The organism is Streptomyces sp. NPDC012508, from assembly GCF_042902595.1.
Lineage (GTDB): Bacteria > Actinomycetota > Actinomycetes > Streptomycetales > Streptomycetaceae > Streptomyces.
Window position 1 is genome coordinate 113483 of the sequence record NZ_JBIBEO010000005.1, and the last position, 461373, is coordinate 574855.

The 461373-nt window shown below is 71.6% G+C and carries 384 protein-coding genes, 10 tRNA genes and 1 pseudogene (1 of these 395 running past the window's edge); 228 read left to right on the top strand and 167 right to left on the bottom strand.

Annotation, left to right across the window (positions count from 1 at the left end; all coding sequences use genetic code 11):
- Positions 1 to 4 precede the first annotated feature (4 nt).
- A complete protein-coding gene (locus ACFY8U_RS18080; protein ID WP_389571124.1) occupies positions 5 to 955 on the top strand; it encodes a PLP-dependent cysteine synthase family protein in 951 nt (316 codons plus the stop codon).
- Positions 956 to 984: 29 nt separating this feature from the next.
- On the opposite strand, the gene ACFY8U_RS18085 is transcribed toward ACFY8U_RS18080, so the two are convergent.
- Complete coding sequence (locus tag ACFY8U_RS18085) at positions 985 to 1542, bottom strand: type II toxin-antitoxin system PemK/MazF family toxin (protein WP_389571127.1); 558 nt, start codon at positions 1540 to 1542, stop codon at positions 985 to 987.
- Between the two features lie 188 nt (positions 1543 to 1730).
- Between ACFY8U_RS18085 and ACFY8U_RS18090 the strand changes: the two genes are divergently transcribed.
- Positions 1731 to 2483 (top strand): MBL fold metallo-hydrolase, encoded by a 753-nt coding sequence (locus ACFY8U_RS18090; RefSeq protein ID WP_361439513.1) that lies wholly within the window; start codon positions 1731 to 1733, stop codon positions 2481 to 2483.
- A gap of 98 nt (positions 2484 to 2581) precedes the next feature.
- Here ACFY8U_RS18090 and ACFY8U_RS18095 read toward each other — a convergent pair whose 3' ends face one another.
- Positions 2582 to 3847, bottom strand: coding sequence for a PTS transporter subunit EIIC (locus ACFY8U_RS18095; RefSeq protein ID WP_389571130.1), 1266 nt, complete (start codon positions 3845 to 3847; stop codon positions 2582 to 2584).
- Positions 3848 to 4139: 292 nt separating this feature from the next.
- On the bottom strand, positions 4140 to 5441 hold the full coding sequence (locus ACFY8U_RS18100; RefSeq protein WP_389571132.1) for a PTS transporter subunit EIIC: 1302 nt from the start codon (positions 5439 to 5441) through the stop codon (positions 4140 to 4142).
- 236 nt (positions 5442 to 5677) lie between these two features.
- Between ACFY8U_RS18100 and ACFY8U_RS18105 the strand changes: the two genes are divergently transcribed.
- The 4 genes from ACFY8U_RS18105 to rdgB all read left to right on the top strand — a co-directional run bounded on the left by ACFY8U_RS18105 (position 5678) and on the right by rdgB (position 7800).
- Positions 5678 to 5911, top strand: coding sequence for a glucose PTS transporter subunit EIIB (locus ACFY8U_RS18105; protein WP_019886687.1), 234 nt, complete (start codon positions 5678 to 5680; stop codon positions 5909 to 5911).
- An 85-nt stretch (positions 5912 to 5996) separates the two neighbouring features.
- Positions 5997 to 6728 carry a ribonuclease PH gene (gene rph / locus ACFY8U_RS18110; protein ID WP_361439519.1) on the top strand — a complete coding sequence of 244 codons (732 nt, stop codon included), beginning with the start codon at positions 5997 to 5999 and terminating at the stop codon, positions 6726 to 6728.
- A 104-nt stretch (positions 6729 to 6832) separates the two neighbouring features.
- A complete protein-coding gene (locus ACFY8U_RS18115; protein ID WP_361439913.1) occupies positions 6833 to 7189 on the top strand; it encodes a hypothetical protein in 357 nt (118 codons plus the stop codon).
- Positions 7190 to 7197: 8 nt separating this feature from the next.
- A complete protein-coding gene (gene rdgB / locus ACFY8U_RS18120) occupies positions 7198 to 7800 on the top strand; it encodes an RdgB/HAM1 family non-canonical purine NTP pyrophosphatase (protein WP_389571136.1) in 603 nt (200 codons plus the stop codon).
- Positions 7801 to 7858: 58 nt separating this feature from the next.
- On the opposite strand, the gene ACFY8U_RS18125 is transcribed toward rdgB, so the two are convergent.
- The 3 genes from ACFY8U_RS18125 to bcp form a co-directional block, all read right to left on the bottom strand.
- Positions 7859 to 7931, bottom strand: a tRNA-Leu gene (locus tag ACFY8U_RS18125).
- 126 nt (positions 7932 to 8057) lie between these two features.
- Positions 8058 to 9557, bottom strand: coding sequence for a glycine betaine/L-proline transporter ProP (gene proP, locus ACFY8U_RS18130; RefSeq protein WP_389571138.1), 1500 nt, complete (start codon positions 9555 to 9557; stop codon positions 8058 to 8060).
- Between the two features lie 209 nt (positions 9558 to 9766).
- On the bottom strand, positions 9767 to 10240 hold the full coding sequence (gene bcp, locus ACFY8U_RS18135; RefSeq protein ID WP_361439529.1) for a thioredoxin-dependent thiol peroxidase: 474 nt from the start codon (positions 10238 to 10240) through the stop codon (positions 9767 to 9769).
- Between the two features lie 121 nt (positions 10241 to 10361).
- Here bcp and ACFY8U_RS18140 point away from each other — a divergent pair, with 121 nt between their 5' ends.
- The 3 genes from ACFY8U_RS18140 to ACFY8U_RS18150 all read left to right on the top strand — a co-directional run bounded on the left by ACFY8U_RS18140 (position 10362) and on the right by ACFY8U_RS18150 (position 11560).
- Positions 10362 to 10682, top strand: coding sequence for a DUF3618 domain-containing protein (locus ACFY8U_RS18140; RefSeq protein WP_361760356.1), 321 nt, complete (start codon positions 10362 to 10364; stop codon positions 10680 to 10682).
- A 46-nt stretch (positions 10683 to 10728) separates the two neighbouring features.
- Positions 10729 to 11067, top strand: a complete 339-nt coding sequence (locus ACFY8U_RS18145) for a co-chaperone GroES (RefSeq protein ID WP_260229654.1) — start codon at positions 10729 to 10731, stop codon at positions 11065 to 11067.
- Between the two features lie 172 nt (positions 11068 to 11239).
- The gene (locus tag ACFY8U_RS18150; RefSeq protein ID WP_389170861.1) at positions 11240 to 11560 is read left to right on the top strand and encodes a DMT family transporter; all 321 of its coding nucleotides are present in this window, start codon (positions 11240 to 11242) and stop codon (positions 11558 to 11560) included.
- Here ACFY8U_RS18150 and ACFY8U_RS18155 read toward each other — a convergent pair.
- Positions 11554 to 13953 carry a transglycosylase domain-containing protein gene (locus ACFY8U_RS18155; RefSeq protein WP_389571141.1) on the bottom strand — a complete coding sequence of 800 codons (2400 nt, stop codon included), beginning with the start codon at positions 13951 to 13953 and terminating at the stop codon, positions 11554 to 11556. The two genes, ACFY8U_RS18150 and ACFY8U_RS18155, sit on opposite strands and share 7 nt — an antisense overlap.
- A gap of 171 nt (positions 13954 to 14124) precedes the next feature.
- On the opposite strand from ACFY8U_RS18155, the gene ACFY8U_RS18160 reads away from it, so the two are divergent.
- The 4 genes from ACFY8U_RS18160 to ACFY8U_RS18175 all read left to right on the top strand — a co-directional run bounded on the left by ACFY8U_RS18160 (position 14125) and on the right by ACFY8U_RS18175 (position 18087).
- Entirely contained in the window at positions 14125 to 14925 is an 801-nt protein-coding gene (locus tag ACFY8U_RS18160; RefSeq protein ID WP_361760514.1) for an ABC-2 family transporter protein, read from the top strand.
- Between the two features lie 91 nt (positions 14926 to 15016).
- The gene (locus ACFY8U_RS18165) at positions 15017 to 15793 is read left to right on the top strand and encodes an ABC transporter permease (RefSeq protein ID WP_389572063.1); all 777 of its coding nucleotides are present in this window, start codon (positions 15017 to 15019) and stop codon (positions 15791 to 15793) included.
- A 3-nt stretch (positions 15794 to 15796) separates the two neighbouring features.
- Positions 15797 to 16780 carry an ATP-binding cassette domain-containing protein gene (locus ACFY8U_RS18170; protein ID WP_361439535.1) on the top strand — a complete coding sequence of 328 codons (984 nt, stop codon included), beginning with the start codon at positions 15797 to 15799 and terminating at the stop codon, positions 16778 to 16780.
- A gap of 17 nt (positions 16781 to 16797) precedes the next feature.
- Entirely contained in the window at positions 16798 to 18087 is a 1290-nt protein-coding gene (locus ACFY8U_RS18175) for a DUF445 domain-containing protein (protein ID WP_389571143.1), read from the top strand.
- 132 nt (positions 18088 to 18219) lie between these two features.
- Here the strand turns inward: ACFY8U_RS18175 and ACFY8U_RS18180 are convergent, their stop codons facing one another.
- The 4 genes from ACFY8U_RS18180 to ACFY8U_RS18195 form a co-directional block, all read right to left on the bottom strand.
- Positions 18220 to 18522, bottom strand: a complete 303-nt coding sequence (locus ACFY8U_RS18180) for a hypothetical protein (protein WP_389571146.1) — start codon at positions 18520 to 18522, stop codon at positions 18220 to 18222.
- Positions 18523 to 18570: 48 nt separating this feature from the next.
- The gene (locus ACFY8U_RS18185; RefSeq protein ID WP_389571149.1) at positions 18571 to 19344 is read right to left on the bottom strand and encodes an excalibur calcium-binding domain-containing protein; all 774 of its coding nucleotides are present in this window, start codon (positions 19342 to 19344) and stop codon (positions 18571 to 18573) included.
- A 379-nt stretch (positions 19345 to 19723) separates the two neighbouring features.
- Positions 19724 to 22864 (bottom strand): DUF3427 domain-containing protein, encoded by a 3141-nt coding sequence (locus ACFY8U_RS18190; RefSeq protein ID WP_389571152.1) that lies wholly within the window; start codon positions 22862 to 22864, stop codon positions 19724 to 19726.
- Positions 22865 to 22947: 83 nt separating this feature from the next.
- Positions 22948 to 23952 carry an SEC-C domain-containing protein gene (locus ACFY8U_RS18195; protein ID WP_389571154.1) on the bottom strand — a complete coding sequence of 335 codons (1005 nt, stop codon included), beginning with the start codon at positions 23950 to 23952 and terminating at the stop codon, positions 22948 to 22950.
- 63 nt (positions 23953 to 24015) lie between these two features.
- On the opposite strand from ACFY8U_RS18195, the gene ACFY8U_RS18200 reads away from it, so the two are divergent.
- The 4 genes from ACFY8U_RS18200 (at position 24016) to ACFY8U_RS18215 (ending at position 26951) form a co-directional block, all read left to right on the top strand.
- On the top strand, positions 24016 to 24798 hold the full coding sequence (locus ACFY8U_RS18200) for a class E sortase (RefSeq protein ID WP_389571157.1): 783 nt from the start codon (positions 24016 to 24018) through the stop codon (positions 24796 to 24798).
- 48 nt (positions 24799 to 24846) lie between these two features.
- Complete coding sequence (locus ACFY8U_RS18205; protein WP_389571160.1) at positions 24847 to 25143, top strand: DUF6412 domain-containing protein; 297 nt, start codon at positions 24847 to 24849, stop codon at positions 25141 to 25143.
- An 80-nt stretch (positions 25144 to 25223) separates the two neighbouring features.
- Positions 25224 to 25946, top strand: coding sequence for a YidC/Oxa1 family membrane protein insertase (locus ACFY8U_RS18210; RefSeq protein ID WP_389571163.1), 723 nt, complete (start codon positions 25224 to 25226; stop codon positions 25944 to 25946).
- Positions 25947 to 26093: 147 nt separating this feature from the next.
- Positions 26094 to 26951 (top strand): fumarylacetoacetate hydrolase family protein, encoded by an 858-nt coding sequence (locus tag ACFY8U_RS18215; RefSeq protein WP_389571166.1) that lies wholly within the window; start codon positions 26094 to 26096, stop codon positions 26949 to 26951.
- Between the two features lie 77 nt (positions 26952 to 27028).
- Here the strand turns inward: ACFY8U_RS18215 and ACFY8U_RS18220 are convergent, their stop codons facing one another.
- Positions 27029 to 27541: a heme-degrading domain-containing protein gene (locus ACFY8U_RS18220; RefSeq protein WP_389571169.1), complete on the bottom strand. Its 513-nt coding sequence runs from the start codon at positions 27539 to 27541 to the stop codon at positions 27029 to 27031.
- On the bottom strand, positions 27538 to 28620 hold the full coding sequence (locus ACFY8U_RS18225) for a Gfo/Idh/MocA family oxidoreductase (RefSeq protein WP_389571172.1): 1083 nt from the start codon (positions 28618 to 28620) through the stop codon (positions 27538 to 27540). Before ACFY8U_RS18225 ends, ACFY8U_RS18220 begins: the two co-directional genes overlap by 4 nt.
- A 56-nt stretch (positions 28621 to 28676) precedes the next feature.
- Between ACFY8U_RS18225 and ACFY8U_RS18230 the strand changes: the two genes are divergently transcribed.
- The 13 genes from ACFY8U_RS18230 to ACFY8U_RS18290 all read left to right on the top strand — a co-directional run bounded on the left by ACFY8U_RS18230 (position 28677) and on the right by ACFY8U_RS18290 (position 42000).
- A complete protein-coding gene (locus tag ACFY8U_RS18230; RefSeq protein ID WP_389571175.1) occupies positions 28677 to 29858 on the top strand; it encodes an ROK family protein in 1182 nt (393 codons plus the stop codon).
- Between the two features lie 126 nt (positions 29859 to 29984).
- Positions 29985 to 31166 carry an LPXTG cell wall anchor domain-containing protein gene (locus ACFY8U_RS18235; RefSeq protein WP_389571178.1) on the top strand — a complete coding sequence of 394 codons (1182 nt, stop codon included), beginning with the start codon at positions 29985 to 29987 and terminating at the stop codon, positions 31164 to 31166.
- A gap of 67 nt (positions 31167 to 31233) precedes the next feature.
- Positions 31234 to 31998, top strand: coding sequence for a GntR family transcriptional regulator (locus tag ACFY8U_RS18240; protein WP_361603071.1), 765 nt, complete (start codon positions 31234 to 31236; stop codon positions 31996 to 31998).
- 136 nt (positions 31999 to 32134) lie between these two features.
- A complete protein-coding gene (locus ACFY8U_RS18245) occupies positions 32135 to 33286 on the top strand; it encodes a TIGR03364 family FAD-dependent oxidoreductase (RefSeq protein WP_389571181.1) in 1152 nt (383 codons plus the stop codon).
- Between the two features lie 5 nt (positions 33287 to 33291).
- Positions 33292 to 33984, top strand: a complete 693-nt coding sequence (locus tag ACFY8U_RS18250; RefSeq protein WP_389571184.1) for a phosphonatase-like hydrolase — start codon at positions 33292 to 33294, stop codon at positions 33982 to 33984.
- Complete coding sequence (locus ACFY8U_RS18255; RefSeq protein WP_389571187.1) at positions 33981 to 35117, top strand: ABC transporter ATP-binding protein; 1137 nt, start codon at positions 33981 to 33983, stop codon at positions 35115 to 35117. The genes ACFY8U_RS18250 and ACFY8U_RS18255 overlap by 4 nt, the downstream gene beginning before the upstream one ends.
- Before the next feature lie 193 nt (positions 35118 to 35310).
- Positions 35311 to 36084, top strand: a complete 774-nt coding sequence (locus ACFY8U_RS18260; protein ID WP_389572066.1) for a 2-aminoethylphosphonate ABC transporter permease subunit — start codon at positions 35311 to 35313, stop codon at positions 36082 to 36084.
- Complete coding sequence (locus tag ACFY8U_RS18265) at positions 36071 to 36868, top strand: ABC transporter permease (RefSeq protein WP_389571189.1); 798 nt, start codon at positions 36071 to 36073, stop codon at positions 36866 to 36868. Before ACFY8U_RS18260 ends, ACFY8U_RS18265 begins: the two co-directional genes overlap by 14 nt.
- A 23-nt stretch (positions 36869 to 36891) precedes the next feature.
- Positions 36892 to 37959, top strand: a complete 1068-nt coding sequence (locus ACFY8U_RS18270) for a 2-aminoethylphosphonate ABC transporter substrate-binding protein (RefSeq protein ID WP_389571191.1) — start codon at positions 36892 to 36894, stop codon at positions 37957 to 37959.
- Positions 37960 to 38118: 159 nt separating this feature from the next.
- Positions 38119 to 39687 (top strand): alkaline phosphatase family protein, encoded by a 1569-nt coding sequence (locus tag ACFY8U_RS18275; protein ID WP_389571193.1) that lies wholly within the window; start codon positions 38119 to 38121, stop codon positions 39685 to 39687.
- Positions 39688 to 39768: 81 nt separating this feature from the next.
- On the top strand, positions 39769 to 40548 hold the full coding sequence (locus tag ACFY8U_RS18280) for an HAD-IIA family hydrolase (RefSeq protein WP_361439595.1): 780 nt from the start codon (positions 39769 to 39771) through the stop codon (positions 40546 to 40548).
- Positions 40549 to 40640: 92 nt separating this feature from the next.
- Positions 40641 to 41285, top strand: a complete 645-nt coding sequence (locus tag ACFY8U_RS18285) for a PT domain-containing protein (protein ID WP_389571195.1) — start codon at positions 40641 to 40643, stop codon at positions 41283 to 41285.
- 46 nt (positions 41286 to 41331) lie between these two features.
- Complete coding sequence (locus ACFY8U_RS18290) at positions 41332 to 42000, top strand: class F sortase (protein ID WP_389571197.1); 669 nt, start codon at positions 41332 to 41334, stop codon at positions 41998 to 42000.
- 438 nt (positions 42001 to 42438) lie between these two features.
- Here ACFY8U_RS18290 and ACFY8U_RS18295 read toward each other — a convergent pair.
- Positions 42439 to 42512, bottom strand: a tRNA-Lys gene (locus ACFY8U_RS18295).
- 182 nt (positions 42513 to 42694) lie between these two features.
- Between ACFY8U_RS18295 and ACFY8U_RS18300 the strand changes: the two genes are divergently transcribed.
- The 6 genes from ACFY8U_RS18300 to ACFY8U_RS18325 all read left to right on the top strand — a co-directional run bounded on the left by ACFY8U_RS18300 (position 42695) and on the right by ACFY8U_RS18325 (position 51628).
- The gene (locus tag ACFY8U_RS18300) at positions 42695 to 44167 is read left to right on the top strand and encodes a peptidoglycan-binding protein (RefSeq protein WP_389571200.1); all 1473 of its coding nucleotides are present in this window, start codon (positions 42695 to 42697) and stop codon (positions 44165 to 44167) included.
- Between the two features lie 1422 nt (positions 44168 to 45589).
- Positions 45590 to 47125 (top strand): SPFH domain-containing protein, encoded by a 1536-nt coding sequence (locus ACFY8U_RS18305; protein ID WP_389571203.1) that lies wholly within the window; start codon positions 45590 to 45592, stop codon positions 47123 to 47125.
- Positions 47126 to 47316: 191 nt separating this feature from the next.
- Positions 47317 to 47907, top strand: a complete 591-nt coding sequence (locus tag ACFY8U_RS18310) for a lytic polysaccharide monooxygenase auxiliary activity family 9 protein (protein WP_361439605.1) — start codon at positions 47317 to 47319, stop codon at positions 47905 to 47907.
- A 25-nt stretch (positions 47908 to 47932) separates the two neighbouring features.
- A complete protein-coding gene (locus tag ACFY8U_RS18315; RefSeq protein ID WP_389571206.1) occupies positions 47933 to 49636 on the top strand; it encodes an AMP-binding protein in 1704 nt (567 codons plus the stop codon).
- Between the two features lie 97 nt (positions 49637 to 49733).
- Positions 49734 to 51035 carry a sensor histidine kinase gene (locus ACFY8U_RS18320; RefSeq protein WP_389571209.1) on the top strand — a complete coding sequence of 434 codons (1302 nt, stop codon included), beginning with the start codon at positions 49734 to 49736 and terminating at the stop codon, positions 51033 to 51035.
- Entirely contained in the window at positions 50966 to 51628 is a 663-nt protein-coding gene (locus tag ACFY8U_RS18325; RefSeq protein WP_361603032.1) for a response regulator transcription factor, read from the top strand. Before ACFY8U_RS18320 ends, ACFY8U_RS18325 begins: the two co-directional genes overlap by 70 nt.
- 93 nt (positions 51629 to 51721) lie before the next feature.
- On the opposite strand, the gene ACFY8U_RS18330 is transcribed toward ACFY8U_RS18325, so the two are convergent.
- From ACFY8U_RS18330 to ehuB, 6 genes are all read right to left on the bottom strand, one after another.
- Positions 51722 to 51795, bottom strand: a tRNA-Lys gene (locus ACFY8U_RS18330).
- A gap of 117 nt (positions 51796 to 51912) precedes the next feature.
- Complete coding sequence (locus tag ACFY8U_RS18335) at positions 51913 to 52671, bottom strand: IclR family transcriptional regulator (RefSeq protein ID WP_260229692.1); 759 nt, start codon at positions 52669 to 52671, stop codon at positions 51913 to 51915.
- A 167-nt stretch (positions 52672 to 52838) separates the two neighbouring features.
- Positions 52839 to 53582, bottom strand: a complete 744-nt coding sequence (gene ehuA, locus ACFY8U_RS18340; protein ID WP_361673573.1) for an ectoine/hydroxyectoine ABC transporter ATP-binding protein EhuA — start codon at positions 53580 to 53582, stop codon at positions 52839 to 52841.
- Entirely contained in the window at positions 53572 to 54222 is a 651-nt protein-coding gene (ehuD, locus tag ACFY8U_RS18345; RefSeq protein WP_361603026.1) for an ectoine/hydroxyectoine ABC transporter permease subunit EhuD, read from the bottom strand. Before ehuD ends, ehuA begins: the two co-directional genes overlap by 11 nt.
- The gene (gene ehuC / locus ACFY8U_RS18350) at positions 54219 to 54878 is read right to left on the bottom strand and encodes an ectoine/hydroxyectoine ABC transporter permease subunit EhuC (protein ID WP_389571214.1); all 660 of its coding nucleotides are present in this window, start codon (positions 54876 to 54878) and stop codon (positions 54219 to 54221) included. The genes ehuD and ehuC overlap by 4 nt, the downstream gene beginning before the upstream one ends.
- The gene (gene ehuB, locus ACFY8U_RS18355) at positions 54875 to 55750 is read right to left on the bottom strand and encodes an ectoine/hydroxyectoine ABC transporter substrate-binding protein EhuB (protein WP_389571217.1); all 876 of its coding nucleotides are present in this window, start codon (positions 55748 to 55750) and stop codon (positions 54875 to 54877) included. Before ehuB ends, ehuC begins: the two co-directional genes overlap by 4 nt.
- Before the next feature lie 128 nt (positions 55751 to 55878).
- On the opposite strand from ehuB, the gene ACFY8U_RS18360 reads away from it, so the two are divergent.
- Entirely contained in the window at positions 55879 to 56946 is a 1068-nt protein-coding gene (locus ACFY8U_RS18360) for an LLM class flavin-dependent oxidoreductase (protein WP_389571220.1), read from the top strand.
- 237 nt (positions 56947 to 57183) lie between these two features.
- Positions 57184 to 58884, top strand: coding sequence for a glycosyl hydrolase family 18 protein (locus tag ACFY8U_RS18365; RefSeq protein ID WP_389571223.1), 1701 nt, complete (start codon positions 57184 to 57186; stop codon positions 58882 to 58884).
- Between the two features lie 120 nt (positions 58885 to 59004).
- Here the strand turns inward: ACFY8U_RS18365 and ACFY8U_RS18370 are convergent, their stop codons facing one another.
- A complete protein-coding gene (locus tag ACFY8U_RS18370) occupies positions 59005 to 61062 on the bottom strand; it encodes a putative bifunctional diguanylate cyclase/phosphodiesterase (RefSeq protein ID WP_389571225.1) in 2058 nt (685 codons plus the stop codon).
- Between the two features lie 326 nt (positions 61063 to 61388).
- On the opposite strand from ACFY8U_RS18370, the gene ACFY8U_RS18375 reads away from it, so the two are divergent.
- Complete coding sequence (locus tag ACFY8U_RS18375; RefSeq protein WP_389571228.1) at positions 61389 to 62672, top strand: M6 family metalloprotease domain-containing protein; 1284 nt, start codon at positions 61389 to 61391, stop codon at positions 62670 to 62672.
- A gap of 72 nt (positions 62673 to 62744) precedes the next feature.
- On the opposite strand, the gene ACFY8U_RS18380 is transcribed toward ACFY8U_RS18375, so the two are convergent.
- The 4 genes from ACFY8U_RS18380 to ACFY8U_RS18395 all read right to left on the bottom strand — a co-directional run bounded on the left by ACFY8U_RS18380 (position 62745) and on the right by ACFY8U_RS18395 (position 64878).
- Positions 62745 to 62818 (bottom strand) — tRNA-Lys (locus tag ACFY8U_RS18380).
- A complete protein-coding gene (locus ACFY8U_RS18385) occupies positions 62809 to 63480 on the bottom strand; it encodes a bifunctional DNA primase/polymerase (RefSeq protein ID WP_389571231.1) in 672 nt (223 codons plus the stop codon). The genes ACFY8U_RS18380 and ACFY8U_RS18385 overlap by 10 nt, the downstream gene beginning before the upstream one ends.
- Positions 63481 to 63820: 340 nt before the next feature.
- Positions 63821 to 64177 carry a hypothetical protein gene (locus tag ACFY8U_RS18390; RefSeq protein ID WP_389571234.1) on the bottom strand — a complete coding sequence of 119 codons (357 nt, stop codon included), beginning with the start codon at positions 64175 to 64177 and terminating at the stop codon, positions 63821 to 63823.
- 86 nt (positions 64178 to 64263) lie between these two features.
- Positions 64264 to 64878 carry a TetR/AcrR family transcriptional regulator gene (locus ACFY8U_RS18395; protein WP_389571237.1) on the bottom strand — a complete coding sequence of 205 codons (615 nt, stop codon included), beginning with the start codon at positions 64876 to 64878 and terminating at the stop codon, positions 64264 to 64266.
- 68 nt (positions 64879 to 64946) lie between these two features.
- Between ACFY8U_RS18395 and ACFY8U_RS18400 the strand changes: the two genes are divergently transcribed.
- A complete protein-coding gene (locus tag ACFY8U_RS18400; RefSeq protein ID WP_389571240.1) occupies positions 64947 to 65522 on the top strand; it encodes a peroxiredoxin-like family protein in 576 nt (191 codons plus the stop codon).
- A 45-nt stretch (positions 65523 to 65567) separates the two neighbouring features.
- On the opposite strand, the gene ACFY8U_RS18405 is transcribed toward ACFY8U_RS18400, so the two are convergent.
- The 3 genes from ACFY8U_RS18405 to ACFY8U_RS18415 form a co-directional block, all read right to left on the bottom strand.
- Complete coding sequence (locus ACFY8U_RS18405; protein ID WP_389571243.1) at positions 65568 to 66905, bottom strand: AAA family ATPase; 1338 nt, start codon at positions 66903 to 66905, stop codon at positions 65568 to 65570.
- Positions 66902 to 68494 (bottom strand): hypothetical protein, encoded by a 1593-nt coding sequence (locus tag ACFY8U_RS18410; RefSeq protein WP_389571246.1) that lies wholly within the window; start codon positions 68492 to 68494, stop codon positions 66902 to 66904. Before ACFY8U_RS18410 ends, ACFY8U_RS18405 begins: the two co-directional genes overlap by 4 nt.
- Before the next feature lie 262 nt (positions 68495 to 68756).
- The gene (locus ACFY8U_RS18415) at positions 68757 to 69941 is read right to left on the bottom strand and encodes a hypothetical protein (protein ID WP_389571249.1); all 1185 of its coding nucleotides are present in this window, start codon (positions 69939 to 69941) and stop codon (positions 68757 to 68759) included.
- A 172-nt stretch (positions 69942 to 70113) separates the two neighbouring features.
- Between ACFY8U_RS18415 and ACFY8U_RS18420 the strand changes: the two genes are divergently transcribed.
- On the top strand, positions 70114 to 70707 hold the full coding sequence (locus ACFY8U_RS18420; RefSeq protein ID WP_389571251.1) for a histidine phosphatase family protein: 594 nt from the start codon (positions 70114 to 70116) through the stop codon (positions 70705 to 70707).
- A gap of 201 nt (positions 70708 to 70908) precedes the next feature.
- On the opposite strand, the gene ACFY8U_RS18425 is transcribed toward ACFY8U_RS18420, so the two are convergent.
- Positions 70909 to 72195: a tetratricopeptide repeat protein gene (locus ACFY8U_RS18425; RefSeq protein WP_389571254.1), complete on the bottom strand. Its 1287-nt coding sequence runs from the start codon at positions 72193 to 72195 to the stop codon at positions 70909 to 70911.
- A 224-nt stretch (positions 72196 to 72419) separates the two neighbouring features.
- Here ACFY8U_RS18425 and ACFY8U_RS18430 point away from each other — a divergent pair, with 224 nt between their 5' ends.
- Entirely contained in the window at positions 72420 to 72857 is a 438-nt protein-coding gene (locus tag ACFY8U_RS18430) for a hypothetical protein (RefSeq protein ID WP_361602982.1), read from the top strand.
- A gap of 79 nt (positions 72858 to 72936) precedes the next feature.
- Positions 72937 to 73812 carry a spermidine synthase gene (locus tag ACFY8U_RS18435; protein WP_389571257.1) on the top strand — a complete coding sequence of 292 codons (876 nt, stop codon included), beginning with the start codon at positions 72937 to 72939 and terminating at the stop codon, positions 73810 to 73812.
- A 23-nt stretch (positions 73813 to 73835) separates the two neighbouring features.
- Here ACFY8U_RS18435 and ACFY8U_RS18440 read toward each other — a convergent pair whose 3' ends face one another.
- Entirely contained in the window at positions 73836 to 74396 is a 561-nt protein-coding gene (locus ACFY8U_RS18440) for a hypothetical protein (RefSeq protein WP_389571260.1), read from the bottom strand.
- 78 nt (positions 74397 to 74474) lie between these two features.
- Between ACFY8U_RS18440 and ACFY8U_RS18445 the strand changes: the two genes are divergently transcribed.
- Both ACFY8U_RS18445 and ACFY8U_RS18450 read left to right on the top strand, forming a co-directional pair.
- The gene (locus ACFY8U_RS18445) at positions 74475 to 75176 is read left to right on the top strand and encodes a response regulator transcription factor (RefSeq protein WP_352187522.1); all 702 of its coding nucleotides are present in this window, start codon (positions 74475 to 74477) and stop codon (positions 75174 to 75176) included.
- Positions 75173 to 76579 carry an ATP-binding protein gene (locus tag ACFY8U_RS18450; RefSeq protein ID WP_389571263.1) on the top strand — a complete coding sequence of 469 codons (1407 nt, stop codon included), beginning with the start codon at positions 75173 to 75175 and terminating at the stop codon, positions 76577 to 76579. The genes ACFY8U_RS18445 and ACFY8U_RS18450 overlap by 4 nt, the downstream gene beginning before the upstream one ends.
- A 34-nt stretch (positions 76580 to 76613) precedes the next feature.
- Here ACFY8U_RS18450 and ACFY8U_RS18455 read toward each other — a convergent pair whose 3' ends face one another.
- On the bottom strand, positions 76614 to 77558 hold the full coding sequence (locus ACFY8U_RS18455; RefSeq protein WP_389571266.1) for a ParB N-terminal domain-containing protein: 945 nt from the start codon (positions 77556 to 77558) through the stop codon (positions 76614 to 76616).
- 259 nt (positions 77559 to 77817) lie between these two features.
- On the opposite strand from ACFY8U_RS18455, the gene ACFY8U_RS18460 reads away from it, so the two are divergent.
- Positions 77818 to 78444: a TetR family transcriptional regulator gene (locus ACFY8U_RS18460; RefSeq protein ID WP_389571269.1), complete on the top strand. Its 627-nt coding sequence runs from the start codon at positions 77818 to 77820 to the stop codon at positions 78442 to 78444.
- A 6-nt stretch (positions 78445 to 78450) separates the two neighbouring features.
- On the opposite strand, the gene ACFY8U_RS18465 is transcribed toward ACFY8U_RS18460, so the two are convergent.
- The 5 genes from ACFY8U_RS18465 to ACFY8U_RS18485 form a co-directional block, all read right to left on the bottom strand.
- Positions 78451 to 79224 (bottom strand): SDR family NAD(P)-dependent oxidoreductase, encoded by a 774-nt coding sequence (locus ACFY8U_RS18465; RefSeq protein ID WP_389571272.1) that lies wholly within the window; start codon positions 79222 to 79224, stop codon positions 78451 to 78453.
- Between the two features lie 189 nt (positions 79225 to 79413).
- Positions 79414 to 80316, bottom strand: coding sequence for an NAD(P)H-binding protein (locus ACFY8U_RS18470; protein WP_389571275.1), 903 nt, complete (start codon positions 80314 to 80316; stop codon positions 79414 to 79416).
- Positions 80313 to 80933, bottom strand: a complete 621-nt coding sequence (locus ACFY8U_RS18475) for a ScbR family autoregulator-binding transcription factor (protein WP_389571278.1) — start codon at positions 80931 to 80933, stop codon at positions 80313 to 80315. Before ACFY8U_RS18475 ends, ACFY8U_RS18470 begins: the two co-directional genes overlap by 4 nt.
- 66 nt (positions 80934 to 80999) lie before the next feature.
- Positions 81000 to 81560: a nitroreductase family protein gene (locus ACFY8U_RS18480; protein WP_389572070.1), complete on the bottom strand. Its 561-nt coding sequence runs from the start codon at positions 81558 to 81560 to the stop codon at positions 81000 to 81002.
- A gap of 58 nt (positions 81561 to 81618) precedes the next feature.
- Positions 81619 to 82950, bottom strand: coding sequence for an aminotransferase class V-fold PLP-dependent enzyme (locus ACFY8U_RS18485; protein WP_389571281.1), 1332 nt, complete (start codon positions 82948 to 82950; stop codon positions 81619 to 81621).
- A 347-nt stretch (positions 82951 to 83297) separates the two neighbouring features.
- Between ACFY8U_RS18485 and ACFY8U_RS18490 the strand changes: the two genes are divergently transcribed.
- The 8 genes from ACFY8U_RS18490 to ACFY8U_RS18525 all read left to right on the top strand — a co-directional run bounded on the left by ACFY8U_RS18490 (position 83298) and on the right by ACFY8U_RS18525 (position 91934).
- Complete coding sequence (locus ACFY8U_RS18490; protein WP_389571283.1) at positions 83298 to 84290, top strand: NAD(P)/FAD-dependent oxidoreductase; 993 nt, start codon at positions 83298 to 83300, stop codon at positions 84288 to 84290.
- The gene (locus tag ACFY8U_RS18495) at positions 84287 to 84586 is read left to right on the top strand and encodes a 2Fe-2S iron-sulfur cluster-binding protein (protein WP_389571286.1); all 300 of its coding nucleotides are present in this window, start codon (positions 84287 to 84289) and stop codon (positions 84584 to 84586) included. Before ACFY8U_RS18490 ends, ACFY8U_RS18495 begins: the two co-directional genes overlap by 4 nt.
- A 45-nt stretch (positions 84587 to 84631) precedes the next feature.
- On the top strand, positions 84632 to 85384 hold the full coding sequence (locus ACFY8U_RS18500; protein WP_389571289.1) for a hypothetical protein: 753 nt from the start codon (positions 84632 to 84634) through the stop codon (positions 85382 to 85384).
- A 71-nt stretch (positions 85385 to 85455) separates the two neighbouring features.
- On the top strand, positions 85456 to 86808 hold the full coding sequence (locus tag ACFY8U_RS18505) for an acetyl-CoA carboxylase biotin carboxylase subunit family protein (protein WP_389572073.1): 1353 nt from the start codon (positions 85456 to 85458) through the stop codon (positions 86806 to 86808).
- Positions 86805 to 88130 carry an acetyl-CoA carboxylase biotin carboxylase subunit family protein gene (locus tag ACFY8U_RS18510; RefSeq protein WP_389571292.1) on the top strand — a complete coding sequence of 442 codons (1326 nt, stop codon included), beginning with the start codon at positions 86805 to 86807 and terminating at the stop codon, positions 88128 to 88130. Before ACFY8U_RS18505 ends, ACFY8U_RS18510 begins: the two co-directional genes overlap by 4 nt.
- A complete protein-coding gene (locus ACFY8U_RS18515) occupies positions 88127 to 89389 on the top strand; it encodes an acetyl-CoA carboxylase biotin carboxylase subunit family protein (protein WP_389571295.1) in 1263 nt (420 codons plus the stop codon). The genes ACFY8U_RS18510 and ACFY8U_RS18515 overlap by 4 nt, the downstream gene beginning before the upstream one ends.
- Entirely contained in the window at positions 89386 to 90282 is an 897-nt protein-coding gene (locus tag ACFY8U_RS18520) for an EamA family transporter (RefSeq protein ID WP_389571298.1), read from the top strand. The genes ACFY8U_RS18515 and ACFY8U_RS18520 overlap by 4 nt, the downstream gene beginning before the upstream one ends.
- Positions 90282 to 91934, top strand: coding sequence for a DUF885 domain-containing protein (locus tag ACFY8U_RS18525; protein ID WP_389571300.1), 1653 nt, complete (start codon positions 90282 to 90284; stop codon positions 91932 to 91934). The genes ACFY8U_RS18520 and ACFY8U_RS18525 overlap by 1 nt, the downstream gene beginning before the upstream one ends.
- Positions 91935 to 91953: 19 nt before the next feature.
- Here the strand turns inward: ACFY8U_RS18525 and ACFY8U_RS18530 are convergent, their stop codons facing one another.
- Complete coding sequence (locus tag ACFY8U_RS18530) at positions 91954 to 92415, bottom strand: winged helix-turn-helix transcriptional regulator (protein WP_389571303.1); 462 nt, start codon at positions 92413 to 92415, stop codon at positions 91954 to 91956.
- Between the two features lie 87 nt (positions 92416 to 92502).
- Between ACFY8U_RS18530 and ACFY8U_RS18535 the strand changes: the two genes are divergently transcribed.
- Both ACFY8U_RS18535 and ACFY8U_RS18540 read left to right on the top strand, forming a co-directional pair.
- Positions 92503 to 93741 (top strand): MFS transporter, encoded by a 1239-nt coding sequence (locus ACFY8U_RS18535; RefSeq protein WP_389571306.1) that lies wholly within the window; start codon positions 92503 to 92505, stop codon positions 93739 to 93741.
- A 270-nt stretch (positions 93742 to 94011) separates the two neighbouring features.
- Positions 94012 to 95508, top strand: coding sequence for a cellulose binding domain-containing protein (locus ACFY8U_RS18540; protein WP_389571308.1), 1497 nt, complete (start codon positions 94012 to 94014; stop codon positions 95506 to 95508).
- A gap of 160 nt (positions 95509 to 95668) precedes the next feature.
- Here the strand turns inward: ACFY8U_RS18540 and ACFY8U_RS18545 are convergent.
- The 4 genes from ACFY8U_RS18545 to ACFY8U_RS18560 all read right to left on the bottom strand — a co-directional run bounded on the left by ACFY8U_RS18545 (position 95669) and on the right by ACFY8U_RS18560 (position 98609).
- A tRNA-His gene (locus ACFY8U_RS18545) sits at positions 95669 to 95741 on the bottom strand.
- Between the two features lie 197 nt (positions 95742 to 95938).
- A complete protein-coding gene (gene orn, locus ACFY8U_RS18550; RefSeq protein WP_361673526.1) occupies positions 95939 to 96541 on the bottom strand; it encodes an oligoribonuclease in 603 nt (200 codons plus the stop codon).
- A 153-nt stretch (positions 96542 to 96694) separates the two neighbouring features.
- Complete coding sequence (locus ACFY8U_RS18555; protein ID WP_361439657.1) at positions 96695 to 97864, bottom strand: helix-turn-helix domain-containing protein; 1170 nt, start codon at positions 97862 to 97864, stop codon at positions 96695 to 96697.
- Between the two features lie 397 nt (positions 97865 to 98261).
- Entirely contained in the window at positions 98262 to 98609 is a 348-nt protein-coding gene (locus ACFY8U_RS18560; protein WP_389571311.1) for a hypothetical protein, read from the bottom strand.
- Between the two features lie 330 nt (positions 98610 to 98939).
- Here ACFY8U_RS18560 and ACFY8U_RS18565 point away from each other — a divergent pair, with 330 nt between their 5' ends.
- Both ACFY8U_RS18565 and ACFY8U_RS18570 read left to right on the top strand, forming a co-directional pair.
- Positions 98940 to 99461: a universal stress protein gene (locus ACFY8U_RS18565; protein WP_329120266.1), complete on the top strand. Its 522-nt coding sequence runs from the start codon at positions 98940 to 98942 to the stop codon at positions 99459 to 99461.
- 175 nt (positions 99462 to 99636) lie between these two features.
- Positions 99637 to 100200, top strand: a complete 564-nt coding sequence (locus tag ACFY8U_RS18570) for a GPR1/FUN34/YaaH family transporter (RefSeq protein ID WP_389571314.1) — start codon at positions 99637 to 99639, stop codon at positions 100198 to 100200.
- Between the two features lie 183 nt (positions 100201 to 100383).
- Here the strand turns inward: ACFY8U_RS18570 and glmS are convergent, their stop codons facing one another.
- The gene (glmS, locus tag ACFY8U_RS18575) at positions 100384 to 102201 is read right to left on the bottom strand and encodes a glutamine--fructose-6-phosphate transaminase (isomerizing) (protein ID WP_361606385.1); all 1818 of its coding nucleotides are present in this window, start codon (positions 102199 to 102201) and stop codon (positions 100384 to 100386) included.
- Between the two features lie 33 nt (positions 102202 to 102234).
- On the bottom strand, positions 102235 to 102510 hold the full coding sequence (locus ACFY8U_RS18580) for a hypothetical protein (protein WP_361439670.1): 276 nt from the start codon (positions 102508 to 102510) through the stop codon (positions 102235 to 102237).
- Between the two features lie 187 nt (positions 102511 to 102697).
- Here ACFY8U_RS18580 and ACFY8U_RS18585 point away from each other — a divergent pair, with 187 nt between their 5' ends.
- Positions 102698 to 104320, top strand: coding sequence for a beta-N-acetylhexosaminidase (locus ACFY8U_RS18585; protein WP_389571317.1), 1623 nt, complete (start codon positions 102698 to 102700; stop codon positions 104318 to 104320).
- 54 nt (positions 104321 to 104374) lie between these two features.
- Here ACFY8U_RS18585 and ACFY8U_RS18590 read toward each other — a convergent pair whose 3' ends face one another.
- From ACFY8U_RS18590 to ACFY8U_RS18620, 7 genes are all read right to left on the bottom strand, one after another.
- The gene (locus tag ACFY8U_RS18590; protein ID WP_389571320.1) at positions 104375 to 106147 is read right to left on the bottom strand and encodes an IucA/IucC family protein; all 1773 of its coding nucleotides are present in this window, start codon (positions 106145 to 106147) and stop codon (positions 104375 to 104377) included.
- Entirely contained in the window at positions 106144 to 106692 is a 549-nt protein-coding gene (locus ACFY8U_RS18595; protein ID WP_389571323.1) for a GNAT family N-acetyltransferase, read from the bottom strand. The genes ACFY8U_RS18590 and ACFY8U_RS18595 overlap by 4 nt, the downstream gene beginning before the upstream one ends.
- Positions 106689 to 107972 (bottom strand): lysine N(6)-hydroxylase/L-ornithine N(5)-oxygenase family protein, encoded by a 1284-nt coding sequence (locus ACFY8U_RS18600; protein WP_389571326.1) that lies wholly within the window; start codon positions 107970 to 107972, stop codon positions 106689 to 106691. Before ACFY8U_RS18600 ends, ACFY8U_RS18595 begins: the two co-directional genes overlap by 4 nt.
- A complete protein-coding gene (locus ACFY8U_RS18605) occupies positions 107959 to 109398 on the bottom strand; it encodes a pyridoxal phosphate-dependent decarboxylase family protein (RefSeq protein WP_389571328.1) in 1440 nt (479 codons plus the stop codon). Before ACFY8U_RS18605 ends, ACFY8U_RS18600 begins: the two co-directional genes overlap by 14 nt.
- A gap of 124 nt (positions 109399 to 109522) precedes the next feature.
- Positions 109523 to 110371, bottom strand: coding sequence for a siderophore-interacting protein (locus tag ACFY8U_RS18610; RefSeq protein WP_389571331.1), 849 nt, complete (start codon positions 110369 to 110371; stop codon positions 109523 to 109525).
- A gap of 4 nt (positions 110372 to 110375) precedes the next feature.
- Positions 110376 to 111425 carry an ABC transporter substrate-binding protein gene (locus ACFY8U_RS18615; protein WP_361606364.1) on the bottom strand — a complete coding sequence of 350 codons (1050 nt, stop codon included), beginning with the start codon at positions 111423 to 111425 and terminating at the stop codon, positions 110376 to 110378.
- A gap of 109 nt (positions 111426 to 111534) precedes the next feature.
- Positions 111535 to 112029: an ATP-binding protein gene (locus tag ACFY8U_RS18620; protein ID WP_389571334.1), complete on the bottom strand. Its 495-nt coding sequence runs from the start codon at positions 112027 to 112029 to the stop codon at positions 111535 to 111537.
- A gap of 84 nt (positions 112030 to 112113) precedes the next feature.
- On the opposite strand from ACFY8U_RS18620, the gene ACFY8U_RS18625 reads away from it, so the two are divergent.
- The 3 genes from ACFY8U_RS18625 (at position 112114) to ACFY8U_RS18635 (ending at position 115196) form a co-directional block, all read left to right on the top strand.
- Positions 112114 to 112962: a Scr1 family TA system antitoxin-like transcriptional regulator gene (locus tag ACFY8U_RS18625; protein WP_389571336.1), complete on the top strand. Its 849-nt coding sequence runs from the start codon at positions 112114 to 112116 to the stop codon at positions 112960 to 112962.
- A complete protein-coding gene (locus ACFY8U_RS18630; RefSeq protein WP_389571339.1) occupies positions 112922 to 113200 on the top strand; it encodes a DUF397 domain-containing protein in 279 nt (92 codons plus the stop codon). Before ACFY8U_RS18625 ends, ACFY8U_RS18630 begins: the two co-directional genes overlap by 41 nt.
- 82 nt (positions 113201 to 113282) lie before the next feature.
- Positions 113283 to 115196, top strand: a complete 1914-nt coding sequence (locus tag ACFY8U_RS18635; RefSeq protein WP_389571341.1) for an SMI1/KNR4 family protein — start codon at positions 113283 to 113285, stop codon at positions 115194 to 115196.
- A gap of 73 nt (positions 115197 to 115269) precedes the next feature.
- Here ACFY8U_RS18635 and ACFY8U_RS18640 read toward each other — a convergent pair whose 3' ends face one another.
- From ACFY8U_RS18640 to ACFY8U_RS18675, 8 genes are all read right to left on the bottom strand, one after another.
- A complete protein-coding gene (locus ACFY8U_RS18640) occupies positions 115270 to 117465 on the bottom strand; it encodes a trypsin-like serine protease (RefSeq protein WP_389571344.1) in 2196 nt (731 codons plus the stop codon).
- A 33-nt stretch (positions 117466 to 117498) separates the two neighbouring features.
- Positions 117499 to 117996 carry a hypothetical protein gene (locus tag ACFY8U_RS18645; protein ID WP_389571347.1) on the bottom strand — a complete coding sequence of 166 codons (498 nt, stop codon included), beginning with the start codon at positions 117994 to 117996 and terminating at the stop codon, positions 117499 to 117501.
- A gap of 336 nt (positions 117997 to 118332) precedes the next feature.
- Entirely contained in the window at positions 118333 to 118725 is a 393-nt protein-coding gene (locus tag ACFY8U_RS18650; protein WP_389572076.1) for a hypothetical protein, read from the bottom strand.
- Positions 118725 to 122252, bottom strand: a complete 3528-nt coding sequence (locus ACFY8U_RS18655) for a hypothetical protein (protein ID WP_389571348.1) — start codon at positions 122250 to 122252, stop codon at positions 118725 to 118727. Before ACFY8U_RS18655 ends, ACFY8U_RS18650 begins: the two co-directional genes overlap by 1 nt.
- A gap of 487 nt (positions 122253 to 122739) precedes the next feature.
- Positions 122740 to 123903, bottom strand: a complete 1164-nt coding sequence (locus ACFY8U_RS18660; RefSeq protein WP_361439712.1) for an acyl-CoA dehydrogenase family protein — start codon at positions 123901 to 123903, stop codon at positions 122740 to 122742.
- A 2-nt stretch (positions 123904 to 123905) separates the two neighbouring features.
- The gene (locus tag ACFY8U_RS18665) at positions 123906 to 124844 is read right to left on the bottom strand and encodes a hydroxymethylglutaryl-CoA lyase (protein ID WP_389571351.1); all 939 of its coding nucleotides are present in this window, start codon (positions 124842 to 124844) and stop codon (positions 123906 to 123908) included.
- Positions 124841 to 126874 carry an acetyl/propionyl/methylcrotonyl-CoA carboxylase subunit alpha gene (locus ACFY8U_RS18670; RefSeq protein WP_389571353.1) on the bottom strand — a complete coding sequence of 678 codons (2034 nt, stop codon included), beginning with the start codon at positions 126872 to 126874 and terminating at the stop codon, positions 124841 to 124843. Before ACFY8U_RS18670 ends, ACFY8U_RS18665 begins: the two co-directional genes overlap by 4 nt.
- Before the next feature lie 8 nt (positions 126875 to 126882).
- The gene (locus tag ACFY8U_RS18675) at positions 126883 to 128490 is read right to left on the bottom strand and encodes a carboxyl transferase domain-containing protein (RefSeq protein WP_361606337.1); all 1608 of its coding nucleotides are present in this window, start codon (positions 128488 to 128490) and stop codon (positions 126883 to 126885) included.
- Positions 128491 to 128577: 87 nt separating this feature from the next.
- Here ACFY8U_RS18675 and ACFY8U_RS18680 point away from each other — a divergent pair, with 87 nt between their 5' ends.
- Entirely contained in the window at positions 128578 to 129165 is a 588-nt protein-coding gene (locus ACFY8U_RS18680) for a TetR/AcrR family transcriptional regulator (protein WP_361439724.1), read from the top strand.
- A gap of 62 nt (positions 129166 to 129227) precedes the next feature.
- Positions 129228 to 130010: a phosphatase gene (locus ACFY8U_RS18685; protein WP_389571356.1), complete on the top strand. Its 783-nt coding sequence runs from the start codon at positions 129228 to 129230 to the stop codon at positions 130008 to 130010.
- Between the two features lie 92 nt (positions 130011 to 130102).
- Here the strand turns inward: ACFY8U_RS18685 and ACFY8U_RS18690 are convergent, their stop codons facing one another.
- The 4 genes from ACFY8U_RS18690 to ACFY8U_RS18705 all read right to left on the bottom strand — a co-directional run bounded on the left by ACFY8U_RS18690 (position 130103) and on the right by ACFY8U_RS18705 (position 134367).
- Positions 130103 to 131041 carry a cation diffusion facilitator family transporter gene (locus ACFY8U_RS18690; RefSeq protein WP_389571359.1) on the bottom strand — a complete coding sequence of 313 codons (939 nt, stop codon included), beginning with the start codon at positions 131039 to 131041 and terminating at the stop codon, positions 130103 to 130105.
- A 22-nt stretch (positions 131042 to 131063) separates the two neighbouring features.
- Positions 131064 to 131924, bottom strand: a complete 861-nt coding sequence (gene tesB / locus ACFY8U_RS18695) for an acyl-CoA thioesterase II (protein WP_389571362.1) — start codon at positions 131922 to 131924, stop codon at positions 131064 to 131066.
- Positions 131925 to 133082, bottom strand: a complete 1158-nt coding sequence (locus ACFY8U_RS18700) for an acyl-CoA dehydrogenase family protein (protein WP_329120307.1) — start codon at positions 133080 to 133082, stop codon at positions 131925 to 131927.
- Positions 133083 to 133209: 127 nt separating this feature from the next.
- On the bottom strand, positions 133210 to 134367 hold the full coding sequence (locus ACFY8U_RS18705) for a helix-turn-helix domain-containing protein (protein WP_389571366.1): 1158 nt from the start codon (positions 134365 to 134367) through the stop codon (positions 133210 to 133212).
- A 163-nt stretch (positions 134368 to 134530) separates the two neighbouring features.
- Here ACFY8U_RS18705 and ACFY8U_RS18710 point away from each other — a divergent pair, with 163 nt between their 5' ends.
- Positions 134531 to 135136: a hypothetical protein gene (locus ACFY8U_RS18710; RefSeq protein WP_389571369.1), complete on the top strand. Its 606-nt coding sequence runs from the start codon at positions 134531 to 134533 to the stop codon at positions 135134 to 135136.
- Positions 135137 to 135304: 168 nt separating this feature from the next.
- On the opposite strand, the gene ACFY8U_RS18715 is transcribed toward ACFY8U_RS18710, so the two are convergent.
- The gene (locus ACFY8U_RS18715) at positions 135305 to 136924 is read right to left on the bottom strand and encodes a PucR family transcriptional regulator ligand-binding domain-containing protein (protein ID WP_389571372.1); all 1620 of its coding nucleotides are present in this window, start codon (positions 136922 to 136924) and stop codon (positions 135305 to 135307) included.
- Between the two features lie 186 nt (positions 136925 to 137110).
- Here ACFY8U_RS18715 and ACFY8U_RS18720 point away from each other — a divergent pair, with 186 nt between their 5' ends.
- From ACFY8U_RS18720 to ACFY8U_RS18755, 8 genes are all read left to right on the top strand, one after another.
- Positions 137111 to 138589: a sodium:solute symporter gene (locus ACFY8U_RS18720; protein WP_389571375.1), complete on the top strand. Its 1479-nt coding sequence runs from the start codon at positions 137111 to 137113 to the stop codon at positions 138587 to 138589.
- Between the two features lie 80 nt (positions 138590 to 138669).
- Positions 138670 to 139644: an agmatinase gene (speB, locus tag ACFY8U_RS18725; protein ID WP_361439748.1), complete on the top strand. Its 975-nt coding sequence runs from the start codon at positions 138670 to 138672 to the stop codon at positions 139642 to 139644.
- A 760-nt stretch (positions 139645 to 140404) separates the two neighbouring features.
- A complete protein-coding gene (locus ACFY8U_RS18730) occupies positions 140405 to 142087 on the top strand; it encodes a thiamine pyrophosphate-binding protein (protein WP_389571378.1) in 1683 nt (560 codons plus the stop codon).
- An 85-nt stretch (positions 142088 to 142172) separates the two neighbouring features.
- A complete protein-coding gene (locus tag ACFY8U_RS18735) occupies positions 142173 to 142499 on the top strand; it encodes a lysine transporter LysE (protein ID WP_389571380.1) in 327 nt (108 codons plus the stop codon).
- A 104-nt stretch (positions 142500 to 142603) separates the two neighbouring features.
- Positions 142604 to 146359, top strand: coding sequence for an ABC transporter ATP-binding protein (locus ACFY8U_RS18740; RefSeq protein ID WP_389571383.1), 3756 nt, complete (start codon positions 142604 to 142606; stop codon positions 146357 to 146359).
- A gap of 190 nt (positions 146360 to 146549) precedes the next feature.
- A complete protein-coding gene (locus ACFY8U_RS18745) occupies positions 146550 to 146915 on the top strand; it encodes a hypothetical protein (RefSeq protein ID WP_389571386.1) in 366 nt (121 codons plus the stop codon).
- Between the two features lie 64 nt (positions 146916 to 146979).
- The gene (locus ACFY8U_RS18750; protein WP_389571389.1) at positions 146980 to 147393 is read left to right on the top strand and encodes a hypothetical protein; all 414 of its coding nucleotides are present in this window, start codon (positions 146980 to 146982) and stop codon (positions 147391 to 147393) included.
- A gap of 147 nt (positions 147394 to 147540) precedes the next feature.
- Positions 147541 to 148992 (top strand): aminopeptidase, encoded by a 1452-nt coding sequence (locus tag ACFY8U_RS18755; RefSeq protein WP_389571391.1) that lies wholly within the window; start codon positions 147541 to 147543, stop codon positions 148990 to 148992.
- A gap of 228 nt (positions 148993 to 149220) precedes the next feature.
- Here ACFY8U_RS18755 and ACFY8U_RS18760 read toward each other — a convergent pair whose 3' ends face one another.
- The 3 genes from ACFY8U_RS18760 to ACFY8U_RS18770 form a co-directional block, all read right to left on the bottom strand.
- Entirely contained in the window at positions 149221 to 149859 is a 639-nt protein-coding gene (locus ACFY8U_RS18760) for a hypothetical protein (RefSeq protein WP_389571394.1), read from the bottom strand.
- Positions 149860 to 149946: 87 nt separating this feature from the next.
- Entirely contained in the window at positions 149947 to 151767 is a 1821-nt protein-coding gene (locus tag ACFY8U_RS18765) for a glycoside hydrolase family 3 protein (protein WP_389571397.1), read from the bottom strand.
- Between the two features lie 153 nt (positions 151768 to 151920).
- Positions 151921 to 152829, bottom strand: coding sequence for a LysR family transcriptional regulator (locus ACFY8U_RS18770; protein ID WP_389571400.1), 909 nt, complete (start codon positions 152827 to 152829; stop codon positions 151921 to 151923).
- Positions 152830 to 152937: 108 nt separating this feature from the next.
- Here ACFY8U_RS18770 and ACFY8U_RS18775 point away from each other — a divergent pair, with 108 nt between their 5' ends.
- The gene (locus tag ACFY8U_RS18775) at positions 152938 to 153843 is read left to right on the top strand and encodes an EamA family transporter (RefSeq protein ID WP_389571403.1); all 906 of its coding nucleotides are present in this window, start codon (positions 152938 to 152940) and stop codon (positions 153841 to 153843) included.
- Positions 153844 to 153955: 112 nt separating this feature from the next.
- Complete coding sequence (locus tag ACFY8U_RS18780) at positions 153956 to 154519, top strand: AAA family ATPase (protein ID WP_389571406.1); 564 nt, start codon at positions 153956 to 153958, stop codon at positions 154517 to 154519.
- Positions 154520 to 155069: 550 nt separating this feature from the next.
- On the opposite strand, the gene ACFY8U_RS18785 is transcribed toward ACFY8U_RS18780, so the two are convergent.
- Positions 155070 to 156116, bottom strand: coding sequence for a LacI family DNA-binding transcriptional regulator (locus tag ACFY8U_RS18785; RefSeq protein ID WP_361766828.1), 1047 nt, complete (start codon positions 156114 to 156116; stop codon positions 155070 to 155072).
- Between the two features lie 155 nt (positions 156117 to 156271).
- Between ACFY8U_RS18785 and ACFY8U_RS18790 the strand changes: the two genes are divergently transcribed.
- From ACFY8U_RS18790 to ACFY8U_RS18800, 3 genes are read left to right on the top strand one after another with little or no spacing between them, the layout of a single operon-like run.
- A complete protein-coding gene (locus ACFY8U_RS18790; RefSeq protein ID WP_389571410.1) occupies positions 156272 to 157423 on the top strand; it encodes a Gfo/Idh/MocA family protein in 1152 nt (383 codons plus the stop codon).
- The gene (locus tag ACFY8U_RS18795; protein ID WP_389571413.1) at positions 157420 to 158571 is read left to right on the top strand and encodes a dihydrodipicolinate synthase family protein; all 1152 of its coding nucleotides are present in this window, start codon (positions 157420 to 157422) and stop codon (positions 158569 to 158571) included. The genes ACFY8U_RS18790 and ACFY8U_RS18795 overlap by 4 nt, the downstream gene beginning before the upstream one ends.
- 29 nt (positions 158572 to 158600) lie before the next feature.
- Entirely contained in the window at positions 158601 to 159380 is a 780-nt protein-coding gene (locus ACFY8U_RS18800) for a sugar phosphate isomerase/epimerase family protein (protein WP_389572079.1), read from the top strand.
- A 194-nt stretch (positions 159381 to 159574) separates the two neighbouring features.
- On the opposite strand, the gene ACFY8U_RS18805 is transcribed toward ACFY8U_RS18800, so the two are convergent.
- A complete protein-coding gene (locus tag ACFY8U_RS18805; protein WP_389571416.1) occupies positions 159575 to 160177 on the bottom strand; it encodes a TetR/AcrR family transcriptional regulator in 603 nt (200 codons plus the stop codon).
- 96 nt (positions 160178 to 160273) lie between these two features.
- Between ACFY8U_RS18805 and ACFY8U_RS18810 the strand changes: the two genes are divergently transcribed.
- From ACFY8U_RS18810 to ACFY8U_RS18820, 3 genes are all read left to right on the top strand, one after another.
- Entirely contained in the window at positions 160274 to 161149 is an 876-nt protein-coding gene (locus ACFY8U_RS18810; RefSeq protein ID WP_389571418.1) for a class I SAM-dependent methyltransferase, read from the top strand.
- Between the two features lie 59 nt (positions 161150 to 161208).
- The gene (locus ACFY8U_RS18815) at positions 161209 to 163434 is read left to right on the top strand and encodes an ATP-dependent RecD-like DNA helicase (RefSeq protein WP_389571421.1); all 2226 of its coding nucleotides are present in this window, start codon (positions 161209 to 161211) and stop codon (positions 163432 to 163434) included.
- Positions 163435 to 163613: 179 nt separating this feature from the next.
- Entirely contained in the window at positions 163614 to 164903 is a 1290-nt protein-coding gene (locus ACFY8U_RS18820) for a citrate synthase (protein ID WP_361439808.1), read from the top strand.
- A 469-nt stretch (positions 164904 to 165372) separates the two neighbouring features.
- On the opposite strand, the gene ACFY8U_RS18825 is transcribed toward ACFY8U_RS18820, so the two are convergent.
- Positions 165373 to 167613, bottom strand: coding sequence for a heavy metal translocating P-type ATPase (locus tag ACFY8U_RS18825; RefSeq protein ID WP_389571424.1), 2241 nt, complete (start codon positions 167611 to 167613; stop codon positions 165373 to 165375).
- A gap of 101 nt (positions 167614 to 167714) precedes the next feature.
- Positions 167715 to 167948 (bottom strand): cation transporter, encoded by a 234-nt coding sequence (locus ACFY8U_RS18830; protein ID WP_361606262.1) that lies wholly within the window; start codon positions 167946 to 167948, stop codon positions 167715 to 167717.
- Positions 167949 to 168081: 133 nt separating this feature from the next.
- On the opposite strand from ACFY8U_RS18830, the gene ACFY8U_RS18835 reads away from it, so the two are divergent.
- Positions 168082 to 169302 carry a cation:proton antiporter gene (locus tag ACFY8U_RS18835; RefSeq protein ID WP_389571428.1) on the top strand — a complete coding sequence of 407 codons (1221 nt, stop codon included), beginning with the start codon at positions 168082 to 168084 and terminating at the stop codon, positions 169300 to 169302.
- Here the strand turns inward: ACFY8U_RS18835 and ACFY8U_RS18840 are convergent.
- Positions 169280 to 169963, bottom strand: a complete 684-nt coding sequence (locus ACFY8U_RS18840; RefSeq protein ID WP_389571431.1) for a TetR/AcrR family transcriptional regulator — start codon at positions 169961 to 169963, stop codon at positions 169280 to 169282. The genes ACFY8U_RS18835 and ACFY8U_RS18840 overlap by 23 nt on opposite strands.
- Before the next feature lie 163 nt (positions 169964 to 170126).
- Here ACFY8U_RS18840 and ACFY8U_RS18845 point away from each other — a divergent pair, with 163 nt between their 5' ends.
- Positions 170127 to 172439 (top strand): MMPL family transporter, encoded by a 2313-nt coding sequence (locus ACFY8U_RS18845; protein ID WP_389571433.1) that lies wholly within the window; start codon positions 170127 to 170129, stop codon positions 172437 to 172439.
- 117 nt (positions 172440 to 172556) lie between these two features.
- Here the strand turns inward: ACFY8U_RS18845 and ACFY8U_RS18850 are convergent, their stop codons facing one another.
- Positions 172557 to 172754: a MarR family transcriptional regulator gene (locus ACFY8U_RS18850; RefSeq protein ID WP_361673407.1), complete on the bottom strand. Its 198-nt coding sequence runs from the start codon at positions 172752 to 172754 to the stop codon at positions 172557 to 172559.
- A gap of 246 nt (positions 172755 to 173000) precedes the next feature.
- A complete protein-coding gene (locus tag ACFY8U_RS18855; RefSeq protein WP_389571436.1) occupies positions 173001 to 173909 on the bottom strand; it encodes a sugar phosphate isomerase/epimerase family protein in 909 nt (302 codons plus the stop codon).
- A 158-nt stretch (positions 173910 to 174067) separates the two neighbouring features.
- Between ACFY8U_RS18855 and iolC the strand changes: the two genes are divergently transcribed.
- From iolC to mmsA, 5 genes are all read left to right on the top strand, one after another.
- The gene (gene iolC / locus ACFY8U_RS18860; protein WP_389572081.1) at positions 174068 to 175015 is read left to right on the top strand and encodes a 5-dehydro-2-deoxygluconokinase; all 948 of its coding nucleotides are present in this window, start codon (positions 174068 to 174070) and stop codon (positions 175013 to 175015) included.
- 236 nt (positions 175016 to 175251) lie between these two features.
- Complete coding sequence (locus tag ACFY8U_RS18865) at positions 175252 to 176196, top strand: deoxyribose-phosphate aldolase (RefSeq protein ID WP_389572084.1); 945 nt, start codon at positions 175252 to 175254, stop codon at positions 176194 to 176196.
- Positions 176193 to 176999 carry a 5-deoxy-glucuronate isomerase gene (gene iolB / locus ACFY8U_RS18870; protein ID WP_361766792.1) on the top strand — a complete coding sequence of 269 codons (807 nt, stop codon included), beginning with the start codon at positions 176193 to 176195 and terminating at the stop codon, positions 176997 to 176999. Before ACFY8U_RS18865 ends, iolB begins: the two co-directional genes overlap by 4 nt.
- Positions 176996 to 178864, top strand: a complete 1869-nt coding sequence (gene iolD / locus ACFY8U_RS18875; RefSeq protein ID WP_389571439.1) for a 3D-(3,5/4)-trihydroxycyclohexane-1,2-dione acylhydrolase (decyclizing) — start codon at positions 176996 to 176998, stop codon at positions 178862 to 178864. Before iolB ends, iolD begins: the two co-directional genes overlap by 4 nt.
- A 14-nt stretch (positions 178865 to 178878) precedes the next feature.
- Positions 178879 to 180390, top strand: a complete 1512-nt coding sequence (mmsA, locus tag ACFY8U_RS18880; RefSeq protein WP_389571441.1) for a CoA-acylating methylmalonate-semialdehyde dehydrogenase — start codon at positions 178879 to 178881, stop codon at positions 180388 to 180390.
- Between the two features lie 67 nt (positions 180391 to 180457).
- On the opposite strand, the gene ACFY8U_RS18885 is transcribed toward mmsA, so the two are convergent.
- The 3 genes from ACFY8U_RS18885 to ACFY8U_RS18895 all read right to left on the bottom strand — a co-directional run bounded on the left by ACFY8U_RS18885 (position 180458) and on the right by ACFY8U_RS18895 (position 185034).
- Entirely contained in the window at positions 180458 to 182959 is a 2502-nt protein-coding gene (locus tag ACFY8U_RS18885) for a hypothetical protein (RefSeq protein WP_389571444.1), read from the bottom strand.
- A gap of 357 nt (positions 182960 to 183316) precedes the next feature.
- A complete protein-coding gene (locus tag ACFY8U_RS18890) occupies positions 183317 to 184495 on the bottom strand; it encodes a S8 family peptidase (protein WP_389571447.1) in 1179 nt (392 codons plus the stop codon).
- A 113-nt stretch (positions 184496 to 184608) separates the two neighbouring features.
- On the bottom strand, positions 184609 to 185034 hold the full coding sequence (locus ACFY8U_RS18895; protein ID WP_389571450.1) for a GNAT family N-acetyltransferase: 426 nt from the start codon (positions 185032 to 185034) through the stop codon (positions 184609 to 184611).
- Between the two features lie 133 nt (positions 185035 to 185167).
- Between ACFY8U_RS18895 and ACFY8U_RS18900 the strand changes: the two genes are divergently transcribed.
- Together ACFY8U_RS18900 and ACFY8U_RS18905 are read left to right on the top strand one after the other, a co-directional pair.
- Complete coding sequence (locus tag ACFY8U_RS18900) at positions 185168 to 187915, top strand: alpha/beta fold hydrolase (protein ID WP_389571452.1); 2748 nt, start codon at positions 185168 to 185170, stop codon at positions 187913 to 187915.
- Positions 187912 to 188817 carry an ABC transporter permease gene (locus ACFY8U_RS18905; protein ID WP_361606227.1) on the top strand — a complete coding sequence of 302 codons (906 nt, stop codon included), beginning with the start codon at positions 187912 to 187914 and terminating at the stop codon, positions 188815 to 188817. The genes ACFY8U_RS18900 and ACFY8U_RS18905 overlap by 4 nt, the downstream gene beginning before the upstream one ends.
- A gap of 39 nt (positions 188818 to 188856) precedes the next feature.
- Here the strand turns inward: ACFY8U_RS18905 and ACFY8U_RS18910 are convergent, their stop codons facing one another.
- The gene (locus ACFY8U_RS18910; protein ID WP_389571455.1) at positions 188857 to 189570 is read right to left on the bottom strand and encodes a DNA-binding response regulator; all 714 of its coding nucleotides are present in this window, start codon (positions 189568 to 189570) and stop codon (positions 188857 to 188859) included.
- Positions 189571 to 189786: 216 nt separating this feature from the next.
- Here ACFY8U_RS18910 and ACFY8U_RS18915 point away from each other — a divergent pair, with 216 nt between their 5' ends.
- The 8 genes from ACFY8U_RS18915 (at position 189787) to ACFY8U_RS18950 (ending at position 197471) form a co-directional block, all read left to right on the top strand.
- Positions 189787 to 191352 carry a von Willebrand factor type A domain-containing protein gene (locus ACFY8U_RS18915; protein ID WP_389571458.1) on the top strand — a complete coding sequence of 522 codons (1566 nt, stop codon included), beginning with the start codon at positions 189787 to 189789 and terminating at the stop codon, positions 191350 to 191352.
- Between the two features lie 47 nt (positions 191353 to 191399).
- Entirely contained in the window at positions 191400 to 191867 is a 468-nt protein-coding gene (locus tag ACFY8U_RS18920; protein ID WP_389571461.1) for a DUF1772 domain-containing protein, read from the top strand.
- 188 nt (positions 191868 to 192055) lie between these two features.
- Positions 192056 to 192466, top strand: coding sequence for a CrcB family protein (locus ACFY8U_RS18925; RefSeq protein ID WP_389571463.1), 411 nt, complete (start codon positions 192056 to 192058; stop codon positions 192464 to 192466).
- Positions 192463 to 192810, top strand: coding sequence for a DUF190 domain-containing protein (locus tag ACFY8U_RS18930; protein ID WP_383177331.1), 348 nt, complete (start codon positions 192463 to 192465; stop codon positions 192808 to 192810). Before ACFY8U_RS18925 ends, ACFY8U_RS18930 begins: the two co-directional genes overlap by 4 nt.
- A complete protein-coding gene (gene crcB / locus ACFY8U_RS18935; protein ID WP_389571467.1) occupies positions 192807 to 193160 on the top strand; it encodes a fluoride efflux transporter CrcB in 354 nt (117 codons plus the stop codon). Before ACFY8U_RS18930 ends, crcB begins: the two co-directional genes overlap by 4 nt.
- Before the next feature lie 61 nt (positions 193161 to 193221).
- Positions 193222 to 194394, top strand: coding sequence for a lactate 2-monooxygenase (locus ACFY8U_RS18940; protein ID WP_389572086.1), 1173 nt, complete (start codon positions 193222 to 193224; stop codon positions 194392 to 194394).
- Positions 194395 to 194601: 207 nt separating this feature from the next.
- Positions 194602 to 195372, top strand: coding sequence for a BTAD domain-containing putative transcriptional regulator (locus ACFY8U_RS18945; RefSeq protein WP_389571470.1), 771 nt, complete (start codon positions 194602 to 194604; stop codon positions 195370 to 195372).
- Between the two features lie 77 nt (positions 195373 to 195449).
- Positions 195450 to 197471 (top strand): helix-turn-helix domain-containing protein, encoded by a 2022-nt coding sequence (locus ACFY8U_RS18950; protein WP_389571473.1) that lies wholly within the window; start codon positions 195450 to 195452, stop codon positions 197469 to 197471.
- Here the strand turns inward: ACFY8U_RS18950 and ACFY8U_RS18955 are convergent.
- From ACFY8U_RS18955 to ACFY8U_RS19000, 10 genes are all read right to left on the bottom strand, one after another.
- A complete protein-coding gene (locus ACFY8U_RS18955) occupies positions 197420 to 198712 on the bottom strand; it encodes an IS701 family transposase (RefSeq protein WP_389571475.1) in 1293 nt (430 codons plus the stop codon). The genes ACFY8U_RS18950 and ACFY8U_RS18955 overlap by 52 nt on opposite strands.
- A 246-nt stretch (positions 198713 to 198958) precedes the next feature.
- Positions 198959 to 199477, bottom strand: a complete 519-nt coding sequence (locus tag ACFY8U_RS18960) for a shikimate kinase (protein ID WP_389571478.1) — start codon at positions 199475 to 199477, stop codon at positions 198959 to 198961.
- Positions 199474 to 200658 (bottom strand): chorismate synthase, encoded by a 1185-nt coding sequence (aroC, locus tag ACFY8U_RS18965; RefSeq protein WP_389571480.1) that lies wholly within the window; start codon positions 200656 to 200658, stop codon positions 199474 to 199476. The genes ACFY8U_RS18960 and aroC overlap by 4 nt, the downstream gene beginning before the upstream one ends.
- On the bottom strand, positions 200655 to 201965 hold the full coding sequence (gene aroA, locus ACFY8U_RS18970; protein WP_389571482.1) for a 3-phosphoshikimate 1-carboxyvinyltransferase: 1311 nt from the start codon (positions 201963 to 201965) through the stop codon (positions 200655 to 200657). The genes aroC and aroA overlap by 4 nt, the downstream gene beginning before the upstream one ends.
- Before the next feature lie 121 nt (positions 201966 to 202086).
- A complete protein-coding gene (locus ACFY8U_RS18975; protein WP_389571483.1) occupies positions 202087 to 203970 on the bottom strand; it encodes an anthranilate synthase family protein in 1884 nt (627 codons plus the stop codon).
- A 28-nt stretch (positions 203971 to 203998) separates the two neighbouring features.
- Positions 203999 to 204655, bottom strand: coding sequence for an isochorismatase family protein (locus ACFY8U_RS18980; protein ID WP_389571485.1), 657 nt, complete (start codon positions 204653 to 204655; stop codon positions 203999 to 204001).
- Positions 204656 to 204732: 77 nt separating this feature from the next.
- The gene (locus ACFY8U_RS18985) at positions 204733 to 205905 is read right to left on the bottom strand and encodes a 3-deoxy-7-phosphoheptulonate synthase (protein ID WP_389571487.1); all 1173 of its coding nucleotides are present in this window, start codon (positions 205903 to 205905) and stop codon (positions 204733 to 204735) included.
- 295 nt (positions 205906 to 206200) lie between these two features.
- Positions 206201 to 206902, bottom strand: a complete 702-nt coding sequence (locus tag ACFY8U_RS18990; protein WP_389571490.1) for a 4'-phosphopantetheinyl transferase — start codon at positions 206900 to 206902, stop codon at positions 206201 to 206203.
- Between the two features lie 105 nt (positions 206903 to 207007).
- Positions 207008 to 210520: a carboxylic acid reductase gene (gene car, locus ACFY8U_RS18995; RefSeq protein WP_389571492.1), complete on the bottom strand. Its 3513-nt coding sequence runs from the start codon at positions 210518 to 210520 to the stop codon at positions 207008 to 207010.
- A 268-nt stretch (positions 210521 to 210788) separates the two neighbouring features.
- On the bottom strand, positions 210789 to 211655 hold the full coding sequence (locus ACFY8U_RS19000; protein WP_361608374.1) for a helix-turn-helix transcriptional regulator: 867 nt from the start codon (positions 211653 to 211655) through the stop codon (positions 210789 to 210791).
- 103 nt (positions 211656 to 211758) lie between these two features.
- On the opposite strand from ACFY8U_RS19000, the gene ACFY8U_RS19005 reads away from it, so the two are divergent.
- Complete coding sequence (locus ACFY8U_RS19005; RefSeq protein ID WP_389571493.1) at positions 211759 to 213285, top strand: MFS transporter; 1527 nt, start codon at positions 211759 to 211761, stop codon at positions 213283 to 213285.
- Positions 213286 to 213595: 310 nt separating this feature from the next.
- Here the strand turns inward: ACFY8U_RS19005 and ACFY8U_RS19010 are convergent, their stop codons facing one another.
- Positions 213596 to 214483, bottom strand: a complete 888-nt coding sequence (locus ACFY8U_RS19010) for a ScbA/BarX family gamma-butyrolactone biosynthesis protein (RefSeq protein ID WP_389571496.1) — start codon at positions 214481 to 214483, stop codon at positions 213596 to 213598.
- A 181-nt stretch (positions 214484 to 214664) separates the two neighbouring features.
- Here ACFY8U_RS19010 and ACFY8U_RS19015 point away from each other — a divergent pair, with 181 nt between their 5' ends.
- The 4 genes and pseudogenes from ACFY8U_RS19015 to ACFY8U_RS19030 form a co-directional block, all read left to right on the top strand.
- Complete coding sequence (locus ACFY8U_RS19015) at positions 214665 to 215291, top strand: ScbR family autoregulator-binding transcription factor (protein ID WP_389571499.1); 627 nt, start codon at positions 214665 to 214667, stop codon at positions 215289 to 215291.
- On the top strand, positions 215288 to 216277 hold the full coding sequence (locus ACFY8U_RS19020) for an NAD-dependent epimerase/dehydratase family protein (protein ID WP_389571502.1): 990 nt from the start codon (positions 215288 to 215290) through the stop codon (positions 216275 to 216277). Before ACFY8U_RS19015 ends, ACFY8U_RS19020 begins: the two co-directional genes overlap by 4 nt.
- Positions 216278 to 216460: 183 nt before the next feature.
- Entirely contained in the window at positions 216461 to 217186 is a 726-nt protein-coding gene (locus ACFY8U_RS19025; RefSeq protein WP_389571505.1) for a 2-phosphosulfolactate phosphatase, read from the top strand.
- Positions 217187 to 217274: 88 nt separating this feature from the next.
- A pseudogene (locus ACFY8U_RS19030) lies at positions 217275 to 217496 on the top strand (DUF6928 family protein); the annotation flags it as partial.
- Between the two features lie 189 nt (positions 217497 to 217685).
- Here the strand turns inward: ACFY8U_RS19030 and ACFY8U_RS19035 are convergent.
- Positions 217686 to 218171: a DUF4265 domain-containing protein gene (locus tag ACFY8U_RS19035; RefSeq protein ID WP_389571508.1), complete on the bottom strand. Its 486-nt coding sequence runs from the start codon at positions 218169 to 218171 to the stop codon at positions 217686 to 217688.
- Positions 218172 to 218232: 61 nt separating this feature from the next.
- Here ACFY8U_RS19035 and ACFY8U_RS19040 point away from each other — a divergent pair, with 61 nt between their 5' ends.
- Positions 218233 to 219057 (top strand): hypothetical protein, encoded by an 825-nt coding sequence (locus tag ACFY8U_RS19040; protein WP_389571510.1) that lies wholly within the window; start codon positions 218233 to 218235, stop codon positions 219055 to 219057.
- Between the two features lie 75 nt (positions 219058 to 219132).
- Here the strand turns inward: ACFY8U_RS19040 and ACFY8U_RS19045 are convergent, their stop codons facing one another.
- The 3 genes from ACFY8U_RS19045 to ACFY8U_RS19055 all read right to left on the bottom strand — a co-directional run bounded on the left by ACFY8U_RS19045 (position 219133) and on the right by ACFY8U_RS19055 (position 222594).
- Positions 219133 to 220179: a hypothetical protein gene (locus ACFY8U_RS19045; protein WP_389571512.1), complete on the bottom strand. Its 1047-nt coding sequence runs from the start codon at positions 220177 to 220179 to the stop codon at positions 219133 to 219135.
- Positions 220180 to 220423: 244 nt separating this feature from the next.
- Positions 220424 to 222271 carry a TerD family protein gene (locus tag ACFY8U_RS19050; protein ID WP_389571514.1) on the bottom strand — a complete coding sequence of 616 codons (1848 nt, stop codon included), beginning with the start codon at positions 222269 to 222271 and terminating at the stop codon, positions 220424 to 220426.
- A 250-nt stretch (positions 222272 to 222521) separates the two neighbouring features.
- A tRNA-Arg gene (locus ACFY8U_RS19055) sits at positions 222522 to 222594 on the bottom strand.
- 302 nt (positions 222595 to 222896) lie between these two features.
- Here ACFY8U_RS19055 and ACFY8U_RS19060 point away from each other — a divergent pair.
- From ACFY8U_RS19060 to ACFY8U_RS19100, 9 genes are all read left to right on the top strand, one after another.
- On the top strand, positions 222897 to 224504 hold the full coding sequence (locus tag ACFY8U_RS19060) for a dynamin family protein (RefSeq protein ID WP_389571517.1): 1608 nt from the start codon (positions 222897 to 222899) through the stop codon (positions 224502 to 224504).
- Positions 224505 to 224510: 6 nt separating this feature from the next.
- Positions 224511 to 226313, top strand: coding sequence for a GTPase (locus ACFY8U_RS19065; protein WP_389571519.1), 1803 nt, complete (start codon positions 224511 to 224513; stop codon positions 226311 to 226313).
- Between the two features lie 191 nt (positions 226314 to 226504).
- The gene (locus ACFY8U_RS19070; protein WP_389571522.1) at positions 226505 to 226981 is read left to right on the top strand and encodes a single-stranded DNA-binding protein; all 477 of its coding nucleotides are present in this window, start codon (positions 226505 to 226507) and stop codon (positions 226979 to 226981) included.
- Positions 226982 to 227257: 276 nt separating this feature from the next.
- On the top strand, positions 227258 to 228667 hold the full coding sequence (locus ACFY8U_RS19075) for a Cys-Gln thioester bond-forming surface protein (protein ID WP_389571524.1): 1410 nt from the start codon (positions 227258 to 227260) through the stop codon (positions 228665 to 228667).
- 198 nt (positions 228668 to 228865) lie between these two features.
- Positions 228866 to 229759 carry an NAD(P)-dependent oxidoreductase gene (locus tag ACFY8U_RS19080; protein ID WP_389571526.1) on the top strand — a complete coding sequence of 298 codons (894 nt, stop codon included), beginning with the start codon at positions 228866 to 228868 and terminating at the stop codon, positions 229757 to 229759.
- 195 nt (positions 229760 to 229954) lie between these two features.
- Positions 229955 to 230965 (top strand): quinone oxidoreductase family protein, encoded by a 1011-nt coding sequence (locus ACFY8U_RS19085; protein ID WP_389571528.1) that lies wholly within the window; start codon positions 229955 to 229957, stop codon positions 230963 to 230965.
- A gap of 496 nt (positions 230966 to 231461) precedes the next feature.
- A complete protein-coding gene (ettA, locus tag ACFY8U_RS19090; protein ID WP_361435094.1) occupies positions 231462 to 233126 on the top strand; it encodes an energy-dependent translational throttle protein EttA in 1665 nt (554 codons plus the stop codon).
- A 2-nt stretch (positions 233127 to 233128) separates the two neighbouring features.
- On the top strand, positions 233129 to 233551 hold the full coding sequence (locus ACFY8U_RS19095; RefSeq protein WP_361608402.1) for a thioesterase family protein: 423 nt from the start codon (positions 233129 to 233131) through the stop codon (positions 233549 to 233551).
- A complete protein-coding gene (locus ACFY8U_RS19100) occupies positions 233548 to 234201 on the top strand; it encodes a hypothetical protein (RefSeq protein ID WP_389571530.1) in 654 nt (217 codons plus the stop codon). Before ACFY8U_RS19095 ends, ACFY8U_RS19100 begins: the two co-directional genes overlap by 4 nt.
- Before the next feature lie 118 nt (positions 234202 to 234319).
- On the opposite strand, the gene ACFY8U_RS19105 is transcribed toward ACFY8U_RS19100, so the two are convergent.
- From ACFY8U_RS19105 to ACFY8U_RS19125, 5 genes are all read right to left on the bottom strand, one after another.
- A complete protein-coding gene (locus ACFY8U_RS19105; RefSeq protein WP_389571532.1) occupies positions 234320 to 234913 on the bottom strand; it encodes a hypothetical protein in 594 nt (197 codons plus the stop codon).
- A 22-nt stretch (positions 234914 to 234935) separates the two neighbouring features.
- Positions 234936 to 235880 carry an ABC transporter ATP-binding protein gene (locus tag ACFY8U_RS19110; protein WP_389571535.1) on the bottom strand — a complete coding sequence of 315 codons (945 nt, stop codon included), beginning with the start codon at positions 235878 to 235880 and terminating at the stop codon, positions 234936 to 234938.
- Positions 235877 to 238654, bottom strand: coding sequence for an FtsX-like permease family protein (locus ACFY8U_RS19115; protein WP_389571538.1), 2778 nt, complete (start codon positions 238652 to 238654; stop codon positions 235877 to 235879). The genes ACFY8U_RS19110 and ACFY8U_RS19115 overlap by 4 nt, the downstream gene beginning before the upstream one ends.
- A gap of 68 nt (positions 238655 to 238722) precedes the next feature.
- On the bottom strand, positions 238723 to 242097 hold the full coding sequence (locus ACFY8U_RS19120) for an FtsX-like permease family protein (protein WP_389571540.1): 3375 nt from the start codon (positions 242095 to 242097) through the stop codon (positions 238723 to 238725).
- A 198-nt stretch (positions 242098 to 242295) separates the two neighbouring features.
- Positions 242296 to 242697, bottom strand: a complete 402-nt coding sequence (locus ACFY8U_RS19125; RefSeq protein ID WP_361435087.1) for a globin — start codon at positions 242695 to 242697, stop codon at positions 242296 to 242298.
- Positions 242698 to 242785: 88 nt separating this feature from the next.
- On the opposite strand from ACFY8U_RS19125, the gene ACFY8U_RS19130 reads away from it, so the two are divergent.
- The gene (locus ACFY8U_RS19130; RefSeq protein WP_389571543.1) at positions 242786 to 243760 is read left to right on the top strand and encodes a methyltransferase domain-containing protein; all 975 of its coding nucleotides are present in this window, start codon (positions 242786 to 242788) and stop codon (positions 243758 to 243760) included.
- A gap of 7 nt (positions 243761 to 243767) precedes the next feature.
- Here the strand turns inward: ACFY8U_RS19130 and ACFY8U_RS19135 are convergent, their stop codons facing one another.
- From ACFY8U_RS19135 to ACFY8U_RS19200, 14 genes are all read right to left on the bottom strand, one after another.
- Positions 243768 to 245033 carry an FHA domain-containing protein gene (locus tag ACFY8U_RS19135; protein WP_389571546.1) on the bottom strand — a complete coding sequence of 422 codons (1266 nt, stop codon included), beginning with the start codon at positions 245031 to 245033 and terminating at the stop codon, positions 243768 to 243770.
- A 40-nt stretch (positions 245034 to 245073) separates the two neighbouring features.
- A complete protein-coding gene (locus ACFY8U_RS19140; RefSeq protein WP_389571549.1) occupies positions 245074 to 246402 on the bottom strand; it encodes a VWA domain-containing protein in 1329 nt (442 codons plus the stop codon).
- A 62-nt stretch (positions 246403 to 246464) separates the two neighbouring features.
- A complete protein-coding gene (locus ACFY8U_RS19145; protein ID WP_389571552.1) occupies positions 246465 to 247826 on the bottom strand; it encodes a PP2C family serine/threonine-protein phosphatase in 1362 nt (453 codons plus the stop codon).
- A gap of 2 nt (positions 247827 to 247828) precedes the next feature.
- Positions 247829 to 250432, bottom strand: coding sequence for a tetratricopeptide repeat protein (locus ACFY8U_RS19150; protein WP_389571555.1), 2604 nt, complete (start codon positions 250430 to 250432; stop codon positions 247829 to 247831).
- Positions 250426 to 251703 carry a hypothetical protein gene (locus ACFY8U_RS19155; protein WP_361435081.1) on the bottom strand — a complete coding sequence of 426 codons (1278 nt, stop codon included), beginning with the start codon at positions 251701 to 251703 and terminating at the stop codon, positions 250426 to 250428. Before ACFY8U_RS19155 ends, ACFY8U_RS19150 begins: the two co-directional genes overlap by 7 nt.
- 15 nt (positions 251704 to 251718) lie before the next feature.
- Complete coding sequence (locus tag ACFY8U_RS19160) at positions 251719 to 252777, bottom strand: glutamate ABC transporter substrate-binding protein (protein ID WP_389571558.1); 1059 nt, start codon at positions 252775 to 252777, stop codon at positions 251719 to 251721.
- 11 nt (positions 252778 to 252788) lie between these two features.
- Positions 252789 to 254246 carry a hypothetical protein gene (locus tag ACFY8U_RS19165; protein WP_389571561.1) on the bottom strand — a complete coding sequence of 486 codons (1458 nt, stop codon included), beginning with the start codon at positions 254244 to 254246 and terminating at the stop codon, positions 252789 to 252791.
- 245 nt (positions 254247 to 254491) lie between these two features.
- Positions 254492 to 255463 carry an N-acetylglucosamine kinase gene (locus ACFY8U_RS19170; RefSeq protein ID WP_389571564.1) on the bottom strand — a complete coding sequence of 324 codons (972 nt, stop codon included), beginning with the start codon at positions 255461 to 255463 and terminating at the stop codon, positions 254492 to 254494.
- The gene (locus tag ACFY8U_RS19175; RefSeq protein WP_389571567.1) at positions 255454 to 256719 is read right to left on the bottom strand and encodes a 6-phospho-beta-glucosidase; all 1266 of its coding nucleotides are present in this window, start codon (positions 256717 to 256719) and stop codon (positions 255454 to 255456) included. The genes ACFY8U_RS19170 and ACFY8U_RS19175 overlap by 10 nt, the downstream gene beginning before the upstream one ends.
- Before the next feature lie 7 nt (positions 256720 to 256726).
- Positions 256727 to 257623 (bottom strand): carbohydrate ABC transporter permease, encoded by an 897-nt coding sequence (locus tag ACFY8U_RS19180; RefSeq protein ID WP_389571569.1) that lies wholly within the window; start codon positions 257621 to 257623, stop codon positions 256727 to 256729.
- A gap of 2 nt (positions 257624 to 257625) precedes the next feature.
- Entirely contained in the window at positions 257626 to 258588 is a 963-nt protein-coding gene (locus ACFY8U_RS19185; protein WP_389571572.1) for a carbohydrate ABC transporter permease, read from the bottom strand.
- Between the two features lie 19 nt (positions 258589 to 258607).
- Entirely contained in the window at positions 258608 to 259945 is a 1338-nt protein-coding gene (locus ACFY8U_RS19190; protein WP_389571575.1) for an ABC transporter substrate-binding protein, read from the bottom strand.
- 134 nt (positions 259946 to 260079) lie between these two features.
- The gene (locus ACFY8U_RS19195; RefSeq protein ID WP_389571578.1) at positions 260080 to 261294 is read right to left on the bottom strand and encodes an ROK family protein; all 1215 of its coding nucleotides are present in this window, start codon (positions 261292 to 261294) and stop codon (positions 260080 to 260082) included.
- Positions 261295 to 261482: 188 nt separating this feature from the next.
- Positions 261483 to 262586 (bottom strand): mechanosensitive ion channel family protein, encoded by a 1104-nt coding sequence (locus ACFY8U_RS19200; protein ID WP_389571580.1) that lies wholly within the window; start codon positions 262584 to 262586, stop codon positions 261483 to 261485.
- Between the two features lie 214 nt (positions 262587 to 262800).
- On the opposite strand from ACFY8U_RS19200, the gene ACFY8U_RS19205 reads away from it, so the two are divergent.
- The gene (locus ACFY8U_RS19205; RefSeq protein WP_315893268.1) at positions 262801 to 263364 is read left to right on the top strand and encodes an HNH endonuclease; all 564 of its coding nucleotides are present in this window, start codon (positions 262801 to 262803) and stop codon (positions 263362 to 263364) included.
- Positions 263365 to 263440: 76 nt separating this feature from the next.
- Here the strand turns inward: ACFY8U_RS19205 and ACFY8U_RS19210 are convergent, their stop codons facing one another.
- The gene (locus ACFY8U_RS19210; RefSeq protein ID WP_389571583.1) at positions 263441 to 266512 is read right to left on the bottom strand and encodes a beta-N-acetylglucosaminidase domain-containing protein; all 3072 of its coding nucleotides are present in this window, start codon (positions 266510 to 266512) and stop codon (positions 263441 to 263443) included.
- A gap of 254 nt (positions 266513 to 266766) precedes the next feature.
- On the opposite strand from ACFY8U_RS19210, the gene ACFY8U_RS19215 reads away from it, so the two are divergent.
- From ACFY8U_RS19215 to ACFY8U_RS19225, 3 genes are read left to right on the top strand one after another with little or no spacing between them, the layout of a single operon-like run.
- The gene (locus ACFY8U_RS19215) at positions 266767 to 266994 is read left to right on the top strand and encodes a hypothetical protein (RefSeq protein WP_361608450.1); all 228 of its coding nucleotides are present in this window, start codon (positions 266767 to 266769) and stop codon (positions 266992 to 266994) included.
- Between the two features lie 46 nt (positions 266995 to 267040).
- Positions 267041 to 269125 carry a 4-alpha-glucanotransferase gene (malQ, locus tag ACFY8U_RS19220; protein WP_389571586.1) on the top strand — a complete coding sequence of 695 codons (2085 nt, stop codon included), beginning with the start codon at positions 267041 to 267043 and terminating at the stop codon, positions 269123 to 269125.
- Positions 269126 to 269145: 20 nt separating this feature from the next.
- A complete protein-coding gene (locus tag ACFY8U_RS19225; protein WP_260226244.1) occupies positions 269146 to 269382 on the top strand; it encodes a hypothetical protein in 237 nt (78 codons plus the stop codon).
- Between the two features lie 95 nt (positions 269383 to 269477).
- Here the strand turns inward: ACFY8U_RS19225 and ACFY8U_RS19230 are convergent, their stop codons facing one another.
- Positions 269478 to 269993, bottom strand: a complete 516-nt coding sequence (locus ACFY8U_RS19230) for a MarR family transcriptional regulator (protein WP_361605532.1) — start codon at positions 269991 to 269993, stop codon at positions 269478 to 269480.
- A gap of 153 nt (positions 269994 to 270146) precedes the next feature.
- Between ACFY8U_RS19230 and ACFY8U_RS19235 the strand changes: the two genes are divergently transcribed.
- The 4 genes from ACFY8U_RS19235 to alc all read left to right on the top strand — a co-directional run bounded on the left by ACFY8U_RS19235 (position 270147) and on the right by alc (position 274247).
- On the top strand, positions 270147 to 271079 hold the full coding sequence (locus ACFY8U_RS19235; RefSeq protein ID WP_389571590.1) for an EamA family transporter: 933 nt from the start codon (positions 270147 to 270149) through the stop codon (positions 271077 to 271079).
- A gap of 25 nt (positions 271080 to 271104) precedes the next feature.
- Positions 271105 to 272064: a DMT family transporter gene (locus tag ACFY8U_RS19240; RefSeq protein WP_389571593.1), complete on the top strand. Its 960-nt coding sequence runs from the start codon at positions 271105 to 271107 to the stop codon at positions 272062 to 272064.
- Between the two features lie 35 nt (positions 272065 to 272099).
- A complete protein-coding gene (locus ACFY8U_RS19245) occupies positions 272100 to 273020 on the top strand; it encodes a LysR family transcriptional regulator (protein ID WP_389571596.1) in 921 nt (306 codons plus the stop codon).
- Positions 273021 to 273110: 90 nt separating this feature from the next.
- Positions 273111 to 274247 (top strand): allantoicase, encoded by a 1137-nt coding sequence (alc, locus tag ACFY8U_RS19250; protein WP_389571599.1) that lies wholly within the window; start codon positions 273111 to 273113, stop codon positions 274245 to 274247.
- Between the two features lie 131 nt (positions 274248 to 274378).
- Here the strand turns inward: alc and pepN (ACFY8U_RS19255) are convergent, their stop codons facing one another.
- The 5 genes from pepN (ACFY8U_RS19255) to ACFY8U_RS19275 form a co-directional block, all read right to left on the bottom strand.
- Positions 274379 to 276952 carry an aminopeptidase N gene (gene pepN / locus ACFY8U_RS19255; RefSeq protein ID WP_389571600.1) on the bottom strand — a complete coding sequence of 858 codons (2574 nt, stop codon included), beginning with the start codon at positions 276950 to 276952 and terminating at the stop codon, positions 274379 to 274381.
- 52 nt (positions 276953 to 277004) lie between these two features.
- Positions 277005 to 278333, bottom strand: a complete 1329-nt coding sequence (locus tag ACFY8U_RS19260) for a TerD family protein (protein WP_389571603.1) — start codon at positions 278331 to 278333, stop codon at positions 277005 to 277007.
- A gap of 179 nt (positions 278334 to 278512) precedes the next feature.
- Complete coding sequence (locus ACFY8U_RS19265; RefSeq protein WP_361678462.1) at positions 278513 to 279529, bottom strand: aspartate-semialdehyde dehydrogenase; 1017 nt, start codon at positions 279527 to 279529, stop codon at positions 278513 to 278515.
- A gap of 215 nt (positions 279530 to 279744) precedes the next feature.
- On the bottom strand, positions 279745 to 283062 hold the full coding sequence (locus tag ACFY8U_RS19270) for a S8 family serine peptidase (protein ID WP_389571605.1): 3318 nt from the start codon (positions 283060 to 283062) through the stop codon (positions 279745 to 279747).
- A 189-nt stretch (positions 283063 to 283251) separates the two neighbouring features.
- Positions 283252 to 283794 (bottom strand): CGNR zinc finger domain-containing protein, encoded by a 543-nt coding sequence (locus tag ACFY8U_RS19275; protein WP_389571608.1) that lies wholly within the window; start codon positions 283792 to 283794, stop codon positions 283252 to 283254.
- Positions 283795 to 283914: 120 nt separating this feature from the next.
- Between ACFY8U_RS19275 and ACFY8U_RS19280 the strand changes: the two genes are divergently transcribed.
- The 5 genes from ACFY8U_RS19280 to ACFY8U_RS19300 all read left to right on the top strand — a co-directional run bounded on the left by ACFY8U_RS19280 (position 283915) and on the right by ACFY8U_RS19300 (position 287551).
- A complete protein-coding gene (locus ACFY8U_RS19280) occupies positions 283915 to 284370 on the top strand; it encodes a VOC family protein (RefSeq protein ID WP_361435062.1) in 456 nt (151 codons plus the stop codon).
- A 127-nt stretch (positions 284371 to 284497) separates the two neighbouring features.
- Positions 284498 to 285364: a pyridoxamine 5'-phosphate oxidase family protein gene (locus tag ACFY8U_RS19285; RefSeq protein WP_389572089.1), complete on the top strand. Its 867-nt coding sequence runs from the start codon at positions 284498 to 284500 to the stop codon at positions 285362 to 285364.
- Positions 285361 to 285840 (top strand): HPP family protein, encoded by a 480-nt coding sequence (locus ACFY8U_RS19290; RefSeq protein ID WP_389571611.1) that lies wholly within the window; start codon positions 285361 to 285363, stop codon positions 285838 to 285840. Before ACFY8U_RS19285 ends, ACFY8U_RS19290 begins: the two co-directional genes overlap by 4 nt.
- Positions 285841 to 285849: 9 nt before the next feature.
- Positions 285850 to 286317: an NUDIX hydrolase gene (locus ACFY8U_RS19295; RefSeq protein ID WP_389571613.1), complete on the top strand. Its 468-nt coding sequence runs from the start codon at positions 285850 to 285852 to the stop codon at positions 286315 to 286317.
- A gap of 94 nt (positions 286318 to 286411) precedes the next feature.
- A complete protein-coding gene (locus tag ACFY8U_RS19300; protein WP_389571615.1) occupies positions 286412 to 287551 on the top strand; it encodes a serine hydrolase domain-containing protein in 1140 nt (379 codons plus the stop codon).
- Positions 287552 to 287555: 4 nt separating this feature from the next.
- Here ACFY8U_RS19300 and ACFY8U_RS19305 read toward each other — a convergent pair whose 3' ends face one another.
- Both ACFY8U_RS19305 and pepN (ACFY8U_RS19310) read right to left on the bottom strand, forming a co-directional pair.
- Positions 287556 to 288545, bottom strand: coding sequence for a hypothetical protein (locus ACFY8U_RS19305; RefSeq protein WP_389571618.1), 990 nt, complete (start codon positions 288543 to 288545; stop codon positions 287556 to 287558).
- Between the two features lie 239 nt (positions 288546 to 288784).
- The gene (pepN, locus tag ACFY8U_RS19310; RefSeq protein WP_389571619.1) at positions 288785 to 291346 is read right to left on the bottom strand and encodes an aminopeptidase N; all 2562 of its coding nucleotides are present in this window, start codon (positions 291344 to 291346) and stop codon (positions 288785 to 288787) included.
- A gap of 135 nt (positions 291347 to 291481) precedes the next feature.
- On the opposite strand from pepN (ACFY8U_RS19310), the gene ACFY8U_RS19315 reads away from it, so the two are divergent.
- Complete coding sequence (locus ACFY8U_RS19315; protein WP_361605574.1) at positions 291482 to 292117, top strand: DsbA family protein; 636 nt, start codon at positions 291482 to 291484, stop codon at positions 292115 to 292117.
- A gap of 109 nt (positions 292118 to 292226) precedes the next feature.
- Here the strand turns inward: ACFY8U_RS19315 and ACFY8U_RS19320 are convergent, their stop codons facing one another.
- The 3 genes from ACFY8U_RS19320 to ACFY8U_RS19330 form a co-directional block, all read right to left on the bottom strand.
- Positions 292227 to 292871 (bottom strand): superoxide dismutase, encoded by a 645-nt coding sequence (locus tag ACFY8U_RS19320; protein WP_361435054.1) that lies wholly within the window; start codon positions 292869 to 292871, stop codon positions 292227 to 292229.
- A gap of 184 nt (positions 292872 to 293055) precedes the next feature.
- Positions 293056 to 294459 (bottom strand): amino acid permease, encoded by a 1404-nt coding sequence (locus ACFY8U_RS19325; RefSeq protein ID WP_389572091.1) that lies wholly within the window; start codon positions 294457 to 294459, stop codon positions 293056 to 293058.
- Positions 294460 to 294654: 195 nt separating this feature from the next.
- Entirely contained in the window at positions 294655 to 296058 is a 1404-nt protein-coding gene (locus ACFY8U_RS19330) for an amino acid permease (protein ID WP_389571623.1), read from the bottom strand.
- A 256-nt stretch (positions 296059 to 296314) separates the two neighbouring features.
- On the opposite strand from ACFY8U_RS19330, the gene ACFY8U_RS19335 reads away from it, so the two are divergent.
- Entirely contained in the window at positions 296315 to 296908 is a 594-nt protein-coding gene (locus ACFY8U_RS19335) for a biotin transporter BioY (protein ID WP_389571625.1), read from the top strand.
- Between the two features lie 66 nt (positions 296909 to 296974).
- Here ACFY8U_RS19335 and ACFY8U_RS19340 read toward each other — a convergent pair whose 3' ends face one another.
- Together ACFY8U_RS19340 and ACFY8U_RS19345 are read right to left on the bottom strand one after the other, a co-directional pair.
- Positions 296975 to 298288, bottom strand: a complete 1314-nt coding sequence (locus ACFY8U_RS19340; protein WP_389571627.1) for an FAD-binding oxidoreductase — start codon at positions 298286 to 298288, stop codon at positions 296975 to 296977.
- A gap of 83 nt (positions 298289 to 298371) precedes the next feature.
- Positions 298372 to 299829 (bottom strand): amino acid permease, encoded by a 1458-nt coding sequence (locus ACFY8U_RS19345; protein ID WP_389571629.1) that lies wholly within the window; start codon positions 299827 to 299829, stop codon positions 298372 to 298374.
- A 183-nt stretch (positions 299830 to 300012) separates the two neighbouring features.
- On the opposite strand from ACFY8U_RS19345, the gene ACFY8U_RS19350 reads away from it, so the two are divergent.
- Both ACFY8U_RS19350 and ACFY8U_RS19355 read left to right on the top strand, forming a co-directional pair.
- On the top strand, positions 300013 to 300507 hold the full coding sequence (locus ACFY8U_RS19350) for a ribose-5-phosphate isomerase (RefSeq protein WP_329120558.1): 495 nt from the start codon (positions 300013 to 300015) through the stop codon (positions 300505 to 300507).
- Positions 300507 to 301316 carry an Fpg/Nei family DNA glycosylase gene (locus ACFY8U_RS19355; protein ID WP_389571631.1) on the top strand — a complete coding sequence of 270 codons (810 nt, stop codon included), beginning with the start codon at positions 300507 to 300509 and terminating at the stop codon, positions 301314 to 301316. Before ACFY8U_RS19350 ends, ACFY8U_RS19355 begins: the two co-directional genes overlap by 1 nt.
- A gap of 13 nt (positions 301317 to 301329) precedes the next feature.
- On the opposite strand, the gene ACFY8U_RS19360 is transcribed toward ACFY8U_RS19355, so the two are convergent.
- The gene (locus tag ACFY8U_RS19360; RefSeq protein ID WP_389571633.1) at positions 301330 to 302559 is read right to left on the bottom strand and encodes a GNAT family N-acetyltransferase; all 1230 of its coding nucleotides are present in this window, start codon (positions 302557 to 302559) and stop codon (positions 301330 to 301332) included.
- Between the two features lie 107 nt (positions 302560 to 302666).
- On the opposite strand from ACFY8U_RS19360, the gene ACFY8U_RS19365 reads away from it, so the two are divergent.
- From ACFY8U_RS19365 to ACFY8U_RS19375, 3 genes are all read left to right on the top strand, one after another.
- Positions 302667 to 303812 (top strand): PP2C family protein-serine/threonine phosphatase, encoded by a 1146-nt coding sequence (locus tag ACFY8U_RS19365; RefSeq protein WP_361765037.1) that lies wholly within the window; start codon positions 302667 to 302669, stop codon positions 303810 to 303812.
- A gap of 89 nt (positions 303813 to 303901) precedes the next feature.
- Positions 303902 to 304351, top strand: a complete 450-nt coding sequence (locus ACFY8U_RS19370) for an HD domain-containing protein (RefSeq protein WP_389571636.1) — start codon at positions 303902 to 303904, stop codon at positions 304349 to 304351.
- Positions 304352 to 304525: 174 nt separating this feature from the next.
- Positions 304526 to 304720 (top strand): hypothetical protein, encoded by a 195-nt coding sequence (locus ACFY8U_RS19375; protein WP_147978023.1) that lies wholly within the window; start codon positions 304526 to 304528, stop codon positions 304718 to 304720.
- A 56-nt stretch (positions 304721 to 304776) separates the two neighbouring features.
- Here ACFY8U_RS19375 and ACFY8U_RS19380 read toward each other — a convergent pair whose 3' ends face one another.
- Together ACFY8U_RS19380 and ACFY8U_RS19385 are read right to left on the bottom strand one after the other, a co-directional pair.
- On the bottom strand, positions 304777 to 305139 hold the full coding sequence (locus tag ACFY8U_RS19380; RefSeq protein WP_389571638.1) for an amphi-Trp domain-containing protein: 363 nt from the start codon (positions 305137 to 305139) through the stop codon (positions 304777 to 304779).
- Positions 305140 to 305274: 135 nt separating this feature from the next.
- Positions 305275 to 305348, bottom strand: a tRNA-Gly gene (locus tag ACFY8U_RS19385).
- Positions 305349 to 305479: 131 nt separating this feature from the next.
- On the opposite strand from ACFY8U_RS19385, the gene ACFY8U_RS19390 reads away from it, so the two are divergent.
- The 5 genes from ACFY8U_RS19390 to clpX all read left to right on the top strand — a co-directional run bounded on the left by ACFY8U_RS19390 (position 305480) and on the right by clpX (position 310265).
- Positions 305480 to 305556: transfer RNA gene (locus tag ACFY8U_RS19390), tRNA-Pro, on the top strand.
- 161 nt (positions 305557 to 305717) lie between these two features.
- Positions 305718 to 307112 (top strand): trigger factor, encoded by a 1395-nt coding sequence (gene tig, locus ACFY8U_RS19395; RefSeq protein ID WP_361435044.1) that lies wholly within the window; start codon positions 305718 to 305720, stop codon positions 307110 to 307112.
- A gap of 370 nt (positions 307113 to 307482) precedes the next feature.
- The gene (locus ACFY8U_RS19400; protein WP_361435043.1) at positions 307483 to 308100 is read left to right on the top strand and encodes an ATP-dependent Clp protease proteolytic subunit; all 618 of its coding nucleotides are present in this window, start codon (positions 307483 to 307485) and stop codon (positions 308098 to 308100) included.
- Positions 308101 to 308162: 62 nt separating this feature from the next.
- Entirely contained in the window at positions 308163 to 308825 is a 663-nt protein-coding gene (locus ACFY8U_RS19405; protein ID WP_137994695.1) for an ATP-dependent Clp protease proteolytic subunit, read from the top strand.
- A 156-nt stretch (positions 308826 to 308981) separates the two neighbouring features.
- On the top strand, positions 308982 to 310265 hold the full coding sequence (gene clpX, locus ACFY8U_RS19410; protein ID WP_137989313.1) for an ATP-dependent Clp protease ATP-binding subunit ClpX: 1284 nt from the start codon (positions 308982 to 308984) through the stop codon (positions 310263 to 310265).
- A 65-nt stretch (positions 310266 to 310330) separates the two neighbouring features.
- Here the strand turns inward: clpX and ACFY8U_RS19415 are convergent, their stop codons facing one another.
- Entirely contained in the window at positions 310331 to 311293 is a 963-nt protein-coding gene (locus ACFY8U_RS19415) for a hypothetical protein (RefSeq protein ID WP_389571642.1), read from the bottom strand.
- Between the two features lie 138 nt (positions 311294 to 311431).
- Here ACFY8U_RS19415 and ACFY8U_RS19420 point away from each other — a divergent pair, with 138 nt between their 5' ends.
- From ACFY8U_RS19420 to obgE, 18 genes are all read left to right on the top strand, one after another.
- Positions 311432 to 314053, top strand: a complete 2622-nt coding sequence (locus ACFY8U_RS19420) for a valine--tRNA ligase (protein WP_361435041.1) — start codon at positions 311432 to 311434, stop codon at positions 314051 to 314053.
- A gap of 129 nt (positions 314054 to 314182) precedes the next feature.
- The gene (locus ACFY8U_RS19425) at positions 314183 to 315325 is read left to right on the top strand and encodes a sensor histidine kinase (protein ID WP_389571646.1); all 1143 of its coding nucleotides are present in this window, start codon (positions 314183 to 314185) and stop codon (positions 315323 to 315325) included.
- 135 nt (positions 315326 to 315460) lie between these two features.
- Positions 315461 to 316978 (top strand): folylpolyglutamate synthase/dihydrofolate synthase family protein, encoded by a 1518-nt coding sequence (locus tag ACFY8U_RS19430; protein ID WP_361435039.1) that lies wholly within the window; start codon positions 315461 to 315463, stop codon positions 316976 to 316978.
- Positions 316979 to 316984: 6 nt separating this feature from the next.
- Positions 316985 to 317344, top strand: coding sequence for a DUF4233 domain-containing protein (locus tag ACFY8U_RS19435; RefSeq protein WP_389571649.1), 360 nt, complete (start codon positions 316985 to 316987; stop codon positions 317342 to 317344).
- Positions 317345 to 318099: 755 nt separating this feature from the next.
- Positions 318100 to 318513 (top strand): nucleoside-diphosphate kinase, encoded by a 414-nt coding sequence (ndk, locus tag ACFY8U_RS19440; RefSeq protein ID WP_352187845.1) that lies wholly within the window; start codon positions 318100 to 318102, stop codon positions 318511 to 318513.
- Between the two features lie 304 nt (positions 318514 to 318817).
- Positions 318818 to 319837 carry a rod shape-determining protein gene (locus tag ACFY8U_RS19445; protein WP_030317599.1) on the top strand — a complete coding sequence of 340 codons (1020 nt, stop codon included), beginning with the start codon at positions 318818 to 318820 and terminating at the stop codon, positions 319835 to 319837.
- A gap of 128 nt (positions 319838 to 319965) precedes the next feature.
- On the top strand, positions 319966 to 320982 hold the full coding sequence (gene mreC, locus ACFY8U_RS19450; protein ID WP_389571653.1) for a rod shape-determining protein MreC: 1017 nt from the start codon (positions 319966 to 319968) through the stop codon (positions 320980 to 320982).
- A 1-nt stretch (position 320983) separates the two neighbouring features.
- Positions 320984 to 321649 (top strand): rod shape-determining protein MreD, encoded by a 666-nt coding sequence (mreD, locus tag ACFY8U_RS19455; RefSeq protein WP_361678546.1) that lies wholly within the window; start codon positions 320984 to 320986, stop codon positions 321647 to 321649.
- 19 nt (positions 321650 to 321668) lie between these two features.
- Positions 321669 to 323861, top strand: coding sequence for a penicillin-binding protein 2 (gene mrdA, locus ACFY8U_RS19460; RefSeq protein ID WP_389571656.1), 2193 nt, complete (start codon positions 321669 to 321671; stop codon positions 323859 to 323861).
- A 3-nt stretch (positions 323862 to 323864) separates the two neighbouring features.
- Entirely contained in the window at positions 323865 to 325064 is a 1200-nt protein-coding gene (rodA, locus tag ACFY8U_RS19465; RefSeq protein ID WP_389571658.1) for a rod shape-determining protein RodA, read from the top strand.
- Positions 325065 to 325170: 106 nt separating this feature from the next.
- A complete protein-coding gene (locus ACFY8U_RS19470) occupies positions 325171 to 326745 on the top strand; it encodes a CHAD domain-containing protein (RefSeq protein WP_389571661.1) in 1575 nt (524 codons plus the stop codon).
- A gap of 50 nt (positions 326746 to 326795) precedes the next feature.
- Positions 326796 to 328724 (top strand): TIGR03960 family B12-binding radical SAM protein, encoded by a 1929-nt coding sequence (locus ACFY8U_RS19475; RefSeq protein ID WP_361644319.1) that lies wholly within the window; start codon positions 326796 to 326798, stop codon positions 328722 to 328724.
- 70 nt (positions 328725 to 328794) lie between these two features.
- Positions 328795 to 330027, top strand: coding sequence for a hypothetical protein (locus ACFY8U_RS19480; RefSeq protein ID WP_389571664.1), 1233 nt, complete (start codon positions 328795 to 328797; stop codon positions 330025 to 330027).
- 123 nt (positions 330028 to 330150) lie between these two features.
- Complete coding sequence (locus ACFY8U_RS19485; protein ID WP_361605634.1) at positions 330151 to 330942, top strand: TIGR03936 family radical SAM-associated protein; 792 nt, start codon at positions 330151 to 330153, stop codon at positions 330940 to 330942.
- 234 nt (positions 330943 to 331176) lie between these two features.
- Positions 331177 to 334908, top strand: coding sequence for a ribonuclease E/G (locus ACFY8U_RS19490; RefSeq protein ID WP_389571667.1), 3732 nt, complete (start codon positions 331177 to 331179; stop codon positions 334906 to 334908).
- A 251-nt stretch (positions 334909 to 335159) separates the two neighbouring features.
- Positions 335160 to 335480: a 50S ribosomal protein L21 gene (rplU, locus tag ACFY8U_RS19495; RefSeq protein WP_015033583.1), complete on the top strand. Its 321-nt coding sequence runs from the start codon at positions 335160 to 335162 to the stop codon at positions 335478 to 335480.
- Between the two features lie 14 nt (positions 335481 to 335494).
- Positions 335495 to 335749, top strand: coding sequence for a 50S ribosomal protein L27 (gene rpmA, locus ACFY8U_RS19500; protein ID WP_073914109.1), 255 nt, complete (start codon positions 335495 to 335497; stop codon positions 335747 to 335749).
- Positions 335750 to 335864: 115 nt separating this feature from the next.
- The gene (gene obgE / locus ACFY8U_RS19505) at positions 335865 to 337304 is read left to right on the top strand and encodes a GTPase ObgE (protein WP_389571670.1); all 1440 of its coding nucleotides are present in this window, start codon (positions 335865 to 335867) and stop codon (positions 337302 to 337304) included.
- A gap of 189 nt (positions 337305 to 337493) precedes the next feature.
- On the opposite strand, the gene ACFY8U_RS19510 is transcribed toward obgE, so the two are convergent.
- Positions 337494 to 339662, bottom strand: coding sequence for a PIG-L family deacetylase (locus ACFY8U_RS19510; protein WP_389571671.1), 2169 nt, complete (start codon positions 339660 to 339662; stop codon positions 337494 to 337496).
- 367 nt (positions 339663 to 340029) lie between these two features.
- Between ACFY8U_RS19510 and ACFY8U_RS19515 the strand changes: the two genes are divergently transcribed.
- Both ACFY8U_RS19515 and ACFY8U_RS19520 read left to right on the top strand, forming a co-directional pair.
- Entirely contained in the window at positions 340030 to 340857 is an 828-nt protein-coding gene (locus tag ACFY8U_RS19515; RefSeq protein WP_389572095.1) for a hypothetical protein, read from the top strand.
- Positions 340854 to 343670, top strand: coding sequence for a stealth conserved region 3 domain-containing protein (locus tag ACFY8U_RS19520; protein WP_389571674.1), 2817 nt, complete (start codon positions 340854 to 340856; stop codon positions 343668 to 343670). The genes ACFY8U_RS19515 and ACFY8U_RS19520 overlap by 4 nt, the downstream gene beginning before the upstream one ends.
- Before the next feature lie 99 nt (positions 343671 to 343769).
- On the opposite strand, the gene ACFY8U_RS19525 is transcribed toward ACFY8U_RS19520, so the two are convergent.
- Complete coding sequence (locus ACFY8U_RS19525) at positions 343770 to 345503, bottom strand: stealth family protein (RefSeq protein ID WP_389571677.1); 1734 nt, start codon at positions 345501 to 345503, stop codon at positions 343770 to 343772.
- A 195-nt stretch (positions 345504 to 345698) separates the two neighbouring features.
- On the opposite strand from ACFY8U_RS19525, the gene ACFY8U_RS19530 reads away from it, so the two are divergent.
- On the top strand, positions 345699 to 347279 hold the full coding sequence (locus ACFY8U_RS19530; protein WP_389571678.1) for a glycosyltransferase family 2 protein: 1581 nt from the start codon (positions 345699 to 345701) through the stop codon (positions 347277 to 347279).
- 18 nt (positions 347280 to 347297) lie between these two features.
- The gene (gene galE, locus ACFY8U_RS19535; protein WP_389571679.1) at positions 347298 to 348284 is read left to right on the top strand and encodes a UDP-glucose 4-epimerase GalE; all 987 of its coding nucleotides are present in this window, start codon (positions 347298 to 347300) and stop codon (positions 348282 to 348284) included.
- 115 nt (positions 348285 to 348399) lie between these two features.
- Here the strand turns inward: galE and ACFY8U_RS19540 are convergent, their stop codons facing one another.
- Together ACFY8U_RS19540 and ACFY8U_RS19545 are read right to left on the bottom strand one after the other, a co-directional pair.
- Positions 348400 to 349581 (bottom strand): glycosyltransferase, encoded by a 1182-nt coding sequence (locus ACFY8U_RS19540; RefSeq protein ID WP_389571682.1) that lies wholly within the window; start codon positions 349579 to 349581, stop codon positions 348400 to 348402.
- Complete coding sequence (locus ACFY8U_RS19545; protein ID WP_389571685.1) at positions 349578 to 352427, bottom strand: CDP-glycerol glycerophosphotransferase family protein; 2850 nt, start codon at positions 352425 to 352427, stop codon at positions 349578 to 349580. Before ACFY8U_RS19545 ends, ACFY8U_RS19540 begins: the two co-directional genes overlap by 4 nt.
- Positions 352428 to 352850: 423 nt before the next feature.
- Here ACFY8U_RS19545 and ACFY8U_RS19550 point away from each other — a divergent pair, with 423 nt between their 5' ends.
- The 8 genes from ACFY8U_RS19550 to ACFY8U_RS19585 all read left to right on the top strand — a co-directional run bounded on the left by ACFY8U_RS19550 (position 352851) and on the right by ACFY8U_RS19585 (position 362030).
- The gene (locus ACFY8U_RS19550) at positions 352851 to 355376 is read left to right on the top strand and encodes a YfhO family protein (RefSeq protein WP_389572097.1); all 2526 of its coding nucleotides are present in this window, start codon (positions 352851 to 352853) and stop codon (positions 355374 to 355376) included.
- Positions 355373 to 356389 (top strand): glycosyltransferase family 2 protein, encoded by a 1017-nt coding sequence (locus tag ACFY8U_RS19555; protein WP_389571688.1) that lies wholly within the window; start codon positions 355373 to 355375, stop codon positions 356387 to 356389. Before ACFY8U_RS19550 ends, ACFY8U_RS19555 begins: the two co-directional genes overlap by 4 nt.
- Complete coding sequence (locus ACFY8U_RS19560) at positions 356389 to 356835, top strand: GtrA family protein (protein WP_389571690.1); 447 nt, start codon at positions 356389 to 356391, stop codon at positions 356833 to 356835. The genes ACFY8U_RS19555 and ACFY8U_RS19560 overlap by 1 nt, the downstream gene beginning before the upstream one ends.
- Before the next feature lie 148 nt (positions 356836 to 356983).
- Positions 356984 to 358090, top strand: coding sequence for a glutamate 5-kinase (proB, locus tag ACFY8U_RS19565; protein WP_389571693.1), 1107 nt, complete (start codon positions 356984 to 356986; stop codon positions 358088 to 358090).
- Between the two features lie 166 nt (positions 358091 to 358256).
- A complete protein-coding gene (locus tag ACFY8U_RS19570) occupies positions 358257 to 358736 on the top strand; it encodes a hypothetical protein (protein WP_361435014.1) in 480 nt (159 codons plus the stop codon).
- 90 nt (positions 358737 to 358826) lie between these two features.
- Positions 358827 to 360110: a glutamate-5-semialdehyde dehydrogenase gene (locus ACFY8U_RS19575; protein WP_361435013.1), complete on the top strand. Its 1284-nt coding sequence runs from the start codon at positions 358827 to 358829 to the stop codon at positions 360108 to 360110.
- A gap of 113 nt (positions 360111 to 360223) precedes the next feature.
- Positions 360224 to 360826, top strand: coding sequence for a hypothetical protein (locus ACFY8U_RS19580; protein ID WP_389571695.1), 603 nt, complete (start codon positions 360224 to 360226; stop codon positions 360824 to 360826).
- 121 nt (positions 360827 to 360947) lie between these two features.
- Complete coding sequence (locus tag ACFY8U_RS19585; protein WP_389571697.1) at positions 360948 to 362030, top strand: hypothetical protein; 1083 nt, start codon at positions 360948 to 360950, stop codon at positions 362028 to 362030.
- Here ACFY8U_RS19585 and ACFY8U_RS19590 read toward each other — a convergent pair.
- Complete coding sequence (locus tag ACFY8U_RS19590; RefSeq protein ID WP_389571699.1) at positions 362015 to 363157, bottom strand: M48 family metallopeptidase; 1143 nt, start codon at positions 363155 to 363157, stop codon at positions 362015 to 362017. The genes ACFY8U_RS19585 and ACFY8U_RS19590 overlap by 16 nt on opposite strands.
- A 224-nt stretch (positions 363158 to 363381) precedes the next feature.
- Here ACFY8U_RS19590 and ACFY8U_RS19595 point away from each other — a divergent pair, with 224 nt between their 5' ends.
- The 6 genes from ACFY8U_RS19595 (at position 363382) to ACFY8U_RS19620 (ending at position 367265) form a co-directional block, all read left to right on the top strand.
- Positions 363382 to 363543, top strand: a complete 162-nt coding sequence (locus ACFY8U_RS19595) for a hypothetical protein (protein ID WP_361435009.1) — start codon at positions 363382 to 363384, stop codon at positions 363541 to 363543.
- A 52-nt stretch (positions 363544 to 363595) separates the two neighbouring features.
- Positions 363596 to 364216: a nicotinate-nucleotide adenylyltransferase gene (nadD, locus tag ACFY8U_RS19600; protein ID WP_361435008.1), complete on the top strand. Its 621-nt coding sequence runs from the start codon at positions 363596 to 363598 to the stop codon at positions 364214 to 364216.
- 19 nt (positions 364217 to 364235) lie between these two features.
- Positions 364236 to 365936 carry an LCP family protein gene (locus ACFY8U_RS19605; RefSeq protein ID WP_389571702.1) on the top strand — a complete coding sequence of 567 codons (1701 nt, stop codon included), beginning with the start codon at positions 364236 to 364238 and terminating at the stop codon, positions 365934 to 365936.
- Positions 365937 to 366016: 80 nt separating this feature from the next.
- Positions 366017 to 366457: a ribosome silencing factor gene (gene rsfS, locus ACFY8U_RS19610; protein ID WP_361435006.1), complete on the top strand. Its 441-nt coding sequence runs from the start codon at positions 366017 to 366019 to the stop codon at positions 366455 to 366457.
- The gene (locus ACFY8U_RS19615) at positions 366454 to 367107 is read left to right on the top strand and encodes a histidine phosphatase family protein (protein ID WP_389572100.1); all 654 of its coding nucleotides are present in this window, start codon (positions 366454 to 366456) and stop codon (positions 367105 to 367107) included. Before rsfS ends, ACFY8U_RS19615 begins: the two co-directional genes overlap by 4 nt.
- A gap of 85 nt (positions 367108 to 367192) precedes the next feature.
- Positions 367193 to 367265, top strand: a tRNA-Ala gene (locus ACFY8U_RS19620).
- Between the two features lie 48 nt (positions 367266 to 367313).
- Here the strand turns inward: ACFY8U_RS19620 and ACFY8U_RS19625 are convergent.
- Positions 367314 to 368231, bottom strand: coding sequence for a helix-turn-helix transcriptional regulator (locus ACFY8U_RS19625; RefSeq protein WP_389571705.1), 918 nt, complete (start codon positions 368229 to 368231; stop codon positions 367314 to 367316).
- A gap of 94 nt (positions 368232 to 368325) precedes the next feature.
- Between ACFY8U_RS19625 and ACFY8U_RS19630 the strand changes: the two genes are divergently transcribed.
- The 3 genes from ACFY8U_RS19630 to ACFY8U_RS19640 all read left to right on the top strand — a co-directional run bounded on the left by ACFY8U_RS19630 (position 368326) and on the right by ACFY8U_RS19640 (position 370283).
- Complete coding sequence (locus ACFY8U_RS19630; RefSeq protein WP_389571707.1) at positions 368326 to 369759, top strand: MFS transporter; 1434 nt, start codon at positions 368326 to 368328, stop codon at positions 369757 to 369759.
- A 71-nt stretch (positions 369760 to 369830) separates the two neighbouring features.
- Positions 369831 to 370046 (top strand): hypothetical protein, encoded by a 216-nt coding sequence (locus tag ACFY8U_RS19635; protein WP_389571710.1) that lies wholly within the window; start codon positions 369831 to 369833, stop codon positions 370044 to 370046.
- A 3-nt stretch (positions 370047 to 370049) separates the two neighbouring features.
- Positions 370050 to 370283 carry a hypothetical protein gene (locus tag ACFY8U_RS19640; protein WP_073751314.1) on the top strand — a complete coding sequence of 78 codons (234 nt, stop codon included), beginning with the start codon at positions 370050 to 370052 and terminating at the stop codon, positions 370281 to 370283.
- Here ACFY8U_RS19640 and ACFY8U_RS19645 read toward each other — a convergent pair.
- Positions 370262 to 371488: a glycosyltransferase 87 family protein gene (locus ACFY8U_RS19645; RefSeq protein ID WP_389571713.1), complete on the bottom strand. Its 1227-nt coding sequence runs from the start codon at positions 371486 to 371488 to the stop codon at positions 370262 to 370264. The genes ACFY8U_RS19640 and ACFY8U_RS19645 overlap by 22 nt on opposite strands.
- Positions 371489 to 371607: 119 nt before the next feature.
- On the opposite strand from ACFY8U_RS19645, the gene ACFY8U_RS19650 reads away from it, so the two are divergent.
- Positions 371608 to 371680: transfer RNA gene (locus ACFY8U_RS19650), tRNA-Ala, on the top strand.
- A gap of 122 nt (positions 371681 to 371802) precedes the next feature.
- Here ACFY8U_RS19650 and ACFY8U_RS19655 read toward each other — a convergent pair.
- Positions 371803 to 373380 carry an NADH-ubiquinone oxidoreductase-F iron-sulfur binding region domain-containing protein gene (locus ACFY8U_RS19655; RefSeq protein ID WP_389571716.1) on the bottom strand — a complete coding sequence of 526 codons (1578 nt, stop codon included), beginning with the start codon at positions 373378 to 373380 and terminating at the stop codon, positions 371803 to 371805.
- Positions 373377 to 374612 (bottom strand): hypothetical protein, encoded by a 1236-nt coding sequence (locus tag ACFY8U_RS19660; protein ID WP_389571719.1) that lies wholly within the window; start codon positions 374610 to 374612, stop codon positions 373377 to 373379. Before ACFY8U_RS19660 ends, ACFY8U_RS19655 begins: the two co-directional genes overlap by 4 nt.
- Positions 374613 to 375009: 397 nt before the next feature.
- Here ACFY8U_RS19660 and leuS point away from each other — a divergent pair, with 397 nt between their 5' ends.
- The 7 genes from leuS (at position 375010) to ACFY8U_RS19695 (ending at position 385441) form a co-directional block, all read left to right on the top strand.
- Entirely contained in the window at positions 375010 to 377892 is a 2883-nt protein-coding gene (gene leuS, locus ACFY8U_RS19665) for a leucine--tRNA ligase (protein ID WP_389571720.1), read from the top strand.
- Between the two features lie 133 nt (positions 377893 to 378025).
- The gene (locus tag ACFY8U_RS19670) at positions 378026 to 378832 is read left to right on the top strand and encodes a hypothetical protein (RefSeq protein ID WP_389571723.1); all 807 of its coding nucleotides are present in this window, start codon (positions 378026 to 378028) and stop codon (positions 378830 to 378832) included.
- A 70-nt stretch (positions 378833 to 378902) separates the two neighbouring features.
- Positions 378903 to 379748: a DegV family protein gene (locus tag ACFY8U_RS19675; protein WP_389571726.1), complete on the top strand. Its 846-nt coding sequence runs from the start codon at positions 378903 to 378905 to the stop codon at positions 379746 to 379748.
- 368 nt (positions 379749 to 380116) lie between these two features.
- The gene (locus tag ACFY8U_RS19680) at positions 380117 to 380968 is read left to right on the top strand and encodes a helix-hairpin-helix domain-containing protein (protein WP_389571729.1); all 852 of its coding nucleotides are present in this window, start codon (positions 380117 to 380119) and stop codon (positions 380966 to 380968) included.
- The gene (locus ACFY8U_RS19685; protein ID WP_389571732.1) at positions 380965 to 383481 is read left to right on the top strand and encodes a ComEC/Rec2 family competence protein; all 2517 of its coding nucleotides are present in this window, start codon (positions 380965 to 380967) and stop codon (positions 383479 to 383481) included. Before ACFY8U_RS19680 ends, ACFY8U_RS19685 begins: the two co-directional genes overlap by 4 nt.
- A gap of 43 nt (positions 383482 to 383524) precedes the next feature.
- The gene (locus tag ACFY8U_RS19690; protein ID WP_389571734.1) at positions 383525 to 384175 is read left to right on the top strand and encodes a winged helix-turn-helix domain-containing protein; all 651 of its coding nucleotides are present in this window, start codon (positions 383525 to 383527) and stop codon (positions 384173 to 384175) included.
- Positions 384176 to 384178: 3 nt separating this feature from the next.
- Positions 384179 to 385441 (top strand): MFS transporter, encoded by a 1263-nt coding sequence (locus ACFY8U_RS19695; RefSeq protein WP_389571737.1) that lies wholly within the window; start codon positions 384179 to 384181, stop codon positions 385439 to 385441.
- Between the two features lie 22 nt (positions 385442 to 385463).
- Here ACFY8U_RS19695 and ACFY8U_RS19700 read toward each other — a convergent pair whose 3' ends face one another.
- Positions 385464 to 385952: a pyridoxamine 5'-phosphate oxidase family protein gene (locus ACFY8U_RS19700; protein ID WP_389571740.1), complete on the bottom strand. Its 489-nt coding sequence runs from the start codon at positions 385950 to 385952 to the stop codon at positions 385464 to 385466.
- Positions 385953 to 386124: 172 nt separating this feature from the next.
- Between ACFY8U_RS19700 and ACFY8U_RS19705 the strand changes: the two genes are divergently transcribed.
- Positions 386125 to 387030 (top strand): arylamine N-acetyltransferase, encoded by a 906-nt coding sequence (locus ACFY8U_RS19705; RefSeq protein WP_389572102.1) that lies wholly within the window; start codon positions 386125 to 386127, stop codon positions 387028 to 387030.
- A 15-nt stretch (positions 387031 to 387045) separates the two neighbouring features.
- Here ACFY8U_RS19705 and ACFY8U_RS19710 read toward each other — a convergent pair whose 3' ends face one another.
- Positions 387046 to 387306 (bottom strand): hypothetical protein, encoded by a 261-nt coding sequence (locus tag ACFY8U_RS19710; protein WP_389571741.1) that lies wholly within the window; start codon positions 387304 to 387306, stop codon positions 387046 to 387048.
- A gap of 38 nt (positions 387307 to 387344) precedes the next feature.
- On the opposite strand from ACFY8U_RS19710, the gene holA reads away from it, so the two are divergent.
- Positions 387345 to 388331 (top strand): DNA polymerase III subunit delta, encoded by a 987-nt coding sequence (gene holA / locus ACFY8U_RS19715; protein WP_361594074.1) that lies wholly within the window; start codon positions 387345 to 387347, stop codon positions 388329 to 388331.
- Positions 388332 to 388931: 600 nt separating this feature from the next.
- Here the strand turns inward: holA and rpsT are convergent.
- Positions 388932 to 389198: a 30S ribosomal protein S20 gene (gene rpsT / locus ACFY8U_RS19720; RefSeq protein WP_137989361.1), complete on the bottom strand. Its 267-nt coding sequence runs from the start codon at positions 389196 to 389198 to the stop codon at positions 388932 to 388934.
- A gap of 185 nt (positions 389199 to 389383) precedes the next feature.
- Between rpsT and lepA the strand changes: the two genes are divergently transcribed.
- From lepA to hemW, 3 genes are all read left to right on the top strand, one after another.
- Positions 389384 to 391255: a translation elongation factor 4 gene (gene lepA / locus ACFY8U_RS19725; protein WP_361594072.1), complete on the top strand. Its 1872-nt coding sequence runs from the start codon at positions 389384 to 389386 to the stop codon at positions 391253 to 391255.
- A 227-nt stretch (positions 391256 to 391482) separates the two neighbouring features.
- Positions 391483 to 393357 carry an AMP-dependent synthetase/ligase gene (locus tag ACFY8U_RS19730; protein WP_389571745.1) on the top strand — a complete coding sequence of 625 codons (1875 nt, stop codon included), beginning with the start codon at positions 391483 to 391485 and terminating at the stop codon, positions 393355 to 393357.
- Between the two features lie 81 nt (positions 393358 to 393438).
- A complete protein-coding gene (gene hemW / locus ACFY8U_RS19735; RefSeq protein ID WP_389571748.1) occupies positions 393439 to 394671 on the top strand; it encodes a radical SAM family heme chaperone HemW in 1233 nt (410 codons plus the stop codon).
- A 251-nt stretch (positions 394672 to 394922) separates the two neighbouring features.
- Here hemW and ACFY8U_RS19740 read toward each other — a convergent pair whose 3' ends face one another.
- Together ACFY8U_RS19740 and ACFY8U_RS19745 are read right to left on the bottom strand one after the other, a co-directional pair.
- A complete protein-coding gene (locus ACFY8U_RS19740; RefSeq protein ID WP_361594066.1) occupies positions 394923 to 395723 on the bottom strand; it encodes a DUF3097 domain-containing protein in 801 nt (266 codons plus the stop codon).
- 10 nt (positions 395724 to 395733) lie between these two features.
- Positions 395734 to 396456 carry an MBL fold metallo-hydrolase gene (locus ACFY8U_RS19745; protein ID WP_389571750.1) on the bottom strand — a complete coding sequence of 241 codons (723 nt, stop codon included), beginning with the start codon at positions 396454 to 396456 and terminating at the stop codon, positions 395734 to 395736.
- 152 nt (positions 396457 to 396608) lie between these two features.
- Between ACFY8U_RS19745 and hrcA the strand changes: the two genes are divergently transcribed.
- From hrcA to ACFY8U_RS19770, 5 genes are all read left to right on the top strand, one after another.
- Entirely contained in the window at positions 396609 to 397628 is a 1020-nt protein-coding gene (gene hrcA, locus ACFY8U_RS19750; protein ID WP_361434985.1) for a heat-inducible transcriptional repressor HrcA, read from the top strand.
- On the top strand, positions 397629 to 398768 hold the full coding sequence (gene dnaJ, locus ACFY8U_RS19755) for a molecular chaperone DnaJ (RefSeq protein WP_361594062.1): 1140 nt from the start codon (positions 397629 to 397631) through the stop codon (positions 398766 to 398768).
- A gap of 74 nt (positions 398769 to 398842) precedes the next feature.
- Positions 398843 to 399919 (top strand): nitronate monooxygenase, encoded by a 1077-nt coding sequence (locus ACFY8U_RS19760; protein ID WP_361594060.1) that lies wholly within the window; start codon positions 398843 to 398845, stop codon positions 399917 to 399919.
- Positions 399916 to 400659, top strand: a complete 744-nt coding sequence (locus ACFY8U_RS19765) for a 16S rRNA (uracil(1498)-N(3))-methyltransferase (RefSeq protein WP_361434982.1) — start codon at positions 399916 to 399918, stop codon at positions 400657 to 400659. The genes ACFY8U_RS19760 and ACFY8U_RS19765 overlap by 4 nt, the downstream gene beginning before the upstream one ends.
- An 11-nt stretch (positions 400660 to 400670) precedes the next feature.
- Positions 400671 to 401084, top strand: a complete 414-nt coding sequence (locus ACFY8U_RS19770) for a cytidine deaminase family protein (protein ID WP_389571754.1) — start codon at positions 400671 to 400673, stop codon at positions 401082 to 401084.
- A 10-nt stretch (positions 401085 to 401094) separates the two neighbouring features.
- On the opposite strand, the gene ACFY8U_RS19775 is transcribed toward ACFY8U_RS19770, so the two are convergent.
- Complete coding sequence (locus ACFY8U_RS19775) at positions 401095 to 401448, bottom strand: hypothetical protein (protein WP_389571757.1); 354 nt, start codon at positions 401446 to 401448, stop codon at positions 401095 to 401097.
- 94 nt (positions 401449 to 401542) lie between these two features.
- Here ACFY8U_RS19775 and ACFY8U_RS19780 point away from each other — a divergent pair, with 94 nt between their 5' ends.
- From ACFY8U_RS19780 to ACFY8U_RS19805, 6 genes are read left to right on the top strand one after another with little or no spacing between them, the layout of a single operon-like run.
- Positions 401543 to 402913: an AAA family ATPase gene (locus tag ACFY8U_RS19780; RefSeq protein WP_389571760.1), complete on the top strand. Its 1371-nt coding sequence runs from the start codon at positions 401543 to 401545 to the stop codon at positions 402911 to 402913.
- Positions 402910 to 403995 (top strand): tetratricopeptide repeat protein, encoded by a 1086-nt coding sequence (locus ACFY8U_RS19785; protein WP_389571763.1) that lies wholly within the window; start codon positions 402910 to 402912, stop codon positions 403993 to 403995. Before ACFY8U_RS19780 ends, ACFY8U_RS19785 begins: the two co-directional genes overlap by 4 nt.
- Positions 403995 to 405083 (top strand): tetratricopeptide repeat protein, encoded by a 1089-nt coding sequence (locus ACFY8U_RS19790; RefSeq protein ID WP_389571766.1) that lies wholly within the window; start codon positions 403995 to 403997, stop codon positions 405081 to 405083. The genes ACFY8U_RS19785 and ACFY8U_RS19790 overlap by 1 nt, the downstream gene beginning before the upstream one ends.
- A 55-nt stretch (positions 405084 to 405138) precedes the next feature.
- On the top strand, positions 405139 to 405498 hold the full coding sequence (locus ACFY8U_RS19795; protein ID WP_361434976.1) for a histidine triad nucleotide-binding protein: 360 nt from the start codon (positions 405139 to 405141) through the stop codon (positions 405496 to 405498).
- Between the two features lie 3 nt (positions 405499 to 405501).
- Positions 405502 to 406404 carry a ribonuclease Z gene (locus ACFY8U_RS19800; RefSeq protein WP_361594046.1) on the top strand — a complete coding sequence of 301 codons (903 nt, stop codon included), beginning with the start codon at positions 405502 to 405504 and terminating at the stop codon, positions 406402 to 406404.
- A gap of 4 nt (positions 406405 to 406408) precedes the next feature.
- The gene (locus tag ACFY8U_RS19805; protein ID WP_389571768.1) at positions 406409 to 407407 is read left to right on the top strand and encodes an adenosine deaminase; all 999 of its coding nucleotides are present in this window, start codon (positions 406409 to 406411) and stop codon (positions 407405 to 407407) included.
- A 156-nt stretch (positions 407408 to 407563) separates the two neighbouring features.
- Here ACFY8U_RS19805 and ACFY8U_RS19810 read toward each other — a convergent pair whose 3' ends face one another.
- Positions 407564 to 408907: an MFS transporter gene (locus ACFY8U_RS19810; protein WP_389571771.1), complete on the bottom strand. Its 1344-nt coding sequence runs from the start codon at positions 408905 to 408907 to the stop codon at positions 407564 to 407566.
- Between the two features lie 257 nt (positions 408908 to 409164).
- On the opposite strand from ACFY8U_RS19810, the gene ACFY8U_RS19815 reads away from it, so the two are divergent.
- The 5 genes from ACFY8U_RS19815 to ACFY8U_RS19835 all read left to right on the top strand — a co-directional run bounded on the left by ACFY8U_RS19815 (position 409165) and on the right by ACFY8U_RS19835 (position 413577).
- Positions 409165 to 410280 carry a PfkB family carbohydrate kinase gene (locus ACFY8U_RS19815; RefSeq protein WP_361594040.1) on the top strand — a complete coding sequence of 372 codons (1116 nt, stop codon included), beginning with the start codon at positions 409165 to 409167 and terminating at the stop codon, positions 410278 to 410280.
- A 106-nt stretch (positions 410281 to 410386) separates the two neighbouring features.
- Positions 410387 to 411409, top strand: a complete 1023-nt coding sequence (locus ACFY8U_RS19820; protein ID WP_361434971.1) for a PhoH family protein — start codon at positions 410387 to 410389, stop codon at positions 411407 to 411409.
- Between the two features lie 12 nt (positions 411410 to 411421).
- Positions 411422 to 411919, top strand: a complete 498-nt coding sequence (ybeY, locus tag ACFY8U_RS19825) for an rRNA maturation RNase YbeY (RefSeq protein WP_352187910.1) — start codon at positions 411422 to 411424, stop codon at positions 411917 to 411919.
- Between the two features lie 7 nt (positions 411920 to 411926).
- Positions 411927 to 413234 (top strand): hemolysin family protein, encoded by a 1308-nt coding sequence (locus tag ACFY8U_RS19830; RefSeq protein ID WP_389571774.1) that lies wholly within the window; start codon positions 411927 to 411929, stop codon positions 413232 to 413234.
- Positions 413224 to 413577, top strand: a complete 354-nt coding sequence (locus ACFY8U_RS19835; protein ID WP_361594036.1) for an MmcQ/YjbR family DNA-binding protein — start codon at positions 413224 to 413226, stop codon at positions 413575 to 413577. The genes ACFY8U_RS19830 and ACFY8U_RS19835 overlap by 11 nt, the downstream gene beginning before the upstream one ends.
- Positions 413578 to 413624: 47 nt before the next feature.
- Here ACFY8U_RS19835 and ACFY8U_RS19840 read toward each other — a convergent pair whose 3' ends face one another.
- Complete coding sequence (locus ACFY8U_RS19840) at positions 413625 to 415013, bottom strand: MFS transporter (protein ID WP_389571777.1); 1389 nt, start codon at positions 415011 to 415013, stop codon at positions 413625 to 413627.
- A gap of 157 nt (positions 415014 to 415170) precedes the next feature.
- Between ACFY8U_RS19840 and ACFY8U_RS19845 the strand changes: the two genes are divergently transcribed.
- From ACFY8U_RS19845 to era, 7 genes are all read left to right on the top strand, one after another.
- Positions 415171 to 415992, top strand: a complete 822-nt coding sequence (locus tag ACFY8U_RS19845) for a helix-turn-helix transcriptional regulator (protein ID WP_389572104.1) — start codon at positions 415171 to 415173, stop codon at positions 415990 to 415992.
- Positions 415993 to 416121: 129 nt separating this feature from the next.
- Complete coding sequence (locus ACFY8U_RS19850; RefSeq protein ID WP_389571780.1) at positions 416122 to 416844, top strand: hypothetical protein; 723 nt, start codon at positions 416122 to 416124, stop codon at positions 416842 to 416844.
- 27 nt (positions 416845 to 416871) lie between these two features.
- Positions 416872 to 417234 carry a cytidine deaminase gene (locus ACFY8U_RS19855; RefSeq protein ID WP_361594028.1) on the top strand — a complete coding sequence of 121 codons (363 nt, stop codon included), beginning with the start codon at positions 416872 to 416874 and terminating at the stop codon, positions 417232 to 417234.
- A 196-nt stretch (positions 417235 to 417430) separates the two neighbouring features.
- Positions 417431 to 417904: a hypothetical protein gene (locus tag ACFY8U_RS19860; protein WP_389571783.1), complete on the top strand. Its 474-nt coding sequence runs from the start codon at positions 417431 to 417433 to the stop codon at positions 417902 to 417904.
- 206 nt (positions 417905 to 418110) lie between these two features.
- On the top strand, positions 418111 to 419445 hold the full coding sequence (locus tag ACFY8U_RS19865; protein ID WP_361762374.1) for a beta-xylosidase: 1335 nt from the start codon (positions 418111 to 418113) through the stop codon (positions 419443 to 419445).
- Positions 419446 to 419554: 109 nt separating this feature from the next.
- Positions 419555 to 420502 carry a WxL protein peptidoglycan domain-containing protein gene (locus ACFY8U_RS19870; protein ID WP_361594024.1) on the top strand — a complete coding sequence of 316 codons (948 nt, stop codon included), beginning with the start codon at positions 419555 to 419557 and terminating at the stop codon, positions 420500 to 420502.
- 29 nt (positions 420503 to 420531) lie between these two features.
- Positions 420532 to 421482, top strand: a complete 951-nt coding sequence (gene era / locus ACFY8U_RS19875) for a GTPase Era (protein ID WP_389571786.1) — start codon at positions 420532 to 420534, stop codon at positions 421480 to 421482.
- Between the two features lie 53 nt (positions 421483 to 421535).
- On the opposite strand, the gene ACFY8U_RS19880 is transcribed toward era, so the two are convergent.
- Both ACFY8U_RS19880 and ACFY8U_RS19885 read right to left on the bottom strand, forming a co-directional pair.
- A complete protein-coding gene (locus ACFY8U_RS19880) occupies positions 421536 to 421799 on the bottom strand; it encodes a protealysin inhibitor emfourin (protein WP_361434960.1) in 264 nt (87 codons plus the stop codon).
- 12 nt (positions 421800 to 421811) lie between these two features.
- Complete coding sequence (locus ACFY8U_RS19885; RefSeq protein WP_389571789.1) at positions 421812 to 422888, bottom strand: M4 family metallopeptidase; 1077 nt, start codon at positions 422886 to 422888, stop codon at positions 421812 to 421814.
- A 325-nt stretch (positions 422889 to 423213) separates the two neighbouring features.
- Here ACFY8U_RS19885 and leuA point away from each other — a divergent pair, with 325 nt between their 5' ends.
- A complete protein-coding gene (leuA, locus tag ACFY8U_RS19890) occupies positions 423214 to 424971 on the top strand; it encodes a 2-isopropylmalate synthase (protein ID WP_361434958.1) in 1758 nt (585 codons plus the stop codon).
- Between the two features lie 253 nt (positions 424972 to 425224).
- Positions 425225 to 425917 carry a TerB family tellurite resistance protein gene (locus ACFY8U_RS19895; protein ID WP_361434957.1) on the top strand — a complete coding sequence of 231 codons (693 nt, stop codon included), beginning with the start codon at positions 425225 to 425227 and terminating at the stop codon, positions 425915 to 425917.
- A gap of 16 nt (positions 425918 to 425933) precedes the next feature.
- Here the strand turns inward: ACFY8U_RS19895 and ACFY8U_RS19900 are convergent, their stop codons facing one another.
- From ACFY8U_RS19900 to ACFY8U_RS19910, 3 genes are all read right to left on the bottom strand, one after another.
- Complete coding sequence (locus tag ACFY8U_RS19900) at positions 425934 to 427334, bottom strand: FAD-binding oxidoreductase (RefSeq protein ID WP_389571792.1); 1401 nt, start codon at positions 427332 to 427334, stop codon at positions 425934 to 425936.
- Between the two features lie 84 nt (positions 427335 to 427418).
- Positions 427419 to 429215 (bottom strand): LuxR C-terminal-related transcriptional regulator, encoded by a 1797-nt coding sequence (locus tag ACFY8U_RS19905; protein ID WP_389571795.1) that lies wholly within the window; start codon positions 429213 to 429215, stop codon positions 427419 to 427421.
- Positions 429216 to 429416: 201 nt separating this feature from the next.
- Complete coding sequence (locus ACFY8U_RS19910) at positions 429417 to 430790, bottom strand: FAD-dependent oxidoreductase (RefSeq protein ID WP_389571798.1); 1374 nt, start codon at positions 430788 to 430790, stop codon at positions 429417 to 429419.
- A gap of 752 nt (positions 430791 to 431542) precedes the next feature.
- On the opposite strand from ACFY8U_RS19910, the gene ACFY8U_RS19915 reads away from it, so the two are divergent.
- The 4 genes from ACFY8U_RS19915 to ACFY8U_RS19930 all read left to right on the top strand — a co-directional run bounded on the left by ACFY8U_RS19915 (position 431543) and on the right by ACFY8U_RS19930 (position 434170).
- Positions 431543 to 431758: a hypothetical protein gene (locus ACFY8U_RS19915; RefSeq protein WP_361434953.1), complete on the top strand. Its 216-nt coding sequence runs from the start codon at positions 431543 to 431545 to the stop codon at positions 431756 to 431758.
- Between the two features lie 166 nt (positions 431759 to 431924).
- Complete coding sequence (gene recO, locus ACFY8U_RS19920) at positions 431925 to 432674, top strand: DNA repair protein RecO (protein WP_361434952.1); 750 nt, start codon at positions 431925 to 431927, stop codon at positions 432672 to 432674.
- Positions 432675 to 432693: 19 nt separating this feature from the next.
- Positions 432694 to 433518: an isoprenyl transferase gene (locus ACFY8U_RS19925; protein ID WP_361435166.1), complete on the top strand. Its 825-nt coding sequence runs from the start codon at positions 432694 to 432696 to the stop codon at positions 433516 to 433518.
- 106 nt (positions 433519 to 433624) lie between these two features.
- Positions 433625 to 434170, top strand: coding sequence for a YcxB family protein (locus tag ACFY8U_RS19930; protein WP_389571801.1), 546 nt, complete (start codon positions 433625 to 433627; stop codon positions 434168 to 434170).
- Positions 434171 to 434249: 79 nt separating this feature from the next.
- Here the strand turns inward: ACFY8U_RS19930 and ACFY8U_RS19935 are convergent, their stop codons facing one another.
- Genes ACFY8U_RS19935 through ACFY8U_RS19950 form a run of 4 tightly spaced genes read right to left on the bottom strand, consistent with a single transcriptional unit; the run spans position 434250 to position 437392 of the window.
- Complete coding sequence (locus tag ACFY8U_RS19935; RefSeq protein WP_361434950.1) at positions 434250 to 434660, bottom strand: transcriptional repressor; 411 nt, start codon at positions 434658 to 434660, stop codon at positions 434250 to 434252.
- Between the two features lie 47 nt (positions 434661 to 434707).
- Entirely contained in the window at positions 434708 to 435604 is an 897-nt protein-coding gene (locus tag ACFY8U_RS19940; RefSeq protein WP_361594174.1) for a metal ABC transporter permease, read from the bottom strand.
- Between the two features lie 10 nt (positions 435605 to 435614).
- The gene (locus ACFY8U_RS19945; protein WP_389571804.1) at positions 435615 to 436385 is read right to left on the bottom strand and encodes a metal ABC transporter ATP-binding protein; all 771 of its coding nucleotides are present in this window, start codon (positions 436383 to 436385) and stop codon (positions 435615 to 435617) included.
- Between the two features lie 23 nt (positions 436386 to 436408).
- Positions 436409 to 437392 carry a metal ABC transporter substrate-binding protein gene (locus tag ACFY8U_RS19950; RefSeq protein ID WP_361644406.1) on the bottom strand — a complete coding sequence of 328 codons (984 nt, stop codon included), beginning with the start codon at positions 437390 to 437392 and terminating at the stop codon, positions 436409 to 436411.
- 74 nt (positions 437393 to 437466) lie between these two features.
- Between ACFY8U_RS19950 and ACFY8U_RS19955 the strand changes: the two genes are divergently transcribed.
- Both ACFY8U_RS19955 and ACFY8U_RS19960 read left to right on the top strand, forming a co-directional pair.
- A complete protein-coding gene (locus tag ACFY8U_RS19955; protein ID WP_389571807.1) occupies positions 437467 to 438939 on the top strand; it encodes a hypothetical protein in 1473 nt (490 codons plus the stop codon).
- A 66-nt stretch (positions 438940 to 439005) separates the two neighbouring features.
- Positions 439006 to 440388: a glycine--tRNA ligase gene (locus ACFY8U_RS19960; RefSeq protein ID WP_361594006.1), complete on the top strand. Its 1383-nt coding sequence runs from the start codon at positions 439006 to 439008 to the stop codon at positions 440386 to 440388.
- A gap of 88 nt (positions 440389 to 440476) precedes the next feature.
- On the opposite strand, the gene ACFY8U_RS19965 is transcribed toward ACFY8U_RS19960, so the two are convergent.
- Complete coding sequence (locus tag ACFY8U_RS19965; protein ID WP_361594004.1) at positions 440477 to 441064, bottom strand: TetR family transcriptional regulator; 588 nt, start codon at positions 441062 to 441064, stop codon at positions 440477 to 440479.
- A gap of 29 nt (positions 441065 to 441093) precedes the next feature.
- Positions 441094 to 442128 (bottom strand): aldo/keto reductase, encoded by a 1035-nt coding sequence (locus tag ACFY8U_RS19970; protein WP_389571810.1) that lies wholly within the window; start codon positions 442126 to 442128, stop codon positions 441094 to 441096.
- A gap of 255 nt (positions 442129 to 442383) precedes the next feature.
- Here ACFY8U_RS19970 and ACFY8U_RS19975 point away from each other — a divergent pair, with 255 nt between their 5' ends.
- Entirely contained in the window at positions 442384 to 442605 is a 222-nt protein-coding gene (locus ACFY8U_RS19975) for a DUF6243 family protein (RefSeq protein WP_389571813.1), read from the top strand.
- Between the two features lie 106 nt (positions 442606 to 442711).
- Here ACFY8U_RS19975 and ACFY8U_RS19980 read toward each other — a convergent pair whose 3' ends face one another.
- Positions 442712 to 444181: an MFS transporter gene (locus ACFY8U_RS19980; RefSeq protein ID WP_389571815.1), complete on the bottom strand. Its 1470-nt coding sequence runs from the start codon at positions 444179 to 444181 to the stop codon at positions 442712 to 442714.
- A gap of 101 nt (positions 444182 to 444282) precedes the next feature.
- On the opposite strand from ACFY8U_RS19980, the gene ACFY8U_RS19985 reads away from it, so the two are divergent.
- Entirely contained in the window at positions 444283 to 445197 is a 915-nt protein-coding gene (locus ACFY8U_RS19985) for a helix-turn-helix domain-containing protein (protein ID WP_389571818.1), read from the top strand.
- On the opposite strand, the gene ACFY8U_RS19990 is transcribed toward ACFY8U_RS19985, so the two are convergent.
- Positions 445161 to 446609, bottom strand: coding sequence for an MFS transporter (locus ACFY8U_RS19990; protein ID WP_389571821.1), 1449 nt, complete (start codon positions 446607 to 446609; stop codon positions 445161 to 445163). The genes ACFY8U_RS19985 and ACFY8U_RS19990 overlap by 37 nt on opposite strands.
- Before the next feature lie 52 nt (positions 446610 to 446661).
- Between ACFY8U_RS19990 and dusB the strand changes: the two genes are divergently transcribed.
- The 3 genes from dusB (at position 446662) to ACFY8U_RS20005 (ending at position 452507) form a co-directional block, all read left to right on the top strand.
- Positions 446662 to 447798: a tRNA dihydrouridine synthase DusB gene (gene dusB, locus ACFY8U_RS19995; protein WP_389571824.1), complete on the top strand. Its 1137-nt coding sequence runs from the start codon at positions 446662 to 446664 to the stop codon at positions 447796 to 447798.
- A gap of 377 nt (positions 447799 to 448175) precedes the next feature.
- Positions 448176 to 450887 carry a pyruvate, phosphate dikinase gene (gene ppdK / locus ACFY8U_RS20000; RefSeq protein WP_389571827.1) on the top strand — a complete coding sequence of 904 codons (2712 nt, stop codon included), beginning with the start codon at positions 448176 to 448178 and terminating at the stop codon, positions 450885 to 450887.
- 573 nt (positions 450888 to 451460) lie between these two features.
- Positions 451461 to 452507 (top strand): ArsR/SmtB family transcription factor, encoded by a 1047-nt coding sequence (locus tag ACFY8U_RS20005; RefSeq protein WP_389571829.1) that lies wholly within the window; start codon positions 451461 to 451463, stop codon positions 452505 to 452507.
- On the opposite strand, the gene ACFY8U_RS20010 is transcribed toward ACFY8U_RS20005, so the two are convergent.
- Positions 452477 to 453637, bottom strand: a complete 1161-nt coding sequence (locus tag ACFY8U_RS20010; RefSeq protein WP_389571831.1) for an alkaline phosphatase PhoX — start codon at positions 453635 to 453637, stop codon at positions 452477 to 452479. The genes ACFY8U_RS20005 and ACFY8U_RS20010 overlap by 31 nt on opposite strands.
- Before the next feature lie 421 nt (positions 453638 to 454058).
- Positions 454059 to 454628: a hypothetical protein gene (locus ACFY8U_RS20015; protein ID WP_389571834.1), complete on the bottom strand. Its 570-nt coding sequence runs from the start codon at positions 454626 to 454628 to the stop codon at positions 454059 to 454061.
- 141 nt (positions 454629 to 454769) lie between these two features.
- Here ACFY8U_RS20015 and ACFY8U_RS20020 point away from each other — a divergent pair, with 141 nt between their 5' ends.
- Complete coding sequence (locus ACFY8U_RS20020; RefSeq protein ID WP_361762436.1) at positions 454770 to 455180, top strand: VOC family protein; 411 nt, start codon at positions 454770 to 454772, stop codon at positions 455178 to 455180.
- A gap of 23 nt (positions 455181 to 455203) precedes the next feature.
- Here the strand turns inward: ACFY8U_RS20020 and ACFY8U_RS20025 are convergent, their stop codons facing one another.
- From ACFY8U_RS20025 to ACFY8U_RS20050, 6 genes are all read right to left on the bottom strand, one after another.
- Positions 455204 to 456187: an oxidoreductase gene (locus ACFY8U_RS20025; RefSeq protein WP_389571837.1), complete on the bottom strand. Its 984-nt coding sequence runs from the start codon at positions 456185 to 456187 to the stop codon at positions 455204 to 455206.
- A gap of 55 nt (positions 456188 to 456242) precedes the next feature.
- Positions 456243 to 457004 (bottom strand): SDR family NAD(P)-dependent oxidoreductase, encoded by a 762-nt coding sequence (locus ACFY8U_RS20030; RefSeq protein WP_389571840.1) that lies wholly within the window; start codon positions 457002 to 457004, stop codon positions 456243 to 456245.
- Between the two features lie 97 nt (positions 457005 to 457101).
- Entirely contained in the window at positions 457102 to 457686 is a 585-nt protein-coding gene (locus ACFY8U_RS20035; protein WP_389571842.1) for a TetR/AcrR family transcriptional regulator, read from the bottom strand.
- Positions 457687 to 457755: 69 nt separating this feature from the next.
- Entirely contained in the window at positions 457756 to 458088 is a 333-nt protein-coding gene (gene nirD, locus ACFY8U_RS20040; protein WP_361680006.1) for a nitrite reductase small subunit NirD, read from the bottom strand.
- A gap of 6 nt (positions 458089 to 458094) precedes the next feature.
- Positions 458095 to 460620, bottom strand: a complete 2526-nt coding sequence (gene nirB, locus ACFY8U_RS20045; RefSeq protein ID WP_389571845.1) for a nitrite reductase large subunit NirB — start codon at positions 460618 to 460620, stop codon at positions 458095 to 458097.
- 1 nt (position 460621) lies between these two features.
- On the bottom strand, positions 460622 to 461373 hold the 3' portion of the coding sequence (locus ACFY8U_RS20050; RefSeq protein WP_389571846.1) for an NAD(P)/FAD-dependent oxidoreductase. Its footprint extends 538 nt past the window's final position; only the last 752 of its 1290 coding nucleotides appear in the window; its start codon lies beyond the right edge, outside the window; it ends in the stop codon at positions 460622 to 460624.

The window sequence follows — 461373 nt, forward strand, 5'->3', positions numbered from 1 at the left end:
CCACATGCGTTACGACTCCCCGCTCGCGGCGGTCGGCAACACGCCCCTGGTCCGCCTGCCCCGGCTCTCCCCGTCGGACGACGTCCGCATCTGGGCCAAGCTGGAGGACCGCAACCCCACCGGCTCGGTCAAGGACCGCCCCGCGCTCCACATGATCGAGCAGGCCGAGAAGGACGGCCGGCTCACCCCCGGCTGCACCATCCTGGAGCCGACCAGCGGCAACAGCGGGATCTCGCTGGCGATGGCGGCGAAGCTCAAGGGCTACCGCATCGTCTGCGTCATGCCGGAGAACACCAGCGAGGAGCGTCGCCAGCTGCTCGCCATGTGGGGAGCCGAGATCATCTCGTCCCCTGCGGCCGGCGGGTCGAACACGGCCGTACGGGTCGCCAAGGAGATCGCCGCGGAGAACCCCTCCTGGGTGATGCTCTACCAGTACGGCAACCCGGACAACGCGGGCGCCCACTACGCCACCACGGGCCCCGAGATCCTCGCGGACCTGCCCTCCGTCACCCACTTCGTGGCGGGCCTGGGCACCACCGGCACGCTCATGGGCGTCGGCCGCTACCTGCGCGAGCACAAGCCCGACATCAAGATCGTCGCCGCGGAACCGCGGTACGACGACCTCGTGTACGGGCTGCGGAACCTGGACGAGGGCTTCGTCCCCGAGCTGTACGACGCCTCGGTCCTCACCACCCGCTTCTCGGTCGGCTCGGCCGACGCGGTCACCCGCACCCGGGAACTCCTCCAGCAGGAGGGCATCTTCGCCGGCGTCTCCACGGGCGCGGCGCTCCACGCGGCGATCGGCGTCGGCCAGAAGGCGCTGAAGGCCGGCGAGAGCGCCGACATCGCCTTCGTCGTGGCGGACGGCGGCTGGAAGTACCTCTCGACCGGCCTCTACACGGCTGCGACGACCGAAGAGGCGATCGAGACGGTCCAGGGCCAGCTCTGGGCGTGACCCTCACACGCGAGACCGTCGCATGACCGTCAGGCGAGATGGCGGACCTGGTCCCACACGACCGGGTCCGCCGTTCCCACTCTGCGGCGGAACTCCCACACCGGGACCTCCCGCAGCTCGTCCGTCTCCAGGAAGCTCGGCCGCCCCTGCGCGTCGCCCACCGCGCCCGGCGGCAGCGCGATCACGGCGGGCCGCTCGTCGTGGTACTTGCTCGTGATCTTGGCGACGAGGGCGTGGTCGCCCCGCAGCGAGAGCACCAGACACGGCCGGTCCTTCGACCGCTCGTCACCCACCACCGCCCTGCCAGACGCGCTTCGCGCGGCACCTGCTGACTTCGGCCCGTCCTCGTAGGGCACCTCGGCCCACCAGATCTCGCCCGCCCGGGGGAGCCGCGCGGGCGCCTTCCAGGGCGCGCTGGGCCGTACGGGCGGGCGCCCCGGCGGGCGCGTCCGGCCACCCGGCGGGCGCGTCCGGCCCCCGGGCCGCCGGTCGGGCCGCCGCGCCGAGCGCTTCCGGCCGTCCGCCACCACCGCGACCAGCGCGATCACCACGACCGCGACGAGCGCCGGCCACCAGGACGTGTCCATACCCCACGACGTTACCGGCCGCCCGCACCCCGCGCGCTCCCGCCCCAGGTCCATCCGAACCGGTGACAGAGCCCGTGAGTTCGCCCACAACGGGCCGCCACGGAGGAGCGACGGCGGGCACCGCGCCTTACGCTCGACGCATCGCAAGACCTCCCCCGCCGCTCTCCGCCCTCGGAGGTTCACGCTCCATGAAGCTCACCGTCGTCGGCTGCTCCGGGTCGTTCCCGTCCGCGGACTCGGCCTGTTCGAGCTACCTCGTAGAGGCCGACGGCTTCCGGCTGCTCCTCGACATGGGCAACGGCGCCCTCGGCGAGCTGCAGCGCCACATCGGTCTGTACGACCTCGACGCCATCTTCCTCAGCCACCTCCACGCCGACCACTGCATCGACATGTGCGGATACTTCGTCGCCCGCTACTACCGCCACGACGGCGGCCGCTGCGACGCGATCCCGGTCTTCGCCCCGGAGGGCGCCGAACAGCGCCTGACCACGGCGTACGCCGACACCCCCTCGGACAAGTCGATGAGCGAGGTCTTCGACTTCCGCACGCTGAAGTCCGAGTCCTTCGAGCTGGGCCCGTTCTCCGTCCGTACGGAGAAGGTGTGCCACCCGGTGGAGGCGTACGGCATCAGGATCGAGCACGGCGGCCGGACGCTCACGTACTCCGGTGACACGGGGGTCTGCGAGTCCCTGCACCAACTCGCGGACGGTGCGGACCTCTTCCTGTGCGAGGCGTCCTTCACGCACGGCAAGGAGGACATCCCGGCCCTCCATCTCAACGGCCGCGAGGCGGGCGCGGAGGCGGCCCGCTCCTCGGTGGGCCGGCTGGTGCTCACGCACATCCCGCCGTGGACGGACGGCCGGCAGAACCTGGCGGACGCGCGGGCGGTGTACGACGGGCCGTCGGAGCTGGCGTACGCGGGCGCGGTCTACGAGGTCTGAGGCGCGCGTTCTCCTCCGGCAGCCCTCCGGACGTATGTACGGGAAAGGCCCCGGAACCGTGGTGCGGTTCCGGGGCCCTTCCGTCGTTCGGGTGAGGCTCACGCCTTGGTGAGGTCCTCGATCTCCTCGTCGGTCTCGCGGCCCGGCGTCGGGAGGTTGAACTTGGTGATCGCGAAGCGGAAGACCCCGTAGTAGATCGCGGCGAACACCAGACCGATCGGGATGATCATCCAGGGCTTCGTGGCCAGGTTCCAGTTCAGCAGGTAGTCGATCGCACCCGCCGAGAAGGTGAAGCCGGCGTGCACCCCGAGCGCCCAGGTCACGGCCATCGAGATGGCGGTGAGGACCGCGTGGATCACGTACAGCACCGGGGCGATGAACATGAAGGTGAACTCGATCGGCTCGGTGATACCGGTGACGAAGGAGGTCAGGGCGAGCGAGATCATCATGCCGAGGACGGCCTTGCGGCGCTCCGGGCGGGCGGAGTGCGCGATGGCGAGCGCGGCGGCCGGGAGGCCGAACATCATGATCGGGAAGAAGCCGGACATGAACTGACCGGCGGTCGGGTCACCGGCGAAGAAGCGGCCGATGTCGCCGTGGACGACCTTGCCGGCGGCGTCCGTGAAGTCACCGAGCTGGAACCAGGAGACGGTGTTCACGAACTGGTGCATGCCGACCGGGATCAGCGCGCGGTTGATCAGGCCGAAGAGGCCGGCGCCGGCGGCGCCGAGGCCGGTCATCCACTCGCCGAAGCTGGAGATGCCGTTGCCGATGGGCTCCCAGACCAGGCCGAAGACGACACCGACGAGGGTGCCGACGAAGGCCATGATGATCGGGACGAGACGGCGGCCGTTGAAGAAGCCGAGCCAGTCGACCAGCTTGGTGCGGTGGTACTTCTGCCACAGCACCGCGGAGAGCAGACCCATGAGGATGCCGCCGAGGACACCCGGGTTGTTGTACGTCGCCGCGACGTCGACGCCACCGTTCTCGGTGGTGTTGACCACGGCCTCGGTGACCGGGAACGCCTTGAGGACGTTGCTGTAGACCAGGAAGCCGACGAGGGCGGCCAGGGCGGTGGAGCCGTCGGCCTTCTTGGCGAAGCCGATGGCCACGCCTATGCAGAACAGCAGGGGCAGGTTGGCGAAGACTGCGTCACCGGCCGTGGCGAACACGGAGGCGACCTTGTCCCATCCGAGGCCGTCCTTGCCGAACACGTCGGGCTGGCCGAGACGGAGCAAGATACCCGCGGCCGGCAGAACGGCGATCGGCAGCTGCAGGCTGCGACCGACCTTCTGCAGGCCCTGGAACAGGCCGGATCCGCGCTTCTTCGCGGGAGCGGCGGCCTGGGCGGTGGCCGTACTCATCAACTTCCTCCAGTAAGGCAAGGCGCCGCCAGAGGACATGAAAAGGGGGTGACGGCGGCGTCTCGTGGAACGCGGTGGTCTGGACCGCGTGGTCTACACCAATGAGTGGTGTAGACCAGTTTTAGCACGTGAGACATAGATAAGGAACCTGCGAATTCTGTGTGCCCGGGCCATTGCTGGGCGTGAACGGCGAAGGGCCCCCGGACCATGAGGTCCGGGGGCCCTTCGCCCTCACGACACCAGGGCGAAAGCCCCGAATGCCGCTCGCGGGCCGCGCCTTGGCGGGGTCGCTCTATGCCTTCGTGGTGTCCCTGTCCATCTCGTCCTCCAGCTCGTCCGGCTCGCGCCCCGGCGTCGGCAGATCGAACTTGGTGATCGCGAACCGGAAGATCGCGTAGTAGACGACCGCGAAACCCAGACCGATCGGAATGATCAGCCACGGTTTCGTCGCCAGGTTCCAGTTGATGACGTAGTCGATCAGACCCGCCGAGAAGCTGAACCCGTCCTTCACCCCGAGCGCCCAGGTCACGGCCATCGACACACCCGTGAGCACCGCGTGGATCGCGTACAGCACCGGGGCGATGAAGAGGAACGAGTACTCGATCGGCTCCGTGATGCCGGTGACGAACGAGGTCAGCGCGACCGACAGCATCATGCCGCCCACCTCCTTGCGCCGGCGCGGCTTGGCGCAGTGGGTGATCGCGAGCGCCGCCGCCGGGAGCGCGAACATCATGATCGGGAAGAAGCCCGTCAGGAACTGGCCGGCCTCCGGGTCACCCGCCAGGAACATGGGGATGTCGCCGTTGACGGTCGTACCGTCCGGCCTCTCGTACGTGCCGAACTGGAACCAGATGGGCACGTTCAGGAACTGGTGCAGACCGATCACGAGCAGCGCGCGGTTGGCGACACCGAAGATGCCCGAACCCCAGGCCCCTAGACCCACCAGCCAGTCGCTGAAGTTCTCCAGCGCGTCGCCGATCGGCGGCCAGACCCACAGGCAGAGGGAGGCGAACGCGATCGCGACGAAGGTCATGATGATCGGCACGAGCCGGCGGCCGTTGAAGAAGCCCAGCCAGTCCACGAGCTTCTTCCGGTGGTAGCGCTGCCACAGCCAGGCCGTGAGCAAGCCGATGACGATGCCGCCGAAGACGCCCGGATTCTGGTACGTGTAGCCGCTGAAAGCCTGCTCGGGCGCGAGGCAGCCGCCCTCGATGTCCACCGTTCCCTCGGGGCAGGTCTCGGGGAACTGGCGCAGGACGTTGTAGTAGACGAGGAAGCCCACCGTGGCCGCGAGCGCGGTCGAGCCGTCCGCCTTCTTCGCCATTCCGATCGCGACACCGATGCAGAACAGGAGGGGCAGTCCGAGGTTGCCGTCGAGCAGGGCGCCACCGGCGCCCGCCATCACCTTGGCGACGTTGTCCCACCCGAGCCCGTCCGCCCCGAAGACGTCCGGCTGCCCGAGGCGATTGATGATGCCGGCCGCCGGGAGCACGGCGATGGGGAGCTGGAGGCTGCGCCCCATCTTCTGCAGCCCCTGGAAGAAGCCGCCCCACATCGACTTCCGCGGTGCACCCGCGGCGCTGTCCGTACTCATCGGCGTCCTCCCTGACCCGGAACAGGCCGGGCCCGACTCGCGTCGAGACTGGTGTAGACCAGTTGCGATAGGCTCCCGGGAGCCCGCTGAGGGCAGGTCGCCGGTGATCGTCATCATTCGGCAGAACGAGGGCACTCGCTCGCGAAGTTGGGCCAACCGTGGGTTACCGTGACAAAGCGGACCTTCGGTGCGCCGAGACTCACGTTCTTCGAACAGGAACGGACAGGGAGAAACACATGGCCAGCAAGGCTGAGAAGATCGTCGCCGGGCTCGGCGGCATCGACAACATCGAAGAGGTCGAGGGCTGCATCACCCGCCTGCGCACCGAGGTCATCGACCCCAGCAAGGTCGACGAGGCCGCCCTCAAGGCCGCCGGCGCCCACGGCGTCGTGAAGATGGGCACCGCGATCCAGGTCGTCATCGGCACCGACGCCGACCCGATCGCCGCCGACATCGAAGACATGATGTAACCAGCCGAGCCACCCAGCCTCGCACCGACGGGGGCCCGGTCCGACAGGGGACCGGGCCCCCGTCGCGTACGGCTACGCTCGACCCATGTCTCGTATCGACGGCCGTACCCCCGAACAGCTCCGCCCCGTCACCATCGAACGCGGATGGAGCAAGCACGCCGAGGGCTCCGTCCTCATCTCCTTCGGCGACACCAAGGTCTTCTGCACCGCCTCCGTCACCGAAGGCGTCCCGCGCTGGCGCAAGGGCAGCGGCGAAGGCTGGGTCACCGGCGAGTACTCCATGCTCCCGCGCGCCACCAACACCCGCGGCGACCGCGAATCCGTCCGCGGCAAGATCGGCGGCCGCACGCACGAGATCTCCCGCCTCATCGGACGCTCCCTGCGCGCCGTCATCGACTACAAGGCCCTCGGCGAGAACACCATCGTCCTCGACTGCGACGTCCTCCAGGCCGACGGCGGCACCCGCACCGCCGCCATCACCGGCGCCTACGTCGCCCTCGCCGACGCCGTCGCCTGGGCCCAGGGCAAGAAGCTGGTCAAGGCCGGCCGCAAGCCCCTCACCGGCACCGTCGCCGCCGTCTCCGTCGGCATCGTCGACGGCACCCCCCTCCTCGACCTCTGCTACGAGGAGGACGTCCGCGCCGAGACCGACATGAACGTCGTCTGCACCGGCGACGGCCGCTTCGTCGAGGTCCAGGGCACCGCCGAGGCCGAGCCCTTCGACCGCAAGGAGCTCAACGCCCTCCTCGACCTCGCCTCCGGCGGCTGCGCCGAACTCGCCGAGATCCAGCGCCAGGCGCTCGAAGGAACTCTCTAGCCCCCAGCGGCGTCTTCATGGACACGGGCGTACGGCAGGACCGTACGCCCGTCATCCATATCCCTCGGGGAGGACCCGTCTTGAAGCGCCGTCTCGCACTCGCCATGGCCTCGGCAGCCGTACTCACCACCACCCTCGTCGGCTGCGGAGCACTCGACAAGGCAATGGACTGTGTCGCCACCGCCGACGCGATAGCCACCAGCGTCGACAAGCTCTCGCAGGCGGTCTCCAACGCCTCGAACGACCCGACGCAGCTCAACGAGGCCTTGAACGAGATCTCCACGGAGCTCGGCAAGCTCCAGGACACCACGGACAACGCGGACCTCTCCAAGGCCGTGGACGACCTCACCAAGGGCGTCGAATCCGTGAAGGGCGCCGTCAACAACGGCGACACCACCCCGGACATCAAGCCGATCACCGACGCGGCCGCCGAGATCGGCAAGGTCTGCACCCCGGGATAATCGGGAGCATGACCCGTCTGATCCTCGCCACCCGCAACGCCGGAAAGATCACCGAACTCCACGCGATCCTCGCCGACGCAGGCCTCACCCACGAGCTCGTCGGCGCGGACGCGTACCCGGAGATCCCCGACGTCAAGGAGACCGGCGTCACCTTCGCCGAGAACGCCCTCCTCAAGGCCCACGCCCTGGCCCAGGCCACCGGCCTGCCGGCCGTCGCCGACGACTCCGGCCTCTGCGTCGACGTCCTGAACGGCGCCCCCGGCATCTTCTCGGCCCGCTGGTCCGGCACCCACGGCAACGACCGCGCCAACCTGGACCTGCTCCTGGCCCAGCTCGCCGACATCGACGCCCCCCACCGAGCCGCCCACTTCGCCTGCGCGGCGGCCCTGGCCCTCCCGGACGGCACGGAACGCGTCGTCGAGGGCCGCATGCCGGGCACCCTCCGCCACACCCCGACCGGCACGAACGGCTTCGGCTACGACCCGATCCTCCAGCCGACCGGCTACGAGGTGACGTGCGCGGAACTGACCCCGGAGGAGAAGAACGCGATCAGCCACCGGGGCAAGGCGTTCCGGGCGCTGGTACCGGTGGTACGGGAGCTGCTGGGCTGAGGCCCCAAGCGAACAGCCCCTCACCTTCGAATCGAAGGTGAGGGGCTGCTTTCGCTCGTACGCCCGGTCGGACTCGAACCGACAACACATGGCACCTAAAGCCATTCTCTCTTCCATTGGAGTACGGGCGCGCGCTTTTCAGCTCACTGTACCCGCTGCCATCCGCGAGCCAGGGGCTGGTGACCGCATGGTAGTTGGGGCGCGGAACGGCCCGTACCGCCTCCGGGGCGTACGGGCCGTCCTTCACCGGTGCGGGGTCAGAACTTCGGTTCGGGTGCCCGGGCGAGGACGAGTTCCGCCGCCTCCTCCGGGGTCTCCACGCACGGGGGCGAGCCCTCCAGCGGGCGCCGGGCCGTCTCCTTCATGCAGGCCACCGCGATCACACCGACGAACGCGGCGCCCATCGCGTAGTACGCGGGCATCAGGCCGCTGCCGGTCGCGCCGATCAGCGCCGTGATGACCAGCGGGGTCGTGCCGCCGAAGAGCGAGGCCGACACGTTGTACCCGATGGACAGGGAGCCGTAGCGCACATCGGTCGGGAAGAGTGCCGGGAGCGCCGCCGACATCGTGCCGAGCATGCAGACCAGCGAGAGACCGAGCATCAGCATGCCCGCCGTGATCGCCAGGACGCCGCCCTGCCGGATCAGCAGGAACGCCGGCAGTGACAGGAAGAGGAAGCCCAGCATGCCCGCCATCAGCACCGGCTTGCGCCCGAACCGGTCGTTGAGCCGCCCCACCTGAGCGATGATCAGCATCAGGAAGACCATCACGAGCAGCAGGATCAGCAGGCCGTGGGTCTCGCTGTAGCCGAGCTCGTCGGAGAGATACGTCGGCATGTACGACAGCAGCATGTAGTGGGTGATGTTGTACGCGCCCACCAGGGCGATGCACAGGATCAGCATCGGCCACTGCTGCCGGAGGATCTTCGCCAGGTCGCCCTTGGCGGAGGTCTCCACCGGGTCCGCCGCCTCCGAGGCCCGCACCGTGTCGCTCTCCAGCTTCTGGAAGGCGGGCGTCTCGTCGAGCCGCATCCGCAGATAGAGGCCGACCAGGCCGAGCGGCCCCGCCACCAGGAACGGCACGCGCCAGCCCCACGCCTCCATGGTGCCGGAGCCGAGCCAGGTGGTGAGCACCGTGACCAGGCCCGCCGCGCCGAGGTAGCCCGCGAGTGTGCCGAACTCCAGGAAGCTGCCGAAGAAGCCGCGTCGGCGGTCCGGCGCGTACTCGGCGATGAACGTCGACGCGCCGCCGTACTCCCCGCCCGTGGAGAAGCCCTGGAGCATCCGGAGGAAGACCAGCAGGACCGGTGCCCAGAAGCCGATCGAGGCGTACGACGGGATCAGGCCGATCGCGAACGTGCTGACCGCCATGAGGATCATGGTCGTGGCCAGGACCTTCTTGCGGCCGATCCGGTCACCCATCGGGCCGAACACCACGCCGCCCAAGGGGCGCACGAGGAACGCGACCGCGAAGGTCGCGAACGACGACAGCAGCTGCGCGGTCTCGTTCCCGGCGGGGAAGAAGACATGGCCGAGCGTGACGGCGAGGTAGGCGTAGATGCCGAAGTCGAACCACTCCATGGCATTGCCCAGGGAGGCCGCCTTCACGGCGCGCCTGACGGCCGCGTCGTCGGTCACCGTGATGTCCGACCGGCGCAGGGGCGGCTGCTGCCGCCGTGTGACGGCCCGGAAGAGCCGCGGATGCCGTCTGCGGGCTTCCGGGTCGGCCGCGGGGGCGGTGCGATCGGTCGCCGACATGACCGTACGTCCTTTCTCGGGGGGCAACTCCAGGAAGGACGTCTGCGCGGTCAGGCCGATCACAAACGGGAACGCACCGGAATTGAGGCCTCCGTCACGTTCCCGACGGAGGCCTCAGGGGGCGGGCCCCTCAGAGGCCGAGGCCCTCAGGGCCTCAAGGTCCCGGGCGCCGCCCAGGGCCCCGAGTGCCTCCCAGAGGGTCGCAGCGCTCAGGCCTCGATGGCCAGGTCCTTGATGATCTTGGCTACGTGGCCCGTCGCCTTCACGTTGTACAGCGCCCGCTCGACCTTGCCGTCCTCGTCGACGATCACCGTCGAGCGGATCACGCCCGTCACCGTCTTGCCGTACAGCTTCTTCTCGCCGAAGGCGCCGTATGCCTCCAGGGTCTCCTTCGACGGGTCGCCCACCAGCGTGACCTTCAGGTGCTCCTGCTCGCGGAACTTCGCCAGCTTCTCCGGCTTGTCGGGCGACACGCCGATGACGTCGTAGCCCGCGCCGGCGAGCAGCTCCAGGTTGTCCGTGAAGTCGCACGCCTGCTTCGTGCAGCCCGGGGTGAGCGCCGCGGGGTAGAAGTAGACGATGACCTTGCGGCCCTTGTGGTCCGCGAGCGAGACCTCGTTGCCGTCGGCGTCGGGCAGGGTGAAGGCGGGGGCGGTGTCGCCGGGCTGAAGTCGCTCGCTCATGGCTCTCCTCGGGGTGTCTGCGCGTACACGACCGAGCCTAATGGGGGCCTGAGACAGACCGCGGGCGGAGAAACTGAGAGACTGTCCGTCAACGACCGATTACGACTACGGAGGCAGCGCGGTGTCGGAGGCCAGGACCCCTGCGCAGATCGAGGCGGACATCGTCCGCCGGCGCGAGCAGCTTGCCGAGACTCTCGACGAGATCGGCATCCGGATGCACCCGAAGACGATCATCGGTGACGCGAAGGCGAAGGTCGCCTCCACGGTCGACCAGACCGCCGGGCGGGCGTTCGTCGCCGTCAACCGGACCGTGTCCGACGTGAAGGCCCGGTTCACCGGTGACGACGGCGCGCCCCGCCTGGAGCGGGTGGTTCCGGTGGCGCTGGTCGCCGTGGCCCTCGTCGGGCTGCTCGCGATGTCGACGCGCAAGCGCAAGGGATGACCCCTCCCGGGTACGGACGACACGCCCGGACAGGTAGGTTCGAGTCGTGAGCGACAACACCCACGACAAGCTGCCCATCCGGATGCTCCACGACCGTGTGCTGGTCCGGACCGATTCCCCGGAGGGGGAGCGGCGCTCGGGCGGCGGCATCCTCATTCCGGCGACCGCCGCCGTCGGCCGCCGGCTGGCCTGGGCCGAGGTCGTCGCGGTCGGCCAGAACGTCCGTACGGTCGAGACGGGTGACCGGGTGCTCTACGACCCGGAGGACCGCGCCGAGGTCGAGGTGCGGGGTGTCGCGTACGTCCTGATGCGGGAGCGCGATCTGCACGCGGTGGCCGCGGACCGGTTCGAGGGTTCGAAGGACACCACCGGGCTGTATCTGTAGGACGCTGCAAACGTTTCGAGCTGAGGCCTGGTGACCGGTGTCACCAGGCCTTTCGTCGCTCCCTTGCTACCCTGGACACACCCGACGAGACGCGCCGTACCGGGCCCGCTGCACCGCAGTACGCAAAGACGACGCACCCCTGTTGTTCCGTCTCGCGGAGGTGTTCGTCGTCATGGCCTGGGTGCTTCTCATCGTCGCCGGTCTGCTCGAGGTCGGCTGGTCCATCGGCATGAAGTACACGGACGGGTTCACCCGTCTCTGGCCGAGCGTCTTCACGGGCGCCGGGATCGTCGCCTCGATGATGCTGCTGTCGCACGCCGCCAAGACACTGCCCATCGGTACGGCGTACGGCGTGTGGGTCGGTATCGGCGCGGCCGGCGCGGCGGTGCTCGGCATGGTGGTGCTCGGTGAGCCGGCGACCGCCGCGCGGATCTTCTTCGTCTGTCTGCTGCTGGTGGCCGTGGTGGGGCTGAAGGCGACCTCGGGTCACTGATGCGGTAGCTGCTGCTCGGGCTGCGCGGCCGGCTCCGACCGTGGGATCTGCTGGTCCGGCGTTTCCGTCTCGGGCGGCGGGGGCTGGTGCTCCGGCTGGACGGTCTCGGGGCGGGGCCGCTCCTTCTCCGGCTGCGCCGGATGCGCCGACTGAGGCACCTGAGGTGTCTGAGGTACCTGAGGCGCCTCAGGCAGGCGCGGCTGCCGCGGGCCCTTCGGTCCCGCCTGACCCAGCTGCTCCTCCTCCGGGTCGTCCTGATCCTCCCGCCCCTCCCGCCGCTCCCGGCCCTCCCAGCCCTCCTCGGCCGGTCCGGCCGGGTCCCCCGGCCCGTCCGGCTGAGGAGGATCCAGGGGTTCCAGCCACTCCTCCGCCCCCGCACCCAGCTCGAGTTCGAACTCCCGCGCCTCCGTCCCCGCCAGCGCCTCCCGGGTGAAGTGCCCCCAGATCTCCGCCGGCGTCCCGCCCCCGTTGATCCGGTTCTGCCCGAGCGCGCCGTACAGCGGCTTCTGCTCGCCCGTGTCGGGGTCCTGGCCCATCACCGTGACGACCGTCGCGAGGTCCGGGGTGTAGCCCGCGAACCAGGCGGCCTTGTCGTCCTCGGCGGTGCCCGTCTTCCCGGCGGCCGGGCGTCCGGCCGCCAGGGCCGCCGTTCCCGTACCGCTCTCCACGACGCTCCGCAGGACGTGCGTCGTCGTGTCGGCGGCCACTCTGCTCACGGCCTGCCGGGTGCCGGACGGCGGCAGGTTCAGGTCCTGGCCGTCCTTGGTGATCCGTTCGACGAGCGTGTACGTGCCGTGGCGGCCGTGGTTGGCGAGGGTGGCGTACGCCTCGGCCATGTCGAGGGCGCTCGCGGTGGCGGGGCCGAGCGCGATGGAGGGGGAGCCGTTGAGGTCGGGGGTGCGGGCGGGGAGGCCGAGTGCGACGGCGGTCTCCTTGACCCTCGCGGGTCCGACGTCCACGGCCATCTGCGCGTACACGGTGTTGACCGAGCTGTCGGTGGCGGTCCGGACGGTGATGTCGCCGTACGACGCGTCGTCCTCGTTGGCGGGGGCGTAGAGGGCGCCGTGCCAGCCCTGCACGGGGCGTTTGTCGGCGCCGTCGTAGTAGGTGTTCGGGGTGATCGGCTCGCCGTCCTGGGTGAGCGAGGTGTGTTCGATCGCGGCGGTGAGGACGAAGGGCTTGAAGGTGGAGCCGACCTGGTAGTCGCGGCGGGTGGCGTTGTTGACGTACTGCCGGGTGTAGTCGACGCCGCCGTACATCGCGACGACGCGGCCGGTCGACGGCTCGATGGCCGCGCCGCCGACCCGTACGTAGCGGTCGACGGGGTTGCGCGCGGGGTCGAGCCGGGACATGACCTTGTCGTCGACGGCGGTGACGAAGGCGTCCTGCTTGTCCTTCTCCAGGGTGGTGGTGATGCGGAAGCCGCCGCCGGCGAGGGTGTTCTCGTCGAGGACGCCGTGGGAGGTGAGGTACTCCTCGACGGCCTGGACGATGTAGCCGCGCTGTCCGGAGAGCCCGGTGGCGGGGCGTGCGGTCTGGGGCGTGGGGAAGACGGCGGTGGCGCGGTCGGGGCGGGTGAGCCACCTCTCCTTGACCATGCCGTCCAGGACGTAGTTCCAGCGGGCGAGCGCCCGGGGCCGGTTCTCGGGGTGGGTGGCGACGTCGTAGGCGCTGGGGGCGTTGAGGAGGGAGGCGAGGTAGGCGCCTTCGGCGGTGTCGAGTTCGGCGGCCTCCTTGCCGTAGTAGGCGCGGGCGGCGGCCTGGATGCCGTAGGCGTTGCGGCCGAAGTAACTGGTGTTCAGATAGCCCTCGAGGATCTCGTCCTTGCTCTTCTCGCGGTTGAGCTTGATCGCGATGAAGAACTCCTTCACCTTGCGGGTGACGGTCTGTTCCTGGCCGAGGTAGTAGTTCTTGACGTACTGCTGGGTGATGGTGGAGCCGGACTGCCGGCCCTTGCCGGTGAGGGTGTTCCAGGCGGCGCGGACCATGGCTTTGGGGTCGACGGCGCGTGCGGAGGAGAAGTCGCGGTCCTCGGCGGCGAGTACGGCCTGCTGGACGGTGAGGGGGATGTGCGCGAGGCGTACGTTCTCGCGGTTGACCTCGCCGTCGCGGGCGATCTGGGTGCCGTCGCGGTAGAGGTACATGTTGGACTGGGCGGTCGCGGTGGCGTTGGCGGGCGGGATGTCGACGAGGAGGTAGCCGGCGACGAACCCGGCGGCCAGCAGCAGGGCGCCGAAGAGGGCGGTGCGCAGGAGTGCCCGCAGGACGCGCCGGGGGCGTGAGCGCCGTGCGCGCCGGGGGCGCCCGGGTGGGGGCGGGGGTGTGGCGGGGAGCGTGGGATCCCTCGGCGTCCAGCCGGGCCGGTGTGCAGGGGCTGGCTGGTCGTCGCGCATGTCTGGAACTCCCGTACCGGATGAAGGAGGCATGGCCTTCCCCATAGTGCACGTATCAGGACAGAACCTGATGAATGCGACTCGAAAACGACTCGCGGTGGCGAAGTGCGGGCCGCTAGGGTCGGGCGCTTTGGTGCGGTTCGGTGCCAGGAGGAAAGGCGACGCGACATGCTGCGGCTGTACGCGACGGTGGCCGCGGGTGGCTTCCGGCGCCATGCCACGTATCGATTGGCGACGGCGGCGGGGGTGTTCACCAACACCGTCTTCGGCTTCATCCTGGCGTACACCTATATGGCCCTGTGGGACGAGCGCCCCCAGCTGGGTGGCTACGACATGGCGGACGCGCTCGCCTATGTGTGGATCGGCCAGGGGCTGATCACGGTGTGCGGGCTGATGGGCGGCGGGTTCGAGGACGAGCTGATCGAGCGCATCCGTACGGGTGACATCGCCGTCGACCTGTACCGGCCGGCGGACCTCCAGGCCTGGTGGTTCTCGGCCAACCTGGGCCGGTGCGCGTATCAGTTGCTCGGCCGCGGAGTGGCGCCGATGGCGATCGGCGCGCTCGCCTTCGACTTCCGTCTGCCGTCACGGCCGTCGACCTGGCTGGCGTTCCTGCTGGCGATCGCGCTGGGGGCGACGGTCGGTTTCGCGATCTGGTACCTGGTCGCGATGTCCGCCTTCTGGCTGATGGACGGTCAGGGGGTGGTGCAGGTGGCGTGGCTGGGCGGGCTGTTCTTCTCCGGGATGCTGCTGCCGCTGAACGTCTTCCCGGGCGCACTGGGCGAGGTGGCGCGGGTGCTGCCCTGGGCGTCGCTGCTCCAGATCCCGGCGGACGTGTATCTGGAGCGGTACGAGGGGTGGGGGCTCCTCGGGGCGTACGGCTTCCAGCTCTGCTGGGCGGCAGTGCTGCTGCTCGCGGGCCGGCTGGCGCAGTCGCTGGCGACGCGGAAGGTGGTGGTGCAGGGTGGGTGAGACGTCCGAGCTTCAGGGCTCGGGGGGTACGGGCTCGCGGGGTACGGAGTCCTGGCGTACGTCGTGGCGCACCTCCTGGCGTACGTACCGGATGGTCGCCGGGATGTGGATCCGCTCGACGATGACGTACCGCACGTCCTTCGCCCTGACCCTCGTCACCTCCTTCTGCGTCACGTTCTTCGACTTCGTCGTCATCCTGCTGATGTTCGGTCAGGTGAGGGGTCTCGGCGGCTTCTCGTTCGCCGAGGTCGCGTTCCTGTACGGGACGGCCGGCACGTCCTTCGGGGTCGCGGACCTGACGATGGGCTCGCTCCAGCGGATGGGCAGGCGGGTGCGGGACGGCTCTCTCGACCTGTTCCTGATGCGTCCGGCGCCGGTGCTCGCGCAGGTGGCGGCGGACAAGTTCGCGCTGCGGCGGCTCGGCCGGGTGGCGCAGGGTCTTTTCGTGCTGGTCTGGGCGCTGCTCGTCCTGGACGTGGAGTGGACGGCGGTGAAGGCGCTGCTCCTGCCGGTGATGCTGGTGAGCGGCGCGGTGATCTTCGCGGCGGTGATGGTGGTGGGGGCGTCGGCGCTGTTCTGGGCGCAGGACGCGGCGGAGGTGACCAACGCGTTCACGTACGGCGGGAACACGCTGTTGCAGTACCCGCCGGCGATCTTCGCGCAGGACCTGGTGCGGGGCGTCGTGTACGTCGTACCGCTGGCGTTCGTGAACTGGCTGCCCGCGCTGTACGTGCTGGGGCGGCCCGCCCCGGCCGGTGTGCCGTCCGCGCTGGCGTTCGCGTCGCCGCTGGTGGCGCTGGGGAGTTGCGTCCTCGCGGGGTGGGCGTGGCGCGCCGGACTCCGTTCGTACCGAAGCACAGGGAGCTGAGGCATGGCCTTCATCGAACTGGACGGTGTGGAGAAGGTCTTCACCGTGCGCAGACGGGCGGGGCTGCTGCGCCGCGAGAAGCGTGAGGTGCGGGCGGTCGACGGGATCGGCTTCGGTGTGGAGCGCGGCGAGATGGTCGGCTACATCGGGCCGAACGGCGCGGGGAAGTCGACCACGATCAAGATGCTGACGGGCATCCTCACGCCGAGCGGGGGCCGGCTGCGGGTCGCGGGCATCGACCCGGCGCGGGAGCGGACGCGGCTCGCGCAGCGGATCGGTGTGGTGTTCGGGCAGCGGACGACGCTGTGGTGGGACCTGCCGCTGAAGGACTCGTACCGGCTGATGCACCGGATGTACCGGATCCCGGACGACCGGTTCGCCGCCAACCTGGCCCGCTGTGTGGAGCTGCTCGAACTGGGCGAGCTGCTCGACGTACCCGTGCGGCAGCTGTCGCTGGGCCAGCGGATGCGCGGCGACATCGCGGCGGCGCTGCTGCACGACCCGGACGTGCTGTACCTGGACGAGCCGACGATCGGCCTTGATGTGGTGTCGAAGGCGCGGGTGCGGGAGTTCCTGCGCGAGCTCAACGCCTCGCGGGGTACGACGGTCCTGCTGACGACGCATGATCTGACGGACATCGAGCAGCTGTGCAAGCGGGTGATGGTGATCGACCACGGGCGGCTGATGTACGACGGGGAGCTGGCGGGGCTGCACGAGGTGGGGGCCGGCGAGCGTCAACTGGTGGTGGACCTGGAGCGGGAGCTGCCGCCGATCGAGCTGCCCGGAGCGCGCTTCGTACGGTCGGAGGGCGGCGGGGTGCGGCAGGTCCTCGCCTTCCCCGCCTCGGCGTCGGCGGCGCCGCTGGTGGCGGCGGTGGCACGGGCGTACCCGCTGGTGGATCTGTCGGTGCGGGAACCGGACATCGAGGCCGTGATCGCGAAGATGTACGGGGATCGGGAACTTGAGGTGCGCCCGGGAAGTCCCTGATGTAGGGAGGTGGGGTGATGAGCGACACGAAGACACCGCTGGTCGCGTTCTCGTACACGGCGGCGGACGCGGAGCGGCACCGAGGGGTGCGCCGCATGAAGAGCCTCGCCACGGGCCTTCTGGTCTTGGTGGCGGTCGTCTATGCGCTGGCGACGTGGGCCGAGAACGCGGGCTGGGGGGCGTGGGCCGGGTATGTGGCGGCCGCGGCGGAGGCCGGCATGGTGGGCGCGCTGGCGGACTGGTTCGCGGTGACGGCGCTGTTCCGGCGGCCGCTGGGTCTGCCGATCCCGCACACGGCGATCATCCCGACGAAGAAGGACCAGCTGGGCACCACGCTGGGCTCATTCGTCGGCGAGAACTTCCTGTCGGCGGATGTCGTACGGGGACGGCTGCACGCGCTCGGCATCGCGGGCCGCCTGGGCGCGTGGCTGGCGGAGCCGGACCACGCGGACCGGGTGACGCGCGAACTGTCGACGGCTCTGCGGGGCGCCCTGACCGTCCTGCGGGACGCGGACGTCCAGGCGGTGGTCGGCGAGGCGATCACGCGACGGGCTGAGGCGGCGGAGGTGGCGCCGGGCATCGGCAAGACGCTGGAGAAGATCGTCACGGACGGGGCGCACCACCGGGCGGTGGACCTGGTGTGCGCGCGGGCGCACGACTGGCTGGTCTTCCACGGGGACTCGGTGATGGACGCGGTCCAGGGCGGTGCGCCGGGCTGGACGCCGCGTTTCGTGGACCGCAGGGTGGGCGAGCGGGTCTACAAGGAGCTGCTGCGCTTCGTCACGGAGATGCGGGACATGCCCGGGCATCCGGCGCGGGGCGCGATCGACCGCTTCCTGACGGACTTCGCGGCCGACCTCCAGGGGGACACGGAGACGCGCGCGCGGGTGGAACGCCTGAAGGGGGACCTGCTGGCGCGTCCGGAGGTGCAGGACATCATCGCCTCGGCGTGGGCGTCGGTACGCGGCGTCATCATCGCGGCGGCGGAGGACGAGCACAGCCAGCTCCGCCTGCGGGCGCGGGCGTCCCTGATCTCCCTGGGCGGCCGGCTGGTGACGGACAAGCGCCTGCAGACGAAGGTCGAGGGGTGGGCGGAGGACGCGGCGGCCTATGTGGTCACGACGTACCGGACGGAGATCACGTCACTGATCAGCGACACGGTGGCGAGCTGGGACGCGGACCAGACGTCGAGGAAGATCGAGGCGAACATCGGCCGGGACCTTCAGTTCATCCGCATCAACGGCACGGTGGTGGGCGCGCTGGCGGGCCTGCTGATCTACACGGTGAGCCACGCGCTGGGCGGGTAGCAGGGCTTGACCTGAGGGTGCGCTGGGCGGGTAGGGGGGTAGGGGAACCCACCCGCCCAGCGCTCATGGGGAGGGCACCGAGTAGTACGGGCGGAAGACCCGGGGCGTTCAACGCCCTTCGGACTTCGTCCCTCAGCCCTTGTTACGGGTGACGGCCCAGGAGGCGCCGGCCATGGCCCCGGCGACGGAGAACACGGCGGGCCAGGCGCCGACCTTCTTGGCGAGCGGATGCGACCCGGCGAACGCGGCGACGTACGCACCGGCCAGCGCGGCAGCGGTCTTCCCGCCCGCCACCTGCTGCCACTCCCGCGCGGCAAGCCCCCCGGCAGCGGCCAGCACCACGCCCCCGAGGGGCCGCTTCTTGGTCCACCGAGCAACGGCGTACCCACCGACGAGCCCGACGGCGGCCATGGCGGGGGAGGGGATGCGGGGCATGAGGGGGACCTTTCGGGCGAGGGGGCGTCTACGCGTACGAGCCTAACTTCACCCCTCACACCCGACGCCGTCCCCATCCCGGTCGAGGTGCCGCCCGTACCCGGGGTCACCGCGGCGCACGGGAGCGGCGCCGGCGTCACGGGCGGCGCTGCAGTTCGCGTAGTAGGTGGAGCCGCCCCCGCTACCTCCGGTGGAGGACCCGCCGGAGCCCCCGGACCCGCCGGACCCGCCGGAGCCGCCGGAGCCCCCGGAGCCCCCGGAGTACGGCTCGCACCCCACCCCGTCTCCGTCGCGATCGAGGTGGCTCCCGTACCCGGGGTCACCGCGACGCACGGGCGCCGCGCCCGCGTCACGCGCGGCGTCACAGTTCCGGTAGTAGACGGCCGGCGGCGCCGGCTTCTTGGTACGGGTCGGCGTGGGCTTCAGGGTGGGGGTCGGGGTGGGGCTAGGCGTCACGACGGGCGCGGCGACGGTGATGCGCACGACCGCGGTGCCACTAGCGGTGCCGGGGGAGCGCTGCTCCACCCGATAGGTGAACTCGTCCTCCCCCGCGTACCCCGCTGTCGGGGTGTAGGTGATGGAGCCACCCTCGACCTCGGCGGTCCCATGGCCGGGCGGCGCGTCGACGGTCAGCTCGTACTCGCTCCCACCCAACACACTGGTCAGCGGCTCCTCCTCACTGCCCGGCGTGTCGGTCGCGGTGTCGTTGGCGAGCACGTCGACGACGACCTCCGAGGCCGCGGCGTCCTCGACGTCATCAACCAGCTTCAGGGCGATCTGCGGCGTGGGCGTGGGCGTGGCACTGGCCGCCACCGCGTCCACCGACTTCCCTTCAGCCCCGCCACCCCCACCCCCGCACCCCGCGAGCACCACGACAGCCAACGCCGCCGCAGTCCCAACCATCGCTCTACGCCCGCAGCGCATCTCTCTCACACGCACAACAAGCCCCCACAACATTTCCGGAGACGGAGAAGGCACCGATGCTGCCAGGCGCGAGGGTGAGATGTAGTGGAATCGTGAATTCCACGTGAAGATCATCTTCTGTGTCTCTGGCTGGCCCGTGTTGTTCGAGCCGAACCCGACTACGTCGTGACCACCGAGGATGGGAGGTCGATCCGTCGTTCGGTGAGTACTCGAACTGCGCCAGGGCGGCTGGCCCTGAATCAGGTGGATCCCCCGCGCGATCCTGCCGGATCGCGCGCTATCCGGCGGCGATGGTCGAGTAGGTCCAGACGTCCGCAGGGAGCTCATGTCGGAGCTTCCACGTGATCCCCATGGGATGACTTCCCTTGTGGTCGACGTATTCGGCCGGGCCCAGGAGCATCCAAGGCTGGGGGCCGCCAATGTCCGTCTTCTTGTGGCGGCGGACGAAGAGGAGGACGTGGCTCCCGAGGGCCTTGTGATTCTTGTAGCGGATGCCCGTGGGGGACGTTTCCGACGTTTGGTTCTGCGACTCCCAGTGGAAGTGTGATTCGTTCAGGGCGTAGTCCCGGTAGCGGGTCTGCGGGGAGAAGTCCTTCTCGTCCTTCTCCAACGTGATCAGCAGCGCGTCCGTCCGGATGTCCTCGCACCACTTCACCCCTTCCCGGAAGTGGCCCGGCATGAAGCCACCGATGAAGGACTGGCCCAGAGCCGGCAGGATTTCCTCGCGGCTGTAGGAGGCATGGATTGTCAACGGGAGCTGGGCGAGCGGGCCGAGGAGGGGTACAGGGATGTGGTCGGTTCGGTCGAGGGCATACGCCAGGACCTGACGGAGTTCGTCGCGGAGGGCGTGCTGGGGGCGCAGAGCGTCCAGTGCGTCTTGATAGTCGGAGTAGCCGCCACCCAGAGGCCACAACGAGAAGAAGAGCATGCGGGCGTAAGCCCGCTCGATCTCGCTGAGCTCGCTGTAGGTGGGTGCGTCGTCGGCGAGGAGTCTCGTGTAGGTGTCCACCCGCCGGGGGTCGTCGACGTGAAGGAACGCGGAGACGCGCTTGAGGAGGGCGTCTTCACCCTGCGGGCCAGACCGGGGGAGCAAGCCTGACCGGCGAAGGAGGCCGGTCCAGGAGTTCCCGTTGCCGCGGTAGATCTCCTTGAGCTCGCGCCCGCTCTCCTTGAGGTAGTTCGAGAGTCGGGGTTCGCCGTACTGGCCCACCTCGCGGGCAAGCTGAGTCACGTTGACGCTGAGCTGGCTGCGGATGTTGTCGATGATCAGCTCCTTGGCCTTGGACTCAAGGATGATCTGGCAGCCAGACGGAAGTTGGGGGAAGTCGTGCTCGATATTCGCGAGCAGACGGTTCCTCGTGAGGTTAGTCAGGGCGCGGAACTGCTCCTCGAAGCGGAACTCCTTGCGGTGCTGGCCGATGAAGTCCAGAACAGTCAGCACGGCCTTGCCTTCGCTGCGGCGAAGCCCGCGCCCCAACTGCTGAAGGAAGACAGTGGCGCTGGACGTTGGGCGCAGCAGAAGAAGCGTGTCGACGTCCGGGATGTCCAAGCCCTCATTGAAGAGGTCTACGGAAAAGATCACTTGCAGGCTGCCGGAGCTCAGAGCAGCGAGGGCATCCCTGCGCTCGTCTCGCGGCGAGTCCCCTGACAGTGCCACAGCGTTCAGGCCAGCGCGGCGGAAGAAGTCCGCCATGAAGCGGGCGTGGGCCACCGAGACACAGAAGCCCAGGGCGCGCATTGAGCCCGGGTCAGTGACCTTGTCCATCACCGCCTGGACGACGAGTCGTGCGCGAGCATCGTTGTCTGTGAGCAGGTTGCTGAGGGCGGCGGCGTCGTAAGCGCCGCGCTTCCAGGTGAGGGCGCTCATATCGGTGTTGTCTGTGACACCGAAATAGTGGAACGGGCTCAGGAGGTCGTTCTCCAGCGCCTCCCAGAGTCGCATCTCCGCTGCGATGCGGCCGTCGAAGAACTCGTCCTGAACATTTCGACCGTCCATGCGTTCTGGCGTGGCGGTTAGGCCGAGCAGCTCGACGGGCGTGAAGTGATCGATGATCTTCCGATAGGTGGGCGACACGCCGTGGTGGAACTCATCGATGACGATGACGTCGAAGTGATCGGGAGCAATCCGCTCCAGTGTGCGCGTGTTGAGCGACTGGACGCTGGCGAAGACGTGGTTCCACTGCTCCGGGGCGAGGCCGCTGTGCAGCTCTTCACCGAAGTTGGCGTCCACGAGAACGTCTTGGTACGTGCGGAGGGACTGGCGCAGTATCTCTTGCCGGTGGGCGACAAAGAGAAGCCTCAGGTCGCGGCCGTACTTCTGTCGCAGATGCTTGTAGTCGAGCGCCGCCATCACGGTCTTGCCGGTGCCGGTGGCCGCAACCAACAGGTTGCGGTGGCGGCCGTGGACCTCACGTTCCACCTCGAGACGCTCCAACATGTCCCGCTGGTGAGGGTAGGGGCGCACCTCGAGACCAGAGAGAGTGATGTGGCGGCCTGCGGTGTTGTTCGTTCCGCGGCCGGCGACATGGAGGGCTTCGTCGAGACGCTTGGAGTCGGTCTCGGGGTCGTACGGTTCGAACGCCGAGTCGCTCCAATAGGAGTCAAAGGTCGCTTCGAACTTGCGGAGGACATCGGGCGTAGCGACGGACGAGAGGCGGACGTTCCACTCCAGCCCGTCAAGAAGCGCGGCCTTGGACAGATTGGAACTGCCTACGTACGCCGTGTCGTAGCCGCTGTTCCTGCGGAACAGCCAGGCCTTGGCATGGAGACGTGTGGAGCGGAGCTCGTAGTTGACCTTGACCTCGGCGTTGAAGCGCTGCACAAGACGGTCGAGGGCACGTCGTTCGGTGGCGCCGATATAGGTCGTGGTGATGACCCGGATGGGGACCCCTCGGGCGTGGGCCGATTCGAGCGACTGCTCGATGACGCGAAGGCCGTGCCACTTCACAAAGGCGCACAACAGATCAACGCGGTCAGCGGTGGCGAGCTCGGCCCGGAGTTCAAAGCCGAGGCTCGGGTCATCGGGTGAGTTGGTGATGAGCGCGGTCTCTGAGAGAGGCGTTGCGGGTCTGATCCGGTAGACCCCCTTGGCCTCTTGCTCTGCGATCGCGAGGAGCTGGCGGGGGCCGTCGGACACGAGGTCGACCCACTCGCGCGCGCCCTCGATGCTGCTCATCGACTCGAGGATGTGGTTGGCCGCGTGGACCCGTTCCGCAGCGGGCAGCTGCTCAAGGATGCGCCGTGCTGTGTCCGCAACATGCCGGGCGATGACGTGAGGCGCTGAAGCGGGGCCCACGGTGTCGTCGATCGCATGCCAGCCCTGGTCTGCCAGTCCCTTGAGCTGATTCTCAAGGCGCAAGGTGATGAGCTGTTCGTAGAGCCCCGAGATCGGCTCGTTGGCATCGATCGGACCGGCCATTGTCGTCCCCTCCCCGTTCAGACCCTCCCAGTGATATCAGGCGTCGCAGACAGTTCGATCACTACATGGGGATATCCGGTCCGTCACTCCGCCCCGTGGCACTCCCCGTAAGTCCGCCCCGACCCGCACCAGCACGCCGCGCCCCGGGCCGGGGGCCAGGCTGCCGCGTGGCCTCGGGCGGCCAGGGTTGTGGCGTATTGGGGGAGGAGGTCCGCGTTCGAGGGGGACGAGGATTCCGAGGCCGCGAAGGCTTCGTAGGAGGGGACCGTGGCCGGGACGATGCCCAGGTTGGGGGTGCCTGCCGCCGCGAGTTCGCGGAGCGACGCTTCGATGTCCGTGAGGTGGGCCCGGTACGTGGGGTACTCGGATTCCAGCTCCGGGTACGAGGCGAGGAGCTCGTCCAGTTCCTGCTCCGGCCAGTGGAGGACCGCCACCGGGAAGGGGCGGGAGAGGGCCGTGCGGTAGGAGCCCAGTTCGCTGCGGAGGCGGGTGATCTCCGCCTGGAGCTCCGCCGGGTCCGACGAGCCCAGCGACCACAGGCGCTTCGGGTCGTGCAGCTCGTCCAGGGGGACCTCCGCCGTGTGGAGGGTGTCCGCCAGGGTGTCCCAGTCGTCGTGGGGGAGCGCCAGCATGCGGCGGATCCGGTGGCGGGTCACCAGGAGCGACTGCGTCGCGTGCGGGAGGTCCGTGGGTGAGGGCTCCGGGGCCAGGAGGCCTGCTGCCTCCGTCGCGATCGCCTCCGCGAGCTCCAGCTCGTCGTGGGACTCCAGGGTCTCCACGACGATCTCCCACGGCGCCGCCTCCGACGGTGCCGAGACGCGCAGGCCCTCGATGATCGCCCGTGCCTCCGCCTCGTGGCCGTACTCCCACAGGTTCGCCGCCTTGAGGGAGCGGATCAGGTGGGGGTCCGACGGATCCGACGACAGCAGGTCGTCGTACAGGGCCGTCGCCGCCGGACGGTCGCCCGCCAGTTCCAGGTGCGCCGCCGCCCGGAGGAGCAGGGCTTCCCGGTCCTCGGGGTACCGCGTGGCGGTGCGCAGCAGGCGCTCGGCTTCGGTGGCGTGGGCGGCAGGCGTGTCGGGGCGCATGCTGAACACCGTACTGCTGTACGGCCCTGGAGAGTTGGCGCGTCAGCGCTTATCGTGCCCCGCGTGCGGGACAGGGTGCGTGGCAGGGTGCCGGTCGTCGTCCAGACGCGCGGGGTGCGGAGCACGCCCGCGCGTGTGCTGTGGGTGTGCGCCGAGGCCGTCGTCACCTGCGGGGTTGTTCTCATGCTCCTCGTCGCCCACCAGCTCTGGTGGACCAACCAGCAGGCCCGCGCCCAGGCCGGCGAGCAGGTGCGCGCCCTGGAGCGGGAGTGGGCCGGATCACCCCCCGTGACTCCTGAGGCGCCTGTGGTGGAGATCCAGCCGTCCGCCGGGGTGGAGTCCCACGCACCGTCCCCCAGTGAGGTTCCGACCTCTTCCGGTCGGCCGCCCGAGGCCGCCTCCTCCTCCGCCTCCTCCGCGTACGCCATCATCCGCATCCCCCGCATCGGACTCACCGCCCCCATCGCCCGCGGCGTCTCCAAGCGGTCCGTCCTCGACCGCGGCTACGTCGGGCACTACCCGGGCACCGCCGGGCCCGGCCGGACCGGCAACTTCGCCCTCGCCGGCCACCGCAACACCCACGGCGAGCCCTTCCGGTACATCAACCGGCTGCGCGCGGGCGACACCATCCGCATCCAGACCCGGGAGCGGGAGTACACGTACGTCGTCGATCAGGTCCTCGCGCGGACCGCGCCCCGCGACACCGGCGTCATCCAGCCCGTACCCCGCTCCCTCGTCAAGCCCTCCTACGGCTACTCCGACCCCGGCGCCTACCTCACCCTGACCACCTGTACCCCCGAGTTCAGCTCCGCCTACCGCCTTGTCGTCTGGGCCAGGCGCGCGTAGCGGCCGAGCGTGTATAACGTCTAGGAGACCAGTGAGAGGAGTGGCAGCTTGATCGGCAAGGAGTTCGTTCTGCGCCTGCTCGCCCCGCTGTTCTCCCTCCTCGCCCTCGGCGATCTGCTGCTCTCCGACGGCTCCGGCGTCTCCGCCGCCGTCGCCCTCGCCGCCACCACCGTCGTCTGCGCCCTCATCGGCGCCCCCGCGGCCCCGCCCGTACCCCCCACGCGGGTACGCACCGCCCTCCGCGACCGTGAACGGCGTACCGCCTTCCTGCCCCAGCGCGATCCCGACGCCTCCGGGCGTCGCAGGCCCCGAGCGCCCGGCCGTCCCCTCCCGACGGCCGCGTAGCGAGAGCAGAGACCCCCTGCGCGGATCCGTCATGCCGACGTTCTCCCTTCCGGCACGACGAGACCCCTCGGAGGGCTCCCATGTCCGTTTTCGCTTCCCTGGTCGAGCAGCTCGCCGACCTGCTCCAGCCCCTCTTCGCCACCGCCTCCACCGCCGCCGCGATCATCCTGTTCACGATGGTCGTACGGCTCGCGATCCACCCCCTCTCGCGCGCTGCCGCCCGCGGCCAGAAGGCCCGTACCCGCATCGCCCCGCAACTGGCCGAGCTGCGCGCCAAGCACGCCAAGAATCCCGAGCGGCTCAAGAAGGCCATGATGGAGCTGCACGCGAAGGAGAAGGTCTCGCCCTTCGCCGGCTGCCTGCCGAGCCTGCTCCAGGCGCCCGCCTTCTTCCTCATGTACCACCTGTTCGCCGGCGACCGCATGGCCGGGCACACCCTCTTCGCCGCCCCGCTCGGCGACCACTGGGCCGACGCCCTGGCGGACGGCGGGGTCTTCGGGCCCGCCGGCCAGGTCTATCTCGTCCTCTTCGCGATCGTCGCCGCCGTCGCCGCCTTCAGCTTCCGGCGTACGAAGCGTCAGCTCGCCGCGCAGCCGCTCGACACCGGACTGCCCGCGACGCCCGGCGCGGACACGATGAACAAGGTGATGCCGCTGCTCTCCTTCGCCACCCTGATCACGGTCGCCGTCGTGCCGCTCGCCGCCGCGCTCTACGTCGTCACCAGCACCACCTGGACCGTCGTCGAGCGGGCCCTCCTCTTCCGTGAGCAGCGCCCCGCGGAGGCCCTTGCTACCGGTGCGTAAGGGTCCAGTCCGTGAACGGGGTCTTGCCGAGTGGTCGAAACTCTTGGAGGATCGACCAATCCTCCGATATCTCCGATGGCCGCACTCCATCGGCCGGGGCTTTGCCGGGCCCGCCCCCGGGCCCACCTCGACCACAGGGAGAAGACCATGAAGCTGCTGCGAGTCGGTCCGGCGGGAGCCGAGCGTCCCGCCCTGCTCGACGAGGACGGGACGCTCCGCGACCTGTCGGCCCTGGTCGGCGACGTCGACGGCAGCCTGCTGGCCGACGCGTCCACGCTCGACCGGATCCGGGCCGCCGTCGGCGCCGGCGTGCTGCCCGCCCTCGACGCGACCGGGCTGCGTATCGGTCCGCCCGTCGGCCGCATCGGGAAGGTCGTGTGCATCGGGCTGAACTACCACGGGCACGCGGCCGAGACCGGAGCGGCGACCCCGGCCGAGCCGGTCGTCTTCCTCAAATCCGCCGACACGGTCGTCGGCCCCGACGACACCGTGCTCGTACCGCGCCGCAGCACCAAGACGGACTGGGAGGTCGAGCTCGCCATCGTCATCGGCCGGACCGCCCGCTACCTGGAGACCGACGAGGAGGCCCTCGCGCACGTCGCCGGGTACGCCGTCGCCCACGACGTCTCGGAGCGCGAGTTCCAGATCGAGCGCGGCGGCACGTGGGACAAGGGCAAGAACTGCGAGACGTTCAACCCGCTCGGCCCGTGGCTGGTCACCGCCGACGAGGTGCCGGACCCGCAGGCGCTCTCGCTCAGGCTCTGGGTCAACGGCGAGCTGAAGCAGGACGGCAACACCTCGGACCAGATCTTCGGCGTCGCGGAGGTCGTGCGGTACGTGAGCCAGTTCATGACCCTGTACCCCGGCGACATCATCAACACCGGCACCCCGGCGGGCGTCGCGATGGGCCGGCCGGAGCCGAAGCCGTACCTGCGGGCCGGCGATGTGGTGGAGCTGGAGATCGACGGGCTCGGCCGCCAGCGCCAGGAGCTCAAGGACGCGTAGCGGCCGGGTCGTCGTCGGGGCTCGGTCCTCGTCGGGCGCGGTCGTCGGCCCCCGTCTCGGTCGTCGGCCCCTCCGCCTCAGCCGGTGAGGTCGGTGGGACCGTCGAGGCCGGCAGGGTCGCTGGGGCCCGTCAGGGCGGCTCGCAGCCGGCCCAGCGCCTCCACGACCATCGCGTGGTCCTCTGCCTGCGGCAGCCCCGAGACCGTCACCGAGCCGATCACCCCCGCGCCCTCGACCGCGACCGGGAACGAGCCGCCATGGGCCGCGTACCGGTCGGGGTCGAGACGCGAGGACTCCTCGAACGTCGTCCCCTTGGCCCGGAAGCGGGCGCCGACCAGGTACGAACTCTCCCCGTACCGCTCGACGACCCGCCGCTTGCGGTCGATCCAGGCGTCGTTGTCCGAGCTCGAACCCGGCAGCGCGCAGTGGAAGAGCTGCTGCGCGCCGCGCCGGATGTCGATCGCGACCGGCGCCCGGCGCTCGCGCGCCAGCTCGACGAGGTGGGAGCCGAGGGCCCAGGCGTCCTCGTACGTGAAGCGGGGCAGGACCAGGCGGGCTTCCTGGGCCTCCAGCGTGGCGACCTCGCTCACAGCGTCACCGTGATTCCCTCGCGGGCGGAACGCCTCGCCGCCTCCAGTACGTCCAGGGTGGCAGCGGCCTCGTGGGCGGTGACCGGGTTCGTACCGGTGCCGCGGACGGCGGCGGCGACGGCCGCGTAGTACGCCGGGTAGTCGCCCGGCACCGTCTCGACCGGGGTCCCGCCGCCGGTCAGCGGGGACTCCCCGGCGCCGAGCCGGCCCCACAGCGACTCCGGCTCCACGCCCCACGGCGTTCCGGGCTCCGGCAGCAGGCCCTCGCGCAGATCGGCCTCCTGGGGGTCGAGGCCGTACTTCACGAAGCCGGCGCTCGAACCCAGGACGCGGAAACGGGGGCCGAGTTGGGCGGTGGTGGCGCTCACGTACAGATGCGAGCGCACGCCGTTCGCGTGCGTGATCGCGATGAACGTGTCGTCGTCGGCCTCGGCGCCGGGGCGGCGGACGTCGGACTCCGCGTACACCCGCACGGCCGGGCCGAAGAGCACGAGCGCCTGGTCGACGACATGGCTGCCGAGGTCGAAGAGGAGACCGCCGATCTCCTCCGGGGCGCCGGACTCGCGCCAGCCGCCCTTGAGCTGCGGGCGCCAGCGCTCGAACCGGGACTCGAAGCGCTGGACGTCACCGAGGGCGCCGTCCGCGAGGAGCCGGCGCAGAGTCAGGAAGTCGTTGTCCCAGCGGCGGTTCTGGAAGACCGACAGGAGCAGGCCCCGCTCCTCGGCGAGGGCGGCGAGCCCGCGCGCCTCGGAGGCCGTGCCCGCGACCGGCTTGTCCACGACGACCGGAAGCCCGGCGGTGAGGGCGGCGGTGGCGATCGGGACGTGCGTCTTGTTGGGGGACGCGACGACGACCAGATCGAGCTCGTCCGCCCGCGCCCACAGCTCCTCGGGGGAGTCCGCGACCCGTACGCCGGGGTGCGCGGCACGGGCCTGCGCCTGGCGCTCCGGGTTGCCGGTCGTGACCGTGTCGAGGACGAGGCCTTCGGTGGCGGCGATCAGCGGTGCGTGGAAGACGGAGCCCGCGAGGCCGTAGCCGACGAGTCCGACGCGGAGGGGTGCGGTGTCGGTGCCAGTCATGGCACCTACTTAAGCAACGGTGTTGCCAAAGTGCAAGCGAGGGGGACAATGGGGTGGTGAACAGGAGTGTCAGGGGTGCCGGGGGCACCAGGAACGAGACGGGCGTCAATCTGCCGGCGCTGCGCAGCCACAACGCTGCGCTCGTCCTCGACCTGCTGCGGACGGCGGGGGAGGACGGGATCAGCCGCCTGGAGCTGGCCGAGCGCACCGGGCTCACCCCGCAGGCGGTCAGCAAGATCACGGCGCGGCTGCGGGCGGAGGGCCTGGCACGGGAGGCCGGTCACCGGGCCTCGACCGGTGGCAAGCCGCGCACCGTCCTGCGACTCGTCCCCACGGCGGCGTACGCGGTGGGTGTGCACCTGGACCGCGACGAACTGACCGCCGTCCTGGTGGACCTGGCGGGCGTTCGGGTCGCGGCACGGCGGACCCCGCTCGATCTGGGCGCGGGGGCGGAGGCCGTCTTCACCGCGGTGGAGCGCGAGATCGACGCCGTACGGGAGGACGGCGCGGTACGGGAGGTGGGCGCCGTACCGGAGGACGCCGCCGTACGGGACGAGGTGAGCGCGGGCGTGAACGCTTCCGTGCCCTCCCCGGACCCCGCCGTCCTCGGTGTCGGGGTCGCGATGCCCGGGCCGCTCGACCACGTCGCCGGCACGCCCGGTCGCGTCACCGGCCATCCCGCGTGGGAGGGCGTTCCGCTACGGGACGAGCTCACGCGCCGGCTCGGGCTGCCCGTCGCCCTCGACAAGGACACCAACGCCGCCGCGCTCGGCCTTGCCCTCCACCCCGGGGCCCCCGCCTCCGACTCGTTCGCGTACCTCCATCTCGGTACGGGGCTCGGCTCCGGGCTCGTCCTCGGCGGCGCCCTCCACCGGGGGGCCAGGACCGGGGCCGGGGAGTTCGGGCACCAGACCGTCCTGCTCGACGGGCCGCCCTGCGGCTGCGGCGGGCGCGGCTGCCTGGAGGTCCTCTGCCTCGCGGCCGTCGCGCGCGGTGACGTTCCCGAGGCGGCGCGGGTCCTCGGTACGGGCGCCGCGAATCTCGTACGGCTCCTCGACATCGACCGCGTCGTCCTCGGCGGCCGGGTCGTGGCCGCCGACCCCGAGGCCTTCGTCGGCGGCGTCGGCGCGGCCCTCGCCGGGGCGGGCCTCGGCACGCCGGTCTCCGGTGCCACCTCCCCGTACGCCGTCGCCGAGGGCGCCGCGCAGCTGATCCTCGCTCCGATCTTCGGAAAATAGGCTGATTGGGCGGTATGGGTGGGCCGCCCGGGGGTCACGTGCCGCGTCGCTTCCCGGGCCCGCCGCGCCCAACTGGCAGCGTCGCGGCCGTCCCGTACGCCCGCGAGCAGCAAAGGCACCCGTCCCATGCGACTGCGCAACGCCCTCGCCCTCGGTGTGACCGCGGCGACGACCGGAACCGCCGTCCTCGCGCTCGCCGTGGGCCCGTCCTCGGCGGAGCCCGGCCCGAACCCGGGGCCCGGATCCGGCTCGGAGGCCGAGGCCGGGTCCGACTCCGCGTCCGTCCTGGACCCCGGTCCCGGCTTGCACCCCGCTCCCGGCTTGAACGCCGGTTCCGGCCTGAACCCAGGGTCAGGTGCCGGACTCAGGGCCGACACCGATTCCGGCTTCCGGCTCAGGACGAACGCCGACGCCGACACCACCGCCGCCTCCGACGCCGACACCGGCTCCGACGCCGCCCCCGACTCCGGCACAGGCCCCACCCCCGGCCCCGCTGCCGACTCCGGACCCGGACCCGGAAGCGGAACCCGGCACCAGCAGCAGCCCCTCACCTGCGGCAAGGTCACCGACCCCGAGTTCCCCATCGACACCCGGATCCACGGCCGCCCCGGCGTGTTCGTCCCCGGTGCCGGCTCCCGTACCTTCGAGATCGACCTCACCAACACCACCGCCGATGCCTGCCACAGCATCCACCCCGTCCTGGCCCTCGCCGACCGCGAACGGGTCCTCCGGCCGGAGCAGATCCGGCTGGACTTCTACGACTCCGAGGCCCGTCTCTGGCGCCCGGTGGTGTTCGAGGCGACCGAGGAGGACGAGAACGTCGGTGTGTTCACCGACTTCCCCGGCTTCACCGTCCCCGCGGGCGGCACGGTCACCGTCCCGGTCAGGCTCGCGTTCCGGGAGGACACCGCCGCCAACGAGGTCGTGGCCACCGCGGCGATCGTGCAGCGCCAGGGGGCCGACGGCGACTGGGTCGGGGAGTCCGACGACTTCCGTCTGACCATCGGGCCCGAGGGCACGGAAGCGGATCCCGAGGAGAACTCCGAAGCGAACCCCGAAGCGAACTCCCAGGAGAACGCCGAAGGACACCCGGAGGGGAATCCGGAAGGGAATCCGGAGGTCGCGCCCAGTGGGACCACCCCGCCGGAGAGCGGCGACACCGGCCTCCCGCCCGCCCCCACGCGCCCCGAACTCGCCCATACGGGCCCCGATTCGAGCGCACTCCTCGCCCCCGCCTCCGGTGCGCTGCTCCTCACGGGCGCGTCGCTCGTCGCCGCCTCCCGGCGCGGGCGCCGACGGCCGGGCTAGACCCTGCGAACCCGCGAGTCACGCTCCGTACACCCTCCCGTTCATTCCCATCTGCGAGCATCCCCCGGTGGACTACCCGAACGACCAGGCACCTGGCGCACCCATCCGCTCCGGCATCCCCGAGCACGGCCGCATTCCCAAGTACTACGCGGTGAAGGCGAAAGTCGCCTCGCTGATAGACGAGTTGGGCGAAGGCGGGCTGCTGCCCACCGAGCGGGACCTCGCCGTCCGTTACGAGGTCTCGCGCGAGACGGTCCGTCAGGCCCTGCGCGAGCTGCTCCTCGAAGGACGGCTGCGCCGCCAGGGGCGCGGGACCGTGGTCGCCGGGCCCAAGCTGGAGCAGCCGCTCTCTCTCGCCAGCTACACCGAAGGCGTACGACGGCAGGGGCGCCGGCCCGGCCGTAGCCTCATCTCCCTCGACCGCTTCCCCTGCCCCGACGCCCTCGCGCCCGAGATCGGCGTCGAGCGCGGTGAGCCCGTCTGGCACATGGAGCGCGTGCTGCTCGCCGACGACGAGCGGGTCGGGCTCGAGAGCACATACGTCTCTGTGGCCCGAGTCCCGGGTCTGGACAGCGAGTTCGACCCCGACTCCTCCTTCTACCGCTATCTCAGCGAGAAGCTCGGCATCGGCTTCGGCGACGCCGACGAGCGGATCGAGACCGTGCTCGCCACCCCACGCGAGGCCCTGCTCATCGGCACCCCGCCCGCGCTCCCGATGCTGCTGATCCACCGCCTCTCCCGGGACACCGCGGGCCGGCCGCTGGAGCGCGTCCGCACGCTGTACCGCGGCGACCGGTTCAGCTTCACCGCACACCTGGGACAGCAGGGCTGACCTGGCCGGCCGCCGACCCGTGGTGGCTCGTCGATAACGGAAAGGTAACGGGTCTAGGCCAACCTTGTCACCCCGTTCACCGTCCCGTTGCCGTTCGGATCGCTCCGGGTCATTCACCGCCAGGACCGTGAACGGCATGAAGGTGATCGTCGTAGGAGCCGGCGTGGTGGGAACCATGCACGCCTGGCACGCAGTGGAACGCGGCCACGAGGTCGTACACATCGAGCGCGAGGCCGAGGCGCGCGGAGCCTCGCTCCGCAACTTCGGCCAGATATGGGTGAGCGGCCGCGCGGGCGGAGAGGAGCTGGACACCGCGCTGCGCGCCCGCGAACTCTGGGAGGGCATCGGCGCCCGCGTCCCGGAGCTGGGCTTCCGCGCCATCGGCTCGCTCACCCCCGTACGCAACGACCTGGAGCTGGCCGTCGCCGAGGCCGCCCTCGCCCGCCCCGACGCGGCCGCCCGCGGCTACAAGCTGCTCACCGCCGACGAGGCCCGGCAGGTCAACCCCGCCCTGCGCGGGGCGTTTGAAAAGGGAGGGGCCCGGGCCGCCCTGTTCTGCGAGCGCGACGCGGCCGTCGAGCCCCGTACCGCGCAACTGGCCCTGCGCAAGGCCCTGCTGGCCTCCGGGAAGTACACCTTCCTGCCGAACCGCGAGGTCCGTGACGTCTCCGGCGCCGAGGGCATGGCGAACGCCGCCGTCCGCGACGACCGCGGCGAGATCCACACCGGCGACGCCGTCGTCCTCGCCACCGGCGCCGCGCTCAGCGGTCTCGTCCGCGAGATCGCCGGCGACATCCCGGTCCGCCGGGTCCGGCTGCAGATGATGCAGACCGACCCGCTCGGCGAGCCGCTGACCACATCCGTCGCCGACGCCGACTCCTTCCGCTACTACCCGGCGTACGCATCGGACGCCCTGGACGCCCTCAACGCGGGCCAGGCACAGGACCCGACCGCCGCGGCGCACAAGATGCAGCTGCTGATGGTGCAGCGCCTCGACGGCGGACTGACCATCGGCGACACCCACGAGTACGAGCACCCCTTCGCCTTCGACACCCTCGAAGACCCCTACGAGCACCTCGTCCGCGTCGTCGAGTCCTTCCTCGGCCGCCCCCTGCCGAAGATCCGGCGGCGCTGGGCGGGCGTGTACGCGCAGTGCACCGACACCAGCCGGGTCGTGCACCGCCAGAAGGTCCGCGAAGGCGTGTGGCTGGTGACGGGACCCGGCGGACGCGGCATGACCTGCTCGCCCGCCATCGCCGAGACGACCGCAGACGAACTGGGCTGGTGAACACCATGACCGAGAACCACAGGCACGACCTCGTCGTACTGGACATGGCCGGTACCACCGTCGCCGACGGCGGCCTCGTCGAGCGGGCGTTCGGCGCCGCCGCCGAGCGCCTCGGCGAGGACCCGGCCACGATGATCGACTACGTCCGCGCCACCATGGGCGAGTCCAAGATCTCCGTCTTCCGCCACCTCTTCGGCGGCGACGAGACGCGCGCCCGGCAGGCCAACGTCGCCTTCGAGGAGGCGTACGGAGAGCTGGTCGCCGGCGGCCTGATCGCCCCGGTCCCCGGCGCGGCCGAGGCGATCGGACGGCTGAAGGCGGAGGGCAGGACGGTCGTCCTCACCACCGGCTTCGCACGCGTCACCCAGGACGCCATCCTCGACGCGCTCGGCTGGCGGGACCTGGTCGAGCTGACCCTCTGCCCGGCGGACGCGGGCGGCCGGGGGCGCCCGTACCCGGACATGGTCCTCGGTGCCTTCCTCCGTACGGGAGTCGTCGACGACGTCCGGCAGATCGCGGTCGCGGGCGACACCTCGTACGACATGCTCAGCGGGGTCCGTTCGGGCGCCGGGATCGTGGCGGGCGTACTGACGGGGGCGCACGGCGAGGCCGCGCTCAAGGAGCACGGCGCCACGCACGTCCTCGCGTCGGTCGCGGATCTGCCCGCGGTCATGGCGCGGGCGGAGGCGGACCGATGACGGCGCGCGCCACCACCACTGTCACGGCCACCGGCGCCGCGGGGTCCGCGACGGGCAGCGCCACCGCCGTGAGCGGCCCGCGACGCGGCGGCATCCGGTTCGACTCCGTCTCCGTCGCCTACGGCGGCAACACCGTCCTCGACTCCCTCGACCTGACCGTCGAGCCCGGCGAGGTCATGGCCCTCCTCGGGCCTTCCGGCTCCGGCAAGACCACCGCCCTGCGCGCCGTCGCCGGGTTCGTGCAGCCGGCCTCCGGCCGGGTGTTCATCGGCGACCGCGACGTCACCGCCCTCCCGCCGCACAAGCGGGGGATCGGGATGGTCGTCCAGCAGTACGCCCTCTTCCCGCACATGCGGGTCGAGGACAACGTGGCCTTCGGCCTGAAGGCGCAGAAGGCGCCGAAGGCCGAGATACCGGGGCGGGTCGCCGAGGCCCTGGAGATGACCGGGATGGCGGCCTACGCCAAGCGCTACCCGCGCGAGCTGTCCGGCGGCCAGCAGCAGCGCGTCGCGATCGCCCGGGCGCTCGCCATCCGGCCGAACGTCCTGCTCCTCGACGAGCCGCTGTCCGCGCTCGACGCACAGCTGCGCTCCGGGATGCTCGCCGAACTGGCGCGGCTCCACCGGGAGTTGCCGGACGTCTCCATCCTGTACGTCACCCACGACCAGGTCGAGGCGCTGACCCTCGCCGACCGGATCGCCGTCATGGACAAGGCCCGGCTCCAGGACTGCGGCACGCCGCAGGACCTGTACCGCCGTCCGCGTACGGAGTTCACGGCGTCGTTCGTCGGCAACGCGAACCTGCTGCCGGTGACGGTGGGCGCGGGCGGGGTGGTGTTCGGCGGCACCGAGCTGAAGGTCCCCACGGACGGGGTGGCGCCCGGGGTCGCCGCGACCTTGTGCGTACGGCCGCACCTCATCGGCCTCGGCGAGGGGCCGAACGCGCTGCGGGGGCGGATCGCGGAGGTGCAGTGGCGGGGGTCCACGCACCGCTTGTACGTCGATGTCGACGGGCAGCGCGTGAAGGCGGACGTGCGTGAACTGCGGGAGACGCCGGCGCTCGGTGACGAGGTCACGCTGCACTTCGCGCCCGAGGACGGGGTGCTGCTGGGGGCCGGGGTGTCCGATGGCTAGTTCTTCGGAGCCGGTCACGTCAGTGCGGCCCGGACGTGGCGTGGTGCCCACCCTTACCTTCCCCCGAGGACTTCGTCCAGGGGGGACCCCCAAGCGGGACGATTGCCCACAACGGGGGGACCAGGGCGGGCACCGCCCATCGGAACAGACACCCACAGCAGGGTCCCGGAAGGTACCCACCTGGCTCTGGGCCCTGCCCCCCGTCGTCGTGCTCGCGCTCGTGTTCCTGTACCCCCTGGCTCTCGTCGTCCAGGAGTCCCTCGCCCCCGGTGCCTACGCCGACGTCTTCGGGTCCGAGGCCTTCCAGGACGCGCTCGTCACCACCGTGTGGCTGGCGGTCGGGGCCACCGTCGGGTGTCTCGTCCTCGGGTTCGTGCTCGCGCTCGTCATCGCGTTCGTGCCGTTCCCCGGGGGGAAGGCGGTGTCGAAGTTCATCGACGTCTTCCTCTCCTTCCCCTCCTTCCTCATCACCCTCGCGCTGCTCTTCCTCTACGGCACGGTCGGCATGGCCAACGGGCTGTGGACGGACGTCACGGGAGCCGAGTCGGGGCCCTTCCAGTTCCTGACCACGCCGTGGGGTGTCCTCCTCGCCGAGATCACGTACTTCACGCCCTTCGTGATGCGTCCGCTCCTCGCCGCGTTCTCGCAGATGGAGACCGCCCAGCTGGAGGTCGCCTCCTCCCTCGGGGCGAAGCCGCTGCGGATCATCCGGCGGGTGATCCTGCCCGAGGCGCTGCCCGCGCTCGCCGCCGGAGGAAGTCTCGTCCTGGTCATGTGCCTGAACGAGTTCGGGATCGTCCTCTTCACCGGCGCCAAGGGCGTCACGACCCTCCCGATGCTCGTCTACGGCAAGGCCATCCTCGAATCCGACTACGCCGCCGCCTGTGTCGTCGCCGTCGTCAACGTCGCGATCTCCGTGGGCCTCTACGGCCTCTACCGGGTGGTGAGTCGTCGTGTTGGTGCATAGCCGTACGGGAAGGTGGACGGCCTGGACCCTCTTCGCGGTCCTGTTCGTCCCGCTCTTCGCCCTTCCGCTCCTGGTGATCGTCGCCGCGTCGTTCTCCACGAACTGGTCCGGGGCCTTTCCCTCCGGGCCGACCGCGGAGCACTACACGGCCGCCGTGCGCGGCGAGTCGCTCCAGGCGCTGACCACCAGCCTGGTCACCGCCGTCACCGCCAGTCTGCTCGCGCTGACCGTCGGCGCCTGGGCGGCGCTCGCCGCCAACTCCCTGCGGAAGAAAGGCCGTCGCTTCCTCGACGCGCTGTTCATGCTGCCGGTCGCCGTGCCCTCGGTTGTCGTCGGTCTCGCCGTGCTGGTCGCCTTCTCGCAGCCGCCCGTGCTTCTGAACGGCACGCGCTGGATCGTGATCCTCGCGCACACCGTTCTTGTCACGGCGTTCGCCTATCAGTCGGTTTCGGCGGCCATCCTCCGTCTCGACCCGATGTACGAGCAGGCGGCGGCCAGCCTCGGCGCCCGCCCCGCGTACGTCCTGCTCCGGGTGAAGCTGCCGCTCCTGCTGCCGTCGCTCAACGCGGCAGCCGGGCTCTGTTTCGCCCTGTCCATGGGCGAGTTGAGCGCCACCATGATGCTCTACCCGCCGGACTGGCTGCCGCTGCCGGTGCTGATCTTCACCGCCACCGACCGCGGTTCCCTCTTCACCGGCTCGGCGCTCGCCGTGGTCCTCATGGCCACGACCCTGCTCGTCCTGCTCGCCGTCTCCCGTATCCGTACCAAAGCGTCCTACCGCTAAGTCACCCAGGAGAGAACGACGTTATGCGTACCTCGTCCACGATCATCAAGCCGATCGCCGCCCTCACCGGCTGCCTCGCCCTCGCCGCCGGCCTCACCGCCTGCGGCGGTTCCTCCGCCGCCTCCGACGAGAAGGTCGTCACCGTCTACAGCGCGGACGGCCTCAAGGGCGAGAAGGGCGACGGCTGGTACGACAAGGTCTTCGCCGACTTCGAGAAGGAGACCGGCATCAAGGTCGAGTACGTCGAGGGCGGCTCCGGCGAGATGGTGCAGCGCGCCGTCCGCGAGAAGAACAACACGCAGGCCGATGTCATCGTGACCCTGCCGCCCTTCATCCAGCAGGCCGACTCCAAGGGGCTGCTCCAGGCGTACACCCCGAAGGGCTCCGAGCAGGTCAGCGGCGCCGACAAGGCCGACGACGGCAAGTGGACCTCCGTCGTCAACAACTACTTCGGCTTCATCTACAACAAGCAGCAGCTGAAGGAGGCCCCCAGGACCTGGGAGGAGCTCCTCGACGCGAAGTACAGGAACAAGCTGCAGTACTCGACCCCCGGTGTCGCGGGTGACGGCACGGCCGTCGTCATCAAGGCGATGAACGACTTCGGCGGCCAAGAGCCGGCGATGGAGTACCTGAAGAAGCTCCAGGCCAACAACGTCGGCCCGTCCTCCTCCACGTCCAAGCTCGCCCCGAAGGTCGACAAGGGCGAGATCCTCGTCGCCAACGGCGACGTCCAGATGAACTTCGCCCAGTCGAAGTCCATGCCGAACCTCGGCATCTGGTTCCCGGCCAAGGACGGCGCCGAGCCGACCACCTTCGCCCTGCCGTACGCCGCAGGCCTGGTGAACAAGGCCCCGCACACCGAGAACGGCAAGAAGCTGCTCGACTTCATGCTCGGCGAGCAGGCCCAGCGCGAGGTCAGCTCGATCGGCGGCGGCTTCCCGGCCCGTAAGGACATCAAGGCGACCGACGCCAACGCGATCGAGCTGGCCAAGCTGATCGAAGGCGTCGAGATCTTCGAGCCCGACTGGGCCGACATCGACAAGAACCTGACCACGTACGTCGACGCCTGGAAGACGGCCACCGGAAGCTAACCGCGGGCTTCCAAGAGTTCACCGCACGGCCCCTGGAATCCCTCCGCATGTAGCGGAAAGATAACGGGTACGGACCAACGCCCCCGAGGAATCGGGGGCGTTGACGCGTCCTCGCACTCTCCTCGCACCCTCCTCGTCCCCCTTCCACGGAGGATCCAGATGCCGATCACCGGCATGTCCACGGCCCTGTCCACCGGCGTCTCCCGCCGCACCGTGCTCGCCGCCGCCGGTGCCGGCGCGGCCCTCGCCGCCGCGGGCGCGGCCACCGCGCCCGCCGCCCACGCCGCCACCGCCGCCGCCCCCACGCTCCCGAACGGCACCAGCAAGGACAAGGTGCTCGTCGTCGGCATGGACGGCCTGCGCCACGACCGGATCGACGCGGCCAAGGCCCCGACCCTCAAGTCCCTGATGGCGAACGGCACGTACGGCCTGTCGCTGCTCTACGCCAACCCGATGGCCGCCACCTCCTCCGGCCCCGGCTGGTCGACCATCTCCACCGGTGTGTGGCCCGACAAGCACGGCGTGAAGGACAACACCTTCGCCGGCAAGAACTACGCCAAGTACCCGGGCTTCCTGGCCCGTCTGAACCAGGTCCGCCCCGGCCTCTCGCTCTTCGCCGCCGTCGACTGGCCCGAGCTCGACACGCACGGCACGGTCACCCCCGGCGCCGACGCCAAGCTGGTCTACAACAACAACTACGTCGTCAACGACAAGATCATCACGGACGCCACCGAGGACATCCTCCGCAACCAGAACCCGGACGTCCTCTTCGTCTACTTCGGCGAGACCGACGAGATGGGCCACTCCTACGGCGCCGCCAGCCAGAAGTACCTCGACGCCATCGACGTCCAGGACGGCTACCTCGGCCGCCTCCTCGCCGCGATCAAGGCCCGCCCGTCGTACGCCACCGAGCGGTGGACGGTCATCGTCACCACCGACCACGGCCACACCGACGGCGGAGGCCACGGCGGCTCCGCCATCGAGGAGCGGCGCACCTTCGTACTGGCCCAGGGCCCCGGGATCGCCGCCGGCGCCCGCCCCATCGACACCCGCCTCGTCGATGTCGCCGCCACCGTCTTCCACCAGCTCGGCATCGTGCCCGACGCGTCCTGGGGCCTGGACGGCAAGCCGATCCAGCAGCGCTCCACCGACCCCTTCGACGCGCTGCACTCGTCCCTCTCGGGCCGTGTCGACGAGACCGGCATCCCGGCCGGACTCCTCGGCTTCACCCACACCGCGCCGAGCGGCTGGTCGGTCATCAACAACGCCATGGGCACCGGCGGCATGACGGAGTGGCGCGGCTGGGCCTTCGCCACCGACGAGTTCTGGTCCCGGACCCAACGCGACCAGGCACGTGAGCTCAACATCCGCTCCCGTGGCGTCTTCGCCGTCGCCGACTCCGACGAGTGGTCCGACAAGACCTTCTCCGGTACGTACGACTCGACGCTCGTCACCCCCGCGTACGACGTCTCCGGAAAGACGCGGGCGACCCTGGACTTCACCACCTTCTACCGCCAGGAAGGCAGCCAGACCGCCCAGGTCCAGGCGGTCTTCAACGGCGGCACGCCGACCGTCGTCAAGAGCTACGCCGCCGACGTGATCTCCCAGCCGCAGTCGCTCACCGTGAACGTCCCCTCCGGGGCGTCCAGCGTGAGCTTCCGCTTCCGCTACACCGGGTCCAACAACTGGTACTGGGTGATCGACGGGGTCAAGGTCACGACCTCTTGATTAGGCTGGGGGCGTCGCCACAGCGCTGTCGCGGCGCCCCCAGCACACCGCACGATTTCTGTACGGCAGGAGTCCCCGCACATGGCAGAGCGCAAGCCGATCGAATCCTGGCTCACCGACATGGACGGAGTCCTCATCCACGAGGGTGTCCCGATCCCCGGCGCCGACGCGTTCATCAAGAAGCTGCGGGAAACAGGGAAGCCCTTCCTGGTCCTCACGAACAACTCGATCTACACCGCCCGCGACCTGCACGCCCGCCTCGCCCGCATGGGCCTGGAGGTGCCGGTGGAGAACATCTGGACCTCGGCGCTCGCCACCGCCAAGTTCCTCGACGACCAGCGTCCCGGGGGCACCGCCTACGTCATCGGCGAGGCCGGCCTGACCACCGCGCTGCACGACATCGGCTACGTCCTCACCGACCACGACCCGGACTACGTGGTCCTCGGCGAGACCCGGACGTACTCCTTCGAGGCCATGACCAAGGCCGTCCGGCTCATCAACGCGGGCGCCCGGTTCATCTGCACCAACCCCGACGAGACCGGCCCCTCCCTCCAGGGCCCGCTGCCGGCCACCGGCTCCGTCGCCGCGCTGATCACCAAGGCCACGGGCAAGGACCCGTACTTCGCGGGCAAGCCGAACCCGCTGATGATGCGCACCGGCCTCAACGCCATCGGGGCCCACTCCGAGACCAGCGCCATGATCGGCGACCGGATGGACACCGACATCCTGGCGGGCCTGGAAGCGGGCATGCAGACCTTCCTGGTCCTCACCGGCCTGACGTCGCAGGCGGAGGTCGACCGCTACCCCTTCCGCCCCTCCAAGATCGTCAAGTCGATCGCCGACCTCGTGGACCGGGTGTAGGGCTGAGAAGCCGCTGGTCGGACGCCCGACCGGGCCCCTGCGGATGCGAGCGCGGCCGAACCGGGTGACCCTGCCTGTATCAGGAGGTCACGATGCGTTCAGGTTCCATTGCTCTCCGTGCCGCAGGGGCGGCCGCCATCCTGGTGCTGGCGCCCGCGGCCGGTACCGCCTTCGCCGGGGACGGCGTCAAGGCCACCGTCACCCCGTCCACCGCCAAGCCCGGCGCCGATGTCGAGGTCCGCGTCCAGGGCTGCAAGGGCACCACCGGCGCGGCCGCGTCCAAGGCCTTCGTGGCGGACGCCGACCTCACGGGCCGTGACGGCAGCGCCTTCGCCCTCCACGGCGACACCACGATCAGGTCGGGACTGGCGAGCGGCACCTACAAGGTCAGCGTGACCTGCGACGGCCGTGAACACCGTGACGTCGGCGTGGTCCACGTCGAGAAGCACAAGCCGCAGCCCACGCGCCATCCCACGCACCATCCCACCCACGAGCCCACGCACGAGCCGACCCACGAGCCCACGCACCACCCGAGCCCGTACGCCCCGGTCCGGGCCGGTGGCGGCGGGGCGGCCGTGGCGGGCCAGGCCGCACCCCCCGTGGCGCCGGGTGTCGCCCAGACCACCAGCGCGAACGGCCTCGGCACCCCGTACACCCTGGTCGGCCTCGTGCTGGCCGGGATCGCCTCGGTGGCCGTCGCCGTCCGCAGCGCGCGGCGCCGCAGGGCGGGCGACTGAGGTGTCCGCCGGGTCCGCCGGGTCCCCCGGGTCCGGCAGCGGGAGGATGCTGACCGGAGTGGCCTGGGCGGTCCTGCTGCTCGGGCTCTGGCTCTGGGGCCGCGAGATCACCGAGGGCCCGGGTGGCGCCTCCGCCCCCACCGCCGGCGACATAGCCGCGGTCGGCCGCCCGGCCGGCGCGGCCCTGCCCCCGGCGCACCGGCCCCTGAAGCCCGCCGAGCCGCGACGGGTCGAGATCCCGTCGCTCGGGATCGCGGCGCCGGTCGTCGGGCGCGGCCTGGACAGTACGGGGGCGGTGGACCCGCCGCCGTACGAGATGCCCCACTCGGTCGGCTGGTTCCGCACCGGCACCCAGCCCGGCGCGGAGGGCGCGGCGCTCTTCGTCGGCCATGTCGACACCGAGACCACACCCGCCGTCTTCTACGGGCTGAGCTCGGCCCGCCCGGGTGCCACGGTCAAGGTGACCCGGACGGACGGCTCGGTCGCCGTCTTCACGGTGGACGATGTGCAGGTCTTCCCCCGGGAGCGCTTCGACGCGCGGAAGGTGTACGGGCAGCGCGAGGCGGACCGGGCAGAGCTGCGCCTGATCACGTGCGGAGGGACCTTCGACCGCGAGTCCGGTACGTACACGGCGAACGTGGTCGTGTCCGCGTACCTCACGGGGGCGACGGGGGCGACGAGCGCATCCGGCGGGACGGGGCCGGCCGGGGCGTGACGGTTCGGACGTGATCGTTCGGGGCGTGACGGTTCGGGTCGTGACCGTTCGGGGTGTGATCGTTCGGGCGTGACCGTTCGGGGCGTGGCCGCCGCGGGGGGCGGGTTCGGCCCGGGCCCGGCCGACGGGCATCTGATCGTCGGGTCCGTCCGGCGGACCACGCGCCCGTTCGGCCGGGCCGGTCCTCGACCGCGGGCGCACGGGCTGCGGGAGAAGCCCGGCGCCGCCGCGGGAGGTTCGGATTCCGCAACTCTAGAACGGGCGTCCGGCCGGGGTCCGGAAAACCTCCCCGACACGGTGAGATCGACCGGTTTTGCACGGTCCGAGGCGGCGTGCACACGGTTCAACCTGGCACCAGCGGAGGGCGGTTGGAGGTGCGGGAGCGCCCGGAAACGATCAAGACCCCCTCACCGCTGGTGAGGGGGTCTTGACTCTGCGTGCGCCGCCAGGGACTCGAACCCCGGACCCGCTGATTAAGAGTCAGCTGCTCTAACCAACTGAGCTAGCGGCGCCTGCTGACCTGCATAACTGTACCCGACGTCCGAGGGTGCTCCCGACCATTACCGGTCCCTCCGGCCTGTCGGATGGTCGTATCAGGCCTTCGATCCGTCAAAATGCGATATGTCCGGACAGTTGAGACACTGGCGCCCGTGCACCAGCGCCAAAAGATCTTGACGAGTGTGGAGGGGATCGCATGAGCGTGCCGGTCTTCGAAGAATTCGAGCCCGCGGTCGACTGCGGCTGCGCGGGCTGCGCCCAGCAGCGGCGCGATCTCGCCCTTGGTCTGCCCGTACGGGCGGGGGGTCACCCGGCGGCGCACGGAGCGCGCCGCGCGCTGGTCCTGGTGACCGCGGCGGGAGTGGTCCTCGGCGGCGGGGGAGCGAGCGCGCTCGCCCAGCACCCCGACTCCACCACGCCCATCACTCCGGCGGACGTGACGACGGAGGTGTCGGAAACGGCGGGGGCGTCGGCGACGGCGGGGGTGTCAGGGACGCCGGGGGTGTTGGGGACTGCGGGGGGCGCCGCTGCGCCGGGGCCCGACACGCCGCAGGGGAGCGCGGGACCGCTGCACGGAGCGCCCGGACCTGGCCCGCAGCCGTCGCCCGACGCGACCCCGACGACCAGTCAGATCACCACCCAGGCCCTGCGGAAGACCACCCGTGCCCAGATCGTCAACCGGGCCAAGCGATGGGTGAACGCCAAGGTCCCGTACTCGATGGAGCGGTACTGGTCCGACGGCTACCGCCAGGACTGCTCGGGCTACGTCTCGATGGTGTGGAACCTGCGCGGCAACGAGTGGACCGGCAGCCTGGACCGTTTCGGGGAGCGGATCGACCGCAGCGAGCTCCAGGCCGGCGACATCCTGCTCTTCCACAACCCGGCCAATCCGACGAAGGGCTCGCACGTCACGGTCTTCGGCGGCTGGACGGACTACACGCACACGTCGTACATCGCGTACGAGCAGACCCAACCGCGCACGAGGCGGCAGGCGACGCCGCTGGCGTACTGGAAGAACTCCGACCGCTATGTGGCCTACCGCTACAAGGGCGTGATCAGCGGCGGCAGCGGTGGTGGCGTCGGCACCGCCGGTGGTGCTGGGGGTGCCGGTGGTTCCGGCGTCGCCGGTGGTTCGACCGCGACGGCGTATCCGGGTACGGCGATGTTCGGACCCGGGGCGAACAACGCGCATGTGACCCGGCTCGGGCGGCTGCTCGTGGAGCGCGGCGGCAAGAAGTACTACCGCCAGGGTCCGGGCCCGCGCTGGGGCGAGGCGGACCGCCAGGCGACGGCGGCGTTCCAGCGGGCGCAGGGCTGGAAGGGCAAGGAGGCGGACGGGATGCCCGGGCCGCACACCTGGCGCCTGCTGGTGACGGGCAAGGGCCGGACCATCGGCGGTTCGAGTGGTTCGGGGGGCTCGAGCGCGAATGTGGCGGGTTTCCCCGGGCGTGGCTACTTCCGTCCGGGCCAATCCAACGCATATGTGGAGAAGCTGGGCAAACAGCTGGTGAAGCGGGGCTACGGCAAGCACTACCTGTCGAGTCCCGGTCCGCGCTGGAGCGAGGCGGACCGTCGCAATGTCGAGGCGTTCCAGCGGGCACAGGGATGGCGCGGCGGCGCGGCCGACGGCTACCCGGGCCCGGAGACCTGGCGGCGCCTGTTCCGATGACCCCGAGAGCATGAGGTGGACCCCATGACCGCATCGACGCCACACCCCGACTCGGGCGCGGCGGCCAGCCGTGACGCGGCCCGCACGGCCCGCCGCCTGACGGCGGAGCCGCGCGGCCCGAGACCGTCGGCCCGCCCGCCGGAGCCGACGGGCGAGGCCGACGCGGCGTCGGGCACGACCACCGAGCCCGCCGGCCCGCAGGGCGCGGCCGCCGCGTCCGGTCCGGCGGCGGACACGGGCGCCCCGGCCACGCGGCCCACGCCGCCGTCGGCCGCTTCGACGCCCGGGGCCGAAGGACCGACGCCGCAGGACGCGGCTGGTGCGACGAGTTCGGCGCACGAGGCTGTGGGTCCGGCCCAGCAGGGCGCGGCTGCTTCGTCCGGTGCGGCGACGGCACCGGCGCCTGGTCTCGTGGACCCGGACCGGGGCACGGCTGCTTCGGCCGGTTCGGCGACGGCCCCGGGGGCGGAGGCCCGCTCCCCGGCCACCCGGGGCGCGGAGCCTTCGGACGGCTCGGCGCCGGCGCCGGGCGCCGGAGGGCCGGTCACGCCTGGAGCAGCGCCTTCGGACGGCTCGGGTCCGGTACCGGGGTCGGGTGCCGGAGGGCCAGTCACGCCTGGAGTGCCGCCTTCCGGCGGCGCGGCGCCGACGGCAGTGGCCGGGGCGTTCGGCCCGGTCACGCCGAGGGCATTGGCCGGCGCGAGCGCGGACGCTCCGGAGTTCCGCCCGGACGGTGCGGTGCGGGACGGCCTCGGTACGGTGCCGGGTGCTTCCGGTGGTCCGTCGAGCGCCCCAGGCGCCTTTGCCTCGAAGGCTTCTGAGGGGGCGTTGGCCGGCTCCTCGGCGCCGAGCGTCCCTGGCAGCTCGGACAGCGGGCCGCGCACGCCGACCGCTTCCGGCGCGCCGAACGCCGTGGGCGTCTCCGCCCCGGGCGCCCCCGGCGCGAGCCCTTCTCCCGGTCGACCGGCGGCGCCGGGTGCGGCGAACGGCGCGGCCGTTCCGCCGGGCGTGGACGCAGGGCCGCCCCGTACGCCGACTGCTTCCGGCGCGCCGAACGCCGTGGGCGTCTCCGCCCCGGGCGCCCCCGGCGCGAGCCCTTCTCCCGGTCGACCGGCGGCGCCGGGTGCGGCGAACGGCGCGGCCGTTCCGCCGGGCGTGGACGCAGGGCCGCCCCGTACGCCGACTGCCGGTGGGGGTTCCCAACCGGACGCGTCGGAGGCCAGTCCGTCGAGCGCCCCCGCCGCCACGGCCTCCGCCGCCCGCCCGGCGGCGCCGGGTGCGGCGAGCGGTGCGACCGGTCCCGCCGTCGGCCGCCCGTCAGTGACGGGTGCTGCAGGTGCGGCGCCTCGTCCGTCCAGCGCCTCGGGCGCTTCCGCGACCCAAAGCCGTACGCCGGGCGCGGGGGCCGCCCCCGGTGCGCCGGTGGGCAAGGCCGCCCTCGGCGGCACGACCGGTCAGTCGGGCGCCCCGGGCGCCCTGGGAACCCCGGGAGCTCTGGCGACCGCAGCCCCCGCGCCCGGCGCCCCGGCAACAGGGGCCGGTGCCCCGGGCGCCCCCGCCCCCGGCGCCCCGACCCCCGGTACTCCGGCCCCCGGCGTCCGTACACCCGGCACCCCGGCCCCCGGCACCCGTACGCCCGGCGCACCGGCCCCCGCCCGCCCTGTCCCCGGCGCTCCCGCCTCCACCCGGACCGAAACGGGCGCCCCCGCCTCCACCCGCACCGAAACCGGCGCCCCCGCCGCTCTCGCCCCCGCGCCGATCGATCCCCGGCGGATCGTCCGTGGGGACGTCGGGGTTCTCGCCGTGCCCGTCGTAGCCGAGGCTCGCGTCGCCGTGCGGCCCGGGGGCCGGCGGAAGAACGTGATCGGGGCCGAGACGACCGGGTCCATCCCCGTACACCTGCTCTTCCGGGAGGAGCCCGACGACGACGGCGGGCCCGCCACGGTCGCCATGCCCGCCACCGTCGCCCCCGCACCCGCCTCCGCCCCCGCCCCCAAGGCCGTCATCCCCGCCCCCACCCGACCCGAGCCCTCCCGCCCCGCACCCACCGCCGATCCCAAGCTCGTCGAGCGGGCCGGGGCCGTGCTGCCCGGGTGGATCGGGGTCGTCGCCGGGGCGCTCGCGCTCACCGCGTGCGCGGCCATCCTGTGGTGGGTCGGGGCCGTGCCGGACCAGCTCACGCACATGCTCCGGCTGCCCCCGCGTCCGTACCACGGCATCCATCTCGGCCAGTGGGCCCTGCTCGCCCTCGGGGTGCTGGCCGTCCTCTTCTCCCTCGGCGGTCTCGGCCGCGGCCGCGTCGGCTACGCCTGGGTCCTCACCCTCTTCGGCGACTACCGCGGCACGGTCCGCCGTACCGGCCTCGTCTGGGTCAGCCCCCTCCTCCTGCGCCGCCGCGTCGACATCCGACTCCGCCACTGGCGCAGCGAGCCGCTCTCCGCGGTCGACGCGAAGGGCACCGCGCTCCAGGTCGTCGTCCTCGTCGTCTGGCGCATCCGCGACACCGTCCGCGCCGCCCTCGGCGTCGACGGCCACGAGGAGTACCTGCGCGAGCAGGTCGAGGCGGCGATGGCCCGGGTCCTGTCCCAGCTCCCGGCCGACGCCTTCCACGAGGACGCCCCGACGCTGCGCGACGCGGAGGCCGTCGGGGAGGCCCTGACCCGGATGATCTCCGCGGAGTGCGCCCCGGTGGGGATCGACGTGTTCTCGGCGCAGCCGACGCGTATCGAGTACGCCCCCGAGATCGCGGCGGCGATGCAGCGCCGCAGGATCGCCGCGATCGACGCCAAGCACCGAGACAGCGTGCTGACCTCCGTCGTCGACGCCGTGGACGACGTGGTCCACCGGCTGACCACACGTGGTCTCGTCGAGCTGGACGACTACGAGCGCAAGGCGCTGGTCAAGGACCTGACGGTGGCGTTCTACACCGGCCGCACCGGGCCCGTGGAAGGCGCGTGACGGGTACGTGACTGGTATGGACATGCTCAACTTCCGTCAATACCTTGGTACTTGGTCTAGACCGGAATAGGCACTACCGCACAAGCGCAACAGCACCGATCGCGCGCACAGCACCACCCGCACGACAAGAACCACCCGCACGCGTGCAGCACGGCTCATCGAACTCCCCCACGTTCATCAGGAGCGACAGCATGCGCAAAAAGATAGGCGTGGCGGCGGTGGCGCTCGGCGTCGCCGGCGCCTCCCTCTTCGCCACGAGCAGCGCCAGCAGCCACGGGTACACCGACTCCCCGATCAGTCGTCAGAAGCTCTGCGCCAACGGCACCGTGACCAACTGCGGCAGCATCCAGTGGGAGCCGCAGTCGGTCGAGGGCCTCAAGGGCTTCCCGGGCGCCGGGCCCGCCGACGGCACGATCTGTGCCGGCGGGAACTCCCGGTTCTCCCAGCTCGACGACCCCCGGGGCGGCGCCTGGCCCACCACGCGGCTCACCGCGGGCCAGAGCCACACCTTCCGCTGGCAGTTCACCGCCCGCCACAGCACCACCGACTTCAAGTACTACATCACCAAGAACGGCTGGAACGGCAGCCAGAAGCTCACCAGGGCCTCGCTCGATCCCCAGCCGTTCCTCACCGTCCCCTACAACAACGCGCAGCCCCCGGCCACGCTCTCGCACTCCGGGACCATCCCGGCGGGCAAGTCCGGACGGCACCTCATCCTGGCGGTCTGGACGATCGCGGACACCGGGAACGCGTTCTACGCGTGCTCGGATGTTCAGTTCTGACGTAGCGTCAGTTACCGTCCGGTGCATGACCGAACCCACCGTGGCGGAGCTCGTGCGTCGGCAATGGGGCGACCACAGGGTCGGGCTGAGGACGGAGGACACGGTCCTCACCCATCACCAGGTCGCCGCCGGAGCCGCCGCACGGGCGGCACTTCTCGTCGATCTGCTGCCCCGGGGTGCCGAGCCGCACCTCGGGGTACTGCTCGACAACACGCCGGAATTCCCGCTCTGGCTGAGCGCGGCGGCCCTCGCCGGGGCCGCCGTCGCCGGCATCAACCCCACCCGGCGCGGCGCCGAGCTGGCCCGCGACATCGTCCACACCGACTGCCGGGTCCTGGTCACCCAGCGCGCGTACCTTCCCCTGCTCGACGGGCTCCCCCTGCCGGGCATACGCGTCCTCGTCACCGACACCGACGCCTACAAGGACCTGCTCGACCCCTTCGAGGGCGCGAAGCCGGGGGAGGTCACGGCCCGTCCGGTACGCCCCGACAGCCGGATGCTCCTCTATTTCACCTCCGGCTCGACGGGCGCCCCCAAGGCGGCGATCTGCAGCCAGGGCCGGCTCGCGGCCGCCGGCCGCTCGCTCGTCGACCATTTCGGCGTACGGCCCGAGGACGTCCACTACATCTGCATGCCGATGTTCCACGGCAACGCCGTCATCGCGGACTGGGCACCGGCTCTCGCCGCCGGGGCGGGCGTGGCGCTGCGCGACCGGTTCTCGGCCTCCCGCTTCCTGCCGGACGTCCAGGAGTTCGGCGCGACCTACTTCACGTACGTCGGCAGGGCGGTCCAGTACCTGCTGGCCACTCCGCCGCGCCCGGACGACCGCGCGCACCGGCTGCGGCTCGGCTTCGGTACGGAGGCGGGGGCCGTGGACGCGGCCCGCTTCGAGGTGCGGTTCGGCGCCCGGCTCGTGGAGGGCTACGGCTCCTCGGAGGGCGGCGCGGCGATCCAGCGGACCCCGGACACCCCGTCCGGCGCCATCGGGCGGGCCGCGCCGGGGGACGACCTGGCCGTCGTGGACCCGGCGACCGGCGAGGAGTGCGCGCCCGCCGTCCTCGCGCCCGACGGCCGGCTCCTCAACGCCTCCGAGGCGATCGGCGAACTCGTCAACCGCGGCCGGAACTCCTTCGAGGGGTACTGGCGCAACCCCGAGGCGGAGGCCGCCCGGCTGGGGCGGGGGCGCCCCCGGGCCGACGGCTCCGGGGGAGGCTGGTACTGGACCGGTGACCTCTTCTACCGGGACGCCGACGGCTTCCTCTGGTTCGCGGGGCGGGACGACGACCGGCTGCGCGTCGACAGCGAGAACCTCGCGGCGGCGGTGATCGAGCAGATCCTCTCCCGCTGGGAGCGCGCGGCGGGCGTCGCCGTGTACGCGATACCCGACCCGGTCGCCGGGGACCAGGTGATGACGGCGATCGCCCTGCGCGAGGACACCGCCTTCGACCCGGCCGCCTTCGAGGAGTTCCTCGCCGCCCAGCCCGACCTGGGCACCAAGATGCCCCCGAGGTTCGTACGGGTCGTCCCGAGGCTTCCGCTGACCGCCACGAACAAGATCCACCGCGTGGCCCTGCGCCGGGAGTCCTTCCTCTGCGAGGACCCGGTCTGGTGGCGCCCGGCGGCGGGGAGCCCGTACGAGCCCCTGACCCCGGACGCCCTCACCGGCCTCCGGGCCGCGTACGCCGCTCACGGCCGCTCACCCCGAGGCCCGGGCGGGGACCCCGGGTAGCCCCGGGCCCTGCACCGCCGGGGTAGGGCCAGGCATACCTCCGTACACCCGCCAGACCGATGGCTCCGCCCCGCGACCGCCGCCTACGGTGAACCCCATGTCGCCCCGAACCCCCTGGCAGGCCCTCACCCGGGCACGGTATCCGCGGACCGTCTGGCCTTGGCGGTCCGCCGGGTATCTGGCGACCGGGGTGCTCACCGGCGTGCCCGCGCTGCTCGTCCTGCTGCTGCTCGTCGTCTTCTCGTTCGTGCTCGTCGGGCTCCCGCTGCTCCTCCTCGCCGGCGTCGCCCTCGGCGGCATCGAACGCCGCCGGCTCCGGCTCGTCGACCTCGACCCCGCCGCCGACCCCCACCGCGTCCCGGACGCGCCCGGCCTGGCCGCCTGGCTCCGCGTCCGCGTCCGCGAGCAGGCCACCTGGCGGGAGCTCGCGTACGCCGTCCTGCACACCACCGTCCTCTGGCCGCTCGACCTGATCGTCCTTGCCGTCGCCCTCGGACTGCCCGCCGCCCTGATCAGCACCCCCCTCCAGCTCGCCGTGGACGGCGAGGAGGCCAAGGTCGTCAAGGCGTACCTGGTCACCTCCTATCCGCAGGCGTTCGCCGCCGCCCTCCTCGGGGCCGTCCTCCTCGTCGCCCTGCTCTACCCGCTGGCGGCGCTCGCCGGCGCCCGGGCCGCCGTCAGCCGCGCACTGCTCGCACCCCGCGAGGCCGAGCTGCGCGAGCGGATCGGCGAGGTCACCGCCTCCAGGGCCCGGCTCGTCGACGCCTTCGAGGCGGAGCGGCGGCGGATCGAGCGCGATCTCCACGACGGCGCCCAACAGCGCCTGGTCGCCCTCACCATGACCCTCGGGCTCGCCCGGCTCGACGCCCCGCCCGGCCCGCTCGCCGACCGGCTCACCGAGGCCCACGCGGAGGCCGGGCGGGTCCTGACCGAGCTGCGCGAACTCATCCACGGCATCCATCCGCAGGTGCTCGCGGACTACGGCCTCGGCGCGGCGCTCACCGACGCCGCCGACCGTTCCGCCGTCCCCGTCGACACCGACATCGATCTGCCCCGGCTGCCCACCGCCGTGGAGAGCGCCGGGTACTTCGCCGTCTGCGAGGCCCTTGCCAACATCGGCAAGCACAGCGATGCCACCCAGGCCCGCATCACCGCCCGCCACGGGGACCGGCGGCTCCGTCTCGTCGTCGAGGACGACGGGCGCGGCGGGGCCGACCCGGTCCGCGGCTCCGGGCTCACCGGACTCGCCGACCGGCTCGCCGTCCTCGATGGCACACTGACGATCATGAGCCCGCCGGGCGGGCCGACCGTTCTAGGAGTGGAGATTCCGTGCCGACCGCTGTCCGAGCCCTCCGCGTCGTCCTCGCCGAGGACAGCGTCCTCCTCCGCGAGGGCCTGATCGGTCTCCTCGCCCGGTTCGGGCACGAGGTCGTGGCCGCCGTCGGCGACGCGGACGCACTGCGCGCGGCGGTCACCGAGCACGATCCGGACATCGTCGTCACCGACGTGCGGATGCCGCCCGGCTTCCAGGACGAGGGACTGCGCGCCGCCGTGGCGCTGCGGGCGGAGCGCCCGCGGCTGCCCGTCCTCGTCCTCAGCCAGTACGTGCAGCGGACCTACGCCGCCGATCTCCTGGACGCGGGGGACGGTACCGGTGTCGGCTATCTGCTCAAGGACCGGGTCGGCCAGGTCGAGGAGTTCCTGGACGCCCTCGCCCGGGTCGCCGACGGCGGCACGGTCGTGGACCCCGAGGTGGTCCGGCAACTGCTGCGCCGCCGCCGCGATCCGCTGGAGGCGCTGACGCCGCGGGAGCGGGAGGTCCTGGGGCTTGTCGCCGAGGGGCATTCGAACGGGGAGATCGCACGCAGGCTGGTCGTCACCGAGGCGGCCGTCGGCAAGCACATCGGCAACATCCTGGGGAAGCTGGACCTGCCGCCCGCGGAGGAGACCCACCGTCGGGTCCTGGCCGTGCTCACCTACCTACGGGCGTGACGCGAAGGCGGGACACGACGCCGGCAGCAACAGCGGCAGCGACGGCGGCACACGAAGAAGCCCCCCGCTTCCGCGAGGGGCTTCTTCCGTCTGTGCGCCGCCAGGGACTCGAACCCCGGACCCGCTGATTAAGAGTCAGCTGCTCTAACCAACTGAGCTAGCGGCGCCTGCTGACAGAGAAAATACTACCTGGTCCCCAGGGGTGGTTCCGACCGCCACCCCTGAGGACTGGATCACAGCCCCTGATCGGCCCCGATCGGTGCCCCGATCGGCTCCGATCTCCCTCAGATCGCCAGCGACAGCACCACCGGAGCCGCCCTGCGGTTCAGCGTGTCGGCCGCCGAGCGCAGCCGGTGCGCGTGCTCGATCGGGAGCGAGAGCGCCAGGCAGCCCACGGCCGCGCCGGCCGTGAGCGGGACCGCCGCGCAGACCGTGCCCACCGCGTACTCCTGGAGGTCGAGCACCGGGACGGTCGGCGGCTGACTGTCGAGCTTGGAGAAGAGCACCTTCTCGTTGGTGATCGTCCGGGAGGTCAGCCGGGCGATCTTGTGGCGCGAGAGATGGTCCCGGCGGCCGTTCTGGTCCAGCTGGGTCAGCAGGCACTTGCCGACCGCGCTCGCGTGGGCGGCCGAGCGGAAGTCCACCCACTCGTTGACCGCGGGCGTCCGGGGGCCCGCGGCGAACTGGGTGATCTTCACCTCGCCGTCGATGTACCGGCTGATGTACACCGCCGCGCCGACGGAGTCGCGCAGCTCGGTCAGGGTCTCCTGGAGTTTGCCCTCCAGGGCCTCGCGCCGGGTCAGCCCGGATCCCAGCAGGACCAGGGAGTCACCGATCACGTAGGCGCCGTCGGCGACCTGCTCGACGTACCCCTCGCGGCGGAGCATCAGCAGCAGGGACGACAGATGGGCGACGGGCAGACCGGTCTCACGAGCGATCTGGACGTCCGTCACCCCGCCACCGTGCCGTGAGACCGTCTCAAGGACGCGCAGGGCGTATTGCACCGAGTGGAACGGCGCAGTGGGCTCGGGCTTCAGCGCCACGGTTTCCCCCTACCAGGTTGTGACCGCAAGCTTCCGTACCACGATAGCCGTCAAGCTCCCTTTTCGGGGCGGCTGTTGGCGAGAATGATGTGGCACCCCAGCGGCCTACGCTGGGGCGCACCACCCTGGCATATGCCACGGTCACAGAACCTTAAGAGAGCCTGAGGTCAGAGCACCGCGCCGAGGAACTCGCGAGTACGCGCGTGCTCGGGATCCGAGAAGATTTTTTCCGGGGAACCGGACTCGATCACCTGTCCCGCGTCGAACATCAGGACCTCGTCCGAGATGTCCCGGGCGAAGTTCATCTCGTGCGTCACACAGATCATGGTGATGTCCGTCGTCGCCGCGATCTCCCGGAGCAGGTCCAGGACGCCCGCGACGAGCTCCGGGTCGAGCGCGGAGGTCACCTCGTCGAGCAGGAGCACCTTCGGCTCCATGGCGAGCGCCCGCGCGATCGCGACCCGCTGCTGCTGGCCACCGGACAACTGTGCGGGCCTGGCCTCGCACTTGTCGGCGAGACCGACCATGTCGAGCAGCTCGCGCCCGCGCGCCTCCGCCTCCTCCCGGCTCTTCCCCAGCGTCCGGACGGGCGCCTCGGTGATGTTGCGCAGCACGGACATGTGGGGGAAGAGGTTGAAGTGCTGGAAGACCATCCCGATCTTCCGCCGCACCTCCCGCCGGTGCTTCTCGTCCGCCGGGTACAGCTTTCCGCCGTTGACCCGGATGGTCCCCGCGTCGGGCTTCTCCAAGGTCATCAGCAGCCGCAGGATCGTCGTCTTGCCGGAACCGGAGGGTCCGATCAGGGTGACGTGCTTGCCCGGACGGACCGAGAAGCTGAGATCGTCGAGGACGGTCTGGTCCCCGAAGCGCTTGGTGACGTTCTCGAATCGTATGAGCTGGTCAGTGGGCAAGGCGGCGCTCCAGAGTGCGGAGAAGAAGAGAAGCGGGATACGCGATCAGGACGAAGGCCACGCCGACCACCGTGAGCGGCTCGGTGTACTGGAAGGTGGCCGCGGACTCGAGCCGCGACTGCTGGAGCAGTTCCAGCACACCGATTCCGGCCAGGATCGGGGTGTCCTTCAGCATCGCGATGACGTAGTTGCCGAGCGCGGGAGTGATCCGGCGCAGGGCCTGCGGCAGGATCACCGTCAGCCAGGTCCGGTGGCGCGGCAGGCTGAGCGCCTTCGCCGCCTCCCACTGCCCGACCGGCACGGCGTCGATACCGGCCCGGTAGACCTGCGCCGTGTACGTCGAGTAGTGCAGCCCGATCGCGAGCGTGCCGGTGGCCAGGGCGGAGAGCTTCACGCCCCACTCCGGCAGCACGAAGAAGAGGAAGAAGAGCTGCACGAGCAGGGGAGTCGTGCGGATGAACTCGGTGACGGCGTGCACCGGCCAGCGCACGAGCCGGCTGGGGGCCCGGAACCCCAGCGCCCAGACCAGGCCGAGCGTGAACGAGATCAGCGAGCCGAGGGCGAGCACCTGGAGGGTGAGGAGCACGCCGTCCCAGAAGCGCGGAAGGAAGTCCGCCACCGCGGACCAGTCCCAGTTCACTTGGCCACCACCCCCAGGTTCGCCTTGCTGCGCCGTTCCAGCGCCTTCATCGAGCGGGTGATCACCAGGGCGATCACGAAGTACACGACCAGGGTCACGGTGTAGATCCCGCCGCTCTCCTGGGTCGCGAGCCGCACCAGATAGGCGGCGAAGGACACGTCGCCGACGCCGAGCAGCGAGACCAGGGCGGTGCCCTTGAGCAGCTCGACGAGGAGATTGCAGAAGGGCGGGATCATCTCGGGCACGGCCTGGGGGAGCAGGACGAGCCGCAGCCGCTGCCAGGGCGTGAAGCTGAGGGCGACCCCCGCCTCGCGCTGCGCCTTCGGTACGGCGTTCAGGGCGCCCCGCACGACCTCGGCGCCGTACGCCCCGTAGGAGAGGCCGAGCGCGAGGATCGCCGCCCACATCGGAACGAGCTGCCAGCCGGCCAGCGGCGGCAGCACGAAGAACAGCCAGAACATGAGGATCAGCGCGGACGTGCCACGGAAGACCTCGGTGTACAGACCGGCCAGGAAGCGGACCACGGGGGAGCGGTGGGTACGGGCGGTGCCGACGGCGAACGCGACCAGCGCGGCGAGCGCGGCGGAGGCGACCAGGAGCTGGAGGGTGATCCAGATGCCGGGCAGGACCCAGTTCTGCCAGAGTCCCGCGGTCATCGGCACAGCTCCTCGGCGGTCAAGGGGGTCATCTCGGCCTCGGTGAAGCCGAAGCGCCGCAGGATCCGGAAGAGTTCGCCGCTCTTCTTCATACGGTGCAGCTCGGTGTTGAAGGCGTCCCGCAGGGCGGTGTCGGTGGGGCGGAAGGCGAAGCCGCCGCCGTCGATCTTCCGCTTCCCGTCGACGACGGCGGCGAAGGGCTCGGTGGCCTCGGCCTTGGCGGCCCTGCCGGCCACCAGGCGGGCGGTCAGGGCAGTGGCGGCGAAGGCGTCGACACGGCCGGACTCGACCGCGTTCAGGCCGGCGACCTGGTCCTGGAGGATCACGATGTCCTTCTCCGGGTACCCGGCGGCCACGGCGTGCGCCATCTGGGCGTACCCGCTGCCGGTCGCGAAGCGGGCCTCGGAGCGCACCACGTCCTCGTACGAGCGCAGGTTCTTCGGGTTGCCCTTGCGGACGATGAAGCCGTCGAGCATCTGGTACTCGGGGTCCGCGAAGAGCACCTGCGCGCACCGCTCCTTGTTGATGTACATCCCGGCCGCGACGGCATCGAACTGCTGGGAGCCGAGCCCGGGTATCAGCGAACCGAAGTCGGTGGCCACCGGCTGGACGTCCCGCACGCCGAGCCGGCCGAAGATCACCCGGGCCAGCTCGGGGGCCTCGCCGGTGAAGGCGCCCTGCTCGTCGACGTATCCGTACGGCACCTCGCCCGCGATGCCGAGGCGGACGGTGCCCTGGGATCTCAGCCGGCCGAGGGTGTCGCCGGAGGCGACACGGGCGCAGCCGGACGCGCCGACCGTCGCCGCGCCGGCGGCGGCCGCGGTCCCCCACAGCACCGACCGTCGCCGTATCTGGTTCGTAGTTCGAGGCATGGGCGCGCGGCTACCCGAAGCCGAACGGCTCATTCCTCCTGATCCGGCGGAAGCCCGCGGAATAACCGGAGACAGCCTCCTGTTCTCATTTCCCGTACGTACGTCTATGGGCAGAAGGGTCGTCAACGGTGAGCGACGCGATTCGGGGCACGGCACACGGGGACTCGCCCGTACCGCTGTCCGTACTGGACCTGGTGACCGTCGGCAGCGGGCGGACCGCGAGCCAGGCGCTGGCCACCAGCGTCGAGATCAGCAAGCTCGCCGAGCGGCGCGGATATCACCGGCACTGGGTGGCCGAGCACCACTCCATGCCCGGCGTCGCCTCGTCCTCGCCCGCCGTGATCCTGGCCCATCTCGCCGCCCACACCCGCCGCATCCGGCTCGGCTCGGGCGGTGTGATGCTGCCCAACCACGCCCCGCTGGTGATCGCCGAGCAGTTCGGCACGCTGGAGGCCTTCGCCCCCGGCCGCGTCGACCTCGGCCTCGGCCGCGCCCCCGGTACGGACGGCGCCACGGCCGCGGCCCTGCGCCGGACGCAGACCCTGAACGAGGGTGCGGACGATTTCCCGCAACAGCTCGCCGAGCTGACCCGGTTCCTGGACGACGACTTCCCGGACGGGCACCCGTACGCCCGGATCCACGCCGTGCCCGGCCCGGTCCAGGGGCCTTCCGGGCGCCCGCCGATCTGGCTGCTCGGCTCCTCCGGTTTCAGCGCCCGCCTCGCCGGGACGCTCGGCCTGCCGTTCGCCTTCGCCCACCACTTCTCCGCCCAGAACACGATCCCCGCGCTCGACCTCTACCGGGACTCCTTCCGCCCCTCCGAGGTCCTCGACGCGCCCTACGCGCTCATCGGCGTCGCCGCGCTGGCCGCCGACGACCCGAAGGAGGCCCGCCGTCAGGTCATGACGGGCGCGCTGTCGATGCTGCGGCTGCGCATGGGCCGGCCCGGTCTGATCCCGACGCCGGAGGAGGCGGAGGCGTACGCCTTCAGTCCGACAGAGCGGGACTTCGTCGAGGGCTGGCTCGCGAACATCGTCCACGGGACGGCGGACGAGGTCCGGACAGGTCTGGACGATCTGCGCAAGCGCACCGGAGCCGACGAGCTGATGATCACGGCCAACGCGCACGGCGGCGATGTCCGGTCGCGCAGCTACGAGTTGATCGCGGACGCCTACGGCATGCCCGAACTCGGCTGAGAAAGTCGGGGGTTGGTTCAGTCCGGAACGCCAGGCTCCGGCACCCCTAAGTGAACCTTAAACCGCTCGTCACCGATGGTGGCGGGCGGTTCGGTTTTGTGCTGCATCGCTCTGACAAGGGGTTTCGCCGACTAATTGGTCTAGTCCTCAATCTGGTTCAGACCATTGACGTGCTGTTCACACACGGGCTATCACTTCACCAACTCCCGTCTCGCGTCACCCCCTCGGAGGCCGAACGTGCACCCCCGTAAGCCATTGATCGCCGCGCTCGTGAGCACGGCCCTCGCCGCAGGCGCGCTCGCCGCGACCGTCGGCCTCGGCTCCGCCCAGGCGGCCGACACCGTGACCACCGCCGCGGCCGCCGACGGCAACGTGCGCATCGCGTACTACGACCAGTGGAGCGTGTACGGGAACGCCTTCTATCCCAAGCACCTCGACACCCGGGGCATCGCGAGCAAACTGGACATCATCAACTACTCGTTCGGCAACATCCACCCCACCAACCTCACCTGTTTCATGGCCAACAAGGCCGCAGGTGACGACAACAACCCCAACGCGGGCGACGGTGCGGGCGACTCGTACGCCGACTACCAGAAGTCCTTCAGCGCGGCCGACAGCGTGGACGGCGTGGCCGACACGTGGAACCAGCCGATCGTGGGCGTCTTCAACCAGTTCAAGGAGCTGAAGGCGAAGTACCCCCACCTGAAGATCAACATCTCACTCGGCGGCTGGACCTACTCCAAGTTCTTCCACGACGCCGCGAAGACGGACGCCAGCCGCAAGAAGCTCGTCTCGTCCTGCATCGACCAGTACCTCAAGGGCAACCTGCCGGTCGAGGGCGGCTTCGGCGGCGCCGGCACCGCCGCGGGCATCTTCGACGGCATCGACATCGACTGGGAGTACCCCGGCTCCGAGGGCGGCCACCTCGGCAACCACTACGGCCCCGAGGACAAGCAGAACTTCACCCTCCTCCTCGCCGAGTTCCGCAAGCAGCTCGACGAGTACGGCGCGGCCAACGGCGGCAAGAAGTACATGCTGACCGCGGCCCTCCCGGCCGGCCAGGACAAGATCAAGCACATCGAGACGGACAAGATCGGCGCGTACCTCGACTACGCGAACATCATGACGTACGACATGCACGGCGCCTGGGACGGCGACGGGCCGACGTACCACCAGTCCCCGCTCCACTCCGGCTCCAACGACCCGACCGACCCCATCGCGCCGGGCACCGAGAAGTACTCGATCGACAACGCGATCGACTCCTGGATCGACGGCAAGCCGGCCTACGGCATCGCCGGCGGCTTCCCCGCCAACAAGCTGACGCTCGGCTACGAGTTCTACTACCGCGGCTGGAAGGGTGTCCCGGCGGGCAGCGCCAACGGCCTCGCCCAGTCCGCGACCGGCGGCTCGGCCGCCCGTCCGCTCAGCCAGCAGGCCGGTATCGCCCACTACAAGGAGCTCGGCGGCATCGTCGACAACGCGGCGACCACCTTCTGGGACGACCAGGCCAAGTCCTCGTACTTCTACAAGGACGGCGAGTTCTTCACCGGCCTGAACCAGAGGTCCATCCAGGCCCGGGTCGACTACGGCAAGCAGCGCGGCCTGGCCGGGGCGATGATGTACTCGCTCCTCGGTCTGGACAACAACATCACGCTGCTGAACCAGATCAGCGCTGCCCTCGGCGGCACCACCGTCCCGCCGACCACGCCGCCCACGACCCCGCCCACGACGCCTCCGACCACCCCGCCCACGACCCCGCCGACCACGCCGCCCACGGGCTGCGGCTCGGTCCCCGCGTACGTGGCCGGCACGGTCTACAACGGCGGCACGGTCGTCTCCCACAACGGCCGCAAGTGGCTCGCCCAGTGGTGGACCCAGAACGAGACGCCCGGCACGACCGGCGAGTGGGGCGTCTGGAAGGACCAGGGCGCCTGCTAGCCCACCCCGACCGCTCGGCGGGGCGCCCGTCCGCACCCCGCTGAGCACCACATGACCACTGCCCCCGCCCGGAACGTCCCTCCGGCCGGGGGCAGTTCCATGCCGGTCGACGGGCGGGGCTCAGACCGCGAGCGGCGAGGTCCCGATCAACTCCGCGATACGGTCCGCGGCCACCGCGCGGGAGTACAGCCAGCCCTGCCCGGTGTCGCAGCCGATGCGCCGCAGCCGGGTCGCCTGACCCGAGGTCTCCACGCACTCGGCGGTGACCGTCAGACCCAGCCGGTGGGCCAACTGCACCAGGGCCTCCACGATCAGCTCGTCCGCCGGGTTGGCGTGCGCCTCGTCCTGGAAGCCGCGGACGAACGATCCGTCGAGCTTCAGGACCGACACCGGCAGCCGGCTCAGATACGCCAGGTTCGAGTACCCCGTGCCGAAGTCGTCGATGGCGATCCGTACGCCCATGTCGCTCAGCGCCTGGAGCGCCTGGAGCGGGCGGCCGGCCGAGCCCATCACCGCGGACTCGGTCAGTTCCAGCTGGAGCAGATGCGGCGCGAGACCGGTCTCCGCCAGGATCCCCGCGACATCCGCCACCAGGTCGGAGTCCCAGACCTGCCGTACGGCCACGTTGACGCTCACGAACAGCGGCCGCTCACGCGGATGGTCCTTCTGCCACTGCCGGGCCTGCGTGCACGCCGTGCGCAGCACCCACCGCCCCAGCTCGACGATCGAGCCGTCCTCCTCGGCGATCCCGACGAACCGATTCGGCGGAAGCGTGCCGAACTGCGGATGGTTCCAGCGCACCAGCGCCTCCACCCCGTGCACCGCGCCGTCCGCGAGCCCGACGAGCGGCTGGTACTCCAGCGCGAACTCCCCGCGCTCCACGGCCGGGCGGAGGGTGGAGGAGAGCGCCTGCCGGGTCATCCGGTGGGCGTTGCGCTCGGGGTCGAAGAGGGTCCAGCGCGCCTTGCCGTCGGCCTTCGCCCAGTACAGCGTGGTGTCGGCGGCCTGCATCAGACCCGTCGCGGTCGTCCCGCGGGCGCCGCGCTCCACCACCCCGATCGAGGCCGAGACGGAGAGCCGCTGCCCGGCGAGGTCGAAGGGCCGCTGGAGCGCGCAGAGGACGGACTGCGCCAGATCCGCGAGCTGTTCCGTGCCGGTGGAGTCCTCGACGAGGATGGCGAACTCGTCGCCGCCGAGCCGCGCGACCAGGTGTCCGCCGCTCCTCGTGTACCCGTCGTTGTCCGCACACTCCGTCAGCCGGGCGGCCACGGCGGCGAGAAGCCGGTCGCCGACCCGGTGCCCGAGCGTGTCGTTGACGGCCTTGAAGCCGTCGAGGTCGAGATAGCAGAGGCCGATCCGCCCTGTTCCGCCATCCCTGTACGACTGGTGTGACTCGTACGACTCGTAGGACTCGTACGAGGGGTGGGACGGGTGCACGTGGAACTCCCCCGACTCCTCGTCCAGGCAGGCCGCCGCCTCCAGGGCCGCCGAGAGCCGCTCGAAGAACAGCGTGCGGTTGGGCAGCCGGGTGACCGGGTCGTGCATCTGGAGGTGGCGCAGACGGGCCTGCAGCTCGCGCCGGTCGCTGATGTCCGCGACGGAGAGCAGGACGCGGGGGCTGTCGGGCACGGGGGCGACGGTGATCTCGGCCCACAGCGAGCGCCCGTCGGGGTGCTTGAGCCGGCGCGTGCAGCGGAAGCGGGAGCGGCGGCCGCGCAGGACCTCGCGGTACGCGTGCCAGGTGCGGCCGTCCGAGGCGAGGTCGACGAGGTCGGCGGCGGCCTGCTCGCGCAGGGCGCCGGCCTCGGTGCCGAAGAGGGTGCCGAGGGCGTCGTTCGCGGAGACGACGAGCCCGTCCTGGTCGACGACGGCCATGGCGAGCTGGGCGGCGCGGAAGGCGGCGCGGTGGTCACGGAGCTCGGCGAGCGCGGCGAGGTCCGTGGGCGCGGCGGGTTCCGCGGGTGTGGCGACGTCTGCGGGTGCGGCGACCTCTGCGGGCGCTGCGGGTGCCGCGTCGCTCTCTGCGGGTGCCACGGGTGCCACGGGTGCTGCGGGTGGTGCGGCTTCTGCGACTTCTGCGTCGACCGGAAGCTCGTGGTGACGCTCCGTGATCGGAGGCGCGGGCTCCCGTGCGGGCGAGAGCTGGGTGTGCACCGGTCCTTCGGGGGTTCCGCTCACCGCTCGCTCCCGTAGTGCAGTCGGGCCGTAAGGGACGTGGTCGGGATGGGTCGGCCAAGGAAAGTGTGCCGATCATAGAGGCTGGCCCCAGGGCCGTTCCAGCTTCATGGGCGCCCTCCGGTCCCACGGAGGCCGTGAGCCTGCCCCCGGCATCATCAGGCCGATCGTTTCTGCGCGGGTCTGACGCGGGACGGAGGCGGCCTGACCGATTGTGACGTTCCGTGAACTGTTGCGCGCTCGTGTCGTGTCGTCGCCATGTCGCGCGCTCACCCGACTGGGGCAGCGGAAAAGTGCGAAACACCGCAAACCATCACAAGGTGGGTGGGGTGTCCCGCATTCGGAAGCCGGAGGTCCATGTGAGGGGTCAGCAGCCACCCGGGGGAGTGGAGCGCGCGCGGCTTCGAGCCTCCGCCGCGGCCTTCACCTCGCTCGTGGCACTCGCCGCGACCGGGCTCGTCGCGGGCCCCGCGGTGGGCGCCCCCTCGGCCGGGCCGTGCGCCCTGCCCCGTACCGCCGCACACCACTCCCTCGGCCTGGACACCTGGAACGGCTCGTACCCCCAGCCCGTACGCTCGCTCGACGCGGTCATGATCTTCCTGTCGTTCCCGGACTCCACCCCGCTGACCGCACCCGCGGACCTGGCCGCCGACCACTTCCCCGGCACCAGCGACTTCTTCCGGCGCGCCTCGTACGGCCGCTTCGCGCTGCGCGCCGACACGCAGCCGGAGTGGACCACGATGCCGAAGGACTCGACGTCGTACGCCATACGGCGCGACTGGGACGCGGCGAAGCGGACGGCGTATCTGCGTGACGCGCTCCAGGCGGCCGACGGGAAGGTCGACTTCTCGCGGTACGACATCGTCTATCTGGTCGCCGACCCCGATGCGCCGGGCGTGGACTCCGACGCCACCAAGGTCGTCAACCTGGAGCATCCGGTCACGGTCGACGGCAACGAGATCAAGCGGGTCGTCACGGTCTTCGAGCGGCACCCGCCGGACCGGAACGTGCTGGCCCACGAGACCGGGCACGTCTTCGACCTGCCGGACCTCTACCACCGGCCGATGGACGGCAAGGGCGACTGGGACACCCATGTGGGGGACTGGGACGTCATGGGCAGCCAGTTCGGCCTCGCCCCCGAGCCCTTCGGCTGGCACAAGTGGAAGCTGGGCTGGCTGGAGCGGCGCCAGGTGATGTGCGTGCAGGGGCCGGGGTCCCGCCTGTTCAGCCTGGAGCCGCTGGCGGCGGCGCCGGTGGCCGGCGGCACGCTCGGCAACCGGCTCGCGGTCGTACGGACAGGTCCCGGCACGGCGCTCGCGATCGAGGCGCGCGGCTCGACCGGCAACGACCAGGACACCTGCAAGGAGGGTGTGCTGATCTACCGCGTACGGAACGAGGCGGCGTCCGGAGAGGGGCCGATCGAGGTCGTGGACACCCATCCGCGGACCGAGGCCTGCTGGGACCGCTCGGTGTACCCGCCGCTGGCGGACGCGCCGCTGGGCGTGGGCGAGACGTTCACGGTGCCGGGGGACGGCACACGGGTGGAGGTCGCGGACCGGACGCCGGCGGGGGCGTGGACGGTGAAGGTGACGGTGCCTCCGCCGTCGCTGTAGCCGTCGCTGTGGTGCTCGCTGCCCTCTGCAACGAAAAAGCCCCTCGCTTTCGCGAGGGGCTTTCTCCGTCTGTGCGCCGCCAGGGACTCGAACCCCGGACCCGCTGATTAAGAGTCAGCTGCTCTAACCAACTGAGCTAGCGGCGCCTGCTGACGTCGTAGACCTTAGCATCCTGATCGGCGGGAGGAAAAATCGATATCCGCACGTCGGCGGCGGAGGTGGTGCGGGCCGCCCGGACGCAGGCCCAGAGCATGACCTCGGGGCCCGGCAGCCAGGGGTGACGGGTGTCGGGGGCGACGACCCAGCGGGGGCCGGCGGGGTTCTGCGGTGTCAGCGGGGGGATGGTCACGGCGTCGCCGGTGCCGTGGCAGAGCGGCGGCGGAACGGTGTCACCCCACTCCTCCCAGTGCAGCAGGGCCGGTAACCGCTGGGCGGTGCCGGGCGCGGCGAAGAGCAGCATCCGGCCGCGGTGGACGGCGACGGGCCCGGAGCCCGGACCCTCCGCCCAGAGCCGGTCGAGCATCCGGCGCCCGAAGATCGGTTCCACGTTCACGACGTCGAAGACCGTCCCGCAGGGGAGGACGGCGGGGGCGGCGGGGCGGGACTCCCAGAGCGCGAGAGTGGAGCGCGGGTACGCGGTGGCGGAGGCGAGCCAGTCGGCGCCGGCGGCGGTGACGTGCGCGGAGTGATGGCGGCGGTCGTCGGTGTCCCGGAGGAACCGGAAGATGTCTTCCCGATCGGTCCGCCGCTCGTCGGTGTCGCTCTGGGCGGGGCTCAGGGGTGTCTCGTCTCGCAGCCATGCACTCATGACGTCAGATCTACCGCCAGTGACGACCCGGTTTCCGCGTGTTGCCGGAAACCCGGACAAGGGTGGTGCGAGGGGAGTATCTTTCGCCCCGGCATATGCCAGGCGCGGGTGGCGGGGGCGCATGGCGCGAACGGGGGCGCGGGGCGGGTGCCCGAGCCCCGGCGCGCCCCGAACGCCGCCGCGCCCCGCGAGCCCCAAGGCGCCCCTCGGACCTCGACACCCCGGCGCACCCGAAACACCGCGGCGCCCCCTCGCGCCCCGACACGCCGCGCGCGCCGGGCGCGCGGGATGGCGCCCCGCCCCGGCGGCCGTCCGCCTGGCCGGTGTTCCGCCGTTGGGGCTAGTCGTCCGCCTGGGGGCTCGTCGTGCGGAGGAGGTCGCGGCCGAAGTCGATCATGCGGCGTGCGTAGTCCTCCGTCCACTCCGCCCGCTCGGCGACGTCCGCCGCCGTCAGGCGGTCGAAGCGGCGCGGGTCGGCGAGCTGGGCCGCCGCCATCGCCTGGTACTCGATGGCCCGGTCCGTCGCCGCGCGGAACGCGAGCGTCAGCTCGGTCGCGCGCGCCAGCAGCTCACGCGGGTCCTCGATCGACTCCAGGTCGAAGAAGTGCTCCGGGTCGGCGGTCGCCTCGGCGGGCTCGAAGATCAGCGGTGCGGGCCGGAGCCGCCGTTGCTCGTTGCGCTCCGCGGATTCCGCCATCGTCCTTCTCCTCCTCGCACACACGCGGCCCGGACACCCGGGCCGTCTCCCATTGTCCCGCGTCGCGCAAGAGGGCGGGCGGCCGGTCAGTCGCCGAGGCCGCGCAGATAGACCGCGAGCCCGCCGAAGAACTCCCGTTCGGCCTCGATGCCCGCGGCATGACGGGCTGCCTCCGTCATGTACGGGAAGCGGTCCTGCGGCAGTTCGGCGATGGCGGTCGTCCCCGCGCCGGCGAGGGACCCGAGGTGTTCGAGCTGGATCGCCCCGACGACGTACGAGATCAGGCCGCGCAGGGCGACGACGCGCCGCTCGCCGTCGATACCGCCCTCCGCCATCAGTCCGAGCACCGACTCCGACCAGCGCAGCAGCCCCGGCAGCCGGTGCCGGTGGGTGAGCGTCAGCGGGACGGCGGCGGGGTGCGCGCCGACGCTGTCGCGCAGCCGCCGGACCATGACCTCGATCCTGGCGCTCCAGGGCGTGTCGTCCGCGGGCGGGGTCGGATCGACGGAGCTCAGGACGCGCTCGGCGACGAGGCCTTCGAGTTCGTCGCGGTCGGCCACGTACCGGTAGAGCCCCATCGTGCTCATGCCGAGTTCCTTGGCGACGGTGCGCATCGACAGGCCCGCGAGCCCGTCGCGGTCGATGACGGCGAGCGCTGCGGCGGCGAGTCGGTCCGGGGTGAGGGAGCGGGGGCGCGGCATGGGTTGACAGCGTACGCCATACGCCTACGCTCATAGGTGTACGCCGTACGCCTACATGGAGGTCGTCCATGCTCAAGCCCGGCACGCCCGTTCCCGCCCGTACGCTCGACCCGGTCCTCGGCCCCCCGGTCGCAGTGCCGGACCCCGAACGCCTCGTCCATCTGCAATTCCGCCGCTTCGCCGGCTGCCCGATCTGCCACCTCCACCTGCGGTCGTTCGTCCGCAGGCACGCGGAGATCGAGGCGGCGGGGATCCGGGAGGTCGTGGTCTTCCACTCGCCTCCGGAAGAGCTCCACCCGCACCTGGACGGACTGCCGTTCGCGGTCGTGGCCGACCCGGACAAGCGGCTCTACGCGGAGTTCGGCGTCGAGTCCTCACCGCGGTCGCTGCTCTCCCCGCGCGCGTGGTGGCCCATCGCCCGGGCCGTGCTCCTCGGCACATGGGAGCTGGTGCGCGGCCGGGAACGCCCGCCGGTACGCAACCCGCGCGGCGGCCGGCTCGGACTGCCCGCGGACTTCCTCATCACCCCGGACGGCCGCATCGCCGCCGCGAAGTACGGCGAACACGCCGACGACCAATGGCCGGTGGACGAACTCCTCGCCCACGCGGCCACGACCACCGACCTGACCCCCTCGACCGGCTGACCCGTCCGGGCCGCCGGGGCAAGCGGCGGACCGGGGCGGCCGGCCCTACGGCTGCCAGGGCACGCGGTGTTCGGCGAGGTGCGAGAGGACCGCGTGGTTCGCCTCCCAGCCGTCCGGGAACTTGACCGTCACGCCCAGCTGGACCGGTTCCGTCGAGGGGTGGTCGTCCAGGAGGTCGGCCACGCCCGCGCGGCAGACCACGATGCAGGCGTGGCGGTGGCGGGAGGCCAGGACGCACAGGCGGCCCGTCTCCAGGTGGAAGGCCGTGGCGTCCGGGCGGCCCGACAGGGGGTGGAGCACGACCGTCACGTCGTACTCCCGGCCCTGCAGGCGGTTCGCCGTGTCCACGGTCACGCCCGAGACGCCCAGCTCCGTCAGCGCCGCCCGGACCGCCGCCGCCTGGTCGCGATGGGCGGTGCCGACCGCGACCCGGTCCGGGGTCAGCGCGACCGGGTCGGGCGACCGCTCGGAGACGGCCGCCCCGCCCCGGTCGAGGAGCCGGCGCACCACCAGCGCCACCGCCCGGACCGCCTCGGGGTCCGTGCGCGGGGTGTGCCGGGCGGGCAGTTCCAGCAGGCCCCACCCCGACTCCGCGGCCTCGTCCAGGACCCGGTCCGGGCCCGAGCCGTCCGACGGCACCCCGAAGGTCAGCCGGCGGTCGCCGTGGCCCGTGCCGCTGCGGAACCGGGTGTACGGGTAGAACGCGTCGGACACCAGCGGCGCCGCCGACGCCGGCAGCCGCCAGGACACCGGCAGCCGGTGCTGCGGCAGGTCCGGGTTGTGCGCGAGCAGCGTCGAGACGGCGGAGGCCGAGGGGTCGTACGACAGGCCCGCCCACTGCTCCGCGCCGACCACCGAGAACGGGTCCAACTGCCCCGGGTCGCCCACGAACAGCGCCCGCTCGAAGAGCCCCGCCACGGCCAGCAGCGCGTCCGAGCGCATCTGGTACGCCTCGTCCACGATCGCGTGCGCCCACGGCTCGACGTTCTTCACGTGCGCCCACTTCGCGGCCGTCGAGATCGTCACCGGAAGCCCCGCCAGATCCCCCGCCTTCGACGACTTCCGTACGTTCTCCAGATCGTCGAGCGCCTTGTCGTACGGATCGCTGTCGTTGGAGTGCAGCCGCCCCACCGGCAGCTCAGGACGCTTCTCCGCGAGCCGCAGGACAAGGTCGTCCACCTGGGCGTTCGTCTGCGCGACGACCATCAGCGGCCGTCCTGCCTCGGCCAGTTCGAGCGCGGCGCGAACCACCAGCGTCGACTTGCCCGCGCCGGGCGGCGAGTCCACGACGACGCCCCGGGCGTTGCCGTGCAGCGTGTCGGCCAGGATGTCGGCCGTGGCCCGGGCGGCCTCCGCGCCGGGGTCGAAGACGGCGGGGTTCACAGCAGGTCCTCCGGCGTGAGGGCGTCGGGCAGTTCGGCGGCGTCGGAGCGCGGAGGTCCGCCGTGCGTCCAGGGCGTCTCCTCCGGGTCGGGCAGCTTCGCGCCGACCCGCTGGTCGTGCTCGAAGAGCGTCCAGGCGATCCGCTCGCCCTTCTCCGGAACCGAGCCCTCCGCGGGTTCCTTGGAACGGCCCATCCGGTCCGTGACCCGCAGCACGAGCGAACCGTCCTCCTCGTGCCGTACGAACTCGGCGGTCTGCGGCTTGCCTTCGAGCGAGCGGTACACCTTGACGCCCGCGCCCAGGTGCGGGCGGTCGTCCGTGCGGACCGTGAGCAGCGGGCGCGGCGAAGGGCGCTTCGACTCCGACCAGGCCATCGTCACCTCCGCCACCTCCGCGACGAACGCCTCGCCCGCGAGCCGCCGCCCGGCGAGCACCAGCGGGTCGTCGAGGGCCTCCTGCGCCTCCAGCTGGCCCTGCGCGGACTCGCGCGCGGCCAGCTTCTGCGCCGCCGTGACCGCGTCGTCCCGGCGGGGCTGCGGGGGCTCACCGGCAGTGACCCGGTCGCGGTGGCCGGTGAACGACCAGCGGTCGCGGGTCCACCGGTCCGCCACCCGCGCCCCCTCCGGCAGCTCCCTCAGCAGGTCGACGGCCCGCCATACCGCGTCCCAGGTCGGCTTCAGCTGGGACGCGATCAGCCGGCGGATCTCCCGCTCGGCGCGGTGCAGTTCGCCCAGCCGGTCGTCGGCCGTGGCGCCGTCCTCGGCCGAGGCCAGCGCCTGCCGGGCCCGGTCGAAGCGCTCGATCGCGGGCGCGAGCAGCCGGTTGTCGAACGCCGGGTCGGTCGCGGGGCCGGCGGGCGGGCAGAGCAGCTGCCCCTCGCGATCCCGGCCGTGCTCGGCACGGAGGGCCGCCTCGGCCCCGGAGGAGGCGCCCTCGGCCGGGTCGATCCAGGCCAGGAGCGCGCCGAGGTGCTGGTCCTCCAGGGAGGACTGGCCGGTCGCCCAGTGCCGGTTGAGCAGGTCCGTGGCCGACAGCAGCAGCGAGGAGCCGGGCACGCGGGCCCGCTCGCCGAAGTGCGTCAGCCAGCGGCCGAGCAGCGGCACGCGCGGCGGCGCGGGGAACGGCGTCTCCGGGTCCTGTTCCGCCGTCCGCCGGAACCGCATCGACCGCCCCAGGAGCCGTACGTACTCGACTCCGGCCCGGCTCGGCACGATCAACTGCGGCGCGTCCGCGCAGAGGTCGACCTCGACCTTGACCTTCTTCCCGGTCTCCGGATCGGTCTCGTTCCGCTCCGCCGCCTCCACGACGTCGGTGAACGAGTCGATGTACGGCAGGACTTCCTCGGCCAGGTCGGCGAGGAACGCGAACCGCAGGTCCCGGTCGCGCGGCTGCGCGACGACCAGGAGCCGGGGCTCCTCGCGGTCGGTCCCGACCAGCGCACCGAGCGGGGCGCCGGCCTCACCGGCCGTGGTCAGCGGTACGAGAACGAGCGGCCGGTCGGACACGTGGCGGTGCCGGACCGTGGCCAGCGGCTGGGCGCGCCCGGACTCGACCGCCTCCAGCCGGGCGAGGGTGGAGATCAGCGACATGAGCGGCCTCCGTGGCAGCGGTCCGGGCCGGGGCGCACGGCGGTCCGGCCAGGGCGCACGGCGGTCAGGCCAGGGCGCACGGCGGTCAGGCCGGGCCGCTCACACCGGCGCGGCGCGCACGGCCGGGCGTGGGTGTGGCTCCTGCCGTGGGTGAAGGCCCCGTCGCGGGTGGGGCGGCCGGCGTGCGTGGGACGCCCGGCGTGCGTGGGGTGCCCGCTGTGCGTGGGGCGCCCGGCGTCCCGCAGGGGTGCGCGGTGGGGGCTCAGCATGTGCGTGCCCCCTCGCCCGTGCGGGCGGGCGCCGCCGCCAGCGCCTCCGCGCGCAGGGCCTGTGCCCGGCGCAGCGCGTCGACCGTGGGGTCCTGCGCGTCGCCCTCCTCGCCGCGGGCCGCCGCCAGGACGGCCCCGACCGTGGTCAGGCCGCCCAACTCGCCCCGTACCGAACGCCCCAGCGCCTCCACCGCGCCCGCGGACCTGGCCCGCTCCCGGCAGTGGAAGGCCAGCTCGCATGCGGACAGGCACTCCGGCGCGTACGCGTGCGGAACCGACTCGACCGCCGCCGTGAGCTCCTCGGCCGAACAGCCCTCCACGTCGAACGTGACGCCCTCCGGCAGCGCGTCCGCGATGTCCTCGATCCGGGTGAGCCGGGTCAGCTGCCGCCGGGTCACCGACAGCTGCTTGCGTACGTCGACGACCGAGGCCGTCGGCAGGTTGGAGAAGTCCTTCGGGCAGACGAGGAGCACGCTGTGCGCCACCTCGGCGCCGTCGGTCAGCGCCGCGACCCGCTCCAGGGCCAGGACGTACACCGCCGCCTGGCGGGCCGCCGCGCCCACCTTGGAGGCGTCGGCGGAACCGTCGATCATCGGGAAGGACTTGATCTCCACGACCGTCCACCGGCCGTCGGGGTGCACCACCACGGCGTCGGGCTCCAGATAGGCGGGGGAGCCCGCCACCTCCAGGGCAAGCATCGGGTGGTCGAGCAGCGCCCACCGCCCGGCGGCGGTCGCCTCGCGCAGCGCGAGCGCGGTGCGGGCGGCGCGGCCCTCGGGGCCGGCCGCCGTCAGGTCCGGGATCTCGGCCGCCCCGGGATCCTCGATGCCGAGCAGCCGCAGCAGCTCGCGCCCGCCGTCCGCCTTGACCTTCGCCTCGAAGGCGTTGCCCCGCATGAACGCGAACTGCGACTGACCGAAGGCGGCCGGCGAGCCGAGCTTCGCCGCGAGCGCGGTCTTGTCCACCCCGGCGCCGTCGAGCAGCGCGCGCCGCCGGCAGCCGGGGTTGGCGGCCAGCGCCGCCAGCGCCCGCGCGTCCAGCGGATGCGGCACCACGGCGGGGCCACGCAGCTCGGCGAGTTTCTCCCACACTCTGGGCTTCACCGGAGCGGGGGAGGCCCCATGCCGTCGTGTCGTCTGCGGAGGGAGAGGAGCTCCGCTGTCCAGGGATGCGCTCACCCGCGGAAGTCTCCCATCCGCCACTGACATTCGGTCGCGGTTCTCGCCCGACGGCGCCCCGGACCGCCCTCCGGGCCGGTCGCCGGCGGTGCGGCGTCGCCCGGCCGACGCCGCGAATTCATGTGCGGGATGATGGAAGGGCACCTGATACGTGAACCCCTGGAGAGCCTTCATGGCACCGCGCATCCTGCTCGCCCGGCACGGCCAGACCGAGTGGTCGCTGAGCGGCCGGCACACCGGCAGGACGGACATCCCCCTGCTCGACGAGGGCCGGCGCGGCGCCAAGCTGCTCGGCGAGCGGCTGCACCGGGCGCCGTGGAACGGCCTGCCGGACGTGGAGGTCCGCACGAGCCCGCTGGTACGCGCGCGTGAGACCTGCGAGATCGCCGGCTTCGGCGAGCGGGCGCGGGAGTGGGACGCGCTGATGGAGTGGGACTACGGCGCGTACGAGGGGCTGACCCCGGCCGAGATCCAGGAGCGGCAGCCGGGCTGGCTGCTGTGGCGTGACGCCGCGCCGGAGGGCGAGAGCCTGGCGCAGGTCGCGGCGCGGGCGGACGAGGTCGTGGAGTGGGCGCGGTCGGAGGACCGGGACGTGCTGGTCTTCGCGCACGGACACATCCTGCGTACGCTCGCGGCGCGCTGGCTGGGCGAGGAGGTCTCCTTCGGCGCCCGCATCGGCCTCGACCCGACGAGCCTGTCGGTCCTGGGCTGGATGTACGGCAGGCCCGCCCTGTCGCGCTGGAACGACACGGGCCACCTGGAGTAGGAGCCCTTCGGGCCCGGGCCGCCGCAACTCCGGCTGGCCTTGGGGCGCGGCGTCTCGGGGCGCGGTGTCTCGGGCGTACAGCCGCGCCGCGGAGTTCGTCCCGTCCCCGGGGGTTCGGCCGGCTCTCGGAGTCAGGGCCCCCGGCCTGCCCTCCGGCGTCTCAGTGGGTTGTCGCGAGGACTCGGCCCGCCCTCCGGCGTCTCAGCGGGTTGTCGTGAGGACTCGGCTCGTCTCCGTCAGGATGCGGCGGATGCGGGAGGACTGGACGTCGCCCAGCGAGTCGACCACCCGTCGCGCCTCCGCCGCCGCCTCGTCGGGGCGGCCCGCGTGGGCCAGGTTGCTGGCCAGCTGGGCGCGGTAGAGGGCGAGGTTGCGCGCGAAGTGGGGGTTCTGGAGGACGGTCGCGCGGTGGGCGTGGCGGGCCGCGCGGCCCCATTCGCCCAGAGCCGACCAGCACTGCGCCTCCAGTGCCTCGAGCTCCGGCTCCCCGAAGAACGACATCCACTCCGGGTCGCCCTCGCTCTGCCCGCGGGCGAAGTGGGTGTGCGCACGGCCGAGGGCCTGCTCGCACGCGGTCCGGTCGCCGAGTCCGGCCCAGGCCCCCGCCTCCCGCAGACAGAGCAGCGAGAGCAGCCGGTCGGAGGAGAGCGGCTGCGCCGCCCGCAGACCGGCCTGGGCGGCGCGGACCGCCTCCCGGTACTTTCCGGCGTCCCTGGCCAGGAACGACGTGTTGCAGAAGGCGTGCGCCTCCAGGGCGGGATCGCCCGCCACGCGCGCGGTGGCGAGGGCCTCGGCGTAGTGCGAGCGGGCGTCGTCGAAGCGGCCGGAGTCGTGGGCCAGCCAGCCGACGGAGATCGCGAGCTCGCCGGCGCCGGCGTGCAGCCGGTCCTCGGTGGAGCGGCGGGCCGTCGTGCCCGCGTCGAGCAGGGCGTACGCCGCCCGGAGCGGCTGGGCCGCCGACTTGTACAGACCGTCGGCGCCGTGCCGGTCGTCGAGCAGCCGGATCTGCCTCACGGCGTCCTCGACGGCGCGGACCTCGGCCTCGCCGATCCTGTGGGCCCCGCGAGGGGCGGGGATCGCGACGGCGGTGCCGCCGAGTCCCAGCGAGGCGGCCGCCACCGTGGCGGTGCCGCTCGTCATGAATGCGCGACGCAGCACGTCGCTCTCCTCATCGTTCCGGGTCGTGATGGCGGGTGGGGGCGCCCCGGCCGAGACGGCCGGCCGACGGCCGCGGACCGCCTCTCGTGCCGAGAAGCCCAGGTCCGCCAGGGAGAGACCGGGGAACATGTGCAGGAACACCCGCTCGTACGCGTAGTTGGGGCAGCGGATCTCGCCCGCCTCCACGCGCCCGATGTAGCGGGCGTCGCACGCGACCCGCTCGCCGATCTCCCGTGCCGCCCGCCGGACCGCCGCCGCGAACTCCGCCGGCGAGTGCTGTCCGCGGAGTCGGCGGAAGGCGAGATTGGGAACTGCCCCTGACACCGCCATGGCCGAGCCCTCTCCTGTGCTGCCGGTGTTCCGGCCGGGCATGAACGTACCTGCTGTGTCCGGTCGCACACGCTGAGTTTTGCCATAAATCGGATATCTCGCTCGCGATCTGCCATGAACTGCCATCCTTTGCGGCGGCGTGCCGCCGTAGCCGTTGACGCGCACGGGCGTTGAACCATGCGGAGAGACGGAACGTGTCTTCTCAGGAGCGAGGAGGGGTCCCCTTGTTGGAGATCGGATCGCAGTCGACCGCACGGCATGCACCCACCCCGGACGCCAGTGCCCCGCACGCCGAGCCCTGTGACCTGGTGACCGTGCCGGCGCGCCAGGGCCTGGAAGCCGTGGACATCCTCCGCCGGGGCGGGACCCCCGTCGTCGGCCCCGTGCTGCACGACGGGGCCTGCGACACCCTCGGCTTCCTGGTGCCGCCCGGCACGGCGGCGGGCTGGGACATGCCGGGCAGCGCCTGTACGCAGACCTCGGGGCGTGGCCTGCGGATCCCCGAGCTGCCGGAGCTGCCCGAGCCGGCCGGTGACGCGCCCCGCCCGGCCGGCTGGCTCCTGCCGCCCGGGGACACGGGCGAGGTCACCGACCCGATGGTGCTGCGCGAGGCCCTAGGCCAGGCGGCCCGCCTGATCGAAGCGGCCGACGGCTGCCACTAGGGGGTGTCCCGGCGGGGCGCCGCGGAGAAGCCGGGGCCCTGGGAGCTCGTCGGGCGGGGGAGTCCGGCGAACGCCGATAATGGAGCACGTGGCAAGGAACAGACAGCGCGAAAAGGCGGCGGCCGCCGTCGCCGTCGTCGAGACCGTCGACGGCGGGCTCGCGGAGCTCATACCCGACCGGGAGCGGCCCCGCGGCTGGACGCTGCTGATCGACGGCGCCCCGCAGTCGCACGTCGATCTCGACGATCCCGGCCACCTCTCCTTCGAGTACCAGCGGCGCCTCGGCCACATCGCCGACCTCGTCGCCCCGCCGAACCGGCCCCTCCAGGCCGTCCATCTCGGCGGCGGAGCCTTCACGCTCGCCCGCTACATCGCCGCCACCCGGCCCCGCTCCACCCAGCAGATCGTGGAGCTCGACGGGCCGCTGGTCCAGCTCGTCCGCCGTGAGCTGCCCCTCGACACGACCGCCCGCATCCGGGTCCGCTCCACCGACGCCCGGGCCGGGCTCTCCAAGGTGCAGGACGGCTGGGCGGACCTGATCATCGCCGATGTCTTCAGCGGCGCGCGCACCCCCGCGCATCTCACCAGCACCGAGTTCCTCACCGAGGTCCGCCGGGTCCTGAAGCCCGGCGGTTTCTACGCCGCGAACCTCGCCGACGGACCGCCGCTGACGCATCTGCGCGGCCAGGTCGCGACCGCCGCCACCGTCTTCCCCGAACTCGCGCTGACCGCCGACCCGACCGTGCTGCGCGGCCGCCGGTTCGGCAACGCCGTGCTCCTCGCCTCCGACCGCGAGCTGCCCGTCGCCGAGCTGACCCGCCGGGTGGCGACCGATCCGCACCCCGGCCGCGTCGAACACGGCCGTACGCTCACCGACTTCACCGGGGGAGCGACCCCGGTCACCGACGCCAGCGCCAAGCCCTCGCCCGTACCGCCCGCGTCCGTCTTCCGCTGACGCGCCTCACGGGGGGAGCGGCCTCAGCGGTCCTCGATCTCCACCCGGGGCGCGGTGTCGTGCCACACGCAGAAGACCGACAGCTCGCGGCCGTCCTTGGTGAACGTGACCCGGATCCAGGTGGGCTGCTTCCACACCTGCATCTGCCAGCCCGAGGCCGGGGTGGCGGAGACCAGCTCCGCCGAGGTCTCACCGAGGTCGAAGGCGACCAGACCGCCGTCCACGGCGTAACTCTTCACGCTGCCCCCGCCCTGGGACGGCCGGGAGGCGGGCGGCTTCGGAGTGGTCGGCCCGGGCGAGGGGGTCGCGGAGGCGGAGGACGGGGGAGTGCCGCCCGTGCCGGACCCGGCGGACGGTGTGGGGGAGGAGGGCTCCGGCCGCCGGGTGGCGGAGGCGGGCGTGTCCCCGACCTTGCCGGCCGGCCCGTCGCTGCTGGTCCCGGCCGGAATGGGCAGCGCGCGCGGCGGGTCGTAGACCGTGCCCGCCATCACCGTGTGCACGCCCCACCACGAGAGCGTGACCGCCGCGCCCGTGGCGAGCGACCACGCCATGGCGTGAACAAGTCCTCTACGCATCCGGGCCATACTGCACCACAGCCGTCCCGGCCGTCCCGCAGGGTGGACCTTCCCTCGGCCTCACCCGTATGGCGTACGGTGCGGGCCATGGCAAGTGTGCTCGTGGTCGAGGACGACCAGTTCGTGCGCTCCGCCCTCATCCGGCATCTGACCGAGGCCTCCCACACCGTACGGAGCGTCGGCACGGCCCTGGAGGCGCTGCGCGAGGTCGCCCATTTCCGTTTCGACGTGGTCATCCTGGACCTCGGACTGCCCGATCTGGACGGGTCCGAGGCGCTGAAGATGCTGCGCGGCATCACCGACGTACCGGTGATCATCGCGACCGCGCGGGACGACGAGGCGGAGATCGTCCGGCTCCTCAACGACGGCGCGGACGACTATCTGACCAAGCCCTTCTCCGTGGAGCATCTGTCGGCGCGGATGGCCGCCGTGCTCCGGCGCTCGCGCGCCGCGGCCGGGGAGGCCCCGCCGTCGCGGGTGATCCAGGTCGGCGGACTGTCGATCGACCCCCTGCGCCGCCAGGCGGAACTCGACGGGGCCCGGCTCGACCTGACCCGCCGGGAGTTCGACCTGCTGGCGTTCCTCGCGGGACGGCCGGGTGTCGTCGTCCCGCGCAAGGAGCTGCTCGCCGAGGTGTGGCAGCAGTCCTACGGGGACGACCAGACCATCGACGTACATTTGTCCTGGCTGCGGCGGAAGTTGGGCGAAACGGCCGCCCGTCCCCGCTATCTCCACACCCTGCGCGGGGTGGGCGTGAAGCTGGAACCGCCGCGGGAGAGCCGGCCGTGAGATGGGCACTCGTCAAGGTGTCGCTGGCCGTCACCGCCATGGTCGTCGTCGCCTTCGCCGTACCGCTCGGACTCGTCGTCAAGGAGATGGCGCGCGACCGGGCCTTCTCCAACGCCGAGCGGCGCGCCGCCGGTCTCGCGCCCGTCCTCGCCATCACCACCGACCGCGACAAGCTCGACCGGGCCGTCGCGACCACCGAGGACGGGGCCGCCGGACGGATGGCCGTCCATGTCCCGGCCGCCGCCTCGGCCGGCGAGCCGGGCGCCGAGGCCCTGGAGATCGGCACCCGCAGGGCCGACGAGGAGGACCTGCGGACCACCCGGGAACTGGGGCGGGCGTCGATCGCCGAGGTGGAGGGGGGCTCCGTGCTGCTCCAGCCCACCGCCCTCTCCTCCGGGCAGGTCGCCGTCGTCGAACTCTTCGTCCCCGAGGGCGATGTCACCAACGGCGTCGCCACCGCCTGGCTGGTCCTGGCCGGCGTCGGCATCGCCCTGATCGTCGGCTCCGTCGCCGTCGCCGACCGCCTCGGCGTCCGTATGGTCCAGCCCGCGCAGCGCCTCGCCCGCGCCGCCCACGATCTGGGCGAGGGCAGGCTCGGCGCCCGGGTCCCCGAGGAGGGGCCGCCGGAGCTGAAGTCGGCCGCCATCGCCTTCAACTCCATGGCCGACCAGGTCGTCCAGCTCCTCGCCAACGAGCGTGAACTGGCCGCCGACCTCTCCCACCGGCTGCGGACCCCGCTGACCGTGCTCCGGCTCAACGCCGCCTCGCTCGGCTCGGGGCCGGCGGCCGATCAGACCCGGGCCGCGGTCGAACAGCTGGAGCGTGAGGTCGACACGATCATCCGCACGGCGCGGGAGGCCAAGCCCCAGACGCAGGGCCCCGCCCCGGGCGCCGGCTGCGACGCCTCCGAGGTCGTCCGGGAACGGATGGACTTCTGGTCCGCGCTCGCCGAGGACGAGGGCCGCAAGGTGCGGGTCGCGGGCATCGAGCGTCCGGTACGGATCCCGGTCGCCCGGCCCGAACTCGTCGCCGCGCTCGACGCACTGCTCGGCAACGTCTTCCGCCACACCCCGGAAGGGACGGCGTTCTCCGTCGACGTCCACAACGGCGACGACGCCGTCATCGTGCTGGTCTCCGACGCCGGGCCCGGCATCGCCGACCCGGCCGCCGCGCTGACCCGCGGCAACAGTGGCCACCGCGACGGCTCGACCGGTCTCGGCCTGGACATCGTGCGGCAGATGGCCGAGTCCACGGGCGGCGACGTCCGCATCGGACACTCGGTGCTCGGCGGCACGGAGGTCCGCATCTGGATCGGCCTGGACGGCCGCCGCTTCGGCGACGCGGCGGGGCGCGGCAACCGGCGGGGGCGCCGCAAGAAGCCGGCCGCGCAGCGCGCCCGCTGAGGGCCGGTCCCGGTCCGGCCCTCAACGGGCGCCACTAGTGCTTCACCATGTTGCCCAGGGTGCGGTCGAGGTCGCTGGCGAAGCGCTGCCATTCGCGGGCGTAGGAGTTGGCCAGGTCCGCGACGGCGACGGCGCAGTGCACCGGCACCGCGGCCATCAGCTGCTGGCCGGCTTCGAGATCCGGCGCCCGCCTGTTCAGCCAGCGCAGCAACGCGCGTCCGGACTCGGTGAACCTGAGCGAGGGGTCCTTCGCCAGGGTCTCGATGCGCTGCTCCCGCAGGTCGCCCGCCGGCGCCCCCGCGGGCCGCTCGCACCGGCCGGGCTCGCGTGCGAGGCCTGGGGGCGGCGGTGGCGGAGCCTGCTCGTCGCGGCGTAGCCGCTGCCGGATCGCGCCCGCGGTACTGATCGACACGCCCGCGCTGGCGGCGACCTCGCTGAGCGTGGCGTCCGGGTGCTCGGTGAGGAAGGAGACGGCCACCTCGCGGCGCCGGGCCGCGTCGAGCGGGCGGGCGCGGCCGTCCGCCCCGACCCGGACCTCCGGTTGGGGAACCTCCTCGGGCGACGTACGGCGGACGGCGCTCACGGTCTTGGGCGAGAGGCCGGTGATGCGCGCGATCGCGCGGTCCGACAGGTCGGGGTGCGAGGCCAGGATCCGCCCGGCGGCGGCCTTCCGGTCCTTGAGCGTCAGGGGGAGGCCGTGGGAGACGTTGGCCGACACGGAGTGGATGAAGACCTCGCGGTCCGGTCCGTCCAGGAACCGGACCGGGATCTCCGTCTCGCCCCGGAGCCGGGCGGCGTGGAGGCGGTGCATGCCGTCGACCACGCGCATGGTGCCCCGGTGCACGAGGACGGGCTCGATGGCGCGCTGCGCGAGCAGCTCGACGTGCTCCCGGCTCACTCCGCCCAGCCGGGGCGAGTCGGCGGCCTGCAGGACGTCCGTCGGTACCAGGTGGACGTCCGAACACGCGCCGCCGGTCATGCCCTCAAGATCACTGTCCGGCGCCTCTGATGCGTCCCTCAATTCCTCCACCACCCTCTCCTCACGCGTGCGCATGAGCATGACAGCCCGCCGCGAGGGCGCGGCGGGGCACGGTTCCGGGTACGGGTTCGACGATAACAAAAATAGCGTTCTTTATGTTCTGTAGAGTAGGCAAACACCTCCCCAACTCGGGGACTCATGCCAGTCGTTCGGATCGACACCAGGGGGCCAGACGCAACATGACAGAAGGAACGGCAACGTGGCGCAGACACGAGCCGCACGCACCCGGCGCCGGGTGCTGTGCGCGGCCGCCATGGAACTCGCCCGGTACGGCTACGCGGGCACCTCGCTGTCGCGTATCGCCTCACAGGCGGGGGTGACGCAGGGGGCGCTCACCTTCCACTTCCCGACCAAGCCCCAACTGGCCAGGGGCGTGTACGAGGAGGGTGCGACCGTCACGCGCGCGGCCGTCGACAGCGCGCTGGGGCGCTCGCCGCTGCCGTTGCAGAACATCATCGACGTCACCCACGGGGTGGCCCGGCTGCTGCACTCCGACACGACCGTGCAGGCGGCCTCACGGCTCAGCCGCGAGACCGCCTGGACGGAATGTTCCTGGCACCGCCTCTGGCTCGGCGAGGTCGAGCGGCTCGCCGACCAGGCGCACGCGCGGGGCGAGTTGGCCGAGAGCTGCTCGGCGGGGCTGCTGTGCTCCCTGGTGGTGTGCATGCTGGCCAGGTTCGACTGCCCGTCGGTCCCGACGACGGGCACGCTCCGCGAAGACCTCGAAGCGCTGGCGCAGTTGTGGTGTCTGGTGCTCGGCGCGGTGGCCGCGACCCGCTCTCCCGGACTGCTGCCGGGCGGAAGCCCCGACGGAGACCCGGGCTGAGAGCCGTCACCGTGCCGTCCAGCCCCCGTCCACCGGGACGGCGGCACCGGTGGTGAACGAGGCGCGGTCGGAGCAGAGCCACAGTGCGGCCTGGGCCACCTCGGAGGGGTCGGCCAGGCGGCGCTGGATGGCGCGGCTGGTGAAGGGCTCGTACAGCGAGGGGGTGCGGGCGAGGATCTCGTCCATCAGTTCGGTGTGCGTGCTCCCCACCACCAGGGCGTTGACCCGGATGCCGTGCGGGCCGTACTCGTCGGCGGCGGCCCGCGTGAGGCCGAGCACCGCGTGCTTGGCCGCGATGTAGGGGGCGGCCGTGCCGGTGGCGCGCAGGCCCGCGACGCTGGAGGTGTTGACGATGGAGCCGCGGGTCCCGGTTTCGAGCATCGCGCCGATCTGGGCCCGGAGGCAGTTCCAGACGCCACGGACGTTGACGTCCATGATCCGGTCGTAGTCGGAGTCCTCGATCTTGTGCAGGGGGATGCCCGAGGAGGCCCAGCCGGCGTTGTTGAAGGCCGCGTCGAGGCCGCCGTAGGTGTCCAGGGCCCGGTCGACGGCGCGCCGGACGGCGTCGGGGTCGGTGACGTCGGCCGGTACGCAGAGCGCTTCGCCGTCGCTCTCGCGGATGAGCCGGGCGTGCTGCTCCAGGCGGTCCCCGCGCCGGGCCACGAGCACCACGGCGGCGCCTTCGGCGGCGAAGGCGTGGGCGGCGGCGGCACCGATGCCGCTGGACGCCCCAGTGATCATGACGGTCTTGCCGTGGAGCAGAGGGGTGGGTGAGGCCACGGCGCGGGGTCCAATCGAAGGGCGGGCAGGCCGGCGGGGCGGGCAGGCCGGCTAGGCGGGTACGGGAGCGAAGGCGGGTACGGGAGCGAAGGTGGGCGGCCAGGCGGGTACGGGAGCGAAGGCGGGCGGCCAGGCGGGTACGGGAGCAAAGGCGGCCGGCTACGCGGGTACGGGAGCGAAGGCGGGCGGCTACGCGGGTACGGGAGCGAAGGCGGGCGCCTGGTCGGTGGCCCAGGTGCGGAAGGACCGGGGGGCGTGGCCGGTCGCCGCGCGCACTCCGTCGGCCACGGCGGACTTGGCGCCGCGGTTCTGCCGCTCGGCGCTGAGTGTCAGCGCGTCCACGATGACCTCGGGCAGGCGACGGCGCCATTCCCGGCGGGCCTGGTCCAGGGAGATCTCCTCGAAGACCAGCGGCCGGTCCAGGACCTGGGACAGGGTGGCGGTCTTCTCCCGGGCGGAGATCGCGCGCGGTCCCGTGAGTGCGTACGTACGGCCGATGTGACCGGGGCCCGTCAGCGCCTGGACGGCGGCGTCGGCGATGTCGGCCGGGTCGACACAGGAGTTGAGGGAGTCTCCGTGGACACCGCGGACGATGCCGTGCCGGACGATGCCGTCCCGCCAGGCCAGCGCGTGTGTCATGAAGGACCGGGGGCGCAGCAGGGTCCACGGAAGGCCGCTCGCCCTCAGCCGCTCCTCGTTCTCGCGCTGCCAGCGGGTGATGACGTCGTCGGCGCCCGGATCGGTCACGGCCTGGGCGGACAGCTTGACGACGTGCGGGGTGCCGGATGCCGCCGCCGCGTCGAGGATGTTGACGTCGTGCTCGGGGCTCAGCGGGTCGTTGGTGATGAGCAGCAGGGCGTCCGCCCCGCGCAGGGCGGGCCGGAGCGTGGCGGGGGAGGCGAAGTCCACGCCCACGAGGCGGCCCGGCAGGCCCGACGCGGCTGCCTTCGCCGGGTCCCTGGTCAGCAGGGTCACGTCGTGTGCTCCCGCGGCGGCCAGGCGTGCGGCGGTGAGGCGGCCGACCGTTCCCGTGGCGCCGGTGACCACGATGCGGCGGGCGGGTTCCCGGTGTCCGGGGCGAGAGGGGTTCATGAGGCCCTTCCGAGGTCGGGGTCGACAACGACGGTGGCGGCGTCGGGTGCCGCGATTCCCGGCAGCAGCAGCCGCCACATGGAGCAGGTGCGCTCGGTCAGGTCCGCCCGGCCGGTGAGGAGTTGGGAGTAGAGCTGTACGCCCGTACAGGCGCCGACGACGAACTGGGCGACCTCCTCGGGCGAGACGCCTTCGCGGAGGCTCCCCTCGGCGCGGGCCACTTCGAGGTGGCCGACCATGATGTCCTTCCATCCCTCGAACGAATCACTGTCGCGCATGCCGAACCGGCTCTGCTCGACGGCGAGCCGGACGCCGGCGCGCAGCAACGGGTCGGTCTGCAGCCGGTGGGCCCAGACCAGGGTGATGTCGACCAGGCGCTGGAGTCCGCTGGACTCCAGCAGGGGTTCGATCACGTGCGGCTGGGCGTTCATCACCTCGTGGGCCAGGTCCTGCTTCGAGGGAAAGTGGAAGTACAGCGCGCCCAGCGTGACGCCGGCCCGCTTGACGATGCGGGTGACGCTCGCGCCTTCGTAGCCCTCCTCGTCGAAGAGCTCCGCGGCCGCCTTCATGATCAGGTTGCGCGTGCGGACGGCACGCTCCTGCTTGAGATCAGTCACCCGTGCGTCCGATCACCCTGGGAAATAAAAGCGAACGCTCTTTATGTTAGCCGAGGCGACGGATCTTCAGGGGGCGAAGACCGAGATCCGGTCGGTCACGTCCTCGGGCACCCGCCGCTGCGAGGACCGGCTGCGCGGCGGGGTGCCGATGCACAGCCAGCCCAGCAGACGTTCCTCCCCGCGCAGGCCGAGGAAACGGCGGATCCGCCCGGACCCGGTGAGCGCGCCGGTGCGCCAGACGCTGCCGAAACCACGCGCGTGCAGCAGCAGGGTCAGCGAATCGGTCATGGCGCTGGTGGCGGCGAGTTGCTCCCACTCGGGGACCGCGGGAGCGCCCGGCCCGGTCTGTTCGTGCGGCACGGGGGAGAAGACCAGCGTGGCGAGGAGCGGTGCTCCCTGGATCTCCTCCAGCCACTCCCGCCCCGGCCCGGGCCCCGCGCTCTCCTCGGCGAGGCAGCGCTCCAGTGCGGCCCGGCCCTCGTCCCGGATCAGGATCAGCCGCCAGGGCCGAAGGCCCCCGTGCGCGGGCGCCGTGGCGGCGGCGCGCAGGAGATAGGCGAACTCCTGGTCGTTCGGGGCGGGTTCGACGAGGTGGGATTCGTTGCGGCGGGACAGCACGGCCGTCATGACATCCACGGGTGTTCCTCCTCTGCGCTCTGGGGCGTCCTGACAGCCATGGCGGTGCTCACGCCAGGGACCGGACGACCCTCAGCGCCCTGTCCACGTCCTTCGGGAAGTTGACGATCCCAGCCGACAGGCGCACGTGCGGGACCGCGTACGGCGTGCCGCTGGCGATGACCCGGTGGTCGCGGAAGATCTGCACGACGTCCTGCGGCTTGTAGCCGTGTACGTCGAAGCAGACGAAGCCCGCGGAGCGTGCGGCGTCGACCGGCGTGTGCAGCGTGACGTGCTTCATGCGGGCCAGACCCTCCTTGATCTGCCCGTTCAGCTCGGCGATCCGGTCGTGGACCCGGGCGCGGCCGATCTGCCGGTGGAATCGGAACGCTTCGATGACGGCCCACTGGTGTTCGTACGCGAAGAAGCCGCCCGGGCTGACCCACGCGGCCTGCGTCGGGCCGGCCGGCGGGCGTTCCTGCCGCCAGGCATCTGTCAGCTCCTTGTCCATCAGGCTGGGGATCGTCGGCCGGAGCAGCGCCCAGTTCTCGGGCTTGGCCCAGATGATCCCGGTCCCGTGCGGCCCGAGGATCCACTTGTGCGTCCCCGCGGCGAAGAAGTCGCAGCCCATGTTCGCGACGTCCTCGTCCACCACGCCGAAGCCGTGGACCCCGTCCACCACCAGCAGGATGCGGTCCGCCTCGTCGCGATGCCGGTTCAGCTCCTCGATGGCGGCCGCGAGCGGGGCGATCGGCAGCCGCACGCCGGTGCCGGAGTGCACCCAGGTGACGCCGACGACCCGTGTGCGGGGACGAACGGCGGCGCGGATCCGCGCCACGGCCTCGTCGGCCGAGAAGTTCAGCGACGACTCGTAGAGCGGGATTTTCCGCATGCTCCCGCCCGACTTCTCGACCGCCAGCCGAATCGATTCGTGGTGCGGATAGAACTCGTGCGTGGTGGTGAGCACCTCCTGGCCCGGCTTCAGCCGCAGACCGTTGTAGATGAGGGCGAGTCCCATGGTGGTGCTGCTGGTGAGGGCGATCTCCTCGGGCCTGCCGCCGACGTATTCGGCGGCGGCGGCGCATACGTCGCGCCACAGCATGTCCTCGTCGCGCCGGAACATGTTGTCGTCGAGGAAGCTGTACGGGTTCTCGTCGAACGCCTTGCGGTAATTGGTGATCGCCTCACGGACCGGAGTCGGATTGGAGGCGAAAAAGAAGTTCGACAGGTGCGCGTATTCGGGCGCGAGCAGGAACTGCGCGCGGACGGATTTCCAGTCGTGAGGCCGGAAGGGTTGGCGTGAGGCCTCCTCTGCGGTGGATGCCTTTGCCAGCGGGCCCAACGTCAGTGCGGAAGCCGCGATACCGGAACCGGCCAGAATCCTGCGGCGCGAAAGAGACACGATCACTCCTCCATGAGGTGGGGTGGATTGTGCATTGCCGGACAGGAAAGAGTGAAGGATCGCCGTCGTGTTCCGTCAAGTCCGGCCCGGTCCCACGCCGGAGGACTGCCCGTCGCGGGCTTCGACTGAGGAAGTTCCACACTCGGAGTTCCGGTCGGGAGGCCGGCCGCCGCCCACGGGCCCGCGACGGCCGGACGGAGTTCCGACTCGATTTGTTGACGCTTGGATCGACCCGCTCAATGATGAATTTGCACTCGGCGGAAGGATTTCCATCCGGCCGAAAAAGCCGAACGGCGTGAATGGCAGAGCTGTTTCCACCGGACGTTTGGAAGGGCCTGGGGTTCAGAATGCATCAAGCGAGCGCGGACGTGGCCGTCGTAGGAGCGGGTCCGGCCGGCCTGTACGCCGCCTACTGCGCGGGATTCCGAGGGCTTTCCAGCGTGGTCGTCGACGCACTGCCCGAGCCGGGGGGCCAGATCGCGGCCCTGTACCCGGAGAAGAGGATCCATGACGTCGCCGGCCATGTCGCCGTACGGGGCAGGGAGTTGATCGAGCAGCTGGTCGCCCAGGCCGCACCCTTCGACCCGCGCTACCTGCTCGGCCGGACCGCGGCCTCCCTGACCCGGGACGAGCAGGGGACGGGATGGGAGATCGGCCTGGAGGGCGGCGGGAGGGTGCGGGCCGGCGCCGTCGTGATCGCGGCCGGCCTCGGCCGCTCCGTCCCGCGCACGCTGCCCTGTCTACGCCCCTACGAGGGGCGGGGCGTGACCCACCACGTGCCGCGCCTCGACGAACACCGGAACCGTGACGTGGTGATCGTCGGCGGTGGCGACAGCGCGGTCGACTGGGCCCTCGCCCTCGCGCCGATCGCCCGCTCCGTCACCGTCGTCCACCGGCGCTCGGCCTTCCGCGCCCACGAGCACGGCGTCAAGCAGATGTACGCGGCCGATGTGCGCGTGCTGACCGACGCCCAGGTGACGGCCTGCCACGGCGTACGGCAGCTGGAGGAAGTACGCGTCAAGACCCCCGAGGAGGAAGTGCGGCTGCCCGCCCAGGCCGTCGTCGGCGCCCTGGGGTTCCTCACCAGCCTCGGCCCGGTCGCCGACTGGGGGCTCCGGCTGGAGAACCGCCTGATCGCGGTCGACCGGGCGATGCGCACGAACCTGCCGCAGGTGTACGCGGTCGGCGACATCTGTACGTACGACGGCCGCGTCCCGCTCATCTCGGTGGGCCTCGGCGAGGCGGCGACCGCGGCGAACCACGCGGCTGTCGAGCTGCGCCCCGGCTCCCGCCTCGCGCCCGGGCACTCCACCGACCTCGACGCCGTGCGGGTGTCATGACCCTCAGGAAGCTGACGATCCTCCCGACCGGAACCGAGATCCTGCTGCCCGCGGGATCACCCCTCACCGAAGTCGAGTACGAGACCCCGCAGCGGCTCATCCCGTTCGGATGCCGCTCCGGCGCGTGCGGCGCGTGCGTCGTGAAGGTCCTGGAGGGCTTCGACGCCCTCGGCGCCCCCGACGACGACGAGCTCGACTTCCTCGAAGACCTCGGCCGGACCGGCGGAGACCACCGCCTGGCCTGCCAGTGCCGGCTGCGGGGCGACGCGACCATCCGCGTCGTCGACGACATCTGAACCGCTCGCACCCGAGCGTCCGTACCCACGAGAAAAGGTGACACCATGCCGAACCGCGTGACCAACGTCGGCTACGGGAACAGCTCCACGTTCCTCAACGCCGCCGCCTCGGCGGAGCTGCGCGCACAGATCGACGAGCAGATCGACCAGCAGGTCCTCGAGTGGTACGCCAACGTCCCCGAGGCCGCGCACCTCGAAGGCAAGAACGTCGACTCCGACTACTACAAGCGGCACCTGATCGAGACCGCCTGGCGCATCCGGCTGCTGCGCGTCGCCGAGGCCAAGGCGCTCGTGGAGATAGCCAAGCGCAGCCCGGAGGCGGCGCAGGTGTGGGCCAACTACGAGCAGGAGGAGATGCTCCACGACGAGCTGTTCATCACCGACCTGGCCAAGGTGGGCGTCTCGCGCGAGCAGTTCCTCGCCACCGAGCCCTACCTCTCGACCAAGCTGCTGACCGGCTACTTCTCCTACCTCCTCGACCACGAGGGGCCGCTCGGCGTCGTGGCGTACTCCTACCTCGTCGAGTACGTCAACGTGAAGCTGGAGCCCCGCAAGCTGGAGGCGCTGAAGGGCTCGGTCGGCGAGGGCAGGATCGGCGGCCAGATCAGCCACTCGCACACCGACATCAACGACGACCACCCCGGCGAGGTCTGGGCGGCCGTACGGCACCTGCTCCACAACGAGGACGACGTCGCCGCGTTCAAGCGGTACCTCCGGGAGCACCAGACGCTCCTGGCGCAGTACTTCGAGGAGCTCTATCTGGACACCATCGCCAAGGCGGAGAAGCAGCCGGCCTGAGCCCAGTCCTCAGTGGGGCGCGGCGTGACCGCGTCGCGCCCCACCCGCCGGTGAGGAGGCCGGAATTGAGCATGGAAAACGCCAGGGGAGTGCTGCTGCTCAGCCATGTCGGGTTCTCGTTCCTGGAGGACCTCGCCCGTACAGTCAGGGCGCGGGGGCTGAAGGTCTATGTGCTCAGCTCACTGCCGGAGCCGCAGCACCAGGGATCCAGGCCCGGGGCGCTCGCGGACCTCGCCGACGACGTCCGGGTGACCGACGAGCACGTACTGACCCCGCACGACGTCGAGGAGTACCTCGACCGGCTCCGGGCCGCGGGCGCGTCGGTGGCCTGCTGCCTCACGGTCTGGGAGGGCTACCGGCACCTGATGGCGCTGGCCAACGCCCGGCTCGGAGTGCCGGACCTGGACGAGAAACAGATCCCCGAACTGCGCGACAAGCTGTCCCTGCGCAACCGCCTCGCCGACGCCGGCCTCAGCCGGGCCCGGGCGGCCGCGCTCACCCCCGAGACCCTCGCCGCCCGCACCCGCGACGGCGGGCGCCACTTCGTGAAACCGGTCAGCGGAATCGCCTCGTTCGGCACGTTCCCGCTCACCCCCGACACGACCTGGGCGGACCTGGAGCGCATCGCCGCCGAGGCCGCCTCCGACACGGTCTACGCCAGCGCCTTCACCCCGCACCAGGAACCCGGCGACCGGGGTATGGAGTTCCTCGTCGAGGACTACGTGCCCGGGCGGGAGTTCAGCTTCGAGGTGATCGTCGTCGACGGTGAGCCGCACACCGTGGCCGTGCACGAGAAGTGCGAGGTGACGGAGACCGCCGGCACCGTCCTGGAGAACGCCTGCGTCAGCCCGCCCACGAGCATCGCGCCGGACGAGACCGCCGCCGGGCTCCGCTGGGTCGGAAGCGTCCTGGACACCCTCGGCCTCGGCTGGGGCTGCTTCCACGTCGAGGCGCGGTACGACGCCCTCTCCGGCTGGGACCTGATCGAGGTCAACCCGCGCGTCGGCGGCAGCCTGATCTCGCCCAGCGTGGCGGCGCTCACCGGCGGCCCCGGGCTGCTCGACCTCTGGCTGGACGCTCTGCTCGCCGCCCACCGGCCGGCCGCGTTCCTGACGAGGCTGAAGGGCCTGTCGTACGCCCCCGACGGCACCACTCGGAGCGGGACCGCGACGTTCTTCCGCGTCTTCTTCGCCGACCCCGGCACCATCCGCGCGGTCGGCCCCCATGACGAACTCCCGCTCCGGCCGGTCCTGTCGCAGATCCTGCTCAAGGCCGGCGACGTCGTGGAGTCGTCCTCGCGCGAGGTGTTCCTCGGCCAGGTGCTCTGGAGCATGGACCGGGCCGGCCGGGACGCGATCCTCCCCGGGCTGCTGACCGCCTCGGAGCGCGCGATCGAGATCGTGTACGAGACGGAGCACGCATGAACGGGCCGATCCTCCTCATCGTCGACTACAACCTGAGCCGCATCGACGAGGTCCGCCATCTGCGGGAGTACGCCCGCGAGCGCCACGGCGCCACGGTGGTCCTGATCCGGGCCGAGCCCACCGAGGCCGACCACGCCATCGCCGACGAGGTCATCGACCTCGATCCGCTCGGCGACCGCTTCCCCGAGCTGGGAGAGAAGCTGCTCGGCGACCGGCGCGAGCGGATCGGGGCGGGCATCGTCTTCTCCGACAACGCCGTGCACAGCGGGGCCGAACTGCTCCACCGGCTCGGCGTCCCGGTCGACTCGCCCCACCTCGCCGCCGGTGCCTTCTCCAAGTACCGCTACCGGCTCGACGAGGCGCGGGTGGCCGACCTGCTCACCGCGCAACGGATCATGGTGCCCGCCTTCGCCGAGATCGCCTCGCTCGACCAGCTGCGGGAGTTCGGGATCGCACACCCCGAGGGCTTCGTCGTGAAGCCCGCGGCCGAGGGCAACAACCGGGGTGTCGTCGTGGTCCGCCCCGGGGACGACCTGACAGCCGCGTTCGCCGAGGTCCTGCCGTATCTGGAGGGCGGGGTCATCTGCGAGGAGCTCATCCCGTACGAGCGCGAGTTCTCCTACGACGGGCTCGGCTCGCTCGCGTTCCTGACCGAGAAGATCAGCGCCCGCGGCCGGTACCCCGTCGAGATCGCGCAGGTGCTGCCCGCCGGCGTGGACGAGCACGAGCGCGCCACCCTGGAGCGGGCCGGACGTCAGGCGAACTGGCTGGTGGGCCAGTGCGACGGGCCGTTCCACAACGAGATCAAGCTGAGCGACGACGGACTGCGCGCCGCGATCGTCGAGCCCAACCGGCGACCGGCCGGAATGAAGATCTGGGCCCTGGCCCGCCGGGTGTACGGGATCGACCTGCACCACCGCTGGGTCGACACGGCCTTCGGCACCGCCGCCGAGCCGGGGCGGCTCGTGCCCGGCTGCGCGGCGGCGACGGTGATGCTCGGCGTCGGCAGCGACCGCTCGTTCTCCCCGTACGACGTCCCGGCCGGAGCGGACCCCTTCGCGGACGCCGTGGAGGCCACCGCGGAACGGTTCGGCCTGGCCGACGGCGAGCTGACCGTCACGGAGTTCGCCTGGATGTCCGCCGAGCGCCGCGACCTGCACGCCGTCGCCCGCGACAACGCGGACTTCGCCGCGCAGGGCTGCGTCGTCCTGCGCGGCGACCGGGCCGACATCCGCGCCGTCGTCCACGCCCTGCGCGAGGCCTGGTCGAAGGCCCTGGACCACGCCGTCGCCGAACCCACTCCCGTCAGGAAGGCCCGATGAAGATCCTCGTCCTGCACCGCGTGCCCTACTTCAAGATCGAGTACCACCGGGGGATCTCCCACGACCTGCATGACGTCACCTACTTCGGCACCGACGCGGCCCTCTCCACCCTGCCGCCCGGACTGCGCTGCGAGCGGGTGAGCCGCCCGGGCAGCCGCCCGGCCTTCGAGGAGGCCCGGGACTGGCTGGCGGAGCGGCCCCGCGACTTCGACCGGATCATCTCGATGTCGGAGTACGAACTCCTGGACGCCGCCCGTCTGCGCGAGCACCTGGGAGTCCCGGGCGCGCCGGTCGAGCAGGTCGCACTCGCCCGCGACAAGGTCCTGATGAAGCGGGCGGTCGAGGAGGCGGGGCTCCGTGTGCCGCGCTTCCTGCCGCTGCCGGACTTTCTCCGGGCGGACGCCCATGTGCCCTGGGACGGCCGTACCGTCCTCAAGCCGCACCGCGGTGCGTCCAGCGAGGACGTGCTCGTCTTCGACACCCCGCGCGAGGCCGCCGAGGCCGTAGCCGGGGGCCGCACCGGCGTCGCCCGGCTCGACGCCGGACGCGCACGCGCGGACTTCCAGGTAGAGGAGTTCGTCTCCGGGCCGATCCGGCACTTCGACGGCCTGGTGCAGGGCGGCGAGGTCCTGGCCCTCACCGCGAGCGAATACCTGGGCACCTGCCTGGAGTACGCACGGGGAAGGCCGATGGGCTCGTTCCAGATCGGCTTCTCCGCCGAGACCCGCGCCTGGGTGTCCCGGGCCCTGGCCGCCGTACGGATCGAGGACGGCACCTTCCACCTGGAGGCGATCGTCCACGACGGCGAGCTGGTCTTCCTGGAGGTCGGCAACCGCGTCGGGGGAGCCGACGTGGTGGCCACCTTCGAGCTGGCGACCGGCGTCCACCTGCCCTCGTACGAGCTGCGCGTCCTGCTCGGCGAGCCCGTCGCGGGCACGCTCCCCGCGCAGGACGCCGACGGGCTCCGGTACGCCTGGTTCGTCCACCCCGGACACCACCTGGCCGGGCGGGAGTACCGCGGCCTTCAGGGCGCCGGGGCGTTCCGGTCCGGGCCGCGCGTCGTCGCCTGGCACGAACTGCCGGCCGGCGCGCCGCTGCCCGGCCACATCACCTACCAGGCCGGCGAGACCGTCCTCGCCGGGATCGTCGCGGGCGACACCCCCGAGGAGACCCGGGAGTGGATGGCAGCCCTCTTCGGCTCCCTCTCGGTCTCCACCCGCCCGGCCGCCCCCCTCACTCCCGAACAGGTCCCCGCATGAAGAAACAGCACATCCTGATCGCGGTGGCCGTCACCGCGATCTGGGGTCTCAACTTCTCGGTCATCAAGATCGGACTCAAGAGCGTCGACCCGCTGATCCTGGCCGGGATCAGGTTCGCGCTCTGCGCCCTGCCCGCCGTCTTCTTCCTGAAGCGGCCGCAGGTGCCGTGGCGGCACATCATCGGCTACGGCCTGGTCTTCGGCGTGGGTCTGTGGGGCGTGGTGAACCTGGGCATCGAGGCCGGGGTGTCGTCCGGGATCGCCTCTCTGGTGCTGCAGTTCAGCGCGTTCCTGACGATCCTGCTCGGGGCCGTGGTGTTCCGCGAGTCGCTGTCGCGGTTCCAGTACCTGGGGATGGCGGTCGCGCTCGCCGGACTGTTCTCGATCACGTTCGTCACCGACGGCACGGTGACGATCGCCGGCGTCGCGCTCGTGCTGTTCGGCGCGGTCTCGTGGAGCGTCGCCAACGTGATCCTCAAGAAGGCCAAGCCCAAGGACACCCTGGCGTTCCTGGTGTGGGCGAGTCTGTTCGCGCCGATCCCGCTGTTCCTGCTCGACCTGGTCGTCAACGGCACCGAGGGCTACGTCGCGTTGCCGCAGCAGCTCGGCTGGTCGGCGATCCTGTCGATCCTCTTCCAGGCGTACCCGAACACCCTGCTGGGCTACGCCGTGTGGAACTGGCTGCTTCGCGAGTACCCGGTCTCGACCGTCGCCCCGCTCTCCCTGCTCGTGCCGGTCTTCGGCGTCCTCGGCTCGGTGCTGATCTTCGACGAGCCGCTGCCGGCGCTCAAGCTGGTGGCCGGGGCGCTGATCGTCGCGGGTCTGGTCGTCGGTCTGTACGGCCGGCGGCTGACGGAGTCCGGGGTGGTACGGCTCCCGTCGGTGAGCCGCTGATGAGCGCGCTGAACGGGCTCGCCGACCGGTACGTGGACGAGCTGGCCGCCCTCGACCCGTGTCTGGCCGCGGTCATGGGCATCGCCGGGCAGGAGGAGCGGCTGACCGACTTCGGTCCGGGGGCGGCGTGGGAGCGGGCGGAGCTGGCGCGCCGCACGCTGCGGGCGCTGGACACCACACCCACCGCCGGTGACGGGGAGCGGGTCGCGGCGGCGGTGCTGCGCGAGCGGCTCGTCACGGAGGTGGCCCTTGCCGACGCCGACGCGTACGGCACGCTGCTCGACACTCTCGACGGCCCGGTCCAGCGGGTGCGCCACGCGGTGGGCCTGCTGGACCAGGGCGCCGGCACCGAATGGGAGACGCTGCTGGCCCGGCTGCGGGCCGTCCCGGGGGCGCTGGCGGGGCTGCGCGAGGGCCTGGAGGACGCCCGGCGCCGCGGCCGGGTCGCGCCGTACCGTCAGGTCGTACGGAACGCCCGGGAGTGCGGGGACATGCGGCCGTACCTGGCGGGGCTGCCCGCCGGACACGGCGACGGCGCCCTGCGCGGCGCCCTGGACGAGGCCGCGACGGCCGCGAACGAGGCGCTGACCGGCTTCGCCTCGTATCTGTCGGAGGAGCTCGCGGGGGACGCGCCGGAGCGGGAGGCGGTGGACGAGGACCGCTACCAGCTGGGCGTACGGGAGTTCCTCGGCACTCGGCTCGACCTGGAGGAGACCTATGCGTGGGGCTGGGACGAACTGGCCCGGGTGCGGCACGAGATGGCTGAGGCCGCGGCGGCCATCGCGCCCGGCGAACCGGTACCGGCGGTGCTTGCGGCGCTCGACGAGGACCCCCGCCACCTGGTGAAGGGCGCGGCGGCGTTCCGTGACTGGATCCAGGAACTCGCCGACGACGCCATCGCCGGCCTCGACGGGACCCACTTCGCGATCCCGGCGCCGTTGCGACGGATCGACTGCCGGACCGCCCGTACGGACGGGCCCGCCTCCTATCTCGCGCCCAGCGAGGACCTGTCGCGCCCCGGGACGGTGTGGTGGCCGGTGACCGACCCGGACGCGCCGGTCCCGACGTGGACGGTGCCGAGCACGATGTTCCACGAGGGCGTCCCCGGCCACCATCTGCAGCTGGGGGTGACGACCCTCAACACCGCGACCCTCAACCGGTTCCAGCGCCTCTCGTGCGAGCTGCACCTGGGGCACTGCGAGGGGTGGGGCCTGTACGCCGAGCGGCTGATGGACGAGCTGGGGTACCTCGCCGACCCGGCGCACCGCCTCGGCATGCTGTCCGGCGGGCAGCAGTTGCGCGCCGCGCGGGTCGTCCTGGACATCGGGCTGCACCTGCGGCTGCCGATCCCGGCGGGCACCGGCTTCCACGAGGGCGAGCGGTGGACGCCACGCCTCGGCCGGGAGTTCCTCGCCGAGCACTGCGGGGTCGGCCCGGCGGGGTTCGTCGCGTTCGAGATCGACCGGTATCTGGGGCGCCCCGGGCAGGCCCTCGCCTACAAGCTGGGTGAGAAGGCGTGGCTGGACGCCCGGGAGGCGGCCCGCCGCCGGGACGGTGCCGCGTTCGATCTGAAGCGATTCCATCGAGAGGCGCTGGACATGGGGCCGATGGGCCTGGACCTGCTGCGCGCCGAACTGACCCGCGCGAAGTGATCCGCGCGAACTGAACCTGTTACGGCGTCGCCTTCAGGACCTGCGTGGTGTCCGCGCCGAGGGCGGCGCCGTCGGCGCCGGCCGGGGCGAACTCCGGTACGGGCGTGCCCTGTCGGTCGACCAGGACGGAGTGGGTCTCCCCGGGGGCGAAGGCGTGCCGCTCGCCCCACTGCCGCAGCGTGAGGATGACCGGGAAGAGAGCGCGGCCGGCGTCGGTGAGGACGTACTCCTGGCGCCGGCCCGTCGGCGCGGTGCGCTGGGCGAGGACCCCGTGGGCGGTCAGCTTCCGCAGGCGGTCGGTGAGGATGTTGCGGGCGATGCCGGTCCGTCGCTGGAACTCGGTGAACGATCGCGCCCCGTCCATCGCGTCGCGGACGACGAGGAGGCTCCACCGGTCGCCGACGAGGTCGAGCGTGCGGGCGACGGGGCACTCGGGGTCGGTCCAGTCGAGGTCCGGGGCGCTCATGGTGGTGCGGGTCATGACACCTCCCATTGGGTTGCGGATTGAAACCATCATGCCGTACGGTCAAATCAGTTGCAATTTGCTACTGATTCGGATGGGAGCGCTATGAACGTGTGGCGGCGGTTACTGCTGGCCGTGATCTGCGGTGTCGCGGTGGCGAGCATCTATGCCGCGCAGCCGGTCCTGGAGCCGATGGGGCGCGATCTCGGTGTCTCGGCGGAGCTCGCCGGGTGGATCGTCGCGACCAGTCAGTTCGGCTATCTGGCGGGCCTCCTGCTGCTCGTGCCGCTCGGTGACGTGGTCGACCGGCGCCGGCTCATCGCCGTGCACCTGGCGGTCACCGCGGCGGGCCTGGTCCTCACGGCCGTGGCGCCGGCCGCGTGGGTGGCGTTCGTGGGGCTCGCGACGGCCGGGTTGTTCGCGGTCGTCGTGCAGACCACGGTGGCGTACGCCGCGTCCGTGTCGCCGCTCGCCGAACGCGGACGGAACATCGGCGTCGTCACCTCGGGCGTCGTGGTCGGCATCCTGGGCGCGCGGGTCGTCACCGGCGCGCTCGCCGAACTGTGGGGCTGGCGGAGTGTCTACGCCGTGCTCGCGGGGCTCTCCCTCGCACTCGCGGCCCTCGTCCTCGTCGCCCTGCCCTCGGAGGAGCGCGCCCAGCCGCCGGTGGCCTACCGGCAGGTCGTCGCCTCGCTCGGCGGGCTGTTCGCGGACCGCGTCGTCCTGACGCGCGGGCTCATCGCGTTCTTCCTGTTCGCCTCGTTCGGAACGCTGTGGAGCGGTCTCTCCCTGCCGCTGGCGGACGCGCCGTGGGAGCTGAGCGAGAGCCAGATCGGGCTGTTCGGCATCGCCGGACTCGCCGGCGCGCTCGGCGCGGCCCGCGCGGGCCGGTGGGCGGACGCGGGCCGGGCGGTCCCGGTCACCGGGTTCGCGCTGGCCCTGCTCATCGTCTCCTGGGCGGCGATCGCCCAGCTCCCGTGGTCGCTGTGGCTGCTCGTCGTCGGGATCGTCGTACTCGACTTCGCGGTCCAAGCCGTGCATGTGAGCAACCAGCACCTGCTCACCGCCACGCATCCGGACCGCGTCAGCAGCGTCATCGGCGGCTACATGGTCTTCTACTCGCTCGGCTCCGCCCTCGGCGCGGCCGCGACCACCGCGATCTTCACCTCCTACGGCTGGGCGGGCTCCAGCCTCCTCGGCGCCGGGTTCGCGGCCTGCGGTCTCGTCGTCTGGGCGGCGAGCAGGCGCGTGGCCCACGAGGCGGCGCACGCCCCGACCGACCGGTCCGCCAAGGAGGACACGGGCGAGGTACGGGAGGAGACGCACGGGGCCAAGGCTCTCTGAGCACCTCCCCGCGCCCCGCGCCTCCCAGGGCGCCGCGCAGTGGGCTCCGGCCCGGTTCCCGGTGTTCATCCCCCGTCGCCGGGAACCGGACCCGAGTCCACTGCGAGGCGCCCTCCCGTGCGCCCGGAACCTTTCGTCGTTCCGATGCCTCCCTTAAGCGGAGCCTAAGAATCCTCAACCCCGGCCTCCTCGTGGCCATTTGTCCGTTTCTCGCTCGCTAGCGTGCTGCCACACCCCACCCCACCCCCGGCACACAGAGGCAGGCACGCGATGGGCACCAGTTCGCACCGGCGCAGGGCGAGCGGCAGGACCAAGGTCATCGGCGCGGTCGTCGCGGCAGCGGTGATCGGCGGCGCGGCCTTCGCGCTCACCGGCACCGCCCAGGCCGCGGCCGTCGGCGCCGCCTACACCAGGACGAGCTCCTGGACCGGCGGCTACACCGGGCAGTACGTCGTGACCAACGAGACCTCCAGCGTCCAGCCGGGGGGCTGGACGCTGGAGTTCGACCTGCCCGCAGGAACGACCATCGGGTCCCTCTGGAACGGCGAGCACACCGTCTCCGGCCGGCACGTCACCGTGAAGCCCGCGAGCTGGAACAAGGAGCTGGCCCCCGGCCAGTCCGTCACCGTCGGCTTCGTGACCTCGGCGACCGGAGAGGCCGGCGACCCCACGAACTGCCTCATCAACAAGGCCACCTGCTCCGTCGGCGGCGCCACTCCCACCCCGAGCGGCCGGCCCACCGGGCAGCCCACCGCCACTGTCACCCCGACCGCCTCGGCGACCCCCACCGCCACCGCGACGGCCACCCCGAGCCGGCCCGCCACGACGGCGCCCACGCCCACCCCGACGGCGACCGCCACCGGCACCCCGGGCGCCGCCGCGAAGTACGCGCCCTACATCGACACCTCGCTCTACCCGTCGTACGACATGCTCGCCACCGCCGACGCCACCGGTGTGAAGGAGTTCAACCTCGCCTTCATCACCTCCGGCGGAGCCTGCGCCCCGCTGTGGGGCGGAGTCACCGACCTCGACAACGACAGGGTCGCGTCCCAGATCGGTGCGCTGCGGGCCAAGGGCGGCGACGTCCGGGTCTCCTTCGGCGGCGCCGCCGGCCACGAGCTGGCCCTGAACTGCGCGAACTCCGCCGACCTGGCCGCCGCCTACGGCAAGGTCGTCGACCGGTACAAGCTCACCAAGGTCGACTTCGACATCGAGGGCGCCGCCCTGCCGGACACCGCCGCCAACACCCGGCGCTCGCAGGCCATCGCCCAGCTCCAGAAGTCCCACCCCGGCCTGAATGTCTCCTTCACCCTGCCGGTCATGCCCGAGGGGCTGACCCAGCCGGGCGTGGACCTGCTCGCCGACGCCAAGAGGAACGGTGTCCGCGTCGACGCGGTCAACATCATGGCGATGGACTACGGGCCGGCCTACAGCGGGGACATGGGCGAGTACGCCATCCAGGCCGCGACCGCGACCCAGGCGCAGATCAAGGGCGTCCTCGGGCTGAGCGACAGCGCCGCCTGGAAGGCCGTCGCCGTCACCCCGATGATCGGGGTCAACGACGTCGTCACCGAGATCTTCAAGGTCGACGACGCCACCCAGCTGGTGGACTTCGCGAAGTCCAAGGGCATCGGCTGGCTGTCGATGTGGTCCTCGACCCGGGACAAGCAGTGCGCGGCCGGCGCGGTGAACCACGCGGACGCCACCTGCTCCTCGATCCTCCAGCAGCCGCTGGCCTTCACCAAGGCGTTCGCCGCCTACAAGTGAGCCACTGAGCCCCCCACACCGCGCGCCCCGGCCGGGCCCACCCCACCACCGGCCGGGGCGCGCCCGTCGTTGCCCGTCTCGCAGGGGCCGCCGCCCCGGGATCTGCTGCCCGGAAACGACGGAGGCCCCGGTTCGTATGAACCGGGGCCTCGGCCTTCAGGGTGAGTAACGGGACTCGAACCCGCGACATCCTGGACCACAACCAGGTGCTCTACCAGCTGAGCTATACCCACCACGACCGGCGGTTTTCCCGAAGGTTTCCCCGACCGGCCGAGAAGAAGTCTACAGGGTCCGAGAGGGTGCTCGCGCCCGTATTCGACCCGGCGGCGCCGTGGCGGCGTCAGAGGGGCGTCAGGGGCGCGAGCAGGGGCTGCTCGGACGGGGTGGGACTACAGCGGACCGCTCCGGGCCCGCTCCGGGCTGCTCCGGACTACTCCGGAGGCAGGACGTGGCGCGCCGCGATCTGCTTCGCCGTGTCCGAGTCCGGTCCGGGCTGCGGGACGAAGATCGCCTCGCGGTAGTAGCGCAGCTCGGCGATGGACTCGCGGATGTCGGCGAGCGCGCGGTGGTTGCCGCTCTTCTCCGGACTGTTGAAGTACGCCCTCGGGTACCAGCGGCGGGCCAGCTCCTTGACCGAGGAGACATCGACGATCCGGTAGTGCAGATGGCTCTCGAGCGCGGCCATGTCCCGCGCGAGGAAGCCCCGGTCGGTGGAGACCGAGTTCCCGCACAGCGGGGCCTTGCCGGGCTCCTTGACGTGCTCGCGTACGTAGGCGAGGACCTGGGCCTCGGCGTCGGCGAGGGTCGTGCCGCCGGCCAGCGCGTCGAGCAGGCCGGAGGACGTGTGCATCTGGCGCACGATCTCGGGCATGGTCTCCAGCGCCGCGTCCGGCGGGCGGATCACGATGTCCACCCCTTCGCCGAGTACGTTCAGTTCCGAGTCGGTGACCAGTGCGGCCACCTCGATGAGTGCGTCGTCCGTCAGCGAGAGCCCGGTCATCTCGCAGTCGATCCACACCATGCGATCGTTCATGCGTCCTACCTTAGGGGGTGGCTCCCGGTTCGGACCGGGACCGGCCGTACGGCTCGGGGTCGAGCGGACGCCGAAGGGCGCCCGGGAGAGGTGTCCCCGGGCGCCCGTCGGTTTTCTCCTTGCGCGGCTTGTGGCGCGCGGTCCGGCCCGCCCCTAGGGGGCGCTGCGCTGGCCCGGCAGGGCCGCGCGACCGGAGGCGTACATGTCGGACTGCGGCTTGCCCGGCTCCATCGGGCCGCCGGGCCGCCGGACGACCGGCGGGCCCTGCTGAGGCACCAGTGGCTCGAGCACCGTCGTCGCCGTCTCGGCCTGCGGGCGCCGGGCCCGGTAGGCCGCGCGGTACGCGGCCGGCGAGGAGCCGAGCTGGCGGCGGAAGTGGCCGCGCAGCGCCACCGGGGACCGGAAGCCGCAGCGTCCCGCGACCTCGTCGACCGAGTAGTCGGAGGTCTCGAGCAGCCGCTGCGCCTGCAGCACCCGCTGGGTGATCAGCCACTGCAGCGGGGCGGACCCCGTCAGCGAGCGGAAACGCCGGTCGAACGTACGACGTGACATGTACGCGCGGGCCGCGAGCGTCTCCACGTCGAACTGCTCGTGGAGGTGCTCCAGGGCCCAGGCGACGACCTCCGCGAGCGGGTCGGCGCCGATCTCTTCAGGTAAAGACCTGTCGAGGTAGCGCTCCTGGCCGCCGCTGCGCCGCGGCGGGACGACCAGGCGGCGCGCCAGGGCGCCCGCGGCCTCCGCGCCGTGGTCGGTCCGCACGATGTGCAGACACAGGTCGATACCGGCCGCGGTGCCGGCCGACGTCAGTACGTCCCCGTCGTCGACGAAGAGCTCCCGCGGGTCCACATGGACCGACGGATAGCGCTTTGCGAGCGTCGGCGCGTACATCCAGTGTGTGGTGGCCGGCCTGCCGTCGAGCAGTCCGGCCGCGGCGAGCACGAACGCGCCGGTGCACAGCCCGACGATCCGCGCGCCCTCTTCGTGTGCCCGGCGCAGCGCTTCGAGCGCCTCCGGCGGTGGCGGCGAGGTGATCGACCGCCAGGCCGGTACGACGACGGTTCCGGCGCGACTGATCGCGTCGAGTCCGTACGGCGCGGTCAGTTCGAGGCCCCCTGTGGTCCGCAGCGGGCCTTCCTCACCGGCGCACACCAGCAGGCGGTAGCGGGGTACTCCCGCGTCCTGCCGGTCGATTCCGAACACGGAGAGCGGGATGGAGCTCTCGAAGATGGGGCCGCCGCTGAACAGCAGCACCGCGACGACTTCGCGGCGGCGGCGCCCGGTCAACTTCCGTGCGGCCTCCGTTACGGCGGAGTCCTGGCTCATGACGCTAAGCCCCCCTCGGTGTTCGCGTCTCCCTGGTCCTGTCGCTCCTGCACGTTTCCCCTCGGTTTTGCACGAGACCCCAGTCTTCGATACTCATGATCGAATCTACTGCGTTCCGTAGTGCCGACGTGCCACGTTCTCCAACCGGCACATTGTCGACAAGGCCACTTGGCGCGAAGCATTCGATCACGAAGCGTTCCACTCGCGGGCCGCGTACGGAAGTGCGTCGTGGCCGCATGGCCCGTCCCCGTAGGGTGCGAGGGCCGAGCTGAAGCCTTTCATGCCTGGTGGCACCAGGGTTGAGGGGGCATTTCGCCAAGGACTCGCCGGCCCGAGGAAGTTGGCTGAAATCATACGGGTGTGAGTGTGCGAACCCGTCAGCTCAACGGGGGGTCCGTCACCTCTGACGGTGGTTTCGGCCGCCGTGCGAGTGGCGCGCGCGGGGTCCCGCGGCCTCGGCGCGCAGACCCCGCTCCGCGCGGCGCAGCAGCACCCGGCAGACCGCCGTCACCGCGGCGAGTCCGAGCGCCGTGCCGGCCGCCCCGCCCAGCGACGTCCCGTAGACGACGAGGACGACCGGGACGAGGACACAGCAGAAGACGGCCCAGCGGACGACGTCGCCCGCCGGGTCCGCGGCGGGATGCGGGGCGGCGGGCCCGGGGGAGCGGACGGCGGAGCGGGTGCCGGTACGGGTGCCGGCGGGGGCGGCGGTGGCGGGGGTGGCGGCGGCCGATGGTGCGGGCACGGGCGGGGCTCCCTGCGACGGTGACTGGACCTGTGGGAACGAGAAGCGGAACGTTCCGGTCACTGCCGGTGGCGGCCGTTTGGCCCCCGTACCGGACACCTGTAGGACACAACCGGCATTGCCATAACGGGACGGGCTCGTGCATGCTCCCTGGAACGCCCTGAGGGCGCCGTGTGTGGCCTCGGACCGCTCTGGGCAGGAGAGAGGTGTCGCCGTACCCTTGGGGGTATGGGCTTGGGAAGATGATTCCCGGACACCGCTCCGCCGCCAACCGTTGCTCCGTACGACGCTCCGTCCCTTCCCACAAGGATCTTCTTCGCCGAGACACCGATGGCCGGTCACGAATTCCCCGAACCCGCGGACCGCAAGCGCGTCGCCGACTCCACGGTCGACCCCCTCGCGGTGGAACAGCCACGCCACTCCTGTGATCCCGCCTTCCGGCACGGAGTGGTCGTCGGCTTCGACGGCTCGACGTCCAGCGAGCGGGCCCTTGCGTACGCCATCGGCATGGCCAAGCGTTCCGGCTCCGGCCTGATCATCGTGCATGTCGCCAACCGGCTGCCCACCACCGTCTGGGCGGGCTGCGAGCCGCCGGTCTTCGTCGACGTCCCGGACCATCGCACCGAGGTGCTCGGCCTGGAGCTGGCCTGCGCGGACTACCTGGCCGAGGTCCCCTGGATCCTCGTGGAGCGCGGCGGCGACATCTGCCACGAGCTGGAGGAGGTCGGCCGGGAGTACTCGGCCGACGCGATCGTGGTCGGCTCGACGCACGGCATCGTCGGCCGGATCTTCGGCTCGGTGGCCGGCCGGCTGGCGAAGCGGGCGCAGCGGCCCGTGATCGTCATCCCGTGACCGTCGCTCCCTGACGTACTCCCTGGGCTTCGTCTTCTCGACGCTTCGTCAACTCCCGTGGTACGGCGATAATTTCTGCCACCGTCAGGTGATTTGTGTGCTTGTGAAGGGTACTTAAAAGTCACCGGAACAAGCAGCTCACGCAGCACAACTGCCCACCTGAAGGGAGCCCGCCGTGGACAACGAAGTCGCCGCGGGAAACACGACCTCCACTCTCGGCCACCTCGCGCTCGGACTGACCCTGCTGGCCTTCGGCATCGGCAGCACCGGTGTCATCGACAACGTCGCGGCGTCGGACGCCGCTGCCCTCGCCACCTGGGTCGGCGGGGTGACGCTCTTCCTCGTCGGTCTGCTCGCCCTGCGCGCCGGCAACGGCGGTGAGGGCACGGCCTATTCGGCGCTCGGCGCGTTCTGGTTCACCTGGGGGACCGGAGTGGGCGACAGCGGCTCGGCCGAGGCGACCGGTCTCTTCCTGCTGCTGTGGGCGCTGCTGGCGCTCACGCTGACGATGGCGGCCGGCGGCAGCGGTCTGTTCGGCCAGGGTGTGTACGGGCTGCTGTTCGTGTCGCTGCTGCTGCTCGGCATAGGGGCCCTCGCCGACAACGGCGGTCTGGCGAAGGCGGGCGGCTGGGTCGCCGCGGTGGCGGGCCTCGCGGCCTGGTACGGCGCGACGGCGGCGGTGGCCCACTGGCCGACCTCGCTGGGCCGCGCGCGCCGCGGAGCCCCGGCAGCCGGCTGAGGACACCCCCGGACGCCGGCGACCGAGCCCTGAAGAAACAGAAGCGGTCCCCGCGCACCGAGTGCGCGGGGACCGCTCCTGTGTCCGGCCGGGCGTCCGCCCTTCCGGGGACAGGTCCGGAATGCGGGCGGACGGGCTTTCCCGGCCGTGGTCGAGAGCTCCGGGGGACAGGTCCCGGTGCTGCTACTCGACCGTGACGGACTTGGCCAGGTTGCGCGGCTTGTCGATGTCGCGGCCCATGGCGAGCGCCGTGTGGTAGGCGAGGAGCTGGAGCGGGATGCCCATCAGGATCGGGTCCAGCTCGTCCTCGTTCTTCGGGACGACGATCGTGTGGTCGGCCTTGGCCTGCTCCTGGTGCGCGACCGCGAGGATGCGGCCGCTGCGGGCCTTGATCTCCTCCAGCGCGGCGCGGTTCTTCTCCAGCAGGTCGTCGTCGGGGACGATCGCCACCGTCGGCAGGGCCGGCTCGATCAGGGCGAGCGGGCCGTGCTTCAGCTCGGAGGCCGGGTACGCCTCGGCGTGGATGTAGGAGATCTCCTTGAGCTTCAGGGAGGCCTCCAGGGCGACCGGGTAGCCCCGCACGCGGCCGATGAACATCATCGACTGGGCGCCGGCATACGCCTCGGCGATCTTCTTGATCTCGTCCTCGGTCTCGAGGATCTCGCTGATCTGCGCGGGCAGCTTGCGCAGGCCCTCGATGATCCGCTTGCCGTCGGTGACCGACAGGTCGCGGATGCGGCCGAGGTGGAGGGCGATCAGCGCGAAGGCGGTGACCGTGTTGGTGAAGCACTTGGTGGAGACGACGCAGACCTCCGGGCCGGCGTGCACGTACACGCCGCCGTCGGCCTCGCGGGCGATGGCCGAGCCGACCACGTTGACGACGCCGATGACACGGGCGCCCTTGCGCTTCAGCTCCTGCACGGCGGCCAGCACGTCGTACGTCTCACCGGACTGGGAGACGGCGATGTAGAGGGTGTCGGGGTCCACGACCGGGTTGCGGTAGCGGAACTCCGAGGCCGGCTCGGCGTCGGCGGGGATACGGGCCATGGACTCGATCAGGCCCGCGCCGATGAGGCCGGCGTGGTACGAGGTGCCGCAGCCGAGGATCTTGATCCGGCGGATGGAGCGGGCCTCGCGGGCGTCGAGGTTGAGGCCGCCCAGGTGGACGGTGGAGAAGCGGTCGTCGATCCGGCCGCGCAGCACGCGGTCGACCGCGTCGGGCTGCTCGGAGATCTCCTTGTGCATGTACGTGTCGTGGCCGCCCATGTCGTAGGAGGCGGCCTCCCACTCCACGGTCTCCGGGGTGGCCGTCGTGGTGGCGCCCGAGGTCGTGTACGTACGGAAGTCGTCGGCCTTGAGGGTGGCCATCTCGCCGTCGTCGAGGGTGACGACCTGGCGGGTGTGGGCGATCAGGGCGGCGACGTCGGAGGCGACGAACATCTCCTTCTCGCCGATGCCGAGGACGACCGGGGAGCCGTTGCGGGCCACCACGATGCGGTCGTTGAACTCGGCGTGCATGACGGCGATGCCGTAGGTGCCCTCGATGACCTTGAGCGCCTCGCGGACCTTCTCCTCCAGGGTGGTGGCCTGGGAGCGGGCGATCAGGTGGGTGATCACCTCGGTGTCGGTCTCCGACGCGAAGACGACGCCGTCGGCCTCCAGCTTGGCGCGGAGCTCCTGGGCGTTGTCGACGATGCCGTTGTGGACGACCGCGACCTTGTTCTCGGGGTCCAGGTGCGGGTGCGAGTTGATGTCGCTCGGCGCGCCGTGGGTGGCCCAGCGGGTGTGGGCGATGCCGGTCGTGCCGGTGAAGCGCTTGGGGACGCGGGCTTCCAGGTCACGGACCCGGCCCTTGGCCTTCACCATCTTCAGGCCGGAGGCCTTCGGGCTGGTGATGACGATGCCGGCGGAGTCGTACCCCCGGTACTCCAGCCGCTGCAGGCCTTCCAGCAGCAGCGGGGCGACGTCACGCTTTCCGATGTAACCGACAATTCCGCACATAAAGGTGTAACCCCTCCAGGTTGGTGAGCGTGCTCAGCCGTAGACGATGCGGCGCAGCTGCCGGAGCGAGAGCTCCGGTGGCGCCACGGCGCGGTGCGGCAGTTCTGCCGCGATGCGCTCGAAGATCTCGGCGTTCACCGCGCCGCCGGACTGCAGTTCGCGGTGGCGGCGACGGACGAACGTCTCGGTCGACTCGTCGAAGTACGCCAGCACGTCGAGCACCACCCGGGCCGCTTCACCGCGCTGCAGCGCGGTGCTGCGCACCAGGTGGTCGATGAGGTCGTCATGCGACGGGCGGCGTTCGAGCACCAGTGAATACTGAGGGGTACCCCCCGGACTTCGCAAGAATCCTGCCCGAATTCGGGCAGACGCCTTCATGATCACGGCTCTGGAGGGGAAATTGGTCTACACCTTGACCCACAGAAGTGGTCCACGGTACGCATGGTGACTGTTCGGATACGCATACCCACAGCCGCGAAGTCCACCGAAAGGGACCATGCCTGTGAGACAGCGCAGAACGCTTCCCCGTGTGCTCGGCGCCCTGCTGCTCCTTGCGGCGGCCGGCATCTCCTGCGTCGGAGCCGCTCCCACCGCCCACTCCGCCGCCGAACCCGCACTCCGGCCGCTCGGCCAGATCGTCCCCGCCCCCGCTTCCGTGGCCCCCGGGGGACAGCCGTACACGATCACCGCCGCCACCCGCATCCGGATCGACGACCGCTCCCGCGAGTCCCGCGCCGTCGCCGACTACCTCGCCGGCATCCTGCGCCCCTCGACCGGCCACCCCCTGCGCGTCGTCGACGAGGACAGGGCGAGCGGCGGCATCCGGCTCCGCCTCAGCAACGGCGAGAAGGCGCTCGGGGACGAGGGCTACCGGCTCCAGTCCGGCCGCGCCGGCATCACCCTCACCGCCCACCGCCCCGCCGGGCTCTTCCGCGGCGTCCAGACCCTGCGCCAGCAGCTCCCGGCGGCCGTCGAGAAGCGCACCGTGCAGCCCGGGCCCTGGCAGATCGCGGGCGGCACCATCACCGACACGCCGCGCTACGCCTACCGGGGCGCGATGCTCGACGTCTCGCGCCACTTCTTCACCGTCGACCAGGTCAAGCGGTACATCGACCAGCTCGCCCTCTACAAGGTCAACAAGCTGCATCTGCACCTCTCCGACGACCAGGGCTGGCGCATCGCCATCGACTCCTGGCCCCGCCTCGCCACCTACGGCGGCTCCACCCAGGTCGGCGGCGGACCCGGCGGGTACTACACGAAGGACGACTACAAGGAGATCGTGCGGTACGCCGCCTCCCGCTACCAGGAGGTCGTGCCCGAGATCGACCTGCCCGGCCACACCAACGCCGCCCTCGCCTCCTACGCGGAGCTGAACTGCGACGGCGTCGCCCCGCCGCTCTACACGGGCACCAGTGTCGGCTTCAGCTCCCTGTGCGTGCCGAAGCCCGTCACGTACGACTTCGTGGACGACGTCATCCGCGAGCTCGCCGCGCTCACCCCGGGGAAGTACCTCCACATCGGCGGTGACGAGGCGCACTCCACGGCCCACGAGGACTACGTGGCGTTCATGGAGAAGGTCCAGCCGATCGTCGCGAAGTACGGCAAGACCGTCGTCGGCTGGCACCAGCTGACCGGCGCCACCCCTGCCGAGGGCGCCCTCGCGCAGTACTGGGGCCTCGACCGGACCGCCCCGGCGGAGAAGGAACAGGTCGCCGCGGCGGCACGCAACGGCACCGGGCTGATCCTCTCGCCCGCGGACCGGGTCTACCTGGACATGAAGTACACGAAGGAGACCAAGCTGGGCCTGGCCTGGGCCGGCTACGTCGAGGTGCAGCGCTCCTACGACTGGAACCCGGCGGCGTACCTTCCGGGCGCGCCCGCCGAGGCCGTGAAGGGCGTCGAGGCGCCGCTCTGGACCGAGACCGTCTCCGAGAACGCGCACATCGACCAGATGGCGTTCCCGCGCCTGCCGGGCGTGGCCGAACTGGGCTGGTCCCCGGCGGCGACGCACGACTGGGAGGCGTACAGGACGCGGCTCGCGGAGCAGGGGCCGCGGTTCGAGGCGCTCGGTATCGACTACTACCGCTCGCCGCAGGTCCCGTGGCCCGCGGCTGATTAGAGACGACGGCGCGGGCCCGGCGGAGGACCGTACTCCGCCGGGCCCGCGCCGGTCTCAGGGGGTGAACCGCGCGATCGGGTTCACCAGGTCGCCGATCAGCTGGAGCGCCGCCGACGGGTCCGACAGGTCCACCATCTGCTTGTTGTTGCGCAGCTGGAGGCGGTTGAGGGCGGAGAGCGCGAACGTCTCCGCGAACATGTCGTACTGCGCGAACTTCTCCGCCAGCTCCGGCTTCGAGGCCTGGTAGCCGCGCACACACTCCGCGACCGTCCGCCAGAACGCCTCTTCGTCGAGCGTGCCCTCCGCCGCCAGGGTCGCCGCCAGGAAGCGGAAGAAGCAGTCGAACACGTCCGTGAAGATCGACAGCAGCTTCATGTCCTCGGGGACGTCGGCCCGGACCCGCTCCACCGCCGGCGGCAGGACCGCGGCCGGGTCCATCACGCAGATCTCCTCGGCGATGTCCTTGAACACCGCCCGGACGACCGCGCCCCGCTCGTCGAGGACCAGGATCACGTTCTCGCCGTGCGGCATGTAGACCAGGTCGTACGCGTAGAAGCTGTGCAGCACCGGCAGCAGGTACGCGTCCAGGTAGCCGCGCAGCCACTCCGCCGGGGCCAGGCCCGAGTCCTTGATCAGAGCGCCCGCGAAGGACGCGCCCTCGTGGTCGACATGGAGCAGCGAGGCCATCGTCGCGAGCCGCTCACCCGGTGCCAGGGAGGCCACCGGGGATTCGCGCCAGAGCGCGGCGAGCATCTTGCGGTAGGGCGAGTAACGGTCGGTGGCGGCCTCATACTCCAGGTGCCGGTAGCCGACCGCCGCGCGCTCGCGGATGATCGAGAAGCGGGCCGCCGTGAAGACGGAGTCAGACGCGATCAGCCCGGCCAGCCAGTCGTTGATCGCCGGGGTCGCCTCCATGTACGCGGCCGAGAGGCCGCGCATGAAGCCCATGTTGAGGACCGAGAGCGCCGTCTTGACGTAGTGCTTGGCCGGATCCGCGGTGTTGAAGAACGTACGGATCGACTGCTGCGCCAGATAGGCGTCGTCGCCCTCGCCCAGGTAGACCAGGCGCTCCTGGGCGACCTCGGCGGCGAAGGTGACCGACAGCTTGTTCCACCACTGCCAGGGGTGGGCCGGCATCAGCAGATAGTCGGCCAGGTCCAGGCCCCGCTCGGCGAGGATCCCGGCGAAGCCGTCGACCGCCTTGTCACCCAGCTCGGCCCGGATGAACGCGTCGTAGTCGATGCCCGCGCCGGCCGTGAAGGTGGTGCGGTCGCGCCGCGCGGCCAGCCAGATCAGGTGGATCGGGGCGGCGGCCTCCGGGGCGTACGCGCGGTACTCGTCGACGCCGAAGCCGAGCCGGCCGTTGTTGGCGACGAAGCAGGGGTGGCCCTCGGTCATCCCGGTCTCGATGGCCTGGAAGTCCGCGCGCGCCAGCTCGGCGGCGGTGACCGGCGGCTTGGTCGACTTGTACGCCGTACCGGCCAGGGTGGAGGAGATCTCCTCCAGATAGACCGGCAGGATCTCGTCGCTCAGGCCGAGCGAGCCGCGCAGCTCGGTGACGAACATCAGGGCGTCGAGCGGGAGGTGCTCGTCGCCGCGGTGCCGGCTGATCGACTCGGGGTGGATGTGCCAGTGGTCGAGCGCGTACCGGTCGGCGGTGAAGCGGTACTCGGTCGAGCGGTCGTCACTGAGGACCCGGTAGCGGCTCTCCCCGAGTTCCTGCGGGTCGATCAGCCGCTCGTGGGCGAACTCGGCGAGCCCCTTGCGGATCAGCGCGCGGTTGGCGTCCGCCCAGCGGGCGGGGGTGAGGTGGGCGACGGGGTTCACTGGGACTCCCTTCCGACGAGCAGGCTCCCCGTGGCGGCCTCGAACTGGGCACGGGTGCAGAAGCTCAGCAGGGCCTTCTTCTCCGGCTTCTGGATCTCCCGCTCGGGCACGAAGCCGACGGCCTCGTTGAGCGCGTGCACGGCCTTGTTGGCCACGTCCGGCTCGACGACGACGCGCTCGGTGGCCGGGTCGGCGAACAGCTCACGCATCACGGCGGTGATCACGGCGCGGGTGAAGCCGTGCACAGGGGTGTCGGTGGGCGCGACCAGGAAGTGCATGCCGACGTCGCCGGGCTGCGGCTCGTAGAGCCCGACCAGCTCCAGCCGGGAGGGGTCGTACCGCTCCATGAGGATCGCCGGCTGCTCGTCCACCAGGCCTATGAAGGCCTCGTGGTGCGGGTTGGCGGCGAACGCCATGTACTCGCGCTCGACGTCCTCCAGTTTCGCGTCCTGCATCATCCAGAACGCGGCCTTGGGGTGCGTGACCCAGGGGTGGATCAGCTGGGCGTCCGCGAGCGGATCGAGGGGGCGGAAGCGGATGCTCATACTGCGAACTCCTGGAACGCGATGGTCTTCTCGACGGGGTAGTAGTCGTAGCCCAGCATCGCGCCGATGATGTACGCGTTGCGGTACGCACCCATGCCCAGGTCGGGCGAGGTGATGGAGTGCGTGTGCACGGAGGCGTTCTGCAGGAAGACGCCGCGGCCCGTCGTGTCGATCGAATAGTTGCGGGCCACGTCGAAGCGGCCCTGTCCGTCCCACGTGAGGCGGTCCTTGACCGGCTCGAGGAAGGCGGGGACGGCGTACTTGTAGCCGGTGGCGAGGATCAGGCCCTCGGTCTCCACCGTGAAGTCCTTCTCCTGCTCCTCCTGGTGGAAGCCGAGCGTGTACGTACCGCTCGTGTCGTCGTACGCGGCGGAGTGCAGCGCCGAGTTGGTGAGCAGGCGCGTGGGGACCGGGCCGGCCAGGTTCTTCTGGTAGAGCAGGTCGAAGATCGCGTCGATCAGCTCGCCGTCGATGCCCTTGAACAGGTTCTTCTGCTGGTTCTCCAGGCGGTACCGGGTCTGCTCGGGCAGCGCGTGGAAGTAGTCCACGTACTCCGGCGAGGTCATCTCCAGCGTGAGCTTGGTGTACTCCAGCGGGAAGAAGCGCGGGGAGCGCGTCACCCAGTTGAGCCGGTAGCCGTGGACGTCGATCTCGGAGAGGAGGTCGTAGTAGATCTCCGCCGCGCTCTGGCCGCTGCCGACCAGGGTGATCGACTCCTTCCTCTGGAGCGCCTCCTTGTTCTGGAGGTAGCGCGAGTTGTGGATCAGGTCGCCGCCGAGCCCCTGGCAGGAGTCGGGGACGTACGGCGGGGTGCCGGTGCCGAGCACGATCCGACGGGCGCGGTAGGTCTCCCCGGCCTCGGTCGTCACGACGTACTCCTCGCCGGCCTCGTCGTACGCGACGGAGGACACGGTCGTGGAGAAGCGGATGCTCCGCAGCTTGTCGGCGGCCCAGCGGCAGTAGTCGTTGTACTCGGTCCGCAGCGGATAGAAGTTCTCGCGGATGTAGAACGAGTAGAGCCGCCCCTTCTCCTTCAGATAGCTGAGGAAGGAGTACGGGGACGTCGGGTCGGCCATCGTGACGAGGTCCGACATGAACGGGGTCTGGAGGTGCGCGCCCTCCAGGAACATCCCGGAGTGCCACTCGAAGTCGGGCTTGGACTCCAGGAAGAGGCCGTTCAGTTCGTCGATGGGCTCGGTGAGGCAGGCGAGGCCGAGGTTGAACGGACCGAGCCCGATGCCGATGAAGTCGTACGTGTCGGGGGTATCAGGCGTGGACAAGGGTCTCTCCCAGGTACTGCTCGGCGTGGCCGGCTATCAGATCGAGGACGGCGGCGATGTCGGCCACGGTCGTCTCGGGGTTGAGCAGGGTGAACTTCAGGTACTGGCGGCCGTCGACCTTGGTCCCGGCGACGACGGCCTCGCCGGAGGCGAAGAGCGCCTTACGGGCGTAGAGGTTGGCGCGGTCGATCTCGGCCGGCGAGGTGACGGTCTCCGGGATGTAGCGGTAGACCAGCGTGGACAGCTGCGGCTCGACGACCACGTCGTAGCGCGGGTCGGCGGCGAGCAGGTCGAAGCCCGCCTCGGCCAGGTCGCAGACCTCGTCGAAGAGCTCGCCGACCCCGTCGGCGCCCATGACGCGCAGGGTCATCCACAGCTTGAGGGCGTCGAAGCGGCGGGTGGTCTGGAGGGACTTGTCCACCTGGTTGGGAATCTGCTCCGCGACCGTTCGGCGGGGGTTGAGGTAGTCCGCGTGGTACGTCGCGTGGCGCAGGGTGGCCCCGTCGCGCACCAGGACGGCGGAGGAGCTCACCGGCTGGAAGAAGGACTTGTGGTAGTCGACCGTCACCGAGTCGGCGCGCTCGATGCCGTCCAGGAGGTGGCGGCGGGTGAGCGAGGCGAGCAGTCCGCAGCCGTAGGCGGCGTCGACGTGCATCCAGGCGCCGTACTCGTCGGCCAGGGCGGCGATCTCGGGCAGCGGGTCGATGGAGCCGAAGTCGGTGGTGCCGGCGGTGGCGACGATCGCCATCGGGACCAGGCCCTCGGCGCGGCAGGCCTCCAGCTCGGCGGCGAGGACGACGGACTGCATCCGCTTGTTCCGGTCCACGGGGATGGAGATGACGGCGTCGGGGCCGAGGCCGAGGAGTCCGGCCGACTTCTGGACGCTGAAGTGGCTGCAGTCGGACGAGAAGACGCGCAGCTTGGACAGGTCCGTGGTCTTGGCCTCCTCGCGGGCGAGGAGCAGGGCCTGGAGGTTGGACTGCGAGCCGCCGCTGGTGAACACGCCGTCGGCCGAGGGGCCGAAGCCGATGCGACCGGTGGTCCAGTCGATGAGCTTGCGCTCGATCAGGGTGCCGCCCGCGCTCTGGTCCCAGGTGTCGAGCGAGGAGTTGACCGCGGAGAGGACGGCCTCGCCGAGCACGGCGGGGATCACGACCGGGCAGTTGAGGTGGCCCAGGTAGCGCGGGTGGTGGAAGTAGACGGCGTCGCGGAGGTAGACGCTCTCGAGCTCGTCGAGGGCGGCGGAGGAGTCGCCCAGCGGCTTGTCGAGGTCGACGGCGTCGATGGTGGGCGCCAGCGCCGCGGGGGTGACGCCGCTGAACGGGCGCCGCGTCGTGGCGAGTTTCTCCGCCACCCGCTCGACTCCTTCGGTGACGGAGCGCCGGTAGCTCTCCGCCGTGGCGTCGTTGAGCAGGTGCGAACGCATGGGGATGGTCCTCCGGACGGAAAAGGGGCGAGGGGGTTGCGGTGCAAAAGTAAGGTTAGCCTAACCTAACTTTGCATCGCAACGCCCCTCGCCTCTCAGGGAAGTGGGAGTTGCCGCCCTTAGATCACGATTCGTCCTCGGGCGTCTCACGCAGGGCGTCCTCGGACAGCCCCTTGCGCCAGTAACCGACGAACGTGACCCGACGGCGGTCGAGTTCGCGATCGCGCACGAAATGACGGCGCAGCTCCTTCACCGAACCGGACTCGCCCGCGATCCAGACGTACGGCGCCTCGCCCGGCAGCTCGGCGGCGCGCACCGCGTCCACGGCGGACGGCGCACCCTCCTCACGGACCAGCCAGGTGACGGTGGCGTCGGCCTCGGTCGCCAGCTCCATGCGGTCGCCGGAGAAGGGGACTTCGAGATAGACGTGGGCACGGGTCTCGGCCGGCAGCCACTCCAGGATCGCCGCGGCGGCCGGCAGGGCCGTCTCGTCCGCCCAGATGAGGACGGAGTCGGCGTCGTCCGGGAGCTGGAAGCGGACGGCGGTGTTGGCGGCCGTCGCCGGGCCGAGCACGACGACCCGGTCACCGGGCCTGGCCTGCTGCGCCCAGCGGCAGGCGGGGCCGCCATCCTCATGCAGGGCGAAGTCGATGTCGACCTCGCCCGGTCCTTCGGGCTCCGTGCGCTGCTCGCGGACCGTGTACGAGCGCATCACGGCCCGCTCGTCGTCCGGCATCGCGCGCCAGGCCCCGAGGATCGCGTACATGTCGGGGTTGTCCAGCGGCGGCAGGACGGGGGCCTCCTGGCCGGGGTGCGGCAGGAAGAGGGAGAGCGACTGGTCGCGCCCGCCGGAGGCGAACGACTTCAGGTCCTCTCCGGTGAAGGTGACGCGGACCAGGGACGGGCCGAGCCGCCTCGTCCGGTCGACCTGAAGGCTGAAGAACTGGAACGGGGCGGTCTCGGCGCTCGTCATGGGGTCAGGCCACCTTCTTCGCGTTCTCCAGGGCCTTCGCCAGGTCCTCCATGAGCGGGGCGCACTTGGCGTACGAGTAGATCGGCTCGGTCACGCGCGGGAAGACCTGGCCGGCCTTGACGGCGGGCAGCGCGGCCCAGGTCGGCTTGGCCTTGAGGGCCTCCGGCTGCAGGGCCGAGGTGCGGTTGTCGAGCAGGATGACGTCGGCCTTGTACTTGTCGACGTTCTCCCAGCTCAGACCCTCGAACCAGCCGCCCTGGTCCAGCTTGTCGGGCGTGATGATGTTGACGCCCAGCTCCTGGAAGTACAGCGTGTCGGTCGGCCGGACCGGGGTGGAGACGTAGAACAGGTCGGGGGAGCCGGAGCCGATCAGGACCTTGATGTCCTTCTTGCCCTTGGCGGCCTGGCGGACGCGCTCGGCGGCCGCCTCGAAGCGGGCCTTGTCGGCCAGGATCTGCTTGGTCTTCACATCGGCGCCGAGGGAGGCGGCGAGGTCGGCGTGGCGCTGGAGGACGGCCGGCATCGACTTGTCGGCGGCCCACAGGGCGACACTCGGGGCGACCTTGAGGATCTTGTCCTTCTGCTCGGCCGGGACGTACCAGAGGTCGTTCTTCTCCCACATGTCGGTGATGAGAAGGTCCGGGTTGAGCTTGAGGTACTCCTCGATCTTGAACTCGCCCCAGACGTTGCCGATGATCTTGACCTTCTTGACGTCGAGGTCCCCGGCCTGGACGTCCGGCGTCTCCTCGCCCGTCTTCGGGTCCTTGACCGTGGTCGGGCCGAAGACGCCCTTGACCTCGATGCCGAAGTCCTTGAGGGCGGCGGCCATTCCGGTGAAGGCGACGATGTTCTTCGGGGTGGACTTCGCCTCGACGGCCGTACCGCGGTCGTCGGTGAACTTCCACGGCCCGGCCTTCTCCGCGGAACCGGCGGCGTCGCTGCCGCCCTTGGTCTCGGTACCGCAGGCGGCGAGCGCGGCGCCGAGCCCGAGGGCGCCGCCTGCGGCGAGCAGTCCGCGACGAGTGAGGGAGGTGGCTCGGGCGTTGCTGGGCATGGCGAAGTCGCTTTCGGTACGTGCCGGGGACGGCGTTCGGCCTGGCTAAGTCGAAGGTAGGTTAGCCTAACCTCATGTTGATCTGGAGGGGTGGGGCATGGGGCCTGCGTCACATGCCAGAGGCATGAGGGGGGTTCGGGTCCTGGACCGGATCCGGGGCCAGGTCCAGGCCCAGGCCCAGGTCCTGGGGATGTCGTGAGTCGCACTCGAACCACACCGTCTTGCCGTCGGCGGTCGGTTCCACGCCCCAGCGATCGGTCACGGCCTCGACGAGCGTGAGCCCGCGCCCGCCCTCCGCGAGCGGCTCGGCCGCCGTGGCGTGAAGCGGCGGTCCCGAGACCGCGTCGGCGACCTCCACCCGGAGACCGTGCGGCTCCCGCAGGATCAGCACCGTGCAGCGCTGCCCGGGAACATGCCGTACGACGTTGGCGACCAGCTCGGTGAGCGCGAGCTCGGCGGCGTCGGCGAGGTGACCGAGCGCCCAACGGCCGAGGAACATGCGCAGGATGCGGCGCATGTGGCCGGCGGAGTGCTCACCGACGGTGAAGCCCATGCGGTAGCTGTCGCGAAGTTCAGCCGGATAGAGGTCAGTTGCGTGATTCATGCCACCAGGGTGGGGTGGGGTGATTACGCTCGGCTACGAACCGAAACGAACGCAGTGATGCGTGAGCTTGGGGGTGACCTCGTCGTGGTCAACATCCGCAGCCTGGATCCGAGTGCCTCGCCGCTGGACTATTACGGAGCGGAGCTCCGGCGGTTGCGGGAGGAGGCGGGGCTGAACCAGCAGCAGTTGGGCGACATCGTCTACTGCACGGCGTCGCTGATCGGCCAGATAGAGACGGCGAAGAAGGTCCCCACGCGCGAGTTCTCGGAACGGCTGGACGCGGCGCTGATGACGGGCGGGCTGTTCTCGCGGCTGGTGGGGCTGGTGCTGAAGAGCCAGCTGCCTACGTGGTTCCAGCAGTACGCGGAGATGGAGGCGCGGGCGGCTTACATCTCGACGTACCAGGCGCAGCTGGTCTACGGGTTGTTGCAGACGGAGGAGTACGCGCGGGCGGTCTTGGCCACCGGTTTGCCTGATGACCTCGAAGGGTTGGTGGCAGCTCGGATGGAGCGTCAGCGCATCCTGAGCAGGGAGCATCCGCCGATGGCCTGGGTCATCCTTGACGAGGCGGCGTTGCATCGGCCGATCGGTGGTCCCGGGGTCATGCGAAACCAACTCGCGTACTTGTTGGGTTTCCGAGCCAACCGTTGGGTGCGGATCCAGGTGCTGCCCTTCGCCGCGGGGGAGCATGCCAGCCTGATCGGCGCCTTCAACTCGCTACGGTTCGAGAGTGATCCGGACATCGTCTACACGGAGGACCTCATCGCTGGCCACATGACCGCCAATCCCGAGACGGTCAGGGAAGCCGCTCTTCGTTACGCTCACTTGCAGGCGTCCGCCCTCTCCGTGGAGGATTCAGCGGAACTGATCACGCGCGTGATGGAGGAACATTATGGGGACCACTCAGGGCCTGACCCGCGCGCAGTGGCGTAAGTCCAGCTACAGCGGCAACACCGGCGGGGACTGTGTCGAGTGCGCGCCACAGGGCACGGCCTCGTGGCGCAAGTCCTCCTACAGCGGCGACACCGGCGGCGAGTGCGTCGAGGTCGCCGATCTCACCGCCCACGTAGCCGTCCGGGACTCCAAGAATCCTGAGGGCCCCGCCTTCCTGGCGAGCCCCGCCGCGTTCTCCGCGTTCGTGACCGCCACGGCCGAGGGCCTCCTCGGGTAACCCTCCTGGTTCGGCCGCCTTCGTCCGGCGGACGCTCGGAGCGCGGCCTGCCGGTGTCAGTGCCGGGTGCCACCATGCGGGCATGAGTGGTGGGTCTTTCAACTGGCAAGAGTTTCTGGGGCGCTGGCAGCAGGAGTGGGTTCCGCGCGCGGACGCCGACGAGGGCGACGACGAGGACGAGGACGAGCACGGCGGGACGGGCTTCGGCTCCCCGGCCAGGCCCGCCGCGGAAGAGGCGGCGATCGCTGCGGCCGAGGAACGGCTGGGGCGGCGGCTGCCGCCCTCGTACCGGGAGTTCCTGGCCGTCAGTGACGGCTGGCATGTGGATGAGCCGGCCGGGGTCTATCAGCTCGGCGGCGTGGCGGACATCGACTGGTTCGGGGATCCGTTCGACATGACGCCGATGTACGAGGAGAGTCTGGGGAACGACCCGCGCGAGGAGGACGTCCTGCTGGCCGGCATGTGGCGACGGGCGCTGCGGCTGGAGACGGACTCCGACATGTCGCACGCCCTGCTCGACCCCGGCGACACCGATCAGGACGGTGAGTGGGCGCTCTACGTCTACAGGGGCTGGAGCGGTGAGTTCCCGCAGCGCTACCCGTCGTTCCGCGCGTACATGCAGGCCAAGTACCGCGGCTTCCACGCCGACCGGGTGGACAGACCCGACTTCGTCAACGCGACCACGCGCGCGCAGGACGCCTGTGTGGTGGAGGCCCGTCTGCTGGCCCTGCGTGGACAGTACGAGAAGGCACTGCCGCTGCTCGAGGAGGCGTCTTCTTTCGGGCGGCCTCGGAGCCACGTCCTGCTGAACCAGCTCCGGCATCTGCTCGCTCCGAGCGGATCCCCGGACTACGGCCTTCTGGTGGCCGACCCGCGCTATCTGCCGGAGCTCCTTGCCCTGCACGCCATGACACCGGCACGGGGTGAATGGCGCCTGGGCGGGGACGACCACTGGCTCGGGATGATGGCAGCCCGCGGGGTCGACCGGGAGGTCGCCGAGTCCGTACTGGGTGCGATGCGGGACGGCAGCCACCGGTACGCGCCTCCCGGTCCATGGGGCCGAGCCGTGGCCGAGGCCCGGGAGGCCGCCCGCTGGGGGGCGACCGACGCCGCGTGGCGAGTGCTGAGGAAGGCGCTCCCGCTGTGGGAGGCCCCCGGGCCGTCGCTGATCGCCCCGATCGGCCTCCTCGCCGATCCGGTCCTGGGACCGCTCGTCACCCCGGAGCGGGGGCGGGAGATCCTCGCGACCCCGAGGGCGGGAGAGAGCGGCCCGGTCCCCGAACCGACGCCGGATCTCGATCCGCCGGGCCTCGCGTGGCTGACGGAGCCCGCGACGAACTGGCGGCCGCGCAATGGATACCGCTGTGTGTGGATCGAGGGGATCGACCCCGCTCACCTGCCCGCCCTGATCGGCGAGGAAGGCGCCGAACTGAGCGCGCCCACGGATCCGCGCCAGGCTTCCCGGCAGGCGCCCGCCCCCCATGAGCGGGAGGGCGTGGAACTCTGGGAGGACCGGGCCGTGGTCGCCGCCGGCCGCACGGCCGAGGGGTGGGCCTTCGCCTATGACGGTTACTCGCACCGGCATCTGAGCGACCTGTTCCGATCACCGGCTCCCCCCGCTTCGTCGTCCGGTCGCGCGGTGGTGGTGTGGCGTGAGCCGGGCCGCTCGTCCCCGGACGACCACCCGCCCGCCTTCCACATGTCGGTGGCCGAACGGGGCGAGGAGCTCTACGCCTTCACCGTGCGGGGTACGGAGGTCCACCGGTCCGGCGCGATACCCGAGAGCGTGGACCCCACCCGCCTCTTCCGCCCGGAGGACTCGGCTGCGGACCGCGAACTGCGTGTGCTGGAGGCCCTCTCCACCGAACTCGGTCTCTCACTTCCCCGTTTCGCGCTGCATCAGGGCAAGCTGCCCACGTTCACCACCCGGTCATGGACCCGGGCGCCACGGGAGGGCGAGGGGTTCGCCTACGGGACCGTCGTGCGCCTGCCCTGAGCCCCGCCGTCGCAAAGAGCCCCCCAAGGCCCTGAGGCCTTGGGGGGCTCTTGCTGCCGCCTACCCGCGAGGGTCAGCGCGCCTGGGCGCCGAAGCGGGTGCCCACGGAGGGGAAGCCGCCGGTGCCGGGCTTGTACGCGGTCACCGCGGCGACCGTGCCGCCGTTGACCGTGTTGGACATCGGCAGGGCGTACAGGGCGCCGAGTCCGGGGCCGTACGGCATGCCGACGTAGAGCTTGGTGCCGGTGTAGTGCATGTTGCGGCCCAGGTACTGGTTGGCGCCCGGGGTGCCGGGGATGCCGTCGCCGTCGCCGGCCTCGAGCCAGCGGTCGTTGGCGCCGGCCGCCGCGACGAGCGAGAAGGTGTGGACGGCACCGGCGTTGGCGGTGGTGCCGATGGCCTCACCCGGGGTACCGACCGCGAGCCGCATGGTCGCGGTGGTGCCGACCGCGCGGGGCACGGTGTTGACGGCGGTGAGGGTCTCGCCCATCCGGTCGCCGATCTCCGACGTGCCGGAGACGTCATCGACGTCCGTGCCCTGCTTGAGCTCGCGCAGCTCGCTCCAGGCGCCCGCGGCGGTGACCCTGCCGACGACGACACGGCCGGCGTCGGTGCGGTTCTCGGTGCCCACGACCACGGCCTCGCCGGGCGAACCGATCGCCAGGATCGAGTCGGTGGCAGCGGCGGCACCCGAGGGCCGGTACTCGGTCAGGCTGAGCGACCAGCCGAAGTCGTCGTTCGCCTCGGCGCCGCCGGAGACGTTCTCGAGATCCTGGTCCAGGCCGAACAGCGGCTTGGGGTGGCCGTCGGTGTGCAGCGTGTGGCTGAAGACCGCCAGGTTGCCCGCGGCGTTGTCGCCGCCGATGTTCTCGTTGGGCGCGCCGATGGCGATGTGGTTGGCGTCGGCCGCGACCGAGGTACCGAAGCCGTCGTTCGCCTCGGCGGCACCGGGCACGTCCGCCTTGTCCTGGTGGATCGCGATGTTGACGCCGCCGCGCAGGTAGAAGGCACCGCCGGCCTTGGCGATGGTGCCGAGCGCCTCGCCGGGAACGCCGATCACGATGTACGGCTCGCCCGCGGCGGTGGTGCCGGCGGCGAGCGAGTCGCCCATCCGGTCGCCCGTCTCGTTGGCCGCCGCCTTGATCGCACCGGCGCCCGCGCCCTGCTCGAAGTGGGTGTCCTTCAGCGTGCCGGTGCCCAGGCCGCCGGGAGCGCCGTAGAGCACGTCGACGAAGCCCGCGTCGGCGACGGTGCCGACGTCCTCCAGGGTGGTGCCGACGACGAGGTCGGTGTAGCCGTCCTCGTTGTAGTCGACGGTGTCGATCGCGTCGCCGAACGAGTCGCCCTGCTCGGCGTCGCCGGTGACCCAGGCGAGGTCCTGGTTGATCTCGGCGATGCCCTTGCCGCCGCCGTAGGAGATCCGCACGAGACCGGCGTTGGTCTTGCCGCCGACGGTGCCCGCCGGGTCGGCGATCGCGATGTCCTCGACGCCGTCGCCGTTGAAGTCGGTGATGCGGGTGGCGCCCACCTTGGAGCTCACCCACGAGGCGAGGTCGTCCACGCGCGCGATGACGCCCGCGGTGCTGGTCTGCGTCGCGTCGGTGCCGTGGCACCCGCCCTGCGCGGACTGGGAGCTGAGGCCCACGAGCTTGCCGGCGCCGACCACCGGGCCGCCCGAGTCACCCATGCACGCGGCCGAGTCCTTGCCGGTCACGCTCGCCGACGTGGCGGCGGCCGAGTCGACGGTGTACGTGCCGGTGTGCAGCTTCTGCGGCGCCCACTCGGTCTTCGTACGGCCGTAACCGGCGAAGGCCAGCTCCGCGCCGACCGCGGGCGCGGCGCTCGCGAGGGCGATGGGCGTCACGTTGGTGACGGGCCGGTTCAACCGGGCGAGGACCACATCGCGGTCGGTGCGCGGCACGAGCTCGACGATCCGGCGCTCGGCACCCTGGGTCCCGCCCAGGTCGGCGCGGCCGATCACGGCGGTGGTCGTCTTCTGCGGGGCGCCGGCCGGGACCGCGAGCGAGACGGCCGGGTTGTCGGCGAAGCAACTGGCGGCGGTCAGCAGCCACTCGGTGTCCACGAGAACGGCGGAGCAGCCGCGGTCGTGCGCACCGACGACGACCTTGGCCGTGTAGGCGTAGGTGGTGTCCGAGTCGGCGACCGGAGTGCCGGTGACTGCGGACGCGGGCACCGCGCACAGCGCGAGCGACCCGGCGGCCAGGACCGCGCCGAGCGCGGCCGGGCGGAGACGTCTGGGGGAATGCATGGGGGTGGTTACCTCAATCACAAGGCGGCGCGGCTACTTGGAGGTGCGGATCTCGACCAGGACGTGCTCCCGGCCGTCGACGGACTCGCCGACGCCCTCCCAGGTCTCCGCGGGGATGTCGTACTCGACGCGGTCGTCCTCGGCCGTCATCTCGAGGTGGGTGTTGCCGGAGTCGTCGGTCTTCACCCCGTGCACCGACGGGAGTTGCAGCGTCAGGAAGCCCTCGTCGGCGGTGACCTTGAAGCACACGTCCGCGCGGTCGCGGGCCAGGAACCTCAGCAGGTTCGACTCGCTCGCGCAGTCGGCGAGCACGATGTGGCCGTCGCCGCGCTTGAGGAGAATGCCCTGTTCGGCCAGAATCTGGTCGGCCTTCGGGTAGTTGTAGTCCTCGACGGCATATCCGGGCGCCGCGTCGGCGACAGGTCCGACGGTGGCCTCGGAGGGCTGGCCCCCGGACAATACGGCCCATGCAAGGGCACCGGCGGCGGTCGCTGTGCCCAGAATGCGCGCCAATGTGCTGCGTGGCTTCATCACAGTCCTAGAAGTCGACAGTCGTCAGGAGTCGGCAGGAGGAATTCCCTACCGTCCCCTGCGGTTCAAGCTCCTTATGCAATCGGGGCTCGGCGGGTGCGTCCAATTCAGAAATGGGGCAGAAGCTGGGCAACCCCCGGGTGGCCTTCGTGATGTGCATCACTCGCGCATTTGGTTGTAGTGATCCGTGTAAAGAATCGGTATCTCCTCACCCGGAGTGCCGATCGGCGGACGGTGTCGGGCAATTGGGGCCGAAAAAGGCGGCGGCCGGGTCACGGAACGGATGTTCCGTGACCCGGCCGCCGCCGTCGGGCGTCGTGCCTGGCACCGCGGGATCTACGGTGCGGGCGTTCTGGTGAGCTTCAGGGACGGCTTTCCGTCCGGATCGGGACGGAACTCCACCGCCTCCCCTCCGCTCGGGTAGAGCTGGACGCCGGACGTCCTGCCGAGTCCACCGTCGTCGACCGTCAGGTAGATGAAGTCGCCGGCCTGGCTGTCGCGGAACTCCCAACGGCCGCTGAAGTCGGCCGGGTCGGAAGACCCGTCCGTCGACACACCGGTGGCGGAGAACCTCCCGTCGGACTCCAGCTGGAGCTCGCCGCCCGTCGCGTCGTCGCGGTACACGCCGGGCAGCCCGGCGGGGTCCACGGAACCCATGCACCCCGAGATCAGTACCGCGGAAGCGGCCAGGACGGCGCCGAGCCCGCGTCCTCTCGTCTTCCCGCGCATCACGGCCCGAGCGTCACGTCGAACTCGATGACCTGCGTCTTGGGCGACAACGGCCCGGAGTCGCCGACGACCTTGTCGACGAACGCGCCGACGGTGTCGCTCCACCAGTCCGTGTACCCGATGACGGGAGGGTGCGTCGCGGACTCGATGTCCGATTCGTTGTACGCGGTGTAGCGCCAGACGACGGAGCCGTTGGCGTTCTGGCGGATGGGCGTCATGCGGACCTGGTGCGAGCCGAGGAACGTGTACGCCAGGTTTCCGGTGAGCCCGGCCGTGGAGAGCGTCCCGTAGTCCTGGAGGTACTTCCCGGCACCGTCGAAGCCGCTGAGCGTGTAGTCGTACATGTACGTGTGACCCAGCTCGTAGTTCCCGCCCTGCGTGCGGGAAGCGAAGAAGGCGATGACCTCCTTCGTGAAGTTGTGGTCACGGTAGAGGCTGGTGAACTCGTCGCCCGGACCGAAGCACTGCGACGTGGGCCCCTTACCGGTCAGCCAACTCCAGCCGAGCTCCCACGGGTTGGTGCTGTTGCCGGACTCGATCGGGTCACCGAACGGCGTCAGGCAGCTCTCGGCACCCTCCGGAAGGCCGTTCTTCTCGGGGTTGATGGGAACGGTCGCATTGTTCTGCGCGTTCTGGATCGCCTCGCGTATCGCGGCCTGGATGACGAGAACCTTGGCCTCGAACGCGGCCTGCGCGGCGGCGGTGGCGTCCTTTCCGGCCTCGAGCGATGCCTTGCGGGCAGCCGCCGACGAGGACGCGGCCTGCGCGGCGTAGTTCGCGGCGACACCGGCGGACTGCACGGCCCGTGTCGCCGCGTTGCGCGCCACGCGGCTCGCGTTGCGCGCCGCCGCGGCGGCCTGACGTGCGGTCTCGGCGGACCGCGCGGCGTCGGCCGCGGAGTCTTCGGCAGCCGAGGCGTTCGCGCGTGCCTCATCGGCGGACAGCTTGGCGTCGGCCGCGTAACCCTTGGCGGCGTTGGACCACTCGATCGCCTTGTCGGCGGCGTCGCGTGCGAGGGCCGCCGCCTCGGAGGCCCGTGCCGCGTCCTCCTGCGCTTCCTGGGCGACCTTGGCCGCGCCCGCGATCGCCGCACGGATCGCGCTGATGTGCGTGGCGTGGTCGTGGTCGAGCCGCGCGAACTCGTGCTGCGTGGTGCCGATGAACTGGCGCAGCATGTGCGTGGTGCCCTCGAGCGCGATCTGGGCGGCCGCCCTGACGTAGGGGCCTCCGTTCGCCAGGAGGGTGGTGGCCTTCACACGGTCGTCCTCGCGGACGGCCGCGTAACGCTCGATGTGCAGGAAGGAGTGCAGGGCCTCGGCGGTGCCGTTCTCCAGCGCGGCCTCGGCCGCACGCCGTACCGCGGGACCGGTGGTGGCGTCGGCCAGGAGCGTGGTCACCTCGACCCGGTTGTCCTCCCTGGCCGCCTGGACCGCCCCGCTCTCGAGGAAGGTCTTCACCTTCGCGGGGTCCTCGGTCCTCAGCGCCGCCACGGCCGCCGTGGCCACGTCCTGCGTCGAGATCGCCGCCGTCGCCGCGACGTTCTCGACGTTGTCCTGGCGCAGCGCGAGGACGCGGTCGGCGTCGATCCAGTGGACGACGTCCTCGTCCGATCCGGCCAGCGCGAACTCCGCGGCCTCCCGGGTCCACGTGCCCGAACGCTCGATGAGCTGGACCGCCGCCTTACGCCCGGTCGCCACCGCCTCCGCGGTCCTGCCGCCCGCCAGCGCCGACTCGGCGGAGCCGATGAGCGCGAGCAGCTCCGCGGACAGGCGCGCTTCCTGCGTCCGCTCCCGGTTGAACCGTTCGAGCTGGTCCGTCTCGGCGCTCGCCTCGAGCCGCGCCCGCTCGATCGCCTCCTCGGTCTCCTCGACCAGCCTGGCGAGCTCGGCCTGACGCGCCGTCTGCTCGACGGCACGTGCCTTGTCGACGGCGTCGGCGGCCTTGTTCGCCGCCTCGACGGCCGCGTTGGCGGCGGTCGTCGAGCGGTTGGCGTAGTCGACCGCCTGGCCGGCGAAGTTCGCCGCCTCCACAGCGGCCGCGGCCGCCTTCTCGGCGTGGTCGGCGGCGCTGTTGGCCGCGTCGCGCGAGGCGCGGGCGGCGGTGGCCGCCTGCCCGGCCAGGGTCCGCGACCTGCCCGCGGCCTGCGTCGCCCTGGCCGCGGCGGCCTCGGCCACTGCGGCCTCCCGCTGCGCGGCGGCGGCCTCGGAGTGTGCGGCGCCGGAGGCCACGGCCGCGTCGGCCGAGGCCCGCGCGGCGGCGGCCGCGTTGAGGGCCGAGCTGGCGGCGGCCGCGCCCGCGGCATCGGCCGCGTCGGCGGACATGGCCGCGAGGTCGGCCTTCAGGGCCACGGTGCGGACGAGCTTGACCATCGCCGTGGCGGCCGTCGCCGCCGCGCGGGCCGCGTCCGCCATCGCCGCGTCCTTGGAGGCGCCGATCGCGGCACGGTACGCACGGGCCGCGGCGCGTCCTGCCGCCGCCGCGGCCGAAGCGGCGGCCTGCGCGGCCGCCACCGAACGCTGCGCGGCGGCCTGCGCCGTCCGCGAGGCCGACACCGCGGTCGCCGCGGCGGCGGCAGCGCCCTTGGCCGCCTGCGCGGCCTTGTTCGCCGCCCTGGCCGAGCGCTGGACGTCCTGTTCGGCGGCCTCGGCCTCGGCCTTGGCCTCCAGCGCCGCCTCCTTCGCCTTCTCGGAGGCCTTGATCGCCTGCTGGGACAGCTCGACGGCCTCGTCGGTCTTCCGGCCGGCGCGGCGGCCCTCCGCCTCCACGACCTTGACCAGCTGCTGGATCGTCGCCGTCTCCTCGTCCCGCGCCCGGGCGATGTACTGGCCCGTCTCCAGGAACCACCGGATCGCCCTCGGCGATCCGTCGTCCAGGGCCCGCGAGGCGTACTCCCGCACCTGCGGCGACGCCGTCACGAGGATGGAGGTCACCTGCACACGCTCGTCCTCCTCGTGCGCGGTGAACTGTCCACCGCTGAGGAAGGCGCGCAGCGCGAAGTCCGAATCGGCCTCCAGAGCGACGGACGCCTCACGCTTCACGGCACGGCCACCGTGGGCCATGACCGTGGTCACGGCCACCTCGAGGTCCTCGCGCACCGCCGTCCGGAAACCGTCCTTGAGGAAGGTCTCGACCGCCGCCGTCCCGCCGGACAGCGCCACGCCGATGCTCTCGCGCGTCGCCCTGCCCGCCATGACCAGGGACTGCGTGAGCGTGAACCGGTTGTCCTCGGCCCGGGCCGAGGCCAGCTTCTCGTCGAGGAAGGTCCTCACGTCGGCCGCACTGCCCGCCAGGGCCGCGGCGGCGGCGGTACGGACGGCACGGCCGCCCGTCCGGTACGCCCAGACCACCTTGCCGCGGTCGGTGTCCGGAAGACCGGACCCCTCGGGCACCGAGTCGGTTCCGGACCCGGTCGCCGCGTACGCGGGACGCGTGAGGACGGTGCATTCCGGCAGCGCACAACCGGCTGCCACCCCGGCGAAAGCGGCGAGTATCTGACGTCTGCTGAACTGTCGTGAGCGCTGTGCCATCACGATCCCCTTCTCCTGCGCTGATCCCGACCAGGACGTGCTTCCGGCCTTCGACGGACTGTCGTGGTCGGTCGTCCGCACCCGGTACACCGAGTCGGACTCCAGGCTCAGGAAGCACTCCGCGGCGGAGGGCCGGTCCTAGCGGCTCGCCCCTGCGGTCCAAGTTCCTTATGCAATCGGGGCTCGGCGGGCGCGTCCAATTCAGAAATGGGGCAGAAGCTGGGGAACCCCCGGGTGGCCGTCGTGATGTGCGTCACTCGCGGAAAAGGTTGTAGTGATCTCGATAAAGAATCGGTTCCGGCGCGACCCGAAGTCATGAATCCGGCCTTTTGTACGGCTAATTCGCCGATTTACGTCGCAACACCAAGGAGCCTTCGTAATGCCGTGATTCGCGACGAAGGGGCGGAGCCGGAAACCGGCGAGCGCCCGCCGCCCCCGGTGGGGGCGACGGGCGCTCGACGGGCGTCGGTGCCTGGGGCGGAACGGCTCAGGCGGAGACCAGGCCCAACTCACGGGCGATCAGCATCCGCTGGACCTCGCTCGTGCCCTCGCCGATCTCCAGGATCTTGGAGTCGCGCCACATCCGGGCCACCGGGTACTCGTTCATGAAGCCGTAGCCGCCGTGGATCTGGGTGGCCTCACGGGCGTTGTCGACGGCGACCGTGGAGGAGTACAGCTTCGCCAGCGCCGCCTCCTTCTTGAACGGCTCGCCGAGCACCAGCCGCGAGGCCGCGTCGCGCCAGCCGATGCGGGCCATGTGCGCCCGCATCTCCATGTCCGCGATCTTGAACTGGATGGCCTGGTTGTCGCCGATCGGCCGGCCGAAGGCGTGACGTTCCTTCGCGTACTTCACGGACTCGTCGACACAGCCCTGCGCGAGCCCGGTCGCCAGCGCCGAGATCGCGATCCGGCCCTCGTCGAGGATCCGGAGGAACTGCGCGTACCCACGGCCCTCTTCGCCGAGCAGGTTCGCGGCGGGGACACGGACGTCGTCGAAGGACAGCTCGCGGGTGTCCGAGGCGTTCCAGCCGACCTTGGAGTACGGCGCGGCGACCGTGAAGCCCGGGGTGCCGGACGGGACGATGATCGAGGAGATCAGCGGACGGCCGTCGGGCTTGCGGCCGGTGACGGCCGTGACGGTGACCAGACCCGTGATGTCCGTACCGGAGTTGGTGATGAAGCACTTCGAGCCGTTGATGACCCAGTCGTCGCCGTCGCGGACGGCGGTGGTGCGGGTGCCGCCGGCGTCGCTGCCCGCGCCGGGCTCGGTCAGGCCGAAGGCGCCCAGGATCTCGCCCGAGCACATCCGGGGGAGCCACTCCTGCTTCTGCTCCTCGGTGCCGAAGCGGTAGACCGGCATCGCGCCGAGCGAGACGCCTGCCTCCAGGGTGATGGCGACGGAGGAGTCGACGCGGGCGAGCTCTTCGAGCGCGATGCCGAGGGCGAGGTAGTCGCCGCCCATGCCGCCGTACTCCTCCGGGAAGGGCAGGCCGAACAGGCCCATGCGGCCCATCTCGCGGACGATCTCGTACGGGAACTCGTGGCGCTCGTAGTAGTCGCCGATCTTCGGCGCGACGACGTCGTGCGCGAACTCCTCCACGGTGCGGCGGAGTTCCTCGTGCTCTTCGGAGAGCCGGTGGTCGAGGGACATGGCTAGGACTCCTTGTGGGAGAGCGCGCGAACGGTACGGGACGGGCTCGGTCGGCCCAGTTGGTCGGCCATCCACACGCTGGTGGCGGTGAGGGCGGCCAGGTCGACCCCGGTCTCGATGCCGAGGCCGTCGAGCATCCATACGAGGTCTTCGGTGGCGAGGTTGCCCGTGGCGCTCTTGGCGTACGGGCAGCCGCCGAGGCCGCCGGCGGAGGCGTCGACCGTGGTCACGCCGTGCTGGAGGGCGGCGAGGGTGTTGGAGAGCGCCTGCCCGTAGGTGTCGTGGAAGTGCACGGCGAGACGGGAGGTGGGCACGCCGGCCTCGGCGAGGCTCTGGAGGAGCTGGGCGACGTGGCCGGGCGTGGCGACGCCGATGGTGTCGCCGAGGCTCAGCTCGTCGCAGCCCATCTCGGCGAGGGCCTTGGTGACGCGGACGACCTGCTCGACGGGGACGGCGCCTTCCCAGGGGTCGCCGAAGCACATGGAGAGGTAGCCGCGGATGCGGAGGCCCTGCTCTATGGCGCGGGTGACGACGGGCTCGAACATGGCGAGGGCCTCGTCGACGGTCCGGTTGAGGTTGGCCTTCGCGAAGGACTCCGTGGCGGAGGCGAAGACGGCGATCTCGCGGGCGCCGAGAGCCATGGCGCGGTCGAGCCCGCGCTCGTTGGGCACGAGGACCGGGAGCCTGGCCGGCACGCCCTGGAGGAGCGGGAACAGCTCCTCGGCGTCCGCCAGCTGCGGCACCCACTTGGGGTGGACGAAGCTGGTCGCCTCGACGGTGGAGAGCCCGGCGGCGGCGAGCCGCCGCACGAACTCGGCCTTCGTGGCGGTCGGGACGACGGTCTTCTCGTTCTGCAGCCCGTCGCGGGGGCCGACCTCGTGGATCCGGACCCGGGCGGGGAGCCCGGGGGCGGGCACGTGCATGGGCAGGCCCGTGGTCATGATTCCTCCCTGGGGGTCACCACGGCGAGGATCTGGTCCATGGCGACGGTGGAGCCGGGGGTGACGTCCAGCTCGGTGACGGTGCCGGCGTGCGGGGCGGAGATGACGTGCTCCATCTTCATGGCCTCGACGACGAGCAGGCTCTGCCCGGCCTCGACTTCGTCCCCGACCGCGACCTTGACGACGGTGACGGTGCCGGGCATGGGCGCGGCGAGCGTGTCGGCGCCGCCGTGGCGTGCGCCGGTGAGGGCCGCCTGGACGGGGTCGTGGTCGAGGACGTGCCAGGAGTCGCCGTCGCGGCCGAGCCAGATCCCTTCGGGGGAGGTGGCGAGGTGGAGGCGGTGGGTGATCCCGTCGAGAGCCAGCGTGAGCTCCCCGTCGGCCGGGGCGTTGCCGACGAGCGCGGCGGTGACCGCCGCGGCCGGCACCTCCGGGTCGCCGAGCAGCAGCTCGGCGCCGGACGCCGTGCCGCGCACCCGGACGGTCACCGGGTCGTGGCCGGGGACGCGGAAGTGCAGCACGGTCCAGGCGGGCGTGCCGCCGAGGCGCCAGCCGCTGCGGACGTCGAAGGGGTCGGCCCAGCCGGCGCCCGCCGGGCCGGCCGAGGCCTCGCCCCGGGAGCCGGCCGAGCGGGCGCCCCACGCGGTCAGCAGCGCCGCCGCCGCGTACACCTCGTCCGGGACACCCGTCGGGACCAGGCTCTCCGCGTCCCGCTCCACCAGCCCCGTGTCCAGGTCGCCGGTCTTCACCGACTCGTGGGCGAGCAGGCGGCGCAGGAAGCCCGCGTTCGTGGGGACGCCCAGGGTGACCGTGTCCGCCAGGGCCGCGCGCAGACGGCGCAGGGCCGTGGGGCGGTCCGGTGCGTGGACGATGACCTTCGACAGCATCGGGTCGTACAGGCTGCCGACCTCGGTGCCCTCGCTCAGGCCCGAGTCCGTCCGCACCCCGTCGCCCTGCGGTTCGCCCAGCGCCAGGACCGTGCCGCCCGACGGGAGGAAGCCCCGCGAGGGGTCCTCCGCGCAGATGCGGGCCTCGATCGCCCAGCCGTCCAGGCGGATGTCCGACTGGCCGAAGCCCAGCTTCTCGCCCGCCGCGACCCGCAGCTGCCATTCCACCAGGTCGATGCCGGTGATCAGCTCCGTCACCGGGTGCTCCACCTGGAGGCGGGTGTTCATCTCCATGAAGTAGTACGAGGAGGGGTCCACGCCCGGCACGATGAACTCGACCGTGCCCGCGCCCACATAGCCGCACGAACGCGCCGCCTCGACCGCCGCCGCGCCCATCTCCTCGCGGATCTCCGGCGTCAGCAGAACGCTCGGGGCCTCCTCGATGATCTTCTGGTGGCGCCGCTGGAGCGAGCACTCGCGCTCGCCGAGGTGCACGACGTTGCCGTGCCCGTCCGCCAGGACCTGGATCTCGATGTGCCGCGGCCGGTCGATCCACCGCTCCACCAGGAGCGTGTCGTCGCCGAACGACGACCGCGCCTCACGGCGGGCCGCCGCGATCTCGTCCGTCAGCGTCGACAGGTCGCGTACGAGCCGCATTCCCTTGCCGCCGCCGCCCGCCGAGGGCTTCAGCAGGACCGGTGCGCCCAACTCGCGCGCGGCCGACTCAAGTTCGGGGTCCGCCGCGCCGGGGACGACCGGCACGCCCGCCGCCTTCACCGTCTCCTTCGCCCGGATCTTGTCGCCCATCAGGGAGATCGCGGACGCCGGAGGGCCGATGAAGACCAGGCCCGCGTCCGCGCACGCCTGCGCGAACACCGCGTTCTCCGCCAGGAAGCCGTAGCCCGGGTGGACCGCCTGCGCGCCCGTACGGCGTGCCGCGTCGAGGAGCGCCTCGACCGACAGGTACGACTCCGAGGCCGCCGGCGGCCCGATCCGTACCGCCGTGTCCGCCTCCCGGACGTGGCGCGCCTCGGCGTCCGCGTCGCTGTAGACCGCCACCGAACGCACGCCGAGCGCCCGCAGGGTGCGGATGACCCGGACCGCGATCTCGCCGCGATTGGCGACGAGCACTGTGTCGAACATGGACTCCCTCACATCCGGAAGACGCCGAACTGGGGGTCACCCAGGGGCGCGTTGGCACAGGCCGTCAGGGCGAGGCCCACCACCTGGCGGGTCTCCATCGGGTCGATGACCCCGTCGTCCCAGAGCCGAGCCGACGCGTAGTAGGCGTTGCCCTGGGTCTCGTACTGCGCGCGGATCGGGGCCTTGAAGGCCTCCTCGTCCTCCGCGCTCCATTCGTCGCCGAGCTGGTCGCGCTTGACCGTCGCGAGGACGGACGCCGCCTGCTCGCCGCCCATGACCGAGATCTTGGCGTTCGGCCACATCCACAGGAAGCGCGGCGAGTACGCCCGGCCGCACATCGAGTAGTTGCCCGCGCCGTACGAGCCGCCGACGACCACGGTCAGCTTCGGCACGCGCGTGCAGGCCACGGCCGTCACCATCTTGGCGCCGTGCTTGGCGATGCCGCCCGCCTCGTAGTCCTTGCCGACCATGAAGCCGGAGATGTTCTGGAGGAAGAGCAGCGGGATGCCGCGCTGGTCGCACAGCTCGATGAAGTGCGCGCCCTTCTGGGCGGACTCGGAGAAGAGGATGCCGTTGTTGGCGACGATCCCGACCGGGTGACCGTGGATCCGGGCGAAGCCGGTGACCAGCGTCTGCCCGTACTCGGCCTTGAACTCCTGGAAGCGTGAGGCGTCCACGATCCGGGCGATGACCTCGCGGACGTCGTACGGGGTGCGGGAGTCGACCGGCACCGCGCCGTAGAGCCCCGCCGGGTCCACCTTCGGCTCCTCGACCGGCTCGACCGACCAGGGCAGCTCGCCCCGCGCGGGCAGGGTCGCGACGATGTTCCGGACGATGCGCAGCGCGTGGGCGTCGTCCTCCGCGAGGTGGTCGGTGACTCCGGACGTACGGGAGTGGACCTCGCCGCCGCCCAGCTCCTCCGCCGTGACGACCTCTCCGGTCGCGGCCTTCACCAGCGGCGGACCGCCGAGGAAGATCGTTCCCTGGTTCCGTACGATCACGGCCTCGTCGCTCATCGCCGGGACGTAGGCGCCACCGGCCGTGCAGGAGCCGAGGACCGCCGCGATCTGCGGGATGCCGGCGCCGGACATCCGGGCCTGGTTGTAGAAGATCCGGCCGAAGTGCTCGCGGTCGGGGAAGACCTCGTCCTGCATGGGCAGGAACGCGCCGCCCGAATCCACCAGGTAGAGGCAGGGGAGACGATTCTCCAGTGCCACCTCCTGGGCCCTCAGGTGCTTCTTCACCGTCATCGGGTAGTACGTGCCGCCCTTGACGGTGGCGTCGTTGGCGACGATCACGCACTCGCGGCCCGAGACCCGCCCGATGCCCGCGATGACTCCGGCGGCCGGCGCCGCGTCGCCGTACATCCCGTTCGCGGCCAGCGGGGCCAGCTCGAGGAAGGGCGAACCCGGGTCGAGGAGGGTGTCCACGCGGTCCCGCGGCAGCAGCTTGCCGCGCGCGGTGTGCCGTGCGCGCGCCTTCTCGCCACCGCCGAGCGCCACCGCGGCGAGCTTGGCGCGCAGAGTGGCCGAGAGCTCGTGGTGAGCGGCCTCATTGGCCTGCCAGGCCGGCGACGCGGGGTCCGCCGCGCTCGTCAGCACAGGTGCCTGCTGCATCTCTCGAGCTCCCTTGCTCGGTTAATGAGCGTTAACGTATGTCGTTCAGGTTAACGACCGCTAACCCGGTTGTCTAGAATCGCTTCCATGACCACCACCGCCAGGACCGACGCCCCCACGCGACGCGAGCAGATCCTCAAGGAGGCCGCTCGCCTCTTCGCCGAGCGCGGCTTCCACGGAGTGGGCGTCGACGAGATAGGAGCCGCCGTCGGCATCAGCGGTCCCGGGCTCTACCGGCACTTCCCGGGCAAGGACGCGATGCTCGCCGAGCTGCTCGTCGGGATCAGCGAGCGGCTCCTGGACGGCGGGCGGCTGCGCGTCGGCGACGCCGCCGGCGACCCGCGGGCGCTGCTGCGCGCGCTCATCGACGGACACATCGACTTCGCGCTCGACGACCGGCCCCTGATCACCCTGCACGACCGGGAGCTGGACCGGCTCAAGGACGAGGACCGCAAGCGGGTGCGGCAGCTCCAGCGGCAGTACGTGGAGCTGTGGGTCGCGGTCGTACGGGAGCTGTATCCGGCGGCCGGGGAGTCGGAGGCGCGGGCGGCGGTCCACGCCGTCTTCGGGCTTCTGAACTCGACCCCGCACCTCGCGGCGCTCGGCCGCCAGTCGATGGAGGAGCTGCTCAGGCGCCTGGCGCACGGGGCGTTCGGGGCGCTCGCGGAAGCGTAGCCACCGGTCCACGGGGTGGAATCGGGCCGCCGGGGCCGCGGCGGCCCGGCAGAATGAGGCCCATGCCGATACTCAGTCGCCCCGCCCTTGTCGAGCACCTCGTACGGACCCGGATCGCGGGCGATGTCGCCACCCCGCGCGACAACAACCTCTCCCACTACCGCAAGCTCGCCAACGGCGACCGGCACTACTGGCTCGGTCTGGAGCTCGGCGACCGGTGGACGGACGAGCAGGACGTCCTCGCCGTGATGGCCGAGCGGTGCGGGGTGAACGACGACCCCGCCCACCGCACCGGGCAGGACACCATCGACCCCGAGCTGACCGTCGACGCCCTCGACCGGGCGGCCGCCCGCCTGCGCAAGGCCGCCGCCGCCCAGGAGCGGGTGCTCTTCGCGACCGGTCACCCGGGCGCGCTGATCGACGCCCACAGCCGGGTCGCCGCCGCGCTGCGGGCGAAGGGCTGCGACATCGTACGGATCCCGGGCGGGCTCACCGCCGACGAGGGGTACGTCGTCCAGTTCGCCGACGTCGCCGTCTTCGAGCGGGGCGCCAGCCTCTGGCACACCCACTCGCCGGAACCCATGAACGCGATCCTCGACGGCCTGGAGGCCCTGGGCGAGCAGCGGCCCGACCTGGTCGTCGCCGACCACGGCTGGGCCGGGCGGGCCGGTCAGCGAGGGATCGACTCCGTCGGCTACGCCGACTGCAACGACCCAGCCCTCTTCATCGGCGAGGCCGAGGGCACGATGCAGGTCACGATCCCGCTCGACGACCACGTCCTCGACCCCCGGTACTACGAGCCGCTCACCGACTACCTCCTCGACGCGGCGGGCCTGGGGGGCTGACGCTCCCGGCATCCCCCGGGTCGTGGGCATTCGTTCCGCAGGGCTGGGGGGCACCCCCAGAGGCGGCTCTGGGGGAGGGTGGGCACGGCCGGTCACGGGCGGCGGCGGGCCGGTGTCGGGTCCAGGTAGACCCGGCGGACCGCCGGGAAGCGTTCCCGTAGCTGCTGTTCGGCCTCCTCGCAGGCCCATTCGATCTGCTCGGCCGAGGACACGTCACGGAAGTCGATCTTCGCCGCGACCAGGACCTCCTCCGGACCCTGGATCAGGGTCGTCAGGTCGAGCACGGCGATGATGTGCGGCACGGTCAGCAGCTCCTCGCGGATCTCCTCCCGCACCCGCCGCGGCACCGGGCGGCCGATCAGCAGCTCCGCGTTGGACCGGCCGAGCACCCAGGCCACGTACACGAGCAGCGCGCCGATGAGGATCGAGGCGACGCCGTCCCAGACGCTGTCGCCGGTGATCTCCACGCCGAGCAGGCCGCCCGCCGCGAGCAGCAGCCCGGCCAGGGCTGCCGAGTCCTCCATCACGACGGCCTTGACCGTGGTGTCGGGCGTGTGCCGCAGATAGCGGCCGAAGGGCGCGCTCTTCCGCCGCGCCTCGCCCTTGACCTGGCGGACCGCGGTCCGCAGGGAGAAGCTCTCCAGGACGAAGGCGACGCCGAGCACGATGTACGAGACGAGCGGGTCGCCCACCTCCTCGCCGTACACGAGCGTGTGGATGCCGTCGTAGACCGAGAAGACCGCGCCGCCGACGAACGTGGCGACGGCGGCGAGCAGCGCCCAGACGTAGCGTTCGCCCGCGTACCCGAGCGGATGGTCCTCGTCGGCCGGCTTCTCGCTGCGTCTGAGCGCGGTGAGCAGCATGACCTCGGTGACGGTGTCGGCGACCGAGTGGGCCGCTTCGGAGAGCATCGCGCTCGATCCGCTGACGACCCCGGCGACGGCTTTGGCGGCGGCGATCCCGAGGTTCGCCACCGCCGCCACGATCACCGTGAAGGTGCTCTCGCCGCTCTGCGAGCTGTTCCGCGCCATGTTCGGACGGTATGTCCGATCATCAGCGCGGGATGCGAACGACACCCTCCTGGATGACGGAGATCGCCAGCCGCCCGTCCTGCGTGTAGATCCGCGCCTGGCCCAGGCCGCGCCCGCCCGACGCGGACGGCGACTCCTGGTCGTACAGCAGCCATTCGTCCGCCCGGAACGGCCGGTGGAACCACATCGCGTGGTCCAGCGAGGCCCCGACGACGTCCCCGACCGCCCAGCCGCCCCGCCCGTGGGCGAGCAGCACCGAGTCGAGCAGCGTCATGTCGGAGACGTAGGTCGCCAGACAGACGTGCAGCAGCGGGTCGTCGGCCAGCTTGCCGTTCGTACGGAACCAGACCTGCGAGCGCGGCTCGCGCGGCTCCCCGACGGAGCCCCACGGCGGGGTGTCGGCGTAGCGCAGATCCACCGCCGCCCGCGCCTCGACCAGGCGCGCGGCCACGTCCGCCGGAAGGTGCCGGGGCAGCATCTCGGCCGCCGTCGGCAGGGACTCCGGGTCCGGCGCGGCCGGCATCTCGTACTGGTGCTCCAGCCCCTCCTCGTACGTCTGGAAGGACGCGGAGAGGTGGAAGATCGGCCGCCCGTGCTGGACGGCGACGACCCGGCGGGTGGTGAAGGACCGGCCGTCGCGGATCCGGTCCACGGTGTACACGATCGGCGCGCCCGGGTCCCCCGCGCGCAGGAAGTACGCGTGCAGGGAGTGGGCGAGACGGTCCTCCGGGACGGTCCGCCCCGCCGCCACCAGCGCCTGGGCGGCCACCTGGCCGCCGAAGACACGGGGGACCACGGCGGAACGGGACTGTCCCCGGAAGAGGTTCTGCTCGATCTGCTCCAGGTCGAGCAGATCGAGCAGGGCGTCGAGAGCCTCGGGCACTTACAGACCCATCGACTTGGCGATGATCGACTTCATGATCTCGCTGGTGCCGCCGTAGATGCGGTTGACGCGGTTGTCGGCGTACAGGCGCGCGATCGGGTACTCGTTCATGTAGCCGTAGCCACCGTGCAGCTGGAGGCAGCGGTCGATCACGCGGTGCGCGACCTCGGTGCAGAAGAGCTTCGCGCTCGCGGCCTCGGCCGGGGTCAGCTCGCCCGCGTCCAGGGCCTCCAGGGCGCGGTCGGCGACCGCCTCGGCGGCGTCCACCTCGGCCTGGCAGGCGGCCAGCTCGAACTTGGTGTTCTGGAAGTGCGCGACCGGCTTGCCGAAGACCGTGCGCTCCTGCACGTACTGCTGGGCGAAGCGGACGGCGGCCTTGGCCTGCGCGTAGGCGCCGAAGGCGATGCCCCAGCGCTCCGAGGCGAGGTTGTGGCCGAGGTAGTAGAAGCCCTTGTTCTCCTCGCCGAGCAGGTCCTCGACCGGCACCTTCACGTCGACGAACGCCAGCTCGGCGGTGTCGGAGGTGCGCAGGCCGAGCTTGTCCAGCTTGCGGCCGATGGAGTAGCCCTCGGACTTGGTGTCCACGGCGAAGAGGGAGATGCCGTGGCGGCGGTCCTCGGCCGTCGGGGCGGACGTACGGGCGCAGACGATCACGCGGTCGGCGTGGACGCCGCCGGTGATGAAGGTCTTGGCACCGTTGAGGACGTAGTGCGTGCCGTCCTCGGAGAGCTTGGCGGTGGTCTTCATGCCCGCGACGTCGGAGCCGGTGCCCGGCTCGGTCATCGCCAGCGCCCACATCTCGTCGCCGGAGACGAAGTTCGGGAGGTAACGCTTCTTCTGCTCGTCGGTGGCGAGCATCTTGATGTAGGGCAGGGCGAGCAGCACGTGCACGCCGGAGCCGCCGAACTGGACGCCCGCGCGGGAGGTCTCCTCGTAGAGGACGGCCTCGAACTTGTGGGTGTCCAGGCCCGCGCCGCCGAACTCCTCGGGGACGTTGATGCCGAAGATGCCCAGCTCACCGAGCTTGCCGTAGAACTCGCGCGGCGCCTGGCCCGCGGCGAACCACTCGTCGTAGACGGGGACGACCTCGGCCTCGATGAAGGCCCGGATGGTCTCCCGGAACGCCTCGTGGTCCTCGTTGAATACCGTACGGCGCACGAGCCGCCTCCTTCGGAGTCCTGCGTACCTGACGCACTATGCCTAAGCGCTTGCTCAGTCAAGTTACCCATCGGTTCGCGCCGCTGTCCAGATCTGAGGGCCCCAGGGTTGCCCACATCACGTCCACTCAGGAGCCGGGCGTCGCACCGGGGATCCAGCGACGGCCGAGGGAGTCGTACGCGTACACCGCACTCCCCTTGATGCCGCTCGTACGGAACGGCCGGCCGTCGTCGGTGATCCGGACCGTGCCGGACCGGCCCTCGCTGCTCCACTCCAGCTCCAGGTACCAGCCGCAGTCGCAGTCCGCGGTCCGAGCGGTCACCAGCAGCTCCTCGGGGGAGGACGCGGTGACGGCGTACGGGAACGAGACCGCGGGGATCGTCCGGCCCTCCTCCCCGGAGGCGTCGTACCCGTCCAGCGCCCGCGCTACCGGTCGCGGCCGGTCCAGGTCCACCTCGAAACGGCGCGGCGTCACCGCCCCGCCGCACCCGTCGTCCATCCGGTACGCCGCCCACGGCAGCGGCGCGCCCCGCTCCACCACTCGCACGTGCAGCGCCTGAAGCACCACCGCCGCCGCGCCCTTCCCCTGCACCGACACCCGCACCAGCGTCTCCCCGCCGTCCACGGCCCCCTGCGCCGCCGCCCAGCTCCGCGCGTCGGCCGCCTCCGGCGGGGGAGGGGGCGTCCGCTCCACGAGGTAGGTGTGCCCGCACCCGTTCTTCCAGATGTGCGAGGCGACCGTCCACGTCAGCGGCGCCGGTGGTTCAACGGCCCGCTCCCGGGTCTTCCCGGGCAGGAGTACGGCTCCGAGCGTCACCGTCCCCACGACCGTCAGCGCCGCGACGACCACGCCCATCCACCGCCACCGGAGCCTCCGCCGCTCGGACGGGAGGCGAGGCACCCGCGCGTGCACGGGTTCCGGCTCGGGCTCGGGCACCGCCTCCGGGGCCGGCGCGGGCTCCGGAGCCGGCTCAGGGCCGGGCTCGGGCGCCAGGCCGGGCTCGGGCGCCGGGCCGGGTTCCGGTGCCGGAGGGCGGCGGGCGCCGTCCGCGCGGATCCAGGCCCCCTCCAGGGCCCGCCGCTCCTCCTCGTCCGCCCCGCACAGCAGGGCGAAACGGTCGACCACGGCGAACTCCTCCGGGACGGTCGCGCCGGAGCAGTAGCGGTGGAGGGTGGACGCGCTGACGCTCAGGCGCCGGCCCAGCGCCTCGTAACTCCTCCCGTCCCGCGCCTTCAGCGCGCGCACGAGCCGCGCGAACTCCTCGACGGCGGCGTTCTTCGGCATTCCATCCCCCTCGACCCTGCGTCCCACCCTTCACGTCCTTGCACGTCAGCGGGGGTGGAATGGTTCCGGGACGGATGGTGGGCGCGTCACCGTTGCGGTCGGCGGGCGCCGCCCCGACGCTGGTCGAGCACTGACCGAACCACCCGACGGGGGATCCACCACCATGCACAAGCTCCGTACCGCACTCGCCACCGCCGCCGCTGCGGCCCTGGGCCTCGCGGCCCTCGCCACGGCCCCGGCGCAGGCCGCTGCCCAGCCCGCCTTCCTCGCCGCCTCCCAGATGCCGCCGTCGTCGACGCCGTGGACCGCCACCCAGGTCTTCACCGGCGTCCCGGAGAACGGCGGCGCCCTCTGCGCCCCGTACAAGATCCCGGCGCAGAACACCCGCTACCGCGAGTTCAACACCGAGCTCGACACCAACGGCGTCCAGATCACCACCGTCGCCCGCACCGAGGCCGACGCCGTGAAGCTCGTCGACACCCTCCGCAAGTCCCTCGCCGGCTGCGGGGCCCTGCTGGAGCAGCAGAACCCGGGCCTGAACGCCGTCAGCGCGTACCACGGCAAGCTCGCCGTCGAGGAGGGCGCCTGGGTCTACAGCCTGGACACCGCGGACCCGCAGATCGGCATCACCGACATCCACCTCTTCTCGGTGGGCCGCGACGGCCGGACCGTCACCTACGTCCGCTGGGGCCAGATGGGCGACCTCAAGGACGCCCCGCTGACCGCCTTCCGCACGACGACGAAGACCGCCGTCAACAAGCTCCACTGATCCGGGGGTTCTCCCAAGGGCTCACCACAGCTCCGCAGCGGCGCGACCCGAACCTGGGGCGCGCCGCTGCCGTGCCCTGCCGGGCGGCTCGGGACGGGATCCGCTCAGCGCGCTCGCCCAGGGACTCGCGGCGACATCGCGTGCACGGAAACCGTGCACCAGGTCGGGTCACGGAACACGCAGCGCGAACCACAGCTCCATCCGTACATCCGGGTCGTCCAGGTCCTGGTCGAGGAGCGCCGCGCAGCGGGCGATCCGCTGGCGGACGGTGTTGCGGTGGACCTTCAGGGCCACCGCCGTCCGGTCCCAGCTGCCGTGCAGGGAGAGCCAGGTCCGGAGCGTCTCGGTCAGCGGCTCGCCGATCGGAGCGAGCAGGGTCCGGGCGTACGCGGCGGCCTCCGCCTCGTCCATGAGGCCGCCGAACCCGGCGGGACGGTGGCGTACGAGATCGGAGCGGCCGGCCTCGGCCCTGCGCAGCGCCCGCCCGGCCTGCGCGTCGCCCGAGGCGAGGTCGCGGGCCTCGACGGGGGAGCTGACGCCGAGGGTCCAGCCGGGCTGGGCGGTGACGGGCGAGGAGGCGGGCAGCAGGAGCCGGACGGCCACGGGGGTGCCGTCCGGCTCCGCGCCGCCCGCCCGCGCCGCACGGTCGGCCGCCGCAGCGCCCGCGCCCGGGTCCGCCGTCGTACCGGCCGCCCGGTCCGCCGTCCCGCCCGCCGTCGTGGCGCCCGTGCCGGCGCCCGCCGTCGTACCGGCCGGCCCGTCCGGCTCCGCCCCGCCCGTGTCCAGGCCCGGCGCACCGCCCGTGTCCAGCAGGGCTGTGCCCAGGGCCGCCGCCAGGCTCGGCGCCGCGAACGGCGTGCCGTCGCCGCCGCGGGCGTGGACCACCGTCCAGGGGCCCGGGCCGAGGGCCCGTGCGGCCTCCTCCGGCGGGGTGCCGAGGAGGAGGCGGACCAGGGCGGTGTCCCGGGCCGAGACGTCGGCGCCCCGGTGCGGGGCGGTCAGCAGGGAGAGCAGGACGACGGCGACGCCCGCGATCGTGTGGTCCCCGGGCTCCCGGCTCTCCGTCGCGACCCCGAGGGCCAGTCCGTCGCCGCCGCCGAGCGCGTACGCGGCCAGGCGCAGCCCCTCGCCCTCACCGCTCGCGGAGGCCGGGCCACCGGGCCGGGGGCCCACCACGCCCGCCAGGTCGACGAGCGCCCGGGAGACCTCGTCCGGCAGCTCGCGGCCCGCCGCCGCGTACGGCGTGCCGTCCGCCGCGTAGAGCACCGCGTGCCCGCCGAGCCGGGAGGCGAGCGCACCGAGGACCGCCGGGACCGGCGCCGGCCGGGCCGCCGCCACCGCCAGTGACTGCTGGGCCTCGGTCACCCGCCGCAGCTCCCGGTGGCGGGCCTCCGCCATCAGCCGCCAGACCGCCCGGGCCACCGCCGTGAACGGTGTGTGCGGCGGTACCTCGACCAGCGGCAGCCCGTGCCGCTCGCACGCGGCGACGAGCGCCGCGGGCACCGTGTCGTACACCGGCGCGACGCCGAACCCGAGCGCCGCCGCGCCCGCCGCCACCACCCGCTCGACATAGTGCGCCGGGTCCGGGAGCTGCACGCCCGCCGTCATCAGCAGCTCGCCGCCGAGCAGATACGGATACGGGTCGGCCATCTCGGAGGTGTGCACCCAGTGCACCGCCGCGTCGGGCGGCCCCGCGAGCAGCCGGAGCCCGAGGTCCCGGCGGCTCAGCAGAGCGGCCAGGGAGACGGGTGGTGCCGGCGGCGTCGGCGTGGGTTCCTGTACGGCCATCGCTATGGACCTTTCGTACATTGCACCGGGTTAACAGTGGATGAAACTTACGCTTCATCGTCGCTTTCCGGCCACCTAACCTCGTGCCATCCAGCGGCCGCGGGTACGGGCGGATGTCCTCGCGATCAGTCACTGGAGTCACTCCACCCGCACGACACGCCACCGAAGTGAACGAGGGAGGGCCCCATGGCCGTCGACTACACAGTGATCGTCCTGTACTTGGCCGGCATGCTCGCGATGGGCTGGTGGGGCATGCGCCGCGCCAAGTCCAAGAGCGAGTTCCTGGTGGCCGGCCGCCGTCTCGGTCCCTGGATGTACTCCGGCACCATGGCCGCCATCGTCCTCGGCGGCGCCTCCACCATCGGCGGCGTGGGTCTCGGCTACAAGTACGGCCTCTCCGGCGCCTGGATGGTCTTCACCATCGGCCTCGGACTCCTCGCCCTCTCCGTCTTCTTCTCCGCGCGCATCGCCCGGCTGAAGGTCTACACGGTCTCCGAGATGCTCGACCTGCGCTACGGCGGCAAGGCCGGCGTCATCTCGGGCGTGGTCATGTGGGCGTACACGCTGATGCTCGCGGTCACCTCGACCATCGCGTACGCCACGATCTTCGACGTCCTCTTCGACATGCCCCGCACGGTCGCGATCGTCCTGGGCGGCGCCATCGTCGTCGCGTACTCGACGCTCGGCGGCATGTGGTCCATCACCCTCACCGACATGGTGCAGTTCGTGGTGAAGACCATCGGCGTGCTGATCCTGCTGCTGCCCATCGCCGTGATCAAGGCCGGCGGCTTCGCCGAGATGAAGGCCCAGCTGCCCACCGAGTACTTCGCGCCGCTCGGCATCGGCGGCGAGACGATCTTCACGTACGTGCTGATCTACACCTTCGGCATGCTCATCGGCCAGGACATCTGGCAGCGCGTGTTCACCGCCAGGACCGACAAGGTCGCCAAGTGGGGCGGCACGGTGGCCGGTACGTACTGCCTGGTCTACGCCCTCGCCGGCGCCGTCATCGGCACCGCGGCCAAGGTGCTCTACCCGAACCTGCCCAGCGCCGACGACGCCTTCGCGACCATCGTCAAGGACGAGCTGCCCATGGGTGTGCGGGGCCTGGTCCTCGCCGCCGCGCTCGCCGCCGTCATGTCCACCTCGTCCGGCGCGCTGATCGCCTGCGCCACCGTCGCCAACAACGACATCTGGTCGAGGCTGCGCGGGCTGACCGCCGGAGGCGGCGGCGAGGACCACGACGAGGTGAAGGGCAACCGCCTCTTCATCCTCCTCATGGGCATCGCCACCATCGCCATCGCGATCGCCCTGAACGACGTCGTCCAGGCGCTGACCGTCGCCTACAACCTGCTGGTCGGCGGCCTGCTCGTGCCGATCCTCGGCGGCCTGCTGTGGCGCCGCGGCACCGTGCAGGGAGCCCTGGCCGCGGTCACCGTCGGCGGCCTGTCCGTCATCGGCCTGATGTGGGCTTACGGAATCTTGGCGAATGAGCCTGTTTATTATGGTTTGTTGGCCTCGCTCGCCGCATATGTGATCGTTTCCCTGGCGACCCGCCCGACGGACGCCGCCGTGCTCGCCAACTGGCGTGCCCGGCTGGCGGGCCAGGAGGCGGCCGAGGCCGACGGGACGCCGGAGACCGTGCCGGCCGCCGCGACCGGCTGACCGCACCGCAGACACCCGGTCGGGGGCCCACCAGGCCCCCGGCCGGAACCCACCGATACACCCCCCAGGAGGACCCGACCATGAGCAGCGACCAGAACGCCTTCCGCGGCCCGACCGACTCGTCCCGCATCCCGCGGTACGCCGGTCCCGCGACGTTCGCCCGGCTGCCGCGACTCGACGAGGTCGGCACCGCCGACATCGCCGTGGTCGGCGTCCCCTTCGACAGCGGGGTCTCCTACCGCCCCGGCGCCCGCTTCGGCGGCAACGCCATCCGCGAGGCCTCCCGCCTCCTGCGCCCGTACAACCCGGCGCAGGACGCCTCGCCGTTCGCCCTGGCCCAGGTCGCCGACGCCGGTGACATCGCCGCCAACCCGTTCAACATCAACGAGGCCGTCGAGACGATCGAGGCCGCGGCCGACGACCTGCTCTCCACCGGCGCCCGCATGATGACCCTCGGCGGCGACCACACCATCGCGCTGCCGCTGCTGCGCTCCGTCGCCAAGAAGCACGGCCCCGTCGCGCTGCTCCACTTCGACGCGCACCTCGACACGTGGGACACGTACTTCGGCGCCGAGTACACCCACGGCACGCCGTTCCGCCGCGCCGTCGAGGAGGGCATCCTCGACACCTCCGCCCTGTCGCACGTCGGCACGCGCGGCCCGCTGTACGGCAAGCAGGACCTCACCGACGACGAGAAGATGGGCTTCGGCATCGTCACCTCGTCGGACATCTACCGCCGCGGCGCCGACGAGGTCGCCGACCAGCTGCGCCAGCGCATCGGTGACCGCCCGCTGTACATCTCCATCGACATCGACTGCCTCGACCCGGCCCACGCGCCCGGCACCGGCACCCCGGAGGCGGGCGGCATGACCTCCCGCGAGCTCCTTGAGATCCTGCGCGGCCTGTCCTCCTGCAACCTGGTGTCGGCGGACGTCGTCGAGGTCGCCCCGGCCTACGACCACGCGGAGATCACGGCGGTCGCCGCGTCGCACACGGCGTACGAACTGACGACGATCATGTCCCGCCAGATCGCGGAGAGCCGCGCGGCGCAGTAGCGGGGACGCGCCCGTCGGGGATGCGGCCACCCGTGGCCGCCCCAGGACGGCCGGGGCGACCGGCAACGCGCTCCGGGCCCGGGCCCGGGGGAGCGGCGCCTCCCCGGGAGCGACCTCCCGGGAGGCGGGCGGGCATCCGCCCGGGCCTCGGGTGTCTGCCCGGACGCCGGGCATCGGCCCGGGCCCCGGGCGCCGGGCTCCCGGCCCGGGATCCGGGTATCCGCCCGGGACTCGGGTATCCGGCTCGGGTCTCGGCTATCCGCCCGGGCCGGGTATCCGCCTGGGCCCCGGGTATCCGGCTCGGGCCCCGGGCATCCGCCCAACCCCGGGCATCCGCCCAACCCCGGGCATCCGCCCAACCCCGGGCATCCGCCCAACCCCGGGCAGCCGCCCAACCCCGGGCATCCGCCCGGGCCCCGGGCTCCCGGCCCGGCGGCGGGCTCCCGGGGAGCCGGGGGGCTCACCCGCCCGTGACCCGGCCTCGGGACCGCAGTGGGCTCCCCGCCCCTGGGCCACCTCCCGGTGAGGTTGTCCGGCTCCCGGCTCGGGACCCGGTCTCCGGCCCGTGGCCGGCTGCCCGCCCCGGGCCCGGCCTCCGGCCCGGGCGGGCTCCCCGCCCCCGGCCCGGTCGCTGCCGAGGCCGTACCGTCGTCCTCGCGGGCGCACCCGTGGCTCCGGGCCGTACCTCCGGCCGGACCGCCCTGCCGTCCCTCCCACCATCCGCCGCACCCGACCGACCACGCCACCCTGGGGACCGTTCATGACCCACGACCACGACCTGGTGCTCCGTCCGACGGCTGCGCAGACCGCCGCCGCGCTCAACCCGCCCGCCGGGCGGAACGGCGGCGACCTCGTCGTCGAGACCCTCTCCGGCCTCGGCGCCACCACCGTCTTCGGGCTCCCCGGCCAGCACGCGCTCGGCATGTTCGACGCCCTTCGCCGGTCCGACCTCCGCTACGTCGGCCTGCGCGTCGAGAACAACGCGGGCTTCGCGGCCGACGCGTACGGCCGGATGACCGGCGAGGCGGCCCCGCTGCTGCTCTCCACCGGCCCCGGCGCGCTGATGTCGCTCGCCGCGCTCCAGGAGGCGGCGGCCGCCTCCGCCCCCGTCCTCGCGATCGGCAGCCAGATCCCCGTGGCGGGTCTCGGCGGCGGACGGCACGGCTACCTGCACGAGCTCCGCGACCAGCAGGCGTCCTTCCGGGACATCGTGAAGTCCGTCCACACGGTCCGTACCCAGTCCCAGATCCCGTCCGCCATCGCCGCGGCCTGGGAGTCGGCGCTGACCGCCCCGCACGGCCCCGTCTGGGTGGAGATCCCGCAGGACGTGCTGCTCGCCGCGACGACCCTGCCGGTCGTCACGGCGATGGACGCGACGCCCGAGGAGATCGCCCCGCGCCCCGAGCTGACGGCGGTGGCCGCCCACCTCCTGGCCCACGCCGAGCGCCCCGCGATCATCGCGGGCGGCGGAGTCGTCCGCTCCGACGCCTCCGGCAAGCTGCGCGCGCTCGCCGAGCGGATCGACGCGCCCGTGGTCACCACCTTCGGCGGCAAGGGCGCCTTCCCCTGGGAGCACCCGCTGTCGCTCCAGTCCTGGCTGGAGGACCGGCACACCACCGACTTCCTGGAGGACGCCGACGTCCTGCTGGTCGTCGGCTCCGGGCTCGGCGAGCTGTCGTCCAACTACCACACGTTCGCCCCGCGCGGCCGGGTGATCCAGATCGAGGCGGACGCGGGGAAGCTGGAGTCCAACCACCCGGCGCTCGGCATCCACGCGGACGCCCGCCTGGCGCTCCAGGCGCTCATCGAGACCGTGGAGGAGCGCCGGGACGAGACCGCCCCCGCCCGGGTCAAGGCCGTCCTCACCAAGGTCCGGGACCGGATCGCGGCGCAGGACCTCGGACTGGAGCAGCGGATCGTGGCCTCGGTGCGCGAGGCGCTGCCGGACGACTCGCCCAGCTTCTGGGACATGACGATCCTGGGCTACTGGGCCTGGTCCGCCTTCGACGCCCGCCGCCCCAACACCATGCACTCCGCGCAGGGCGCCGGCGGCCTCGGCTACGGCTTCCCGGCCGCCCTCGGCGCGGCGGCGGCCGACCCGACCGTCCCGGTCCTCGCGGTCTCGGGCGACGGCGGCGCGATGTACTCGATCGCGGAGCTGGCGACGGCGAAGCAGTACGGCTCGAACGTCACCTGGCTGATCGTCGACGACGGCGGCTACGGCATCCTCCGCGAGTACATGACGGACGCCTTCGGCGAGGCCACGGGCACGGAACTGGCGCGCCCGGACTTCGTCGCCCTCGCCGAGTCCTTCGGCGTCCCCGCGGTCCGTACGACCCCGGAGTCCCTGACGGCCGACCTCACGAAGGCCCTGGCGACCCCGGGCCCGTCGGTGGTGGTCCTCCCGGCACTCCTGCGCATGTTCGAACCGACGCACCTGTGAGCGTCGAACATCACCGCAACCCTCCCCGCCCCTCGTGAGTCCTTCACCTGCGACGCACACGAGCCGCAGGTGAAGGGGAGGCAGCATGCGCGTACGGTCCGTGGCCAAGGGCGTCAGTGAGTTCCTGATCGAGACCGTCGGCGAGATCGTCCTGACCCTGCTCGCCACCGCCCTGCTCGCCGGGCTGGTCCTCGCGGCATGGTGGAGCTGGTCCCACAGCCCGCGGCTGACCGTCGGCGGCGGCGCGCTGCTCGCCCTTCTTGTCGCGCACGGGGCGTGGGCGAGGTTCCGGGACCCGGCCGTCGCCCGACGCCGGCGCGGTCTCGCCGCTGTGACCTCCGCCGGTTCCACCGCCGTCGCCGCGACCGCCGTCTTCCTTCTGCTCTACGCCGAGACCGGCTTCTGGTCCTAGGACCAGGGGCCGGTCCTGTCCCGGCTTTTGTTGCGGCGGGATGAAATCCCACGCCACCCGCGTTGGTGCCTTCCGGTAGAGCAGGACGAACGGGAGGCGACCACGTGGCCGCGGCGGGGCAGAAGCAGGCGGATCAGCAGGCGCCGGAGGCGCGGGGCTGGGCGCGGAGGCTGGGCGGGTACGCCTGGCGGTACAAGGCCAACGTCCTGCTCGCCCTCGGCTCCTCCCTCGCCGGGATGGCCGTCCTCGCGCTCGTACCGCTGATCACCAAGGTGATCATCGACGACGTCATCGGCGCGAAGACCCGGTCCCTCGGCGTCTGGACCGGCCTCCTCGTCGCCGCAGCCCTCCTCGTCTACGTCCTCACCTACGTCCGCCGCTACTACGGCGGACGGCTGGCCCTCGACGTGCAGCACGACCTCCGTACCGAGATGTACGGCACCATCACCCGGCTCGACGGGCGGCGGCAGGACGAGCTGTCCACCGGGCAGGTCGTCGGACGGGCCACGAGCGACCTCCAGCTCATCCAGGGCCTTCTCTTCATGCTCCCGATGACGATCGGGAACATCCTGCTCTTCCTGATCTCCCTGGCCGTCATGGCCTGGCTCTCGCTCCCGCTCACCCTCGTCGCCCTCGCCGTCGCCCCCGCCCTCTGGTTCATCGCCAAGCGCAGCCGCACCCGCCTGCACCCCGCCACCTGGTACGCCCAGGCCCAGGCCGCCGCCGTCGCCGGGGTCGTCGACGGGTCCGTGACCGGTGTCCGCGTCGTCAAGGGCTTCGGGCAGGAGGACCAGGAGACCGGGAAGATCCGGGAGGCCAGCCGCAAGCTCTTCGCGGGCCGCCTGCGCACCATCCGGCTGAATTCGCGGTACACCCCCGCCCTCCAGGCCGTCCCGGCCCTCGGCCAGGTCGCCGTCCTCGCCCTCGGCGGCTGGCTCGCCACCCGCGGCGAGATCACCCTCGGCACCTTCGTCGCCTTCTCCGCCTACCTCGCCTCGCTCATCGGCCCCGTCCGCATGCTCGCGATGGTCCTCACCGTCGGCCAGCAGGCCCGCGCCGGCGTCGACCGCGTCCTGGAGCTCATCGACACCGAGCCGGTCATCGAGGACGGCACGAAGGAGCTGCCCGCGGACGCGGAGGCGACCGTCGAGTTCGACGACGTGAGCTTCGGCTACGAAGAGGGCCGGCCCGTCCTCGACGGCTTTTCTTTGGAGATCCGGGCCGGAGAGACCGTCGCCGTCGTCGGTGCCTCCGGCAGCGGCAAGTCCACCGTCTCCCTGCTCCTGCCGCGCTTCTACGACGTGTCGCACGGCGCCGTCCTGGTCGGCGGCCACGACGTCCGCGAGCTGACCCTCGACTCCCTGCGCGCCGCCATCGGGCTCGTCCCCGAGGACAGTTTCCTGTTCTCCGACACCGTCCGCGCCAACATCGCGTTCGGCCGCCCGGACGCCACCGAGGAGCAGATCGAGACCGCCGCGCGCGCCGCCCAGGCGGACCGTTTCATCGCCGAGCTGCCCGACGGCTACGCCACCAAGGTCGGCGAGCACGGACTCACCCTCTCCGGCGGCCAGCGCCAGCGCATCGCGCTCGCCCGCGCCATCCTCACCGACCCCCGGCTGCTCCTCCTCGACGACGCCACCTCCGCCGTCGACGCGCGCGTGGAGCACGAGATCCACGAGGCCCTCGCCTCCGTGATGGCCGGCCGCACCACGCTCCTCATCGCCCACCGCCGCTCCACCCTCGGCCTCGCCGACCGGATCGCCGTCCTCGACGACGGCCGGCTCTCCGACATCGGCACCCACGAGGAGCTGGAGCGCCGCTCCCCGCTCTACCGGCGGCTCCTGACCGACCCGGACGAGCTCGGCGGGGTCTCGCCCGGCCACACGCTGCCCGTCGAGGTGCCCGAGGACCACACCCTGCGCGCCGAGCTCGACGCCGAGTTCGATGCCGAGCGCGGCATCACCCCCGCCCTCTGGGTGCGCGAGGAGACCGACAGCGAGGAGTCCCAGGCCCCCGGAGCCACGCCCGAACTGCTGGCCGCCGTCGAGGCGCTGCCGCCCGCCACCGACACCCCGGACGTCGACGAGGCGCGCGCCGTCACCCCCGAGGAGTCGTACGGACTGCGCCGGCTGCTGCGGGGCTTCCGCACCCCGCTCCTCGTCAGCCTCGGTCTCGTCGCCGTCGACGCCGGCATGGGCCTGCTGCTGCCCATCCTGATCCGGCACGGCATCGACGACGGCGTGAACAAGCTCGCCATGGGCGCCGTCTGGGCCGCGTCCGCGCTCGCCCTGCTGACCGTGGTCGTGCAGTGGTTCGCCCAGACCGCCGAGATCAAGATGACCGGCCGCACCGGTGAACGCGTCCTCTACGCCCTGCGCCTGAAGATCTTCGCGCAGCTCCAGCGGCTCGGCCTCGACTACTACGAGCGTGAGCTGACCGGCCGGATCATGACCCGGATGACGACGGACGTGGACGCGCTGTCGACGTTCCTCCAGACCGGTCTCGTCACCGCGTTCGTCTCCGTCACGACCTTCTTCGGGATCATGGGCGCGCTGCTCGTGCTCGACCTCCACCTCGCCCTGGTCGTCTTCGCGACGCTCCCGGTCCTCGCCGTCGCCACGTACTTCTTCCGCCGTTCCAGCGTGAAGGCGTACGAGCTGGCTCGGGACCGGATCAGCGTGGTCAACGCCGACCTCCAGGAGTCGGTCTCCGGCCTCCGTATCGTCCAGGCCTTCCGCCGCGAGAGCTCGGGCGCCGCCCGGTTCGCCGCCCGCAGCGACGACTACCGGCAGGCCCGCGTCCGCGGCCAGTGGCTGATCTCGATCTACTTCCCCTTCGTCACGCTGCTGTCCTCCGTGGCCGCCGCCGCCGTGATGATCGTCGGCGCGAACCGGATCGAGGCCGGCACCCTCACCACCGGTGCCCTGGTCGCCTACCTCCTCTACATCGACCTCTTCTTCGCGCCCGTCCAGCAGCTCTCCCAGGTCTTCGACGGCTACCAGCAGGCGACCGTCTCGCTGAGGCGCATGCAGGAACTGCTCCAGGAGCCGACGTCCACGGCCGAGGCCGCCACACCCCTGGACGTGCTGTCGCTGCGTGGTGAGATCGCGTTCGAGGACGTGTCGTTCGCGTACGGCACCGACGTCGGCGACGGGGGAGACGCGGCGCTCACCGGCGTCGACCTGCGGATCCCCGCCGGGCAGACCGTGGCCTTCGTCGGCGAGACCGGCGCCGGAAAGTCCACCCTGGTCAAGCTGGTCGCCCGGTTCTACGACCCGACCGCCGGCCGGGTCACCGCCGACGGCACCGACCTCAGGGACCTGGACCTCACCGCGTACCGTCACCGGCTCGGTGTCGTCCCGCAGGAGGCGTACCTCTTCGCCGGCACGGTCCGCGACGCCATCGCGTACGGCCGTCCCGGCGCGACCGACGCCGAGGTCGAGGCGGCGGCCCGCGCGGTCGGCGCCCACGAGATGATCGCGACCCTGGACGGCGGCTACCTCCACGAGGTCGCCGAACGCGGCCGCAACCTCTCCGCCGGGCAGCGCCAGCTGATCGCCCTGGCCCGCGCCGAGCTCGTCGACCCGGACATCCTGCTCCTCGACGAGGCGACGGCCGCGCTCGACCTGGCCACCGAGGCGCAGGTCAACCAGGCCACCGACCGCCTGGCCGGCCGCCGCACCACCCTGGTCGTCGCCCACCGTCTGACGACGGCGGCCCGCGCGGACCGCGTGATCCTCATGGCCGACGGCCGCGTCGCGGAGGACGGCACGCACGACGAACTGCTCGCACGGGGCGGCCGGTACGCGCAGCTCTGGCGCGCCTTCATCGGCGAGGAGGAGCCGGCGACGGCGGTGTGAGGGGGGACGGCGGGGTGATCGGTTCCGGCTCTCGGCCGGGAGTCCCGGCTCCTGACTGCGAGGCGGGACGGCGGGTGATCGGTTCCGGCTCGTGGCCGGGACCCGCGGCTCCCGACTGAGTACGGGAGCCGGGCGGGATGAGTACCATCGCGTCTCCCGCCGCCCGCCCCGCGCGGGGTTGGATCGGCCCATGTTCAACGAGCACCCCGGCTGGGTCACCCCCGTCGTCCCGCCCAAGGCCCCGACCGCCGCCCGCCGCCTGCGCACCCGCGCGCTGTGGGCCGGGCTCCTGCTGGTGCCCGCCACGGTCGTCGCCGGACTCCTCGCCCTGAGCACGGAGAACGCCGGCCGCTGCGTCGCCTACGGCAGCCCCTGCGGCTCCACTCCTGGCTGGTTCTACCTCGTCACCTTCGCGATCACCGCGGTCGCCTGGATCCACGCCCTCTGCACCCCGGACGGGCCCGCCGAGCCCGCCACCTCCCGCAAGGCCGCCTTCTGGACCCTGGTCGGCGCCGAGTCCGTCTTCCTGCTGCTGGTCGTCACCTCCTTCGAGTAAGGCAACCGTGCAGGGCTCCCATGCGTCGTACGCATGTACGGCATGACGTCGGGAGGGGCTCCAGATGTTCGATGGGATCAGTGTGACGGAGGCGGGGCGCGGCAATCGGCTGCTCGGGTATCTCCTGGCGGTGCTGCTCACCGCCGGCGCCCTCACCCTGGCCGGGCCGGGCGTCGCGCACGCCGAGGCCGCCTCGGTCTGCAGCGGCAGAGCCACCAAGACCGTCACCTTCGCCACCGGAGAGCTGCGTCTCTACCGGAGCCGGCAGTACGTCTGCGCCCTCGCCGTCGCCAAGCACCCCGGCGAGCGCCGCGCGATGTCCGTCTCCCTCCAGGCACGTGGCGGGCGGCCCGTCGTCGACAGCGGCCGGTTCACCCGCCAGGCCGGGCCGGTCACCGTCCACGCCCTGAACCGCTGTGTCCGCGCCACCGGCACCGTCGCCGGACGGAGCGGCTCGACGGGCTGGGTCCTCTGCTGAGGCCCGGGCCGCGACCCGTGACGAAACCCGTGACGAAACCCGAGACGAAACCTGTGCCGTTGCGAAGGTAAGGGCCAACTGGGTCTGGCGGCACGCACGTTGCCCCCGCTAGGTTCGCGACACCGTTGTGAATCAAGGGGAGGGTGAATGCGCAAGTCGCTGATCTGGCTGACGTCGCTCACGGTGCTCATAGGCACCGTCGGGGCGAGTGGTGCGGCTACCGCCGCCGAGCCGGCCACCGGCAGCCCGACCGCCGCCGCGGACAGCGCCGTCGGTACGGACATCAAGGACCGCATCCTGGCGATCCCCGGGATGAGCCTCATCGAGGAGAAGCCGTACGCCGGCTACCGCTTCTTCGTCCTCGACTACACCCAGCCGATCGACCATCGCCGGCCGTGGAAGGGCACGTTCAAGCAGCGGATCTCCGTCCTCCACAAGGACACGGACCGTCCCACCGTCTTTCACACCAGCGGCTACGGGCTGAGCACCACCCCCAGCCGCCGCGAGCCCACCCGGATCATCGACGGCAACCAGGTCTCCATGGAGTACCGGTTCTTCACGCCGTCCCGGCCGCAGCCCGCCGACTGGTCGAAGCTCGACATCTGGCAGGCCGCGAGCGACCAGCACCACATCTTCACCGCCCTGAAGAAGATCTACGGGCAGAAGTGGCTCTCCACCGGCGCCTCCAAGGGCGGCATGACGGCCACGTACTACGAGCGCTTCTACCCGCGCGACATGGACGGCGTCGTCGCGTACGTGGCGCCGAACGACGTCAACAACAAGGAGGACTCGGCGTACGACCGGTTCTTCGAGAACGTCGGGACCAAGGAGTGCCGCGACCGGCTCAACGCGATGCAGCGCGAGGCGCTCGTCCGCCGCGCCCCGCTGCAGAAGAAGTACAAGGAGTGGGCCGAGTCCGAGGGCGCCACCTTCAACACCGTCGGCACGCTGGACAAGGCGTACGAGGCCGTCGTCCTCGACTTCGTCTGGGGCTTCTGGCAGTACTACGGCGAGGACGTCTGCGGTTCGGTCCCGGACGCGAAGACCGCGACGGACGACCAGGTCTACGAGACGATCGACGCGTACTCCGGCTGGTCCTTCTACACCGACCAGGGCCTCGACCCGTACACGCCGTACTACTACCAGGCGGCCACCGAGCTCGGCTCGCCCAGCATCAAGCTGCCGCACCTGAAGGGCCTGACCCGCTACGGCTACCAGCCGGCGCGGAACTTCGTGCCGAGTGAGATCCCGACGACCTTCAAGCCGGCGGCGATGCGGGACGTGGACGACTGGGTCCGCAAGAACGCCAACCGGATGCTGTTCGTGTACGGCGGCAACGACCCGTGGGGAGCGGAGCCGTTCCGCGTCGGCAAGGGCGCCCGTGACAGCTACGTCTTCACGGCCCCCGGAGCCAACCACGGCGCCCAGGTCGCCGGTCTCGTCGAGGACGAGCGCGCCAAGGCCACGGCCCGCATCCTCGCCTGGGCCGGGGTGGACGCCCCGACGGCGTCGGCCGCGCAGCCCCTGGCCCGCTTCGACGCCCGCCTCGACAAGCCGGCGGACGACGAACTGAACCGGGAGCGCGGCGTACGCCCGTAACGACGCGTGACGCGCCCGGCGGCCCCACGACCGCCGGGCGCGTCCCACTTTCTTCACGGCGGTCGGGCGCCGACGGCTCGTCACGGCCGCCGGTGCGCCGACCGCTCGTCACAGCCGTCGGGCGCGCCCTCCTGCGCAGCCGCCGGGCGCCCACCGCCCTTCACAGCCGTCGGGCGCGCCGACCGCTCTCCCCGGCCGTCGGGCGCGCCCACCCGCACCCGCCGCCCTTCACAGCCGTCGGGCGCAGCCCACCGGGCGCTCGCCGCCCAGTGTCACGAACAGTGCCGTCGTGGGCGGGCAGCGGTCGCGGCTCGTGACCGCCGACGCGACCCGGAACGCGGGCGCACCGGCCCCCGATCCGTCGCAGGCGGTCTCCTTCACCCGGCCCTCGCCCGAGGACGACACGCAGTCCCCGACGATCGTGTGCGGCCCGCCGCCCTCCCCGGGGTCGCCCGGATGGGGCGCTTCCAGATTGCGCATACAGGCGTACCCGCGCGGCACGGACCCGTCCCCGTTCTCGTCCGCCGCGGGCCGGCTCTCCGAGACGTGCAGGACGAAGTCCGTGGTCGCCGGGCACGTCGGACCGCCCGAGGCGGCGCCCTGGTACCGGGTCGTCACCCGCGCGACGGCCTTCTCGCTCGTGCACGGAACCTCACGGAACACCGCCCCGCGCGTGGAACAGTCCCCGGGCCCGAGGAACATCGCCCCGTGGTCGTCGGGCGAGCTCGTGTACGTGACGGGCCGGGGCGGCCGGCTGTCCGCAGCCCGCTGACAGCCGGTCAGCGCCGGCAGCAGACCCGCGCACGCCATGGACAGCAGAGCCGCGCACGCCACGGACAGCCCCGCCCCGCTCCTGGGAGCGCGCATGAAAGACCCCCCGATCTCCGAGTCCAGGGTGGCCCGCCGGGGCGGGCGCACGCCAGGGAGAACGGGGGGTCTGCGCCGCGAGTTACGTTACGCGTACGACAGGCCGTGGCCGACCGGGTACAGCACGCGCTTCGGATCGTCCGCCCGCTGTACGGGGACGGGCAGACGGCCGTGCGGCCGGGCGTGGCCCGCGAGGACCCGGACCGCGGCCCGCAGTTCGACGTCGGTCCAGGAGTAGGCGGCGAGGGTGGCCCGCTGCCCGGTGATCCAGGCGACGTCGTACGGGTTGCGGATCGCGATCGTCACGACGGGCACCCCGGTCGCCACGAGCCGGTCGACGAGGGTGCGTTGCGGACTGGTCGCCGAGACGTTGTAGGTGCCGACGACGACCACGTCCTTGCCGGCCGCGGCCGCCACCGCCTCCTCGATCTTCGCCGCCGTCGGGGTGATCCCGGTGGACAGGGCGGTGGCGGTGAAGCCGAGTTCGGTGAGGGCGGCGGCCAGGGTGGTGGTCGGGGGGCCTGTGGTGCCGGACGGCGAGGCGGGATCGGCACCGACGACCAGCACGTCGCCGTGGCTGAGGCGGCTGATCGGCAGGAATCCGCCCTCGTTGACGAGCAGAGTGGTGGTCTGCTCGGCGATCCGGTCGGCGCGGGCCAGGTGGGCGGCGGTGCCGACCGCACGGTTCACACCGCGGCCGGTGACGTAAGGCCGGTGGAACAGCCCCAGCTTGGCCTTGAGGCGCAGGATCCGCAGGATCGATTCGTCGAGCCGCGCCTCGGTCAGTTCGCCGTCCTTGACGGCCTGGAGGACCGCGTTCCAGGCGAGGTCGAGCTTCGGCGGGTTGAGCAGCTGGTCGACGCCCGCCTTGAGCGCGAGAACGGGCACACGGTCGTCGCCGTACTTCGTCCGTACACCCTCCATGCCGAGGGAGTCCGTCACCACCACGCCGTCGTAGCCGAGTTGCTCGCGCAGGATGCCGGTCAGGATCGGATGGGAGAGGGTCGCCGGGTCCTCGCTCGGGTCGAGCGCGGGGACGACGATGTGCGCGGTCATGATCGAGTCGATGCCGGCGGCGATGGCGGCCCGGAACGGCGGGGCGTCGAGCTCGGCCCACTGCGCACGGGTGTGGGTGATGGTCGGCAGGCCGTAGTGGCTGTCGGTGGCGGTGTCGCCGTGGCCGGGGAAGTGCTTGGAGGTCGCCGCGACACCGGCCTGCTGGTACCCCCTGACCTGGGCCGACACCAGGCCGGCGACGGCCTGCGGGTCGGAGCCGAAGGACCGGACGCCGATGACGGGGTTGGCGGGGTTGACGTTGACGTCGGCGACCGGCGCGTAGTTCTGCCGGATGCCGAGGGCGGCCAGCTCGGCGCCCGCGATCCGGGCGGCGTCGCGGGCGTCGGAGCGGGAGCCGCCGGCGCCGAGCGCCATCGCCCCCGGGAGCAGGGTGGCCGGCTCACCGACCCGGCAGACGATGCCGTGCTCCTGGTCGGTGGAGATGAGGGCGGGGACGGGGGTGGGCTGGGCGAGGGCGGCCCGCTGGATGCCGTTGGAGAGCTCGGCGATCTGGTGCGGGTCGCGGGTGTTGTGCGCCCAGGAGAAGTAGATGACGCCGCCGACGTGGTACTTCTCGACGAGTTCGGCGGCCGTGCGGACGCCGATCTCCTTGAGGTTGGCGTCGATGTCGGCCTGGTCGGGCGCGGTGGCGGAGTGGCCGTACACCCGCATCACGAAGAGCTGGCCGACCTTCTCCTCCAGCGACATACGGGAGATGAGCCGCTGGAGGCTCTTGAGGCTGGTGTCCGGCTGGGCGTGGGCGACGGGGGTGGTGGCGCCGGTGACGGCGGCGGCCGCGGCGGCGGCGGTGACGGTGAGGAGGGTGCGTCGGGAGGGGGCGCGGTGGTGCACTGATGCTCCTTCCGGCCGTGCGGGTTGACGGAAGCGGGTGAAGGAAACTTCCAAGGTGCAACGGATAGCCCGAAAGTAACTGCCAGGTCAAGGATCCGCGCAAGGATCCGCGCAAGGATCCGCGCGGGTATCCGTTCGGGATGCGCGTATGGGTCAGGTGGCGGAGACCTCGGGCCAGAGTTCCTGGAGCGTGCGGACGGTCTCGGTGATCGCGGGCCGGCGGGCCGCTCCGGTGCGCCAGAGCGCGTGCAGCCGCCGCGTCGGCATCGGGTCAAGCCGTACCGGAGTCACCCCGGGCGGCAGCGCCCCGCGGCCGAGGCGCGGCACCAGTGCGATCCCGAGGCCCGCCGCGACCAGGGCGACCTGCGTGTGGTTCTCCTCCGCCTGGTGGACGATGCGCGGTTCGTAGCCGGTGGCCCGCAGGGTCTGCATCAGCCAGTCGTGGCAGACGCTCCCGGGCGGCTGCGTGATCCACCGCTCGTCCGCCAGCTCCTCCCGCCGTATCGACGCGCGCGTCGCCATCGGATGGTCGCGCGGTACGAGTACGTCGCACAGGTCGTCGCCGATCACCGCCTGCTCCACCCCGGGCGGGGTCGGCATCGGCGCGATGTCCCAGTCGTGGGCCACGGCGAGGTCGATCACGCCGCGCACGACGAGCTCGATCGAGATGTGCGGGTCCACCTCCGTGAGGCGGGCGTCCAGGGCGGGGTGGCGGGTCCCCAGTTCGGCGAGGACCCGGGGCATCAGGCCCCGCGCGGCGCTCGCGAAGCAACCGATCGACAGGCGCCCGGAGGGCAGCCCGCGCCGCTCTTCGAGCCGCACCTCCGCCTCCTCGACGAGCGCCAGCAACTGCTCTGCGGTGGCGACCAGTTGGTGGGCATCGTCGGTGAGCCGCACCCCGCGGCCCCGGCGTTCGAGGAGGGTCGTACGGGTCTCGCGCTCCAGCTTGGCGATCTGCTGGGAGACGGCCGACGGGCTGAAGCCGAGGGCGGCGGCCGCGGCGCCCACCGAACCGTGTACGGCGACGGCGTGGAGGGCGCGCAGGCGTCCGAGATCGAGCATGGGCGGGCTCCTCGGGGCGTGGACAGGCCTGGATGAAGCGTTGCTTCATCCAATCATGAAGAAATTAGTGCTGGTGCTACACGGTCGTCATGCGTGACGCTCTCTCCCATGCGCCCTGCCCATGTCGCCCTGGCCGCGCTCGTCGCCGCCGTCTGGGGAGTCAACTTCGTCGTCATCGAGATCGGTCTCGACCACTTTCCGCCGCTGCTCTTCTCCGTCCTCCGCTTCCTGGCCGCCGCGCTCCCCGCCGTGTTCCTGGTCGGCCCGCCCAAGGTCGCCTGGAAATGGATCGTGGGGGTGGGGCTGGCCCTGGGAGTGGCCAAGTTCGGCCTGCTCTTCACGGGGATGGACCTCGGCGCGCCCGCCGGGCTCTCCTCGCTGATCCTCCAGATCCAGGCGGTCTTCACGGCCTTGTTCGCCGTCCTCGCGCTCGGCGAACGGCCGGGGAAGGTGAAGATCGCGGGCATGGCGGTCGCGCTCGCGGGCATCGGAGTGGCGGCGGTCGACGAGGGCGCGAGCGGCCCGCTGGTGGGCTTCGCGCTTTGTATCGCGGCGGCGGCCTGCTGGGGCGTCTCCAACGTCCTGACCCGCAAGGCGTCCCCGCCGGACGCCCTCAACTTCATGGTCTGGGTCAGCGTCGTGCCGATCCTGCCGCTGCTGGTCCTCTCCCTCCTCCTGGAGGGCCCGGAGCGGGATCTCGCGGCGCTGCGGGGGCTCGGCTGGGCGGGCGTGGGCGTCATCGTCTACGTCGCCTGGGTCGTCACGATCTTCGGATTCGGCGCCTGGGGCTGGCTCCTGCGCCGCTATCCGGCCTCCTCGGTGGCCCCGTTCTCGCTCCTGGTCCCGGTCTTCGGGATGTCCTCGGCGGCGCTCTTCCTCGGCGAGGGCATCAGCCCCCTGCGCTGGTGCGCGGCGGCGCTGCTCGTCGGCGGAGTGGCGCTGACGTCGCTGTCACGCGGCGGAGGGCCGGCGGCCGCCCCGGAGCCGGCCGGACGGGCGGAGGTCAGGGTGTGACGGCCCGGCTGCTGCGGTGGGCGGCCGGGGGTCGGGTGTGCCGGACCGGCTGCCGCGGTGGGCGGCGTGGGGGTCGGTCGTAAGCTGATTCCTTGATCGAGAGGAGCCCCGGATGTCCTTCGACCTGGTCCCGGTCGACCGTGAACCCGCCCCCGCGGCCGTGCTGTTGAGCGGCATTCCCGGCAGCGGCAAGTCGACGGTCGCGGCCGCACTGGCGGCCCGGTTCGCGAGTGCCGCGCACATCGAGGTGGACGAGCTCCAGGAGCTGATCGTCTGCGGCGGCCGGTGGCCGACGATGGACCACGATCCGGAGGCCGACCGCCAGATCCTCCTGCGCGCCCGCAACGCGTGCCTGCTGGCGGACAGCTTCGCGGCGGCCGGCTTCCTGCCGGTCGTCGACGACGTGGTGGTTCGCCGCAGCCACCTCGACTTCTACCGCGCGACCCTGAAGGCACGCCCCTTCCACACGGTCTTCCTCGCGCCGGGCCCGACGAAGGCCTGGGAACGCAACAACGCCCGCGACAAGCGCCTGACGACGAACTGGGCCCCACTGGACGCGGCGATGCGGGAGGAACTGTCGGCCGACGGCATCTGGCTCGACAACGCGGAGCTGTCGGTGGAGGAGACGGTCGACGCGATCCTGAACATGACGGGCCTGGCCACGGCGACGGTGTAGCGGGGCACACGGATCCGGGCCCCGGGCCGGAGCCCCGCCGCTGGTTGCCGGCCCCCGTCTGAGGCCGGAGCCCCCGGCTCGCCCCGGGAGCCCCGGCCGTCGGCCGGTCGCCCGGACCGGGCACGCGCCCCGGCCAGCGCCGCGGCCGCCGTCGGCCGTGCCGGGCGGCTGGCGATCGGCGGCGCGGGGCCCGGCTCCGGGTTGGTGTCCCTCGGCTGGGTCCGTCGCCCCGTGGTTTGGGTCGGGGGGCCTTGGTCGTTGGCCGTTGGCCGTTGGCCGGTCGCCCTCGGCCGGGCACTCCGCGCCTCGGCCAGGGCTGCGGCTGCCTCGGCCGGGGCGGCTGTGGGCGGCCGGCGCGGGCCCGGTTCAGGCCCGTGGCCCGCGAGGACGCCCATCACGCGCGCGAGGCGGCTTCCGTCACATGCCCGCCCGCGAGGGCGCGCCGCGCCGGGGTCCGCCCCGCCCGCGAGCCCCCGCCCGCCGGGAGCGGGCGCCGGTCCGCAGCGCCCGCGTGCCACCCGCCCGGCGGCGGTGGTTTCCGGGCGGGCCGTCAGGCGCGGGGGCGGGCCGTGGAGTCTCGTACCAACAGCTCCGCCGGGATCGTCGTCACCCCGCCCGGCGGGGGTTCCTCCGTGGCCACCGCGAGGCGGCCCGCGCGGGCGCCCGCGTCGTGGAGCGGGAGCCGTACCGTCGTCAGCGCCGGGACCACGTCTATCGAGAACGGCAGGTCGTCGAAGCCCGCCACCGACACGTCCTCCGGAATCCGCAGCCCCCGGTCCCGCAGCGCCGCGCACGCGCCCAGCGCCACCGTGTCGTTCGCCGCCACGATCGCCGTCAGCGACGGCTCCCTGCGCAGGAGTTCGAGCGTCGCGTCGTAGCCGGACCGCCGGTCGTACCGGCCGTGCACCGTCGGCCCCTCCGGCAGACCCGCCGCCGCCAGCGCCTCCCGGTGGCCCTCCAGCCGGTGCCGGGTCGTCGTCCGATCCGCCGGCCCCGCCACGTAGCCGATCCGCCGGTGCCCCAGCGAGAGCAGGTGCTCGGCGAGCCGCCGCGCCCCCGCCCGGTTGTCGAACGTGAGCGCCGCCATGCTCGCGTCCCCCTCCACCGGCGGCCGCCCGCACAGCACGATCCGCGTCCCCGCGTCCGTCAGCTTCGCGAGCTTCGCCGACACGGCCGCCATGTGGTCCGGGTCCTCCAGGGACCCGCCGGTCATGATGACGGCGGCGGCGCGCTGCCGCTGGAGCAGCGTGAGGTACGTGAGCTCGCGCTCGGGCGAGCCGCCCGTGTTGCAGACGACGGCCAGCTTCTCGCCGCCCGCCCGCCCCGGCGCCCCTTCCCCGATCGCCCCCTGCGCCGCGCCCGCCATGATCCCGAAGAAGGGGTCGGCGATGTCGTTGACGAGGATGCCGATCAGGTCGGACGTCGCGGCGGCGAGCGAGCTCGCGGGCCCGTTCAGTACGTAGTCCAGCTCGTCCACCGCCCGCAGCACCCGCTCCCGGGTCGACGCGGCGACCGGGTAATTGCCGTTCAGGACGCGGGAGACGGTGGCGGGGGAGACCTGGGCACGCGCGGCCACATCCGCCAGCGTGACGGTCATCGCGTACCTCCGGAGGGAGAGAGTCGGGCGAACGAGCCTGCGGCACCGCGGAGAGGGGGGCGGACCCCTTGTCCGGTGTGTTGTCGGCAGGCTAGCGTCTCCGTTCGTAGAAAGCGCTTTCTGTTTGGGAGTACGTACGTGATGGAGGCACCTTCGTGACACGCAGGACTGTCCGTATCGCCATGAACGGCGTCACCGGGCGCATGGGCTACCGCCAGCACCTCGTCCGCTCGATCCTCGCGTTGCGCGAGCAGGGCGGACTCGACCTCGGCAACGGCGAGACCCTCTGGCCCGAGCCCGTCCTCGTCGGCCGCCGCGAGCACGCCCTGCGCGCGCTGGCCGAGCGCCACGGGCTCACCGAGTGGTCCACCGACCTCGACGCCGTCCTCGCGGACGAGACGGTGGAGATCTACTTCGACGCCCAGGTCACCTCCGCGCGCGTCGAGGCGATCCGCAAGGCCGTCGCCGCCGGGAAGCACGTCTACACCGAGAAGCCGACGGCGGGAGACCTCGCCGGCGCCCTGGAACTCGCCCGGCTCGCGACCGAGAAGGGCGTCAAGCACGGTGTCGTCCAGGACAAGATCTTCCTGCCCGGCCTGCTCAAGCTGAAGCGCCTCATCGACGGCGGCTTCTTCGGCCGGATCCTCTCCGTACGCGGGGAGTTCGGCTACTGGGTCTTCGAGGGCGACTGGCAGGACGCCCAGCGCCCCAGCTGGAACTACCGCGCCGAGGACGGCGGCGGCATCGTCGTCGACATGTTCCCGCACTGGGAGTACGTACTCCACGAGCTGTTCGGCCGGGTCACCGGCGTCACCGCGCACGTCGCCACGCACGTCCCCGAGCGCTGGGACGAGCACGGGAAGCCGTACGCCGCGACCGCCGACGACGCCGCGTACGGCATCTTCCAGCTGGAGGGCGGCGCGGTCGCCCAGATCAACTCCTCGTGGACGGTCCGCGTCAACCGCGACGAACTCGTCGAGTTCCAGGTCGACGGCACCCACGGCTCCGCCGTCGCCGGCCTGCGCAACTGCCGCGTCCAGCACCGCTCGGCCACGCCCAAGCCGGTCTGGAACCCGGACATCCCGGCGACCGAGCCCTTCCGCGAGCAGTGGCAGGAGGTCCCGGACAACGCCACGTTCGACAACGGTTTCAAGGCCCAGTGGGAGCTCTTCCTGAGGCACGTCGTCCTGGACGAGCCGTACCAGTGGGACCTGCTGGCGGGCGCGCGCGGCGTGCAGCTCGCCGAGCTGGGGCTGCGGTCCTCGGCCGAGGGCCGGCGCCTCGAGGTCCCGGAGGTGACCCTGTGATCCGCCTTCCCGACGGCGTCGGCGGGGTACGGGAGTACAGTCCGCGCCCGGCCCGCACTCCGGCCCCCGCGGGCGGCGCGCCGACCTCCCGTACGGTCTTCTCGGCCGCCCATGTCGTCGCCGACCCCTACGCCGACACGACGCCCGACGGACCCGCGGCCCTCGACTGGGACGCGACCCTCGCCTTCCGCCGCCACCTCTGGGCGCAGGGCCTCGGCGTCGCGGAGGCGATGGACACCGCGCAGCGCGGGATGGGCCTCGACTGGGCGGGCGCGGCGGAGCTGATCCGCCGGTCGGCGGCGGAGGCGAAGGCGGTGGGGGGCCGCATCGCGTGCGGTGTGGGAACGGACCAACTCGCGGGTGCCGCCGATCTCGTGTCGGTCCGCAAGGCGTACGAGGAGCAGCTGGCGCTGGTCGAGGAGACCGGCTCCCAGGCGATCCTCATGGCCTCGCGCGCCCTCGCGGGGGCGGCCGAGGGCCCGGACGACTACCTCGACACATACGGCCACCTCCTCCGCCAGGCGAGCGAGCCGGTGATCCTGCACTGGCTCGGGCCGATGTTCGACCCGGCACTCGACGGGTACTGGGGCTCGGCCGACCTCGACACGGCGACCGAGACGTTCCTTGAGGTCGTCGCGGCGCACCCGGACAAGGTCGACGGCATCAAGGTCTCGCTCCTGGACGCCCAGCGCGAGATCGACCTGCGCCGCCGCCTCCCGGAGGGGGTGCGCTGCTACACGGGCGACGACTTCCACTACCCGGAGCTGATCGCGGGGGACGAGCAGGGGTTCAGCCATGCCCTGCTCGGCATCTTCGACCCGCTGGGGCCGCTGGCGGCGGAGGCGGTGAGGATCCTGGACACGGGCGACACGCAGGGCTTCCGTGAGCTGCTCGACCCCACGGTGGAGCTCTCGCGCCACCTCTTCCAGGCGCCGACCCGCTTCTACAAGACGGGGGTCGTGTTCCTGGCCTGGCTGGGCGGCCACCAGGACCACTTCACGATGGTGGGCGGTCTGCAGTCCGCCCGCTCGCTGCCGCATCTGGCGCGGGCGTACGAACTGGCGGACGGGCTCGGCCTGTTCCCCGATCCGGAGCTGGCGGAGTCCCGGATGAGGTCCCTGCTGACGGTGTACGGAGTCCCCCGGTGAGCCTTCTCTCGCGGTTCAGCATCAACCAGATGACGGTGAGGCAGCTGTCGCTGCCCGAGCTGGTCGAGCAGTGCGTGCGGCTCTCGGTGCCGGGCGTGGGCCTGTGGCGGGAGCCGGTCGCGGAGTACGGCCTGGAGGCGGCGGCCAAGCTGGTACGCGACGCGGGCCTGACGGTCACGTCGCTGTGCCGGGGCGGCTTCTTCACGACGGCGGACTCCCTGGACGGCAACCGCGCCGCGATCGACGAGGCGGCCACCCTGGGCACGGACACCCTGGTGCTGGTCTCGGGCGGCCTCGCCCCGGGCAGCCGTGACCTGGCGGCGGCCCGTGCCCGGATCACGGACGCGATCGCCGAACTCGCTCCGTACGCGGGCGACCGGGGCGTCCGCCTGGCGATCGAACCCCTCCACCCGATGTACGCCTCGGACCGCTGCGCGATCTCCACCCTGGACCAGGCCCTGGCGATCGCCGAGCGGTTCCCGTCCTCGCAGGTGGGCGTGGTGGTCGACACGTACCACATCTGGTGGGACGACCGGGCCCCGGCAGCGGTCGCCCGCGCGGGCGCCTCGGGCCGCATCCACGCCTTCCAACTGGCGGACTGGACCACGCCCTTGCCGGCCGGCGTCCTCAACGGCCGAGGTCAACTGGGCGACGGCGCGATCGACCTGCGGTCGTGGCGCGAGCGGGTGGAGGAGGCGGGGTACGGGGGCCCGATCGAGGTGGAACTCTTCAACGAGTCACTGTGGGCGCGGGACGGCGCGGAAGTCCTGGCGGAGACGCTGGCGAGATACCTCCGCCACGCGACGTAGACCGCCCCGGTCAGGGCGGGCGGTCCGGGGCGGATGTGCGGCCGCCCCGGCCCGCCCGGGGTCCAGTGCCCGCCCGCGGCCCCGGCCGCCTGGGGCGCCGCCCGCCCGGGTCCAGGCCCGCCCCGCCTGGGGTCCTGGTCTGCCCGGGGCCCCAGCCGCGGCCCCGGCCGCCCGGGTGTCGAGCCGGCGCGGCCTCAGGACCCGGCGGCGGTCGCCCCGCCCGCCAGCGCGACGACCAGGCGCCGCACCAGCTCCCGGTCGTCGCCCGGGCGGGCGCCGCCCGTCATCAGCAGATGGTGCACGGTGCCGGTGACCGCCAGCGCGAGCATCGGGCAGTCCACGGCGGGCCCGACCCGGCCGCGCCGCTGTTCCTCCTCCAGATAGGCGGCGAGGGCGTTCTCCACCGCCGCCGGCCCCGGGGCCCCGCCCGCCCACGCCTCCTCGACCCGCTCGGTGACACCACGGCGCGACAGGGCGACCGCCGCGATCACCGCACCGTGCGAGCCCAGCAGGGCGAGCGCCGCCTCCGTCAGGTTCTCCAGCACCGCGCCCTCGCCCGCGCGTCCGGGAAGCGGGGCCACCTCCTCCGCCACGCGCCGGAACCGGTCCAGGACGAGCTGCGCGACAAAGTCGTCCAGATCGGTGAAGTGGTTGTAGAGCAGGCCCTTAGCGCAGCCGGCCTGCTCCGTGACGGACCGGTTCGTGAGCCCCGCAGGGCCCTCCCGCTCCAGGACCACCTCGGCGGCCTCGAAGAGCCTCTCCCGGACGTTGGGCGTGGCGACTCCACGTGGGGACAACTGCTCCTCCAGGGACAGGGGTTGCGAGTATGGGCATCCGCCCATACTTTGATGGGCGGATGCCCATACTAGCTCTGTCGCACCAGGAGACGCTCGATGCGCCCGCTCGTCAACACTGCTCAGTCCGAGGCCTGGAACGGCTACGAAGGCCGCCACTGGAGCGACCACCACGACCGCTGGAACGCCGTGAACGAGGGCTTCGACGCGCCCCTGCTGGACGCGGCGGCCATCCGCCCGGAGGACAGGGTGCTCGACATCGGCTGCGGCACCGGACAGACGACCCGGCTCGCGGCGCGGGCGGCCCACCGGGGCGCCGTCCTGGGCCTCGACCTCTCGGAGCCCATGCTCGCCCGCGCGAGGGAACTCGCCGCGGAGGAGGGGCCGGCCGGCGTCGACTTCCGGTGCGGCGACGCCCAGGTGCACCCGCTGCCGGCCGCCGCCTTCGACGTGGCCGTCAGCCGCTTCGGCGTCATGTTCTTCCAGGACCCGTCCGCCGCCTTCGCCAACGTCGGCTCCGCCTTGCGTCCGGGCGGCCGGATCGCCTTCACCTGCATGGCCGACCCCTCCCGTACGGACTGGGTCCGCGTCTTGGGAGTGCTCGGCGACCTCGTCCCCCCGACCGCCCCCGCCGGAGCCTCCGAAACCGCCACCGGAGCCTCCGGCGACGAACCCGCTCCCGGCATGTTCTCGCTCGCCGACCCCGGCCGGATCCGCCGCGTCCTCACCTCGGCGGGTTTCGAGGCCGTGTCCGTCGTGCCCTGCGAGGCCGACGGCCTCTGGGGCCGGGATGCCGAGGACGCGGCCGCCTTCGTCCTCGACTCCGGTCCCGCCCGCCACTTCCTCGCCCCGCTCGGCCCCGACTCGGCCGAACGTGCCCGCGCGGAAGTGGTGCGGTCCCTGCGGGAGTTCGAGCGCCCCCGCGGAGTCCTTCTGCGTACCGCCGCGTGGTTGGTCACCGCCACCCGGCCCTGACGAACGGTCTCGTCCACAGGCGCCCACCCGGTGTCCGAGCCCTTCGCTACCGTCGGGGCATGTCCAACCAGGGTCAGGGTCAGGGTCACGCGGTCGTCGAAGGGGTGCTGGAGCGGATCACGTACGCCAACGAGGAGAGCGGGTACACGGTCGCGCGCGTCGACACCGGGCGCGGCGGCGGCGATCTCCTCACGGTCGTCGGGGCGCTGCTCGGGGCTCAGCCGGGTGAGTCGCTGCGGATGCAGGGGCGTTGGGGCTCCCACCCGCAGTACGGCAAGCAGTTCACCGTCGAGAACTACACGACCGTGCTGCCCGCCACCGTCCAGGGCATCCGCCGCTACCTCGGCTCCGGGCTCATCAAGGGCATCGGCCCCGTCTTCGCCGACCGCATCACCCAGCACTTCGGCGTGGACACCCTCGACATCCTGGAGGCGTCCCCGGCCCGTCTGATCGAGGTGCCGGGCCTCGGCCCCAAGCGGACGAAGAACATCACCGCCGCCTGGGAGGAACAGAAGGCCATCAAGGAGGTGATGGTCTTCCTCCAGGGCGTCGGGGTCTCCACCTCCATCGCCGTGCGGATCTACAAGAAGTACGGGGACGCCTCCATCTCCGTCGTGAGGAACCAGCCCTACCGGCTGGCCGCCGACGTCTGGGGCATCGGCTTCCTCACCGCCGACAAGATCGCCCAGGCCGTCGGCATCCCGCACGACAGCCCGGACCGGGTCAAGGCGGGGCTGCAGTACGCCCTGTCCCAGTCCACCGACCAGGGGCACTGCTTCCTGCCCGAGGAGCAGCTGATCCGCGAGGCCGTGAAGCTGCTCCAGGTCGACACGGGGCTGGTCATCGAGTGCCTCGCCGAGCTGGCGGAGGATCCGGAGGGGGTCGTACGGGAGTCGGTGCCGGGGCCCGAGGGGCTGCCCGTCACGGCCGTCTACCTGATCCCCTTCCATCGCGCCGAGCTCTCCCTCGCCGCCCAGACCAAGCGCCTGCTGCACGCCGCCGAGGACCGGATGGCGGCCTTCCAGGACGTCGCCTGGGACAAGGCCCTCGCCTGGCTCGCCGACCGCACCGGGGCCTCCCTCGCACCCGAGCAGGAGGAGGCGGTGCGGCTCGCCCTGACCCGTAAGGTCGCCGTGCTCACCGGCGGCCCGGGGTGCGGCAAGTCGTTCACCGTCCGCTCGATCGTGGAGCTGGCCCGGGCCAAGCGGGCCAAGGTCGTCCTCGCCGCCCCCACCGGCCGCGCCGCAAAGCGCCTCGCCGAGCTGACCGGCACGGAGGCGTCGACCGTCCACCGGCTCCTGGAGCTCAAGCCGGGCGGGGACGCCGCCTACGACCGGGACCGCCCGCTCGACGCCGATCTGGTCGTCGTGGACGAGGCGTCCATGCTCGATCTGCTCCTCGCCAACAAGCTCGTGAAGGCCGTGGCACCCGGTGCCCACCTCCTCCTCGTGGGTGACGTGGACCAGTTGCCCTCGGTCGGCGCGGGGGAGGTGCTCGGGGATCTGCTGGCCCCCGGCAGCCCGGTGCCGGCCGTCCGGCTGACCCGGATCTTCCGCCAGGCCCAGCAATCCGGGGTCGTCACCAACGCCCACCGGATCAACGCCGGTCTGCCGCCCGTCACCACCGGCCTGCCGGACTTCTTCCTCTTCGCGGAGGACGAGACCGAGGACGCCGCACGGGTCGCCGTCGAGGTCGCGGCGCGGCGGATTCCCGCCAAGTTCGGACTCGACCCCCGCCGGGACGTCCAGGTCCTCGCGCCCATGCACCGCGGCCCCGCGGGCGCCGGCGCGCTCAACGGGCTGCTTCAGCAGGCGATCACCCCGGCCCGCCCCGACCTCCCCGAGAAGCGGTTCGGTGGCCGGGTCTTCCGCGTGGGCGACAAGGTCACGCAGATCCGCAACAACTACGAGAAGGGCGCCAACGGCGTCTTCAACGGCACCGTCGGGGTGGTGACCTCGCTCGACGCCGTCGAGCAGCGGCTGACCGTGCGCACCGACGAGGACGAGGAGGTCGGCTACGACTTCGACGAGCTGGACGAGCTGGCCCACGCCTACGCCGTCACGATCCACCGCTCCCAGGGCAGCGAGTACCCGGCCGTCGTGATCCCCGTCACCAACAGTGCCTGGATGATGCTCCAGCGGAACCTGCTCTACACGGCGGTCACCCGGGCGAAGAAGCTGGTCGTGCTGGTCGGTTCGCGGAAGGCGATCGCCCAGGCCGTACGTACGGTTTCCGCAGGCAGGCGCTTCACCGCCCTGGCCCACCGGCTCTCGGCAGCCGTGTGAAAGACCACCCCGGACTTCCCCGAACGGGGCGAAGGGGGCAAGATGAGCAGGTTGGCGGCACTGAGTGCCGCCAAATGGCCCAATGGTCGACCCCGAGTGCACTCTCCTGAGCCAAATGGGGGATGGTAGAGACAGTCAGGGCACCTCGAAGAAGAGGCACTACGTCGGTGAGGGATGACGTGAGCGACAACTCTGTAGTACTGCGGTACGCGGACGGTGAATACACCTACCCGGTGGTCGAGAGCACCGTCGGCGACAAGGGCTTCGACATCGGGAAGCTCCGAGCCCAGACCGGTCTGGTCACCCTGGACAGCGGATACGGCAACACCGCCGCCTATAAATCCGCCATCACCTACCTCGACGGCGAGCAGGGCATTCTGCGGTACCGCGGCTACCCCATCGAGCAGCTGGCGGAGCGCTCCACCTTCCTTGAGGTGGCGTACCTGCTGATCAACGGTGAGCTTCCCAAGGTCGACGAGCTCGCGACCTTCAAGAACGAGATCACCCAGCACACCCTGCTGCACGAGGACGTCAAGCGCTTCTTCGACGGCTTCCCCCGGGACGCCCACCCGATGGCGATGCTCTCCTCGGTGGTCTCCGCGCTGTCCACGTTCTACCAGGACAGCCACAACCCGTTCGACGAGAAGCAGCGCCACCTCTCCACGATCCGGCTGCTCGCCAAGCTGCCGACGATCGCGGCGTACGCGTACAAGAAGTCGATCGGCCACCCCTTCGTCTACCCGCGCAACGACCTCGGGTACGTCGAGAACTTCCTGCGCATGACCTTCTCGGTCCCGGCCCAGGAGTACGAGCTGGACCCGGTCGTGGTCTCGGCGCTGGACAAGCTGCTGATCCTGCACGCGGACCACGAGCAGAACTGTTCGACGTCCACCGTCCGTCTGGTGGGTTCGAGCCAGGCGAACATGTTCGCGTCGATCTCCGCCGGCATCTCGGCCCTGTGGGGCCCCCTGCACGGTGGCGCCAACCAGTCGGTCCTGGAGATGCTCGAGGGCATCCAGGCCAACGGTGGCAACGTCGACTCCTTCATCAACAAGGTGAAGAACAAGGAGGACGGTGTCCGCCTGATGGGCTTCGGCCACCGGGTGTACAAGTCCTTCGACCCGCGCGCCAAGATCATCAAGGCCGCGGCGCACGACGTGCTCTCCGCGCTCGGCAAGTCCGACGAGCTGCTGGACATCGCGCTCAAGCTGGAGGAGCACGCGCTCTCCGACGACTACTTCGTCTCGCGCAACCTCTACCCGAACGTGGACTTCTACACGGGCCTCATCTACCGCGCGATGGGCTTCCCGACCGAGATGTTCACCGTGCTCTTCGCGCTCGGCCGTCTGCCGGGCTGGATCGCCCAGTGGCACGAGATGATCAAGGAGCCGGGCTCCCGCATCGGCCGCCCGCGCCAGATCTACACGGGCGAGGTCCTGCGCGACTTCGTCCCGGTCGAGGGCCGCTGACGCCTCACCTCGTCGCCAGGCGCCGCACACGGCGGTGCCGCTCGACGCGGTTCCGCACGACGGCGCGGTTCCGCACGACGCGGTGCCGCGCACGGCGGTGCCGCACGAGACGCTGAACGAAAAGCGCCCCGCTGCCGATCCCCCCACGGGTCGGCGAGCGGGGCGCTTTCCATATCCCCGGTGCGGATTCCCCCCACGGGATCCGGGCCGGGCGTCTGCCGGGTTCAGCAGAAGCTAGGCGGGTCTACGCGGTCTGCCGGGGTACGTACGGGAGGGCCGCTCAAAGCTCCCCGGTGCACGTGCCCCGGCCAACGCTTGCCTGGAACGTCCCCCAAGACATCCCATGAACGTCCCCCAAGACGTTCTTGGCATCGCCCACTTAGACTCGCGAACGGCCCGAATGGTTACCCCCAAATATCTGTGATCTAGGTCTCTTTGTGAAGGTCCTGTGCGTCACGTGTAGGTGAATTCACGCGAACCTCCGAAGTCGCAGGCTGTTTGTCACGACAAATACGGACGAAAATGCCATGGCCAAACCGGCGATCATGGGGTTCAGCAATCCGAATGCGGCCAGCGGCAGGGCGGCGCAGTTGTAACCGAACGCCCACCCCAGGTTTCCCTTGATCGTCGCCAGGGTGCGGCGCGCGAGCCGGATGGCGTCCGCGGCCACCCGCAGGTCGCCGCGGACCAGCGTCAGATCGCTCGCCTCGATCGCGGCGTCCGTGCCGGTTCCCATGGCCAGACCCAGGTCGGCGGTGGCCAGCGCGGCGGCGTCGTTCACGCCGTCCCCGACCATCGCGACCGTCCGGCCCTCCGCCTGGAGGCGCCGCACCACGGCGGCCTTCTCCTGCGGCAGCACCTCGGCGAAGACCTGGTCCGCGTCGATGCCCACCTCCGCGGCCACCGTCTCGGCGACCGCCCGTCCATCCCCGGTCAGCAGGACCGGCCTCAGCCCGAGGGCGCGCAGCCGGGCGACCGCCTCCGCGCTGGTCTCCTTCACGGCGTCGGCGACCGTCAGCGCCCCGCGCGTCCGGCCGCCCCAGGCGACCTGCACGGCCCCCGGCTCCGGCAGACCGGGGACCTCGACGCCCTCCGCCTCGAGGAGAGCCGCGCGGCCGACCAGGAGGTGGTGGCCGTCGACCGTGCCGCGCACCCCGAGGCCGGGCACGTTCTCGAAGGACGTCGGTACGGGGAGTTCGTCCACGGACAGCCCGAGCCGCTCGGCGGCGCCCGCCGCGACCGCCCGGGCGACCGGGTGCTCGGAGGCGTGCTCCAGGGCGCCCACGAGGCGCAGCAGCTCGGCCTCGTCCACACCCTCGTACGCGTACACCTTCCGGAGCCGCATCCGGCCGGTCGTGATCGTCCCGGTCTTGTCGAGGACGATCGTGTCGACGCGCCGGGTGGACTCCAGGACCTCCGGGCCCTTGATCAGGATGCCGAGCTGCGCGCCGCGGCCGGTGCCGACCATGAGCGCGGTCGGGGTCGCGAGGCCGAGGGCGCAGGGGCAGGCGATGATCAGTACGGCGACGGCGGCGGTGAACGCGCCCGTGGTGTCCTGGACCACGAAGAGCCAGGTCAGCAGCGTGCCGAGGGCGATGTAGAGCACCACGGGGACGAACACGGCGGAGATCCGGTCGGCGAGGCGCTGCACCTCGGCCTTGCCGTTCTGGGCGTCCTCGACCAGCGCGGCCATCCGGGCCAGCTGGGTGTCCGCGCCGATCCGGGTCGCCCGGACGACGAGCCGGCCCGAGGTGTTGAGGCAGCCGCCGGTGACCGGGTCGCCGTCGGTCACGTCGACCGGGACGGACTCGCCGGTGAGCAGGGACGCGTCGACGGCGGAGGCGCCCTCGGCGACCGTTCCGTCGGTGGCGATCTTCTCGCCAGGGCGTACGACGAAGAGCTCGCCGACCCGCAGCGCGTCCACCGGGATCCGTACCTCCGCACCGTCCCTCAGGACGGCCACGTCCTTCGCGCCGAGCGCCATCAGCGCGCGCAGCGCGGAGCCCGCCTTCCGTTTGGCGCGGGCCTCCAGGTAGCGGCCGAGGAGGATGAAGGTGACGACACCGGCCGCGACCTCCAGATAGACGGTGGAGGAGCCGTCGGCGCGGCCGACGGTGAGGTCGAAGCCGTGCCGCATGCCGGGCATGCCCGCGTCACCGAGGAACAGCGCCCACAGCGACCAGCCGAAGGCGGCCAGCGTGCCGATCGAGACGAGGGTGTCCATGGTCGCCGCGCCGTGCCGCAGGTTGGTCCAGGCGGCGCGGTGGAAGGGCAGCCCGCCCCAGACGACGACCGGCGCGGTGAGGGTGAGGGAGAGCCACTGCCAGTTGTCGAACTGGAAGGCCGGGACCATGGCGAGCAGCATGACCGGTGCGGAGAGTACGGCCGAGACGGTCAGCCGCGTGCGGAGCGAATCGAGCTCGGGGTCGGCCTCGCGCGGCGCCTCCGATGGCTCCGGGGCCGGCGGCGCGGGCTCCTCGGCGGTGTAGCCGGTCTTGATGACCGTCGCGATCAGGTCGGCGACCTCCGTCCCCGCCGGATGCGCGATCTTCGCCTTCTCCGTGGCGTAGTTGACGGTCGCCGTGACGCCGTCCATCCGGTTGAGCTTCTTCTCGACGCGGGCCGCGCAGGAGGCGCAGGTCATCCCGCCGATGACGAGCTCGGTCGTGACGGTGGGCGCGGTGCTCGATGTCGCGGTGCTCGATGTCATGGGTGCCGTTCCGAACGGGAGCAGGGCCGTACCGCGTACGGTACGGCCCTGTCCTTGTGTGCCGGGAGTCTGGTCCGGGAGCGTGGTCCGGGCCTCGTGGATCAGGCCTGGCCGACGAGTTCGTAGCCGGCCTCGTCGACGGCGGCGCGGACGGCCTCCTCGTCGAGCGGGGCCTGGGAGACGACGGTGACCTGGCCGGTGGAGGCCACGGCCTTGACGGAGGAGACCCCGGCGATCTCGGAGATCTCGCTGGAGACCGCGCCCTCGCAGTGCCCGCAGGTCATTCCCTTGACCTGGTACACGGTGGTGAGTTCGGTCGTCGTCTCGGCGGTCATGACGGTCTCCTCTTCGAGGGCGTGCTGGTACAGGGTCGTACTGAAGCACAGTTTATACCCCTAGGGGGTATGAATCCAGTCGCGCGCCGGACCGGTGGGCCGTGAGGACCGTTGCCCATGGTAGATACCCGACATGTCGCATTCCGGGACCACCTTGATCCTGATCATGTCGATCGCCGTTCTGGCGCCGCTGCTGGCCTACGCCGTGGGGCGCCGACTGCCCGTCCCGCTCGTCATCTTCGAGATCCTGCTCGGCATCCTCGTCGGCCCCGACGTCCTCGGCTGGGCGCACACGGGCCCGCTGATCGACGGCCTCTCGGAGCTCGGCCTCGCGATGCTGATCTTCCTCGCCGGGTACGAGATCGAGTTCGGCAAGGTCCGGGGCGACACCCTCAGGCGCTCGGTGGGGGCGTGGCTGGTCGCCCTGGCCCTCGGACTCGGCGCCGGGGTGCTGCTGGGCGACGGGTTCCACAAGGGCGTCTTCATCGGGGTGGCGCTGACCAGCACGGCGCTCGGCACCGTCCTGCCCGTGCTGCGGGACGCGGGAGATCTGCACGGCCGGTTCGGCACGGTGGTGATGGCCTTCGGCGCGGTCGGGGAGTTCGGTCCGATCATCGCGATGACCCTGCTCCTGAGCGGGCGCAACGCGGCCCAGTCGACGGTGCTGCTCGCGATCTTCGCCGTCCTGACGGCGGGGGCCGTCCTCTGGGCGCTGCGGCCGAGGCCGCCGTGGTTCTCCCGGATCATCGCCAGGACCATGCACACCAGCGGCCAGTTCGCCGTCCGCTTCGTGTTCCTGCTGCTCGCGCTGATGCTGGGCGCCTCGCAGGCCCTCGGTCTCGACGTGCTGCTCGGCGCGTTCGCCGCCGGACTGATCACCCGGCTCGTCCTGACCGGTGCCGCGCCCGAGTCGGGGCCGGCGATCCTGGAGAAGGTCGAGGCCGTCGGCTTCGGCTTCCTGGTGCCGGTCTTCTTCGTCGTCACGGGCATCGAGTTCGACCTGGACTCGCTGCTCGACGGCGGCCGGACGCTGCTCCTGCTGCCGGTCTTCCTGCTGCTGTTCGTGGTGGTGCGGGGCGGGCCCGTCTGGTTCCTCGCCCCTGGCGACCTGGTGCGCAGGGACCGGAGCGCGCTGGTGCTCTACGAGTCCACGGCCCTGCCGCTCGTCGTCGCGATCACCACCATCGGGCTCGACGACGAGGCGCTGACGGCCGGGGAGGCGGCGGCGCTCGTGGGGGCGGGGATGCTGTCCGTCCTCGTCCTCCCGATCCTCGCGATGAAGATCCGGGCGAAGGCGGGCGGCGCCCCCGGGGCGGGGGTCCGTAAGGCGGTTACGGGGTCGGAGTCGTGGTGAGCGCGCTGCCGGCGGCGGTCGGCGCGTTCCCGATGAGCGGGCAGAGGTAGCTCAGGAGGAGCGCCTTCAGTTCGGCGATCGCCGCGTCCCGTGCCGGCCCTTCGGCGGCGGCGAGGATCAGGGTGAGACCGCCCTTGACGACCGCGAAGGTCATCTCGGCCTTGAGGGTGCGGTCCTCGGGGGTGTGGTCCGGCAGGTGGTGGTCGAACAGGCTCTGGACCGAGGTCAGGAGCGAGGCGTGCAGGGCGTCGTGCTCCTCGGCGATCCGGCCGGGGATCTCGGAGCCGTGCATCAGGGCGAGGAAGACCGGGTTCTTGCAGTTGAACTCGATCATCGGGTCGAGCACCGCGTCCACGAGCTCGGGCAGCGGCAGGGCGAGGTTGGCCGGGGTGAACGCCTGTCCGTGCATCTCGCGCATCTGGTGCAGCAGGCGGCCGCCGAGCTCGACGGCGATCGCCTCCTTGTTGGGGAAGTACTGGTAGAGCGTGCCGGGGGAGACGCTGGCCTCGCGGGCGATCGCGTTGGTGCTGGCGGCCGTGTAGCCGTTCGTGCAGAAGACGTTCGCGGCCGCCTGGAGCAGCTGCGCGATGCGGCGCTCGCCGCGGGCCTGCCGACGGCGCGGCTTCTGTTCGGCCGAACTCTCGGGCGTCTCCTCGGACATGACTGTCCCCAGCTCTCTCGGCATGTTTGACAAACACGAGAAGTCGCTCGCATTCTTGTGAAACGCGAGCGATGACTCGTGTTTGCCAGTCTATGGCAATGGGCGACCCATGCGACCTGCCGGGAAGCGAGCGCATGGGTCACGGTGAAGGGGACACCGCGTCATGGCCGAAGTCAAGAATTCAGGGCCCGCGCCGGGCGGGGGGTGGACCCGGTTCGTGACGGCCAGGCCACGGCTGTCCCTGCTGGTCGCGCTCGTGATCACCGCGCTCTCCGTGCTCGCGGGCAGCGGCGTCGCCGACCGGATGGGGAGCGGCGGCTTCGAGGACCCGGACGCCGAATCCACGTACGCGACACAGGTCCTGGAGCGGGAGTTCCCCGCCTCGCAGCCCAATCTGCTCCTGCTCGTGAACGCCCGGGAGGACGGGGTCGACGATCCCGCCGTGGCCGCCGAGGCCCGGCGGCTCGCCGAGCGGCTCGACGCCGAGGAGGGGGTCGGCGGCATCGGCTCCTACTGGGGGACCGCTTCCCCGGCCCTGCGCTCCGAGGACGGCCGGCAGGCGGTGATCGTCGCCCGGGTCGAGGGGGACGAGAAGGCGGCCGGCGAGATCCTGGAGCGGATCGCCCCCGACTACCGGGGTACGCACGGACCGGTCGAGGTCTCCGTCGGCGGCCAGTTGGCCGTGCAGCACGAGATGCAGACGGTCGTCGAGGAGGACCTGCTGCGCGCCGAGCTGATCGCCCTGCCGGTGACGCTCGTCCTGCTCGTCATGGTCTTCGGCAGCGCCGTGGCCGCGCTGCTGCCGCTGGGGATCGGCATCGTGGCCATCCTGGGGACGAACGCGGTGCTGCGCGGTCTCACCGAACTCACCGACGTCTCGGTCTTCGCGCAGAACCTGACGACGGCACTCGGGCTCGGACTCGCCATCGACTACGCCCTGTTCGTGGTCCGCAGGTTCCGCGAGGAGCTCGCCCGCGGGGCCGACACCCGGACCGCCGTCGGGACCACGCTGCGGACGGCCGGGCGGACGGTGCTCTTCTCCGCCCTGACCGTGGCGGCCTCGCTCGCCGCGATGCTCGTCTTCCCGCAGTACTTCCTGCGCTCCTTCGCCTACGCGGGCATCGCGGTGGTGCTGCTCGCCGCGGCGGCCGCGCTGGTTCTGCTGCCCGCCGCCCTGATGCTGCTCGGGGAGCGAGTCAACGCGCTCGACCTGCGGCGCCTCTTCAAGCGCCACGGCCGGACCGCCGAAGGCGCGGACCAGGAGGGGAGGGAGCCGGAGGCCAGGGAGCCGGGGGTCGGCTGGGCGCGGACGGCGACGCTGGTGATGCGACGCGCGCCGGTCTTCGCCGTCGTCACCACGGCGGGTCTCGTGCTGCTCGGACTCCCCTTCCTCGGCGCCAAGTTCGGCACGGTCGACGACCGGCAGCTCCCGGCCACCGCCGAGTCCCGGGTGGTCCAGGACGAGCTGCGCGACGGCTTCCCCGGCAGCCCGGGCGGCGGCATCACCGTCCTCGCAGAAGGCCGCGCCACTCCTGCCGAGTACGCCGGCTACCGCGAGCGGATCGCGGCCCTCGACGGGATCGTGCGGGTGGACGGACCGGTGACGTCGGGCACCGGCGCCGCAGCTCACGCGTACTTCACGGTGATCCCGGAGGGCGAGGGCGTCGGCGACACCGCCCAGCGCGTGGTCGGCGAACTGCGCGCCGCGACCGCCCCGTTCGACACGTCCGTCACCGGAGTCGCCGCTGTCCTGGTCGACTCCAAGGACGCCATAGGCGACCGGCTGCCGTGGGCGGGGGCGATCATCGTGGTCGTCACCCTGCTCCTGGTGTTCCTGCTGACCGGCAGTGTGCTGATCCCGATCCAGGCCGTCGTCCTCAACGGGCTCAGCCTGACCGCGATGTTCGGCGCGGTCGTCTGGGTCTTCCAGGAAGGCCACCTCTCCGGGTTCCTCGGCTTCACCCCGACCGGCGACATCGAGACGACCCTGCCGGTGCTGATGTTCTGCGTCGCCTTCGGACTCTCCATGGACTACGGGGTGTTCCTGATATCCCGGATCAAGGAGGAGTACGACGAGACGGGCGACCACGACCACGCGGTCCGGTTCGGCCTGCGCCGCACGGGCGGCCTGATCACCGCCGCCGCCGTGATCCTGGCCGTCGTCATGGTGGCCATCGGCACCTCGCGGGTGACCAACACCAAGATGCTGGGCCTCGGTATCGCGCTCGCCGTGCTGGTGGACGCGATGGTGATCCGCAGCCTGCTCGTGCCCGCCGTGATGAAGCTGACCGGCCGCCTGACCTGGTGGGCCCCGGGCCCGCTGCGCCGCTTCCACGACCGGTTCGGAGTCAGCGAGGGCGGAGGTGCGACGAAGGCGCCGACCGCGGCACCGGAGGTGACGGAGGCGTCGGAGCGGGCGGAACCGTCGGAGCGGGCGGACGAGGGCGCCCGGGACAAGGAGTCCGTCGGCCGCTAGGCGCGCAGCCCGGATCGTGCCGGGCAGGCCGCCAGGCGCGCAGCCCGGATCGTCCCGGGCAGGCCGAGGGCCCCGCACCCGTGTGGGGTGTGGGGCCCTGCCCGTGCCGGGTGGAGGTCAGTCCCGACGGCTCCGGTTGCCCGGGCGGTTGGCCACCCAGGCGCGGATCGTGTCCGCGTACCAGTAGGGCTTGCCCGACTCGACATGGTCGGGCGTCGGCAGGAGGCCGTGCTTCCGGTAGGAGCGGACGGTGTCCGGCTGCACCTTGATGTGTGCGGCGATGTCCTTGTACGACCAGAGCCGTCTGTCCGTCATGCGTGGCACCTCCCTGCGCGCCTCGCAGCGGCGGCGGGGGTGCCGTTCGGGGGAGCTGCGGGGCAAGCGCTGGCGATCACTGAGCCTGTGCCCGATGCAACGACCCCTTCCAACGGGAAGGGCGGGGCTGTCGAACGGCTGTGACGTAAAGCCCGCGTAATGGAGACATGTGTGACGACAGGAGGACGGATGTGACGTAAGTGACGCAAGGTCACATCGGCGCGCCGAACGGCGTTCCCGCGGTTCCTATGCTCCGCAGGAGCGCAGGAAGCGGCGGGTGCGGACCGCGATCGGATACGGCCTGTCCGGCTCGCACGGGTACATGTCCTGCTCGACGATGGCGAAGAGCTCCACACCGAGCGCCTGTGCCGCCGCGAGGACCGGCTCGAGGGCCGGGACCCCGGAGGGCGGCTCGCACATCACGCCGCGTGCCACGGCCGGACCGAACGGCACCTCGTCGGCGACGACCCCGGCCAGGATCTCCGGGTCGACCTGCTTGAGATGGAGGTAGCCGATCCGCTCGCCGTACGTCTCGATCAGCTTGACGCTGTCGCCCCCGCAGTACGCGTAGTGCCCGGTGTCCAGACAGAGGGAGACCAGCTCCGGATCGGTCGCGTCCAGGAAGCGGGCCACGTTCTCCTCGGTGTCGACGTGGGTGTCGGCGTGCGGATGGACGACGATCCGCAGCCCGTACCGGTCCCGGACCTCGCGGCCGAGGCGCTCCGTCAGACCGGTCAGATCGCGCCATTGCCCGGCGGTGAGCGTGCGGTCCTCCAGGACCTCGCCCGTCTTGTCGTCCCGCCAGAAGGAGGGGATGACGACGAGATGCTCCGCGCCCATCGCCTGAGCGAGGGCCGCGTTGTCGGCGACATGGGCCCAGGTCTTCTCCCAGACGGCCGGACCGTGGTGCAGCCCGGTGAAGACCGTGCCCGCCGACACCCGCAGACCCCTGCGGCCCGTCTCCTCGGCCAGGACGGCGGGATCGGTGGGCAGATAGCCGTACGGTCCGAGCTCGATCCACGCGTAGCCGGCGTCGGCGACCTCGTCGAGGAAGCGCTGCCAGGGAACCTGCCGTGGATCGTCGCGGAACCAGACGCCCCAGGAGTCGGGGGCGGAGCCGATACGGATACGGGACAGCGGCGACGGCTTCGTCATGAGAGCCACCTTGGCCGCGCCCGGAACGACGAGTCAAGACGCTCGTCCGAATGTAAGGACATAGCGTTGACAGGGTTCGGGGCGGACGGCTAGACCTGGGTGCGGGGCCGAGGCGAGAGGTGGCGCGCGTGGATGCGGAGCCGTACGAGCTGATCACGATGGGGCGACTCGGCGTGGACCTCTACCCCCTCCAGGTCGGCGTTCCGCTCGCCCGGGTCGAGACCTTCGGGAAGTTCCTGGGCGGCTCGCCCGCGAACGTGGCGGTCGCGGCGGCCCGGCTCGGACGGCGTACCGCCCTGGTGAGCCGGACCGGAGCGGATCCGTTCGGGGAGTACCTCCACGAGGAGCTGGCGGCGTTCGGGGTCGACGACCGCTGGGTGACGGCGGTGGCGGCGTATCCGACCCCGGTGACGTTCTGCGAGATCTTCCCGCCCGACGACTTCCCGATCCACTTCTACCGGCAGCCCCGGGCGCCGGACCTGGAGATCCACGCGGCGGAGCTGGACCTGGCGGCCGTCCGGGCGGCGCGGGCGTTCTGGGTGACGGGAACGGGGCTGAGCGTCGAGCCCAGCCGGGCGGCGACGCTGGGGGCGCTGCGGGAGCGGGGCGGTGCGGAGCTGACCGTTCTCGACCTGGACTGGCGTCCGGTGCTCTGGCCCGATCCGGCCGAGGCGGGACCGCTCTACCGGGAGGCCCTGAGAACGGCCACGGTCGCCGTCGGCAACCTGGACGAGTGCGAGGTCGCGACCGGGGAGCGCGAACCGTACGCGGCGGCCCGCGCCCTGCTCGCCGCCGGGGTCCGGCTCGCGGTCGTCAAGCAGGGCCCCAAGGGGGTCCTCGCGATGACCGCCGACGGGGAGAGCGCCGAGGTCGCGCCCCTGCCGGTCGACGTGGTCAACGGCCTCGGCGCGGGCGACGCGTTCGGCGGGGCGCTGTGCGACGGGCTGCTCGCCGGCTGGGACCTGGACCGCGTCCTCCGCCGGGCCAACGCGGCGGGCGCGATCGTGGCCGGCCGCCTCGCCTGCTCCCCGGCGATGCCCTACGCCGACGAGATCGACCGGGCCCTGGCCACCGGCACCGGCACGCTCCCGGAGCGCACGCCATGACCGCCCGCCCCACCGACTCCTGGCGCACCCGAGCCGCCCACCGCCGAGCGAGCGGCCCGAAGATCCCGCCCACGCCCAGCACTTCGCAGCCCCCACCCCCCACGCCGGCCCCTCCCCCGAAGCCGGCCCCGCCCGCCACCTCGACCCCCACGCGCGGCACGCCCCCCGCGCCCGACCCCCTCCGCCAGGCCGCGCACCCCGCGCCGCCGTGGCGGTTCGCTCGGGCCGCGCGGGTCGTGGGTGTGGGCGACGGGCTCGAGCCCGTCGACGTCGAGCGGCTCGTCTCGCTCCGGGCCCGGCGGCCCGAGGCCGTGGGGGAGGCCGCCGCGGCGCGGCGGAGGCGGGCGTGGTTCGAGGACCGCGAGCGGCTGCTGATCGTCGCCGCCGACCATCCCGCCCGTGGCGCGCTCGGTGTCGGGGCGCGGCCGTACGCGATGGCGGACCGCGCCGACCTCCTCGCACGGCTCCGGCTCGCGCTCTCCCGGCCCGGCGTCGACGGCGTCCTCGCCTCCGCCGACATCCTCGACGACCTGCTCCTGCTCGGCGCCCTTGACGACCGGCTCGTCATAGGGTCGATGAACCGCGGCGGCCTCGCCGGGGCCTCCTTCGAGCTCGACGACCGGTTCACCGGTCACCGCCCCCAGGACCTCGCCCGGCTCGGCTTCGACGGCGGCAAGCTCCTCCTGCGGATCGACCCGGACGACCCCGGCTCGCTCTCCACCCTCCACTCCGCCGCCCGCGCCGTCGACGACATGGCCGCCCTGAGGCTGCCCGTCTTCGTCGAACCGTTCCTCTGCCACCGCGACCGCGACGGCCGGCTCCACAACGACCTGTCCGCCGAGGCCGTCAGCACCTCCCTCGCCGTCGCCTCCGGCCTCGGCGGCACCTCCGCCTACACCTGGCTCAAGGTCCCGGTCACCGACCACCCCGACGACATGGCCCGCGTCCTGGAGACCACCACCCTCCCCACCGTCCTCCTCGGCGGAGACCCCGGGCCCGGCCCGGACGCCCAGGAGGTCGCGTACGAGAGATGGCGCGCCGCGCTGCGCCTGCCCACCGTCCGGGGCCTGGTCGTCGGCCGCGCCCTGCTCTATCCCGCGGACGGCGATGTGGCCGGAGCCGTCGATACCGCTGCGCGGCTGCTGCGGGAAGCGGTAGGAAGGAGTACGCACCGCCCATGAACGATCTCCATCTGCCCGCCGGGACCGCCTCCCACGGGTCGTACGCGCTCCACGTCGACCCCGACCGGGCCGGCTGGGCGCACTCCGCACTGCGCGTCCTCGAACTCGGCCCGGGAGCCACCCACCTCCTGGACACCGGGGACAGCGAATGGATCGTGCTTCCGCTCTCCGGCGGCTGTACGGTGCACGTCGACGGCCAGACGCTTCAACTCCTGGGCCGCGAGAGCGTGTTCGGCGGAGTGTCCGACTTCGCGTACGTGCCCCGCGACGCCCGAGTCCAGATCGCCTCCGGTGCGGGAGGCCGCTTCGCTTTGGCAGGAGCGAAGTGCGAGCGACGACTCCCCGCTCGCTACGGCCCCGCGCCGGAGGTACCCGTCGAGGCCCGCGGCAGCGGCAACCAGGCACGGCAGGTACGTAACTTCGCCGCCGCCGGCGTCTTCGAGGCGGATCGTCTGATCGCCGTCGAGGTGATCACCCCCGGCGGCAACTGGTCCTCCTACCCGCCCCACAAGCACGACGAGCACCGCCCGGGCGCCGAGTCCGAGCTGGAGGAGATCTACTACTTCGAGATCGCCGGCGGTGGAGTCGGCTACCAGCGGATCTCCCCCTCCCGGCCCGGCGGCGCCGACCTCCTCGCCGAGGTCCGCACGGGCGACGCCGTCCTCGTGCCCGACGGCTGGCACGGACCGTCCATCGCGCAGCCGGAGCACGCCATGTACTACCTGAACGTGATGGCGGGACCAGGACCGGAGAGGGAGTGGAAGATCTGCTTCCATCCCGACCACTCGGAGGGGTACACGTGAGCACTCTGACCGTCGCGCAGGCGCTGGTGCGGTTCCTCGCCGCGCAGTACACCGAACGCGACGGCGTACGGCGCCGGTTGATCGCCGCCACCTGGGGCATCTTCGGCCACGGGAACGTCGCCGGGATCGGCCAGGCCCTCGTCGAGCACGGCGAGGAGATGCCGTACCACCAGGGGCGCAACGAACAGGCCATGGTGCACGCGGCCGTCGGCTACGCCCGCCAGTCGAACCGGCTCTCCGCGCACGCCGTGACCACCTCCATCGGCCCCGGCGCCACCAACCTCGTCACCGGTGCCGCGCTCGCCACCGTCAACCACCTCCCGGTGCTGCTGCTGCCCGGCGACACCTTCGCCACCCGCCCCGCCGACCCCGTCCTCCAGCAGCTCGAAGTCCCGTACGCGGGCGATGTGTCGGTCAACGACTGTCTGCGGCCGGTCTCCACGTACTTCGACCGGATCACCCGCCCCGAGGCGCTGATCCCCGCCGCGCTGGCCGCCGTGCGGGTTCTCGCCGACCCCGTCCAGACCGGGGCCGTGACGCTCGCCCTGCCGCAGGACGTGCAGGCGGAGGCGTACGACTGGCCGGAGGAGTTCTTCGCCGAGCGGGTCTGGCGCGTGCGCCGGCCCGTGCCCGACGACGCCGAACTGGAGGCGGCGGCCGCGGCGATCGGCCGGGCGACCCGTCCGCTGATCGTCGCGGGCGGCGGAGTCAAGTACAGCGGCGCCGAGGAGGCGCTCGCCACCTTCGCCTCCCTGACCGGCATCCCGGTCGCCTCCACCCAGGCCGGCAAGGGCGCCCTGCGCCACGACCATCCGCAGGACGTCGGCGCCGTCGGGCACACCGGCACCGCCGTCGCCGACCACCTGGCGCGCACGGCCGACGTGGTGATCGGGGTCGGCACCCGCTGGACCGACTTCACGACCGCCTCCGGGACCCTGTTCACCCACCCGGACGTCCGGTTCGTCAACCTCAGCATCGCGGCCTTCGACTCGCACAAGATGGCCGCGCTGCCCCTGGTCGCGGACGCCCGGGAGGGACTGGAAGCGCTCCACGCGCTGCTCGACCCGCACCATGTCACCGAGCACTACGTGCACGAGTACGCGGAGGAGAAGCTCCGCTGGGAGGCCCGTGTCACGGCCGCCTGCACCGCGGCGGACGAGGCGGCCCGGCCCACCCAGCCGCAGGTCCTCGGCGCACTCGACACCCTGGTCACCGGGGACGACATCCTGATCAACGCGGCCGGCTCGCTCCCCGGCGACCTCCACAAGCTCTGGCGGGCCCGGTCCGCCGACCAGTACCACGTCGAGTACGGCTATTCGTGCATGGGCTACGAGATCCCGGCGGCGATCGGGGTGGCCCTCGCCGCGCCGGGGCGGCCGGTCTGGGCGCTCGTCGGAGACGGTACGTATCTGATGAATCCCACCGAAATCGTCACCGCCGTGCAGGAAGGACTCCCCATCAAGGTGGTGATCCTGCAGAACCACGGGTACGCCTCCATCGGAGGTCTTTCGGAGGCCGTGGGCGGTGAGCGGTACGGCACCGCGTACCGCTTCCGCGCCCCCGACGGCACCTTCACCGGGGACCCGCTCCCCGTCGACCTGGCCGCCAACGCCGCCTCGCTCGGGATGCGGGTGCTCACTGCACGTACCGTACGTGACCTGCGAGAAGCCTTCGCCGACGCGCGGGCGTCGACCGTTCCCACATGTGTCTATGTCGAGACCGAAACGGCAGACACAGTGTCGGGCGCGCCCCCCGCCCAGGCGTGGTGGGATGTGCCCGTGGCCGAGACCTCGACCCGCGCGTCGGCGGTCAAGGCCCGGGAGGAGTACGACCGGCACGTCACCGCCCGACGCCGCCATCTCTGAAGGAGCATTCCGGCATGACGAACACCGAGAAGACCGTCAACCACTGGATCGGTGGCAAGACCGTCGAGGGCACGTCGGGCAACTGGGGCCCGGTCACCGACCCGGCCACGGGCGCCGTGACCACGAAGGTGGCGCTCGCGTCGGTCGACGAGGTCGACGCGGCCGTGGCCGCCGCCAGGACCGCGTTCGAGACCTGGGGCACGGCGTCGCTCGCACAGCGCACCACGATCCTCTTCAAGTTCCGCGCGCTGCTCGACGCCAACCGGGACGCGATCGCCGAGCTGATCACCGCCGAGCACGGCAAGGTGCACTCCGACGCGCTGGGCGAGGTCGCCCGCGGTCTGGAGATCGTGGACCTGGCCTGCGGCATCACCACGCAGCTCAAGGGCGAGCTGTCCACCCAGGTCTCGAACCGGGTGGACGTGGCCGCGATCCGCCAGCCCGTGGGTGTGGTGGCCGGCATCACGCCGTTCAACTTCCCGGCGATGGTCCCGATGTGGATGTTCCCGCTCGCCATCGCGTGCGGCAACACCTTCATCCTCAAGCCGAGCGAGAAGGACCCCTCGCCGTCGCTGAAGATCGCCGAGCTGCTCGCCGAGGCGGGCCTGCCCGACGGTGTCTTCAACGTCGTGCACGGCGACAAGGTCGCCGTCGACCGGCTCCTGGAACACCCGGACGTCTCGGCGATCTCCTTCGTCGGCTCGACGCCGATCGCCCGGTACATCCACACCACCGCCTCCGCGGCGGGCAAGCGCGTCCAGGCGCTCGGCGGGGCGAAGAACCACATGCTGGTGCTGCCGGACGCGGACCTGGACGCGGCGGCCGACGCCGCGGTCTCGGCGGCGTACGGCTCGGCCGGTGAGCGCTGCATGGCGATCTCGGCGGTCGTCGCGGTCGGCGCGATCGGCGACGAGCTCGTGGAGAAGATCCGCGAGCGCGCCGAGAAGATCAAGATCGGCCCCGGCAACGACCCGACCTCGGAGATGGGCCCGCTGATCACGGCGGTCCACCGCGACAAGGTCGCCTCGTACGTGAAGGGCGCTGCGGACGAGGGCTGCGAGGTCGTCCTCGACGGCACGGGCTACACGGTGGACGGCTTCGAGGACGGCCACTGGATCGGCCTGTCGCTCCTGGACCACGTGCCGACGACCGCGAAGGCGTACCAGGACGAGATCTTCGGCCCGGTGCTGTGCGTGCTGCGCACCGAGACGTACGAGGAGGGCGTCGCCCTCATCAACGCGTCGCCGTTCGGCAACGGCACCGCGATCTTCACCCGCGACGGCGGCGCGGCGCGCCGCTTCCAGCTGGAGATCGAGGCGGGCATGGTCGGCGTGAACGTGCCGATCCCCGTGCCGGTGGGCTACCACTCCTTCGGCGGCTGGAAGGACTCGCTCTTCGGCGACCACCACATCTACGGCAACGACGGCGTCCACTTCTACACCCGCGGCAAGGTCGTCACCACCCGCTGGCCGGACCCCTCCGACGCCCCGGCCGGCGTGGACCTGGGCTTCCCGCGCAACCACTGACCCGTCCTGTGCTGTTGACCCCTGTCGGCTCCGGCCGACGGGGGTCAGCTCGCGTGGCCGGCGGGGTTCAGCCCGTGTGACGGAAGCCGGCCGGCACCCTGGTCCTGACCGTGGCGAGCAGCCGCCACACGCCATCCGGTTCATGGAGCCCGTGCAGAGCTCTGGCGAAGGCCAGCTCATGGTCGTCGGGATCGAGCTGGTCACGCAGCGCCCGCCAGGTGGCCTCGTAGTCCGCACACGCCTGCTGGACCGCGGCCTGCATCACGAAGTTGGGGAACGTCCCGCTGTGCTTGACCGCCTCGATCCACTGATCGCTTCGGCGGATGGGTGACAGCGAGTTGGACGGCCCGCCGATCGCCCGGCTCAGAACCTTCAGCCGTTCCTCGACGGCCCGCTCGAATCCCTGAAGACTCTCCTTGGCCGTCCCGATCTCGAACCACGTGGCTTCGTCCAGGAGGTCGTCCAGTTCGGGCAGCTGGGACGGAAGGCCGTGCCTGGCCAGCAGTGTCGAGTCGGCGAGCGCCCGGACGGTCTGCAGGAGCTTGGCCCGGTCACGCCAGTCCCGGCCCTGATTGGCTGCCACACGATGGACGCAGTGCCAGACCGACTTCTCCGTGATGAACCACTGGGCGATCAGGTGCGACTCGGCGGGGAGGAGCTTTCCGCGCAGACGCCACGTGTGTTCCATGACATGGGCGGTGCCTCCCAGCAGTTGCTGGTCGTACGCCATCATCTCGGCCCACAGCGGACGCTTGGGCCGGTCGCGGTCGGGGGCGTCATGGGGATACGTCTCGCGTTCGAAGCGGATGAACCGGTCGCTCGGGCGCAGCCATTCGAGATCCGGATCCTCCGTGAGCAGCCAGGAGCGCATGAGGGGATGGAAGCTGTTCAGGTCCGCTCTCGCCGCGGCCTCGAGTTCGTCCACGGCCTTCGCGGCGAGGCCGTCCCTTATCCGCTCGTCCTTCTGGCCGCTCATCGCCACCGCGTAGATGCACGCCGCGTTGTACCTGTCCTGCCAGGGCCGAGGCGGCCACAGCCGCCAGGTCCTGAGCATCTCCGTCGTCCGCCGCCAGATCCACCAGCCTCGCGCCTGCTCCACCCGCTTCGTGAGTTCGTCCGCCGTCACCGGCCAAGGGATGTCGTTGCGCACTCCCTTGACCTTGTGTCGTGCGGTCTGATCCACGGCCCGTGCCAGACGCAGGCGAGCCCACACGTCTCGATTGAGGCGGAGGGAGGTCCATGTGAGTCCTCTGCTCCGGCGGCTGCTGGGCTGCCTGAGGAATCGGAGGATGGGGTAGTCGCAGGCGAGTTGGTACATCTCCTCCTCGCAGGCGAGCTGGAATATCAGGCTGACCGTCTTCGGGTCGAGACGCTCCTCCCCGAGCTCGCGCTCGAGCCAGGCTCGTGCTGTCGTCTCGTCGTAGATGGGCGCGTCCGTTCCGGGCGGCGTGAGATATATGACCGTCCGCCAGTACCTCTCGACGAGTGCGGGGGCCAGCGACCTGCGAATCTCCTTCCGGGTGTGGGCGCGCCGTGGGCACTTGCGGTAGTCGGCGGGATCCACGGTCGGCCTGCACCACTGGTGAGCGGTACGTTCGGACATACCGAGGACGACGGCATAGCGGAACCGTGCTTCGAGCAGGCCGTTGCGCCACCATCGGTAACGCTTGCAGAGGGATCGACGTGGATTCCAGAGGCCCCTGCCGAGGCGGGCGCTCCGCTCCTCCCTGCTCTGCCCGTCCAGGAGGATCGCTCCGTGGTACGTCTCGAGTGCGTCGAGATGCAGCCACAGCTTCTCCTGTGTCCCGGCGATCTGGGTACGCAGGTGAATGTTGGTGGGATCGAGCCGTAGTGCCGCGTAGTAGCGGTCGAGGGCATCGTCGAACATCCGGTCCTGGCTCAGCTCCCTCGCCTCCTGGTAGGCGGCGAACAGCTCGGGCTGGAGATTCCGGCCGTGCCATTCCTGCCAGGGCGCCCTCCTGCTCGCCTGGGTGACCGGCACCAGTGCTGCCATCACCCAGTACCCCGCGGCCTGCACCGCTTCCTCCCACGTCGGCCGCCAGCACGTGTCCGTGCGGCTGCCCCTCAACGCATAGGAAGTGACGGTGACGGTGACGCCGCACTTGGGCTCCTGCGCCCGCACGCGCAGGACTCCGCGCACCGTGTAGGCGACCTTCGGCCGGAGGCGGCTGAACAGGCGCAGGATGCTCGTCCCCAGCTTCTTCGGCTCGAGGTCGATGTCGCCGAGCAGATCGAGGAAGTGCTCCGCCGGGGACTCGGCGGGGAGCGCGGACGGGGGGTAGAGGTTCGTCTCCGACAGCTGCTTGCGCAACTGGGCGGTCAGACCCTCCAGGCACGGTTCGCCGTCCGCGGTCGAGGAGACGAGTTGCTGCACGTCCACCGGACCTGGCTTGAACGCGTTGCGCTGGAGCATCCACCGGCGCAGGGCCACGAAGGAGAGAATCAGCAGCAGCAAGCACAACAGACGGAGACTCAGTCCGGCTCCGTCCTTGCCGCCCGTCACGATCCGCGCGGCGCCGTCGAAGAACCGCATGAAACCCTCGGACACGGCCTGGAGCCAGACGGGCCAGCTCTCCGAAGCCTGCCAGGCCGGGGACACCCAACCCACGCCGCTGACAGCGACGATGAGAAGAACGACGGAGAGAATCGCCAAAGCCCCCGCACGCTTCACATGGGGTACCGGCAACGATGACGAATCGATCGGGGAGTGCCGCTCGGATCGAGAGGACATATCGACCTCTGGTGGTCCTGGTCCTGGTCGTCACCTCCCAGTCTTCTACGCATTCCGGCACGAGCAAGTCGATCAGAGCGGCGGATGCGGCCGGCGAAACGCGTGCGCGGATGCCCGAGGAGCGGCCGCGTCCGGGGGATGCGGGGCTCCTCGGGCATCTGGTCGGGCAGCCGCCTAGAAGATCGAGTGCAGCAGCTTGTTGGGGGAGCCCGACAGCGGGTTGCCCACCTTGCCGTCGGTGGCGTTGTTCACCAGTGCGGTGCTCACCTGGGCCGGGGTGGCCGTCGGGTTGGCCGAGAGGTAGAGCGCGGCCGCGCCCGCCGTGTGCGGGGTCGCCATCGACGTGCCCGAGATGGTGTTCGTCGCCGTGTCGCCGTCCTTCCACGCCGAGGTGATGGAGACGCCCGGCGCGAACAGGTCCACGCACGTGCCGTAGTTGGAGAAGGACGCCCGCTTGTCGGCGGAGTCGGTCGCGCCGACGGTGATCGCCTCGGTGACGCGGGCCGGGGAGTAGTTGCAGGCCCGGGCCGGCAGACCGAGGAAGTTGCCGTTGCCGGCGGCGACCGCGTACGTGACGCCCGAGGCGATCGAGCGCTTCACCGCGTCGTCCAGGGACGTGTTCGCGCCCCCGCCCAGGCTCATGTTGGCGACCGCCGGCTTGACCGCGTTGGCCGTGACCCAGTCGACGCCCGCGATGACGCCGGCCGTCGTACCGGAGCCGTTGCAGTCCAGGACGCGTACGGCCACCAGCTTCGCGCCCTTGGCGACGCCGTACTTCGCGCCGCCGACCGTGCCCGCGACGTGCGTGCCGTGGCCCTGGCAGTCCTGTCCGTTCTGGCCGCCGCCGACGGTGTCCGTACCCACGGTCGCCCGGCCGCCGAACTCGCTGTGCGAGGTGCGGATCCCGGTGTCGATGATGTAGGCGGTGACGTTCGACGCGGTCGTGTCGTACCTGTACGTCGTCGACAGCGGCAGATCACGCTGGTCGATCCGGTCCAGGCCCCATGTGGCGCCGGGCTGTGTGTCGGCCATCCGTACGGTCGCGTTCTGCTCGACGTACGCCACGCGGGGGTCGGAGGCCAGGGCCGCGGCCCTGGCCTGGGACATGGAGGCGGAGAAGCCCTTCAGGACCGAGCGGTACTGGTGCTTCGGTGTCACGCCCAGATCGGCGGCGCGGGTCGAGCCGTCCTTGAGGACGACGATCCAGCTGTTGTCGACGGCGAGCGAGGCCGGGGCGAGGCGGAGGTCGCCGACCGTAGCGCTCTGTGCCGTGGGGGAGGCGGCGAGCTGCAGGCCGGCGGCGAGCGCGAGGACGGGGACGATCGCCACGGCGCGGCGGGGTATTCGGGTCATGTGGTGGGGCACCTGAACCTTTCGTTGACCGGGTTACCGGCAAGTACGGGTGTGCGTGGTGCGCCACAGAGTCTCGTCCTGTCATGTGTCGTACAAGAGGCTGTCGGCTCCCCTCACCGGTCCTTCACCTCGAACTCCCAGGTCAGCATCGCGAACCCGCCCTCGTCCCGCGCCCCCGCCGACCGGTACGTCCGCAACGCGGCCTCGTTGTCCGGATCCACTCCCACCCACACGTCGTAACAGCCGCGTTCGCGGGCCTCGGCCACCAGCGCCTCCGTCAGCGCCCGCCCCACACCCCGTCGCCGGTACCCGTCGTCCACGGACAGCTCGTACAGACACATCTCCACCCCCTTGTCCGGGTGGAGCATCTCGATCCCCGACACCAGCCCCGCGGGGAAACCGTCCTCCGCGTACGCGATCAGCATCAGATGGCCCGCGGCGGCGAGGAACGCCTCCGCCCACCGCTCCCTCGGCGGGCCGTCGTAGAGATGCCCCGCCGCGAGCAGTTCGGCCACCGTCGTCGCCCGCCTGATCTCCATCCGCGCCCCCTCGCCTCGCACCGCGCGTACCGCGCCTGGTGTACGGGACGGTACGGCGTACGACTCCAGGAGGCCGCCGATTTCCGCCCCTGGACAGCCGAGTCGCACAGGTCGGCCGCCTAGGCTCGGCAGCATGCCATTCCGACTTCCCCGGTGGGCCGCGGTCACCGCCGCCCTCGCCGTGCTCGCGGGCGCCGGTACCTGGACCGCCGTCGCCTCCGACGAACCGCCACCCGTGCACCGCGCGGACCAGGTGCTGGACATGCCCGGGGCGCGGATCGACACCTCGTACTTCACCTCGGGACCCGCCGCCGACCGCAGGCCTGCCGTCCTGCTCGGCCACGGCTTCGGCGGCTCCAAGGACGACGTCCGCGCCCAGGCCGAGAAGCTCGCCCGCGACGGCTACGCCGTCCTGACCTGGTCGGCGCGCGGCTTCGGCGCCTCGACGGGAGAGATCGGACTCAACGACCCCGACCACGAGGTCAAGGACGTCCGGCGGCTCGTCGACTGGCTCGCCGGGCGCCCCGAGGTCCAGCTCGACAAGGCCGGTGACCCGCGCGTCGGTGTCACCGGTGCCTCCTACGGCGGGGCGGTCTCGCTGCTCGCCGCCGGTCACGACACCCGCGTCGACGCGATCGCCCCCCAGATCACGTACTGGAACCTCGCCGACGCGCTCTTCCCGGACGGCGTCTTCAAGAAGCTCTGGGCCGGAATCTTCTTCTCGACGGGCGCGACGCCCGGCGCCGGGGCGGGTGCCGACACGGGTCCGGACACGGGTGCCGACACGGGCACTCAGCCGGGTGGTCGCCCGGCCGCCGCCGGGTCCCGCGCCGCCGACGGGCCTCGCGCCGCCCCCGGGTGCGGGCGCTTCACCGCCGAGCTGTGCGCGATGTACGAGAGCGTGGCCGTCTCCGGGAAGCCCGACGCCGCCGCCCGTACGCTCCTCGAAGCCCGCAGCCCCTCCGCCGTCGGCGACCGGATCAAGGTCCCCGCCCTGATCGTCCAGGGGCAGAGCGACTCCCTCTTCCCGCTCACGCACGCCGACGCCATGGCGAAGACGATCGCCGCCAACGGCGCGCCCGTCGCCGTCGACTGGATCGCGGGCGGCCACGACGGCGGCGACCGCGAGACCGACCGGGTCGAGGCCCGGATCGGCGACTGGTTCGACCGCTACCTCAAGCAGGACAAGGGCGCCGACACCGGTCCCGCGTTCCGCGTCAGCCGCGCCGGGGGAGTCGACTCCACCGACGGGCAGGCACAGCTGCGCGGGGCGACCTCCGACCGCTACCCGGGGCTCTCGGGCGACCCGCTGTCCGTGCCGCTCGGCGCCGCCCGGCCGCAGACCTTCGCCAACCCCGCCGGAGCTACCCCGCCCGCCATCTCGGCCGTCCCCGGCGTCGGCGGCGGGCTCTCCCAGCTCTCCTCGCTTGGTGTCGGCCTCTCGCTCGACTTCCCCGGTCAGTACGCCCGGTTCGACGCGAAGCCGCAGACCGAGCCGGTACGGGTCACGGGCACACCGACCGTCCGCGTCAAGGTCACCTCGGACAGCCCGGACGGCTCGGCCGTCCTCTTCGCCAAGGTCTACGACGTCGGGCCGGACGGACGGCAGCAGGTGCTGCCCGCCCAGCTCGTCGCCCCCGTCCGGGTCGAAGGCGCCGCGAAGGGCCGGAGCGTCGATCTGACGCTGCCGGCGATCGACCACGAGATCGACGCCGGTCACCGGCTGCGGCTCGTGCTCTCCGCCACCGACCTCGGTTACGCCTCCCCGGCGACACCGGCCGCCTACACCGTGGCCGTCGAGTCCCCGCTGACCGTGCCGACGGCGCCCGCCGTGGACACCCAGGCGGCCGCGATGCCGTGGTGGGTGTGGGGCCTGCCGCTCGCCGGCGCCCTGATCGCCGCCGCGCTGCTGCTGACCTCCCGGCGCCGGACCGCGGCACCTGCCCCCGACCCCGAACTCGCCGTCGTACCGCTGCAGATCACGGGCCTGTCGAAGAAGTACGCCAAGTCCTCCGACCGGTATGCCGTACGGGATCTCTCCTTCCGCGTCGAGCAGGGGCAGGTCCTCGGGCTGCTCGGGCCCAACGGCGCCGGGAAGACCACCACCCTGCGGATGCTCATGGGCCTGATCACCCCCGACGACGGGGAGATCCGGGTCTTCGGGCAGGCCATCCGCCCGGGCGCACCGGTCCTGTCCCGGGTCGGTGCCTTCGTGGAGGGCGCGGGCTTCCTGCCGCACCTCTCCGGACGGGACAACCTGGAGCTGTACTGGAAGGCCACCGGCCGCCCCGCCGAGGACGCGCACATCGAGGAGGCCCTGGAGATCGCCGGCCTCGGCGACGCCCTCGCCCGCGCCGTACGGACGTACTCGCAGGGCATGCGGCAGCGGCTCGCGATCGCCCAGGCCATGCTCGGCCTGCCGGACCTGCTGATCCTCGACGAGCCGACCAACGGACTCGACCCGCCACAGATCCGCGAGATGCGGGACGTGATGATCCGGTACGCGGCGCAGGGCCGGACCGTCATCGTCTCCAGCCACCTCCTCTCGGAGGTCGAGCAGTCCTGCACCCATCTCGTGGTGATGGACCGCGGGCAGCTCGTGCAGGCAGGGCCGGTGGGCGAGATCACCGGCGCCGGGGACACCCTGCTCGTGACCCTCGGGGACACCGTCCCCGACCCGCTCGTCGACAAGATCGGCGCGCTGCCCGGGATCGGCTCGGCGGTGAGGACCGAGGGCGGGCTCCTGGTCCGTCTCGACGGAGCCGACGCGACCGCCCTGATCGGCGAACTCGTCCGCCTGGACGTGCCCCTGACCGGTGTGGGACCGCACCGGCGCCTCGAGGACGCGTTCCTGACCCTGATCGGAGGTGGCTCCGCATGAGCACCAGCACCAGCACCAGCCCGAGCGCGAGCACGGGCGGGGGAGCGGAGGAGCTCGTGGAGACCGCCCCCGGCTACCGGGCACGGCGCACCCTGCCGCTGCGCGTCGAGGCCGTACGCCAGCTGAAGCGGCGCCGCACGCTGGTCATGGGCGCGGTGCTCGCCGCGCTGCCGTTCATCCTGATCGTCGCCTTCGCGATCGGCGGGGACCAGGACGGCGGCGGCAACGGCCGCATCACGCTGATGGACACGGCGACGGCGTCGGCGGCGAACTTCGCCGCGACCTGTCTCTTCGTCTCGGCCGGCTTCCTCCTCGTGGTGGCGGTCGCCCTGTTCTGCGGGGACACCGTCGCCTCCGAGGCGAGCTGGTCCTCGCTGCGCTATCTGCTGGCCGCGCCCGTGCCCCGGGCCCGGCTGCTGTGGTCCAAGCTGGCCGTGGCGCTCGGGTTCAGCGCGGCGGCGATGGTGCTGCTGCCCGCGGTCGCGCTCGTCGCGGGCACGTTCGCCTACGGCTGGGGGCCGCTGAAGCTCCCCACCGGCGGCGCTCTGCCCGCCGCCGAGACCCTGCCCCGGCTCGGTCTGGCCGTCGCCTTCATCCTCGTCTCCCAACTGGTCACCGCCGGGCTCGCGTTCTGGCTGTCCACGAAGACCGACGCGCCGCTGGGCGCCGTCGGAGGCGCGGTCGGCCTGACGATCATCGGCAACGTCCTGGACGCCGTCACGGCGCTCGGCTCCTGGCGCGACTTCGTGCCCGCGCACTGGCAGTACGCGTGGGTGGACGCGCTCCAGCCCCAGCTGGAGTGGGGCGGGATGCTGAAGGGCACGGCGATCTCGGTGACGTACGCGCTGATCCTCTTCGCCCTCGCCTTCCGGGGCTTCGCGCGGAAGGACATCGTTTCGTAGACCCGCGGCAGGCCGGTCCGCACCAGGTCGGACACCAGGTCACAGCCACCCCCTTCGAGCCGCTTCCGCGCCCGCGCGGAAGCGGCTCGTCGTGCCCAGGGCGTGCATCAGCTCGCCGACCCGCCGGCTGTATGTGCGGCCCGACATGCCGAGGCGGGCGGCGGCCGTCTCGTCCGTGAGCCCGGCGAGGAGTGCTTCGAGGACCGGGCGGAGCTGGGGAGGCAGCTCGCCGCGCGATCCGTCCGTCGCCCGGGTCAGCTCCTCGCCCGCGTCCCAACTGGCATGGTGGGCGCGGACCAGGGCCTGCACGACGACCGGGTCGCGGATCAGCAGCACCCCGTTGTACAGCAGCTCCAGATCGAGCGGGACCGCCGCGACCGTGCGGTCGACGACGATCATCTTGAACGGGATCGCGTCCGTGAGCCGGGCGCTGCCCGGCATCCGGACCGCGCCCGCCACCTGGGGGAGGGCATGGCGCGGCACGATCCGTCTGACCTCCGGGGCCCGCTCCGCCGCGGCCCGCATGCACGCTCCCGCCAACTCCAGGAACGGCTCGGGGATCGCACGGCCCGCGGACGCGGCCGGGTCGTCGAAGGTCAGCAGCTCGTGCCGGGTCGAGGCGGCCAGCCCGGCCAGCGCCGCGCTGATCCGTCTCGTCCCGCGGACGGGGCGGCCCGGAGGCCGCTGGGCCTCGGTCACCGCTCTGTTCATCGCCGATCGCGCGAGCATCACGGAGCCCGCAGTCTCTGCCACCGCTGACCACCCCCGCCCCATCGGTGTGCCACTCCATGTACGCATGCGACTGCACACGGTGACAACCCCTGTTGAGAAGGATGGCGAGTCCATGCCACGCGCGCCCGATCCGTTCGCCGTTGCCGCATCGAGATCCATCCGCAACTCCTTCGTCTGCTCCTTCCGGCCCTCCCGGACGTCACATTCACAAGTGACGGACACCGAGGGGGAGATGACGTGAAGCGACGACACCGTGTGCGGCTGGCGGCCGGGATCCTGGCCGCAGGCCTGGTCCTGACGGGCTGCGCAGGCGGCGAGAACGGCGAGCAGGCATCGGACCGGGGCGGCGGCGTTCACGCGCCGGACGCGCCCGGATTCGAGGCGCCACGGCCGGACGGGAGCGCCCCGGGCCGGGAGGACGCCGCCGAGGGCGAGCAGCGGTCCCCCCGCCCGGCCGCCGACTACCTCTCCACCTTCGCCCTGGACGTGGACACCGCGTCGTACGGCTACGCCCGCCGCACCCTCGCCGAGGGCAGGCTGCCCGCCCCGGAGTCCGTACGGCCGGAGGAGTTCGTCAACAGCTTCCGCCCGGACTATCCGCGGCCCGACGGCGACGGGTTCAGCGTCACCCTCGACGGTGCCAGGACCGACGACGAGGGCTGGTCGCTCGTCCGGGTCGGGCTCGCCACCGCGGCCGCGGAGCGCCAGGGCGAACGCCCGCCCGCCGCCCTCACCTTCGTCGTCGACATCTCCGGTTCGATGGCCGAGACCGGCCGCCTCGACCTGGTCAAGGAGGCCCTCGGCATCCTCACCGACGAGCTCCGCGACGACGACTCCGTCGCCCTGGTCACCTTCAGCGACACGGCCGAGACCCGGCTCCCCATGACCAGGGTCAAGGGGCAGCGCGAACGCATCCACGGCATCGTCGACGAGCTGGCGACCACCGCCTCCACCAATGTGGAGGCCGGGGTGCGCACCGGGTACGACGTCGCCGTCGAGGGCCACCGCAAGGGCGCCACCAACCGCGTCGTGCTGCTCTCCGACGCGCTCGCCAACACCGGTGACACCGAGGCGCAGTCGATCCTGAACCGGATCGACGAGGAACGCAGGGACTACGGCATCACCCTCTTCGGGGTCGGTGTCGGCAGCGAGTACGGCGACGCGTTCATGGAGCAGCTCGCCGACAAGGGCGACGGCCACACCACGTACGTCTCCACGACCGAGCAGGCCCGCAAGGTCTTCGTGGACCAGCTGCCCACCAACATCGAGCTGCGGGCCCGTGACGCCAAGGCGCAGGTCGCCTTCGACCCGAAGACCGTCGAGCGGTTCCGGCTGATCGGCTACGAGAACCGGGAGGTCGCCGACGAGGACTTCCGCAACGACCGGGTCGACGGCGGCGAGGTCGGCGCTGGCCACACCGTCACCGCGCTGTACGCCGTCAAGACCCGGCCCGGCCGCACGGGGCAACTGGCCACGGCCACCGTCCGCTGGCTCGACCCGAAGAGCCGCGCACCGCACGAGAACTCCGGGAGCGTCTCCACGAGCGCGCTCACGGGATCGCTCTGGGCGCCGGGCCACGACAGCCTGCAACTGACGGCTGTCACCGCCTACTTCGCCGACCGCCTGCGGGGTGGCGAGCTGCCGGGCGCGCCGCGGCTCTCGGTGCTCGCGGAGCGCTCGGGTGCGATCGCCGACCGGTCGGGTTCGAAGGTGGTGCGGGAGCTGACCGAGGCGATCCGGCAGGCGGACAGGCTGCTCGGCCGGGAGGCCGGCGGGGAATCGGGTGATCCGTACAGCGGCTGATCCACAAGTGGCTGCGCGAGGGCGAGGGATCCGGCCATGATGGCCCCATGGCCACCACGCTGCTCGCCCTCGCCGTCGCCGCCACCGGCCTCTACGCCGGGTTCATGCTGATCTTCCTGACCGGGATCATGCCTGCTCTGGCGCGGCTCGAGGACGCCACGTTCGTCGACGCCATGCGGCGGATCAACGAGTACGTGCCCAAAGCGGTGTTCCTCCTCGTCTTCCTGGGTGTCGTCGCCTTCCCGCTGGCCGCGTTCCTCGTGCCGGTCGACGACAGCGACGACACCCGGAAGTGGCTGGTCCTGGCCGGTCTTGTCTGCGCGGCCCTGAACCACCTGGTCACCGTCGCGGGCAACATCCCGCTCAACAACGCGCTGGCCGCCTCGGAGCGCACGGGCGAGCCCGCGTCCGCCGTCCGGGCGGCCTTCGAGAAGCGCTGGAACAGCTTCCATCTGATCCGGACGGTGCTGATCCTCGCCGCGTTCGGGCTGCTGATCGCGGCCGCCCTGAACTGAACCGATCGGATCTGACACACTCCGCGGCCGGGTTTTGACCGGAGAGGGGCTCGGCCCGACCATCTCAGGACGAGGCGGCGGGCCGGCTTCCGGTTAATGCCCCAGGCCGGGGCGCCGCGCCCGTCCGCCTCGCTCGGTCCGTGCGCTCAGGCCGGGAGCCGCGCCGCGGTCCGCATAGCCTGACCTTCATGGACTTCCGCAGAGAGCTGCCGATCGTCGGGGCCGTGGTCGCCGGCGGGGCCGTCGGGGCGGCGGCCCGCTACGGAGCTTCGCTCGCGTGGCCCACCCCGGCCGGCGCGTTCCCCTGGACCACGCTCGCCGTGAACGCGTCCGGCTGCGCGGCCATCGGCGTCCTGATGGTCCTGGTCATCGAGGTCGGCACCCCGCCCCACCGGCTCGCCCGCCCTTTCCTCGGTACCGGCGTCCTCGGCGGCTTCACCACCTTCTCCACGTACGCCCTCGACACGCAGCGGCTGCTGAGCGCGGGGGACGCGGCCCGGGGCGTGGCATACATGGGAGCGACGGTGGTGGCCGCGATGGTCGCCGTGGGGGCCGCGACCTTCGCGACCCGTGGCGCTCTGGCGAGGAGAACACGATGACCAGACTGGTAGGCAGGGCCCTGCGCGTGACGATCCTCGTCGGCGAGAGCGACACCTGGCACCACCGGCCGCTGTACGCCGAGATCGTGCATCGCGCCCACGAGGCGGGGCTCGCCGGCGCCTCCGTCTTCCGCGGGATCGAGGGCTTCGGAGCCTCCTCGCGCGTCCACACCACGCGCCTGCTCTCGCTGAGTGAGGACCTGCCCGTAGCCATCGTGATCGTGGACACCGAGGACCGGGTCCGGGAGTTCCTGCCACAGCTCGACACACTGGTGACGGAGGGTCTGGTGATCCTCGACGACTGCGAGGTGATCCGGTACGTGGGCCGGGAGGAGCAGGAGTGAACTGGCTGTTCGTCGTCGCGGGCGCGGTCGTCGGCGCGCCCCTGCGGTACCTCACCGACCGGGCCGTGCAGGCGCGCCACGACTCCGTCTTCCCCTGGGGCACGTTCACCGTCAACGTCGCCGGCTCCTTCGTCCTCGGCCTGCTCACCGGCGTCTCCTCCGCCCAGGCCCATCTGCTGCTCGGCACGGGCCTGTGCGGGGCGCTGACGACGTACTCCACGTTCTCGTACGAGACGTTGAAGCTGTACGAGAGCGGGGCCACGGGGTACGCGGCGGCGAACGTGGCGGGGAGTCTGGCGGCCGGACTCGGAGCCGTCTGGCTGGGAGTGGAGGCCGCAGGGGCCTGGTGAGGTGCCGTACTCCGGTGGCAAGGTGCTCCCCACGACGACCTCCGAGGGGCGGTACCCGCACATGAGCTGGGCGGACTTCCAGTACGAGATCTATCTGAACGGGCTGAGCGGAGCCGTTCCCCGGCTCCCCACCGATCTGACGCGCCTGGAGGAGCTGGCCGCCGCCCGGCTCGGCCCCGGCCCGGTCGGCTATGTCGCCGGCAGCGCGGGCGACGGCTCGACCGCGGATGCCAACAGGGCGGCCCTCGAACGCCACCGGATCGTCCCGCGCATGCTCCGTGACGTGCGTGAACGGGACCTGTCCGTCGAGCTGTTCGGCCGCCGGCTGCCCGCCCCCGTCGCCCTGGCCCCTGTCGGCGTGCTGTCGATCCTGCACCCCGGCGCCGAGCCGGCGGCGGCCCGCGCGGCGGCGGCGCGGGGCATCCCGTACATCCTCTCCTCCGCCTCCAGCACGCCGATGGAGCAGGTCGCGGAGGCGATGGGGGAGGGGGAGCGGTGGTTCCAGCTGTACTGGCCGAAGGACGTCGAGGTCGCCCGTTCCTTCCTGCGCAGGGCCCGGGCGGCGGGCTACACGGCCCTCGTCGTCACCCTCGACACCCCGCTGCTCTCCTGGCGTCCGCGCGATCTCGACCAGGCGTACCTGCCGTTCCTGCACGGGGTGGGGACCGCCAACTACTTCTCCGACCCGGCGTTCCGGGCGGGTCTGGCCAAGCCGGTCGAGGAGGACCCGAACGCGGCCGTCATGCACTTCGTGTCGATGTTCTCCGACCCCGGCAAGACCTGGCCGGACCTGGCGTTCCTTCGGGAGAACTGGGACGGCCCGATCGTCCTCAAGGGCGTCCTGCACCCGGACGACGCCCGAGCGGCGGCCGATGCGGGCATGGACGGCGTCGTCGTCTCCAACCACGGAGGCCGCCAGGTCGCCGGGGCGATCGCCGCCGCCGACGCCCTGCCGGCCGTGGCGGACGCGGTCGCCGACCGGCTGACGGTCCTCTTCGACAGCGGAGTGCGCACCGGCGCCGACATCGCCAAGGCCCTGGCGCTGGGCGCTTCCGGTGTGCTCGTCGGCCGTCCCTACGCGTACGGTCTCGCGCTCGACGGCGAGCCGGGCGTGGACCATGTGATCCGCTGTCTCCTCGCCGAACTCGACCTCACCCTGGCCCTGTCTGGCCACGCGACCCCCGGCACCCTGACCCGGGCCGACCTGTCGGAGGCCGGTAGGCACGGCGCCTGAGACGCGGCGCGCGCGGGGGGCGGCGCCCCCCGCCGCAGCACCCTCGGGCCGCGAGGGAACCCCTGCTCGTTCGTGACCACTCCTGTTCGCCGAGTGCTTTCTCGGCGTCAAGATTTTCCTTCCCTAAAAAAGAAGTGGTCATTATTATCTTATGGTCGGCAGGACATGAACCATGGAGGGGGCGCTATGGATCTGAAGGTGCTGGGCTTGCTCACTGTCCAGGAGAGCGGGACGCCCATCGTTCCCGCCGAGGCACCGGCCCGTCAGCTGCTCGCGCTGCTCGCGGCCCATGCCGACCACATCGTGCCGACGGCCGTCGTGACGCAGGAACTCTGGCCGGAAGGCCCGCCGCACCACGCGGGGGAGATGATCGAGACCCACGTCCGGCGGCTGCGCGAGCTGATCGGCGCCGCGCTGGGCCTCCGCCGGGAGGAGGCGGTGGGCGCACCCACCGCGTCCGGACGCCGGACCGCGCGCGACGTCCTCGTCACGCTGTCCGGCGGCTACCGGCTCGGCACCGGAGGCGGCACCTCGGACCTCCGCCTCTTCCAGCGCTCGGCCGGCGCGGGCTACCGGGCCATGGAGCTGGAGGACTACGAGACGGCGGCCGAACGGCTCGGCCAGGCACTGGAGTTGTGGACGGCCGACGCGTACACCGGAGTGGTCACCGGCCCCCATCTGCGGGCCCACATCGCCCGCCTCGAACAGTCGCGGCTGCGGGCCCTCGACCAGTGGGTCGAGGCGCAGCGCAGGCTCGGCAGGCGGCACGAGCTCTACACCGGTCTGTCCGTCTTCCTCTCCCGGTTCCGCAACTCGCCGTCCCGGTACGAGGCGATGGTGACGGAGCTCGAACGCGGCGCCGACCACGAGCGTGTGCGGCCGTACCTGGCGGCGGCCGCGGCGGTCCGCGTCGGGACCGTCCTGCACGCGGCGCGCCACTCGCCTCCCGCCCGTCACCGCCTCCCCGTCGCCAGTTGACCGGAAGATCACCGTCGAACTAGTTTCGGACCGATAACGGGCGAAACGCGCACGACGGGCTGGGGGGCTCCCACATCATGACGGAATCACGCAGCCATGACACCGGCCTGATGGCCGTCCTCGAACTCCTCGCCGAACAGGCGCCGTCGGGCCGGTTCGACGAAGTGCTGCAGCGGGCCAGGCGCGAGGGCGCCACGGATCCGGAGCTGGCCCGTCTGGAGCGCGCCGTGCATCTGGCCCGTGGCGTACAGGCCTGGCAGGGGCAGCGTCGTCAACGCGAGGACGGCCTGGCCGACCTGGTCGACACCGCGCGGGACCTGACGTCCCCCCATGACGTCGAGTCCCTGCTCCAGGTCGTCACCCGCAGGGTCAAGCGGCTCCTCAACTTCGACATGACGTCCATCGCCCTCCTGGAACCCGAGGGCCACCTCCGGGTGTACGTCTCCGACGGCTCGACCACCGCCCTCGTCACCGGCCACACGATCCAGCCCCCCTACGGCCTGGGCCACCCGACCCTGGCGGCCAGAGCACCGCTGTGGACGGCCGACTACCTCGACGACGACACGCTCGCCCACGACGAGGGCGCCGACGAGGTCGTACGGGCCGAGGGGCTGCACGCCATGATGGCCGTGCCGATGTGCAACGGCGACGAGATCGTCGGCGTGCTCTACGGCGCGGCGCGCTCCGTACGCCACTTCAGCCCGGACGAGATAGGTCTGGTCTGCTCGCTGGCGGCACTCGCCGCCGTCGCCATCGAGCGGGCCGGCAGCTTCGAGCAGGCCAGGGGCGAGGTCGGCCGGCTGGAACTGGACGGCTTCCGCACCCGTACGAGCCTGGTCAGGCTGCAACAGCTCAACGAGGCGCACAGCCACACCCTCGGTCTGCTGCTCGCCGGTGCCGACCTCACCACCGTGGCGAAGGCGGCCGGCGACGCGCTGGACTCGGCGCTGCAGCTGCGCGACCCGGCAGGGCGGCCGCTCGCCGCCAGCGGCGACCTCGGCGACCTGGACGAGTCGGCCGTGGCGGAGGCGGCCCTGGACGCGCACGCCCATCTGCGGCCCGTCGTCACCGCCCAGGGCACCTGGGTCGCCCCGGTCACCGCGGGCGCGGAGGACCTGGGCGTGCTGGTGCTGCGCCCGACCACGGCGCTGGTGGGCGAGGACGAGGGCCTGCTCCAGCTGACCGCGCAGACCTTCGCGATCCAGCTCCTCCTGCGGCGCAGCACGGCCGTCGCCGAAGGGCCCGTACGCGACGACCTGTTCGACGAACTCCTCGCGGCCGGCACCCGCAGCGGGCACCAGAACCACTACCTCGCGCAGCGTGCGTGCCGCCTCGGGATCGACCTGGAGGCACCCCACGTGCTGCTCGTCGCCCATCCCGAGGGCGGAGAGCAGGGCAGAGCCGTGGTGTGGGCCTCCTCCTACGCGCACCGGATGACCGGGCTCAAGACCGTCCACAGCGGCAACATCGTGCTGCTTCTGCCGGGGACGGACGCCTCGGCCGCGGCCCGCGCCGTCGCCGGCCAGCTGTCACCGCTGCTCGGCCACCCCGTGTCGGTGGGTGCGGCCGGACCTGGCCGGGGCGCCGCCGACATCGGCCGGATGCACAAGGAGGCCATGCGCTGCCTGGACGCGCTGACCGCGCTCGACGGCGCGGGCGGCACGGCCTCGGCGAAGGACCTCGGCTTCCTCGGCCTGCTGCTCTCCGACGACCACGACGTGGACGGCTACATCCAGAGCGCGATCGGCCCGGTCCTCGACTACGACCGCGACCGGCTCACCGACCTGACCGGCACCCTGGAGTCGTACTTCGCCTCCGGCTGCAGCCAGGCCAGCGCGGCCGAGGTGCTGAACGTCCACCCCAACACGGTGTCACGACGGCTCGACCGGGTCACCGACCTCCTCGGCGACGCGTGGCAGCAGCCGGGCAGAACGCTCGAGGTGCAGCTGGCACTGCGGCTGCACCGCTCCCGCGAGGTCCTGCGCCGGCAGCGCCCGGCGGCCACGGACGCCATGGGCGCCACGGGCGCCGTGGACGCCAGAGGTGTTCAGGCGGAGGCGAGTTCGGCCGGGTGCCCCCTCTCCGACTCACCGTCGTAGCCTCCGCCGTACCCGCCCCCGGAGCCGCCGTCGTAATCGCTGTCGTATCCGCCGCCGGACAGCACGACGGCCGCGTGTGCGGCGGAGGCCAGCGTCATGTGCCGGTGCCAGCCGCGGAAGGACCGGCCCACGTAGTCCCGTAGCCCGGTCTCCTCGCCGACGCGCGCGAAGTCCATGTCCACGCGACGAGTGAGCTTGGTGAGGCGCAACAGCGGACCGGGGCCCGGCTGCGTCATGCCCGTCAGCCACAGCGCGGACGGCGGACGGGACGGGTCGGTCCACTCACCGAGCAGGGACAGTCCGCGCGTCCCGCCGGAGGAGGGATCCGACAGCGCCACCGGGACCATCGCGGCGAGCGACGTGCGCGGGGTGAGACCGGCCGCCGTGTCCTGCCACGGCACCGGCCGGCGGACCCCCTTGACCAGCTGGAGGATCCGCTGGGCCGGCAGCGGGCCGCCCCGGAAGCCGGGCATGGCGCGGTCCGCGACGGACAGCCGCTGGGTGCCGCTGACGCGGAGGAGGAAGGGGACACCCGCGGCGGCGAGCGGGGCCACCGCCGCCGACACATCGCCGTCCCGCAGATCGATCAGCACCGGTCTCCGCGGTCCCCAGCGGCGCGCGGCCTCCAGGGCGACCGCGACGGCGCACTCCTCCGGGCTCTCGGCCCCCGCCTCCTTCGGAACACCCGCCCGGTCGCGCAGCGCGTGGTCGTGGACCCACTGATCGGGCAGGACCAGACGCCAGTCGACGGGCACGCTCAGCTCCTGGGAGGCGAGCCACACACCGAAGGCCTGCTGACCGCGGAAGGTCTGGCGCAGATGCGGCGCGAACCCCCGGTCCACACCGACCGAGTGCTCACCGGTCTTCGGTATCGCCATCTGGCGTACCACCCAGGCCTGGACGGGAGTCTTCCGCTCCAGATGAGCGGCGAGCGCGGCGCGCAACGGCTGCCAGTTCCAGGTGGAGTCGGCGATGAAGTGGTGCAGCGTCTGCTCCGTGGCGGGCGCGCCCAGATGGGCCGCGATGTTGCGCGCGGTCTTGCGTCCCTCGGTGGTGAGCAGCCCGCGCAGGTACTGCTCTCCGCGCTGCCGCTGGTCCTTCCTGGGGAACGAGGAGAACAGCGCGGCGCACAGTTCGGAGACGGCGTCGTCGGACACGGCCGGGTCGGCGCAGCGCCGGTTCCGGCGAGGCACCGTCAGCGGTCGGACCTGGTCTCGTCGCCTGATGACAGCTGTGTTCACGACACTCCAACCATGGGGGATGGCCTGCTCTGTTGCCCTCCCACGATCGCTCCGCGAGGGTGCCGCGCACGAGGTGTCCACGACACCCACCTGCTGTCGCTCATGCGTGCTGGACCACAGGTGATCCGGCCATCCGGCGAGCCGGCGGACGCGACGGCCGACAGCGCGCCGGCGGGGTGTGGCCGGACCACCACGCGGGCGCGACGGGTGCGCGGTCACACACCGGTCGAGGAGCGGAATCAGCCATCATCGCCGCAACTCCAGGGCAGCGAGGACCGCGTCCGCGACCTCGTCGGGTGTGCGGCCGTCGGTGGCCACGACCGCCCGCGCGACTTCGGCGTACAGAGGGGCGCGGGCCTCCGCCAACTCCTGCCAGCGCTCGCGTGGATCGCCCATGAGCAGCGGCCGCGCGATGGGGACCGGCCCCGTGCGGGCGACGGCCTCCTCGACACCCGTCGTCAGATGGACCACCACTGTGTGCGCAGCCAGCAGGCTCCGGGTGCCGGCGTCCAGTACCGCGCCGCCGCCGAGGGACAGCACACCGTCGTGCTCGGCGAGCGCGGTGGCGACAGCGGCCTTCTCCAGCACCCGGAAGTGCTCCTCGCCGTCTTCGATGAAGATGTCCGCGATCTCACGGCCCTGGGCGGCGACGATGTCCGCGTCGGTGTCCCGGTAGGGCACATCGAGCCTCTCGGCGAGCAGCGCGCCCACGGTCGACTTGCCGGAGCCCATGGGCCCGACCAGGACGATCACAGGTGCGGTCACCGGATCTGGAGGTTGTCGAGGTACGACTGGACGTTCCGGCGGGTCTCCGGGACGCTGTCGCCGCCGAACTTCTCGACCACCGCGTCCGCGAGGACGAGCGCGACCATGGCCTCGGCGACGATCCCGGCAGCCGGGACGGCGCAGACGTCGGAGCGCTGGTGGTGGGCCTGAGCGGCCTCGCCCGTCGCCACGTCGATCGTGGCGAGCGCGCGCGGAACGGTCGCGATCGGCTTCATCGCGGCGCGGACGCGCAGCAGCTCACCGGTGGTCAGGCCGCCTTCCGTACCGCCGGAGCGGCCGGAAGTGCGCTTGATGCCGTCCTCGGTGCGCACGATCTCGTCGTGGGCCTGCGAGCCCGGCACCCGCGCCAGCTCGAAGCCGTCACCGACCTCGACACCCTTGATCGCCTGGATGCCCATGAGCGCGGCAGCGAGCCGGGCATCCAGCCGCCGGTCCCAGTGCACGTGCGAACCGAGCCCGACCGGGACGCCGTAGGCGAGGACCTCGACCACGCCGCCCAGGGTGTCGCCGTCCTTGTGGGCCTGGTCGATCTCCGCGACCATCGCCTTCGACGCGTCCGCGTCCAGGCAGCGGACCGGGTCGGCGTCGAGCTTCTCGACGTCGGCGGGGGTCGGGTACACGCCGTACGGAGCCTTGGCCGCGGCCAGCTCCACCACGTGCGAGACGATCTCGATGCCCGCGGCCTCCTTGAGGAAGGAGCGGGCGACGGCGCCGAGGGCGACTCGGGCGGCGGTCTCACGGGCGCTGGCGCGCTCCAGGATCGGCCGGGCCTCGTCGAACCCGTACTTCTGCATGCCGGCGAGGTCGGCGTGACCCGGGCGCGGCCGGGTCAGCGGCGCGTTGCGGCCGGTCTCCTTCAGCTCGGCGGGGTCGACGGGGTCCGCCGACATGACCTTCTCCCACTTCGGCCACTCCGTGTTGCCCACCATGACGGCGATCGGAGAGCCCAGCGAAAGACCGTGCCGGACCCCACCGAGGAACGTGATCTCGTCCTGCTCGAACTTCATCCGCGCACCGCGCCCATAGCCGAGACGCCGCCGCGCGAGGTGGTCCGCCACCAGCTCCGTCGTGACCGGGACACCGGCGGGAAGACCCTCCAGCGTCGCGACCAGCGCGGGACCGTGCGACTCTCCGGCTGTCAGCCAGCGCAACCTGCTCATCCTCGGATCCCTTCTGCGGCCGGGACGTGCCGGCCCGTCGGTACGGAGTGGCGGGGGAAGAGCCGGTGCAGCTCCTCGTGGAACCCCGGGAAGGTCTTCGCGACGCAGCCGGGGTCGTCGAGCGTGATCCCCTCGGCGCGCAGGCCGAGGACGGAGAACGCCATCGCGATGCGGTGGTCGCGGTGGCAGACGATCCGCGTCGGCGCGGGGGCACCGGGATGGACCGTCATCCAGTCGCGGCCGGTCTCGGTCCGGACGCCCAGCGCGCGCAGGTTGCCCTCGACGGCGGCGATCCGGTCCGACTCCTTCAGCCGCGCGTGCCCGATGCCGGTGACGGTGATCGGAGCGTCGGCCAGAGGCGCGATCGCGGCGAGCGTCATGAAGGTGTCCGAGATCTCGCCCATGTCGACCGTGAACCCGCCCCTGAACTCGCCGGTGCCGGTCACGGTGGTCGCGTCGTCGGTGGTCTCGACCCGGGCGCCGGTGCGGGCGAGGACCTCGGTGAAGCGCAGGTCGCCCTGGAGGCTGCCGCGGCCGAGACCGGGCACGCGCACGCTCGTTCCGGTGATCGCCGCGGCGGCGAAGACGTACGAGGCCGTGGAGGCGTCGGGTTCGATCGGCAGATCGGCACCCCGGTAGCCCGTCGGCCGGACGGTGAACTCGCCCGGGGTGGCCTCCTCGACCTCGGCGCCGAAGCGCCGCATCAGGGCGATGGTCATGTCGATGTACGGCCGGCTGACGAGCTCCGGCACGGTCAGCGCCAGCGGCCGGCGCATCAGCGGGCCCGCCATGAGCAGCCCGGTCAGGAACTGGCTGCTGAGCGTGGAGTCCACGGTCAGCGCGCCGCCGTCGAGCCCCTGCGCGCGCACCCGCAGCGGGAGCCGCCCGCCGGGGGCCGTGGTGACGTCGGCTCCCAGCCGCCGCAGCGCGTCGGCGAGGGGGGCCACGGGACGGGCGGTGAGCTGGTCGGAGCCCTCGAAGGCGAAGTCGCCGTGGCCCGTGGCGGCGAAGGGCGGCAGGAAGCGGGCCGCCGTGCCGGCGTCGGCGCACCAGGCGGTCCCCGTGCCGACCGGGCCGCGGCCCAGGCCGGTCACGTTCCAGACGCTGCCGTCGTCGGGGGAGTCGATACGGACGCCGAGGCCGCTGAGAGCCTCACGGAAGGCAGTGGTGTCGTCGCTCACCAGCGGGGCGCCGAGGGCGCTCGCCGAGTCGGCGGCGGCCGCGAGCAGCAGCGCCCTGTTGGTGAGCGACTTCGACCCGGGTATCCGGGCGTGCAGGGCGGGGGTCGCCGGTACGGCGATGGTCATGGCTGTCCTTTGCGAGTACGGCCGCCGCGTGTGCGGCGGTCCGGGAGAGATCGCCGCACACCCCGGGGCGTCCTGACGGCCGTCTCGCCCTGTGCGGCCGAGGAGCGAAAGGCCGCCCGGGTCAGCCGCCGGCCACCTCCGCGAGGAGCGTGCCGATGATCCGGGGCCCGTCGACGGTCAGTACGGACTCGGCGTGGAACTGCATGGACACGAAGCCGGCCGCCCGCAGACCGTGCACCTCGCCCGTCCGCGGGTCACGGCTGACCTCGACGCGCCCGTGCACCGGGTGCTCGAAGGAGTCACCGTCGGAGTGCGCGGCGAAGGTGTTGTAGAAGCCCACCCGCTCCCGCGCGCCGAAGAGGTCGATCTCGTGCTGGGCGCCCTGGTTGGGCGTCGGCCGGCGCACCAGGTCGAGTCCGATCAGAGTGCTGAGCACCTGGTGGCTCAGGCAGACCGCCATGAACGGCCGGCGTTCCTCCAGGAGCTGGGCCACCGCCGACCGCAGGTGCGCGATCTTCGGGTCGCTCGTCTCGCGCGGGTCGCCGGGGCCGGGCCCCATCACGACCAGGTCGTGCTCGTCGAAGCAGTAGCGCTCGTCGAAGCGCCGTACGCTCACCTCTCCGCCGAGCGAACGGATCTGATGGGCGATCATCTCCGTGAAGGTGTCCTCGGCGTCGATCACCAGCACCCGGCGGCCGGACAGCGGCCCGTCCGCGCCGTGCCGTGATCCCTGGTCCTTCAGCCAGAAGTCGGCGATGCGCTCGTTGCGTTCGTCGAGGGCCTCGCGGACCGCGGGGTGCGCCCCGAACCGGATGGGCTCGGGGTCACCGAGCGCGGCGAGCAGCCCCGCAGCCTTGGCCCGGGTCTCGTGCACCTCGGACTCCGGGTCGGAGTGGCGCACCAGGGTCGCGCCGACCCCGATCCGCATGATGCCCTCGTCGTCGATGTCGGCGGTACGGATCAGGATCGACGAGTCCAGGGTGCGGCCGCCCGCGGCGTCGCGGCCGATCAGGGCGGCCACACCGCTGTAGTAGCCGCGGCCCTGGGGCTCGTACCGGCTGATGACCCGCGCGGCGCTCTCCAGCGGGGAGCCGGTCACGGTCGGCGCGAACAGCGTCTCGCGCAGGATGTCCCGCACATCGCGGTCGGTCCGGCCCTCGATGAAGTACTCGGTGTGCGCCAGCCGCGCCATCTCCTTGAGATAGGGGCCCACCACCCGGCCGCCCTCCGGGCAGATCCGGGCCATCATCTTGAGTTCCTCGTCGACGACCATGTACAGCTCGTCGGCCTCCTTGGGGTCGGCGAGGAACTCCATGACGCCGTCGAGGTCCGGGCCGCCCGCCGGGTAGCGGTAGGTGCCGCTGATCGGGTTCATCACCGCCGTACCGTCGTGGACGCTGATGTGCCGCTCGGGCGTGGCGCCCACGAACGTCCGCTCGCCGGTGTGCACCAGGAACGTCCAGTACGCCCCCGCCTCCCGCTGCACCAGGCGGCGGAAGAACGACAGCGCCGCGGGCAGACCGAACCCGGGCAGCTGTGCCGTGAACGTGCGCCGCATCACGAAGTTGGCGCCCTCGCCGGTACCGATCTCGTCCGCGACGACCCGCCGCACGATCTCCGCGTAGGCCTCGTCGTCCACGTCGAAGTGGCCGTCGGTCACCTTCACCGGCTCGTCCGGCAGCAGCGGAAGCGTCGCGCGCAGCGGCACCGCCGCCTGCTCGCGCACCGTCATGGCCAGCAGCGGCGCCCCGTCGTCGGGAGCGGCGAAGCCCCGCTCGGCGAGCTGGCGGTAAGGGATGAGGGTGAGCAGTTCCGTACGGGCACCCGTGCCGTCCTGCGGGGGCAGGTCGAGGTCGGCGAGCGACGCGATCTGCGTCACGTCGCCGGCCAGCAGTTCCAGGGTGTCCGGGTCCACCGTCTCGGGCCGGTGCATCAGTGCGAACGCGCCGGCCGAGCCGTCGAGGATGCGTGCCAGGAGGTCGGGCGCGCTGTCCTGCCTTGCCATGGGGATTCCTTTCGGCGGTGGGGCGCGGTCAGAGCGCCGCGGCGCCCGCGTCGAGTTCGCTCATCACGGTCTTGGCGGACACGACGCGGGCCGCGCGCTGTGCCGCGTAGTCGAGGGCCTGCCGGTGGTGGCCGGCCGAGAAGTCGGCCACGGCGTCGGCCACCAGGAAGGGCTGGATGTCGTTGGTGAACGCCTCGACGGCCGTCATCAGGACGCCCACGTGCGCGTACACGCCGCAGATGATCAGCTGGTCGCGCCGGTGGAACCGCATCCGTTCCAGCAGGTCGGACTTGAAGAAGGCGCTGTAGCGCCACTTCGTGAACGTCCAGTCGCCGGGGCCCGGTTCGAGGGGCTCGACCACCTTGCGGTGCTCGGGCGTGGGATTCATCCCCGGGCCCCAGAAGTCCTTCAGGAGTCCGCGCTGCTCGGGCGTCATCCCGCCGGGCTGCGCCGTGTACGCGATGGGGATGCCGAGCTCGGCACACCGCTCGCGCAGCAGCGCGGTGTTGCCGACCAGGGCGTCGCCGGGCGCCTCGGAGCGCGGGAACGGCTTGAGGAAGTACTCCTGCATGTCGTGCAGCAGCAGTACGGCCCGGCGGGGGTCCACGGGCCAGCTGACGGTGTTCTCCGGCAGCTCGCCCTCCTGGGGCATCGGATAGGGCTCGATCGGGGGGATACCGGACATGGGCCGGTCGGTCCTCTCTGCGCTGGGGGTTCCACGGGTACGGATGTGTGCCGGCGTGCTGTCGTACGGCGCCGGGTTCAGCCCCGCCAGGCCGAGACGACCTCGATGGCCTGCTGGGGGTTGAGGCGGGGGTCGCAGAAGCTGAGGTACTTGTCGCCCAGGCGGGCGAGGCCGGACTCGTCCATCACGCACTCGGTGACCGTGTCCGGGGTCGTCTCCAGGTGCAGGCCCGCCGCGACGCCGCCGTTCTGGCTCACCGCGGCCTGGAAGTTCTCGACCTCGCGGACGACCGTCCGCACCAGGCGGGTCTTGAGCCCTTCGGGACTGGAGACGGTGTTGCCGTGCATCGGGTCCGACAGCCACAGCACCGGGTGACCGGCCTTGGCGACCGCCTCGACCAGCGCGGGCAGCCGCTCGCCGGCGTTGTCGGCACCCATGCGCGAGATCAGCGTCAGCCGTCCGGGGCGCCGCTGGGCGTCCAGGCGCTCGCACAGGGTGAGCAGCTCGTCGGGTGTCATGGTCGGGCCCACCTTGACGGCGACCGGGTTGGAGACCGCGGCCAGGAGCCCGATGTGGGCGCCGTCCAGCTGCCGGGTCCGCTCGCCCACCCACGGCCAGTGCGTGGACGTCAGCAGCAGCGAACCGTCCGGTTCACGGCGCAGCAGCGGCAGTTCGTAGTCCAGCAGCAGCGCCTCGTGGCTGGTCCACACCGGCACCTCGAGCTCGGACCTGCTGGCGGTGCCGCGCCAGCCGAGGTAGTGCATGGTGTCGCTCGCGGCCCGGTAGCCGCTCAGCAGGTGCCGGGGGTCGGGCCGGCGCAGCGCCGCGTCCGGCTCCGGGCGGTTGACCATGTGCCCGCGGTAGACGGGCAGTTGGGAGCCGTTGACGGTCTCGGTCGGGGAGGAGCGGGGCTTGCCGTACTGCCCGGCGATCCTGCCCACCCTGATGATGGGCTTGCCCGAGGCGAGCTTCATCGTTCCGGCCAGTACGTCGAGCAGCGCGGCCTTGCGCGTGACGTCCTCGGGGGTGGCCTCTGCGGGGTCCTCGGCGCAGTCGCCGGTCTGGATCACCTGCAGATGCCCTGCGGCGGCTTCCATCAGCAGCGCGCGCAGGCGGCGCACGGCTTCGGCGTCCACGAGAGCCGGCATCCGCCCGAGATCCGTACGGACGTCTTCCAGGGAGGCGTGGCCTTCCCAGTCGGGCTGCTGCAGCGCGGGTATGGACCGGAGGTAGGACTGAATGTCGATCATCGATTCCCTCAGCGAGCATGCCGGAGCGAATCCGGGCAGGAGCGGACGTGGGTCAATTCGCAGTGGGGCACGGACAGGAATGCACCGGCCGGATCCGTCTGGACAACGCGGTATTCAGCGGTTCACGGACGGGTTCCGGTGGGCCATGGACAATCCCGGGAGAGGGCCGTGCGCCGTCGGCATGCCTTCCCGGTGGTCGAGAACGTCGGCGCTTCTTTTCAGCGCGTGCGCCGATCCGTCGAACTTCACTATCGGCCGACGGAATGGGCCGCGCAATGACGGCCCCAGGAGTACGTCAAGTGCGCTCGGGGGCGGAGTCCGAGCAGGGGGAACGGGTCGCCGACGTCACGGCGACGGCCGTGAGGAGAAGGCCCTGGGCCTGTGTCCAGGTGCCCGTGAATCCGCGGATTCTCCTCGCGCCGATTTTCGGCCCCGGTACGAGCAGGCGGGCGGAGAACGTGCCCTCGTCGGGAGAGACGGTGATCAATACCTGGTCGAATTCCAGCCATCGGCCGGTCAGCGGATACCAGGCCTTGTAGACGCTCTCCTTCGCGCTGAAGATCAACCGGTCCCAGCTGACACCGGGCCGGCGCACACCCAGTTCCGCGATGTGGGCCCGCTCCTCGGCCACGGTGACGAGCGCGCGGGCGCCGCGGGTGGGGATCGGCGCATCGGGTTCGGCGTCGATGCCGACCGCCACCACGTCGCACGCGCGGGCCACGGCCGCGGCACGGTAGCCCGCGCAGTGCGTCATGGAACCGACGACGCCGGCGGGCCACCGGGGAGCGCCGTGGGCGTCGGGCAGGACCGGCGCCGCGGGAACGCCGAGCCGCGCGAGCGCCGTGCGGGCGCAGGCCCGTACGGTGGCGAATTCCCGACGGCGCGCGACGCCCGCCCCGGCGATCACCTGACGCTCGGAAGGGAAGAGAACGTCACCCGAGACGTCGCTGAATCGCTCCGCGGAAACCATCGGAAAGGGCAGCAGAGTTTCGATCAAGGGGACCCCGGTCCTGTGCAGAGAGAACGCGCCGCCCGGCAGGGCGTGACCATTCCTGCCGAAGCGGCGTGTGCGCCGGCCGTCGGACCCGTGCGATCAGTCGATTCAGGCGGACATGAGCGACGTCAGATCCCTGGCGTATTTCTCGATGAGCGAGGGAGAGATGTGCGGGATGTCCTCGTCGGGCCCGACCTTCGCGGCCTGGACGGCCGCACGGAATCGCTCGGAGGGAATGCCGGATCCGCGCACCGCGGTCTCCGGGTCCTTGAATCCATGGATGAGCGGCAATGACGAGTACTGCCGCTGCTCCTCGGGAAGCGCCCGCATCGCCGTCTCGAACCGGTCGAGCCAGTCCGCGTAGTCGTCGATCCGCTCGATGCGACGGCCCGAATCGCTCAGCCAGTCGATGAAGGTGTCGAGCGAGATCCCGTCGTCGTGCGGGTTCACCAGACTGAACGTCCGGTACTCGCCGGTGATCTGCCCGCCCAGCGACACGACGGCCGCGGCGGTGAAGTCCACGGGGAGACCGTCGTAGTGCGCCCTCGGCCGCTTGCCTTCACCGTCGGCGCGGTAGAAGGACGCGGGCGCGATACCGGTCGCGAGCACACTGAAGAGAAGCCGGGAGAACATGTCCGGGACGTTGAGCTGTCCGCCGTAGCGGCTGTGGGCGAGGATCATGTTCGACCGGAACACCGTGACCGGGAGGCCGCACAGATCGTGCGCCTCGCGCAGCAGCACCTCTCCCGCCCACTTGCTCGTCGCGTAGCCGCTGGCGTACCCCGCGTCGACCGGCTGTACGGGCAGCGCCTGCCTGACGTCGGGGTCCTCCCCGAGCGCGGGGCTCTGGGACGTGGCGACGGCCACGCTGGATATGTAGGTGAACGGCTTCATCCGCCCGGTGAGCGCCAGCCGGATCAGCTCGGCGCTTCCCACCACGTTGGCCTCGAACAGGTGGTTGTACGGCAGTACATGGTTGACGAGAGCGCCGGCGTGGACGATCACGTCCACCTCCTCGGACAGCCTCTCCCAGGTGCGGTCGCTCAACCCCAGCTGCGGCTCCGCCATGTCGCCCGCCACGACCTCCAGATGGTCGGCGGCCAACGTCTCGAACCGCTGCGCCGCCTGCCCGTCGCCGCCTGCGAACGACTCCTCCAGGCGCTTCCTGGCGGCCGCCACATCCTTCCCGCGCACGAGGCAGACCAGCCGGCCGTCGGTCTTCGCCAGCTGCTCCAGCCACTCCAGCGTCAGGAAGCGCCCGAGATAGCCACTCGCCCCGGTCAGCAGGACGGTCCGGGGCGACTCGGGAAGAGGCAGTCGCTCGGCTTCGGCGAGCGTCTCCGCGTCGATGAACTTCTCCAGGGTGAGGTCGGCGGCCCGGACCTCGGTGCTTCCCTGTCCGTGCACCGACGCGAAGCCGGGCCGGTTCAGTCCGCTCGCGCGCTTGGCCTCGATGTGGTCGGCCAGCTGCTGGAGGTCGGTGGCCGCACTGATGATCATGTCCACCGGGACGCGGACCTCGAAGATGTCGTCGAGCAGGTCGGAGAACGACACCGCGGTGAGCGAGTCGCCACCCAGATCCCTGAAGTGCGCCGAGGGGCTCACCTCGACCCCCGAGCCGGCGAGCAGCGCCTGGGCCGCACGCTGGAGCGTCTCCAGCACGGACCGCTCGGCGGCGCCGCGACGGACGTCCAGCAGCTCCTCGTTCTCGCGCGCGGTGATCTCCACGTACAGCTCTTCCAGCCGCTCCCGGTACCGCTCCAGGAGGCGGGGGCGCAGAAGCTTCCGGTGATCCGAGAGCAGGCCGTTGTCCTGGCTGAACGGCTCGGTCTCGATGAGGAATTCGCGCGGGATCTCGTAGGAATTCAGCCCTTCCTCCTTCGCGACCTGGACGAAGGACTCGCTGAGCTCCTGCTGCAGTTCCTCCGTCCGGCCGCCGAAGCGGGTGAGGGCGTCGGCGGAAGGGACGACGACGGCCAGCAGATAGGACCGTTCACTGTTCCCGTACACGAATACCTGACGGACCAGAGGGCTGTAGGCGAAAATGGCCTCCAGGCGCGCGGTCGCCACGAACTCGCCCTGGGAAAGCTTCAGTACACTCTTGCGGCGGTCGATGATGGCATGCCGTCCCGGCCCGATCTCGGCGACGATGTCACCCGTCTTGTAGAAACCGTCCTCGTCGAGGAGTTCGGCCGTCAACTCCGGGTGGTTGTAATAGCCGGGAATGAGGGCGTCGGACTTGAGCAGCAGTTCCCCGCGGGGATGCGGGGAATCGGTGAGGTAGTAGCCGAGTTCGGGAACGTCGACGAGCTTGTGGTCGATGACCGGCGGGCTCAGCATCTCCCCGTCCACCGAAACGGCCGCGGCCTCGGTGGAGCCGTAGATGTTGTGCAGGTCGAGGCCGAGGAGAGACTCCATGAAGGCCGTCAGCTCGGCGGACAGGGGAGCGGACGCGCACCCGGCCCAGGCGACCTGGCCGCCGAGCAGGTTCACCCGCATCTCCTCCTTGACCTGGTCCTCCAGGGCGGCACGGTCGGCGGCGCCCACCGCCGCGGTCCGCCGATCGAGTTCACTCCGGTACTTCTGGAAGATCAACTCGCATATGCGCGGGATCAGCGAGAGCTCCGTCGGGCGCGCCAGAGCGATGTCCTCGAAGAAGGTCGACAGATCGCTCTTGGCCGTGAAGTACGTGATGCCGCCCCGCGCCAGGGTGTTCTTCAGCGAGGAGTGGCCGGCGACATGGCTCATCGGCATGTAGCTGAAGGTGACCGTCTCGCCCTCGGAGAAGAGCTTCGACCACGCACCGCCCCACATCGCGCTGGTCAGACGGTCGGTGTACATCGCGCCCTTGGGCGTTCCCGTGCTTCCCGAGGTGTAGATGAGCATCGCCAGCGGGTCGTCGTCCTCGCCGGGAACGAACAGCGGCGCCTCAGGAAGACCCGCTCCCCGGCGGAGTACCTCGGGAAGGGTGTCGACACGCACGGACCGGCCGGCGTTCGTGAGGCGGTCGCGCGCCTCGCCCAGCGCGTCGGCGTGGTCGCTGACCTCCGGGTGGAAGTCGAAGACCAGGATGCGCTCCACCGACGGGCTCTCAAGAGCGAGCTCCACCGCCCTGCCCAGGCGTTCGACGCTCGCGGCCACGATGCGGGACTCCGTCTCGTCGACGATGGCCCTCTGCTGCGCCGCCGGCGAACTGGTCTGGAGCGGAACACTGACGAACCCGAGGTACGTGCACGCCAGATCGATGACGGTGTAGTCGCCGCTCGCGAAACCGAGCACGGCGACCCGGTCGCCCGGCTTCAGCCGATGCCGCGCGTCACCATGCCATTCGTTCGCCACCGCGCGTACACGCGCCCACAGTTCGCCGAAACTGGTCTTCTCGTACCGCGGGAGCAGACGGTACGACACACGGCCGGTCCCCGGGTCCTGCACAAATTCCTTGGCACGTTCTCCGATGGCCGGCCGGTCGGCATGGCGCACCATTACGTTTTCCATCACTTGCGCAAGTCGCATTTTGGTCTCCGCGTCGTGTACGGACCTGATCTCGGCTGACAGCGAGAGGGATTGGTGGCCGGTGGTCTCCCGGCGGCGCCGTCCCGCTTCGGACGGGAAAGGGATCATCGAATTCGGACAACGATGTACTGGCCCACAGGTGTAAGAACCCGGGGCGCACCACCCTTACTCGCGACACGACGCTACCTACTCGAGCACCCCATGGCTAAGCCGGAGAACGTCTATGTCAGGTCCGTCGCGCGAAAGCGACTGCACAGTGTTCGTGTGCCCGAGGCGAATGGATCGCGGGCATGCGGAAACGCGCCGACACCGTACGGACCTGGGCCCGTACGGTGTCGGCGGCGGTGAAAGCGAGTACGAAGCAGAAGCGCGCCGATCAGTCGTCGCGCTGGGATTCGGCGGAGCGATGGCTCTGGTGGGTCAGGACCTGCAAGGCGTCGGCGGAACTCGAGTCGTTCGGGGTGTAGACCTCAAGGCGGTGGTCAGGGCTGTCAGGCTGCAGCCAGACCTGGTAGTCGACACTCACCGCGCCCACGGTCGTGTGCTGTATGTGCATGGTTCCCGTGGTGCAGTCCGCGACATCCCGGTTCGCCCACAGGGCCGAGAAGTCGTCGCTGCGCATGGTGAGTTCGCCGATCAGCCCCGCCAGGCGCGCATCGGTGGGATAGCGGCCGGCGGTCAGCCGGAGGTACGCCACGTGGGCGCGGGCGAGCGTGTGCCAGTTGCTGTACAGGTCACGCGTCACCGGGTCGAGGAAGAACATGCGGGGGATCGACGGGCGGCGTTCCGGATCGTCCGGCGTCTCGAAGGCGATGTGCTCGGCGAGAAGCGCGTGTCCGCTGCGGTTCCACGCGAGCACGTCTCCGCGGCGGCCCAGGACGATCGCCGGCGTCGCCTCGCCGAGGGATTCCAGGAGCGCGAGGACGCGCTTGTGGGGCTCCTCCGCCGGGGGCTCGGCCAGCCGTGGCGTCGGCGAGTGCCGAGCGAGGTTGTGCAGGTGCACGGTCTCGGTCGAGTCGAGCTGCAGCGCCCGGGCGAGCGCGTCGAGCACCTGCTCCGAGGCCGTCTCGGCCTGGCCCTGCTCCAGCCGCGTGTAGTAGCCGGCGCTCACCCCGGCCAGCTGGGCGAGCTCTTCCCGCCGCAGCCCGGGAACGCGGCGCCCATTGCCATGGGTGCGCAACCCGATCTCGTCCGGGGTGACCCGGTCACGGCGGCTCTTCAGGAACGTTCCGAGGCTCTCCACGACCGCAAGCGTAAGCCGATCGTGCGCACCGGTGGGTATACCTGTCAGGTGTACCCCCAGCAGGGGGGTGGCTGTCGGCAGGGCCATGGCCGACGGTCGAGGCATGTCGGAACAGCACACACACAACTCACCCGGCCTGCGTGCGTGGCTGGGACTGCTGGTCGTACTCGGCCCCGTCCTGCTGGTCTCCATGGACGGGTCGATCCTGTACCTGGCGATGCCCCGGGTCAGTCAGGACCTCACCCCCACGGCCGATCAGGCCCTGTGGACCCTGGACATCTACGGCTTCGCCGTCGGCTCGCTGCTGATCGCCTTCGGCAACATCGGTGACCGGTACGGCCGCCTGAAGCTGCTGATGATCGGAGCCACCGTCTTCGGCCTCGCCTCCGCGGCGTCGGCCTTCGCGCCCAGCCCGGAACTTCTCATCGCGTCCCGCGCTCTGATGGGTGTGGCCGGTGCGACTCTTCTGCCGTCGGCGCTGGCCGTGCTGAGCGAGCTGTTCACCGACCCGCGGCGGCGGGCGCAGGCCATCGGCATCTTCGCCGCGGCCTTCGCGGCAGGGTTCGCCATCGGCCCGGTCGCGGGCGGCGTCCTGCTGGAACGCTTCTGGTGGGGCTCGGTCTTCCTGATCAACCTGCCGGTCATCGCCCTGTTCCTCATCTTCGCGCCCATCCTGCTGCGTGAGGTGAGTACGACCCGTCCCGGCCGCGTCGACGTCTTCAGCGTCGTGGCCTCCGCGGCAGGCCTCCTGGGGGTCGTGTACGGCCTCAAGCACGCGGCCGCCGAAGGGTTCTCGCTGCTCTCCGTCCTCGTGGGACTGGGCGGCGTCGTGCTCCTGGCCCTGTTCGTGCGCCGGCAGCGGCACCTCGAATACCCGTTGATGGACTTCTCGCTCTTCCGCGACCGGGTCTTCACCGTCGCGATCATCACCGGCCTGCTGCCGCTGGCAGCCTGGTCGGCGGCCGCCTACCTGTCGGGCGTCTACCTCCAGTCCGTCCTCGACCTCCCCGTCCTGCAGGCAGCGCTCCTGGCACTTCCCGGCGCGGTGGTCCTCACCGTGACCTGTGTCGTCACGCCCATGGTGGTCGACCGCATCGGCAAGCGGACGATTCTCATCATCTGCCACTTCTCCATCGCGGCAGGGCTGCTGTTCCTGCTCCCCACCACCATCACCGGCGGGGTCGGCTGGTACATCGCCTCCACGTCCATCGCGGGCCTGGGATACGGCATCTCCTTCAGCGTCGTCGCCGACACCGCGGTCGGCGCGGTCCCGGCCGAGCGAGCCGGTTCGGCCGGCGCGATCGCCGAGACCAGCAACGAGATCGGCAACGCCCTCGGCATCGCGCTCATCGGCTCCCTCGCCGCGCTGCTCTTCCGGCTCCAGGGACCCGACCTCGCTCCCACGCTCGACGAGACCCTGCAGCTCCCCGGTCTCGCGTCCGCCGTGGTCACGGACGCGAAGTCGGCCTTCGTCACCGGACTGCACGCGGCGGTGGCGGTGGCCAGCTTCCTGCACGTCGCGCTCGGCATCCTGGCACTTCGGTGGCTGCCCAGGACCGCGCCCGAGGAGCCGGCCCCGGCCTCCCCGTCCGAGGAGAAGGCGGAGCGCGTGGAGAGCACGCCTCGTTGACGGCACGGGCGCCGGTGCCGGTACGAGTGCCAGTCCGGGTGCCGGCGGCGCGGGTGCCGGTATGAGTGCCGGCGGCGCGGGCCTCCGTAGCCCCCCCGGCTCCCTGATCACCAGGCGCACCCCATGAACGGCCGTGCCCCGGCCCGCAGCCTCCCCCCTGCGGACCGGGGCGCGGTCGTGCCTCGCCCGGAGGAACCCGCACCTCAGGCCAGGCGTACGGAGTTGCTGGGAAGCAACAGGCGCCCGACACGGCTGGGGGCCCGGACGGGCAAGTGCCGTCCGGGCCCCTGGGTGCGCGTGACCAGTTCCGTCAGTGGCCCGCCGGTACCTCGTACAGCGCGACGACCGACGTGAAGATCTCCTCGTCGTTCTGCTCCGCCGTGACCAGCATGCGAGGCCGCCCGTCCAGGTCGCGGGGCAGGACCTTGGCCGTCACCCAGCACGGTGCGTCGAGCTCGGCGTACCGGCTGAAGTCGCACTGCATGCCGGCGACCATTGTCTGCCGCGGGTGCGCCGCCGCCTGCGCGGCCTGGCGGGCGGCTTCGAGGAGCAGCATGCCAGGGGCGTGGTCGACGGGGTGGTCGAAGAGGACGGGGTGCGAGGTGTCCGTCCGCAGCTGCCAGCGGAGGGGGACGTCGGTGCACGAGAGCACGACGTCCTGGAAGCGGTCGCGGCCCGTCTGCTGGGTGGGCGAGGGCGGCGGCAGCGGCAGCACCCGGGCGTTCGCGCTCTCGATGTCGGCGTACCGGCCGCGCAGCCGCTCGTACACGGCACGGTCCTGGATCGTGAAACTGGTCCTGGCGGTGGCCAGTCGGCGGCCCGCCCGCTCGGCCTCGACAAAGAGCGTGACGGCCGTCGCCCGTTCCCTGCGGTACTTCACGTCCGAAGCGGTGATGTGGAGTGCGACCTCGGCGTCGGAGCCCCCCTCGACCCGAAGCGCCTCCGGGTCCACGTCCCAGCCGAAGTCCTTCCAGAGCAGCTGATGCCCGAAGGGGACGTCGTACGCGGCATGCGACAGCAGCGGCAGCGTCTGGCGCACCGTCTCCGTCAGGAAGAGGGGGTCGTGCCTTCCGAACCGGGCCAGGTAGAACGCGTGCTCACGCGGCCACCGGGCGGTGACGGTGAACGTGTCGTTCCCCGTCCGGTGCCAGCTCGCCAGGAGTACTTCGGCGGGATTCGTCTTATGGGTGTACGACATGGGCACAGGCACGGGACCGGTGGTCGCCCGGTCTCGCGCAAGGTCTATCGGAGGCACAACAGTTCTCCCCTGACTGTTCCACAACATTCGCGGGGCCCGAGCACTGGTGTCTCGGCTGTCCGCTCACATAAGATAGTGGTCACTCTTTTTCTTTGTCGAGGTAATACGAGGTAACGGGCCAGTGGCGGAACACAGGCAGGAACGGGCAATCCGCACGCGGGAGTTGGTGCTCCGGGCCGCAGCGGAAGTGTTCGACGAAGCCGGGTACCTCGGCGCGAGCATCACCAAGATCCTGGATCGGGCGGGCGTCACGGCGGGTGCCGTGTACTTCCACTTCCGGTCGAAGGAGGGGCTGGCCCGCGCGGTCATCCTCGAACAGGCCGCGGACCTGAAGTTCCCCGAGGGGGAGGGCGGTCTCCAGCAGCTCCTGGACATGACCGGGTATCTCGCGGTCGAGATGCAGCGCAACACCCTGCTGCGGGCCGGTGTCCGACTGGCGGTCGAGCAGGGGGTGGTGGGCAAGCAGGAGTACTCGATATACGAGTGGTGGGCCGACCGCTTCCACCAGGAGCTCGTCGTGGCGCGGCAGAAGGACCAGTTGCTCGACGGCGTGGACGAGGCCGCCTTCGCGCAGCTCCTGGTCGCCGCGTACACCGGTACGCAAGTCATGTCGCAGCTCTCCACCGGCCGCGCCGACCTGCCCCGCCGGATCGCCGACATGTGGCGCTGTCTGCTGCCGGCCCTGGCGCCGGCGTCCGTCATCGGCGGCCTGCGGATCCCCGAGGGGGACGCGGTGGGCGCCACGTGAGCCGTCCTCTCCGGGTCGTACTGACCGGGGCGACGGGCTTCGTGGGTTCACGGGTGCTGCACGAACTGGCCGCGTCCGCGCGCGAGACCGGCCACGAGCTCTCGATCCGCGCTCTCGGCCGACCGGCGTCCGTGTCGGCGTCGTCCTCGGCGTTTCCCGGGGTGACGTGGGTGCCTGTGGACCTGACGGACCGGGCGTCGCTGCGTGGGGTGGCGGGCGGGGCGGACGTCCTGATCCACCTCGCCTCGCGCATCTCCGGCGACGAGGGCCAGTGCGCGGCGGTCAACATCCAGGGAACGGCGGGCCTGGTCGACGCGGCCGTCCGCTGGGGGGTGGACCGCATCGTCCACCTGTCCACCGCGGCGGTCTACGGACCGGGCCCGCACCGCGGGATCGCGGTCGACGAGATCGCGCCCGCGCCGGTCTCACCCGCCAGCCGCACCCGGCTGGCCGGCGAGACGCCGGTGCTGGCCGCGGGCGGAATCGTGCTGCGCCCCGGGCTCGTCCTGGGTGCGGGCGACCGCTGGGTGGTGCCCGCGCTCGCGGAGCTGCTCGAACGGGTCCCGGCCCGATGGGACGGCGGCCGCGGGCTGCTGTCGCTGGTGGGCGTGGACGACCTGGCCCGCCTGATCACCACCCTGGCGACCGCTCCGGACGCGCCGGTGTCCGGGGTGTACCACGCGAGCCATCCCCGGCCTGTCGGTAACGGTGACCTGATGGCGGCGCTGGCGGCGCTGGACGTACTGCCCTGGGCCGAGGAGGACTGGCCGTGGGAGGCCTGCCTCGACCGGCTGCGGAGCACCCCGGGCCGAGTGAGCGAGCGCCAGTTCTCACTGCTCGCCCAGGACCACTGGTACGCGTCCGAGGACATCTGGCACGCGACCTCGTGCCCCCCGGGCCCGGGCCCCCTGACCCGCCTCGCGGCGGCGGCCCCCTGGTACCGCGCCTTCCTCGCCGAACGGAGGGTGGCGGGGGCGGCGCGGTAGCGGGGGCCGGGACGTCTGTCCGGGTCCGGGCTCAGCTCGCCGGCCCGCAGGAGCAGGCCCCGGCCTCCGTGCCCTGCTCACCGGCCTTCGCATCGAGCCCCGCGACTGACCGCGCCTCGCCGGAACGAGTGAGGCGCATCACTCTCCGGGCGCTTCGGGTCGGGCATGAGTGATCATCACCGGATGGACGCTCGTTTCCGTGGCATCACCGATCTGGTCGAAACCCCGTCCGTGGCGGTCGTGGTCGACGTCATGCGCGCTTTCACCGTGGCCGCCTGGGCCTTCGCGCGAGGGGCGGAAAAGATCGTTCTCGCCGGGTCGCTGGACGAGGCCCTGGAGCTGAAGGCGCGCCACCCGGACTGGGTGACGCTCAAGGACGGCGCGCCCGCGCCCGGTTTCGACGCCGTCAACTCGCCGGGTCTGCTGCGCTCCGTCGACCTCGGCGGACGCACCGTCGTGCAGAAGACCACGGCGGGGACGGTCGGCGCCCTCGCGGTCAAGGAGGCGTCGCTTGTGCTGTGCGCCGGCTTCGTGGTGGCGGAGGCGACGGCGTCGTTCCTGCGGGCGCGGGGGAGCGACACCGTCACGTTCGTGGTCACGGGCGAAGACGGTCGGGCCGAGGAAGACCTGGCATGTGCCCAGTACATCGCTCGAAGGACCACCGAGACCGCGACGGACGCCGCCGAGTTCCTCCGCCGTGCCGCCGGGTCACGCGCAGCCACCGAACTGACGGAAGGGGTGCGTCGAGGAGCCCACCCCGACGACGTCGCACTCTGCCTGGAGGTCGACCGCTTCCCCTTCGCCATGGTGGCAACCCCGGAAGGCCCGCTCATGGTCCTCCGCCCCCACGCGATGCCTTCGCCGACCGACCGACCGACCGACCGACCGACTGACCGACTGACTGACTGACTGGCACGGCACCGGGACGGCCAACTCCCGGCGGGCGCACAAGCGTTGCCGAACAGTGATCATCTTGAACGCAACCTTCGGCCCCGCCATGTGTCTTAGGGGGAGTCGGCCGCAGGCCGTCGTGCTGGCGGGATCGCACGCCAGGTGGACAGGGAGCGCGAGACGCCCTAGGGCGGGCGACCGACCCGTGGAGTTCGACCCGGAATGGGACGCGGAGCCGTACGCGCTGCCCTTCCACCCCCTGGAACTGGGCAACGAAGCCCTGCGCTCCTTCTTCGGCTTCCTCCTGGAAGGCCGGCCCTTGCCCGAGGACGTCGATAAAATAACCGGACGAGCCCATTGTTCGGCTTCCGCCTCACGGACCCGGGTACCTCCCGCCGAGCCGAGGAGCGGGCCGGGCTCGAAGAGGCGGCTCAGCGGATGCAACGCAGGCGGCTCTGCCTCGGCCCAGACGGGACCTGGATCGAAGCCGTCGGCGAGTGACTGCAGCACGCGCATCTCATCGGAGCCGTGCAGCCCGCCAGATGTCGGTGATGCAGCCCTCTTCCATGTCCCACCATTGTTGGGCCACGCCGTGGTCGAGAAGCCGCTGGACCTTTGCGAGGTCTGCCTCCGGCGGCACGTCGAGAGCGACCATGCCGAACCGCTCGATCCCTTCTCCGCCCACTCCCAGTTCCGCGAAGGCGTTCAGAACGCTCTGGCGCGCCGCGCCAGATCCCTTGTCACGCAGCACGATCAGCCGGATCGTGCAGTGCTGCGACGGCTCGACCACGTGGCTCGCCCAGAGAACGCCTTCCTCGTCGGGGCGGATGGTGAGGACGTCTCCGCACGCCACGCCACGTACGAACCAAGGAGTGTTGTCGAGTTGCACGGTGCCGTTGCCTCGGTCGAGAGCAGAAAGACTCTCCACCGAGGCAGGCGGCCAATCGCCGTCCGTCTCAAGGCGGAAGTGCACCTTCACATGTTCGACTCCGGTCTGCGTCATCCAGTCAGGATGCACGATCTCTCGGGCTCGGTCCCGTGCGGCTCCGTGCTTGAATCGGCGCATGATCGAGTGGCAGCTACCGAGGTGCGGGCGCGGACCGTACGACGAGGTTCCACCCGTTCTCGAGCGGGTTCTGCGATCGCCGTCCCGCGATGAGGAAGCATGGCGCGAACTCTGGCACCTCCTGGCCACCGAGGGGCTCACCGTCTCGGCAGCGAGCTTCGCCGCGCTCCCGTATCTGCGAGACATCGCCCAAGTCGGTGAGACGACTGCCGTGGACCGGGCGTTGAAACTGGCCGGAGCGATCATGGCAGGAGTCCACCAGGACCATGGCGCCGACGATCTCATCAGGAGCTTGGCCCCAGTGATCGTCGAACTGAAGCAGATGGTCTCCAGGCGCCTCGCCGACAGTGACCTTTCAACGGCGACCGCGATGGCCCTCTTCCGCGCTCATCTCGCATTCGCCGGCGCGAGCGTGTGGAGCCTGGCCGAGTACGACTTCGAAGACGGCTTCTACGAGGTCGGCTGCCCCCACTGCGAGATGCGCGTCACCGTGGCGATCGGCGACCACGGCCGCTACTCGGCCTATCGCGACTGGGATTTGGGAGACATTCGCCGCCGCCCGCTCAGGCCTGTTGCCGCCGGTGAACTTGGTGCCACGGCCCGGTGGATGTACGAGACGGCCCTGAGAAACGGTTGGGAGCGGATGGCCGAGGGTCTGACCTACCTCTTCGGCCACGCCGAGTGCCCCGACTGCTCCAGCGTATTCATTATCGCGGACCAGTACACAGCCTCCGCCACACCTGCCTCACGACCTGGCTCAACAACGGCATCCCGCCCGCCTCGCGCTTCCACTGCTCTGAAGGCACTTGGTCGAGCCCGCTGAGCACCGCCGGCGTGAGCGGTGGCCAACATGGCAATGCCCCCTCAGCTGGACTGGGCGACTGATCGGTGAGCCAGCTCAGCCGTCGGAGGGCCGCTCCGGATCTGCTTCCAGAGGGTTGAGGACACTCTGGGCGAGCTGGACGAACTTGAGGAGGTCGTTCCCCACGTCGCCTGCAGTCCAGGAGAACTCCCGTTCCGGGGAGGACGCGTGCGCGGCGCTGAGAGCGTATTCGAGCATCTCGCACGCTTGCTCCCGTGTGAGGGAGCCGTCCTCGATCAGAGGACTGCAGAACCAGAGGTATGTTTCGACGTTGGCGAGGAGGCGCGCTACGAGGTCGGAGGGCGGCCTGACGGTCTCGTAGAAGGGCACTGGGTCGCCGCCCTCACGAGGCACCACGAGTCGGCCCATTCCGTATCCCCCCGTTCTCGCCTCCCGGTCAGTCGAGTACGGGACAGTCCTACCGCCCAGTGACGTATGAGTGGGCGTCTGGGGGAACGGGAAATCCGAGCCGCGCGCCGCTTCCAGGATCCAGTGGGTGGCCGTCCTTCTCCAGGCAGGAGACACCTGCTCCCTCACCCCATGACGGAGTTGATCCAAGGCTGTCACGACTGATTCTTCGAGACCGGCATGGACAACCACGGACCACGAGGTACGTACGCTGCCCGAGGACTCGTAGTCACTGAGACCCGAGCTGGCTTCGTTGTAGACCTCCCAGGCCGCTTCGGTAACCTCCTCCGGACCTTCCAGGAACACGAGAGCAGCCGCCTTCTCCACGCGGCCAAGAGCCTCACGTGCCTCTCGCGTATCGCGTGTCACCCCGTAGAAGTCTTTGTCGAACTCCTCTACGGCGAGCTGCAGCTTGTGGGCCTCGTTGATGAAGTCCGCATAAACCTGGCGCCGCGCGCTGCCCGTGCTTTGGGCTGCCGCCCCCTTGATCTGCTCGCGAGCGGAGTCAAGGGCGGCGCGGTAGGCGGCCTCCGCCTGTGCGTGGGCGGCCTCGGCTGCCCGATGAGCCGGTCTAGCTTGGATGCGGGCCGCGACGATGGCAGTGATAGTGCCGAAGGCGACGCCGCCGAGCGCTCCGAAGGCGGATATCCACGCTGCTGTCACTTCAGGTTCCACGACGGCTGATCATGCCGTATGCGCTTGTTCAACGGGTGTTTTCGGGCGCAGCCCATGTGCCAGTTCGCCGGGGGCAGACGAGAGGGGAAAGGGACTGGTCACGGCTCGGCGGCCATGCCAACGTTGACGACCGCCCAGAACCCCGACCTCTCGGAGGCGCCCTGTACCGGCAGCACAACGACGAACCCTCCCTCCCGGACCCGATGTACTGGATCACCCCACGCCATCTGGCAGGCGATGAAGGTTATTCCACGTCGACGCCGTATCCACGTACGAGGGTCTCGAGGCCATGGTCGTAGCCCTGGCCGACGGCGCGGAAGCGCCACCGTGGGCCCCGGCGGTAGATCTCGGCGAGGAGCAGGGTGCGTTCGCTGGTGGCGGCGTCCAGAGTGGCCTGGGCCGTGGCCGGAGCGTCGACGCCCGGTGCGAGGGTCATCTGGACCGCTCCGATGTTCCCGAAGGTGGCGGCACCGTCGATGGCGGCGGCGATCGCGATCCTGTGGGCGGCGGGAGGCAGTGCCGCGAGGTCGACGGCGATGGTCTGCTCGGTCGGGCCGTCGCAGAGGAGACGGGTGGCTCCGTCGGGGCTTTCCGGCGCGCTGTAGAAGACGAAGTCCCCGTCGCAGGAGACCTGCTCGTCCTCGTCGAGGACGAAGGCGACGACGTCGATCTCGCAGTTCGTCTGTCGCACCCAGGAGGCACTCACGTGCCAGTGGCCGCCGGTGGCAAGTGCGGGGAGATCGATGACTCCGCCGCGCGGCAGGATGTTGGTCATCGCACCGTCCTGAGCGGGGACCTCGGCCGGCTCGGAGGTGGGGGCTCCGAGCCATCCGTGCGCGTGGACCGGAAGCTCCAACGCGGTGATGCGGGTCATGCGGTGGTCGAGTTCGCCCCCGGGGAAGAGGACGACGTCGGTGACGCTCGCCGAGAGGTTGATCGCGGCGGCCCCGCCCAGCTCGACGACCCTGGCTCGGGCGGCGGACGCCTCCTCGTGGGTGCCACCCAGAATCAGGACTCGCCGTCGGCCGAACGGCTTGGCGGAATGCGTGGACTCGGGCCCCCTGGGCGCCGGCACGTCCGCGACGGCTGCGTTCGCAGCGGGGGACGGCGTCGGCGTCGAAGGCGGCGTGGCCGGGGTCGCCGCTTCCGGCGTCTTCTTCGGTGTCTCATTCTCGTGCGGTGTCCCGGGACGCACCTCTCCCAGCAGTTTGAGGAAGGTGTGCTCGTCGATTACCGAGACGCCTTCGGCGATCGCGCGCCGTGCCTTCGCCGAGCCCGAGGCCGCGTCGTTGGTGACGAGAGCGCTGGTGTGCCGACTGACCGACGACATGATGTTCAGGCCAGCGGCGACGGCCCGGGCCACCAGCTCGGCCCGGGAGGTCGCGGTCTCGCCCGTAATGGCGATCTTCATCCCTTGGACGAGTGGACCGCCGGGTGTCAGGCGGCCCGGGTTCCGGTAGGCGCACGGGGTCTTCGGCGGATTCGGTGCGAACTGCGGATCCTGCCGGGGAGGGCAGGGCACCAGTGGCAGTGGGACGTCCAGCCGTGCGGCTTCGGAGAGGGAGGACCGGAAGATCCCCGCGAGGACGCGTGTGTCGTCCAGCGCGTCATGAGCGCTGGTCTGCGGGACGCCATAGTGAGCGGCCAGTGACGCCAGGCCGAGGTCGGCGGAAGGTGGCTCCACACGCCGGTTCAGGGCCAGGGTGCACAGACGCTGAGTGACCGGGAGGTAGAGCCGGGCGCGCGCGAACTCATGGGCCAGGAAGTCGTAGTCGAACTGTGCGTTGTGGGCCACCATGACGCGGTCCTGCAGGAGTGCTCCGATCCGTCCGGCTACTTGCTCGAAGGTCGGGGCGCCGCTCAGCCGTTCCGCGGTTAGGCCGTGGATGTGCACGGGGCCGGGGTCGCAGCCTGGGTTTAGCAGGGTGGAGTACTCGCCGGTCTGGGTCCCGTCCGGCCCGAAGGTCAGCACCGCGATCGAGAGGATCCGGTCACGCCGGGCGATCAGGCCGGACGTCTCGACGTCGACCAGTGCCCAGTCGTTCGCGTAGTCGGGCAGGTGTGAAACGTCGAGCGCGGCGGCGAGAGACATGACGGTAAGGATGATCCGGGCGTGATCGCGGCTTCAACCCGAATGCCGATTTGTCCCCTCGACCCTGCCGAGAGACCGTCCCGGAACTTCGGGCCGATTTTTCGGGCCGGACGGCCGCCGAAGCTCGCTTCTGGCCGGTTCAGCCGGACAGAACGAGCCAACCGAGGCCGTCTCCCTGACGCCCCTGCCACCGACTGAAAAGCGCCCCTGACCAGCAAAAGACCCTCCCGAAGGAGGGTCCGTGGTAAAGCGCCCCCGGCAGGACTCGAACCTGCGGCCAAGTGCTTAGAAGGCACCTGCTCTATCCACTGAGCTACGGGGGCCGGGTGGTGGACCGGTGGCCGGGAGCCCCTGGTGGGTGGGGCGTGGCCTGCCGGGTCAAGGATAGGGCTCCGATCGCCTTGGCCCGGTTGCTTCACCTGCGTGGCACGATGTGGAGGTTCGGTGAAGCGGAACGATAATCGCAGGCAGGTGCGATTCCCGCAGTGTTTTTCACGCCACTCGGGCCGGGTGTTGTGCACTCGTTATGCCTGAGGTGCCTGTCGTCTGCTGTTCGGTCGGCGCGCAGGGCCCTTATACGCTTCAAAAAGGCTCCAAAATTGGGCATTCTTCGCATGTGGTGACCTTGGACGAACGGCCTCAGCTGATCGACGCACTCTCCGCCCTGCGCGACTGTGTCGCCGCCGTGCGTCTCCCACTCCCCCTCCCAGGCGCCCCACGCGCCCGCCAGACCCGGGCCGAGCTGCTCGCGCAGCTCGACGACTATCTGGTGCCCCGGCTGAAGGACCCCGACGCCCCCCTCCTCGCCGTCGTCGGCGGGTCCACGGGGGCGGGGAAGTCGACGCTCGTCAACTCCCTTGTGGGGCGGCGCGTCAGTGAGGCCGGAGTGCTCCGGCCCACGACCCGTACGCCCGTGCTCGTCTGTCACCCCGACGACCACCACTGGTTCGCCGGGATGCGTGTCCTGCCCCAGCTCACCCGCGTCTGGCTGCCCCAGCAGGACGACGACAGCCCGGGCGACGAACCCCCCGAGGAGAACGCGCTCCGCGTCGAGACCTCCTCCGCCCTCGTCCCCGGCCTCGCCCTGCTCGACGCCCCCGACATCGACTCCCTCGTCGTCGAGAACCGGCTGCTCGCCTCCGAGTTGATCTGCGCCGCCGACATCTGGGTCATGGTCACAACCGCCTCGCGGTACGCCGACGCCATCCCCTGGCACCTGCTCCGTACCGCCAAGGAGTACGACGTCACGCTCGTCACCGTCCTCGACCGCGTGCCGCACCAGATCCTCGGCGAGGTCTCCCGGCAGTACGAGGCCCTGCTCGACAAGGCCGGACTCAGGGACGTGCCCCGGTTCACCATCCCCGAGCTGCCCGAGTCCGCGGGCGGCGGCAGCGGCCTCCTGCCCGACAGCGCCGTCGCCCCGCTGCGCGCCTGGCTCGCCCACAGCGCCCAGGACCCCGCCGCGCGCCAGCAGGCCATGGGCCGTACGGCCTCCGGTGTCATCGACTCCCTCGACAGCCGGATGCCCGAGCTCGCCGGGGCGGTCGCCGCCCAGTACGCCGCCGCCGTCCGGCTCGGAGGCGCCGTCGAGGCCGCCTACGAGGAGCAGGGCGAACGCGTCCGGCAGCAGGTGCGCCGCGGCGCCGTCCTTGCGGGCGACGCCCGCACCCGCTGGCGCGGCTACCCCCGCGACAGCACCGCCGACGAACTGCTCGACGCCCTCGTCGAGTCGCTCGCCGCCCTGCTCCAGTGCGCGGTCGCCGCCGCCGACGAGCGCGTACGGGACGCGTGGCGCCGCGAACCCGCCGCAGCCGCGCTCCGCGCCTCCCCCGCCGCGCCCGACCGGGAGGCGAACGAGCGGATCGAGATGACCGTACGGCGCTGGCGGCGCGAACTCGAAGAGCTGGCCGAGGAGGAGCTCCGCGGCTCGGAGCGGCCGGGGACCGCCCGTACCGCCGCACCCGAGGCCGACACCGTCGCCGCCCTTCTCGCCGCCGCCCTGCTCGGCGGCCGCCGCACCCGCGGCGCCGGCGAGCGGCTGGCCGAACTGCTCGGCGCCAAGGCCGCCCTGCGTCTGCGCGACACGGGCGGCGCGCTGGTCATGACGTACCTCGACCGGGCCCTGCACACCGAACGCGACCGGCGCCTCGCCCCCCTCGACGCCCTCGAAGTGACCCCCGAGCCGCAGGCGGAACTGATCGCCGCGCTCTCCGTACTGCAGAAGGAGAAGTGAGGACCGGTGAGCAGCAGCACGGTGGACGACCGCGCGGACGACCGCTGGGACGACGGCCTGATCGCACGGCGGGCGAGCGAGCGTGAACGGGCCCAGGAAGCCGAGGAGGCCCCCGCGGAGGCGGAGGAGGACAGCCTTCCACCGCTCGGCGGGCAGTACGGCGGCTCCCTGCGCACCCGGCTCGACGCGCTCCACGAACTCGTCGGCCTCTCCCGTACGCGACTGGCCAACGAGACGCTCGCCGAGGCCGGACGCGTACTCGACGAGGCCGCCGCACGACAGCGGCTCTCCGCACGCCACACCGTCGTGGCGATCGCCGGACCCACCGGCAGCGGCAAGTCGACGCTCTTCAACGCCCTCGCGGGCGTACCCGTCTCCGAGACCGGACTGCGCCGGCCCACCACCTCGGCGCCCATCGCGCTGAGCTGGTCCGAGGGCTCGGCAGGCCTCCTCGACCGGCTCGCCGTCCCCGGCCGGCTCCGGCGCCGCCCCCTGGCGGGCGGGGCGGCCGACGAGGACCTCCAGGGCCTCGTCCTGATCGACCTCCCCGACCACGACTCGGCCGTCACCACCCACCGCGACCAGGTCGACCGGGTCCTCGGCCTGGTCGACGCCGTGATCTGGGTCGTCGACCCGGAGAAGTACGCCGACGCGGTACTCCACGAACGCTATCTGCGCCCGCTCGCGGGCCATGCCGAGGTCACCTTCGTCGTCCTCAACCAGATCGACCGGCTGGGCGGCGAGGCCGCCGACCTGGTCCTGGACGATCTGCGCCGCCTCCTGGACGAGGACGGCATCGCCCTCGGCGAGCACGGCGAACCCGGCGCCACCGTCCTCGCGCTCTCCGCCCTCACCGGCGAGGGCGTGGGTGAACTGCGCGAGCTGCTCGGCCGGTTCGTCACGGAACGGACCGCGCCCGCGCTCCGGCTCTCCGCCGACGTCGACGCGGCCGCGGCCCGCCTCCGCCCCGCGTACGTCTCCGACGGCCAGACCGGTCTGGGGGAGCGGGCACGGGAGGACTTCGCGGCCCGGCTCGCGGTCGCCGTCGGCGCCACGGCGGCGGGCGAGGCCGCCGAACGCGTCTGGCGCAGAAGCGCCATCCGCGCCTGCGGCACGCCCTGGCTGCGGCTCTACCGCTGGTACGAACGGATGCGCGCGCACGGCTCCACCGACCCGCGCCTCCAGGCACCGCTGGAGGACGAACTCACGGCGCGGCAACGGGTGGAGCAGGCCGTGCGGGTCGTCGCCGACGACGCCTCGCGCGGGCTCCCGGCGCCGTGGGCCCAGGCGGTGCGCGAGGCGGCGGCCCGGGGAGCCGACGGGCTGCCCGAGGCGCTCGACGAACTCACCGCGTCCATCGGCGATCCGGCCGCCCGCCCCCCGCGGCCCGCCTGGTGGCCGGCGGCCGTCCTGGCCCAGGTCCTGATGACGCTGCTGCAGGTCTTCGGCGCGCTGTGGCTGGTCGGCCAGATCATCGGGGTCGTGGAGCCGGGGCTGCTGCCGCCCGTCCTCATCATGCTCGGCGGCATCGTCGGCGGACCGTTGGTGGAGTGGGCGTGCGCGGCGGCGGTGAAGGGGCCGGCCCGGCGGTACGGGCAGGAGGCCGAACGGAAGTTGCGGGAGGCGGCGGCCGCGTGCGGACGGGCGCGGGTCCTGGACCCGATCTCGGCCGAGCTGATGCGCTACCGGGAGGTGCGCGACCAGTTCGTGACGGTGTCGGGGACGCGTGCGGGGGCCCGGGTGACGCGGCTGGGCGGAGCCGGCGGGGTTCGGTGGGGCGGTACGAGGGCGGGCGCGCGGATGAGGTGAGGCCGGCCGGGAGCCGCAGCACGCGGAGGGCGCTGTCCGCGGGGCGCCGGTCAAGAGGCGCGGGTTCACCCCTGTGGGTGACGGCGTTCTCCCCAACACCTCGCCCGTCCACAGGCTTCGGCGGGGTTCCGCCGACCCGTCCAGCATGGAGGTGCAGGGCAGCCAGGCCTGAGGAACGGGGAGGGACGGACATGAACGACACGATGGTGACGCTGGTCGGGAACGTGGCGACGAGCGTGGAGTACCGGGAGACGCCGACGGGCGGGGTGGCCCGGTTCCGGTTCGCGGTGACGGCGCGCCGCTGGGACCGCGAGCGGGGCGCCTGGTCGGACGGACACACCAGCTTCTACACGGTGTTCGCGTGGCGGGCGCTCGGCGCCAACCTCGCCGCGTCGGTCTCGGTGGGCGAGCCGCTGGTGGTGCACGGCCGGTTGCGGGTGCGGGAGGAGGAGGGGGAGGACCGTCAGGAGGGCCGCCGCAGGACGTTCGTGGACGTCGACGCGATGGCGGTGGGGCACGATCTGACACGGGGTACGGCGGCCTTCCGGCGGGTGGTGAAGGGCGAGACGCGCACGACGGAACGTCAGGGAGACGGCGTGGAAGGGGGTGTTGAACGGGACCCGTGGGAGGTGGCGGATGCCCCGAAGGCTCTGGCACCCGTGGCCTGACCTGGACTTGCGGGGATTTGTCGACTCCGTGGCCATCGATCCTCCGCTGAGCGGACACCTCTGATAACGATTCCGAGTCGGAATGGTTATCAGACTGTATGCGCGGGCATCAGGGTCTTCCCCGTCCATAGGATTCGCGGGTACTCATACGGGACTTGAGTCATCACTTGAGTCGGCAGTTGAGTCAACCGGGTCTGTGAATCTGCTGGCGATGCGCTCCCCCCACGTGTCATGTCTGACCTACGGCACGGAGCCGCTCGCCCGGAGGGGAAATTCATGTTTTCTGTTCGGAGGCGCGGCGTTGCCCGCCTTGCCGCCGCGACTGTGGTCTCTGGCCTCGTCGCCGCGGGTGCGATAGCTGTTGCGGGGCCGGCGCTGGCCGAGGACGGGGCGGACGGCACCGGCGGCGCGACCGCCACGCTGGGCAAGCTCACCGTCTTCGACACGGTCAAGATCAAGGGTCAGGGCAAGGTCTCTGCCGGCCTGTTCGAGATGCAGGTCACCCCCGGTGGTGTGCTGCAGACCTACTGCATCGACCTCTACACCGGCGCCAAGACGGGCCAGGAGTACAAGGAGGTCGGCTGGGACCAGTCGTCCCTGCACAACAACAAGAACGCGGGCAAGATCCGCTGGATCCTGCAGAACTCCTACCCGCAGGTCGACAAGCTCGACGAGCTGGCCAAGAAGGTCGGCGCCGCGAACCTGACCAAGGAGACGGCCGCGGCCGCCACCCAGGCTGCCATCTGGCACTTCTCCGACAACGTGGACGCCGAGCCCGTCAACAAGGACGCCCAGAAGCTCACCGAGTACCTGGAGAAGGAGGCGGTGAACCTGGAGGAGCCCAAGGCCTCCCTCAGCGTCTCCCCGGCCTCCGTCGCCGGTAAGTCGGGCGAGCGCCTCGGCCCGATCACGGTCGATACCAACGCTGCCTCCGCCGCGATCTCCCTGACCCCGGGCGCCCCCGCGGGCGTCAAGCTGGTCGACAAGGACGGCAAGGTCGTCACCAACGCCGTCAAGGGCGACCAGGTCTTCTTCGACATTCCGGCCGGCACGGCCGACGGCGCCGCCGAGCTGACGGTTCAGGCCGACACGACGGTCCCGATCGGCCGCGCGTTCGTCTCCACGAAGGTCAAGAGCCAGACCCTGATCCTCGCGGGCACCAGCAAGTCCAGCGTCAGCGCGAAGGCGACCGCCACGTGGGCCAAGAAGGGCGCGATCCCGGCCGTCACGGTCGAGAAGAACTGCGCCAAGGGCGGCCTGGACGTCACGGCGTCCAACGAGGGTGACGAGGACTTCACCTTCGAGGTGAAGGGTCAGAAGGTCACCATCGCCGGCGGCCAGTCCAAGACGGTGCTGGTCCCGATCGCCGAGGACGAGGCCTACGACTTCACGATCACCGGCCCGAACGGCTTCGAGAAGAACTTCAAGGGCGTCCTCGACTGCAAGACGGCCACCCCGGGCCCGCTCCCGACGGAGACCCCGTCGGCCGAGCCGTCCGTGACCACCCCGCCCACCGAGGGCACGGCCGGCGGTTCCACCACCGGCTCCACCACCGGTGGCGGCGACCTCGCCGAGACCGGTAGCTCCAACGCCACCCCGATGATCGCCGGCATCGCCGCGCTCCTCGTGGTTCTCGGCGGCGGCGCGGTCTTCTTCCTCCGCAAGAAGAAGACGGCCGGCCAGTAACAGTCCGGTAGGACACCCGTAGTACCACCGGCCCCGGTGCGCGCCACGCGCACCGGGGCCGTCGTGCGTGTACGGGGACGCACTCCCCGAGATCCCTTGACCTCGACTTCGGTTGAGGTTCTAGCGTGGCGTTCGCCCAGCATCGGTGGCCGCCCCGCAGGGGGCCTGGCCACGGCGACCCGGAGGAGAGCGACTTCGATGACCACTGCCTCGGAACGAACCGACGCCAAGCCGGCCGTGACCGTGATCGGCTTGGGCGAAATGGGCTTCGCGCTCGCCGGCGCCTTCCTGGGCGGCGGGCACGCGACCACGGTCTGGAACCGTACGCCGGACAAGGCCGGCGACCTCGTCGCCAGAGGAGCCGAGCGGGCTGCCTCCGTCCGCGACGCCGTTGCCGCCAGTCCCCTGGTGGTCGTGAGCGTGAAGGGCAACGCGACGGCCCGCGCGGTGCTGGAATCGGCGGGCGACGCGCTTGCCGGCCGCTCCGTCCTCAACCTCACGGACGGGACGTCGGCGGAGGCCAGGGCCGTGGCGGAGTGGGTCGGAGACCAGGGCGCGCAGTATCTCCACGGCCAGATCATGACGATCGCTCCGGGCATCGGGGGCGCGGAGTCGGTGATCTTCTACGGCGGTTCCGAGGCCGTGTTCGGCCAGTTCGAGGCGACGCTCCAGCTCGTCGGCGGCAGGGGAACGCTGATCTCGGCCGACGCCGGAGTGCCCGCGCTGTACGGGATGGCCGTGCACGGCACCATGTGGGGCGCGCTCAACGGATTCCTGCACGCGGCCGCCCTGCTGTCCAGTGAGGGCATCGAGACGCGGCGGTTCCTGGACGACGCCCGCCCCTCCGTCGACGCCCTCCTGGGGTTCCTCCCGGTGATCGCCGATGAGGTCGACCGTGGCGAGTACGCGACGCCGTACGGAGCGCTCCAGCACCACCGGCCCTCGGTCGAGGACCTCGTCCGCGAGAGCGAGGCGCGGAACATCGACGCCGAATTCCCCCGCTACACCCTCGGCCTCGTGAACAAGGCCGTGCAGAACGGCCACGCCCACGACAGCTACTCCCAGCTGGTCGAGCACTTCAGGAAGAAGTGACCACCGACGCGCGTGCGCCGGGCCGTCCGGGGGCCGTGCGAGGCCAGTCGCGGAGATCCAGCGGCATCCCGGGCAGCCGGGCCGTCGCGCGGGCCGGTAGCCGGCCAGGGAGTGGCGCTGGCGGGCTGGTCTGCTTGCCGGGAATCGAATCGCGATCAACGGGGTTGGAGGGGGACGAGCCGTTATTGGAGGGCCATGCGAGCGATTCAGGTGTACGAAGTGGGCGGTCCCGAGGTGCTGCAGGAGGCCATGGTGGACCAGCCGCGGCCGGGTCCGGGCGAGGCGGTCGTGGAGGTCGCCGCATCCGGGGTCAACTTCCTCGACGTCTACCACCGCGAAGGCCGGTACAGCCTCCCGCTGCCCTTCACCCCGGGCGCTGAGGGCGCCGGTACGGTCGTCGAAGTTGGACCCGGCGTCGCTGACGTCGCAGTGGGGGACCGGGTCGGTTGGGTGGAGATTCCCGGCACGTATGCCGAGCGGGCCGTCGTGGACTCCTCCCGGCTGGTGCCGCTGCCCGACGATATCGACTTCGAGACAGCCGCCGCCGTGCTCCTCCAAGGCATGACCGCGCACTATCTCGTCAAGGACGCCTACCCGGTTCAGGGGGGCGACACGGTGCTCGTGCATGCGGCTGCTGGTGGCATGGGGCTGCTTTTGACCCAGCTCATCACCCATCTCGGCGGCAGGGTGATCGGCACGACGTCGACCACGGCGAAGGCCGAGCTGGCGAAGCGTGCCGGGGCCGCTGAGGTGATCCTTTCCTCCGCAGTCGACGATCTCGCAGCCGAGGTGAGGCGGCTCAACGGCGGTCAGGGACTGCCGGTTGTCTTCGACGGCGTCGGCGCGCACACCTTCGATGCGAGCCTCGCCAGCCTGCGAACCCGCGGCCATCTCGTGCTCTTCGGCGCGGCGAGTGGTGCCGTGCCGCCGTTTGATCCGATTCGGCTCGCCCACGGCGGTTCGCTGACCCTGATCCGGCCCAGCCTCGGGCACTTCATCGCCGATCGGTCCGAACTGCTCCGACGGGCCGCCGATGTGTTCGAGTGGGTGCGCTCCAAGGCGCTTGAGGTCACCGTAACGGGCCGCTACGCATTGTCCGAGGCCGCCCAGGCCCACAGCGATCTGGAGGCTCGGCGTACCACCGGCAAGCTGCTCCTCGTACCCGATGCGGCCGCTATCGGACGCCGCGAGGAGACGCAGAGCTGATCGCGGGTGACGAGGTCGGGGATCTTCGTGGGTCCACTTCTGGGAGATCGTCGAGGTGATCGCCCTGCCCGAGAGAACGCCGAGGGCCTCGACGGCAGGGCGAATCCCATGGCGTCGACATCGCCGCCCGACCGCGACGGCCCGATCAGCGACGACGCGGCCCGAGCCGAGACCGGCGAACACGCCCCGAAAAGGCGAAGATCCCGCCCGATCAGTAGATCGGACGGGATCTCGTCAACTGTCCCGAGCCAACTCGAGAACAGCCGGTGCGCGGCAGCGTTCCCGGGGGACTCACGCTGTGCTGCGTAAGGCAACTGCATGGGCCGTGCGAGGCCCCCGGACGCGCCTGGCCGACGGTCGGCGGTGACCGGACGGCTACGGAGTGTCCGGGAAGGCGCTGGTCAGGGCAGCCCCCGCCTACTGGTTGGCCCCCAGGGGTGGCGGTCAGGCAAGATGGGGTGTATCTGCCCACTCACTCTTTGCCGGACGGTTTCTCTTGGCTGAGTACATCTACACGATGCGCAAGACGCGCAAGGCGCACGGCGACAAGGTCATCCTCGATGACGTGACGCTGAGCTTCCTGCCCGGTGCGAAGATCGGTGTGGTCGGCCCGAACGGTGCCGGAAAGTCCACCGTCCTCAAGATCATGGCCGGTCTTGAGCAGCCGTCCAACGGTGACGCCTTCCTGTCGCCCGGCTACACCGTCGGCATGCTCCTCCAGGAGCCCCCGCTCGACGAGACCAAGACCGTCCTGCAGAACGTCCAGGACGGTGCCGCCGAGATCATGGGGAAGCTTCACCGCTTCAACGAGGTCGCCGAGCTCATGGCGACCGACTACTCGGACGCGCTGATGGAGGAGATGGGCAAGCTCCAGGAGGACCTGGACCACGCCAACGCCTGGGACCTCGACGCGCAGCTCGAGCAGGCCATGGACGCGCTGGGCTGCCCGCCCGGTGACTGGCCGGTCGTCAACCTCTCCGGTGGCGAGAAGCGCCGCGTCGCGCTCTGCAAGCTCCTCCTCGAGGCCCCCGACCTGCTGCTCCTCGACGAGCCCACCAACCACCTGGACGCCGAGTCCGTGCAGTGGCTGGAGCAGCACCTCGCCAAGTACCCCGGCACCGTCGTCGCCGTCACCCACGACCGGTACTTCCTCGACAACGTCGCCCAGTGGATCCTGGAGCTCGACCGCGGTCGCGCCCACCCCTACGAGGGCAACTACTCCACCTACCTGGAGAACAAGGCGACCCGCCTCAAGGTCGAGGGCCAGAAGGACGCCAAGCGCGCGAAGCGTCTGAAGGAAGAGCTCGAGTGGGTGCGGTCGAACGCCAAGGGGCGTCAGGCCAAGTCCAAGGCCCGTCTCGCTCGCTACGAGGAGATGGCCGCCGAGGCCGACAAGATGCGGAAGCTGGACTTCGAGGAGATCCAGATCCCGCCGGGCCCGCGCCTGGGCTCCATCGTCGTCGAGGTCAACAACCTCTCGAAGGCCTTCGGCGACAAGGTCCTCATCGACGACCTGTCCTTCACCCTGCCCCGTAACGGCATCGTCGGCGTGATCGGCCCGAACGGTGCCGGCAAGACCACGCTCTTCAAGATGCTCCAGGGTCTGGAGACCCCGGACTCCGGCTCCGTCAAGGTCGGCGAGACCGTCAAGATCAGTTACGTCGACCAGAGCCGCGCCAACATCGACCCCAAGAAGACGCTGTGGGCCGTCGTCTCCGACGAGCTGGACTACATCAACGTCGGCCAGGTCGAGATGCCGTCCCGCGCCTACGTGTCCGCCTTCGGCTTCAAGGGCCCGGACCAGCAGAAGCCGGCCGGTGTCCTCTCCGGTGGTGAGCGCAACCGCCTGAACCTCGCGCTCACCCTCAAGCAGGGCGGCAACCTGCTGCTCCTCGACGAGCCGACCAACGACCTCGACGTCGAGACCCTCGGGTCGCTCGAGAACGCGCTCCTGGAGTTCCCGGGTGCGGCCGTGGTCATCTCCCACGACCGCTGGTTCCTCGACCGGGTCGCGACGCACATCCTCGCGTACGAGGGCGAGTCGAAGTGGTACTGGTTCGAGGGCAACTTCGAGTCGTACGAGAAGAACAAGATCGAGCGCCTCGGCCCGGACGCGGCCCGTCCGCACCGCGCCACGTACAAGAAGCTGACCCGAGGCTGAGCGTGCGCCATATCTACAGCTGTCCCCTGCGCTGGTCGGACATGGACGCCTTCGGGCACGTCAACAACGTCGTCTTCCTGCGGTATCTGGAAGAGGCGCGGATCGACTTCATGTTCCGGCTGGCGCCGGGCGACGGTTCTCCGTCGTTCTCCGGCGGGTCCGTCGTGGCCCGGCACGAGATCGACTACGTGCGGCCGCTGGTGCACCGGCACCGGCCGGTCACCATTGAGTCGTGGGTCACGAAGATAGGCGCGGCGTCGCTGACGATCGCGTACGAGATCAAGGACCCGGAAGTGACGTACGTCCGGGCCTCGACGGTCGTCGTCCCCTTCGACCTGGAGGCCCAGCGGCCGCGTCGTATCTCCGCCGAGGAGCGGTCGTTCCTCGAGGAGTACATGGACGACGGGATGACGGCCGCCGCATGATCGCGCCGCTGCACTTCGCCGACGCCCGGGAGGCGGCGGACCTCGCCGCCTTCCTGGCCCGGTTGATCCACTACGACCGTGCCGCCGCCGTCCGGCTCCAGGCCGGGGGCGGCGCGCTCGCGGTGTTCGGACGGCCGCCGTCGTTCGAGGTGCTGGCGATCCGTACGGCACGGCTCGTCGACGCCGTGGATCTGGATGTCACCGTCTCCGCCGGTGAACTCCTGGAGGGCATCGAGGAGTCGGCCGGCAAGGCCGTCGTCCCCGACACCGTCACCGGCCCGCCGTGGGCCGGCGTCCTGCCGCCGCGCGGTGGCTGGGAGCCGGTCTCCGGACTGCCGGACGCGGCCCGGCTGCGTGGAGCGGTCACGGCGGCGGTCGCCGAATTCCGGTCGCGGGACGAGGAGTTGCCGCAGGAGCGGCGGACGCGGGCCGAGCGGGACCGGATCGGCCGCGAGATCTGGTCGCGGACGGTCGCGGAGACCGGGCTGCCGCTGCGCGCGGTGCACGCCGCGCAGTCCCTGGGCTTCCTGCCGGGGGAGGGCGTGCCGGTGGCGCTGCTCGCCTCGGGGCCGTGGCTCCGGCTCCGTACGCCCTTCGGTTCGATAGCGGTACGGACGGTTCCGTCGGCCCTGTCGTTCGCCCCCGCCTGAGGCCGGCGCCTGAGGCCGGCGCCTGAGGCCGGCGCCTGAGGCCGGCGCCTGAGGCCCCGCCTCAGACCCCGTCTGAGGCCCCCGCCCGAGGCCGGCGCCCGACCGCGAGGGGCCTCGCTCAGCCCCGCTCCCCCTTCCCGCCCTCTCTGGCGATCGTGATCACCGAGGCCAGCGCCGACAGGGCCAGCAGGGCCGCCGGGATCACCGGTGATCCGCGGGGCACGTTCTCGCTCGCCAGGACCGGGTCCAGCCGGTGGGTCGGGTCGTACGCGATGCGGATCGTCCCGCCCTCGGACGCCGCCCTGGTCTCGGCGGTGAACTCCGCCGGATAGCCTCCGGGGCAGTCCACGGTGTGGTGGAAGAGCCGCTTGGGCTCGGGCGCCCCTTCGCCGAAGGTCGGATGGTGGGTCACCCCGACCTTGCCCACCACGACACAGCTGACGACCTCGCTCCGGGTCGACGAGTCCCGTACCTCCACCCAGACCGCCGCCAGGCCCGCCAGGACCAGCAGGGCCGCCAGGCAGCTGCCGCCCTCACGGAACAGGGCGTTGTGAGCGACCAGCGCGGCGCCCAGGATGGCGAGCCCGACCAGGACCGCGACCCCGGTGGGCGTCGCCGAACCGCGCAGGCTCCAGTCGGCCCACAGGTACAGCAGCGCCCCCGCGCCCAAGGGCACCACCACCGCGCCGAGATACGACAGCACCTTCCCCACGAGCCACCCCCGTCCCTCGCGTTCATCCGTCCGCGTCGTCCGGCCACACCCCGATGTGGTCCTGCTCCAGCTCCAGCATCACGCGGTGCTCCATGCCCAGGGACGCCGTGTACTCCGCGGGGAGTTGCAGCCGGCCCGCGCGGTCGAGCATCGCGTACTCGCGGGAGACCAGGGACTCCTGCCCCTCCGCGTCGACCTCCGTACGGCGCAGGACCTCCGAGGAGGTGCGGCCGTCGCGGATGGCGACCGTGCGGCGGACCTCGGAGGCGACGGCCTGGTCGTGGGTGACGATCACGATCGTCGTGCCCAGCTCCTCGTTGGCGCGGCGGAAGGCCGCGAAGACCTGCTCGCCCGTCGCCGAGTCCAGCTCGCCCGTCGGCTCGTCGGCGAGCAGGACCGAGGGGTTGTTCGCCAGCGCCACCGCGATGGCGACCCGCTGCTGCTGGCCGCCGGACATCTGGTGCGGACGGCGGTCCCGGCAGTCCGCGACCTCCAGCATCGCGAGGAGCTCCTCCGCCCGCTCCGTCTTCCTCGCCCGGCTCGACCGCCCCCGCAACTGCATCGGCAGCGCCACGTTCTGCGTCGCCGTCAGATACGACAGCAGGTTGCGGGACGTCTGCTGCCAGACGAAGCCCACCACGTCCCGCCGGTACCCCAGCCGCGCTTTCGCGTCCATGGAGAGCAGATCGCGGCCCGCGACCTTCGCCGCGCCCGCCGTCGGTACGTCCAGGCCCGCCAGGATGTTCATGAGTGTCGACTTGCCGCTGCCCGACGCCCCCACCAGGGCCATCAACTCGCCCTCCCGCACCAGGAGGTCGAGGCCCTGGAGCGCCTGCACCTCCACCCCGTCCGTGGTGAAGATCCGTACCAGCCGGTCGCAGGCGATCAGGGCGTCGTGCCCGTACGAGGGCCGGTGGCGGTGGGCCGTCGCCCGCTGCTCCAGCTCCGCAAGGCTGATATCGGTCATCGTGCGTCTCCTGCCCTGAGTTCCCTGATCGATCCGCGGCGCGTCGACCACCACGCCTGAAGGGCCGCGGCCAGGCCCGAGAGCGCCACCACCCCCACCGCAGGGAGCACCAGCGACCACACGTCCACCCGCAGCGGGGCGGTGTCGAGCGCGCCGAGCCCGGGCGCCGCCGCGAGCGAGAGCCGGACGAGATCCACGCCCGGGGCGAGCAGCAGGATCGTCGCCCAGCCGACGAGCATGCCGCCGGCCGCCGCGAGCAGCGCCTGCGGCAGCGCTTCGAGACCGAGGAGCCGCCGGCCCTGCCGCCGGGTCAGCCCCATCGTCCGCAACCGGGCGAGGAGTACGGCCCGTTCCGGCGCGGACTGCAGCAGCGAGAGCAGGACGGCGAGGACGGCATAGCCCGCACCCGCCCCGATCGCGGCCAGATAGATCCGCTCGGCGCCCGCCTGCATCGGCGAGTCCACATAGGTCGCCCGCTGCTCGGTCCGCAGCACCACGGAGAAGTCACGGCTCTTCGCCGCGACCACCGCCCGCAGCGCGTCCCCCTCCACGGACGGTCCGGAGGCCAGCAGCACGGTGTCCGCCCGATGGGGCAGGTCGGCCGCGTTCACCAGCAGGAAGTCCTGCTCGGGCAGGGCCGGCGTGGCGGACCGTACGCCCACGACCCGTACCGTGAACGAACCCGCCGCCGCCGTGATGTTCCGCGGCTCCGCGCCGAGCCGCTCGGCGACGGCGGGCGAGGCGATCGCCGGCAGGACCCGCCCCGCGTCGTCCTTCCCGCCCGTCCCGGTGGATTTCAGCAGCGCGGCGGGGAAGGGACCGAAGCCGGTCCGCGCGGCGAGCCGGGCGTACGACTCCGGCTCCACCCCCACCAGGGGAGTGGTCCGCAGCGCGGTCGCCGGAGCCGTCCCGGTGGTCGGCAGCGCCACTCCGTACTCGACCTGCACCGTGGCCACGTCCTGCACGCCCGCCGTTCCGCGCACCGCCTTCGCGAGCCCGTCCGGGAGCGGCGCCGCGTCGGCGTCGCCCGTCACGCGCGCGTCCGCGCCCGTCTCCAGGAGCGCCGCCCGGTCCCGCGCGTCGGCCACTCCGGCGAGCACCGAACCGCCGAACGCCGCCGTCGTCAGCGCCACCAGGAGCGCCAGCAGCGGCAGCGCACCCGTCACCGAGGAACGCCCGGCCCGGGCGAGCGACAGATAGCCGACCGCGCCGCGCAGCCTGCGCGCCGGCCGCGTCGCCCACCGCAACGGCAGCGGATACAGCCGTACGAGGACGAGCGCGGCGATCAGCGCGACGAGTACCGGCGCCGAACTGACCAGGTGGTCGCCGGAATCCTCCGTACCGCGCCGGCGCAGCGCCACGACGGCGCCGACGGCCAGGGCGAGGACGGTGAGTTCGGCGACCGTACGGCCCCGGGACGGGCGGGCGGCGATCAGGTCCTCGCGCCCGCCGTGCGCGAGCGGCCTGCGGTGCAGGAACAGCGCGCGCAGCGGCAGCGCCAGGACGGCGAGCAGCGCGACCGCGCCGGCCGCGGCGAGAGCCGGGCCGAGGCGGGCATCGGGGAACGCGAGCGTCGCGAGCAGCAGACCGAGACCGGCGGCGGGCAGGGCCAGGACCGCCGTCTCCCCGAGCAGCCGGACGCCGATCCCCGCCAGGGAGCCGCCGCGCGAGCGCAGCAGCGCCAGTTCGGCTGCACGCCGGGCGGCGAACAGCCCGCCCGTCATGGCGAGCACGACCGCCGCGACCGCGCCGATGCCGAAGGCGGCGACCGCGACGACCGGAGCGATCGCCGTCCGCATGCCGCTGTACGCCGCGACGACCCCGTCGAGGCCGGTGGTGACCGAGCCGGAGGAGCCGATCACCTCCCGGGCCTTCGCCAGGTCGGGGCCGCCCGTGAGCGAGGCCACCGCCTGGCTCAGACGCGGCTCGTCCTGCGCGGTGAGATGGTCGCCGACAGGCGCGAGCCGCCAGTACAGCTCCGGCTCGCCCAAGCTCTCCTGGAGCAGGGCCCCGCCCTCCGGAGGCAGCAGCAGCGCGGCCTGCCAGAAGTACTTCGTCTCGATGCCGCCGCGCTTCATGGCGTACGCGGGGGTCCTCAGGAGGGACTCGACGGACCAGTAGGCGCCCTGCGGACGCACCGGCTCCACGATGCCGGTGACGGTCACGGCGAGCGGGGCCGAGCCGTACCGGTTCGGCACGTGGACCACCGAACCGACCTTCAGACGGAGGGCCTTCGCCGTCTCGGCGGTGACGGCCGCCTCGCTGGTGAGCTCGGCCGCGTCCGCCGTCGCCGGCAGCCGTCCCGACCGTACCGTCGTGTGCTCGGCCAGTGCCGAGGGGGCGGCGAGGATGAACTCCGGGGGCACCCCGTACGGCTGCGGAAGCCAGGGGTCGAGGCCGGGGACCCACTTGGTGGTGCGGACGCCGTGCACCGACTCCTCCGGGTCGACGCGCAGCGGGGCGGGCAGCAGCCGCTCCAGCTGCGCCCGCTGCCGAGCCAGGTCGTCGGGGGCCGTGCCGGGGGCCTGCCCGTCCGTCAGGCCGTCGGTCCGGAGCAGCGGGGTCGCGATCTCCAGGACCGTGGTGCGGGGGGCCGCCTCGGCGATGTCGTGCCGCAGACCCTCGGACTCGTACGCGTCGACCGTCCGCGGGAGCGCGGCGGCGAGGAACGCGGTGACCAGGACGAGGAGCGCGAAGGCCCACGCCGTCCCCGGGGCGACCCGCAGCCGGGTCCGCACCCAGGGCGCCACGGCGCGGACGGGCGTGCGGGGCATGGCGGCTGCCTTTCTGGCGGGCGGGGGAGGAGGCGGAGGCGGGGGAGGCAGGCGGTCGTCGCGGCGCGTCACTGGTCCCCCTGGTGCCGCAGGGTCACGGCCGGGTCGGTGCGGCGCAGCGCGATCGTGGCGACGATCAGCAGCGGCAGCGCGGCGACCCCGGCGAGCAGCAGAGCCACATGCCCGGGCGGGAGGTGGACCAGGACGCGGGGGACGGGCTGCGCCGCCTGACCGGTCAGCACGATCAGGGGGACCACGGCCCGGGTCAGCACCGCGCCCAGCGCCACACCCACCAGCAGGCCGATCCCGACCAGCAGGCCCTGCTCGGCGGCGATCAGCCGGGCCAGCTGGCGGCGCGGTGCGCCCAGCGCCCGCAACACCGCGAACTCCGCGGACCGTTCACGCGTCGAGCCGGCCGCGCTCACCGCGAAGCCGACCGCCGCGAGCGCCGCCGCGGCCACCGCGACCGCCATCAGCGCCGCGTTGGGGCCCGCGCCGAGCGGATCGCCGAGCAGCTCGGCCGCGGCCTCGTCCCGTACGAGCACCTGCGCCGGCTCGGTGTCGGGCCGGGCGCGCAGGGCCCGCGCCACGTCGTCGGCGCGGCCGGGCGCGGTGGTCAGCCACCACTCGTTGGGCTGGAGGGCCGCGGTGGGGTCGGCGGAGAGGAACCGGTTCGCCGCGTCCAGATCGACCAGGAGCGCGCCCCCGTCGTCGGGCGTGGCGGCCGGGGCGGACGCGGACAGCGTCGTGGCCCCGGCGCCGGTGGTCGGCAGCTCCCGTACGGTGTCCACGATCGTCACGTTCAGGTGCAGGCTGCCGAGGGACACCTCGACCCGGTCGCCCCGCTTCGCCCCGGCGGCCGAGAGGAACGCGTCCGTCGCCACCCCGCTCAGCGTCGCCGGCGGCGCCGTGCGCGGCGCGGTGATCCGCAGCCCGAAGTCCTTCTGGCCCGACGGCATCCGCGGCTCCGTGATGCCGGTCGTGAACCCGAGCTCGTACGGCGTCGGACCGACGGCCCGTCCGGTCAGCGCGACCGGGCCCCCGGGATCGCCACCGCTGGTCTCCTGGTAGCCGGCGCGCCAGGAGACGAGGGAGCGGACGGCGTCGACCGGGCGCTCGGAGCCGCCCTCGTGGCGGGAGGCGAGCCGCTCGACGGCGAAGGTCTGCTTCCCGTCCTGCCCGTCGACGACCGTTCCGTCCAGCTCCACGGCCGTCAGCGTCAACGGGCCCACGGGCGTGCTCCGGGCCTCACCCGGACCGCCCAGGTCCGTGCTCCGGGCCTCACCCGGACCGCCCAGGTCGAGGGTGAGCCGGTGCGACCTGCCGTCGGCGGGCAGCGGCCCGAGGAGCTGACGGTACGGAACGCCGTACGGGTCCTCCACGACCACCGTCACCTGCGCCGGGGACGTCCCGCGCGGCGCCGTGCGCCGCAGCTCGAACGTCAGGCCACGAACGTCGGCCGGCAGGACGATCCCCGGGCGCGGACCCGCCTTCGGGGCGAGCGACGGGAGCAGCTCGCGGGCCGGGGCGTCCGCGAGGTCCTCGCGGAGCAGGAAGCCGTCGGCGGCGTGCCGGGTGTCGAGGGCGAGGACGGTCGCGGTGCGGTTGCCCGCGAAGCTCGTCGTGGCGCGGTGCGCCGGAGCGACCGAACGGACCCCCGGCAGGGCCGTGTACTGCCCGGCCAGGGACGGGTCCGCGCCACCGCCGCTGAGGACCCGGAGCGGCGTTCCCGTACGGAAGTCGGCCCGGTCCGCCTGCGAGCGGTCCCAGGACGCGCTCTGTCCGACGGCGAGCATGCCCATCGCGACGGCGAGGACGAGCAGCAGCACCGGGCCCGCGCCGCGCAGCGGGCGGCGGCTGAACTGCCAGCCGGCGAGCGCGGCCGGAAGTCCGCGCCCGCTCGCGGCACGCCGCTCGGCGAGGCGGGCGGTGGGCGGCAGCAGCCGCAGGGTCAGGACGGTGCCGGCGAGCAGCGCGAGCGCGGGGGCGGCGACGAGCAGCGGATCGACGCCGAGCGAACCTCCGCGGTCGCCGCTGAGCGCACCGCGGCCCGAGCCCTCGCCGGACCCACCGGTCTGCCGGTCGAGCTGCCAGTAGGCCACGGCCGCGACGGCGAGCAGACCGACGTCCGCCCCGGCCCGTACGGGCGCGGGCAGCGCCGCCGCACGCCCCTTGCGCAGGGTGACGGCACCGTCGTCCCCGGTGCTCAGCGCGGGGGCCACGACGGCGGCCGCACAGGCCACGGCGACCAGCGCCGCGACCAGCCACACCTGGCCGAGCGGGGCGCCGTCGAGGCGTACGCCGAGCGCGTCGAGCGAGGCGCGGCCCGCGAGCAGCCGGGTCAGCGGACCCGCGAGCAGCGGGGCGATCAGGGCCGCGGGCAGGGCGAGCAGCAGCGCCTCGGCGGCGGCGAGCGCGGCGATCCGGCGCCGTGAACCGCCGCGGGCCCGCAGCAGCGCCGTCTCGCCCGACCGCTCGGAGCTGAGCAGCCGGGCGACGAGGAGGAGGGCGTACGCGGCGAGCAGCACCAGCTGCACGGCGACGATCATCAGCGTGGACCGGGAGACGAGCAGAGACCGCTCCGTCTGCTCCAGGACGGTCGGCAGCGCGGTGTGCGCGCTGACGGCGCCGCCGAAGGGGGCGGTGTCGGCGGTCAGCGCCTTCGGCTCGGCCGACGCGGAGGTGCGCAGCGCGTCCATGCGGTCGGTGGTGACGCCGGTGAAGTCGGCGGTGGCCAGCCAGGCCGTCTCACCGGAGGTGATCCGCCCGGAGCGGAGCACGGCGGGGTCGGTGAGCAGGGGACCGTACGTCGTGAAGTCCACGGTCTTCACACCGCGCCCGCCCGCGTGGTCCAACTGCCAGTACAGATCGGTGAGATCGGCGGGCCGGTACACGCCGGTGACCCGCGCCCGCACCGGTTTCCCGCCGAACCGGTCGGCGAGGTCGAGTACGGTCCCCGGCCCGATCCGCAGCCGCCTGGCGGCCTCCTCGGGCACCGCCACGTCGATCACGGTGTCGACCGTGCCGTCCGGCCACGCGCCCTTGACGAGCGCGAGCCGCGAACGGTCGAGGGCCGCGAAGTGGGTGAGGTCGGGCTCGCCCAGGCGTGCGGCCGGAGTCTGCAGGGTGCGTGGCAGCGCGTACGGGCCGGATCGCTCCAGCTTCCGTACGGTCACCGGCAGCCCGTCGAAGGTCCGGCCGGCCGCCTCCCGCGTGGCGGTGTCGGCGCTCTCGCGCCGGGCCGGCTGCACCTGTCCGGTCACCACCAGCGCGGCGGCGGGCGCGGCGCGCCCCCGGAGCGTGCCCTGCAGGGCGGCGTCGCCGATGGAGCCCGAGAACGCGGCGAGGGTCGCGAGCACGGAGGTGGTCAGCAGGACGGCGAGGAGCGCCGCGGCGAGCAGCAACCGGTGCGCCCGCACACGCAGCAGTACGAAGCCGGTCACGCATCCCCCTGAACCCCGCCGAACGTTCGTCCGATGCTTTCAGAGGGCATGTGTCGGTGGAAACCGCTTGCAGGAGGACCTTGACTCGATCGTGACCGTTATTCGGCGGTCTCGCTCCGGAATGCGGCGATCCGCGGTGTTCGGTCACACCGCGGCGCTCCGTCACCCCGCGGGGTCGGCTCACCCCGCGGTGTCAGCTCACTCCGCGGTGTTCACCATCGATGCCGCCGCGTACGTCAGGTACTTCCACAGCTGGCTCTCGTGCTCCGGCGCCAGGCCGAGCTCGTCCACCGCCGCGCGCATGTGCTTCAGCCAGGCATCGTGGGCCGCCTTGTCGACCGCGAACGGCGCGTGCCGCATCCGCAGACGCGGATGGCCGCGGTTGTCGCTGTACGTGCGGGGGCCGCCCCAGTACTGGATCAGGAAGAGCACGAGGCGCTCCTCCGCCGGGCCGAGGTCCTCCTCGGGGTACATGGGGCGCAGCAGCGGGTCCTCCGCGACTCCCTGGTAGAAGCGGCGGACGAGACGCCGGAAGGTCTCCTCGCCACCCACCTGCTCGTAGAAGGTCTGCTCCTGAAGTGTGCCGCGCGGAATCTCCATCACCGTTCCATCGTCTCAGATGGCCGGACCGGGGACCGGAGGTCCAGGACCACTCGCCTCCCCACCGCCCGCGCAGGACAGTGGAGGCATGGGCGCTCAGCGGGACGAGTTCGCCGAGGACGGCGCGCGGGCGCGACGGGCGCTGGTGCGGGAGATCGAGGCGTACGGCGCGCTGGGCGACCCCGCCTGGCGCGCGGCCTTCTCGGACGTGCCCCGGCATCTCTTCGTCCCCTCCTACTACGTCTCCGGGATCGGCGGCTACGAACGTCTCTGGTCAGGCGACCCCGACCCCGCCCGGCGCACCCGCTGGCTGCGCGGGGCCTACCGGGACGCACCGCTGGCCACCCGGGTACGGGACGGCGAGCTCGTCACGTCCTCCAGCCAGCCCTCCCTGATGGCCGAGATGCTGGAGGCGCTGGACGTACGGGACGGTCACGACGTCCTGGAGATCGGCGCCGGCACCGGCTACAACGCGGCCCTGCTCAGCCACCGGCTCGGCGCGGAGCACGTCACCACCGTCGACATCGACGAGGAGATCACCGAGTCCGCCCGGGCCCATCTCGCCGCCGCCGGACACCGGCCCGCCGTGATCACCGGCGACGGCGCCCGCGGCTGCGCCGGGCGCGCTCCCTTCGACCGGATCATCGCGACCTGCACGCTGCCGTCGATCCCGTACGCCTGGCTCGCGCAGTGCCGCCCCGGCGCCGTCGTCCTCGCGCCGGTCTCCACCGGGCTGCTCCGGCTCCGGGTCCGCGACGCGGCGCACGCCGAGGGGCGATTCCTGGCCACGTCCGCGTACTTCGTCGCCCTGCGCGGCGGGAACGCCCGCTTCCCGCGCGGGCGGCCGATGGGGCTGCCCCGGCAGGTGTTCGACGACGAACGCTTCCAGTTCCTGCGCACGCTGGTGGAGGCGACCCTCGACGCGCGCGAAGCGCTCGCGCTCTGGCAGCGCGAGAGGCAGCCGGAGCGGGAGCGCTTCGGGGTGACGGTGAGCGGCGGCCGGCAGTGGGCCTGGCTGGACGGCCCGGAGGGACCGTACGCCTGGCCACTGCCGAGCGGCTGAGCGGACGCTAGCCGCGCCTGATCGTGATCGTCGTCCAGGCGCCGACGTGCACGCGGTCACCGTCCTGGAGCTGGACGGGCACGTAGGGCTGAATCGGTTCCTCGGCGCCGTTGACCGTGGTGCCGTTGGTGGAGTTCTGGTCCACCACCGCCCACGAGCCGTCCGGCTGCTGCACCAGCACGGCGTGCTGGTGCGAGACACCCGGGTCCTCCGGCGGCACCGAGAGGTCGATGTCCGGGGACTCGCCGGTGGAGTGCCGGCGGCGGCCGATGCTGATCTGGTTGCCCTGGAGCGTCAGGTGCTTCTCGGGGGAGTACGCGGGCAGGTTCAGGCCCGTGGCCTCCGGGCCGCTGCGCTGCATCATCGCCAGGAAGTACTCGCGGTCCGGCCCGATGTACGCCGACCAGCCGGCGGCGGGCCGCGGCGGCTGGTACTGCTGCTGCTGTGGCTGCTGCTGGGGCTGATGCGGGTGCTGAGGTGCCTGCGGGTGCGGGTGCGGCTGCTGAGGCGCCTGCGGCTGATGATGCTGCTGCGGCGGAGCCTGCGGCTGCGAGGGCGGGGGCAGCAGCCAGTCGTCGCCGCCCCCACCGGGCGGCGCCTGCCGCTGCGGCGCGACCGGAGGCGCAGGCGGACCCTGCTGCGCGGGCGGTGCGCCCGGCGGCGGTGCCTGGAAGAAGGACGGCGGAGGCTGCGGCGGGCCCTGCTGGAACCCCTGCGGCGGCTGCTGTTGCGGCTGCTGCGGGGCCGGCGGGCGCTGCGGCGGCGCCTGGTGGTGCGTGGGGTCGGCGGAGAGCGGCTCGGCCGGCCGGTTCATCTGCGAGGGCCGCGAGCCCTGGTACTCGTACGGATCCGGCTGCTGGGGCTGCGGCGGCCGCGGCGGCGACGACTGGAAGCCCGGCGGCAGGTTGAGGCCCGGAGGCGGGCTCTGCTGCGGCGAGGGCGGCGCGACCGGCGTGTACGAGGTCGCGGTGTTGGTCAGGAAGTTCCAGCGGCACTCCTCGCAGAACGGGGCCATGGCCTCGCGCGGGGTGCGGCACTGCGGGCAGAGCTCCGCCTGGGCGGTCGCGTTCGGGTCGTAGCCCCCGGGCGGGGGGCCGGGGGGACCACCGGCATGACCGCCGGGACCGCCGGGCCCGGGATAGCCGTACGCGGGCGGCGGCGGGGGAGGCGGCGGTACGGCACCCGCCGGCGCACCCGCCCCGGTCATGCGGTGGCCGCAGACCTCGCACCAGTCGTCGGAGACCGACTGGTGTCCGTTCGGGCAGGTCGGCATGTCGGTGCTTCCCCCTCTCGTCGTCCGGCCCGTGGCCGGGCTACTTCTTGACGCGAACGGTCTTGGTGGAGCGGGTCTCGAGAGTCATCTCGTCCGCATCCGCGACCTTCGCCTTCAAACGCACAGTACCCGTCGCCGCGTCGACGACGTCCACCACCTTCGAAAGGAGTTTCGCAGTGTCCTCGTTGCCGGACGCGGCCGCCAACTGCACCGCGCGCCCCAGTTTCGCCGTGGCCCCGTCGTGGTCGCCGGACTTGCGGGCGTCCAGTCCCTGCTGGATGACCTGCGCCAACTCGGCCTGGCCGGTGTAGTGCGCGACCTGGGGGTTGATCGACGTCGACATCGCCATGTCGTCCGTCCACACGGCCCGTACCAGCCCCTGGCCGAGCGTCTTCGGGGCGTCGCCCAGCGGATCGGGGACGATCAGCGTGACCCGGGCCGCGAGCATCTCCTGGCCGATTCCGGCCTGGGGAACCCGTACGCAGACGTGGTAGTCGCGGGACTCGTCGCCCCACGATCCGGTCGGATAGTCCCCGGCCCGGGCGGTCGCCTCCGTACGGCGGGCGGTCAGTTCCTCGACCGTCGGCGCGACCTGCTTCACGAACCCGATCTCCACCCCGACCGGAGTCCACAGGCGGAGCGCGACGTCCGCGACCTCCTTGCCCATGGTGTTCTCCATCATCGCCGTGAAGTCCGCCGTGAGTCCCTGCGGATCGGCCACGATGTCGGCGGTGCCGAGCAGCGCCGAGGCGATGCCGGTGACCTCCTTGACCTCCCAGTCGGTACCGACACCACGTGCGTCACAGGTGAAGCGGCCCGCGCACGCGTCCAGCGCGGCCCGCAGGTCCTCGGGCGACTCGTGCTCGTTGCGCCCGTCGGTGAGCAGGATGCCGTGCCGGATCGACACCTCGGCGGAGCCGAGCAGCCGGTCCGCGAGACGCAGCCAGGTGCCGATCGCGGTACCCCCGCCCGCGCTCAGCCGGCGCAGTGCGTCCTTGGCCTGGCCACGGGTCGCCGGCCCGGCGACGGCGAGCCGGCCGTCGCCCGGGTAGACCTCCTTGGCCACGTGCGTACCGGCGACGACGGCGAAGGAGGTGCCGTCGCGCAGGGCGTCGATGGCGGCGGCCGTGGCATCACGGGCGCCGCGCATCTTCGTCGGCGGGTACTCCATCGAGCCGGAGCAGTCGACCATGATCACCACGCCGGCGTCCGCGTCGGAACCGCTCAGCGCCGCGCGGCCGCTCGTACCGCCCCCGGTCGAGGTGACCGTGACGATGGCGTTGACCTCGCGGCCGTTCTCCGGCAGGAACTCGTTCTGGTACACGTCCACCGAGAACTGCGGCACGTTCGACTTGGAGAAGTTCGCCATGGGTTGAGGCTCCTCGACAGACAAGCGTGAAGGGTGAAAGAGGCAGGGGCTCCGGCGACCGCTCAGGCCGATCCTGCCCCTTGCGGCACGAGGGTGAACGGCAGCAGGGCCACTGTTACGTTGTCGTGGCCCCCGCCGTCGAGGGCGTGTCCGACCAGCACCTGGGCGCCGTGCAGAGGGCGCCCCGCGGCGTCTGCGGGCACGACCCGGGCCATGTCGTCGGCGGCCTCGGCGTAGTTCCAGAGGCCGTCGGTGCAGACCACGACCACCCCGGGGCGGTCGGGCTTGAACGCGGCGGTGTGCGGCTCCAGTTCGTACGCGTCGGCGCCGAGCCAGCCGGTGATGGCGTGGGCGCGCGCGTCGGCGTACGCCTCCGCCTCGTTCATCAGGCCCGTGGCGACCATCTGCGCGGCCCAGGAGTCGTCCTGGGTGAGACGGGCGGGCGGGGACGTGCGGTCGTCCGGCACCCAGTAGGCGCGGCTGTCGCCGACCCAGCCGACGATCAGCAGTCCGTCGGCGACGATCGCGCCGACGATGGTGCAGGCCGGGGCGTTCTGGTGGCGGTGCTGATCGTGCTCCATGCCGTCCTGGCCGGGCTCCTCGGCGAGGGAGTTGACCGCCTCGGAGGCGGCGACGATCGCCTCGTGCATGGCCTGCTGCGGGTGCGTGCCGCGGGGCAGGGCGGAGAGCAGCGACTGCCCGGCCGCCCGGGCGGCGGCCGCGGAGGCCTCGTCGGGGCGGGTCGCGGAGGAGACGCCGTCGCAGACGATCGCCAGGGAGGCGGGGGAGCCGTCGGGCAGGGCGGTGGCCGAGACCGTGAACGCGTCCTCGTTGCGGTGGTGGCGCAGCCCGCGGTCGCTGACGGCGGCGACGGTGGAGAGCTCCTGCTCCATGTGGTCGCGCTCGCGCGGCTGGGCGTGCCCGCAGTTCTCGCAGTACCCGTCGGCGTCCACGGCCCCGGCCCGGCAGGCGACGCACAGCTTGGTCCCGGCGGGCGGGGTGGCGAGCTGTGCGGCGGCGCGGGGGTCGGGCGCGGCGAGGGTGAAGTCCCCCTCGGGGGCGGGGGAGACGGGCGGCTCCGGACTGACCGCGGCCTCGGCGGCGAGCGAGGCACCCGAGGCTTCGGGCCTGGACGGGTCGTCCGTGCGGACCGCCATCGTCGGCAGGTCGCGGCCGCCCGAGTCCGTGCCCGGGAGGTCACCCGGGTGCTGTGTGGCCGTCGAGAGGGAGCCCGGCTCGCGGGGAGGGGGCTCGGGCCAGTTCACCGGCGTACCGATCGCCACCGTCGGACGGTCCGGCTCCGGGGCCGCGGCCGGGACGGCCGCGAGGTCGTAGCCGCACGCCCCGCAGAACCGGTCACCCGACTCCAGCGGCTCCGCGCAGCCAGGGCAGGCGGAGAATTCGTGCTGGGGCTTCTGGGACATACTCACACCCACGTCCGGGGGCGGAAACGGTTGGCCCGCTCCACCAGTTCGATCCTCTCCTCGCCCCGCTGAGCGAGCCGGGCGAGCACCCGGTACGAGCGTTCGAGACCGAAGCGCAGTCCGCGCTCGTCCAGTTCGCTGCCGAGCAGCCGTGCCCCGCCCGGAGCAGTTCCGGGACTCCCGGAGAGTACCCAGTCGAGCGCCGAGCCGAGGACCTCCGTCGACAACCGCTCGCGGCGCACCGCGTCCAGACCGAAGTCCTGGAGCGCCGAGACCTGAGCCGCGGCGGCCGTCAGGTCCGCGCCGAGCGGTTCGTGCGCCGCACGCCGCCGCAGCCGCGCCCGTACGGCCGCGACCCGGGCGGCCGTGTAGTGGATGGACGCCTCCGGTACGGACTCCAGGGTCCGTACGGCTCCGGTACGGTCGCCGGCCGCGAGGCGCACCCGGGCGAGCCCGAACGCGGCGCTCACATAGCTCGGGTCGGTCGCCCACACCAGGCGGTAGTACTCGGCGGCGTTGTCCAGCTGGCCGAGCACCTCGGCGCAGATGCCCAGCGCCAGCTTGGGCGCGGGCTCACCGGGGAACGCGTCGTAGACCGCGTCGAAGGCCAGCGCCGCGTGCGCGTGGTCACCGGTCACCAGGGAGGCGACGCCGCGGTACCAGACGACCCGCCAGTCGTCCGGGTGCTCCTCCTCCAGCGTGGCGAGGGCGCGCCCGGCGGAGCCGAGGTCGGCCATCTCCAGGAGGGCCCGCAGCTCGCGCAGCCGCAGCTCCAGGGAGGGCGCGGGCGCATGCCCCAGGGCGCTGATCAGCTCGGCCGGGGCGGAGGCCATCAGGCCCGCGAGGAATCCGGCGTTGGGGTCCCCGGGGTCCACCCGGGGCACGGGCAGCGCGAGCGAAGCGGCCCGCCCGTCGAGCGACGCGAGAAACGCCCCGCCCGGCGCATGCGCGGGGACGGCGCCGGCCGGTGCGGGGAGCGGCGCGCCTTGCGCGGGGACCGCTGCGACGGGCAGCGCCGTGCCGCCCCCGGCTGCGACGGGCAGCGCCGTGCCGCCCCCGGCTGCGACGGGCAGCGCCACGCCGCCCCCCGCCGCGCCGCGCCCCCGCCCACGTCCCTGCTGCCGGGCGCCCAGGAGGGAGACGTCCTCCGCCAGCTCGGCGAACAACTCCGTGTCCGTGACCCGCAGTTCGGTGCCGAACAGGGTCGAAAGGGCCGGACGCGGACGGCCGGACTGGAGGGCGACGACCTCGCGCAGGACGCCCGTCAGCTGCTCCGCCATCTCCTGCGCGGAGGCGAATCGGCGGGCCGGGTCGGGGTCCGTCGCGCGGACCAGGAGACGGTAGAACGACTCGTACGTCCGGAAGACCTCGATGTGCTCCGGGTCGGGCAGCGAGTCGACGAAGACGTTCGTGTACCCCTGGAAGTCGAAGGTCAGCACGGCGAGCGTGCGCGCCACCGTGTACAGGTCGCTCGCCACCGACGGGCCGACCTCGGCCACCTCCGGGGCCTGGTAGCCCACCGTGCCGTAGATCGCGGACTCGTCGTCGTCCATCCGCCGGACCGCGCCCATGTCGATCAGCTTGAGCTGGTCCTCGCTCTGGATCGCGTTGTCGACCTTGAAGTCGCAGTACAGCAGGTTCCGGCTGTGCAGATGGCCGAGCGCCTCCAGGGCCTCGATCCCGTACGCGCAGGCCTGCTCGACCGGCAGCGGATCGCGCCGGCCGTCCGGCGTGCGGCGGTCGTTGGCGATCTCCTTGAGCGCCTTGCCGCCGACGTACTCCATGACGATGTAACCGTCGAGGGAGCCGGTGCGGGCGTCGAGGTGCTCGACGAAGTTGTAGATCCGGACGATGTTGGAGTGCTCGATCTCGGCGAGGAAGCGGCGCTCGGAGATCGCCGCCGCCATCGCGTCCTGGTCGCCGGTGTCCAGCAGGCCCTTGAGGACGACCCACCGGTCGGAGACCGCCCGGTCGACGGCGAGGTAGATCCAGCCGAGGCCGCCGTGCGCGAGACAGCCCGCGACCTCGTACTGCCCGTGCACGACGTCCCCGCCGCGCAGCTTCGGCACGAAGGAGTACGGATGGCCGCACTTGGTGCAGAAGCCTTCCGTACGGCCCGGCCGGTCGCCGCGCGAACGGCCCACCGGAGCACCGCAGTCTGAGCGCGAGCAGAATCGCTTCCGCTCGGGAACCTCGGGGTTCTCCATCACCGCGGCGCGCGGGTCGGGGCGCGGCACCTCGGGGATCGCGACCAGCCCGGCGCCCAGCCGGTTCCGCCCCGACTGGGCGGTCGACGAGCCCGAGCTGCGCACCGACACCGAACGGCCGCTGCTGCCACCCGACAGGGAGCGCGACAGACGCCCGGAGACCGAACGGCGGGACGTGGACGAGCGGGAGGAGCGCGAGGAGCTCCGGGACGAGGCGCGCGAGCTCGGACGGGACGACGCCGACCCCTTGCCGGGCACCGCCATCCCGGTCGGGTTGGCCTGGAGCATTCCGCCCGCGGCGACGACCGGCGCGAGCCCGCAGGTGTCGCAGTACAGCTCGCCGCCGCCCATGTCCTCGTACGATCCCTCGCACGAGGGACGCTGACAGGTGCTCACCACTGACTCCCCCTGGCATCTCTGGGTCCGGACAGAACCTCCGCCGCGGCCTGCTGGTAGCGCAGGACCGCCTGCTCGGCGACGCGCAGGTCACAGGGCGCGCTCCACAGCATCCGGCGCGCCACGTCGTACCGCTCGATCAGCAGGGGATCCTCCGCCGCGCCGAGCCTGGCCACCTTCGCCTTGTACGCGTCGAGCCGGCCACGCAGCTCGGCGCGGACCGCGAGCGGCGCGGTGACGGCGGTCAAGGACGCGCGGGCGCGCTGCAGTTCGTCCTCGGCCTCCTGCTCCAGGGACTCCAGGAGCGGCGAGAGCCGGTGCCACTGTGCGTGTCTGCGGTACTCGGCGGCCGTCGAGAGCCGTTCCTGGAGGACCGTCGGCGGGCCGCTGACCGCCGGCACCTCGGAGGCGGCGATCTTGGCGAGGACCTCGCCGCGCGCCATCCGGGCCTCGGCGAGCGTCCGGTCGGCGCGCGAGAGGACGTCCCGCAGCCGCAGCAGCCGCTCCTCGGAGTCCTGCCGGACCGCGAGGACCGCCTCGATCTCCCGCCGGATGTCCTCGAGCGCGCGGGCCGCCCGGTCGTACCGCTCGGTGTCCGGCCGTCCGCCGCCCGGCGCCGAACTCCCGGCCGCGGGCCGCCAGAAGGCCAGCGGGTCGGTGACGACCTGGGTGCGCAGCGCGGTCAGCTCGGCGGTGATCTCCTCCAGCTCGTCGCCCGCCGGATGCTCCCCGGGCCGGACCCCCACGGAGTGCGCGAGCGAGCGCGTCCGCCCGAGCTCGGCGGCGAGGAGGTCTATCCGGGCGGGCAGCGCGGACCAGACGGCGTCGGCGGTCACGACCATGTCGAGCGAGGAGGCGTACAGCTCGTTCATCCGCCGTACGAGCGCCTCCAGAGTGAACCGCTCGGAGAGCAGGGCCTGCTGCTGCGCCCCGCCCGCGACGAGCACGCTCTCGCCGCGCAGCCGCTCGGTCAGCTCCACCAGGTCCTCGCGGCTGGCCCAGCGCCGGCGTGCCCGCAGCTCACGGGCGTCGTGCAGGGCGTCCGTGTACGCGTCGAAGTACGTCCAGAGCAGGGTGATCGTCCGCTCGGTGGACTGCCAGCGGTCCCGGGTGGTCCCGGTCAGCTCGGCGCCTTCGAGCAGCCTGCGGCCCGCGTGGTCCTGGAGCGCCAGCAGCGAGTCCTCGATCGCCTTGTGCTCCGCGCCGAGCCGCGCCAGGGCACGGTCCACCTCGTCCCGGTCCATCACCGGCCCGGGGGTGCCCGCGACGCCCATCGATCACCTCTCGCTCTACTTGTACATGGGTGCGGGCGGCCCGGATATCCCGGGCAGGTCCGCCTTCAGCCACTTGTCGTACGCCGCCGTCCAGGCGCCCTGGCGGTACTGCACCAGGACCTGGTTGACCCGGCGGACCAGGTCGTCGTTGCCGAGCTTGGCGGCGACTCCGTAGTACTCGGTGGTGAACGGCCGGCCCTTGAGCTCCACGGCCGGGTCCTGCGCGGCCTGCCCCGCCGCCAGCGCGTTGTCGGTGACGACGGCGTCGACCTCGCCCATCTGGAGCCGGGCCAGGCAGTCCAGCTGGTTCGGGACGGTGAAGCGGTCCTTGTCCTGCTTGGTGCCGTCGCCCTCGTCCTTGAACGTGGCGCCGAAGGAGTTGTTCTCCAGGGCCTCGTAGGCCGTGGAGCCCTCCGCCGTGCAGACCCGCTTGCCGCTGAGCGAGGAGTCGTACCCGGTGATGCCGGTCGAGTCCTTGGGCGCGAGGACCTGCTGTCCGGCCTGGAAGTACGCCGTGGAGAAGGCGACCTGCCCGATCCGCTTGCAGTTGATCGTCATCGTGCGGACGACGAGGTCGACCTTCCCGCTGTCCAGCGCCGCGATCCGCTGGTTGGTGGGGATCGTACGGAAGATGATCGCGTCCTCGGAGCCCAGCAGGTCCTTGGCGATCGCCTTGGCGAGCGCGATGTCGAACCCTTCCAGCTCTCTGGTCTCGGGGTTGTAGTACCCCCAGTTGAAGCTGTTCTGGTCGACGCCGACGACGAGCTTCCCGCGCGCCTTGATCGCCTCCACGGCCGGGCCGTCGTCGGTGGACGGAGTGAGCGACGCCTCGGGGTTCCGGCAGGTGTCCGACTTGACCTGCACGCCGGCACCGACGCCCGGGCCGGTCACCGCGGGGGAGACCGGGGCGCCGGTCGCGCTGTGGGTCAGCGGCAGCAGCGTCAGCGACGCGGTCAGCCCACAGGCCACCGCCATCGCCCCGACACCGCCCCAGCCGCGCAGCCGTCCCAGGGGACGCCCGCCGAGGAACCGGGCCGGGCCGCGCTTCCTCGCGCCGTCGACGCCGTTCCGCATCCCGCCCCCTCTCACCGGTACTCCGACAGCCTGCGGTTGATGCCCATGACGGCGCCCGCCGCGCCCAGGATCGCGAGCGAGGCCGCGCCCACCGGGAGGGCGGTGAGCGCGCCCCGGCCGCCCTCGGCGGCCTGGGTGAACTCGCTCTGCTCGTGGTCCAGGGCCTGCTTCAGGGCCGCGTCGACCTGGTCGAAGGACTGCCCCGTGGAGGCGCCCGGTCCGACGACACTGGTCCGCGCGCCTTCGTAGTTGCCCGCGTCGTCCTTGTCCCGGGCGTCCTTGTGGCGCTCCCGCCAGTCGGCCGTACGGTCGGCGGCGGCGGCGAGCGGATCGCGGCCGGCGTCGTCGTCGGCCAGCTCACGGGCCTCGGCGAGCGCGGTCGTCAGCGACTTCATGCTGGTCGTGTAGTCGGTCTCGTACTTGTCGCTCTTGCCGTCGTCGGTGAGGACCGCGCCCCGGGCGACCAGCGTCAGGTTCTCGTTGGCCCGCGCCTTCAGGGAGCTGATCCGGGCGGCGTTGAGGACCTGGAGCGAGCTCTGCCCGTGCTCACGGGCGTCGTTCAGGCCCGCGCGGGCGACGGTGTGGGCCGCCGCGAGCCAGAGCAGCACGATCACGGAGGCGGCGGTCGCGGCGAGCAGCCCGTGGTTGAACACCCGGTTCGTCCGCGCGTAGGTGCGGCGCTGCGCCCAGACCAGGACGGCGAGGGCGGCGACGCCGAGGGCGAGGGAGAGGAACGGCCAGTCGCGGGCGTCCTCGTCGTCCTGCTGGAGCCGCGCGGTCTCGGCCTCGTACAGCCGCTCGGCCGCGGGCAGCAGCTGTGTGGTCATCAGCTGGTTCGCGTACCGCAGATAGGCGCCGCCGAGCGGCAGGCCCTGCCGGTTGGCGGCGCGCGCCCGCTCGATCAGGCCGGTGTAGCGCGGGAGTTGTTCGTTGAGGGTGGTGATCTCGCGGGCGGACTCCGACGAGCCGCCGGTGCTCGCGGCCGCCTTGACCAGGAGCCGGGACGCGGTGGTGATGTCGTCCGTGTACCGCTTCTGGAGGTCGGCGGGGTCCCGCTCCTTGGACAGGAAGGCGCTGGCCGCGGCCGTGTCGGCGTCGGCGAGCGAGCGGTAGATGTCCGCCGCGTCGGCGCTCAGGGGCTGGCTGCGGCTCACCACGTCGTCGGCGGAGCCGGCCCGGTCGGAGACCTCGTACGCGGTGACGGCGCCGAACGCGACGACCAGCAGGGCCAGTACGGCACCGAGGATCTGGAGGCGGCCCGGCTCGGTCGTGGCCGCGCGGCGCACCCGCACGCGGACCTCGTCCCAGGGCCCGCGCCCGGCGGGCGGCCCGGCCGGTGACGGCGCGAGGGAGGACGGGGACACGGGCACGCCGGACGGCGGCGACGCCTGCGCGGGCACACCAGGACCCGGGTGCACGGGTGTGGTGCCCGGCGCCGAGGCGGCGGGCGCATTGGGCGGGTGTGTCAACGTGGCCTCCCCCTCGGTCCGACGTTCCCGGCCAGCAGTATGGCCTCAGGGGCCCCACCCGCACACCAGGATTGACTGGATCTTGTTCCTATCGTGCCCCATCTCGCGCCACCCCCGTAGGCGAACCCCCTGCTATGAATACGCCTCCCGGCCGAAATCGGTTCCCACGCGGGCCTGCCACGAACGGGTGAAACAGCGACGGGGCGCCCCCGTCAGGGAGGCGCCCCGTGGCCGTCCGCGGAACCTCAGGCGTAGTGGAGCCGCAGCCGCGCCGCGGCCTCCGGCGCCGCCGCCACCTCGTCCAGGGCGAGCAGCGCCGCGCCCAGTACCGGCGGCGCGGTGACCACCCCGACCGTGGCCTTCGGCGCCCTCACCGCGAGGAGTTCGGCGATCAGGCCGTCCAGCTCGGGATGGCGCGCGGCCAGCACGCTGCCGCCCAGCATCACCGGAGCCTCCTCGTCCAGCAGCCCGAGCCGGCCGAGCGCGACCGCCGCCAGCGCCACGACCTCCTCGGCCAGCCGCCGCACCAGCGAGCGGGCGACCGCGTCGCCCCCGGCGCTCGTACGGAACAGCACCGGCGTCAGCTCGTGCCGTCGCTCGTAGGCGATGCGCCCCAGGTGCAGCGCCTCGATCAGCGCGTACATGGTCGGCAGCCCGAAGTGTGCGGGCAACTCCCGAGCCAGCGCCGTCGGTTCACCCCGCCCGTCCGCCGCCCGGGCGGCGAACCAGAGCGCCTCCTCGGCGAGTCCGCTGCCGCCGCCCCAGTCGCCGGAGATCTTCCCGAGGGCGGGGAAGCGGGCGGTCCGCCCGTCGGGCAGCATCCCGACGCAGTTGATCCCCGCCCCGCACACCACGGCGACCCCGCGCGGCTCGTCGAGCCCTGCGCGCAGGACGGCGAACGTGTCGTTGTGGACCCGTACGGAGCGGCTCCAGCCCCTCGCCTCCAAGCCGGCCTGCAACTCCGCCTCCTCCACGGGGAGATCGGCGTTGGCGAGACATGCGGAGACATGCGTGAACTCCAGCGGGAGACCCGTCGGCCCGGCCGCCCGCCCCACCGCCTCCGCCAGGACGTCCAGGGCCGCCTCGACGCCGACCACGGGCGGCTGGAACCCGCCGCCGCGCGCCGAGCCGAGCACGGTCCCGTCCGCCCCCACGATCGCCACGTCCGTCTTGCTGTTGCCCGCGTCGACCGCCAGGAACGCCGCATTCACGCCCACGCGAGGTGCTCCCGGTTGTGGGCGATCAGCCGGTCGGTGAGGCCCTCGGCGTACTCGTACTGCCCGACCAGCGGGTGCGCGAGCAGCGCCTTGAACACCCGGTCGCGGCCACCGCGCAGCGCCGCCTCCAGAGCCAGCTCCTCGTACGCGGTCACATGGGAGATCAGCCCGGCGTACAGCGGGTCGAGCGGGGCCACCGGCAGCGGCGTCGCACCGTTCGGCCCCACCGCCGCCTGCACCTCGATCACGGCGTCGTCGGCGAGGAACGGCAGCGTGCCGTTGTTGTACGTGTTCACCACCTGGTACGGAGAACCTCCCCCGCCCAGCAGGGACGCGGCGAGGTCCACGGCAGCCTCCGAGTAGAAGGCCCCGCCCCGCTTGGCGAGGAGCGCCGGCTTCTCGTCGAGCGCCGGGTCCCCGTACATCTCCAGGAGCTCCTTCTCCATCGCCGCGACCTCGGCCGCCCGCGAGGGCTTGGTGCCCAGCTCCCGTACGACCTCGTCGTGCGCGTAGAAGTAGCGCAGGTAGTACGAGGGGACGACGCCGAAGCGGTCCATGACCAGGCGCGGCAGACGCAGGTCGTCGGCGAGCGTGTCACCGTGCTCGGCGAGCAGCCGCGGCAGCACGTTCTCGCCCTCCGGGCCGCCCAGCCGTACGGCGGTCTCCCAGGTCAGATGGTTGAGCCCGACGTGGTCGAGGTGGATCTCGGCCGGGGTCACGTCCAGCAGCTGCGCGAACTTCCGCTGGAAGCCGATGGCCACGTTGCAGAGCCCCACCGCCTTGTGGCCGGCCTGGAGCAACGCGCGCGTGACGATGCCGACGGGGTTGGTGAAGTCGATGATCCAGGCGTCCGGGTTGGTGCGCCGGACCCGCTCGGCGATGTCCAGGACCACCGGCACGGTGCGCAGCGCCTTCGCGAGACCGCCGGCGCCGGTGGTCTCCTGGCCCACGCAGCCGCACTCCAGCGGCCAGGTCTCGTCCTGGTTCCTGGCCGCCTGGCCGCCGACCCGCAGCTGGAGCAGCACGGCGTCCGCGCCCTCCACCCCGGCGTCGAGGTCGGAGGTGGTGACGATCTTCCCCTCGTGGCCCTGCTTGGCGAAGATCCGCCGGGCGAGCCCGCCGACCAGTTCGAGCCGGTCGGCGGCCGGGTCGACGAGGACGAGTTCGGTGACGGGCAGGGTGTCGCGCAACCGCGCGAATCCGTCGATCAGTTCGGGGGTGTAGGTGGAGCCGCCCCCCACGACAGCGAGCTTCATTTTTCGGCTAGCCCTTCACTCCGGTCAGTGTGACTCCCTCGACGAACGCCTTCTGGGCGAAGAAGAAGACGAGGATCACGGGGGCCATGACCAGCACGGTCGCGGCCATGGTCAGATTCCAGTCGGTGTGGTGCGCGCCCTTGAAGGACTCCAGTCCGTAGCTCAGCGTGTACGCCGCCGGGTTGTCGGAGGTGTAGATCTGCGGTCCGAAGTAGTCGTTCCAGCAGTAGAAGAACTGGAACAGCGCCACGGCGGCGATGCCGGGCTTCGCCATCGGGAGCACGACCTTGAGCAGGGTGCGCAGTTCGCCGCAGCCGTCGATCTTCGCGGCCTCGATGTACTCGTTCGGGATCGTCAGCAGGAACTGGCGCAGCAGGAAGATCGCGAAGGCGTCGCCGAAGGCCATCGGGATGATCAGCGGCCATAGCGTCCCCGAGAGGTCCATCTGCTTGGCCCAGAACAGGTACATCGGAATGATGATCACCTGCGGCGGCAGCATCATCATCGAGATGACGAGCAGCAGCGACAGATGCCGTCCCCGGAAGCGGAACTTGGCGAGCGCGTACGCCACCGGGATCGAGGACACCACCACGAGCGCGGTGCCGAGCCCCGCGTACAGCAGGGAGTTCTTCCACCAGGACAGGAAGCCGGGGGTATCGAAGACCCGGACGTAGTTGTCCCAGTGCCAGGAGTTCGGCGTGAGGTCGCGGGTGAGCGCCTGCTGGTCGCTCATCAGGGACGTCAGGAAGACGAAGACGAACGGCAGCACGAAGAACAGGGCCGCGGCCGTCCCGAGGGAGTGCACGGCGATCCAGTGGAGAAGCGCCTTGCGACGGGCCGTCGTCCGGGCGCCGTCCGCGGACGTCTCGCGCACGGGTCGGTCGAGCGTGGAAAGGGAGGTCATGGTCAGTCACCCGAGCCGATCAGGCCGCCCCGCCGGCGCATGAGCAGCGCCGTGAAGGCCATGGAGAGGGCGAACAGGACGAGGGCCACGACGCTGGCCGCGCCGTAGTCGAAGCGGCCGAAGCCGAGGTTGTAGACCAGCTGCGGCAGGGTCAGCGTGGAGTCGTCCGGGTAGCCCGGCTCGAAGGTCTGGCCGGAGCCGCCCATCACGCCGGACGCCACCTTCGCCGCCACGATCGGCTGGGTGTAGTACTGCATCGCGCCGATGATCCCGGTGACGACCGCGAAGAGGACGATCGGCGAGATATTCGGCAGGGTGACGTAGCGGAACCGCTGCCAGGCCGAGGCCCCGTCCAGCTCCGCCGCCTCGTACTGCTCCTTCGGTACGTCCAGCAGCGCGGCCATGAAGATGACCATGAGGTCCCCGACGCCCCACACGGCGAGGACGGTCAGCGCCGGCTTGGCCCAGGCGGTGTCGTTGAACCAGGACGGCGCGGGGATCCCGACGGCCTCCAGGAGCGAGTTGACCGGCCCCGTGCCCGGGTTGAGCAGGAAGACGAAGGCGAGCGTCGCGGCCACCGGCGGGGCCAGGTACGGCAGGTAGAACAGGGTGCGGAAGACCCCCGCGCCGGTTTTGATCCTGGTGACGAGCATGCCGATGCCGAGGCCGAACACCACCCGGCAGGCGACCATGACGACCGCCAGCCAGAGGGTGTTCTGCATCGCCGGCCAGAACTTCGGCAGGTCGGAGAAGACGTACGTCCAGTTGTCCAGGCCCCGCCAGGTCGGCGGGTTGAGGCCGTCGTACTTCATCAGCGAGAAGTAGACGGTCGAGACGAGCGGGTACGCGAAGAAGACGCTGAAGCCGATCAGCCAGGGCGACATGAACGCCGCGGTACGAAGCGCGCCGCGCACGCGCTTCGACCGCAGCGCGGCCCGACGCGCTTCGAGTGAGTCGGTGGACATGAGGTACCGGTCCCGGGTCTTACTTCGCCTGGGCGATGTCGCGGTCGATCTGGGCCGCCGTCTCCTCAAGGCCCTTCTTCAGGTCCTTGACCTGGCCCTTCTCGTACTTCTGGGCGAAGTCCTGGAAGGTGTCCTGGTACGTGGAGCCGTTCACCGCGCCGTCCGAGGTGGAGGACTCGGGGTGCTGGGCGATGTCCAGGAAGACCTTGAAGCGCTCGTCGACCTTCAGGTTCGGGGACTTCAGCGCCTCCAGGGTGGAGGGGACGTTGCCGATGCCGTTGGCGAAGTTCACCACCGCCTCGGTGTCCATGGTCATGTACTTGACCAGTTCCCAGGCCGCGTTCTGCTTCCTGCTCTGCGGCGCGATGCCGATGATCGTGCCGGAGAGGTAGCCCTTGCCGTACTCGGCCACCTCGTCGTCGGCGACCGGCAGCGGCGCGACACCGACCTCGAAGTCGACCTTGGCGTCCTTGATGAAGTTCAGCCGCCACTCGCCGTCCAGCTGCATGGCGACCTGACCGGTGTGGAAGGGGTGCTTGACGCCCCATTCGTCACCGAAGGTGGTGCGGTACCTGTCCAGCTTCGCGAACCCGCCCAGGCCGTCGACCAGCGACTTCTGGTACGTCAGCATCTCGGCGAAGCCGGGGTCCTTGGCGAGGTTCGACTTGCCGCTCTCGTCGAAGTACGTGTGGTCCCACTGCGACATGTAGTGGCTCGGGACGGTCTCGTAGCCGAGGTAGTTCGGCATGAAGCCGAGCTGCTCGTAGCTGTCACCCTTCTCCTTGGTCAGCTTCTTGGCGACCTCGGAGAACTCCGACCAGGTCTTCGGCGGGGCGGTGATGCCGGCGGCCTTGAAGGCGTCCTTGTTGTAGTAGAGCCCGTACGCGTCGGAGAGCAGCGGCAGCGAGCAGCGCCTGCCCTCGAACTGGGTGTAGTCCTGGAGGACCTTCGAGAAGGTCTTGTCGAGGTCGACCTTGTCCTTCTCCAGGAAGGGCTTCAGGTCCGCCAGCGCGCCCAAGTGGCAGAACTTGCCGACGTTGGACGTGGTGAAGGAGGCGGCCACGTCGGGACCGTTGGAGCCGCCCGCGCGCAGCGCCTGGCTGAGCTTGTCGTCGTTGATGTTGCCGACGACCTTCACCTTGATGTTCGGGTGGGCCTTCTCGAAGCGGGCGACGTTGTCCTGGATCGCCTTGACCTCGGAGGGCGCCGACCAGCCGTGCCAGAAGGTGATCGTGGTCTCGGCGTTCGGGTCGTCGCTCGCCTTGTTGTCCGCCGAGCCCGTACAGGCCGAGGCGAGAAGGGCGATCGAGGCGGTGGCGGCGAGTGCGACGGCGGCTCTGCGCGGGCGTACGGGCATGACGGAACTCCCTGTGGCGGAGGGGTCGACGGGGGAAGGGGGACTACGGGCGGTGCGGGGCGAGGCGGGCGAGGCGGGCGGTGCGGGCGCTGCGGGCAGGAAGTGCGTCCGCGGCCCCGCGCCCCGCCCGTGGTCTACCGGGACGTGTCGAAGACCTCGTCGCGCGTGGTGGCGAGGGCGCTCTCCAGGGCCCCGCGCAGGACGGGGTGCCGGTCCACGCCTCCGAGGACGAGCCGTGGCCGGGAGGCGGCGAGCTCGGCCAGCTCGGACTGGACGCGCTCGCGCAGCGGTTCCCCGCCGGAGGCGATCGCCGCACCGGAGAGGACGACGACCTCGGGATCGAGTACGGCGACGAGGGAGGCGAGACCGGTGGCCAGGCGCTCCGCGTACTGGTCGAGGAGGGCCGCGTAGCGCGGGTCTTCGCCGTGGTGCGCGGCGGCGTGGGCGAGGAGCCGGGACGCGGTGGGTACGAAGGGATGCTCGGTGGTCTCGATGCCCAGGGCACGCGCGATCCGGGGCACCGCCTGGACGCCGGCCAGTTCCTGGAAACCGCCGGAGTTGGCCTTGGTCACCTGCCGTACGAGCGGGGTGCCGGGCACGGGCAGGAAGCCGACCTCGCCGGCACCGCCGGTGAAACCGCGGTGGAGCCGGCCGCCGAGGACGAGGGCGGCGCCGAGGCCCTCCTCGTTCCAGAGCAGCACGAAGTCCTCGTGGCCCCGGGCGGCGCCGAGGCGCTGCTCGGCGACGGCCACCAGGTTGACGTCGTTCTCGTACTCGAACGGCATCGGGAGCGCGGCCGCCAGCTCCTCCAGGAGCGTGGGGGAGTGCCAGCCCGGCAGGTGGGAGGCGTACCGCAGGCGCCCGGTGGCCGGGTCGAAGGCGCCCGGGGTGCCGATCACGAGCCGGTGCACCTCGCCCCGGGTGATCCCGGCGTCCTTGGCGGCGCCGTCGAGGGCGGTGGTGACCTGCCGTACGACGTCGTCGGCCGCGCGGCCCGGGGTGGGGAGCTCGAACTCGCCGACGACCTCGCCGCTGATGTCGGCGACGGCGGCGCGGACGAGCCGCGGGGTCACGTCGAGTCCGGCGGCGAAGGCGGCCCGGGCGTTGACCGCGTACAGCTGCGCGCTGGGTCCCGGCCGGCCCGCGGTGGTCCCGGTGGCGACGACGAGCCCGGCGGCTTCGAGGCGGGCGAGCAGCTGCGAGGCGGTCGGCTTGGACAGGCCGGTGAGCTTGCCGATCCGGGTGCGGGAGAGGGCCCCGTGCTCCAGGAGGAGATCGAGGGCCGCGCGGTCGTTCATGGCCCGCAGCACTCGTGGGGTGCCGGGGGTACCCGGAGTCGTACCGGCCATGTCGATACACCCGCCCTTCTCACTGTTAGGAAAGTTTCCTATTGGGTGGGAGGACCGTAGGACGGCCGTCACCGGGCCGTCAATACCCGCGCACGCACGACGCCCCCGAAGGCAACCAAAGCGTTACCTGCGGGGGCGTCGTTCATGCACGGTGAGTGTGCGTGGCGTGTCACACGGCGTGACGGGTGTTACTTGCCGAGGTCCGGCTTCGGCAGCGGGCTCGCCGCCGCGCCCTGCGGGGACGTCGGCGAGGCGAAGACCGACGGGGCCGCCATACCGGCCGTCGGGTCCGCCGCGGACTCCTCCGCCGGGGCCGGGACGCCGCCGACGATCCGGATGCCGGCCGCGTCGAGCGCGCGCTTGATCCGCCACCGCAGCTCGCGCTCGACGCCCAGCGCCTTGCCCGGCATCGTCTTCGCCGAGACCCGGACGGTCATCGAGTCGAGGAGCACCTCGGTCAGACCGAGGATCTCCACCGGACCCCAGAGCCGCTCGTTCCAGGGCTCGTCCTTCGCCATGGACGCCGTGGCCTCGTCGATCACCGACTTCACCCGGTCCAGGTCCTCCGTCGGGCGGACCGTCACGTCGACCGCCGCGGTCGCCCAGCCCTGGCTGAGGTTGCCGATCCGCTTGATCTCGCCGTTGCGGACGTACCAGATCTCCCCGTCGACGCCGCGCAGTTTCGTCACACGCAGACCGACCTCTATGACCTCGCCGGAGGCCACGCCCGCGTCGACCGAGTCACCGACGCCGTACTGGTCCTCCAGGATCATGAAGACACCGGAGAGGAAGTCCGTGACCAGGTTCCGGGCGCCGAAGCCGATCGCCACACCGGCGACACCGGCGGAGGCGAGCAGCGGCGCCAGATCGATCTGGAACGCGCCGAGGATCATCAGCCCCGCCGTGCCCAGGATCACGAACGACGCCACCGAGCGCAGCACCGAGCCGATCGCCTCCGAGCGCTGCCGCCGCCGCTCGGCGTTGACCAGGAGTCCGCCGAGCGCCGTGCCCTCCACCGCCTGGGCGGAGCGGTTCATCCGCTCTATCAGCTTCGTCAGGGCGCGGCGGATCGCCATCCGCAGCAGCAGGGCGACGACGAGGATGAGGAGGATGCGCAGACCGGTGTTCAGCCAGGTGGACCAGTTCTCCTCCACCCAGCCCGCGGCGTTCGTCGCCTTCTCCGCGGCCTCGTCGAGAGTGACGGGGACCTGCTGCGGATCGTCGGCGGTCGACAGGGCCGACAGGGCGGACCAGGGCACGTAGAACCTCCAGGCGTGGCGTACGCGGAACATCCACACTAACGGGGCATCGGGTGTACTCCTGATGCCCTGTTCGAGGGAGAGACCGACCTCACGCGGGGATGTACGGAGAGACGATGCCGATGTGGTCGAGAACACTTCAAGCCCGTTACCGGTACGTGGTGGCGCTCCGACCAGGCATGAGGAGAGACTGAGAGCAGTTCGTCCCGGCGCGAGCCACGCGCCGCCGGCGTATTAGGAGGCATCCGTGCCGCATGTCCTGGTCCTCAACGCGTCGTACGAGCCCCTCGGCGTCGTACCGCTCCGCCGCGCGCTCGTCCTCGTCCTCGAGAACAAGGCACTCTGCCTCGAGGAGTCCGGCGCCTTCCTGCACAGCGAGACCCGCGTCATCCCCGCACCCAGTGTGGTCCGGCTGAAGCGGTTCGTGCGGGTCCCCTACCGGGGGCCCGTTCCTCTGACCCGCCGGGCCCTCTTCGCCCGTGACGGCGGGCGTTGCATGTACTGCGGTGGCGTCGCAACCAGCGTCGACCACGTCATTCCGCGCAGCCGCGGGGGCACGCACGCCTGGGAGAACGTCGTGGCGGCCTGCCGCCGCTGCAACCACGTCAAGGCCGACCGCCATCTGCACGACCTGGGCTGGCGCCTGCGCCATCAACCCGCCCCGCCCAGCGGCCTGGCCTGGCGGATCATCGGGACCGGACATCGGGACCCGCGCTGGCTGCCCTATCTGCAGCCGTACGGCGCGGACGACGTGATGGCCCGGATCGACGCCGTCTCCACCGCCCCCACGGGGGCCGTGAAGACGGGTTGAGCCGGGCCTTCGTCGTACCCGGGCCTTCGTGCCCGGGTCGCCGTCGACACGGGGGGCGCGCCGGTGAGGGCGCCCCCTACTGGTCCGTGGGCTGCTCGGGCTGCTCGGGCTGCTCGGGCTGCTCCGGTTCACCGGACGTCCCGGGCGTGACGGGCGCGACGGGCGTCCCGGGCGTGACGGGCGTGACGGGCTCCTCCGGCGGGGCCACCGCGTAGGTCTCCACCGACCAGAGCGAGTAGCCGTACTGCGTCGCCCGCCTGTCGCCCTGCACCCGCAGGAAGCGGGTGCCCGCCGCGTCCATGCGGACGCTCTCGCGGCCGCCCCGGCCCTCGGCGACGGTCGCCGCCGTGCGCCAGTTGCGGCCGTCGGCGGAGACCTGGATGCGGTAACGGGACGCGTACGCGTCCTGCCAGTGGAGGACCACCTGCCCTATCCGGGCCGGGCTCGCCAGCTCCAGCTGCCACCACGCGCCGTCCTCGGCAGGGGAGGACCAGCGGGTGGCCGGGTCGCCGTCCAGGGCCGAGACGGCCGGGAAGTCGGGGGTCTCGTCACCGGAGGACGAGGCCGTCGCCGTACGCGCCAGATCCGGGCCCGCCGTGCGCGGGAAGGCGCGGACCGTCAGGGTCCGCTCCTCGCCCGCGAAGGACACCGGCACCTGGTACGAGCCCGCGGGCACGTCCGGTGCGACCGACACCTCCAGCGGCACCGTCGCGCGCGTGCCGCGCGGCACCCGTGCCTCCTTGGGGAGCCGGACCTCGATCCCCTTCGGCGCCCGCGCCGTCAGCGCCCCGCGCACCTCGTCGGTGCTCCGGCCCACCAGCCGCACGTCCACCCGTCCCGCGGGTCCGCCGATCTCGGCGTCCAGCTCCGCGCGGGCCAGCTCGAGCTCGGCGGGCGGCTCGTCCGCGAACCACGGCACCAGGGAGCGCACCCGCGGGTCGCCCCGCCCGTCCGCGCCGTTCCACACGATCCGTACCGCGTCCGCGCGCAGCCCCTTCACGTCCGTCTGTGTCCAGCCGGTCGGGGAGAGCGGGCCGAGCGACCGCCAGCCCTCGCCGGGGACGTACGCCTCCACGCGCGCCGACTCGCCCGAGCCCGGCTCCGTCATCACCGTCACCGCCTCCACGGGCCGCGAGCGGTCCAGCCGGACGGTGTACGCGTCCCGCTCCCGGTCCGCCGTGCGGCCGGCGCGGCGCTCGCGGTCCGCGCCCGTCCAGGCCGCCGACTCCGTCACCGCGCGCGTGAGGAAGGGATCGAGGACGCCCTTGCCGACGGTGACCCCGCTCCCCTTCAGCGCCTCGCGCAGCGACTCCAGCTGCAGCTGCGACTGCCAGGCCGCCGCGCCGTCACCACGGGCCTGGGCGAGCACCATGTCGACCGCGGTCTCGCCCGCGAGGCCGTAGCGGGACAGCTGCTCCAGCCAGGGGCCGACCTCGTCGTCCAGGGTGCCGTCGGCCGTCGCGGCGAGCCGCCGGGGAGCCTCCCGCATCACGGTGAACGCCGCGCGCAGTTCGCGCCCCGCCTTCTCCCGTACCGCCCCGTCCTGGGCCGTACGGCTGTTCCAGAACGCGGTCATCAGCGGCTTGAGGTACGCCGACTCGCCCGCCGGGTCGAGGATCGAGGAGGCGCCGTTGCCGGCCAGAGCCCGCAGCGCCTCGCGGGCGGCGGGGTTCGGTCCCGCCAGTTCGTCGACGGCCGCCCGCCAGGACTCCTGCGGCCGGTAACCCCGCGGGTTCCAGGCGTAGTCCGCGGCGGTGAAGAGCGGGATCCGGGAGACGGCGGCCTGCTCCATGGCGTTGGCGAGGAACGCGGCCGAGCCGGCCGCCACGGCCGGCTCGCGGCCCATGGCGGGCCCGAGGAAGAGCCGGTCCTGGGCGTAGTCGTTGACCGGGTAGTTGTCCATGGTGACCAGCGGGTGGTCCATGGCGTCCCGGGCGCCCGCCAGATCCCTCCCGGTGATCGTGCGCGGGACGGCGCCCACGCCGGTCCAGGCGACCTGCACCCGGTCGTCCAGCGCCGCGGCGAGCGCGGTGCGGTAGGCGGTCGCGCCGTCCTGGTAGTACTCCGTCGGCATCAGCGTGAGCGGCGGCGCGTCCGGGTACCGGGCGGCCAGATGACGGGCCACCTCGCTCGCCACGCGCGCGTGGGCGGTCGCCGCCGCCTCCGGCCCGCGCCCGAAGGTGTCCGCGTCCTTCGAGCAGTGCCACTCGCTGTAGCTGACGTCCTGGAACTGGAGCTGGAACGAGCGCACCCCCAGCGCCCACATCGCGTCGATCTTGCGGGTGAGCGCCTTCACGTCGTCGCCCGAGGCGAGACACATGGACTGGGCGGGCGACACGGCCCAGGCGAGCGTCACATGGTTGGCGCGGGCCCGCTCGGCGAGCGCCCGGAACTCCGCGCGCTGCTCGGCGGGGTAGGGGTCGCGCCACTGGACCTGGCGGTACGGATCGTCACCGGGTGCGTAGAGGTAGCGGTTCTGCTTGGTGCGGCCCATGAAGTCGAGCTGGGCGAGGCGCTGTTCCTGGCTCCAGGGGCGGCCGTAGAAGCCCTCGGTCAGACCGCGCACGGCGGTGCCGGGCCAGTCGCGGACGACGACGCCGGGGATCCGCCGCTCGTCCTCCGGCGCGCCGTCGATCAGCTGACGCAGGGTCTGTACGGCGTGGAACAGGCCGTCCTCGCCGACCCCGTCCAGGGCGACGGTGTCCCGGCCCTGCACGCGCCCCGTCGCGAGCCGGTAGCCGCCGCGCGGCAGATCGGCCCGCTCGGCGACGCGCAGCGCCCGCAGGGCCTCCTGGGAGGCGGCGGAGCCCGCCCGGATCACGGTCCCGCCGCCCGGCAGGGACGTATGGACGGTCCGTACCCCCGCCGCCCGCAGTACCTCGCGGAGCGCGGCGACGGCGTACGGGTCGGCGCCGGCGTCCGTGAGGAGGGTCACCTCGTCGCCCAGCGGCACGGCGGGACCGGCGGCCCGCAGCGACTGCGGGCGCGGCCAGACGTCGGGTCCGGCCGGGCTCTGCGGTACGTCGGGGGTGGTGACGGGCGAGACCGGGGCGGCCTGGGCGGCGCCGGTGAGGCCGCTGCCGAGGAGTCCGCCGATCACCGCTGCGGCCACGGCCGTCGCGGTCCGCTTCCTGCGTCCGAGGTGCACGGGGCCCCTCTCTCCTGTGGGTGACGTCGCCTCTGGGTCACGAGTGGGTCACGAGCCCACCACCCGTCCGGCAGGGGTGTCAATGCGCGTGGCCGAAGTGTCGGGTTTGCCCGCCGGTCTTCCGGCGAGGTGGCACCGCTTCGCCAACTTCCGCCGGTAAAACGGGGTGCGGTGGGTAGGGCTCTGTCGTTCCACCTGTTCGCGACGAAACCGGGAGAGCCCCCGTGACCACCACCGCCCCCCACGCCCTCGAGATACCCGAGCTGAAACAGGCGCCGCTCACCAGCGAGCCGCCCCTCGCCCACGCAGCGCCCCTCACCAGCGAGCCGCCCCTGACGTCGGCGGCCCCTCTCACCAGTGAACCGCCCCTGACCTCGGCGGCCCCTCTCACCAGCGAGCCGCCCCTGACCTCGGTGGCGCCGCTCACCAGCGAACCCACCGCCCCCGGCACCGCGGGCGGCACGGAGTCCCCCGGAGTGTGACCGCGGGGCCGGCCGCCACCACCGTCCCAGACCTCTGGAGTGTGAAGTGACCCTGGCCCGCCTCGCCGCCCTCCATGGCGTCGCCACCGCGTACGAGCCCTCCGCGGGCGTCACCGTCCAGGTGCCCGACGCCACCGTCGTGACCGTGCTCGCCGCCCTCGACGTGGACGCAGGCACACCGGAGGCGGTCGCCGCCGCTCTGGAAGCGGCGGAGCGGGCCGAGCGGGAACAGCTGCTCCCGCCCACGCTGGTGCGCTGGCAGGACGGCCCCGTCCGGCCACCCCAGGGCCTTCCGCCCGGCACCCGGCTGCGGGTCACCACCGAGTCGGGGGAGATCGTCGAGGGCGACCACTGGGACGGCCTGCCGCCCGGCGTGCACCGGGTCGAGGCCCGGGACCCCGAGGGGCGCGACGGCGCCGGCACGCTGATCGTCGCCCCCGCGCGCGTGCCCCGGCCCGAGCGGCGCGTGTTCGGGCTGCTCGCCCAGCTGTACTCGGTGCTCTCCACCCACTCCTGGGGCATGGGGGACCTCGGTGACCTGCGTGAACTGGCCACCTGGGCGGGCCGGTCGCACGGCGCCGGCTTCGTGCAGGTCAACCCGCTGCACGCGGCCGTGCCCGGCGCGCCCACCGACCCGTCCCCGTACCGCCCGTCCTCCCGCCGCTTCCCCGACCCGGTCCATCTGCGGATCGAGGACATCCCCGAGTACGGCCTCGTGGGCCCGCGTTACCGCGACGCGCTGGACGCGATCGCCGGGGACGCCGCCGAGCTGCGCGAACGCGTCCTGTGCAAGGGCGCGTTGATCGACCGGGACGCGGTGTGGGAGGTCAAGCGGCGCGCCCTGGAGCTCGTACGGACGGTGGAGCTCGGCCCGGGCAGACGCGCCGAGTACGGCGACTTCCTCGCCGAGCGGGGCCGCGCCCTGGAGGACCACGCCACCTACTGCGCGCTCGCCGAGCGCCACGGGCACCACTGGCGGTCCTGGCCCGAGGAGCTGCGCGACCCCCGTTCCGCCGCCGCGGCCGTCCGCGCCGACGACGAGCTGACGGCCCGGGTCGACTTCCACTGCCGGCTGGCCTGGCTGACGGACCGCCAGCTGGCGGCCGCGAGCGAGGCCGCACGGGAGGCGGGGATGGCGGTCGGGATCGTCCACGACCTCGCGGTGGGTGTGCATCCGGACGGCTCCGACGCCTGGGCGCTCCAGGACGCCTTCGCCGGCGGGATGTCGGTCGGCGCCCCGCCCGACGCCTTCAACTCCCGTGGCCAGGACTGGGGTCTGCCGCCCTGGCGCCCGGACGCCCTCGCCGCCTCCGGCTACGCCCCGTACCGCGGCCTGCTGCGGGAGCTGCTGCGGCACGCGGGCGCCCTGCGCATCGACCATGTGATGGGCCTGTTCCGGCTCTGGTGGGTCCCCGAGGGGTGCGAGCCCACCCAGGGCACATACGTCCGTTACGACTCCGAGGCGATGCTCGCGGTCCTCGCCCTGGAGGCCCACCGGGCCGGCGCGGTCGTCATCGGCGAGGACCTCGGCACGGTCGAGCCGGGGGTACGCGACCAGCTCGCGCGGCGCGGGGTGCTCGGCACGTCCGTGCTCTGGTTCGAACGGGACTGGTCGGGCACGGGCCGGCCGCTGGCTCCGGAGGAGTGGCGCGCCGACTGCGTGGCCACCGCCACCACGCACGACCTCCCCTCCACGGCGGCCCGGCTCTCCGGCGACCATGTCGCCCTGCGCCACCGGCTCGGGCTGCTCACCGGCGACCTGGGGCGCGAGCGCGCCCGGGACACGGCCGAGGTCGGTGAGTGGCTGACGTACCTGGAGCGGCTGGGGCTGCTCCCGGAGGGCCCTGGCGACGAGGAGGCCGAGGTACGGGCCGTCCACCGGTTCCTGCTGCGGACCCCGGCCGCGATGGTCGGGGTGTGGCTGCCGGACACGGTGGGGGACCGTCGGCCGCAGAACCTGCCCGGGACCTGGGACCAGTACCCCAACTGGCGGCTGCCGGTGGCGGGCCCCGAGGGCCAGCCGCTCACCCTGGAGGAACTGGCCGCCTCGCCCCGGCTGCACCGGCTCCTGGAGGTCTTCCGATCCCCGGAGGGCGTCCGTACGGCACCCCCGGACGCGCGGCCCGTTTAGGTGTTCGCTACGTTTGCACCGTGGACAAGAAGAACGCCCTGCGCGCCGGTGCTGTCGCGGCCGGTACGACGCTGATGATGCTGCTCATGTCGTCCCCGGCGCTCGCGCTCACCCGCGACGACGGTGACGACCCGGCCCCCAAGCTGAGTGTCGTCGAGACCCTCGGCCTGTTCGTGGCCGCGCCGATCGTGCTGTTCCTGGTGATCGCCGGTCTCGTGATGGTGCTCGACAAGTCCGACAGGCCCAAGAAGGCCTGAGGCCCAGCCGCTTCCGAGGGCGCCGCGCCGGTACATGAGTACCGGCGCGGCGCCCTCGTGTGCGTTCACGCGCCCGTCGTTCACGCGGTCGTCGTTCACGCCACCGTCGTGGCCAGGAGCTTGCGCAGCAGGCCCGCCAGTTGCTCCGCCTCCTCGGGCGTGAGCGCGGCCTCCAGGGCCTCCCGCTGCTGCGCGAGCCCCGCTCCCACCGCCTGGTCCACCAGCTCGCGCCCGCGCTCGCTGAGCGTCACCCGCAGTCCGCGCCGGTCGTTCGGGTCCGGGCTGCGGCTGAGAAGCCCTGCCTTCTCCAGCTTGTCCAGCCTGCCCGTCATCCCGCCCGTGGTGATCATCAGCGTGGCGGTGAGCTCGCGCGGGGAGAGGGTGTAGGGCTCACCCGACCGGCGCAGTGTCGCCAGGACGTCGAACTCCCCGAGCGCCATGCCCCCGTAGGGGGAGTACGCCTTGTCCACCTTGCCGCGCATCGCCGCGGCCAGCCGGTAGATCCGCCCGAAGACGGCCATGGGGAGCGTGTCCAGGTCGGGGCGGACGGCCGCCCACTGGTCCGTGATCGCGTCGACGGCGTCGTGCGCGGGGGGTTCGGTGCTGTTCATGACGGCAGTCTCCAGTCCGGGTCGACTCGGCGGCAAGCAAGTGACTGGGAAGCAAGATGCTTGCAAGTAAGTCACTTGCCAATAAGTAGCTTAGCGGTAAGCTACTTATCACCAAGCCACTCGGAACCACTCCGGACCAAGGGGGGACCTGTCATGTCCCGCAAGGCCGCCGTCGTCGCCCTGACCGCGCTCGCCCCGATCTCCTGGGGCTCCACCTACTTCGTCACCACCGAGTTCCTGCCGCCGGACCGCCCGCTCTTCACCGGCCTGATGCGTGCGCTGCCCGCGGGGCTGCTGCTGCTCGCCGTCACCCGCACGCTGCCGCGGGGCGCCTGGTGGTGGAAGGCCGCGGTCCTGGGGGCCCTCAACATCGGCGCCTTCTTCCCGCTGCTCTTCCTCGCCGCCTACCGGCTGCCCGGCGGTGTGGCGGCGGTCGTCGGCTCCGTCGGCCCGCTCTTCGTGGTCGGCCTGGCAGCGCTCCTGCTCGGCGACCGGCCCACCGCGCGCTCCCTGCTCACCGCCGTCGCCGCCGCCTTCGGTGTCAGCCTGGTCGTCCTGAAAGCGGGCGCCTCCCTCGATCTGGTCGGAGTGCTCGCGGGGCTGCTGTCGGCGCTCTCGATGTCGGCCGGAGTCGTCCTCACCAAGCGCTGGGGCAGGCCCGAAGGGGTGGGCGCGCTGGCGCTCACCGGCTGGCAGCTCACCGCCGGCGGCCTGGTCATCCTGCCCATCGCCGCCCTGGTCGAGGGCGCCCCGCCCGCCCTGGACTCCACGAACCTCCTCGGCTACGCCTACCTCGCCCTGGGCAACACCGCGATCTCCTACTTCCTCTGGTTCCGCGGCATCGAGCGGCTGAGCGCCTCTTCGGTGACCCTCCTCGGTCCGCTGTCGCCGATCACCGCGGCCGTCGTCGGCTGGGTGGCGCTCGGCCAGGCGCTCGGTCCCGTGCAGCTCGTCGGTATGGCCGTCGCCTTCGGCGCCACCCTGGTCGGCCAGCTCAGCCCTCGTACCCCCAAATTGTTCAGTTCAGCTGAACAGAAGAGTCGGAAACTTTCGATGGACCTGGAGGTTTCCTCGGTGCGACGGTAGAGCCTCACCGACCGGAAGGATCACCGTGGCACTCCTGGCCCGCGTCCGCCCCGCCACGCCCGCCACCGCCCCGCGCGTCCTCGCGCGGGGCGCGGGCGTGGGACTGCTCATGGCGCTCCTCGCCACGGTCGTCTGGTCCGGCAGCTTCGTCGCCACCCGGGACATGGCCGACTCCGTCCCGCCGGTCCAGGCCGTCTTCTGGCGCTGGGTCATCGCCCTCCTCGCCGTCGCCCCCCTCGCGGCCCGGCAGGCGTGGCGGCAGCGGCACCTGATCCGCCGCCACTTCGGCTTCGTCGCGCTGGCCTCGCTGTTCGGCGTCGCCCTCTACAACACCCTCGTGCACCAGGCCGGACTGACCACGACCGCCTCCAACATGGGCATGATCATGGCCGCCTCCCCGGTGATCATGGCGCTCTTCTCCCGGCTCGGAGGCGAACGCCTCGGTGCCCGCCGCACCTTCGGGATGCTCCTCGCCGCGCTCGGTGTGCTGCTCCTCGTCGGCAAGGGCTCCCTCGCCGCCGACCTCACCGCGGGCGACCTGTGGATGTTCGGCGCCGCCCTCTCCTTCGCCTCGTACAGCGCCCTGCTCAAGCGCAAGCCCGCCGAGATCGGCGCCCTGGCCTTCCTCTTCACGACCTTCGTGCTCGGCGCCCTGATGCTGCTCCCGGTCTACGGGGTCAGCCTCGCCGTCCAGGGCGGCTTCGAGCCCGGAATCGGCACGGTCGGCCCTCTGCTCTACGTCGGCGTCCTCTCCTCCGCCGTCGCCTTCTTCGCCTGGAACAGGGCCATCGCCCTGATCGGCGCGGCCCGCGCCGGAGTCGTCTACTACCTCCAGCCGGTCTGCGTGGCCCTGCTCTCGTACGCCCTGCTCGGCGAGGAGCTGGGGATCGTGGGCGGCGCCTGCATGGCGCTGATCCTGGGCGGGGTGGCGCTGGCGAGTGCGCGGCCCCCGGGCGTGAGCACGACCCCGCGCGGTCGCGCGTGAACGGTCGGGCCGCGACCCCGGGTAGGTTGCGGCCCATGACCGAGTGGGACATCAAGAAGCTCCAGATCCTCCGCACGCTCCGCGACCGCGGCACCGTCACCGCCACGGCGGAGGCGCTTCTCATGACCCCCTCGGCCGTCTCCCAGCAGCTCAGCAACCTCGCCAAGCAGCTCGGTGTCCCGCTCCTGGAGGCGCACGGCCGCCGGGTGCGCCTCACCGACGCCGCGCATCTCGTCCTCCGTCACGCCGAGGCCGTCTTCGCCCAGCTGGAGCGCGCCGACGCCGAACTGGACGGCTATCTGCGCGGCGAGGCGGGCCAGGTGCGGGTGGCCGCGTTCTCCACGGCCGTGCCCGCCCTCGTCGTCCCCGCCGTGCAGCACCTCCGTACCGCCCACCCCGGCCTCGACGTCCGCATCCGCGAGGCCGAGGCGGCGGAGGCGTACGAACTGCTCACCGCCGGCGACGTCGACCTGGCGCTCTCGCTCGCCGCCCACGCCCCCTCCGCGCGCGACCCCAAGTTCAGCCGCGTCCCGCTGCTCGCCGACCCGCTGGACGTCGCCCTGCCCGCCGGGCATCCGCTCGCCGACGCGCCCGGGCTGAGGCTCGCCGACCTCTCCGCCGAGCCCTGGATCTTCGGCGGCTCAGGGCCCTGGTCCGAGATCACCACCGCCGCCTGCGAGGCAGCCGGATTCGTGCCCGAGCAGGCGCACAGCGCCGCCGGCTGGACCGCGATCCTCGCCATGGTCGAGGCCGGGATGGGCGTCGCCCTGGTGCCCCGGATGGCCTCCGCCGAGCGCCGCGGCGAGCGCGGGATCGTGATGCGGGTCCTCTCCGCGGACCAGCCGCGCCGCCATGTCGTCGCAGCGGTACGGCGCGGGGCCGAGGAGGGCCCCGCCGTGGCACGGGTGCTCGCCGCGCTCCGGCAGGCGGCCGTCCAGCGCGAGACGGTGCAGTAGTACCGCAGGAGCTGATCGTTCAGTTCAGCTGAAAGTACCTGTCGAAAACATTCGATGGACCGGGGTGCTCCCGCCCGGCACAGTCGAGGCATGAGCTTCGACGAGAACGCCGTGACCGCCGACCCGCACGCCAACGACGCCGCCCCCTACGCCGGAGGCGACCCGTACGCCGACTACCGCACCGGTGACTTCCCCTTCACCGAGCTGGTCGACCTGGCCGACCGCCGCCTCGGCGCCGGTGTCGTCGCCGCCAACGACGAGTTCTTCGCCGAGCGCGAGAACCTCCTCGTCCGCGAGCGCGCCGTCTTCGACCCGGAGCACTTCGGCCATAGGGGCAAGATCATGGACGGCTGGGAGACCCGCCGCCGCCGTGGCGCCGACGCCGAGAACGTCTTCCCCGCCCTTGAGGACCACGACTGGGCGATCGTCCGCCTCGGCGCCCCCGGCGTGATCCGCGGCATCATCGTCGACACCGCCCACTTCCGCGGCAACTATCCGCAGCGGGTGTCGATCCAGGCCACCGCAGTCGAGGGATCGCCCAGCCCCGAGCAGCTGCTCGCCGACGACGTGAAGTGGGAGGAGATCGTCCCGCCCACCCCCGTCCGCGGCCACGCCGCCAACGGCTTCGGGATCGACGTCGAGCGCCGCTTCACCCATGTCCGCGTCTGCCAGCACCCCGACGGCGGCATCGCGCGCCTGCGCGTCCACGGCGAGGTCGTCCCGGACCCCGAGTGGCTGGAACTGCTCGGCACCCTCGACCTGATCTCCGTACTCAACGGAGGGGTGTACGAGGACGCGTCGGACAAGTTCTACTCCTCGCCGACGCAGATCATCCTGCCCGGCACCTCCCGCAAGATGGACGACGGCTGGGAGAACCGCCGCCGCCGGGTCCGCGGCACCAACGACTGGGTCCGCTTCCGGCTCGCCGCCCAGGGTGCCGTACGCGCCGTCGAGATCGACACCGCGTATCTCAAGGGCAACTCGGCCGGCTGGATCGCCCTCCAGGGCCGGAACGGCGAGACGGGCGAGTGGTTCGAGATCATCCCCCGGACCAGGCTGCAGCCCGACACCCTGCACCGCTTCAAGCTCCCCGCGCAGGCCGTCGTCACCCACGTCCGCCTCGACGCCTTCCCCGACGGCGGTGTCGCCCGGATGCGCCTCCACGGCGCGCTGACCGAGCAGGGCACGGCCGACCTGCGCGCCCGCTACGCGGCGCTCGGGGGCTGAGCCGCCGGACCCAGGTCTCCGCCCGGCGGGCGGCTGCGCGCCGACGCCCGCCCGCCGAGCGGACTCGAACGGACGAAGGGGCACCTCCGTGGGGGAGGGTGCCCCTTCGTCTTCGTTCGGCTGAGCCGCCGTTACGCGGCGGCCGCGTCCGCCGCCTGCGCCTTCAGGGCGCGCTCCACGCCGGCACGGCACTCCGTCACCAGACGCCGCAGCGCCGGCGCCGGGTCGTTCGCCGCGATCCAGACGTCCGTGGCGTCCAGGGTCTCCTGCGAGACCTGGATCGTCGGGTAGAGCCCGACCACGATCTGCTGGATCATCTCGTGACTCCGGGTCTCCGAGACGCCCTTGATCGAGGCGAAGTACTTCGCCGTGTACGGGGCGAGCAGCTCACGCTGGTCGGTCTGCACGAAGCCCCCGATCACCGCCTCCTGCACGGCGTTCGCCAGCTTGTCGGACTCCACGACCGACGCCCAGGCTTCCGCCTTCGCCGCCTCCGTCGGACGGGCCGACCGCGCGGTCGCCGCGTGCCGCTCGCCCGCGGCGGTCTTGTCCCGCTCCAGCTCGGCCGCGATCTCCGGCTCGTCGTAGACGCCGGTCGCCGCCAGACGCTGTACGAACGCCCAGCGCAGCTCGGTGTCGACCGCCAGGCCCTCGATGGACTCGCCGCCCTCCAGGAGGGCCGCCAGCAGGTCCAGCTGCTGCGGGGTGCGGGCGGTGGCCGCGAAGGCCCGCGCCCAGGCGAGCTGGTGGTCGCTGCCCCCGTCGGCGGCGCGCAGGTGCGCCAGCGTCGCGTCCGTCCAGCGGGTCAGCCCGGCCTCGCGCCACTCCGGCGCCGCGTACAGGTCGAGAGCGGCCTTCACCTGGCCCTGGAGCGACTGGACCACGCCGATGTCGGTCTCCTTGGCGATGCCCGAGAGGACCAGCTCCAGGTAGTCGCGGGTGGCCAGCTCGCCGTCGCGGGTCATGTCCCAGGCGGAGGCCCAGCACAGCGCGCGCGGCAGCGACTCGGTGAAGTCGCCGAGGTGCTCGGTGACGTTCTTGAGCGACACCTCGTCCAGCCGGACCTTGGCGTACGACAGGTCGTCGTCGTTAAGCAGCACCACCGCCGGACGCGCCTTGCCCTCCAGCTGCGGCACGTTCGTCAGCTCGGTGGCGGTGACGTCCAGCTCGACCCGGTCCGTGCGGACCAGCTTGCCGGCCGCGTCCAGGTCGTAGAAGCCGATCGCGATCCGGTGCGGACGCAGCGTCGACTCGCCCTTGGCGCCCGCGGGCAGCGCGGGGGCCTCCTGCTTGACGGCGAACGAGGTGATGACGCCGTTCGCGTCGGTCTCGATCACCGGGCGCAGGATGTTGATGCCGGCCGTCTCCAGCCACAGCTTCGACCAGGCCTTCAGATCACGCCCGGAGGTCTCCTCCAGCGCGCCGAGCAGGTCGGAGAGGCGCGTGTTCCCGAAGGCGTGACGCTTGAAGTACGCCTGCACGCCCTTGAAGAACTCGTCCTGGCCGACGTACGCGACCAGCTGCTTCAGGACGGAGGCGCCCTTGGCGTAGGTGATGCCGTCGAAGTTGACCTGCACGTCCTCGAGATCGTTGATCTCGGCCATGATCGGGTGCGTGGACGGCAGCTGGTCCTGGCGGTACGCCCAGGTCTTCTCCGCGTTGGCGAAGGTCGTCCAGGCGTTGGGCCAGCGCGTGCCCTCCACGGACGCCTGGCAGGCGACCGAGGTGAAGGTCGCGAACGACTCGTTCAGCCACAGGTCGTTCCACCACTCCATGGTGACCAGGTCGCCGAACCACATGTGCGCCAGCTCGTGCAGGATCGTCTCGGCCCGGCGCTCGTACGCCGCGTCCGTCACCTTCGAGCGGAAGACGTACTGGTCGCGGATGGTCACCGCGCCCGCGTTCTCCATGGCGCCCGCGTTGAACTCCGGCACGAAGAGCTGGTCGTACTTGGCGAAGGGGTAGTCGTACGCGAACTTCTCCTGGAACCAGTCGAAGCCCTGGCGCGTGACGTCGAAGATGTGCTCCGCGTCGAGGAACTCGGCCAGCGACGGACGGCAGTAGATGCCGAGCGGAACGGTCTGGCCGTCCTTCTCGTACGAGGAGTGCACCGAGTGGTACGGGCCGACGATCAGCGCGGTGATGTACGTCGAGATCCGCGGGGTCGGCTCGAAGACCCACACGTCGTCCTTGGGCTCCGGCGTCGGCGAGTTGGAGATCACCGTCCAGCCGCTCGGCGCCTTCACGGTGAACTGGAAGGTCGCCTTCAGGTCCGGCTGCTCGAAGGAGGCGAAGACGCGGCGGGCGTCCGGCACCTCGAACTGGGTGTACAGGTACGCCTGGTCGTCGACCGGGTCGACGAACCGGTGCAGACCCTCGCCCGTGTTGGTGTACGCGCAGTCGGCGACGACCTTCAGCTCGTTCGGGCCCTGGTGCAGATGGGCCAGCGCGATCCGCGAGTCACGGAAGACGGCGGCGACGTCGAGCGCGTGGCCGTTGAGAACGACCTCGTGCACGGCGGGGGCGACGAGGTCGATGAAGGTCTCCGCACCGGCCTCGGCGGAATCGAAGCGGACGGTGGTGACGGACCGGTAGGTGCCGCCCTCCTGCGCACCGGAGAGGTCGAGGTCGACCTCGTACGCGTCCACGGTCAGCAGCTTCGCCCGCTGCTGCGCCTCTTCACGGGTCAGGTTTGTGCCAGGCACCCGGTCAACTCCTCGGTTTCGTGATGTTTGGCTCATCCTTCCACGCCGTACCTCAGCGCCGCATCGCACATTTCCACGGTCCGTCGCCGCTGATCCGGAGCAGTCCCGGACCCGTCACGGGCGCGCTGACACGGACCTCGCCGATCTCGTCGACGAGCAGCTCCTGGTCCTCCGCGTCGTACTCGGGTTCCCGCGGAGGGGTGTGCTGATGGACGGTGAAGGGGGACGCGCCGTGGTGGGAGAAGTCGAGGACGCCGGGCGGCCCGTCGTAGACGACGAGGTCGTGGGCGTGGCCCTCGATATGGCTGTCGAAACGGCGGGCGTGGGCGAGCGGCAGGACGCGCAACGTCCACGGGGTGTCGGCGTCGACCCGCAGGGTCAGGGGCCGGTCCGGCGGGACGAGGGCGACGGTGCGGGCGCGGACGTCGTCCTCGTAGGCCATGAGCAGGAAGTCCTCGGCGCGGCCGTGGGCGTCGCAGGACTCGATGGTGGTGGAGATCGAGTGGTACGACTCGATCTCCAGGAGCGCCCAGCCCGGCGGGATGGCGGGGTCGCAGTGCACGGTCTCCTTGCCGCGGCCCTGGTGGACGGAGGGCCGGAAGGAGGACGAGAGGGGGTCGAAGACCGCGGGGGCCACGTGCCCGTGGCTCGGGACGGGCAGGGCCGCGGTCTCGTACCCGGGCGCCGGCCGGGGCGTGGGCGGGGTTCCGTAGGTCTGGCTGTGTACGGGGGTGGGCGGGGTTCCGTAGGTCTGGCTGTGTACGGGCGTGGGCGGGGTTCCGTACCCCGGCGCCTGTCGCGGTGCGGGCGGGGGCACGTAGCCGGGGCCTGGGATCGGGGCGGGCGGGGGCTCGACCACGATGCCGAAGTCCGTCGCCAGCCCGGCGAGACCGGAGCCGTACCCGCGCCCCACCGCCCGGAACGTCCAGCCGCCCTCCCGCCGCCGGAACTCGCCGAAGACGAACGCCGTCTCCGTCGTCGCGCCGCCGATCGCGAAGTACGAGACGGGCGCGCCCGAGAGATCCGTGACCCGCACGTCCAGGCCCCGGACCTGCCCGAAGGACCCGCCGTCCACGGAGGCGGCGACCACCACGCGGTCGACCTCGCGCTCCATCCTGGCGAGATGCAGCCACAGCCAGTCCGCGGCCGCGCTGCCCGGCGCGCCCGGCGCCGACTTCCCCAGATGCCGCACTGCTCCGGAGGGGTGCTCGGTGTGGTTGTAGAAGACCAGGTCCGAGTCCCCCCGCACCCGCCCGCCGCCGTCGAGCAGCAGCGCGGAGACGTCCACCTCGGGCGCGCCGGGGACGGTCTGCCAGGTGACGGCGACCTGGAGAGCCTGGGCGGGCACCGGGAGAGCGGCGCCCTCGGACAGCTGGGTCATGGTCGGATCCTGTCACCCGAAGGCCCGGCTTCGAACGCGCTGTCCGAATTCCGCCGGACCGTGACCACGGGACGACAGGCCGGGACGCCAGGACGGGACCCCGGGACGGAACGCCGGGCCGGTACGCCGAAGGGGCGGCCGTCCTCCCGGACAGCCGCCCCATCCCGTACCGAACGGCGTCAGCCCTTCAGCTCCGCCGCGACCAGCTCCGCGATCTGCACCGCGTTGAGCGCGGCACCCTTGCGCAGGTTGTCGTTGGAGAGGAAGAGCGCGAGGCCGTTGTCGACCGTCTCGTCCACCCGGATGCGGCCCACGTACGACACGTCCTTGCCGGCCGCCTGGAGCGGGGTCGGGATCTCGGAGAGCTCGACACCCTCCGCGTCCTTGAGCAGCTCATAGGCGCGCTCGACGCTGATCGGACGGTCGAAGCGGACGTTGACCTGGAGCGAGTGGCCGGAGAAGACCGGCACGCGCACGCAGGTGCCGGAGACCTTCAGCTCGGGGATCTCCAGGATCTTGCGGGACTCGTTGCGGAGCTTCTGCTCCTCGTCGGTCTCGAACGTGCCGTCGTCGACGATCGAGCCGGCCAGCGGGACCACGTTGAAGGCGATCGGACGCTTGTAGACGGCGGGCTCGGGGAACTCCACGGCCTCGCCGTCGAACGCCAGCTGGTCCGCGTTCTCGGCGACGGCGCACGCCTGGGTGCGCAGCTCGGCGACGCCCGCGACGCCCGAGCCGGAGACGGCCTGGTAGGTCGTGGCGACCAGCGCGGTCAGGCCGGCCTCCTGGTGGAGCGGCTTGAGGACCGGCATGGCGGCCATCGTGGTGCAGTTCGGGTTGGCAATGATGCCCTTGGGGCGGTCCTTGATCGCGTGCGGGTTGACCTCGGAGACCACCAGCGGGACCTCGGGGTCGCGGCGCCAGGCGGAGGAGTTGTCGATCACGACGGCGCCCTGGGAGGCGACCTTCTCGGCGAGCGCCTTGGAGGTCGCGCCGCCGGCGGAGAACAGGACGATGTCCAGACCGGTGTAGTCGGCGGTGGCCGCGTCCTCGACCGTGATCCCGTCGACGACGGTGCCGGCGGAGCGGGCGGAGGCGAAGAGCCGCAGCTCGTCGACAGGGAACTTCCGCTCGGCCAGGATGCTGCGCATGACTGTGCCGACCTGACCGGTGGCTCCGACGATTCCGACCTTCACGGGGACTCCTCCGTACGTTTGTGCAGGCTGCTGCCGTCCATGATGCGTATGTCCTGGCCCGCCTTGTCCAATCCATTGTCCGAGGATCGGGACGGTAGGGCGACGGGGCTGGGGCGCAGGCCGGGACAGGGGGCCGGGACGTCAGCGGACGTAGGCGGAGACGGGGAAGGGGCGGGCACCGGTTCCGGTGCCCGCCCCTCACTCGTACAGCGGTGTTACGGGGTGACCTTGCCGATCACCACGCTGCCGGCGCCCGCGGCAGTACCGCGCGCGTTCAGCAGCTGGACCTCGCCGAAGAACTGCCGGCCCTCGGGCGCGGCACCGGCGACCAGCACCTCGGCGGCGACCTTCGCGGTCGCGCCGCTGGCCAGCGGGTAGCTCTTGGACGCGTCGACCTGGACGCTGCCGAGCGCGGCAGAGTAGTACACGTCCTTGTAGTCGAAGGTCGTACCGCCCTCGGCCTGCACCGAGTAACCGTCGATCACGACGGTGTAGGTACCGGCGGCCGGCTTGACGAGCGAGACGGCCTCCTCCGAGTCACCGTCGGCGGCCTGGCCCACCTGAACACCGTCGCGCAGGACCGTCAGGTCCAGGTCGGCGGCCTTGTCCGAGGTGTTGCCGATCGCCACGTCGAGCCGCTCGACACCCTCACCGATGGTGACGGTCTTGATCTGCTGCTCGTGGTGCTTGATCGTCGGCGTCTCGACCTTGGCAGAGCCCAGCGAGCCGCCCTTCAGCTTGCCGTCGATGCCGGCGAAGGTGTTGGTGACGGTCCACTCGACGGCGGCCGGCGTGCCGACCTTCGCCTCGGCGACGGTCTGGACGGCCGGGTCGAAGTCGGCGCCGAGCACCGAGACGTCCAGCTTGTACGGGTTGTCCAGGTCGGGCGAGGTGCGGCGCGCCTCGACCTCGATCTCCCAGACGCCCGGCGTCGGGTTGGCGTACGAACGCAGGTCCGCCCGGCAGCCGTTGCCCGGGTTGTAGTGCGGGTAGCAGACGTTGGACGCGGTGGACTCGAAGGCCACGCCGTACGGGTGGATCGAGATGAACCGGGTCTGGCTCTTCTCCTTCAGACCGCCGAGGGCGACCTCAAGAGTCTTGGCGCCCTCCGGCACGGTCACGAAGTACGACTTGTGGCTGTTGCGCTGGACCGAGCCGGACGCGGAGAAGCCGTAGCCGGGCGCGGCCAGGTCGCTCGCGACGACCGAGGTGGCGAGGATCTGCTTGTCCACGCCCTCGGTGCGGTCGTCGTCCGCCTCCAGGATCACGCTGTGCACGCCGGCCGAGGTCGGCCGGGCCTGGATCTTGACGGTGACCGGCTGGTTCAGCGGCAGGTCGACCTCGTCGTCGCCGAGGATCCGGAAGGTGCCGTCGTTGTTCTTCAGCTCCAGCTCGTGCTCGATGGCCCGGTTCGGGCCGGTCGTGCGCGTGATGGTGACGTCGTAGACCTTCTTCTGGCCGACCTTGAGGCCGCCCTCACGGTCGTACACACCGGTGCCGGTGTGCGGGGCCGGGAAGATCGCGGTGTCGACCGGAGCCTCGACCTTGTACTCGTGCGCCGTGGCGCCGTCCTTGATCGACTCCCAGGCGTCGTTGATGTCGATCAGACCCGAGCCCTGCTCGTGGGCCGCGACACCGGAGATCCGGTCGGCGGTCGAGGTGAGCGCGGTGCGCAGGCTGAGCGGGGAGAGCTCGATGCGCTTCTGCTTCGCGGCGGAGAGCAGCAACGCGCTCGCGCCCGCGACCTGCGGGGAGGACATCGAGGTGCCGTTGAGCATCCCGTAACCGGCGGGCAGCGCGTAGCCGGACTCGGGCACGCCGGCGCCGGCCTGCCAGGTCGGGATGGTGTTCACGGCCGAACCCGGACCGGTGATGGTCGGGGTGAAGCCGCCGTCCTCACGCGGACCGCGCGAGGAGAAGGGGAACATCGCGTACGACTTGGTGACGGCCGAGCCGTAGTTGGCGGCCCAGGTCGACTTGGAGATCGCCGCGCCGACCGAGATGACCTTGTCGGCCAGGCCGGGGTCGCCGATCGTGTTGATGCCCGGACCGGAGTTGCCGGCCGAGATCACCAGCTGCACGCCGTACTGGTCGATCAGACGGGTGTAGAGGCGGGCGCGGACGTTGTCGCCGTCGTTCTGCGCGGGCAGACCGCCGATCGACATGTTGACGATGTCGACGCCACGGTTGACGACGAGGTCCGTCATGCCCTCGGTGAGGGCGGTGTTGGTGCAGCCACCGGTCCAGGTGCACGCGCGCGAGGAGACGATCTTCGCACCCGGGGCCGCGCCGTTCATCCTGCCGCCGAAGAGGCCCTTCGCGGCGGTGATGCCGGCGACGTGCGTGCCGTGGGAGGACTCGACGATGCCGATGTTGACGAAGTCGGCCTTCTTGCCGACCCAGGTCCCGCCGAGCGGGTCCATCGCCACGTCCTTGCGGATCTCGACGACGAACGGCGTCTTCTCGACGACCTCGGTGGCCGGGTTGTCGGTACCGAAGTAGCCGATCTGGTACCCGTCCTTGTACGGCTTCATCGGCGCGTTGTCCGTGAAGTCGTTGTTCTGGTCGCTGTCGACGCGGACGGTGCCGGCGGCCGGGTCGTACAGCATGCCGAAGAGGTCGGCCGTGTCGCCGTCGCGGTTGATGTCACCAGCCGGGTCGCCGCCCGCGGTGATCGCCTCGTTGAAGCGGCTGAACTGGTAGGAGCCCTCGGGCGCCTTCCAGGACTGCGAGGAGGCGGTGAAGACCGGGCCGGCGACCGGGGTGATCTGGGCGCGCCAGGTGGCGTCGCCCTCGGTCAGCGGGTCGGTGGCGGTGACCCAGTCGACGATCTTACGCTCGCCGGTGGTGGTCTTCTGCAGCGCCGGGTGGCCGAGGTCGACACCGGAGTCGAGGATGCCGATGGTCACACCGCGGCCGTCGGCGCGCGGGTTGTCCTCGACGAATTCGACCGCGCCCGTCTCGTGGGACGGGTTGTACGGGTTCTTCGCCGGGGTGTTCTTGCCCGGGGCCGGGTACGTCGTGGAGACGGTCGTGCCCTCGACGGCGCCGGTGGTGCCCGCGTCCGGGGTCGGGTCGTCCAGCTTGATCTCGGCCTGGAGGTCGATCGACTGGACGGAGGAGAGCTTGGTGGCCGCCGTGATGGCGGCCTCCGCCTTCGCGGTCGGGACCGTGGCGCGGACGTAGCCGAGCTTGTCGTTCCGCTTGCCGACCGAGGCGCCCTGGACGGCGTCGAGCTGGCCGGCGACCTGCTCGGTGGCGCCGGGGGCGGTGGCGACGAGGATCGTGACGTTCTTCTCGCCGGTCGCCTCGGCCTCGGTGAGGCGCTGGGCGTCCGTCGGTCCGAGCTTGTCGGCGGAGTCGGAGGACTTGACCGGAGGTGTGGTCGCCGGGTCATCGGCGGCCAGGACTGGAGCCGCACCGGCCGCGATGAGCGCGGTCACGAGTCCGGCGGCGGCGGCGATGCGCGCCGCGCGTCTGTGTCCGGGGGTCGAGCGCCCGGGTATGGAGCTCTGAGATTCGGGGGTGGTCATTTACATCCCTGTTGGTGAAAGAAGAGGGTCCGGATTTCGGTACCGGATGACCGCTCAGCCTTTCGCAAGTGACAGGGGTTTGTGGAGAGTTGTCAGGTGGCGGGATGTGCCGATGGCGCACATCCGCCACCGCGGGACATGCGCCATCGGGAAGGAATCGCCCGCAAGTGGGGCGAGTTGGCCGGGTGGTTAGTTTTCCTTTGTACGAGCGTAGTGCCGCGAGGCCTTGGCCCGGTTGCCGCAGACCGCCATCGAGCACCACCGCCGGGTGCCGTTCCGCGAGGTGTCGAAGAAGTGCAGGATGCACGCGTCGTGGGCGCAGGACCGGATCCGGTCCGGTGCGGTGCGCAGCAGGTCGAGGTAGTCGCGGGCCGCCGTCCAGCCGGGGCCCCAGGTGACGTCCGCGAACTCGGGCCGCTCGCCGGGGCCCTCGGCGGTGAGCGTGGCGCGGATGCGGCCGTGGCCGAGGACGGCGTCGACGCGGGCGGTGGCGGCGGGGTCGCCGGGCCGGTCGACGAGGCCGGAGAGGGCGTCGCGGGCGGCGAGCGTGTGGCGGAGGGTGGCCGCGTCGGCGGTGAAGCGCTCGTCGAGTCCGTTGGCGCGGAGCCAGACGGCCAGACCCTCGGTGTCCGTGAGGAGGTCCTGGCGCGCGCCGTCCAGCATCCAGCGGGTGTTGAGCAGGTCGAGGGAGACGGGCTCGCCGACAAGGGGCCGAGGGTCGGGAACGGTCATGGCGGACATCCTCCTCGTAGAACTAACCCCTCAAGGTTACGTGACCGGTTGCACGATGGCGTTCTAACCTCTAATGTCGATCTCAGAGGTTAGTACTCATGTGCTGAGAGGGGAACCGCCATGTCGGCGATCGGAACGCTGGTCACCAACCACATCGGGCTCAACGTCACGGATCTGGAGCGCTCGCTCGACTTCTACGGGAACGTGCTGGGCTTCGAGGTGCTCGGCGAGGGCAAGGAGGACGGGCGGCGGTACGCGTTCCTGGGCCAGGGGGGCAAGCTCGTCGTCACGCTCTGGCAGCAGGCGGAGGGGGCGTACGACTCCGGCCGCGCGGGCCTGCACCACCTCGCCTTCGAGGCCGAGTCGATCGACCGGGTCAAGGCGGCCGAGGCGGCCCTGAAGGAGCGCGGCACCGCGTTCGCCTACGAGGGCGTGGTCCCCCACTCCGAGGGCGGCTCCTCGGGCGGCATCTTCTTCCACGACCCCGACGGCACCCGCCTGGAGATCTTCGCCCCGACGGGCGCGGAAGGCACGCATGCCCCGACGGAGTCCGCCCCCACCTGCGGCTTCTTCTAGAAGGCCCTGCGTCGTGGGCGATCGTCCCGCAGGGCGGGACGGTGGGCACGACGCCACGGACGCGCTGCCCGCGCCGAGGGCCCGCACCCCGGGCCCCGGCGCGGGCGCCACACGAAAGGCCCCGGACATGGACCCGTACAACCCGGGCTCCCGCGCCATCCAGGAGCGCTTCGGAGTCACCGGCATCGCCGACCACATCGGCCGCTCCATCGGAACCGGCATCCGCCCCGTCGCCGCCGCCTTCCTCGAGCTCCAGCCCATGCTGGTGCTCGCAGCGGCGGACGGCGACGGGCATGTCTGGAGCACCCTGCTCACCGGCCCGCCCGGCTTCGCCCGGGCGACCGGCCCGCACACGATCTCGGTCGCCGCCCCGGCCCCCGCCCCCGGACCCGCACCCGTCGGGACGATCGCCCTCGACCCCCGCACCCGCCGCCGTATGCGCCTCAACGGCATCGCCCGCCCCAGCGCCCGCGGCTTCACCGTCGAGGCGGAGCAGGTCTTCTCCAATTGCCCGAAGTACCTCCAGAAGCGCGAGCTGTACGCGCCCGACCTCACGACCCCGCCCGGCGACCCGCTCCGCGGCACCGCGCTCACCGCCGCCCAGGAGCGGTTCGTCCGCGCCGCGGACACCTTCTTCATCGCGACCACCGCCCCCGACGGCGTCGACGCGAGCCACCGCGGCGGCTTCCCCGGCTTCGTGGGCGTCACCGGCCCCACCGAGCTGAGCTGGCGGGACTATCCCGGCAACGCCATGTTCCTGACCCTCGGCAACCTGGAGTCCGACGACCGCGCCGGCCTGCTCTTCGTCGACTGGCGCACCGGCACCACGCTCCAGCTGTCCGGCACGGCCCACACCGACTACGGCCCCGACGGCATCCGCACCACCCGGTTCCACATCCGGCGGACCGTCGAGATCCCGTCCGCGAGCCCCCTGCGCTGGTCGGAGCCCGAGTACTCACCCGCCAACCCGCCCCTTCCCCAGGACCCCGCATGACCACAGCCGTCCCCGCCCGGCCTCACCCCCGGGCCGTGGCCCTGGCGACCACCGTCAGCGTCACCGCCCTGCTCGCCCTGGTCGCCCTCGGCACCGTGCTCCACCAGCCCCTGCTGATCCCGCCCCTAGCGGCCAGCATGGCGCTGGTGGCCGGCGCCCCCGACCTGCCGCTCGCCCAGCCCCGCTCGGTCGTCGGCGGCCAGCTCCTCTCGGCGCTCACCGGCTTCGCCGTCCTCCTCGTCACCGGCCCCACCCTCTGGGGCGCCGCCCTCTCCGGGGGCCTCGCGCTCGGCGTCATGATGGCCGCCCGCACCCCGCACTCGCCCGCCGCCGCCACGGCCGTGATCGTCACCGTCGAGAACCCGCCGTTCTGGACCTTCCTCGCCCTGCTCGCCCTCGCGAGCCTCCTGCTCGTCGCCGTCGGTCTCGCGGGCGCCCGCGCAACCGGGCGGACATACCCCGCGTACTGGTTCTAACCTCGGCTCATGAAGAAGGAGTTGAGGGTGGCGGCCTACGCCGTGTGTGTCCGTGACGACGAGATACTCCTCGCCCGCTGGGTGGACCGCGCGGGCGCCAAGCGGTGGACCCTGCCCGGCGGCGGGATGGATCACGGAGAGGAACCGGTCGACACCGTCGTCCGCGAGGTCGAGGAGGAGACCGGCTATCTCACCGAGCCGGTCGCCCTGCTCGGCATCGACTCCATCCGGCGTGGCCGGCTCCGCCGGCTCGGCGACGCCGGCGACTTCCAGGGCCTGCGGATCATCTACGAGAGCCGGGTCACCGGCGGCTCCCTGCGCAACGAGACCGACGGTTCCACCGACCTGGCCGCCTGGCATCCGCTCGCCTCCGTCGCCGACCTCACCCGCGTCGAACTCGTCGACATCGGAATGCAGTTGTGGCGCGAACGCCCGCCGGTCGGCCGCTCCCGCCTTGCCGATCCCGCGAACGGCTGAATTCCGCTCAACCTCGGAAGCCCGCTCAACCGCCCCGCCCGCCGCCGGGTCCCCTCCCGTGACCGCAGTACGCACACGACACAGGGGAACCCGCATGACATCCGTACGCGCCGCCCGCACCGTCCTCGCCGCCACCGCCGTGGCCGCCCTCACCGCCGGAGCGCTCGCCGCGCCCGCCGTCGCGGCCACCGCGCCGAAGAAGCCGGACCACACCGCCACCCAGCGGGCCCTCGACGCGGCGGTCGAGGCGGGTGTGCCGGGCGCCGTCGCCCAGGCGCGGACCGGTCACGCCGCCTGGACCGGGACCGCCGGCGAACGAGGCGGCAAGGACCGCTACCGGGTCGGCTCGATCACCAAGACCTTCGTGGCGACCGTCCTCCTCCAGCTCCAGGCCGAGAACCGGCTCGACCTCGACGACCCCGTCGAGAAGTGGCTGCCGGGCGTGGTCAGCGGCAACGGCCATGACGGCCGCAGGATCACCGTCCGCCAGCTCCTCAACCACACCAGCGGCGTCTACGACGTCACCTCCGACCCCGGTTTCCAGCAGAAGGTCTTCGGTCCGGACTTCCTGAAGCACCGCTACGACACCTGGACCCCGGAGCAGCTCGTCGCGGTCGCGATGACCCACGAGCCGGACTTCGCCCCGGGCACCTCGTGGAGCTACTCCAACACCAACTACGTCCTCGCCGGCATGGTGATCGAGAAGGCGACCGGCCGCCCCTACGGCAAGGAGGTCGAGCGGCGGATCCTCAAGCCGCTGAAGCTGCGGGCCACCAGCGTGCCCGGCACGACCGTGACGGTGCCGCAGCCGAGTTCACGGGCGTACTCGAAGCTCTCGCTCGACCCGAACGCGCCGACGGTCCACGACGTCACCGAGCTGAACCCCAGCCTCGCGGGCGCGGCGGGCGAGATGATCTCGGACTCCAACGATCTGCAGACCTTCTACCGGGCCCTGTTCAAGGGGAAGTTGCTGCCGAAGGCCGAGATGCGCGAGATGACGCGCGCCGTGCCGGTCGGCGCCGAGAACCCGGAGTTCTTCTACGGCCTCGGACTGATGAAGGTGAAGCTGAGCTGCGGCAAGGAGGTGTGGGGCCACGGCGGCGGCATCCACGGCTCCTCCTCGCAGGCCGTCTCCACCCGCGACGGCGAGCACTCGCTCGCCATGAACTTCAACGCCGACTGGACGGGGGACAGCCAGACCGTCGTCGAGGCCGAGTTCTGCGGCCGAGGCTGAGACGTCACCGGGGCAGGACGACGACATACGCGGCGGGCTGCCGGTCCGTCGCGGCCATCAGGGCCGTACGGACCACGGTGGCCTGCTGGTCCATCGCCTCGCGCAGCTTGCGCGGGGTGATGTGGACGACCGTGATGCCGAGCCGCTCCAGGTGCTCGCGCTTACGGGTGTACTCCGACCACAGCGCGTCGTCGTCCTGCCTGGGCGCCCGGGTGTCCAGCTCCACCGCCACCGCGTGTTCCGGCCAGTAGGCGTCCAGGCCGCCGAGGTGCGGGCCGCCCGGCAGTCGCAGATCCACGTTCCACAGCGGGTCGGGCAGGGCGAACTCCCGCACCATCTCGTAGAGCCGCTCCTCCGCGATGCTCCGGCCCTCCGCGAGGAGCGAGTCCACGGCGTCCACTACGTGCGGCCGGCTGAGCAGCCGGGCGCGGTTCAACTCCCTTACCACCACGCCGGGTTCGCAGTGACCACCGCGTACGGCCTCGGTGAGCAGCCGGCGCACCACGCCCGCGTCGGTCAGACCGGACACCGCGTCGGCCAGTGCGCGGGCGACCGGCGCGAGGGGTACCCCGGCCACGTCCAGCGGCTCGGGCGACTCCGGGGCGCGCACCACCCGCACCCAGCCGGTGGAGCGCAGTCTGCGGGTGCGAGGGACCAGCACGTCGATCCGGTCGACAGCCGTCAGCGGGGGAGCGGCGGAGAAGCGGTGCAGGGCGAGTGCGGCGAGGCCGGTGATCATCGCCTCGGCGCCGTGCGCGGAGGCGTAGAGCAGTGCGGCCCTCAGCCGGTCCTCGCTGGTGGGCTGCCCGGGGCGGAGCAGGAAGACGCCGGGCAGGATCTGCTGCCACTCGCCGCCGGGCCGGCAGTGCGCGGCGATGTCGGCACCGGACAGCCCCTGCTCGCGCAACTGCGCGGTGGACGCCACGCGTTGGCCCTCCTCGGCGAGGGAGGGGAGGGGGAGGGGCCGGGGGGTGATGGGGGTGTTGTGGTTCATGCGGGGGGTCTTCCGCTCCCCGAGCCTCCCCTAACCGCTGTTACAAGCGCGTCGCCAAACCGGGACATCCTCGTCCTAAAGTACGCACGTTCGACTGCCGACAATGCACGACCTCCCGGACGCCCTGGGGAGGTGGGCACCACGGACAGCGCCCCGGCGGGCGCGCCCGCACCAGGCGCCTCTACGCACCGGAGCGCGGCACCCCGGACAGGGGCGCCGCGCTCCGGAGGCTGTGCGGGTCACAGCCCCCCGTCACACGCCTGCGCCCGCAGCGCCCGCGCCAAGTCGTCCCGGCCCTCCAGGACCAGCCGCCGCAGCGCCGGCGCGGCCGACTCGTGGGCGGCGAGCCACGCGTCCGTCGCGGCCAGGGCCGACTCGCCGTGGAGCGCCGGGAACAGCCCCTTGACCACGTCCATGCCGATCTGGATCGAACGGTCCGCCCACACCCGCTCGATCACCGCGAAGTACTTCTCCGCGTACGGCGCGATCAGCTCCCGCTGCGAGGGCTGCACGAAGCCCCCGATGGTCGCCTCCACCAGCGCGTTCGACAGCGTGTCCGACTCGACGACCTGTGCCCAGGCCTGCGCCTTGACCGCCGCCGACGGCCGCGCGGCCAGACAGCGGACCTGGTGGCGCTTGCCGGTCGCCGTGTCGTCGAGGGCCAGCTCCTCCGCGATCCGGGCCTCGTCCGCCCGGCCGTGCGCGGCGAGCGGCTCCAGGAACGACCAGCGCAGCTCCTGGTCGACGTCCAGACCGTCGATCTTGGCCGTGCCGTCGAGCAGGCCCTCCAGGAGCTGGAAGTCCGCGTCCGAGGCGGCGGCCGACGCGAAGAACCGCGCCCAGGTCAGCTGGTGCTCGCTGCCCGGCGCGGCCAGGCGCAGCTCCCGCAGCCCGCCCTCGGCGAGCAGCCGGCCGCCCTCGGCGCGCCATTCGGGCGCCGCGAAGTGCGTGACCGCCGACCGCGCCCAGGCGTGCACCATCTGCAGGACGCCGATGTCCGTCTCGCGGCCCGCGAAGTCGAGCGCGACCGCCACGAAGTCCCGGGCCGGCATCAGACCGTCCCGCGTCAGGTTCCACAGCGCCGACCAGCACAGCGCCCGCGCCAGCGGGTCCGTGATGTCGCCCAGGTGCGCCCGCAGGGTGGCGAGCGAGCCCTCGTCGAAGCGGACCTTGCAGTAGGTCAGGTCGTCGTCGTTGACGAGGACCAGGTCCGGCCGCGCCGACCCGGCCAGCTCGGCCACGACCGTCCGCGCGCCGGTGACATCGGCCTCGGCCCGGGCGTACCGCACGAGCTCGCCCTCCACCGAGAGCCTGTAGAGGCCGACGGCCGCCCGGTGCGGGCGCAGTTCGTCGTCGCCGGCCTGGACGACGGCGAGCTCGGTGATCCGGCCCTCCGCGTCGTACGTCACCTCCGGCGCCAGCGTGTTGACGCCCGAGGTCTGGAGCCAGGAGCGCGACCACGCCTTCATGTCGCGGCCGGAGGTCTCCTCCAGCACGGACAGCAGATCGGTCAGGCGCGTGTTCCCGTACGCGTGGCGCTTGAAGTAGCGCCGCGCGCCCTCCAGGAACGCGTCCCGGCCCGCGTACGCCACCAGCTGCTTCAGCACGGAGGCGCCCTTGGCGTACGTGATGCCGTCGAAGTTCAGCTTGGCGTCCTCCAGGTCACGGATGTCGGCCGTGATCGGGTGGGTGGACGGCAGCTGGTCGGCGCGGTACGCCCATGCCTTGCGGTTGTTGGCGAAGGTCACCCAGCTGTTGGTGAAGCGGGTCGCCTCGGCCAGCGAGAAGGAGCCCATGAAGTCGGCGAAGGACTCCTTCAGCCACAGGTCGTCCCACCACACCATGGTGACCAGGTCGCCGAACCACATGTGCGCCATCTCGTGCAGGATGACGTTCGCCCGGCGCTCGTACGCGGCCTGGGTGACCTTGCCCCGGTAGATGTACTCCTCGCGGAAGGTCACCATGCCCGGGTTCTCCATCGCGCCGAGGTTGTACTCGGGGACGAAGGCCTGGTCGTACTTCCCGAAGGGGTACGGGTAGTCGAAGTTGTCGTGGAAGAAGTCGAACCCCTGCTTGGTGATCAGGAAGACGTCGTCCGCGTCGAAGTGCCTGGCGAGCCCCTTGCGGCACATCGCGCCGAGTGGGATCTCCAGCTCGGTCCCGTCGGCCAGTGTGCGCGTGTAGGTGTCCGTGACGTAGTGGTACGGCCCGGCGACGACACAGGTGATGTACGTCGAGATCGGCTCCGTCTCCGCGAAGCGCCACACGCCCTCGGCGTCCTGCTCCCCGGCGCCGTTGCTCCACACCTTCCAGCCCTCGGGCGCGGTCACCGAGAAGAGGTGCGGGGCCTTCAGGTCGGGCTGCTCGAAGGTGGCGTACACCCGGCGGGCGTCGGCCGGCTCGTACTGCGTGTAGAGGTAGACCTCGCCGTCCTCGGGGTCGACGAAGCGGTGCATGCCCTCGCCGGTCCGGCTGTAGGCGCACCGGGCGTCCACGACGAGCACGTTCTCGTCGGCCAGGCCGTCCAGGGCGATCCGCGTGCCGTCGAAGACGGCGGCCGGGTCGAGCGCGCGGCCGTTCAGCTCCACCGAGGTGACGGCGGGGGCGATCAGATCGACGAAGGTGGCCGAGCCCGTACCCGTACGACGGAAGCGGATGGTCGTCACCGAGCGGAAGGTGCGGACCTTCTCGCCGGACTCCCCGACCGCCGAGCGCAGATCCAGGGCGACCTCGTACCCGTCGACGGACAGCATCGCGGCCCGCTCGCGGGCCTCGTCGCGGGACAGATTCTCACCGGGCACGGTCACTCCTTCGTGGCTCGTTCGAAACAGCACCGATCCTCCCATGTGGAGCTGACGCCCGGCACGTGGGGAATGCCCCCGCCGACCGAGGACGTTCCTCTTCTGGCGCATAGACATCCGTCCCTGAGGAGTGACATGTCCGAGAGCAGGACCACCGCCGACTTCTGGTTCGACCCGCTGTGCCCCTGGGCCTGGATGACCTCCCGCTGGATGCTGGAGGTCGAGAAGGTCCGCCCGGTCGACGTCCGGTGGAAGGTGATGAGCCTGGCCGTCCTCAACGAGAACAAGCTGGACGAGCTTCCGGCCGAGTACCGCGACATGTTGGAGACCAAGGCCTGGGGCCCGGTCCGGGTGGTCATAGCGGCCCAGCAGCTGCACGGCGACGAGGTCGTCGGCAAGCTCTACACCGCGCTCGGCACCCGCTTCCACAACAACGGCGAGGGTCCGACGCGCGAGGCGATCGCGGCCGCCCTCGCGGACGTCGGTCTGCCGGCCGATCTCGCGGACTACGCCGACAAGGACACGTACGACACCGAGCTGCGCGCCTCCCACAAGGAGGGCATCGAGAAGGTCGGCCAGGACGTCGGTACGCCGGTCATCTCCGTTCCGGGCGCGGACGGCGACGAAGTCGCCTTCTTCGGCCCGGTCGTCACCCCGACCCCGCGCGGCGAGGCGGCGGCGCGGCTCTGGGACGGCACGCTGCTCGTGGCGGCGACGCCCGGCTTCTACGAGATCAAGCGGACGCGGACGGCGGCGCCCAGCTTCGAGTAGGACGGCCGTCCGTACAGGCGGGCCCCCGCGGTTCACGTCACCGCGGGGGCCCGCCCTTCTTCCGCCTGCCCGGTGAAGGTTGAGAAGACGATCACGAGCAGGACGTTCCTCAGATGCCGATGAGCGGGGTGCGCCCCTTGGCGTCCGTGTAGCGCTTCTGCACGTCCTGCCAGTTGACGACCTGCCACATGGCCTCGATGAAGTCGACCTTCTGGTTCTTGTACTGCAGATAGAAGGCGTGCTCCCAGGCGTCGAAGACGAGGACCGGGACCGAGCCCTGGCCGACGTTGCCCTGGTGGTCGTAGACCTGCTCGACGATCAGCCGGCCGCTGATCGGCTCGTACGCGAGGACACCCCAGCCGGAGCCCTGGGTGGTCGCGGAGGCCTTGGTCAGCTGGGCCTTGAACTTGGCGAAGGAGCCGAAGGACTCGGTGATCGCGTCGGCGAGGTCGCCCACGCCGTCGGCCGCGAGCGGCTCGCCGCCGCCACCGTCCTTCGGGCTGTTCATGTTGTTCCAGTAGATCGAGTGCAGGATGTGGCCGGAGAGGTGGAACGCCAGGTTCTTCTCCAGGCCGTTGATCGAGCCCCACTGCTCCTTGTCGCGCGCCTCTTCCAGCTGCTCAAGGGTGTCGTTGGCGCCCTTGACGTACGCGGCGTGGTGCTTGTCGTGGTGCAGCTCGATGATCTGGGGGTTGATCACCGGCTCCAGAGCCGCGTAGTCGTACGGCAGTTCCGGAAGGGTGTAGATCGCCATGTGCCGAGCCTCTCGCTGCTTCTGAGTTATTGCAACCTCTATGCAAGTGCAGGCTAGCAGCAGGAGTGTCCGAAGTTGATCAGTCCTTGGCCCTAGGACCCGTGGCGCCGCGACGGGCGGGGAGACGCGGAACGCCCGGACCGCGGGGAGCGGTCCGGGCGTTCCGGTGAAACGGCGGGAGGCGTCAGGCGTCCTGGCGCGCCGCCCCGGTCTTCTGGCGGACGAGGCCGATGACGGCCAGCACCACGGTCATGGCGCCCGTCGCGTAGAGCTGCACGCGGGTGCCCTCCTCACGGGCCATCAGGAAGAAGATCACCGCCATGCCGGCCAGCGCGACCCAGGTGAGGTAGGGGAAGGCCCACATCCGGACGACCAGCTTCTCGGGCTCATCGCGCTCCAGACGGCGGCGCAGCACCAGCTGCGAGGCCGCGATGAAGATCCAGACGACGAGGATCACGCCGCCGATCATGTTCAGCAGCCACGGGAAGATCGTCTCGGGGGACCAGTAGTTCAGGCCGACGCAGACGAAGCCGAAGAAGCAGGACGCGAGTACGGCGAAGCGCGGCACGCCGCTGGAGACCGTGCCGAGGACCTTCGGGCCGAGGCCCCGCTTGACCAGGGAGAAGGCGATGCGGGAGGAGCCGTAGATGTTCGCGTTCATCGCGGACAGCAGGGCGATGAGCACCACGACGTTCATGATCTGGCCGGCGCCCGGGATGCCCAGCTGGTCGAGGGCGGCGACGTACGGGCCCTTCTCGGCGACCGCCTTGTCGTTCCACGGGACCAGCGTGACGATGACCGCCATCGAGCCGATGTAGAAGAGCGAGATGCGCCACATCGCCGTGCGCACGGCCTTGGCGACGCCGCGGACGGGGTCCTCGGACTCGGCGGCGGCGATGGTGACCGTCTCCATGCCTCCGTACGAGAACACCGAGGCGAGCAGGCCGATGACCAGGCCCTCGCTTCCGTTCGGCAGCAGTCCGCCCTCGCCGAAGAGGTGGGTCGTGCCGGGGGAGTCCGTGCCGGGCAGGACACCCAGGATCGCGAGTACGCCGAGGCCGAGGAAGAGGGCGATCGCGCCGACCTTGAGGGCCGCGAACCAGAACTCGAACTCGCCGAAGTTCTTCACGGCCGCCAGGTTGGCGCCGCAGAAGAGCAGCATGAAGAGCGCCACCCAGGCCCACTCGGGCGTGCCGGGCAGCCAGCCGGTGACGATCTTCGCCGCGCCGATGCCCTCCAGGCCGACGGCGACGCTGAGCAGCACCCAGAACGACCAGCCGGCGGTGAATCCGGCCCAGGAGCCGAAGGCCCGCTCCGCGTGGGAGGAGAAGGATCCGGAGGACGGGTAGGCGGCCGACATCTCGCCCAGCATGCGCATCACCAGCATGACGAGCAGGCCGGACAGCGTGTACGCGAGGACGATGGACGGGCCGGCGGCGGCGATGCCGGCGCCGGAGCCGACGAAGAGGCCGGCGCCGATGACGCCGCCGAGGGCGATCATCGAGAGGTGGCGCTGCTTGAGCCCGTGCGAGAGCGTCGCCGAGTCGTCCTTGCGGTCGACGGGCGCGGGCGCGGTGGTCCGGGACATGAACCAGCCCTGTTCGGGGAGGAGGCGGGGGACGCGCCACAGTCTGTGGGTGCGTACCGCTGACAGGGAACGCATGTCCGCTATACGGTCACGAGCTTCACGCAACGTGAAGATCTCGTGTCTTCTTGTACGCGTCGGTAGCTCCGCCGCAGGGCCCCGAGCGCCTCGGCGCCGCCCGTGCCCGGCCCGGGCGCCTCAGGAGCCCGAGCGCCGCCGGTCCCGCATCTCCCGCACCCACGCCACCAGGAGTACGGCCCCGGTGGCCGCGCCGGACCACAGCACCTGCGGCCGCGCCCCGTCGTCGGTGAGCATCAGCATCAGGACCGCCGCCATCGCGGCCAGAGCCGTCCAGGTCAGCCAGGGGAAGGCCCACATTTTCAGCGTCAGTGTCTCCGGCGCCTCGCGCTCGATCCGGCGGCGCAGCCGCAGCTGCGAGACCGCGATCAGACCCCAGACGAAGAGGAGCACCGCGCCGACCGCGTTGAGCATGTAGAGGAAGACGGAATCCGGCCACTTCAGATTGAGCAGCACGGAGACGAAGCCGAAGGCCACCGACGCGAGCACCGCCCGGCGCGGCACCCCGCCGGCCGAGACCCTCAGCAGCCCCTTCGGTGCCTCGCCGCGCTCGGCGAGCGAGAAGACCATCCGCGAGGAGCCGTACAGGTTCGCGTTGAGCGCCGAGAGCAGCGCCACGAAGACCACGATGTTCATGATCTGGCCGGCCGCCGGCACCCCGATCGAGTCGAGCACGGCGACGTACGGCGACTCGCCCGGCCGCATCGAGGTCCAGGGCAGCAGGGTCACGATGACCAGCATCGAGCCGACGTAGAAGAGGAGGATCCGCCAGACGGCGCTGCGCACCGCGCGCGCCACGTTGCGCGCCGGGTCGTCGGACTCGGCGGCCGCGATCGTGACGACCTCCAGGCCGCCGAAGGCGAAGACGACGGCGAGGACGCCGGAGACCACTCCCTCCCAGCCGTTCGGCAGGAAGCCGCCCTGGCCGGTCAGATGGGCCATGCCCACCGGGTCCGTGTCCGGCAGCCAGCCGACGATCGCCAGCGTCCCCAGCACCAGGAAGAGGACGATCGCGCCGACCTTGAGCGCGGCGAACCAGAACTCGAACTCGCCGAAGTTCTTCACCGCCGCCAGGTTGGCGACGGTGAACACGATCATGAAGATGAGCACCCAGCCCCACTGTGGGACACCCGGCACCCAGCCGTGAGCGATCTGCGCCGCGCCCGTCGCCTCCACCGCGAGGACGACGACCAGCAGGAACCAGTAGAGCCAGCCCACCGAGAAGCCCGCCCAGCGGCCGAGGGCCCGCTCGGCGTGGACCGAGAAGGCGCCCGAGGCGGGCATCGCCGCCGACATCTCGCCGAGCATCCGCATGACCAGCATCGCGAGCGCGCCGGCGATCAGATACGACAGGACGATGCCGGGGCCCGCGACCGCGATGCCCGCCCCGGAACCGACGAAGAGCCCGGCCCCGATCACCCCGCCGAGCCCCAGCATCGTCAGATGACGCTGCTTCAGTCCGTGGGAGAGCGGCTCCGGTTCGGGAGCCGGGGGAGCCGGGGCGGCAGGCGGTGCGTCGTGCATGAGGGGGCTCGTGCCTTCGGGAGCGTTTATGGAGAACCCACAGTCTCCCCGCTGACGGCCCTCTGGCGCAAAATGGCCCTCTTTCCAGCTCCTCGCCGTGACAAGCGTCACGTGGCGCGAGGCGCGGAACCCGTTCTTTGTCCGATCCCCACGAAACGCTCAACCCCCGCTTTGTGGGCGGCTGATGGTGATCGAGCGTTCACTCCTCGACTACGGTCGATCCGTCCCCGTACCTCCTCACCCCCGCGGAGTACCGATGAGCACCGCCGTCGCCCCTGCCCGTTCCCTCCGCTCCGGGACGGTTCTCGCCGACCTGCTGCCGTCCAGCCGCGCCCGTGACATCGCGCTCGTCGTCGGCGGCGCCGCCCTCACCGGCATCGCCGCGCAGATCGCCGTCCCGGTCCCCGGCTCGCCGGTCCCGGTCTCCGGCCAGACCTTCGCGGCCCTCCTCGTCGGCACGGCGCTCGGCGCCCGCCGCGGCTTCCTCTCCCTCGCGCTCTACGCGGTCGTCGGCATGGCGGGCGTGCCCTGGTTCGCCGAGGCCACCTCCGGCTACGCGATGCCCTCCTTCGGCTACATCCTCGGCATGCTGCTCGCCGCCACCGTCGTCGGCGCCCTCGCGCGCCGCGGCGCCGACCGCTCCGTGCTCCGCACCGCGGGCGCGATGGCACTCGGCTCCGTGATCATCTACGCGGTCGGCGTGCCGTACCTGGCCCTCGCCACCGGCATGTCGTTCTCCCAGGCGGTCGCCGCCGGCCTGACCCCGTTCCTGATCGGCGACGCCCTCAAGGCCGCCCTCGCGATGGGCGCGCTGCCGACGGCGTGGAAGCTCATCGGCCGCAAGGGCTGAGACGGGTCGGTACCGCCTGAGGTGGTGCCGCGCAGACGGAGGCGGTTCAAGGCCGCCTGAGGTGGCTCAGTACCGCCTGAAGAGGTTCGCCGGGTCGAGGTTCGCCTTCAGCCCGGTGAGCCTCTTCCGCGTTTCCGGGTCGTACAGACCTTCCCCGCGCTGACCGTCCCCGAAGGCGAAGTTGACCGCCCGGCCGAGCGTCCGGGGCGCCAACGCCGCCTCCACGCGCGCGTGGAGCGCCCGGACCGCCTCCGTGCCGTCGCCGCCCAGCGGGTACAGCGCCCGTACCAGGAAGCCGGCCTCGCGGTAGGGCACGGAGTTCGCCCGCTTCCGCGCGAGCGCCCCGCCCAGGTGGTTGAGCTGCACGACCGCCATCCGGCCGGCCTTCGGCCCGGTCAGTTCCAAGACCGAGGTGGCCGCGTCCACGTCCAGCTCGCTCACCATGATCCCGTCGCCCCAGTAGGCGTGCGGAAAGTCCGGGTCGCTGTGGATCGTGTGGCTCTCGGTGTACGGCATCTCCCGCAGCGAGTCCGCGAGCGCGGGCCCGATCGCGCGCAGCGGCGCCACGAGCCGCTCGCCCTCGGCCGCGTCCCCGGTGAAGGCGACCCGCACGGACAGCACGTACCGGCCGCGCAGATGCGGCGGAAGCACCGGAAGGTCGGGGTGGACCAGCGCGGCCAGGGACGAGGTCACGGCGTCCGGCAGGGTCGCCGTCCACTCCGCGTACGTCCGCAGGACCGCGGCCGGGTCGGTCACGGCGCCCTCGAAGGCGATCGCCCCGCCGTAGAGCCGGGCGACCGGGACCAGGCCGACCTCCAGGGCGGTCACGACACCCAGGCCGTGCCCTCCCCCGAGCAGCCCTCCGTACAGCTCCGGATCGCTCGCGGCCGTCACCTGCCGCAGGGAGCCGTCGGCGGTCACCACGTCGAGCGAGCGCACATGGTCCGCGGTCCAGCCGAACTCCCGCGCGAGGATCCCCAGACCGCCGCCGAGCGTGTACGAGACCGCCCCGACGCCCGGCGCCGAGCCGTTCAGCGGGGCGAGGCCGTGCGGGGCGGCCGCCTCGACGACCTGCCCCCAGCGCACCCCGGCCGCCACGCGCGTGATACGCGCCCCGGGGTCGATCCGGACCGCGTCCATCCGCCGCGTGGTGATCAGCACCCCGCCGTCGATCGCGCCGGGCAGCCCGTGCCCCGTGGCCTGGACGGAGACCGGAAGCCCGCGTCCGGATGCGTACCCGACGGCCGCCCGGACGTCCTCGGCGCCGGTGGCGCCGACGACCAGCTCGGGGCGGAGGGCGAAGCCGGTCTGGAAGCCCGCGAGCTCCTCGGCGTACCCAGCATCGCCGGGACGGAAGACGTACCGCGCAGAGATGGACATGAGAAAGCTCTCCGTTCCGTGGGGGTTTCCCTGGATACGGAGAGCTTCTCGTTCATACCTGACAGAACCCGTCGGGTATGGATTCAGTCCTTCGTGACGGGCTCCGCGGGCGCCGCGGACTTCGCCCCGAAGCGGTCACGGACCAGCGAGATGGCGATCACGAGACCGGCCACCAGCAGCGACAGCAGGACCTGCTCACGGGCGGAGCCGCCGTTGTAGAGCATGTAGCCGAGGACGAAGACGATCATCGCGATCGTCGCCCAGGTCAGGTACGGGAAGAGCCACATCTTGACGAGCAGCTTCTCCGGGGCCTCCCGCAGGATGATCTTCCGCATCCGCAGCTGCGAGAAGCAGATGACCAGCCAGACGAAGAGCGCGATGGCGCCGGACGCGTTCAGCAGGAAGGCGAAGACCGTGTCGGGCCACTTGTAGTTGAAGAAGACGGCGACGAAGCCGAAGATCACCGATCCGATGATGGCGGCCGTCGGCACGCCCTTCGCGTTCGTCCGGCCGAAGGCCTTCGGAGCGTCACCGCGGCGGCCGAGCGAGTAGGCCATGCGGGAAGCGGTGTAGAGGCCCGAGTTCAGGCAGGAGAGCACCGCGGTCAGGATGATCACGTTCATGATCTGGCCGGCGTGCGGGATGCCGATCGAGTCGAGCGCCGCGACGTACGAGCCGTCCTCCTGCAGCGACGGGTCGTTCCACGGCAGCAGCGAGACGACCACCAGGATCGAGCCGAGGTAGAAGATGCCGACCCGCCAGATCACGCTGTTGGTGGCCTTGGCGACCGCGCGGCGCGGGTCCGACGACTCGCCGGCGGCGAGGGTGACGATCTCGCTGCCCATGAAGGAGAAGACGACCATCAGGATGCCCGTGAGGATCGCGCCGTAGCCGTTGGGCAGGAACCCGCCGTGCTCGGTGAGGTTGCTCAGCCCGGCGGACGAGGTGTCCGCGCCGGGCAGGACACCGAAGATCGCGAGCCCGCCGACCACGATGAACGCGGCGATGGCGACGACCTTGATGCCCGCGAACCAGAACTCGAACTCGCCGTAGGAGGCGACCGAGCCGAGGTTGGTGACGGTCAGGACGACCATCACGATCAGCGCCCAGGCCCACTGCGGGACGGCCGGCATCCAGCCGTTGAGGATGTCCGCGCCCATGGTCGCCTCGACGGCGAGCACGACGACCCAGAAGAACCAGTACAGCCAGCCGATCGAGAAGCCGGCCCAGCGCCCGAGCGCCCGGTCGGCGTGGGCCGAGAAGGAGCCGGAGGTCGGGTTGGCCACGGACATCTCGCCGAGCATCCGCATGACGAAGACGACCATCGTGCCCACGAGTGCGTACGACAGCAGGATGCCGGGGCCGGCGGCCTTGATGCCGGCCGCGGAACCTCCGAAGAGTCCGGCGCCGATGACGCCACCGATGGCGATCATCGAGAGGTGTCGGTTCTTGAGACCGGCCTTGAGTCCGTCGGAAGACTGCGAATCACCGGTGTTTCCGGTGACCTCGCCTTCCTTCGCAAGGGTCGGCTGCGTGTTCATGAACGCTTCCTTACGTGTGTGGGGCGCTCGGGTCACGAGCCCGAGCATTCAACACCGGGGGACGGGGTGATCGGAAGGGCCGATTCCGATTCGTTGCGTAAGGGGCGAAGGTCCATACCGACTCGGACGAAGGCCCCGACCCCGCTGACCGCTACCCAGGGCGGGCCGTGCCACACTCGGATCATGCGCGTGTACCTCGGCTCCGACCATGCCGGCTTCGAACTCAAGAACCACCTCGTCGAGTGGCTGAAGGCCCATGGCCACGAGCCCGTCGACTGTGGTCCCCACATCTACGACGCCCTGGACGACTACCCGCCGTTCTGCCTGCGTGCCGCCGAGAAGACGGCCGCGGACCCGGACAGCCTGGGCATCGTCATCGGTGGCTCCGGCAACGGCGAGCAGATCGCCGCGAACAAGGTGAAGGGGGTGCGCGCCGCCCTCGCCTGGAGCGAGCAGACCGCCGCCCTCGGCCGCGAGCACAACAACGCGAACGTCGTCTCCATCGGCGGCCGGATGCACACCCAGGAAGAGGCGACGAAGTTCGTCGAGATCTTCCTCTCCACCCCGTACTCGGGTGACGAGCGCCACACCCGCCGGATCGACATGCTCAGCGCCTACGAGACGACCGGCGAGCTCCCCGCGATCCCGGCCCACCACCCGCAGGAGCCCACCGCCTGATGCCCGAGGGGCACACGATCCACCGACTGGCCGCCGACCACCGGGAACGGTTCGGCGGCCGGTCCGTGCGGGTGACCAGCCCGCAGGGCAAGTTCGCCGACTCCGCCGCCCTGCTCGACGGCGCGGTCCTCGAATCCACCGAGGCACACGGCAAGCACCTCTTCCTGGGCTTCCCCGGCGAGGAGTGGGTCCACATCCACCTGGGCCTCTTCGGCAAGGTCACCTTCGGAGACGCCCCGGCGCCGCCGCCCACGGACACCGTGCGGCTGCGGCTCGCGAACACCGAGTCGTACGTCGACCTCCGCGGCCCCACCACGTGCGCGCTGATCACGGACGCCGAGAAGCGGGCGATACACGACCGCCTGGGCCCGGACCCGCTCCGGGCGAGCGACGACCCGGCCAAGGCGTGGAACCGGATCACGAAGTCCCGCACGACGATCGCCGCCCTCCTGATGGACCAGAAGGTCATCGCGGGCGTCGGCAACGTGTACCGCGCCGAGGTGCTCTTCCGGCACGGCATCGACCCGTACCGCGCGGGCAAGGACGTCACGCGCCGCGAGTGGGACGCGATCTGGACGGACCTCGTGGCCCTGATGCGCGAGGGCGTCCGCCTCAACCGCATCGACACGGTCCGCCCCGAACACACCCCGGAGGCGATGGGCCGCCCACCCCGCGTGGACGACCACGGCGGCGAGGTCTACGTCTACCGCCGGACGCTCATGCCCTGCCACATCTGCGGCGGCGAGATCCGCACCGCCGACCTCGCCGCCCGCAACCTCTTCTGGTGCCCCACCTGCCAACAGCGCTGACGCGGCCGGCGCCCTAGAAGCCGTGCGGCAACCACGGCGCGACGGGCGACCCGAACGCCACGGACGCCTCGGTCAGGGCCCCGGCCCGAAGCTCCCGCACGCGCCCGGCGGCGGCCAGCGAGACCAGCGAGATCCCGCCCAGGTACGCCGCCCCCAACTCCCGTACGGACAAGGCGAGATCCGCGGCCTCATCCGTACGCACGCACACCGCCCCCGTGGCGTCCCCCGTGACCCGCCACCGCCCCTCGTTCCAAGGGCAGAACGCGTCCGTCACCTCGAACACCACATCCACCGGCGTCTGATACGTCCGCGCCGCCAGCGCCGCCCCCACGTCCACCAGACGCAGATGCAGCGCGTCCCGCTGGGTCGGCGAGCACCGCCGCAGGTCCGACACCAGGTGCTGCCAGCCGTCGTCCACCGGCCGGCTGTGGAGCCGTACCGACGACGTCAGATCGATCGACCAGAGGTACCGCCACAGCGCCGCCTCCGCCGCCGGGTCCAGCGCCTCCAGGTCCTTCACCTGCACGATGCCCTCCGCCCCGGCGTGCGACCACTCCGGCTTGATCGCGTACAGCGCGTACCCGACGACCTCCCCGTCCCGCTCCGCGAGCACGCACTGCCGCGGCGACGCCCCGCCCCGCTCGCCCGCCGGGTCGAGGAGCGGCAGCTGCTCCCACTTGGGCTGCCGGGCCAGCATCCCGGGCCGCGCCGTGACCCGGCGCGCGTACACCGCCTCGCAGGCCCCCGACGCCTTCACCGGGTCCGCCTGGCGCAGCACCACGTCGTCCGTGCCCTCGGGCACGGTCAGCGACACCCGGTTCGTGTCGATCGTCGCCCGCGTTGAGTACGTGGCGATGCCGTACCCGAACCGGCCGTAGATCGCCGGCTCCGAGGCCGTCAACACGGCCAGCGGCTCGCCCCCCGCCCGTACGTCGTCGAGCTGGCGCCGCATCATCGAGGTGAGGATCCCGCGCCGCCTGTGCGTCGCCGCCACACCCACCATCGTGACGCCCGCCGCCGGCACGAGCGCCCCGCCGGGAACGGAGAGCCGGAACGAGAACGCTCCCGCCGTACCCACACACCGCTCGCCGTCCCAGACGCCGATCGAGCGGTCGTACTCGATCAGCTCCTGCCAGAGCTCACTCTCCTCCGGAGCCTCCGGCACACCGCCGAACGCGAGCACCAGCGTCCCGTACCACTCGTCCCACTCCGCCGGCCTGAGTACGCGCAGTTCAGTCGTCATATGCCATCGATACCAGCGCGGACCAGCCCGAGGCGACCCGATTTCGCGCGCAATGTCTCAGGGGTCCCCCTGCACGAGGTCCGACCGGGTGGATAGGGTCCAGGCCAATGGGAAGTCGCGTGGGTGTCGCCTCGTACTCGGCCCGGATGCGCAGGAGCGCACACCGGGTCCGCATCTCCCTGCGCAAGTCCGGTGTCGACTACTTCCGCGGCGAGGGCTCCGACTGGGTCGCCTTCGCCGGCCTCCTGCTGACGATCCCGGCCATCACCGTCGGCACCCTCGCCAACCCGGTGTGGTGCGCGCCCGCCGCGCTCGTCCTGCCGATCGTCGCCGGAGGACTGCTGCTGCGCCCCGCGAGCCTGCTCGGGCTGTACGCGGCGGCCGCCGGCGCCCTCATCGTCGAGTCCGTCGTGCTCGGCCCGTACACCCAGGGCCCCGCCCGGGTCACCCCGGGAACGGTCCTGACCGTCGCGGCCTGCGGACTCTTCGGGCTCCTCATCGCCCAGTTCAGGGCCCGTGTCGGCGTGCCCTGGCGGCGCGGCGGCACCATGCTCTTCGACCTGCGCGAGCGGATCCGGGCGCAGAGCGCCCTGCCCCGGCTCCCCAAGGGCTGGCACCGCGAGATGGCGCTCCGCCCGGCAGGTGGCCAGTCCTTCTCCGGCGACTTCGTCGTCGCGGCCCGCACCCACGGCGGCCGGACCCTGGAGGTCCTGCTCACCGACGTCTCCGGCAAGGGCATGGACGCCGGCTCGCGCGCCCTGCTGCTCTCCGGGGCCTTCGGCGGACTGCTCGGCTCGCTGCCGCCGCACGGCTTCCTGCCGGCCGCCAACGGCTATCTGCTGCGCCAGGACTGGGACGAGGGCTTCGCCACCTCCATCCACCTGGTCCTCGACCTGGAGTCGGGGGACTACGAACTCCTCTCCGCGGGCCACCTGCCCGCACTCCAGCTCCACGCGGGCACCGGCCGCTGGGAGGAGAAGTCCGGCGAGGGCCCGCTCCTCGGTGTCTACGACGGCGCCGAGTTCCACCCCGTCAAGGGCTCGCTCCAGCCCGGTGACGTCCTGATGCTTTTCACCGACGGGCTCGTCGAGGCCGCCGACCGGGACATCGCCGAAGGCATCGACCGGCTCACGGGCGAGGCCGACCGCTATGTCGCCTCGGGCTTCGAGGGCGCGGCCTGGCACCTGATCGAGGCCTGCGCCAAGGACGTCAACGACGACCGCGCGCTCCTGCTCATCAGCCGCCAGACCTGAGCTCCCCAGGAAGGGTGCTCCTCGGGCCGATCTCCACGGGTCTGTCCGCACGCGCCGCACCGCCCCGCCCCGCGCCGTAGAGTCGGCGCATGCCGCACCTCACCCTCGCCCAGGTCGAATCCCTCGCCGTCGCGGCCCACGAGGGCCAGACCGACAAGGCCGGCCGCCCGTACGCCGAACATCTGCGAGCGGTCGCCGAGGGGGTACGGGCCCGGGGCGGGAGCGAGGAGCAGATCGCCGCGGCCTGGCTGCACGACTCCGTCGAGGACGACGCGCTCTCCGCGGAGTGGCTGGAATCAGCCGAACTCCCGTGCGCCGTCAAGGACATTGTGCTCGCCCTCACCAAGCGGCCGGGCGAGGACCTGGAGTCGTACACCCGCCGGATCCTCGCGGTCCCGGGCGCCCTGCTCGTCAAGGAGGCCGACCTCGCGCACAACGCCGACCCGGCCCGCCTGGCCGTTCTCGACGAGCCGACCCGGACGCGGCTGACCGTGAAATACGCCACCGTACGAGGACTCCTCGGGCTCTCCACCGGCTGACGCCCGCCGCTGACGATCAAGACGAAATATCGCGGTTGGCTCGATTCCTACGTCGACGATTCGTCACCCGGCGTCGGTGGGCAAGAAGTTGGTGGCACGATGGATGCAGCGGGGGTGTTCTGTGACGTGCGCTCCCGGGCGGCTAGGTGGGACCGACCGAGGGTGTGATCAGTTGTGGCCATTTCGCTATCCGTGGTGCTGCTGTTGGCGATCATCCTGGTGGTGCTGATCCGCGGCGGAAACCTGAAGGCCGGCCCGGCCGTCGTCGCGGTGCTCTTCGGCTTCTTCCTTGCCTCCACGGGCATGGCCGACGACATCCAGCGCTTCCTGGACTCGATAACGCAGACCGTGAGCTCCATCAAATTCTGACGACGCCCGACGCCCGACGCCGGCCGTCCGGGCGGCGACAGCGGACCCCGCGCGGCTCAGGCCGTCTTCGCGGCGGTCCGCTTCGTCCGTGTGCGCTTGACGGGCGCGGCCTTCCGGCTCCGCACCGGCTTCTCCGGGCTCTCGGCGGCCTCCGGCGCTTCTGGCGCCGGCTTCGCAGCGGCCCTCCGCGGCCGCCCCGTCGGCCAGGTGAACTCGATCTCCAACTCGATCTCCCCGTCGCTGACCTCGAACTCCACCTCGCCGCGGAGGTCGTCGGGGATCCGCAGACTCAGGGTCCCGGAGCCGAACTGCAGCTCCGCCTCGCCACCCTTCCGCAGCGCGTCCGCGAGCGCGGTCAGCTGATCCGCCGCCTCGATCCGGGACAACGAGCGCTTCTGCTCGAACTTCAGATCCTTCACGGCTGCCTCCGGTGCGGCAGTAAAAATGGACAAACAGGGCCATTGCCCATTCTGCGGCCGCGCACCGGCTCCGGCATCGGGAAACGCATCAGGGCCAGGCCGGAGGATGATCCTCTGACCTGGCCCTGAGCCATGTGGAGCGGGCGACGGGAATCGAACCCGCGTAGCTAGTTTGGAAGACTAGGGCTCTACCATTGAGCTACGCCCGCAAAGGCCGCGCCGCAGGTCACGAGGGCCGCGGCACGGACAGCATCGTAGCGGGTCCCGGGCGGTCCCCGCACACCCCTTGAAGAGGGGGCGTCGCACTGTCTCCGTGCATGTACCCTACGTGTCGCACCGACGGGGTGTGGCGCAGCTTGGTAGCGCGTCCGCTTTGGGAGCGGAAGGCCGTGGGTTCAAATCCCGCCACCCCGACCACCAAGATCACGGATCACAAGATCGCGTTGTGGGCGTCATCCCGCTTGCGGTTACTATGCAAGCTGCGTGCCCGTGTGTCTCTCTGACCGGGCCGATCGGCCGGAACCGCCACCAAGCGGCACCGGCAGAATCCAAGAATCAGCCACCAAGGAGACCGAACCGTGAAGAGCGCCGTGGAGACCCTGAACCCGACCCGGGTTCGGCTCACTGTCGAGGTGCCCTTCGAGGAGCTCAAGGACAGCCTCGACGCGGCGTACAAGAAGATCAACCAGCAGGTCACGGTCAAGGGCTTCCGCAAGGGCAAGATCCCGGCTCGTGTGATCGACCAGCGGTTCGGTCGTGGTGCGGTGCTGGAAGAGGCCGTCAACGACGCGCTCCCGAAGTTCTACACCGAGGCCGTCAACGAGGCCGAGGTCAACCCGCTGGGTCAGCCCGAGGTCGACATCACGGAGCTGAAGGACGGCGAGCTGCTGGCCTTCACCGCCGAGGTCGACATCCGCCCGACGATCGAGATCCCGGACTACTCCGGCATCGAGGTCACCGTCGACGCGGTCGAGGTCACCGACGAGGACGTCGAGAAGTCCGTGCAGCAGCTGCGCGAGCGCTTCGCCTCCACCAACCCGGTCGAGCGCGCCGCCGCCGACGGTGACGTCGTCACCATCGACCTCGAGGCCAAGGTCGACGGCGAGGTCCTGCCCGACGGTGTCGCCCAGGGCGTCTCGTACACCATCGGTTCCGGCGAGCTCCTCGACGGCATCGACGAGGCCGTCACCGGCCTGGAGGCCGGCGGCGAGGCCACCTTCACCTCGCAGCTGAAGGGCGGCTCCGCCGAGGGCAAGGACGCCGAGGTCACCGTCAAGGTCACCGCCGTCGCCGCCCGTGAGCTCCCCGAGCTGGACGACGACTTCGCGCAGCTCGCGTCGGAGTTCGACACCCTCGACGAGCTCAAGGCCGACAGCCGCAAGCGCCTCGAGAACATGAAGCAGTTCGACCAGGCCACCCAGGCCCAGGAGCGCGTCCTCGACGAGCTGCTGAAGCTGGCGGACGTCCCGATGCCCGAGAAGCTGCTCGAGGACGAGATCAACACCCGCAAGCACAACCTGGAGCACCACCAGCTCGGCCAGATGGGCCTCACCCTCGAGAAGTACCTGGAGATCCAGGGCAAGACCGAGGAAGAGTTCCTGGCGGAGACCAAGGAGCAGGCCGAGAAGGGCATCAAGACGCAGTTCATCCTCGATGAGCTCGTCAACAAGGAGAAGCTGAACGTCAGCCAGGAGGAGCTCACCGAGCACCTCATGCGCCGCGCCGCCTCCTCCGGCATGTCCCCCGACCAGTTCGCCCAGGCCGTCGTCGAGGGTGGCCAGGTGCCGATGCTCGTCGGCGAGGTCGCCCGCGGCAAGGCCCTCGCGGTGGTCGTCGAGTCCGCCAAGGTCGTCGACACCAACGGTGAGGTCGTCGACCTCGAGGACGACGAGGACGAGACCGAGGCCGCCGCGGAGGCGGTCGAGGCCGTCACCGGCGAGGCCGAGGTCGCCGAGGAGAAGAACGAGGCCTGAGCCTCGCGCTGAACCGCAGGTCCACGGGCCCGGACGCACTGCTGTGCGCCGGGCCCGTGCCCGTACACGGAGGCTGACGCGAGCCTCGGGCCCCTTGCGCGGGGTCAGGACACGGGCCTCGGGGCCCCTTGCCCGGCGGCCCGCGCGAGGCCCGGGCGCCGGCCTGCGCAAAGAGCCGCCGCACACCCCCTACGCACGCCCCGTACGGGCCCCCTCGCGCCCCTGACAACCTTGCGCTCCCAGCGAACAGTTCGGGAACCGGGATGGCGTTGTCCTACCTGCGCGTTAGGGTCCATGAATACGAGGGCACTGCCCTCTGAACGAGACGCTGAGACGGCCTGGGGGCCGTCGGAGACGAGCAGGTGGATACGTGACGAATCTGAAGCCTTACGCCGCGGGTGAGCCGTCCATCGGTGGTGGCCTCGGCGACCATGTCTACAACCGGCTGCTCGGCGAGCGCATCATCTTCCTCGGCCAGCAGGTCGACGACGAGATCGCCAACAAGATCACCGCGCAGATGCTCCTCCTGGCCGCCGACCCGGAGAAGGACATCTACCTCTACATCAACAGCCCCGGTGGCTCGGTGACGGCCGGCATGGCCATCTACGACACCATGCAGTACATCCCGAACGACGTCGTCACCATCGGTATGGGCATGGCGGCCTCCATGGGCCAGTTCCTGCTCACCGGCGGCTCCGCCGGCAAGCGCTTCGCGCTGCCGAACACCGACGTCCTGATGCACCAGGGCTCCGCCGGCATCGGCGGTACCGCCTCGGACATCAAGATCCAGGCCGAGTACCTTCTCCGTACGAAGAAGCGCATGGCCGAGATCACCGCGCTCCACTCCGGTCAGACCGTCGAGACGATCATCCGCGACGGTGACCGCGACCGCTGGTTCACCGCGGAGGAGGCCAAGAACTACGGCCTCATCGACGACATCATCACCCACGCCGCGGGCGTTCCCGGCGGCGGCGGCACGGGCGCCTGAGCCCGGCAGCCGTTGAAGAGCCCCAGCCCCCGCCGAACGCCACCAGGACGGTGAACATCCAGATGCAGAACAACCTCTCCCCGAGCGGCCTCTACACCGGCGCGCCGATGGACAACCGGTACGTGGTCCCGCGCTTCGTCGAGCGCACCTCGCAGGGCATCCGCGAGTACGACCCGTACGCGAAGCTCTTCGAGGAGCGCGTGATCTTCCTCGGCGTGCAGATCGACGACGCCTCCGCCAACGACGTCATGGCGCAGCTGCTGTGCCTGGAGTCGATGGACCCGGACCGCGACATCTCGATCTACATCAACAGCCCCGGTGGCTCCTTCACCGCGCTGACCGCCATCTACGACACGATGCAGTTCGTGAAGCCGGACATCCAGACGGTGTGCATGGGCCAGGCGGCCTCCGCCGCGGCCGTGCTGCTCGCCGCCGGTACGCCCGGCAAGCGGATGGCCCTGCCGAACGCCCGTGTGCTGATCCACCAGCCGTCCGGCGGCACCGGCCGTGAGCAGCTCTCCGACCTGGAGATCGCGGCCAACGAGATCCTGCGCATGCGCACGCAGCTGGAGGAGATGCTGGCCAAGCACTCCTCGACGCCGATCGAGAAGATCCGCGACGACATCGAGCGGGACAAGATCCTGACCGCCGAGGACGCCCTGGCGTACGGCCTGGTCGACCAGATCGTCTCGACCCGCAAGAGCACGGCCGCCGCGGCAGCCTGACGCTCGACCTTCCCCTGGCACGGTCCGTGTGGCCGAATCACGACCATGTGAACCGTGCCAAGGGGGGCCCGAACGGGGGGCCCGGCAAGGTACCGTCGAATATGAGGCACCAGGAGTCGCTGAACCAAGCGCTCCCAGGCGAAGGGGAAGCACCTCGTGGCACGCATCGGTGATGGCGGCGATCTGCTCAAGTGCTCGTTCTGCGGAAAGAGCCAGAAGCAGGTGAAGAAGCTCATCGCGGGACCCGGTGTGTACATCTGCGATGAGTGCATCGACCTCTGCAACGAGATCATCGAGGAAGAACTCGCCGAGACGAGCGAGGTGCGGTGGGAGGAGCTCCCCAAGCCTCGCGAGATCTACGAGTTCCTCGAGGGGTACGTCGTCGGGCAGGAGCCCGCGAAGAAGGCCCTCTCGGTCGCGGTGTACAACCACTACAAGCGCGTCCAGGCCGGCGAGAACGGCGGCGGGGCGGGCCGTGACGACGCCATCGAGCTGGCGAAGTCCAACATCCTGCTGCTGGGCCCCACGGGCTCCGGCAAGACGCTCTTGGCCCAGACGCTGGCGCGCATGCTCAACGTCCCGTTCGCCATCGCCGACGCGACGGCGCTGACGGAGGCCGGGTATGTCGGCGAGGACGTCGAGAACATCCTGCTCAAGCTGATCCAGGCGGCCGACTACGACGTCAAGAAGGCCGAGACCGGGATCATCTACATCGACGAGATCGACAAGGTCGCCCGCAAGAGCGAAAACCCGTCGATCACGCGCGATGTGAGCGGTGAGGGCGTCCAGCAGGCGCTCCTCAAGATCCTGGAGGGCACCACGGCCTCCGTGCCGCCGCAGGGCGGGCGGAAGCACCCGCACCAGGAGTTCATCCAGATCGACACGACGAACGTGCTCTTCATCGTGGGCGGCGCCTTCGCCGGCCTGGAGAAGATCATCGAGTCGCGTGCGGGAGCCAAGGGCATCGGCTTCGGGGCGACGATCCGCTCCAAGCGCGAGATCGAGGCGAGCGACCAGTTCCAGGAGGTCATGCCGGAGGACCTGGTGAAGTTCGGGATGATCCCGGAGTTCATCGGCCGCCTCCCGGTCATCACCTCGGTCCACAACCTCGACCGCGAGGCCCTGCTCAAGATCCTCGTCGAGCCGCGCAACGCGCTGGTGAAGCAGTACCAGCGCCTCTTCGAACTCGACGGCGTGGAGCTGGACTTCGACCGCCCGGCCCTGGAGGCCATCGCCGACCAGGCGATCCTGCGCGGCACGGGAGCGCGTGGCCTGCGGGCCATCATGGAAGAGGTCCTGATGTCGGTGATGTACGAGGTCCCGTCCCGCAAGGACGTGGCCCGCGTGGTCATCACGGCGGACGTCGTCCACAACAACGTGAACCCGACGCTGGTACCGCGGATCGTGAAGAACGACGGGCGGCACGAGAAGAGCGCGTAAGCGCCGAAAGCAGCACGAGAGAGGGGCGCCCCCGGCCGGGGGCGCCCCTCTCTCGTGCTGCTGCGTCAGGCCTTGACGCGGACTTCCTTGCGGAACTTCGCGGTGATGCTCGCGGCGTCCTCGGGCGACGTGCCCTTGCCGCTCAGCAGGGAGGCCATGTCCATCGGCACCACGACAGCGAGCGTGCTGTGGTCGCCCCACACGCACACCGACATGGTGAACTCCTGCGGACCGGCGGCGGCACCGCTGCTGCCGCCCGTGTCGGGCTTGCTCTTGATCTGCTGGCACTTCAGGAGCCCGCTGTCGCCGAGCTCCGCGGGCTTGTACTCCTTGGGGCTGCCGAGGAGTTCGGCTTCGCCGTCCTTGCTCTTCTTGGACTCCGCCTCGATGGTCGCGAAGACGCCGTCCACGGCCTTCTCCGGATCGTCGATCTCGCCGTAGACACCGCTGAAGCTGAGCAGCTTGCCGCCGAGCGGGTTGCTCGAGTCCTTCACCTCGTAGGAGGCGTTGACGTCGGTGCCGTTCTTGACGCCGTTCTTCTCGGCGTCCTTCAGGAAGTCGTCGTCGTCGTTCGAGCTGCTGCTGCTCTTGGCGGACTTCTTGTAATCGGTGAGCACGGTGTCCGGCGTGATCAGCTTGTGGGCGCCGTCGTTCGCGACCGAAGCGCTGCCGCCGCCACCGGCGGTGAAGTACCAGGCGCCGCCCGCGATCAGGGCCAGGGCCACGACCGTCGCGCCGACGATCAGGCCCGTCTTCTTCTTCGGGGCCGGCGGCGGGGGCGGCATGTAGCCGCCGGGGGCCTGGCCGTAGGGCGGCTGCTGGGGCGGCTGACCGTACGGGCCCGGCTGCTGCTGCGGGTAGCCGTACGGCTGCTGGGGCGGCACGCCCTGGGGTGCCTGCTGCGGGTAGCCGTAGCCGGGCTGCGGCGCTTGCGGCGGCTGGCCGTACGGGCCGGGCTGGCCCGGCTGACCGTACGGTCCGGGCTGCTGAGGCTGACCGCCGTACGGACCCGGCTGGTTGTAGCTCATGGACAGGTTCCCCTCACAGGATGTTTATGCGTAGCGAACATCCTGTCGGAAGCCGTGCCCCGCAGGGGCGGCGGGGGGCACACCGTTACGGAACTATCGGGTTTCGGGACAGCCCTGTCGCACCCCTAAACTGACCCCGTGACCGAGAACACTCAGCAGCAGCCAGCAGCCAACCCCGAACTGCCGACCCAGTACGCGCCGGCCGAAGTAGAGGGGAAGCTGTACGAGCGCTGGGTAGAGCGTGGTTACTTCGAGGCCGACGCGAACAGCGACAAGCCGGCGTACACCATCGTCATCCCGCCGCCGAACGTCACCGGGTCGCTCCACCTGGGCCACGCCTTCGAGCACACGCTGATCGACGCCCTCACCCGCCGCAAGCGGATGCAGGGGTACGAGACGCTGTGGCAGCCCGGCATGGACCACGCCGGCATCGCGACCCAGAACGTCGTCGAGCGTGAGCTCGCCAAGGAGGGCAAGTCCCGCCACGACCTGGGCCGCGAGGCGTTCGTCGAGCGTGTCTGGCAGTGGAAGGCCGAGTCCGGCGGTCAGATCTCCGGCCAGATGAAGCGCCTCGGTGACGGCGTCGCCTGGTCCCGCGAGCGGTTCACCATGGACGAGGGCCTCTCGCAGGCCGTCCAGACCATCTTCAAGAAGCTGTACGACGACGAGCTGATCTACCGCGCCGAGCGCATCATCAACTGGTGCCCGCGCTGTCTGACGGCCATCTCGGACATCGAGGTCGAGTACCAGGACGACGACGGCGAGCTCGTCTCCATCCGGTACGGCGAGGGTGACGCGTCCATCGTCGTCGCCACCACCCGCGCCGAGACGATGCTCGGTGACACGGCCGTCGCCGTCCACCCGGACGACGAGCGGTACAAGCACCTCGTCGGCACCGAGATCGAGCTGCCGCTGACCGGCCGCCGGATCCCGGTCGTCGCCGACGAGCACGTCGACCCCGAGTTCGGCACCGGCGCCGTCAAGGTGACCCCGGCGCACGACCCGAACGACTTCGAGATCGGCCAGCGCCACGGCCTGCCGAACCTCGCCGTCATGGACGAGCGCGCGGTCATCACCGCCCACGGCCCCTTCCAGGGCCTGGACCGCCTGGAGGCCCGCTCCGCCATCGTCGCCGCGCTGCGCGCCGAGGGCCGGATCGTCGCCGAGAAGCGTCCGTACGTCCACTCCGTCGGCCACTGCTCGCGCTGCAAGACCACCATCGAGCCGCGCCTGTCGATGCAGTGGTGGGTCAAGGTGGGCCCGCTCGCGCAGGCCGCCGGTGACGCGGTCCGCGACGGCAAGGTCAAGATCCACCCGCAGGAGATGGAGAAGCGGTACTTCGACTGGGTCGACAACCTCCACGACTGGTGCATCTCGCGCCAGCTGTGGTGGGGCCACCGCATCCCCGTCTGGTACGGCCCGAACGGCGAGATCGTCTGCGTCGGACCGGACGAGCAGCCGCCGGCCGGCGAGGGCTGGCACCAGGACACGGACGTCCTGGACACCTGGTTCTCCTCCGGCCTGTGGCCGTTCTCCACGCTCGGCTGGCCGGAGCAGACCGAGAGCCTCGCGAAGTTCTACCCGAACTCCGTCCTGGTCACCGGCTACGACATCCTCTTCTTCTGGGTCGCCCGGATGATGATGTTCGGTCTGTACGCGATGGACGGCACCCCGCCGTTCCACACCATCGCGCTGCACGGCATGGTCCGCGACCAGTTCGGCAAGAAGATGTCGAAGTCCTTCGGCAACGCGGTCAACCCGCTGGACTGGATGGACGAGTACGGCTCCGACGCCGTCCGTTTCACCCTGGTCAACGGCGCCAACCCGGGCGTCGACGTCCCGATCGGCGAGGACTGGGTCAAGGCGTCCCGGAACTTCGCCAACAAGATCTGGAACGCCACCCGCTTCGCCCTGATGAACGGCGCGACGGTCGAGGGTCCGCTGCCGGACCCGTCGGAGATGTCGGCGACGGACCGCTGGGTCCTCTCCCGTCTCAACAAGACGGTCGCCGAGGCCGACGCGTACTACGACGACTACCAGTTCGCGAAGCTCGCCGACGCGCTCTACCACTTCGCGTGGGACGAGGTCTTCGACTGGTACGTCGAGCTGTCGAAGACCACGTTCTTCGCGGGCGGCGAGGGCGCCAAGGTCTCCGGACGGGTCCTCGGCGAGGTCCTGGACGTGATGCTGCGCCTGCTCCACCCGATCGTCCCGTTCGTCACCGAGACGCTCTGGACCACGCTCACGGGCAAGGAGTCGGTCGTCATCGCCGACTGGCCCGCCGACTCCGGTTTCCGCGACGAGGCCGCGGAGAAGGAGATCGAGCTGGTCCAGCAGGTCGTCACCGAGGTCCGCCGGTTCCGCTCGGACCAGGGTCTGCAGCCCGGCCAGAAGGTCCCGGCCCGTCTGGACCTGACCGGCACCGCTCTCGCCCCGCACGAGGCGGCCATCCGCCAGCTGCTCCGGCTCCAGCCGGAGGGCGAGGCCTTCTCCGCCACCGCCTCCCTGCCGGTCGCCGGCGCGACGGTCGCGCTCGACCTGTCCGGCACGATCGACGTGGCGGCGGAGCGCAAGCGCCTCGCGAAGGACCTCGCGGCCGCGGAGAAGGAGAAGGCCCAGGCCAACGGGAAGCTCGGCAACGAGGCGTTCCTGGCCAAGGCCCCGGACAACGTGGTCGACAAGATCCGTACGCGCCTGGCCAAGGCGGACGAGGACATCGCCCGCATCCAGGCACAGCTGGAGCGCCTGCCGCAGGCGTAGGCACCGAAGAGGGGGCCCGGAACCGATACGGTTCCGGGCCCTTCTCATTTGTCCGTAGTGCGTGATATCACACGACTTGTGACCTAGGTCATGCTCCCCGGGGCCGAAGGGCCTTGGATGATGGAAGGCATGTCCCGACTCCCCACCTTCCCCGCGCTGCGCCGCCGCGTGGACCGGTGGGCCGTCTCCCCGCCCGCCCTCGACGTCATCACCGCCGTCAGCGCCTTCGCCCTGATGGTCCTGGACGTCCCCGGCCTCGCGCGCGCCGACAACTCGCTCACCGGGGTCACCGCGACCCTCGTCCTGGCGGCCGGCGCGGCCACGCTGGTGCTGCGGCGCCGGCTGCCCTGGATCCCGTACCTCGTGGCGCTCGCGCTGATGGGCTGGCTGCACGAGCTGACGATGATTCAGTTCGCCCTGTACTCACTGGGCCGGTTCCGGGGCCGTAAGGTCGCCGTCGCCGCCACGGTGCTCTACGTGGCCGTGGCGTACGCGCTCTTCCACACCCCCGGCTGGCCCGCCCGGCACGGCGAGACGCTCAGCGACTTCCTCAGCCTCGTCGTCCCCATCGGCGTGCTCGCGGCCGGCGTCGGCATCGCCGCGTACCGGCAGGACCTGGTGCGCGCCCTGGTGTCCCAGCGCGCCGAGGCCGCGGCACGGCAGGCGGTGCAGGAGGAGCGGATCTCGGTCGGCCGGGACGTCCACGATCTGGTGGGGCGTGAACTGACCGTGCTCGCCGTGCGCGCCGAGGTGCTCGCCGTACGGGCCCGTGGCGAGGCGCACATGAAGGACTTCGAGGAGCTCGCGGACACCGCGCGGCGGGCCCACCACATGCTGAACGAGACGATCGTGCGCCGGGCGGACCACGGCGCGGCGACCCCGGGCCTCGAAGGGCTCGCCGCGCTCGCGGACGAGAGCGAGCGAATGGGCAACCCGGTCGAGCTCACGGTCGCCGAGGAGGCCAAGGCGCTCTCCCCGCTGCGGCAGGCGGCCGTCCACCGGGTGGTCCAGGAGTGCCTGACGAACGCGGCCAAGCACGCGCCGGGCCTGCCGGTGACGGTGGCGATCGCGGTGGCGGGGCAGGACCTGCGCATCGACGTCCGCAACGCCCTCCCCGAGTCCCCGCCCGACCCCGCGCCCGTCTCGACCGGCACGGGCCTGTTCTCCATGGAGGAGCGCGTCACGAGCATGGGCGGCACGCTCACCGCGGGCAGGTACGGCACCACGTACGCCGTGACGGCCCTGCTCCCGACGGGCTTCGCCCCCGCGTAGCCGACGGCACGGCCACGCGCGCGTGGAGCCGCCACCGGGCGTGGAACCGCCGGCGTGCGGGAGCCGCCGGTGGGGCGAAAGTCCCGAAAGGGGTGGGTCCACGGTCCTGTCGGTACCCCTCCGTAGACTGGGCCCGTGAGTGAGCCCCGCGACCAGTTCGACGAATCCGAGCAGTCCGACCAGTTCGACGACATCGTCGCCGCCGAGACCGACCGAGACCCTGACCTGGCGGTGATCGAGGCAGGCAGCCGCACGCTGCGCGCGCAGGCCGGTCCGCCCCAGGGCGACCCCGTGCCCGCCCGACCCGCCGACCCGGAGGTGGACAGGGCGCTGCGCGAGGTCGAGACCGAGCTGTCGTCCCGCTGGGGCGAGACCAAGCTGGAGCCCTCGGTGACGCGTATCGCGGCACTGATGGACGTCCTCGGCGAACCCCAGCGCGCGTACCCCTCGATCCACATCACCGGCACGAACGGCAAGACGTCCACGGCCCGGCTGATCGAGGCGCTTCTCGCCGCCTTCGACCTCCGCACCGGCCGGTACACCTCGCCGCACGTGCAGACCATCACCGAGCGCATCAGCCTGGACGGCGCCCCGATCTCCGCCGAGCGGTTCATCGAGACGTACCAGGACGTCAAGCCGTACGTCGAGCTGGTCGACTCCCGCGAGGAGTTCCGGCTCTCGTTCTTCGAGGTCCTCACCGGAATGGCGTACGCCGCCTTCGCGGACGCCCCGGTGGACGTGGCGGTCGTCGAGGTCGGCATGGGCGGCACCTGGGACGCTACGAACGTGATCGACGCCCAGGTCGCCGTCGTCACCCCGATCGACCTGGACCACACCGACCGGCTGGGCGGGACGCCCGGTGAGATCGCCGGCGAGAAGTCCGGGATCATCAAGCAGGGCGCGACGGTCATCCTGGCCCAGCAGCCGGTGGACGCGGCGCAGGTGATGCTGAAGAAGGCCGTCGAGGTCGACGCGACCGTGGCCCGCGAGGGCATGGAGTTCGGTGTCGCCTCCCGCGAGGTCGCGGTCGGCGGCCAGCTGCTGACGCTGCGCGGGCTCGGCGGCGAGTACGAAGAGGTCTTCCTGCCGCTGTACGGCGCGCACCAGGCGCACAACGCGGCGGTCGCCCTGGCGGCGGTCGAGGCGTTCTTCGGAATCGGCGCGGAGCACGCCCGCACCCTGGACATCGACACCGTCCGGCGGGCCTTCGCCTCCGTCTCCTCCCCGGGCCGTCTGGAGGTCGTCCGCAAGTCCCCGACGGTCGTCCTGGACGCGGCGCACAACCCGCACGGCGCGCGGGCGACGGCCGACGGCGTCAGCGAGTCGTTCGGCTTCTCCCGGCTCATCGGCGTGGTCTCCACCAGCTCCGACAAGGACGCCAAGGGGCTGCTCGAAGCGTTCGAGCCGATCTTCGCGGAGGTCGTGATCACGGCGAACTCCAGCCCGCGTGCGACGGACGTGGACGCCCTCGCGGCGATCGCGGTGGAGGTCTTCGGCGAGGACCGGGTGGTCGTCGAGCCGCGTCTGGACGACGCCATCGAGGCCGCCATCACGCTCGCGGAGGAAGAGGGCGAGTACGCCGGAGCGGGTGTGCTCGTGACCGGTTCGATCTTCACGGTCGGGGACGCCCGGCTGCTGCTCGGAAGGCGCTGAATTCGGATGCGTACGCTCTGTGCGTCGACGTTGATCGGCGAGTTCTTCGTGATCGGCTTCGCCGGGCTCGTCGCCATGAAGGACGACAGCCTGTCGATGGCCACGGTCTGGTGGGTCTGCGGCGCCGCGATGCTGCTCTCGGTCCTGCTGTGCGGGATGATCACCCGCCCGGGTGGTGTCCAGCTCGGATGGGCGCTGCAGATCGCCCTGATCGCGAGCGGCTTCGTCGTGCCGGTGATGTTCTTCCTCGGCGCGACGTTCGCGGCCCTGTGGTGGGCCTCGTGCCACTACGGCGCCAAGATCGACGAGGTCAAGGCCCGCTGGGCCGCCCAGGCGGAGACCCAGCCCGAACCAGAGGCGAGCTGAGCCCGCCGTCGCGGCCGGAGGCGCGCGCCCCGAGCCGCGGCGGCGGTGGCCCGCCGGGCCGGGCCCCCGCCGTAGCGTGCCCCCGAGCCGCCTCGCCGGGCCCGAGCCCGGCCCGAGCGGGGGCCAGCCCGAGCCCGGCGCGTCCCGGGCCGCGGCCGGGTGGCTCGCCGGGCCAGGCCCCCGCCGTAGCGCCGCCTCGCCGGGCCCGAGCCCGGCCCGAGCTGGGGTGCAGCCCGAGCCCAGCGCGTCCGGAGCCGCACCCCGGCCGAAGCGGGCCCCGGCCCCAGCCCCGGCCGGCCTCGGCCACGGCCCTGCCCGGCCCAGCCCCCGGTCCGACGCAGCCCTACTCCGGCCCCAGCCTCCGGCCCCCGGTTCGGCCCACCCTCGGCCCCAGCCTCCGGCCCGGCCCACGCCTCCAGCCCCCCGGCCCACGCCCCGGGTCCCCGGGCCCGGGCCACGCCGCGAGCCTCCGGCCCCAGCCCCCAGCCCGGCCCACGCCGCCTTCCCCCGGTCCCTGGGCCCGGCCCCCGGCCCAGCCCCGGCCCGGCCCACGCCCCCGGCCCCCGGTCCGGCCCACACCCCCGGCCCCCAGCCCCCGCCCGGCCCGCGCCCCCGGCCCGCAGCCCCCGGCTCTCCCCCTCAGCCCCGGGCGGGGCGCGCGGCGGGCTGGGGAGGGCCTGACGCTGCGTAATCGGCGGGCGGGGCGGCCCTGTAGCCTCTGAATCCCGCACACCGGATTTGAAGGAGTCTCCACCGTGAGCCAGCGCACGCTCGTCCTGCTCAAGCCCGACGCCGTCCGCCGTGGCCTGATCGGCGAGATCATCGGCCGTATCGAGCGCAAGGCGGGCTGGACCATCTCCGCGCTCGAACTGCGCGAGCTGAGCCAGGAGACGCTGGAGCAGCACTACGGCGAGCACAAGGGCAAGCCCTTCTACGAGCCGCTGATGGGCTTCATGCAGTCCGGCCCCGTCGTCGCCCTGGTCGTCGAGGGCGAGCGCGTCATCGAGGGTCTGCGGACCCTCGCCGGCCCGACCGACCCGATCGCCGCCGCCCCCGGCTCCATCCGAGGCGACTTCGGCACCATCGTCCGCGAGAACCTGATCCACGCCTCGGACTCCGAGGAGTCCGCCATTCGGGAAATGAAGATTTTCTTCCCCGGCCTGGCGTGATCCGGGGCTGACCGGTTCGGCCCGTTCTGACCTGGTGTCAGCCATCCTCCGCAACGACCTGGGGCGACCGAAGGAATTTCGGTCGCCCCAGGGCATATGAACGAAGCAATCGGGAACGCATCGCTGCGTCCTGTCGTCACCTGTACAGAGGTGGATCCACCGCGCGGTATCCGCGAGGGCGGCACTACGATGGAAAACTCCACGCCGCAGCACTCGAACACCCACCACCTCGCCTACCTGAGAAGCCGTCAACGCTCCGATTGGGAAGGCTCGACGCATCCTCATGGGAAACAAGGGGAACTCAATGTCGTTCATCGGCCGTGACATGGCTATCGACCTCGGGACTGCCAACACGCTGGTGTACGTCAGGGGGCGCGGCATCGTCCTCAACGAGCCGTCCGTCGTCGCTATCAACACCAACACCGGCGGCATCCTGGCAGTCGGCGCCGAGGCCAAGAAGATGATCGGGCGCACGCCCGGCAACATCGTGGCCGTGCGGCCCCTGAAGGACGGTGTGATCGCCGACTTCGAGATCACGGAGCGCATGCTCCGCTACTTCATCCTCAAGATCCACAAGCGCCGCTACCTGGCCCGCCCCCGGGTCGTCGTCTGCGTGCCCTCCGGCATCACCGGAGTGGAGCGCCGCGCCGTCATCGAGGCCTCGACCCAGGCCGGCGCCCGCCAGGTGCACATCATCGAGGAGCCCATGGCCGCGGCCATCGGCTCGGGCCTCCCGGTCCACGAGGCCACCGGCAACATGGTGGTCGACATCGGCGGTGGCACCACCGAGGTCGCCGTGATCTCACTGGGCGGAATCGTCACAGCACAGTCGATCCGGGTGGCCGGCGACGAGCTCGACAACGCGATCATCCAGCACATCAAGAAGGAGTACTCGCTCCTCCTCGGTGAGCGCACCGCCGAGCAGATCAAGATCACCATCGGCTCGGCCTACGACCTCGACAAGGACGAGCACACCGAGATCCGCGGCCGTGACCTCGTCTCCGGTCTGCCCAAGACCGTGGTCATCTCGGCCGCCGAGGTCCGCAAGGCCATCGAGGAGCCGGTCAACGCGATCGTCGACGCCGTGAAGACGACGCTCGACAAGTGCCCGCCCGAGCTCTCCGGTGACGTGATGGACCGCGGCATCGTTCTCACAGGTGGCGGCGCGCTGCTGCGCGGCCTGGACGAGCGGCTGCGCCGCGAGACCGGGATGCCCATCCACATCGCCGAGGACCCGCTGGACTCCGTGGCGCTGGGGTCCGGCAAGTGCGTCGAGGAGTTCGAGGCCCTCCAGCAGGTCCTGGACGCCCAGCCGCGCCGGTAACAAGTGCGCACCCATTCGCCTCGATTCCTCTGTACGGGTGGCAAGACCCCCCGTACAGAGGATCGTTGATATAACGCCACAATCCGCACGGAACAACCGAACCGACAGGAAAGGCACGGCCGCCGCACGTGAGGGACACACGAGAGAGCCGGCTGCTCCTGGTGCTGCTGATCGCCATCGCGTTCGCACTGATCACGGTGGACATCCGCGGCGGCGAGGAGTCACCGGTCGACGGCGCCCGGCAGGCAGCCGCAGCGGTCTTCGGCCCGGTCGAGAACGGGGTCGCGTCCGCCGTCGATCCCATCGGCAACGCCATAGGAGCGGTACGCGACTCCGGCGAACGGCACGACCGCATCGCCGCCCTGGAGCGCGAGAACGCCGCCCTCAAGGCCAAGCTCGGCAGCGACGACCGCAACCGCAGCCGCGTCCGCGAGCTGGACACCCTGCTCAAGACGGCCGGCGCAGGCCAGTACGGCATCAAGGGCGCCGAGGTCATCGCCATAGGAGCCGCCCAGGGCTTCTCCTGGACCGTCACCATCGACGCCGGCGCCAACGACGGCATCGAGCGGGACATGACCGTACTGAACGGCTCCGGTCTCGTCGGCCGCGTGACCACCGTCGGGCCCTCCACCGCGACCGTCCTGCTCGCCAACGACCCCGACTTCACCGTCGGCACCCGGATGGAGAACTCGGACGAGCTCGGCTTCGCCACCGGCCAGGGCAACGGCCCGCTCCTCGTCCAGCTCCTCAACGGCAAGGCGAAGGTGAAGCCCGGAGACCGGCTCGTCACCTTCGGCTCGCAGGCGAACAAGCCCTTCGTGCCCGGCGTGCCGGTCGGCGAGATCGTCCGCGTCGACCCGCTGGGCGGCGGTCTGACCCGCAACGTCTACGTCCGCCCGTACGTCGGCTTCTCCAAGCTCGACATCGTCGGCGTCGTCGTCCAGGCCCCGCGCACCAACCCCCGCGACATGGTCCTGCCGCCCAAGCCCAAGCCGGCCCCGACCGTCACCGTCACGGTCACCCCGCCGCCACCCGAGGGGGAGCAGCCGCAGGGGGTGTCGGGGAACCAGCAGCCGGGGCAGCAGCAGCCGGGACGAGAACAGCAGCCGGGGCAGAAGCCCGAGAACGAGCAGCAGGGGGAATGACGTGAAGTTCAACCGGATCCTGCTCTCCAGCACCCTCGTCGTCGTCGCCCTGGTCATCCAGGTCTCCGTCCTCGCCCGCCTCCAGCTCCCCGGCGCGGTGCCCGACCTCGTCCTGCTGACCGTCCTGGGCCTCGCACTCGTGTACGGGCCGGTCAGCGGCTCCCTCATCGGCTTCGGGGCCGGACTCCTCTCCGACCTCGCCCCGCCCGCCGACCACGCCGCCGGCCGCTACGCCCTGGTCCTCTGCGTCATCGGCTACCTCGCCGGACTCGCCCGTCCCGACAACGGCAAGCTGAAGTCCGCCAGCGGCCCGATGGCCGTCGTCGTCGCCGCGGCCCTCGGCTCGACCCTGCTGTACGCGGGTGTCGGCGCCCTCGTCGGCGACACCGCCGCCCGCCATGTCGGCCTCGGCTTCCTGCTGTTCACCGCGGCGATCTACGACCTCCTCCTCGCGCCCTTCACGGTGCCGCTGATCATGGCGCTGGCCCGGCGCGCGGAGAACGACCCGCTCGCCGACACCTCCGGTGGCGCGACCGACGTCGCCTCCGGCTGGCTCAGCTCGGGCACGGGCCTCCAGATCGGCAGCCAGCGCGGCGGCCTGCGCGTCAAGGCCGCCCGTACGAGAGCGGCACGCGCCGGACGCATCAAGGGAGTCAAGCGACTGTGACCGAGGGGGCACCGGCAGCATGAGCAACATCCCGGAGACCGGACGGACCCCCAGGGTCCAGATCCGTCTCGTCATCATCCAGATCCTCGTCTTCTCCCTCCTGCTCACTCTCGGCGGACGCCTCTGGTACCTCCAGATCCGCAACGGCAAGGAGTACACCGACCAGGCGAAGAGCAACCACGTCCAGCGGGTCGTCCAGCCCGCCGTCCGCGGCTCGATCCTCGACGCGCGCGGCGTGCCGCTCGCCGACAACGAGACCCGGCTCGTGGTCTCCGCGTCCCGCACCGAGCTGATGAAGATGAAGGACGACGGCAAGGGCGTCCTCACCCGCCTCGCGGGCGTCCTGGGCATGGAGCCCAAGGAGGTCATGGACAAGGTCCGGCTCTGCGACTCCCAGACCCCGCAGCCCTGCTGGAACGGTTCCCCCTACCAGCCGATCCCGATCACCGACGAGGCCACCACGCAGCAGGCGCTGCGGATCCGGGAGAGCACCGAGGACTTCCCCGGCATCACCGCCGAACTGGCCGCCGTACGCCGCTACACGGCGCCCGGCGACGCCCGCACCGCGCAGGTCCTCGGCTACCTCTCGCCGGTCACCGACGAGGAGATCCAGAAGGCCAAGGACACCGACTCGCCGTATCTGCGCTCCGACCAGATCGGCCGCTCCGGCATCGAGCGCACCTACGACAAGGAGCTGCGCGGCAAGGCCGGCGTCACGTCGTACGAGGTCGACAAGGTCGGCCGTGTCATGGGCCAGACCCAGTCCGATCCCGGCGTGCCCGGCTCCACCCTCGTCACCAGCATCGACGCCCGGGTCCAGTCGGTCGCCGAGTACGAACTCCACCAGGCGATGAAGACGGTCCGGGGCGAGACCGACAAGATCACCGGCCGGAAGTACGAGGCCGACGCCGGTGCCGTCGTCGTGATGGAGTCCAGGACGGGCCGCGTCGTCGCGATGGCCTCCCAGCCCGACTACGACCCGAACGCCTGGGTCGGCGGCATCTCCGGCAAGGACTACGCCCGGCTCACCAGCAAGGACTCCAACTACCCGCTGCTCAACCGAGCCATCCAGGGGCAGGCGCCCGCCGGCTCCGTCTTCAAGGTGGTGTCGGCGAGCGCGGCCGTACGGGCCGGCTACGACTTCAACGACAAGTACCTCTGCAGCAGCTCCTACAGCATGGGCAACCGGAGCTTCGCGAACTTCGAGTCCCAGGGGCACGGCCCCATCACCCTCGGCGACGCCCTCAAGTACTCCTGCAACACCGTCTTCTACCGTCTCGGCCACCAGGAGTGGAACCGCGACGGCGGCCTCAAGCCGAAGAAGGACGCCCACGACTGGTTCTACCGGACCGCCCGTGACTTCGGCTTCGGCTCCGAGACCGGCATCGACGTGCCGAACGAGGTCGCGGGCCGCATCCCGGACCGCCAGTGGAAGCAGAAGTTCTGGGAGGCCAACAAGGACGCCTGGTGCGATCAGGGCAAGAAGGGAGGCACCTACGTCGAGCAGATCGCCTATGAGAGCTGCCTCGAGGGCAACCAGCTGAAGGCCTACGACAGCATCAACTTCTCCATCGGCCAGGGCGACGTCCTCATCACGCCCGTCCAGCTGGCCACCGCCTACGCGGCGATCAGCAACGGCGGCACCCTCTATAACCCCACCATCGGCAAGGCCGTGATCAGCCCCGACGGCAAGTCGGTCAAGGAGATCAAGCCCAAGGCCCACGGCAGGCTCCCGGTCGACGCCCAGACGATCAAGAACCTCGACAAGGGCCTGCGCTCCGTCGTGGAGCCCGGCGGCACCGCCGCCTGGCGGTTCGGCGGCTGGCCGCAGGACAAGATCCCGATGCGCGCCAAGACCGGTACCGCCCAGGTCTACGGCAAGCAGACCACCTCCTGGTTCGCCACGTACACCGACGACTACACGATCGTCATGACGATCTCCCAGGGTGGTACGGGCTCCGGCGCCTCCGGCCCCGCCGTGCGCAACATCTACGACGCCCTCTACGGCCTCGACGACGCGGGCAACCAGGACCTCAAGCGCGCCCTCCTGCCCCAGCCGCAGAAGACGCTGCCGAAGGTCCAGCCGGACGGCTCCATCGACGCGCCGGACATCAAGCCGTACGACCCCAAGTCGCAGCTCGTCGACGCCTCCGGGACGGGTGACGGAGAACAGCCACTCGCGGGGCCGCCGCCCGGCAGGACGGGAGACTGACCGATGACCGCACCCCACGGCTTCTCCGTCTCCCGCTACGCCCCCGAACGCGGTCCGATCGCCAAGCTCACCGCCCGCGACTCGATGCTGCGCCGGCTGGACTGGCCGATCCTCCTCTCCAGCCTCGCGCTGTCGTTCCTCGGCTCCCTGCTCGTCTGGTCCGCCACCCGCGGCCGAACCGAGCTGAACCAGGGCGACCCGTACTACTTCCTCTTCCGGCACGCCCTGAACACCGGCATCGGGCTCGCCCTGATGATCGGCACCATCTGGCTCGGCCACCGCACCCTGCGCGGCGCCGTGCCGGTCCTGTACGGCATCTCGATCCTGCTGATCCTCGCCGTCCTCACCCCGCTCGGCGCCACCATCAACGGCGCCCACGCGTGGATCGTGATCGGCGGCGGCTTCTCGCTCCAGCCCAGCGAGTTCGTGAAGATCACGATCATCCTGATCATGGCGGTGCTGCTCGCCGCCAAGGTCGACGCCGGCGACCAGGCGTATCCCGACCACCGGACTGTCGCCAAGGCCCTGGCTCTCGCCGCGCTGCCCATGGCGATCGTCATGCTGATGCCGGACCTCGGCTCGGTGATGGTCATGGCGGTGATCGTCCTCGGCGTGCTCCTCGCCTCCGGCGCCTCCAACCGCTGGGTCCTCGGCCTCATCGGCGCCGGCGTGGCGGGCGCGGTCGCGGTCACCGCGCTCGGCCTGCTCGACGAGTACCAGCTCAACCGCTTCGCCGCCTTCGCCAACCCCGAGCTCGACCCGGCGGGGGTCGGCTACAACACCAACCAGGCGCGCATCGCGATCGGCTCCGGCGGGCTCTACGGCGCGGGGCTGTTCAACGGCCACCAGACCAGCGGCCAGTTCGTACCCGAACAGCAGACCGACTTCATCTTCAGCGTCGCCGGCGAGGAGCTCGGGTTCCTCGGCGGCGGACTGATCATCCTGCTGATCGGCGTGATCCTCTGGCGGGCCTGCCGGATCGCCCGGGAGACCACGGAGCTGTACGGAACGATCGTCGCGGCCGGGATCATCGCCTGGTTCGCCTTCCAGTCCTTCGAGAACATCGGCATGGCGCTCGGCATCATGCCGGTGGCCGGTCTGCCGCTGCCGTTCGTGTCGTACGGAGGCTCGTCGATGTTCGCGGTGTGGGTGGCGATCGGACTGCTCCAGTCGATCAGGGTCCAGCGGCCGATGACGGCATAGCCCGCCGCGTCGGCAGCGGCCGGGACGGCCGAATCGTCACCAGCTGGTCACCTCTTGGGCTCAAGGCGGTCTGCCCTTCCGTTCACTTCACGTCTAGATTCGATTCATGGCGGAGACGAAGCGTGAGATCGAGCGGAAGTACGAAGCCACCGAGAAGACGGGACTCCCGGACCTGACGCGGTCGGCCGGGGTCGCGTCGGTCGTGGACCAGGGCGTCGCCGAACTCGACGCCGTCTACTACGACACGGCCGACCTGCGGCTGGCCGCGGACTCCCTGACCCTGCGCCGCCGCACCGGCGGCGACGACGAGGGCTGGCACCTCAAATTCCCGGTCTCCTCCGGGATCCGCGACGAGATCAGGGCCCCGCTCGCCGACACCCTCCCGAAGCCCCTGGCGGGGCTCCTGCGCTCCCGCATCCGCGACGAGGACGTCGTCCCCGTCGTACGCCTCCGCTCCTCCCGGAAGGTCCAGCACCTCATGGACGAGTCGGGTGCCCTGCTGGCGGAGGTCTCGGTCGACACGGTCCACGCCGAGCGCCTCCCGAAGGGCCCGGACGCCTCCTGGACGGAGATCGAGGTCGAGCTCGCGGACGACGTGGACCCCGCGGTCCTCGACGCGGTCGAGAAGCGCCTCAAGAAGGCGGGCATCCGCCCGTCGTCGGCGCCGTCGAAACTGGCGCGGGCCCTGGAGGAGACGACGGAATCCGCGGCCGACGGAACCGACGCGCTTCAGGCCGACGCATCCGCAGCCGAAAAAACCGCGTCCGGCCCTCCCCGGACCGACCGGCCGGGCGATGACACCGCAGGGGGCCGGGTCCTCGCCTACGTACGGGAACAGGTCGAGGCGATCATCGCCCTCGACCCCGCCGTCCGCCGCGACCTCCCCGACGCCGTCCACCAGATGCGAGTCGCCTGCCGCCGCCTGCGCAGCGCCTGCAAGACGTACCGGAAGGTCCTCGACCGCACCGTCACCGACCCCATCGGCGACGAGCTCAAGTGGCTCGCCGGAGAACTCGGCCACGCCCGCGACCAGGAAGTCCTCGCCGCACGCCTGCGTACCCGCGTCGACGCCATTCCCGACACCCTCCTCCTCGGCCCCGTCCACGCCCGCCTGCGGCTCTGGGACACGGCCGCCGGCGCCGACGCCCGCCGCAAGGCCCTCGCCGCCCTCGACTCCGACCGCCACCTCGCGCTCCTCGCCACCCTCGACGCGCTCCTCGCGGACCCGCCCCTCCGCAAGGCCGCCACCGACGCCCCGGGACCCGTCCTCGCCCGCGCGGTCCTCAAGGACTACGACCGCCTCGCCCGCCGCGTCGACCACGCCCTCGCCGAAGCGCCGGGCCACGCCCGCGACCTCGCGATGCACGAGGCCCGCAAGGCGGCCAAGCGCGCCCGCTACGCCGCCGACGCCGCCCGCCCCACGCTCGGCAAACCGGCCAAGCGCTTCTCCAAGCGCATGAAGGCCGTCCAGAGCCTCCTCGGCGACCACCAGGACAGCGTCGTCGCCCGCGAGACCCTCCGCGGCCTCGCGATCCAGGCGCACGCGGCCGGCGAGTCCGCCTTCACCTGGGGACTCCTCCACGGCCAGGAGGAGGCGGCCGGCACGGACCGCGAGCGCGAGTTCCCCCAGGTCTGGGCCAAGGCGTCGGCCCCGGAACTGAGGGCGGCACTGACCCGCTGAGCACCGGGTACGCTTGAGAGTCGCCCCCTGCCAGCTCACGAAGGTTCGAGATGTCTGCTGCCGAGTCTGTCTTCCCGCAGCTCGAAGCTCTGCTCCCGCACGTGCAGAAGCCGATTCAGTACGTCGGTGGAGAGCTGAACTCCACGGTCAAGCCGTGGGAGTCCGCCGACGTCCGCTGGGCGCTCATGTACCCGGACGCGTACGAGGTGGGTCTGCCCAACCAGGGCGTCATGATCCTCTACGAGGTACTGAACGAGCGCGAGGGCGTCCTGGCCGAGCGCACGTACAGCGTGTGGCCGGACCTCGAAGAGCTGATGCGTGAGCACGGCGTGCCGCAGTTCACGGTCGACAGCCACCGTCCGGTCGGCGCGTTCGACGTCTTCGGCCTGAGCTTCTCCACCGAGCTCGGCTACACCAACATGCTGACCGCCCTCGACCTGGCGGGCATCCCGCTGGAGTCGAAGGACCGCACCGTCGACCACCCGATCGTGCTCGCCGGCGGCCACGCCGCCTTCAACCCCGAGCCGATCGCGGACTTCATCGACGCGGCGATCATCGGCGACGGCGAGCAGGCCGTCCTCGACATGACCGAGATCATCCGCGCGTGGAAGGCGGAAGGCCGCCCCGGCGGCCGCGAGGAGGTCCTCCTCCGGCTCGCCAAGACCGGATCGGTCTACATCCCGGGCTTCTACGACGTGGAGTACCTGGCCGACGGCCGGATCGCCCGCGTCGTCCCGAACCGCTCCGGCGTGCCGTGGCGCGTGTCCAAGCACACCGTCATGGACCTCGACGAGTGGCCCTACCCCAAGCAGCCGCTGGTCCCGCTCGCCGAGACGGTCCACGAGCGGATGTCCGTCGAGATCTTCCGCGGCTGCACCCGCGGCTGCCGTTTCTGCCAGGCCGGCATGATCACGCGCCCCGTGCGGGAGCGAAGCATCACCGGCATCGGCGAGATGGTCGAGAAGGGTCTCAAGGCCACGGGCTTCGAGGAGGTCGGCCTCCTCTCCCTCTCCTCCGCGGACCACACCGAGATCGGTGACATCGCGAAGGGCCTGGCGGACCGGTACGAAGAGGACAAGATCGGCCTCTCCCTGCCGTCCACCCGCGTCGACGCCTTCAACGTGGACCTCGCGAACGAGCTGACCCGCAACGGCCGCCGTTCGGGCCTCACCTTCGCCCCCGAGGGCGGCTCCGAGCGCATGCGCAAGGTCATCAACAAGATGGTCTCGGAGGAGGACCTGATCCGGACCGTCTCGACGGCGTACGGCAACGGCTGGCGCCAGGTGAAGCTGTACTTCATGTGCGGCCTGCCGACCGAGACGGACGAGGACGTCCTCCAGATCGGCGACATGGCGGTCAAGGTCATCGCCGAGGGCCGCAAGGTCTCCGGCCAGAACGACATCCGCTGCACGGTCTCCATCGGCGGCTTCGTCCCGAAGCCCCACACCCCCTTCCAGTGGGCGCCGCAGCTGTCGGCGGAGGAGACGGACGCGCGCCTGGAGAAGCTCCGGGACAAGATCCGCGGCGACAAGAAGTACGGCCGCTCGATCGGCTTCCGCTACCACGACGGCAAGCCCGGCATCGTCGAGGGCCTGCTCTCGCGCGGCGACCGGCGGATCGGCGCCGTCATCCGCGCGGTGTACGAGGACGGCGGCCGCTTCGACGGCTGGCGCGAGCACTTCTCGTACGACCGCTGGATGGCGTGCGCGGACAAGACGCTGCCCGCCATGGGCGTCGACGTCGCCTGGTACACCACGCGTGAGCGCACGTACGAGGAGGTCCTGCCCTGGGACCACCTGGACTCCGGTCTCGACAAGGACTGGCTCTGGGAGGACTGGCAGGACGCCCTCGACGAGACCGAGGTCGAGGACTGCCGCTGGACACCGTGCTTCGACTGCGGCGTGTGCCCGCAGATGGACACGCACATCCAGATCGGCCCGACGGGTCAGAAGCTGCTGCCGCTGACGGTCGTCAAGTAGCCGCGTAACACTCCGGCGACGGCCCGGCGTGAGGGGAAACCCTTCGCCGGGCCGTCGCGTCATGTCCGGCATGAGCATGGAGAAGTCCCAGCCACGGCCGGCCGAGCCGGAGGGCTGTCTGACGGCGGTCATCAGGATTCCGGTGCGGATCGTGGTGCTGGTGATCGTCGTTCCTGTGCGGATGGTGTGGGACGTGCTGGTCGTCTGCGCCCGCGCCCTCGACCGCACGGTCCTGCGTCCGACGGGCCGCGCGCTGGCCTGGCTGGGGAGGGCGCTGTTCGTATGGCCGTGGGTGTGGCTGTGGCGTCGGATCGTGCTGCCGGTCGTGCGTCACGCGCTCGTCGTTCCCGCCGTGTGGCTGTACCGGCAGGTCCTGACTCCGCTGGGGCACGGGCTGACCTGGCTGGTCACCACGGTGGGGCGGGGCCTCGGCATCGCCGCCGGCTGGTTGGGCAGGGCGCTGTTCGTGTGGCCCTGGGTGGCCCTGTGGCGGTACGTGATCGTCCCGGTCGCCCGCTACGGGATCGGGGTTCCCGCCGCATGGGTGTACCGGTGGATCCTCACCCCGCTCGGTGCCGGCGTCGCGTTCCTGGTCGCCGGGCTGTGGCAGTACGTCGTCGTCCCGGCGGCCCGCTACGGCATCGCGCTGCCGGTCGCCTGGCTCTACCGCCACGTCCTCACCCCGCTCGGACACGGTCTGGCCTGGGTGTTCACGGGCCTGTGGCGCGGACTCGTCGTGGTGGGTGCCGGGGCGTGGGCCGGGGTCGTCCTGCTCGGCAAGGCCGTTTTCGTGTGGCCGTGGGTCGCGTTGTGGCGGTACTTCGTCGTGCCCGTCGTGCGGTACGCGATCGTCGTCCCACTCGTCTGGCTGTACCGCCGTGTCCTCACCCCGGTCGGGCGCGAGCTCGTCGACGCGCTGCGGGTCTGCTGGCGGGTCGCCGGGTTCGTCTCCCGGGCCGTCGGGCGCGCCCTCAAGTGGGTCGCCTGGAATCTGCTCGGGCGCCCCACCGTCTGGTTCTACCGGAGTGTCTGCGCCCCCGTGGGGCACTGGGTCCGCGACCAGGTCTGGGCGCCGGTGCGGCGGGCGGCCGTCGGGGCCGGGCGGGCCGCGCGGGAGGCCCTCGCCGCGGCGCGCGCGACCGTGCGGCAGGCGCGCAGGGACGCGTGGCGTGCGCTGGTCGGGGGACCCCGGGTGACCGAGCCTGTGGAACCGGTGGTGGCCTCTGCGCGTACTCTGGGTAGTACAACAACCGCCTCCGGCGCGGCGCCCGCACCCGAGATCTCCCTGCGAAAGCGGGGGTGAGCCGGTCGGGCCCCCCAGAGGCCACCCGTATTTCGTGGGCGGCGCGCCACCGCGCCCGCCCCGCACCGAGGAGAAGAACCACTGGGCAAGCGACAGCCCGAAGGCCCGCCGCCCGCACCGGCGGTGCAGCGCATCCGACTGCGCTACACCAAGCGCGGCCGCCTCCGGTTCACCAGCCATCGTGACTTCCAGCGCGCTTTCGAGCGTGCGCTGCGCCGCGCCGAGGTGCCCATGGCGTACTCGGCCGGCTTCACCCCGCACCCCAAGGTGTCGTACGCCAACGCCGCCCCGACGGGTACGGGCTCCGAGGCCGAGTTCCTGGAGATCGCCCTCACCGAGCAGCGGGATCCGGAGACTCTGCGGCTCCTGCTCGACGAGTCGCTCCCGGACGGCCTCGACATCACCGACGCCGTCGAGGCCCGGACCTCCGGACTCGCCGACCGGCTCACCGCCTCCGTGTGGGAGCTGCGGCTCGACGGCGTCTCCGTCGAGGACGCGGAGAAGGCCGTCGCGGCCTTCCTCGCGGCCGACACCGTGGAAGTACAGCGCAAGACCAAGAACGGCATCCGCACCTTCGACGCCCGCTCGGCCGTCGCCGACCTCGTCGCGGACCGTCCACAGGCACGTTCCGAGGCTGATAGGCCCCTGGACAATGCCTGTGCGATACTGCGGCTGGTTGTTCGGCACGTGACACCTGCCGTACGACCCGACGACGTCCTGTCCGGTCTCCGAGCTGTGGCCGACCTGGCGCCGCCGGTCCCCGCAGCGGTGACCAGGCTGGCGCAGGGGCTCTTCGACGAGGAGTCCGGCACGGTGACCGACCCGCTCGCGCCCGACCGCGAGGCAGTCACGGCCGCTCCACCCACGGCCGCCGCGACCGCCTCAGCGACGGCGCAGGGTGCAGGTTCCGCGTAGGGAGCGGTCGTTGTAGCGCAGCCCTGGTACTCGGGAGCCACCTGGGTCGGGCAGCGCACTGACCAGGAGACTTTCGCCAGGCCGTACGTAGAAAGCGTTCGGAACCGGCGAGCCAGACATCAGCTCCCGTGCGGCGCCCGCGCCCCGGACGGCGGCACCGCGCACTGTGCGCGATCGTGCCGCCGGACCGGAACAAGGCGCGGCGCCCGGGGGCGTGACGGGAGAACCGCCCGCATGCTCGAACAGCACGAAGAGAACACCGACAACAACGCACCTGGTGACAAGCTGCCGCCGCGCCGCAGGCGCCGAGCGGCTTCCCGCCCCGCCGGTCCGCCGGTCGCGGCGGAGGTCACCGACACCGTGGCCGAGGTCGTCGTGGAGACGCCCGCCACCCCGGAGCCGGCCGCCGAGCCCGCTCCCGCCCGTACGCGCCGCCGCGCCACGCGGAAGGTCGCCGCCCCCGAGCCGGCCGCCGCGGCACCCGAGGCCGCCGTCGTGGAGGAGGCTCCTGTCGAGGAGCCCGCCCCGGCGCGCACCCGTCGCCGTGCGACCCGCAAGGCCACCACCACCAAGCCGGTCGCGGAGCCGGCCGCCGAGGCAGCGGCCGAGGCCGCCGCCGTCGTGGAGGAGGCCCCCGTCGAGGAGCCCGCCGCCCCCGCTCGTACGCGCCGCCGTGCCACCCGTAAGGCCACCACGCCGGAGCCGGTCACCGAGGCCGTCGCCGAGCCGGTCGTCGAGGCCCCCGCGGCCCCCGAGGCCGCCGCTGTCGTGGAGGAGGCTCCTGTCGAGGAGCCCGCCCCGGCGCGCACCCGTCGCCGTGCGACCCGTAAGGCCACCAGCCCCGAGGTCACCCCCGGCGGAGGCGAGACCCTGCCGCACGAGGCCGTCGCGCAGATCACCGCCGAGGAGGCCGAGCCGGAGGTCGCCGCCGCCGAGAAGGCCGCCACCCGTGGCCGTACCCGCCGCCGCGCGTCTTCGCCGCAGTTCACGGCCGAGCCGGTCTCCGCCCCCAAGGCGGAGGAGGAGCCCCGCGGCCGTCGCGCCGCGCGCCCCGCCGTCGCCGTCTTCCAGGCCCCGGTCTTCACCGAGCCCATGTTCCAGACCCCGGAGACGGCTGCCGCGGCCGCTGCCGCCGGCGCCGTGGAGCCGGAGGAGGACGAGGAGGAGACGGTCGAGGTCGAGGAGACCGCCGCCGTCGCCGAGCCGGCCGAGCGTCCGGAGCCCGCCGGCCGTCGCCGTCGTCGCCGTCGGGGCGAGCCCGCCGAGCCCGTCGCCGTCGAGCCGGTGCCGGCCACCGTCGCCGACGAGCCCGAAGTCGAGGCCGAGGAGCCCGAGGCGGAGGCCGAGGCCGAGGAGTCCGACGAGTACGGGGACCGTCCGTCCCGCCGTCGCCGCCGTGGCGGCCGTCGCCGTCGCCGCGGTGAGCTCGCCGAGGCCGAGGAGGCCGAGGAGAGCGAGGAGTCCGACGAGGCCCGCGCCGAGGACGAGGAGTCCGAGGAGGAGGGCGAGTCCGACGAGTACGAGGGCGGTGCGTCCTCCGGTGGTTCCAGCAGCTCGCGTCGCCGTCGCCGTCGTCGCCGCCGCAGCGGTGACGCGTCCGGCGAGGCCGAGGCGGGCGAGGAGGACGGCGTCCGTACGGTCGTCAAGGTCCGCGAGCCCCGTCCGGCCCGCGAGAAGGCCGAGCCGTCCGACGAGGTCCAGTCCATCAAGGGCTCGACCCGCCTGGAGGCGAAGAAGCAGCGTCGCCGCGAAGGCCGCGAGCAGGGCCGCCGTCGCGTCCCGATCATCACGGAGGCCGAGTTCCTGGCCCGCCGTGAGGCCGTCGAGCGCGTCATGGTCGTCCGCCAGAACGGCGAGCGCACCCAGATCGGCGTCCTGGAAGACAACGTGCTCGTCGAGCACTACGTCAACAAGGAGCAGGCCACCTCGTACGTCGGCAACGTCTACCTGGGCAAGGTCCAGAACGTGCTGCCGTCGATGGAGGCCGCGTTCGTCGACATCGGCAAGGGCCGCAACGCCGTCCTGTACGCCGGTGAGGTCAACTTCGAGGCGCTCGGCATGGCCAACGGGCCGCGCCGCATCGAGACCGCCCTCAAGTCCGGCCAGTCGGTCCTCGTCCAGGTGACGAAGGACCCGATCGGCCACAAGGGCGCGCGTCTGACCAGCCAGGTCTCCCTGCCGGGCCGCTACCTCGTGTACGTCCCCGAGGGCTCGATGACCGGCATCAGCCGCAAGCTCCCGGACACCGAGCGCGCCCGGCTGAAGACCATCCTCAAGAAGATCGTCCCCGAGGACGCGGGCGTCATCGTGCGCACCGCCGCCGAGGGCGCGAGCGAGGACGAGCTGCGCCGTGACGTCGAGCGTCTGCAGGCCCAGTGGGAGGACATCCAGAAGAAGGCGAAGAGCGGCAACGCCCCGACCCTTCTCTACGGTGAGCCGGACATGACCGTCCGCGTCGTCCGCGACATCTTCAACGAGGACTTCTCGAAGGTCATCGTCAGCGGCGACGACGCCTGGGAGACCATCCACGGCTACGTGAACCACGTCGCCCCGGACCTGACCGACCGCCTGTCCAAGTGGACGAGCGAGGTCGACGTCTTCGCGACGTACCGGATCGACGAGCAGCTGATGAAGGCGCTGGACCGCAAGGTCTGGCTGCCGAGCGGTGGCTCGCTGGTGATCGACAAGACCGAGGCGATGATCGTCGTCGACGTCAACACCGGCAAGTTCACCGGTCAGGGCGGCAACCTCGAAGAGACCGTGACGAGGAACAACCTCGAAGCGGCCGAGGAGATCGTGCGCCAGCTGCGCCTGCGCGACCTGGGCGGCATCGTCGTCATCGACTTCATCGACATGGTCCTGGAGTCCAACCGCGACCTGGTGCTGCGCCGCCTCCTGGAGTGCCTGGGCCGTGACCGGACCAAGCACCAGGTGGCCGAGGTCACTTCGCTGGGCCTGGTCCAGATGACCCGTAAGCGGGTCGGTCAGGGTCTCCTGGAGTCCTTCTCCGAGACCTGCGTCCACTGCAACGGCCGTGGCGTCATCGTGCACATGGAGCAGCCGACCGCCCCCGGTGGCGGCGGCAGCGGCAAGCGTTCGAAGAAGCGTGGCCGTGGCGGCGCCGAGCACCACGAGCACGAGCACGTCGATGTCGTGGAGACGGACTCCGAGACCGAGACGGTCGAGACCGAGGCCGAGGTGGCCGCGGAGATCGCCGCCCCGGTGGCCGTGGAGGAGCCCTTCCGCGCCGACGAGGAGCTGTACAGCAGCGCCGCCGAGGCCGAGGCCGCCGCCACGCGCGGTCGTGGCCGCCGTCGCGCGACCCGCAAGGTGTCCGCGCCGGCCGGTCCGCCGGTCGCCGCTGCCCCGGCCCCGGTGGTCGTGGAGGAGCCCGAGCCGGTCGTCGAGCCCGAGCCCGCCGCCCCGGCCCCGGTCGCCGAGGCCGCGCCCGTCGTCGAGGAGGCCCCCGTGGCCGCCCCGCCGCGTGGCCGCCGCCGGGCCACCCGTAAGGCGACGGCCCCGGCCGGTTCGCCGGAGACGGTGATCGAGACGGTCGTCGAGCCGGTGGTCGCCCCGGAGCCGGTCGTCGAGGCCGAGCCCGCTGCCGAGCCGGCGCCCGCGCCTGTCGTCGAGGAGGCCCCCGTGGCCGCCCCGCCGCGTGCCCGCCGCCGGGTCGTCCGCAAGGTGACCGCTCCCGCCGGCTCGCCCGCGGGTGCCGAGGACGCCGCCGTCGTGGTGGTCGAGTCCCCGGCCGCGGCCCCGGCCGAGGTGCCCGTCGCGGAGGCCGAGACCGAGGCCGAGGCTTCCGCCCCGGCCAAGAAGACGGCCGCCCGCAAGACGGCGAAGAAGGCCACCGCGAAGAAGGCCGCCACCAAGAAGACGGCGACGGCCAAGAAGACCGCGGCGAAGAAGACGACTGCGAAGAAGGCCACCGCCAAGAAGACGGCGGCCCCCGCGCAGGACTGACACGGCCGGTGTGGGCCGTTCCGTACCGGGACGGCCCACACCGCCCCAGAGGTCGAAGTCACCGAATTTGACCCCTTGAGGCACCGGCCCGTAACCTTGACCGTCGGCGTGTCGTATGACGCGCCATCCCCCTGAGCACCCTCCTCCCGGTTCCGGGAGAGGCCGCTCGTCCACTTCCGGATCACCGCAGGCCTCGGCCCGCGTGAGCGGCTGGCATCAGGGGACCGTTCCCGAGTGAGAGAGAGATCCGCGTGTACGCCATCGTGCGCAGCGGTGGTCGCCAGCACAAGGTTGCTGTCGGCGACATCGTTGAGGTTGACAAGATTTCCACTGCCAAGGTTGGCGACACCGTAGAGCTCTCTACGCTGCTCGTTGTCGACGGCGACGCCGTGACCAGCGACCCGTGGGTGCTGGCCGGTATCAAGGTCACGGCCGAGGTCGTGGACCACCACAAGGGCGCGAAGATCGACATCCTTCGCTACAAGAACAAGACCGGTTACCGCCGTCGCCAGGGCCACCGCCAGCAGTACACGGCGATCAAGGTCACCGGCATCCCCGCGGCTGCGAAGTAAGGGACTGAGGAGAGATGGCACACAAGAAGGGCGCATCGTCCACCCGGAACGGTCGCGATTCCAATGCTCAGCGGCTCGGCGTGAAGCGCTTCGGCGGTCAGGTCGTCAGCGCCGGTGAGATCCTGATCCGCCAGCGCGGCACCCACTTCCACCCGGGCTCGGGCGTCGGCCGTGGCGGCGACGACACGCTGTTCGCCCTGCAGGCCGGTTCGGTGCAGTTCGGCACCCACCGTGGCCGCAAGGTCGTGAACATCGTTCCGGTCGCCTGATCGGTTCTTTTGCGGAGGCGGACCTCACTTCCCGGCAGGGAAGCGGGTCCGCCTTTCGCGTGTTACTAGATAGACATTCCACCCCGTAGTACCCCTTGTAATTGGAGGCACAACCATGACCACCTTCGTGGACCGCGTCGAGCTGCATGTCGCCGCGGGTAACGGAGGCCACGGCTGCGCCTCCGTACACCGGGAGAAGTTCAAGCCGCTCGGCGGCCCCGACGGCGGCAACGGCGGCCGTGGCGGCGATGTGATCCTGGTCGTCGACCAGGCGATCACCACGCTCCTCGAGTACCACCACTCACCGCACCGCAAGGCGACCAACGGTCAGCCCGGTGCGGGCGACAACCGCTCCGGCAAGGACGGTCAGGACCTCGTCCTGACCGTGCCCGACGGCACCGTCGTCCTCGACAAGCAGGGCAACGTCCTCGCCGACCTCGTCGGTCAGGGCACCACCTTCGTCGCGGGCCAGGGTGGCCGCGGCGGCCTCGGTAACGCCGCGCTGTCCTCCGCGCGCCGCAAGGCCCCCGGCTTCGCGCTCCTCGGCGAGCCGGGTGAGGCGCGGGACATCGTCCTGGAGCTGAAGACCGTCGCCGACGTGGCGCTGGTCGGTTACCCGAGCGCCGGCAAGTCCTCGCTGATCTCCGTCCTGTCGGCCGCCAAGCCGAAGATCGCGGACTACCCCTTCACCACGCTCGTCCCGAACCTGGGCGTCGTCACGGCCGGTTCGACGGTCTACACGATCGCCGACGTGCCGGGTCTGATCCCGGGCGCCAGCCAGGGCCGCGGCCTGGGCCTGGAGTTCCTGCGCCATGTGGAGCGCTGCTCGGTGCTCGTGCACGTCCTGGACACGGCGACGCTGGAGTCCGACCGTGACCCGGTCACCGACCTCGACATCATCGAGGAAGAGCTGAAGCAGTACGGCGGTCTCGAGGACCGTCCGCGCATCGTCGTCCTCAACAAGATCGACATCCCGGACGGCCAGGATCTGGCGGACATGATCCGCCCGGACCTGGAGGCGCGCGGCTACCAGGTCTTCGAGGCGTCGGCCGTGGCCCGTACGGGTCTGAAGGAGCTGTCCTTCGCGCTGGCCGACATCGTCGCCAAGGCGCGTGCCGCCAAGCCGAAGGAGGAGTCGACGCGGATCGTCCTCCGTCCGAAGGCGGTCGACGACGCGGGCTTCACGGTCACGTACGACGAGGCCGAGGACGTCTACCGGGTGCGCGGCGAGAAGCCGGAGCGCTGGGTCCGCCAGACCGACTTCAACAACGACGAGGCCGTCGGCTACCTGGCCGACCGCCTCAACCGGCTGGGCGTCGAGGACGCCCTGATGAAGGCGGGCGCCCGCGCGGGCGACGGCGTCGCGATCGGATCCGAGGACAACGCGGTCGTCTTCGACTGGGAGCCGACGATGATGGCAGGCGCGGAGATGCTCGGCCGCCGCGGCGAGGACCACCGCCTCGAGGCCCCGCGCCCGGCCGCGCAGCGCCGCCGCGACCGCGAGGCGGAGCGGGACGACGCGCAGCGCGAGTTCGACGACTTCAACCCCTTCTAGGGGGGCCTGCCCCCTGGCTCGGCCGGTCCGAACGACGAGCGCCGCCGTACCCCTTCGGAGGGGCACGGCGGCGCCCGCCGTTCAGGCCCCGGGCCGCACACGTCACACGCCCCACGTGCCACTTCGGCCGTGGGGCGCTTGCGCGTTCAGGCGGGTCGGGCGGGTCAAGGCGTCAGGCGGGCAGGGCCCTCAGGACGCCTGGCTGTCCGCCATGTCCCGCAGGCGGGTGATGACCGGGCGGCCCGTCAGGCCGAGGGTGACCACGGCCGCAGGAGCGCCGCCGGCCGCCGGCACCGCTGCCGGGCTGCCCACCGTGACCGCGGTCTGCCGGGCGCGGGCCTCGGCCACTCCGCCGTCGCGGACGTCGTAGACCAGGGCCTCGCCGCCCCCGGCCGCGGCCGCCATCAGCAGCCCGTCCGCGCTCGGCTTGCGGCCGCCGATCAGGCTGACCCGGCCGTAGCCCGGTACGACCGGGTTCGCCACGGTCGTCCAGCGTCCCGTCCGCCCCGCGGCGAGCCGTTCGACCATCACGCGGTCGCTCGTCACCGGCCGGTATCCGAGCAGCACGGAACCGTCCGAGGCGGTCACCGCGTCCGGAACGTCCCCCGGCCTCGCGACGAAGCGCCGTGAGCCCTTGCGCAGTTCGGCGGACGGCTTGCGCTGTGCCCAGTGCTCCACCCAGCCGGGCGCGGCGGCGAAGACATGGATGAGCCCGCCGCCGTCCACCGTCGCGGCGAGGCCTTCCTGGACGTACCCGCCGGGAAGCGACCGCCACGGCGACCAGGTGCCCTGCTCGTCGAGGACGCGGGTGCTCACTCCCTTGTCCCCGTTCCGTACGAAGACGTGGACCCGGCCGTCGGAGCCGGTCACCGCGGTCGGCGGACCGGTCAGCCGGGAGCGCCGGGGGCGGCTCTCGGGGTTGCCGAGCCCGACCCAGCTGGACTCGAACCTCCCGCCGGGCGTCCGCTGCCGCAGCATGACGATCTCGCGGACGTTGCGGGAGGTGCCGCCCTCCAGCCGGGCGAAGCGCAGGGCGAAGATCAGCTGGCGCCCCTTCGCGTCCGTGGTCACGGAGATCGCGGGTGCCAGCGGCCCGCCGCCGAGGTCCTCGGGGGCGCCCAGGACCCCGGCGGACGTGCCGGTCCAGCGGGCGAGGCGGGTGCCGAGCACGGCGTACACGGTCAGGGTGCCGTCCTCGGCGGTCACGACCCGGGGCCCGGCGTTCGGGTAGCGCCGGTGGGTGCTGCGGACCCATCCGCGCCGTGACGTCAGGACCCGGTCGTTTCCGATCACGTAGTCGCCGCAGCCGGAGGCGTTGCCGCACTCCCAGGACGGGTCGCCGCCGTAGGCGTTGAGGTACTCGGTCTTGAGAGCGACCGTCTCGGGCGGCAGATTGTGCGGCCAGCGCTGGTTGTAGTAGCCGCGGTACGACTCGGTCTGGAACGCGGGCGCCTTGCCGCTGCGCGCCGTGCCGTCGGCCCACTCGGCCAGCGCGCGCCAGGTGAAGAGCGCCGTCGCGGTGTGGTCCGGGTGGTCGGAGTAGCCCGCCTGGTCGCTGCCGCGCGGATGCCGCTTGTCGTGGACCTGGGAGTCGGGGTCGGGGTCGAGCGTCCGTATCAGGGTGGGCCGGTAGCGCCGCAGCAGGGAGACGAGGGTGCCCACCAGGTCCTCGCGACCGTAGGAGAACGAGCCCCGGACCGGGGACTCGGGGGTGGGCTGGGTGGGGAGGCGGACGCCGGGCGTGCCCCAGAGATGGGCCATGTTGACCGGCCGGCCCCGGTCCTTCGCGTGCATCCGTATGTTGAGGAAGATCAGCTCCGCGCGTCGTCCCTGGTGCTCCAGGACGTTGAGCTCGGCCTCCCGGCCCCCGGGCAGCGGGAGCGTGGTCCGCTCCCACGTGGTGAAGAGGGGGGCGCCGAGCATCCGCGCGTATGCCTGCCGCAGGCCCTGCTGGCGTGAGGAGACGTACGCGGGTAGGTTCGCGGGCGGCTTCGGTCTGCCGGGTACGGCGTTCACGCCGAAGGAACCGCCGTCCGTGACGTACACGGAGATCACGGGCACGCGGTTCGACAGCGTGTGGATCACGTCGGGGTTCATGAAGAAGAGGTCGTCGTCCGGGTGGGCCACGATCTGCATCACCCGCGCACCGCCGGGCTCCGCGAATCCGTTCCGCGGCTCGGCGCCCAGCTGCCGCACCGGCATTCCGGAGCCGCCTCCGCCCGCGCGGTCGCCGGGAGGCACGGTGGCGGGTGTGGTGGCGCAGCCGCCGACGAGTCCGGCCAGCGTCACGCCGGCGACGGATCCGAGCAGCGTGCGTCGCGACGGCACAAAGTGGTCGAGGTTGATCCGGCGGCCCATCTTCCCCCTGCTTTCCTGCTGGCGATCCGGCGAGATCGCCACAGGTAAAGAGGGGAAACGGCCATACAGGTTTCACTTGATCGAGTGATTGCGGTCACATAATGGTCAAATCAGGAGTCAACTTGCCATTGAACTTCGTCCTTGACAGCATGTGCCGCTGACTGTCAGCTGAGAATGGAAGCCGGGATTCGCCGTGAGTGACTCACTGCTGCCCTACGCGGTGGGCGCCGCCAAGCGAGCCCGCCGGGTGGCTGTACGAATGCGCCGCCGCGTCGAGCGACTGCATACCGCGCCCGCTCTCGGCAGCGGGATCCGGCCCCGTCCCCTTCTTCGCCCCGTGCACTTCTCGGTCCTTGGCGGCCGGACGATGAACGTGGCCCTGCTCGCCCCTGGTGCCCTCGCCATCGCATCCGCGAATCTGGAATTGATTCGCGGCGGACAGCGCCACCGGATCGCGCTGGAATCCGAACCCCAGAGTGACGGCTCCCGTCTGCTGACAGCGACGACGGCGTTGTCGCACGCCGCCCACCCCGAGACCGGCACGTCCGGGATCGCGCTCTCCAGTGGTCTGTGGCGCATGAGCGTCGTGATCGTCGGTGAGGACGGCCGTGAGGTGCGCGCCGGTGTGGCGGCGGCGACGGTCCGGACGACGGACGGGCCGACCCTGCCGGTCTCACCCTCTCCTCGCAGCGGTGCCCAGTTCCGGCTCATGAGGTCCGTCGACGGCCTCGCGATCCTCAAGGTGCGCGCTCCGGATCACCAGGCCGAACTCGACTCCTTCGACCTTCGCTGGGATCGCATCACGGTGCGTGGCCGGCTGATCGCCTCACACGCCGCTCCCGCTTCCTATGCGGCCCAGGCCGTCCGACGCGGCAGCGGTGCGGTGGTCGAGGCGCCCGTCGAGTGGGAAGGAGACGCGTTCACCTTTGATCTCCCCCTTGCTGCCATGGCGTCCGGGCGGCGCACCCAGCGATGGGACGTCCAGCTTCAGCACGGGCGTACGCGTCTCAAGATCGCGCGGAGGCTGACTGACGTGCGTCGACGGAATCAGGTGTTCCGTACCTCGTTCCGTATCATCGCACTGGAGAACGGCTCGCTCCTGCGGGTACATGCCTACATCACGTCGGCCGGAGCGCTCGCCGTCTCCTGCGCTGAGTTCGAAGGCGCCCATGACGGCGCGAAGGAAGTCGCATGAAGATCACCATTCTGCTCACCTGGGGCGACGCCATGGGCGGCACCGAGATGGCTGCCTACACCCAGGCCGCTCAGCTCATGCCCCGCCACGAAGTCGAGATCCTCAGCGTCTTCAAGACCGAGTCGGAGCCGTTCCTGCCCGAGGCCAAGGGCCTTGCGATCCGCTACCTGGTGGACCGCTCGGGCCGTACGCCGCGACCGGTGCGTGCGTCGTCCCTCACCGCCCAGGAGTGTGAGGCCCTGGCCTCGCTGCCCAGCGAGCTGATCCAGACGTCGTGGGAGCCCACCTTCGACCGGCTGTCCGACATCGAGATGACGGCGGCCCTGACGAGCATCGACACCGATGTTCTCATCACGACCACGCCCGCTCTCATGGCGGCCGCCGTCTCGCTCGTGCCCTCCCGCGTGGTGACCATCCACCAGGAGCACCGCGTCTCCCAGCTGCGTGGTGCCACCGGAGAGCCGCTGCTCACCCACGCCCCGCAGCTCGACGCCCTCGTGTCGCTCACCGAGCTGACCACCGACTGGTTCGCCGAGTCGCTGGGCGCTTCGGCTCCTCGCCTCGCCACCATCCCGAACGCGATGCCCGACGGCTACCGGCCCCGCTCCGACCTCGGAAGCAAGACCATCGTGGTCGCCGGCCGCATGGTGCCGGAGAAGCAGCTCGACCACGCCGTCCAGGCGTTCGCCGACATCGCCGACGACCACCCCGACTGGTCCCTGCGCCTGTTCGGTGACGGTCCCCAGCTCGTCAATCTGCGCCGCCTGGTCGAGGGCCTCGGGATGCACAACCGGGTCGAACTCGTCGGGCGCAGCCAGCAGATGGCGGAGGAGTGGGCCAAGGCGGCGATCTGCCTGATGCCGTCGCGTGTGGAGTCGTTCGGACTGGTGATGCTGGAGGCGTTCACCGCGGGCGTCCCGGTGGTCGCGTACGACGCCCTGACCGGACCGTCGCAGATCGTCCGCCACGAGGTGGACGGCCTGCTCGTGCCCGCCGACGACGTCGCCTCGCTCGGTGCCGCCATGTCCAGGCTCATGGGTGACGACGAACTGCGCGCCGCCTACGGTGCCGCCGCGCGCGCCGGAGCGCGCGAGCGCTTCGCCCCCGAGATCATCACGGGGCAGTGGGACGAGCTGTTCGCCGGGATACTCGCCGAACGGGACAAGCCGGGGCGGGTCGCCGACCGTGCCGACCGCGTCGCCCGCCGTATCGCGGCGGGAGGCAGCCGGAGTTTCGCCCTCTCGGCTCCGATCAGCAAGCTCTCGCCGTCGTCCGACGAGCAGAAGGCGCGCGAGGTCATCCTGCAGGCGCAGGACCGCACCTCCCTGGTCCGCTCCGCGGGCCGGCTCGCCGAGGTGAGCGACGAGACCCTGGCCTGGCGCATGGGCGAGATGAATCTCGAACTCTGTGCCCAGGCGTTCGAACGCCACGACGTGCGCTACATCCTCCTGCACGACCCGGCGACCGTCAGCCACCGCCTTGCCGTACGCGCCGACGACCGTGAACGCGCACTGCGCGCGCTCGGCACGGAGACGAGCGGACGCCCGGTCTACGCCGAGCTCGTGACCCCTCGGACGGCCGCCCCCGGCGCCGTCCTGGCCGAATCGCTCACCGCCGCCCCCGACGTCGACGGCGTCCGTGTCTTCCGGCCGCTCGTGAGCGAGAGCCGGACCCTGCGGTACGGGCCCGCCTACGGCTGCCGCGTCGAGTTCTGGTCGCTGGACGACAGCGGCTGGTTCGCCGCGCCCACCGGTACGACGCTCGTCGGTCCGCGCCTGCCCTCGCTGGACGAGTCCGCCCGCATCACCGTCGGCGACCGCGACTACCCGACGTCCGACGTCTTCACGAAGTCGCTGATGTGGAACGTCGACTTTCCCATCGACGCCGTCTACACCTGGGTGGACGACACGGACCCGGTGTGGCGCCAGAAGCGCGACGCCGCGCGGAAGGCCCACGGCCTCCCCGTCGACGGCGCCGAAGCGGGCGATGTCCGCTTCCGCAACCGCGACGAACTCCGCTACTCGCTGCGCTCGCTGGCGACCCATGCGCCGTGGATCCGGAAGATCTTCCTGGTCACGGACGACCAGACCCCGTCGTGGCTGAACACCGAGCACCCGGACATCCAGGTCGTGAGCCACAGCGAGATCTTCGCCGACCCCTTGTGGCTGCCGACGTTCAACTCGCATGCGATCGAGTCCCAGCTGCACCGCATCGAGGGGCTCTCCGAGCACTTCCTGTACGTGAACGACGACGTCTTCTTCGGTCGTCCGCTGGCGCCGAACAAGTTCTTCCAGTCCAACGGCAACTCCCTGTTCTTCCGCTCGCCGACCGCTGTCCCGCCGGGCGAGATCACGGAGGAGACCGAGGGCTACTTCGTGGCGGCGAAGAACAACCAGGCCCTGCTGGAAGAGGAGTTCGGGCGGGTCGCCACCCACGGCTTCCTGCACACGCCGCACCCGCTGCGCCGGAGCGTCCTGGAGGAGATCAGCGAGCGCTGGCCCGACCGGACCCGCGAGACGGCCGCCACGCCGTTCCGCGGCCGGGCGGACCTCTCGATCACCTCGTCGCTGCATCACCACTACGCCTACCTGACGGGCAAGGCGGCGCAGGGCGGCATCTCCTGCGGCTACGCCAACATCGGCGACTACAAGCACCACGTGATGCTCAGCCGACTCCTGGCGGCCCGGCACCGGGACGTCTTCTGCATCGGCGAGTCGGCGGAGGCCGAGGTTCCGGTGGATGAGCAGGACCGCGTGCTGCGCGCGTTCCTGGAGGCGTACTTCCCGGTCCGCTCGCCGTACGAGCGGGACTGACGCACGACGAACGCGAAGGGGCGCCGGGACCGATCAGGTCCTGGCGCCCCTTCGTCGTGTGTGACGGCGAGGGCGGGCCGTTCGGACCCGCCCTCGTGTCTACTTCTCGTACGGGCTCGGCACCGGGAAGTACGCCTCCAGGAAGGGCGTGATCAAGTCCTTCTGCTCGGTCACGTCCTGCTCCGTCGACACCGTGTCGTTGACACAGAACACGGCCTTGTCGCGGCTGGCGAGCAGCCGGCCGAGCCGGGTCTCCGTCCACGGATGCGTCAGGTCCAGATACGCGTACGGCAGCTGGGACGGCACCGCCCGCTGCGTGTGGAAGGCGTAGTAGTGGTGCAGCGACGACGAGATGGAGATGTCGTCGATGCTGCGGAACCTGCTCGCCTCCGTACGGCGGTACTCGGCCTCGAACTCGGTCTCGATCTCCGTCAGCACGCTGCGGCGCAGCGGGTGCGGCATGTGCTTCATCTTCTGGACCAGGACGGCGCCGTAACGCTCCTCGATCAGGCGCCGGTTGTTCTTTCCGGCCGCGGCGACCGGCGGGTCGTCGACGGTCCGCTCGCCGAGCGGCACCAGGGCCGGGGACGGGAAGAACTTGGTCAACCCGTTGGAGTGGAAGAAGTCCTGCGGGGTGACCTCGTTGCCGAGCATCACATCGTCGTTGAAGTAGAGGAAGTGCTCGGACAGCCCCTCGATGTGGTGAAGCTGGCTCTCGATGGCGTGCGAGTTGAACGTCGGCAGCAGGTCGGGGGAGCGGAAGACGTCCTTGTGGCTGACCACCTTCAGGCCGGGGACCTCGGCGTCCAGCCAGTCGGGCTGCTGGTCGTCCGTCACCAGGTAGATGGTGCGGACCCACGGCGCGTACATGTGCAGCGAGCGCAGCGAGTACCGCAGCTCGTCGCGGCTGAGGTAGCGCGCCGCGTTGGCCGCCTCCGCGTGGTAGGCCTCGCCCGAGAACTCGGCGCGACGGCGCAGCCAGGCGGGGTCGGAGCCGTCGACCCAGGTGTAGACGACGTCGATCGGGAAGGTGACCTCGTCGGTGTGGACGACGGCCGTCTCCGCGCGGGCCGGGACCTGGGCCGCGTCGGCCGACTCGCGGGGCGCGAGGCTGGTGAAGTACGACTCCGGCACGGTGACGGTCTCGCCCCGCAGCGGCAGCGCGGAGGCGATCTTGCCGGGCCTCGGCGCCACCAGCTCGCCGTCCTCCTCGTGCCAGAACTCCACGTCGCAGCCGTACCGGTCACCGAGCTTCAGCAGATGCGTGGGATCGGTGCGGTACCAGGTGAGACGCAGCACGTCGGCGTCGCGCAGCCGCTGCCAGGTGGCCGCCTCGAAGCCGGGCTGGGAGGTCGCCGAGACGGCGCTGCTCCCCCCGACCGGGGCGACATAGCCCGGCAGCCGGTTGCAGGCGTCGGTGAGCGCCGTGATGACGGCCGCGCGGTCCTCGGCCCGTACGGCCACGGCGGCGGCGGTGTCCGACTGGCTCCGTACGCAGAAGTGCTCGATCCCCGCACCGGACAGCGCGCTCAGCACGGAGTCCAGGTTCGCGCGGCGGGCCTCCAGCGGGGTGATCCCGGTGGAGACCAGGGCGACCTTCGACTCGCGGCCGACGGTGATCACGGCGCGGTCGGGGGCGGCGGTGAGCGCCTCGTACCGCTTGGCGACCCGGCCGCTGCGCAGCCGCTCGGCCGCGGCCGTGCCGTTCGCGATCCGGATCTTCAGACGGCGGCGGACGTCGGCGTCGACCTGCGCGACGATGGCCTTCCGCACGCGTTCCGGTATGGCTCGGCGGTAGACCCCAAGCAGCCGGGGTGCCTCGGGATTGCGCACTGCGGTCGACTCCTGAACCTGGACATACGGACATGTGAACGTATCCAGTATGACGGGTGACGGCCCCCCTCCCGGAGGGGCCCGGAGCGCCCGGGACGAACGCAGCCCGGCGCGCGATGCGGCGGGCGCGCGTCCCGTAGGATCCCCGATGTGAGTAGCGTCACCCCGCCTCAGGTAGCGGGCAAACTCGGTGTCGTGGTAATCGCACACAATGACGAGGCCCTGGTCGCTGAGGCGATCCGGTCCGTCCTCGACCAGGGACCCGTGGTGGCGGAAGTCATCGCCGTCGACGACGGTTCGAGCGACGGCACGGCGCGGGTCCTGGACGAGCTGGCCGCGCTCCACCCCCGGCTGCGCGTGGTCCACCGCACGGTGAACAGCGGCGGCTGCGGCACCCCGCGCAACGACGGCGTCCGCGCGGTCACCGCTCCCGTGGTGATATTCCTCGACAGCGACGACATCCTCCCCGAGGGGGCTGCCGAGGCGCTGGTCGCCGCGGCCGAGCGCCATCGCGCCCCCGTCGCCGTCGGCGCCTGCGTACGGCGCGAGCTGCCCGAAGGCCGCGACGTGCGCTGGCAGCCCGCCCTCTACCACGAGCCGGCCCTCCTGGAGACGGCGGCGGACCTCACCCCGCTGGTCCACGACACGCTCTGCGTCAACAAGGTCTACGACCGGTCGTTCCTCGCCGAGCACGGCATCCTCTTCCCCGAAGGCCACTGCGTCTACGAGGACTTCCTCTTCACCGCGCGCGTCCTGGCCGCCGCGCCACGCGTCGCCGTGGTCCCCGACACGGTCTACGTCTGGCACGTGCGCCGCGCCGCCGCCCATCTGTCGATCTCCCTCGACCGGGACGGCGTCACCAACTGGCAGGCGAGGGTCGCCGCCCACCGCACCGCCGTCGAGACCTTCGAGGCGGCCGGCCGTACCGAGCTCGCCGCCGCCTGCCGCACCAAGTTCCTCGAACACGACCTGCGCCTGTACGCCCGCGAGTTGAGGCGGCGCGACGCCGCGTACCGCAGCGAGTGGTGGGCGGCGACCCGGGAACACCTCAAGACGTTCGACGAGAGCGACCTCGCCGCGGCGGCGGCCCCCTCACGCTGGATGGCCCGCTTCATCCTGGCCGCCGACGAGCCCCGGGACCTGACCCGACTGTCCCGGCTCGCCGCCGACCCGGCCCGGCTCCTCCCGCCGTACGCCCGGAGCGGAAGCGCCGCCGTCTGGTCCGACGACCTTCCCGGCGCGGAACTGGACGGCATCGACGCCCTGCCGCCGGCCGCCCTCCCGGTGGTCGTCGACGCCGCCCTGTACGGCGACCGGGGCGGTGAGCTGCGGTTCACGGTGCGCGATCTGTACGGCAGGCTGAGCGCGGCAGTACCCCGTACCGCCCAGGTCTCGTTCCTGCCCCGCGGCTCGGACGTGCCCGTCCGTACCGAGCGGGCCGAGCTGCGCGAGGTGGCGGGCGGCTGGACCGGCCGCGTCCCGGCCGGACTCACCGCCCTCGCGCTGGCCGGCCGCGGCCGGGGAGACAGAGGCCTCCAGCTCTGGGACCTCCGGATCACGGTGGGCTGCGCGGACGGCGAGTCCTTCGTGACCGCGCTGCGGCTGCCGGAGGAACGGCAGCGCCGGTGGGTCCGGCCCAGCAGCCGGTACGGTGTGTTGCTGGTGCAGCAGTACACCACGGCCAACGGCTCGCTCGCGGTGCGGATCGCACCCGGGGTCCGCGACGGACTCCGGACAGTCGGAGCCAGGCTACGCAGGCTCTTCCGCGGTGCTTAGGAGAGGAATGTGGGCGCTATGACTTATCTGATCACCGGTGGTGCCGGATACATCGGCTCGCACGTGGTCCGCGCCATGACGCAGGCGGGGGAGCGGGTCGTCGTCCTCGACGACCTGTCCACGGGCTACGAGGAGCGGGTCCCGGAGGGCGTGCCCCTGGTGGTCGGTTCGACCCTGGACCGCGAGGTGCTCGACCGGACCATCGCCGAGCACGGTGTCACGGGCGTCGTCCACCTCGCCGCGAAGAAGCAGGTCGGCGAGTCCGTCGAGCAGCCTCTGCACTACTACCGCGAGAACGTGCTGGGCCTCACCGTTCTCCTCGAGGCCGTGGCCGCCGCCGGCGTGCGCAACGTCCTCTTCTCCTCCTCGGCCGCCGTCTACGGCATGCCCGACGTCGACCTCGTCACCGAGGAGACGCCCTGCCTGCCGCTGAGCCCGTACGGCGAGACCAAGCTGGCCGGCGAGTGGCTGGTCCGCGCGGCCGGCAAGGCCCACGGCATCTCCACGGCCTGCCTCCGCTACTTCAACGTGGCGGGCGCCGCCACCCCCGAGCTGGCCGACACCGGTGTCTACAACCTGGTCCCGATGGTCTTCGAGCGGCTCGACGCCGGTGAGGCCCCGCGGATCTTCGGCGACGACTACGCCACCCCGGACGGCACCTGCGTCCGCGACTACATCCACGTCGAGGATCTCGCCGACGCGCACCTCGTGGCCGCGCGCAAGCTCGCCGAGTGGGCCGCCGCCGGCGAGCCGCGCGATCTCACGGTCAACATCGGCCGTGGCGAGGGCGTCTCCGTCACCGAGATGATCGACCTGATCAACGAGATCACCGGCCACTCCGCCGCGCCCGTCGTCGCCCCGCGCCGCCCCGGCGACCCGGCCCGCGTCGTCGCCTCCGCCGACCGCATCGCCACGGAGCTGGGCTGGAAGGCCCGCCACGACGTCCGCGACATGATCGACTCCGCCTGGGCGGGCTGGGTGGCCCGCCGCGGCGTCTCTGCCTGATCCGAGGCCGGTACGAGGCCGGTACGCAGCCGATACGAGGGGAGGGCCGCCGGTCACCGGCGGCCCTCCCCTCGTCGTCCATGGGGCCTCGCGCCTCCGGCGGCCCCTCGGCTCCCTAGCGCTCCAGCAGCGCGAAGAGGGACTCCCAGCGCGCCACGATCTCGTCCGTCGAATACCGCTGGATGTCGACGCGGGCCCGCTCGCCCATCCGGTCCCGCAGCTCCTTGTCGGAGATCAGCTCGTCGAGCCTGCGCGCGAACTCACCCGTGTTGCCGGGCGGCACGACGAGCCCGTTCTCCCCGTCCGCGATGATTTCCCTGACACCCGGGGCCACGTCGAAGGCGACACACGGCACGCCCGTCGCCATCGCCTCCATCAGGGCGAGCGGGAAGCCCTCGCCCCGCGAGGACAGCGCGAACAGCGAGCCGCCCCGCAGCGCGCCCGGCACGTCGTCCGTACGCCCCATCCACTCCACGGAGTCGGTCAGCCCGAGCCGGGCGGACTGCGCCTTCAGCGCCTGCTCCTCCTCGCCGGAGCCGTGGACCCGCAGGACCCAGTCGGGGTGGCGGGGCGCGACCTCGGACCAGGCGTCCAGGAGCAGGTCGACACCCTTCTCCTCGTGCAGCCGGGCGATGCTGACGACCGCCTTGGCCGTACGCGGGGACGGCTCGTCGGGGAAGAACGGCAGCGGGTTCGGCATGGCGCCGACGTGGTCGAAGCGCTGGCGGATCCACAGGTCCGCGTCCTCCCGCGTCAGCGCGAGCATCCGGTCCACGTCCTGGTAGTACCGCTTGACCCGCTGGAAGCGGGACGAGGCACGGCACGTCTGGAAGGACTCGTGGCTCATGCCGATCACCCGCAGCCCTGAGGTGTCCGCGAGGGCCACCCACTCCATGGCCCAGACCTGCGTCACGACGACGACGGAACCCGGGCGCACGGAGCGCAGGATCCCCGTGAGCTTCGCCGCCTCCCTGCGCATGCCCGACGCGCGCGAGGCCCTGCGCCGCCGCTCGACGAGGTCGAGCCGGCCCTTCACGCCGCGCCGCGGCTTCAGGACCGGCGGATGGGCGTCGTACAGCGTCGTCGTCCGGTAGGGCAGATCGGTACCGAGGTCCGCGCGTCGCTCCTCCGGGGCGGGGACGATGCCGACCACATGGACCTGGTGGCCGCGCTCGCTGAAGAGCCGGGCCATCTGGTGCGACCAGCTGGTGATGCCGCCGATCTCGTCGACGCTGTTGGAGACGAGGACGATGTCCCTGGTCGTCGTCCCGGTCGTTGCCTGCATCGTCTCGGTCATCGACGGCTCCACCCGGAGAAGAACTTCTGGACGATCGAGTGCGCGGCGTCGCCCTGGTCGTACTCGCCGAACTCGGCCACGAAACGCTTGCGCGCGTCGGAGTACTCCCTGCCCTCGGACTCGAGGTTCCGCAGCGAGGCGTGGAGTTCGTCCTCCGTGCGGAGGACCGGGCCGGGCGCGTGCTCCAGCAGGTCGAAGTACGTCCCGCGGTCCTCGTGGACGTACGTCTCGTAGTCGTACGTGAAGAAGAGCATCGGCCGGTCGAGCAGCGCGTAGTCGAACATCACGGAGGAGTAGTCCGTGATCAGCGCGTCGGCGAGCTCCATCAGCGGCATCACGTCGTGCTCCGAGGAGACGTCGACGACCTTGCCCTCGACATCGGGCGGCAGCACCACGTGGTTGAAGTAGTGGGCCCGCACCAGCAGCACGTAGCGGTCGCCGAACTCCTCGGCGAACCGCTCCACGTCGAAGGGCAGCGCGAAGCGGCTGGCCTTGCCCGCTGTGCGGAAGGTCGGCGCGTACAGCAGCACGGTCCGGTCCGCCGGGATGCCGAGCTTCTCGGCGAGCGGGCCGCGCACCCGGCGCCCCGCCTCCTCCTCACGCTGCCGGGCCTGGACCAGCACGTCGTTGCGCGGGTAGCCGGAGCGCAGCAGCGTCCGGTCCTTCAGCCGGAAGGCCTTGGCGAGGGTGCGTACATCGTGCTCCGACCGCACCAGGAAGTGGTCGAAGCGGTCGAGGTGTTCCTGCTGGGCCTCCTGTTGCTGCCGCGTCTGCGCCTTGAGGCTGGGCTGGTCGAACCCCATCTTCTTGAGCGCGGAGCCGTGCCAGGTCTGGATGTACGTCGTCTCGGGCCGCTTGGTGAGCTTCAGCGGATAACTCTGGTTGTCGACCCAGAACTCGGCGCGGGCCAGCGCCTTGAGGTACGGCAGCGACCAGCGGCGTACGAGCTGGACGTCCTCGGGGAAGTCCTCGGGTGTTCCGGCGTACGACCAGACCGCGTGGAAGTCCAGGCCCTGGCGGCGCATCTCCTCGTAGATCGCGCGCGGGCTGTCGCTGTACTGCTTGCCCAGCTGGCTCTCGAAGACGACCGTCCGCTTCTTCACGGGCAGCCGGCTGTACACCTCGTGGTAGAGCCGCAGCTTGGTCTCACCGGAGGTGAGGGTCTTGCGCAGCGCCTTGGCCCGCCGCAGGCCGGACTTGGCGACCTGTCCCGGCTTCCCCCGCAGGCCGCGCTGGACGAACTCCTCGATCCGGTCACTGTCGCCCTTGGACGAGACCAGACGGAAGGCGAGATGCCCCTTGGCGGTGGGGTGCGGCTCTATGCGGTCGCCCACCAGGCGCGTCAGCCGTGGCTTGACGGGGAGCGCTCCGCCGCCCAGATCGTGCTGGTCGACGGTGAGCCGGGTCCGGGTGCGGACGCCGTTCGCCCGGAGGATGACGCGGACGTCCCACACCGGGTCGATGACGCCGAGGGGCCGGAGCGTCGAGCTGATGTCGGCCTCGGTCTCCCAGCGGACCGTTTCGCCGTCGTGGCGCAGCGAGGTGATGGGGAAGAGGTACGTCCGCAGGCTGCGGCGGCGGGCGCGGAACTCCAGCTCGGCGGTGAGGGCGTCCCCGGGGGCCACGATCCCCAGCGGGTTGGTGATCCGGCCGGCGAGGCGCGCGGTGCCGTCGGACTCCGTGTAGGAGGTGAGTTCGTTGCGCAGGAACAGCCTGTCGATCGGCTTCTGGTGATAGCCGAGTTCGGTGACGTCGAGGACCTCCCGGCCGAACGCGTCGTCGAGGTGCTCGGCGCACCAGTAGACCCGGCCGTCGCGCCGGGCGAGCGGGGAGGAGACCTTGTCGCGGTGGATCAGGGTGTCCACGGCGGGCAGCAGGTTCTCCCAGTCGCCCTTCTCCAGGAGGTACGCGCAGATCGCCTGGATCTTGGCCGCCTTGCCGTACGCCTCGCGGTCCAGGCCCTGGAGGTACGGCCGGGAGAGCTCGGCGAACTCGCGGCGGTAGGCCTCGTCCCGGAAGGGAAGATCACGCAGATGGAGGACGAGGTCGTGCTTGAGGAACTTGACGTCCTTGGCGGCCCGCAGCTCCTCCAGACCGTGCCGGTCGAGGAGCGCGTCGATCCGGCGGTGGATCTCCAGCCGGTGCCGGTAGTTCACCATCTCGTGGCGGCTGTTGGTGACCGACTTGACCTCGGCCTGCTCGTAGACGTGCCAGAAGTAGACCTGGTTGGGGATGAGGGTGATCTTCTTCGCCGCGAGGTAGGCGTCGGCGACGAACATCAGGTCCTCGTAGAACATCCCCTTGGGGAAGCGGAGGCCGTTGTCGAGGAGGAAGTCGCGGCGGTAGCACTTGTTCGTGGAGAGCGTGTCCCAGACGAACAGGTCGGGCAGTTCGGTGACGGACTCCAGGGTGCGGGTCGCCGAGTAGAGCCACGCGTACCACTCGTTGCGCTTCTCGTGCCGGGTGTCCTTGGTGAGGCGCACGCACAGCCCCGAGACCAGGTCGGCGCCGGTCTCCTCGGCGGCCGCGACCATGTTGCGGCAGGCGTTGCGCTCCAGGACGTCGTCGCTGTCCAGGAACATCACGTACCGGCCCCGCGCGTGGCCGATGCCGACGTTGCGCGGCTCGCCGCCCGCGCCGCTGTTCTCCGGCAGCCGGTAGGCCCGGACCCGCTCCGGCTGGGCGGCGGCCAGTTCCTGGGCGACCTCGAAGGTGCGGTCCCCGCTGCAGTCGTCGACGATGACGACCTCGACGCTCCGCAGTGTCTGGTCCAACACCGATCGCACGGCCGTCGGGAGACGCTCCGCGTCGTTGTAGGCGATGACGATCACTGAGACGTCAGGCACTGGCACCTCGATCCATTTTCGTGCGCAGGCTGCCTCGACGGCACCTCGCGTTCACTTTCCGACGGTCCGATGGGGTGGGAGGCGTCCGGGTGGGGGTCCGCGCCCGGATGACGGGGCGCTCCGCGATCGGATTCGTCGATTTTTAAGGGGCAACCCTATCGGCTCCGTCCTCTTCCAAGAGATGTGTGCGCATCGGGTCATAACCTGTTTGTGCATAAATGGACGAGGGAAAGTGACGGGCCGTTCGAATGTCGACCAGGAGTTCGGAATTCAGGGATGTCCGCCGTGCTGAATCCCTCGCTTGAGAAGGGCGCCGGCCGGCGAGGAGGCGATTCCTCGCCTGAGGTGACACGGACCGGGCCGGCGCTCGGAAGAGACCTCAGGGCGCGGCGGACCGCGCCCTGGTTCGCCGCCGTGACGGCCATGGGGGCGTACTGCCTCGCCATGGCCGTGCAGGGCACGTACCCCTTCGGCGGCAGATCCCGCGCGGTGAACGACCTCGGGAATCAGTTCGTGCCGTTCCACGCGCGCCTCTGGGACCTGATGCACGGCGAGACCCATGGCGACCTGTTCTTCAATTGGGCCAGCGGATACGGCACGCCCTTTCTCGCCGACTTCTTCACCTATCTGATGAACCCGTTCTCGTGGCTGGTCGGGGTCTTCCCCCGGGACGGTGTCGAGTTCCCCGTCTTTCTGGTGACGCTGTTCAGTGTCGGGCTCGCCGCCGCGATGATGACGGTCTTTCTCGGCCGACTCCACGAGGGAAGTCCCTGGCTGCGCGCCCTGCTCTCGGTCGGATTCGGACTGAGCGCCTGGATGATCTCCGACGGATTCTCGGACCCCATGTGGATGTGGGGCCTGGTCGCCCTTCCGCTGCTCGGCATCGCCTACGACTGGTGCCTGCGCCGCCGCCGCTGGGTGACCGGCTCGCTGCTCGTGACGGTCTGCTGGGCCGGCAACTTCTACACCGCCGCGATGGCCACGATCGGGATGGGCTTGGTCCTGCTCGTACGGGTGCTGCTGGACGGGCGGCCCACGGCGGAGCGGCTGCGCGTGGTCGCGCGGGCCGCCTCCATGACCGGCGCCGGGATCCTGCTGGCCGCGCCCGTGCTGACCGTCAGCCTCAGGGCCAGCAAGCTCTCCCAGCCCGCACCCGAGGCCGTCTATCAGGGCCCACCCGCGCCCCTCGACTATCTGGCGCACCTGATCCCGGGCGGCCTGGTCGGCCGCGCGCCGCACGTCTCCGTCGGCATGCTCGCCCTGCTCCTGGTCGCCACCTACCCCTTCATCGGCCGCGCGCCGCGCAGGGAGCGGATCGCCTGGCTCGCCCTGATCGTGCTGATGGCCGGCTCCCTGGTCTGGCAGCCCACGATCCTGCTCTGGCACGGACTGGCCATGCCCAACGGCAGCCCCTACCGCGCCTCGATCGCCCTCACGGCCGTGCTCGTGTGCGTCGCCTGGCTGGCGCTCGCCCGCCGGCCCCGCCTCCCGGAGCTGCTCGGCGGCGCCGCCCTGGTCCTCGTCCTGGTCCTGTGCGTGAGCACCACCGCGTACATGACGACGGGACCCTGGATCCTCACCGCAGGCGGAGTCGTCCTCCTCGGCCTGCTCCTCGCGCTGGACCGCTTCCGGGACGACCGCCGGGTGCGCCGCGGCCTCACCGTGGCCCTGGCCGGAGCCGTCTTCCTCTCCTCCTCCTACACCGTCCTGTCCACGACACGGATCCGGGACGGCATCGAGTGGTGGAAGCCCAAGCACACCTTCGACGAGCAGTCGCTCGCCGCGTACGCGCAGCTGAAGGCGGCGGACGCCTGGCCCGCGAGCCGTACCGACCCGGGTCCGCACTCGTTCGCCTCCAACGATCCGATGCTGCTCGCCGGGCAGGGGGGTGGCTACTACAGCAGCTATCTGCCGGCGGTCACCGCCGACGCCCTCCACCGGCTCGGCGGCGGCTGGTACATCCAGGGCCGCCACACGCGCAGCTTCAACGACCCGGTCGGCCGCGCCGTCATGGGCGTCGGAAGCTACCTCGAACCGGACGCCGGACCCGACGGATTCGTCCGGCGCGCGGCCCTCGCCCCGCCCGTCGTCACCCTGCGCCCGTCCGGTACGCCCCTCGACGGGACCGTCCGTGACGTCTCGCTCTTCTCGCGCCAGGAACGGGTGCTCGGCGCGCGGGTCTACGAGGTGCCGACGCTCGCGCGGAGCGGTGGCGGTGACCTCGTGCCCGGCCGCGGCTGGCCGCTCAAGGCGGACGGCGCGGGTGCCGGTACCACGTTCACCGCCGTCTGCACCCCGGGCTCGGAGGTGTACTGGTACGCGCCCTGGCTGCGCGGCCGGGTCGACGCGCTCGGCACGACCCTCCGGCCCGTCGGCAAGTACCGCATGACCAGCAACCCGCTGTACCGCCTCGGGACCGTCCCCGCCGACGGCCGGGTCGCGGTCGGGGTCCGCTCGGCGCAGCGCCAGTACATCCCGGAGAGCCCCGTCGGCTGCCTCGACCGCGCCGCGCTCGAACGGGCCGTGCGGCATCTGCGCGCCACCGGCCCCGACCGGGTGGACGCCGCGGGCCACGGCATCGGCGCCGCATTCTCGCCCCGCACGGCGGGGACCGCGGTCCTCTCCGTGCCCGCCACCCCCGGCTGGCGGTGCGCGGTCGACGGCGGTCCCGCGCGCGTGCCGCGCACGCTCGGCGGCCTGATGGCCGTGGAGCTCGGCGACGGCGCCTCGCGGCTCTTCTGTTCCTACCGCACCCCGGGGCTGCGGCTCGGTCTGGCGGCGAGCGGGGCCGCCGCGGCGCTGCTGCTCGCCGTCACCGCCGCCCACCTGCTCCGTACTCGCACCTCCGGCCCGTCCCGTACGCCCCGTACATCGCGCACGTCCCGCACGTCTCGCACGTCCGACTCGTCCCGTAGATCGCGTTCGTCGTTCAGGAGCCAACGTTCATGATCAAGTTGTCCGTCGTTGTCCCCTGCTACAACGAGGAAGCGGTGATCGACCAGTTCGACACCCGGATCCGTGAGGTGCTGGGCGGCCTGCCCATCACGTACGAGATCTGCTACGTCGACGACGGCAGCAAGGACGACACCTTCGTCCGGCTGCGGGCCATCGCCGCCGAGTTCGAGAAGGAGACCCGGTACGTCTCCTTCAGCCGGAACTTCGGCAAGGAGGCCGCCATGCTCGCCGGGCTCCGCGAAGCCACCGGGGACGCCGTCGTGATCATGGACGCGGACCTTCAGCACCCGCCGGAGCTCATCGAGCGCATGCTCGAACTCCACGCCCTGGGCCATGAGCAGATCATCGCCCGGCGCACCCGCGAGGGCGACAAGAAGCTCCGCAGCGCCCTGAGCCGGCTCTACTACCGCGGCGTCAACAAGTGGATCGACGTCGAACTGACCGACGGCGTAGGCGACTTCCGCCTGCTCTCGCGCGCGGCCGTGGACGCGCTGCTCTCGCTGCCCGAGTACAACCGCTTCTCCAAGGGGCTCTTCTCCTGGATCGGCTTCGACACCGTCACCTTCGACTACCAGAACGCCGCGCGCGAGGCGGGCGAGACGAAGTGGAAGTTCAGCTCCCTGCTCAACTACGGCATGGACGGGCTGATCTCCTTCAACAACAGACCGCTGCGCATCGCGATCTGGCTCGGTCTCACGCTCACCGGTCTCGCCGCGCTGTACGTGATCTGGATCGTCGTGGCCGCCCTCACCCAGGGTGTCAGCGCCCCCGGATATGTCACCCTGGTCGCGATCATCGTCGGGCTCGGCGGCGTACAGATGATCATGCTGGGGCTGATCGGCGAGTACATCGGCCGGATCTACTACGAGACCAAGCGCCGGCCGCACTTCCTCGTCAAGGAGACCGACCGCACCCGGACGCGCCGCCCCCTCGCCGGCAGCGCCTATGCTGCGGGCCGCCGGGACGGCCGCGTCGCCCGCGTCGCGGCGACCGAACGGGAGATGTGATGCGCGGCCAGCTCGGCCAGATCGTCCGCTTCGGCGTGGTGGGCGGGATCAACACAGGGACGTTCTACGGGTGCTATCTGCTGCTGCACCCGTGGATGCCCTACTTCGCCGCCTACTCCATCGCCTTCGTGCTCAGCATGGTCGGCTCCTTCTTCCTCAACACGTACTTCACCTACCGCACCCGGCCCACGTGGAAGAAGTTCGCGCTCTTCCCGCTCACCAACCTCACCAACTACCTGGTGCAGAGCGTCGGCCTGTACGCCCTGGTGACATGGGCCGGGATGGACGACCGGATCGCACCGCTGGTCGCGGCCGTCGTGGCCATTCCGTTCACCTATCTGCTGGCGAAGAAGATCCTCGTGCCGGGCGGGCGCAAGGCGCAGGCGGATTCCGCGGGCTCCACCGGTGATTCCGGCGTCGAGCCGGACTCCGTCGCCTCGCGCTGACCAAAGGCCCGGCGACGCGGCGCCGGTCCGTTCCGCTGGGTGGAATGGACGGGCGCCGTCCGTCCCGGCTCGCGTAGATTGCCTGGCAGACATCCGAGTGGGGACGACGCAGGTGACGGCGGTACAGGTGACAGAGGCAAGGCAGTTCGTGACGGAAGCCCGACGGATCGTCGTCAAGGTCGGCTCCTCCTCGCTCACCACCGCGTCCGGCGGCCTCGACGCCGACCGGGTCGACGCCCTCGTCGACGTCCTCGCCAAGGTCCGCAGCGGTGGCGAGAAGGAGATCGTGCTGGTCTCCTCCGGCGCCATCGCCGCCGGTCTCGCCCCGCTCGGCCTCACCCGCAGACCCAAGGACCTCGCCCGCCAGCAGGCCGCCGCCAGCGTCGGCCAGGGCCTCCTCGTCGCCCGCTACACCGCCTCCTTCGCCCGCTACGGCGTTCGCGTCGGCCAGGTGCTGCTCACCACCGACGACACCAGCCGGCGCGCCCACTACCGCAACGCCTACCGGACCCTCGACCAGCTCCTCGCCATGGGCGCCCTGCCGGTCGTCAACGAGAACGACACCGTCGCCACGGACGAGATCCGCTTCGGCGACAACGACAGGCTCGCCGCCCTCGTCGCCCATCTCGTCCGCGCCGACCTGCTCGTCCTGCTCTCGGACGTCGACGGGCTCTACGACGGCGACCCCGCCAAGCCGGGCTCCTCGCGGATCGCGGAGGTGGCGGGACCCGAGGACATCGCCCATGTCGAGATCGGCTCCGCCGGCAAGGCCGGGGTCGGCACCGGCGGCATGGTCACCAAGGTCGAGGCCGCCCGGATCGCCGCCGCCGCCGGCACCCCCGTCGTCCTCACCTCCGCCGTCCGCGCCGCCGACGCCCTCTCCGGCCGCGACACCGGTACGTATTTCCACCGCACCGGCCGCCGCTCCGCCGACCGGCTGCTCTGGCTCGCCCACGCCTCCACCCCGCAGGGTCATCTGACCCTGGACGAGGGTGCGGTACGGGCCGTCGTCGAGGGCAAGAAGTCGCTCCTCGCGGCCGGAATCGCTGCCGTGGAGGGGGAGTTCGTGGCCGGCGACCCGGTGGAACTGCGCGACACCGACGGCCGGGCCGTCGCCCGCGGGCTCGTCAACTTCGACGCCAAGGAGATCCCCCGGATGCTCGGCCGCTCCACTCCCGAGCTCGCCAAGGAGCTCGGCCCGGAGTACGAGCGGGAGGTCGTCCACCGCGACGATCTGGTCGTCGTCCGCCCCTGATGCGCCCCCTCGTGAGCGGCGTGTGGAGAAACGGCTGAAAGACCGGCCATCCGGTAGGGACCTTTACCAAAACCGCCCCGGATGCCGCCTCGGGCTGGTCAACTTTGTCTCGGGGACAAGACAAGGGCGGGGTACAGCACCACACGCATCAAACAGGAGGCCGCCGGTGAGACGAGCGCGCCCAGGGGCACCGCCCCGAGGGACTGCCGAACGCGCCCTGACCAGTGTCGAGGCCGGAGCCGACTTCGACGAGGGACAGGACACCGACACAGCTGGGACACGCGTCGAGGAACGGCCGGTGGTCGACTCGAAGCTCTGGCACATCACCCTCAGCGTCTCGGGCGCCGAGGCCCCGCTGAAGGAGGTCAGGCGCGGCCTCGAACAGCTGGCGCATGACCATCCCTTCCTGCTGACCAGCCGCTACGCCAATGATCACGCCGAGATCCGCTACTGGGAAGAGGCCCGTGACCTGCACGATGCCGCGGCGGTCGCGCTGCGGCTGTGGGGCGAGCACCGGCAGAGCGCCAAGCTGCCGCCGTGGGAGATCGTCGGCCTCGAGGTCATCGACCGCGAGACCTACCACCAGCGCATCGCCGAGGGCTACGGCCCCCCGCCGGCCGCCCCGGTGGGGGTCCACCCGTACTGAGAACGGCGCCTCTGAGACCAGCGTCTCGGAGTGCGGGATACGAACGGCATTCGTGAGGGATGTCCGCAGAGGTGCCAGTACCCTGCGGGCATGACCTCGCTCACGCCCCTCGACAACCTGTCCCCGGTCGCCCGGGCCGCCTACCGCGCCCGCGCCGCCGCCGCCGAAATCGCGCCACTTCCGCGCGCGGCCAAGGACGACGCCCTGCTGGCGATCGCGGACGCCCTCGAGGTCCGCACCGCCGAGATCGTCGCGGCGAACGGCGAGGACGTCGCCCGCGCCCGCGAGGCCGGCACCAGCGAGTCGATCATCGACCGGCTCACCCTCACCCCGGAGCGCGTCCGCGCCATCGCGGCCGACGTACGCGACGTGGCCGCCCTGCCCGACCCGATCGGCGAGGTCGTCCGCGGCTCGACCCTCCCCAACGGGATCGATCTGCGCCAGATCCGCGTCCCCCTCGGCGTCGTCGGCATCATCTACGAGGCCCGCCCCAACGTGACCGTGGACGCGGCCGCCCTCTGCCTCAAGGCCGGAAACGCCGTGCTCCTGCGCGGCTCGTCCTCCGCCTACTCCTCCAACACCGCCCTGGTGAAGGTCCTGCGCGACGCCGTCGGGGGCGCCGGCCTGCCCGCCGACACCATCCAGCTCGTCCCCGGCGAGTCCCGCGACTCGGTACGCGAGCTGATGCGCGCCCGCGGGCTGGTCGACGTCCTCATCCCGCGCGGCGGCGCCTCCCTGATCCGTACCGTCGTCGAGGAGTCCACCGTCCCGGTCATCGAGACCGGCACCGGAAACTGCCACGTCTACGTGGACGCCCAGGCCGACCTCGACATGGCCGTCGACATCCTGATCAACTCCAAGGCCCAGCGCCCCAGCGTCTGCAACGCCGCCGAGACCCTCCTCGTCCACCAGGACATCGCGGACGCCTTCCTGCCCCGCGCCCTCGCCGCCCTGGCCGACGCCGGAGTCACCGTCCACGCCGACGAGCGGGTGCTCGCCCGGGCCGAGGGCTCCAAGGCCACCGTGGTGGCCGCGACCCCGGAGGACTGGGAGACCGAGTACCTCTCCTACGACATCGCCGCCGCCGTCGTCGACTCCCTCGACAAGGCCGTCGAGCACATCCGGCTCTGGTCCTCCGGTCACACCGAGGCGATCGTCACCACCTCGCAGGCCGCGGCCCGCCGCTTCACCCAGCTGGTCGACTCCACGACCGTCGCCGTCAACGCGTCCACCCGTTTCACCGACGGAAGCCAGTTCGGCTTCGGCGCCGAGATCGGCATCTCGACCCAGAAACTCCACGCCCGTGGGCCCATGGGCCTGCCCGAGCTGACCTCGACGAAGTACATCGTCACCGGCGACGGCCACACCCGCTGACCTCGGAATCCCCCGATCGGCCCCGCCTCCACGGGGCCCGGGGGAGCCGGACGGGCGGGGATAGTTCGCACTCTCCCTGCCCAAAACCACCTCCCAGGTCTACTCTGAAAAACGTGCCGGACGACGTGGGGGGCAAGCCGTTCCCGGACGGCAGGGACCCTGAGAACGCTGACGACCGCGGGGGTGCGGACGACTTCGCCACCGTGGTGTTCGACGAGGACTTCGTACGGGCCGCCGAGGTCCATGAGCCGACCGCCGTGGAGCGCCTCCTCGCGGCCGCGCAGGCGCGCGCCGAGGCGGAGGCCGCCCGTGCCCGGGCCGGCGGCGGGCCGGGCGACGACGACCTCTACGAGGACGGCTACGACCCCTCGGACCCCCTCGGCGGCCGCTACGGCCCGGACTACGACCCGGACGACCCCGACGGCGACTCCGGCCCCTACGGCCCCCATGGCGGCGCCCTGCGCCCCTACCGGGGCAGCGCCCGCTGGCACCGGCCCGTCGCCTGGGTGCTCGCCCTGGTGATGGGCGTCGGCATGGTCGCCCTCGCCTTCACCGCGGTCTACCGCGGTGCCTCCGCCAACCGTCAGGACCAGGTCCCCGCCCCGGCGACCACCGGGATCGACAAGCCGCGTGTGAACCCTCCGGCGGTCACCGCGCCCTCGGCCTCCGCCGAGTACTCCGCGCCCCCCGTCCCCGCCGTCCCCCGAACGCCGTGAGCCCTGCGATCCGAGCCCCCGGGAGCATGTGCCCTGGTGGCCGGGTCTTTCGTCGGAATTCTTCGGAACTTGTCGTGTACCTGGGCGTTTACCGGGGCCGCGTCCGACCTACTCTGAAGGTATGGCAGGGCGTGGCGACCCGCCTGAGGGGCCGGCTCCCGACCCCGGCGGTGGTGAGGACGAGTACCGATCCGTCGTCTTCGACGAGTCGTTCGTCCGTGCTGCCCGGCTCCAGGAGTTCTCCGCCGAGGAGCGGATGGGGGAGCACTCCCAGGCCGTACGCTCCCGCCCCACCTGGGCCGAGGCCAGAAGCGGCTCCCGCCAGGCACTCCTGCTGGTCCTGCTGATCCTCCTCGCCTTCGGTACGGCCATATATCTCGGCGTCCGCAACCCCTACCAGCCCCCGGTCGACCAGCGGGCCGAACCGCTGCGGATCACCATGGTCCCGCTCGCCCCGCAGGGCCCCGTCCCGGGCGGCGAGCCGGCCCAGCTCCTCGCCCACAGTCCCGCCGCCGAGTACCGCACGGGCGCCGCCGGCATCAACCTCCCGGACACCGGACGCACCACCCACTTCTCGGAGAGCCAGGTCGTGACCGCCCTCACGATCGCCAAGGACTATCTCGTGGCCTCCTCACTGGAGCCCGACGTCCTGACGGGCGTGACGGTCCGCCCCGCCCGGCTGCTCCTCGACCCCGACCAGCTGGCGCAGTTCGACCAGAGCGTCGAGACCTCGCTCGACGACGGCCGCCACGCGGTCGGCGGCTGGCTGGTGCGGTTCGACCCCGCCGAGGTCGCCCTGGCGGACCGCTCGGTCCGCGTCCAGGGCACCCTCCGCTTCGCGGAGACGGCGACCGACATGCTGGAGGTCACCTCGGACCACACCTTCACCTATGCCCTGCGCCCCGCGACCTCCGGTGCCGGGCCCGTGGGCGAGGCCTCCCTCTTCACCGTCCACCGCGAGACGCACTTCCGCTTCGACCGCGAGGACCTGCGGATGCACCGCGCCGAACTTCTCGCCAGCACCGTCCATGCCGGTCCGCAGGCCTGCGGACCCGACACAGCCGGCGCCCTGCGCCCGCTGCTCGCCGGCGAACGGGCCCCCGACTCGGGCGGGGCGGCCGTCACCGACCCGTACGCCACCGGCCGGCCGGCCGTCTCCTCGCTCTGCGGGACCCTGGCCCCGAGCGCTCAGCCCTCCTTCTGACCGCCGCCCGTGCCGCCGCCGTCACCGGTGGTGCCGTCGCCCTCGCCGTCACCGCGGCCGCCCGTGCCGCCGTCCGTGCGCGGGGCCCCGCCGCCGAACCGGCTGCGCAGCTTCCCGCCCAGATCGCCCGCCAGGTCGCCCGCGCCGCCGGCTATGTCGCCGACCAGCTTCATCAGCGGATCCTTGCTCGTACGCACCGATTCGGCGTAGTGCCCGGCCGACTCCCGGAAGGAGTCGGTCACCGAGGTGTCCTTGTCCTCCGACCGCCGCGGGTAGTGCCCGTCCATGATCCGCTGGTAGTCCCGGGTCTCGGACCACTTCTTCAGCTCGGCCGCCCGGACCGTGGTGAAGGGGTGCGTCCGCGGGAGCACGTTGAGGATCTTCAGGACGGAGTCGCGCAGGTCGCCGCCCTTCTCGTACTCGTCGGCCTGGGCGAGGAACGCGTCCACGTTCATCTCGTGCAGATGGTTGCCGCCGGCGATCTTCATCAGACCGCGCATCGACGCCTGGAGGTCCTGCCCGACCAGGAGACCCGCCCGGTCCGCGGACAGCTCGGACTTGCGGAACCACTCCCGCAGCGCCGTCACGATCGCCATGATCGCCACGTTTCCGAGGGGGATCCAGGCGACCTTGACCGCCAGGCTGGTGAGGAACAGCAGGATCGTGCGGTACACGGAGTGACCCGAGAGGGCGTGGCCCACCTCGTGGCCGACGACCGCCCGCATCTCCTCCTCGTCGAGCAGCTCCACGAGGCCCGTGGTGACCACGATGATCGGCTCGTCGAGACCGATGCACATCGCGTTCGGCTTCGGGTCCTGCGCCACGTACATCGGCGGGACCTTCTCCAGGTCCAGGATGTAACACGCGTCCCTCAGCATGTCGTTGAGGTGGGAGAACTGGGCGTCACTCACCCGCACGGAGTCGGAGAGGAAGAGCAGTCGGAGGCTGCGCTCGGGCAGCAGCCCGCTGAGGGCCTTGAAGACCGTGTCGAAGCCGGTGAGCCTGCGCAGGGCCACGAGCGCCGAGCGGTCCGCGGGATGCTCGTAGGCGCGTGAGGAGATTTCCGGGAATCGCTTGCGCTGCCTGCTCGGCACGTTCCCCTGGTCGTTGTCGGACTTCTCGGTCATGGATGCCCCCTGTTCGTACGAGACCTTGCTCGTCCCCCTGACGAATCCCAGCCTAGGTGCTGGGGTCCCCGGACGCCGGAGCCTGTGGATAACTCGGGCATGGGGGACAACGACGGGGTACGACAGCCCGGACAACGACTGAGTCGGCGTGAGCGTGCCCGGACGGCCCGCATACGATGTGCGCGAAGTCTTCTCCCGTCCCCGATCGATAGGTCCTGTTGAAGATGAGCCTCCACAGCACCGCCGTCAGCCTGGTCACGCTCGCCGAGGGCGCCGAGCACGGTGGCAACCACGACAGTCTCAACCCCTACCTCACCGGTTTCGGCGCGCTCGGTGCGCTGCTCCTGCTGCTGTGGATCACCACCCGCTTCAACCGCGACCGCTGAGCCGGCGACCGGACCGAAGGCGCCCGCTGCCGTGCCAGTAGGCTCTGCACGCATGGGAGAGCAGGAAGTGCCTACTGGCGGCCGCGGCAAGCGCCGACTCGGCGTGATGGGCGGAACGTTCGACCCGATCCACCACGGACACCTGGTGGCCGCCAGTGAGGTGGCCGCCCTGTTCCACCTCGACGAGGTGGTGTTCGTGCCGACCGGGGAGCCGTGGCAGAAGAGCCACAAGGCCGTGTCGCCGGCCGAGGACCGCTATCTGATGACGGTCATCGCCACGGCGTCCAACCCGCAGTTCTCGGTCAGCCGTATCGAGATCGACCGCGGCGGGCCGACGTACACCATCGACACCCTGCGGGACCTGCGCTCCCTCAACGGCGACTCGGACCTCTTCTTCATCACGGGGGCCGACGCGCTGTCGCAGATCCTCACGTGGCGCGACGCCGAGGAGCTCTTCTCGCTCGCCCACTTCATCGGCGTCACCCGGCCGGGCCACGACCTCACGGACGACGGCCTGCCCAAGGGCGGCGTCTCGCTGGTCGAGGTTCCCGCGCTCGCCATCTCCTCCACCGACTGCCGGGCGAGAGTCGCGCAGGGCGACCCGGTCTGGTATCTGGTGCCGGACGGCGTGGTGCGCTACATCGACAAGCGCCAGTTGTACCGCGGCGAGTGAGCCTCGGAGAGGGGCACCGGTGAACGATCAGAACCCGTACGACCCGTACTACCCGCAGCCGCAGATCATCGGCTACGACGAGTACGGGCAACCGGTGTACCAGCAGGTCCCACCGCAGGCACAGCAGTCGTACGACGCCTACGACCCGTACGCCGCCCAGCAGCAGCCGCAGGGGCAGCCGCACGCGCAGCAGCAGCCGCAGGCCCCGCAGCACGGGCAGCAGCAGGGGTACGGCTACGACGCCTACGGGCAGCCCGCCCAGCCCAGGCAGCCGCAGTACGACCCGTACGGGCAGCAGCAGCCGCAGCAGCAGGGCTACGGGTACTCCTCGTACGACACCGGGCAGCAGTGGGCCGTCCAGCCCGAGACGGCTCCCGCGCCCGCTCCGCCCGCTCCCGTGGCCGCTCCGGCCGGCGTGCCGGGCCAGCGCTCCGCGCCGGAGGACGGCGGCGAGCGCGACTACCGCACCGAGCAGTTCTCGTTCATCGAGGAGCCCGACGAGGACTCCGAAGACGTCATCGACTGGCTGAAGTTCACCGAGAGCCGCTCCGAGCGGCGCGAGGAGGCCAGGCGCCGGGGCCGCAACCGGGTCGTCGCCCTGATCGTGGTCCTCGCCCTCGCCGCCGTCGGCGGGGTCGGCTACCTCTGGTCCGCCGGCAAGCTCCCCGGGTTCTCGAGCGAGGAACAGAAGCAGAACACCGCGACGGGCCCGCAGAAGCGCGACACGATCGTCGTCCATCTCCACGACCTCAAGGGCGGCGGCACCTCCACCGCCCTGCTCGTCGACAACACGACGACCGGGCAGGGCACCACCGTCCTTCTCCCGAACGAGCTCTCCGTCTCCACCGACGACGGCACGTCGACCACGCTCGCCAAGTCCGTCGAGGACGACGGCTCCAGCGGCACCCGAGAGTCGATCGGCAACCTTCTCGGTACGGAGATCGCCGGCACCTGGCGGCTGGACACTCCGTACCTGGAGAACCTGGTCGAGATCGTCAGCAACATCGACCTCACGACCGATGTCACCGTGCCCAGTGACAAGAAGGGCGAGGACCCGCTCGTCACCAAGGGCGAGAACCAGACGCTGAACGGCCGCGCCGCCGTCGCCTACGCGACCTACCGCGCGCCCGGCGAGGCCGAGGCCAAGCAGCTCCAGCGGTTCGGCCAGGTCATGTACGCCGTGCTGCGGAAGATGTCCGACGACCCCAAGGCCAACGCGGACACCATCGCCACGCTGGTCATGATCCTCGACCCGTCCCTGCCCGAGAAGGACCTCGGCGCCTCGCTCGCCGGGCTGGCCAAGCACGCCAAGGGAGGCGACTACAAGACGGCGCTCCTCCCGGTGCAGCAGGACGGCTCTCTGGGCGAGGGCGCGGCCGACAGCGTGGTCAAGGACATCCTCGGCGGCAAGGTCAGCCCTCCCGATCAGGGCGGCGCGGCCCGCGTCTCGCTCCGCGACGCGACCGGCAAGGACGCCACGGAGGCCGCCAGGGTCGTCCTGGTCAACGGAGGCTTCGCCTTCGTGGGCGGCACCGAGGCGGACACCCAGAAGAGCTCGCAGGTCCTGTACGGCGACGACGCCCAGAAGGCGACCGCGGTCGAGGTGGCCAAGACGCTCGGCCTCCCGGAGAGTGCGGTCAAGAAGGGCAAGCCCGCCGGAAACGCCGCGGTCACGGTGGTTCTGGGCCAGGATTACAAGATCCCCGGGAGCAAGAAGTGACCCGTTCGTAATCGTTTGCGGGGCGGTCGGCGGTACGTGAGACCCTTGATGTGTCTCTGACCGCCGACGAAAGCCTGCTTGTGACCGCCACGGATCGCTCCATCGAGCTCGTCAACGCCGCCGCCCAGGCGGCGGCCGACCGGCTCGCGCACGACATCATCGCGTACGACGTCAGCGATGTGCTGTCGATCACCGACGCATTCCTGCTCGCCTCCGCACCCAACGACCGCCAGGTCAAGTCGATCGTCGACGAGATCGAGGAGCGGCTGAACAAGGACCTCGGCGCCAAGCCGGTCCGCCGTGAGGGCGACCGCGACGCCCGCTGGATCCTCCTGGACTACGTCGACATCGTCGTCCACGTCCAGCACAGCGAGGAGCGGGTCTTCTACGCTCTGGAGCGGCTCTGGAAGGACTGCCCCGAGATTTCCCTTCCCGAGGACGCCCTGAAGACGCGCGGCAAGGCCGCCGAGCACGCCGCGCTGACGGGTGCCGCCGAGGAGACGGACGGTGAGCTGAGCTGAGCACGACCAAAGGCGGCAGCGGCCGCCGCATCGTCCTGTGGCGGCACGGTCAGACCTCGTGGAACCTGGAGCGCCGCTTCCAGGGCTCCACGGACATCGAGCTGACCGAGACCGGTGTCGCCCAGGCGCGCCGGGCCGCCCGGCTGCTCGCCTCGCTCAAGCCGGACGCGATCATCGCCTCCGACCTGAAGCGGGCGGCGGCCACCGCGGCCGAGCTGGCCGCGCTCACCGGTCACCCCGTCGCGTACGACTCCGCCCTGCGCGAGACGTACGCGGGGGAGTGGCAGGGGCTGACGCACGACGAGATCGTCGTGCGGTACGGCGAGCAGTACGCCGCCTGGAAGCGCGGCGAGCCCGTGCGCCGGGGCGGCGGCGAGCTGGAGACCGAGGTCGCCGACCGGGCCGCCCCGGTCGTTCTGGAGTACGCGGACAAGCTGCCCGACGACGGCACGCTCGTCGTCGTGAGCCACGGCGGCACTATCCGCACCACCATCGGCCGGCTCCTCGGCCTGGAGGCGCCTCACTGGGAGAGCCTCGGCGGGCTCTCCAACTGCTGCTGGTCCGTCCTCGGCGAGGGCGCCCGCGGCTGGCGGCTCATGGAGCACAACGCCGGCACGCTGCCCGAGCCGGTTCTCGGCGACGACGACTGAGTCGCCCGCGGACCCGGATTTCACTTTCCGGCAGGTCACAGGCTAAAGTTCTTCTTGTTCGCAGCGCGGAGCGCGAAGAACACGAGGGGCTATAGCTCAGTTGGTAGAGCGCCTGCATGGCATGCAGGAGGTCAGGAGTTCAATTCTCCTTAGCTCCACAGTCACCGAATCCCGTCCCCACCAGGGGGCGGGATTCGTCGTTTCCATCACGCCCAGGTGTCCACCCCCTCGGTGCGCAGCGTCTCGACGGCCCGCCGGCTCTCCTCGTCGTTCGGCGTGTACGCCACGATCCGGCACTCCGGCATCCCGTTGATCGAGAGCGACACCGACGTCATCCGGAGCTCTCCCACCGCGTCGTGACGGAAGGTCTTGATCTGGCTGCGGGGCGGCACGACATCGCCGCTCCGCCACATCCGCGCGAACTCCGGGCTCGCCTCCGTGAGCCGCCGGACGAACGACTCCCAGGCGGGCTCGCCGGCATGCCGGCCGTACGCTCCCCGCATCTGGGCGACCATCAGCGGCAGCTCGCGCTCCTTGTCGACGACCGGGCACTTCTGGTCGGCGATCGTGAACAGCGTCCACAGGACGTTGCGGACGCCGGGTGACGTGGCCTCCGGGACGGAGAACAGCAGCCGGTACGTGGAGTTGGTCGCCAGCACGTCGTACCGGCTGTTGTAGACGACCGCCGGATGAGGCGCCAGGGCGTCCAGGATGCCCTGGATCTCCGGGCTGACCACGTCCACGTCCTCGGCGCCCTGGTCGGGCGCGAACGGCACCTCGGCCAGGTGGTACAGATGCTCCCGCTCGGGACGGTCGAGCCGGAGGACCCGGGCCACCGCGTCGAGCACCTGGGCGGAGGCGTTGATCGGGCGTCCCTGTTCCAGCCAGGTGTACCAGGTGACGCCGACGCCGGAGAGCTGGGCGACCTCCTCGCGGCGCAGCCCTGGTGTGCGGCGGCGCAGGCCCGGTGGCATGCCCACGTCCTCCGGAGTCACCCGGGCCCGGCGGCTGCGCAGGAACGCGGCCAGTTCGTGTCGGCGTCGGCGCGATGCCGGTGCCGGAGTCGGTTTCGGTGCCGGAGCCGGTTGTGGTGCCGCTGCTGCCAAGATCGTCACACCCCCCATGGTCGAGTCCCCCTGCCGCCGTTGCCAGGTGGTGTCAGTACCAGCATCAGCGGGCTCTCGTTACCCGTATCGGATCGGCGTCACGCTGCCTGTCATGACGACGACCACAACACGTCCCGTACTCAGTAAAGACCGCGGCACTGACAACCGGCGGCGGCTGTTGCTCGCCGTGCTGCTCGCCGCTCAGTTCATGGCACTGCTCGACGTCTTCATCGTCAACGTCGCGGCGCCCACCATCCGTACCGAACTCTCCGCCTCCGGAGCGGGACTTCAGCTCGTCGTCGCCGGATACACCATCGCCTACGCGGTCCTGTTGGTCACCGGCGCGCGGTTCGGCGACCGGCTCGGCCACCGCCGCACGTACCTCGGCGGACTCGCCCTCTTCACCGCCGCCTCGCTCGCCTGCGGACTGGCCTCGGGAACAGGCCAGTTGATCGCCTTCCGGCTCGTCCAGGGCGCCGGAGCGGCCCTGATGATCCCGCAGGTGCTCAGCCTCATCCAGCGGAACTTCACCGGGGAGGGCCGCGTCCGGGCCCTCAGCGCGTACTCGGCGGTGCTCGCCACCGGCGCCGCCGCGGGTCAGGTCGCCGGCGGCGTCCTCGTCAGCGCGGACCTGTTCGGCAGTGGCTGGCGGCCGGTCTTCCTCGTCAACGTACCCATCGGCCTTGTCCTGCTGGCCCTGGGCGCCCGCGTGCTGCCGCGCGACGCGCGCACCGAACCCGAACGCTCGCGCTCCCTCGACCTGCCCGGCCTGGTCCTGCTCGCCGCCGCCGTCTCCCTCCTGACCGTGCCCCTGGTTCTCGGGCAGGAGGAGGGCTGGCCGCTGTGGTCCTGGCTCTCGCTCGCGGCGTCCCTCGTGCTCCTCACCGCCTTCGGCGCGTACGAATCGCGGCTCGCCCGCCGTGGTGGTGCCCCGCTCATCGCCCCGCACGTCCTGCGCGCCCCCGGCATCGGACGGGCCGCGTTCCGGATCGGCGTGGCGATGGCCGTCAACGCCGGGTTCCTCTTCACCATCACCCTGCACCTGCAGGGAGGGCTCGGGTACAGCGCCCTGCGCGCCGGGCTGACGTTCGCCCCGGCCGCCGTCGTCTTCGGCGTGATCGGTCTCACCTGGCGGCGCTGGCCCGCCCGCGTGCAGCGCTTTCTGGTCCCGGGAGGATTCCTCGCCGCGGCGGCAGCGGCGGTGGCCATGGGAGGCCTCCTCAAGGGCGGCGACAGCGGCGGCTGGGCGCTCCATCCGGCTCTCGCCGCCATGGGCGGGGGGCTCGCCCTGGCCTTCAGCCCCGCCCTGACCGGCGCGCTTGCCGGCGTACGGCCCGAGGACGCGGCCGACGCCAGCGGTCTGCTCGCCACCGTCACCCAGCTCGGCCAGCTGATCGGAGTGGCGACCTTCGGCACGCTCTTCCTCGGCCGGCTGGACGCGCCAGGGGCGCACGCCTCCGCCGACGCGCTCTGGGTGTGCGGTCTCGCGCTGGCCGCGGCATCGATCTTGGGCGCGTCGACCGCCCTCGTACGCCGACCTCGCTGACCCCCTTGCGGGGCCATGGCAGAATCGGACGGCCGGAGGGGAACGAGGGTCCGGGCGGGAGGGAGTGCGCGTTGGCCGTGAGTGGTGCCGAGGATGCCGAGGCCCATGCCGTCGCCGAGCCCGCAGCGGTCCCAGACGCGGTCCCACGCGCGGTCCGCGCCGCCGTCGAGGGGGCCGGATCCCGGCTCGACTGCCCCTCGTGCGGTTCCGCCCAGGTGGCCCAAATGCTCGGTGACAACGGCGGAGTGTCCTATGTGTGCACGTCCTGCGGCCACAGCTGGAGCTGAGTGATGGGAGCACACAGGCGGAAATGCGACTGGTGCGGCAGCGGCACGCCCATCGTCCGGGACATGGATCCGGTCAATTCCGAGTACCAGTACTGGTGCGAGGAGTGCGCGCGGGCGCTGATCATAAAGGGCGACCCGATCGAGACGTACCGTGAGCTCGAAGGAGAGCCGATCTACGGTCGCCTCCTCGACGAGCACTGCACCCTCAAACGGTTCTACTCCTTCGCCACGGCCTGACGCCGGCGCGTGAGGGCGTAGCCCACGAAGAGCGCCGCGATGGTCAGCGGATAGACCCCCGACAGCAGCATCTGACCCGCGTTCTGGTCGAGTTCGGGGCGACCCGGGTCGTGCGGCACCCACCACAGCGCGAACGAGGCGAAGACCAGCGCCACCGCGCCCGCGGTCCACCGCGGGCGCACCCGGTCACGGCGGTCCACCAGCAGCACGAGCAGGGGGACGCACCACACCCAGTGGTGGGACCAGGAGATCGGGCTGACCATCAGCGCCGTGATCGCGCAGACCACGACGGCCAGGGCCTTGTCCCCGCGCAGCGCGGCCCGGACCGCGAGTGCCATCGCGGCGGCTCCGAACAGCACAGCGACCACCAGCCACCACAGGCCCGGGTCGTCGGTGTGCATCAGCCGGGCCAGCACGCCACGCAGCGACTGGTTGGCCGTCTCTTCGGCGAAGCCGACCCGCCCGGTCTCGAAGAGGGTCTCGGTCCAGAAGCGCTTGGAGTCGTACGGCAGGACCAGCGCGCTCGCCAGTGTCGTCCCGAGGAACACCGCCGTCGCCGTGGCCGCCGTGCGCAGCCACCGGTTCCAGCGCCTCTCCCGGCGCCACTGGAGCACCCCCGCGACCACCAGGAACACCACGAACAGACCCGGTGTGAGCTTCACCGCAGTCGCCAGACCGATGCCCACGCCCGCCCAGCGGTGTCCTTCGCGGCGTGTGAAGTCCCACAGCACGGCCACCGCGATGAGCAGGTTGATCTGCCCGTACCGCAGCGTCGTCCACACCGGCTCGCACCAGACCACGACCGCCGCCACCAGCAGCGCGGCGCGCCACAGCCGCGCCCCCGAAAGGGACGGACGGACCAGTTGCAGGGAGAGCTGCACCAGCGCGACCACGAGCAGCAGGTTCCCCGCAGTCGCGAGCGTCCGCATCAGCGGAACTCCGACGAAGGTCAGCGGGACGAACAGCAGCCCCGCGAAGGGCGGATAGGTCATGGCGAGGTTCGCCGAGGTGGCGCGCATCGCGTAGAGGTCGCCGCCGGCCCGGACGGTCTCCCCCTCCGCCCGGTAGACCATGACGTCCAGCATGTTCACGTGGGCGAGCCGCTGGGCCACCCAGAACGCTATGAACGACAGGAGACAGGCAGCCGCGGCGGTGGCGAGAGGCCACTGGCGGGCGCGGGTTCGGGCGAGCACGGACACGGTCACAGAGGGGGACCCTACCCGGCACCGTCGGGCCGCCAGGGAAACGATTTGGTGATCCCACGGGGAGCCGGTTAATGTTCTGTCTGTCGCCGCGGGGGAAACCCGGACGGGGCGGACAGCAAGGGGCTATAGCTCAGTTGGTAGAGCGCCTGCATGGCATGCAGGAGGTCAGGAGTTCAATTCTCCTTAGCTCCACAGAAAGAGAAGCGGACCATCCGAATCGGATGGTCCGCTTCTTCGTTATCCGGTGGTCCCGGACCGGGGGTGTTCCGGTCCGGGACCACCGAGTGCTCAGGGTGCTCCGGGTTTTCCGGGCGTCAACCTCTTCCGCTGCCCAGTGCCTTACGGCCACCGCCCGGCGGCAGGGCAGGCCGCTCCTGCGGCCCCTGCTCGATCCGGAGCGCAAGCGCGGGGCAGCGGCGTACGGCCCGCTGCGCCCGGCCGCGCAGGTGCATCGGCACGGAGGCGTCGGCGAGCGCCGGATAGCCGTCCGGGCCCAGCCTGATCAGCTCCGGCACGATGTCCGCGCAGAGCCCGTGCCCCTGGCACAGCGTCCAGTCCACCGCCAGCTTCTCGCCGCTCGGAATCGACTCCTCCGCGTCCTGGTAGCCAGGGGAGGGGAGGGGGAGCACGCCGACGGTCGGGCGGCCGCAGCCGCCGTCGAGGACATGGGCGGCCAGGTCGTCCGTGAAGGCCGAGATGGTCGAGTTGAAGAAGCGGGCCGAACCGTCCGGGTGCTTGCAGGCCCCGCGGCCCTTCACCGCCTGGGTGACCTCCCGCAGCGCCTCCAGGGCGGCCGGACCGCCCCCGTTCAGGACGTCGGACAGGCCGCCCGCCGCAGCGGGAAGGCCGAGCCGGCAGGGTCCGCACTGGCCCGCGGTCTCCGCCGCCAGCCAGTTCGCGACCCGCAGCGACTCGCCGAGCGGGCAGGTCTCCGGGCCGATCGGCAGGATGGCCCCGGCCCCCAGCGCGCCGCCGACGGCCGCCAGCGACGCGCGCGAGACGACGGCGTTGTCGACCGAGACCGAGTCGATCCAGTTGCCGTGGTAGCCGCCCGTGAGGACGCCCTGGGGCAGCAGCGGGGCGCCCGCGAGCTGGAGCACGTACCGCAGCGGGACACCCGTCGGCACCTCGACGACCATGGGACGTGCGACGGCCCCGGAGAGGGTCAGCAGGACCGTGCCGGGCTCCGACTCCAGACCGGCGTGCCCGTAGCGGCGCGGGCCGACTCTGGCGGCCACGGCCAGCTGGGCGTACGTCTCGGCGTTGGACAGCAGCGTCGGCGCGCCGCCCACGCCCGACTCCGCCGCGCGCTCGCGGCGTCCGGCCGGCAGTGCGGGTCCGCCGCCGGCCGCTCGGATCACCGCCGACGCCTCCCCGGAGACCATCCGTTCCGGAGTGCGGACGACACGCGCGCGTAGCGCCTGCCCACGCCGGTCGGAGAGACCCCGCTCGGCGAGCGCCGACCGGATGGAGATCTCCGTGGAGTTGCGCGTCACGGCGACGATCAGCGTCCGGGCGCCGAGCGCCTCGGCGGCCAGCAGCGCGCCGTCCAGGATCAGGTGCGGGGCACGGTTGAGCAGGACCGTGTCCTTGCGGCAGGCGGGCTCGCCCTCGCTGCCGTTGACCACGACCACGGGGCGTACCCCGCGCCGGATCGCCGCCTTGCCGACCGCCCTGAGCTTGCGGCCGAAGGGAAATCCGGCGCCCCCGCGCCCGTGCAGGGATATCTCGTCCGCGAGCTGGGCGAGCTGGTCGCCGCTCATGGGATCCAGGGGCCCGTGCACCTTCAGGTGCATGTCGAGCCCGAGCCGCTCGACCAGGTCGAAGCCCTGGGTGAGCTGGGGCAGACCGACGACGCGGACCTCGGGGACGTCGGGGAGCGGGGCGTTCACGGGCGGTCTCCTGCGGGTGCGGTCCAGGGCTCACCCGCGGGAGGCGGGGTGGCGTAGGTCGGCGTCGGGGGCGGGGTCGTGTACGTCGGCACCGGGGGCTGCGTGTCGTACGTCGGGACGGAGGGCGGCGCCGTGTACATCGGCGGGGACGGCGGGGCCGCGTACGTGGGCACCGACGGTGGGGACGTGTACGTCGGCATCGTCGGGGAGGGAGCGGGCCAGTAGCCGGGACGGACGGGTGTGTCGGGGACGACGGGGAGCTCCTCGGTCATAGGGATGCGTTCGGCGAGCGGGGCAGTGCCATCGGGGGCGTACGGAGCGGGCTCGGGCGCCGGAGCGGCGCGGGACACCGCGCGGTAGGCGGCCGAGAAGCCGCCCGGGACGCCCGGCGAGGGGCGGTCGAGCCACTCGGTGGACACGGTGGGGGGTTCGTAGCGGGGCTCCTCGTCGACCGTGACAGCCGGGTCGGCCGAGCCGGCGACCAGGCCGGGCAGCTCGGTGCTGCGGGGCTCCGGGGGACGTGTGCGCCCCTCCAGGGACGCGAGGAGCCCGGCGAACCGGTCGGCGAGCGCCCGCTGCGTCGGGGCGGGCAGCATCCTGAGTGCGACGGCGGAGGCGACCGCGGTGAGCGCCAGGCAGTACATGACGACGACCCAGGTCGCGGCCGGCCGTCCCGCGTACAGACCGTGCACGAGGGCGAAACACCAGGCCGGATAGGCCAGCATGTGCAGCGGCCGCCAGCGGGCGGCGAAGCGGCTACGGCCCGCCAGCGTGCTGCGCAGGGCGCCGGTGGAGGCGGCGACGACCATGAGGAGCCCGGCGAGCGAGCCGAAGCCGATGAGCGCCGACGTGCCCGTGATGCCCAGGCCGAAGGGGACGAGGGCGCCGATGAGCTCCACATGGCCGAGCGAGACCTTGACGGTGCCGTGCAGCAGCAGGAAGCCGAGCGAGGCGATCGCGGTGGCGCGGTGGATGCCCTGGGCGAGCAGCCGGTGCCGGGTGGAGAGCAGCAGCCGGTCGGTCGCGATCAGACCCCACGCGACCGACGCGGTCAGGGACACCAGCGACAGCACGCCGCTGGTGAAGTCGAGCGCGGCCCGGAATCCGTCACTGCCGCCGAGGGCGAGCAGAGGAATGATCACCAGCGCCGCGACCGATATCCCGCCCTGAACCGGTCTGCTCATACCGGTGCGCTGGGCGGGGTTGGAGCGGATCTTGCGATGAGGGTTCATGGGGGCGACTCCGAATGGTGCGGATTAAGAGGTCCCGTTGCCGCATGCTAGGTCGCTCCATACCAGGCGGTAGGTGGTTTGCTGGTTTACAGGCCGCAGGACGCGGAACTGACTTTTGGGTTGCCCCGGATAAGGGCGATACGCGGAGTAACCCGGGCGGCTCGGACGCCCCGACCGCACGGTGGAACGCCGGTGCGGCCCGCACGGGCCCTGCGGTACCCTGACGCCATGCGTGCCGTACGCCTTCTGCTTAGCGAGCCGCGCTGATCAGTCCCGACGGATGAAAGATCCTGTCGGTATCGGCGCGGCGTCCCCTCCTGTGCGAGGGGATTTTTCATTTCGTGGCAGTGCAGTTCGCGGGCAGTGGGCAGAGACGATCGATGGAGCTTCAAGGATCATGAGCGAGATGAATTCGGCTGCCGAGACGGCGGCCCCGCATCGTTATACGGCGGCCATGGCCGCCGACATCGAGGCACGCTGGCAGGACTTCTGGGACGCCGAGGGAACCTACGAGGCGCCGAACCCGACGGGTGACCTGGCGGGTGATCCGGCGATCGCCTCCCGCCCCAAGAAGTTCATCATGGACATGTTCCCGTACCCCTCGGGCGCGGGCCTGCACGTCGGTCACCCGCTGGGCTACATCGCCACCGATGTCTTCGCCCGTCACCAGCGCATGACCGGCCACAACGTGCTGCACACCCTGGGCTTCGACGCCTTCGGCCTGCCGGCCGAGCAGTACGCCGTGCAGACGGGCACGCACCCGCGCGTGTCCACCGAGGCCAACATGGAGAACATGAAGGTCCAGCTGCGCCGGCTGGGTCTGGGCCACGACAAGCGCCGGTCGTTCGCGACGATCGACCCGGAGTACTACAAGTGGACCCAGTGGATCTTCCTGCAGATCTTCAACTCCTGGTACGACGACGAGGCGAAGACGGCCCGCCCGATCGCCGAGCTGGTCGAGCAGTTCGAGAACGGCACCCGTGACGTCCCCGGCTCCTCCACGCGCGCGTGGAGCGAGCTGAACGCCGCCGAGCGCGCCGACGTCCTGGGCGAGTACCGCCTGGCCTACGCCTCCGACGCGCCGGTCAACTGGTGCCCCGGCCTGGGCACCGTCCTGGCCAACGAGGAGGTCACCGCCGACGGCCGTTCCGAGCGCGGAAACTTCCCCGTCTTCAAGGCCAAGCTGCGCCAGTGGAACATGCGCATCACCGCCTACGCGGACCGCCTGCTGGACGACCTGGACGCGCTGGACTGGCCCGAGGCCATCAAGCTGCAGCAGCGCAACTGGATCGGCCGCTCCGAGGGCGCCCGCGTCGACTTCCAGGTCGGCGAAGCCGGCGCGATCACCGTCTTCACCACCCGCCAGGACACCCTGTTCGGCGCCACCTACATGGTCCTGGCCCCGGAGCACGACCTGGTCGAGAAGATCGTCCCGGACGCGTGGCCGGCCGGCACGCACGACGTGTGGACGGGTGGTCACGCCACCCCGGCCGACGCCGTCGCCGCCTACCGCAAGCAGGCCGCCTCCAAGTCCGACGTCGAGCGCCAGGCCGAGGCCAAGGACAAGACCGGCGTCTTCACCGGCGCGTACGCGACCAACCCGGTCAGCGGCGAGCAGGTCCCCGTCTTCATCGCCGACTACGTCCTGATGGGCTACGGCACCGGCGCCATCATGGCCGTCCCGGCGCACGACACCCGCGACTTCGCCTTCGCGCGCGCCTTCGAGCTGCCGGTGCGCTGCGTCGTCGAGCCGAGCGACGACCGCGGCACCGACCCGTCCACGTGGGACGACGCCTTCGCCTCGTACGAGGCGAAGCTGGTCAACTCCGCGAACGACGAGATCTCCCTGGACGGCCTGGGCGTCGTCGAGGCCAAGGCGAAGATCACGACCTGGCTGGCCGACCGCGGCATCGGCGAGGGCACCGTCAACTTCCGTCTGCGCGACTGGCTGTTCAGCCGCCAGCGCTACTGGGGCGAGCCCTTCCCGATCGTCTACGACGAGGACGGCATCGCGCACGCGCTGCCCGAGTCGATGCTGCCGCTGGAGCTGCCCGAGGTCGAGGACTACTCGCCCCGCACCTTCGAGCCGGACGACGCCGACACCCAGCCCGAGACGCCCCTGTCCCGCAACGAGGACTGGGTCAACGTCACGCTGGACCTGGGCGACGGACCGAAGAAGTACCGCCGCGAGACCAACACCATGCCCAACTGGGCCGGTTCCTGCTGGTACGAGCTGCGCTACCTGGACCCGAGCAACTCCGAGAAGCTGGTCGACCCGGCGATCGAGCAGTACTGGATGGGCCCCCGCGAGGGCATGCCCACCGGCGGCGTCGACCTGTACGTCGGCGGTGCCGAGCACGCCGTACTGCACCTGCTGTACGCGCGGTTCTGGTCCAAGGTGCTGTTCGACCTGGGCCACATCTCCTCGGCCGAGCCGTTCCACAAGCTGTACAACCAGGGCATGATCCAGGCCTTCGTCTACCGGGACGCGCGCGGCATCGCCGTGCCGGCGGCCGAGGTGGAGGAGCGCGACGGCGGCTTCTGGTACGCGGGCGAGAAGGTCACCCGCGTGCTGGGCAAGATGGGCAAGTCCCTGAAGAACGCCGTCACGCCGGACGAGATCTGTGCCGAGTTCGGCGCGGACACCCTGCGTCTGTACGAGATGGCGATGGGCCCGCTGGACGTCTCCCGTCCGTGGGACACGCGCGCGGTGGTCGGCCAGTACCGGCTGCTGCAGCGGCTGTGGCGCAACATCGTCGACGAGGCGACCGGCGAGGCGACGGTCGTCGACGCCGAGGACGCCGACATCGACGAGGACACCCTGCGCGCCCTGCACAAGGCCATCGACGGTGTCTCGCAGGACATGGCTGCCATGCGCTTCAACACCGCCATCGCCAAGGTCACCGAGCTGAACAACCACCTGACCAAGGTGGGCGGCCCGGTCTCCCGGTCGGTCGCCGAGCGCCTGGTCCTGCTGGTCGCCCCGCTGGCGCCGCACATCGCGGAGGAGCTGTGGCGCAAGCTGGGTCACACCGACTCGGTCGTCCACCAGGACTTTCCGGTCGCCGACCCGGCGTACGTCGTGGACGAGACCGTGACCTGCGTCGTGCAGATCAAGGGCAAGGTCAAGGCCCGGCTGGAGGTCTCCCCGGCGATCACGGACGCGGAGCTGGAGGCGCTGGCGCTGGGTGACGCGAACGTGGTCGCGGCGCTGGGCGGCGCGGAGATCCGCAAGGTGATCGTGCGCGCGCCGAAGCTGGTCAACATCGTCGCCGGATAACTCCCGCGGCGAGGCATGGGGGCTTTCCCCTACGGGCAGGTTGGGGGTTCCAAGGGAACCTCCTGCCTGCCCGTTCCGTTTACCGTGGAAGAACGACAGCCGAGGGAACTCGACACACGCCGGAGGGGCGCTCATGGAAGCCGCGATTGTGATCATGGCGCTGCTCTTCTTCGCCTTCGTGGCGTTGGGGGTCTACGCGACCGTGAAGGCGGTCAAGGCCGCCAAGCGCGGCGTCGACCGCACGATCCACCAGGCCAGGCGCACCGTCGAGGACACCACCCTGCGCGCCAAGAGCTTCGGGCAGACCGGGGTCGGCGGTGAACTGGCCCAGCTGCGGCTCTCACTGCGCACGTCGATGCGTGCGACGCAGGACGCCCTGCAGGCCGGTGTCGCCGAGGACGCCTCGCTGAAGGAGTCCCTCGACCTCTTCCATCGGCTCACCGCCCACGGCCGTGAACTGGACGAGGACCTCAAGCGCCTGGAGCGGGAACCCGACCGGGCGCGGGTCGCCGCACAGCTCACGGACCTGCGGGAACGCACGGAGCGGATCACGCACTCGGCCGACTCGCTGCGCTGGGCGGCCCGGGACCGGGCACGGCAGTTCGCGGAGGACGACCTGACCTCCCTGAGCGCGCAGATCGACCTGGAGGCGGGCGCGCTGCGCCACTGGTCGGGGGCTACCGCCCAGGACCCCGCCTCGGACGACTTCTCCTGGCCCGACGCGAGCGCCGCCGCGCCCGGAGCCGAGCGGGATCAGGTGTGGCCCGGCGAGGCCGATGGCCGGGCCGCGGCGTCCGCCGACGCGGACGGCGCGAACGCCGGGCAGCGCCCGGACACCGCGGCCCCGGGGCAGCAGCCGCCGCAGGCCATCACGGCACGCGATCCGCGCCGGACCGCCTACCCGTGGGAGAAGACGGCGCGCCCCGAGACCACCAACTGACATCGGTCCGGCGTCGCCGAACGCGGGGCCGGGCTGCCGCGGGGCCGCCCCTGCGGGTAACCTCCCGCTCATGTCCCGGCATGTCGCGATCGTCACCGATTCCACGGCCTACCTGCCACCCCAGACGATGGAGCGGCACGGCATCACCGCGGTCCCGCTCACCGTCGTCATCGGCGACAGAGCGCTGGAGGAGGGGACCGAGATCTCGGCCCGTTCACTGGCCCAGGCCCTCCAGAAACGACGGCCGGTGACCACCTCGCGGCCGAGCCCCGACGTCTTCGCGGCGACCTACCGCGCGGCGGCCGAGGCCGGGGCGCGGGGCATCGTCTCGCTGCACCTCTCCGGCGAGTTCTCGGGTACGTACGACGCCGCCGTCGTCGCCGCCAAGGACGCCCCCGTGCCGGTCAGGGTGGTCGACACCCGCATGGTGGGGATGGCGCTCGGCTTCTGCGCGCTGGCGGCGGCAGAGGTCGTGGACGCCGGCGGCTCGATCGACGAAGCGGTCGCCGCTGCCGAGAAGCGCGCCGCCGGCACCTACGCCTTCTTCTACGTCGACACGCTGGACTATCTCCGCCGGGGAGGCCGGATCGGGGCCGCGCAGGCTCTGCTCGGCTCCGCGCTCGCCGTGAAGCCGCTGCTCCAGCTCGACGGAGGGCGGATCGAGCTGCGCGAGAAGGTTCGGACGGCGTCGAAGGCGATCGCTCGGCTGGAGGAGATCGCGGTGGAGCGGGCGGGCACCGGAGCCGTCGACATCGCCGTGCACCATCTCTCCGCCCCCGAGCGGGCCGCCGTGCTGGCCGACCGGCTGCGGGAACGGGTGCCAGGGGTAGAGGAGTTGCAGGTCAGCGAGGTGGGAGCGGTGATCGGGGCGCACACGGGCCCGGGGCTTCTCGCCGTTGTCGTCTCACCCCGCTGATGGTCATGTCCCTCGTGTGAGTGACGGGTTTTTCCACAACTGGGCGTCTGTCCACGGAAATCGACGCGTCTCAGCGGATTCGGACGGATGTGCCTACCGTCCTGTCCATGGCTCTTCGTACACATCTCGCATCCCGTCCGCCGACGCGTGACTCCGCGCGTCGGACTGGTCGTCACTTCGGTCCTCCTGCCGGTCGTCATGCCGTGCGTCAGGCGGTGCCGCCCGCTGCTGCCCCCTCGGTGAGGAGGGCGGCGGCGTCCAGTGGTCCCGGTCGTGCGTCCGGATCGGACGGCCGTATCCGCGTCCGCGGGCGCGGTTCGCCTGCCGTGCGGGGCCGAGGCCGGGTGCGGGGGAGAAGCGCGGTCGCGGTGAGCGGCTCCGCCGTACGGCGCCGGGGCGAGCCGCTGTTTCTCGACGCGGCCCGGCCCGCCTTGCCGCTGCCCCCGTCGGAGTGGGGCGCGGCGGAGATCGCCGCACCGCCGGGCCGCCAGGAGGAGCGGGCGGTCGCCGGGTGGTGGGAGCGGCTGAGGCTCGCGCTGAGCGAGCGGTTACCGGTGTGGGTGCAGTCCCGGTGCGGCCTCGAACCGCGGACGCTGGCAGCGCTCGCCGTGGTGCTCGTCGTGGCGGCCGGTTTCGCCGGACGGTACTTCTGGACCGGGCGGCCGGAGGCGGTCAGGGCGCCGGAGATCGTGCGCGCGGCGCCGCCGCCGGGGAGCGGAGCGTCCCCCGCGGTCCCGGCGGCGCCAGCCCCAGGTCCGACGAGCGGAGCGCCGCCGTCGGGTGTCGTGGTCGATGTGAGCGGCAAGGTGCGGCGGCCCGGGGTGCTGACGCTGCCGGCCGGGTCGCGCGTCGCGGACGCGCTGCGGGCGGCCGGAGGGGTCCGGCCGGGGACCGATCTCACCGGGCTCAACCGCGCCCGGATCCTCATGGACGGCGAACAGGTCGCGGTCGGCGTGCCGGCCGCCGCCGTCGCGGGCGGCGGTCCGGGTGTGGGTACGGGGACGGGCCCCGCTCCGGGAACGCGGGCGGCTCCGCTGAGCCTCAACACCGCGACGGTGGAGCAGCTTGACACCCTGCCCGGGGTGGGGCCGGTGCTGGCCCAGCACATCGTCGACCACCGTACGGAGCACGGTGGATTCCGGTCGGTGGCCGAGCTGCGCGAGGTCAACGGCATCGGAGAGCGTCGGTTCGCCGATCTGTCACCCCTGGTGCGGCCATGAGTGCGCCCCACCGGCCCGGGGTGGCCGAGGCGCTGCCCGCGGTGTCCGGCGCGGATGAGGAGTCGGAGCGTGGGCGGCGCGAACGGGACGAGGGGCCGGTCGATCTCCGGCTCGTGCCACCGGCGTTGGCGGCCTGGGGAGCGGCAGCGTGGGCGGTGGGGGCCGCCGGATGGTGGGTGGTCGCCGGGGTACTCGTCTGCCTGGCGGGGGCGGCGGCCCTCGTCACGGCCCTCCGTGGGCGGCCCGGGTGGGCGCTGCGGGCCACCGCGGGCGGGGCCGTGCTCCTCTGCGCCGCCGCCGGTGCCGCTTCGGGCGGCTTCCACGCGGCGGACCTGACGCGGGGGCCGGTGCCCGGCCTCGCCGAGGAGTACGCCCGGGCGAGGGCGGAGATCACGGTCACCTCCGACCCCCGGCTCACCCGGGCCCGGGTCCGGGGCGACAGGACGGCGCCGGTCTCCGTCGTGCTGGACGCGGAGGTGTCCCGGATCGAGGTGGCGGGCGGGGCCGCGCACCGCACCAGAACCCCGGTTCTGGTGATCGTGCCGGCCGGAGAGACCCAGCGGGAGTGGCTGCGGCTGCTGCCCTCGACCCGGCTGCGGCTCACCGCACGGCTCGCACCCCCGATGCACCCGGACGACCGGTTCGCGGCGGTGCTCCGGGTCCACGGGGCGGGTCCGCCCCGGATCACGGGGCCTCCGAGCACCGCGCAGCGCACGGCCGGGAAGCTGCGGGCGGGACTGCGCCGCGCGACCGAGGGCCTCGACGCGGACGCCCGGGCCCTGTTGCCCGGGCTGGTCGTCGGCGACACCTCACGGATCGAGCCGGAGCTGAGCGACGCCTTCCAGGCCACGGATCTGACCCACCTCCTCGCGGTGTCAGGTTCCAACCTCACCATCGTGCTGCTCCTGCTCATCGGGCGGCCGGGTACGGCGATGCGGGCGGAACGCGGCGGGCTCGCGCCCCGGCTCGGAATCCCGTTGCGCTCCACCGCGCTCATCGGGGGAGGGCTGACGCTCGCCTTCGTCCTTGTGTGCCGACCGGACCCGAGCGTGCTGCGGGCGGCGGCCTGCGGCGCGGTCGTCCTGCTCGCCATCGGTACGGGCCGCCGCAGGTCGCTCGTCCCCGCGCTGGCGGCGGCGGTGCTGATCCTGGTGCTCTACGATCCGTGGCTCGCGCGGAGTTACGGATTCCTGCTCTCGGTCCTGGCCACCGGGGCGCTGCTCACGATCGCGCCGCACTGGAGCGATGCGCTGCGACGGCGCGGGGTGCCGGGGAGGCTCGCCGAGGCGCTGGCGGCGGCTCTGGCCGCCCAGGCGGTGTGCGCACCCGTGGTGGCGGTCTTCGCCGCCCGGGTGAGCCTGGTCGCGATCCCCTGCAACGTGCTCGCCGAACTGGCCGTCGCGCCGGCCACGGTCCTCGGGTTCGGGGTGCTCGCGCTGGCCCCGTTCTCGCTCCCGGCGGCGGAGCTGGTGGCGAGGGTCGCGGCCTGGCCCACGGGGTGGATCGCCGGTGTGGCCCGGGCCGGTGCGTCGCTGCCCGGAGCGGAGGCGGAATGGCCCGGCGGATGGTGGGGCGCGCTGCTGCTGGCCGGTCTCTTCGGCCTGGTGGTGCTCGGGGCGTGGAGGCTGCCCTTCCGGCGGAGGATCGCGGCGGGCTGTGCCGTCCTGCTGTTCCTGGCGGTGGTGCGACCGCCGCCGCTGACTCGGCTGGTCAACGGCTGGCCGCCGCCGGGCTGGGCCTTCGCGATGTGCCAGGTGGGACAGGGCGACGCGACCGTGCTCGCCGCCGGCGGCGGTTCGGCGGTCGTCGTGGACGCGGGGCCCGACCCGGCCCTGGTGGACCGCTGCCTGCATGACCTCGGGGTCAGCACGGTCCCCCTGGTGGTGCTGACGCACTTTCACGCGGACCATGTCACGGGGCTGCCCGGGGTGCTCAGGGGGCGGTCGGTCGGGGCGATCCAGACGACAGGGCTCGAAGAGCCCCGGGGACAGGCGGCGTTCGTGCGACGAACGGCCGCGGCGGCGGGAGTGCCCGTCGTGCGCGCCGGGCCCGGAGAGCGCAGACGCCTGGGCCCGCTGGAGTGGCAGGTGCTGTGGCCTCGGGTGTTCCCCGGGGCGTTGGGGGCGGAAGAGTCGGGTCCGAACGACTCCAGCGTCACGCTGCTCGTCCGGACCGAGCGGGGGCTGCGGCTGCTGCTCCTGGGGGACCTCGAACCGCCCGCGCAGCAGGGCCTGTTGCGTGCGTACCCGGGGCTCGCGCCGGTGGACGTGCTCAAGGTCGCCCACCACGGTTCCGCCCACCAGGATCCCGGGCTGATACGCGCGGTCAGTCCACGGCTGGCGCTGGTGTCGGCCGGCCGGGACAACCCGTACGGCCACCCCTCGCCCCGGACGGTCGCGGCGCTGCGGGCCGGGGGCGCGGAGGTGCTGCGGACGGACCGGGACGGCGCGATCGCGGTGACGGGGGCCGGGGCCGGGCTGGTGGCTGTGCCGAGTGTGCCGCGACCCTTCTAAACACATGCTTGTAAAGGAGTCTTTCTAAAGATAGCTTTACATCATGTCGGAGAACGAGACGGCGGCCACGCCGCCCGGCGACGAGCAGCAACGCAGCATCAGTCTCACGGACCCTCGCGCCCTGCGGGCCTACGCCCACCCGACGCGGATGACCCTGGTCGGACTGTTGCGGCGGAGCGGACCCTTCACCGCGACCCGGGCGGCCGAGCTGACCGGGGAATCGGTGGCCAGCTGCTCGTACCACCTGCGGATACTCGCCAAGTACGGGCTGGTGGAGGAGGCGCCCGGCGGCCGGGGGAGGGAGAAGCCCTGGCGCGCGACGGCCCGGTACACCGACTGGCCGGGCGACAGCGAGGACGCCTCGGTCGCGGAGGCGGCGGACGCGCTGAGCGCCGCGGTCGCCGAACGGTACTTCGAGCGGGTCCTCCGGGCCATGAAGGACCGGCACCGGCTGCCGAGGGAGTGGCGGGAGGCCGAGATGTTCGGCGACTCCCTGCTCTACCTCACGCCGGACGAGCTGGCCGCCTTCAGCCGGCGGGTCGACGAACTGCTGCAGCCGTACGAAGGCCGCGAGTCCGACGTCTCGCTGCGGCCGGAAGGAGCCAGGCCGGTCAGCGTGGTGCGCATCGCGTACCTGGACCGCGAGATTCCCGAGGAGATCCCCGAACTCCTCCGCGACGACGATGAGGAGTGAGCGATGAGCGTGGCGGAACGCATACCCGCGCTGCTGCGGGAGCGGACCTTTAGGCGGTACTGGACCGGCCAGACCGTCTCGCTCGTCGGCGACCAGATCTCCCTCATCGCGATTCCGCTGGCGGCCGTGCTCGTGCTCGGAGCCGACGCCGCGGAGATGAGCTGGCTCAAGACCGCCGAACTGCTGCCCGCGCTGCTGCTGAACCTCCCCCTCGGGGCCTGGGCCGACCGGCAGGCGAAGCGACGGCGCGCCATGATCGCGGCCGACCTCGCACGGGCCGCGCTGCTGCTGACGCTCCCCGCCGCCTATCTGCTCGACGCCCTCACCCTCGGGCAGCTCTACGTCGTGGCCTTCGGGGTCGGCGCGCTGGCCGTGCTCTTCGAGGCCTGCAACGCCTCGCTGTTCGTGGCGCTGGTCCCGCCCGAGCGCTATGTGCAGGCCAACTCACTGACCAACGGCAGCCGTTCGATGGCATGGCTGGCGGGCCCCAGTGCGGGCGGTGTGCTCGTGCAGGTACTGACGGCGCCCATCGCCATGGTCGCCGACGCCCTCACCTATCTCGTCTCGGCCGGATATCTGGCCCGGATCAGACCCGTGGAGCCCCCGCCGGCGCCTGTCGGCAAGGGGCACTTCACCGAGGGGCTGCGCTGGCTCGTCCGGGAGCGGTCCATGCGGGCGCTGTTCGCGGCCTCCGGGACGATCCAGTTCTTCAACTACATGTTCCACACGCTCTTCGTGCTCTACGCAACCGTCGAACTGGGCCTCAGCGCGGGTGTTCTCGGTGCCGTGCTCGGCGCGGGTGCGGTAGGTGGGCTGATCGGCGCCGCGTGCAGCGGGGCGGTCGTACGCCGCTTCGGGATCGGCCCTTCGATCGTGTTCGGCTTCGTCGGCTTCACCGCCCCGCTGCTGCTCATACCGCTCACCCAGGGCCCCACCGCTCTCGTCGTCGCGCTGATGTTCACGGCCGAGTTCCTGTCCTGCGTCGCCGTCATGATCGTCGACATCGCCGCGGCGTCGTACCAGATGGCGGTGATACCCGACGGCATCCGCTCCCGGGTGATGGGCGCCTTCCGCACCCTCAACCACGGCTTCCGCCCGGTCGGAGCGCTCGCCGCGGGGGTGCTCGGCACGGCCCTCGGGCTGCGTCCGACCCTGTGGATCGCGACCGTCGGAGGACTCTTCGCCGTGCTGTGGCTGCTGCCCTCGCCGCTCGCCCGCACTCGTGAACTGCCCACGCCCGCCGAGGATCCCGTACCCGCGGCCTGAGCCGTCTGGCCGTGGCCGGCCGTCAGACCAGCCACTCGCCGTCGCGCATCAGCAACCGCTCGGCCAGTTCGTTCTCCTCACGCCAGGCCTTCACCGACCTGGGGGTGACCCGGAGATAGACCCAGGCGGGCCGGTCGCGCGGATCCCAGGCCAGCTTGGCCGCGAAGGCGTCGCCCGAGGCCGTCGACAGGTCGGTGCCCTCCACCAGCTCGGCCGTGCCGTCGATCAGCACCACGTCCCGGGTGTGGCCGAGGCTGAGCCGGACCTCGCCCTTCGGGGTGAGATTACGGGCCGTGGGATTGGTCCGCTTCGTGCACAGCAGAAGAGTCCCGTGGTCGGGCAGCCCGTTCTGAACGTCCCAGGCGAAGGAGAGCGGCACCAAGCAGGGTTCGTCGCGGGCGGACGCGGTCGCGACCCAGAGGTCGTTGTCCTGGCGGAGGCGGGTGAGGACGTCCTCCTTGCGCTGCGAGCGGGGGCGGGGAAGAGGAATGGACGGGTCATGATCGGGCATGATCCGGACGGTAGTTGAAGGGGCGCGGGGGCGCCTCGGGCCGTGGGTCTCGGACATCGGACCTAGGACCAGCGACTCATGGGCGGCCCGAGGGACGTGGCGGCAGACTCGGAGCATGACCACTCATACCCAGCGGGCCTCGGACGCGGCAGTCACGGCGGGCGCGGCGGACATGGCGGAGGCGGCGGACGTACCGGTCGACGCGTATCTGCGGCGCATCGGAGCGGCCCGGCCGGACCGTCCCGACGTGGCCGCTCTGCGCGACCTGCATCTGCGGCACCTGAAGGCGGTCCCCTTCGAGAACCTGTCGATCCACCTCGGCGAGGACATCGTCCTGGAGGAGAAACCGCTGCTCGACAAGATCGTCGGGGCCGGCAGGGGCGGGTTCTGCTACGAGATCAACTCCACCTTCGCCGTCCTGCTGCGCGAACTCGGCTTCGCGGTCACGCTCCTTCAGGCACGCTGCTTCGGCAAGGGCGGCCGACTGGGCATCCCGTACGACCACATGGCGGTCCTGGTGGAGACGGCGGAGGAGGGGCGGTGGCTCGCGGACGTCGGGTTCGGCGACCACAGCCACTTCCCGCTGGCGCTGGACGAACGGGGCGACCAGCCCGATCCCGGGGGCACGTTCCGCGTCGTGGAGACCGAGGACGGCGACCTGGACGTGCTGCGCGACGGCGAGCCGCAGTACCGGCTGGAGCGGCGGCCGCGCGTGCTCGCCGACTTCACGGCCGGGGCCTGGTACCACCGCACCTCCCCGGACTCGCACTTCACCCGCTCCCTCGTCTGCTCCCGGCTCACCGAGGAGGGCCGGATCACCCTCAGCGGCCGCAAGCTCGTCACGACCGTGTTCGGCGGGGAGCGCCAGGAGCGGCTGCTCGACGGGGACGACGAGGTGAGGGCGGCGTACCGGGACCTGTTCGGCATCGAGCTCGGCGAGCTGCCGGCCGTACCGCCGTCGCGGGAACGTGGAGCCGCCGCCACCGCCACCGCTGCCGCGCCCACTGCCTCCGGCTCCGCCTCGGACGGCTCGGCCCCCGACGGCTCGGCCCCGGACGGTTCGGACCCGTCCGCGTAGGGGCAGTCCTGGTCCCTACGGTGCTTCCAGCCAGCCCTCGTACTCCGCGGCGAGTTCGTCGAGCGCCGCGGAGTCCAGCCGGCCGTCCGGGTCCTCCACGACCACCAGCCACTGCGCGTCCTCGGCGTCGTCCTCGCCGGCCAGCGCGTCCCGTACGAGCTGAGGTTCCTCGGCGACCCCGAAGCGGGCGGGAAGCTCTTCGGCGACCTCCTCGGCGGCGTCGCGGTCGGGCAGTACCAGTACGTGTCGTTCACTCACCTCGCCATTCTCGGGCATGGGGATCGCTGTCAGTGGCCCGTGGGATGCTGGACGGGATGGCCACCAGGAAGAATTCGAACGACGACCTTCTCGCCCCCGTCACGCTCGCCGTGGGCCAGGAGGACCTGCTCCTCGACCGTGCCGTCCAAGAGGTGGTGGCGGCCGCGCGGGCCGCCGACGCCGACACGGACGTACGGGACCTCACCTCCGAGCAGCTCCAGCCCGGGACGCTCGCGGAGCTGACGAGTCCGTCGCTCTTCGCCGAGCGCAAGGTGCTGGTCGTGCGGAACGCGCAGGACCTGTCCGCGGACACGATCAAGGACATCAAGGGGTACTTCGACGCGCCCGTCGAAGAGATCACGCTCGTGCTGCTCCACGCGGGCGGCGCGAAGGGCAAGGGCCTGCTCGACGCGGCGCGCAAGGCGGGCGCGCGGGAGGTGGCCTGCCCGAAGACGACGAAGCCCGCGGAGCGGCTGACGTTCGTTCGGCAGGAGTTCCGGGCGCTGGGGCGGTCGGCCACGCCCGAGGCGTGCCAGGCGCTGGTCGACTCGATCGGCAGCGACCTGCGGGAGCTGGCGTCGGCGGTGTCGCAGCTGACGGCGGACGTGGAGGGGACGATCGACGAGGCGGTCGTCGGGCGGTACTACACGGGGCGGGCGGAGGCGTCGTCGTTCAACGTCGCGGACCGTGCGGTGGAGGGGCGGGCGGCGGAAGCGCTGGAGGCGCTGCGCTGGTCGCTCTCGACCGGCGTCCCGCCGGTCCTGATCACCAGCGCGCTGGCGCAGGGCGTCCGGGCGATCGGCAAGCTGTCGTCGGCGCGGGGCGGGCGGCCGGCGGATCTGGCGCGGGAGCTGGGGATGCCGCCGTGGAAGATCGACCGCGTGCGGCAGCAGATGCGGGGCTGGACGCCGGACGGGGTGTCGCTGGCGCTGCGCGCGGTGGCGGAGGCGGACGCGGGCGTGAAGGGCGGCGGGGACGACCCGGAGTACGCGCTGGAGAAGGCAGTGGTCGCGGTGGCGCGGGCGGCGCGGCTTCGGAGGTAGGGCCTCCTCTCAGGCCCTCTCGGGCCTCCCGGGCCTCCCGGGCTCCGTCTCGTCCCGCCGCGGAGCGGCAGCTTCGCGCCGCCGGTGGGGCCTCCCGGGCTCGGTCCCGTCCCGCCGCGGAGCGGCAGCTCCGCGCCGCCGGTGGGGCCTCCCGGGCTCGGTCCCGTCCCGCCGCGAAGCGGCAGCTCCGCGCCGCTGCCCACGGCGCTCCCGCTCCGGCCCGTAGCGAGCCCACGCCAGCTGCGCGCCGTACTGCCGGCGCCCCGGTCCTGTGGGTTCGGGTACCTGCGCTGCGGCGGGCAGCGCCATACGCCCCCGGGGATTCACGGCTGCTTCGTGCCGCCGTCTGAGCGGTCCGCCCCCTGGGCGGGTGCCCCCGGCGGCGGCCCGGCCGGCGGCAGGTGCTCGTGGTGAGCGCTGGTCGGAGCGGGGGGTACGACTAAGGCCCCGGGCTCCTGGGGAAGGAGGTGGCGGGGCCTTGTCGTGGTGATGGTGGGCTCGTGCACGCGTGGCGAACGCGTATCGCGCACGAGTCCGGGGTGCCGGCTGGGAGCGGGAGAGAGGGCCCGCTGGGTCCCGTCCGGCGTTACATCAGAGGGCTCAGCCCTGCAGAGCGGCAACCTTGGTGGCCAGCGCCGACTTCTTGTTGGCGGCGGCGTTCTTGTGGATGACGCCCTTCGAGACAGCCTTGTCGAGCGCGCGGGAGGCGGCGCGAGAAGCCACGACGGCCTTCTCGACGTCACCCGCGGCGACGGCCTCGCGGGCCTTGCGGATCGCGGTCTTGAGCGACGACTTGACGGCCTTGTTGCGCAGGCGCGCCTTCTCGTTCGTCTTGTTCCGCTTGATCTGGGACTTGATGTTCGCCACGAAAAGAGCCTTTTCAGGTTCGGTGTTGTTTCTGAGGTGTGCCTCTTCGCTGAGAGGGCGTACGAGACACAGCTGTCCACGATATCAGGGCCCGTAACCTCCGCCCAAACCGAGCGGAGCCGCTCACTCGTGGGACCATGGAGCCTACGTATCGATCCGACCATCGCCCCGAGACGAGACCCTGCGTGCCCGCGACTCCTACCAACGTGCCTGAGCCGAGCCGTACCGACCCGGCGCTGATCCGCAATTTCTGCATCATCGCGCACATCGACCACGGCAAGTCCACGCTTGCCGACCGGATGCTCCAGCTGACGGGTGTGGTCGACCAGCGGCAGATGCGTGCCCAGTACCTCGACCGGATGGACATCGAGCGCGAGCGCGGCATCACGATCAAGTCCCAGGCGGTGCGTCTTCCCTGGGCGCCCACCGAGGGCGAGGGCCAGGGGAAGACCCACATCCTCAACATGATCGACACCCCCGGGCACGTCGACTTCACCTACGAGGTGTCGCGTTCCCTGGCCGCCTGCGAGGGCACGATCCTGCTCGTCGACGCGGCCCAGGGCATCGAGGCGCAGACCCTCGCGAACCTGTACCTCGCGATGGAGAACGACCTCACGATCGTTCCCGTACTGAACAAGATCGACCTGCCCGCCGCGCAGCCGGAGAAGTTCTCCGAGGAGCTCGCCAACCTCATCGGCTGCCAGCCCGAGGACGTGCTCAAGGTCTCCGCCAAGACCGGCCTGGGCGTCGAGGCGCTGCTCGACCGCGTCGTCGCGAACGTCCCGGCCCCGATCGGTGTGGCCGACGCCCCCGCCCGCGCGATGATCTTCGACTCCGTCTACGACTCCTACCGCGGCGTCGTGACGTACGTCCGTGTCGTCGACGGCCAGCTCAACAAGCGCGAGCGCATCAGGATGATGTCGACCGGCGCCACCCACGAGCTTCTGGAGATCGGTGTCTCCTCCCCGGAGATGACGCCGTCCGACGGTCTCGGCGTCGGCGAGGTCGGCTACATCATCACCGGTGTGAAGGACGTCCGTCAGTCCAAGGTCGGTGACACGATCACCTCCCTGAGCAAGGGCGCCACCGAGGCCCTCGGCGGTTACAAGGACCCGAAGCCGATGGTGTTCTCGGGGCTCTACCCGCTGGACGGCTCGGAGTACCCCGACCTCCGCGACGCCCTCGACAAGCTGCAGCTCAACGACGCCGCGCTGGTCTACGAGCCGGAGACCTCCGCCGCTCTCGGCTTCGGCTTCCGTGTCGGCTTCCTCGGCCTGCTCCACCTGGACGTGATCCGCGAGCGCCTGGAGCGCGAGTTCGGTCTCGACCTGATCGCCACCGCCCCCAACGTGGTCTACCGCGTGGTCATGGAGGACGGCAGCGAGCACACGGTCACCAACCCGAGCGAGTTCCCCGAGGGCAAGATCAACGACGTGTACGAGCCCGTCGTACGCGCCACGATCCTCGCCCCGAGCGAATTCATCGGCGCGATCATGGAGCTCTGCCAGACCCGCCGGGGCACGCTGCTCGGCATGGACTACCTCTCCGAGGACCGGGTGGAGATCCGCTACACCCTCCCCCTCGCCGAGATCGTCTTCGACTTCTTCGACCAGCTGAAGTCCAAGACGCGCGGCTACGCCTCCCTCGACTACGAGCCCACCGGCGAGCAGGCCTCCAGCCTGGTCAAGGTCGACATCCTGCTGCACGGCGACAAGGTCGACGCGTTCTCCGCCGTCACCCACAAGGACGCCGCGTACGCGTACGGCGTGCGGCTCGTCGCCAAGCTGCGTGAGCTCATCCCGCGGCAGGCCTTCGAGGTGCCCATCCAGGCCGCCATCGGCTCCCGGGTCATCGCCCGCGAGACCATCCGCGCCATCCGGAAGGACGTCCTCGCCAAGTGCTACGGCGGTGACATCTCCCGTAAGCGGAAGCTGCTGGAGAAGCAGAAGGAAGGCAAGAAGCGGATGAAGATGGTCGGCTCCGTGGAGGTCCCGCAGGAGGCCTTCATCGCCGTCCTGTCGAGCGACGACTCCGCCGGCGGCAAGAGCAAGAAGTAATCGGCTGATTAGCTGACTGATACATCGAACGGGTCTCCGCGCGGACAGTGCGGAGGCCCGTTCGGCGTTCGTTCTGTTATCAACCGGGTATGAAGAGGCGGCCGCCAGGCACTTACGCGCCGGACTTCGGCCATCTACTCTGATCCCCGAATCGAAGGTTACTCGCCAGTTAGAACGCACCGCCAGATCGCACCACCCGCAGGCATCGCCGCCGCCCGGAGGACGTCGTGAGCGACACACAGACCTTGATCGAGAACCGGCCGCCCTCCGTGGCGACCCTCTTCCTTGAGCGCGTCGAGCGGACTCCGGATGCGGAGGCCTATCGCTATCCGGTACCGGCCGTTTCCGGCCAGGGTCCGGACGAGTGGAAGTCGCTCAGCTGGGGACAGGCCGCCGAGCGGGTCTACGCCATCGCGGCCGGTCTGATCGACCTGGGAGTGCAGGCGGAGGAGCGGGTCGCCCTGGCCTCCTCCACCCGGGTGGAGTGGATCCTCTCCGACCTCGGCGTGATGTGCGCGGGAGCCGCCGTCACCACGATCTACCCGCAGACCAACGCCGAGGAGTCGGCGTTCATCCTCTCCGACTCCGATTCCAAGGTGCTGATCGCAGAGGACGCGGCGCAGGTCGCCAAGGCCCGCGAGACCCGCGCCGAGCTGCCCGGCCTCCACCACGTCGTCGTCATCGACCCGACGGGCGTCGAGACCGACGACTGGGTCCTCTCCCTCGCCGATCTGGAGAAGCGCGGCCAGGCGTACCTGGAGAAGCACGCCGACGCGGTCAAGGCGCGCGTCTCGGCCATCACCGCCGACCAGCTCGCCACCCTCATCTACACCTCGGGCACCACGGGCCGCCCCAAGGGCGTCCGCCTCCCGCACGACAACTGGTCGTACATGGCCAAGGCCATCGCCGCGACCGGTCTCGTCACCGGGGACGACGTCCAGTACCTCTGGCTGCCGCTCGCGCACGTCTTCGGCAAGGTGCTCACCTCCGGCCAGATCGAGGTCGGCCACGTCACCGCCGTCGACGGCCGCATCGACAAGATCATCGTGAACCTGCCGGTCGTCCAGCCGACCTACATGGCCGCCGTGCCCCGCATCTTCGAGAAGGTCTACAACGGCGTCGCCGCCAAGGCCCGCGAGGGCGGCGCGGCCAAGTACAAGATCTTCCAGTGGGCGGCCGGAGTGGCCCGCGAGTACGCCAAGGTCACCCAGGACAACTTCCGCCGCACCGGCACCGCCTCCGCGCCCTTCGCTCTCACCGCGAAGCACAAGGTCGCCGACGCGCTCGTCTACAAGAAGCTCCGCGAGGCCTTCGGCGGCCGGCTGCGCGCCGCCGTCTCCGGCTCCGTCGCGCTGGCGCCCGAGATCGGCTTCTTCTTCTCCGGCGCGGGCATCCACATCCTGGAGGGCTACGGCCTGACGGAGTCCAGCGCCGCCTCCTTCGTCAACCCGGGCGAGGCCTACCGCACCGGCACGGTCGGCAAGCCGCTGCCCGGCTGCGAGGTCCGGATCGCCGACGACGGCGAGATCCTGCTGCGCGGCCCGGGCATCATGGAGGGCTACCACGGCCTGCCCGAGAAGACGGCCGAGGTCCTGGAGGCGGACGGCTGGTTCCACACCGGGGACATCGGCGAGCTGTCCGCCGACGGCTACCTGCGGATCACGGACCGCAAGAAGGACCTGTTCAAGACCTCGGGCGGCAAGTACATCGCGCCGACCGAGATCGAGGGCCAGTTCAAGGCCGTCTGCCCGTTCGTCTCCAACATCGTCGTCCTTGGCGCCGACCGGAACTACTGCTCCGCGCTCATCGCGCTCGACGAGCCCGCCATCCTCGGCTGGGCCGCCGAGAACGGCCTCGGCGGCAAGGCGTACGCGGAGGTCATGGCGGCGCCGCAGACGCAGGCGATGGTCCAGGGGTACGTGGACCGGCTCAACGAGGGCCTGCAGCGCTGGCAGACGATCAAGAAGTTCCGGCTGCTGCCGCGGGACCTGGACGTCGAGCACGGTGAGCTGACCCCGTCGCTGAAGATGAAGCGACCGGTGGTCGAGCGGACGTACAAGGACCTGATCGAGGAGATGTACGCGGGGGCGCGGGAGGCGTAACCGCCGCGGGGCAGCCGGCCGTGGCCGGCCGGTTGTCCACAGGCCGGCGGCTTACCTCGGGCAGTACGGGACAATGGGCTCATGCCTTCCGTACTGCCCGATGGTGAGCCCATGCCCGAGGACGGGGTGCTGCCCGCGCACGCCCTGGAAGGGGCCGGGGAGCGGCCGCTCGGGTTCTATCTGCATGTGCCGTACTGCGCGACCCGCTGCGGCTACTGCGACTTCAACACGTACACCGCGAGCGAGCTGCGCGGTGCCGGAGGCGTGCTCGCCTCCCGGGACAACTACGCGGGGCAGGTCGTCGAGGAGATACGCCTCGCCCGGAAGGTGCTGGGCGACGACCCGCGGCCGGTGCGGACCGTCTTCGTCGGCGGCGGCACGCCGACGCTGCTCGCGGCCGGTGATCTCGTACGGATGCTGGGAGCGATCCGGGACGAGTTCGGGCTCGCGGACGACGCCGAGGTGACCACGGAGGCGAATCCGGAGTCGGTGGATCCGGCGTACCTGGCGGAGCTGAGGGCCGGAGGCTTCAACCGGATCTCCTTCGGCATGCAGAGCGCCCGGCAGCACGTCCTGAAGGTCCTCGACCGGACACACACCCCGGGGCGGCCCGAGGCGTGCGTCGCGGAGGCGCGGGCGGCGGGCTTCGAGCACGTCAACCTGGACCTGATCTACGGGACGCCGGGGGAGTCCGACGACGACTGGCGTGCGTCGCTCGAGGCGGCGATCGGGGCGGGTCCCGACCATGTCAGCGCGTACGCGCTGATCGTCGAGGAGGGAACGCAGCTGGCGCGGCGGATCCGCCGCGGCGAGGTGCCGATGACGGACGACGACGTGCACGCGGACCGGTATCTGATCGCCGACTCCGTCTTCGCGGAGGCCGGCTTCGAGTGGTACGAGGTCTCGAACTGGGCCACGTCGGAGGCCGGGCGGTGCCTGCACAACGAGCTGTACTGGCGCGGCGCCGACTGGTGGGGCGCGGGGCCGGGGGCGCACTCGCACGTGGGCGGTGTGCGGTGGTGGAACGTGAAGCATCCGGGGGCGTACGCGGCGGCGCTCTCCTCCGGGAGGTCGCCGGGGGCGGGGCGCGAGGTCCTCTCGGCGGAGGACCGGCGCGTGGAGCGGGTGCTCCTGGAGCTGCGGCTCCGGGAGGGCGTGGAGCTGGAGCTCCTGCGGCCCGTGGGCCTCGCGGCCGCGGAGAAGGCGCTCGCGGGCGGGCTCCTCGCGGCGGAGCCGTACGCGGCGGGGCGGGCGGTGCTGACGCTGCGGGGGCGGTTGCTGGCGGACGCGGTGGTTCGGGACCTGGTGGACTAGGGCGCCCGGGTGGGGCGGTGCCCCTGTGCAGGTGCCCCTGTGCGGGTTCGAGGAGCGCCGCCCCTGTTCCGGGGGCCCGAGTCGGCGCCGCCCCTGTGCCGGGGCCCGAGGAAGGCGCCGGCCCTGTGGGGTTGTGCCCACCCGTTCCGCCCTGCGGAACGATTGCCCACAACGGGTGGGGCTGAACGGCGCCCACAACCGTGTGGGGGCGCCGGCCGCTGAACGGCGCCCACAACGGGTGGCGGGTGGGGTCAGGGGGCTGTGACGAAGTCGATCAGTTCTTCCACTCGGCCCAGGAGCGACGGCTCCAGGTCCTTGTAGGTGTGGACCTTGGACAGGATGTGCTGCCAGGCCGCTCCCGTGTTCTGCGGCCAGCCCAGCGCCTGGCAGACGCCCGTCTTCCAGTCCTGGCCCCGGGGGATCACCGGCCATGCCGCGATGCCCACCGACGACGGTTTCACCGCCTCCCAGACGTCGATGTACGGGTGGCCCACGATCAGGACGTCCGGGGACGAGACCTGTGCCGCGATGCGGGACTCCTTCGAGCCCGGCACCAGGTGGTCGACCAGGATGCCCAGCCGTGCGTCCGCCGCCGGGGCGAAGTCCGCGACGATCGCCGGGAGGTCGTCGATGCCCTCCAGGTACTCCACCACCACGCCCTCGATCCGCAGGTCGTCGCCCCAGACCCGCTCCACCAGCTCCGCGTCGTGCCGGCCCTCCACGTAGATCCGGCCGGCCCGCGCCACCCGGGCCCGCGCGCCCGGGACGGCGACCGAGCCCGAGGCCGTACGAGTGGGGCGCGTCGGGGTGGCCGAAGGGCGGGTCAGCGTGACCACCTTGCCCTCCAGCAGGAAGCCCCGCGGTTCCATCGGGAACACGCGGTGCTTGCCGAAGCGGTCCTCCAGGGTCACCGTGCCCGCCTCGCAGCGGATCACCGCCCCGCAGAAGCCCGTGGAGACCTCCTCCACCACGAGGTCCACCTCCGCCGGTACCTCCGGCACCGGGGCGGATCGCTTCCAAGGGGGCGTCAGGTCCGGGTTGTAGCTGCGCATTCGGGCGACGTTATGCGACGGAGAAGCGCCGTGCCAGCTCATCGCGCTGGCGCCGTACGAAGGCCGCGTCCACCACCGCCCCGTGCCCCGGCACGTACACCGCGCCCTCCCCGCCCAGCGCCAGCAGCCGGTCCAGGGCCGCCGGCCAGCGTGACGGCAGCGCGTCCGGGCCCGCCTGGGGCTCTCCCGACTCCTCCACCAGATCGCCGCAGAAGACGACCTCCGGCACGCCGGGCACGAAGAGCGCCAGATCGTGCGCCGTGTGGCCCGGGCCGATGTTCGCCAGCAGCACCTGGCGGCCCCCCAGGTCGAGCGTCCACTCCCCGGAGACCGAGTGGTGCGGCGCCACGAGCATGTCGGCCGCCTCCGCGGCTGCCCACTCCTCCACCCCTTGCCGTACCGCGTCCTCCCGCAGCGCGTCCCGCTCCCGTCGCAGCAGCTCGTCCACGCCCACCGCGCCGAACACCTCCGCCCCCGCGAACACCGCCGTGCCCAGCACATGATCGAAATGGGGGTGGCTCAGTGCGATGTGCGTCACTCTCCGGCCGCCCGTGAGCGCCTCCGCCTGAGCCCGCAGCTCCGCGCCCTCGGCGAGCGTCGAGCCCGTGTCGTACAGGAGGACGGCCTCCTCGCCGATGACCAGGCCCACCGTGGCGTCCCAGCCGGGCAGCCGCCGCCTCCCCACCCCGTTACCGAGCCGCTCCCAGCCGTACTCTTCCCAATCGGCATCCATACCGCGACGCTATCCGCAACGACGCGACCTCCGAGCGGCCTCCTTGCCAGGAGCGATGCCCGCCGCCGTACACTGGCCGGGGGATTCCTGGCACTCGAACAGGGCGAGTGCCAAATGCGGAGCAACCGATACGACAGCTGGAGGTGTGCGCGATGCTCAGCGAACGCAGACTCGAGGTGCTGCGCGCCATCGTCCAGGACTATGTCGGGACGGAGGAGCCGGTCGGCTCCAAGGCGCTCACGGAGCGCCACAAGCTCGGCGTCTCGCCCGCCACCGTGCGCAACGACATGGCCGTCCTGGAGGACGAGGGCTATATCGCCCAGCCTCACACCAGCGCCGGACGTATCCCGACCGACAAGGGCTACCGGCTCTTCGTCGACCGGCTCGCCGGCGTCAAGCCTCTGTCGACGCCCGAGCGGCGTGCGATCCACAACTTCCTCGACGGAGCCGTCGACCTCGACGACGTCGTCGGGCGTACGGTCCGGCTGCTCGCGCAGCTGACCCGCCAGGTCGCCGTCGTGCAGTACCCGTCGCTGACGCGCTCGACGGTCCGGCACGTGGAGCTGCTCTCGCTGGCCCCCGCCCGGCTGATGCTCGTGCTGATCACGGACACCGGCCGGGTCGAGCAGCGCGTCATCGACTGCCCGGCACCGTTCGGCGAGACCTCACTCGCGGACCTGCGCGCCCGGCTCAACAGCCGGGTCGTCGGCCGCCGTTTCGCGGACGTGCCGCAATTGGTGCAGGATCTTCCGGAGTCCTTCGAGGAGACGGAGGACCGCGGCACGGTCTCGACCGTGCTCGCGACCCTGCTCGAAACCCTGGTGGAGGAGCATGAGGAGCGGCTGATGATCGGCGGCACCGCCAATCTCACCCGCTTCGGCCATGACTTCCCCCTCACGATCAGGCCCGTCCTCGAAGCCCTTGAGGAGCAGGTCGTGCTCCTCAAGCTGCTGGGCGAGGCCAAGGACTCGGGCATGACCGTACGGATCGGGCACGAGAACGCCCATGAGGGCCTCACCTCCACGTCCGTCGTCGCGGTCGGCTACGGTTCGGGCGACGAGGCAGTCGCCAAACTCGGCGTGGTCGGACCGACCCGCATGGACTACCCCGGAACGATGGGAGCGGTACGCGCAGTGGCACGTTACGTCGGACAGATCCTGGCGGAGTCGTAAGTGGCCACGGACTACTACGCCGTACTCGGCGTACGCCGCGACGCGTCCCAGGACGAGATCAAGAAGGCATTCCGGCGGCTCGCCCGCGAGCTGCACCCGGATGTCAATCCCGATCCGAAGACGCAGGAGCGGTTCAAGGAGATCAACGCCGCCTACGAGGTGCTGTCGGACCCGCAGAAGAAGCAGGTCTACGACCTCGGCGGCGACCCGCTGTCCGCGTCCGGCGGCGGCGGTGGAGCCGGTGGCTTCGGCCAGGGCGGCTTCGGGAACTTCTCGGACATCATGGACGCGTTCTTCGGTACGGCGTCGCAGCGCGGGCCGCGCTCGCGCACGCGCCGCGGCCAGGACGCCATGATCCGGCTGGAGATCGACCTCAACGAGGCCGCCTTCGGCACGACCAAGGACATCCAGGTCGACACGGCCGTCGTCTGTACGACCTGTTCGGGCGAGGGCGCCGCGCCCGGCACGTCCGCCCAGACCTGTGACATGTGCCGCGGCCGCGGTGAGGTCTCGCAGGTCACGCGGTCCTTCCTGGGCCAGGTCATGACCTCGCGCCCCTGCCCCCAGTGCCAGGGCTTCGGCACCGTCGTCCCGACCCCGTGCCCCGAGTGCGCGGGCGACGGACGGGTCCGCTCGCGGCGCACGCTCACCGTGAAGATCCCGGCCGGTGTCGACAACGGCACACGCATCCAGCTCGCGGGCGAAGGCGAGGTCGGCCCCGGCGGCGGCCCCGCCGGCGACCTGTACGTCGAGATCCACGAGGTCCCGCACGAGACCTTCCAGCGGCGGGGCGACGACCTGCACTGCACGGTCACCATCCCGATGACGGCGGGTGCCCTCGGCACGAAGGTGCCGTTGCAGACGCTCGACGGGGTGGAGGAGGTCGACATCCGCCCGGGCACCCAGTCCGGCCAGTCGATCCCGCTGCACGGGCGCGGCATCACGCACCTGCGCGGTGGCGGCCGTGGCGACCTGATCGTGCACGTCGAGGTGACGACGCCGTCGAAGCTCGACGCCGAGCAGGAGCGGCTGCTGCGCGAACTGGCGAAGCTGCGCGGCGAGGAGCGGCCGACAGGTCAGTTCCAGCCGGGGCAGCAGGGGCTGTTCTCGCGGTTGAAGGACGCGTTCAACGGCCGGTAGGACCGGTCGTGTCGTGCCTGGAAGGGCGGTATCCGCAGGGCGGATGCCGCCCTTCCGTATGACACGATGCCTGCATGTCCACCGCGCTGAACGATCTCTCCCGATACCCGATCGTGCAGGCCCCCATGGCGGGTGGAGCGTCCTGCCCGGAGCTCGTAGGGGCCGTGTGCGAGGCCGGCGGGCTCGGGTTCCTCGCCGGGGGGTACAAGACCGCCGGCGGGCTGTACCAGGAGATCAAGCAGGTGCGCGGGCTGACCGGGCAGCCCTTCGGCGTCAACCTCTTCATGCCGCCCGGCGGGCAGCCGGGCGACCCCGCGGCCGTCGAGGTGTACCGGCACCAGCTCGCCGGCGAGGCCACCTGGTACGAGACGTCCCTCGGCGACCCCGACAACGGGCGCGACGACGCCTACGACGCCAAGCTCGCGATCCTGCTCGAAGACCCGGTCCCCGTCGTCTCGTTCACCTTCGGCTGCCCCGACCGGGACACGTTCCACGCCTTCGCCCGCGCCGGTACGTACACGATCGTCACCGTCACCTCGCCCGACGAGGCCCAGGCCGCCCAGCGGGCCGGCGCCGACGCGGTCTGCGTGCAGGGCGTGGAGGCCGGCGGACACCAGGGCACGCACCGCGACGACCCGGACGCCGCGCTCGCAGGGACCGGACTCCTCACGCTCATCACCCAGGTCCGGGAGGCCGTGCGGCTGCCGATCGTCGCGGCCGGCGGGATCATGCGCGGGGCGCAGATCGCCGCGGTCCTCGCCGCGGGGGCCGACGCCGCCCAGCTCGGCACCGCGTTCCTCGTGTGCCCCGAGTCGGGCGCGCACACGCTGCACAAGCAGGCCCTGACCAACCCCCTCTTCGTCCGCACCGAGCTCACCCGGGCCTTCTCCGGCCGCCCGGCGCGCGGGCTCGTCAACCGCTTCATGCGCGAGCACGGGCCGTATGCCCCCGCCGCCTACCCCGAGATCCACCACCTCACCGCGCCCCTCCGCAAAGCCGCCGCCACCGCGGGCGACGCGCAGGGCATGGCCCTGTGGGCCGGCCAGGGACACCGGCTGGCCCGCGATCTCCCGGCCGGCCAGCTGGTCGAGGTGCTGGCCGCCGAACTCGACACCGCACTCACCGCGCAGGCCCACAGGAGCGCCTCATGACCGCACCCGTCTTCGTCGTCGAGGCCGTCCCCGGCCCCGGCACCTTCCTCCTCGACGGTCCCGAGGGCCGCCACGCCGTCTCCGTGAAGCGGATGCGCGAGGGAGAGGAGCTCGTCCTCACGGACGGGCGGGGCGCCTGGGCCGACTGCGTCGTGCTCACCGCCGAGGGCAAGGACCAGCTGACGGTCCAGGTCTCGGGAGCGTACGAGGATCCCGAGCCCGCTCCCCGTATCACCGTCGTCCAGGCTCTGCCGAAGGGCGACCGGGGCGAGTTGGCCGTCGAGATCATGACGGAGACCGGCGTCGACGCGATCGTGCCCTGGGCCGCGTCCCGCTGCATCACGCAGTGGAAGGGCGACCGCGGTCTGAAGGCGCTCGCCAAGTGGCGGGCGACCGCGCGCGAGGCGGGGAAGCAGTCGCGCCGCACGCGCTTCCCCGAGGTCGCCGACGCGATGACCACCAAGCAGGTCGCCACGCTCCTCGCGGGCGCCGACTTCGCCGCCGTCCTGCACGAGGACCGGGACCACCCGAGCGGCGCGCTCGCCGACGCGCCCCTTCCCGCCGGTGGCGAGATCGTGCTCGTCGTCGGGCCCGAAGGGGGCGTCTCGCCCGAGGAGTTGGCGGCGTTCGAGGCGGCGGGCGCGAAGCCGTACCGGCTGGGCCGCAGCGTTCTGCGTACCTCCACGGCCGGTACGGCGGCCACCGCGCTGCTCCTCGGCCGTACGGGCCGCTGGAGCTAGGGGCAGAGAAGATGACCGAGCAGATCCACCCCGTCGACCACGAACTCATCCAGGCCGCGGCGCACCTCGCTCGCACTCGCTGCCGGGGCGACAACCACACCATGGCGGCCGCGGCCCGTGCGCTGGACGGCCGGATCATCACCGCGGTGAACGCCTACCACTTCACGGGAGGCCCGTGCGCCGAGCTGGTCCTCATCGGCGCGGCAGCCGCCCAGGGCGCGTACGAGCTGGACACGATCGTCGCCGTGGGCGACCGTGACCGGGGGGTAGTGCCCCCGTGCGGCCGGTGCCGTCAGGTCCTCCTCGACTACTTCCCCACCCTCAAGGTCATCGTCGGCGAACACGAGCGCGTCCGAACCGTCCTCATCACCGACTTGCTCCCCGCGAGCTACGTCTGGGCCGACCATCAGCTCGACGCCGAGTAGAGCGCGCCACTCAGGCTGACACCAGCGCGTCGAACAGCGGCCAGCAGTCCGTCTCGTGGAGGCCGTGGGTCGTCGGGAGGAGGTCGCGTTTCGTGGCCTCGTCGAGGAAACGGCGCACCACCCCGGGCTCGTTGAGGTTGAGGTAGCCGTCCTTGGTGTCCGCGACCTGACCGGCGCCCATGTACCCGCCCTGCGTCACCCGGCCCGGGCCCTCCTGGAAGACCAGGCGCAGTTGGGCGTGCGGGGCGTCGGCGCGGCGCAGGGTCAGCAGTTCCCGGCAGGGCGGATGCAGATGCCCGACCGACCAGAGCCAGACCGTGCCGTCCACCACCAGCCTGCGCGGTACGCGTTCTCGTCGACTCATCTGCGCACGCTATGCCGGGAACCCGGGGGTCCGGCAACCGGAATTCCGGGAACCCGGTGGGCGCGTGAGGCGGGTCGGTTCATAGGGTGACCGCATGTCCGACGAGTCTCCCCTGATCCGTAGCCTGCGCGTCGCGGTCGCCGCCGCGCCCGAAGACGTGCCCCTGCGGCTCCACTTCGCCGAACTGCTGCTCGCCGAGGGGCGGGGCGACGAGGCCGTCACCGAGGCCGCGGTCGCGCTCCAGCACGCGCCGGGCGACGAGGCGGCCCGCGCGCTGATGGTCCGCGCGATGGGACTGCCCGCCCCGGCCCAGGTAGCCCCCACGGCCGACACGGCCCGCGCGGCCGAGGAAGCCCCCGCGGCCGCCACGGCCCCCGCCGCCGACGCGGCCCCAGTCGCCGACGCCGCCCCGGCCGTCCCCGGGACCCCCGCCCCTCCCTCCCCCTTCGACTGGCAAGCGGCCGAGCAGGAGGTCGGGGATCTCGTCGGGCCCCGGTTCGTCCAGAGCGGCAGCGGTACCGGCGACGACCTGGAGCAGCCGCTCACCGCCGACGGCAGCGGCGACCCAGGGGACGCCTCCGCCTGGGACGTCGACGCCCCCGGCTCCGTACGCCTCGCCGACGTCGGTGGCATGCAGGAGGTCAAGGACCGCCTGGAGGCCGCCTTCCTCGCCCCCATGCGCAACCCCGAACTCCGCAAGCTCTACGGCAAGTCCCTGCGCGGCGGCCTCCTCCTCTACGGCCCGCCCGGCTGCGGCAAGACCTTCATCGCGCGCGCCGTCGCCGGTGAACTCGGGGCGAGCTTCATGTCGATCTCGCTCTCCGACATCCTCGACATGTATCTCGGCACGTCCGAGAAGAACGTCCACGACTTCTTCGAGAGCGCCCGCGCCCAGGCACCCTGCGTCGTCTTCCTCGACGAGCTGGACGCCCTCGGCGCCAAGCGCTCCCATACGCACCACGGCGGGCTGCGCAACGTCGTCAACCAGCTCCTCACCGAGCTCGACGGCATCGACGGGGCGGAGAACGAGGGCGTCTTCGTGCTCGCCGCCACCAACGTCCCCTGGGACGTGGACCTCGCGCTGCGCCGCCCCGGCCGCCTCGACCGGACCCTGCTCGTCCTGCCGCCCGACGCCCCGGCCCGCGAGGCGATCCTCCACTACCACCTGCGCGAACGCCCCATCGAGTCGGTCGACCTCGGCAGACTCGTCAAGGTCACCGAGGACTTCTCCGGTGCCGACCTCGCCCATCTCTGCGATACGGCCGCCGAGTCCGCGCTCCTCGACTCCGCCCGCACCGGCACCGTACGCATGATCAACATGAAGGACCTGCTGGGCGCGGCGAAGCAGATCAAGCCCTCCAGCGAGTCCTGGTTCGCCTCCGCCCGCAACGTGGCGATGTTCGCCAACGACGGAGGCATGTACGACGACCTGGTCACCTATCTGAAGAAGAAGCGGAAGCTGTGAGCGTGAAGCACCCGCAGTTCGAACAGGCCGAGCTGCTGTACGACATGGGCCGGTACAGCGAGAGCCGGGAACGGGTCGCCCGATGCATCGCCGAGACCCCCGACGACCCCCACGCCCTGCTGCTGCTCGCTCGCTGCCTGATCGCCGAGGAGCGGCCCGCCGAGGGCCTCGCAGCCGCGGACGCGGCGCTGACCCACGCACCCGACTTCGCCTTCGGGCACTACATCCGCGGCGTCGCGCTACGCCGGGAGGGGCGGGCCCACGACGCCGAAGAGGCGATGCGGGAGACCATCCGTCTCGACCCGCACTACTGGGCGCCGCGTGCCGTGCGCGCCGAGCTGATGCCCTTCGTGCGCGACCGGTTCCCCGGAGGCGACGCGGCGGCGGTCGTCGAAGGGCTCGCGGAGGCACAGGAGGCCGTCCGGCTCGGACCGGACGAGACCCGCGCGTGGGAGGCCCTGTACAAGCTCGCCCTCTTCAACCGGCGCCCCGACCTCGCCGACGAGGCCATCCGGCAGCTCCTGCGGATCGACCCCACCAACACCCTCGCCGTGACGACGGCCACCGAGGAGGAGGCCGCCAAGCCCGGCACCTCCGTCGCGCAGGCCGCCGACCTGTACGCCGGCGGTCTCGCCGCCGCGCCCGACGCCAACTGGCTGCGCAGGGACCTCGACAAGGCCGTCTACCGGATGCTGCGCGGCACCCGGTGGCTCGCGCTGCTCTGCCTGGTCATGGCGGGCGTCGTCGTCGACGTCTTCCCGACCGACGGCGAGGACGCGAAGGAACTCCCGGTCCACCTCGGCACCCGGCTCTGGGCGCTCGCGCTGATGGCGGCGGTGTGGGGCTTCGGCGCCCTGCGCCGCTATCAGCGGATGCGCACCGGCGCCCAGCTGACCGTACGCGCCCTCGTGCGGCGGCTGTTCTGGCCCCGGGTCGTCCTCGGGCAGGCCGTCCTCGCCACGCTCTGCGCCCTGCTGATCGTCCTCGTGCCGTGGACCGACCGGACCGTTCCCCAGGTCCTGTTCTGGCTCGGACTCGTACCGAACCTGCTCAGCATCACGCACGACCGGAACAAGGTCTGATGAGCCCCGCGTTGGCCCGGGCCGACGCTCTCTTCGACGTCGGACGGTACGAGCAGGCCGCCGCGCTCGCCGCGCAGCATCTGGCCACCGACCCGCAGGACGCCTCCGCGCTCGTCCTGCTGGCCCGCTGCCGGCACCGGCTGTCGCGCGAGCGGGAGGCCCTCGAATCGATCGAGGCGGCTCTGCTCGCCGAACCCGACTCGCTTCCGGCCTGGCTGATGCGCACCCACGTCCTGCTCGCGCTGAAGCGGTACGAGGAGGCGGAGCGGTCCGCCCGGTACGCCGTCGAACTGGCCCCGCGGTACTGGGGCAGCCACTACGCCCTCGCCACAGTCCTCGACCGGTCCGTCCGCGTCGAGCGCCGGCGCGAGGGGTACGAAGCGGCGCGGGCCGCCGTCGCGCTCGCCCCCGAGGAGAGCGACGCCCACTTCCTCGTCGGCCTCACCGCCCAGCGCACCGGCAACCATCGCGTCGCCCAGCAGGCCTACGAGACGGCGCTGAGCCTCAACCCGGAGAACAGCGAGGCGCACAACAACCTCTCCCTGCTGCATCTGCGCCGCCGCTGGCTCCGGCCGGGGGCGTGGACGAAGGCCGCCGAGGGTTTCGTCGAGTCCGCGGCGCTCGACATCAACGACCGGCAGGCCCGCCACAACCTGGAGACCATGGCCTGGGGCACCGCCGCGGGCGCCCGCTGGGTGGCCCTGCTCGGCTTCTTCGCCGCCGGCCTCGGCGGGGCGCCGCTGCGGAACGGCGGGTCGGGCGCGGACGCCCTCGTCCCGTACCTGATCGGCGCGGTCGTCCTCGTCGGCGGCTGGGCATGCTGGGCGGTGTGGATGGCCCGGCGCGTCCCGCCGCGGCTGCGCCGCCCGCTGCTCCTCGTCGCGCGCAACTGCCGGCCGGTGCTCGCCATGGCGATCTCCGTCGGACTGCTCGCGCTTCATTCGGTGGTGTCGATGGCCGTGGGGACGCTGGGTCCCTCCGTCGTCGTGGCACTCGGCTTCCCGTGCTTCTGGGCCGTGATCATCACCTACTGGGTGAGCCGTTCCGCCCTGCAGCGCCGCGCCCCCGCGGCCGAGCGCGGTCGGTGACACGGCCGATACGATGCCGGAGTAACCGATCATCCAAGGCGAGGAGGCCCGGGCCATGGCCGGAGAGCCGCAGAGCGACTGCCTGTTCTGCAAGATCGCGGACGGGGAGGTGCCGGCGACGATCGTGCGCGAGACGGAGACGACCCTCGCCTTCCGGGACATCAACCCGCAGGCGCCCACGCACGTGCTCGTCATCCCGCGCGTCCACTACCCCGACGCCGCCAGCCTCGCCGCCGCCGCGCCGACCATCGCCGCCGACGTGCTGCGCGAGGCCGGCGAGATCGCCGCGCAGGAGAAGGTCGACGGCACCGGATTCCGGATCGTCTTCAACACCGGGGTCGGCGCGGGCCAGACCGTCTTCCACGCCCACGCGCACGTCCTCGGCGGCCGCGGCCTCAACTGGCCCCCCGGATAAGCCGTGTCCGTACGTGAACTCGTCGTGCTCGGGACCGCCAGCCAGGTCCCGACCCGGCACCGCAACCACAACGGCTATCTGCTGCGCTGGGACGGTCAGGGCATCCTGTTCGATCCCGGTGAGGGCACCCAGCGCCAGATGCTGCGGGCCGGGGTCGCCGCGCACGACATCGACCGGATCTGCGTCACGCACTTCCACGGCGACCACTCGCTCGGCCTGGCCGGGGTGATCCAGCGGATCAACCTCGACCAGGTCCCGCACCCCGTCACCGCGCACTACCCGGCGAGCGGGCAGCGGTTCTTCGAGCGGTTGCGGTACGCGACGGCCTACCGCGAGACGGTCAAGCTGACGGAGGCCCCGGTGGCCGCCGACGGGCCCCTCGCCGTGTCCGACACGTACACCCTCGACGCGTACCTGCTCTCGCACCCGGTGGAGTCGTACGGCTACCGGATCACCGAGCCCGACGGGCGCCGCATCCTGCCCGAGCGGCTCGCCGCGCACGGCATCAAGGGCCCGGACGTCGGCCGGATCCAGCGCGAGGGCGTCCTGGACGGGGTGACGCTGGACGAGGTCAGCGAGGTCCGGCGCGGCCAGCGGTTCGCGTTCGTCATGGACACCCGGCTCTGCGACGGCGTGCACGTGCTCGCCGAGGGCGCCGACATGCTCGTCATCGAGTCGACCTTCCTCGACGAGGACGTCCGGCTCGCCACCGACCACGGCCATCTGACGGCCGGACAGGCCGCCGCCGTCGCGCGCGACGCGGGGGTGCGGCACCTCGTGCTGACCCACTTCTCGCAGCGGTACGGCGATCCCGCCGAGTTCGAACGGCAGGCGCGGGCGGCCGGGTTCGACGGCGAGCTGAGCATTGCCCAGGACCTCATGAGGGTCCCCCTACCGAAAAGATAGATCCATGCCCCTCCCCAAGGCCGAACTCCACCTCCACATCGAAGGCACCCTCGAACCCGAGCTGGCGTTCGCGCTCGCCGCGCGCAACGGCGTCACCCTGCCGTACGCGGACACCGAGGAGCTGCGCAAGGCGTACCTCTTCAGCGATCTGCAGTCCTTCCTGGACCTGTACTACGAGCTGATGGCCGTCCTGCACACGACCGAGGACTTCACCGAGCTGGCCGACGCGTATCTGGCGCGGGCCGCGGCGCAGGGGGTGCGGCACGCGGAGATCTTCTTCGACCCGCAGGCCCACACGGCCCGGGGGGTGCCGATCGGGACGGTGATCGAGGGGCTGGCCCGCGCCCTCGACCGGGCCGAGGAGAGGCACGGCGTCTCGACGTGGCTGATCATGTGCTTCCTTCGCGACGAGTCCGCCGAGTCGGCGATGGCGACGCTGGAGGCCGCGCGGCCTTACCTGCACCGGATCACGGGCGTCGGCCTGGACTCGGCGGAGGTGGGCCACCCGCCGTCGAAGTTCCGCGAGGTGTACGCGGCGGCCGAGGCGCTCGGTCTGCGCAAGGTCGCCCACGCGGGCGAGGAGGGCCCGCCGGCGTACATCCGCGAGGCGCTGGACGTCCTCGGTGTGGAGCGGATCGACCACGGGCTGCGCTGCATGGAGGACCCGGAGCTGGTGGAGCGGCTCGTGCGTGAGCGGGTGCCGCTCACGCTCTGCCCGCTGTCGAACGTACGGCTCCGGGCGATCGACGTCCTGGAGGACCACCCGCTGGCGGCGATGCTGGGCGCGGGCCTGATGGCGACGGTCAACTCCGACGACCCGGCGTACTTCGGCGGCTACGTGGGCGACACGTTCGACGCGGTGAGGGGCGCGCTGGGTCTTGACCGGGAACAGCTGCGGACGCTGGCCCGCAACTCGTTCGAGGCGTCGTTCCTCGACGACGACGAGGACCGCAGGGCGCGGTACCTGGCCGAGGTCGAGGCGTACGACTTCGACGCGGAGTAGAGGGCGGGGTGTGCGGGATGGGGCGCCTGCGGCGGGCTCCTTCCCCACCCCGCCCCGCCCCTTCTCGACCCGGGGCTCCGCCCCGGACGCCCTGTACGGCCTCCGGCCCCGAGGCGCGGGGTCCGGGGTCGGTGCCCCGGGTCGGGAAACGGGCGCTCAGCCCCGGTCGCTCGGGCGGGCCAGGCGGAAGGCGCGGCGGTCGGCCCGGCGCCGGGAGGGGACCGGGATCTCGGTGACCTCCTGCTCCGGGGCGCCCATCTGCGGCACCAGGCCCGTCGCGGCGGTTGTCGTGCCGGCGAGCACCGCCGCCGGGGCGCCGCCGCGGCGGCGGACGGAGCCGGGGACCAGCGGGCGGCCGGAGGTGTGCAGGGCGACCGCCGTCATCGGGACAGCCACCAGCAGGAGCAGGACGCACAGGACCAGGCCCATGCCCGGGTATCCGGCCTGCTCGGACAGGACGCTGCCGGTGACCGGGCCGCAGGCCACGCCCAGGGAGGACGCCGAGCCCACCAGCACGGCCCAGCGGCCGCGCGGGTCGAGGGAGGCGGCGAGACCGAGCAGGTACGACAGGACGACCGGGTAGAAGACGTTCCAGAGGATCTCGCCGGTCGCGAAGGCGGGCAGGCTCTCCGCGCGCGAGCTGACCAGCACGCACACGGCGATGATCACCGTGCCCGCCCCGACCGGCGCGGCCCGGCCGATCCGCGAGCCGAGCGCTCCCGCGGCCGTGACGCCCGCGAGCCCGGCCCCCAGCGCCACGGCGAAGACGGCGCCGACGGTGACCTCGCTCAGCCCGGCCTGGGTGAGCCCGATCCGGCCGCTGACACCCCAGAGGGCGTTCTGCGCCAAGGACCAGCACAGGATCGCCCCGGCGAGTACGAGACCGGAGCGCCGGTGGGGGAGCGGGGATCCCGCGCCCCCGCCCTTGGCCGGCTCCGTGGCCGGGCGCCTGATCCCGCCGGTCGAGCCGCCCGCGAGGCCGCCCGTCAGCGGCCAGACCAGCGCCGCCGCGACCGCGATGGACGCGAACGGCAGCGCGTGGCCGCTGCCGAGGTGGGGGAGCGAGAGGTAGAGCGCGCCGGCCGTCGCCGAGACGGCGAGCAGGCCCAGCGTCGAGGCCCGGTGGGGGTCCCGCTGGGCAGCGATGCCGGACGCGGCCACGGCCAGCGTCGTACCGGAGCCGAAGCCGCCCACGACCGCGCCGCCGACCACAAGCGGAACGCTCATGGTCAGCGCCGCCGAGCCGTAGCCGGCGACCATCGCGAGGAGGCCGATACGGGCCGCCCGGCGCGGGCCGAGCCGTTCCACGCGCGCGGCCAGCGTGAAGCCGGCCGAGGCGGAGGAGAGGAGCAGTACCGAGCCGACCAGGCCCGCCTGGGCCGGGGTGAGGCCGAGCCCGGCGGAGAGTCTGCCGACGACGGTCGGGAGCAAATACGGAGCGAGATAACCGGCCGTGAACAGGGCGACAAGAGGCCCCAGGGCACGCGGGCGCGACGACATGGGCGTTCCAGAGAACGGGAGGGAGGGGAGGGGCGCCCGGTGTTGCACGGGATCGCGGGACATATGTATCAAGCACGTGAGGGTCCCGAGAACCCCGAAAGGGATGGAAACCCCGCATTCGGAATGTGATCTGGGTCACTATGGGTTTGGGGTCTGATTCCCCGGGTAGACGCGAGCGATTTTGATCTCGCCGCACCCGCCACTCGGACCCCATCGGGCACACTTGACCTGATCCGCACGAGTTCGGGGAGCCTGCCGTGACCACACCAAGGGGAGACCACCAACACGACGCGGGCGTCGACCCGTTGGTGCGCCTGCGCGAGCCCACCGACCCCGCCTGCGACGTCTTCCTCACCGGCACGGTCTTCCTCGACATCATCTTCACCGGCCTCGACTGCGCCCCCGTGCGCGGCACCGAGTCCTGGGCCAGGGGCATGGGCTCCAGCCCCGGCGGCGTCGCCAACATGGCCACCGCCCTCGCCCGCCTCGGCCTGCGCACCTCGCTCGCCGCCGCCTTCGGGGACGACCACTACGGCGAGTACTGCTGGGACGCCCTGGAGCAGGGCGAGGGCATCGACCTCTCGCTCTCCCGGACCGTGCCCGGATGGCACTCCCCGGTCACCGTCTCCATGGCGTACGAGGGCGAGCGCACGATGGTCTCCCACGGCCACGAGGCCCCGCCCCTGGACGACGCCCTGCCCGCCTATCCGCCGCACGCCCGGGCCGCCGTCGCCTCGCTCGTACCGGGCCGCGGCGAGGAATGGGTCGCCCAGGCCGCACGGGGCGGCGCGAAGGTCTTCGCCGACGTCGGCTGGGACGACACCGGCCGCTGGGACCTGAACGGACTGGCCGACCTGGACCACTGCGAGGCCTTCCTGCCCAACGCCCAGGAGGCCATGCGCTACACCCGCACCGACTGCCCGAGGGCCGCCGCCCGCGCGCTCGCCGACAAGGTCCGCTACGCCGTGGTCACCCTGGGCGCGGAGGGCGCGTACGCGGTCGACGGCGCCACCGGCGAGACCGCCGAGGTGCCGGCCATCGCGGTCTCCGCCCTCGACCCGACCGGCGCCGGGGACGTCTTCGTGGCCGGATTCGTCACCGGCACGCTCGCGGGCTGGCCCCTCGCCGACCGGCTGGCCTTCGCCGGGCTGATCGCCGCGCTCTCCGTCCAGGAGTTCGGCGGCTCGCTCTCCGCGCCCGGCTGGGGCGAGGTCGCCACCTGGTGGGAGCACGTCCAGGAGCACGTCTGCCAGGACCCGGAGGCCCTGCGCGACCGGTACGCCTTCCTGGAGCGGCTGCTCCCGGCCGCGACCCGCCCATGGCCCCTGCGCCGCGCGGTTCCGACGATCGGGTTCAGAGCTGCGCAGCTGTAAAAGCCTTCGGCCGTGCCGGTGACAAGTCGTAGGCTTGGTATCCCAGAGGTTGTCGAGCAGCGAGAACCCTGCAACGGGAGGTATGTGCAGGCCACAGTGCCGGCCCATGACTCAGACACCCACAGCCCCCAATGGCGCGCCGGGCGAGGCCCGCGCCCACTTCACCGTCCCCGCCAAGCATCCGATGGTGACCGTTCTCGGCTCCGGTGACGCACTCCTGCGTGTGATCGAGAAGGCGTTCCCGAAGGCCGACATCCATGTCCGGGGCAACCAGGTCAGCGCGGTGGGCGAGGCGACGGAAGTCGCCCTCATCCAGCGACTGTTCGACGAGATGATGCTGGTGCTCCGCACCGGGCAGCCGATGACGGAGGACGCAGTGGAACGCTCGATCGCCATGCTCAGGGCGAGCGAGAACGGCAAGGCGGAGGACGGCCAGGAGAGTCCGGCCGAGGTGCTCACGCAGAACATCCTCTCCAGCCGTGGCCGCACCATCCGCCCCAAGACCCTCAACCAGAAGCGGTACGTCGACGCGATCGACAAGCACACGATCGTCTTCGGCATCGGTCCCGCCGGTACCGGCAAGACCTATCTGGCCATGGCCAAGGCGGTCCAGGCCCTGCAGTCCAAGCAGGTCACCCGGATCATCCTGACCCGGCCGGCCGTCGAGGCGGGCGAGCGGCTCGGCTTCCTGCCCGGCACGCTCTACGAGAAGATCGACCCGTACCTGCGGCCGCTCTACGACGCGCTGCACGACATGCTCGACCCCGACTCGATCCCGAAGCTGATGGCCTCGGGCACGATCGAGGTCGCGCCGCTGGCGTACATGCGAGGACGGACGCTCAACGACGCGTTCATCATCCTCGACGAGGCGCAGAACACGAACCCCGAGCAGATGAAGATGTTCCTCACCCGTCTCGGCTTCGAATCCAAGATCGTCATCACCGGTGACATCACCCAGGTCGACCTGCCGGGCGGCACGAAGAGCGGTCTTCGTCAGGTCCGGGAGATCCTGGACGGGGTCCAGGACGTCCACTTCTCGATGCTCACCTCCCAGGATGTCGTCCGGCACAAGCTCGTCGGCCGTATCGTCGACGCGTACGAGCAGTACGACAGCCGCAACGGGAAGTAGCAGAGAAGCACCATGTCGATCGACGTCAACAACGAGTCCGGAACCGAGGTCGACGAGCAGGCGATCCTCGACATCGCCCGCTACGCGCTCGCGCGGATGCGCATCCACCCGCTCTCCGAGCTCTCGGTGATCGTCGTCGACGCCGAGGCGATGGAGCAGCTCCACATCCAGTGGATGGACCTGCCGGGCCCGACGGACGTCATGTCGTTCCCGATGGACGAGCTGCGCCCGCCGACGAAGGACGACGAGGAGCCGCCGCAGGGCCTCCTCGGCGACATCGTGCTCTGCCCCGAGGTCGCCACCCAGCAGGGCAAGGACGCGCCGACGCAGCACTCCATGGACGAGGAACTCCAGCTCCTCACCGTCCACGGAGTGCTGCACCTGCTGGGCTACGACCACGAGGAGCCTGACGAGAAGGCCGAGATGTTCGGCCTCCAGGCGGCGATCGTCGACGGCTGGCGCGCGGAGAAGGGCCTGACCGGCCCCTCCCCGGCGCCGACCGTCTCCTGAGCCCCCGATGAACGCATCGCTGATCCTCGGCGCCGTCGGCCTGGTCATCGTCGCCTGGCTCGCCGCCTGCGCCGAGGCCGGTATCGCCCGCGTCTCCAGCTTCCGCGCCGCCGAGGCCGTACGGTCCGGGCGGCGCGGCGCCGACAAGCTGGCGCAGGTCGCCTCCGACCCGACGCGCTACCTCAACGTGGCGCTGCTCGTCCGTGTCGCCTGCGAGATGGCGGCCGGCGTCCTCGTCACGTACGCCTGCCTGGAGGAGTTCACCGAGACCTGGCAGGCCCTGCTGGTCGCCATCGCGGTGATGGTGCTCGTCTCGTACGTGGCCGTCGGCGTCTCGCCGCGCACCATCGGCCGTCAGCACCCGCTGAACACGGCGACCGCCTCCGCGTACGTCCTGCTGCCGCTGGCCCGCATCATGGGCCCCATCCCGCAGCTCCTCATCCTCATCGGCAACGCGCTCACCCCCGGCAAGGGCTTCCGCAAGGGCCCCTTCGCCTCCGAGGCCGAGCTGCGGGCCATGGTCGACCTGGCCGAGCAGGAGTCGCTGATCGAGGACGACGAGCGCCGGATGGTGCACTCCGTCTTCGAGCTCGGCGACACGCTCGTACGGGAGGTCATGGTGCCGCGCACCGACCTCATCTGCATCGAGCGGTACAAGACCGTCCGTCAGGCCCTCACGCTCGCGCTGCGCTCCGGCTTCTCGCGGATCCCGGTCACGGGTGAGAACGAGGACGACATCGTCGGCATCGTGTATCTGAAGGACCTGGTCCGCAAGACGCACATCAACCGCGATGCCGAGGCCGACCTCGTGTCGACGGCGATGCGCGCGGCCGCCTTCGTGCCGGACACCAAGAACGCGGGTGACCTGCTGCGGGAGATGCAGCAGGAGCGCAACCACGTCGCCGTCGTCATCGACGAGTACGGCGGCACGGCCGGGATCGTCACGATCGAGGACATCCTGGAGGAGATCGTCGGCGAGATCACCGACGAGTACGACCGCGAGCTCCCGCCGGTCCAGGAGCTGGGCGACGACCGCTACCGGGTCACCGCCCGCCTCGACATCGGCGATCTCGGCGAGTTGTACGGCTTCGGCCCGGACGAGTACGACGACGAGGACGTGGAGACCGTCGGCGGACTCCTCGCCAAGGCGCTCGGCCGCGTGCCGATCTCGGGCGCCAAGGCGGTCGTGGAGCTGCCCGACGGCCGCTCGCTGCGGCTGACCGCCGAGTCCCCCGCGGGCCGCCGGAACAAGATCGTGACGGTGCTCGTGGAGCCCGTACCGGCCACGTCCGAAGGGACCGGGGATGACGCCTGACCAGCTGCGCGCCTTCTGCCTGGAGTTCAACGACGCGACGGAGGAGTTCCCCTTCGGGCCGGACACCTCCGTCTTCAAGGTCGCCGGGAAGATGTTCGCGCTGTCCTGGCTCGACGGCAGGCCGCTGCGCATCAACCTCAAGTGCGAGCCGGAGGAGGCGGTCCGGCTCCGCGAGGAGTACCCGGCGGTCGCCCCCGGCTATCACATGAACAAGCGCCACTGGAACACGGTGACCGTCGGCGGGCTCCCGGACCGCATGGTCCGGGAGCTCGTCGAGGACTCGTACGACCTGGTGGTCGCGGGGCTCCCGAAGGCGGTCCGCCTCCGCCTCGACCGGCCGTAGGGGGCCAAGGCCTAGGAGTTGAGGCACGGGGGCCAAGGCCCGGGAGCCTAGGCCCTGCGGCGCAGGCCCAGGGCGATCAGGAGCGCCGCCGCCAGCACGATCGCCGCGTCGACGGCGAGGACCGTGCGCACCCCGTCGTACAGGCTCGGGCCGGTCGTCGCCAGGACGCCGAGCAGGGGGATGCCGACGGTGATGCCGACCTGCTGGGTCGTCGTCACCAGGCCGGTCGCCAGGCCCTGTTCCTCGTCCGGGACGCCGGAGGTGACGGTCACGCCGTACGCGATGATCGCGCCGAGGTGGCACATGCTCGCCAAGGAGACGCCGACCGTCGCGAACACCGCGCCCGACTCCGTGCCGAGGCCGAGCAGCGTCGCCACGAACACGCCCTGGCCCAGCAGGGAGACCACCAGCGTGCGGCGGGCGCCGAACCGGCCGATGACCTTCGACGCGACCGAACCGGCGAGCACCGACAGGACGCCCTGCACCCCGAAGACCAGGCCGGTGCCGAAGGCCGAGAGCCCCAGCGTCTCCTGGAGGTAGAGGGTCAGGACGAAGACGACCGTGGACATCATCGAGAAGGTCACGAGCCCGCCCAGATTGCCGAAGGCCACCGTCCGCCGGCGCAGCATCGGCAGCGAGACCAGCGGGGCCTCGTGCCGGGACTCGAACACCACGAAGGCCGCGAGGAGCAGGACGCCCAGCACCAGGGTGACCAGGATGTCCGTACCGCCGAACCCGCGCTCGGCCGCCGTCGACAGGGCGTAGATCACGGCGAGCAGTCCACCGGTCACGGTCACCGCGCCCGGCACGTCGAGCCGGGGCCGGTCCGAGGTCCGCGACTCGGGCAGCAGGCCGGGTGCGAGCGGCAGCACGACCGCGCTGAACAGCGCGAGCACTCCCATGGTGGAGCGCCAGCCCAGCGTGTCGGTCATGACACCGCCGAGCACCATGCCGATCGTGAAGCCCAGGGACATCAGCGTGCCGGAGATGCCGAGCGCCCGGTCCCGCTGCGGTCCCTCGGGGAATGTGGTGGTCAGCAGCGACATGCCGGTCGGCACGATCGCCGCCGCGCCGAGGCCCTGCAGGGCACGCGCGGTCAGGAACGAGGCCGGGTCCCAGGCGAAGGTCGCGAGCAGCGAGGCCGCCCCGAAGAGCGCCAGGCCCGCGAGGAACAGCTTCCTGCGCCCGTACAGATCGCCGATCCGGCCGAAGAGCAGCAGGAACCCGCCGGACGGCAGGGCGAACGCGGTCACCGCCCACTGCAGCGCGGACGGGCTCATCCCGAGGTCGGCGCCGAGCACGGGCAGCGCCACGTTCAGTACGGAGAAGTCGAGCGCCACCATGAACTGGGCGGCGCACAGCACGAAGAGGATCAGCCGGGAGCGGCCGGTCAGGGCCGGCCGGGTCGGGGCCGGGGGAGTGAGGGTCGTCGACATGCCCCCACCCTCGGAGCGCGGGAACATCCGTGGGGAGCGTGAACTTATCCTGTTGGTCGCACCACCAGGCATCCAGGGGGAGGAAGCAGCCGTGGCCACTGCGGTCGGGAACGACGCTGCCAAGGCACACCGACTGGCCGAACTGCGCGAGTTCCTGATGAGCCGTCGGGCCCGGGTCACGCCGGCCGAGGCCGGCCTCCCGGACGGCGGGGCCCGGCGCCGCACGCCCGGCCTGCGCCGCGAGGAGGTCGCCGTCCTCGCGGGCGTCGGGGTCTCCTGGTACCAGTGGCTGGAGCAGGGCCGGGACATCACGGTCTCGCCCCAGGTCCTCGACGCGGTCGCCCGGGTGCTGCGGCTCAGCGCGGCGGAGCGCCGCCATCTGTACGTCCTCGCCGCCCTCAACCCGCCCGCGCCCGAGGTCGATCCGGCGGCGCGGGACATGTGCGCGGGGCTGCGGCGGCTGATCGACGCGTGGATGCCGTTCCCGGCGCACATCATGGACGTGTACTGGAACACGATCATGTACAACGACTCGGCGTCGGTCGTCCTGGGCATGCGGCCCGAGATCTCGCAGAACTGCCTCATCTCCTTCTTCACCGACCCGCTCTACCGCTCCCGGTCGGCCGACTGGGAGCGCCTCGCGCCGCAGGTCGTCGCCCAGTTCCGGGCCGCGTGCTCGGAGTGCCCGGACGACGAAGGCTTCCGCGCGGTGGTGGAGGAGGCGAAGGAGGTGAGCGCGGAGTTCGCGGAGCTGTGGGAGCGGAGGGACATCGCCCCGGGCGGCCAGATCCGTAAGGAGATCGGGCATCCGGTGGTGGGCGAGCTGCACCTGGAGTCGACGCAGTTGCGGGTGCCGGCGCGCCCCGACCTGACGATCGTCATGCACACCCCGTTGCCGGCGGCGGACACGGAGGCGAAGCTGACCTGGCTGGTCTCCCCCGAGGGCCGGCGCGGGGCGATGTACCCGATCGCGGGCTGACCGAGCCGCCCGGGCGGCCCCTCCGCACAGGAATGTCACAGGTGGCGTATATCCTCCTCGCGATCCGGCCGTCCCCTCCCTCCGGTGCCGGTTTGCCACGTCACTGCACCCACAAGGGGTATTTCCACCATGCGTACTCGCATTCGCCACGGCCTGGCCGCCGCTCTCACCGTCTCCGCGCTCTCCCTCGTCGCCGCGTGCGGCGGATCGGGCGACGCCAAGGACACCAAGGACAAGGCGGGCGACAAGCCGGCTGCCGGGCAGACGTCGGCGGCTCCGGCGCCCGCCACTCCGCTGACCGCCGCGCAGATGAAGGCCGGCATCCTGGTGTTGAAGGACCTGCCGTCGGGCTGGAAGGACACCACGGCGAAGCCGTCCACGGACGTCTACAAGGCCGACAAGCCGGAGTGCCAGCCGTTCGCCGACGTGATGGGCGACGAGATCGCCGGCGCCACGAGGGGCGCGAGCGTCGACTTCACCGTGGGTGAGAGCGAGTCCGAGCTCAGTGAGGAGATCGTGACCTTCGCCGGTACCGGCGCGGCCGACTTCACCAAGAAGGTCGGCACCGCGCTGGGCAGCTGCACCGAGTTCACGGTCGAGATCGAGGGCAGCAAGATGAAGTCCTCGGTGAAGAAGATCACCGCCCCGCAGGGGGTCGAGGAGGCGCACGCCTTCACCCTCTCGATGGAGGTCGCGCCCGGCATCAAGATCGAGCCGAGCCTCGTCGTCGCCCGTCAGGGCACCGGTGTGCTGAGGTTCCTGCACCTCGCCGACGCCGCCACCGCGAAGAAGGACTTCGACGCCCTGGCCAAGCTCGCCACCGACAAGTTCGTGAAGGGCGCGCAGAGCTGATTCCGTGCCCCGACCTATCCTCGGGGCATGACGATTCAGCCTGACCACGGTGGCCTCGGCGCCGAGGACCTCAAGATCATCACGCTGGCGCGCAGCGCCCGCGCCCGCAACGGTGTGCCCGAGGGCGCGGCGGTACGGGACGAGACCGGCCGCACGTACGTGGCCGGGACCGTGGCCCTGGAGTCGCTCAAGCTGAGCGCGCTCCAGACCGCGGTCGCGATGGCCGTGGCCAGTGGCGCCCAGTCGCTGGAGGCCGCGGCCGTCGTCTCGAACGCCGACGCCGCCTCGGACGAGGACCGCGCGGCGGTGCGTGACCTCGGCGGTCCGGACACCCCCGTCCTGCTCGCCGGGCCCGACGGGCAGCTGCGCGCGGCGGTCACGGCGGGCTGAGGCCCGGACAGACCCGAAGGGGGCCCGGCAGCACGCCGGGCCCCCTTTGCGCGTTTGTGAAAAATCAACGAACCTTCTCTTGTCTTCCCCGGTTCGTTGCGCGTCAATGACAGCGGTCCGCCCGACGGGCCGTCAGATTTACGCCTTCACGCAGCGTCCGCACCCCTGCGTGCTTCACCGGAAGGGGTACGACCTCATGAGAGGCAGCAACTTAGGAATCGGTGCCGTCCTCGCGGGCGCGCTCGCCGTGACCGGACTCGCCTTCGCCCCGGCGGCCGCCGCCGTGACGCCGGGCACCGCCACGGCCACGTACGACTGCGGGTTCTGGGGCGGCGGGCTCGCCACCCTCCAGGCCACGCAGAGCGGCACGGCCGCGACGATCACCCTCACCTCCGCCGTCAAGACGCCGGTCGCGGTCGGCGCCGACACCATCAACGCCCAGTTGACGATGGCCAAGGGCGGGGGCGGCACCCGCGTGTTCAGCGGTAAGAAGAACCCGGCCCTGGCGGCGAACCAGTCCGTCACCATCGGTCCGCTGAGCGGGACCGTGGCCGCCGGCGACAGTCTCAACTCGTACTTCGCGGGCACCGCGCTCACGATGACGATCTTCGGCGTGGCCGTGAACTGTGACGCGGTCACCTCGCAGTCGCCCGGGCCGTTCGTCTTCTGACGGACTGCCCTGTCCCACCTGTCGCACCTTCACCGGCGTCGCCTGAGGCGACGCCGGTACCTGTGGTGTGCACACGCCTGACCAGCCAAAACGCCGATCTTGACAGCATCTGATGGGCCATCAGTCGGTGCATTTCGATTCCATTGACTTCTCCTCACGCCCGGCCGTCAATGGCGCCCTCTCATCCCTCAGGAGGGGGCACACACATGGCTTTGAGAAACCCGCCCCGAAGACGGCGCTGGACCGCCGCCCTCGGGGCCACCGCCCTGGTGTTCGGCGTCGGAGGCGCGCTGGCGTCACCGGCCGGCGCGCTCGGGCCCGCGTCCCAGGCCGTGGACTTCATGACCCGCTGCGTCCCGCCGCCGATCGCCGGCATCCCGCCGATCGAAGGCACCACGACGGCAGAGATCACGGTCGACAAGCCCACGCCCAAGGTCGGCGACACCGTCACGGTCACCTACACGGTCACCAAGCCCGCCGCGTCGAACCCCGTCGACCTGGCCCTTCCGGCCGACATCATGACCCCGAGCGGCAAGGTCGTCCTCGGCGGCGCCCAGTCCGGCGCGGTCACCGTCACCGGCCCCAAGAAGAATCCGCCCGTCCCCGGCAAGGGCACGTTCCCGTCGTTCTCGATGACCGGTACGTTCACGGTCACCGCGCCCGGCTCGATCAGCCTCTCGCCCGGCGACTACAACATCCACACCAGCTACATCATGGAGCTGGACACCCCCTGTACCGTCCTGAACCCGCCCGCCCCCGTCTCCGAGACGGTCGTCGCGAGCGCCCAGCCGGGTGCCAACGAACGCAGCATCGCGCTCGACGCCGCCTCCGGCGCACCGGGCGTCCGGGTCACCGTGACCGGTGCCAAGTTCACCCCGCTCGCCGAGGTCACCGTCGTCGGCAGGTCCGGCGCGGCGGAGACCGCCGACAAGATGACCGTCACGGCCGACAGCGAGGGCGGATTCGTCGCCCGGCTGAAGGTCAACGACAAGGCGACCACCGGGATCGTGGCGTACGAGGGGACGGCCTGGGACGCGGAGAAGGGCGCGGGACCGGCCGCGTACACCGTCATCGACGACACCCCGCAGCCGCCGAACAGCCAGAAGCTCACGGCGTCCGTCGCGGCGGGGCAGCTGTCGATGACCCAGGCCGGTGACGCCGTCCAGCTGTCGTCCGTCGACTTCGGTCAGGGCGGCGCGGCGACCGGCGATCTGAAGACGGTGACGGTCAAGGACTTCCGCGGCGGCCCCGCGGGCTGGTCCCTGACCGGCAAGGTCACCGACTTCACCGGCCCCGGCGGCTCCATCGGCGCCGGAGCCCTCAGCTGGACCCCGGCCTGCACCACGAAGGCCGGCAGCCCGAGCACCTGCGTCCCCGGCTCGGCGGGAACGGTCGGCAGCGGCGGGGCGACCCTCGCCTCGACCCCGAACGGCGCGCTCACCGGCGGTGAGTTCACCGTCGACGCCAAGGTCTCCCTCGACGTCCCGGCGTTCACCGCGCCCGGTTCGTACGCGGGCGTCCTGACGCTCACGCTCAGCTGATCCGCAGTACGCACACAGCGGGCCGGGCGCGCACCCGGTCGGCCCGCTCCCGAATCCCGCTCCGCATCCCGCTCCGCATCCCGCTCCGACCCCCGGGAGGGTCCGCACCGTGCGCACCAAGCTGTACGTCCTCCTCGTCGCGGCGGCGCTCGTGCTGCTCGGCGCGCCGTCCGCCCAGGCCGCCGACAACGGGGAGTGGGCCGTCCACCCGGCCGCCTCCCAGCTCGGCAGCCGGCCGTACTTCTATCTCTCCGCGGACCCCGGCACGACCGTGACCGACGAGGTCACCGTCGCCAACAAGACCGGCACCCCCCTCACCTTCCGGCTCTACGGCGCCGACGCCTACAACACCGAACGCGACGGCGGCTTCGCCATCCGCACCAGCCACGAGAAGCAGACCGGCGCCGGTGCCTGGATCAAGCCCGCCCGTACCCGCATCACCGTCCCGGCCCGTTCCTCCGTCACCGTGCCGTACACCCTGACCGTCCCGGAGGACGCGGAGCCCGGCGACCACCCCGGCGCCGTCGTCGCCCTCGACGAGCGCGTGGAGGCCGGCGGGCAGGGCTCGGTCGCGGTCGGCGTCCAGCGGGCCGTCGGAGCCAGGGTCTACCTCCGGGTCAACGGCCCCACCGTCCCCGCCCTCGCCGTCGAGGACGTCACCCTCGACCAGGACCGGCCGCTGGTTCCCGGCGCCGGTACGAGCACCGCCCTCATCTCGTACACGCTCCACAACCGCGGCAACGTCACCCTCAACCCCAGGGTCGCCCTGCGTGCCGAAGGCGTCTTCGGCCGCACCCTGCTCGCCCGCGACCTGGCGAAGATCCCCTCCGAGCTGCTGCCCCGCCAGAAGATCCGGCTCACCGAGCGGTGGACCGGATCGCCGCAGTTCGACTGGGGCGAGGTGACCCTCACGGCCACCGCGAAGGACGTACGGGAGTCCGGGCGCGCCTCCTTCCTCGCGCTGCCCTGGCTCGCCGCGGCCGCCGTGCTCGCCGGGGGAGCGGCGGCGCTGATCGGGCTGCGGGTGCGGCGTCGCAGGGGCTCCGGCGGGCACTGAGTACGTGACGACGTCCCGCATCGGGGAGAATGGCCCCCATGAGCGCTCGTAACCAAGAATCCGAAGCCGTCCACCGGGCCGGCTTCGCCTGCTTCGTCGGCCGCCCCAATGCGGGCAAGTCCACCCTCACGAACGCTCTGGTCGGCCAGAAGGTGGCAATCACCTCCAACCGGCCGCAGACGACCCGGCACACGGTGCGCGGCATCGTGCACCGCCCGGACGCGCAGCTGATCCTCGTGGACACGCCCGGCCTCCACAAGCCGCGCACGCTCCTCGGCGAGCGCCTGAACGACGTCGTGCGCACGACGTGGGCGGAGGTCGACGTGATCGGCTTCTGCCTGCCCGCCGACCAGAAGCTCGGCCCCGGCGACCGCTTCATCGCCAAGGAGCTCGCGGGGATCAAGAAGACCCCGAAGGTCGCGATCATCACCAAGACCGACCTGGTCGACTCCAAGACGCTTGCCGAGCAGCTCATCGCCGTCGACCAGCTCGGCAAGGAGCTGGGCTTCGAGTGGCAGGAGATCGTGCCGGTGTCGGCCGTCGGCGACAAGCAGGTCCAGCTCGTCGCGGACCTGCTGATCCCGCTCCTCCCGGAGTCCCCGCCGCTCTACCCGGAGGGCGACCTGACGGACGAGCCGGAGATGGTGATGGTCGCGGAGCTGATCCGCGAGGCGGCGCTGGAAGGCGTACGGGACGAGCTGCCGCACTCGATCGCGGTGGTGGTCGAGGAGATGATCCCGCGCGAGGACCGCCCGGCGGACAAGCCGCTCCTCGACATCCACGCGAACGTCTACATCGAGCGCCCCAGCCAGAAGGGGATCATCATCGGCCCCAAGGGCAGCCGCCTGAAGGAGGTCGGGATGAAGTCGCGCAAGCACATCGAGGCGCTGCTCGGGACCCCGGTCTTCCTCGACCTCCATGTGAAGGTCGCGAAGGACTGGCAGCGCGACCCCAAGCAGCTCCGCAAACTCGGCTTCTGACCCCCGCCTCCCACCCTGCCGCGCCCCGGGGCGGCTAGGGGGCGCGGTCGGGGTCAGGCGCCTTCCTTCAGGACCTTCGCGATCAGGGCGCGCTGCGACTCCGTCAGGCGGGGGTCGCGGCAGCGGACCGTCTCGTCGTCGACCGTGATCTCGTACGAGAAACCGTCCGGCACACCCCCGGCGCCGCCGTCCCCGTCCCGCAGGACGGCGACGGCCAGCGTGTGCCAGTCCCCGGCGTCCGGCCGGCCGGAGGTGTCCACCTCGGCCGACCGTTCGATGCCCGCGAAGCCGCCCGTACGCCGCACTCGAATACGCATGCCCCCGGTCTATCAGTCCGTCGGCACGCCGACAGCCCCCCAGGCCTTCAGCACGGCCTGGATCTCCTCCCCGTCCCCGTACCGCTCCCGCGCCGCCGCCACCGTCGCCGCCGCGAACTCGGAGAACCGGGTCTCGGGGGTGAGCGCCCCGCCTGTCATCACGTCGTACCAGATCTGCCCCGCCCGCTCCCAGGCGTTCCCGCCCAGCTCGGTCGCCGCGAGGTAGAACGCGTGGTTCGGGATGCCCGAGTTGATGTGCACCCCACCGTTGTCCCGGCTCGTGCGGACGTAGTCGTCCATGTGCCCCGGCTGGGGGTCCTTGCCGAGGACGTCGTCGTCGTACGCCGTGCCCGGCGCCTTCATCGAGCGCAGCGCCGTCCCCTCGACGTTCGGGTGGAACAGGCCCTCGCCGATCAGCCAGTCCGCGTCCTGCGCGCTCTGGCCGAGCGTGTACTGCTTCACCAGGGAGCCGAAGACGTCCGAGACGGACTCGTTGAGCGCCCCCGACTGGCTGAAGTACTCCAGGTTCGCCGTGTACTGCGTGAATCCGTGCGCCAGCTCGTGGCCGATCACGTCCACCGGCAGCGTGAAGTCGAGGAAGATCTCGTCGTCTCCGTCGCCGAACACCATCTGCTCGCCGTTCCAGAAGGCGTTGCCGTAGTTCCGGTCGTAGTGGACCGTCGCCAGCAGCGGCAGCCCCGCGCCGTCGATCGAATCCCGGCCGAAGCCCTTCCGGAAGAGGTCGAAGGTGGCGCCGAGCCCGGCGTACGCGCGGTTGACGGTGGCGTCCCCGGTGGGCTCCTGGCCCTCCTCGCGGACCACGGTGCCCGGCAGGTCCGTGCCGTTCTCCGCGTCGTGCACCGTGCGGCGGGGGCGGGCCGACTCCGCCGGTTCCGTGGGTCCGGCGGACCGGGTCACGGCCGGCTGGGAGAGGACGCGGCTGGTCCGGTTCATCGCGTCGGCGACCAGGGTGCGCCGGGCGGCGGCCGCGACGGCGGGGTCGGCGGACGAGGCCAGGTGCTCCAGCAGATGCGGCGGCACGATCGTGCAGAAGACCGGGTGGGCGGGGACGTACGCGGGGGAGGTCATGCCAGCAATGTGGCACTGGGTCACGTCACTGTCACTAGGGGCGACCATGATCCGCGAAATGGAGTGATTCGTCACCCTTTCGTATTGTCGGCCCGGCCGTCCCGCATACTGAACAGGACGTCCGCGCTCCGCGGACGTGAGCTAGGCTGCGGCACATCATGCGTTTCGGGCTGCTTCTCCTTAGCTGCCGCGGTGAGGGCCTGTAGTCGTAGGCCGACCCCCTCCCCGCGGGACCTGGTGTTGCGTCGAAAAGTCGGCCTCCCCCGAGCTCTCTTCACGAGCAGGGGGGACCCCCACTCCCGCTGAACCCGAGGAGCCCCGCGCGATGTCCCAGCCTGTCGGCCGCCCGACGCCCATCACCAACGCCACCCGGACGCAGAAGCCGTCCGGCATGCCGATCCACAAGTACGGCCGGTACGAGGCCGTGCACATCCCCGATCGCACCTGGCCCGAGCAGCGCATCACCAAGGCTCCCCGCTGGCTGTCGACCGATCTGCGCGACGGCAACCAGGCGCTGATCGACCCGATGAGCCCCGCCCGCAAGCGCGAGATGTTCGACCTGCTGGTGCGCATGGGCTACAAGGAGATCGAGGTCGGCTTCCCGTCCTCCGGCGAGACCGACTTCAACTTCGTGCGCTCCATCATCGAAGAGGGCGCGATCCCGGACGACGTCACCATCTCCGTACTGACCCAGGCCCGCGAGGACCTGATCGAGCGGACCGTGGAGTCCCTGGTCGGCGCCAAGCGCGCCACCGTCCACCTGTACAACGCCACCGCGCCCACCTTCCGCCGGGTCGTCTTCCGCGGCTCGAAGGAGGACATCAAGCAGATCGCCGTCGACGGCACGCGCCTGGTCATGGAGTACGCCGACAAGCTGCTGGGCGACGACACGGTCTTCGGCTACCAGTACAGCCCGGAGATCTTCACCGACACCGAGCTGGACTTCGCCCTGGAGGTCTGCGAGGCGGTCTGTGACGTCTGGCAGCCCGAGGAGGGCCGCGAGATCATCCTCAACCTGCCTGCCACCGTGGAGCGTTCGACGCCGTCCACGCACGCGGACCGGTTCGAGTGGATGTCCCGGAACCTGACCCGCCGTGAGCACGTCTGCCTGTCCGTCCACCCGCACAACGACCGCGGTACGGCGGTGGCGGCGGCCGAGCTGGCCATCATGGCCGGCGCCGACCGCATCGAGGGCTGTCTGTTCGGCCAGGGCGAGCGCACCGGCAACGTCGACCTGGTGACCCTGGGCATGAACCTGTTCAGCCAGGGCGTCGACCCGGAGATCGACTTCTCGCAGATCGACGAGATCCGCCGCACCAGCGAGTACTGCAACCAGATGGAGGTCCACCCGCGCCACCCCTACGCGGGCGACCTGGTCTACACCGCCTTCTCCGGCTCCCACCAGGACGCCATCAAGAAGGGCTTCGACGCCATGGAGGCCGACGCGGCCGCCCAGGGCAAGACCGTGGACGAGATCGAGTGGGCCGTGCCGTACCTGCCCATCGACCCGAAGGACGTCGGCCGCTCCTACGAGGCCGTCATCCGGGTCAACTCGCAGTCCGGCAAGGGCGGTATCGCGTACGTCCTGAAGAACGACCACAAGCTGGACCTGCCGCGCCGGATGCAGATCGAGTTCTCGAAGATCATCCAGCAGATGACGGACTCCGAGGGCGGCGAGGTCACGCCGGCCGCGATCTGGTCGGTCTTCCAGGACGAGTACCTGCCGAACCCCGACAACGCCTGGGGCCGTATCCAGCTGCGCTCCGGCCAGACCACCTCGGACACGGACGGCACCGACACCCTGACCGTCGAGGCGGTCGTCGACGGCGTCGACACCGTCCTGACCGGATCCGGCAACGGTCCGATCTCCGCCTTCTTCGCCGCGCTGCAGGCGATCGGCGTGGACGCCCGACTGCTGGACTACCAGGAGCACACGATGAGCGAGGGCGCCTCCGCGCAGGCCGCCTCGTACATCGAGTGCGCCATCGACGGCAAGGTCCTGTGGGGCATCGGCATCGACGCCAACACCACCCGCGCCTCGCTGAAGGCCGTCATCTCGGCCGTCAACCGCTCCGCGCGATGATCCGCCGCCCAAACCCGGCGGCGGTCCCCGTCACCCTTTCCGGTTGACACCAGGCAGTCCCCGAAGGGGGCCCGTCCACACGGACGGGCCCCCTTTGTCGTGCGGCGACGGCTCCGGACCCCGCTCGCGGCGGTGTCGTGTCTCGGCCAAGTCGATGGCGATCTGGCGACGAGGTGCTGACGCCACATCAAGGATGTGGCTAACATCACTCCCCACGTCGGCAAAGTCGCCGGTTCGTCAAGGGAGGTGCGGCGTGCGGTCTGCCCGAGAGTCACGCGGACGAAAAGTGATCCTCTGCGGCGTTCGTACCTCCTGGAACACCGTCGGAGACGGCGAGTTCTTCTGCGAGGAATGCGGCGGCGACCGTAACTACCGCAGGCGGACGGGACGCCGCCGGTTCGCGGTCCTGGGCGTGCCCCTGCTGCCGCGCGGCCACGCCGGTCCGGTCGTCGAATGCACCGCGTGCCACACGCGCTTCGGCACCGAGGTGCTCGACCACCCGACCACGAGCCGCTTCGCCGCGATGCTGCGCGACGGTGTGCACACGGTCGCCCTGGCCGTCCTGGCGGCGGGCGGCACCTCGTCGCGTACCGCCGTGGACACCGCTGTCACGGCGGTCCGCGCCGCCGGATTCGACGAGTGCACCGGCGTCCAGCTCACCGACCTCGTCGAGGCGCTCGCCGCCGACACCGGCCGGTTCCTGCCCGACGCGGGCAGCGGCGGCGCGGCCCTGGCCATCGAGCTGCACGAGGCCCTGGAGCCGCTCGCCCCGCATCTCGCCGCCTCCGGGCGCGAGTCGATCCTGCTCCAGGGAGCCAGGATCGCGCTCGCGGACGGGGCGTACAGCCCGGCGGAGCGGGACGTGCTCCACACCGTCGGGAACGCGCTCGCGCTCTGCTCCGACGACACGGCCCGGCTCCTCGCCACGGCGAGGACGCTGCTGTAGCGACGCCGGAAGGTGCTCACGGCTCGATGTTGTGGTTGAGGCGGAACAGGTTGCCGGGGTCGTAGCGGCGCTTGACCGTACGCAACCGGTCGTAGTTCTGCCGGTAGTTGGCGCGCACCCGGTCCTGGTCGTCGGTGTCCATGAAGTTGATGTAGCCGGCCTCCTCGGTGTGCGGCCGCAGGTCCCGGTCGTACGCCCGCGTCCAGGCGATGTTCGCCTCGTTGTCGGCCGGGTCCGTGTGCGTCGTGCCGAACGCGGCCGAGAACGAGGCGTCGCGGTACGCGAAGGCGGTGTCCTCGGGGCCGACGCGGTGGCACGCGCCGTCGATCGGGAAGATGGCCGTGTCGCTCTCCATGGACGGCAGCGTCCGGCCGTAGCGCATGTGCACGTCGATGGCGCCGTCGCTGAGGTCGCGGCTGAAGTTGCCCTTCCAGTAGTGGTACAGGCCCGGCGGCAGCTCGTCGTCGAAGAGCGTGTTGACCACCGGGTACGGCATCCGCTCCATGAGGCTGCCGATGACGGGGCCCAGCTCGTCGAGGAGGCCGAGGATCTTCTCGTCCTCCGTCGCGGGGCCGCTGTAGCAGGTCAGCAGGCCGCAGACCGGGCGGCCGTGCCAGCGCTCCGGCAGGAACGGCAGGTCGGGACCGAGGACGATCACGAAGATCGCGTTGAGCTCCTCGGGCGCTTCGGTGATCATGTCGCGCCAGCGCCGGGCCACGTCCCCGTCGAGCGGGTAGAGGACGATCCCTCCCAGGACGTCCGCCACCGGGTGCAGCCGGTAGACGAGCGAGGTGACGACCCCGAAGTTGCCTCCGCCGCCGCGCAGCGCCCAGAAGAGATCGGGGTGCCGTTCGGCGTCGCAGGTGACGAGGGTGCCCTCGGCTGTCACCACATCGGCCTCGACGAGGTTGTCGCAGCTCAGCCCGTAGCGGCGGGCCAGGTTGCCCATCCCGCCACCGAGGGTGAGACCGCCGATACCGGTGCTGGAGACGACGCCGCCGGTGGTGGCGAGCCCGAAGGCGTACGTGGCGTGGTTGAAGTCGCCCCAGGTGCAGCCGCCGTCGGCCCGGGCGGTACGGGCCGCGGGGTCGACGCGGACCGAGCGCATCCGGGACAGGTCGACGACCAGCCCGTCGTCGACGGTGCCGTGACCCGCGACGGCGTGGCTGCCGCCGCGGACCGCGAGCGGCAGCGCGTGGTCGCGGGCGAAGCGGACGCCGGCGATCACGTCGCCCGCGTCCACGGCGCGGACGACGACGGCCGGGTGGCGGTCGTGGAGGGCGTTGTAGACCCGGCGGGCCTCGTCGTAGGCGGGGTCGCCGGGGACGACGACGTCGCCGCGGACGGAGTCGCGCAGGACGTCGAGCGGGAGCCCGGCGGTGAGGGCGCCGGGGGTGAGCGTGTCGATGGTGTCCATGAACCCGTTCTAGGCCGCGGGGTGCGGCGCTGGCATCGCCCGAACCACCCAGGTCGGGCGGTGGGCGGGTATGGGCGAAACGGCCTATGCGGGGCTTCCGGCGGCCCGGGGGCCCGGCTGTCCGGGGGCTCCGGCCAGCCCGTGCGCGTAGGCGTAGGCCGTGGCGGCGGTACGGGAGGTCACGTCCAGCTTGGCGAAGATGTTGTTCAGGTGGCGGGCGACCGTGTGCTCGCTGATCACCAGGGCCTGGGCGATGTCCCGGTTCGTGCCGCCCTCCGCGACCAGCCGGAGCACCTCCGCCTCGCGGGCCGTCAGGCCGCCCGGGAGCGCGTGACGCCGCCCCGCCGTCAGCAGGGCCGCCGCGCGACGGGCGTCGGGCAGCGCGCCGAGCCGCTCGAAGGCCGCCCGGGCCGCCATGAGCTCCAGCCGCGCCGCCTCCTCGTCGCCCGCGGCCCGGTCGGCCGCGGCGAGCAGCATCCGTACCTGCGCGGCCTCGTACGGGACGCGCAGCTCCAGCCAGCCCGCCAGCGCCCGGCGCAGCGGACGCACGGCGGCCGGCTCGTGGCGGGCCAGGCCGAGGGCGCCCCGGGCGGTGTCGGCGACGGCCCGCAGGAGCGGCGCCTCGCCGGGCAGCGCCTCCAGCTCGGCGACCGCCTCCGCGGCATCGTCCCGGTCCCCGACGGCCAGCGCCACCTCCGTCCGCGCCGCGAGGAGCCGGGCCCGGCCGAGGAGGTCGTGGACCGGGTCGCTCTGACAGGCCAGGGCCAGCTTCAGGCCCGTCACGGCGGCGTCGGCCTTGCCCTGGGCGAGCCGCAGCAGAGCCAGCCCCGGCTGCGGGATCCGGCCGAGTTCATGGGCGTGTGCGTACGCGGTGGCGGCGGCGTCGAGGCGGCCCTGACGCCGCCGGATCTCGCCGGCCGCGTAGTACGCCTCGGCCGCGACGTCGAGGCTGTCCACCGGCACCTCGGCGCACACCCGGGCCGCCTCGGCCTCGGCGAGCTCCCAGGCCCCGCGCAGATCGAGCACCTCGACATGGTGGATCCGGCACAGGCCCCGGAAGGGGTTGTCGGTGACCGACTCGGGGGTGGGGGCGGCGATCGGTGACGCGGGCGCCGCTCCCGGCACCTTTTGGGATCCCTCCGTGCCCGCCGTACGGACGTGCTGGGACCACGGGACCTCGCACCAGGCCATCGCCGCGTCCGTCCACTCCACCGCCCGGCCGAGGTCCGCCGCCTCCATGCACTCGGTCAGCGCCAGGCAGAAGAGCCAGCCCGTGAACATCCCGCTCAGCTCGCCCGCCGTCACCGCGCACATCGCGTCGTCGAGGAGCGCCAGCCCCTCCGACCTGCGGCCGTTCGCGAGGAGGACCGCCGCGTGGGCCTGGCGGCTCAGGGCGATCAGATCCGGGCTCCCGGAGTCACGGGCCAGACGCTCCATGCGACGCGCCGCGGCGAGCGCCGCCTCCGGGTCGCGGTGCTCCTGTGCCTCCTCGGAGTCCGTCCAGGCGAGGAAGCACTGCTCGGGGCAGTCCGGTTCGCCCTCCAGGTGGTGCCGGGACCGGTGCAGCCACCCGGCCGCCGCCGCGGGCCGCCCCAGACAGCGGTATTCGAAGTGCAGCCACCAGGCCACCTGGCCCGCCCCGCGATGGTCGCCCGCAGCCACGTACCCGGCGTGGGCCCGCAGCCGGGCGGTGACCGACTCGTCCACGTGCCCCGCCCACCAGGCGGCGTCCGCGAGGAGGTCGAGATCCGCGGGGTGCAGCGCGGCGGAGGGGTGGAGGTCGGCCTCGCGCAGTAGGACGTACGCCTCGGCCCATGCGTCCCGGGCCGCCGCGTCCCGCGCCCGCTCGACGGCGTGCGCCTCGTCAACGGGGACGGCCATCGCCGCTCACTTCCCTTCCGGCCCAGCCGGTGCTTCCAGAATATGAGCGCGCCGCGCGCACGGCCTCCTGTGCGGGGGCCTCACGTACTCCCGTGGGGTAGCCGGGCCGTCGCCCCGCACCTGGTCGCGCCGAGTCGCCGACACGGACCGGGCCCCCACCGGCACACGACCGATGGGGGCCCGGGAGGCGCGGGACCGGGGTCAGCCCAGCTCGACGCCGCTCGCGCGGAGCATGTCCTCGCGCTCGACGATCTTCACGCGCTCGCGGCCCTGCGGCTCGCCCAGCGCCTTCTCGGCGGCGTCGAGGGCGTACCAGCCCTCCCACGTCGTGTACGTGATGCCCTTGCCCTTCAGGAAGGCGACGACCGCGTCCGTCTCGGGGGTCTCGGGGGTGAGGAGCCGGCCGTTGGCGAAGTCGTCGAGCAGGTTCGCGACCGTCTCGTTGGCGTCGCCCTTGGTGTGGCCGATGAGGCCGACCGGGCCGCGACGGATCCAGCCGGTGACGTACGTCGACGCCAGGTGCGCGCCGCCCTCCTCGATCACGCGGCCGCCCTCGTCCGGGACGGTGCCGGAGGCGGTGTCCCAGGGGAGCTTGGGCAGCTCGTCGGAGAGGTAGCCGACGGCGCGGTAGACGGACTGGACGTCCCAGTCCGTGGTCCGGCCGGTGCCCTTGACGTTGCCCGTGCCGTCCAGCTCGGTGCGCTCGGTGCGGAGGCCGACGACCTTGCCGTCCTCGCCGAGGATCTCGACCGGCGACTCGAAGAAGTGGAGGAAGAGCTTGTGCGGGCGGTCGCCGATGTCGCGGATCGCCCAGTTCTCCAGGGTCTTGGCGACCATGTCGGTCTGCTTGTTCTTGCGCCGCTCGGCGATCGAGCCCTCGTCGTAGTCGATGTCCTCGGGGTTGACGATGACCTCGATGGTGGGGGAGTGGTCCAGCTCGCGGAGCTCCATCGGGCTGAACTTCGCCTGCGCCGGGCCGCGGCGGCCGAAGACGTGGATCTCCACGGCCTTGTTGGCCTTCAGGCCGTCGTAGACGTTCGGCGGGATCTCGGTCGGCAGCAGCTCGTCCGCGGTCTTGGCGAGGATGCGCGCGATGTCGAGGGCCACGTTGCCCACGCCGAGGACGGCGACCTTCTCGGCCTCCAGCTCCCAGGTGCGCGGGACGTCCGGGTGCCCGTCGTACCAGGACGCGAAGTCGGCGGCGCCGAAGGAACCGTCCAGCTCGACGCCGGGGATCTTCAGCTCGCGGTCGGCCATGGCACCGGTGGAGAACACGACGGCGTCGTAGAAGGCGCGCAGGTCGTCCAGGTGCACGTCGGTGCCGTAGTCGACGTTGCCGAAGAGGCGGACCTGCGGCTTGTCGAGGACCTGGTGCAGGGCGGTGATGATGCCCTTGATCCGCGGGTGGTCCGGCGCGACGCCGTACCGGATGAGACCGAAGGGGGCCGGCATCCGCTCGAAGATGTCGATCGACACGCCCGGCTCGGCGGCGGCCTCGGACTTCAGCAGCGCATCGGCGGCGTAGATCCCGGCGGGGCCGGCGCCGACGATCGCGACCCGGAGAGGGCGGGGCATGTCAGGTTCCCTTCGCGAAACGACGTGACGACGATGGCTGTCGTCACTTAGGTCACCCTAATTAACGCCTCGAGCGAGTCGGTACCCGCCCCCGGTCTATGGCCTCATAAGGCGGGCTTATGGCTTCCCCAAGGGAGGGCTGGGGTGCGCGGCCGCGGCGGGACTGTGGGCGCACAGCTTCGTCGCCGGCGTCCCGGCTCGAAATACCGCGCATACGGCGCCTTGTCGGAGGGCTTGCGCCACGTGCGTTCGAAATTCCGCCGGTTCGCGGTACCTCGTCGATTTGCTGTGCCGCGTCCAGTCGCGCATTTCGGATTCCCTGCTCGAACAGTCCGATGTTCCGACCGATACGAACACCAGTCTGCCGAGATCGCCCTGTGAAAGGTTTCGCCGCCTGTGGCCATGGCTTAACGCCCAACCTCTGCGCCGCAGTTGCCCGACCTGCGCATCTGCCGATTCTACGGATCCGTCCCCACCCTGGATGCGGAAATCCGGAAATGGATTCAGGGAGAGATGTGTTGTGAAGGAACTGGTCGAGCGACCGTCCACGGGGGCCGTTCAAGACGCTCAGGAGGCGTGAGGGAATTGCGCGACGTACTCGCGAGGTCCGGAATGATCCTGACCTCGCCGGGGCTCGACCCTCTCACCCTCGCAGCCGAACCCCCGCGGCCGCTCATCGAATTGGGACGCTGCACGGCGGAAACGGCACGGCTGCCGGCCGTCGCCGTACAGCCAGGGGAAAGGGGCCGGTCATGAAACTGCCCATCGGGTCGTACGTCGTCGAGATCCGCACCGGGCGTGTGGGCACGGTCATGGGGCACGAGGGCCCGTACATCCAGCTGCGGCCGCTGGGCGGCGGGCGGGAGTGGGACGCCGAGCCCGAGGGGGTCCGCGAGGCCACCTCGGCCGAGCGCCTCCGCGCCGCGACCGCGCACGCGAACGCGCGGAGCCGGGGCGAGGTGCCATGAGCCGGATTCGGCGGCGCGGACGGGGGACGGTGCCCGCCGGGCACCGTCCCCCGGGCGTCCGGTCGGGGAGCGGCGTCGTGGCGGGTCCCGTCCGCGTCCGCGCCGCCGGGTGGCGGAAGCGCGGAGGGGCCCCAGGCCACTCCTCCCGTACGGGAGAATGGGCCGCATGAGTCTGTTCCGCGACGACGGCATCGTGCTGCGCACCCAGAAGCTGGGTGAGGCGGACCGCATCATCACGCTGCTCACGCGCGGTCACGGCCGGGTACGCGCCGTAGCGCGCGGGGTGCGGCGGACCAAGTCCAAGTTCGGGGCCAGGCTCGAACCCTTCTCCCACGTCGACGTGCAGTTCTTCGCCCGCGGGAGTGATCTCGTGGGCCGCGGGCTCCCCCTGTGCACCCAGAGCGAGACCATCGCCGCGTACGGCGGCGGGATCGTCACCGACTACGCCCGCTACACCGCCGGGACGGCGATGCTGGAGACGGCCGAGCGGTTCACGGACAACGAGGGCGAGCCGGCCGTGCAGCAGTACCTGCTGCTCGTCGGCGGGCTGCGCACCCTCGCCCAGGGCGAGCACGCGCCCCATCTCATCCTCGACGCCTTCCTCCTCCGCTCCCTCGCCGTCAACGGCTACGCGCCGAGCTTCGAGGACTGCGCGAAGTGCGGGCTGCACGGACCCAACCGGTTCTTCTCGGTCGCGGCGGGCGGCGTCATATGCGGCGACTGCCGGGTGCCCGGCAGCGTCGTACCCTCTCCGGAGGCCATCGGCCTGCTCAGCGCGCTGCTCACCGGCGACTGGGCGACTGCGGACGCGTGCGAGCCGCGTCACGTCAGGGAAGGGAGCGGGCTGGTGTCCGCCTATCTGCACTGGCACCTGGAGCGCGGCCTGCGCTCGCTGCGGTACGTAGAGAAGAGCTAGGAGATCCATCGCCATGGCCATCGCACGACGCGGAATCCTCGGACGGCAGCGCCGGGAGTACAAGGTCCCCGAGCCGCACCCCTCCGGTGCCCGTCCGCCGAAGCTCCCCGCCGAGCTGGTGCCCAACCACGTGGCCTGCGTGATGGACGGCAACGGCCGCTGGGCCAAGGAGCGGGGCCTGCCGCGCACCGAGGGCCACAAGGTCGGCGAGGGCGTGGTCCTCGACGTGCTCAAGGGCTGCCTGGAGATGGGCGTCAAGAACCTCTCCCTCTACGCCTTCTCCACCGAGAACTGGAAGCGCTCCCCCGAGGAGGTCCGTTTCCTCATGAACTTCAACCGGGACGTCATCCGGCGCCGGCGTGACGAGATGGACGAACTGGGCATCCGTATCCGCTGGGTGGGCCGGATGCCGAAGATGTGGAAGTCGGTCGTCCAGGAGCTCCAGGTCGCCCAGGAGCAGACCGTCGGCAACGACGCGATGACCCTCTACTTCTGTGTGAACTACGGCGGCCGCGCCGAGGTCGCCGACGCCGCGAAGAAGATCGCGGAGGACGTGGCGGCGGGCAGGCTGGACCCGGCGAAGGTCAACGAGAAGACCTTCCAGAAGTACCTGTACTACCCGGACATGCCGGACGTCGACCTGTTCCTGCGCCCAAGCGGCGAGCAGCGCACCTCGAACTACCTGATCTGGCAGAGCAGTTACGCGGAGATGGTCTTCCAGGACGTCCTGTGGCCGGACTTCGACCGCCGTGACCTGTGGCGCGCCTGCGTGGAGTACGCCTCCCGCGACCGCCGTTTCGGTGGTGTGGACGCGGCGGACATGGCCGTCCTCGACAAGGGCTGAGCGGCCCTGGCGAGCGCCGGCGGCCCGGCCTGAGCCCCGGGGCCACGGTCGGCCTCCCAGGCACCGCTACGATCACGGCTGCCAGTTGCCGGAGCCGGGAGGGGCCGTGACCGAAGAGCAGTACGAGACGACGCGGGAGACCGTGGAGCTGACCTATCTGCCCGTCGTCTCCGACGCGACGGAGGCGCTCCGCGCCCGCATGCGAGCCACGTCGGCGGGACGGCTGCAGAACGCCGTCCTGCTGGCCGCCGGGGGCCTGATGCTCCTGGCCTTCGCCCTGACGTTCACGGGGCCGAAGGGGCCGAGCCTGGGCACCACCGTGATCTGCCTTCTCGCGCTGGCGCTGATCGCCGCCATGTACGTGATGATCCCCGGCATCCAGGGGCGCCAGGTGCACCGGATGTTCGGCCCGCAAGGGGAGTTCCGGGGCTTCGTCGACGAGGCCGGGGTGCGCGTGGTGTCGCGGGACAGCGACACCACGTACCGGTGGACGATGCTCACCAGGTACGCCGAGACACGTGACCTCTTCGTCCTGCTGACCCCCGACAAGCACGGCATAGGCCTGGTCGTCCTGCCGAAGCGCGGGGTCGCGGAGCCGGTGGAGATCGACCGGCTGCGGGCCGTGCTCGACCGCTACAGCAGTCGGGTCTGAACCGCCGTACGAGACATACGGAAGGGGCCCCGCCGGATCTCTCCGGCGGGGCCCCTCGTCCGTGTCGCTGCGCGGTCGTCTACTTGGCCGCGCACTCCGCGCACGTGCCGAAGATCTCGACCGTGTGCGCCACGTTCACGAATCCGTGCTCCGACGCGATCGTCTCCGCCCACTGCTCCACCGCCGGGCCCTCCACCTCGACCGCCTTGCCGCAGACGCGGCAGACGAGATGGTGGTGGTGGTCGCCGGTCGAGCAGCGGCGGTAGACCGTCTCGCCGTCGCTGGTGCGCAGCGCGTCGACCTCGCCTGCGTCCGCGAGGGTCTGGAGCGTCCGGTACACCGTCGTGAGGCCCACGGAGTCGCCGCGGTGCTTGAGCATGTCGTGCAGCTCCTGGGCGCTGCGGAACTCGTCCACTTCGTTCAGTGCCGCCGCGACCGCGGCCCGCTGCTTCGTCGAGCGGCCGCGTACGGGGGGTCCTGCCGTCGCCACAGGGGCCTCCTAGTGATGTCGTCGCCCCCGCCATTCTGCCAGGCTGCTCAGACCGTCACGTCGTCCGTCGGCCGGCGGGTGAGCGGGACCTGTGCGTCACACGCCTTCGAGGCCGCCTCCGCGGCCCGGGCGCGGCGCCTGGCCAGAGGTGCCGAGAGCGCCGTCAGGACGATGAAGACGCCGATCGCGAGCAGCACGATGAGCGAGCCCGGGGGGAGGTCCTGGTAGTACGTGGTCACGGTGCCCGTCAGCGTGACGCCGGTGCCGATGACGATCGCGAGGACGAAGGTCGCGCGGAACGACCGGGACAGCTGCTGCGCCGCCGCCACCGGGACCACCATCAGCGCGCTGACGAGCAGCAGGCCGACGACCCGCATCGCGACCGTGACGGTGACGGCCGCCGTGATCGCGACGAGCAGGTTCAGGGCGCGCACCGGCAGGCCGGTGACGCGGGCGAACTCCTCGTCCTGGCTGACCGCGAAGAGCTGGCGGCGCAGGCCGATGGTGACCAGGACGACGAAGGCGGCGAGGACGGCGATCGCGGTGACGTCCTCGGACGACACCGTGGACAGCGAGCCGAAGAGGTACGAGAGCAGGTTGGCGTTGGAGCCGCCGCCGACCTGGATCAGCATGACTCCGCCCGCCATGCCTCCGTAGAAGAGCAGGGCGAGCGCGAGGTCGCCGCGGGTGCGTCCGTACGTCCTGATCAGCTCCATCAGCACGGCGCCGGCGACGGCGACCAGGGTGGCCATCCACACCGGGCTGCTGTTCAGCAGGAAGCCGAGGCCCACGCCGGTCATGGCGACATGGCCGATGCCGTCGCCCATCAGCGCCTGGCGGCGCTGGACGAGGAAGATGCCGACGGCGGGCGCGGTGATGCCGACGAGGACGGCGGCGAGGAGCGCCCTCTGCATGAAGGCGGGTTCGAGGAATTCCATGATCAGGTCAGCTTCCTCAGGTCAGCAGACCCGTACGGAGCGGCTCACCGGCCGCGTGCGGATGGACGTGGTCGTGGCCGGGAAGCGCGTGCTGGCCGACGGCCTGCGGCGGCGGGCCGTCGTGGACGACACAGCCGTCGCGGAGGACCACGGCCCGGTCGATCAGCGGCTCCAGGGGGCCCAGTTCGTGCAGCACGAGCAGCACGCTGGTGCCGCCCGCGACCTGCTCGCGCAGCGTGCCGGCCAGGATCTCCTGGCTGGCGAGGTCGACGCCGGCCATCGGCTCGTCCATGATCAGCAGCTCGGGCTCGGAGGCGAGCGCGCGGGCGATCAGGACGCGCTGGTGCTGGCCGCCGGAGAGGGCGCTCACCGAGTCCTTGGCCCGGTCGGCGAGGCCGACGAGCTCGATGGCCCGGTCGACGGCGGCCCGGTCGGCCTTGGTCAGCCAGCCGAACGTACGGCGGGAGAGCCGGCCGGAGGAGACGACCTCGCGGATCGTGGCGGGGACGCCGGAGGCGGCGGTGGTGCGCTGCGGTACGTAACCGACGCGGGCCCACTCGCGGAACCGCTTCTGCTCGGTGCCGAAGAGGGAGATCGCGCCGCCGGTCAGCGCCACCTGGCCGATGATCGCGCGGACGGCGGTGGACTTGCCGGAGCCGTTGGCGCCGAGCAGCGCGACGACCTCGCCGGGGTGTACGGCGAGGTCGACGCCGCGCAGGACGGGGCGCGCGCCGAGGGTCGCCGTGGCTCCGCGGACGGAAATGACGGGCGTGTCGGGCGCGCTCACGGGTGCCTCCTGCTGTGCGTGGATCACTTGGCGCCGAGGGCCTTCTTCAGCGCGGTGAGGTTGGACTGCATGACCTCGATGTAGTCATCGCCCTTGGACCGGTCCGTGATTCCCTCCAGCGGGTCCAGGACGTCGGTCTTGAGGCCGGTGTCCTTCGCGAGGGTCTTCGCGGTCTTGTCGCTCGCGAGGGTCTCGAAGAAGACGGTGGAGACCTTCTCCTGCTTCGCGGTGGACTGGAGCTCCTGGACGCGGGCGGGGCTCGGCTCGGACTCGGGGTCGAGGCCGGTGATGCCCTCCTGGTCCAGGCCGTAGCGCTCGGCGAGGTAGCCGAAGGCGGAGTGCGTGGTGATGAAGGTCTTGGTGGTGGTGTTCTTCAGGCCGGTCTCGAACGCCGTGTCCAGGTCACCGAGCTTCTTCACCAGGGCGTCGGTGTTCTTCTTGTAGTCGGCGGCGTGGTCCGGGTCGGCCTTCTCCAGGGAGGCGCCGACACCCTTGGCGACCTCGGCGTACTTCACCGGGTCGAGCCAGATGTGCGGGTCGGTACCGGCCTCGGACTCGTGGCCGTGGTCGTGGCCCTCTTCCTCGTGGCCGTGCTCCTCGGCGCCGTGGTCGTGGCCGCCCTCGGTGCCGTGCGCTTCGAGCTTCGTGAGGGTGGCGGCGTCGACGGTGTGCTTGACGCCCGCCTGCTTGATCGCCTCGTCGACGGCGGGCTGGACGCCCTTGAGGTAGAGGATGTAGTCCGCGTCGCCGAGCGAGCCGATCTGCCTCGGCTTGAGCTCCAGGTCGTGCGGCTCGACGCCCGGCGCGGTGAGCGTCTCGACGGAGACGTGTGCGCCGCCTATCTGCTCGGCCAGGTACTGCATGGGGTAGAACGACGCCACGACGCTGAGCTTGCCGTTCGCCTTGTCGGCGGCGTCGGACGTTCCGGAGCACGCGGACAGGGTCACGAGACCGAGCGCGACGGCTCCGGCGACGGCGGTGGCGGGTATCAGACGGCGTACGTTCATGACACTCATTTTCAACAAAATTGGAAACGGTTGTCAATTGCCTTTCCTGTGTTCCGCCCCACTACAGTGCGGCCATGCGGCGCACGGAGATCAACGGCATCCCTCTGTACTGGGACGAGCTCCCCGGGCCGTTCACCGCACACCTCGTGTTCGGTACGGGGATCGAGGACGAACCGTTTCCCCGTCTGGGCATCACCGAGCTCGCCGGGCAGCTCGCCCTGGCCGCCGTCGCCGCGCGCGCGTGCGACGAGATCGCCTTCGCTGCCGAGGGCCGTTTCACGCGCTTCTCGGCCTCCGGTGAGCCCGAGCGGGTCGCCGAGCTCGTGAACCTGCTCTGCCGGGCCCTCGCCGAGCCTCCGGTGGACGGGCTCGCCGCCGCCGTGCGCAAGGTGCAGGCCCGCCGGCTCCGCGAGAAACGCTGGGACCGGTTCCAGGAGCGCGAACTCGGCTTCCGCTACGGGCTGCGCGGGCCCGGCAAGGTCGCCTGGGCCGCCCCCGCCGTCGCCCACATCGGTGCCGCCGATGTCCGTGCCTGGGCCGCCGAGCGCTTCACCCGCGACGGCGCTGTGCTCGTAGTCGGCGGGCGGCCGCCGGAGGCCCTCGACCCGCGACTCCCGGAACCGTCGCACGGACCGCGCGCCGGACGGCCCGTCGTGGAGCCCCTCCCCGACGTCACCGGCTGCTGGATCGAGGGGCCCGACGGGTACGGCGAGCAGGTCACCGTCTCCTTCGAGGGGCCCGCCACGCCCGCCGGTCATCTCGCGGTGGACATCGCCCGAGCCCGGGCCCTGCGCGACGAACGTATGACGGTGAACCTGACCGGGAGCCTGGAGGTCTCCTCCAGCTACGTGGGCGGCGGGCGCATGCTCTTCTGGCTGGTGGCCGAGACGGACGAGCTGGGTGTCCAGGCCGTCGCCGAAGGGCTCGACGCGACGCTCCGCGAGCTGGTCGAGCGCGGCCCGGCCGAGGACGAGGTACGGCGGGCCGAACGGGCCTGGTCCGAGCGGCTCGACGGGGACGACCAGGTGCACGGCCAGCTCGTCACGGCGGCCCTCGACCACCTCGCCGGCCTGGAGGTCTTCGACATCGCGGGCGTACGGGCCGCCCTCGCGTCGCTCGGCCCCGCCGACATCCGCACCGCCCTCGTCGCGTACCCCTCGACCGCCGTGCTCACCCTGCCGGAACACTGCGCCCCCGGCCCGGACAGCCCCTTCGCGCCCGAGCCGGAACGCTCCGGAGGAGGGTTCCACGAGGCGTACGAGTACCGGCCGAAGCTCTTCGGGCCCGCCGGACGCGCGGAGCGGATGTATCTGAGCGACGAGGGCCTCGCGCACTGGACGACGTGGTGCCACCACGTCGTTCGCTGGCACCAGGTGGCCGGTCTGGGGGTGTTTCCCGATGGGCGGCGGGTGCTCTACGGGGAGCGCGGCACGGTCATCGATATCCGGGCAGACTGGTACAAGTCGGGAGGCGATCTGATCGCCACCGTCGACGCCCGTGTTCCGGCCTCCCTGCGCTTCCCGATGAGCGAGGCCGGACCGATTTGATACGGGGGGTGCGGGCGCCGGTAATCTGAAGCATTCGCACTTCGTCGTCGTAATGAAGAGAGCACCGTGGCCGCCGACAAGATCGACACCATCGTCAGCCTGAGCAAGCGCCGTGGCTTCGTCTACCCGTGCAGTGAGATCTACGGCGGCCAGAAAGCCGCCTGGGACTACGGACCGCTGGGTGTCGAACTCAAGGAGAACATCAAGCGTCAGTGGTGGCGTTACATGGTCACCTCGCGCGAGGACGTCGTCGGCATCGACTCGTCGGTGATCCTGGCCACCGAGGTCTGGGAGGCCTCGGGGCACGTCGCCACCTTCACCGACCCGCTGACCGAGTGCACCTCGTGCCACAAGCGCTACCGCGCCGACCACCTGGAGGAGGCGTACGAGGAGAAGCACGGCCGCCTCCCCCAGAACGGCCTCGCCGACCTGAACTGCCCCAACTGCGGCAACAAGGGCACCTTCACCGAGCCCAAGCAGTTCTCCGGGCTGCTCTCCACGCACCTCGGCCCGACGCAGGACTCCGGCTCGGTCGCCTACCTGCGCCCCGAGACCGCGCAGGGCATCTTCACCAACTTCGGCCAGGTCCATCAGACCTCGCGCAAGAAGCCCCCGTTCGGCATCGCGCAGATGGGCAAGTCCTTCCGGAACGAGATCACTCCGGGCAACTTCATCTTCCGCACCCGCGAGTTCGAGCAGATGGAGATGGAGTTCTTCGTCAAGCCGGGCGAGGACGAGCAGTGGCACGAGTACTGGATGGAGCAGCGCTGGAACTGGTACACGGGCCTGGGTCTCCGAGAGGAGAACATGCGCTGGTTCGAGCACCCGCAGGAGAAGCTCTCCCACTACTCGAAGCGCACCGCCGACATCGAGTACCGCTTCCAGTTCGGCGGCAGCGAGTGGGGCGAGCTCGAGGGCGTCGCCAACCGCACCGACTACGACCTGAAGGCGCACTCCAAGGCCTCCGGCAACGACCTGCTCTACTTCGACCAGGACGCCCAGGAGCGCTGGACTCCGTACGTCATCGAGCCCGCCGCCGGTGTCGGCCGGACGATGCTGGCGTTCATGCTCGACGCGTACAACGAGGACGAGGCCCCCAACGCCAAGGGCGTCATGGAGAAGCGCACCGTCATGCGCCTCGACCCGCGCATCGCGCCCGTCAAGGTCGCCGTCCTGCCGCTGTCCCGCAACGCGCAGCTCTCCCCGAAGGCCAAGGGCCTCGCGGCCGACCTGCGGCAGAACTGGAACATCGAGTTCGACGACGCCGGCGCCATCGGCCGCCGCTACCGCCGCCAGGACGAGATCGGCACGCCTTTCTGTGTCACGGTCGACTTCGACACCCTGGACGACAACGCGGTGACCGTGCGCGAGCGCGACACCATGAAGCAGGAGCGCGTCTCCCTGGACCAGATCCAGGGCTACCTGGGCAGCCGCCTCCTCGGCTGCTGACCCGCCTGATCGCATACGGCGAAGCCCCCGGTTCCACTGGAACCGGGGGCTTCGCCGTATGCGCCGGGGCTTCGGGGTCGTTCGGGTGCTACGGGCGCAGGCCGCGCAGGAGGAGGTCCACCACCGCGTCGAACTCCGCCTGGATCGTGGGGCGTTGCCACTCCGGGGCGTAGGACGGGTCGTGGAACCGGGCCGTGGCGGCGAAGAGGGCGCGGGCCGTGGTGTCCGCGTCGGGGGCGGTGAACTCGGCGCCCCGGACGCCCTCTTCGACGATCTCGCGCACCTGGCCGACCAGGACGCCCAGGTGGTCCTCGACCACTCCGCTGTTCTCGTCGAGCAGGACCTCGTAGGTGGCGAACAGCTCCGGGTCGTCACCCGCCTTGTGGCGCTTGGCGTCGAAGAGCCCGGTGAACCAGGCGCGGAGCTTCTCCGGGGCGGGCCGGCCCGTGGAACCGGTCAGCTCGGCGAGCGCGGCTTCCGTACGGGAGAGCCAGCGCGCCGTCACCGCCTCCCGCAGCGCCGCCTTCGTGCGGAAGTGGCGGTAGACGCTGCCGTGGCTGACGCCGAGGACCCGGGCCACGTCCACCACCGTCGCTTTCGCCGGGCCGTACCGCCGCAGCACCTCCTCGGTTGCTTCGAGGATGCGCTCTGCGGTCAGGGTCTCGGTGGCGGCCATGGAATGACAGTACCTGTCAGCCCGGACCGTCAGTGCTCGCTGTCCAGGTGGGCCATCTGGGCCGCCGGGTAGCGTTGGCCCGCCGCCGCGCCCGCGGGGACGGCCCGCTCGATCGCGGCCAGGTCGGCGGCGTCCAGCGTGAGGTCCAGCGAGCCGAGGGCCTCCGTGAGCCGGTCCCGTCGGCGGGCGCCGATCAGCGGCACGATGTCGGCGCCGTGCAGGGGACCCTGCGCCAGGACCCAGGCGATGGCGGTCTGCGCGACCGTCACACCCTTGGCCTCGGCGATGGCACGCAGCCGGTCCACCAGGTCCAGGTTCCGGTCGAGGTTGTCGCCCTGGAAGCGGGGGGACATCCCGCGGAAGTCGCCCGGGGTGAGCTCGCGGTCACGGGTGAAGTGGCCGCTGATCAGACCGCGTGAGAGCACGCCGTACGCCGTGATGCCGATGCCCAGCTCGCGCGCGGCCGGCAGGATCTTCTCCTCGATGCCGCGGGAGATCAGGGAGTACTCGATCTGGAGGTCGGCGATCGGGGCGACGGCCGCCGCCCGGCGCAGGGTGTCCGCGCCGACCTCGGAGAGGCCGATGTGGCGGACGTGTCCGGCCTCGACCAGCTCGGCGATCGCGCCCACCGTCTCCTCGATCGGCACGTCCGGGTCGACGCGGGCGATCCGGTAGATGTCGATGTGGTCGGTGCCGAGGCGCTGCAGGGAGTACGCCGCGAAGTTCTTCACCGCGGCGGGGCGGCCGTCATAGCCGGTGAAGCCGCCTTCGACCGTGCGCAGGGCGCCGAACTTCACGCTGGTCAGGGCCTGCTCGCGGGCGGCCGCGGGGGCCGTGCGCAGGGCCTCGTTGATCAGCAGCTCGTTGTGCCCCATTCCGTAGAAGTCGCCGGTGTCGAGGAGCGTGATCCCGGCGTCGAGCGCGGCGTGGACGGTCGCGATCGACTCGGCGCGGTCGGTCTCGCCGTACAGCGCGGACATGCCCATGCAGCCGAGGCCGAGGGCGGAGACCTGGGGGCCGGTGGTGCCGAGGCGGCGGGTCGGGAGGGTGCGGGTGGAGGTCATGGGGGTCTCCTCGGGAGGGACGCAGAACGTCGGGGGAGCGACGCATGACAACTATGGCATGACGGCTGACAGATTTCAATGTTTGTCATTCGCACGGGTGGTGCGGCGGAAAACGGTGTGACCGAGGCTCCTGGGCGGGGTAGCGTCTACGGCATGTCTTCGTTCTTCCAGATCTACGAGTGAGAGCGCGGCGGGCCCCGACGCCCGCCCCCGCCGGACGATCCCCTCACCACTTCTCACCAATGGGAGAACCCCATGGCCAAGGGCCGTAACAACCTGCTCGGCGTCGGCGGACAGCGCAAGAAGCTGTCCCGCGGCGACCAGCAGGGCGCCGTTCAGAGCAGCAACGCCGACCGCAAGGCCGCGGTCGACCAGAAGCAGGAGCTGCTGAAGAAGATGCGCGAGCGCGCGCTGGGCGCCGAAGGCACCGAGACCGCCGGAACCGCCGCCGCGGAGACCGCGGGCGGCCAGGAGTAGGCGCAGCCGGTACGACGACGTGGGCCCGGGTCACCTTCCGTGACCCGGGCCCACGTGCGTCTGCCCCGGCGCGCGAGCAGCCTCGCGACCCGGCTCACGACGCCCGCTAGCTCACGACGCGCGGCAGGCGCAGGCTCATCAGAGCGGTGAGAAGTACCGCCGCCAGTTGGATCAGAAGCGTCACCGTCAGCGCCGTGCCCATCGAGCCGGACGCCGACAGCGACAGGAACAGGGAGCCGAGCGTCGCCACGCCCAGGGCCAGGGCGGACTGCTGGGTGGTGACCATGACGCCGCTGCCCACGCCCGCCCGGTCCGCCGGCACCTCGGAGAGGACGACCCGGAACAGGACCGGGAGCTGGAGGCCCTGGCCGAGCCCCGCGACCGCCATGCCCGGCAGAAGGCTCCAGGCCGAGAGGTCCGGCCAGGAGCCCCAGGCCGCGAGGGCGAGCAGACCGATGCCGACGGCCTGTACGAGGGCGCCCGCCGTGACGACCCGGGTGCCCCAGCGCCGTACCAGCCGAGGACCCGCCAGCGACGCTCCGAAGAAGGCCACCGCCATCGGGACCAGCGCCAGACCCGAGACCACGGCGCTCATCCGCAGACCCTGCTGGAGCGCCACCGCGATCACGAACATGAAGCCGCCGAAGCCGATCGAGAACGGCAGGACCAGGGCGAGCCCCCGGCGCAGGGAGACGAGGCCGAGCAGGCTCGGCGGGACCAGCGGCGTACGGCCCCGCCGGTCGGCCCGCAGCTCCACCCACCAGAACGCCCCCGCGGCGAACGGGAAGATCCCGAGCGCGATCCAGGTCCACAGCGGCCACCCCGCCGCCCTCCCCTCTGTAAGAGGGGCGAGGAGCGTGAGCAGCGCGAGGCCCAGGAGCAGCGTGCCCGGGACGTCGACCGGCGCCGGGCGCTCCGAGCGGGTCTCCGGGACGGTCCTTACCGCGAGCAGCAGCCCGGCGGCCGCCACCGGCACGTTGACCAGGAAGATCGCCCGCCAGCCGCTGCCCGCGAGGTCGGCCGCGACGAGCACCCCGCCCAGGATCTGGCCGGCCACCATCGCGAGCCCCGCGGTGGCCCCGTACAGGCTCAGCGCCTTCGCGCGCCGCGCCCCCGTCGTCGAGGAGTGAATGGTCGCGAGGACCTGCGGCAGCATCAGCGCCGCCGAGGCACCCTGTGCCACACGCGCCCCGACGAGCGTCCAGGCGTCCGGCGCGAGGCCGCAGGCCAGCGAGGTCACGCCGAAGGCGGCCATCCCGGCGAGGAAGAGCCGGCGGCGGCCGAAGAGGTCGCCGAGCCGCCCGCCGAGGACGAGCAGGACGGCGTACGCGAGTCCGTAGCCGGCCACGACCAGCTCCAGCATCGCCGGACCGGCCGCCAGATCGTGGTCGATGGTGGGGAGGGCGACGTTGACGATGAAGAAGTCGATCAGCGGCAGCGCGGCGCCCAGGAGCACGGTGAAGAGTCCGAGGGAGCCGAGGGCGGGCGCCGCGTGATCGACGGCGGCGCCGGACCCGCGGGCGGACCCGTGGGCGGGGGCGGGAGCGGTGGCGGAGGGGGAGGCTGGAGTACGCACGGTCTCGACGATCCCTCCTCACTCAGCCTGGTACCAGAGTGTCTTTATCCTGGTACAAGCACTACCTGGCAATGGGCTGAGCACCCCGGCACCCTGGGAGCATGACGACCATGGCGGTGGAGACCACGCGCACGCGAGCCACCGAGGCCGGAGCGCAGACCGACGTCCGGCGGCACGAACTCGCCGCGTTCCTGCGCAGCCGCCGCGAGCGGATCACCCCCGAACAGGTCGGCCTCCCCCGAGGCCGGCGCCGCCGCACGCCCGGACTGCGCCGCGAGGAGGTCGCGCACCTCTCAGCCGTGGGCGTCACCTGGTACACGTGGCTGGAGCAGGCCCGGGACATCCACGTCTCCCCGCAGGTCCTCGACGCCCTCGCCCGGGCCCTGCTGCTCGACGCGACCGAGCGCACCCACCTCTTCGCCCTCGGCGGCGAGACCGACCCGCACCCCGAGTCGCCCTGCCCGACCGTCACGCCCGCCCTGCGCGCGATGCTCGACCAGCTGGAGCCGATGCCCGCCTGCATCCAGAACAGCCGGTACGACATCCTCGCCTACAACCGCACGTACGGGAGGCTGCTCTGCGACCTCGACGCGCTGCCGCGCGAGGACCGCAACTGCATCTGGCTGGCCTTCACCAACGACGAGTGGCGGGCCGCCGTCGCCGAGCTGCCGGACGTCACGCGCGCGATGGCGGGCAAGTTCCGGGCCTCCATGGCCGAGCACCTCGCCGAGCCCGCGTGGAAGGCGCTGCTGCACCGGCTGGAGACGGCGTCGCCGGAGTTCCGGGAGATCTGGGCGCGCCATGAGGTGGTGGCCCAGGGCGGGCGTACCAAGATCATCCGTAACGCCCATGTCGGGACGCTGCACCTGGAACACACCAACACATGGCTCGGACCGACCTCCGGGCCGCGCCTGGTGACGTACGTGCCGGTGGACGCGGAGTCACGCGCGGGCGTGGAGAAGCTTCTGCGGCTCGTGCGTCAGGAGGAGGCGGAGGCCGCGCCCGCAGGGGTCTGAGTCTCCTCCGCCTCCAGCCGTCGTGCCGTCCGCTCGGCCGTCCCCCTCGCCCACGTCCCGCTGGTCAGTGCCCCCACCAGAAGGACGCAGAGACCGCAGCCGGTCATGATCCAGTAGCCGCCCCTGCTCGCTGCGACGAAGTCCTCCGTACGGGAGAGCGTGCCGACCCCGGCGGCCAGGACTGCCCCCACGACGGCGACGCCGAGCGTCTGGCCGATCTGCCGGCTGGTGGAGGCCACGGCCGACGCCACCCCGGCCTGGGAGAGGGGCATGCCCGAGACGGCGGTGTTCGTGATCGGGGCGTTCACCATGCCGAAGCCGATCCCGAAGACCACGTACCCGGCGAAGAGCACCGGATCGTGGGTCTCGGCCTCGAAGGCGGCGAAGGGCAGACAGCCGGCCGCCATCGCCGTTCCCGCGATGAGCAGGGGCAGACGCGGTCCGCGTGCCCCGACGAGCCGCCCGGAGAGCGGGGCGAAGACGAGGGTCATCGACGCCATCGGCAGCATGTACAGGCCGGCGTCCAGGGCGGAGAGACCCCGCACGTTCTGGAGGTAGAGCGTGTTGAGGAAGAGGAATCCGCCGAGGGCGGCGAACGCGCAGACGGCGATGATCGTCGCGCCGCTGAACGGGGCGCTCCGGAAGAACCGCAGGTCGATCAGAGGCTCCCGGCGCCTGGGCTCGTACAGCAGCAGCCCCGCGAGCGAGGCCAGGGCGACACCGGCGACGGGCATGCTGCTCTCGATGATCGCGTACGTGAGCGAGCCGAGGAACGCGGCGACGAGCAGCTGGCCGACCGGGTCGGGGCGGCGGGGCCTGGGCGCCTTGGACTCGGGGACGTAGCGCAAGGTCAGGAGCAGCGCGGCGAGGCCGACCGGCAGGTTGATCCAGAACACCGCGCGCCAGCCCACCGAGTCGACGAGCAGTCCGCCGACGACCGGACCCGCCGCCATGGAGACGCCGACCACCCCGCCCCACAGCCCGATGGCCCGGGCGCGCGCGGCCGGCTCGGTGAAGGTGTTGGTGATGATGGACATGGCGACCGGGTTGAGCATCGATCCACCGACCGCCTGGATCATCCGGAACACCACCAGGGTCTCCAGGCTGGGGGCGAGCGAGCAGAGCAGCGAGCCCAGGGTGAAGAGGACCAGGCCGGTCACGAAGACCTTGCGGCGGCCGATCCGGTCGGCGGTCGACCCGGCGAACATCAGCAGCGACGCCAGGACCAGCGTGTAGGCGTCGATGGTCCACTGCAGGCCCGAGACGGAGGCGTGGAGGTCGCGCTGCATGGCGGGGAGCGCGACGTTCAGCACGGTGTTGTCCAGGCTGACGATCAGGAGGCTCATGCAGCAGATTGCGAGGACGACCCGTTTCCGGTCCCGGCCGAGCGGCGCGGATGTGAGCTCGGGCATGTGCGGATCGTACGGCTGCCTATGGACTGCCGCAGTGCGCGACAATGGCTGAATGACCGCGTTCTCCCCTCTCGCCATCGGGCCGCACATCGTGCAGCCGCCGGTGGTCCTCGCGCCGATGGCCGGCATCACCAACGCCCCTTTCCGCACCCTCTGCCGTGAGTACAGCGGCGGCAAGGGCCTGTTCGTGAGCGAGATGATCACGACGCGGGCGCTGGTCGAGCGCAACGAGAAGACCATGCAGCTCATCCGCTTCGACGAGAGCGAGAAGCCGCGGTCGATCCAGCTGTACGGCGTCGATCCCGTGACGGTCGGCAAGGCCGTGCGGATGATCGCGGACGAGGATCTGGCCGACCACATCGACCTGAACTTCGGCTGCCCGGTCCCCAAGGTGACCCGCAAGGGCGGCGGCTCGGCCCTCCCGTACAAGCGGCCGCTGCTGCGCGCGATCCTGAACGAGGCCGTGTCCAACGCCGGCGCCCTGCCGGTCACGATGAAGATGCGCAAGGGCATCGACGACGACCACATCACCTACCTGGACGCGGGCCGGATCGCGGTCGAGGAGGGTGTGACGGCGATCGCCCTGCACGGGCGGACGGCGGCGCAGCACTACGGCGGTACGGCGGACTGGGACGCCATCGCACGTCTCAAGGAGCACGTGCCGGAGATCCCGGTGCTCGGCAACGGCGACATCTGGTCGGCGGGCGACGCGCTGCGGATGATGCGCGAGACCGGCTGCGACGGGGTGGTCGTGGGGCGCGGCTGTCTGGGACGGCCGTGGCTCTTCGGCGACCTGGTGGCGGGCTTCGAGGGCACGGGCGCGTACGCCCAGCCGGGGCTTCGGGAGGTCGCGGACGCGATGGTCCGGCACGCCCGGCTGCTCGGCGAGTGGCTCGGTGACGAGTCGCGCGGTGTCATCGACTTCCGCAAGCACGTGGCCTGGTACCTGAAGGGCTTCTCGGTCGGTTCCGAGATGCGCAAGAAGCTGGCGGTCACCTCGTCCCTGGACGAGCTGAGCGCTCAGTTGAGCGAGCTGGATCTGGACCAGCCGTGGCCGACGGGCGCGGACGGCCCGCGCGGCCGCACGTCGGGCAACAACCGCGTGGTGCTGCCGGACGGCTGGTTGAAGGACCCGTACGACTGCGCGGGTGTCAGCGAGGAGGCTGAGCTGGACACGTCCGGAGGGTGACCCCCGGGCGTCCGGATCGTGGAAAACCGGGCCGAACTTCGGCGTGATCCTCGCCACCCTTGATAGGGGTGCTGCTCAGATGAGCAGATTTCGAGGCGTTGTACTTATGGAGGGGTGGCACTGGGTGCCATCCCTCTTGCGTTCAAGAGTTGAACACAAGTGCTGGAGAAGCTGCTCATGTGAGCGGGTAACCTTGGGTTTGAGTCAAGGGGGCTTCGAAGTCTGAAAGCGGAAGCTACTCGTCAGTTACTTTCGATGCGCTGGCGGACGGGTGGTTAAGACCATGTGACCGGTAGGCATACCTCCACAGGAGCCTTCGATCTGGGTATGTTCCTCGCCGTCAGGGCAGCCACCGAGTCCTCGAGGAGTCGAGACACGTGTCGGAAAACAAAGATCAGAAGTTCGTGTACGACTTCACCGAGGGCAACAGGGACCTGAAGGACCTGCTCGGTGGCAAGGGTGCGAACCTCGCCGAGATGACCAACCTCGGCCTCCCGGTTCCCCCCGGCTTCACGATCACCACCGAGGCGTGCAAGGTCTACCTCGAAAGCGGCTCCGAGCCGGTCGAGCTCCGCGACGAGGTCACCGCCCACCTGGACGCCCTCGAGCAGAAGATGGGCAAGAAGCTCGGCCAGGCCGACGACCCGCTGCTCGTCTCCGTACGCTCCGGCGCCAAGTTCTCCATGCCCGGCATGATGGACACGGTCCTGAACATCGGCCTCTCCGACACCTCCGTCGAGGGCCTCACCGCCCAGGCCGGCGACGCGCGTTTCGCCTGGGACTCGTACCGCCGCCTCATCCAGATGTTCGGCAAGACCGTCCTCGGCGTCGACGGCGAGCTCTTCGAGGAGGCGCTCGACGAGGCCAAGGCCGCCAAGAAGGTCACCGTCGACACCGACCTCGACGCCTCCGACCTGAAGAAGCTCGTCAAGCACTTCAAGAAGATCGTGAAGGCCGAGGCCGGCCGCGACTTCCCGCAGGACCCGCGCGAGCAGATGGACCTCGCCATCGAGGCCGTCTTCAACTCCTGGAACACCGACCGCGCCAAGCTCTACCGTCGCCAGGAGCGCATTCCCGGCGACCTCGGCACCGCGGTCAACATCTGCTCCATGGTCTTCGGCAACCTCGGCCCGGACTCCGGCACCGGTGTCGCCTTCACCCGCGACCCCGCCTCCGGCCACCAGGGCGTCTACGGCGACTACCTGCAGAACGCGCAGGGCGAGGACGTCGTCGCCGGTATCCGCAACACCGTGCCGCTGGCCGAGCTGGAGTCGATCGACAAGGCGTCGTACGACCAGCTGATGCAGATCATGGAGACCCTGGAGACCCACTACAAGGATCTCTGCGACATCGAGTTCACCATCGAGCGCGGCCAGCTGTGGATGCTCCAGACCCGCGTCGGCAAGCGCACCGCCGGTGCCGCCTTCCGCATCGCCACCCAGCTCGTCGACCAGGGCCTGATCGACGAGGCCGAGGCGCTCCAGCGCGTCAACGGCGCCCAGCTCGCGCAGCTGATGTTCCCCAAGTTCGACGAGAACGCCAAGGTCGAGCAGATCGGCCGCGGCATCGCCGCCTCCCCGGGCGCGGCGGTCGGCAAGGCCGTCTTCGACTCGTACACGGCCGTCAAGTGGTCCCGCTCCGGCGAGAAGGTCATCCTCATCCGCCGTGAGACCAACCCGGACGACCTGGACGGCATGATCGCCTCCGAGGGCATCCTGACCTCGCGCGGCGGCAAGACCTCGCACGCCGCCGTCGTCGCCCGCGGCATGGGCAAGACCTGTGTCTGCGGCGCCGAGGAGCTCGAGGTCGACACCAAGCGCCGCCGGATGACCACCACCTCGGGCCAGGTCATCGAGGAGGGCGACGTCGTCTCCATCGACGGCTCCACCGGCAAGGTGTACCTCGGTGAGGTACCCGTCGTACCGTCCCCGGTCGTCGAGTACTTCGAGGGCCGGATGCACGCCGGCGCCGACGACGCCGACGAGTTGGTCGCCGCCGTCCACCGGATCATGGCCTACGCCGACCGCGTCCGCCGGCTGCGCGTCCGCGCCAACGCCGACAACGCCGAGGACGCCTCGCGCGCCCGCCGCTTCGGCGCCCAGGGCATCGGCCTGTGCCGCACCGAGCACATGTTCCTCGGCGAGCGCCGCGAGATGGTCGAGAAGCTGATCCTCGCCGACACCGACGAGGAGCGGACCGAGGCCCTGGACGCCCTGCTCCCGCTCCAGAAGAAGGACTTCGTCGAGCTCTTCGAGGCCATGGACGGGCTGCCCGTCACGGTCCGTCTGCTCGACCCGCCGCTGCACGAGTTCCTGCCCGACATCACCGAGCTGTCGGTGCGCGTCGCCCTCGCCGAGGCCCGCAAGGAGCCGCACGAGAACGAGCTGCGCCTGCTCCAGGCCGTGCACCGGCTGCACGAGCAGAACCCGATGCTGGGTCTGCGCGGCGTACGGCTCGGCCTGGTCATCCCCGGCCTGTTCACCATGCAGGTCCGGGCGATCGCCGAGGCCGCGGCCCAGCGCATCGAGGCCAAGGGCGACCCGCGCGCCGAGATCATGATCCCGCTCGTCGGCACCGTCCAGGAGCTGGAGATCGTCCGCGACGAGGCCGAGCAGGTCATCGCCGAGGTCCAGGCCAAGACCGGTGTGGAGCTGAAGCTCGCGCTCGGCACCATGATCGAGCTGCCGCGCGCCGCCGTGACCGCCGGTCAGATCGCCGAGGCCGCCGAGTTCTTCTCCTTCGGCACCAACGACCTCACCCAGACCGTGTGGGGCTTCTCCCGGGACGACGTGGAGGCCAGCTTCTTCACCGCGTACCTGGAGAAGGGCATCTTCGGTGTCTCGCCGTTCGAGACCATCGACAAGGACGGCGTCGGCGCGCTGGTCCGCAGCGCCGTCCAGGCCGGCCGGGCCACCCGCCCGGACATCAAGCTCGGCGTCTGCGGCGAGCACGGCGGCGACCCGGAGTCGGTGCACTTCTTCCACGAGGTCGGACTCGACTACGTCTCCTGCTCGCCGTTCCGGATCCCGGTCGCGCGCCTGGAGGCCGGCCGCGCCGCGGCGGAGTCGAAGGGCTCCGACAGCCGCTGAGCCCGCGGCTCGGCGCTGCTGGACGGCCGCTGACCGGACGTTCAGTAGCAAAGGTCACCGGAGTCGCCGCTCGTCCCCGACCCTCAACCGATGGGCGGCGGCTCCGGGTCGCAAGAGAGACGGGGCGGACACCTTGTGCGGAGGTGTCCGCCCCGTCGTATTTCGTCCACCCCGGCGCGGCCCCGGGATGTACGCCGGATGTGAGTTTATGTTCAATCGAGGCCGATTGAATTATTGGTCGTTGAACTTTCGGTATTGAACTTTCCACGATTGGTCCCGCAAAGAACGGGACGGGCGCGACCCCCGGATCCCCACCCGGTGGCCGCGCCCATTACCCATGCCGGGCAGGTGAGCCGCAACCCTCGCCGACCGCCGCCGGACGCGCAAAGCCCCCCACGGTCTTCGCCACGCCACCTCGGTCCTGAAGGTTTCCTGCCCGACCCCCACAGCTTTTCCGTTTGCCCCCGGTCGCCGCGATGCCTTTCAAGTGTGGCTGAAACACCCTGGTAACGTGCTGTGATGATGTGCATACTCATCGACGGGGGCGGTTGCGAGTGCACAGGTGGGGGTTCAATGCTGCGGATTCATTTCACCGCGAGCGATGTGGCGGGGGTGCGTATGGCGGCCCGGCCGGACGTTCTGTGGGAAACGATTCTCAGCTTTCACCGGCTTAGGGACCGGCGCGGGCCGGTCGTCTACGGAGAATGGCGTTCCGACACACGTCCCCGGCTCAACGGGGAGACCCGGCTGCTCGCCGCGCTGGTGCCGAGTCGCGGTTACTTCCCCGACTTCCTGACCCCTCCCGAGGGCCTCCACGGCCTCGACGAGGCCCTTCAGGCGATCCGCGAGACCCCTGTGGAGCGGCTCAGGTCCGAGCTGGCCCTCCTCGGCGCCGACCGGGCCGGCGGCCGTACGGTGCCGCACTCGCTGCGCGCCCTTGCCGAGGGCGGTGGAGAACCGTTCAGCCGGCTCCTCGGGACCCTGCGCAGCTACCACCGGGCCGCGATCGAGCCGTACTGGCCGCACATCCGTGCCCGGGTCGAGGCCGACCGCGCGCTGCGCGGCCGCGCCCTGCTCGACGGGGGCGCCGATGAGCTCCTCGCCTCGCTGCCGCCGATGTTCCGCTGGCGCTCGCCCGTCCTGGAGGCCGACTATCCCGTCGCGCGCGACCTCCACCTCGACGGCAGGGGCCTGTTGCTCCAGCCCTCGTACTTCTGTCGCGGCACCCCGGTCGTCCTGCGCGACCCGACGCTGCCGCCGGTGCTCGTCTACCCGACGACGCACTGCGAGGCGCCCACCGTCCACGAGCCCGGCGGCTCCTCGCTCGCCAAGCTGGTCGGCAACACGCGCTCGGCGGTCCTGCACGCGATCGGCGACGGCGGCACCACCAGCGAACTCGCCCGCAGGGCCGGGGTGTCGCTCGCCTCGGCCAGCCAGCACGCCGGCGTCCTGCGCGAGGCGGGGCTCGTCGCGACCCTGCGGCACGGCAACGCCGTCCTGCACACCCTGACGCCGCTGGGCGCCGCCCTGCTCGGCGGCGCCCGGAGAAGGGTCGCGGGGGCCGTGTCGGCGGCCCCCGCGGAGCGGCTCTACGCCCGGAACGGGCCCGTCACCTCGTAGGTGATGCCGCCCGAGGAGCTGCCGGAGGTGCCGCGCTGGCTGGAGAAGTACAGCCTCCTGCCGTCGGGGGAGAACGCCGGCCCGGTGATCTCGGAGCCGGACTGGCCGCTGATCCGCAGGAACGGGGCGACGACGTCGTCCGGGGTGATGATGCAGATCTCCATGTTGCCGCCGTCCTCGGCGATGAACAGGTCGCCTGAGGAGGAGCCGGTGACGTTGTCGACGCCCGTCAGCGGGGCGCCGCCGCCGGACACCAGCGAGTCGTCGTACGCGAGCTCGTAGGTGTTGGTGGTGAGGTTGAGCTGCCAGAGACGGTTGTCGCCCTTGGTGGTGAACCAGACGGTGTCGTTGGCGTAGTGGCAGCCCTCGCCGCCGTTGAACTTCTTCGAGCCGGAGACCTGGCTGCGCGTCGCGGTCGGCGAGCCGTCCGGGTCCGGCACGTTCTGCCAGGTGAAGGAGCCGGAGGTGGCGGTGCCTGCCACCAGTACCTGGAGCGTCCCCGAGGAGAGGTTGCCCCAGGTGGTGGGTATGAAGCGGTAGAAGCAGCCGCTGGACTCGTCCTCGGTCAGGTAGATCACCTTGCGCACGGGGTCGGCGGCGGCCGCCTCGTGCTTGAAGCGGCCCATCGCGGCGTGGCGGACGGCCGCGTTCACGCCGTACGGGTCGGTCTCGTAGACGTAGCCGAGGCTGACCTCCTCGCAGGAGAGCCATGTGTTCCACGGGGTCTTGCCGCCCGCGCAGTTGGTGCGCGTGTTGGAGAGGATGCGGTACGCGCCCGTGACGGTGCCGGTGGAGCTGAACTTCACCGCGCTCGCGCCGCCGCCGGGGTTGATCTCCGAGTTGGAGACATAGATCCAGCCGCTTCCGTCGGCGAAGCAGGCTCCGCCGTCGGGAGCGTTGTGCCAGGTGTACGAGGTGCCGGGGACGGTCTGTCCCGACCGGGCGATGACCCGGCTGCTGAATCCGCTCGGCAGCAGGATGCCGTTGGCGTCGGCGGAGCCGAGTGCCCCGTAGGGGCCGGCGCCGGGCTGGGCGGGGGCCGCGTAGGCCGCACCGCGCATCAGGGTGCCGCCGAAGGCGGCCGCCGACGTGCCGATGACCGCTCCGCGCAGGAAACTGCGTCGCTCCACGTCTCACTCCAGAAGGGTGGTGTGTGAACCCGCCGCACCGGTCGGCGGCGGGGTCGCGCGCTTTCGGAACCTAGGAGTACGGAGTTGGTACGGAGTTGACGGTGCAGCAACAACCGATGAAGGGGAAGCGTCGGTCGGAAGGTGAGTGGAGTACGGAGGCGCGCGCGCACGGCGGAACGCGTGGCGCGGGGGCAAGGGGGGCAGGGGAGGGCGCGGGGGCAAGTGGGGGCAAGTGGGGGCAAGCGGGGAGCAGGGGGCAACGGCCGGGGGCCGGGCCGAGGGCACGCGTCGGTGCCGGCCGGGCGGCGTAAGCCGAGGCTGACGGGGCGCGGCCGGGCGGCGTAAGCCGAGGCTGACGGGGCGCGGCCGGTCGGTGAAACCGAGGGCCGGCCGCGGGCGTGCGGGGCCCTGGGGGCGCCGGTTACGCCCCGGACTCCAGGAGGGTCTTGAGCTCGGCGAAGCGCTCGCGCCAGAACTCCTTGTAGGCGGCCACCGCGTCCGCGTCCGGGAGCTTGGTGTGGCCGAGGCCGATCCGGGTCTTCGTGTCGCCCATCGGCGTCAGATAGACCTCGATGCGGCTCGTCCCGCCGTCCCAGTCCGCCGTCACCGACCTGCCCGGCCGATGGGTGCGGACGTCGAGCTCGCCGTCCGGGAGCCACCGGCTGCGCAGTTCCTCGTCGGCGAAGGCGGCCGTGCAGCGGTCGGCCGGGGCGTTCACCGTCTTGCCGGCACTGACCTGCCAGTCGCCGCCGGAGGACTGGCCGACCTCGCGCAGCCCGCGCTCCTGCTCGTAACCCACGGAGATCGACTGGGCGTGCCAGCCGCTGACGCCGTGCTCCTCCACCAGATGGCGGGCGATCGCGGTGTGCCCCTGCCGCTCGGCGCCCCAGGAGTCGAGCAGGGCGAACCAGGCCGCCCAGCCCCTACCGGTGGCGGCGGTCAGGGCGTCGTCCGACAATCGCTCCGTGATCTTCCTGCCTGCGGGGCTCATACCCCGACGCTAGCCCGATCCGGAAAAAACTTCCCGTGCGCCGATGAGTTTGGACGGGGCCCGCCGTCTTAACTCTCGAAAGCGCACACGAGGCACCTGAGACACCACCAGACGCACGAGAGACACGAGAGAGCGGACACCATGAACCAGATGATCTTCGTCAACCTGCCGGTCAAGGACCTCGAGGCCTCGAAGGCCTTCTGGGGCAAGCTCGGCTACTCCTTCAACCCGCAGTTCAGTGACGACACCGCCGCGTGCATGATCATCAGCGACACGATCTTCGCCATGCTGCTGACCGAGCCCAAGTTCAAGGAGTTCACCAAGCCGGGCAAGGAGATCGCCGACGCGACCAGGACGACCGAGGTGCTCCTCGCGCTGAGCGCCGAGAGCCGCGAGAAGGTCGACGAGCTGGCGGACGGCGCTCTCGCGGCCGGCGGTTCCCCGGCGAAGGAGCCCATGGACTACGGCACGATGTACGGCCGCTCCTTCACGGACCCCGACGGCCACCACTGGGAGGTCATGTGGATGGACCCGGCCGCCACCCAGGGCTGATCACCCGGCGGGCTCCCCGCCGATCACCCCTTCAGGCCGTCGTACGTCACGCCGGTGAGCTGCTCCGAGGCAACCCAGAGCCGCTCTCCGGCGACGTCGTCGAGGGTCCACCGCGCCCGCCACGAAGCGACGGGCGCACCCCGCGCCATGAGGAACGACGGGCCGGTGAACGAGTCGGGCGCCACCCCGTCCGCCGTTGCCGCGTAGAGCGTCGGCAGCGCCCCGGCCTCGGCCGGCTGGGCGAGGATCCGGTTGCCGAGCTCGATGATCCGCTCGGCGCCCGTACGGCCCTCCATCCGCGCCCCGGCCGTCTGCAGGTTGGTCGCCGCGTACCCGGGGTGGGCGGCTGCCGCCACGATCCCCGAGTCCGCCGCCCTCAGCCGCCGCGCCAGCTCGTGGACGAAGAGCAGATTGGCCGTCTTGGAGCGGCCGTACGCGATCCAACGGCGGTACTTCCGCTCGCTGTTGAGATCGCCCGTGTCCAGCCTTGATATCGCGTGCATGCCGCTGGAGACGGTGACGATCCGGGCCGAAGGGGCGTCCATCAGCCGGGGCAGCAGCAGGCCGGTGAGCGCGAAGTGCCCCAGGTGGTTGACGCCGAACTGCGTCTCGAAGCCGTCCGCGGTGCGGCCGTACGGCAGCGCCATCACGCCCGCGTTGTTGACGAGCAGATCGAGCCGTTCGTACGGGAGCGAAGCCGCGAACTCCCGTACGGAAGCCAGGTCCGCGAGGTCCAGCGGGCGGAACTCCACCACCGCGCCCGGCACTTCGCTCCGCACCTGCTCCACAGCCGCCGTGCCCCGGGCCTCGCTGCGGCACGCGAGCACCACCCGGGCACCCCTGCGGGCGAGTTCGCGGGCGGTGACCAGGCCGATGCCGCTGTTGGAGCCGGTGACCACGGCGGTGCGGCCGCGCTGGTCCGGGATGTCGCGGGCGCTCCAGGCGCCGGCGCCTCTGCCAGGGCTGGCGCCAGGGCTGGTGCCGGTGCTGCAGCCGGTCGTGGCCATGCGGACCCCCTCGTTCTTACTCCGGAGTAGGTCACCCAGCCTACGTCCGGCCGCCTCAGGCCGAAACGCCGCCGTCGATGACCAGGTCGGTGCCGACGACGGAACCGGCGTCCTCCGAGGCGAGGTAGAGCACCGCCGCCGCGACCTCGGAGGCCGCCGAGATCCGGCCGAGCGGGGACTCATCCTTCATCCGCACCGCCAACTCGGCCTCCGTCTCGCCGGGCCGCAGCGACATCGCGGACTCCGAGGCGCCGGGGCTGACCGCGTTGATCCGGACACCCTCGGCGATGTGGTCGAGGGCGGCGGCCCGCGTCATCGCGGAGACCGCCGCCTTGGAGACCTGGTAGCCGAAGACGCCGGGGATGCGGACGTGCGGGCCGAGGTTGGAGGAGATGTTCACGATCGCGCCGCCGCCGTGAGCCCGCATATGGGCGATCTCGGCCTGGAGGGAGTGCAGGACACCGGTGACGTTGGTGTCGAGCAGGGCCTGCCAGTCCTCGAGGGGGAAGTCGGCGGCGGACGCGCCGCCCCGGAAGATTCCGGCGTTGTTGACGGCGACGTCCAGCCCGCCGAAGGTCCCGACGGTCTCCCGGACCAGGCGGCGGGTGTCCTCGGGGCGGGCGACATCGGCCGTGACGGCGGCCGCTGTGCCGCCGATGGCCTTGATCAGCAGCACCGTCTCGTCGAGGGTGGCGGCGCTGCGGCCGGAGACGACGACCTTCGCGCCCTCGGCGGCGAAGGCCAGCGCGACGGCTCGCCCGAGCCCGGTGCCGGCGCCGGTGACGAGGACGCGCTGGTCGGTGAAGCGTGTGGGCATGAGGATGCCAACTCCCTTGTTTCTTGACCGTACGTTCCAATAAATAGGCCGGGGAAAGGGGCGCCGTAGGGCGCCCCTTTCGTTCTCGTGACCGGCCTCAGTCCAGCAGGGCCAGGGCCTGTTCCGCCGCCTCGTGGACCCGGGCCGGGTCGCTCGACGCCTTGCCGACCACGCGCAGCCCCTGCGCCAGGACGAGCAGCATCCGGGCCAGTGCCCGCGGATCGCGGTCGGCGGGCAGCTCACCCTGGGCGCGGGCCCGGACCAGCGCGGCGTGGATCAGGGTCTCGATGTGATCCCAGCTCCGCTCCACGCGGCGCGCCACCGCCTCGTCGTGCGGCCCCAGTTCGGCCGCCGAATTGGTGACGAAACAGCCGTTCAGCCGGGCTTCCTCGGCCCCCGCCTCCGCTGCGAAGCGGCGGATCAGGGCCCGTACGGGCGGAAGCGCCGGCCCGGGCGCGGACAGCTCCTCCAGGAGCAGCGGGTCGCGTGACCGGAGGTAGCGGTCCAGCGCCTTCAGGTACAGGGCGTGCTTGTTGCCGAAGGTCGCGTAGATGCTGGCGCGGCCGATCCCGATGGTCTCGACGAGATCCGCCATCGTCGTCGCCTCGTAGCCGCGCGCCCAGAACAGCTCGAGGGCTGCCTGGAGCGCGGCGTCCGGGTCGAATTCCTTTGTCCTGGCCACGCGTTGACTCTAGGAGTATCTGGAACGAGCGGTCAAGTAGAAATGATCAGTCGATACGGGACCGGCGCGTCACACGGTGCGCACCGGGAAGACCGCCACCGAAACTCCTTCGTCGTCCAGGCACTTCCCGGTCTCCAGGTCGAAGCGCTGCTTCAGGAGCGGCGAGGCCACGAAGGTCCGTCCGCCCGCCGATCCGAGGAGACCGCGGGACAGCACCTGGGCGCCCGTGAACGGGTCGCGGTTCTCGATCGCGTACGCCCGCCCCGCCCGGTCCAGGAAGAGCGCGGCCTGCCGGCCGTCGGGAAGCAGCGCGGCCACGCCCCGGCCCGGGATCAGCCGGGCGGTCTCGCAGACCGTCGTCCAGGCGTCGGCCTCGACGTCGTGGGAGAGTTCGAGGTTCATCGGGCTTCAGACCCCTTCCAGAGTTCCGATGGTGAGAACGGTCAGGTCCGGCTTGATCTGGTCGCGCTCCGGGATGAACCGCACCGACGGGTCCGGCGCGTCCGGCGCGTTCACGAAGGAGACGAATCGGCGCAGCCGCTCCGGGTCGTCCAGGGTCGCGGCCCACTCGTCCTGGTAGTCCTCGACATGGGCCGCCATCAGCGCCTCCAGCTCGTCGCAGAGCCCCAGCGAGTCGCGCACGACCACGTCCCGCAGATGGTCGAGCCCGCCCTCGAGGCGTTCCAGCCACACCGACGTGCGCTCCAGGCGGTCGGCGGTGCGGATGTAGAACATCAGGAACCGGTCGATCAGCCGCACCAGTTCGGCGTCCGAGAGGTCCTGCGCCAGCAGGTCCGCGTGGCGCGGGGTCGCGCCGCCGTTGCCGCCGACGTACAGGTTCCAGCCGTTGGCCGTCGCGATGACGCCGAAGTCCTTCGACTGCGCCTCCGCGCACTCTCGCGCGCAGCCGGAGACCGCCGACTTGAGCTTGTGCGGGGAGCGCAGACCCCGGTAGCGCAGCTCCAGCTGGATCGCCATCTTCACCGAGTCCTGGACGCCATAGCGGCACCAGGTCTGCCCCACGCAGGACTTCACCGTCCGCAGCGACTTGCCGTACGCGTGCCCCGACTCGAAGCCCGCGTCCACCAGCCGGGTCCAGATCGCCGGCAGCTGGTCCACCCGGGCGCCGAACAGGTCGATCCGCTGACCACCCGTGATCTTGGTGTAGAGGCCGAAGTCGCGGGCCACCTCACCGATCACGATCAGCTTCTCCGGGGTGATCTCGCCGCCCGGGATGCGGGGCACGACCGAGTACGAGCCGTTGCGCTGCATGTTCGCGAGGAAGTGGTCGTTGGTGTCCTGGAGGGAGGCCTGCTCGCCGTCCAGGATGTAGCCGCCCGCCCCGATCGTCGGAGCGAGACTGGCCAGGATCGAGCCGACGGTCGGCTTGCAGACCTCGCACCCCTCACCGCCCCGCGCCTCCGGCCGGCCGTGCGAGTCGAGCAGCTCGGCGAAGGAGGTCAGCCGCAGCGTACGGGTGATCTCGTACAGCTCACTGCGGGTGTACGAGAAGCAGCCGCACAGCCCCTTGTCCGCCGGCTCCGGCAGCAACTGGCCGATGAGCTTCACGCAACTTCCGCAGCCCGTGCCCGCCTTGGTGCACTTCTTCACCTCCGGCAGCGTCGCGCACTGACTGATCGCGTGCTTGGTGACGTTGTGGCACGAGCAGATGACGGCGTCGTCCGGCAGCGCGGACGGACCGAGCGCGACCGGCGCGCCCGCGCCCGCCGGGAGGACCAGCTGCTCGGGGGAGACGGGCGGCACCGAGCCGGTGAGCGGCCGCAGCATGCCGTACGAGTCGGCGTCACCGACCAGGACGCCGCCGAGCAGCACCCCGTCCCCGTCGACCACGAGCTTCTTGTAGACGCCGGAACGGGAGTCGGAGTACACGACGTCGAGGCAGCCCTCGGTCGTGCCGTGCGCGTCGCCGAAGGAGGCCACGTCCACACCGAGCAGCTTCAGCTTCGTCGACATGTCGGCGCCCGTGAAGGAGCGCTCCTCGGCCTCCTCGGCGATCGTCGCCGCCACCGTCAGCGCCATCTCGTAGCCGGGCGCCACCAGGCCGTACACCCGGCCGTCGGAGGCGAGCGCGCACTCGCCGATCGCGTAGACGGACGGGTCGGACGTCCGGCACCGGTCGTCCACCGCGATGCCGCCGCGCTCGCCGACCGCCAGACCGCAGTCGCGCGCCAGCTGGTCCCGGGGCCGTACACCCGCCGAGAACACGACCATGTCCGTGGCCACCTCGGAACCGTCCGAAAGGCGCATCCCGGTGACCACGCCGTCCTCGGTCACCACCTCCTGCGTGCCCGTGCCGGTGTGGACCGTCAGCCCCATCTGCTCGATCGTGCGCAGCAGCGCCGCGCCGCCGCCCTCGTCGACCTGCACCGGCATCAGCCGGGGAGCGAACTCCACGACGTGCGTGTCGAGTCCGAGCCCCTTGAGCGCACCCGCCGCCTCCAGGCCGAGCAGGCCGCCGCCGACGACCGCGCCGGTCGTCGCCGCCTTCGCGTACTCCTCGATCGCGAGCAGGTCCTCGATCGTCCGGTACACGAAACAGCCGCGCGCGTCCTTGCCGGGGACGGGCGGCACGAAGGGGTACGAGCCGGTGGCCAGGACGAGCGTGTCGTACGCGAAGACCTGCCCGGAGCGGGCGGTGACCGTACGGGCCGCGCGGTCGATCGACTCGGCCGGGTCGCCGACGTACAGCTCGATGCCGTATTTCTCCATGAAGCCGTCCTCGACCATCGACAGATCGTCGGGGGTACGGCCGTTGAAGTACGAGGTCAACTGGACGCGGTCGTAGGCGGGACGCGGCTCCTCGCAGAGGACGACGACCCGCGCGCGCTCGGTGACGCCCCGGTCCGCGAGCGCCTCCAGGAACCGCTGGCCGACCATGCCGTGGCCGACCAGGACGAGGGTGGGGGTGTGCATCTCAGGAGCCTCCGTCATGGGTGAGCAGATGAAGCAGGGGAGCGTCGGGCAGGGTCTCGTCGCCCTCCCACGCCCGGGCGAGCGTTCCGACCGCGGCGAGATCACCGAGCAGCACGCCGCCGACGAGCCGGTCGCCGCGGACGACGACCTTGCGATAGGCGCGCCGGGTGGCGTCGGTCAGCTGGACGACGTCGTCCCCGGGCAGCGGTGTGGCCTCGCCGAAGGCGGCCAGGTCGAGGGCCTCGAGCCCGGCTTCGGGCCCGCCGAGAGTGAGCCGGGTCAGGGCGCGCGTGCCGGTGTAGGCGGGGCGGGGCGCGGCGAGTTCGGCGGGGAGGGACGCAGCGAGTTCGGCGGGGAGGGTGGCGGTGCCGGCCGCGGGGGCAGCCTCCGTCGCCTCCGTCTCCTCCGACCGGAGGATGTCCGCCAGCGCGTCCGCCTGTTCCAGCGCCGGGCCCGCCAGTCCGTAGACGCGGCCGGCGTGCTCGGCGCAGTCGCCGATGGCGTGGATGTACGGGTCGGAGGTCCGCAGCTGGTCGTCGACGACGACGCCCGTACGGACGTCGAGCCCGGCGTCCCGGGCGAGACCGATCCTCGGCCTCACCCCGCACGCGAGCACCACGACCTGGGCGTCGAGCACGAAACCGTCGGCGAGTTCCACGGCCGTGACCGCGCCGTCCCGCTGCCGCAGCCCGCTGACGCGGCACTCGGTGTGCACCTCCACGCCGAGGGACTCCACGTGCGTCCGGAGCAGCT

Excerpts from the sequence above, each read along its gene's own strand:
- ACFY8U_RS18080 (WP_389571124.1), top strand. The coding sequence starts at position 5 with ATGCGTTACGACTCCCCGCTCGCGGCGGTCGGCAACACGCCCCTGGTC.
- ACFY8U_RS18085 (WP_389571127.1), bottom strand. The coding sequence starts at position 1,542 with ATGGACACGTCCTGGTGGCCGGCGCTCGTCGCGGTCGTGGTGATCGCG.
- ACFY8U_RS18090 (WP_361439513.1), top strand. The coding sequence starts at position 1,731 with ATGAAGCTCACCGTCGTCGGCTGCTCCGGGTCGTTCCCGTCCGCGGAC.
- ACFY8U_RS18095 (WP_389571130.1), bottom strand. The coding sequence starts at position 3,847 with ATGAGTACGGCCACCGCCCAGGCCGCCGCTCCCGCGAAGAAGCGCGGA.
- ACFY8U_RS18100 (WP_389571132.1), bottom strand. The coding sequence starts at position 5,441 with ATGAGTACGGACAGCGCCGCGGGTGCACCGCGGAAGTCGATGTGGGGC.
- ACFY8U_RS18105 (WP_019886687.1), top strand. The coding sequence starts at position 5,678 with ATGGCCAGCAAGGCTGAGAAGATCGTCGCCGGGCTCGGCGGCATCGAC.
- rph (WP_361439519.1), top strand. The coding sequence starts at position 5,997 with ATGTCTCGTATCGACGGCCGTACCCCCGAACAGCTCCGCCCCGTCACC.
- ACFY8U_RS18115 (WP_361439913.1), top strand. The coding sequence starts at position 6,833 with ATGGCCTCGGCAGCCGTACTCACCACCACCCTCGTCGGCTGCGGAGCA.
- rdgB (WP_389571136.1), top strand. The coding sequence starts at position 7,198 with ATGACCCGTCTGATCCTCGCCACCCGCAACGCCGGAAAGATCACCGAA.
- proP (WP_389571138.1), bottom strand. The coding sequence starts at position 9,557 with ATGTCGGCGACCGATCGCACCGCCCCCGCGGCCGACCCGGAAGCCCGC.
- bcp (WP_361439529.1), bottom strand. The coding sequence starts at position 10,240 with ATGAGCGAGCGACTTCAGCCCGGCGACACCGCCCCCGCCTTCACCCTG.
- ACFY8U_RS18150 (WP_389170861.1), top strand. The coding sequence starts at position 11,240 with ATGGCCTGGGTGCTTCTCATCGTCGCCGGTCTGCTCGAGGTCGGCTGG.
- ACFY8U_RS18155 (WP_389571141.1), bottom strand. The coding sequence starts at position 13,953 with ATGCGCGACGACCAGCCAGCCCCTGCACACCGGCCCGGCTGGACGCCG.
- ACFY8U_RS18165 (WP_389572063.1), top strand. The coding sequence starts at position 15,017 with ATGGTCGCCGGGATGTGGATCCGCTCGACGATGACGTACCGCACGTCC.
- ACFY8U_RS18170 (WP_361439535.1), top strand. The coding sequence starts at position 15,797 with ATGGCCTTCATCGAACTGGACGGTGTGGAGAAGGTCTTCACCGTGCGC.
- ACFY8U_RS18175 (WP_389571143.1), top strand. The coding sequence starts at position 16,798 with ATGAGCGACACGAAGACACCGCTGGTCGCGTTCTCGTACACGGCGGCG.
- ACFY8U_RS18180 (WP_389571146.1), bottom strand. The coding sequence starts at position 18,522 with ATGCCCCGCATCCCCTCCCCCGCCATGGCCGCCGTCGGGCTCGTCGGT.
- ACFY8U_RS18190 (WP_389571152.1), bottom strand. The coding sequence starts at position 22,864 with ATGGCCGGTCCGATCGATGCCAACGAGCCGATCTCGGGGCTCTACGAA.
- ACFY8U_RS18195 (WP_389571154.1), bottom strand. The coding sequence starts at position 23,952 with ATGCGCCCCGACACGCCTGCCGCCCACGCCACCGAAGCCGAGCGCCTG.
- ACFY8U_RS18210 (WP_389571163.1), top strand. The coding sequence starts at position 25,224 with ATGTCCGTTTTCGCTTCCCTGGTCGAGCAGCTCGCCGACCTGCTCCAG.
- ACFY8U_RS18215 (WP_389571166.1), top strand. The coding sequence starts at position 26,094 with ATGAAGCTGCTGCGAGTCGGTCCGGCGGGAGCCGAGCGTCCCGCCCTG.
- ACFY8U_RS18225 (WP_389571172.1), bottom strand. The coding sequence starts at position 28,620 with ATGACTGGCACCGACACCGCACCCCTCCGCGTCGGACTCGTCGGCTAC.
- ACFY8U_RS18235 (WP_389571178.1), top strand. The coding sequence starts at position 29,985 with ATGCGACTGCGCAACGCCCTCGCCCTCGGTGTGACCGCGGCGACGACC.
- ACFY8U_RS18245 (WP_389571181.1), top strand. The coding sequence starts at position 32,135 with ATGAAGGTGATCGTCGTAGGAGCCGGCGTGGTGGGAACCATGCACGCC.
- ACFY8U_RS18250 (WP_389571184.1), top strand. The coding sequence starts at position 33,292 with ATGACCGAGAACCACAGGCACGACCTCGTCGTACTGGACATGGCCGGT.
- ACFY8U_RS18255 (WP_389571187.1), top strand. The coding sequence starts at position 33,981 with ATGACGGCGCGCGCCACCACCACTGTCACGGCCACCGGCGCCGCGGGG.
- ACFY8U_RS18270 (WP_389571191.1), top strand. The coding sequence starts at position 36,892 with ATGCGTACCTCGTCCACGATCATCAAGCCGATCGCCGCCCTCACCGGC.
- ACFY8U_RS18275 (WP_389571193.1), top strand. The coding sequence starts at position 38,119 with ATGCCGATCACCGGCATGTCCACGGCCCTGTCCACCGGCGTCTCCCGC.
- ACFY8U_RS18280 (WP_361439595.1), top strand. The coding sequence starts at position 39,769 with ATGGCAGAGCGCAAGCCGATCGAATCCTGGCTCACCGACATGGACGGA.
- ACFY8U_RS18285 (WP_389571195.1), top strand. The coding sequence starts at position 40,641 with ATGCGTTCAGGTTCCATTGCTCTCCGTGCCGCAGGGGCGGCCGCCATC.
- ACFY8U_RS18290 (WP_389571197.1), top strand. The coding sequence starts at position 41,332 with ATGCTGACCGGAGTGGCCTGGGCGGTCCTGCTGCTCGGGCTCTGGCTC.
- ACFY8U_RS18300 (WP_389571200.1), top strand. The coding sequence starts at position 42,695 with ATGAGCGTGCCGGTCTTCGAAGAATTCGAGCCCGCGGTCGACTGCGGC.
- ACFY8U_RS18310 (WP_361439605.1), top strand. The coding sequence starts at position 47,317 with ATGCGCAAAAAGATAGGCGTGGCGGCGGTGGCGCTCGGCGTCGCCGGC.
- ACFY8U_RS18315 (WP_389571206.1), top strand. The coding sequence starts at position 47,933 with ATGACCGAACCCACCGTGGCGGAGCTCGTGCGTCGGCAATGGGGCGAC.
- ACFY8U_RS18320 (WP_389571209.1), top strand. The coding sequence starts at position 49,734 with ATGTCGCCCCGAACCCCCTGGCAGGCCCTCACCCGGGCACGGTATCCG.
- ehuC (WP_389571214.1), bottom strand. The coding sequence starts at position 54,878 with ATGACCGCGGGACTCTGGCAGAACTGGGTCCTGCCCGGCATCTGGATC.
- ehuB (WP_389571217.1), bottom strand. The coding sequence starts at position 55,750 with ATGCCTCGAACTACGAACCAGATACGGCGACGGTCGGTGCTGTGGGGG.
- ACFY8U_RS18385 (WP_389571231.1), bottom strand. The coding sequence starts at position 63,480 with ATGAGTGCATGGCTGCGAGACGAGACACCCCTGAGCCCCGCCCAGAGC.
- ACFY8U_RS18390 (WP_389571234.1), bottom strand. The coding sequence starts at position 64,177 with ATGGCGGAATCCGCGGAGCGCAACGAGCAACGGCGGCTCCGGCCCGCA.
- ACFY8U_RS18395 (WP_389571237.1), bottom strand. The coding sequence starts at position 64,878 with ATGCCGCGCCCCCGCTCCCTCACCCCGGACCGACTCGCCGCCGCAGCG.
- ACFY8U_RS18400 (WP_389571240.1), top strand. The coding sequence starts at position 64,947 with ATGCTCAAGCCCGGCACGCCCGTTCCCGCCCGTACGCTCGACCCGGTC.
- ACFY8U_RS18410 (WP_389571246.1), bottom strand. The coding sequence starts at position 68,494 with ATGTCGCTGATCTCCACCCTCGCCCGGCTGGAGGCGGTCGAGTCCGGG.
- ACFY8U_RS18420 (WP_389571251.1), top strand. The coding sequence starts at position 70,114 with ATGGCACCGCGCATCCTGCTCGCCCGGCACGGCCAGACCGAGTGGTCG.
- ACFY8U_RS18425 (WP_389571254.1), bottom strand. The coding sequence starts at position 72,195 with ATGGCGGTGTCAGGGGCAGTTCCCAATCTCGCCTTCCGCCGACTCCGC.
- ACFY8U_RS18435 (WP_389571257.1), top strand. The coding sequence starts at position 72,937 with ATGGAGCACGTGGCAAGGAACAGACAGCGCGAAAAGGCGGCGGCCGCC.
- ACFY8U_RS18440 (WP_389571260.1), bottom strand. The coding sequence starts at position 74,396 with ATGGCCCGGATGCGTAGAGGACTTGTTCACGCCATGGCGTGGTCGCTC.
- ACFY8U_RS18445 (WP_352187522.1), top strand. The coding sequence starts at position 74,475 with ATGGCAAGTGTGCTCGTGGTCGAGGACGACCAGTTCGTGCGCTCCGCC.
- ACFY8U_RS18455 (WP_389571266.1), bottom strand. The coding sequence starts at position 77,558 with ATGACCGGCGGCGCGTGTTCGGACGTCCACCTGGTACCGACGGACGTC.
- ACFY8U_RS18470 (WP_389571275.1), bottom strand. The coding sequence starts at position 80,316 with ATGAACCCCTCTCGCCCCGGACACCGGGAACCCGCCCGCCGCATCGTG.
- ACFY8U_RS18480 (WP_389572070.1), bottom strand. The coding sequence starts at position 81,560 with ATGACGGCCGTGCTGTCCCGCCGCAACGAATCCCACCTCGTCGAACCC.
- ACFY8U_RS18490 (WP_389571283.1), top strand. The coding sequence starts at position 83,298 with ATGCATCAAGCGAGCGCGGACGTGGCCGTCGTAGGAGCGGGTCCGGCC.
- ACFY8U_RS18495 (WP_389571286.1), top strand. The coding sequence starts at position 84,287 with ATGACCCTCAGGAAGCTGACGATCCTCCCGACCGGAACCGAGATCCTG.
- ACFY8U_RS18500 (WP_389571289.1), top strand. The coding sequence starts at position 84,632 with ATGCCGAACCGCGTGACCAACGTCGGCTACGGGAACAGCTCCACGTTC.
- ACFY8U_RS18505 (WP_389572073.1), top strand. The coding sequence starts at position 85,456 with ATGGAAAACGCCAGGGGAGTGCTGCTGCTCAGCCATGTCGGGTTCTCG.
- ACFY8U_RS18510 (WP_389571292.1), top strand. The coding sequence starts at position 86,805 with ATGAACGGGCCGATCCTCCTCATCGTCGACTACAACCTGAGCCGCATC.
- ACFY8U_RS18515 (WP_389571295.1), top strand. The coding sequence starts at position 88,127 with ATGAAGATCCTCGTCCTGCACCGCGTGCCCTACTTCAAGATCGAGTAC.
- ACFY8U_RS18520 (WP_389571298.1), top strand. The coding sequence starts at position 89,386 with ATGAAGAAACAGCACATCCTGATCGCGGTGGCCGTCACCGCGATCTGG.
- ACFY8U_RS18525 (WP_389571300.1), top strand. The coding sequence starts at position 90,282 with ATGAGCGCGCTGAACGGGCTCGCCGACCGGTACGTGGACGAGCTGGCC.
- ACFY8U_RS18530 (WP_389571303.1), bottom strand. The coding sequence starts at position 92,415 with ATGACCCGCACCACCATGAGCGCCCCGGACCTCGACTGGACCGACCCC.
- ACFY8U_RS18535 (WP_389571306.1), top strand. The coding sequence starts at position 92,503 with ATGAACGTGTGGCGGCGGTTACTGCTGGCCGTGATCTGCGGTGTCGCG.
- ACFY8U_RS18540 (WP_389571308.1), top strand. The coding sequence starts at position 94,012 with ATGGGCACCAGTTCGCACCGGCGCAGGGCGAGCGGCAGGACCAAGGTC.
- orn (WP_361673526.1), bottom strand. The coding sequence starts at position 96,541 with ATGAACGATCGCATGGTGTGGATCGACTGCGAGATGACCGGGCTCTCG.
- ACFY8U_RS18555 (WP_361439657.1), bottom strand. The coding sequence starts at position 97,864 with ATGAGCCAGGACTCCGCCGTAACGGAGGCCGCACGGAAGTTGACCGGG.
- ACFY8U_RS18565 (WP_329120266.1), top strand. The coding sequence starts at position 98,940 with ATGGCCGGTCACGAATTCCCCGAACCCGCGGACCGCAAGCGCGTCGCC.
- glmS (WP_361606385.1), bottom strand. The coding sequence starts at position 102,201 with ATGTGCGGAATTGTCGGTTACATCGGAAAGCGTGACGTCGCCCCGCTG.
- ACFY8U_RS18585 (WP_389571317.1), top strand. The coding sequence starts at position 102,698 with ATGCCTGTGAGACAGCGCAGAACGCTTCCCCGTGTGCTCGGCGCCCTG.
- ACFY8U_RS18595 (WP_389571323.1), bottom strand. The coding sequence starts at position 106,692 with ATGAGCATCCGCTTCCGCCCCCTCGATCCGCTCGCGGACGCCCAGCTG.
- ACFY8U_RS18605 (WP_389571328.1), bottom strand. The coding sequence starts at position 109,398 with ATGCGTTCGCACCTGCTCAACGACGCCACGGCGGAGAGCTACCGGCGC.
- ACFY8U_RS18610 (WP_389571331.1), bottom strand. The coding sequence starts at position 110,371 with ATGACGAGCGCCGAGACCGCCCCGTTCCAGTTCTTCAGCCTTCAGGTC.
- ACFY8U_RS18615 (WP_361606364.1), bottom strand. The coding sequence starts at position 111,425 with ATGCCCAGCAACGCCCGAGCCACCTCCCTCACTCGTCGCGGACTGCTC.
- ACFY8U_RS18620 (WP_389571334.1), bottom strand. The coding sequence starts at position 112,029 with ATGAATCACGCAACTGACCTCTATCCGGCTGAACTTCGCGACAGCTAC.
- ACFY8U_RS18630 (WP_389571339.1), top strand. The coding sequence starts at position 112,922 with ATGGGGACCACTCAGGGCCTGACCCGCGCGCAGTGGCGTAAGTCCAGC.
- ACFY8U_RS18635 (WP_389571341.1), top strand. The coding sequence starts at position 113,283 with ATGAGTGGTGGGTCTTTCAACTGGCAAGAGTTTCTGGGGCGCTGGCAG.
- ACFY8U_RS18640 (WP_389571344.1), bottom strand. The coding sequence starts at position 117,465 with ATGCATTCCCCCAGACGTCTCCGCCCGGCCGCGCTCGGCGCGGTCCTG.
- ACFY8U_RS18645 (WP_389571347.1), bottom strand. The coding sequence starts at position 117,996 with ATGAAGCCACGCAGCACATTGGCGCGCATTCTGGGCACAGCGACCGCC.
- ACFY8U_RS18650 (WP_389572076.1), bottom strand. The coding sequence starts at position 118,725 with ATGCGCGGGAAGACGAGAGGACGCGGGCTCGGCGCCGTCCTGGCCGCT.
- ACFY8U_RS18655 (WP_389571348.1), bottom strand. The coding sequence starts at position 122,252 with ATGGCACAGCGCTCACGACAGTTCAGCAGACGTCAGATACTCGCCGCT.
- ACFY8U_RS18660 (WP_361439712.1), bottom strand. The coding sequence starts at position 123,903 with ATGTCCCTCGACCACCGGCTCTCCGAAGAGCACGAGGAACTCCGCCGC.
- ACFY8U_RS18665 (WP_389571351.1), bottom strand. The coding sequence starts at position 124,844 with ATGACCACGGGCCTGCCCATGCACGTGCCCGCCCCCGGGCTCCCCGCC.
- ACFY8U_RS18670 (WP_389571353.1), bottom strand. The coding sequence starts at position 126,874 with ATGTTCGACACAGTGCTCGTCGCCAATCGCGGCGAGATCGCGGTCCGG.
- ACFY8U_RS18675 (WP_361606337.1), bottom strand. The coding sequence starts at position 128,490 with ATGCAGCAGGCACCTGTGCTGACGAGCGCGGCGGACCCCGCGTCGCCG.
- ACFY8U_RS18680 (WP_361439724.1), top strand. The coding sequence starts at position 128,578 with ATGACCACCACCGCCAGGACCGACGCCCCCACGCGACGCGAGCAGATC.
- ACFY8U_RS18685 (WP_389571356.1), top strand. The coding sequence starts at position 129,228 with ATGCCGATACTCAGTCGCCCCGCCCTTGTCGAGCACCTCGTACGGACC.
- ACFY8U_RS18690 (WP_389571359.1), bottom strand. The coding sequence starts at position 131,041 with ATGGCGCGGAACAGCTCGCAGAGCGGCGAGAGCACCTTCACGGTGATC.
- ACFY8U_RS18705 (WP_389571366.1), bottom strand. The coding sequence starts at position 134,367 with ATGCCGAAGAACGCCGCCGTCGAGGAGTTCGCGCGGCTCGTGCGCGCG.
- ACFY8U_RS18710 (WP_389571369.1), top strand. The coding sequence starts at position 134,531 with ATGCACAAGCTCCGTACCGCACTCGCCACCGCCGCCGCTGCGGCCCTG.
- ACFY8U_RS18715 (WP_389571372.1), bottom strand. The coding sequence starts at position 136,924 with ATGGCCGTACAGGAACCCACGCCGACGCCGCCGGCACCACCCGTCTCC.
- ACFY8U_RS18720 (WP_389571375.1), top strand. The coding sequence starts at position 137,111 with ATGGCCGTCGACTACACAGTGATCGTCCTGTACTTGGCCGGCATGCTC.
- speB (WP_361439748.1), top strand. The coding sequence starts at position 138,670 with ATGAGCAGCGACCAGAACGCCTTCCGCGGCCCGACCGACTCGTCCCGC.
- ACFY8U_RS18730 (WP_389571378.1), top strand. The coding sequence starts at position 140,405 with ATGACCCACGACCACGACCTGGTGCTCCGTCCGACGGCTGCGCAGACC.
- ACFY8U_RS18735 (WP_389571380.1), top strand. The coding sequence starts at position 142,173 with ATGCGCGTACGGTCCGTGGCCAAGGGCGTCAGTGAGTTCCTGATCGAG.
- ACFY8U_RS18745 (WP_389571386.1), top strand. The coding sequence starts at position 146,550 with ATGTTCAACGAGCACCCCGGCTGGGTCACCCCCGTCGTCCCGCCCAAG.
- ACFY8U_RS18750 (WP_389571389.1), top strand. The coding sequence starts at position 146,980 with ATGTTCGATGGGATCAGTGTGACGGAGGCGGGGCGCGGCAATCGGCTG.
- ACFY8U_RS18755 (WP_389571391.1), top strand. The coding sequence starts at position 147,541 with ATGCGCAAGTCGCTGATCTGGCTGACGTCGCTCACGGTGCTCATAGGC.
- ACFY8U_RS18760 (WP_389571394.1), bottom strand. The coding sequence starts at position 149,859 with ATGCGCGCTCCCAGGAGCGGGGCGGGGCTGTCCGTGGCGTGCGCGGCT.
- ACFY8U_RS18770 (WP_389571400.1), bottom strand. The coding sequence starts at position 152,829 with ATGCTCGATCTCGGACGCCTGCGCGCCCTCCACGCCGTCGCCGTACAC.
- ACFY8U_RS18775 (WP_389571403.1), top strand. The coding sequence starts at position 152,938 with ATGCGCCCTGCCCATGTCGCCCTGGCCGCGCTCGTCGCCGCCGTCTGG.
- ACFY8U_RS18780 (WP_389571406.1), top strand. The coding sequence starts at position 153,956 with ATGTCCTTCGACCTGGTCCCGGTCGACCGTGAACCCGCCCCCGCGGCC.
- ACFY8U_RS18785 (WP_361766828.1), bottom strand. The coding sequence starts at position 156,116 with ATGACCGTCACGCTGGCGGATGTGGCCGCGCGTGCCCAGGTCTCCCCC.
- ACFY8U_RS18800 (WP_389572079.1), top strand. The coding sequence starts at position 158,601 with ATGACGGTGAGGCAGCTGTCGCTGCCCGAGCTGGTCGAGCAGTGCGTG.
- ACFY8U_RS18810 (WP_389571418.1), top strand. The coding sequence starts at position 160,274 with ATGCGCCCGCTCGTCAACACTGCTCAGTCCGAGGCCTGGAACGGCTAC.
- ACFY8U_RS18815 (WP_389571421.1), top strand. The coding sequence starts at position 161,209 with ATGTCCAACCAGGGTCAGGGTCAGGGTCACGCGGTCGTCGAAGGGGTG.
- ACFY8U_RS18825 (WP_389571424.1), bottom strand. The coding sequence starts at position 167,613 with ATGACATCGAGCACCGCGACATCGAGCACCGCGCCCACCGTCACGACC.
- ACFY8U_RS18830 (WP_361606262.1), bottom strand. The coding sequence starts at position 167,948 with ATGACCGCCGAGACGACGACCGAACTCACCACCGTGTACCAGGTCAAG.
- ACFY8U_RS18835 (WP_389571428.1), top strand. The coding sequence starts at position 168,082 with ATGTCGCATTCCGGGACCACCTTGATCCTGATCATGTCGATCGCCGTT.
- ACFY8U_RS18840 (WP_389571431.1), bottom strand. The coding sequence starts at position 169,963 with ATGTCCGAGGAGACGCCCGAGAGTTCGGCCGAACAGAAGCCGCGCCGT.
- ACFY8U_RS18845 (WP_389571433.1), top strand. The coding sequence starts at position 170,127 with ATGGCCGAAGTCAAGAATTCAGGGCCCGCGCCGGGCGGGGGGTGGACC.
- ACFY8U_RS18850 (WP_361673407.1), bottom strand. The coding sequence starts at position 172,754 with ATGACGGACAGACGGCTCTGGTCGTACAAGGACATCGCCGCACACATC.
- ACFY8U_RS18855 (WP_389571436.1), bottom strand. The coding sequence starts at position 173,909 with ATGACGAAGCCGTCGCCGCTGTCCCGTATCCGTATCGGCTCCGCCCCC.
- iolC (WP_389572081.1), top strand. The coding sequence starts at position 174,068 with ATGGGGCGACTCGGCGTGGACCTCTACCCCCTCCAGGTCGGCGTTCCG.
- iolB (WP_361766792.1), top strand. The coding sequence starts at position 176,193 with ATGAACGATCTCCATCTGCCCGCCGGGACCGCCTCCCACGGGTCGTAC.
- mmsA (WP_389571441.1), top strand. The coding sequence starts at position 178,879 with ATGACGAACACCGAGAAGACCGTCAACCACTGGATCGGTGGCAAGACC.
- ACFY8U_RS18890 (WP_389571447.1), bottom strand. The coding sequence starts at position 184,495 with ATGACCCGAATACCCCGCCGCGCCGTGGCGATCGTCCCCGTCCTCGCG.
- ACFY8U_RS18895 (WP_389571450.1), bottom strand. The coding sequence starts at position 185,034 with ATGGAGATCAGGCGGGCGACGACGGTGGCCGAACTGCTCGCGGCGGGG.
- ACFY8U_RS18900 (WP_389571452.1), top strand. The coding sequence starts at position 185,168 with ATGCCATTCCGACTTCCCCGGTGGGCCGCGGTCACCGCCGCCCTCGCC.
- ACFY8U_RS18905 (WP_361606227.1), top strand. The coding sequence starts at position 187,912 with ATGAGCACCAGCACCAGCACCAGCCCGAGCGCGAGCACGGGCGGGGGA.
- ACFY8U_RS18920 (WP_389571461.1), top strand. The coding sequence starts at position 191,400 with ATGGCCACCACGCTGCTCGCCCTCGCCGTCGCCGCCACCGGCCTCTAC.
- ACFY8U_RS18925 (WP_389571463.1), top strand. The coding sequence starts at position 192,056 with ATGGACTTCCGCAGAGAGCTGCCGATCGTCGGGGCCGTGGTCGCCGGC.
- ACFY8U_RS18930 (WP_383177331.1), top strand. The coding sequence starts at position 192,463 with ATGACCAGACTGGTAGGCAGGGCCCTGCGCGTGACGATCCTCGTCGGC.
- ACFY8U_RS18940 (WP_389572086.1), top strand. The coding sequence starts at position 193,222 with ATGAGCTGGGCGGACTTCCAGTACGAGATCTATCTGAACGGGCTGAGC.
- ACFY8U_RS18950 (WP_389571473.1), top strand. The coding sequence starts at position 195,450 with ATGACGGAATCACGCAGCCATGACACCGGCCTGATGGCCGTCCTCGAA.
- aroC (WP_389571480.1), bottom strand. The coding sequence starts at position 200,658 with ATGAGCAGGTTGCGCTGGCTGACAGCCGGAGAGTCGCACGGTCCCGCG.
- aroA (WP_389571482.1), bottom strand. The coding sequence starts at position 201,965 with ATGACCATCGCCGTACCGGCGACCCCCGCCCTGCACGCCCGGATACCC.
- ACFY8U_RS18975 (WP_389571483.1), bottom strand. The coding sequence starts at position 203,970 with ATGGCAAGGCAGGACAGCGCGCCCGACCTCCTGGCACGCATCCTCGAC.
- ACFY8U_RS18980 (WP_389571485.1), bottom strand. The coding sequence starts at position 204,655 with ATGTCCGGTATCCCCCCGATCGAGCCCTATCCGATGCCCCAGGAGGGC.
- ACFY8U_RS18985 (WP_389571487.1), bottom strand. The coding sequence starts at position 205,905 with ATGATCGACATTCAGTCCTACCTCCGGTCCATACCCGCGCTGCAGCAG.
- car (WP_389571492.1), bottom strand. The coding sequence starts at position 210,520 with ATGATCCCTTTCCCGTCCGAAGCGGGACGGCGCCGCCGGGAGACCACC.
- ACFY8U_RS19005 (WP_389571493.1), top strand. The coding sequence starts at position 211,759 with ATGTCGGAACAGCACACACACAACTCACCCGGCCTGCGTGCGTGGCTG.
- ACFY8U_RS19010 (WP_389571496.1), bottom strand. The coding sequence starts at position 214,483 with ATGTCGTACACCCATAAGACGAATCCCGCCGAAGTACTCCTGGCGAGC.
- ACFY8U_RS19025 (WP_389571505.1), top strand. The coding sequence starts at position 216,461 with ATGGACGCTCGTTTCCGTGGCATCACCGATCTGGTCGAAACCCCGTCC.
- ACFY8U_RS19035 (WP_389571508.1), bottom strand. The coding sequence starts at position 218,171 with ATGACGCAGACCGGAGTCGAACATGTGAAGGTGCACTTCCGCCTTGAG.
- ACFY8U_RS19040 (WP_389571510.1), top strand. The coding sequence starts at position 218,233 with ATGATCGAGTGGCAGCTACCGAGGTGCGGGCGCGGACCGTACGACGAG.
- ACFY8U_RS19050 (WP_389571514.1), bottom strand. The coding sequence starts at position 222,271 with ATGTCTCTCGCCGCCGCGCTCGACGTTTCACACCTGCCCGACTACGCG.
- ACFY8U_RS19070 (WP_389571522.1), top strand. The coding sequence starts at position 226,505 with ATGAACGACACGATGGTGACGCTGGTCGGGAACGTGGCGACGAGCGTG.
- ACFY8U_RS19075 (WP_389571524.1), top strand. The coding sequence starts at position 227,258 with ATGTTTTCTGTTCGGAGGCGCGGCGTTGCCCGCCTTGCCGCCGCGACT.
- ACFY8U_RS19080 (WP_389571526.1), top strand. The coding sequence starts at position 228,866 with ATGACCACTGCCTCGGAACGAACCGACGCCAAGCCGGCCGTGACCGTG.
- ACFY8U_RS19085 (WP_389571528.1), top strand. The coding sequence starts at position 229,955 with ATGCGAGCGATTCAGGTGTACGAAGTGGGCGGTCCCGAGGTGCTGCAG.
- ACFY8U_RS19100 (WP_389571530.1), top strand. The coding sequence starts at position 233,548 with ATGATCGCGCCGCTGCACTTCGCCGACGCCCGGGAGGCGGCGGACCTC.
- ACFY8U_RS19110 (WP_389571535.1), bottom strand. The coding sequence starts at position 235,880 with ATGACCGATATCAGCCTTGCGGAGCTGGAGCAGCGGGCGACGGCCCAC.
- ACFY8U_RS19115 (WP_389571538.1), bottom strand. The coding sequence starts at position 238,654 with ATGCCCCGCACGCCCGTCCGCGCCGTGGCGCCCTGGGTGCGGACCCGG.
- ACFY8U_RS19125 (WP_361435087.1), bottom strand. The coding sequence starts at position 242,697 with ATGGAGATTCCGCGCGGCACACTTCAGGAGCAGACCTTCTACGAGCAG.
- ACFY8U_RS19130 (WP_389571543.1), top strand. The coding sequence starts at position 242,786 with ATGGGCGCTCAGCGGGACGAGTTCGCCGAGGACGGCGCGCGGGCGCGA.
- ACFY8U_RS19135 (WP_389571546.1), bottom strand. The coding sequence starts at position 245,033 with ATGCCGACCTGCCCGAACGGACACCAGTCGGTCTCCGACGACTGGTGC.
- ACFY8U_RS19140 (WP_389571549.1), bottom strand. The coding sequence starts at position 246,402 with ATGGCGAACTTCTCCAAGTCGAACGTGCCGCAGTTCTCGGTGGACGTG.
- ACFY8U_RS19145 (WP_389571552.1), bottom strand. The coding sequence starts at position 247,826 with ATGTCCCAGAAGCCCCAGCACGAATTCTCCGCCTGCCCTGGCTGCGCG.
- ACFY8U_RS19155 (WP_361435081.1), bottom strand. The coding sequence starts at position 251,703 with ATGGGCGTCGCGGGCACCCCCGGGCCGGTGATGGACCGGGACGAGGTG.
- ACFY8U_RS19160 (WP_389571558.1), bottom strand. The coding sequence starts at position 252,777 with ATGCGGAACGGCGTCGACGGCGCGAGGAAGCGCGGCCCGGCCCGGTTC.
- ACFY8U_RS19175 (WP_389571567.1), bottom strand. The coding sequence starts at position 256,719 with ATGAAGCTCGCTGTCGTGGGGGGCGGCTCCACCTACACCCCCGAACTG.
- ACFY8U_RS19180 (WP_389571569.1), bottom strand. The coding sequence starts at position 257,623 with ATGACCTCCCTTTCCACGCTCGACCGACCCGTGCGCGAGACGTCCGCG.
- ACFY8U_RS19185 (WP_389571572.1), bottom strand. The coding sequence starts at position 258,588 with ATGTCCACCGACTCACTCGAAGCGCGTCGGGCCGCGCTGCGGTCGAAG.
- ACFY8U_RS19190 (WP_389571575.1), bottom strand. The coding sequence starts at position 259,945 with ATGCCCGTACGCCCGCGCAGAGCCGCCGTCGCACTCGCCGCCACCGCC.
- ACFY8U_RS19195 (WP_389571578.1), bottom strand. The coding sequence starts at position 261,294 with ATGGCCGGTACGACTCCGGGTACCCCCGGCACCCCACGAGTGCTGCGG.
- ACFY8U_RS19200 (WP_389571580.1), bottom strand. The coding sequence starts at position 262,586 with ATGTTCCGCGTACGCCACGCCTGGAGGTTCTACGTGCCCTGGTCCGCC.
- ACFY8U_RS19230 (WP_361605532.1), bottom strand. The coding sequence starts at position 269,993 with ATGAACAGCACCGAACCCCCCGCGCACGACGCCGTCGACGCGATCACG.
- ACFY8U_RS19235 (WP_389571590.1), top strand. The coding sequence starts at position 270,147 with ATGTCCCGCAAGGCCGCCGTCGTCGCCCTGACCGCGCTCGCCCCGATC.
- ACFY8U_RS19245 (WP_389571596.1), top strand. The coding sequence starts at position 272,100 with ATGACCGAGTGGGACATCAAGAAGCTCCAGATCCTCCGCACGCTCCGC.
- alc (WP_389571599.1), top strand. The coding sequence starts at position 273,111 with ATGAGCTTCGACGAGAACGCCGTGACCGCCGACCCGCACGCCAACGAC.
- ACFY8U_RS19260 (WP_389571603.1), bottom strand. The coding sequence starts at position 278,333 with ATGACCCAGCTGTCCGAGGGCGCCGCTCTCCCGGTGCCCGCCCAGGCT.
- ACFY8U_RS19270 (WP_389571605.1), bottom strand. The coding sequence starts at position 283,062 with ATGACCACCCCCGAATCTCAGAGCTCCATACCCGGGCGCTCGACCCCC.
- ACFY8U_RS19275 (WP_389571608.1), bottom strand. The coding sequence starts at position 283,794 with ATGACCGTTCCCGACCCTCGGCCCCTTGTCGGCGAGCCCGTCTCCCTC.
- ACFY8U_RS19280 (WP_361435062.1), top strand. The coding sequence starts at position 283,915 with ATGTCGGCGATCGGAACGCTGGTCACCAACCACATCGGGCTCAACGTC.
- ACFY8U_RS19285 (WP_389572089.1), top strand. The coding sequence starts at position 284,498 with ATGGACCCGTACAACCCGGGCTCCCGCGCCATCCAGGAGCGCTTCGGA.
- ACFY8U_RS19290 (WP_389571611.1), top strand. The coding sequence starts at position 285,361 with ATGACCACAGCCGTCCCCGCCCGGCCTCACCCCCGGGCCGTGGCCCTG.
- ACFY8U_RS19295 (WP_389571613.1), top strand. The coding sequence starts at position 285,850 with ATGAAGAAGGAGTTGAGGGTGGCGGCCTACGCCGTGTGTGTCCGTGAC.
- ACFY8U_RS19300 (WP_389571615.1), top strand. The coding sequence starts at position 286,412 with ATGACATCCGTACGCGCCGCCCGCACCGTCCTCGCCGCCACCGCCGTG.
- ACFY8U_RS19305 (WP_389571618.1), bottom strand. The coding sequence starts at position 288,545 with ATGAACCACAACACCCCCATCACCCCCCGGCCCCTCCCCCTCCCCTCC.
- ACFY8U_RS19315 (WP_361605574.1), top strand. The coding sequence starts at position 291,482 with ATGTCCGAGAGCAGGACCACCGCCGACTTCTGGTTCGACCCGCTGTGC.
- ACFY8U_RS19320 (WP_361435054.1), bottom strand. The coding sequence starts at position 292,871 with ATGGCGATCTACACCCTTCCGGAACTGCCGTACGACTACGCGGCTCTG.
- ACFY8U_RS19325 (WP_389572091.1), bottom strand. The coding sequence starts at position 294,459 with ATGTCCCGGACCACCGCGCCCGCGCCCGTCGACCGCAAGGACGACTCG.
- ACFY8U_RS19330 (WP_389571623.1), bottom strand. The coding sequence starts at position 296,058 with ATGCACGACGCACCGCCTGCCGCCCCGGCTCCCCCGGCTCCCGAACCG.
- ACFY8U_RS19335 (WP_389571625.1), top strand. The coding sequence starts at position 296,315 with ATGAGCACCGCCGTCGCCCCTGCCCGTTCCCTCCGCTCCGGGACGGTT.
- ACFY8U_RS19340 (WP_389571627.1), bottom strand. The coding sequence starts at position 298,288 with ATGTCCATCTCTGCGCGGTACGTCTTCCGTCCCGGCGATGCTGGGTAC.
- ACFY8U_RS19345 (WP_389571629.1), bottom strand. The coding sequence starts at position 299,829 with ATGAACACGCAGCCGACCCTTGCGAAGGAAGGCGAGGTCACCGGAAAC.
- ACFY8U_RS19350 (WP_329120558.1), top strand. The coding sequence starts at position 300,013 with ATGCGCGTGTACCTCGGCTCCGACCATGCCGGCTTCGAACTCAAGAAC.
- ACFY8U_RS19355 (WP_389571631.1), top strand. The coding sequence starts at position 300,507 with ATGCCCGAGGGGCACACGATCCACCGACTGGCCGCCGACCACCGGGAA.
- ACFY8U_RS19360 (WP_389571633.1), bottom strand. The coding sequence starts at position 302,559 with ATGACGACTGAACTGCGCGTACTCAGGCCGGCGGAGTGGGACGAGTGG.
- ACFY8U_RS19365 (WP_361765037.1), top strand. The coding sequence starts at position 302,667 with ATGGGAAGTCGCGTGGGTGTCGCCTCGTACTCGGCCCGGATGCGCAGG.
- ACFY8U_RS19370 (WP_389571636.1), top strand. The coding sequence starts at position 303,902 with ATGCCGCACCTCACCCTCGCCCAGGTCGAATCCCTCGCCGTCGCGGCC.
- ACFY8U_RS19405 (WP_137994695.1), top strand. The coding sequence starts at position 308,163 with ATGCAGAACAACCTCTCCCCGAGCGGCCTCTACACCGGCGCGCCGATG.
- ACFY8U_RS19415 (WP_389571642.1), bottom strand. The coding sequence starts at position 311,293 with ATGAGCTACAACCAGCCGGGTCCGTACGGCGGTCAGCCTCAGCAGCCC.
- ACFY8U_RS19425 (WP_389571646.1), top strand. The coding sequence starts at position 314,183 with ATGTCCCGACTCCCCACCTTCCCCGCGCTGCGCCGCCGCGTGGACCGG.
- ACFY8U_RS19435 (WP_389571649.1), top strand. The coding sequence starts at position 316,985 with ATGCGTACGCTCTGTGCGTCGACGTTGATCGGCGAGTTCTTCGTGATC.
- ACFY8U_RS19445 (WP_030317599.1), top strand. The coding sequence starts at position 318,818 with ATGTCGTTCATCGGCCGTGACATGGCTATCGACCTCGGGACTGCCAAC.
- mrdA (WP_389571656.1), top strand. The coding sequence starts at position 321,669 with ATGAGCAACATCCCGGAGACCGGACGGACCCCCAGGGTCCAGATCCGT.
- rodA (WP_389571658.1), top strand. The coding sequence starts at position 323,865 with ATGACCGCACCCCACGGCTTCTCCGTCTCCCGCTACGCCCCCGAACGC.
- ACFY8U_RS19470 (WP_389571661.1), top strand. The coding sequence starts at position 325,171 with ATGGCGGAGACGAAGCGTGAGATCGAGCGGAAGTACGAAGCCACCGAG.
- ACFY8U_RS19475 (WP_361644319.1), top strand. The coding sequence starts at position 326,796 with ATGTCTGCTGCCGAGTCTGTCTTCCCGCAGCTCGAAGCTCTGCTCCCG.
- ACFY8U_RS19480 (WP_389571664.1), top strand. The coding sequence starts at position 328,795 with ATGAGCATGGAGAAGTCCCAGCCACGGCCGGCCGAGCCGGAGGGCTGT.
- ACFY8U_RS19490 (WP_389571667.1), top strand. The coding sequence starts at position 331,177 with ATGCTCGAACAGCACGAAGAGAACACCGACAACAACGCACCTGGTGAC.
- rpmA (WP_073914109.1), top strand. The coding sequence starts at position 335,495 with ATGGCACACAAGAAGGGCGCATCGTCCACCCGGAACGGTCGCGATTCC.
- obgE (WP_389571670.1), top strand. The coding sequence starts at position 335,865 with ATGACCACCTTCGTGGACCGCGTCGAGCTGCATGTCGCCGCGGGTAAC.
- ACFY8U_RS19510 (WP_389571671.1), bottom strand. The coding sequence starts at position 339,662 with ATGGGCCGCCGGATCAACCTCGACCACTTTGTGCCGTCGCGACGCACG.
- ACFY8U_RS19515 (WP_389572095.1), top strand. The coding sequence starts at position 340,030 with ATGAACGTGGCCCTGCTCGCCCCTGGTGCCCTCGCCATCGCATCCGCG.
- ACFY8U_RS19520 (WP_389571674.1), top strand. The coding sequence starts at position 340,854 with ATGAAGATCACCATTCTGCTCACCTGGGGCGACGCCATGGGCGGCACC.
- galE (WP_389571679.1), top strand. The coding sequence starts at position 347,298 with ATGACTTATCTGATCACCGGTGGTGCCGGATACATCGGCTCGCACGTG.
- ACFY8U_RS19540 (WP_389571682.1), bottom strand. The coding sequence starts at position 349,581 with ATGACCGAGACGATGCAGGCAACGACCGGGACGACGACCAGGGACATC.
- ACFY8U_RS19550 (WP_389572097.1), top strand. The coding sequence starts at position 352,851 with ATGGGGGCGTACTGCCTCGCCATGGCCGTGCAGGGCACGTACCCCTTC.
- ACFY8U_RS19555 (WP_389571688.1), top strand. The coding sequence starts at position 355,373 with ATGATCAAGTTGTCCGTCGTTGTCCCCTGCTACAACGAGGAAGCGGTG.
- ACFY8U_RS19560 (WP_389571690.1), top strand. The coding sequence starts at position 356,389 with ATGCGCGGCCAGCTCGGCCAGATCGTCCGCTTCGGCGTGGTGGGCGGG.
- ACFY8U_RS19575 (WP_361435013.1), top strand. The coding sequence starts at position 358,827 with ATGACCTCGCTCACGCCCCTCGACAACCTGTCCCCGGTCGCCCGGGCC.
- ACFY8U_RS19585 (WP_389571697.1), top strand. The coding sequence starts at position 360,948 with ATGGCAGGGCGTGGCGACCCGCCTGAGGGGCCGGCTCCCGACCCCGGC.
- ACFY8U_RS19590 (WP_389571699.1), bottom strand. The coding sequence starts at position 363,157 with ATGACCGAGAAGTCCGACAACGACCAGGGGAACGTGCCGAGCAGGCAG.
- ACFY8U_RS19595 (WP_361435009.1), top strand. The coding sequence starts at position 363,382 with ATGAGCCTCCACAGCACCGCCGTCAGCCTGGTCACGCTCGCCGAGGGC.
- nadD (WP_361435008.1), top strand. The coding sequence starts at position 363,596 with ATGGGAGAGCAGGAAGTGCCTACTGGCGGCCGCGGCAAGCGCCGACTC.
- ACFY8U_RS19625 (WP_389571705.1), bottom strand. The coding sequence starts at position 368,231 with ATGGGGGGTGTGACGATCTTGGCAGCAGCGGCACCACAACCGGCTCCG.
- ACFY8U_RS19630 (WP_389571707.1), top strand. The coding sequence starts at position 368,326 with ATGACGACGACCACAACACGTCCCGTACTCAGTAAAGACCGCGGCACT.
- ACFY8U_RS19640 (WP_073751314.1), top strand. The coding sequence starts at position 370,050 with ATGGGAGCACACAGGCGGAAATGCGACTGGTGCGGCAGCGGCACGCCC.
- ACFY8U_RS19660 (WP_389571719.1), bottom strand. The coding sequence starts at position 374,612 with ATGAACCCTCATCGCAAGATCCGCTCCAACCCCGCCCAGCGCACCGGT.
- leuS (WP_389571720.1), top strand. The coding sequence starts at position 375,010 with ATGAGCGAGATGAATTCGGCTGCCGAGACGGCGGCCCCGCATCGTTAT.
- ACFY8U_RS19670 (WP_389571723.1), top strand. The coding sequence starts at position 378,026 with ATGGAAGCCGCGATTGTGATCATGGCGCTGCTCTTCTTCGCCTTCGTG.
- ACFY8U_RS19675 (WP_389571726.1), top strand. The coding sequence starts at position 378,903 with ATGTCCCGGCATGTCGCGATCGTCACCGATTCCACGGCCTACCTGCCA.
- ACFY8U_RS19685 (WP_389571732.1), top strand. The coding sequence starts at position 380,965 with ATGAGTGCGCCCCACCGGCCCGGGGTGGCCGAGGCGCTGCCCGCGGTG.
- ACFY8U_RS19690 (WP_389571734.1), top strand. The coding sequence starts at position 383,525 with ATGTCGGAGAACGAGACGGCGGCCACGCCGCCCGGCGACGAGCAGCAA.
- ACFY8U_RS19695 (WP_389571737.1), top strand. The coding sequence starts at position 384,179 with ATGAGCGTGGCGGAACGCATACCCGCGCTGCTGCGGGAGCGGACCTTT.
- ACFY8U_RS19700 (WP_389571740.1), bottom strand. The coding sequence starts at position 385,952 with ATGCCCGATCATGACCCGTCCATTCCTCTTCCCCGCCCCCGCTCGCAG.
- ACFY8U_RS19705 (WP_389572102.1), top strand. The coding sequence starts at position 386,125 with ATGGCGGAGGCGGCGGACGTACCGGTCGACGCGTATCTGCGGCGCATC.
- ACFY8U_RS19710 (WP_389571741.1), bottom strand. The coding sequence starts at position 387,306 with ATGCCCGAGAATGGCGAGGTGAGTGAACGACACGTACTGGTACTGCCC.
- holA (WP_361594074.1), top strand. The coding sequence starts at position 387,345 with ATGGCCACCAGGAAGAATTCGAACGACGACCTTCTCGCCCCCGTCACG.
- hemW (WP_389571748.1), top strand. The coding sequence starts at position 393,439 with ATGCCTTCCGTACTGCCCGATGGTGAGCCCATGCCCGAGGACGGGGTG.
- ACFY8U_RS19740 (WP_361594066.1), bottom strand. The coding sequence starts at position 395,723 with ATGCGCAGCTACAACCCGGACCTGACGCCCCCTTGGAAGCGATCCGCC.
- ACFY8U_RS19745 (WP_389571750.1), bottom strand. The coding sequence starts at position 396,456 with ATGGATGCCGATTGGGAAGAGTACGGCTGGGAGCGGCTCGGTAACGGG.
- hrcA (WP_361434985.1), top strand. The coding sequence starts at position 396,609 with ATGCTCAGCGAACGCAGACTCGAGGTGCTGCGCGCCATCGTCCAGGAC.
- ACFY8U_RS19760 (WP_361594060.1), top strand. The coding sequence starts at position 398,843 with ATGTCCACCGCGCTGAACGATCTCTCCCGATACCCGATCGTGCAGGCC.
- ACFY8U_RS19765 (WP_361434982.1), top strand. The coding sequence starts at position 399,916 with ATGACCGCACCCGTCTTCGTCGTCGAGGCCGTCCCCGGCCCCGGCACC.
- ACFY8U_RS19770 (WP_389571754.1), top strand. The coding sequence starts at position 400,671 with ATGACCGAGCAGATCCACCCCGTCGACCACGAACTCATCCAGGCCGCG.
- ACFY8U_RS19775 (WP_389571757.1), bottom strand. The coding sequence starts at position 401,448 with ATGAGTCGACGAGAACGCGTACCGCGCAGGCTGGTGGTGGACGGCACG.
- ACFY8U_RS19780 (WP_389571760.1), top strand. The coding sequence starts at position 401,543 with ATGTCCGACGAGTCTCCCCTGATCCGTAGCCTGCGCGTCGCGGTCGCC.
- ACFY8U_RS19790 (WP_389571766.1), top strand. The coding sequence starts at position 403,995 with ATGAGCCCCGCGTTGGCCCGGGCCGACGCTCTCTTCGACGTCGGACGG.
- ACFY8U_RS19795 (WP_361434976.1), top strand. The coding sequence starts at position 405,139 with ATGGCCGGAGAGCCGCAGAGCGACTGCCTGTTCTGCAAGATCGCGGAC.
- ACFY8U_RS19805 (WP_389571768.1), top strand. The coding sequence starts at position 406,409 with ATGCCCCTCCCCAAGGCCGAACTCCACCTCCACATCGAAGGCACCCTC.
- ACFY8U_RS19810 (WP_389571771.1), bottom strand. The coding sequence starts at position 408,907 with ATGTCGTCGCGCCCGCGTGCCCTGGGGCCTCTTGTCGCCCTGTTCACG.
- ACFY8U_RS19820 (WP_361434971.1), top strand. The coding sequence starts at position 410,387 with ATGACTCAGACACCCACAGCCCCCAATGGCGCGCCGGGCGAGGCCCGC.
- ybeY (WP_352187910.1), top strand. The coding sequence starts at position 411,422 with ATGTCGATCGACGTCAACAACGAGTCCGGAACCGAGGTCGACGAGCAG.
- ACFY8U_RS19830 (WP_389571774.1), top strand. The coding sequence starts at position 411,927 with ATGAACGCATCGCTGATCCTCGGCGCCGTCGGCCTGGTCATCGTCGCC.
- ACFY8U_RS19835 (WP_361594036.1), top strand. The coding sequence starts at position 413,224 with ATGACGCCTGACCAGCTGCGCGCCTTCTGCCTGGAGTTCAACGACGCG.
- ACFY8U_RS19840 (WP_389571777.1), bottom strand. The coding sequence starts at position 415,013 with ATGTCGACGACCCTCACTCCCCCGGCCCCGACCCGGCCGGCCCTGACC.
- ACFY8U_RS19845 (WP_389572104.1), top strand. The coding sequence starts at position 415,171 with ATGAGCCGTCGGGCCCGGGTCACGCCGGCCGAGGCCGGCCTCCCGGAC.
- ACFY8U_RS19850 (WP_389571780.1), top strand. The coding sequence starts at position 416,122 with ATGCGTACTCGCATTCGCCACGGCCTGGCCGCCGCTCTCACCGTCTCC.
- ACFY8U_RS19855 (WP_361594028.1), top strand. The coding sequence starts at position 416,872 with ATGACGATTCAGCCTGACCACGGTGGCCTCGGCGCCGAGGACCTCAAG.
- ACFY8U_RS19860 (WP_389571783.1), top strand. The coding sequence starts at position 417,431 with ATGAGAGGCAGCAACTTAGGAATCGGTGCCGTCCTCGCGGGCGCGCTC.
- ACFY8U_RS19865 (WP_361762374.1), top strand. The coding sequence starts at position 418,111 with ATGGCTTTGAGAAACCCGCCCCGAAGACGGCGCTGGACCGCCGCCCTC.
- era (WP_389571786.1), top strand. The coding sequence starts at position 420,532 with ATGGCCCCCATGAGCGCTCGTAACCAAGAATCCGAAGCCGTCCACCGG.
- ACFY8U_RS19880 (WP_361434960.1), bottom strand. The coding sequence starts at position 421,799 with ATGCGTATTCGAGTGCGGCGTACGGGCGGCTTCGCGGGCATCGAACGG.
- ACFY8U_RS19885 (WP_389571789.1), bottom strand. The coding sequence starts at position 422,888 with ATGACCTCCCCCGCGTACGTCCCCGCCCACCCGGTCTTCTGCACGATC.
- leuA (WP_361434958.1), top strand. The coding sequence starts at position 423,214 with ATGTCCCAGCCTGTCGGCCGCCCGACGCCCATCACCAACGCCACCCGG.
- ACFY8U_RS19900 (WP_389571792.1), bottom strand. The coding sequence starts at position 427,334 with ATGGACACCATCGACACGCTCACCCCCGGCGCCCTCACCGCCGGGCTC.
- ACFY8U_RS19905 (WP_389571795.1), bottom strand. The coding sequence starts at position 429,215 with ATGGCCGTCCCCGTTGACGAGGCGCACGCCGTCGAGCGGGCGCGGGAC.
- ACFY8U_RS19910 (WP_389571798.1), bottom strand. The coding sequence starts at position 430,790 with ATGCCCCGCCCTCTCCGGGTCGCGATCGTCGGCGCCGGCCCCGCCGGG.
- ACFY8U_RS19915 (WP_361434953.1), top strand. The coding sequence starts at position 431,543 with ATGAAACTGCCCATCGGGTCGTACGTCGTCGAGATCCGCACCGGGCGT.
- recO (WP_361434952.1), top strand. The coding sequence starts at position 431,925 with ATGAGTCTGTTCCGCGACGACGGCATCGTGCTGCGCACCCAGAAGCTG.
- ACFY8U_RS19950 (WP_361644406.1), bottom strand. The coding sequence starts at position 437,392 with ATGAACGTACGCCGTCTGATACCCGCCACCGCCGTCGCCGGAGCCGTC.
- ACFY8U_RS19955 (WP_389571807.1), top strand. The coding sequence starts at position 437,467 with ATGCGGCGCACGGAGATCAACGGCATCCCTCTGTACTGGGACGAGCTC.
- ACFY8U_RS19965 (WP_361594004.1), bottom strand. The coding sequence starts at position 441,064 with ATGGCCGCCACCGAGACCCTGACCGCAGAGCGCATCCTCGAAGCAACC.
- ACFY8U_RS19970 (WP_389571810.1), bottom strand. The coding sequence starts at position 442,128 with ATGACCTCCACCCGCACCCTCCCGACCCGCCGCCTCGGCACCACCGGC.
- ACFY8U_RS19975 (WP_389571813.1), top strand. The coding sequence starts at position 442,384 with ATGGCCAAGGGCCGTAACAACCTGCTCGGCGTCGGCGGACAGCGCAAG.
- ACFY8U_RS19985 (WP_389571818.1), top strand. The coding sequence starts at position 444,283 with ATGACGACCATGGCGGTGGAGACCACGCGCACGCGAGCCACCGAGGCC.
- ACFY8U_RS19990 (WP_389571821.1), bottom strand. The coding sequence starts at position 446,609 with ATGCCCGAGCTCACATCCGCGCCGCTCGGCCGGGACCGGAAACGGGTC.
- dusB (WP_389571824.1), top strand. The coding sequence starts at position 446,662 with ATGACCGCGTTCTCCCCTCTCGCCATCGGGCCGCACATCGTGCAGCCG.
- ACFY8U_RS20005 (WP_389571829.1), top strand. The coding sequence starts at position 451,461 with ATGCTGCGGATTCATTTCACCGCGAGCGATGTGGCGGGGGTGCGTATG.
- ACFY8U_RS20015 (WP_389571834.1), bottom strand. The coding sequence starts at position 454,628 with ATGAGCCCCGCAGGCAGGAAGATCACGGAGCGATTGTCGGACGACGCC.
- ACFY8U_RS20020 (WP_361762436.1), top strand. The coding sequence starts at position 454,770 with ATGAACCAGATGATCTTCGTCAACCTGCCGGTCAAGGACCTCGAGGCC.
- ACFY8U_RS20025 (WP_389571837.1), bottom strand. The coding sequence starts at position 456,187 with ATGGCCACGACCGGCTGCAGCACCGGCACCAGCCCTGGCGCCAGCCCT.
- ACFY8U_RS20030 (WP_389571840.1), bottom strand. The coding sequence starts at position 457,004 with ATGCCCACACGCTTCACCGACCAGCGCGTCCTCGTCACCGGCGCCGGC.
- nirD (WP_361680006.1), bottom strand. The coding sequence starts at position 458,088 with ATGAACCTCGAACTCTCCCACGACGTCGAGGCCGACGCCTGGACGACG.
- nirB (WP_389571845.1), bottom strand. The coding sequence starts at position 460,620 with ATGCACACCCCCACCCTCGTCCTGGTCGGCCACGGCATGGTCGGCCAG.